The sequence below is a fragment of the Pseudarthrobacter defluvii genome, from assembly GCF_030323865.1.
Lineage (GTDB): Bacteria > Actinomycetota > Actinomycetes > Actinomycetales > Micrococcaceae > Arthrobacter > Arthrobacter sedimenti.
In genome coordinates this window covers 2,157,206-2,615,340 of sequence record NZ_CP066362.1, presented here as the reverse complement: position 1 = coordinate 2,615,340, position 458,135 = coordinate 2,157,206, and the positions used below count along the sequence as shown (strand labels likewise).

Below are 458,135 nucleotides of genomic sequence, written 5' to 3'. Positions count from 1 at the left end.
CCCGCTGCCCGGGATGCTGCAGCTGTCGAAGGGCTGGAAGGGGCCAAGTTTCCGTGGCAAAGCGGCAGTGACGGGACCGAGGAGACACCAAAATGGCTGTACAACGAAAGGTCCGGCAGGTGGGTGAGGGACCACTCGCATTTGCAGGTCCACTCGGGCCTCGCCGTCGCCTTCAACGCCTGGCAGTACTTCCAGACCACCGGGAACAAGATTTGGCTCCTCCAAAAGGGGGCTGAGCTGGTCATCGAGGTTGCCAGGTTCTTCCGCTCCCTGGCCTGGTACGACGAGCCGGGCGGCCGGTACCACCTGCGCGGTGTGGTGGGACCGGACGAATACCACACAGGCTATCCCGGCCGGGACAAACCAGGCCTGGACGATAACGCCTACACCAACGTCATGGCGGCGTGGGTCTGCTCCCAGGCGGCGGGGATCCTGTCCTTCCTCCATGGCAGCGAGCGTGCCGGGCTCATGGAACGCCTCGGCGTCACCGAGGAGGAGACAGCCGGGTGGGCGCACATGGGAACTGCGATGTACGTCCCCTTTCACAGTGACGGCGTCATCAGCCAGTTCGAGGGCTACGGGGAGTTGAAGGAGCTTGATTGGGAGCATTACCGGGACGAGTACGGTGACATTGAGCGGCTGGACCTGATCCTGGAAGCTGAAGACGACGCGACCAACTGCTACAAGCTGGCAAAACAGGCGGATGTCCTCATGCTGCCGTACCTGCTGGGCCACGAAGGACTGGTCACCATCCTCCAGCGGCTGCACTACGGATTCACGCAGGAACAACTCAACCGGACCATCGAGTATTACCTGGCCAGGACTGCCCACGGGTCCACACTGAGCAGGGTTGCGCACGCATCCGTCCTGGCAGGCCTGGACGCGGACAGGGCCTGGGACAGCTTCCGGGAAGCGCTCGACGCCGATCTGGACGACACCCAGCACGGCACCACGCGCGCGGGGATCCATTTGGGCGCGATGGGCGGCACGATCGACGTGGTGCAGCGCAGCTTCGCGGGCCTTCGGTTCAGCGGGGAGACGATCGTATTCGCTCCCAACCTGCCCACGGGTCTTCGCGCCGTGGCCTTCGAGGTCCTGTACAGGGGGCATCGGCTTCGGGTGCACCTCAAGGACGGCCGGATGAGCATCGCCTCCGCCCCCGGCGACGCCGGCCCCATCAAGGTGCATGTGTACGGCACCGATGTTGTCCTGACTCCCGGCCGGACCCGGCACTTTCCGATACCTGCCCGGGAACCCGGACTGGTGGCGTCGTGAAGCGGCTGGGGATCCTCACCAGTGGTGGTGACTGCCCGGGGGTCAACGCCGTCATCCGGGGAGCAGTACTGGGCGGGGACGTCGCCCACGGGTACGAATTCGTCGGATTCAGGGACGGGTGGCGGGGTGTCCTGGAACAGGACGCTATTCCCTTGCCCCGGACGGGCGTCCGTGGGATCTCACGCCTGGGCGGAACCATCCTGGGCACGTCCCGGACCAACCCGCTGGTGGGCAATGGAATCGAAGGGGTACGGGCCTGTTTTCGGCGAAACGGACTGGAGGGCCTGATTGCCATCGGGGGAGAGGGGACGCTGGCGGCTGCCCGGGAACTGTGCGCGCAAGGCATCAACGTGGTGGGGGTGCCCAAGACCATCGACAACGACCTTGGCGCCACGGACTACACCTTTGGCTTTGACACCGCAGTCCAGACTGCCACGGAAGCGATAGACCGCCTGCGGACCACGGGGGAATCCCATCACCGCTGCATGGTCGCGGAAGTGATGGGCCGCAACGCCGGGTGGATAGCGCTGCATTCCGGAATGGCCTCAGGCGCGCACGCCATCCTGATACCGGAGCATCCCGTATCCCTGGACCAGGTCTGCTCGTGGGTGCTGTCCGCCCGGGACCGGGGCAGGGCGCCCCTTGTGGTGGTGGCCGAAGCCTTCGCACCCGAGGGGCACGCGGCGCCTTACGCGCCCCGCGGCCTGGATACTTTTGGCAGGCCACGCCTGGGCGGCATTGGACTGCTGCTTGAAGGGGAACTGCAGATCAGGACCGGCATCGAAACCCGGGCCACCGTCCTGGGGCATATCCAGCGCGGCGGCGAACCCACGGCCTTCGACCGTGTCCTTGCCACCCGCCTGGGCCTGGCCGCCGTCGAATCCGCAGCAGCGGGCAGATGGGGAACCATGGTGTCGCTGCGTGGCACGGACATCGTGAACGTCGGGCTGGAGGAGGCGCTGGGGGAACTGAAAGTGGTGCCGGAGGCGCGCTATCAGGAAGCTGCCGTCCTGTTCGGCTGAATTGCCCCGGTCACGGGAAGCCCGCGTGTTCCCGGGCGGGCTTCCTGGGCTTCCTGGGTGCGGGGATTTCTGAATAAAGCGCTCTGCAAAAACTATGGCGCATCATGTTCCGGTCGGACCCGCAGGACCGCCGATCCGGTAACCCTGTCCGCCGCCAGGTCTTCCAGGGCTTTGTCCGCAGCGTCAAACGGGTAGACCGTGGTGGTGAGGGCCAGGGACAGCCGGGCTGCGAGGGTGAGGAACTCGTGCCCGTCCGCCCTGGTGTTGGCGGTCACGCTCCGCACTTGCCGTTCAAAAAAGAGTTCCCTGGCGTAACCCAGGGCCGGGATGTCGGTCAGGTGGATCCCGGCAATGGCCAGCGTCCCGCCACGGTCGAGGGCACGCAGTGCGACGGGAACCAGGTTGCCTGCCGGGGCAAAGAGGATAGCGGAATCGAGCGGTACTGGCGGTTCGGCGTACGCGTCGCCTGCATACTCCGCTCCCAACTCCAGTGCCAGTGACCTCGCGCTCGCAGAACGCGTCATCACGAACACGGAGGCGCCCTGTTTGAGCGCCAACTGGGCCGTGATGTGGGCTGAACTGCCAAATCCGTAGATGCCCAGGCGCCCGCCGACCGGCAGCGCGGCGCGTTTCAGGGCGCGGTACCCAATGATCCCGGAACACAGCAACGGTGCAGCCTGTTCGTCGGTGAACGGGGCGGGCACAGGGTAGGCGAAGTCCTCCGCCACCGTCAGGTGCTCCGCGTAGCCGCCATCCCGGTCCCAACCGGTAAAGACCGGTGACGAGCAAAGGTTCTCGTCACCTCGGCGGCAGTAGGGGCATTTGCCGCAGGTCCCGCCAAGCCAGGCCACCCCAACCCTGTCTCCTGGCCTGAAACGGGAGCAGTCCGCCCCCGTTTCAATGACGACGCCGACTGCTTCGTGGCCGGGCACCACGTGCGGATGCTGCGGTGCCAGGTCTCCTTCAGCGAGATGGAGGTCTGTGCGGCAGACACCGCAGACGGTAACCTCCACCAGGAGTTCGCGGGCGGCAGGACTGGGGGTGTCCCTGTGTCCCAGCACCAGGGGACGGGTGGATATGGGTCCGGGCTCGTTCACCCACCATGCGCGCACAGCGCCTCCCGCTCCGTTGGCCTGCCGGTGCCTCCGCCCCGCCGGCTCCTTATTCGAAGCCCGCCCGGGTTGCATCATCCAGCGGGGTCTGCCACAGCAGCGGCGCGCTTACCGTAAAGCGCCTCCCCGTGATGGACTCCGGCGTGATGCGGATGAAGTGCTCCTGCCCGACGCCCTGCCACGGAAACAAGGCACGGCGGATCTCATCCAGGTCAGGGCCCGTGGGCGTCGTCTCCTGTGCCTTGCCCTTGATGACGACGCTCCAGGCAAGACCGAATTGTGAGCTGACCGCGTCCGCTTCCAGTGCAACAACGGCATCCGACTGGATTGCCTGCTGCTTGGTGCCGCTGCCCGTGCGGAAAACCAGCGATTGGCCGTCCACCTTGTAGTTGACGGGAAAGACGTCGGGATGGCCATCGGCGATGACGGCCAGCCGTCCCACCCCGGTTTGGGAGAGGAGTGCCCAGCATTCCTCCGCGTCAAGGATTTCCGGCGCCGGTACGTTCGTGTTGTCAGTCATACGCCAAAGCGTAGGCAACCCTCCTGCCTCCGAAAAGGGCACAAAGGCCCGGCCTCAAGGGAAGGACCTAAGGCCCTTGGACGCCGGGAGGGCCGATGGGACGCTGGGGAGACACCCGGGAAGCTGATCTTCCCTGCGAAAGGTGGCCATGCTGACGCATCTGCAGCGGGTGGGCTGGTTACGCCCCTGTTTGGGGCAGTGCCGGACGGGGCGGCACTCCTGCAGGCACTTGGTCTCTCGGCGCTGTTCCTGGTGCTTGCGACTTTGCACCTTGCAAAACTCCGGACCGAATGGCCACCAGGGGAAGGCCTTCCCGTTCTCCAGCCCGCGGAAATGCAGCCAGCCCATCGCCAGACATCAACAGCCGGCCGGCGAACCCAGCGCCGGCCCTCACCTTAAGGAAACAGCCCATGAAAGCCCTCGTTTATGGCGGACCCGGCGAAAAGTCCTGGACCGACGTCCCCGACCCCCGGATCCAGCAACCCGGCGACGCAATCGTCCAAGTCGATACCACCACCATCTGCGGTACCGACCTGCACATCCTCAAAGGTGACGTGCCCGCCGTACAGCAGGGCCGGATCCTGGGCCACGAGGGAGTGGGCACGGTGGTGGAGACCGGCCCTTCCGTGACCGGCCTCAAGGTCAACGACCGCGTCATCATCTCCTGCATCAAATCCTGCGGGCACTGTGCCAACTGCAAGTCGGGCCTGTACTCACACTGCCTTGGAGCAGAAGGCCAGCAAGGCACTGGATGGATCTTCGGCCACCTGATCGACGGCACCCAGGCCGAATACGTTCGCGTGCCCTACGCTGACAACTCTCTGCACCTGTTGCCTGCGGGCGTGAGCGATGAACAGGCTGTCATGCTCTCGGACATCCTTCCCACCGGCTTCGAAATCGGGGTCCAGTACGGCAGGGTCAAGCCCGGCGACAGCGTCGCGGTGGTGGGTGCAGGGCCGGTGGGTCTGGCGGCAATCACCACGGCAGGGCTTTATGGCGCCGCCACTGTGGTGGCCATCGACCTGGACGCCAACCGCCTCCACAAGGCGAAGGAGTTCGGGGCCACGGATACGGTCCTCTCCGGCAGCGCTGACTGGAAGGAACAGGTCCTGGCTCTCACAGGCGGACACGGCGTCGACGTGGCCATCGAAGCGGTGGGCGTGCCGGCGACGTTCGCGATGTGCACCGACATTGTCCGGCCGGGCGGTTCGGTGGCCAACGTGGGAGTGCATGGAAAACCGGTGGAACTGCACCTCGAGGATCTTTGGATCCAGAACATCAACATCAGCATGGGACTGGTGAATACCAACACCACGCCCATGCTGCTCAAGCTGGTGTCACAGGGAAAAATCCGGGCGGAAAAGTTCGCCACACACCATTTTGGCTTCGACCAGTTCCTCGACGCCTACGACACCTTCTCCCGCGCCGCCGAGACCAAAGCGCTCAAGGTGGTCCTCCAGCCCTGAAGCGTCCAGCCCAAACGGCAGCGTTCAGTTCCAAAGCAGGCCGGGGACGACAGCCAATCCCTACAGCCAGTCGGCGGAAAAATCCACCGGCGGCCACCACCGCGTCCGTGACCTGACCGCGAACCTGCGCCCGCTGAGGTCCGTAGGCGTAAGGGCCACCAGGTGGTCCTTGATACCCGGCTGCCACGGTTCCCGGTCGGCGTCCGCGTCCGGCAGGGACATCCGGGTTTCATCGAAGGGTTCGGGCCTGCCCTTCGCCACCACGCTCCAGACCTCCGTGGCATACGGATTGAGCCCGTCCACCTCGAAGGCGGCAACTGCACCGCTGAGCAGGGCGCGAAGCTTTGTGCCCGGCGCGGTGCGGAACACCAGAATTTCCCCAGCTACGGAGAAATTCACGGGAAAGATCTCCGGAACGTCACCGTTGATGACCGCCAGCCTGCCGATGTAGGAGGACCGAAGATACTTCCAGCACTCATCGGCGGCCAGGATTTCCGTTTGAGACCCTGCAGGGGAATCAGTCATGGTCCGATCCTAGAGCCTGGACAGCAGCCGCGCACCGGAGGGGACCCGGCCCGGAGCCGAGCCGGGACGCTGGAAGAGGAAAGTGAGCCCGCACTTCCTGAGGAGGTATTCGGACCCTACGCAGGCTGCGATGACCGCACAGGTCAGCACAAGGGGGTACAGCAGGGCCATGGGCACCGAGTTCGAGATGGCCGGCGCAACCGGTGACAAGGGCCCATGGAAAGCCAGGACAAGGAAGTCCATGATCGGCGTGTGCAGGAGGTAAATGCCAAGGGTGCGGCGGCCGACCCAGGACCCCACCGCGGCAATGGGCCGGTACCTGGTGATGGCACTGATGAAGGCCACAAGTGCCGCGGCCGCCGCCAGTCCCTGCAGGATGTAGACGGCCTGGTCGATGCCGGGATGTATCTCCGGCAGCGCCATCAGGGCGACGAAGACTGGGGCGGCCACAGCGAAACAGAGCACCGTGCGGGCTTCGGCGATGTGCAGGAAGAGGTTCTTTCCGTACACTCCTGCCGCGAAGAAAACGGCCAACTCCGGCACCTTGCCCCACTGCCCCGCGGTGGTGTCCAGGAACAGGGCAGTGAGGATGCTCAGGACGGCAAGCGCGGCCAGCACCACCGACGGCGGAAGCTTCCTGCAGAAGGTCAGTAGTGGTACGTAGACGGCCAGGGCAAAAATAAACCACAGGGGAGTATCCGGGGCTATCAGCTGCAGGAAGAAGTCACCGACGGACACCACCCGCTGGGGCCGCGGGGAATCAGCCAGGACAATGCTGAGGAGCGCATAGACAAGCAGCCAGACGGCATACAGGTAGTAGTTGCTCAGGCTGGAGCTCCACGCCTTTCCGTTGCCGAACCCGTTGCGGACCTTGGAAGCGGCAAGGATTCCGGAAACCGCGAGAAGGAGCGGCATCCGCACAGATCCAAGTCCTGTTGCCACGGCGTCCCAGAACGTGAAGGCCACGCTGCTGTCGTGCTCAAACCTCAGGAAATGCCACAGCCCAACGTGGAACAGGACCACCGCTGCGACGCAAAGCCCGCGTGCCGCGTCGATCCACTCGATGCGCGCTTTTGCTTCCGGCTGAACTGGCGCTGAACCGTGACTTCCCCGTGACATTGCATCAAGCTAGCAGCGCCCGAATAGCGAATTCCTCGACTTGATGGAATTTTGAGGCTGGAAAACAACCCGCCCTCGACGTCCCGTTCACCCAAGGCGTAGCGAAGCCGGGACTGGACCCGTCCCGGCCGTCGTTGTTTTCATAAGGCCCCTGTAGGGCAAGCCACCGCCCCGGTTGATCGAAGCGGAACAGGGCAGAACGAAGGCAGGAGGTGCGCCATGGAACAGGCGCCGGAATCCCAACAACCGGAGGACGACGACGTCCTCGACGCCTACTCCCGGACTGTCATGCGGGTAGCGGCAGCGGTGACCCCGCATGTGGCGGCCATCGAGATGACTGCCCAGCGCCACAATGGCCGGGTCAGGGTGGGAGCGGGTTCGGCGGTGCTCTTCACGGAGGACGGCTACCTGCTCACGAATTCGCACGTCGTGGCCGGAACCAGGCAGGGCTATGCGGTCTTTGGCGACGGCAGCAGGATGGAACTCGAGCTGGTGGGTGCAGATCCACTGTCCGACCTCGCGGTGGTCCACGGTTCCCGGCCCAAGGTCCGGCCCGCCGAGTTCGGCGCGGCCGAGTCCCTGCGTGTGGGGCAGCTTGTGGTGGCGGTGGGGAACCCGCTGGGGCTGGCGGGTTCCGTGACTGCAGGGGTCGTCAGCGGCCTGGGCCGTGCCATCCCTGTCTGGTCAGGTGGTAACAGGCGTGTGATTGAAGATGTCATCCAGACGGACGCAGCCCTGAACCCTGGAAACTCCGGCGGTGCGCTGGCAGACACCCACGCCAGGATCGTGGGCATCAACACCGCGGTGGCGGGTGCCGGCCTGGGGCTGGCCATCCCGATCAACGCCACCACCCGCAGGATCATCTCCGCGCTGCTGGCGGACGGGCGGGTGCGCCGCGCCTACCTGGGCCTGGTCAGCACTCCGATGCAGCTCACCCCCAGTGCGGTGATCCGGACGGGGCTGCGCGAAGGCCTTCGCGTCGTAGAGGTGCTGCCCGGTTCACCCGCAGATGCGGCGGGCCTGTCCGCAGGGGACATCATCGTAACGGCCGGGGGCCGCCCCGTTAACAATGCCGAGAGCCTGCAGCGGCTCTTGTTTGCAGACGCCATCGGCCAGCCGCTCGACGTGGCAGTGCTGCGCGACGGCGCCGAACTGCACCTGACCCCTGTTCCGGAGGAAATGACAGCCAAAGGAACGGCATAGGGTTCGACGGCGGTCCGGCACCTTGCGCAGGCACCCCGGTGACCTATAGGCGAACCGGGGGCGCTTCCACGTCCGCGATGCCCACGAAACGCGTCCCCACGCCGTCGTACTCGCTGCGGACGCAGCCGGCGCGGACGGGCGGAATTTCCGACGGCGGGTGGTGTCCGCACACCACATACGTAAAGTCTGGCCACCACTTCTTGGGGCGCGCCGCTTCCTCATAGCCGCAGACGGCGCATTCCAGGTGCACCCAAACGGGCCGCTTTCCCGTCCGGTTGGCGCGCGACTGCACAAGCCAGGGCGGGGGATTGTCCAGAATGGCGCGGAGTTCGGCCTCCGTCATCCACTTGGGCAGGCCGTGGCGCTGTGCCATTTCAAGGGGAACATCAAGGGTTATTGCCGCGTCGCGTCTGCTGATCATCACCTCCAACCATACGGGAGGCGGCCAAATCGCCAGGCGGAGCCGGTGGCATCGCCGCGTTAGGGTCCGTCCAGGAGGCAGCCGGCGTGCGGAGTGTCGCTGGAGACCCACAGTGCCGAGGCGATTTCATCGGCAAGGTCGTAGTCCCGGGGTGCGTCGGAGCTGCCGATCCGCACCACCAGGGCGCCGCCGAACGGGCGCCGTCCCACCACTTCCACGTCAGCGTCGAGATCGATGTCCTGGGCGGCGAGGTACCGCAGCAGCTCGGGGTTGTCATCGCTGATCCGGGTGATCCGGCCACTGTGGCCTTCGTCCAGTTCGGCGAGCAGGTGGGCACGCGGCATCAGCACCTGGCCATCGGCAGTGGGGATGGGGTCGCCGTGCGGATCCCGCTTCGGGTCTCCGAGCTTGGCCGCGACGCGTTCAATGAAGGTGTCCGAGACCGCGTGCTCCAGCTGTTCGGCTTCATCGTGGACTTCGTCCCAGCTGTAGCCGAGGCGCTGGACAAGGTAGGTCTCGATCAGCCGGTGGCGGCGGACCATGGCCAGCGCCAGCCGCAAGCCGGACTCGGTGAGGGCGACGGCGCTGTATGGCTTGTGGTCCACCAAGCCCTGGTCCTTGAGCTTGCGGACCATCTCGGAAACCGAGGAATTGGCCACTCCCAGCCGCTGTGCCAGCTGCGAGGACGTGATGGGTTTGTCCTGCCATTCGGTGAACGAATAGATGACCTTGACGTAATCCTCGATCGAGGAGGAGGGCGCGCTGGTCTTCACAGGTCCAAGCCTACCGGTTGGGCAGCGGCGGCAGCGTGTGCTGCGCCGGTCATGCCTTGACGGCGCGCCAGGCCAATGTGAGGTAGGGGAGTTCGAGCTGCTGGTCAGGGGCGTACGCAAGATGCTCGTGCAGGTACCAGTCCAGGTTTCCCAGGACTTTCGCCCGCGTGGCCTCGCCGGCCCGGAGGTAGTAGCTGCGCGACTTGGTGAGCTCCATCAGGTCCGTGGTGGTCACCGTGTCCTGCCAGTGGCTGACGTGTCCTTCGACCCCGTGGAACTCAGGCCCCACCACGGGTTTGTGGCCTGGCCGGTACACGTCACCTGCGTGCATGATCCGGGAAAGGCGGTGTACCCAGGGCACGGAGGTGTCCAGCTGGTTCCAGACCAGGCCCAGGGTTCCATGCGGACGCAGTACCCGCGCGAGTTCGGTGCTTGCGGCCAGCGGGTCGCACCAGTGCCAGGCCTGGGCAACGGTGACGACGTCGAAGGCCGCGGCGGGAAGGCCGGTCGCCTCGGCGGTGCCCACCACAGCCCTGGCGGCCGGGCAGTGGGCCTTCAGTTGGGCAAGCATGTCCGCTGAGGGGTCGACGGCGGTGACGTCCAGTCCCAGGTCCAGCAGCAACGCGGTGAATTTCCCGGTACCCGCACCGACGTCCAGGGCGTCATGGGCATCGGTGGGCACCAGCCAGCGGACCGATTCTTCCGGGTATCCCGGGCGGATGCGATGGTAGTGCCTGCCGCCATCCTGGAAGCTCTGCCCGAGCTCCCGGCGCCGTCCGTGATCAAGCCTGGGGCCACCCCGAACCACGCGTGGCCTCCTTCTGTGTGTTGCCGGTGATTGCCCCTCGAATTTACCGCATGGGACCACCTCCAGCCGTCGGGGAAGCAGCCTTCTTCCCGCCAGGCTGCCTAGTCGTCGATGCAGGGCGCTGCGCCGGCCGTTCCCGGGGTGTTGGGTGCCCAGTGCGGGTAGGTGCGGGCGTCGTTGGCGGGCACCCACCGGCCTGCGTCCACTACGTAGTCCCAGCCCAAGCCCTTGCTGCGCAGCGCTCGGATGCCCGCGAGGAGGCGTTCGGCATCCTCCAGCCGTGAGCCGACGCCGAAGCTTGCCCTAAGCGAGCCTGACGGCAGGCCCAGGCGCTTCAGCAGGGGATGGGCGCAGAAGCGTCCATCGCGCAGCCCCACGCCGTGCTCGGCTGCGAGGTAGGCGGCCACCAGTCCTGCGTCATAGCCCTCCACGGAGAAGTTGACCACGCCGATGGTGTCCGTTTCCGGGTTGCTGTCCTTGAAGATCTGGTGGACGGTGACCCCGTCGATGTCCTGCAGGCCCTCCACCAGGAAGGAGCGGATGGCCGATTCGTGGGCGTGCCACCGGTCCTGGTCCAGCCCGGCGAGGACCTGCGTGGCTCGGGCCAGGGTTGCGGCTCCGAGGACGTTCGGTGAGCCCCCCTCATGGCGGGCCGGGCCACTGGCCCAGCTGACGCCGTCGAGCCTTGCTTCCTTCACCGCGCCGCCGCCGGCAAGGTGCGGGACGCCCGCGTCCAACCAGTCAGGGCGTCCCACCAGGACGCCGGCGCCGAACGGTGCGTACAGCTTGTGGCCGGAAAACGCGAGGTAGTCGATGCCGTCGGCGCTGATGTCCACCCGGCGGTGCGGTGCGAGTTGGGCAGCATCCACCACGATCCGTGCGCCGTGCTGGTGGGCCAGCGCGGCCAGGGCCCGGATGGGAAGGATCTCGCCGGTGACGTTTGAAGCGCCGGTGACTGCCAGCAGGCTGACCCCGCCCTGCTCCAGCTCCGCGCGGACGGCGTCAAGGGTGCCGGTGATCGTCTCTGCGGCGACGATGCTCCGGTGCGGTACGCCCTGCCAAGGCAGCAGGTTGGCATGGTGTTCGATGTCCAGGTAGAGCACATCGCCGTCGGGGCGGCCGTCGGTGAGGGGGAGGCAACCTGCCAGGAGGTTCAGCGAGTCTGTGGTGTTGCGGGTGAAGATGACCGAATCGTCCGGCCGGCCGCCCACGAAGTCCCGGACGATGCTGCGTGCATTTTCGTAGACCGAGGTGCTGATCTGGGAGGCGTAGCCTGCCCCGCGGTGGACGCTGGCGTAGTAGGGCAGGATCTCGTTGAGGTAGGCGGATACCACGGAGAGCGCCGGGGCCGATGCGCCACAGTCGAGGTTCGCGTACCGGACGTGCCCGCCGGTGATCAGCGGTGCCTGGATTTCCGCGCCGGTGACCGCCGCGAGGGGCCGGCCGGCAATGGCGTGGAGTTCAGCAGCAGCGGCGGCTTCGGTGATGGCGGGCTGGGGGGAGACGGTGGCAGTTGTCACAGAGACCTCACTTGACTACAGGACTCCGGCATAGTGGAATCCGCGCTTGCCGCATCCACTCCGGACCGGCCTGGTCGTCACCCGGGGCACCCCACCGCGAATGGAGGGTTGCCGGCCAGCAAACCGGGGTTTAGCGCTGGCACTCGTGACCTGGATAAAAGCGTAGGACATGCGGCGGCCCAGGCTGAACCCGCGGCAATTGTTAAGCCCTTTGTTACGCTCGTCCGAATAAACGACGGCGGACACCTCCTTTGGGAGGTGTCCGCCGTCGCTTTATTCGTTTTGCCGGGAGAACGTCAACCGTTACAGCAAATCATCCAGGTAAGGGTTCAGCCGGTGCAGGACCTCTGAGTGCAGGATGGAGTTGGTGGCCAGGGCGTTCCCGCCGAACGGTCCGTCCTCGCCTTCGAGGGAGGTAAAACGCCCCCCGGCCTCCACCACGATCGGCACCAGGGCGGCCATGTCATAGAGGTTCAGCTCCGGTTCGCAGGCGATGTCCACCGAGCCCTCGGCCACCATGCAGTACGACCAGAAGTCGCCGTAGGCCCGGGTCCGCCATACGTCCTCGGTGAGGCCCAGGAACTCATCAAGGTTCCCCCGTTCCTTCCAACCGGTGAGGCTGGAGTAGGAGAGGGAGGCATCGGCGAGGCTGGAGACGTTGGAGACGCGGAGCCGGGTGGCAGCCGCCAGGGACCTGCCCATGTACGCGCCCATGCCCTTTGCCGCCCACCAGCGCTTGCCCAGGGCCGGTGCGCTGACCACCCCCACCACGGGTTCGCCTTCATCCACCAGGGCGATCAGCGTGGCCCAGACCGGAACGCCGCGGACAAAGTTCTTGGTCCCGTCAATGGGGTCGATGATCCAGCGCCGCGAACCGTGGCCCGTGCTGCCGAACTCCTCGCCCAGGACCGCGTCACGTGGGCGGGAACGCGAGAGTTGCCCGCGGATGGCTTCCTCGGCGGCCTTGTCCGCATCGGTGACCGGCGTCAGGTCCGGCTTGGTCTCAACGTGGAGATCCAGGGCCTTGAAGCGGCTCATGGTCTGGTCATCCACGGAGTCGGCCAGGACATGTGCCAGGCGCAGGTCATCGTTGTAGCTCGAAGCGGGTTGGATCATGGTTCCAAACTACCGTCTGCCCGCGCTTCTTCCGGGGAGAACGCGTCAGTTGACGCTGCCAAGCTCCTTGGTTTCCTGTGCTTCCAGCCTTGGATCCGTGCCGAGCAGCCGCCGCAGCGACGCGAGCCGTGCGGGACCGGTGGGACCTGCGTGTCCGTCAGCCACCCAGTCGTCAAGGCCGCAGTCCACTGCGGTCGCCGTGTGCTTGCAGCCCCGTTCGCAGTTCTCGATGCCGGGGGAGAGGTCCGGGAAGGAGCGCAGGATCCGGTCAGGGTCCACGTGGGCCAGGCCGAAGGACCTGATACCCGGAGTATCAATGATCCAGCTGCCGGCCGGCGAGTCCGCCAGGCGCAGCGCCAGGGCCGACGACGATGTATGCCGGCCCCGGCCGGTCACCGCGTTGACTCCGCCGGTGGCCCGCTCGGCCCCGGTCAGCGCGTTCACCATGGTGGATTTGCCCACGCCTGAGTGTCCGAGCATGACCGTGACCTTGCCGTCCAGGTGCGCGCGGAGCCCGGCCACGGCGGCGCTGTCCAGCCGGGCCGAAAGGCCGTCGTCGGAGCGCGCGTCGATGCCCGAGGCCAGGGCGTCAGCAGTCCGGCTGATGATCACCGGGAAATCCAGGTGGGTGTAGTTGGACAACAGTTCCGCGGGGTCCTTGACGTCGGCCTTGGTGACCAGCAGGATCGGATCGATGCCGGCGTCGTATGCGGCCACCAGGGCACGGTCGATGAACCCGGTCCGCGGCTCGGGGTTGGCCGCCGCCACCACGATCACCAGCTGGTCGGCGTTGGCCACTACGGCACGTTCGATCGGGTCCGTGTCGTCGGCGCTGCGGCGCAGGAGCGTTTTGCGGTCCTGGATCTTCACCAGGCGGGCCAGCGTGTCCGGCGCGCCCGACACGTCCCCCACAAGCGAGACGAAGTCGCCGGCAACCACCGGCGAGCGGCGAAGTTCGCGGGCGCGTGCCGCGATGACCACGCGTTCGTTCTTCGAGTCCTCACCCACCACTGCCGTGTACCGGCCACGGTCCACCGTGATGATCCGTCCCGTCACGGCGTCGTCGTGGCTGGGCCGATCCTTGGTGCGGGGCCTGGAACCCTTCTTGTTCGGCCGGATGCGGACGTCGGATTCGTCCCAGGAGTCAGTGCGCCGCGCCACCGCTGGGCTCCTCCGGTCCGGATGCCGCAGCGGCGTCCTGGGCCAGCATGCCTGCCCACAGCTGGGGGAAATCGGGCATGGTCTTGGCGGTGGTGGCGATGTCCTCCACCTGCACGCCCTCCACTGCCAGGCCCAGGATAGCGCCGGCAGTGGCCATGCGGTGGTCGGCGTAACTGCGGACGACGCCGCCATGCAGCCGGGCGGGACGGATCACGAGGCCGTCGCTGGTTTCCTCTGCGTCTCCGCCGAGCCGGTTGATTTCCGCCACCAGGGCCGCGAGCCTGTCCGTCTCGTGTCCGCGCAGGTGTGCGATCCCCGTGAGCCGCGACGGGCCGGTGGCCAGCGCGCACAGGGCTGCCACAGTGGGGGCGAGTTCGCTGGTGTCGGCGAAGTTGCCGCCCTTGATCTCCTGGCCGCCGGTGACGGTCAGGACGCCGTCGGCCAGGGTGACCTGTGCGCCCATTTTCGCGAGGATGTCACGCCACAGGTCTCCCACCTGCTGGGTCTCCGCGGGCCAGTTGGGTATCCGCACCGTACCTTTCGAAGCCAGTGCGGCCGCCAGGAACGGCCCGGCGTTGGAAAGGTCCTGCTCGATCCGCTGGTCGAAGGCACGGATGGGCCCGGGCGCCACCACCCAATGATTGGGAACGGAGTTGTCCACGGTCACGCCCGCACCGCGCAGGACGGCCACGGTCATGTTGATGTGGTCCAGGCTGGGCACCGGTTTCCCCACGTGCTCCAGGTGCAGCCCCTCGTCGAACCTCGCCCCCACCAGGAGGAGGGCGGAAACGAACTGGGACGATGCGCTGGCGTCGATCACCAGATGGCCGCCCCGCACAGTGCCCTTGCCTTCCACCACGAACGGGAGCGACGACGGCGCGGAGCCATCTTCGGAGGCGACGGCCACACCCAGGGCCTTGAGGGCCTCGATGATGGTCCCCATGGGACGCTTCCGGGCGTGCGGGTCGCCGTCGAAGACGCTGGCTCCGTTGCGGAGCGCCGCCAGCGGCGGAACGAACCGCATGACCGTGCCCGCCAGCCCGCAGTCGATCCTGGTGACGGACGCCCCGGCGGCTGCCGGCAGCGGGAGCACCTCCAGGTCAGGGCCAAAGTCGCCGTCCCCGGGCACCTCGGTAATAGTGGCGCCCAGCTGCCGGAGCGCGTCGATCATCAGTGCGGAATCCCTGGAGTGCAGGGGCGCACGCAGCCGGGACGGCCCCTCCGCCAAGGCTGCCAGGACCAAGTACCTGTTGGTCAGGGACTTTGATCCGGGCACCGTAACGGTGGCATCGACGGGCCGGGACGCAAAGGGTGCGGCCCAGTGCTCAACAGGTGTTCCGGACCCGTCACTGGTGGCAGCTGTTGCGGTCATTCGTGCTTATGCTCCCGTGGCGTGTACTGCGCGGCGTACGGCTTTGTCCGCCTTGTCCAGCTTCTTGGTGGTGGTCCGCCGCGCGTCGGCGGCGAGGTGCGAGGCGTTCCTGCGGGCATCGGCGGCCAGGTGCTCGGCGCGCCACGCCAGGCCCGGCTTGCCTGCTGTGTCCACGGAAGCCAGCAGCGCCCCGCCGCTCAGCGAGAGGTTCTTAAGCAGCTGGTTCCGGCGGTTTTCGCGCCCTTCCTTGCTGCTGATGTCCGCACTGCGCCACTCAACAAAGGTGTTGAGGAGCGAGACCACGGTCAGAAGGCCGGCCGAGAGCCTGGAGAACTTGCCAAGGCCGAACAGCACGCCGGCCCCCACCTGGGTTCCGCCGATCACGCGCGCCAGTGTCTTCTCGCTCGCCTGGAAGGGGAGTGAGGCCGCCGCCTTGCGCAGGAGCGGCGAGAGCTGCTGGGCGGTGTCGTCGGAGTTCTTGAGCTTGTCCAGTCCGGCAAGAACGAAACTGGAGGCAAGCATGGGGCGGGCGAGCGTGCGGACAAAGGACATGAATTTCCTCCTGGATGGACGAGCCGCGGCAAGCGGCGGAGTCGGTCCTAGTCTTGCACTTTTGGGGAATATTTGCCTGCGGGGGGCGGTTATGGATGTCGGGTTCGTGACAGGGACCCAAGCGATCATTCACCCGATACAGAGCGGAGTTGGGCCTTGGGGAAGGTGTTGGACGGAACCAGACCGGCGGGGCCGGTGGCAGTCGATACGCTTGCCGCGGAGCCGCTGGAGTACGGCATGCCCGGGGCGGAAAGCCGGACAGTAGACTTGAAGGCAATGAGCACCTTGGATCCGGCCGTCGCGGCCATGTATGAGGCTACCCCCGCCGATGTGAACGGCAAGGCGGGAGCGGCGCCCCTGCCGTCCGGCCAGGCAGGTCCTGATTCCCGGGCCGCCGAAGCCAACCCAAATGACGGCACCGGCCTGGACGTCTCCACGGAGACCATGGAGCAGCGCCGCCTTCGCTTCGAGCGGGACGCCATGCAGTACGTGGACCAGTTGTACTCGGCCGCGATGCGCATGGCACGGAATCCGTCGGACGCGGAGGACCTGGTCCAGGAGGCCTACACCAAGGCGTTCTCGGCGTTCCACCAGTACAAGCCGGGAACCAACCTGAAGGCCTGGCTGTACCGGATCCTCACCAACACGTACATCAACCTGTACCGCAAACGGCAGCGCGAGCCGTTGCAGTCCAACTCGGACAGCATTGAGGACTGGCAGCTGGCACGGGCGGAGTCGCATACGTCGAGCGGACTGCGTTCCGCCGAGGCTGAGGCGTTGGACCACCTTCCGGATTCGGACGTGAAGCGGGCCCTGCAGGATATCCCTGAAGAGTTCCGCCTGGCGGTCTACTTCGCCGACGTGGAGGGCTTCGCCTACAAGGAAATTTCAGACATCATGAACACGCCTATCGGCACGGTGATGTCCCGGCTGCACCGCGGCCGGCGAATGTTGCGGGACATGCTCGCGGAATACGCCGCCGAGCGGGGATTCAAAACAGCCGCGGATGCGTCGGAAGCGGCAGGAAGCAAAGCACAGGAGAACAGGAAATGAGCGACTGCCAGGGATTGGGCGACTGCGACGACACCCGGATGCAACGCATCTACGAATACCTTGACGGGGCGTTGACCCGTGAGGACTTGACCGAGATCAAGAACCACCTGGATGAGTGCCCGGAGTGCACGCAGCAGTATGACCTCGAGTGCGTCATCCGCAACTTGGTCAAGCGTTCGTGCACGGAGTCCGCTCCGGACAACCTGAAGAACGCCATCCTGGACAGGATCCACACGATCCGCCCTGTGGAGGCGTAGGCATAAGCTGCCGGCGTGCGGATCAGGGCCGCAGACAGCAAAGGACCCCGTAAGCCGAGTGGCTTGCGGGGTCCTTCGCTTGAACCGTGGTTCCTGGCATGTGCCTAGGTGTTGGGGCGCTTCCCGTGGTTCGCGCCGCCACGCTTACGGTCACGACGCTTGCGTGCACGCTTGCTCATAGCTGGCCTCCTTACTGTTGGTACTCAAAAGAGCTGCCCTCCAGTCTCCCACATGATGTGGCGCCCCGCGAACCGGGAAACGGTGGATGACCTGCGGCAGTGCGTTCGGCCCCTGCCTCAGTGCCGCAGGGTGCTGCGGATGGCTGTCCGGGCGTCTTCCAGGACTGTACGGACAGTTTCCAGGGTCACCGGGCCTATCGGCTCGCGCAGGGCGTACCGGCGCAACTCTGCACGGAGGTCGTCACCGAACTGCTGCAGCATCAATTCCACGTCACGCCGTTGCATCGAGACTGCGATGCCGTTTTCTACCCCCGCCACGTCATCCCTGCGCCGGTCCAGCTCTGCGAGGCCCGCGGCGGTGATGCGGTAGTTGGTGCGCCGCCCGGCCGGCTCGGTGGACACCAAGCCGTCCTCCTCAAGCTTGCCCAGCCGTGGATAGATGGTTCCGGCGCTGGGCGCATAGGTTCCGCCGAACCGGTCCTTGAGCGCCTTGATGAGCTCGTAACCGTGTTTGGGTCCGCTTTCGAGCAGGGCCAGGAGGTAGAGGCGCAACGCTCCATGTGCGAAGACGGGCGGCATCAGCGTTCCCGTTCGCCGCCGCCAACCGGTGCCGGAGCGTGGAAGATGGAGGTCTTGCCGGACACGGAGTTGGTCCGCACCAGCATCAGTTGCCCATCCGGCCCGGCAATGGTCTCCACCTTGCCGTTGGCCAGGAGGCACTGCTGGCCGTCAAGAACCACCGCACCGCCGGCGGACTTGGCCACAATGTCCACACCTACGTCATGGGGCAGCCGGATGGTGAGGTCGCCCGAAACCGAGTTCGAGCCGAAGTCCCGGGTGAAGTCGAGCAGGTCGAAGCTGAGGTGGCCGCTGACCGTGTTGGTACGCACATTGGATAAGTGGCCAGACGCCGTAATCTCGCCGGAGACGCTCTTGGCGGTGAGTACGCCGCGGTGGTCCCGGACGGCCACGCTTCCGCTGACGGTGTTGACCTGCAGTTCGCCGGACGTGCCCTCTGCGGCGACCGTACCGGAGACGGTATTGAGGCGTACGTGGGCGGAGGTACCGGAAACCAGTCCATCACCGCTGACGGTTCCCGCTTCGACCTCGACGCTGCCGGGAATTGCGATGGTGATGACGGCTGAATTCCCGCTGTTGTGGTTGACCGTCTCCATCAGGTTCTTGAACCACCCCTGGGCGCCGTGCAGCTGGTGCCGCACCTCCAACCTGCCGCCACTGAGGGAGACGGACACGGGGTCGCCGTGGACCTCCGACACCTCCAACCGGACCTCGGGTTCGGTGTGCGCCACGACGTGGAAGCTGCCGCGGACCATCCCCAGCTTGAGGGACGCCACGTCCCCTACGACAATGGTCTGCGGGCTCTCAACAGTCCAGGTTTCCTCGGCCACGGTCCCCTCCAAAGGCGATATATCGCGCTGCCACTACAACCTATCGCCGCCCCTGGGCAGGGTCAAGATATATCTCGAAGCTACTGCGGCGCTTCCAGGCCCAGCCACTGGAACCAGCCGCGGTGCAGCACCAGCCAGGCCATGAGGCCGTAACCGGCCTGGCCCGGCGTACCACCGTTGGCCGCCAGGTCCTGGCGCCACTGTTCGTGGTTCAGGAGCGGTGAGAAGGTGTCGACGTAAAGGTGCTTGCGGCGGGTGGTGACATCAGCGAAGGCGGTATTCAACTCGTCAAGCCGCCGGTTCTGGGCCGGATCGAGCGTGGGGGGCGGTCCCACCACGAAAACCTCGATGCGGTTCTGGGAAGCCGAGTCCAGGATGTTGGCCAGGTTCAGCCTGCTCCGCGCGGTGGACAGGCCAAACTCGATGTCACGTCCTGACAGGCCGATCACCAGCCGGTTCTCCGCCTGGGCGCTGAAACGGCGGCCGGCTTCGTCCAGCCAGCGTGCCGCCAGCCCCTCGGTACCTTCCTGCGGGCAGGGGAGCGCGTAGCTTTCCAGCAGCATGCCGTCCTGGGGAGTGCGGGCCAGCACGCGGCCCAGCCAGCCAAGCGCCCGGGGATCACCCAGTCCGGCCAGCAATTCATCTCCTACAGCTGCGATCCGCAGCTTCCTGTCTTCCACGCGTTCCTCTTTACTTCGGTACGGGTCTACTTCGGACGGCCGCTGCCACCGCCGCCGCCGCGGCTGCGGTGGTTGAAGGCGGCGCTGTCAGTCCATTAAACAGAACTGCCCGGCCGGAGTCTGGTATTTCGACGTCCGGCCGGGCAGCCTTACTGCTACTTCCGCTCAAATGCCTGCTTCAGGAGGGCATCCTGTTCCGCGGCGTGGCGCTTCATGGAACCGGCAGCCGTGGAGGCGGATGCCGGCCGGGACACCAGCCGCACGCGGCGGTCAAGGATCTCCGGCAGGTGCAGGCCGACGAACGGCCACGGTCCCTGGTTTGCGGGCTCGTCCTGTGCCCACACCACTTCGGCGTTGGGGTACTTGGCGAGTTCCGCTGCGATCTCCTGGTGCGGCAGCGGGTACAGCTGCTCCACGCGGACGATGGCAGTGGTCTGGTCGCCGGTCTTCTGCCGGGTGGACAGGAGATCGTAGTACAGGCGGCCGGAGACCAGGAGCACGCGTTCGACGGCGGTGGCCGGCAGCTGCTCATGCTCGCCGATGACCGGGCGGAAGGTGCCGTTGGTGAAGTCTTCCACCGACGAGGCGGCGGCCTTCAGGCGAAGCAGCTGCTTGGGGGTGAAGATGATCAGCGGCTTGCGCGGGCGGCTGTACGCCTGGCGGCGCAGCAGGTGGAAGTGCGAGGCGGCGGTGGTGGGGTTCGCCACGATCATGTTGTCCTCCGCGCACAGCTGCAGGAAGCGCTCGATCCTTGCCGAGGAGTGGTCCGGGCCCTGGCCTTCGTAGCCGTGCGGGAGCATCAGGACCAGCGAGGAGCGCTGTCCCCACTTCTGCTCCGCCGAGGAGATGAACTCATCAATGATGGTCTGTGCACCGTTGACGAAGTCGCCGAACTGGGCCTCCCAGAGGACCAGGGCATCCGGGCGCTCCACGGAGTAGCCGTACTCGAAGCCCATGGCCGCGTATTCGGACAGCAGGGAGTCGTAGATCCACAGCTTGGCCTGGTCGTCGGAGAGGTTGCCCAGGGGCAGCCATTCCTTGCCGTTGGCGCGGTCGTGGAAGACGGCGTGGCGCTGGACGAACGTACCGCGGCGGGAGTCCTGGCCGGCCAGGCGTACGGGGACGCCTTCCATGATCAGGGAACCGAAGGCAGCGATCTCGCCGAAGCCCCAGTCGATGCCGCCCTGGCGGGACATCTGCTCGCGCTTTTCAAGCAGCTGCTTCAGCTTGGGGTGGACCGTGAAGCCGTCGGGGATCTCCACGTGTGCCTTGCCGATCCGGGCCAGCGTTTCGGCGCTGATGGCCGTGGAGGCCGGCGCGCTGACGTTGGAATCGGACTGCTGGGCCTTGGGCCGTTCGATGTCGGACACTGCGGCGGAATCCGCGGTCACGATCGGGATCGGAGAGGTCTGGGCGGCGTGGGTCTCGGCGAAGACCCGTTCCAGCCGTTCCTGGTAGTCGCGGAGCAGCTGCTCCGCTTCTTCCTCGGTGATGTCCCCGCGGCCGATGAGCGATTCGGTGTACAGCTTGCGGACGGAGCGCTTGGCTTCGATCAGGTTGTACATCAGCGGCTGGGTCATCGAGGGGTCGTCACCCTCGTTGTGGCCCCGGCGGCGGTAGCACACCATGTCGATGACAACGTCCTTGTGGAAGCGCTGCCGGAACTCGTAGGCCAGCTGGCCGATGCGGACAACGGCCTCAGGGTCGTCGCCGTTCACGTGGAAGACCGGCGCCTGGATCATCTTGGCGACGTCGGTGGAGTACGTGGACGAACGTGACGACGACGGGGCGGTGGTGAAGCCCACCTGGTTGTTGACCACGATGTGGATGGTGCCACCGGTGCGGTAGCCGCGGAGCTGGGACAGGTTGAGGGTCTCGGCCACAACTCCCTGTCCGGCGAAGGCTGCGTCACCGTGCACCATGATGGGCAGGACGGGGAACGATTCGCCCTGGTCCAGGCGGTCCTGCTTGGCCCGGACGATGCCCTCAAGGACGGAGTCCACGGCTTCCAGGTGCGACGGGTTGGCGGCGAGGTATACCTTGGTTTCCTTGCCGTTGTCCGAGGTGAACGTACCTTCGGTGCCCAGGTGGTACTTGACGTCGCCGGATCCCTGTACGGAGCGGGGATCCTGGGTACCCTCGAATTCGCGGAACACCTGTGCGTAGGTCTTGCCGGCGATGTTGGTCAGGACGTTGAGGCGGCCACGGTGGGCCATGCCGATGGCAACCTCGTCCAGGCCGTCGTCGGCGGCATCGGACATGATCGCGTCCAGCAGCGGGATCAGGGATTCGCCGCCCTCAAGGGAGAAGCGCTTCTGGCCCACGAACTTGGTCTGCAGGAAGGTCTCGAATGCCTCGGCAGCGTTGAGCTTGGAGACGATCCGCAGCTGCTCTTCCCGGCTGGGCTTGGAGTAGGGGTGTTCCAGCTGGTCCTGGAACCACTTGCGCTCGGCAGGTTCCTGGATGTGCATGTACTCGATGCCGGTGGTGCGGCAGTAGGCATCGCGCAGGACGCCGAGGATGTCGCGGAACTTGAGCATCGGCTTGCCGCCGAAGCCGCCGGTGGGCCATTCGCGGTCCAGGTCCCAAAGGGTCAGGCCGTACGTGAGGACGTCAAGGTCCGGGTGCTTGCGCTGCACGTATTCCAGCGGATCGGTGTCAGCCATGAGGTGCCCGCGCACGCGGAAGGAGTGGATCAGCTGCTGGATCCGGGCCACCTTGTTGATCTCGTCCGCGGGGTCGACTTGCAGGTCGGGGCTCCAGCGGACGGGCTCGTAGGGGATGCGCAGTGCTTCGAAGATCTCGTCGTAGAAGTTCTGTGCACCCAGCAGGAGCTGGTGGACCAGCTTCAGGAACTCGCCGCTGCCGGCGCCCTGGATGACGCGGTGGTCGTAGGTCGAGGTCAGGGTGAGGACCTTGCTGATGGCGTTCTGGGCGATGATTTTCTCGCTGGCGCCCTGGAACTCAGCGGGGTAGTCGAGGGCGCCGACGCCGATGATGGCAGCCTGGCCCTTGGAGAGGCGCGGTACCGAGTGCACGGTTCCGATGCCGCCGGGGTTGGTCAGGGACACGGTGGTGCCCTGGTGGTCCTCGGCGGTGAGCTTACCGTTGCGGGCCCGCTTGATGAGGTCCTCGTAGGTGTGCCAGAACTCGGCGAAGTTGAGGGTCTCGGCCTTCTTGATGTTCGGGACCATGAGCAGGCGGGTGCCGTCGGGCTTGGGCATGTCGATGGCGATGCCGAAGTTGACGTGTGCCGGCTGGACGGCGACGGGCTTGCCGTCCACCTCGTCGTAGTACACGTTCATCGACGGGAACTGGGAAAGCGCCCGGATCACGGCATAGCCGATGAGGTGGGTGAAGGACACCTTGCCGCCGCGGGCGCGGGCCAGGTTGGAGTTGATGACCACGCGGTTGTCGATGAGCAACTTGGCGGGGATGGCGCGCACGCTGGTGGCCGTGGGCACCTGGAGGCTGGTGACCATGTTGGTGGCGATGGCCTTGGCAGGGCCGCGGAGGACGGAGACGACGTCTTCCTCGGGTGCGGTGGGGGCCTTGACGTTCTTGGGCAGCTGGGCCGGGATGGGCTGCGAGCCGGTGCCGGCCTCAGTCTTCTTGCCGCCGTCGCGGGCCTCGGTTGCCGGGGCCTTCTTGACGGGCGCGGGGGCTGCTGCAGGGGCAGCGGCGGCCGGTGCCGCCGGGGGAGCGGCAGGGGCAGCTGCCGGCGACGGTGCCGGCGCGGCGGGAGCCGATTTTACGACGGGGAGTTCCCTGGTGGGAGGGTTGGCAGTGTGCGCGGAATTTCCGTTGGAAGAAGAACCGTTGCCCGAGTCGAAGGATTCAAACAGGGGCCACCACTTGGCGTCCACCGCGTTCTTGTCCTGTTGGTACTGCTCGTACAGTTCGTCAACGAGCCACTCGTTCCCGCCAAATTCCTCTGGTAGACGGTGGCTTGGCTGCTCTGGCACTTGAAATACGCCTCTTCCATGAGTTTGATTTCTCTTTGGCCCCCCGGTGCTTCAGCACTACGTTCGAACCAGTCTCTGTCCTCTGAACCCGGACCTTTGCAAGTCTAGTGAGCATTCCGTGTTAACTGCCAATAAGGGTGACCCAAATCATGACGTGGCGAACGGGGCCCGAAATATACCGGCTATTCCGTTTACGCCGGCAGGCCCCGGGCCATCACCGCGACGGTTGCCGGGGGCCGGAAACGGGCGGTCTTCCGCCCTTGTGCGGCCCCTCCGGCAAAGGCCGCTCCTGTAGACTGAAATTCTTATGGACAGTAAATCTAGGTGCCGGCCTGGGCGCTGTCAGCGGAGCATGAAGAGAAGCACCGCGCAGTCCGCCCACAGAGCCGGCAAACCCCGACAACGCGCCCATCACCAGCCAACGGCCCAGCTCGCCGCAACCCGCACGGACCAGGCATCGGTATCAGCCGACCATCCTCCGCCGGGACGAAACAGCTTCTCCAAACCCCCATTCAGCACGCATACTGCAACTTTCGCACCTCAGGCGGGATGCTGAATGGAGTGGCTTCTCCTCGCAGCAGGCTTGCTGCTGATCGCCGGCACCGGGTTCTTTGTTGCCGTCGAATTCTCCCTCATCGCGCTGGACCAGCCCACTGTCCAGCGCGCAATCGACGACGGCGACACAGGGGCAGTGCCCCTGCTCACCTGCCTTAAGTCCCTATCGACCCAGTTGTCCAGTTGCCAGCTCGGCATTACCTTGACCACGCTGCTCACCGGTTACGTCATGGAACCGTCCGTGGGCCGCCTCCTTGAGGCGCCGCTGGCCGCCGTCGGACTTCCCGCTGTGGCGGTGCAGTCCGTCTCGCTCATCCTGGCGATGGTCCTGGCGACGCTGCTGTCCATGCTCCTGGGTGAACTGGTGCCGAAAAACATGGCGATCGCGCTGGCCTTCCCCGTGGGCCGGGCCCTGGCGGGGCCGCAGCTGGTCTTCACCACGATCTTCAAGCCGGCCATCCTGGTCCTCAACGGTTTCTCCAACAGGATCCTTCACATCTTTGGGCTGGAAGCCAAAGAGGAAATTTCGGGCGCGCGGACACCCGCGGAGCTTGCCTCGCTGGTCCGCAGGTCAGCGGCGATGGGAACGCTCGACGCCGGGACGGCCAACTTCATTGCCCGCACGTTGAATTTCTCCTCACGGACAGCGGCGGACGTCATGACCCCGCGCATCCGGCTGGAGACGATCGACGCCGACCAACCGGTTTCCGACGTGGTGGACGCGGCACGCCGGACCGGGTACTCGCGGTTCCCCGTCATCGGTGACTCCGCCGACGACATCCGCGGCCTGGTGCACGTCAAGAAGGCGGTTGCCGTTCCATGGGAACGCCGCCAAAACCTCGAAGCCGGCGCCATCATGACCGAGGTGCTGCGCGTTCCGGAAACCATCCACCTGGATGCGCTGCTGGCCGAACTGCGGGAAGGAAACCTGCAGTTGGCTGTGGTGCTGGACGAGTATGGCGGAACCGCAGGCATCGCCACCCTGGAGGACCTGGTGGAGGAGATCGTGGGGGAAGTGGCGGACGAGCACGACAGGGTCCGCCCGGGACTCCTGCAAAGCGCCTCCGGCGACTGGTATTTTCCGGGGCTCCTCCGGCCCGACGAACTGTCCGAGCAGATCCCGGGCCTGAGCGTTCCGGACGAAGCGGCCTACGAAACCGTGGGCGGGTACGTGATGAGCAAGCTGGGCAGGATTGCCGTTGTCGGCGACACAGTAGACGTCAACGGCGGAACCCTCAGCGTCACCAGGATGGACGGCCGCAGGATCGACCGCATCTGCTTCCACCCAGTGGCGGAACCGGCTGCGCAGGATGCCAATGACAGGAGCAAGCCATGAGCGACTGGGCCGGAATACTCTGGCTGGGGTTCCTCCTGCTGGGCAACGCCTTTTTCGTGGCCGCTGAATTCGCCATCATGTCAGCGCGCCGCAGCCAGATCGAGCCTCTGGCTGACACCGGATCCAAACGCGCCCAGACCACCCTGCGCGCCATGGAAAACGTCTCCCTGATGCTGGCCTGCGCACAGCTGGGCATCACCGTCTGTTCACTGCTGATCCTGCTGGTGGCCGAGCCGGCGATCCACCACCTGCTGGCTGTCCCCATCGAGACCGTGGGCCTGCCGGCGGAAGTGGCCGACGTGGCGGCCTTCGCTGTGGCCCTTATGGTGGTGACGTTCCTGCACGTGACGTTCGGCGAGATGGTGCCCAAGAACATTTCGGTGTCCGTGGCCGACAAGGCGGCCCTGTTCCTGGCCCCGCCGCTGCTGTTCATCTCACGACTGGTCCACCCTGTGATTTCCGCCCTCAACTGGTCCGCCAACCACATTTTGAAGCTGATGCGGATCGAGCCCAAGGACGAGGTCACATCCTCCTTCACCCTGGAGGAGGTGCAGTCGATCGTGCAGGAGTCCACCCGTCACGGACTGGTGGACGACGACGCCGGGCTGATCACCGGTGCACTTGAGTTCTCGGAGCACACGGCGGAGGACATCATGGTGCCGCTCGAGAAGCTCGTCATGCTGGGGGCCTCTACCACTCCGGTGGAGTTTGAGAAGGCCGTCAGCAGAACCGGCTTCTCGCGGTTCCCCATGCTGGATGACGAAGATATGCTGTACGGCTACTTGCATGTCAAGGACGTGCTGTCCATTCCGGAGTCGGGCTACGAGCTGCCTATTGGCGAGAGCCGGATCCGGTCGCTGGCCAACCTTGCCCTGGGTGACGAGATCGAAAAGGCGATGTCCGTCATGCAGCGTACCGGATCCCACCTGGCGCGGGTGATCGGCCCTGACGGCAACACCAGGGGCGTCCTCTTTTTGGAGGACGTCATCGAACAGCTCGTCGGCGAAATCCGGGACGCAACCCAGGCCACCGGCATCCGCCGGTTGGGACAGCCGAACGGGGGCTGACGTCCCGTGGTGCCCCTCCGCTGTGGGGGGCACTTCGGGGCGGCCGGGTCCGGTTTCACAACCTAAATAGGAATCATTCGCATTTAGGTATAGGCTTGGCTGAGTCGCCTTCCCTTTCTGTGTGAACCGAGGTTTTTCGTGCGCCGTACAGCCACTGCCAGCTCCTTCCTTGCCGCCCTGACAGGCGTCGGGCTCCTGCTCAGTGCATGCAGCCCCCAGCCGTCGCAGGCTCCGGACGAGGCGCAGGGCATCAATGTGGTGGCCTCAACGAACGTATATGGCGACATTGCACGGACCATCGGCGGTGACAGGGTCAAGGTCACCTCGATCATCAACAGTGCCGGGCAGGATCCGCACTCCTACGAAGCGAACGCCCAGGACCGGCTGGCCGTGTCCAAGTCGAAGCTGGTCATCGAAAACGGGGGCGGCTACGACGACTTCATCCATACCCTTGTGGAGAGCAGCAGGATCGACAGTGCAAACGTGCTGACCGCCGTCGAAATTTCCGGCCTTGCCCACCCGGAGGACGCCACGGCCGGCGCGTCGGCAACACCCGCGGAGGAATCCGCCGGACACGATGCACACGATCACGGCGGCCTGAATGAGCATGTCTGGTACAGCCTGCCGGCAATGGAGCGCGTGGCCGACGCCATTGCGGGCAAGCTGGCGTCGCTGGATCCTGCCTCGGCCGCCTCCTTCACCGCCAACGCGGACTCCTTCAAGTCCTCCCTGTCACAGCTTCAGTCCAAGGTGGACGCCATGAAGGCGGCCACGCCGGGCAGCCGCGTTGCAGTCACGGAGCCTGTCCCCCTGTACCTGTTGGAGGAGGCGGGACTGGTGAACGCCACGCCTGAGCAATACACCGCTGCCATCGAAGAGGGCAGCGACGTTCCTCCCGCGGTGCTGAAGGCGGCCACGGACCTGGTTGGCTCCAAGTCCGTACGCCTCCTGGCCTACAACGCCCAAACGGAAGGCCCGCAGACGGAGGCACTGAAAAAGGCCGCCGAATCCGCTGGTGTTCCGGTGGTCGACTTCACCGAGACCCTGCCTGAAGGCAGGACCTACCTGCAGTGGATGACGGACAATGTGAACAACATCAGCAAGGTTTTGGAGACAAACTAGGTGAAATCCGTCGTAAGCCTCAAAGGGGCGGGCCTCGCATTCGGCCAGCGAACGCTTTGGGAGGACCTGGACCTGGACATCAGGCCCGGAGAGTTTTTCGCCGTGCTGGGTCCCAACGGCAGCGGCAAGACAAGTTTCCTCAAAGTCCTGCTGGGCCTGCAGAAGCTGCAGTCCGGACAGGCAAAGCTGGACGGCCACCCGGTTGAACGCGGCAGCAGCCTGATCGGCTACATTCCCCAGCAGAAGTCGTTCGCGCCGGATACCCCCATGCGCGCCCGCGACCTTGTGGCCCTCGGCGTGGACGGCCATAAGTTCGGGATCCGGCTGTCAGCCCGCAAAACCAACCGCAGGGTGGACGAGTTGCTGGAACTCGTGGGAGCCTCCGACTACGCCAAAGTCCCGGTGGGCCAGCTCTCCGGCGGAGAACAGCAGCGGCTCAGGGTGGCCCAGGCACTGGCAACGGATCCAAAGGTGCTGCTCTGCGACGAACCGTTGCTGTCCCTTGACCTCCACCACCAGCAGGCAGTCAGTGCCCTGATCCACCAACAAAGCCGGGAGCACGACAGTGCCGTTGTCTTCGTGACCCATGAAATCAATCCGATCATCGACTACGTGGACCGGGTGCTGTACCTGGCGGGGGGACGTTTCCGGGTGGGGGCGCCGGAAGAGGTCATGACCACGGAAGTACTTTCAGACCTATACGGCAGCCACGTGGAGGTGATCCATGCCAACGGCAGGATCGTCGTGGTCGGCCTGCCGGACGCCACCACCCACCACCACCACGAGGCAGACTCGCTGGCAGGGGAGGTGGCCTGATGGACGCCGACAGCATCTTGGGTGCCATCTTCAACTTCGACAACTATGGCGAACTGTTGGTCCTGGTCCAGAACTCCATCTGGGCAGGCGCCATCCTGGGCCTCCTCGGCGGCCTGGTGGGGACGTTCGTCATGAAGCGGGACCTTGCCTTCGCGGTCCACGGCATTTCCGAACTTTCCTTCGCAGGGGCCGCCTTTGCCCTGCTGGTCGGGGCGGACGTGGTGTTCGGCTCGCTCATTGGATCGGTGGCGGCTGCCCTGCTGCTGGGCCTGATGGGGGTCCGGGCCAGGGATAAGAACTCGATCATCGGGGTCATCATGCCGTTCGGCCTGGGACTTGGAATCCTCTTCCTATCCCTGTACCAGGGCCGTGCCGCAAACAAATTCGGCCTGCTGACCGGCCAGATCGTCTCCGTGGACACTGTCCAGCTGCAGGCGCTGGCGGGGACCGCCGTCGTGGTTGTGCTTGTGCTGGTGGCCGTATGGCGTCCGCTGAACTTCGCCAGCGTGGATCCCGAGCTCGCCGAGGCTAGGGGAGTCCCCGTCCGAACGCTGGGGATCGTGTTCATGATTGTGCTGGGCGTCAGTGTGGCCCTGTCCATCCAGGTTGTGGGGGCCCTGCTGGTGCTTGCCCTGCTGATTACGCCGGCAGCAGCAGCGCTGCGGGTAACGTCGTCACCGGTGCCGGTGGTCGTCCTGAGCGTGGTGTTCGCAGTGACGGCGACCGTGGGCGGCATCCTGCTGGCCCTGGGCGGACGCATCCCGATCAGCCCCTACGTCACCACGTTGTCGTTCCTGATTTATGTGGTGTGCCGCATCGTCGGCTCCGTACGCGACGCCCGGGGGATCAACGGCCGGGTCCTTACAGTTTCCCGGCAGCCCTAAGGGCGGTGCAGTCGGGACAGAGGCCGAAAATTTCCACGGTGTGGTCCACCTCGGTGAAACCGTGTTCAGCCGCCACGCGCACCGCCCACGTTTCCACGGCGGGTGCTTCCACCTCCACTGCCTTCCCGCAGTTCCTGCACAGCAGGTGATGGTGGTGGCCGGTCACGGCGCAGCGCCGGTACACCGCCTCGCCGTCGCCGTTGCGCAGCACGTCCACCAGGCCTTCGTCTGCCAGGGACTGCAGGATCCGGTAGGCAGTGGCGAGTGAAACGGAGACGCCCTGGTTCTGCAGGATCCGGTAAAGCTCCTGGGTGCTGACAAAGTCATCGAGGCTGTCCAGGGCTGCGCTGACGGCTTTCCGCTGTTTGGTAACGCGCTGTTCCTTGCCTCCTCCTGCCGGGGATGGGGCGGCGGAATCAGCCTTGACGCCGATCGGCATGGACGAACTCGCTTCCGTGGGGGGCAGACATCAAGATTACCAGTCGGCGTCTGGCAGCCGGATTTGCCGGCCGTATGCGTGGACACCATTCCGGAACGGACCCTAGGCTGGCGCTATGAAGCTGACCAAATACACCCATGCCTGTGTCCGGCTCGAGAAGGAAGGCGGCGTCCTGGTCCTTGATCCGGGCACCTTTTCCGAATCCGCCGAGGCACTGGCGGGGGCCCAGGCCGTCCTGGTGACCCACGAACACGCAGACCACCTTGACACCAAGGCGGTGGTGGAAGCGCTGGAAAAGGCCAAGGACCTGGCGCTGTATGCTCCCGAGGGCGTCGCCGGCCAGCTGCGCGGGGAAGCTCCGGACGCAGCGGACAGGATCCACACCGTGGAACCTGGATCGTCGTTCCAGGCTGCAGGCTTCGACATCCGCAGCTTCGGCGGCCAGCACGCCCTGATCCACCCCCAGATTCCCATGGTGGCCAACATCGGCTTCCTGGTGGACGGCAACGTGTACCACCCGGGGGACTCGTTCGTCATCCCCGACGGCCTCGAGGTCCAGACCCTCCTGGTCCCGCTGCACGCACCGTGGAGCAAGTCCGCGGAAGTGGTTGACTTCGTGATTGGAGTGCGCGCGCCGCGCGCCTTCCAGATCCACGACGGGCTGCTCAACGACAACGGTCTTGGCATCGTCGAAGGGCACGTCAAGCGGATCGGTGCCAAGTACGGCACGGAATACCGTCACCTGGCCCCGCGGGAGTCCGTGGAAGTCTAGGCCGGCGCCCCGGTCCATTCCCCGGTGTCCAGGAAGCGCGCGATTACCGCTTCGCAGGGCGCCGGATCCAACCCCTGGGAAGCCAGCCACTCCTGGTTCCAGTGCGTGCCCGCATACCGGTCGCCGCCGTCGCACATCAAGGAAACGACGCTGCCCCGGCGGCCTTCAGACAGGAGGCGCGCGACTGTTTCCCAGACGCCCCAAAGGTTGGTGCCCGTCGACGGGCCCGCATGCAGGCCCGCGTAGGAGTCCAGGTGCCGCATCGCGGCAACCGAAGCCGCGTCCGGTACCCGGACCATCCGGTCGATAACGGTGGGGATGAAGCTGGGCTCCATCCGGGCCCGGCCAATGCCTTCGATCCGCGAGGGCGGGCCGGTGGGCTGCCCGTCCGCCTCACCCAGCCAGCCGGGGTAGAACGCGGAGTTTTCGGGGTCCACCACCAGCAGCTTGGTTGGATGTGAGTGGTAGCGCAGGTACCGGCCGATGGTGGCGCTGGTTCCGCCCGTGCCCGCGCCCACCACCACCCACTCCGGCACGGGGTGCGGCTCCTGGCTGAGCTGGCCGAAGATCGATTCGGCAATGTTGTTGTTCCCGCGCCAGTCCGTGGCCCGCTCCGCGTAGGTGAACTGGTCCATGTAATGCCCGTTGCAGGTGGCGGCTACGTCTTCTGCCACGGCATACACGTCCGATGCGTTCTCCACCAGGAGGCAGGAGCCGCCGAACTGCTCAATCAGGGCGATTTTTTCCTGGCTGGTGGTGCGGGCCATGACGGCTATGAAGGGAAGTCCCAGGAGCTGGGCAAAATACGCTTCCGATACCGCCGTGCTGCCGCTGGAAGCCTCCACGATGGTGGTGTCCTGCCGGATCCAGCCATTGACCAGCCCGAACAGGAAGAGCGACCTTGCCAGCCGGTGCTTAAGGCTGCCGGAACGGTGCGTCGACTCGTCCTTGAGATACAGCTGGATGCCCCAGTGCTCCGGCAGCGGTACCGCATAGAGGTGGGTGTCCGCGGAGCGGTTGTTTTCCCCTTTGATGGTGCGGATGGCCTGGTCGGCCCAGTCCCTGTCTGTTCCGCCGCTGCCCTTGCCGGTGCTGCCCTCAATCGTCACCAATCCAGACTACCCGGGGCCTGGGAGCCGTCCGTCTAGAGTGGGACGCGTTGGCAGTACAAGGCGTAAGGAGTGCAATGAAGCCGTTGATCGACGTGGCGGAACTTGAGGACAGGCTTGCCGCCGGGCGGCGGACGGTGCTCCTGGACGTGCGCTGGGCGCTGGGCGATCCGCACGGGCACGAACACTATCTCGCGGAGCACCTGCCGGGCGCGGTCTTTGTAGACCTCGCCACCGAACTCTCCGATCCTGCAGTTCCGGACCGCGGGCGGCACCCGCTGCCATCTCCGGAGCGTTTCCAGGAGTCGGCACGGCGATGGGGAATCCGTAACGGCGACGTAGTGGTCGCCTACGATGACAGCGCCAACATGGCAGCGGCCAGGCTGTGGTGGATGCTTCGTGATGCCGGCCTCGCCGGGGTCTGCCTGCTCGACGGCGGCCTGGCCGCCTGGCGCGCGGCCGGGCTTCCGCTCGAATCCGGCCCCGTCGCGCCCGGCCCCGGCGACGTCGAGTTGGGCAGCGGACACATGCCCGTGGCCGACGCCGGTGCTGCCGCAGGCTGGGCGGACAGCGGACTTTTGCTCGACGCGAGGGCAGGGGAGAGGTACCGGGGCGAGGTTGAGCCCGTGGATCCCCGCGCCGGCCACATTCCCGGGGCGGTCAGTGCCCCCACGACGGACAACGTGGACGCCGATGGGCGGTTCCTGCCGGCAACGCAGTTGCGGCGGAGGTTTGAAGACCTGGGTGTCCGGGACGGAACGCCGGTGGCGGTCTACTGCGGATCCGGCGTTACGGCAGCCCATGAGGCTGCCGCATTGGAGCTTGCCGGGTTCCGGGCCGTGTTGTATCCAGGCTCTTTCTCGGAGTGGTCCAACCGCCCTGAACTGCCGGTGGCCGTCGGCCCGGAGCCCGGCGGTGGCGGGCTTGATGCCGGCGACGTTGGGGGCCCGGCTGGAAACTCCGCGGGAAGCGGGGGTAGCGTCGCACTATGACACCAGGACGCCCCGTACCACCGCCCCTTGCCACCCCTATTGTCCCGGCCCCTGAAATCGCCCCCACCCCTGAAGACGGGGCCGCAGCCGAAGCCGGTGTGCTCGCCGCGGCCTACGGTGCCGTGTCCGGAGGCAGCGGGCTGGTACCGCTGACGGTGGCCCGGCGCGCGCCCAAACCGGACGACGTCGAAATCGCCATCGAGTTTTGCGGTCTGTGCCACTCGGACGTGCACGCCACCCGTGGGGAGTGGGGCGGCCAGACCTACCCCCTGGTGCCAGGCCACGAAATTGTGGGAACGGTCAGGAGGATCGGGTCAGACGTCACCGACTTCGCCGTCGGTGACAGGGTGGGCGTCGGCTGCATGGTTGACTCCTGCCGCGAGTGTGACAGCTGCCTGGACGGCCTGGAGCAGTACTGCGAAAAGGGTATGACCGGCACTTACGGGGCAAAGGACCGCAGGAACGGCGGCGCCATCACCCAGGGCGGCTATTCCTCGTCGATCGTGGTGGATCGGCGCTATGTCCTCCACGTACCCGACTCACTGGACCCGGCCGCCGTCGCACCCCTGCTGTGTGACGGTGTCACCACGTTCTCGCCGCTGCGGCACTTCGAGGTCGAGGACGGGGACGTGGTGGGCGTCGTGGGCCTTGGGGGACTGGGGCACATGGCGGTCAAGCTGGCCAAGGCCATGGGCGCAAAGGTGGTGGTCTTCACCACCTCGGAGTCCAAGGTTGCTGCAGCGTTGGAGCTGGGGGCCGACGAAGTGGTCCTGTCGCGGGACGAGGCCGCCATGGCTGCCGCGGACCGCACCATCGACCTCATCATCGACACCGTTGCCGCCCCGCACGACCTGAACCCGTTCTTCCGTACGCTGCGCGTGGACGGCGCCTTGTTCCAGCTGGGCCTGCCGTCGGAAGCCATGCCGCCGGTCAACCCGGGCTCCCTGATCCGCCGCCGGATTGCCTACGCGGGATCACTGATCGGCGGCATCGCCGAAACCCAGGAGATGCTGGATTTCTGTGCGGAGCACGGCGTGGTGGCCGATATCGAGATGGTGTCCGCCGGCCAGCTGAATGATGCCTACGACCGGATGGTCGCTGGAGACGTAAAGTACCGGTTCGTGCTGGATACCAGCACGCTGCAGGCAGCCGCCGAGGAGGCAAACGCATGAGCACGCTGTTCACGAAGATCCTGAAGGGCGAGATTCCCGGCCGGTTCGTTTGGCGCGAGGACGATGTGTCGGCCTTCCTGACCACGGGCCCGCTCGCCGACGGCCATACACTGGTGGTTCCCACCGAGGAAGTGGACCGCTGGACGGACGCCCCGCCGGAGACCCTCGCCAAAGTCATGGAAGTGGCACGGCGTATCGGGGCCGTGCAAGTGGATATCTTCGGGGCCCGGCGTGCAGGCCTGATCGTGGCGGGCTACGAGATCAACCACCTGCACGTGCACGTTTGGCCATCGCGCAGCATGGCCGACTTCGACTTCGGATCCGCGGACCAGAACCCGGATCCTGAGGTCCTGGACGCCAACGCGGAGAAGCTGCGTGACGGGCTGCGCGCAGCCGGCTACGGGGAGTTCGTTCCGGCGTCCTGACCAGTTCCGTGCCCGCTGCTGCTGCGGCGGGCACGGGCGCCGCCGGCGCTTGGAGTCTTAGTGCATGCGCGGCGTCATGGCCACCATGCCCGCGTAAGTGAAGCCGCCGCCGAACCCGAACAACAGCGCGGGGACGTCTGCCGGGATCTTCCCCGCGTGCCACCACTTGCTCAAACCGAGGGGCACGCTGGCCGCGGAAGTGTTTCCCGACTCGGTGATGTCGGTGATGACGATCCGGTCGGTCAGGCCCAGGGCTTCCGCGAGCGGCTCGATGATGCGCAGGTTGGCCTGGTGGGCGGCGAGGACCTGGATGTCGTCCAGCCCCAGCCCGGCGCGGGCTACGATTTCACGGGCGCGCTCCGGCGCCTTGGTGAGGGCCCACCGCAGCACTTCACGGCCGTTTTGTGAAAAGCGGCCCGAGGGCGGGGAGATGGTGACAGCATCAGCCATGCCGCCCTCCGAACCCCAGACCACCGGGCCGATGCGGGGCGTTTCGGACGGGCGCACGACGGCGGCCCCGGCACCGTCTGCGGTGAGTACCGCCGTCGCGCGGTCCGTCCAGTCCGTGACTGCCGAAAGGGTCTCGGCGCCGACAACGATCGCGTGGGAGGCGCTTCCGCTGCGGATCGCCTGGTCGGCCACGCCGAGGGCATACTCGAAGCCTGAACACGCGGTGTTGACATCCATGATTGCCGGTCCCCGGCCATCCGCGCCCAGGCCGAGCGCCTGGGCCACGCGGCCGGCAGTGTTGGGGGTACGCTCGGCCGCCGTGGTGGTGGCCACCACCACGAGGTCGATGTCCGTGGCCGCAAGCGCCGAATCGGCCAAGGCCATCCGGGCGGCGGAGATGGCGAGGTCCACTACCGTTTCCTGCTCATCGACGATGTGCCTGGTGACGATGCCGGTGCGCTGGCGGATCCACTCGTCGCTCGTGTCCATCATGCCTTCGAGCTCATGGTTGTCCATGATGCGCGCCGGCTGGGCATGGCCGAGCCCGGCGATCTCTGTCCCTGCAGGTCCTTGGGCAAGCGTGAGCTTCATGTGTTCCTCTCGTAGGTGCCGCTGCTAGGCGGGTGCCAGGGCCTTGTTGAGTACGGTGCGGATACGTTTCTCGGAAACGGAATAGGCCGTGCCGAGTTCGACGGCAAACAGGCTCACCCGAAGTTCCTCGATCATCCAGCGCACCTGGGTTAACTCCCGTCCGGCACCCCGCCCCGGCAGCAACGCCGACACGGCGTCGTCGTAATCATCCTCAAGCCGCTGTACCACCGCCATGTTCAAGGCATCCCGCTGCACGTTTCCGGGGAGGCGCTCCAGCCGCTTCTCGATCGCGGCCAGGTAGCGCGGCAGCTGGCTCAACTGGGCGTAGCCCGTCCGTGCTACAAAGCCGGGATACACCAGCTGCTCCAGTTGGCTTTTGATGTCGTTCAGTGCGCTGATCAGGGCCAGGCTGGTGGTGCCCTTGAGTTGCTTCTCGATCCGCCGGGTACTGGACAGGATGCGCTCGACGACGGCAGTGACCGAAAAGACCGTGTCGATGAGCTCGGCGCGCACCACCTCATACAACGCATCGAACGCTTTGCGGTCCCAGGGAAGTTCCGCGGGCGTGAGCTTGTCGATGGCCGCCAGCGCGCAGTCTGCGATGAGGGCGGACACCGAACCATGCGGGTTCTGGCTGAAGGTGAGCTTCTCGGTGTTGCTCAGGTGCTCCAGGACGTACCGGTCAGGGGCCGGAACGCGCAGCGCCAGGAGCCGGATCACCCCGCCCCGCATCGCTTCGAGCTGTTCCTCGGCGGTTTGGAACACGCGCAGTGACACCGCGGTGCCCTGGTCCACCAGCGCCGGATAACCGGTGACAGTGTGGCCCTTGACCATGCTGCTCACCTGGCGCTCGATGGTGCCGACAACCCACTCCGTCAGACCATCCTGCTCCACGAATCCGGCCCCGGCAGCGGCTCCCGGCACCCCGGCGGGCTGCTGGCGTGCGGCCGGCCCGCCGTCGGACACCTTGCCGTTGCGCCGCTTGGACGTGCCGGCAGCTGCGGAGGCCGGGGTGGCGCCGAGCGATTCGGCGATGGCCCGGCGGGTGGCGGGGGCAAGCCGCTCCTGCAGTTCCGCAAGGTCCTTGCCTTCGCCCAGGACTTTGCCCTTGCTGTCCACCACTTTGAAACTCACCCGCAGGTGCGGGGGCACGGCGTCCCAGTTCCAGGAGCCGGGCGGGATGATGGCGCCGCGGATCCGCCGCAGCGCAAGTTCCAGCGACGGTTCCAGCTCGTCCCTGGCCGGATCAAAGTCTGATTCGAGGAGGGCCACCGCCTGCCGGGCGACATCGGGGGCGGGAACGAAGTTCTTCCGGACCTGTTTGGGCAGCGACTTGATCAGGGCGGTCACCAGCTCTACCCGCTGGCCCGGAATCAGCCACCGGAACGGCGCGTCGTCGAGTTGGTTCAGGAACAGCACCGGCACTTCGGCGGTGACACCGTCGGACGGGTCGGGGGCGGAGCCCGGCGCCACGGGATGGAATTCATACGTCAGCGGGAGCTCGAAACCCTTGTGCAGCCAGGTTTTCGGGTACGCGGACTCGTCCAGGTCGTCGGCGTCGTCGCTCAGGAGCAGCGATTTGTCGTAATCCAGGAGGTCCGGGTGCTCCCTGCGGGCATCCTTCCACCACTTGTCGAAGTGGCGCTCGGAGACCACATCGGGTCCGATCCTGGCGTCATAGAACTCGAACAGCGTCTCGTCATCCACCAGCAGGTCGCGGCGGCGCATGCGGGCCTCGAGTTCCTCCACCTCGTGCAGGAGGGCCCGGTTGCGGTGGAAGAACTTGTGGTGGGTGCGCCAGTCGCCTTCCACCAGGGCATGCCGGATGAACAGTTCCCTGGCCACCACCGGATCCACCCGGCCGTAATTGATGCGCCGCTGCGCGATGATCGGCACGCCGTAAAGGGTGACCTTTTCGTAGGCCATCACGGCGCCCTGTTTGGTGGACCAGTGCGGTTCGCTGTAGCTGCGCTTGACCAGGTCCGGAGCCACCTGTTCGGCCCACAGGGGATCGAACTTTGCGGCCACCCGGGCCCAGAGCCTGCTGGTTTCCACCAGCTCCGCGGCCATGACGAACGTGGGGGATTTCTTGAACAGCGAGGAACCCGGGAAGATGGCGAACCGGCTGCCCCGGGCGCCGGCGTATTCGCGCTTGCGTTCATCCAGGATGCCGATATGGCTCAGGAGCCCGGAGAGCAGGCTGATATGGATGCCGTCATGGTTGCCCACGGGATCGGCCAGCCTCTTGTTGTCCAGCGTGATGCCCAGCGGCCGGGCGAGCTGGCGCAGTTGGGTAAAGAGGTCCTGCCACTCCCGCACGCGCAGGTAGTTGATGAATTCGGCGCGGCACAACCTGCGGAAGGCTGACGACGACAGTTCCTGCTGCTTCTCCTGCAGGTAGTTCCAGAGGTTGAGGTAGCCGGTGAAGTCTGAATTCTCATCGCGGAAGCGGTTGTGCTTTTCCGCGGCCAGCTGTTGCTTGTCCGTGGGCCGTTCGCGCGGGTCCTGGATGGTGAGCGCGGCAGCCAGGACCATCACTTCCCGGACGCAGCCACGTTTCCCGGCTTCCACGATCATCCGGCCCAGGCGGGGATCCACGGGCAGCTGGGCGAGTTTCTGTCCGACGGCGGTGAGGCCCCCACCCTTTTGTCCGCCCCGGTCCTCGGCTGCTTCAGTCCTGCCGCCTTTGCCCTGCGGGCGTGGCGGAGCCAGGGCGCCCAGCTCGCGAAGGAGGGTGACGCCGTCGTTGATGGCGCGGGTTTCCGGCGGTTCGACGAAGGGGAATTCCTCGACGTCCTTGGGGCCTTTCGCCACGCCCATCGCCGTCATCTGGAGGATGACGGCGGCGAGGTTGGTGCGCAGGATTTCCGGATCCGTGAACCGGGGCCGGGACTCGAAGTCCTCCTCCGAATACAGCCGGATGGCGATGCCGTCGGACACGCGGCCGCAGCGGCCTGAGCGCTGGTTGGCCGATGCCTGGGAGACGCGTTCAATGGGCAGGCGCTGGACCTTGGTGCGGTGCGAATACCGCGAGATGCGCGCCGTACCGGTATCGACGACGTACTTGATGCCCGGCACAGTTAGGGAGGTTTCCGCCACGTTGGTGGCCAGCACGATCCTGCGCTTAGTACCGGGGTGGAACACCTTGTGCTGCTCCTGCAGGCTCAGCCGGGCGAACAAGGGGAGGATCTCGGTGTTGGCCAGCCGGCGGTTGGACTGGATGCGGGCCTGCAACGCTTCCGCGGCGTCGCGGATTTCGCGCTCGCCCGAGAAGAAAACCAGGATGTCCCCGGGCGCTTCGGTTGCCAGCTCGTCCACGGCGTCGCAAACGGCATCCAGGGGGTCGCGGGCCTCTTCGAGTTCATCGTCCGAGGCGTCCTCATCGTCCGCGGCCGGCTGCGTGAGGGGGCGGTAGCGGATTTCCACGGGGTAGGTCCGGCCGGAGACTTCGATGATGGGTGCCGGATTTGCGGAGGTGCCGAAGTGGTTGGCGAACCGTTCCGGATCGATGGTGGCCGAGGTGATGATGACTTTCAGGTCCGGCCGCTGCGGCAGGATCCGCTTGAGGTAGCCCAGGATGAAGTCGATGTTGAGGCTGCGTTCGTGCGCTTCGTCAATGATGATGGTGCTGTACTTGCGCAGCAGCCTGTCCCGCTGGATCTCGGCGAGCAGGATGCCGTCGGTCATCAGTTTGACCTTGGTCGCCTTGCTGACCTCGCCCGTGAACCGGACCTGGAAGCCGATCTCCTGGCCGATCTCGACGCCGAGCTCCTCCGCGATGCGCTCGGCCACCGTCCGGGCGGCCAGCCGCCGGGGCTGGGTGTGCCCGATAAGGCCCTTTTCGCCCAGGCCCAGTTCCAGGCACATCTTGGGGATCTGGGTGGTCTTTCCGGAGCCGGTCTCGCCGGCGATGATGGTCACCTGGTTGGCGGCGATGGCGGCCATCAGGTCCTCGCGGCGCTCGGAAACCGGCAGCTCGGCGGGATAGGAGATATGAAAAGTCATGGCTGCAGACAGTCTACTGCCGTCACCAAGGGGGCTTTATGCGGCGTCTGCCTGCAGCCCGCCCTTCAGCCTGGGCCGTCGGCCTCCGCATCGTCGTCCGGCCCGGGACGGAACGCACCGGCAGATTGTTCGGAGGCAGCCCGTGCGGTGTCCACCAGGACGCGCCACGGGCCCGTGAGGGCCTGTTCGGGGAGGGCAGCCCTCCGCTGCCCCGCCGTAATGGAGTAGATGAAGCGGTCCGGCTGCGGCGCCTCGAAGGCGGCGGCCGCTGCCCGCCGGGTGCTGGGAACAGCATCCCACGGGCAGGCCTCCAGAATGGGCTGCCATTGGCTCAGGTCGCTGTCTGTCCGGGCGTCAACCATCCACACCCTTGTCATCGCCGCGATCCCGCCGGTGCGCTCCACCTTGATCTTCATGGCCTGGCCCCTGGGCTTCCAATTGGCCCCGCGGCCATGGGCGGGCAGCAGGGCAGTGGTTAAACCTTGACCTTTACAGTTTCCCACGCGGCCCCTACGGCGTCATGCTCCGGCGAGTCGGCGCCGAAAAGATCGGCGGCGGCTCGCGCCGTGGCGCGTGCAAAGACCGTGAAGGTGGCTGCGGCCGGCAACGAGCCGTTGGTCAGGGTTTCGTACCAGATCCTGCCCGGCGCCTCCCAGGCGTAGCCGCCCAGGGCATCCGCCACGAGGTAAAAGGCACGGTTGGGGATGCCCGAGTTGATGTGGACACCGCCGTTGTCGGCGCTGGTCCGGACATAGGAGTCCATGGAATCGGGCTGCGGGTCCTTGCCCAGCACGTCGTCGTCGTAAGCAGTTCCGGGGGCCTTCATGGACCGCAAAGCGAGCCCCTGGACCTTGGGCGTGAACAGGCCTTCGCCGATCAGCCAGCTTGCCTCTGCAGCGGACTGGTTCTTCACAAATTGCTCCACGAGCGCGCCGAAGACGTCAGACATCGATTCGTTCAGGGCTCCGGCCTGGTTCCGGTAGGCAAGTCCGGCCGAGTACTGGGTTACCCCGTGTGCCAGTTCGTGTCCGATGACGCTGACCGACTTTGTGAAGCGCTGGAAGACGTCCCCGTCACCATCGCCGAACACCATTTGGCTGCCGTTCCAGAAAGCGTTGTCGTAAAGCTTGCCGAAGTGCACGGTTGCGTCCAGCTTCAGCCCGCGCCCGTCAACCGAATCCCGTCCGAAGGCGTCGGCGTAGAGGCGGTGGGTGTGCCCCAGCCCGTCGTAGGCTTCATCCGCGGCGGCATCGCCGGTGGCTTGCCCGCCTTCGTCGCGCACCAGCCTGCCCGGCAGCGCCTCCTCGCCGCCGGCATCGTAGATGGTGCGGTTGACGGGCCCCGGTTTTACCTGGCGCAGGCCCGGCGGGAGGACCGGCACGGCCTGTGCACGGGCGGCCTGGAACGACTGGACGTGGCCCAGGGCGTTCCTGGCGGCGCTTGCCGCCGATGAGAATCCGGGCGCATCCTGCTGCGCGAGCCGCCGCAGCAGGTAGGGCGGAACGATGGAACAGAACTGAACGTGCATGGCGTACTCCCTCAGCTAGGTGGTTTCAGCCTATGAGGGGCCACTGACAATCGTCGGGACCCCGCTTCGGGAATTGTGCACCCTCCCGGGTACTGATACCTGTCCTGGTGGGTACGGTAGGCGCATGGCTGAAACCGAAAAGCGAAAAAAATCCGGCTCAACGCTGCTGACGGTCATCGTCGCCTTTGCGGCGAACACGCTGGTGGCCGCGGCGAAGTCGGTGGCGGCTGTCCTCTCCGGTTCAGCCTCGATGGCCGCGGAGGCGGCACACTCCTGGGCAGACACCGGTAACCAGGTCTTCCTGTTCCTTGCTGAGCGCCGGTCTGCCCGCCCTCGGGACAAGAGCCATCCCATGGGTTACGGCCGGGAAGCCTATGTCTGGTCGATGTTTGCCGCTTTCGGTCTGTTCACCGCCGGCGCGGTGGTGTCGATTATGCACGGCGTCCAGCAGATTATTGAGCCGGAACCCGCATCGGACTTCGTGGTGGCCTACGTGGTCCTGGGCGTGGCCTTTGTCCTGGAAGGGATTTCATTCGCGCAGGCTTTCAGGCAGACCCGGAAAGCGGCGCATGAACTGGAACGGCACACCCTTGAACAGGTCCTCATCAGTTCTGATCCCACCCTGAGGGCAGTCTTCGCCGAGGACGCGGCGGCGTTGATCGGCCTCGTCGTGGCGTTCGTGGGCGTGTTCCTGCACCAGGTCACCGGGTCCCCGTTGCCGGATGCAATCGGTTCGATCGCCGTGGGCGTGCTGCTCGCCGTCGTCGCCGTCATCCTGATCGACCGCAACCGGCGCTTCCTGGTGGGGCAGGGCGTCACACCTGATATTGAGCGGTCCATGGCCCGCCGGGTACTGGAGCACCAGGACATCGCCCGGCTCACCTATCTTCATTTGGAATTCGTGGGCCCGCGCAAGCTGTACCTCGTCGCGGCCGTGGATCTCCAGGGGGACCATCCGGAGCACGAGGTCGCGGTGGTCCTGCGGCGGATCGAGCGTGAGCTGGAGGACCACGAAACGGTGGAGGAAGCCGTGCTCACCCTGGCCACGATGGACGAGGCAGCGCTGCGTTTCTGACAGCTGGTCCCGGACAACAAACGAAAACCCCGCCGCTTCAATGAAGCGGCGGGGTTCTTGGTGCCCTCGGTAGGATTCGAACCTACGGCCTTCTGCTCCGGAGGCAGACGCTCTATCCCCTGAGCTACGAGGGCAATCCGGATATCCTGCCGTTCCCGGCGGGACGTCCTAGAGCTTAGCAGGAAGGTGGCCCGCAAGGGAAAACCGCCACCGGAGCCGGCCCCGGAAGGGCGGGGAAGCAGCGTCAGTAGCCCGAAAAGGAGTCCGTCCGCACCCGGCGCGCCCCGGAACGCTTCGCTGCACGGCGGAGTGCCGCAACGCTTGCCGGAGAGCCGGAGACGTAAACGTCCCGCCGGGAGATGTCTGGAACGAGAGCTGCCAGGGCCGGTCCGTCCAGCCGGCCGTCCGGTCCGTCCAGCCGGCCGTCCGGTCCGTCCAGCCGGCCGTCCGCACCGAAGCTTCGGACGCCAGGGGGACGCCCGGCGGCAGAGGCCAAGCCCGACGGCGGCACGGACCCGTCTGCAAGCCGCACCAGCACCTGCACACCGGACCTCCGCAATTCCTCCGCGTAGGCCAACTCATCGGCGCTCCTGGCCAGGACCAGGAGAACCGCGTCCCGTTCCCGGAGGGCGCCCGAGGCCAGATACGAAACGAACGGTGTGATGCCGATTCCCGCCGCAATCAGAAGCACCGGCCGGCGCGGGTCTCGCGGCAGGACGAACTCCCCGCCCACGGCTGTGGCCGACAGCTCGTCACCCGGCCGCAGCGCCAGGAGGGCCGCCTTAGCGGCGGACAATGGACCATCCGTCCGCACGCCGAACTTCACCAGGCGCTCGCCGGGGCCGCCCGCAAGGCTGAACACCCGGCGTCGTCCTTTTCCGTCCGGCTTGGCCTGCGGAAGGTCCAGCTCCATGTACTGCCCGGGAAGGAAGCGCACCGGGCGGGCAGGTTCAAAGGAGAACTCGGTGGTGGCGGGCGTCAGCGGGCGGGCGCCGGCGAACCGGAGCTTCACGGCTCCGCGCTGGCCCGCCAGGAAGGCCAGCAGGTTGCCCGCCAGCAGCGCCGCCTCCGGTGAGTTGGCAAAGATTCCCAGGTTCCAGGGGACCGCAAAGAGCACGCCCACCACCGTTGCGAGGGCCAGTTGCTGCCAGCGCCGCGGCGGCAATGTCAGGGGCTCGGTGAGCATGAATCCCACAAAAAAGAGCACCGGCCGCTGGGCCAGGGCCTGCCAGATGCCGGCCGCGGCCGGCATTCCCGCCCGAACCAGTACCAGGGTAGTGATGGCCGTTGCCACCACGGTGAACACCGACGCCATCAGGGCCTTCCGCATCCGGTAGACCACCAGCAGCACGGCGGGGACCAGCAGCCACAGCATGGCCGGTGTCGCTGCCCACCATGTGGCGATGTTCAAACCGGTAAGCCCGGTAATAAAGGCGCCCGCCGCAGCCGGGTTGAAGATATGCCGTCCACGCCAAGCCAACGCGTACTTGGACGCGGACGCAAGGAGGCATGCCAGCGCCACCCCTGCCAGGTCCATGGGTTGCAGGGGCGGCCAGAAAAGGAAATAAAGCAGCAGCCCGGTGATGAGCGAGGACTCGGTGTGGGGCTTGACCCGGAAGAGCGCCGCAAGGGCACGGTTTGAGGCATAGGTCAGGGCCAGGCATAACGCCAGGTGCGCCAGCATTTCCGGGATGCCGAACGTCAGCCAGCCCAACACATTGAGCAGCAGGCTGTAAGCGGCAAGGGCCGCCAGGGCCAGCAGGACAAGCCGGTACATGGTGAACCTGCCAACGACGGTTTCCATGCGCCCCGCCAGCGGGCGGACCAGGCGGGTTCTTGGCGTCTCCACGGGGCTCATGTGAACAGCGTCCCTTCGAACTCGGCGGAATAGGCGGCGCTGCCATTCGAAAAGACGGTCAACCACGAGAAATCGAACGTTTCCTGAAGCGTGGCGCCGGGAACGAAGAAAAGCGCCGTGGCCAGCGCATCGGCCACCATGGCGGTGTCTGCCAGCGTCCAGGTGGCGACGGCGGTCCGCACCGGCTGCCCGGTGGTTCCGTCCAGCACATGGTGAAGTCCGTCGCCCCAGGCACGGCGGTTGGCAGCGGAGGCACACAGGGCCCGGCCGTCCAGGTGGATAATGCCGATTGCCTGCTCCGGGTTGTAGGGATGTTCAAGCGCCACGCTGACGGGTCCTGCCCCGCGGACCAGGAGGTCCCCGCTGGCATCGATGACGAATCCGCCCACGCCGGCGGCCTCCAGTTCCGCCGCGACCAGATCCACCAGCAGGCCCTTGCCGGCGGCGCCGATGTCCAGCACCACGGGGGCGCCGGCCGCCACTACTGTCCCGGACCAGGCAAGGGCCGACTCCCACTCCGGCGCCGGGAGCGGCGGCCCGGCCGGTTGGAGCGAATACGCTGCGTCGTAGCCCAGGCGCTCAAGGCTGCCGCCAATCAAGGGCGTCATGGCCCCGCCGGTGATCCGGTAGAGCAGCCGATACAGCTCGCCAAGCGGGGCGGCCTCGTCCGGAAATTCGTAGCGCCCCGGCTCCCTTGCAAGTTCTGCGACCAGCGAGTCGGAGCGGAAACGTGACCAGTCGCCGTCGAACTTCTCAACCCGGTCCAGCAGGTGCGTGCGCAGGGGCGCCGGCAACGGCAGGGGAGTGCTGACTGCCCAGTCAGTGCCGATCCCCTGGAATGAAAACTCCTCCCAGTCCGACACGGGCACCGCCTACCGTGCCTCGGACTTGATCTTCGCCACCGCCTGGTTGAAGCCACCGCTGGTCAGCGAGGAACCGGCAACCTTCGAAACGTTCAGTTCATCGATGTTCCTGCCCACCACCTGGGCTGCGATACCACCGGCAAACTGGCCCTGGAACTTGCGGGTGTTCGGATTGGACGGGTGTTGGGTGATCTGCACATCCGAAACCTTTCCCGCGGCAAGGGTCAGCTGGACACCCACGGTTTCGGTGCCGTTGGGCGAGACGTAGTTCCCGTCGGCGCTGTAGGTGCCGTCCTTGTAACCGGTGCCGCTGGCGGCCAGCGAGGAAGATCCCGCAGAGGGGGCCGGTGGGGCACCTGCGGTGCCGGGTGTGTTGTCGGCGGATGACGGTGCGCAGCCGGCCACGGTCCCCGCCAGCGACAGGCCGGCAATACCGGCAAAGAGACCGTTGCGGAAGGCATCCTTTGACAGGGAAAGGCTCTTAGGGCTGGAGGGTCTCATGAAGGCTCTCATTTCACTTTCGGGGCGGTACCGGATGAGGGATGCCGTGCGGCAGTGGCTACGGATTAGTCAACGCCGGATGCACGCGAATGGTTCACCGTATGGCGGGGCTCACTCCCTTCCGTGACGCCGGGCCGGGCCGCTGCCGCCAAATTCTTTGCTGTCACTGGCCCCCGGTACGCTAGAGGGGTGACTCCCGAAGAACTTTCCCTCGCCATATCCGCCTGCCTCAAGGACGCCGTCGCCGCCGGCGATATTGCCCTTGCTGTGTCAGCTATTCCGGCCGACGTGCGCGTGGAGCGACCCAAGAACCGGGAGCACGGGGACTGGGCCACCAACATTGCCCTGCAGCTCGCCAAGCAGGCAGGCACCAACCCGCGCGAGTTCGCCTCCATCCTCAGCAGCCGCCTCAAGGCCATCGACGGTGTTTCTGCCGTTGACATCGCCGGCCCGGGCTTCCTGAACATCACCGTGGACGCCGCAGCCGCCGGTGCCCTCGCCAAAGCCATTGTTGAGGCGGGCACGGATTACGGCACCAACACCGCGCTCGCCGGGCACACGGTCAACATGGAGTTCGTCTCCGCCAACCCCACCGGTCCGCTGCACATCGGGCACACCCGCTGGGCCGCACTGGGCGACTCGATTGCCCGCGTGCTGCGTGCTTCCGGCGCCGACGTCACGGCCGAGTACTACATCAACGACGCCGGCTCGCAGATGAACACCTTCGCCAACTCCGTGTACTCCCGGCTGCACGGCCTTCCCGTGCCCGACGGCGGCTACCCCGGGCAGTACATCGCCGACCTGGGGCATGAGGTACTTTCGGCGCATCCGGACATCCGGGAACTCACCGAGGTTGCCGCCCTGCCGGTGATCCGCGCCGCCGCCTACGAAGCCCAGATGAAGGACATCAAGGCCACCCTGGCAGACTTCGGCGTTGCGTTCGACGTCTTCTTTTCCGAGCAGGAGCTGCACGACGCCGGCGCCATCGAAAGTGCCGTGGCGCGCCTGCGAGAACAGGGCCACGTGTTCGACGACGGCGGGGCGGTCTGGCTGCGGACCACGGACTTTGGCGATGACAAGGACCGCGTGATGATCCGCGCCAACGGCGAGCCCACCTACTTCGCCGCCGACGCCGCCTACTACCTGTCCAAGAAGGACCGCGGGTTTACGGAAAAGATCTACCTCCTGGGTGCCGACCACCACGGCTACATCAACCGGCTGAAGGCCATCGCTGCCGCCGCCGGCGACGATCCCGAAGTCAACATCGAGGTGCTCATCGGCCAGCTGGTGTCCGTCAACGGCGCCAAGCTGTCCAAGCGGGCCGGCAACATCATCGAGCTCAAGGACCTGATCAACTGGCTTGGCAAGGACGCGGTGCGCTACTCGCTGGCCCGGTTCCCCGCTGATTCGCCGTTGACGCTCGATCCGGAACTGCTGAAAAAGCACAGCAACGAGAACCCGGTGTTCTACGTCCAGTACGCCCACGCCCGCTCGCGCGGCGCAGCCCGCAACGCCGTGGCTGCCGGCGTCGAACGGCAGGTGGACGGCCAGGACAGCTTCGACGCTGCACTCCTGGACCACGCAACCGAGAACGAACTGCTGTCCCACCTGGGCAGCTACCCGTCGATTGTGGCCAAGGCCGCGGAACTGCGCGAACCCCACCGGGTGGCACGGCACCTCGAGGCCATTGCCGGTGCATACCACCGCTGGTATGACGCGTGCCGGATCGCCCCCATGGGTGAAGAACCCGTCACCGACCTCAACCGCACCCGGCTGTGGCTCAACGACGCCACCAGCCAGGTACTGGCCAACGGCCTTGACTTGCTTGGCGTGTCCGCGCCGGAACGGATGTAAGCACCATGCCAGTATCCCCAAGCACTGCCGCCTCCCCGCTTGCCCCGGAATGGCTGCAGGTCCCGGCAGACCTGAATGAACTGCACCAGCCCATGTGGGCCGGCAGCGTGGCCCGCGATCACTCCGGTGCCCTGACCGTCGGCGGCATGGACGTGCAGGCACTCAAGGAGCAGTTCGGCACGCCCCTGTTCGTCATGGACGAGGCCGACTTCCGTTCCCGTGCCCGCGCCTTCAAGGACTCTTTCGACGCCGCCTTCGCCGATATCTGCGGCGGCGTGGACGTCTACTACGCCGGGAAATCCTTCCTGTGCACCGCAGTGGTGAAGTGGGTGGAAGAGGAAGGCCTGCGCCTGGACACCGCGTCCGGCGGCGAGCTGGCCGTGGCCGAACGCGCCGGCATTCCGGGGGAGCGGGTGGCCCTGCACGGCAACAACAAGTCCGACGCCGAACTGAACCGCGCGCTGGACATGAAGCTGGGCCGGATCGTGGTGGACAGCCTGGCTGAACTGGACCGCGTCGGCGCCCTGGCGCAGGCCCGCGGTGAGCAGGCGAAGGTCATGCTGCGGCTCACCCCCGGCGTCCACGCCCACACGCACGAATTCATCGCCACCGCCCACGAGGACCAGAAGTTCGGCCTCTCCATGGCCGCCGACACCACGGACGAAGCCGGTGTCTCCGCCGCCGAGGAAGCGGTGGCAGCGGCAGCGGCGCACCCCGGCATCGAGTTGCTGGGCCTGCACTGCCACATCGGCTCACAGATATTCGAGCCGGACGGCTTCGCCATGGCCGCCGAGAAGCTGCTGCGCTTCCTGGCCGCCATGCAGGAAAAGTACTCCATCACCATGCCGGAACTGGACCTCGGCGGCGGCTACGGCATCGCCTACACCCCGGTGGACACGCCCCGCCCCGCAGCCGAGATCGCCAACGCGATGGCCGCCGTCGTGCGTTCCACCTGCGCGGAGCTTGGCATCGACGCGCCGCGCATCTCCATAGAGCCCGGACGCGCCATCGTGGGCAGCACCACGTTCACGCTGTACGAAGTCGGCACGCTGAAGACCGTCCGCGTGGACGCTCCCGAGGCTTCCGGCGACGGTGACGCGGGCAACAACGTTACGTATCCCCGCCGCTATGTTTCGGTGGACGGCGGCATGAGCGACAACGCCCGTCCGGTGCTGTACGACGCGGATTATTCGGCTGTCCTGGCTTCCCGCGCGTCCGGCGCGGCCCCGCAGCTGTCCCGCGTGGTGGGCAAACATTGCGAGAGCGGCGACATAGTTGTTAGAGATGTATATCTGCCCGAGGACGTGGCAGCCGGTGATCTGCTTGCTGTCCCGGGAACCGGCGCCTACTGCTGGGCCCTTTCGAGCAACTACAACTATCTGGCCCGGCCGGGCGTTGTCGCGGTGCGCGACGGATCTGCCCGGCTGATTGTCCGCGGGGAAACCGAAGAAGATTTGCTGAGCCGCGACATGGGAGCCTGAATGACGGAAATGCGAACGCTGAAAGTAGCCCTGCTGGGCTGTGGCAACGTGGGGGCCCAGGTTGCGCGGATCCTGATTGAGGACGCCGATGCCCTTGCCGCCCGCACCGGGGCCCGGTTGCAGCTCAGCGGGATTGCCGTGCGCAACGTCAACGCCCCCCGCGACGTGGACCTGCCCCAGGAGCTCTTCACCACTGACGCCGACACCCTGGTCAAGGACGCAGACCTGGTCATCGAGCTGATGGGCGGCATCGAACCTGCCCGCACGCTGATCCTGTCCGCTCTGCGCAACGGCGCCTGCGTGGTCACCGGCAACAAGGCGCTCCTGGCCCAGGACGGCCCCACGCTCTACGAAGAGGCCGACAAAGCAGGCGTCCAGCTTTCCTACGAGGCCGCCGTCGCCGGAGCCATCCCCATCCTCCGGCCCATCCGCGACAGCCTCTCCGGCGACCGGATCACCCGGGTCCTGGGCATCGTCAACGGCACCACCAACTTCATCCTTGACCAGATGGACACCACCGGCGCGCAATTCGCCGACGCCCTCGCCGAAGCCCAGCGGCTTGGCTACGCGGAGGCTGACCCCACCGCCGACGTCGAAGGCCACGACGCCGCCGCGAAGGCCGCGATCCTCGCCTCGCTGTCCTTCCACACCCGCTTCTCCCTGGACGATGTCCACTGCGAAGGCATCACTTCCGTCAGCGCCTCCGACATTGCCGCGGCCAAGGACGCCGGCTTCGTCATCAAGCTGCTGGCCATCGCGGAAAAACTCGTTGATGCAGACGGCAAGGAAGGTGTGTCGGTCCGCGTGCACCCCACGCTCCTGCCGCGCGAACACCCGCTGGCCGCCGTCCGCGGTGCCTTCAACGCGGTATTCATCGAGGCCGAGAACGCCGGTGAGCTGATGTTCTACGGACAGGGTGCCGGCGGAACCCCCACCGCCTCCGCTGTCCTGGGCGACCTCGTGTCAGCAGCGCGGCGCCTGGTCCTGGGCGGTCCCGGACGCACCGAAACCACTACCGGACACGTCCCCGCACTGCCTATCGACGCTGCTACCACCAGTTACTACATCGGCCTGGACGTTGCCGACCAGCCCGGCGTGCTGGCTAAGATCGCCCAGCTCTTCGCAGAGCATGGCGTCTCCATTGAGATCATGCGGCAGACAATCCACCGCGACGCCGGCTCCAAGGTGGAGTCGGCCGAACTGCGGATCGTCACCCACCGTGCGTCAGAGGCTGCCCTTGCAGCCACCGTTGAGGCAGTGAAGGGCCTGGACGTCATCAATTCAGTTACATCCGTTTTGCGGGTAGAAGGAGTCTAAGTGGCTCACCAATGGCGCGGTGTCATCCGCGAATACGCTGACCGTCTGCCCGTGACGGAGTCCACCAGGGTCATCACCCTGGGCGAGGGCGGCACCCCCCTGGTGCACGCACAGAAGCTCTCCGAACTGACCGGTTCCGAGGTCTACCTCAAGGTGGAGGGCATGAACCCCACCGGCTCCTTCAAGGACCGCGGCATGACCATGGCCATGACTGCAGCCGTCGCTTCAGGAGCCAAGGCAGTGGTTTGCGCTTCCACCGGCAATACGTCCGCATCCGCCGCCGCCTACGCAACCGCTGCCGGCCTGAAGTGCGCCGTCCTGGTGCCGGAAGGCAAGATCTCCATGGGCAAGCTCAGCCAGGCGATTGCCCACGGCGCCACTCTTCTGCAGGTGGACGGCAACTTCGATAACTGCCTGGACATCGCCCGCAAGCTGGGGGAGTCCTACCCCGTTTTCCTGGTGAACTCCGTCAACCCTGCCCGCATCCAGGGCCAGAAGACCGGCGCCTTTGAAGTGGTGGACGCCCTGGGCGACGCACCCGACATCCACGTCCTGCCCGTCGGGAACGCCGGCAACATCACCGCGTACTGGAAGGGCTACAAGGAATACTCCGCGCCCTTCGAGTCAGATACCGCCGGCACCCTGCCCGCCGTGTCCACCAAGACCCCGGCCATGTGGGGTTTCCAGGCCGCCGGGGCTGCACCATTCGTTGCGGGCCACCCCATCACCGAACCGGATACCATCGCCACCGCTATCCGCATCGGAAACCCCGCCTCCTGGGACGGGGCCGTGGGCGCCCGTGACGAGTCCGGCGGGCTGATCGATGCCGTCACCGATGAAGAGATCCTGAACGCCCACCGCTGGCTGTCAGCCAAGGAAGGCGTCTTCGTGGAGCCCGGTTCCGCCGCCGGCGTGGCAGGCCTGCTCAAGAAGCATGCCGCCGGTGAAGTTCCAAGCGGAAAGAAGATCGTCATCACCGTTACCGGACACGGACTCAAGGACCCCCAGTGGGCCCTCCGTACCGAAGACGGCAGCGACGTCCAGCCGGTCAAGGTTCCGAACGACGTCGTCACCGTTGCTGCTGAGCTGGGACTGGAAGAAAAATAGCCTTGGACACCACCTCGCAGGCCGCCATCGGACTGCAACTGATTGAACCGGGCCAGCGCGTCACCGTCCGCGTTCCCGCTACCACGGCCAACCTTGGGCCCGGCTACGACAGCCTCGGGCTGGCACTTGCACTGCACGACACACTGACGGTGGAGAGCCTGGACACGGACGAACTCGTGTTCGAGCTCAGCGGCGAGGGTGCCGATACCCTGCCGCGGGACGCCAGTCACCTGGTAATACGCGCCATGGATGCCGCTTTCGAACGCCTGGGCTACCGCCACGGCGGACTGAAGGTGACCGCCCGGAACGTCAACCCGCACGGGCGTGGGCTGGGTTCCTCTGCTTCCGCCGTGGTGGCCGCAGTTTCGGCCGCCAACGCCATGGTGCCCGCCGAAAGCCAACGCGGAAAGGAGTGGATCCTCCAGCTCACCAGCGAACTCGAGGGCCACCCGGACAACGTGGCACCGGCGATTTTCGGCGGACTGGCGCTGTCATGGCAGGACAGTGAGCAGTACAGCAGCACCAGCGCCACCGTCGCCGGGTCCGTTATCCCCATCGTGGCGGTCCCGGATTTCGAACTCTCCACTGAAGCTGCCCGCGCCCTGCTGCCCGCATCGGTGGGACACCACGCCGCGGCGATGAATTCCGGCCGGGCAGCGCTGCTGATCCATGCGCTCACGCAAAAGCCTGAATTCCTGCTGCCGGGCACGGAAGACTACCTGCACCAGAGCTACCGTGCAGAAGCCATGCGGCCCAGCGCAGCCCTGATCGGCGCGTTGCGCCGGGCGGGCTACGCGGCGGTGGTTTCCGGGGCCGGGCCCACCGTCCTGGTCCTGGCCAACGGTGAGCTCCAGGCTGCTGATGCACTGGCCTTCATCCAGGCCTTTACGGCAGAGAACACGCCGGACATCGGCTGGCGCGTGCTGAAGCTCGCAGTGGACGTCGAAGGTGCTAAGGTGGACTTGCACCGGCGGTAATTCCGCCTATCTGATCTGCTCCTGCATTCAGTTGCTGTTTGATCTACCACTGTGAATGTATTCCGGTGCCGCCTGCTTGGTCTGTCGCAGGAATCTGCAGCATCCAACTGCCCCTGAACCGTCAGCCCGGCGTTGTGCCATGGGCGCAGCGCAAGGTGAATCAGTATCCGGCCCTGCTGGCCGAAATCCAACCGGCAAGGCCGAACAATCCCGGCTGCAGATCTGAACTGCAGCCCAGATCAAATCATCGCGTCCAGCTCCCAGTCTGGACGCCGTCGAGGGGGAAGGATCCTTCGTGACCGAAACCACTGAGCTGTCACCAGCTGTGGAACACACAACTTCTGCTGCCGAATCAACGGCCGCACCCGCCAAGAGCAGCGGCCTCGCCGGCCTGAAGCTCGCCCAGCTGCAGGCCCTTGCCAGCCAGCTCGGTATCTCCGGCGGTTCCCGCATGCGCAAGGGGGACCTGGTTTCGGCCATCTCCGCCCATCGCGCAGGGACCCTCACCGCCAAGGCCCCCGCAAAGTCAGCGGAAAAGGCTCCGGAAAGCACCGTGGCTCCGGCTGCAACCGCACCTGCTTCCGCTCCGGAGGCCCCTGCCGCAGAGGCTCCTGCAGCAGAAGGCACCCGTGCCCGTGGACGCGGCCGCAGCCGCCGCGCCGTCAGCGATGGGGTGGTTGCCCCCGCAGCCGAAGCTCCCGTCGTGGAGACCGCCGCACCCGCCCCCGCAACTGTCGAGGCGCCGTCGGCCGCTCCTGCGGAAGCACCCGAGGCAACGGAAGGTGCTGCCGAGCGCCGCCAGCCGCGCACCCGCAACCGCCGCCGCAGCGAAGCCGCTGCCGCCTCCGTCCAGGAAGCCCCGGTGGAAACCCCGGCAGAGCAGCCGGCCGCGGAACAGCGTTCCGGCGAGCAGCGCACCGAAGCCCCCGCAACTGAAGCGGGCGACGCCGGCCAGCGCACCGAACGCCGCGAAGGCGGTCGCACCCGCGGCCGCGACCGCGATTCCGACGGCGGCCGCGACAACCAAGGCAGCCGTGAGGCAGGCCAGCGCGAAGGCGGCCGTGACAACCGCGACAACGACGATTCAGACGGCGGAAGCCGCCGCAACCGCCGCAACCGCCGCGACCGGAACGACCGCTCCGGCGGCCAGGACCGGGACAACTCGCGCAACGACCGCTTCCGCGACCGCAACGACCGCCGCCGCGGCCGCAACCAGGGCCCTGACGTGGATGACGTCGAGGTCACCGAAGACGACGTCCTGCTGCCGGTTGCCGGCATCCTGGACGTCCTGGAGAACTACGCATTCATCCGCACCTCCGGCTACCTGCCCGGCCCCAACGACGTCTACGTCTCCCTGGCCCAGGTCAAGAAGTACAACCTGCGCAAGGGCGACGCCGTAGTCGGCGCCATCCGTGCACCCCGTGAAGGTGAGGACCGCAGCCAGCAGTCCAACCGCCAGAAGTTCAACGCCCTGGTCCGCGTCACCTCCGTCAACGGCAAGACGCCGGAAGAGCTGAAGGACCGCGTCGAGTTCGCCAAGCTCGTTCCGCTTTACCCGTCCGAGCGCCTGCGCCTGGAGACCGATCCCAAGAAGATCGGTCCCCGCGTCATCGACCTCGTGGCACCCATCGGCAAGGGCCAGCGTGGCCTGATCGTCTCCCCGCCCAAGGCCGGCAAGACGCTCATCCTGCAGTCCATTGCCAACGCAATCACCACCAACAACCCTGAGGTCCACCTCATGATGGTGCTGGTTGACGAACGCCCCGAAGAAGTCACGGACATGCAGCGCACCGTCAAGGGCGAGGTCATTGCCTCCACCTTCGACCGTCCCGCCGACGACCACACCACCGTGGCCGAACTTTCCATCGAACGCGCCAAGCGCCTCGTGGAAATGGGCATGGACGTGGTGGTCCTTCTCGACTCCATGACCCGCCTGGGCCGTGCCTACAACCTGGCAGCACCGGCGTCCGGCCGCATCCTGTCCGGCGGCGTCGACTCCGCAGCCCTCTACCCGCCCAAGCGCTTCTTCGGCGCCGCCCGCAACATCGAAAACGGCGGCTCGCTCACCATCCTGGCCACCGCCCTCGTTGAGACCGGTTCCAAGATGGACGAGGTCATCTTCGAAGAGTTCAAGGGCACCGGCAACATGGAGCTCCGCCTGTCCCGCCAGCTGGCCGACAAGCGCATCTTCCCCGCGGTGGACGTCAACGCCTCCGGCACCCGCCGCGAAGAGAACCTGCTCTCCCCCGAAGAAGTCAAGATCATGTGGAAGCTGCGCCGCGTCCTCTCCGGACTCGAAACCCAGCAGAGCCTTGAACTGCTCACCAACAAGATCCGGGAAACCCAGAGCAACGTCGAGTTCCTCATGCAGGTGCAGAAGACGACGCTTGGTGCGAAGTCGGATAACGACAAGTAGCTGAGTTACAGGGGCGGGGTGTCGGTGCCTTGCGTGGTTCGCCGCGCGGGTTTTCCGCCCCCGCCCCTTCGCGTGGCGGCTCAGTCCTGACGGACGTGAGCCGCCACGCTCCGGCAGGCCCGATGCCACTCCCGGGGCGGAAAACCCGCGCGGCTTGGTAGTCCCGCCACCGTCCCGCTTCGTGCCCTAGCCGTCGCGTTACTAGACTTGTACAAGTCGAAAGAGGTTTATAGATGTTTGAGTCCGTACAGGGCCTGCTTGATGAGCATGACTCCATCCAGGCGCAGCTCGGGGATCCTGCTGTTTATGCTGACCAGCGGCTTGCCCGGAAGCTCGGGCGGCGGTCGGCTCAGCTTAATGGCATTGTGGAGGCCTATCACAAGTGGGAGGGCCTTCGGGATGATCTTGCCGCTGCCAAGGAGATGGCTGCCGAGGATCCCGAGTTTGCTGCCGAGGTGCCCGAGCTGGAGGCCTCACTTGAGACGGCCGCGGCCAAGCTTCGCCGCCTGCTCATTCCCCGCGATCCTGACGATGCCCGCAATGTGATCCTTGAGGTCAAGGGCGGTGAAGGCGGCGACGAGGCCGCCCTGTTCGCCGGCGACCTGCTGCGCATGTACACCCGGTACGCGGAGTCCCGCGGCTGGAAGACTGAAATCATCTCCGCCACCGAATCGGACCTTGGCGGGTACAAGGACGTCCAGGTGGCGGTCAAGGGCAACTCCAACGACCCCGCCGAAGGTGTTTACGCCCGCCTCAAGTTCGAGGGCGGCGTGCACCGCGTCCAGCGCGTGCCCGTCACCGAATCCCAGGGCCGCATCCACACGTCCGCCGCTGGCGTACTTGTCCTGCCCGAAGTGGACGAGCCCGAAGAACTCGAGATCAACCAGAATGACCTCAAGATCGACGTGTACCGGTCCTCGGGTCCGGGCGGGCAGTCCGTGAACACCACTGACTCCGCCGTCCGCATCACGCACCTTCCCACCGGCATCGTGGTGGCCATGCAGAACGAGAAGTCGCAGCTGCAGAACCGCGAAGCCGGCATGCGCGTGCTGCGGGCACGCATCCTGGCGCACCAGCAGGAGCAGATCGACGCCGAAAACTCGGCCCAGCGCAAGTCGCAGATCCGCACCATGGACCGCTCGGAGCGCATCCGTACCTACAACTACCCCGAAAACCGGATCGCAGACCACCGCACCGGCTACAAGGCGTACAACCTGGACCAGGTCATGAACGGCGATCTGGAACCGGTCATCCAGTCCGCCATCGAGATGGACGAGCAGGCCCGCCTGGACGCCATCGGCGACTGACCGGAATCCATGCCCATGACCGAGCCCTCCTCCGCGGCGCCGTCCCGGACCCTGGCGGCAGCGGTCCGTGAGGCTGCGGCCCTCCTGGCGGAAGCCGGAGTGCCCAGTCCCCGGGCCGACGCCGAACTGCTGGCAGACCACCTGCTCAACATTGGGCTGGGGCCCCTTCGCTCGTTGATGCTGGGTGACACTCCCGTGCCGGAGGGTTATGCCGAACTCGTGGCCGAACGTGCCAGCCGCATCCCGCTGCAGCACATCACCGGGGTGGCGCATTTCCGCTACCTGGAGCTGGCCGTGGGACCTGGCGTGTTCATTCCTCGGCCGGAGACCGAAACAGTGGTGCAGCTGGCCATTGACCATGTCAAGGGAATGCCGCACCCACGGATCGTGGACCTGGGGACCGGATCCGGTGCCATCGCGGGCTCCATGGCCCATGAAGTACCCGGCGCAGAGGTCCACGCCGTCGAGTACAGCCCCTTCGCGCACGCCTGGGCGGCGAAGAACCTGGCGCCGCTGGGTGTCAACCTCATCCTGGGGGACCTGCGCGACGCTTTCGCGGAACTCAACGGAACTGTCGACGTCGTCATTTCCAACCCGCCGTACATCCCCGCCGAAGCCATCCCCAACGAACCCGAAGTAGCCCTGCACGATCCGCCCGAGGCCTTGTACGGCGGGGGAGCGGACGGCATGGAACTTCCGACGGCGGCCGCCGCCTCAGCTGCCCGGCTGCTGCGTCCCGGGGGCTACTTCGTCATGGAACACGCCGAAGTCCAGGCCGGCTGGACTGCCGCCATGCTTGGCAGGAGCGGGACCTGGACAGCCATCACCACGCACCTGGACCTGAACGGCAAGGAGCGCGCCACCAGTGCCGTGCTCGCAGACCAGTCCACACGGAATGAAAGAATGGGCCAGTGACCACAACTTATGACTGCACCATTGACGACGAGCGGGCCCGGGGCCTGGAACACGCGCAGCGTGCCATCAGCGAAAAGAAGTGCGTCGTGCTCCCCACGGACACGGTTTACGGCATCGGCGCGGACGCATTCTCGCCGCAGGCCGTCACCATGCTGCTGGTATCGAAGGGACGCAGCCGCACCATGCCGCCGCCCGTCCTGATCCCGCGCATCAACGCCCTGGACGGCCTGGCCACCGAGGTTTCGGCGGACGCCCGGAAGCTGGCCGAGGCCTTCTGGCCCGGCGGACTGACCCTCATCCTGCACGCGCAGCCATCGCTGGACTGGGACCTTGGCGAAACCAAGGGAACCGTGGCGCTGCGGATGCCCGCCGACGAAGTTGCCCTGGAACTGCTGACCCTGACCGGTCCGCTTGCGGTTTCCTCCGCCAACCGCACCGGCCAGGCTCCCGCCCAGACGGCCGCAGCAGCCCGTGAACAGCTTGCCGACTCGGTGGAGGTGTACCTGGAAGGCGGCGCACGCCCGCTGGAAGGTGAAGCCGGCGTGCCCTCAACCATCGTTGACGCCACCGGGCCCGTCCTCCGCGTGGTCCGCAACGGCGCCGTGAGCCTTGACCGGCTGCGCGAACACGTCCCGGGAATCCTGGGCCTCGGGGAAATCCCCATGGCTGAAGAGGAACCCGCAGCGGATCAGGCGGGCGCAGGGGAGACGGTGGACGACGCCGGTCACGCACCTGCCGCCTCCGGCTCCTCCGCTGTGCCGGCTGCCGACGCAGAGCCCACCACGCCGGCCGGGAACCAGCAGCCTTGATGGCGCTGGACCGCCAGCAGATCCCGGTCCTGGACGTCCACGCGACGCCCCTGCGCGTTTCCGAGCTGGTCGAGGAGCTCAACCGGTTCATCGAGGACGGCCGGACCCGGACCGTCCTGGGCCACAACCTGCACAGCGTCACGCTCACCCTGTCCGACGACGGCTTCCGTCGGCTGTATGAGGAAAGCGACGTGGTGCTCCTGGACGGCGCCCCGGTGCTGTGGCTCTGGGGGAGGACCGGCAACGCCGAGGGCCCGGTGATGGATTACCGGCTTGGTTCCACCGACTGGCTGCCCGCCCTTCACCAGGTGCGCGGCCTTGAACGTATCGCCGTAATCGGCGCCGGCACCGATGCTAATGCGGGTGCTGTCAGCAGGCTGAAGGACATCGTTCCGAACGCCCATGTTGCCGGCTTCCCGGGGGAGGGCTGGGATCCTGCCCTTGAGGACGCGGCGGTGGCGTGGCTGCACCGCGAACAGCCCCAGCTGGTCCTGCTCGGCCTCGGCATGCCGCTCCAGGAAGAGGTCCTGCAGCGGCGGCTGCGCGACATGCCGCCCTCCGTCTACTGTGCCGTGGGCGGCGCTATCGAACAGCTGGCGGGAGTCCAGAAACTGGCTCCGCGGTGGCTGGGCAGGATGGGGCTGGAGTGGGCCTGGCGCCTGCTCCTGCATCCCCGCCGTGTTGCCTACCGCGTGCTGGGGGAGCCCTGGGTCCTGCTGTGGCTCCTGGTTGCCCGGCGGATCAAAAACCGGGGCCCGGCCTAGAACTTCTGGTCCTCCAGCGGGGCAAAACCCTTGCCTCGGAGGCCGGTACTGAACGAACGCGCCCAACCCAAAAAGCCCCGCAGGTCGCGGCGCTGCAGGAAGTAGCCCAGGTAGCCGCCCACGTCAGCCACGAACGAGCGCACCCGGAAGTACCGACGGATCAAGTAGCCGCGGTTCCGGTAGTAGTAGAAGCGCTTGAAGGCGGAGTCGGGAACGATCACATGCCAGCGGGCGCCGTAGACGTGCTGGGTTTCCGAGAAGGCGTGGGGGTGCGTAATGGCGGTGGTTGTCACCGTGCCGAAACGGATCCCCGCCTTGCGGAGCCGAATGGTGAAATCCACCTCGTCGCCGCGGATGAACAGCCGCATATCCGGCAGTCCCACTTTGAAGAACACGTCCGAGCGGATCAGCGCGCCGTTGAAGAAGTGCCCGTCGTCCGGCAGGAAGCCGAGCTTTTCAACCTCTGCGCGGTCGTGCGTGACTTTGCCGTCAAGGCGGAAGAAAAAGGACAGCCGCTCGGGATGCCCGGGCGCTGTCACCAAGGGGACCACCGCTTCCAGGTCGCGGGCCTCAGCCTCACGAAGCAGCGTGGCGAGGCATTCCGGATCGGTGGGCTCGGCGTCGTCGTCCATCATCCAAACCCAGCGGGCACCGCTGGCGACCGCCTTGAGCGCTGCCAGCGCAAACCCCCCGGCGCCGCCCAGGTTGGCCTCCGAACGGACATAGTCAACGTTGGGGTGCGCCGCCGCAACCTCCGCAGCAGGGGTGGTGCCGCTGTCCACAAGGCAAATGGTGTCCACCTGCCGGCTCTGGGCGTTGATCGAATCCAGCAGGACGGACAGTTCCTTGGGCCGGTCAAACGTCACGGCGGCTACCGCAATGCGGGGGGTCATGGGGGTCCTTTCCGCATGGCCGCCAGGGAGTTCCCCACCTGTTGTGCGCCCGTGTGGCGCGGAGCCATGGTGCCGGTGGCACTAGTATCTTTGACTAGAGTCCACTGTAATACAGCCCTGTAAGGCGCTGCGCGTAAGTCTGGCGCACTGCCTGCTGCGCGCTCGGCGACGGAGAAGTTTCATTTATCGAAGAACAGATTCCCGGCCAGTGAGCCCTTCCACCATGGACCGGCTGCCGGCGCAGCTGAACGGCTTCGACACCAATAATCCCAAGACGGTGCCTGCCGCATGATCATGTACCTGCTTATGGGGCTGACGGCTGCCATCGTGTCCTACGCCGCCACATGGGGCGCCCGGGTGGTGGGCCACAGGCTTGAGCTGCACCTGCCAATCCGCAGCCGGGACATGCACTCCATCCCCGTCTCCAGGCTCGGCGGCGTCGCGATCTTCCTGGGCATCATGGTGGCGCTGGTCGTGGCCAGCCAGTCGTTCTTCGTCAAGGACATCTACCGGAACAATTTCTCCCCCTGGGGTGTCCTGGCCGGCGCGGCCGTGATCGTCCTGGTGGGCGTGGCGGACGACCTGCTGGACATCCGGTGGTGGGTCAAGCTGATCGGGCAAAGCGCAGCCGGTCTGACGGTGGCCCTCTGGGGTGTCCGGATGACCATCGTTCCGTGGGTTCCGGAGCCCATCTACCTGCAAAACGAAACGCTCCGCGTGGTGCTGACAGCGGGGCTGATCGTCACCACCATGAATGCCTTCAACTTCATCGACGGACTGGACGGCCTCGCCGCCGGGGTGGCTATTATCGGCGGCACGGCATTCTTCTTCACCGCCTACTGGGTGCACCGGAACGCGGTACTGCTGGACTACTCGGACCTGGCAACCCTCATCACGGCCGTACTGGTGGGCGGCTGCCTGGGGTTCCTGCCGCACAACTGGTTTCCGTCAAAGATCTTCATGGGCGATTCCGGCGCCATGCTGATCGGACTGCTCATGGCCTCGGCCGGTGTGGTGTCCACGGGGCAGATCTCCTCGGGCCTCTACGACCGCGCCAACGGCATCTCAACGGTGATCCCCATCCTGCTTCCGTTCGCCGTCTTGTTCCTTCCGCTGCTGGACCTGGGACTTGCCGTGGTGCGCAGGACGGCCCGTGGACGTTCCCCGTGGTCGGCGGACCGCGGCCACCTGCACCATAAGCTGCTGGACATCGGCTATTCGCACCGCACCGCCGTCATCCTGATGTACCTGTGGACGGCAGTGCTCTCGTTCGGCGGCCTGGCCTTCGCAATCTTCCCTTGGCAAATCGTGCTCGCGGTGGACATCTTTGCCACGCTCGTCATGGGACTGGTCACGGCGTGGCCCTACCTGTCGCGGGGAAATGCGGAAACGACGGCGTAACGCCGGTTCTGAATTATTTCTATCTCATGTAGAATTTAGGGGCAGCCCAAGCTGCCACTCCACCCCCTGCCTCCTGGCGATGTGCCATGTGGTGCCGACGATTGGGATCGAATGACCTCCAACGCCGAGTCCGGACCTGCATCCGGCAATGGTCCCGTTGGCGCCTCCGGTCCCACGCCCTCACTGTGGCTGAACCTGCTCAAGCGCAGTTCCATTGCCGCGTCGGTGGGGCTTGTGCTGTGTGCCATCCCGGCCGCACTCCTTAACGGGTTCGCCGGCGCCATATCGAGCGTCCTCGGTGGCCTGCTGGTGATGCTGTTCTTTGGTATCAGCCTGCTGGTGGGGCACTTCGTGGGACGCAGCAACCCGTCGGGGGCGATCGGTGTGTTCGTCGCCACCTACTTCATCAAGGTAGTGGGCTTTGCGGTGGTCCTGTTCGCCATTGGCGCTCCGGTATGGCTCCACGGCCGGTGGTTCATCATCGGCGCGGTGGTTGCCGTCGTCCTTTGGCAGGCTGCGGAGATCCATGGCTTCAGCCGGGCCCGCCTCCAGATCTACAACGATCCAGAAGACAGGGGAGCAGCCGATGCGTGACCCGAAGAAGTCCGCGGGCGGCGCTCACGGCAGACGGGGATCCAAAGGCTCCGCTCCCGCTGCTTCCGACCCTTCCAACGATGGCGGCTACAACGCTGGAATGGCTGTATTCAGCTACATCATTGGCGGAATCATCGTCTGGAGTTTGATAGGGTGGGGACTGGATTATCTGTGGGGAACGCGCTGGATTGTGCTCGCAGGCGCTCTGCTCGGAGCCGTCGGAGGTTTCTACCTTTCCCACATGCACGGCCTCACCAGTTCCCGCAAAAATGCTGATGAGCGCCATGCTCCCGGCGCACCGTCCCAGGACGGAGAAGATAATGCCAAATAATTTCACAGGGGGAACAGCAGGCTGTCAGGCTGCCGGACCCCGCCCAACGCCCAATGATGGACACTGCAGAGAGGAAACGCGTTGATCGCGCTTGCGCTCCCGGCCCAAGATTCAGGAGAGTTCACTCCTCCTGGTATTAACGAAATGCATTTGCCGGCAATCCTGCCGTGGGGTGCCGCAGAAGGATTCTCCAAGCAGATGCTGCTGGTCCTCCTCTCTGTCGTCTTTATCGCCGTCTTCTTCGTGCTGGCCGCACGCAAGCAGCAGCTGGTACCCGGCAAGCTCCAGTTCGCCGGCGAGGCCGCTTACGGCTTCGTCCGCAACGGCATTGCCAAGGACATCATCGGCGGCAGGGACTTCATCAAGTACGTCCCGCTGCTTTTCAGCCTGTTCTTCTTCATCCTTGTCAACAACATCTACGGCGCCATCCCGGTGTTCCAGCTCCCCACGTTCTCGCACGTGGGTGGAGCGTACGTGCTGGCCGGCCTGGTCTACATCACCTGGATCGCCATCGGCATCAAGAAGAACGGCCTGCGCTACTTCAAGCTGGCCACCGTCCCGTCGGGCGTTCCGTGGTACATCCTGCCGATCGTCATCCCCATTGAGATCATCTCCAACTTCGTGGTCCGGCCCGTCACGCACAGCCTCCGTCTGTTCGCCACGATGCTCGCAGGCCACCTGATCGTGATGATCGCCGGTTCCGGCATCGAGTACCTGATCATGCAGGAGAACGTCCTGCTGAAGGGCACCTCGGTCCTGGTCCTGGCCGGTGCCATCGCCATGTACATGCTCGAGGCCCTGATCATGGTCCTGCAGGCCTACGTCTTCACGCTGCTGACCGCGATCTACATCGAAGGCGCGCTGCACGCCGACAGCCACTAGGCACCCCGCCGGGGGAGCCATGCTCCGCCGGCACACCACAGTCTTCCCCTCGCGGGGATGAAGCAACCCAAACAACCTGCCGCACAAAGCGGCATCTTGAAAGGAAAAAAAATGGAAGGCTCCATCAACGGCTCCCTCAACCTCATCGGCTATGGCCTCTCGGCTATCGGCGGTGGTATCGGTGTGGGTCTCGTGTTCGCTGCCTACATCAACGGCGTTGCACGCCAGCCGGAAGCCCAGCGCGTCCTGCAGCCGATCGCATTCCTTGGCCTGGCGCTGACCGAAGCACTCGCCATCCTGGGCCTGGTCTTCGCTTTCGTTCTCAAGTAAACCTTCAGAACTTCAGCGAACATTCAGAACCGAGTAGATAAGGACGGGTGAAATATGCATCAGCTGATCATCTCAGCCGCCGCTGAAGGCGACGTCAACCCCCTTGTTCCCAATGCCTGGGAAATGCTGGTTGTCTTCGTGGGCTTTGCCATCCTCTTCTTCATCGTGGTCAAGTACGTTGTCCCGATGTTCGAGAAGACCTTCGCCGAGCGTGCCGAGGCCATTGAAGGCGGCATCGCCAAGGCTGAAAAGGCCCAGGCTGAGGCGTCTGCTGCACTCGAAGAGTACAAGCAGCAGCTGACCGACGCCCGCACCGAAGCCAACCGCATCCGTGAGGAAGCCCGCGCCGAAGGTGCCCAGATCCTCGCGGATCTCAAGGAGAAGGCGGCAGCAGAGTCTGCCCGCATCACCGCACAGGCCCACGCGCAGATCGAATCCGAACGCCAGGCGGCCGTTGTGTCCCTGCGCTCTGAGGTAGGCACCCTGGCCACCACCCTTGCCGGCCGCATCGTGGGCGAGTCCCTCGACGACGACGCACGGGCAGCACGGGTAGTGGACCGCTTCCTGGCAGATCTGGAGTCCCAGAACGCAGGTGCAGCTAAGTAATGGCAGGCGTATCGAGCGAATCGCTGGCAACAGCCCTGGCCGCGTTGGAAGCGAAGCTTCCTACGGCGTCGCTGCAGCTGGCAAAGGAACTCTTCGGAATTCTGGGAATGGTGGACAGCTCGGCTGGCTTGCGCCGTGCCCTGACTGACCCCTCCCGCAGCGGTGACGAAAAGTCGGCGCTGGTCAGGCAGCTGGTTGGCGGAAAAGTCTCCGCTGATGCTGCTGAGATCGCGGGCGGACTGGCCAGCTCACGCTGGGCATCGGCGCGTGACATCGGCGATGCACTCGAGACTCTTGCCGCAACGGTGGTCATTTCCGTTGCTGAAAACAAGTCGGCCGTTTCTGCCTCCGGAATCACTGGCCTGGAAGAACTGGAAAACGATCTGTTTTCCTTCAACCAGGCTGTTGCCTCCAGCCACGAGGTACAACGTGCTCTGTCCGAACCGCAGGCAAGCGCAGCAGCCAAGTCTGCCCTCGCCGAGAAGCTGGTGCCCGGCGTCAGTGAGGAAGCCAAAGTCCTCATCACGCAGGCAGTCAGCCAGCCCCGCGGGATCAAGCCCACCCGGCTTGTGGAACGGTTTGCCGAACTGGCGGCCAAGCGGCAGCAGCGCTGGATTGCAACGGTCAGTGTGACCCGTCCTTTGTCGCAGACGCAGCTGGCACGCCTCCAGGCAGGCCTGAACAATCTGTACGGGCGGGAACTGAAGGTCAACATCAACGTTGACCCGGCGCTCATTGGCGGCATCCGCGTCCAGGTAGGTGACGAGGTGCTCGACGCTTCGGTCCTCACCCGGCTGGGCGAACTGCAACGCCAGCTGGCCGGCTAGCCGGACAAGCACAACACAACTGATAGAAACCCCGGTCACCGTTTGCGGTGATCACAAACAGGAGAGCAGGGACTGCAGATGGCCGAATTGACCATCAACGCCGACGACGTCCGTAATGCGCTGAACGAGTTCGCGGCGTCCTACGAACCCGGGAACGCAGAGCGCGTAGAGGTCGGCCGCGTAACCACCGCTAGTGACGGCATCGCCCGTGTTGAGGGCCTTCCCTCGGTCATGGCGAACGAGCTGCTGCGCTTTGAGGACGGCACCCTGGGCCTGGCCCAGAACCTCGACGTCCGTGAAATCGGCGTCATCATCCTCGGCGACTTCACCGGCATCGAAGAAGGCCAGGAAGTCCACCGGACCGGGCAGGTTCTGTCCGTTCCCGTTGGCGATGCCTTCCTTGGCCGCGTTGTCGACCCGCTGGGCGTGCCCATCGACGACCTCGGCGAGATCAAGGCCGAGACCACCCGCGCACTGGAGCTTCAGGCCCCCGGCGTGACCCAGCGCAAGTCGGTCCACGAGCCGATGCAGACCGGCCTCAAGGCCATCGACGCGATGATCCCGATCGGCCGCGGCCAGCGCCAGCTGATCATTGGCGACCGCCAGACGGGCAAGTCCGCCATTGCGATCGACACCATCATCAACCAGAAGGCCAACTGGGCTTCGGGCGATGTCAACAAGCAGGTCCGCTGCATCTACGTTGCCATCGGCCAGAAGGCGTCCACGATTGCCGCCATCCGCCAGACCCTTGAGGACAACGGCGCGCTGGAGTACACCACCATCGTGGCTTCTCCCGCGTCCGACCCCGCAGGCTTCAAGTACCTGGCACCGTACGCCGGCTCGGCCATCGGTCAGCACTGGATGTACGGCGGCAAGCACGTCCTGATCGTGTTCGATGACCTGTCCAAGCAGGCCGAAGCCTACCGCGCCGTGTCGCTGCTCCTGCGCCGTCCGCCGGGACGCGAAGCCTACCCGGGCGACGTCTTCTACCTGCACTCCCGCCTGCTGGAGCGTTGTGCCAAGCTCTCCGACGAGCTCGGTGCCGGCTCCATGACGGGCCTGCCGCTGATCGAGACCAAGGCGAACGACGTGTCCGCCTACATCCCGACCAACGTCATCTCCATCACCGACGGCCAGATCTTCCTGCAGTCCGACCTCTTCAACGCCAACCAGCGTCCCGCTGTTGACGTGGGTGTGTCGGTTTCCCGCGTTGGCGGTGCCGCCCAGGTGAAGTCCATGAAGAAGGTCTCCGGCACCTTGAAGCTGGACCTTGCACAGTACCGCGACATGCAGGCGTTCGCGATGTTCGCGTCCGACCTGGATGCAGCGTCCCGCCAGCAGCTGACCCGTGGCGCCCGCCTGATGGAACTGCTCAAGCAGGGCCAGTACTCGCCGTTCCCGGTCGAGGACCAGGTCGTCTCCATCTGGGCCGGCACCAACGGCTACCTGGATGACGTTCCCGTCGAGGACATCAGCCGCTTCGAGGCCGAGTTCCTGGAGCACCTGCGCCACAAGTCCTCGATCCTGACCACGCTGGCCCAGACCAACGTGCTGGACGACGACACCGTTGCCGCTCTGAAGTCCTCGATCGTGGACTTCAAGAAGGGCTTCTTCGGCGAGGGTGACAACCACCTGGTAGGCGCCGGCCACGAGGAGCATGACGCTATCTCCGAGGGCGAAGTCGACCAGGAAAAGATCGTCAAGCAGAAGCGCTAATTCCGCACCGCCGGTGTGCCGGGCCCCAGGGTCCGGCACACCGGCTACGGAATGTTAGGAAAGGATAAGTATGGGAGCCCAGATCCGGGTCTACCGCCAGAAGATCAGCTCGACCACGTCGATGCGCAAGATCTTCAAGGCGATGGAACTGATCGCTACCTCGCGCATCGGGAAGGCCCGTGCGCGCGTAGCAGCTTCACTGCCTTACGCGAACGCGATCACGCGCGCCGTTTCTGCTGTCGCCAGCCAAAGCGAAATCGACCACCCGCTGACCACTGAGCCGGAGCAGATCCGCCGTGCCGCCGTCCTGGTAATCACCTCGGACCGTGGCTTGGCTGGTTCCTACTCTGCCGGTGTCCTCAAGCAGGCGGAAGGTCTCAACGAGCTGCTCCACGCCGAAGGCAAGGAAGTCAAGACCTACCTCGTGGGCCGCAAGGCCCAGGCCTACTTCGATTTCCGGAACCGCGAGTACGCGCGGGTCTGGACCGGAGGAACCGACGCCCCCGAGTTCAGCACCGCCCGTGAAATCGGCGAGGCACTGCTCCACGATTTCGCCACCGATTTCGCTGAGGGCGGCGTGGACGAGATCCACGTTGTGTACACGCGCTTCAAGTCGATGGTTACGCAGGAGCCCACGGTCATCCGCCTCCTGCCGCTGGAGGTAGTGGAAGAGCAAGCCGCCTCCGAATCGGAGCTGCTGCCGCTGTACGAGTTCGAGCCGGAAACCGAGCGGGTCCTTGACGCACTGCTGCCGCGCTACATCGAATCGCGACTGTTTGCCGCGATGCTGCAGGCCGCTGCATCGGAGCTGGCCGCCCGCCAGCGGGCGATGAAGTCGGCAGGCGACAACGCAACGGAACTGATCAAGAAGTACACGCGTCTGCGCAACACGGCCCGCCAGGCCGAAATCACGCAGGAACTCTCCGAGATTGTTGCCGGTGCCGACGCCCTTGCGTCGTAGCCTCCAACGCCCCGGTTTACGCGGAACCAGCACCACCACAGATAAACTTAACCCCACGCCATCTACTGAGTGAAGTGAGAGAGATGACTGCCACTGCTACCGAACGCGTAGCCGCAACGGCCGGTGCCACCGGCCGTATTGCGCGCGTAATCGGCCCGGTTGTCGACGTCGAATTCCCGGCTGACGCAATCCCGTCGATCTACAACGCCCTCACCACCGAGATTACTCTCAACGGTGAGACCAAGACCATCACGTTCGAGACCTCCCAGCACCTGGGTGACAACCTCGTCCGCGCCATCTCCCTGCAGGCAACCGACGGCCTTGTCCGCGGCACCTCCGTGGTGGACACCGGCGCCCCCATCTCCGTTCCCGTCGGCGACGGCGTCAAGGGCCACATCTTCAACGTGCTGGGCCAGCCCCTGGACGTTGCCGAGTCGGAGCTGGATGTCAGCGAACGCTGGCCCATCCACCGCAAGGCTCCCAGCTTCGCTTCGCTGGAAGGCTCCACCGAGATGCTGGAGACCGGCATCAAGGTCATCGACCTCCTCACCCCGTACATCAAGGGTGGAAAGATCGGCCTCTTCGGCGGCGCCGGCGTAGGCAAGACCGTTCTGATCCAGGAAATGATCACCCGTGTTGCCCGCAACTTCGGTGGTACTTCCGTGTTCGCCGGTGTTGGCGAGCGTACCCGCGAGGGCAACGACCTCTGGGTTGAGATGGAAGAGGCAGGCGTCCTCAAGGACACCGCCCTTGTCTTCGGCCAGATGGATGAGCCGCCGGGAACGCGCCTCCGCGTGGCCCTGTCCGCGCTGACCATGGCAGAGTACTTCCGCGATGTGCAGAACCAGGACGTGCTGCTCTTCATCGACAACATCTTCCGGTTCACCCAGGCAGGTTCCGAGGTTTCCACCCTCCTCGGCCGTATGCCTTCGGCCGTGGGCTACCAGCCCAACCTGGCGGACGAGATGGGCCTCCTGCAGGAGCGCATCACCTCCACCAAGGGCCACTCCATCACCTCGATGCAGGCCATCTACGTTCCCGCAGATGACTACACCGACCCCGCGCCGGCCACCACCTTCGCGCACCTGGATGCCACCACGGAACTTTCCCGTGAAATCGCCTCCCGTGGCCTGTACCCGGCCGTCGACCCGCTGACGTCCACCTCCCGCATCCTGGACCCCCAGTACATCGGCAAGGACCACTACAACACGGCCGTCCGTGTGAAGCAGATCCTGCAGAAGAACAAGGAACTCCAGGACATCATCGCCATCCTCGGTGTCGATGAACTCTCCGAAGAAGACAAGATCGTCGTGTCGCGTGCACGCCGCATCCAGCAGTTCCTCTCGCAGAACACCTACACCGCAAAGCAGTTCACCGGTGTTGAAGGCTCCACGGTTTCCATCAAGGACACCGTTGAAGGCTTCGCGGCGATCTGCGACGGCGAACTCGACCACATCGCGGAGCAGGCGTTCTTCAACGTCGGCGGCCTCGACGACGTCGAGCGCCAGTGGGCCAAGATCCAGGAACAGACCAAGTAATATGGCTGAGCTTGAGGTTGAGATTGTCGCAGCGGACCACTTTGTGTGGTCCGGAGCGGCCAAGATGGTCAAGGCCCGCACCAGCGATGGTGAAATCGGAATCCTGCCCGGCCACTCGCCCCTGCTGGCGATCCTGGCCGAGGGTGAACTGGCAATCCAGCCGGTTTCCGGGGACCGTATTGCGGTGGACGTCGACGGCGGGTTCTTCTCCGTCGACAACAACCGCGTGGTGATCGTTGCTGACAACGCCCAGTTGGGCGGCTCGGCTACCGCTGGGATCCGCTAGCACGACCTTGATGGACGCACCGGGTATTTCGTTCATCGCACTGGCAATCGCGTTCGGATTGCTGATTTTTGCACTGTGCCTTTCGGGGGTACGCCGCTTCAACTTGCGGCGTGCCCTCGGCACGGTGGACGCCTCCATTTGCGTAGCTGGAAACAGCTGGCAGATGGGGGTTTGTCGTTATCAGGACAATGACCTCGAGTGGTTCAGGCTCATCTCCTTGAGCGTCCGCCCCAAGTACACATTTAAACGCAGCTCACTGGAGCTGCTGGGCCGCCGGAAGCCTACCGAAGCGGAGGCGGTGAAGGTCCAGCCGGACGTGGTGATCGTCGAACTCCGCTACGAGGGGCAGGACCTGCACCTGGCCATGAAGTTCGACGCCTACACGGGACTGTCATCCTGGCTGGAAGCAGGTCCTGTCATTGGCGTGGGGACCTGGCGCTAGCCAACGTGGACTGGCTTTTAGACATCCGGCTCACCGACGGTCCACTCTACGGAACCGTGCTGGTATTGGGAATGGGCGGCGCCGCCTATCTCCTGGTGCCACCCTGGCGCGCCGCCATGGTTCCGGTCCATCGCGTCCGGGCTTGGGCTGTCCGCATCCTCATCGCCGCGGCAGCCGCCTTCGCCCTGGTTGGTACGGTGCACTGGGCGCTGATCAACATCTTCACCATCTTCCCCGAGGACCTGCCCGACCCCGTCCTGCTGTGGCTGGTTCCGGGTGTGGCGGCACTGCTCCTGTGCCTGCTCCGGCTGCCCCGGACGAGTTGGGGCGGCCGCGGGGGAGGGGTCCTCGCCGCGCTGCTGGTGGTGCTGCTGTCCGCGATCCAGATCAACGCCTACTTCGGCCTCAACAGGACCGTCAGTGACCTGCTGGGCACGGCACTGGCGCGTATTCCCGTGCTGGAGCAGGACCTCATGCGCCACCCCGGGGGGCCCGACGGCGTGCCGCTGCAGGGCTGGAAGCCGCAGGGGGAGCTGCCTGCCGGAGGCGAACTGCGCAAGTCCACGATTCCAGGAACGTTGTCCGGAATGAACACCCGCGACGCCTACATCTATCTTCCGCCGGCCTACTTTGCAGCCAACCGCCCCGCCCTGCCCGTGCTGGTCCTGGTGGCAGGGCAGCCCGGCGGTCCCGCCGACTGGCTCACCGGCGGCGCAATTCGCGGCCATATGGACTCCTTTGCCGCCGCCCATGGCGGGGTGTCACCGGTGGTGGTCATCCCGGATCCCAATGGCTCGCAGTCCGCCAACACCATGTGCATGGACAGCCGCATCGCCAAAGCGGACACGTACCTTTCACAGGACGTGCCACAGTGGATAGGTTCCACCCTGGCGGTGGACACCAACCACAGCCACTGGGCCATCGGCGGCTTCTCCTTCGGCGGCACCTGCGCGGTGCAAATGGGAACCAGGCATCCTGAGATCTACGCGGACGTGCTGGCCTTCTCCAGCGAAGCGGAGCCGGCAATTGCCAAGGAACGCCAGAAGACCATCGACGCAGCCTTCCCCGGAACCCCCGACGAATTCACCCGGCAGACTCCACTGGAGATTATGAAACACCAACGGTTCGAGTCCCACGGCATGTACCTCACCGCAGGCCAGAACGATCCGGAGTTCGTGGCCAACCTCCAGACGCTTGCCGCGGCAGCGCAGGGCGCCGGCTTCACAGTGCAGGCACACGTGGTGGAGCACACCGGCCACTCCTGGGACACTTCATCCAAGCGCTTTGCCGACGCCCTGCAGTTCCTTGGCAGCCAGTGGGGGATGCAGTGGTGACCACCAGGAACCCCAACCGCACGGCCGCCCTGATGTGGGCCGCCGTCGGACGCCCTGCGGTGCAGCAGACGCTGCGCACGCTGAAGTCCATGCCGTTCACGCTTGGGGTGGTTGTTGCCTTCCTCGCCACCGCCGCCCTGACCGGAAGCTTCCTGGACGGCCCGCCGGAGCAGCTCCTGGGGCTTGCCTCCGTCAGCGGCCCCGGCCTGCGCGGCGGGCAGTGGTGGTCGCTGTTCACCAGCCTCTTCTTCGCCACCAACCCGCTGGCTTACATCGCGGCGTCGCTGATGATGGTCCTGCTGCTGGGACTTGCCGAGCGCAAGCTGGGCTGGCGGGCCGCCGTCGGTCTGTTCTTCGGCGGCCAGTTCGCGGCCGTCACCGTGTTCCTCCTGGTGACCCAGCTGGCGGGATATGTGGGGGACGGCTGGCTGGACGCCATGGCCGATGACAACCTGATTGGCCCCTACGCCCCGGTGTTGACCGCCGGCCTGGCTGCCAGCGCCCGTATCACCCTGCTGTGGCAGCGCCGGCTCCGCACCGTGGTGCTGTCCATTTCGATCCTCCTGGTTCTTTACGTGGGACATGCCGAGACGGTGATCGGCCTTATCGGCGCGCTCCTTGGCCTCCTGGCCGGCTGGTGGATCCAGGGGGACCAGGGGCGCCTGCACCGCCACCGGTCCACGGGCCGTGAGACCAGGAACCTGTTGGCCCTCACCGTTGCGGTCTTTGCCGTGGGACCGATCCTGACCGGCATTACGCGGGCGCCCACGGGACCGTTGGCCCTGCTGCGCGACGTTGTGCTGAGTCCGATGCCCACCCTCAGCCAGCTGGTGTTCAACTGCGGCGCCACAGTTGACGCGTCCTGCCTGGAAACAGGGCGGGCGGGATTTGCCGGACCGTTCGGTTTGGCGCTGGCGGTGGTGCCGGTCATCCTGCTGCTGATCTGCGCGGACGGCATGCGCCGCGGCCGCCGGCTTGCCCTCAACATCGCCCTGGCCATCCAGTTGGCCGTTACGGCCCTGGCCGCCGTCTACCTTGCCCTGTTCGCCCTTGTCCCGTCCCGCCTGCAGGGCACGCATGCCACGCCGCTGTCCTCGGCCTTCGCGCACGTGCTTCCCCTGGTGGTTGTCCCGCTGCTGCTGGCGGTCGTCCTGTGGCTGAACCGGAGGCAGTTCCGCGTGCAGACCCGTCCCGGCGCCCGGCGCGTGCTCGGTGCCGTGGTCTGCGGAACCTGGCTTGCCCTGGCCGGCTCCTACACCGTGGCCTGGTTCTGGTCCGGGGGACTGGCCCGCGACGGAGGCTTGCTGGGGCTCTTCGCCGAGCTGGCCCGGCAGTACGTTCCGGTGCCCATTCCCCAGCATTTCCGGCGGGTCTTCCCCGAGCAGGACAGCGCAGAAGCCTTGTTGTTCGCCTACTCGGGTCCGGTGTTCTGGCTGGTAGCCCTGGTGGCCGTGTGGTGGGTTCTGGTGGGCCGGCACCACGGCCTCAACTTCGGGCGGCAGGACCGGGACCGCGCCCGGGACCTGCTCCACCAGGGCGGCGGCCCACTGTCATGGATGGCACTCTGGGAGCCCAACACCTACTGGTTCAGCCCCGACGGTGCAGGTGGAATGGCGTTCCAACAGCATGGGACCGTGGCGTTGACCCTGGGCGGTGCGATCGGCGACCGCGGGGCTGAGCAGAGAGTGACCGAGGGATTCCTGGACTACTGCCGCAGCCAGGCACTGGTGCCGGCGCTCTACTCCTGCGACGACACCATGTGGCCGGCGCTCCGGGAACGTGGTTTTTCCCGCGTGGCCGTTGCCCAGGAGACCCGGCTGGCGCTGGATGAGCTCGAGTTCAAGGGCAAAGAGTGGCAGAACGTCCGGACCGCCCTGAACCGCGCGGCGAAGCTGGGCGTCCACGCGGTCTGGGGCTCGTACCACTCGCTGCCGCCGGCGCTGCGGTCGCGGCTGAACGAAGTGTCCGAGGAGTGGGCGGCCACCAAATCGGTTCCGGAAATGGGCTTCACGCTTGGGGGAGTGGACGAGCTCGATGACGAGGAAGTCCTCTGCTGCCTGGCTGTGGACGGCAACGGCACGGTCCACGGCGTGACCAGTTGGCTGCCCGTGTACGACGGCGGGCGGCTGGTCAGCCGGACGCTGGACGTCATGCGCCGCGGCAGCGAGGGATTCCCGGGCGTGATGGAGTTCCTGATCGCCTCGGCTGTCCTCGAGCTACGGGACTCGGTGGACATGATCTCCTTGTCCGGCTCCCCGCTGGCCAGCCGCCCGGACATGCAGCCGGGGACGGGAGACGCCGTGGACGATACGGGGACGGCGGACGAAAGCACGGAAGCGGGCGCCACCGACGAGGGCGCGCAGAACCTCGTCAGGATCCTGGACCTGGTAGGCCACGCGCTTGAACCGGTCTATGGCTTCCGCTCCCTGGCGGCGTTCAAATCGAGATTCAAGCCGGAGTATCGGGCGCTCTACCTGTATTACCAGGACCCGCTGCACCTGCCCGCCATCGGCCGCGCGCTGACCCGGGCCTACCTCCCGGGCCTGTCCCTGGCACAGGGCGCCCGCCTGGTCCGCAAATTGGTCACCTGAGGCCGTCCAGCCGGCCTGCAAATGCCCGGCCTGCAAATGCCCGGCCGGAAAGTGCCCGGCAGTAATGTGGCATTTCCGCCGCGGTATTTCCGCAAATGCAAAATGGTCCCCGGCAGAATTGCCGGGGACCATTTGTCGCTGACAGCCGCGGAAAGCGGCCGGGCGGATTACTTAGACGACAGTTACGCCAGTGGCCTGGGGGCCCTTGGCGCCCTGGCCGATTTCGAACTGAACGCGCTGGTTCTCGTCGAGGGTCTTGAAGCCGCCGGTCTGGATTTCGGAGTAGTGAACGAAGACATCGCCATCGGAGTCATCCGGGGTGATGAAGCCGAAGCCCTTTTCAGCGTTGAACCACTTGACGGTTCCCTGTGCCATTTATTTCTCCTCATTATGGAACTTTTTAAGACCGGCACACCTCGTGCCGCCCTTGGTCACTCCGCGAGAAGAATCCTGGATTGCCTCGCCCGGAAAGGGGCCCGGCGCTGCAGGAGCTTCGCGCTCGCAACATGTCTTGCGAGCATGAAAAACACCTACACAAAGACTGAGATAAGAATTTCATGCCTGTTCCCGCAGGTCAACGGCCCGAACAGCAAAAAGGCGAAAATTTAGGTAAAAAACAGGTGACGAAGAGACCTGCTTCGGATGCTGCTATTTAGGTGCCTGAAGCAACAAAGGAAATGGCTAGAAGAGCCGCGATTCGCTGTCGTCAACTCCGCGCATCGCGTCGTAGTCAAGCGTTACGCAGTCGATCCCGCGGTCATTGGCCAGCACCTTTGCCTGCGGTTTGATCTGCTGGGCGGCAAAGATGCCGCGCACCGGTGCCAGCAGGGGGTCGCGGTTGAGCAGTTCCAGATACCTGGTGAGCTGCTCCACGCCGTCGATGTCCCCCCTGCGCTTGAGTTCAATGGCCACCGTGGCACCATCGGCGTCCCGGGCCAGGATGTCCACCGGGCCAATCGCGGTAAAGTACTCGCGCCTGATCAGGGAATAGCCCTGGCCCAGCGTTTCAATCTGCTCGGCCAGCAGCCGCTGCAGGTCCGCTTCGACGCCGTCCTTGATCAGCCCGGGGTCCACCCCGAGGTCGTGCGAGGACTCGCTGATCTTTTCGTGGATGTTGATGATGAGCCGGTCATCTGTCTTGGCCGACTGCACGGTCCACTGCTCCACCACCCCGAGCTCCAAGTCCACCTCGTCCGGGGATGATACCCGGAGCGAAGCCGGCGGGCTCATCCAGTTCAGCGGCTTGTAGGAACCGCCGTCCGAATGCACCAGCACGGAGCCGTCCGCCTTGACCAGCAGGAGCCGGGTGGCGAGGGGGAGATGGGCTTTGAGCCGGCCGACGTAATCAACGGAGCAATGGGCTATGACAAGACGCACGCCGTACAGACTATCGCGTGGGGTCCGGCAGGTGGTGCCCGACGGCGGGACGCAGCTTGCGGGAAGCGGTCCAGGATCAGTGGCGCGGCTGGGGCAGAATAGATACATGCCGCGCTCCAACCGTCCCCGCCGTCCCGCTTCCGGCCGGGGGCCCGTTTCCGGCAAGGGCGCAGGGCGGAAAAGCAACAGCGACGTCCCCGAACTGGACCTGGAACGTGCGCGGGCGGGAATAGCCCGCCGGGAAAGCGCCCCGGACGGTGAGTGGATGGTGCGCACCATGACCGCAAAGAACGCCGAGAAGACCTACATCTGCCCGGAGTGCTCCACAGCGGTGCTGCCCGGTGTCGCGCACCTCGTGGTCTGGAAGGACGACCACCTCTTTGGCGCCGCCGCAGGCCTGGCCGAACGCCGGCACTGGCACACCAACTGCTGGCTGACGAGAAGCTACCGCTACCGCTGACGTGGCCGGAACGTCGGATGCCCCCGCTGTCGCTAAGCTGGCAGGCATGACTTTTGATCCGGCGTCGTACCAGTTCACCCAGGCCCAGGGCCCCGTTCCCATCCGTGCCTCCACGGTCCTGCCTGCCCGGCGCGAGAACATCGAGCTGCAGACCGAGGACGGCCACACCCTGGTGGGGGAGCTGGCGCTGCCCGAATCGGGCCCGGTAAAAGCCACGCTGATCACGCTCCACCCGCTGCCGACGCACGGCGGCTTCATGGATTCCCATGTGTACCGCAAGGCCTCCTACCGGCTGCCGGCGCTGGCCGGCATCGCGGTGCTGCGCTTCAACACCCGCGGTACCGCTTCTCCCCGCGGCACCAGCAGCGGCGGCTTTGAGGAAGGGATCGGCGAACGCCATGACGTGGAGGCGGCGGTCCGTTTCGCCGTCGAACGCGGCCTGCCCAACCGCTGGCTGGTGGGATGGTCCTTCGGCACGGAACTGGCGCTGATGTACGGCGCCATTGAACCCGTGGCGGCCCAGATCGAGGGTGCGGTGCTGTTGTCGCCGCCGCTGCACCGCGCAACGGACAAGCACCTGCAGCTGTGGGCGGAATCGGGCAAGCCGCTCACTGTCCTGGTGCCGGAGCACGATGACTTCCTGCAGCCTGCGGAGGCCACTGCCCGCTTCAGCATGGTGCCGCAGGCCCGGGTGGTGGGCGTGGCCGGGGCCAAGCACCTGTGGGTGGGGGAGAAGTACGCTGCCCGGGTCCTGAACGACATCGTGGCCCAGGTCAGTCCCGGCCAGGCCGGAGCGGAGCTGCCGCAGGAATGGGACGGACCGACGGCGACTGCCGGGGCCTAGCCCGCACGCCCCGGGACAGCTCCACGGCCAGCGTCAGGGGACACCGCGTTTCAGTACTGGTTTTGCCGAACCCTTAGTGCTGGTCCTGCCGGACGATGTAGATTTCCCGGACCAGCAGCAGGACGGCGGCGGCGGTGGGGATGGCGATCAGGGCCCCGAGGACGCCTAGGAGGCTGCCGCCGGCGATCACCGAGATCACCGCCACCGCACCGGGCACGGCGACTGCCTTCTGCATGATGCGGGGTGAGATGAAGTACGCCTCGAACTGCAGGTAAGCGAAGTAGCAGATGGCGTAGATGGCTGCCACCTGCCAGCCCTCCGTGAGGGATACGAGGGTCACCACGATGCCTGCGATCATGCCGCCCACCAGCGGGATGAAGGCCAGCAGGACCACCACGAACGCCAGGAGCAGCGCGAAGGGGACGCCCACGATGGACATCACCACGAAGGCGAAGGTGGCGTTGAGCAGGGCCACGCAGGCCTGGCCGATCACGTAGTTGCCCACTGAACGGGTGATTTCCTCCGAGAGGGCAGCGACGCGCTTGCGGCGTGAGCGCGGCGCCAGGCGGTAGCCCCACTTCTTCATGGCCGGCAGCGCTGCCAGGAAGTACAGGCTCAGTACCAGGACGATGAGGGCGCCGAAGAGCCCGTTGGCCACGGTGGATCCGAAGCCCAGCACGCCGCCGAAAATGCCGCCCATCGCGGCGGGGTCGTTGACGAACTTGTTGACCTCCTCGGTAATGCGGTCCCGTACGCCGAACTGGTCATCGAGGCTGCGGAAGAAATCCGAATCCATGAAGTTGTGCATCCAGTCCGGTGCCTGCCGCACAATTTCCGAGACCTGTTCAACGATGGTGGGAATCAGGGTGGCGAAGAATCCGACGACGGCGCCCATCAGGACCGCCACCGAGACCAGGATCCCGGCGGGCCGGGGAATCTTACGGTTCTCCAGCCAGCCCACCACGGGCTCCAGGCCCAGGGCGATGAACAGCGCCGCCACGATCCACAGCAGCAGCTGGGTGGTGTGGGAGCCGATCCAGTAGACCAGCAGTGCCAGGCCCACGCCGACAGTCCCCATGAAGCCCATGTACAGCGGATGCTGCGGTGACATGCGTGGACCGGGGTGGCCGAACTGCGGCTCCTCGTCACCGCCGTGCTCCGCCTCCGGAACCTGCCCCGTGTATTCGGGGGGCATCTCGAACCGGAGCCTGGGCTGCGCCCCGGGCAGGGGCTGCCGAAGCCGGCGGACCACCTGGCCAAGGGCGGCCGCGGCAGTACCCCTGCGGCGGGCGGTTGCCGCCATGCCGAGGGGAGGCGCCGGAGCGGGGGCAGGGCCCTTGGGTTCCCCGGGATTTGCGGCTGCCGCCGAGGACGGGTCCGTCTTGTCAGTCACTGGTTCTAGGGGCCTGTTCCGTGCGTGGCTCCGCCTGCGCGGGCCGGTGTGATGATCATCGCAAACACTATCAGCAGGCTTGCCACCACCCGCCGAAGGCGCTGCGCGGGGACCTGCAGGGAAAGGCGTGGAAGATCCGGAAAGGGGCCCCTGGTAACAAAAAGGTTACTATTGAAGGCAAACCCCCGCTGATGATAGGTGTTTCCCTTGCGTTTAAAGACTGCAGCCGCACTTGTGCTGCTCGGCCTCCTGACACTTTTGGCCGGTATCGGCCAGAGAACCATCTGGGCTCCATCCGAGACGTTCACCGCCTCCGCGCCGGCCGATGCCGCCGCCGCACCGCTGACGGTCATTGACCAGAAGCTGCGCACCCTGCACGGCGGAACCGTCAAGATCAGCATTCAGGGTGACGGAAACTTCGTGCTGGCATCAGGCCGGCCCGACGACGTCAGCGCCTGGGTTGGGAAGACGGCCCACAACACCATCACCGGGGTTTCCGAGGACGAAAAGTCCCTCCAGGTTGACCACGCCGACGGCGAGGCTGCCGCCCCAAACCCGGCCGGCTCGGACCTGTGGGTGACCAACGAGAACGCCAGCGGTGAGCTTGAGTACACCTGGACCCCGCCGGCCGACGGCGAGTGGACCCTCCTGCTCGCCTCCGACGGCACCAAGCCGGCGCCTGCCTCCGTGTCCATGACGTTCCCGAATGACACCTCCACCCCCTGGGCTGTGCCGCTGATGGTCCTGGGCAGCCTGCTGATCGTGGCCGGAATCGTCCTGGCGCTGCTGGCAGCCCGCCGGAAGAACGGCGCAAGCGACGGTCACGGCAGCGATGATCACAACAGCGACGGCGGCAGCAGCAGCTACGCCCGCCGTGCCCGTGCACGCAATGCCAAGTCCGCCGATGCCGGCTCACAGAACGATGGCGCACTGAACCCGGGGACACCGAACGCCGGCAGCCAAAACCAGGCGCCGTCGTCGTCCTCTTCCTCCTCCAAGGCCACCATGGTGGCAGCCGCCGTTGCTGCCGCCGTGCTGGCAGGTTCCGCCACCGCCGCCCAGGCGGCCAGCCCCAGCCCGCAGCCTTCCGGCAGTGCCTCGTCGCCGGCGAAGGAATCAGCCGGTGTGCCGGTGCTGCTCGACGCCCAGTTCCGGCGGATCCTGGAGCAGGTCTCCAGCGCCACCGATGCCGGGGACGCAGCCAAGGACGCGGCGAAACTTGCCGGCCGGGTGGGCGGACCGGAACTGGAGATCCGCACGCAGAATTACAAGATCCGCTCCCAGGTCGGCTCGTACGAACCGCGGATGCCGGTGCGCTCCACCAAGCTGCTGACCTACGTGGTTACCAGCGACCGGGACTGGCCGCGTTCGGTGCTGGCCGTCACCCAGGGTGAAGGCAACGTGGTTCCGCAGATCCTGACGCTGGTCCAGCAGTCGCCGCGCGAGAACTACAAGCTGACGGAAACCACGCCCCTCCAGCCGGGCACCACGTTCCCCAACATCAACCGCGGCGGCACCGAGACCCTTGCCGCGTCGGACAAGTCCGGTCTGCTCTACAGCGGGGAGGAAGCGATGTCCGGACTTGCAGACCGCCTGACCTCGGCGGACTCGCCCTTCAAGGACAAGCTGGTCGAAGGCCAGTCCTCGCCGTACATCGCGGACACCCTGTCCTACCAGGCTGAGGTGGTGAAGTCCGGCGAAAACGGCAACTTCTCCTTCACGCACAAGGTGGCTCCGGACAGCACCGTGGTTTTCCGCACTGCTGACGGCGGCGCCCTGGTGCTGGGCCGGATCAACTTCGGCTTCGAGGGCACCCCGAAGGCAGCCGGCGACAAGCTGAGCATCGGTGACGACGCCGCAGCCCTGGCCGGCGGCAAGGAAACCACCACGGGGATGGTCCTAAGCTTCGCCGAATCCATGGCGGTCTACGTGCCCCCGGCAGGATCCACGGACCCCATGAAGCTCATTGCCGCCACCCGCGGCCTGGTCGGCGCCAGCTTCAAGTAGGGCCTGGCCGTATTACCACCGGCAGCGGCCGGAGTGGCTAGAGTGGGAAACATGAGTTCGCCAGCTTCCCGCCCAGTCCCTCCTGCCGCTGCCAACCTGCTTAACCTGCGCGGCGCCGTCGACCTTTCTTCGCTGAAGCGCCCCGCAGCTCCGTCCGGCCCGGCTCCTTCCGGGCCCGCGGCCGGGACTCCCCAGGGGGCGCAGCCTGGCGGCCCTGACGAAGGACCGGAACTCAAGGTCAACGTCACCGAAGCGAACTTCCAGCAGTTGGTTGAGCTGTCCGCGCAGGTGCCGGTGGTGTTTGCCCTGTGGGCCCCCTACTCGCCGGAGTCCAGCAGGATGCTTGACACCCTTGACCGCGTGGTGGCCTCCTACGGCGGCCGCCTGGTCCTTGGCGCGGCCGACATCGAAGCCTTCCCGCAGCTTGCCCAGGCCTTCCAGGTGCAGGCCGTTCCCACCGCCGTTGCCGTCCTCAAGGGACAGCCGGTGCCGCTCTTCCAGGGCGCGGCGGACGAGCAGCAGGTGCGGAGCCTCTTCGACGAACTCCTCAAGGTCGCCGCAGCAAACGGGGTCAACGGAAGCCTGGACGCCGGTGCGTCCGGCGCCCAGGAGCCTGCGCCGCTGCCACCGCTGCACCAGGCCGCGTTCGACGCCATCGAAGCCGGCGACTACGCAGCGGCCGCCGAAGCCTACCGCCAGGCCTTGAAGGAGATGCCGTCGGACCATGAAGCCAAGGCGGGGTTGGCGCAGGTGGAGCTGATGGACCGGCTGCAGTCGGTGTCCGCCCAGGACAGCGACGCGGTGCGCGCACTCGCCGCGAATGAGCCGGACAACCTGGACGCGCAGCTTGGCGTGGCCGACCTGGACGTGGCCGGCGGGCACGTGGAGGACGCCTTGAACCGCCTGGTGGCCTTCATTGGCAGGAACTTTGGTCCCGAACGCGAGGCCGCCCGCGTCCGGCTGCTGGAACTCTTCGACGTGGTGGGTGCCGGTGACGAGCGCGTGGCAAAGGCGCGCCAGGCGCTCGCACGGGTGCTGTTCTAATGCCGGCCCTGTTCCAGCCGCTGACCCTGCGCTCCATGGAGCTGCAGCACCGGGGCTGGGTGTCGCCCATGTGCCAGTACAGCTGCGATCCCGACGACGCCCCCGGCGTTCCACACGACTGGCACTTGGTGCACCTGGGCGGCTTTGCCGTGGGCGGCGCGGCAATGATCCTCACCGAAGCCGCGGCAGTGAACGCCGAGGGCCGGATCAGTCCCCGCGACGCCGGCCTCTACAACGACGAGCAGGCGGCGGCGTGGGAGCGGATCATTTCCTTCGTCCACCGGAACGGCGTGGCCGGCACCAAAATCGGCGTGCAACTGGCGCATGCCGGCCGGAAAGCCTCCACGTACTGGCCTTTTTCCGGCAAGCACGGCAGCGTTCCGGCGTCCGAGGGCGGCTGGGAGACTGTGGGCCCGTCCACCACGTCCTTTGAGGGCTACGCGGCGCCCGCGGCCATGACGGTGGAGCAGATCCGCGGCGTCATCGACGACTTTGCCGCCGCCGCTGTCCGTGCGGTGGATGCCGGTTTTGACACCATGGAGATCCACGGGGCGCACGGCTACCTCCTGCACCAGTTCCAGAGTCCGCTGATCAACCAGCGTGAGGACGAATGGGGCGGGGATGAGGCAGGACGGAACCGGCTGATGCTGGCCGTGGTTGATGCCGTCAGGGCAGTAATTCCGGATTCCATGCCGCTGCTGCTCCGGGTCTCGGCCACCGACTGGGCGCCGGGCGGCGTGGACCAGGCGGCGTCGGTCCGGCTGGCCCGGGAGGCAGCTGCCCACGGTGTGGATCTGGTGGATGTCTCCAGCGGGGGAGCTGTTGCCCACCAGCAGATCAAGCCGGGGCTCGGCTACCAAACCGGTTTCTCGGCCGCCATCCGTGAAGAGGCCGGCATCGCCACCGGCACGGTGGGCCTGGTGACCACGCCCGGCCAGGCGGAGCACGCCGTTGCCACCGGGCAGGCCGACGGCGTCTTCATCGCCCGGGCCGCGCTGCGCGATCCGCACTGGTGGCTCCGCGCCGCCTTCGAGCTGGGCCACGACCTACCGTGGCCGCCCCAGTACGAGCGGGCTGTCCCGCGGCGCACCTTCTAAGCCGTATCTGTTGACCCAGGGAGACCGGCATGGCGCGCAGCGGCGGGAATGATCAGCAAAACCCGGTTGAAGGGCAGCTGGAAGCGAAGATCCTGGAACTCCTGGCGGCAAGGGCGGCAACCTCCACCATCTGCCCATCCGATGCCGCCAGGGCCGTGGGCGGCGACGACTGGCGCCACCTCATGGAACCGGCGCGGGAGGCTGCCCGGCGCCTGGTTGACGAAGGCCAGGTGCACATCACCCAGGGCGGATCCGTCGTCGATCCCGCCACGGCAAAAGGCCCCATCCGGATCCGCAAGGCACGCTGAACCAGGAGTCAGTAGCCCGCATCGGCGCGGGATGAGAGCAACTGCACCCGGTCAGCCCAGCAGCTCGTCCACGTAGCACCAGCGCCAGTCTTCGCCCGGCTCTGCGCTGCGCATGACTGGGTGGCCCGTTTCCTTGAAGTGGCGGCTGGCGTGGCGGCCCGCGGAGGAGTCGCAGCAGCCAATGGTCCCGCAGGCCAGGCACATGCGCAGGTGCACCGGCGAGGTGCCCTCCCGTTCGCACCCTGCGCAGGCCGGGCTGTCGGGGACCGGCGCCGGCATGGCCGCCGTCAGGTGGTCGCACACGCCGCCCGGCTGGGACAACCCCTCGCCGCCGCCCCCCTCGGCGGCGGAATCGAGCTCATTGAGGGAGGCATCGAGCATGGACTCCTCCACATCCAGCCGTTCCAGGGCTTCGCTGAGCACTTCATGGGCAAAGTCCCCGCCCCGCCTGAGCTCCAGCACCTTTTCCCGCTCAGCCTCCAGCATGGCCATCCGCAGCTGGGCGTAGCGCTGGCTGGGGGTGGTGGCCTCGGCCGTCGGCCGGCCCAGGCGCTCCCAGGCTGCCAGCCCGCGTTCCTGCGTCCGGCGCCGGAGCATGTCCATGACCTCCGGCGGGTCGCTCTCGCGCCGCAGCTGTTCCAGCCGCTCCATTCCCGCCGCCGTGGCCAGCTGCATCAGCGAGGCCTGGTTCAGGGCATCCTCCCGCCGGTCCGGCCCCGGCATCCCCAGCGCCCGCACCAGGGCGGGCAGCGTGAATCCCTGCAGCACCAGCGTGCCACCCACCACCACCATGGCCGCCAGGACCAGCACGTTGCGGTGCTCCAAATCATCGGGGAGGGTCAGGACGGCGGCCAGGGTGACCACGCCGCGCATGCCGGCCCAGGACACGATGGCCGGGAACTGCCAGGGCGGTGCCGGGTCCGCCCGCTGCACGGAAGGGATCAGGCGGGGCAGGTAGGTGGCCGGGAAGACCCAGACGGGCCGCAGCACCAGCACCGTCAGCAGGATCACCGCGCAGCCAAGCCACACCCTGCCCGCGCCCAGTGAATCGTCCTGGACGCTTTCGATGATGGTCCGTACCTGCAGGCCGATGAGCAGGAACACGGCGTTCTCCAGCAGGAACTGGATGGTGTCCCAGTTGCTCCTGGCACTCTGCCGCGCGGCGCCGTTGGGCATGGACGGTGCCTTGGTTCCCATCACCAGGCCGGTGACGACGACGGCGAGCACACCGGACGCGTGGATGGCCTCGGCCGGGAGGTACGCAACGAAAGGGGCCATCAGCGACGTGGAGGTGTTGATGGCCACGTTGCTGATCCGTTTCCGGATTTCAGTCAGGATATACGCGACGGCGAGGCCCACCGCCAGGCCGCCGCCGGCGGCCACCACGAACCCGCCGGCGACGTCCAGCGCGGAGACCGAGCCCGCGATGGCCGCCACCGCAGCCCGCAGGCACACCAGCGCCGTGGCGTCGTTGACCAGCGATTCGCCTTCCAGGATGTTGACGATCCGGCGGGGCATTCCCACTTTCCGGGCAATGGCCGTGGCGGCCACCGCGTCTGGAGGCGCCACCACGGCGCCCAGGGCGAAGGCGGCCGCCAATGGGATCTCCGGAAACAGCCACCACACCACCATCCCCACGCCCAGGGTTCCGAAGATGACGTATCCCACGGACAGGAGTCCGATGGAACGCCGGTTGGTCTTGAAGTCGAACAGCGACGTGCGGAATGCCGCCGCATACAGCAATGGCGGGAGCAGGCCAACCAACACCAGCTCCGGGTTCAGCTCAACCGGCGGAATGAGCGGCAGGAACGATCCCGCCACCCCGGCCAGCACCAGCAGCAGGGGAACGGGGATATTCAGTTTGCGGCCCAGGGCGCTGCCGGCGCACACCACGGCAACGATCACCAGCAAACCCAACGCGATGTCCATTCCGTAAGTTTCGCACCCCCGCGGCGGTGGTCCGCCGACTAGGCTGGCCTCATGACTGCTCCGATCCCCGGCCAGGCGCCGAATCCCGGGCCAACGGTGGCCCTTTCCATCCGCGGGCTGGCCAAAAGGTTTGGCGGGAAAATCGCGGTGGACGGCATCAGCCTGGAAGTCCCGGCGGGCTCGTTTTTCGGCATCGTGGGACCCAACGGTGCAGGCAAGACCACCACGCTCTCCATGGCCACCGGCCTCCTGCGCCCCGATTTCGGCACCGCCGTGGTGCACGGTGTGGACGTCTGGCAGCACCCGCTGGAAGCCAAGCGGCTCATGGGCATCCTGCCCGACGGTGTCCGCTTGTTCGACCGGCTCAGCGGAGAGCAGCTGATCACGTATGCCGGGCTGCTGCGCGGCATGGACAAGGCGGTGGTGGCCGCCCGGGTGGGGGAGCTGCTGGCAGCCATGGACCTTACCCAGGATGCCGGCACGCTGGTGGTGGACTACTCCGCCGGCATGACCAAGAAGATCGCCCTGGCGTCCGCCCTGATCCACGCCCCGCGGCTCCTGGTACTGGATGAGCCCTTCGAAGCCGTCGATCCGGTGTCGGCAGCGAACATCCGTTCCATCCTGGACCGGTACGTCGCCTCCGGTGGAACCGTCATCGTCTCCAGCCACGTGATGGACCTGGTGCAGCGCATGTGCGACCACGTCGCCGTGGTGGCCGGGGGCCGGATCCTGGCAGCGGGAACCGTGGATGAAGTGCGTGCCGGCATGTCCCTCGAGGACCGGTTTGTGCAGCTTGTGGGCGGCCACAGCCACACGGAAGGGCTGGAATGGTTGCGCACCTTCTGAGGCTCAAGCTCACGCTGCTGCGCAACGGACTGCGCCGGAGCCCCTGGCAGCTGGTGGGCATGGCCATCGCGGGGCTCTACGCGCTGGGAGTCGTGGCAACACTGGTCATTGCGCTCGTGCTGCTCAGGGCGGCCGGACCCGTGACCGCCCATACGGCGGTGGTCCTGGGCGGTTCCGCCGCCGTGCTGGGCTGGGGAGTGGTTCCGGTGGTGGCCTCGGCCACGGACATGACCCTCGACCCGGCCCGCTTCACCACCTTCGCCATACCCATGAAGCAGATGCTCGCCGGCCTGGCGCTCGGCGGGTTGATCGGCATTCCGGGGCTGGCCACCATGCTCGTGGCCCTGTCCACGGTGGCCACCTGGTCCCGCGGGCTGCTGCCCGCGCTCGCAGCCCTGATCGGCGCATTCCTTGGCGTCGTGACCTGCGTGGTCCTCGCCAAGGTGGTCACCACAGCTACGGCAAGCCTTGCCGCTTCCCGGCGGTTCAAGGACATCAGTGCCATCGCGTTCATGGTGCCACTGGTCCTGCTGGGCCCGATCGTGGCAGGCGTTGGCCGGGGCATCTCCGCCTCCACCGGATTCCTGCCCGAGTTCGCGCGGACCCTGTCCTGGACACCGCTTGGCGCCCCTTGGGCCCTCGGCGGTGACATCGCGTCGGGGCGGCCTGCGGAGGCCGGAGTGAAGCTGCTGCTTTCGGTGGCTGTCCTGGGCGCCCTTGCCTGGTGCTGGAAGCTGCTGCTTGAGCGCGCGCTGGTCATGCCGCCCTACGCCGGCGCCGGGAAGCGCAGGCGCGGAAGGCTGGGGCTGTTCGGCGTGCTGCCTGCCACACCCGCCGGTGCCGTGATGGCAAGGTCGCTCACTTACTGGCTCCGGGACCCGCGCTACTCCGGCTCCCTGGTGGTAATCCCGCTGCTGCCAGTGGTGCTGGCGTTCCAAGGGACACAAACCGGAAGCTACGGCAGCCTGGCCTTCCTGGCCCCGCTGGCCGCCTTCATCCTGGCCTGGTCAATCTCCGCCGACGTCTCCTATGACAACACGGCGTTTGCGCTGCACCTCGCCACCGGCGTTCGCGGCGTGGCTGACAGGCTGGGCAGGGCATTGGCGTGCCTGACGTTCGCCCTGCCGGTGGTGCTGGTGTTCTCGGTGGGCTACGCGGCGTTCACCGGCAACTGGGTGTCGTTGCCCGGGCAGCTGGGGCTCAGCTTGGGAATTCTCTTCACCGGCCTGGGCCTGTCCTCGGTGGTGTCCGCCCGTTATACGGTCATTGTCCCGCTGCCCGGGGACAGCCCGTTCAAGAAGCCCCCCGGCAACGTTGGGCAGACCATGGCCGTGCAGTTCGTCGGAATGCTGGTCCTGTTCGTTTTGGTCCTGCCCGAGGCCGCGCTGCTGATAGCAAACGCAGTGACCGGGAACATCCTGTTCGGCTGGCTCACCCTGGCGGCGGGCATTGTCCTGGGCCTGATCCTCTTCCTGGCCGGTGTCCGGCTGGGCGGCAAGTGGCTCGACACGCGCGGACCCGAGCTTCTGGCACAGGTCACCGTCAACCGATGACAGCTCAAGGAAAGGAACTCCATGGAGATAGTGATCCTTGGCGGCAGCAGGCAGATCGGAAAGCTCGCTGCCGACGCTATTGAACAGCTGATCCGGCGCAAGCCCGACGCTGTCCTGGGCCTGGCCACGGGCTCCTCGCCGCTGCCCGTCTACGACGAGCTCGCCGCCCGGCATGAACAGGGCCTGGACTTCAGCAGGGCCTCCGCTTTTGCGCTGGACGAGTACGTGGGCCTGCCCGCCGGCCACCCCGAGTCCTACCGTGAGGTGGTCCGCCGGGAATTCACCAACCGGGTGAACATCAAGCCGGAGAACGTCCATGGCCCCGACGGAATGGCCGCTGACGTCCCCGCTGCCTGCGAAGGCTACGAACAAGCCATCACTGCCGCCGGCGGTGTGGACCTGCAGCTGCTGGGCGTGGGCACCGACGGGCACATCGGCTTCAACGAACCAGGCTCTTCCTTCGCCTCCCGAACGCGGATCAAAAGCCTGATCGAACAGACGCGCCGGGACAACGCCCGGTTCTTCGACAGCCTCGCGGAGGTTCCGCACCACGTCATCACCCAAGGCCTGGCCACCATCATGGCAGCACGCCACGTGGTCCTCGTGGCCACGGGCGCGCAGAAGGCCCAGGCCGTCCGCGATTTCGTGGAGGGTCCCGTGGCCGCCATCTGCCCCGCGTCCGTGCTGCAGTTCCATCCGCACGCCACTGTCCTGCTGGACGAGGCCGCTGCCTCGGCCCTGAAACTGGCGGATTTCTACCGCCATACCTACGAAAACAAGCCCGCCTGGCAGGGGCTGTAACAAGGCCTGCGGGTGCCTCGCCAGGGAGCAAAAAGTACGACGGCGGGCGGTGCCGGAGTCCGGCGTGGGCGTGCCGCCGTCGAACGCCCGGCCGGCGGAACGGCTAAGATGGATGGCATGACTAGCATGACGGACCCTCTCGAAAACGACCCCATGCGCGAGCTTTCCGGGGCTGGAACGTCCACGGCCACCATTGAGCGCGAGGAACTGCGCCAGGAAGTGGAACCGGGGGACCGGGAGCGCTTCGCGCACTATGTGCGGAAGGAAAAGATCATGGAGTCCGCCATGACCGGGGAGCCCGTCATTGCCCTGTGCGGCAAGGTTTGGACCCCGGGCCGGGATCCGAAGAAATTCCCCGTTTGCCCCGAGTGCAAGGAGGTCTATGATGGCCTCCGCCCGGGCAACGACGGCGGGAAGGGTCCGGGCGGCTCGGGCAATAACAAGTAGTGACGGAGACGCTCTTTGGCGGTCCCACCCTGCCTCCGGCCTACCCGGAACGTGCAGCCTGGGGAACCGCCCCAAAACTCCGTGCCTGGCAGCAGGAAGCCCTCGACCTCTACCTGAAGAACAGCCCCCGCGACTTCCTCGCAGTGGCAACCCCCGGTGCCGGTAAGACCACCTTTGCGCTCCGGATCGCCTCCACCCTGATCGATTCAGGTGCCGTGAACCGCGTGACCATCGTTGCGCCCACGGACCACCTGAAGCGCCAGTGGGCGGACGCGGCCGCGAAGGTGGGCATTGCCATCGACCCCAACTTCAAGAACTCCGACGGCCAGCACGGCCGTGGCTTCATCGGCGTTGCCGTCACGTATGCCCAGGTAGCCAGCAAGCCAATGCTGCACCGCGCCAAGACAGAGGCTGCCCGCACCCTGGTGATCCTGGACGAGATCCACCATGGCGGCGAAGCGCTCTCCTGGGGTGACGGGCTGCGCGAAGCGTTCGATCCCGCCGTGCGCCGGCTGTCCCTGACGGGTACCCCGTTCCGTTCGGACACCTCGCCCATCCCGTTCGTGGAGTACGCGGAGGACCGGGACGGCATCCGGCGCTCCAAGGCTGACTACACCTACGGCTACGGCAACGCGCTCCGGGACCACGTGGTGCGACCCGTGATGTTCATGGCCTACTCCGGCCAGATGCGCTGGCGTACCAGCGCCGGCGAGGAAATGGCTGCGTCGCTTGGCGAGGCTGCGGTGACGAAGGACATCACGTCTCACGCCTGGCGCACGGCGCTTAACCCGGCGGGGGAATGGATTCCTGCCGTCCTGGCCGGTGCCGACAGACGGCTCAGCGAAGTCCGCCGCACCGTGCCCGACGCCGGCGGCCTGGTCATTGCCACCGATCACGAGGACGCCCGCGCCTATGCCGGCCAGCTGAAGAGGATCACCGGCGAATCACCCACCGTCATCCTCTCTGACGACGCCAAGGCCTCCAGCAAGATTGAGGAATTTTCGGCCGGTGACAAGCGCTGGATGGTGGCCGTCCGCATGGTGTCCGAAGGCGTTGACGTGCCCCGGCTCTCCGTCGGCGTTTACGCCACCTCCACGTCAACCCCGTTGTTCTTCGCCCAGGCCGTGGGACGTTTCGTGCGTGCCCGCAAACGGGGCGAGACGGCGTCGGTCTTCCTGCCTTCCGTCCCGCAGTTGATGGCGCTGGCCAACTCCATGGAGATGGAGCGGGACCACGCGCTGGACCGGCCGGAGAAGGAGGACGGCGATGGCCTCTTTAACCCGGAAGACTCGCTGATGGAAGAGGCCAACCGGGAGGAGAAGGCCTCGGACAGCCTGACCAAGGGCAAGTTCGAGGCGCTGGACTCCCAGGCCTCCTTTGACCGGGTGCTGTTCGACGGCGGCGAGTTCGGCACCGGCGGCGAAGTGGGGTCCGACGACGAAATGGACTTCCTGGGCATCCCCGGGCTCCTGGATGCCGAGCAGGTGGGTATGCTCCTGCGCCAACGCCAGCACGAGCAGTTGAACCGGCGGAACCGTAAGGCTCCTGCCGCGTCCGCTGAAAGTGCCGCACCCGCCGTGCCGGACCACCGCATGCTGATGGACCTGCGCAACGAGCTGGCCAAGAACGTGGCGGCCTGGTCCGCGCGGACCGGCACGCCCCACGGTGTGGTCCACACCAAGCTGCGGACCGTCTGCGGCGGCCCGCCCGTGGCGCAGGCCAACGAGGAACAGCTGAAGTCCCGGCTGCGCAAGCTCCAGGACTGGTTCGTGGGCCGCAAGTAGCGGCTCAGGCGATGTCGGCCCCGCCGAGTTCCAGCTCGGCCACGGTGTCTTCCAGGTCCTCGGCGATCCCGGCGGTCAGCGACCTCACCACCGTGACGCCGTACCCTGCCTGGACGGCATCCAGTGCCGTGGCCTTCACGCAGTAGTCGGTGGCGATGCCCACCACCACCAGGTCCTCCACGTCGTGGCTCTGCAGCCAGTCGTCGAGGCCGATGGCGTCGTCGCCCGGCTCCAGTGACTCGGCGTCCATTTCACCGCCGCCGCCAGGCAGCGCCCCGGCCTGGCGTTCGCCCGTGGGGACGGCGTCCTCGGGAGCCAGCAGGCCCTCGAACCCGGAGTAGGCGGCAGCGAACTGTCCTTTCCGGAAGTACGCGTCCACATATTCGGTGTCCAGGTCCGGGTGGAGCTCCGCTCCGCGGGTGCCTGCCACGCAGTGCCGCGGCCAGCTGTCCTTGTAGTCCGGCGTATCCGAGAAGTGGCTGCCGGGATCAATGTGCCAGTCCTGGGTGGCGATGACATAGTCGAACTCGCGGTGATGGGCGTCCAGGTACTCGCTGATGGCTCCAGCCACCGCCGCCCCGCCCGGAACGGCAAGCGAGCCGCCCTCGCAGAAATCGTTCTGGACATCCACGATGATCAAAGCGCGGGCCATCAGTGCTCCTTAGTTGTCTTCGTAGAGAGTGGGAATTGCGGCCTCGCCGCGCTGCAAGCGGTTGACCACGGGCGGCAGTTCGGCCATGGAGTCCGCATGGCGCTGCCGCGCGCGGAGCACGCCCTCGTGCCCGGTCCAACCCGGAAGCAGTTCGCCGTTCTTCATGAACTGCTGCAGCAGCGGGCGGTCGTTGCCGTCGTCCTCAGGCCGGTGGCCCACGCCCACCACCTCGGCGGTGGCCCTGCCGCGTTCGTCCAGCTTCCGCAGCGCGTACTTGCGCCCGCCCACGCTGGCCTTGTTCTTGGCAGCCTTTGCCACGGATACGAAGTTGCCGTCATCGTCCGTGCGGCTGACCAGTTTGTAGACCATGCTGGCGGTGGGGGCGCCGGAACCGGTCACCAGCGAGGTGCCCACCCCATAGGAGTCCACAGGGGCTGACTGCAGGGCCGCGATGGCGTACTCGTCCAGGTCGGAGGTGACCACGATCTTGGTGTGCTCGTTGCCCAGGTCGTCCAGCAGCCGGCGCACCCACTGTGCCTGGGCCACCAGGTCGCCCGAGTCCAGCCGGACGGCGCCCAGCCGGGGCCCTGCCAGGTCAACGGCCGTGCGGACGGCCTTTTCGACGTCGTACGTGTCCACCAGGAGGGACGTGCCCTCGCCCAGCGAGGCAATCTGGGCCTCGAAGGCCTCCCGCTCCGTGTCGTGCAGGAGGGTGAAGGAGTGGGCGGCGGTGCCCACGGTCTTCACGCCGTAGCGGATGCCCGCCTCGAGGTTGGAGGTGCTGTCGAAGCCGGCGATGATGGCGGCCCGCGCCGAGGCTGTGGCGGCTTCCTCATGGGTGCGCCGTGAGCCCATTTCAATGCAGGGCCGGCCGCCCGCCGCGCTCACCATCCGCGAAGCGGCGGAGGCGATGGCGGTGTCGTGGTTGAGCACCGAGAGCAGGTAGGTCTCCAGCATGCAGGCCTCCGCGAACGACGCCTCCACGATCAGGATGGGGGAGTTGGGGAAGTACGCGTCGCCTTCGGCGTAGCCCCAAATGTCCCCGGAGAATTTGTAGCTGGCCAGGTATTCGAGCGTCTCGCGGTTGACCACGTGCGTGCGCTCCAGGAACTCCAGTTCGGCCTCGCCGAAGCGGAAGTTCGCAATGCCCTCCAGGAGCCGTCCGGTGCCGGCAACGATGCCGTAGCGCCGTCCGTCGGGCAGCCGCCGCGCGAACGCCTCGAAAACCGACCTGCGGTGCGCGGCCCCCGAATGGAGGGCTGCCTGCAGCATGGTCAGCTCGTAGTGGTCGGTGTAAAAGGACGTGCGGGGATGGTCCCAGCCGGCTGAGGTGCTCACGACAGTCACTCTAGTAGCCAGCCCCATAGAATGGACAGATGACCATAAGCGTTGCGCCCGGCCCTGATACACAGGAGGGCATCCGGACCGGCACAGCAGAGTCCACCGACTCCCTGACCGCGCCGGACATCCCCTGGAACCTGGTGATCTGGAACGATCCCGTCAATCTCATGAGCTACGTCAGTTACGTGTTCCAAAGCTACTTTGGCTACTCGGAGACCAAGGCGAACAAGCTGATGATGGAGGTCCACAAGAAGGGCCGGTCCATCGTCGCGTCGGGCAGCAAGGAACAGGTGGAGCGCCACGCCGTGGCCATGCACGGTTTTGGGCTCTGGGCCACGGTGGAGAAGGCCAGCGGCGGCCCCGGCGGCAATTCGGGCAAGTCCGGCGGTCCGGGCCAGGGTAAGGGGAAGCGTGGCTAAGGCATTCAAATACGGACTCAAAGGCATCACCGGCTTCCTGGAACCGGCCGAACGGGACCTGCTGCGCAGCCTGATTGACGATGTCATTTCCATGCTCCAGCCGGAGGACCGCGCCGGGCAGGACCCGCTTGCGGCGCTGATTGGACTCGACATGGACGTGGCCGAGCCAACGGACCGTGCCGTTAAGCGGCTGCTGCCCAACGTGGCCAAGGACGACGGCGGCGCGTCCCTTGAGTTCCGCCAGCTCACCGAGCGTTCACTGCGGGAAACAAAGATCGGCGCGCTGCGTGCGGCGGCGCTGGACCTGGACAAGGACGAGATCGTGCTGACGCCCGAGGGCGCAAAGCACTGGTCCATGGCGCTGAACGATGTGCGCCTTGTGCTGGCAGAGCGGCTGGACATCAGGGACGAAGCCGACGCCGAGCATGTCCACCGCATGCAGGACTGGTCCCAGGCCGAGGACGTGGAGAGCTACCTGGCGCTGGTGTACAACTTCACCACCTGGCTGCAGGAGTCCCTGGTCCAGGCCATGCTGCAGTCCATGGAATCCCGCCGGTGAGCCACGGCGGCCAGGGGGAGGCCGTCCGCTGTGATACAGCAGACACGAGTCGCCGGACACAAGATGATGACTGACGCTTCCGGGACCACCTATCCTCGAATAACCATGACAACAGCCTCGAGCGCGGAACCACCGGCGGAAACAGAGCCCGCGGCCGCCGCAAGCGACCTGCCGGACGCCGCCCCTGAAGCCCGGCCCATCGGCGTCTTCGACTCCGGCGTTGGCGGCCTCACCGTGGCCCGGTCCATCATCGACCAACTGCCCAACGAGTCCATCCTCTATGTGGGGGACACCGCGCACGGCCCCTACGGGCCGCTGCCCATCGCGGAGGTGCGGGCCAACGCCCTGGGCGTAATGGACGAACTGGTGGACTCCGGCGTCAAGCTGCTCACCATCGCCTGCAATTCGGCGTCGGCCGCTGTCCTGCGGGACGCCCGTGAGCGGTACACCGCCAAGTACGGCATCCCGGTCATCGAGGTCATCCAGCCCGCGGTGCGGCGCGCCGTTGCCGCCACCCGCAGTGGGAAGGTCGGCGTGATTGGGACCTCCGCAACCATTGGTTCGCGCGCCTATGACGACACCTTTGCCGCGGCACCGGACCTGGAGATCACCTCCGCGGCCTGTCCCGAGTTCGTCAGCTACGTGGAGGCCGGCATCACCACCGGTCCCGGCCTGCTGGCCGTCGCGGAGGAATACCTTGCCCCGCTCAAGGCAGCCGGCGTGGACACCGTGGTGCTGGGCTGCACCCACTACCCGCTGCTGACAGGCGTCATCTCCTACGTCATGGGCGCCGACGTCACGCTGGTGTCCAGCGCTGAAGAGACCGCCAAAGACGTCTACCGGGCCCTCGCCACCCACAATTTGCAGCGGATCTCCGAGGCCCCGCCCGAGCACCACTTCGTAGCCACCGGCGACGCCGGGCAGTTCGAGGCGCTCGCCCGGCGGTTCCTGGGCCCGGAAGTACTCTCGGTCCGGCACGTGGACCATGTGGCCGCCCAGTACCCCACAGGGAGCCTGGCGCGCATTACTCCTGAGATGATCGCCGCCGCGCAAAGCGCACGCAACCGCCCCAGGATCTCCAACTTCGTGGGCGGCGGGTTCGCCGGGGCGCGCCGCGGTGGGGGTTCCGCCCAGTGAAGCTGACCATCGTGGGGTGCACGGGCTCGTTCCCCGGGCCCGGCTCGCCGGCGTCGTGCTACCTCCTGACCGCCACTGACGGCGAGCGGACCTGGAAGGTGGTGATGGACCTCGGCAGCGGTGCCTTGGGGGCCATCCAGCGGTACACGGACCTGGAGGATATCGACGCGATCTTCCTCACCCACCTGCACCCGGACCACTGCATGGACCTGTGCGGCCTGCACGTGGCCATCCGCTGGAAGCCCGGAGGCTGGGGCCGCGGCCGGATTCCCGTGTGGGGCCCCGCCGCCACGGCGGACCGCATGGCCACCGCCTACGGGCTGGACCTGGACCCGGGCATGCATGAGGAGTTCGACTTCACCAACTGGGCCGAACGCAAGCCGGTGACTGTGGGCCCCTTCACCGTCACCCCGTTCACCGTGAACCATCCCATCGAGGAGGCCTACGCCCTCCGGGTGGAAGTGGTGGAACCGGGCAAGGACGGCGCCCCGGTATCCCGCGTCCTGACCTATTCCGGTGATACCGATTCCTGCGCCGGCCTCGAGGAAGCTGCCAAGGACGCGGACCTGTTCCTGTGCGAGGCAGCCTTCGAAGAAGGCCGGGATGACGGCATCAACGACGTCCACCTCACGGGCAAACGGGCCGGGGAAGCGGCAGCAGCTGCCGGTGCACGGCGGCTCCTGCTGACCCACATCCCGGTGTGGACCTCCCAGACCACCGTCATGGCCGAAGCCCGCCCGGTGTTCCCGGGCGACGTTGCCGTGGCGGTGGCAGGCGTGCACTACACCATCTAGCCGGCCTGCGTTGCTGTGCGGCGTTGTCCTTGCCGGCACCCACTGCACCGCCACCGGCCGCACCGGCACTCGATAAGCTAAAGCCATGACATCTGAAGCAACTGCAGTGCCCATTGTGCGCGCCGACGGCCGTGCCCCCGACCAGCTCCGGCCCATCAGCATCACCCGCGGATGGTCCAACCAGGCTGAAGGATCCGCACTGATCGAGTTCGGCAACACCAGGGTGCTGTGCACAGCCTCGCTGACGGCCGGCGTTCCGCGCTGGCTCAAAGGCGAGGGCCGCGGCTGGGTCACGGCGGAGTACGCCATGCTGCCCCGCGCCACCAACACCCGTTCGGACCGCGAGTCCGTCAAGGGCAAGATCGGCGGCCGCACCCACGAGATCTCGCGGCTGATCGGACGCTCGCTGCGCTCCATCATCGACACCAAGGCCCTGGGCGAGAACACCATCGTGCTGGACTGCGACGTCCTCCAGGCCGACGGCGGCACGCGCACCGCAGCCATTACCGGCGCGTATGTAGCCCTGGCCGATTCCATCCGGTTTGCCCGCGACAACAAGCTCATTGCCCGGAATGCCCAGCCGCTCATCGATACCATCGCGGCCGTGTCCGTGGGCATCATCGACGGCGTCCCCATGCTGGACCTGCCGTACGTGGAGGACGTCCGGGCCGAAACCGACATGAACGTGGTGGTCACGGGCTCGGGCAAGTTCGTTGAGGTGCAGGGAACCGCAGAGGGTGCCCCGTTCGACCGGGACGAGCTGAACCAGCTGCTGGACCTGGCGCTGCTGGGAACGGCCCAGCTGGCCGCCATCCAGCGCGAGACCCTGGCGGACACCCTGTGAGCGGCGCGGCGCCCCGGCTGGTGCTCGCCACGCACAACAAAGGCAAACTCCGGGAGCTCCGCGAACTGCTGCGCGGGCAGGTGCCCGGGCTCGACGTCGATACACAGGTGGTGGACGCCGCTGCGGCGGGTGCGCCGGACGTCGTCGAAACCGGCGTGACGTTCGCCGAGAACTCGCTGCTTAAGGCGCGGGCAGTGGCCGGTGCCACCGGCCTGGTGGCCATTGCCGACGACTCCGGGCTGGCCGTGGACGTCATGGGCGGTGCTCCGGGTATCTTCTCTGCCCGCTGGGCCGGACGGCACGGAGACGATGCCGCCAACCTGGAACTGCTGCTGAACCAGCTGTCCGATGTCCCGGACGAACACCGCGGGGCGGCGTTCGTGTGCGCTGCCGCCCTCGCCCTGCCGGCCGATGGCGACGGCCCGGGCAGGGAAGTGGTGGAGTACGGGCAGCTTGAGGGGATCCTCCTGCGCGAACCGCGGGGAGCCGGCGGATTCGGCTACGATCCGGTGCTGCAGCCGGCCGGGGAGGACCGCAGCTGCGCCGAGCTGTCCGCGGAGGAAAAGAACGCCATCAGCCACCGCGGCAAGGCGTTCCGGGCCCTGCTGCCGTCGATCGTGGCAGCCCTGGAAGCGGCGGGCTAGGAGAATAAAAAAGGTGCGCACCCGCATGGGGTGCGCACCTTTTTTGCTGCCACTGGAGGGTGGAGCGTTGCTACTCCGGCCGGCTGCCGTGGATGTTGCGGGGCGTCTTCTGGTCCTCTTCCGGTCCGTGCTCCTCAATGAACTCGTCCACGGCGTCGGTGCCATAGGCCTGTGCCTGGCGCTTGGCGGACAGGCCGCGCAGGACCTCGATGCCGATGGGAATCACCGAGACCAGCACGATGGCAATGAAGATGATGTCCAGGTTGTCGCGGACCCACGGCACCTTGTCGCCCAGCAGGTAGCCGAGCAGCGTGACACCGCCGCCCCAGAGCACGGCGCCGATGACGTTGTACAGGAAGAACTTCCGCCTGCTCATCTGTGCAACGCCGACAATGACGGGAACGAACGTGCGGATGATGGGCACGAAGCGGGCCAGGATCAGGGCCTTGCCGCCGTGCTTTTCAAAGAATGCGTGGGCGTTCTCCACATTCTCCCGCTTGAACAGCTTGGAGTTGGGCTTGTTGAAGATGGCGGGCCCCGCCTTGGACCCGATGAGGTAGCCGGTCTGGTTGCCGATGATCGCCGAGACCACGATCAGCAGGGCCAGGAGCCAGATGTTGAACTTGATGGTGTCCGTGGCCACCAGCAGGCCGGCGGTGAACAGCATGGAGTCGCCCGGCAGGAAGAATCCCACCAGCAGGCCTGTCTCGGCGAAGATGATTCCGCACACCAGCAGGACCACCCAGGGGGCGAGCGCCGGATCGGCCAGGAAGACCTGGGGGTTCAGCCAATCGGGCAGGAAGGAAGCCATTCTTGGCTGGACCGGTCCCGCGCCGGCCAGCATGGACACCGCGAGGTCATTCATCACAGGAAAGTTCACCCCTCAAGGGTACTTGACGGGCCTGTCCCTCCCCGGGTGGGACATCCGCGGCGGTAAGGTAGGGGCCGTGGGTTTGGACTTTACGGCGATCGACTTCGAAACGGCCAACGGCTTCCGCGGCTCCCCGTGCTCCGTGGGGCTGACGAAGGTCAGGGGCGGCAGGATCGTCGAAGAGGCCTCCTGGCTGATGCGTCCACCGTCCGGGTACGACCACTTCGACCACCACAATGTCAGGATCCACGGGATCACTCCAGCCGACGTTGCCGGCATGCCCCGCTTCGGTGAGCTGTTCCCTGAAATTGGTGCCTTCATCGGAGACGACGTACTGGCGGCCCATAACGCCGCGTTCGACCTGGGCGTGATCCGCTCGGCACTGGAAGTATCCGGCCTGCCCGGCCCCGCCTATGACTATGTCTGCACCGTCATGCTGTCCCGGCGCTGCTACTCACTGGTCTCCAACTCGCTCCCGTTTGCCGCCGAGGAAGCAGGCGTCCCGCTGGTGAACCATCACGACGCCACGGAGGATGCCCGTGCCTGCGCCGGCATCCTCATTGACATCGCCGCCCGCAACGGTGCCAACAGCATCGCCGAGCTCTATCTTTCGCTGGGCCTGGCCGTACCGCGCCAGCACGCCTTCGATCCCGCCAGGGGCGGGCTGTCCAAGCCCACCCTCGCGGCGGTCGCCGGCGCTTCGGGCAACGGCGCCGCGCTGGTCCGACGGTTCGAGTCCGGCTGGCCCGAGGAAGGGGCCAACCCCGAGCCCAATGCGGACGCCGAAGCCAGCCACCCGCTGTACGCCCAGACAGTTGTGTTCACCGGGCAACTTTCCATCGACCGCCCGGAGGCGAAGCTCCGCTCGGCCCGGTGCGGCGCCCGGACGGAAAGCCGGGTCACGGCCCGCACCACGGTCCTGGTGGTGGGGGACGGGTTTGTTGCCTCCGACCTGCGCTCGGGCAGGCTCACCGGAAAGGCGCGCCGCGTCCTGGAACTGCACGAGCGGGGACAGGCCATCGAGGTGCTGTCCGAGGGCGAGTTCCTGCAGATGGTGGGCGGGGACGTCCCCGGAAGTCCGCAGGCTGCGGGTGCGGATAGCTGGAACGGTGCACTGGCACCTGCGGTCAGCGCCTGAGCCCCATGCACTGACCGGTTCGCCCTGACCCGGCATGGGCCGGGGCGCCCACGGTAATCCGGCGCAACAAAGCTTGGCCGCCTGACGGCAGCCTCCTACTCTTGCGTCATGTCCTCCCTGTTCGCGTTTCCCAATCCCGTCAATGAGTACGCTGCCCGTGTCACCGCCGCGCTCGTGGTGCTGCTCGCCGTCGTCACCGCCGTGGCAGGTTCCGGGTGGGGGCTGCTGGCCATTGCCGTCGGGTTCTGGCTCCGGCTGCTTTTCGGCCCGCGGATTTCGCCCCTGGCGCTGCTCTCGGTGAAGGTCATCACTCCCCGGCTGGGAAAGGTGCGGCTTGTTTCCGGGCCGCCCAAGCGCTTTGCACAGGGGATCGGCGCAGCAGTGTCCACCGCAGCGCTGCTCCTGTTCGCTGCAGGCGCGGCACCGGCGGCCTGGACGCTCCTGGGCGTCCTGGTGGTCGCGGCGTCACTGGAGGCCTTCGCAGGATTCTGCCTGGGCTGCACCATCTTCGGGTTCCTGCAGCGCCGTGGACTGATCCCGGAGGACGTCTGCGAGGCCTGCAACAACATCAGCCTTCGCCGGTCGTAACCTTCACCAGCTGATCTGCCATGCCCCGGATGACCTCCGGAGCTTCGAGGACCTCAACCCATTCCGCGGGCAGGCAGTCCTCCCCGTACAGGGCGCCCAGGATGTTTCCCGCCAGCGAGCCTGGCGTATCGCTGCCGCCGCTGTGGTTCACGGCCACCGCCAAGGCGTCCCGGAAATGCTTGTCCGGCTGCGCGTCCGCAGCGCCGGCCGGAACCGTGGCAAGCACGGCGTAAAGCGCGACGGCGAGGGCCTCCTCCGCCAGCCATCCTTCGCCCAGTGCCTGCACCAGTTCCTCCGGGGCAACAGTCGGCGTCTCCGCGAGGCGGATGGCGGCCTGCAGCCGCTCCGGCAGTTCCGGCGCGGCCTCCGGAAGGGTGCCGGCGTGGGCAGCGACTGCGGCCGCAGCGTCCCGCAGCGCCTCCCCGGACACCAGCCGATGGATCAGAAGGCTGAAGATTCCGGCACTTTGGTGGGCCGCGGGATGCCCGTGCGTCAGGGCGGCGGCGTCGGCACTCAGCTTGTAGACGGCGTCGGGCGTGATATGTGGAATCAGCCCAAACGGGGCTGACCGCATCACCGTACCGGGGCCTTTTGCGCCGGGGTTGACGGGGCGGATACTGGTTCCCATTTCGCCGGTGGCCAGCCCGCTGATGCAGTCCTTGTCCGGGTGCCGCCGCTGCCGGAGCACCTCGTTGCCGTCGATCCAACGGGGCTGGGGTACCGGTGCGGACGGCCCGGCGTCCTCGCCCTGGGTGGCCAGCCAGCGCAGGTAGGCCAGCCAAAGGCAGGCGTTTACGTCCGCGCCCACTCCCGCGTTGGCCCATTCCAGTGCCTCCACCAGGCCGTCAACGGTATACAGGGTCAGTTGGGTGTCATCGGAAAAGTGGCGGGGGCCGGACAGGTCCCCAAGCCCGGTCAGGCCCTGGGCACCGAAGCGTTCCCGGATTTCGGCGATCGAATCAGACTCCACCGCGTAGCCCAGCGCATCTCCCAGCGCTCCGCCCAACAGGCAGCCGTGGATCCGGGACTTGAGGGTGGGCGCGGGAATGCCGGGGTCAGTGCTCATGCTGTCAATGTACCGTCCTCCGCACGGGCGCCGGTCAACCCCTGGCTCTGGCGCACCGTCAACAGCTGATGTCCAGCAAACGCACAGCCTTGGCTGGAATACTGCTCGGGTTGCCGTGGCCAGTCCGCCAGCAACCACCTGACTCCCACACGTAAGGTTTCCCCATGAGCACCCCCGTCCCAGCCCGCGACGCACTGCAGCCCGGCGGTACTGACACCGCCCCCGGCGGCCTGCTGCCCCGCCTGGTGGCCGAGGCCTTCGGCAGCCTCTTCCTGGCCGTGGCCGGGCTGGGTGTGCCCCTGTTCAGCATTCCGCAGTCCAGCCCTGTGCCCGCCGCGCTTGCTGCCGGGCTGGCCACCACCGCCGCGATGCTCGCCTTCGGACATGTCTCCGGCGGCCACTTCAACCCCGCCATCACCTTGGGACACCTTCTCGCCGGGCGGATCCGTGCCGGTGCTGCCGCAGCCTACGCCGCCGCGCAGGTGGTGGGCGCCCTGGTGGGTGCCCTCGCCCTGTTCGGCATCCTCCGGACCCTGCCCAGCATTCCGGACAGCCGCACGGCCTTCGACACCGTGGCAGCAGGTTTTGCTGACCACTCCATCATCCAGGCGCCCCTCGCCGCCGTCGTGCTCCTGGAACTGCTCGGCGCCGCGATCATCGTGGCAGTCTTCCTCGGCGCAGCCGGCCGCGGCGGCAACCGCACCGTGGCTGCCGTTGCCGTGGGACTGTCCTTCGCGGCCCTTCTCCAGGTGGGCCAGTCAGTGGGAAACCTGCCCTTCAACCCCGCCCGCGCCTTGGCCTCCGCCGTCTTCAGCTCCGGCTGGGCCTTGGGGCAGCTGTGGGTCTTCCTGGTGGCGCCGCTGGCAGGGGCCGCCATCGCCGGCCTGGCATTCCGCATCACCGCGGGCGCTGAGCCTGCTGCAGGCGCGGCGCCCGCAGCTTCCGAGGACGACGAGGCTGGTGGGAACCGGCGGGGCCCGGACGCCCCGGAGGCGGGCGACGGCGACGCCGACGGCCTTGATGCGGACGGTGCCGGCGCGGACAGCCTGGACGGGGCCAACCTGGGCAATGACGACGACGGCGCCGCGGCCCCCAGGGCCGGTGCCGGTACGCCAGCCACGGCTGGGCGGCGGGAGAAGTCCCGTGTCAGCGAGGCCCAGGAGTTCTTCGACGGCAAACGGTCCTGACACTCCACCGATACTCTGCACCGCGGCGTTTTTCTGAAGTGTCAGTGGCTGCCGATAGCTTAGGAATATGCGGTTACTTCACACCTCGGACTGGCATCTTGGCCGTTCGTTCCACGGCGTCGGCATGCTGGACGCCCAGCGCGCCTTTGTCGACCAGTTGGTGGCAGCGGTCCAGCGGGACGGCGTTGACGTCGTCCTGATTGCCGGGGACGTCTACGACCGCGCACTGCCGGGCGTGGACGTGGTCCACCTGCTTGACGACGCCCTGGTCCGGCTCACTGCCGCGGGGGCCAAAGTGGTCCTCACCAGCGGCAACCACGACTCCGCCATCCGGCTCGGCTTCGCCTCCCGGCTGCTGGAGCGCGGGGGAGTACACCTGCGCACCAGGGTGGAAGACCTGGCCCAGCCTCTCCTGCTTCCGATGGGAAGGGATGCGGCCGGTGGGGAAGCCGTGCTGGCGCTTTACGGCATCCCGTGGCTTGAGCCCCGGCTCGTCAGTGAGCAGCTCGGGGTGGCAACGGCGAGCCATTTCGAGGTCACCCGCGCAGCAACCGGCCTGATCCGGGAGGACATCGCACGCAGGTCGGAGTCCGCCACCGTCCATTCGGTGGTCCTGGCCCACACGTTCGCCAGCGGGGGCATCAGTTCGGACAGCGAGCGGGACCTCAGCATCGGTGGGGTCGGCGCGGTGCCGCTGGACCTGTTTGACGGCTTCACCTACACGGCGCTGGGCCACCTGCACGGCCGGCAGCAGCTCTCGGAAGGCGTCAGGTATTCAGGCTCGCCGCTGGCCTATTCCTTCTCGGAGTCAACGCACCAGAAAGGGGCCTGGCTCGTGGACATCGGTCCGGAGGGCCTCACCTCGGTGTCAGCGGTCCAATGGGAAGCCCCACGTGCCCTGGCCGTACTGCGGGGAGAGCTGGAGGACCTCCTGGCGGAACCCGCCCACACCTGGGCCGAAGCCGCCTATTGCCAAATCACCCTCACGGACGCCCAGCGTCCCGCCCGTGCCATGGAACGGCTCCGCACCCGGTTTCCGGACACCCTGGTCCTGGCATTCGATCCCCAGGGCGCGTCAGCCGCTGCGCAGGCGAGCTACAGCAGCAGGCTTGCCGGTGCACCGGACGACCTGGCTGTCTGCTGTGGCTTCCTGGAACACGTGAGGGGTCGGAGCGCGGACCAGGCGGAAAAGGCCGCGCTCGCCGCTGCGCTGGAAAACATCAGGCTGCTGGAGGCATCGCGGTGAGGATCCACCATTTGCGCATCTCGGGGTTCGGCCCTTTCGCAGGCACCGAGGACATCGACTTTGACCGGCTCAGCGCCCACGGTCTCTTCCTGCTGAACGGGCCCACAGGTGCGGGAAAGACCAGTGTGCTGGACGCCATCTGCTTTGCCCTCTACGGGTCTGTCCCGGGAGCCCGGCAGGACGGCAAGCGGCTGCGCAGCGATCACGCGGAGCCCGGGCAGGAACCTGCCGTCACCTGTGAGTTTTCCGCGCAGGGCCGCCGCTTCGAGGTGACACGCTCCCCGGCCTGGGAGAAGCCCAGTGCCAGGGGTAAGAACGGCTTCACAGTTCAACAGGCCAAAACACTGCTCCGGGAGCGGGTGGACGGGGCCTGGGTGGAAAAGTCGGCCCGCAATGATGAAGCCGGTGCCGAAATCATGGCGCTGCTGGGCATGGACCGCGAACAGTTCACCCGCGTGGTGATGCTGCCCCAGGGCGACTTCGCTGCCTTCCTCCGCTCCAAGGCTGCGGACCGCCTGGACCTGCTGCAGAAGCTTTTCGGCACCCAGCGGTTTGAGGCCCTGGAACAGGAACTGTCCCGGCAGTCCGCTGCAGCCCGGGAGGACGTGGCGGTCCTGTCCGGGCAACTCGGACTCCTGGCCTCGCGGGCCGAAACTGAAGCCGCTCCGCTGCAGCTCCCGGAGGAAGGCGCCCCGGCCGCCGACGACGTCCCCCGCCGCCTCGCATGGCTGCAGGATTCCGCCGCGCTGCGCCTCGCCGAACTCAGGGACCGCGCCGCTGCCGCCGGGGCCGCCAGCCAGGACCGCCGCAACGAGGCGGAACAGGAGGCCGCGCGGGATGGGAGGAACCGGAAACTCCAGGCCGCCATCGAGCGGCAGCAGGCCGTGGAAGAAGGGGCCCAACGGCTGGAGGAGCTTCTGTCCCGGCTCGGGCGCCACCGCCAGGCCGAAGTCCTCCAGGGACAGCTGCAAGCCGTGGACGCCGCATCGGCCAAGGTGCGCAGTGCCGCGGCCGCGGCCGAATCCGCCATGACGCTGCTCCGGCTGGCCGCCGGCGATGGCGGGGAACTGGCACAGCTCAGCCTGGAACCGGCGGCGGAAGCTGCCGATGCGGGATTGGAGTCCGTAACTTCCGCCGGAACCGCCGCAGCCGGTGAACATGGCGCTTCCGCCAAGGGCAGCGTGCCAGGGGCCGCGGAAGAACTGGGCCGGCTGCGGTCGCTGTTGGCGGTAGTCGAGGCACGGCTGCCGGACGAGGACAGGCTCCGGGACCTCCGAATGCGGCACGGGGTTCTGTCCGGGAAGCAGGAGGAACTCCAGCAGGACGTGGAGACGCTGGGCAACACCGTCTCGCAGCTGCTGGTGGAACGCGAACAGCTGGTGGACGGCATGGACCGGCTGGAAACCCGGTCCACCGACGCCGCGCTGCGCCGCAAGGAAGCTGCCGCCGCCGCGGAACTGCTGGATGTGGTCCGGCGCCACGGTTCCGCCGTCAAAGCCCTGGGCCTCGTCAAAGCCCGCCACTCAGACTCGCGGGAAAACCTGTTGGAGGCCAAGCGCCGCTGGCTGGACGTGCGGGAGGAACGCCTGGCCAATGCCGCATCCGAACTGGCCGCGAAGCTGGTTGACGGAGAACCCTGTGCCGTATGCGGCAGCGGGCACCATCCCAGTCCCGCAGATGCAGGCAGCGGAGGGCCGGGCCTGGCCCAGGAAGAGGAACAAGCCCACAGCATTTTCGAGGCCACAGAGGCAGCGCACGCCGCGGTTACGGCTGAACTTGCCAAGGCTGAGCAGGCGGTGGCTGTTCTCGCCGGACAAGGCGGGAACACCCCTGCGGCAGAAGCGCGCGCTGCAGCGGATGCTGCCCTCGCCGCCGCAAACGATGCCGAGCAGGCAATGGAGGAACTCCGGAGCAGGCGGCAGCGGCTCGAAGCGTTGGATGCTGGCCTCGGGCAGGCCCGGTCAGGCGTGGCAGAAGCGGAGGCGGACCGGTCCCGGGTTGCCGCTTCCCTTGCCGAGCTGGCTGAACAGGCTGGTTCCCTGGACAAAGGTTTGGCAGGCCTGCGCGGCGGCCACCGGAGCCTGGACCGCCGCCTGCGGGCACTTGAGGAAGCCGTGGCGGTCCTGGGTAAAGCGGTCGAAGCCCAGTCACGCGTGGATGCTGCATTGCTGCAGGCCGGCGAAGCGCAGGAACACCTTGAACGTGCCCTGCCGGAAGCTGGCTTCGCCACTGTCGCCGACGTCCGCGGCCAGCTCCTTGGAGCCTCTGAGGCCGCGGCCCTGGACGCCGCAATCCGTGCTGCCCAGGACGAGGCCGCCCGCGTGGCCGGATTGTTCGAGTCCGAGGACATCGTGCTGGCACTGGCTGAGGCCGCGGAGGGCTTCCAGGTGGACGAGGAACGGCTGACAGGACTGCGCGCCGGAGCGGCGGCTGCCCAGAACGAAGCCCGGGAGGCCGATTTGGCTGCTGGCCTGGCCGCCCGCTGCGTGGCCTCGCTGACGTCGATTGCTGCCGAATACGAGGCGCTGGCCTGCTCGTCACGGCAGCCTGCGGAGAAGGCACAAATGCTCACGGGATTGGCTGATGCCGCGTCCGGCCGGGGCGAGAACACCTACCGGATGAGCCTCAACAGCTACGTGCTGGCCGCCCGGCTGGAACAGGTGGCCCTCGCCGCGTCCGAACGGCTGGTGGCTATGAGCGATGGCCGTTACCTGCTCCAGCACACGGACGCCAAAGCCGCCCGGGGTGCGAAGTCAGGGCTGGGACTCGAAGTTGTGGACCAGTGGACCGGCTACCACCGGGACACGTCCACCCTGTCCGGCGGCGAATCCTTCATGGCGTCGCTCTCCCTGGCCCTGGGCCTGGCGGACGTTGTCCAGCAGGAGGCCGGAGGAGTCGAGATCGAGACCCTGTTCGTGGATGAGGGTTTTGGAAGCCTGGACGAACAGTCGCTGGAACAGGTGATGGATGCCCTTGAGGGGCTCCGCGACGGCGGCAGGGTAGTGGGGCTTGTCAGCCATGTGGCCGAGATGAAACAGCGGATCGGCACGCAGCTGCAGGTACACAAGAGCCGGAACGGTTCCACGCTGCGGATCTCCGAAAGCCTGGACGCGCTCGTCTGACCGCGGCCGATATACTGTTACGCGTTACCGGGTTGCGCGCATCGGGAGGAGGGACGATGCGCACTTACTGAGCGAGCCCGGAATTGACTCCACAAATTTCTCCTTCAAGCACCAGCGACACCCCCGCCCGCGTCTCCGCCTCGAACCCGGTGCCAGGGCCGGCCCCCGGACGCTTTTCGCGCCTCCCGCAGCTCGCAGGCCGGAGCTTCATCCCCCTGGGGCTATTCGCGAGACTTCCGCTGGCCATGCTGACCATGGGCACGCTTACCCTGGTCACTTCCGTCAGCGGGTCCTTTGCCGCCGGCGGAACAGCCGCCGGCGCGGTGGGCATCGGCTCGGCCCTTGGCGCCCCGCTGCTGGGATCCCTGGCGGACCGGAGCGGACAGCGGCCAATCCTGCTGCTCTCCGCCGTGCTCAATACCCTGGCCGTACTGGCCCTGGTGCTCACCGCCAACGCCACTGCTGCAGCCGGGGATTTCCCGCTTGCTGTCCTGGCGGTTGCCTTCGCAGCCGGCGCCACCAGCCCGCAGGTGGGACCCCTGGCGCGCGTACGGTGGATGTCCCTGACGGGCAACGCGGATGGTACGGCTCCGCCCTCCGATCCTGCCCGCGACCTGGATACGGCACTCTCCTACGAGAGCACCGCGGATGAGGTGACCTTCGTCCTGGGGCCGGCCCTGGTGGGAATCCTGGCCAGCCTTGTTGCACCGTGGCTGCCGCTGGCACTGGCCGCGGCCCTGACCATCACGCTGGTGCCCGGCTTCGCCGTCCATCCCACCCACCGGGCGGTTCCGGCCGCCCGTCGTTCCCCGGGCAGGAAGAGTCGCGGTGCGGGCGGCCCTGCAAAGCTGCCGTGGGTGGTGGCCCTGCCGGTCTTTGCCATGGTCTGCATGGGGACATTCTTCGGTTCCACCCAGGCCGCCCTGAGCGCATTCGCCGCCGGGCTCGCCGGCACCGAAATAGCGGGGCTGCTGTACGCCGTCATGGGCCTCAGCTCGGCTGCCGCGGCCCTCTCAGTTGCCTATTGGCCCCGCCGCGCGGGCCTGCCGCTGCGCTGGGTGTTGTGTGCTGTCCTGATGGCAGCACTGGCCGTCCTGCTGCTGGTGCCGTCGTCGCTGCCCACGATGGCGGCGGTCCTGCTGCTCCTCGGGCTGCCGGTGGGCCCGGTGATGGTCACCGTCTTCGCCGTGGGCGGGAGGGTGGCACCCGCCGGCAGGCTGGGCACGGTCATGACCGCGCTCGCCAGCGGGATTGTCGCCGGAACGGCCCTCGGGTCCTCTTTGGGGGGACAGCTGGCGCAGCTGTACGGGCCCGGCGCCGCGTTCCTTGTCCCGGTCGGTGCTGCGGTGACGCTTGCGCTGCTTGGCGCGGGAGCCGCCGTCGTGCTCCGCCGAAAGGACTGACAGGGCAGCCTGCACGGCGCACCCTGGACCGCCTGTCCGGCCGCTGTTTTGCCGTGGCGTGTACTGCTAGGCGAGCTGGCTCTCGATCCGTGCCGCGCTCTGGGCGATGGCGGCCCCCACGGCTTCCGGGTCTTGGGCGGAACGGATGTAGACGACCGCGAGGGCTGCCGGACGTCCGCCAGGCACCCGGACCGGGGCTGCCAGCGAGGAGACCCCGGCGATGACCTCGTCATGGCTGGCTGAGTAGCCCCTCCTCCGGGCTTCCAACGCCTCCGGCCGGTAGGGGATACCGGTGTCCAGCCGGTCCCACTCCGGTTCGGTGAGGGCCGACTGGATGGCAATACCCGGCGCCCCCGCATTGATGGGGTGGCGCGTGCCGGGACGCTGGGCCACGCTGGCTCCCGAATGCCTCGGTTCGACAGTAACGAGCGTGATGCAGTCGTGGTGGTCCCAGACCGCCACGAAAGCCGTCATGTCCAGCGAGTTTGCCAGCTGGGTGAGCTCCGGGAGGGCGGCGCTCTGAAGGTTGCGGGATACGCCGCGCGCCAGGACCGCCAGGCCAGGCCCGGGCTGGACCCGTCCGGCGTCGTCCCGCACCAGGAGGGAATGGTCTTCCAAGGTGCGCAGGATCCGGTACGCCACCGAACGGTGGACACCCATGGCCTCGGCCAGTTCGGCGATGGTCAGCGGGCCGGGTGCGGCCGCAAGGATCTCGAGCGCACGGATGCCGCGCGACAGGGTCTGGGAAGGCGAAGCCTGCGGCGCAGCTCCGGCTTGGGCTGCCGCTGCTGGAGGAGTCATGTTGTCCATCCTAGGTTGCAGGCCGCCCCATCCGTGACCCTTGTCTCGATTCCCGGGAGGCGGTATTGTCCTCAATACGAACTTGCAGTTCAAATATAGAACATGTCTTCCGCGGCTGCTTAGCCGCTAAAAATCCCCAAAGTCCGTGTTCCGCATCACGTTTTCGTAGTACCCTACTAACTAACTGACCGTTCTGTCGGTAATTCTGAAGGCGTCCGGGTGGCATTGCTGCCCAATAAACAATGGAGTTTCAATGACCACACCTTCCAAGGTGGACACCCTCGCTGGTCCCAGCAGTCGGCGCGAGGAGCGCAAGGTCCTCGCCGGCACCCTGGTCGGCACCACAATCGAGTGGTACGACTTCTTCATCTTTGCCCAGCTGACCGCAACGCTGCTGTCACCGCTGTTCCTCGCACCCTTGAACGAATCCAACCCCGGCCTGGCCCAGATTCTCTCCTTTGCCCTCATCGGCATCAGCTTCCTGTTCCGTCCGCTCGGCGCCGTCATCGCCGGTCACCTGGGCGACCGCCTGGGCCGGAAGGCCATGCTGGTCTTCACCCTGGTGATGATGGGCGCGGCCACCGCCCTGATCGGCATGCTGCCCACTTACGCGCAGATCGGCGCCTGGGCTCCCGTGCTGCTGATCCTGCTGCGGGTCATCCAGGGCTTCTCCGCCGGCGGCGAGTGGGGCGGTGCCGCCCTCATGGCCGTCGAGCACGCGCCGGTCAACCGCCGCGGACTCTTCGGCGCCTACCCGCAGATCGGCGTGCCCGTGGGCATGATCCTGGCCACCGGCCTGCTGTTCTTCCTCAACACCAGCATGTCCAAGGAAGACTTCGCTGCCTGGGGCTGGCGCGTGCCGTTCCTGCTCTCCATCGTCCTGATCGTGGTGGGCTACCTGATCCGCCGGGCCGTCGCCGAAAGCCCGGTCTTCCAGGAGATGGCAATGCGCAAGAAGGAGAGCAAGGCGCCCCTGGGCGAACTGATCCGGAACCACAAGCTGCCGGTGCTGTACTCCACCCTGATCTTCATCGGCAACAACGCAGCCGGTTATCTGCTGATTGCGTTCTTCATCTCCTACGCCACCAAGACGCTGAAGATGCCCACGCCGCAGATTCTCCTGGCCACCACTCTGGCCTCCTTCGGCTGGCTGATCTTCACCCTGGTGGGCGGCTGGCTCTCCGACCGCATTGGCCGCGTCAAGACGTTCCTGATCGGCTACGCCATCGTCTTCGCATGGATGATCCCCATGTTTGCCCTGATCGACACCAAGGACATCATGCTCTACGGCGTCGCCCTTTTCGTCCTGACCGTTGGCCTGGGCCTGTCCTACGGACCCATGTCCGCCATGTACGCCGAGATGTTCCCCGCAAACGTCCGCTACTCAGGCATCTCCATCGGGTACGCCTTCGGCGCCATCCTGGGCGGAGCCTTTGCAGCCACCATCGCGGAATCGCTGCTGCAGTCCACTAAGTGGACAGGCTCAATCGGCATCTACATCATGATCCTCTGCGTCATCTCCGCCGTCGGCGTGGTGCTGGCCAAAGAAACCAAGGGCCGTCCGCTGGGCGTCAGCAGCCACCACTAGTCCCCACCCTCCCCCTAACCTCGCTTCGCTTCGGCCAGGGAACCCGGACGGCGTGGGCCCAGCCACCGTCACCCTAGCCTTGCTTCGCTTCGGCCAGGGAACCCGGACGGCGTGGGCCCGCCCACCCGCCGCCAAGCGCGCAAACAGCAGGCCCGGACCGCTTGGTCCGGGCCTGCTGTTTGTCCAGGTGTTGCTACTGTGCCAGCAGCCTGACTGCGTCGTCGTCGCTCAGTTGCGGAAAGCGCCGGTAGTGGCTCCCCACGGCCCGGAACTTGCCGGGCAGGTGCAGGCAGACCACCGCGTCGCATACCCGCTCCAGTAACGCCTGGGCATCAACCGAACCCACGGGGGCGGCGGCAATCACCGCAGCAGCGCCACCTTCCCGCACGGCCTCGACGGCGGCGCGCATCGTGGCGCCGGTGGCCAGGCCGTCATCCACCAGGAGTACGGTCTTGTCCGCTACGTCCATACCGGCCCCCGGGTAAAGCCCCGCCCGGCGGAGCAGTTCGGCCCGTTCGCGGTCTTCCACGGCGTTCAGCGATTCCCGGGAAACCCCATGTTCCAGGACCCGCTCCAGCAGCGGTTTATTGATCAGCCGGACCGTGCGGCCCCGGGCCAGGGCCAGGGCGCCGTACGCGGTTTCCTCGTGCCCGGGGATCCCCAGCTTGCGCACCAGGACGGTGCCCAGGGGCAGGCCCAGCGCCGTTGCCGCAGCCGCCGCGACCGCGATGCCCCCGCGGGCCAGGCCCAGGACCACGGTGTCCGGGCGCTCCCGGAACTGGGCCAGGGCAGCGGCAAGGCGTTGTCCGCCCTCCGTGCGGTCCTCGAAACGCGTCCCCATGTTTCCTTCCCGGCGCTCTGTCGCTGACCGCCGCGGCCCGTCGTCAGCAAACGTTCAAGGGCTGCTGTCTGGTTTCCGGCGGCAGCAGACTGGTATCGCTCAGACGGCCAGGAACGAAATGGCGGCCTGCTTGAAGGCCCTGCTGGTGATGGCGTTGGTGTGGTTCCGGCCCGGAAGGATCACCTGTTCGGCCATGGACCCCGCGCTGCCGGCGAGTTCGGCAAGCTTGGGCAACGTCGCCGCCCGTTCGTCCTTGTCTCCAGCCACCAGCAGCATGGGAACGTGGGGGACCGCTTCGGCCGGGTCATAGGGCTCCGCCTTGATGGCCTCCACGAGCGACAGGAGCGCGAAGATGTTGTTGCTGGGCAGCAGCAGCGCCATCTTGAGCAGCTGGGCGGTGGACTCGTCCTTGATCGGCGTGCCGTCTGCCAGATAGTCCTGGGCGGCTACGAGGTCGAAGGCCGCCAGGGGGTCGGAGTCGTTGGGGCCGCCAAGCACCAGCCGGTGCACCAGCTCGGGCTGGGTTGCCGCAAACTCCCAGGCGAGCCGGGAGCCCAGGGAATAGCCCACCACGTCCAGCCCGCTGGAAGGATCGCCGTCCTGCAAGGGCCGGGCGCCGGCGTCGAACGCTGCCTGCAGCAGGTCCGCACGGATACGGCTGGGGGAGTAGGAGTCCATGTCCTCGGGCGCACCACTGCGGCCGTGACCGGGCAGGTCCACCGTGATCACCCGTCGGCCGGCGTCGAGCAGGGCCGAGACCCAGCCTGTGTCCTCCCAGTTGAGCTTGGATGAGGAGGAGAAGCCATGCAGCAGCAAGACGGGCCGAAGCCCTGCGTCGGCCGCGGGTTCGTGGACCGCCACATACATCTGCGGGTCGGTGCCCTCAACGGTGTGCGCCTGCTGCTGGCCGCTGTGCCTGCCGCTCATGGTGTCAGTTCCCCAATCAGGTACGGCGCCTGGGCGGGCCCGGCGCGTCGGTGCGACTTCCTTGGAAAGGTACGCACCACTCTACCTGTTGGTAGGCTGCCTCCCGCCGGTCAGCCGGGCGCCAACGGCGCACGCCAGTGCGATGCCGGCGATCAGGGCGAAAGTGCTGAAGAGCTGCACGCGGCTGGCGTCGGCGCTGAACCCGACGGCGAAGATGAGTCCCAGCAGCACCAGGCCCAGGATGGTCAGGCCGGGAAAGCCCTTCATCCGCAGGGGCAGCGGGGTGCCGTCGCGGTCTGCCCGCCGTCGGAGGATCAGCTGGGAGATCAGGGCGCTGCCCCAGACCACCAGGCACGTCGATCCCACTAGCTGGAACAGCGCAGGCAGGATACGGTCCGGGAACAGGAGTTCGAGGACAGTGGCCACGAAGCCGAAGGCCACGGACACGGCCACCGCGGGCAGCGGCACGCCTGCGCGGTTGAGGCGGGTCAGGACACGGGGCGCCTCGCCCCGCTGGGCCAGCGAGTAAACCATGCGGGAGGCGCCGTAAAGATTGGCATTGAGGGCGGAGAGAAGCGCGACGACGGCCACCAGGGTGATGGCGGTGGACGCACCAGGGATCCGGGCCGCGTCCAGGACGCCGGCAAAGGGGGAGGCAAGGCTCTTGGAGGTGGCGGGAAGGACGGCGGCGATGACGAAGACGGAGCCGATGTAGAACACGAGGATCCGCCACACCACCGTGCGGATGGCCTTGCCCACACTGCGCTCCGGGTCCTCGGTTTCGGCTGCCGCCACCGACACAATCTCCGTTCCGCCAAACGCGAAGATCACCACGAACAGGGCAGCAGCAACGCCGCCCAGACCCTGCGGCGCAAAGTTCCCGGTGAGATTCTGCGCGCCGGGAGACTCGACGCCGGGGAGCATGCCCAGGAGCAGCGCTGCACCAACTCCGAGGAATAGGACGATCACGGCTACTTTGAGGATGGCGAACCAGAACTCGAACTCGCCAAAGTTGCGGACCCCGGCCAGGTTGATGGCGGTGAAGACCACCATGAACAGCAGCGCCAGGGCCCAGACCGGGACTACTGGCCACACGGAGAACAGCAGCCCGGCCGCGCCCAGGGCCTCGGCCGCGATCACCACGACCAGCTGCAGCCACCACAGCCAGCCGATGGTGGCGCCTGCCGTGCGGCCCAGCGCGCGCTGCGCATACACGGAGAAGGCCCCGCTGTTCGGGTGTGCTGCCGCCATCTCACCAAGGGCCCACATGACCAGGATGATCAGCGTTCCGGCCACCAGGTAGGAGATGAGTACTGCCGGCCCTGCCGCCTGGACTCCGGCACCGGACCCCAGGAACAGCCCCGCTCCTATGGCGCTGCCCAGCCCCATCATGGTCAGCTGGCGGGGCTTCATGCTGTGGACGGCTGCGGCCTTTGGTGTGGTGGTTGATGGCGTATGGGCAGACTTCATCGTCATGGGCAGGTGCACCTTCTGGGGCTGGATGGGTCCGGGGTAAGAGGCCCGGGGGTCCTTTTGGGACCTATTGAATTTACCGCTTCCGGGCGGCTGCCCCGAAATGGGGGGCGAAACCGGTAACCGGGATTAGCAGCAGGAGTTCGATCGCCCGTAGCTGACGGAATGTCTCCAGTCCCGGCCGCGCCCGTAAATGCGTGGGCAGAAACATTTCCCTTTAGGGGATGCCCAGCCGTAGAATTAGTTTTGGTCAAGATGACTATAACTGATGGTCGACCGGTCCAATGCCGGCGGTCGAGGAAGATGGAAGGTGGTGGGACAGGTGTACTACAGCTCGGCTAATGTTTCCGAGCGGCAGGCCGCGCCGCCGTCGCTGGCCATCTCCACGGTGATCTTCGCCCTCCGGCCCAGCGCCACCTCCGGCCGTCCCACCCTGTGGCTTCCCCTGGTGCGCCGCATCCGGGAACCGTTCAAGGGGATGTGGGCCTTGCCGGGCGGCCCGCTGAGCCATGACGAATCGCTCCAGGACGCCGCCGCCAGGAACCTGCGGGAGACCACCGGCCTTGCCCCCAGCTACCTTGAGCAGCTGTACGCCTTCGGCGGACTCCACCGTTCACCCACCCAGCGTGTCGTCTCCATCGTCTACTGGGCCCTGGTCCAGCCTACGGAAGCAGCCCTCGCGGACGAGTCCGAAAACGTGAAGTGGTTCCGCGCGGACCGGCTGGGTGAGTTGGCGTTCGACCACAACGCCATCGTGGACTACGCGCTCTGGCGCCTGCGCAACAAGCTGGCCTACGGCTCGGTGGCGTACCACCTGCTGGGGGAGTACTTCACGCTGGCCCAGGTCCGCGAAGTCTATGAAGCAATCCTTGACCGCCAGTTGGATCCCGCAAATTTCCGGCGGCAACTCAAAGCCACCCCGGAAATCGAAGAAACCGGGGAATACCTCCAGGGCGGCAAGCACCGCCCGCCACGCCTCTACCGCTTTACCGGCCGGCCAGGCCTTGACCCAGATAACAGGAGCACACCATGAGCAGCGTCAACACGGCAATCCAGCTGATCACGCGCGAACAGGCCGAAAAGGGCGCAGCCGCTGAACGCAGCACCTGCAGCCCGGCGCTGGCCAAGGGCCCGTGGGACTACGACCTGGCCGAGGCGCTTACAGGGGTACCGGCCTACGGTCCCGGGGCATCCAGCGCCGATCCGGCCCCGGCCGGCACGCCGCGCCAGGGCCAGCTTCCCGAAGAATACAAGCTGGCCAGCGACGCCGAGCTCGGGGAGCGCATCAAAGCAGCCAAGGCCGCACTGGGGGACCGCGCGGTGATCCTGGGCCACTTCTACCAGCGCGATGAAGTCATCCAGTACGCGGACTTCGTGGGCGACTCCTTCCAGCTGGCCAACGCGGCACTCACCCGGCCGGATGCGGAGGCGATCATCTTCTGCGGCGTCCACTTCATGGCCGAGACCGCGGACATCCTCTCCACGCCGGAGCAGGCCGTCATCCTGCCCAACCTCGCCGCCGGCTGCTCCATGGCCGACATGGCGGACGCGGACTCGGTGGAGGAATGCTGGGAGCAGCTCGAGGACATCTTCGGAACCGAGCCCGACGCCGAGGGCCGGGTCCCGGTCCTCCCCGTCACCTACATGAACTCCTCCGCAGCCCTCAAGGCGTTCTGCGGCGAACACGGTGGCATCGTCTGCACTTCCTCCAACGCAAAGACGGTCCTGGAGTGGGCCTTCCGGCGCGCCCAGCGGGTGCTGTTCTTCCCGGACCAGCACCTGGGCCGCAACACCGCCAAGGCGCTGGGCGTGCCGCTGGAGCAGATGCCCATGTGGAACCCGCGCAAGGACCTGGGCGGCAACGACGAACAGGCACTGTTGGACTCCCGCGTGATCCTGTGGCACGGGTTCTGCTCCGTGCACAAGCGGTTCAGCGTGGCGCAAATCGAGAAGGCCCGGACTGAGTTCCCCGGCGTCCAGGTGATCGTGCACCCCGAGTGCCCCATGGAGGTGGTGGACGCCGCGGATTCCGCCGGTTCCACGGATTTCATCAAGAAGGCCATCGCCGCCGCCACCGAGCCCACCACGTTCGCCATCGGCACCGAGATCAACATGGTGAACCGGCTTGCGGCCGAGTACCCGCAGCACACCATCTTCTGCCTGGACCCGGTGATCTGCCCGTGCTCCACCATGTACCGCATCCACCCCGGCTACCTGGCCTGGGTACTGGAGGAACTGGTGGCCGGCCGTGTCGTCAACCGCATCACCGTTGACGACCACGTGCAGGCCAACGCCAGGATCGCGCTTGAGCGCATGCTCGCTGCGAGGCCCTGATGACGCGCCGTCTGGCCGTCGTCGGAAGCGGCATCGCAGGCCTCTACGCCGCACTACTTGCCGCCGATGCCGGCGCGGACGTGGTGCTGCTGACCAAAGGCGCGCTGGATCAGAGCAACACCTGGTACGCGCAGGGCGGCATCTCCGCCGTCCTCGACGAACCTGCCCCGGGGGATACCGTCGCCGCGCACATCGCGGACACCCTGCGCGCCGGGGCCGGGCACTGCAACGAGGCCGCGGTCCGGCTGATGTGCACTGAGGCGCGGCAGGACATCGCCGGCCTGCAGGGCTACGGGGTTGCCTTCGATGCCGGGCAGGCCAAGGCAGGCACGGATAGGGCAACGCACGACGACGGCCCGGCCCTTGGACTCGAAGCGGCCCACAGCGCCCCGCGCATTCTGCACGCAGGCGGCGACGCGACGGGTGCTCGCGTCGCCGGCGCGCTGATCCAGGCGGTGCTGTCCCGGCAGGACGAAGGAAAACTCGCCGTCCTCACGCATGCCCACGCCACTGCGCTCGTCACCCGCAACGGAAGGGTGGCAGGCGTGCAATACCAGCACACCGGCCGGAACCTCAGCCTGGACGCGGACGCCGTCCTGCTGGCCACGGGGGGAGCAGGCCAGCTGTTCGCCCAAACCACCAATCCCGCCGTTGCCACCGCCGACGGACTGGCGCTCGCCGTCCGCGCCGGAGCGGCAGTGGCAGACCTCGAGTTCTTCCAGTTCCACCCCACCTGCCTGGTCAGCTCTGCCACGGCACACCCGGCCCGGCTGGACGGGCCACTGCTGATCTCTGAGGCCGTCCGCGGCGAAGGGGCCATCCTGCTGGACTCCGGCGGACGCCGGTTCATGCAGGCCTACCACCCCGACGCCGAACTGGCACCCCGCGACGTCGTCTCCCGCAGCATCGCCCTCCACCTGGCCAAACTCGGCGACCCCACCGGCCACGTTTACCTCGACGCCCGCGTCATTGAACAGGCCAGGGGTGCAGGCTTCCTCCAACAACGGTTCCCCACCCTCACCCGCAAAACCCTCGACGCCGGCATCGACTGGACCCGCGAACTGGTCCCCGTCGCCCCCGCCGCCCACTACTGGATGGGCGGGGTACGCACCGACCTCTCCGCCCGCACCACCGTTCCCGGCCTCTACGCTGCCGGGGAAGTTGCGTGCACGGGCGTCCAAGGGGCAAACCGGCTGGCCAGCAACTCCCTCCTCGAGGGACTCGTCTTCGGCCGCCGTGCTGTTGAATCTTTCCTCTCGGGTGACCGGGGCTGGGACGCGTCCCGCGTCAGCGATGCTCCGCGTGCTGCCTCGGCCGCGGGCGGCCTCCGCTTGACGCACGCTTCCGCACCCCTGCCGCGGAACGCAAGTGCGCACGTCACCGTCCCTGCTGCTTTAGAAGGTGCGGTGGATCGGCCAGGTGCGCTCGCCGGGGGTTGGCCGTCCAACTTCGGCGGGAGTGAAGGGGCCGGGGAGCCCTTTTCCCGCGGGGCGCTCCGTTCTTTGATGACCTCGCATGCCGGGGTGCTGCGCTCCGGGGAATTGTTGGCTGAGGCCGGCCGGACGCTTGAGTCCTGGGCCGCCGTCGTCCTTCCTGACCTGGAATCCGCCGCTGACCCTGTTGCCTGCGAGGACCGCAACCTCTTACTGGCTGCCCAACTGCTGGTCGCTGCCGCCCTTGACCGCCGTGACTCCCTGGGGGCGCACTACCGCAGTGACGAACCCGTACACGCCGAACCCTCCCGTCCTTCCCGCCCGAAAGCGAGCCTGCTCCATGACTGAACCCGCCGTGATCGCCCTCGCTGCCGCCCCGCGCCCGGCGCTGGACCTCACCCTCCCGCCGGCCCCCGTTCGGGAGATCCTGGAACGGGCCTTCGACGAGGATGCTCCCGGTGGCGACATCACCTCGCAGCTGCTCATCCCGGCAGATGCCCGCGCCACCGCAGTCCTCAACGCCCGCGTGCCCGGCGTCCTTAGCGGCGCCACCGTGTTCCGGGACGCCATGCAACTGGTGGACCCCAACACCCAGGTGGAACTCCTGGTAGCGGACGGCAAAGCGTTCGACGCCGGCACGCACCTCGCGCGGGTCAGCGGCACCGCCCGCTCCGTGCTGATGGCAGAACGGGTGGCGCTGAACCTGGTCCAGCGGATGTCCGCCATCGCCACGAAAACGGCAGAGTACGTGGCCCTCGCCGAGGGAACCCGGGCCCGCATTACCGACACGCGCAAGACCACGCCCGGCCTGCGGATCCTGGAACGCTTCGCCGTAAGGTGCGGCGGCGGAGCGAACCACCGCTACAGCCTCTCCGACGCCGTCCTGGCCAAGGACAACCACCTCGCGGTGATGACCGGGGGAGACCCTGCAAAGCTCACGGAACTCCTGCTCGCTGCCAAGGCACAGCTGGGGCACACCACCCACTTCGAAGTGGAAGTGGACCGCATGGACCAGATCGAACCCGTGCTGGCCGCGGGAGTGGACACCATCATGCTGGACAACTTCACGGTGCCGGAGCTGAAGGACGGCGTGGCGCTCGTGGCCGGACGCGCCCGCGTGGAAGCCAGCGGCAACGTCAACCTGGGCACGGTTGGCGCCATTGCCGCCACGGGCGTGGATGTCATCTCCGTGGGTGCACTCACCCACACCGTGGCCGCCCTGGACCTGGGCCTCGACGTCGAACTGACCGCCCGGTGACGCTGCCGTGATCTTCCTCGACGCAGCCGCCACCACCCCCGTCCGCCGGGAAGTGCTGGACGCCATGTGGCCCCACCTCACCGGCGGGTTCGGCAACCCGTCCAGCCACCACACTCTCGGCGAGTCGGCCGCAGCGGCGCTCGCAGGAGCACGGTCGGCAGTCGCGGCGGTCCTTGGCTGCCGGCAGGGCGAAGTGGTGTTCACCTCCGGCGGCACCGAGGCGGACAACCTGGCCGTCAAGGGAATCGCACTGGCCCGGCAGGCCGCAAGCCCGCAGCTGGACCGGGTAGTGATCAGCGCCGTTGAACATCCTGCGGTGGAGGAGTCCGCCCGGTACCTGGAACGCTTCCACGGCTTTACCGTGGACGTGGTGCCGGTGGACGCCACCGGACGCGTCACGCCGGAGGCGCTGGCAGCCGTGCTGCATCCGGAAACGGCCCTGGTAAGCATCATGTACGCCAACAACGAGGTGGGAACCGTCCAGCCCATCCCCGCCCTGGCGGAGCTGGCCCACGCCCGCGGCGTTCCGTTCCATACGGACGCCGTCCAGGCCGCAGGCTGGCTGCCGCTGGACACCAGCTCCCTGGGCGTGGACGCCATGAGCATCTCCGGTCACAAGCTCGGTGCACCCAAAGGCTGCGGCGCGCTGTTCGTCCGGAGCCGCGTCCGGCTGGAACCGGTCATCCACGGTGGCGGGCAGGAACGGGGCCGCCGTTCCGGCACCGAAAACGTAGCCGGAGCGGTGGGACTGGCCACTGCCCTCACACTTGCCCAGGACCGCCAGCCAGAGCAGCAGGCACGGGTGGAAACACTGCGTGACCGGTTCATCGGCGCCGTCCTGGCGGGAGTGCCCCAGGCCATCCTTACCGGCCACCCCTCGGAACGACTCCCGTCGGTGGCCTCGTTCTGCTTCCCTGGAACCAGCGGCGAGTCCGTCCTCCTGGAACTGGAACGGCGCGGCGTAGTCTGCTCCAGCGGCTCGGCGTGCGCTGCCGGGTCTGATGCGCCGTCGCCCGTACTCACCGCCATGGGGATTTCCGCCGAGGTGGCCCAGACCGCTGTCCGGTTCAGTTTCGACGCTTCAGTGACACAGGAGGACCTGGCGGCTGCGGCGGCCGCTGTCCGGGCGGCGGTGGGCAGCGTCAAAAACCTGGGCGCGGGCCAGCGCCCCTGACTGTCCCGGTCCCCGAATCAGCGGTGCCGTGCCCGGCGGAAGATCCAGTGCCGCAGCATGCTGAACCGCACAGCGGTGGCGAGGAACCCGGACAGCGTGGTGGCAACGAGTTCGTCCCCTACCGTGGCGTGCGGATTGAACCAGTGCAGCACACCGAGGCTGCTGCCGGTAATCACCAGGGCCACGCCGATCACCACCAGGCCGTTGAGGTGGTCCCGCGTGCGGCGCTGTTGGCCGGCGATCTTGAAGGTCAGCCGCCGGTTCAGGGCCGTGTTCAGCAGGGACGTAAGGACCAGTGCCACCGCGTTGGCCAGCTGCGCGCCAAGCCAGGGCCGCAGCAGCGCATAGATTCCCAGGGACGCCGCCGTGCAGATGACGCCGACGCCGGAGAAGCGGATCAGCTGCCGGACGACGGGAAAGCGCAGGACCCCGGGGTAGTGCCTGGTGGCGGGAAGACGCCGGGTGGTGGTCTCCGGCCCTGCCGGTGCTGGCGTTCCCTCCATCACGCGGAGGCACCGGCAAAATTGTCAGTGCCGCGGGCAGGGACCAGCAAAGCTGCGCACCCGGAAGCCCTGTAAAGACCCGCCATAGGTCAGTACAGCTCGCCCACGGGGATGTCCACTGCCAGCCGGTTGGACGGCCCGGGCAGGGGGCAGGCCCACGCTTCGTTATAGGCGCAGGACGGGTTGTACGCAAAGTTGAAGTCCAGGACGAACGTGGCATCGGGGCCGCTGCCGTTGAGGCCATGGAAGGCACCCTTGATGGTGTCCAGCAGGTAGCGGCCCGCCCCGTAGCTTCCACCCGGCTGGCCGGCCGTGGCGTCCCGGAACGGGACGAAGATGCCCCCGCCGTAGCCATGGATCTTCCACACACCCAACTGGCCCATCTCCGGAAGATCAAAGGTGCCCAGCCGGACAAAGTGGACCACGCCGTCGGTCCCGGTATCGACACTCATTTCCCTGCCGGCACCCTCTTTGGTCAGCGGCACGTGGAAGCGGTAGATGGGATCGTAGTCGGCGGTCTTCAGGCCGGAGAAGTGCGCCTTGTCCGCTGCGGTGAGCGCGGACGCGGGGTGGGTGGCGAACATCAGGTCGCGCTGGTGGCGCCAGTAAGAGTGGGCCTCGGACGGGCTCTCTGCAGAGATCCGGCGGACGGCGTCGTACAGCGCAAAGGTCCGCAGCCGCCAGTCGGCGACGTCCACGGCGGACATGTTCAGGGCGGAGTTGTCCGCGGGATTCTCTTCGGCTGCGCCGGTCTGCTCTTCCGCCATAGCTTCCAGCCTAGTCCCAGCCCGGGGTGGTAAATGTCCGACGGCGGCACGGCGGGCACGTGCCCGGGTTGGGAGCTGGTCAGGCGGCTGGCGGAGGGGCGCGCCAATGATGTCGAAAACACCCCCGCGTGCGCGCAGGAGAGCGGACGGAGCGCCGCTAGGCTGGCTTCCATGACAGGCAAGGCAGCATCCACCGTCCTTTCCGGCGCGTCTCTTGTTGCCGCCGCAGTTTTCCTGGCGGCGTGCTCCGGAACACCGGCCGGAAGTCCTGGCTGGACAGCGCAGCCGGCACCCTCCGGAGCGGCTGCGAACGGGGTTGCAACGTCCGGCAGCCCAACGCAGGGAGCCACCCCGGGTGCAACCGGGAGCAGCGCTGCATCCACCTCCGCAACGCCGGCCGCACCGGAGGGCGCGGCCACCGCCGCTGCCTGGAAGACGTTCTCGGACTCCGCCAAGACAGTCAGCTTCGACCTGCCGGCGGACTGGATCGCCCAATCCGTGCCGCCGGAGGAAGGCGTCCTTCCCGGCGGACTGAAGGTCGACGTGAAGAAGCCAGACGGTACCTTCGTTGCCGCACTCAGGACGGGACTCCCGCCGTCGTCCGCTGACTGCCCGGACAGCGCAAAGCACCCGTACACCGTGATCAGCAGCGTACCGTTCGAGCTCGCCGCGCAGGGCGGGGAGGGAACCATCCCGCCGCGGATGGTCTACCGGGTGATCCAGGGCTACCGCTACTTCGGTTCCTACGGCATCACTAACCTGGTGGGTGGAGCGGACGGCAAGGCGTGCGAACTGCGGAACGTGGTTCGCGGCCCCGCCGGCAAGGGGGACTACTCCTTCGGCGACCTGGTGGCGCTCACAGCCTTCGCCCCGGACCAGAAAGTGGCTCCGGCGAAGGCCTTTGACACCCTGGGCCAGGCGGCGCAGTACGTCAACGAGAGCAGTGACTTCGCCAACGTGCAGCGGATGCTAATGTCGCTGAAGGTCAAAAACTAGTCCCGCTTCCCGCACTCACCCGGTGCCGGGGCACGCGACTTTCCGTCCGCCCCCAACACCCCCGGAGAGACATGGAACGCTCTGTTTCCGCACGCCTGGTTTTCAGGACCATCGCCAACACCAAGGTGGCCATGGCCATCGCCGTAGCGAGGAACAGCGGCTACTCGTCCTTCGAGGAAACCCTGTCCGTCACCGCAGGCGGAGCGGACGTTCCACTCACGGATGTGTCGGACCACCACGGCGGCCGGTTCCACTACATGGAGTTCTCCGAACCCACCGACGTCACGGTGGAATACTCAGCCACGGTGACCGGGCGGGGCGTGCCGGAAGAGGCCAGCCTGGCGGACCGGATCCGGTACGTGCGTCCAAGCCGCTACGCCGAATCGGACCGGCTGCTGCCCACGTCCTACGCCGAGTTCGAGGGGATCCAGGGTGCGGACCTGGTCCACGCTGTCCGTGACTGGGTCAACGGTGAACTGCGGTACATCAGCGGTTCTTCCCGCGGCACTGACGGTGCGGTGGAAACCCTGCTCAGCAGGCGCGGCGTCTGCCGGGACTTCGCACACCTGGCCATCGCGCTGCTCCGCTCCAAGGACATCCCCGCCCGCCTGGCCGCGGTTTACGCTCCAGGCCTGAACCCCATGGACTTCCACGCGGTGGCCGAAGCCTACGTGGAGGGCGCCTGGCACATTATCGACCCCACGGGGTTGGCCCCGCGGGAGTCGATGCTGCGCATTACCGCCGGCCGCGACTCATCGGACACGGCCTTCCTTTCCACGGTGGGCGGCAGCCTGGTGCTGAACCAGCTGAAAGTCACCGCGGTGGTCAACGGGGACCTGCCGGCCGAGGATCCTGCACGGCTGGTGCAGCTCGGCTAGCGCTTCCGCGGCAGCGGGCCCAGTGAACTCCGCAGCTTGTCCGTAAGCCGCATCAGTTCCTTCTGCTCGGCAGCCGTCAGTGCCGGCCCCACCAGCGCCGAGATGTCCCGCACGTGCTCGCGGCCGATCTCCTTCTGCAGCTCCCGCCCTTCGTCCGTCAGTTGCAGCAACACGCCACGGCCGTCCTCCGGCGCGGGCATCCGGGCCACCAGCCCCCGCTTTTCGAGCCGCTCCACCAGCCTGCTGAGGCTGGACTGGCTCAACAGGACGTTGTCGTTGAGCTCGTTGAGCCGCAGCCAGCCAGACGGGCAACGGGAGAGCGTGAAGAGCACGTCGTACTCATTGAGGGCCAGCTTCCGGAACGCCGGCCCGGACTGCAGCTTCCGCATCACGGCAACCTGCGCCCGGAACAGCGATTCCCACGTCTCCGCCGCCAGCCGCACCGGCGATTCCGATCCTCCCGCAGCCATTACGCCTCCGAGGTGGCTTCTGCGGCGTCCGGCGATGCCAGGAGGGCTGCCACGCGGCCGGCGTGGGTGGGCGGTTCCGGGACGTGCGCCGGCTTGAGGGCCGCGTATTCCTTCCGCAGCACGGGCAGGACTTCCTCGCCGAACAGGTCCAGCTGCTCCAGTACAGTCTTCAGCGGCAGGCCGGCGTGGTCGATCAGGAACAGCTGGCGCTGGTAGTCACCGAAGTATTCGCGGAAGGTCAGGGTCTTTTCGATGACCTCCTGCGGGCTTCCCACGGTCAGCGGGGTCTGCGAGGTGAAGTCCTCGAGGGACGGTCCGTGGCCGTAGACGGGGGCGTTGTCGAAGTACGGCCGGAATTCCTTCACGGCGTCCTGCGAGTTCTTCCGCATGAAGAACTGGCCGCCGAGGCCCACGATGGCCTGGTCCGCCTTGCCGTGGCCATAGTGCTCGTACCGCTCGCGGTAAAGGCCGATCAGCTGCTGGTAGTGCTCCTTGGGCCAGAAGATGTTGTTGGCGAAGAAGCCGTCACCAAAGTAGGCCGCCACCTCGGCAATCTGCGGGGTGCGGATGGAGCCGTGCCATACGAAAGGGGCTACGCCGTCCAGCGGCCGGGGTGTGGAGGTGAAGTTCTGCAGCGGGGTGCGGAACTTGCCGGACCAGTTCACGGTGTCCTCGTCCCAGAGCTTGCGCAGGAGGCTGTAGTTCTCGATGGCCAGTTCCACGCCGTCCTGGATGTTCTTGCCGAACCAGGGGTACACGGGGGCTGTGTTGCCGCGGCCAAGGACCAGGTCCACGCGCCCGTCCGCGAGGTGCTGGAGCATGGCGAAGTCCTCGGCGATCTTCACGGGGTCATTCGTGGTGATCAGGGTGGTGGCCGTGGAAAGGATGATCCGTTCGGTCTGCGCTGCGATGTAGGCCAGGGTGGTGGTGGGGGAGGAGGAGAAGAAGGGCCGGTTGTGGTGCTCGCCCAGGGCGTAGACATCCATGCCGATTTCCTCGACCTTTTTGGCGATGGCCACCGAGGCCTTGATGCGTTCGTGCTCGGTGGGGGTGCGGCCCGTGGTGGGGTCCGTGGTGATGTCGCTGACGCTGAAAACACCGATCTGCATGGCGTGCCTTTCCGTTCCTGGACTTGCTGGGCTTGGTTTCAGTCTAGACCAATATAGATGCATTTGCATCTATTGCCTTCTGTAACACTGGGCGGCGGTCATTATTCCCGGCCCAGGCCCGCCGCCGGACCACGCATTAACCGGCGATGCCCGCACCGCAGGGCGGTGCGGGCATCGTTTGGGGAGGGGGCCTATTCGGCGCCGGGTGCGGCCCGGCGGCCGCTGACCTTGGGGACCTGGCCGGTGGTCCAGTCCCTGAACTCGGCGTCGACGTCGGGACCCGGGCCTGTCTTCACGCTGGCTTCCGGGCGGGCCTGAAGGTCCCTCAGCAGAGCCTTCTTCTCCCGCCGCCCCTCCACCAGCCGGTACAGCACGGGCACCAGGATCAGGGTCAGGGCGGTGGAGGACACCAGGCCGCCGATCACCACCACGGCCAGCGGCTGCGAGATGAAGCCGCCGCCGCCGGTCAGGCCCAGCGCCATGGGGGTCAGGGCGAAGACCGTGGCCAGCGCCGTCATCAGGATGGGCCGCAGGCGCTGGCGTGCGCCGTTGGTGATGGCATCCGCCACGTTCATGCCGGGGCGCCCGTCGCGCGGCTGCCGGTACTGGTTGATCAGGTCGATCAGCACGATCGCGTTGGTGACCACGATGCCCACCAGCATCAGCATGCCGATGAGCGACGGCAGTCCCAGGGGCACTCCGGTGAGCAGCAGCAGGGCCACGGCACCGGTGGCCGCGAACGGAACCGAGACCAGCAGGATCAGCGGCTGGATGAGGGACTTGAAGGTGGCCACCATGATCACGTACACGATAGCGATGGCCGCCAGCAGGGCCAGGCCCAGCTGGCGGAAGGATTCGGCCTGCTGGGTGGTGGCGCCGCCGATGGTTGCGGTGACGCCCGGCGGCAGCTGGACATCGGCCAGGCGCTTTTGGACTTCGCTGTTCACCGCGCCCAGGTTGGAGCCCGACGGCGTGATGGACACCTTGGCGGTGCGCTCACCATTGCTGGCGGTGATGGAGACGGGCACGTCCACCTGCTCCACTGAGGCGATGCTTCCCAGCGTCACCGGCCGGCCACCGGCAGGCAGCGGGATGTTCCGGACGGCGTCGATGCTGGTGAACTTGGTGCCCTGGCCGATCCGGACGGGGAAGTCGTTGGTGTCGATCCGCACGGTGCCGGCGGGGATGGGACTGATGGTGGACGCCAGGACCCCGGCCACCTGTTCCTCGTTCAGTCCGGCGGCTGTGGCCTTGGCCCGGTCCACCTTGACCTGCACCACCGGGTTGCTGGCGGCCAGGTTGCTTTCCACTTCGCTGGTGCCGGGCACGCCGGTCATCGCGGAGACCATGGTGTCGCTGGCAGCTTTCAGATCGTCGCTGGTGGCCGCCTTCAGGGTGATGTCCACGGTGGAGGAGGTGCCGAAGCCGCCCTGCTGGGTGCCTACGGAAACCTTGCCGGCGTCGGGCACCTTGGCCAGCTCCGAGCGCACGGTGTCCTGGAGCCGTTCCTGATCGGCCTTTTCATCCGTGACCACGGTGAAGGTGGAGTTGGAGGATCCGGTGGAGGTGAGGGCGGCAAAGCCGGCCTGGGCGTTGCCCGAGGTGACCTGGACGTCCTTGATGCCGTCGATGCGGCGCAGTACCTCCTCGAGGCGGATGGCGGCAGCACTCGTGTCAGCGAGGCTGGTGCCGGCCGGCAGCACCTGGCGGACCGTCAGGCTGTTCTGCCCGGAATTGCCCAGCAGGTTCGTGGCCAGCAGCGGGGTCATGGCGCCGGTGGCACCGAGCACCAGGACAGCGGCCACCAGCGTGATGACCGGGTGCTTCTGGGTTGACCGAAGGATGGGGAGGTAGCCGCGCTGCAGGCGGCTGCGCTGCTCGGCGTCATGGGCCTTTGCCTTCGCCTCTTCGGCGATCCGCCGGGCATCCGCGGAACCTGCGGGGGCCCCGCCGGCCTTGGGGTTTTTGAGGAACCAGTAGGCGAGCACCGGAACGATGGTGAGGGAGACCAGCAACGAGGCCAGCAGGGCCATGGTGACCGTCAGGGCGAACGGCCTGAACAGCTCTCCGGCAAGCTCGCCGACGAAGGCGATGGGCAGGAACACCGCCACCGTGGTCAGGGTGGACGCCGTGATGGCACCTGCCACCTCCCGGATGGCGGTGAGGATCGCCGTCGACTTTTCCTCGCCGTAGCTCAGGTGCCGCTTGATGTTTTCGATGACCACGATCGAGTCGTCCACCACCCGGCCGATCGCGATGGTGAGCGCGCCCAGCGTCAGGATATTCAGGGAGTAGCCGGTGCCCGAGAGCCCGATGAAGGTGATCAGCAGGGACAACGGGATGGACACCGCCGTGACCAGCGTGGAACGGGCGGACATTAGGAACAGGAGGATGACGGCGACGGCGAACCCCAGTCCCAGCAGGCCTTCGGTGGTGAGGTCCTTGATGGACTTTTCGATGAAGGGTGCCTGGTCGAAGACGGGGGTGAACTTGGCGTTGGAGCCCAGTTCCGCTTCCAGTTCATTCAGGGAGTCCCGCACCGCGTGCGAAATTGCCACCGTGTCGCCCTCGGGCTTCTTGGTGACGGAGACGGCAAGGGTCTCTGCCCCGTTGGTGCGGGTGATGGAGGTACGTTCGTCGTCCTTGATCGATACGTCGGCCACCGAGCCGATGGTGGCGCCGTTTTTGGCGCCGGCCAACGGCAGCGCCTTGATGGCATCCAGGGAATCCACGGGGCTGCCGATCTGCAGCGAGAGGGTCTTGCCCTGGTCTTGAAGGGTGCCCGCAGGGACCAGCGCGCCGTTGTTGGACAGTGCGTCCCTGATGGCGGTGAGGCCCGTCCCTGCCGCCGCCATCGCGTCGGCCCGGGGGAGGATCTCGATGTGCTGGGAGGCGCCGCCGGTCACGTCGGCACTGCGGACGCCGTCGATCTTCTGCAGCCGGGGCACCGTGAGGCGCTGCAGGTCAGCGTTCAGGTCGCTGAGCGGCTTGTCTGAGGACACTGCCAGGAAGACGATGGGGAAGTCGCTGATGCTGCCGGCGATGGCCTGCGGCTGGACGTCGCTGGGCAGGGTCCGCTTGGCGTTGGAGATGGCCCGGTCGATCTGGTTCCGCGCCCGGTCCAGGTTCGATCCATAGGTGAACACCATGGTGATCTGGGAGACGCCGGTGCGCGACGTGGAGGAGGTGGATTCCAGCCCCTCCACCCCGTTTAGCGCCTTCTCGAGCGGACCGCTGACCTGCTTGTCCACCACTTCCGGTGATGCGCCCGGCATGGAGCTGAGCACTGTGATCTGCGGAAACTCAATGGAAGGGATGAGCTCCTGTTTCAGCGATGACATGGTGATCACGCCGAAGACCGAGGCGAAGACGGTGATCAGCGCGATCAGGGCCCGGTTCGCCAGGGAAAGGTGGGCCAGCCGGAACATGGGTGGTCTCCTGGGGGTCTAAGTGACTGGTACATGCCCTGGGGGTGCCAGCCGCTGGCCCCGGCAGGGTCAGTGGCTGGCGGAAACGCTCTCCAGCTGGAGGGACTTGGCCGTGGCCCGTTCCAGCTCCGCGGCGAGGTCCGGATTTTCATCCAGCTTCACCCCGTAGCCGGGCATCATGTCCTTGAGCTTGGACTGCCAGCCCTTGAAGTTCTTCGGGAACGTCTTCTGCAGCAGCTCAATCATGATGGGGACAGCGGTCGAGGCTCCGGGCGAAGCGCCCAGGAGCGCACCGATGGAGCCGTCGCGGCCGGCGATCACTTCGGTTCCGAACTGAAGGATGCCGCCCTTTTGCGGGTCTTTCTTGATGATCTGTACACGCTGGCCGGCGGTGATGAGTTCCCAGTCCCCGCCCTTTGCCTCCGGGTAGTACTCGCGCAGCGCCTCGACCTTCTGGCCGTGCTTCTTGACCACTTCCTTCACCAGGTAGGCGGTGAGGTCCATGTTGTCCTTGGCCACAGCGAGCATTGGGATGATGTTGCCCGGGCGGATGGACAGGGGCAGGTCCAGGTAGGAGCCGTTCTTCAGGAAGTTCGTGGAAAAGCCTGCGTACGGGCCGAACAGGAGGGAGCGCTTGCCATTGACGTAGCGGGTATCCAAGTGCGGGACGGACATGGGGGGAGCGCCCACAGAGGCCTGGCCGTACACCTTGGCGCTGTGCTGGGCGGCGATGGTCTCATCGGTGCAGCGGAAGAACTGGCCGGAGACGGGGAACCCGCCGTAGCCCTTGCTCTCCGGAATGCCGGACGCCTGGAGCAGGTGCAGGGCACCGCCGCCGGCGCCGACGAAAACGAACTTGGCGTGGATCTTGCCGTGTTCCCCGGACTTGGGGTACTTCAGCGTCAGGTCCCAGCCGCCGTCGGACGCCCGTGTGATGCCGGTGACGTCGTGTCCGTAGTTGATTTCGACGCCGTTGTTCCCCAGGTAGGTGGTCAGCTCACGGGTGAGCGCGCCGAAGTCCACGTCCGTGCCCTCGGCGGCCCGGGTGGCGGCAATGCGCTGCTTGGGGTCGCGGCCCTTGACGATCAGCGGCGCCCACTTGGCGATCTGCGCGTGGTCCTCGGAGAACTCCATGCTCCGGAACAGGGTGTGCGGCTTCAGTGCCTCGTAGCGGGTCTTCAGGAACCGGCTGTGGTCCTCGCCGATCACGAAGCTCATGTGCGGAACCGTGTTGATGAAGCCCTTGGGTGACCCGATCAGGTTGTTGTCCACCAGATGGGACCAGAACTGGCGGGACAGCTGGAACTGTTCGTTAATGAGCAGTGCCTTGGCGGGGTTGACCGAGCCGTCCTTGGCTGCGGGGGAGTAGTTGAGCTCGCAGAGGGCGGCGTGGCCCGTTCCTGCGTTGTTCCAGGGATCTGAGCTTTCGAGCCCCGGCTGGTCCAGCCGTTCGAACAGGGAGATGGTCCAGTCCGGCTCCAACTGCTTGAGGAATGCCCCCAGCGTGGCGCTCATGATGCCGCCGCCTATCAGGACAACGTCGGCGTGTGGGGTCTTGGAAATGAAGGTCACGATCAGTCTCCGATTGCAGCGGCTCTGGCTGTCACAGAATATCCCCGCGCGGGCCACATACTGAAATTGGCCCGGCCCGTCAAGACTTTAGCTGGACCTTCGTAAAAACTTCGTTTAAGACCGGGGATGCCGGGTAGCTCTGAACCCGGTCTGAGAGGGCAAGCGCGGAAATGGGGAAGGCGACGGGAACCGCCGGCACCGTCGCAGCTATCTGGGCGTTAATGGTGTGATAAAGGTCATCCCGCTCCTTGCCGTCGGGCAGTCCGCGGGCCCGGTTGATCTTCGAGAACACCTGCGGATCCTGGTACCCGAACTCGCCGTTTTTCTCCCCGAAGAGCGGCCCCACGAAGTTGTCCGCGTCCGAGTAGGAGCCGTTCCAGCCGAGGATGTGGAACGCGTGGTCGCCGGCGGACTGGACCTTCTGCAGGTACCCGTCGGACCAGTCCACCGGGACCGGCTTGATGTTGAAGCCGACGGCGGTGAGCTGGCGGCTGAGCTCGGCGTACACCTTCTCCGGCGTGGGCAGGTAGGGCCGGGTGACGTTCAGGGGGTAGTAGAACTTCAGTTCCTCGCCCGCGTAGCCACCCTCCTTCAGGTAGTCCTTGGCCTTCGTCGGGTCGTGTCCAAGCTCCGGTGCGTCGTTGTTGAAGCCGCTGATCTTGGGCGGCACAAACTGGGTTGCCTTGGCGGTGTTGTCGATGAAGAACTTCCGGATCAAAGTTTCCTTGTCGATGGCCAGCTCCACCGCCTGCCGGATCTTCAGGTTCTGCAGTACCGGGACGTCCTGGTTGATGCCCACGTACATCACCGAGAACGGATCGCGCTGGACAATCTGCTTGCCGCGTTTCACCAGTTGGTCGAAGTTGCCCACGGTCACGGCGTCGTAGCCGTCGATGGTGCCGTCCAGCAGTGCCTGGAGGCGGGTCTGCGGGTGGTTGTAGGCCAGGAAGTTGATGGTGGCGATCTGGCCCCGGTCTCCCCAGTAGTTCCGGTTGCTGGACAGGGTCACATTGTCAGTGCCCCAGGCGGCGAGGGTGAAAGGGCCCGTTCCCACCGGGTTTGTGGCGAACGCGGACATGGCCTGGCCGCCCCGGTTCTGGTCCAGGACGTCGGCTTTCCCGGACGCGAGGGCTGCCGGGGAGGCGATGGCAAAGGCGGGCAGGGTCAGCGCCTGGAGAAACGCGGTGAAGCGCTGGGTGAGGTCGATCTGCACTGTGTCGGGGGCCGGCGCCGTGCAGCTTTTGAAGATGGAGAGGCCGGGCTCGTCCGAGTATGCCTTGAACACGCCCTTGAAGGAGCTTCCCGGTGCCTGCTTCCGCAGTGCCACGGGGAAATTGAACCAGCGGTTGAAGTTGGCGCAGACGGCGTCGGCGTTGAAGGGGGTGCCGTCCTGGAAGGTAACTCCCGTGCGGAGCTTGAATGTGTAGGTGCGGCCGTCGTTGGACTCATTCCACTCGGTGGCCAGGAGCGGGGTGGGCTTGCCGGTGGTCTGGTCCACGCCCACCAGGCCTTCGAGGATCTGCCGGGTGATGCGCTGCGACTCCACGTCGTTGGACAGCGCCGGGTCCAGGCCCAGGGGCTGGGCGGCCGTACCGAAGTTGAAGGTGGCCGCAGGTTCCGCCGACGTGGTGCTGGGGGGTCCGGAGGTGGGGGAAGGGGACGGCATGCCTGTGCACGATGTCATGCCCAGCGCCATGAGGACGGCGCCGGCCTTGATGACCGTACGCCGCGAAGTACTGCTGGGCACTCGTTTATCACCTCTGGATGCTGCCGGTTCCGCCGCATGCGGGCCGGGATCCAGTCTAGGGGACAGGAACCGGAGCTGGTCCCGAAAGGCCATCCGGCGCGCCAAGGCCGGGTCCGCTGACGCCAGCGGACCCGGCCTTTTGTTGGGGGGCCTTACGGGAGGGCTTACTTGGGCATGAGGACCGAATCGATCAGATACACGGTTGCGTTCTTGGTCTTGACACCGCCGCAAACCACGTTGGCGTTGTCCACCTTGAGGTTGTCGCCGCTGCCTGTCACGGTCACGGAACCGCCCTGGACCGTGGCGTGGGTGCCGGCGATCTTGTCAGGGGTGATCTGGCCGGGGACTACGTGGTAGGTCAGGATCTTGCTCAGGAGGGCATCGTCCGTCTTCAGGGTCTCGATGGTGGCGGGGTCGATCTTCTTGAAGGCGTCGTCCACCGGGGCGAAGACGGTGAATTCGCCACCGTTGAGGGTGTCCACCAGATTCACCTTCGGGTTCAGCTTGCCGGAGACGGCTGCGGTAAGGGTGGTCAGGATGGGGTTGTTGGAAGCTGCCACGGCCACCGGGTCAAGGGCCATGCCCTCCACCGAGCCTGCGCCGGTGGGAACCTGCTTGGCGTAGGCGGCGCAGCCCGGCCCAACCAGGTTGGCTGCGGGGTCCATCATGCCGGCCGAGGAGCTGGCGGACGGGGACGCCATGGCGGAGCTTGACGGCGATGCCATGCTCGAGCTGGGGGAGGATGACATCGGCGCCGACGACGCTGAGGATCCTGAGGTGCTGCCCGAGCCGCCGCATGCGGTGAGGCTGAGCAGAGCGGCCGCTGCAACGCCTGCGACGGTGAAAGTGGTGCGCTTGAAGGTCTGCATTTCAGTTCTCCTTGGATCGTTTGCCTGCCGCCGTCGGACGTGTGCCGTCGCCGTGCGGTCTGCCTTGCGGTAAGCACCTGCCCTTGGCTGGTGTCTCAATGGCTATTCGGCCGGTGGGCAGCGGCGGATGGGTGGATCTTTGGAGTTTTTCGAATTGAAGCAGGAACAGGCACCGGGCCGGCGGCTGCTTAAAGCACGAATCCCCCGGCCGGAGCCGGGGGATTCGCCAGGTGCGCAAGGGGGGACTTGAACCCCCACGCCCGAAGGCACAGGAACCTAAATCCTGCGTGTCTGCCAATTTCACCACTCGCGCGCGTCACCCGGCGCGTTGAAAGTACGACGGCGGATGACAGGTTCCATTGTAGCGTCGCCCGGGCGGTGGGCCGGGCAGCCGCGGCCGGGTCAGGCGTCCAGGTTCAGGTCCCGCCTCAGCTTGGCAACGTGTCCCGTGGCACGCACGTTGTACTGGGCCAGTGCCACCTTGCCGTCCGGATCCACCACGATGGTGGACCGGATCAGGCCCTCGTAGGTTTTGCCGTAGTTCTTCTTCTCGCCCCAGGCGCCGTACGCCTCGGCCACCGCGTGGTCCGCGTCGGAGAGCAGCGGGAACGTCAGGGACTCTTTGTCAGCGAACTTGGCGAGTTTTTCGACGGGGTCCGGCGAGATGCCCAGGACATCGAAGCCGGCGGCCTGGAGGGAAGCCAGGCTGTCGCGGAAATCGCAGGCCTCCTTGGTGCAGCCGGGGGTGGAGGCGGCCGGGTAGAAGTAGACGATCGTGGAGCGCCCGGGCCGGGGAGCCAGGCTGACATCCTTGCCGGTTGAATCCTGCAGGGTGAAAGCGGGTGCATTGTCGCCGGTAACGAGTCTTTCAGCCATTGTTTTTCTCCTTGTTGCGGGCGGGACACAACAGCCTAATAAGCAGGTGGAGCGAGTGCTAATCGGCACTTGGTTATACTTGCTGCTATGCCTGATATGGATCACTGGCCCACAGGGCGCCTTCTGTCCACTGCTGCGCGCCTCGTTGAACACTCATGGAACGAAAAACTTGGCGCCATCGGACTCACCCACGCCGGTGTTATCGCCATCGAAGTCCTTGCCGCGCAAGGACCCATGACCCAGGCCCAACTCGCCCAGTACGTCCGCGTCCAGGCCCAGACAATGGGCAAGACGCTCAGCCGGCTTGAGTCCCACGGCCACATCGCCCGGGTCCGCAGCACCTCGGACCGCAGGAGCCATGTGGTGTCGCTGACTGAGCAGGGCAAGGAAGCCGTTGCCCAGGCCGTGGAGATGGAGCGTTCGGTGCTGGCATCCGCGTCGATCGACCCCGAACTGCTGCGCCAGGAACTCAAAGCCGTTGTGCGCGAGCTCGCCAGCCAGTTCGCCACCACACCCAGCAATGCCGGAGCCCTCATGGACAACGTGGCCAAGTAGCCGCGGGCACCGACACCCTAAGCGCGGACCTGGTCTCAAATGACCGGGCCGCGCTTTTTTGTGCCCGGCCGCCGCCCGCCGTCGTACTTCTCCGCCCCACTACCATCGATTGCTCCGTAACTGCCGTTTTGAGCGGCGAAAACGGCACTTACCCACCAATCGATGAGGGGGGACTGCGGTGGCGGCATCTGCTCCTGAGGCTTGCGGACTTGGTCTTGAATGGCCAAAGCCGCGCTTTCTTGTGCCCCGCTGCCGTCCGCCGTCGTACCCTTCCGCCCCCACCACCATCGATTGCTCCGTTAATGCCGTTTTGAGCCGTGAAAACGGCAGTTACTCAGCAATCGATGAAGGGGGACTGCGGCGGCGGCAGCAACTCCTGAAGCTTGCCCTCTGACCTGGTCTTGAATGGCCGGGGCCGCGCTTTTTTGTGCCCGGCTGCCATCCGCCGTCGTACCCTTCCGCCCTCACCACCATCGATTGCTCCGTTAATGCCGTTTTGAGCCGTGAAAACGACAGTTACTCAGCAATCGATGAAGAGAGTCATCCGAAAGCCGGGAGCCAAAATGGGGGGAGCAGTTGATGAAGCGGTGCAGCCCTGACCCTCCCCACCGTCGATTGCTCCGTAACTGTCGTTATGAGCGGTGAAAACGGCGATTACTCAGCAATCGATGAAGCGGTGCCACCCGAACGCCGGGGGCCGAGGGGGAGCAGTCGATGAAGGGGCGGGATAAACAAAACAGCCCCCGGCTCGTGTTTCCACAAACCGGAGGCTGTTTTCCCAGTGGTGCACCCCCCGGGACTTGAACCCGGAACCCATTGATTAAGAGTCAATTGCTCTGCCAATTGAGCTAGAGGTGCATCTTTTCGCTTCCATCCCCGGGCTTTTTCTTTCCCGTTGATCTCCGCAACGACATGAAACTCTACACGAACTTTTGGTGCAAGTGAAATCGGCGCCGCCAGCGGTGTCCGATTCACTGGGAAGGCCGCAAAACCAGCGCGAAATCAGGGTTTTCGCCGTTCGTCAGCAACCACAAGCCGCCTTCTGGAGTGCGAATCACGTCCCGTATCCTCCCATACTGTCCTGTGAAATAGGCCACAGGAACTCCGGCTTCCGTTCCGGACAGCGGTACCGCCCACAACCTCTCTCCGCGAAGTGCTCCCAGGTAGGCAACGCCATCCACGATTTCCAGCCCGCTGGGGGAAGACTCGCTGGTGGAGGGCCACACGACCTTCGCGTCCTCGAAGCCGGCGCGGTGCGGTGCCCCGGTCACTTCCGGCCAGCCGTAGTTGGCGCCCGGCAGGATCAGGTTCAGTTCGTCGTCCACATCGGGTCCGAACTCGGTGGCCCACAACCTGCCTGCGCTGTCCCAGGCCAGGCCCTGCACGTTGCGGTGGCCCAGGCTGTAGACGGCGTTGCCGAACGGATTGCCCGGTGCCGGACTGCCATCAGGCGTAAGCCGGAGGATTTTGCCACCCAGCGCGTTGCGGTCCTGGGGTTGGTCGCGGCGCTGGGCGTCGCCGGTGCCCACATACAAGAACCCGTCAGGACCGAAGCGGATCCTGCCGCCGTTGTGGGTGTTGGCTTTGGGTATTCCCGAAAACACCGGCTGGGGCGGGCTGAGCGTCAGGGCGCCGTCGGGAGCACTGTTCAGGGCAAGCCGGACAACCCGGTTGTCCTCCCGGCTTGTCAGGTATGCATACAGGTAGCGGTCCGAGTCAAAGTGCGGGGAGAGGGCCAGGCCCAGCAGGCCGCCCTCTCCGCCTGCTACCACGCCAGGGACCTTCCCGAGGGTAGTGGCCATCCCATCCCGCACTGCTTTCAGCAGTGCGGTGCCGCGCTCGGAGATGACGGCCGTTCCGTCCGGGAGGAAGACTGCAGCCCAGGGAGTGTCCAACTGAAACTCCAGGCGCTCCTGGACGGCGGGCGTAGGAACGGGAGCAGCAGATTGAGTGGGGACAGCGACGGCGCTTCCTGCCTGGGGGCCAGTACCGGCAGGGCTCGTGGCGGGTGCCGGCGCGGGCGGTCCTGTGCAGGCGGCGACAGCAAGGCATATGGCCAGGCAAGAAAGGCCCGCCGCAAAGCGACGGGCCTTCGTCCTGCTAGAGCCGCTTGCGCCGCGGAGCGCGGAAGCCCGCGGCCTCGGCGTGCGCAGCGGATTCAAACCACACTTCCGCCTTGGTCTGCTCATAGTCAGGGTGTCCTTCTTCGTAGTAGACCATCGCGGCCGCATCACCCTTGACCGTGTAGTCCTCGGGTCCGCTCCCGTCGGGGCCCGCAGCTGCGGAGCCGGCGCCGTAAGGCTCGTCGGCTGCGAGGTGTCCGGAGGGTTCAGTGGTGGCGGTGCCGTGCCCCGGGGCGCTGCTCGGGCCCTGGGGGAATTCCCCGCCCTGACCGGATGGCTGGTGATGGTCAGCCCCGTTCTCGACCAGCGCGGAGGACTGTGCCCGTTCCAGTGTTTCGGCGGCACCGGCGTCGCCCGGGGCAGTGCCGGCGGAGGCTGGCTGTGCAGCCCCTTCTGGTGCGCTTACTGAACCGGAAGTGTCTGCCCGGTGCTGGGGCGCCTGCCCGCCGGCCTGCTCGGCTGCCGGGGTGCCGGCGTCGTCCGCGCTTTCCACTGCGGCTGTTTCCGCGCCCGGAAGCGTCGGGGCGTGGGGCGCCGTGTATTCGTCATGGTGCACGGGGCGGGCAGTGGCGGGGGAGGGCTGGCCTGTGGGAGCCTCCGCCGCTGCACCTCGATGCGGGGCCGTCTCCGGGGAGGCGGTGCCGGCCGAAGCCGCCGGCGGCGTTGCTGTTCCGCTTGTAGTGGAGGAACCGGACCGGGATCCGGCCCCAGCTTCGGACCACTGGGTTTCCCACTCCGCCTGGTCGGCGGCCTCGTCCTGGCGCCGTCGTTCTTCCTGCTCCTGGCTGCTGTCGGAGGTGCCGTGCCCGCTGGTTTCCTGTCCGGGCATGCCCTCGCTGGCGTTGCCCTGGTCCCCGGTTCCGGTGGCACCTCCCGCTGCTTCGCGCGTGGAGGTGGCCGCGGAGTCCGCCGGTTCCTCGGCCGTGGAGGGCGCTGCCGGTTCAGCCGGCCGGCCGAATCCAGCTGCTGTGGGGATGCCGGTGGTTCCAGCGGCCTGGGCGGACGCTGCAGCGCTGCCGCCCTCGAGGGCCCCGTCGGTCCGGGTCCCGCCGGTCCCGGTGCCGGCTGACGGTCCGCCGGGCGGGTTGGCTGTTCTCTTGCGGTTCAGCAGCCACAGGATGATGGCGGCGATGATGACGACGAGGATGATCCAGAAAATAATGTCCATGGCAGGCCCTTCGGTCCAAGGTGGATGGGTGTCCTGCCCCGACGCTACGTCGGGTCACCACTGCTGTCCAGAGACGCCGCGCGCACGGAGGAAATGCCGCGCGGTTGCCCGCCGTCGGAGAGCTCTTGGGCGGACTGGCGCCCGGACTGTCTCGAAATATGAGATGCGCGTCCACCAATCGGGCAGTAATCTGCCGCATTTCCGCCTTTACCTCCGCCAACCGGTCGTTCTGGCGCTGTCCGAGCCCTAGACTTTCCGCTATGAGTGACAGCCGGATCGCAACCGATACCCAGCCTGACATCAAGCCCCGCAGCCGCGTCGTAACCGACGGAATCCATGCAGCCCCAGCGCGGGGCATGTTCCGGGCCGTCGGCATGGGTGATGACGACTTCGCCAAGCCCCAGGTTGGCGTGGCGAGCTCGTGGAATGAGATCACCCCCTGCAACCTCTCCCTCAACCGGCTTGCCCAGGGCGCCAAGGAGGGCGTGCACGCGGGCGGCGGCTTCCCGATGCAGTTCGGCACCATCTCCGTGTCCGACGGCATCTCGATGGGCCACGAAGGCATGCACTTCTCCCTGGTCTCCCGCGAAGTCATCGCCGACTCCGTGGAGACCGTGATGCAGGCCGAACGGATCGACGGTTCGGTCCTGCTGGCCGGCTGTGACAAGTCCCTGCCCGGCATGCTGATGGCGGCCGCCCGGCTGGACCTTGCCAGCGTCTTCCTCTACGCAGGGTCCATCATGCCCGGCTGGGTCAAACTTGAGGACGGCTCCGAAAAGGAAGTCACCCTCATCGACGCCTTCGAAGCCGTCGGCGCCTGCGCGGCCGGCAAGATGAGCATGGAAGACCTGACCCGCATCGAAAAGGCCATCTGCCCGGGCGAAGGCGCCTGCGGCGGCATGTACACGGCCAACACCATGGCCTGCATCGGCGAGGCCCTGGGCATGTCCCTCCCCGGCTCGGCCGCACCGCCCTCGGCAGACCGCCGTCGTGACGAATTCGCCCGCAAGTCCGGCGAAGCGGTGGTCAACCTGCTGCGCCTGGGCATTACCGCCCGCGACATCATGACCAGGAAGGCCTTCGAGAACGCCATCGCCGTCACCATGGCGTTCGGCGGCTCCACCAATGCCGTCCTGCACCTGCTGGCCATCGCCCGCGAAGCCGAAGTGGAACTGACCCTCGACGACTTCAACCGCATCGGCGACAAAATTCCGCACCTGGGCGACCTCAAGCCGTTCGGCCGCTACGTCATGACGGACGTCGACAGGATCGGCGGCGTGCCGGTGATCATGAAGGCACTGCTCGACGCCGGCCTGCTGCACGGCGACTGCCTCACCGTTACCGGCAAGACCGTCGCGGAAAACCTCGCCGCAATCAACCCGCCGGACGTTGACGGCAAGATCCTGCGCGCCCTGGACAACCCCATCCACAAGACGGGTGGCATCACCATCCTGCACGGCTCCATGGCTCCCGAAGGCGCCGTGGTCAAGAGCGCCGGGTTCGACGCCGACGTTTTTGAAGGGACCGCCCGCGTCTTCGAGCGCGAACAGGGCGCCCTGGACGCGCTCGACAACGGCCAGATCCACGCCGGTGACGTCGTGGTGATCCGCTATGAGGGCCCCAAGGGCGGCCCGGGGATGCGTGAAATGCTCGCGATCACCGGCGCCATCAAGGGCGCCGGCCTGGGCAAGGACGTCCTGCTCCTCACTGACGGGCGGTTCTCCGGGGGCACCACCGGCCTGTGCATCGGGCACGTTGCGCCGGAGGCGGTCGACGGCGGCCCCATCGCCTTCGTGAAGGACGGAGACAGGATCCGGGTGGACATCGCCGCACGCACCTTCGACCTGCTGGTGGACGACGCGGAACTCGAGGCCCGCAAGGTGGGCTGGGAGCCGCTGCCCGCCAGGTACACCAAAGGCGTCCTGGCGAAGTACGCCAAGCTGGTCCACAGCGCCAGTCAGGGCGCCTGGACCGGCTAGCAAGCCCTACGCTTAGTGGCTTGGCTTAATAAGGAAGCTCCGAGGGGACCCAAGCGTTCGGCGTCCGCGCCGTACGCTTGGGGAAGGAGCCTCCGCCTGCCGCCTGAGTTGGGCAGGCTCCGGGCGTGATCGAGCTGCGATAGGATCAAAGGGTGGACAACGGGGTCCACATGGTGAGATAGGGTTGTTGCTCGTTGACACCCATCTTGCCAAGAGGGAAAACTGAACGCATGACTCTCGTTACCGCCGGCACCGTCGTCGTCCTTACCAAGCGCGTGGCACATTAGCCCCTGGTAACGAACAGTCACGCGCAAACCCCTCACAAGCCGCCAGGCCGAGGGGTTTTTTTATTCTTACCGCTTTAACCAGTTCCAAAACCAGAGAAGATCCACAAGGAAGAGTCCGATGAGCAAAGGATCGCCCATCAGCCCCTCGCTGATGGCCACCAAGTCCGCTGGAGCCGCCAAGGCCCCGGAACGCGCCGACCGGACGGCTGACCATGCCGCCGTCGTCGCCGACCTTGCTGCCGTCTCTCCTGTCCTTGGGCCGAACAACGTCGTACCCCCGACGGTGATGACCGGCTCGCAAGCAATCGTCCGCTCGCTCGAAGAACTCGGCGTCGACGACATTTTCGGTTTGCCTGGTGGCGCGATCCTGCCCACCTACGACCCCTTGATGGCCTCCACCATGAACCACGTGCTGGTCCGTCACGAACAGGGAGCCGGCCACGCCGCGCAAGGCTACGCCATGGTCACCGGGCGGGTGGGCGTCTGCATCGCCACCTCCGGACCCGGGGCCACCAACCTCGTTACCGCCATCATGGATGCCCACATGGACTCCGTGCCCCTGGTGGCCATCACCGGCCAGGTATCCAGCGGCGTCATCGGCACCGACGCCTTCCAGGAAGCAGACATCGTGGGCATCACAATGCCCATCACCAAGCACTCGTTCCTGGTGACCGACCCCAACGACATCCCGCACGTGATGGCCGAGGCCTTCCACCTGGCCTCCACCGGCCGTCCCGGCCCCGTCCTGGTGGACGTCGCAAAGGACGCCCAGGTGGGCCAGATGACCTTCTCCTGGCCGCCGAAGATCGACCTTCCCGGCTACCGCCCGGTCACCCGCGGCCACAACAAGCAGGTGCGGGAGGCCGCGAAGCTCATCGCCGCTTCCACCAAGCCGGTCCTGTACGTGGGCGGCGGCGTGGTCAAGGCCCACGCCTCGGCCGAACTGTTCGCCCTCGCCGAAGCAACCGGGGCCCCCGTGGTGACCACCCTGATGGCCAAGGGCGCGTTCCCGGACTCGCACCCCCAGCACGTGGGCATGCCGGGCATGCACGGCAGCGTTTCGGCCGTCACTGCCCTGCAGCAGTCCGACTTGCTGATCACCCTCGGCGCCCGCTTTGACGACCGCGTCACCGGCGTGCTGAAGACCTTTGCGCCCAACGCCAAGGTCATCCACGCGGACATCGACCCCGCCGAGATTTCCAAGAACCGCACCGCGGACGTGCCTATCGTCGGGTCCGTCAAGGAGATCATCCCGGAGCTGACCGAGGCCGTCCGGAGCCAGTTTGAGGCTTCCGGCACCCCGGACCTCACCACCTGGTGGGCGTTCCTGAACAACCTCAAGGACACCTACCCGCTGGGCTGGACCGAACCGGACGACGGCCTCATCGCCCCGCAGAAGGTCATCAAGCGGATTGGCGAGCTGACCGGTCCCGAGGGCGTGTACGTGGCGGGCGTGGGCCAGCACCAGATGTGGGCTGCCCAGTTCATCAAGTACGAGCGCCCGCACGCTTGGCTCAACTCCGGGGGCGCCGGCACCATGGGCTACGCCGTCCCGGCGGCCATGGGCGCCAAGGTGGGCGAGCCGGACCGCGTGGTCTGGGCCATCGACGGCGACGGCTGCTTCCAGATGACCAACCAGGAACTGGCCACCTGCGCCATCAACAACATCCCCATCAAGGTTGCTGTCATCAACAACTCCTCGCTGGGCATGGTGCGGCAGTGGCAGACCCTCTTCTATGAGGGCCGCTACTCCAACACCGACCTCAACACCGGCCATGACACCGTCCGCATCCCGGACTTCGTCAAGCTGGGGGAGGCCTACGGCTGCGCGTCCTTCCGTGTTGAGCGCGAAGAGGACATTGATGCCACCATCCAGAAGGCCCTCGAGATCAATGACCGCCCCGTGGTTATCGACTTCGTGGTGAGCCCCAACTCCATGGTGTGGCCGATGGTGCCCGCCGGCGTGAGCAACGACCAGATCCAGGTTGCCCGCAACATGACCCCGGAATGGGAAGAGGAAGACTGAGCATGACCCGCCATACACTTTCCGTCCTGGTTGAGGACAAGCCCGGCGTCCTGACCCGCGTGGCCAGCCTCTTCGCCCGCCGCGCCTTCAACATCAACTCCCTGGCCGTTGGCCCCACCGAAGTGCCGGGTGTCTCCCGCATGACTGTGGTGGTCGACGCCGACGGCGACCTCATCGAGCAGGTCACCAAGCAGCTCAACAAGTTGGTCAACGTCATCAAGATCGTTGAGCTCACCCCCGAATCTTCCGTACAGCGCGACCACATCCTGGTCAAAGTACGTGCGGATGCCGCAACACGCCTGCAGGTAACCCAGGCCGCAGACCTGTTCCGCGCCTCAGTGGTTGACGTGTCCACCGACTCCGTCGTCATTGAGGCCACCGGCCACCCCGAAAAGCTCACAGCCCTGCTCTCGGTGCTGGAGCCCTTCGGCATCCGCGAAATTGTGCAGTCCGGCACCCTGGCCGTTGGACGGGGATCCCGCTCCATGAGTGACCGGGCGCTCCGCTCCGCCTAGGCGTCCAGCCCACGGCGGCACCCGCGCCCGTAACCGCAGCACCGCAAGACCACTATCTAGAAAACCACTCAAGAGGAGTTACGCAAGTGACTGAAATGTTCTACGACGACGACGCCGATCTCTCGATCATCCAGGGCCGGAAGGTTGCCATCGTTGGCTACGGTTCCCAGGGCCACGCCCACGCGCTGAACCTGCGCGATTCCGGCGTCGAGGTCGTCATCGCCCTGAAGGAAGGCTCCAAGTCCACCGCCAAGGCCGAGGACGCCGGCTTCCAGGTCAAGAACGTTGCGGACGCCGCCGAATGGGCCGATGTCATCATGATCCTGGCGCCGGACCAGCACCAGCGCGCCATCTACAACGACTCCATCAAGGACAAGCTGACCCCGGGCAAGGCCCTGGCCTTCGCCCACGGCTTCAACATCCGCTTCGGCTACATCCAGGCTCCGGAAGGCGTTGACGTCATCCTCGTGGCCCCGAAGGCTCCGGGCCACACCGTGCGCCGCGAATTCGAGGCCGGCCGCGGCATCCCGGACATCATCGCCGTCGAGCAGGACGCGTCCGGCAACGCCTGGGAGCTGGCCAAGTCCTACGCCAAGGCCATCGGCGGCACCCGCGCCGGCGTCATCAAGACCACCTTCACCGAAGAGACCGAAACCGACCTCTTCGGCGAGCAGGCTGTCCTCTGCGGCGGCGTGTCCCAGCTGGTCCAGTACGGCTTCGAAACCCTCACCGAGGCCGGCTACCAGCCGCAGATCGCCTACTTCGAGGTGCTGCACGAACTCAAGCTCATCGTCGACCTCATGTGGGAAGGCGGCATCGCCAAGCAGCGCTGGAGCGTCTCCGATACCGCTGAGTACGGCGACTACGTCTCCGGCCCGCGCGTCATCACCCCCGAGGTGAAGGAAAACATGAAGGCTGTCCTGGCCGACATCCAGTCCGGTGCCTTCGCCAAGCGCTTCATCGAGGACCAGGACAACGGCGCCGTGGAGTTCAAGGAACTGCGCGCCAAGGCAGAACAGCACCCCATCGAGGCTGTGGGCCGTGAACTGCGCTCCCTGTTCTCCTGGCAGCAGCAGGACGTCGACTACGTGGAAGGCTCCGCAGCCCGCTAAGGCTGCGACGCAACCACAGAGAACGCACCGGTGAGGCCGGGCTCACACTTAACAATGTGAGCCCGGCCTTTCCGTCGGCCTAGACTTGTTTCCATCCCCAGGACTGCAACGCAGAGGATCAGCCGTGTCAAAACCCGTAGTACTGCTCGCCGAAGAACTTTCCCCCGCCACCGTCGAGGCCCTCGGCCCGGACTTCGAAATCCGCCAGACCGACGGCGCCGACCGTTCCCAGCTGCTCTCGGCGATCAGTGACGTAGACGCCATCCTGGTCCGCTCCGCCACCCAGGTGGATGCCGAAGCCATCGCCGCGGCCAAGAACCTCAAGGTCATCGCCCGCGCCGGCGTAGGCCTGGACAACGTGGACATCAAGGCCGCCACCCAGGCCGGCGTGATGGTGGTCAACGCCCCCACGTCCAACATCGTGTCCGCTGCCGAGCTCACAGTGGGCCACATCCTCAGCCTGGCCCGCCACATCCCGCAGGCCAGCGCCGCCCTCAAGGACGGCGAATGGAAGCGCTCCAAGTACACGGGCATCGAACTGTTCGAGAAAAAGATCGGCATCATCGGCCTTGGCCGCATCGGCGCCCTGGTGGCAGCCCGGCTCAAGGGCTTCGACACCAAGATCCTGGCCTACGACCCCTACATCACCTCGGCCCGCGCCGCGCAGCTGGGCGTGCAGCTGGTCACCCTGGATGAGCTGCTGGCACAGTCCGACTTCATCACCATCCACATGCCCAAGACACCCGAGACGGTGGGCATGCTGGGCGCCGACGCCTTCAAGAAGATGAAGAAGACCGCTTACGTGGTGAACGTGGCGCGCGGCGGCCTGGTGGACGAGGAAGCACTCTTCACTGCCCTGCAGGACGGCGAGATCGCCGGCGCCGGCGTTGACGTCTTCGCCAAGGAGCCCAGCACCGACCTGCCGTTCTTCAAGCTCGACAACGTTGTGGTCACCCCGCACCTGGGCGCCTCCACGGATGAGGCCCAGGAAAAGGCCGGCGTCTCCGTTGCCAAGTCGGTCCGCCTGGCCCTCGCCGGCGAGCTGGTGCCGGATGCGGTCAACGTTGCCGGCGGCGTCATTGCCCCCGACGTCCGCCCGGGCATCCCGCTGATCGAGAAGCTGGGCCGCATCTTCACCGCACTGACCCACGCCTCCCTGACCCAGTTCGACGTCGAAGTGGCCGGCGAGATCTCCTCCCTCGACGTCAAGGTCCTGGAACTCGCGGCACTGAAGGGCATCTTCGCCGACGTCGTGACCGAGCAGGTGTCCTACGTCAACGCACCGGTCATCGCCGAGCAGCGCGGCATCAACGTCCGCCTGATCACCACCCCGGAGACCGAGTCCTACCGCAACGTCCTGACCCTGCGCGGCGCCCTCAGCGACGGCAGCCAGATCTCCGTGTCCGGCACCCTGACCGGACCCAAGCAGATCGAGAAGCTGGTGGGCATCAATGGCTTTGAGGTTGAGATCCCAATCAGCGAGCACCTCGTGGTGGTTGCCTACACCGACCGCCCCGGCGTCATCGGAACCATCGGCCACATCCTGGGCATGAACAACATCAACATCGCCGGCATGCAGGTGGCCCGCTCCAACGAGGGCGGCCAGGTCCTGGCGCTGCTGACCATCGACAGCTCCGTTCCCCAGCAGGTGCTGGATGCCATCAAGGCGGGCATCGGCGCCGAAATGGTCCGGGAAGTGGACCTGGAAGACTAGCGCGGCAGGACCAGCGCGACACACCGGCCGAAACGCCGTAAACCGCTCCTCCGCAAGGGCACGTCCAGGCGGAGCCACATATGATTGGCCGGTCTGCTTACAATGGCTAAGTCCTGATTCAGGACCGTAGCCGGCAGACCGGCCAATACCTTTTGCACATCCGTCCGTCATTGTCCACGTCTGCCCGGGCGGATGGACGTGTGCGCACGCAATCCAGGTTTCAGGGAGTTCCATGAACGCCGTCCAGAGGTTCATCAGAAGCAGGGTGCTGCTGTTGACCGCGGCCATCTTGATCGCAGCCATGTGCTTGTCGGTCCTCGTCCAAAGCCAGTCACAGGCTGCGCTCAACCGGACAGTCGATGAAAACTCAAGGGGGCTCTACGACATCCTGGTCCAGGCCAAGGCTCCCTCCGGGGCACTCCTGCAGCCGGAAATCGCCAATGGCGCCGGTGGCATCGGCTTCGACCAGCTGGACTCCATCAGGAAGCTGTCCGGCACCTCCGTGGCCGCCCCGATCAGCCTGGTTTCCCGCGTCACGCAGAACCTGGAAACGCCCCGCCTCGACGCCATGGACTACCTGGGCTACAACGCCGGCCTGGCCGGCACCGCCACCTCCGACCAGGCCGCCGGTGCCACCGCCCCGGACAAGTGGCCTGCAGCCGAATCCGTGCTGACCGACTCCGCCAAGAAGTACCGGCTCACGGCCAGCGCCGTCAGCTCCGACGGCAGCTCCGAGCAGACGCTGTTCAAGACCACCGCCGAAGGAACCCTTGGCAAGGCCAAGCTCGTGGAGGAGAAGGCGGCCGGCGGCAGCAGCATCCGAATTGCCGCGCCGGCAGGGGAGACCGGCATCAAGTTCCCTGCCCCGGCAGGCGGCTCCGAGCACAACCTCTTCAACCTTTCCGTGGCACTGCCGCTCGCCCCTGAGGTCACCGAGTCCGTGGTTGCCGTGGACCCCGCCGCCGAGCGTGCGCTGCTTGGCTCGGCCGGTGACTTCCTGGCTCCGCTGGAGAAGGCGCCGCCGGCCGACGCACGTGACGCCGGCGCTGTGGGCCGCTACCTGGAAGGCCTCTTCACCAGCGGCATCAGCATGGACCAGCTCAAGGAAGGCCCCGACTTCCTGGGCGTCAAGCTTAAGTACTGGGCACCCCTGATGACCCAGTACCAGCAGGCCAAGCGCACCGGCCAGCTGACCAGCGCCTCCCAGGCGGTTCCGCTGATCGTTCGTTCCGGCACGTCGCTGGACCTGAAGTACAACGTCAAGGTCGAGGAAATTGACGACGCCGGCAAGGTGGTCAAGGACGTCGGTACCGTTTCGAAGTCCCTGGGCAAGGATTACCTGCCTTTTGTCTCCAAGGACCCCTTCACGCTGTCGTGGCCGGGTTCGACCGACCACTCCTCCCTGCTGGGGGCCAACGGCAACTTCAACCCGGGCCTGTACACGCCGGCCAAGTGGAGCACCAACTTCGCCGGCGCACCCAAGTACACCGATGGCGGCACCGCCTCCAACGGCGCAGTGGACAAGACGGCCGTGCCGGGAGAATGGGTCACCGTCAACCGCCTGCCGGACAAGGCGTCCAACGGCGCGCCCGTTGACCAGACCCAGCGCGACCCGGTGGACGAGCGGTCCTACCGGGACAACCTGTCCACCGGCCAGCAGCAGGCTGCCCAGCCGCTGCCCATGGTCTACGGCACGTTCGACCCCGCTGCCGTGGAGGCAGCCTCGGGCGACGTCAACAAGCTTCCGCTGGGCGGGTACGACCCCACCCCGTTCACCCTGGTCAAGGATGCTGCCGGGAAGGACGTTCCCGAGGCACAGTTGAAGCCGTCGCTGAGTGCCACAGGACTCGCCAGCCAGTCCGCCGGTGCCATTACCGACTTCTACGGCCTCGCAGCGGCGCGTGGCTACAAGCAGAACGCGGCCGTCATCGACGCCGTACGCGTCCGCGCCAAGGCGCCGGGCAGCTGGAAGGACGCCCAGCCCGAGGTGGAGAAGCTCGCCGCCGAGATCCGGGACATGGGCCTGGACGCCACCGTGGTGGCCGGTTCGGCCCGCGAGGACACCAGCATCTTCGTCCCCGGCTACTCCAAGGACGGAGCCGGCAAGGAATCGGCCCTGGGCACGGTCCAGCAGTCCTGGGTCCGGCAGAACGCGGCCGATGCCGTCACCGGAGCATTGTCCGGAACCAACATCACCCTGCTCTTCCTGACGCTGTGCGGAGCAGCCCTGCTGACGGGCGCATCGACCGTCAGCTACATCCGGAAGCGCCGCAGCGAAGCGGGCACCTTGCGGGCCATGGGCTGGACCCAGCGGCGGATCCGCAGCTGGGTGCTTGAGGAATTCGGCGTGGGAGCCGTGCTGCTCGCCGCCGCCGGGATTGTGCTTAGCCTGCTGAGCTGGAGCCTTGCCACAGCGCTGGTGTGTGCCGCCGTCTTGGTCCTGTACTGCGGCGCGGCCCTCTTTGCCGCCCAGCAGCTGCGCCACCGCGACGTGATCGACCAGGAGCCGCAGCATGACGAACGGCTCATCCAGGTCGATTCCCCGCTGACCTTCGCCAACCGGCAGCTGAGCACCAACAAGTTCAACACGCTGTCCCTGGCTGTCGCGGTCGGCGTCTTCGGTGCCGCCGTGGGCGGGCTGATCTCGCTGCTGATCGACATCCCGCGGGCAGCCGGCGCCAGCGCCCTCAGCGGCCTGGCCGCAGCCAGCGTGACCCTGCCCAGCATCCTGCTGGCGGTCGCCGGGGTTGCCGTGGGCCTGGTGCTGACCCTGGTCACCGGCCGGTTCGAGCTCAACGCCAAGCGGCAGTACCTGGGCATCCTCCAGGCCATGGGCTGGAACCCGGACATGCTCCGCCAGGTCCGGTTGTTCGAAAACGCGCTGGTGGGAACCGTGGCCCTGCCGCTGGGCGTGCTGGGCGCCCTGGGCATCGGCCTGCTGCTGGCCCCCTATGCAGCCATCTGGGCTGCCGTGGCCGGGCTGGTGGCTGTAATTTGCTGGATACCGATTGCAACGAAAGTGGTCCAATGACAAACCCGACGAACGTCCAGCGCAGCCGCAGGAGCGGCTCCAATGAGGTCCCCCTGCAGACCCGGGCCAACACCATCGTCAAGTCGGCAGACCACGCCACCCCGCTGGAGATGCGCGACATCACCATCCGCTACGGCGGCGGCAAGGGCGGTGCCGAGGCTGTAAGCGTGGTGGAGGGCTTCGACCTGACCCTGCACTCGGGCGAGATGCACTGCGTCGCCGGCCGAAGCGGCTCCGGCAAGACCAGCATCCTGACCGTCGGCGCGGGACTTACCCTGCCGACGTCGGGCCGCGTCTTCTGGGAAGGCGATTCGCTCGAAAGCATGGGCGACGATGAAATCGCCGACCGCCGTCGTGCCCTCATTGGCTACGTGGACCAGGGCGGCGCCCTTATCGACGGCATGAGCGCCCTCGAGAACGTGCTCCTGCCCGCCGTCCCCGACGGCGAAGTGGACCAGCGCCGCGACATGGCCAAGGACCTGCTGGACCTGGTGGGCCTGGGACGACGCATGCGGCACCGTCCCGCCCAGCTGTCCGGCGGTGAACGGCAGCGCGTGGCCATCGCCCGTGCACTGATCCTGGGTACCAGGGTGCTGGTGGTGGACGAGCCCACCGCCTCGCTGGACCGGGCCTCAGCCAACCGCATCATCAGCATCCTGAAGGACACCACCTCCGACGGCATCGCCGTCTTGGTGGCCTCGCACGACCACGAACTGGTCCGGTTGAGCGATACCCTGACAGAACTGATCTAGCCCACTCCACTGCACCGGAGGTAACCGTCCAACCGTGACTGCTCCAGAGAAAACGCCGTTCTACATCACCACGGCCATCACCTACCCCAACGGCGTGCCGCACATTGGACACGCCTACGAGTACATTGCCACCGACGCCATGGCGCGCTTCAAGCGGCTGGACGGCTATGACGTGATGTTCCTGACCGGCACCGACGAGCACGGCATGAAGATTGCCCAGACGGCGGAGAAGGAAGGCATCACCCCCAAGGAGCTGGTGGACCGGAACGCGGAGATCTACCAGGCGGCGCACTCGGCCCTCGGCATCAGCTACGACCGGTTCATCCGCACCACCGACGCCGACCACTACGCGGCGTCACAGGCCATCTGGAAGAAGATGGAAGCCAACGGCGACATCTACCTCGACAAGTACGAGGGCTGGTATTCCGTCCGGGACGAAGCCTTCTACGCCGAGGATGAGACGGTGGTGAAGGACGACGGCGTGCGCTACTCGAAAGAGACGGACACCGAGGTGACGTGGACGGCGGAGGAGAGCTACTTCTTCCGGCTGTCCGCCTACCAGGACAAGCTGCTGGCCCTCTACGAGTCCCACCCGGAGTTCGGCGCCCCGCAGTACCGCTTCAACGAGGTCATCAGCTTCGTCAAGCGCGGCCTGGAGGACCTGTCCATCAGCCGCACCACCTTCGACTGGGGTGTTCCCGTACCCGGCAACGACAAGCACGTCATGTACGTGTGGGTGGATGCGCTGACCAACTACCTCACCGGCGTGGGCTACCCGGACGTGGACTCGGAGAAGTTCCGGAAGTTCTGGCCCGCCGACGTGCACATCATCGGCAAGGACATCTCCCGGTTCCACGCCATCTACTGGCCTGCCTTCCTGATGAGCGCCGGACTGGAGCTGCCCAAACGGGTCATGATCCACGGCTTCCTGCACAACAACGGCGTCAAGATGTCCAAATCCCTGGGCAACGTAGTGGCCCCGGCGGATTTCGTGGCCCGCTACGGCCTGGACCAGGTGCGGTTCTTCTTCCTGCGCGAGGTCCCGTTTGGGGCGGACGGCAGCTACAACCACGACGCCATTGTGGGCCGGATGAACTCCGACCTGGCCAACAACTTCGGCAACCTGGCCCAGCGGTCGCTGTCCATGGTGGCCAAGAACTGCGGCGCTGCCGTGCCCACGCCCGGTGCGTTCACTGCGGAGGACGACGCCATCCTGGCCCAGGCCAACGGTCTGCTGGACGCAGCCCGCGCCGCCTTCGACAAGCAGGAATTCAGCCGCGCCCTGGAGGCCATCTGGGGCGTACTGCACCACACCAACGCCTACTTCGCCGAGCAGGCGCCCTGGGTGCTGCGGAAGACCGACGTCGAACGCATGAACACGGTGCTGTATGTGACGCTGGAGGTGCTGCGGATCGTGGCCATCCTGGCCCAGCCGGTGATGCCGAACGCCACCGCCAAGCTCCTCGATGCGCTCGGCCAGCCGGAAGGCGATGCACGCCTCTTCACCGCGATTGCCACCCCCATTGTTCCGGGCACTGCACTGCCCGCTCCCACGCCTGTGTTCCCCAAATTCGAGGAACCCGCGGAGTAGCAAAACCCTGGGGCGATGCGCTCGTGTCCAAAGGTTGAGACAGCTTGACCACCATATGGATGTCTTGGCTACCCTGAAAACATGAGCGCATCCTCCATCGATCTTGCAGTAATTCCCGGCGACGGCATCGGCCCCGAGGTCATCGCCGAGGCCCTCAAAGTCCTGGAAAAGGCGGTGGCCGCGGAGGGTGTGGAGCTCAAGTCGACGCACTACGAACTGGGCGCCGGTCACTGGCTGGCCACGGGGGAAACCCTCCCGGACCACGTCCTGGAAGACCTGAAGAAGCGCGACGCCATCCTCTTCGGCGCCGTGGGCGCTGCCCCGGGCGACACCCGCATCCCATCCGGACTCATCGAGCGTGAACTGCTGCTCAAGCTCCGTTTCAGCCTGGACCACTACGTCAACCTGCGGCCCTCGAGGCTTTACGGCACCGTCGGCAGCCCGCTGGCCAACCCCGGCACAATCGACTTCATCGTGGTGCGCGAAGGAACCGAGGGCCCCTACGTCGGCAACGGCGGCAACCTCCGGGCCGGAACCCCGCACGAGGTCGCCACGGAGGTGTCCCTGAACACCGCCCACGGCGTGGAGCGGGTGGTCCGCGACGCGTTCCGCCGCGCCAGTGCAAGGGAGCGCAAGCACGTCACGCTGGTCCACAAGCACAATGTCCTGGTCTACGCCGGGCACCTGTGGAAGCGCACGGTCGAAGCCGTTGCGCAGGAATTCCCTGAGGTCACCCACGACTACCTGCACATTGATGCCGCCACCATCTTCATGGTCACGGACCCGTCCCGCTTCGACGTGATCGTCACCGATAACCTGTTTGGCGACATCATCACCGACCTTGCCGCGGCCGTCACCGGCGGGATCGGCCTGGCCGCCTCCGGCAACATCAACATGGACCGCACCGCACCGTCCATGTTCGAGCCGGTCCACGGTTCCGCGCCGGACATCGCCGGCCAGGGCAAGGCGGACCCCACCGCGGCCATCCTCTCCGCCGCGCTCCTGTTGGACCACCTGGGCTACCCCGGAGCCGCCCGGAAGATCGAAACCGCAGTGGTTGCCGACGTCGAAAAGCGCGACGGAACCGTGCGCAGCACCAGCGCAATCGGCGACGCCATCGCCGCCGGCCTGTAGCTGCAACTGCCCCGGCAGGTTGCCGCCGGCTTCGGGCGTAAGCTTGTCTCGAATCACCAAATGCCGCCTCGTTGTTCAGCGCTGAACCGCGGGCGGCCGATCGTGGAGGAACCATGACTCAGACCGCCCATGGCGTCGAATTCACCCGGCAGCCCTCGGAGAACCCGAAGTCCGCCGAAGAGCGTGCAGCCATCCTGGCGAACCCGGGATTTGGCAACTACTTCACCGACCACACCGCCATCGTCGACTACAGCGTGGACGCGGACGGCAACGGCGGCTGGCACGATGCCCGGATCGAACCCTACGGTCCGATCGTCCTGGACCCCTCCGCCGCCGTCTTCCACTACGGCCAGGAGATCTTCGAGGGACTCAAGGCCTACCGGCATGCCGATGGCTCCGTCTGGACCTTCCGTCCCGAGGCCAACGCGGCGCGCCTGAACAAGTCAGCCCGCCGGTTGGCCCTGCCCGAACTACCGGCCGAGTACTTCCTCAGCGCCATCCGCGAACTGGTGGCCGCCGACAAGGAATGGGTGCCCTCCGGCGACGGCGAAGCCCTGTACCTGCGGCCCTTCATGATCGCCACCGAGGCCTTCCTGGGTGTCCGGGCTGCCCGTGAGGTGTCCTTCCGGGTGATCGCCTCGCCCGCCGGCAACTACTTCGGTGGCGAGCTCAAGCCCGTCTCCATCTGGATCTCCCGCCAGTACGCCCGCGCCGGCCGCGGCGGCACCGGCGACGCAAAGTGCGGCGGCAACTACGCAGCTTCGCTGATCGCCCAGCAGGAAGCGGAAGCCAACGGCTGCAAGCAGGTGCTGTTCCTGGACCAGGCCAACGACAACGCGGTGGAAGAGCTCGGCGGCATGAACGTGTTCTTCGTCCTGAAGGACGGTTCGCTGGCAACGCCCGCGCTCACCGGCACCATCCTGGAAGGCGTCACCCGGATGTCCGTGATCCAGGTGGCCAAGGACATGGGGCGCGAGGTGGCCGAGCGCAAAATCACCGTGGACGAATGGCGCGACGGCGTGGCCTCCGGCGAGATCACCGAGGTGTTTGCCTGCGGCACCGCAGCGGTCATCACCCCCATCGGGGTCCTCAAGGACGCCACCGAGTTCATCGGCTCCGAGAACGCCAAGGCAGGCGAGGTGACCATGGCCATCCGCGAAAGGCTCCTGGGCATCCAGACCGGCGCGGAACCGGACACCCACGGCTGGCTCACCCGCCTGGCATAGTCAGGCGTCTTAAGTACGACGGCGCCTGCCGGATATAGGTCCGGCAGGCGCCGTTCTGCGTTTCCGCCGACGGCGGGTGGTCAGCGCCGCGCTGCCTTCCGGGCGGCGTTCTTCATGGCTTTGCGCGAGACCGGCTTGAGTGCCTTGCGGGCAGCTTCCTCCGTCAGGGCCCGGTTGCGGCGGGCATCGATCAGGTCGTTCCAGAGCGTGGTGGCAAAAACGCCGCCGTCCTGGGCGTAGACGTCGTACGGGTAACCGGCGTAGACGGAGGGCGTGGCGCCGGCATCGAACAGGTCTTTGTTGTTGGCCTTGGTCACGGCGTCGCCCACGGCCCAGGCCCTGGTCAGGTGGCGGGTGAGGTTTTCCTGTACGAACACGCTGGCGTCGCCGGACCGGGACGCCTGCTCCAGCAGGGCCTCCAGGTCTGCGGCCAGGATGGCCGCGCCGGCCTGGTCCGCAGGTGCGGAGGCCGCATCCAATTCCGCGGTGATCCCGGAAACAGCTTCCGTCCAGTCAGCCGTTTCGCGGAATTTCTTCCACGTGGGGAACCAGACGATGCTGCCGGTGGCGTGGTTGTGGATGTGCAGGAGGCCGGTGGCCTTCTCGGTTGCGGAATGGTCGTGGCCGTCCGTGTCCGCCTGGGCGAGAAGGTCTGCGAGTGTTGCTGTGCTCATGGGAGGTATCAGGCTTCCTGGTGGTGATCGTAGTGCTGTCACTGGGTGCCAACTCCGGGCTGCGGGCGTTCTATTCCGCCGCTGCGGTGAAGGGCACAGGCTGGGAGCCGCCGACCTAAATTGCAGGGGCCCTGCATGCAAGGATGGGGTCGTGACCTCTGATTCCGGCCCCACCCTGCAGCGCAGCTCCGGCCTCACCCAGTTCATCCTTGCCCCCAACCCCGGGCCCATGAGCCTGGACGGCACCAATTCCTACATCCTGCGCGCCCCCGGCCACCCGCGCACAGTGGTGGTGGACCCGGGGCCCCGGGACGAAACGCACCTGGCGGCACTCGCCGGTGCCGGCGCCGTCGAGCTCGTCCTGGTGACCCACCGGCACGCCGACCACACCGCGGGTGCTGCCCGCCTGCACCAGCTGACAGGGGCGCCGGTCCGCGCAGCGGACCCACTCCACTGCCATGGTGGGGGAGACCCGCTCCAGGACGGCGAGCTGATCAGGGCGGCGGGGCTGGAGATCGCTGTGCTTGCCACGCCTGGCCACACATCGGACTCCGTCTGCTTCCATCTGCCCGCAGACGGGGAGTCCGGTGCGGTGCTGACCGGTGATACCGTCCTTGGGCGGGGGACAACCGTCCTCGACTACCCGGACGGCACGCTGGGTGACTACCTCGCGTCCCTGGACCGGATGGCGGCGCTGGGCCCCGCAACCGTCCTGCCGGCGCACGGGCCGGTGCTGCCGTCCCTTGAAGGCATCGTCCGCAGCTACCGGAGCCACCGGGAGGAACGGCTGGCGCAGATCCGCGCGGCGCTGCACCGGCTGGGCCGGGACGCGTCCGTAGGGGAGGTGGCTGACGCCGTCTATGCCGACGTCGAGCCTTCCGTCCGGCGGGCCGCGGAACTGTCCGTGGCGGCGCAGCTTTCCTACCTGCGCGGCGGGAATGGCGGGCAGGACGACGGCGGCGGGACGGTAGGGTAGGAGCCATGCGTATTGCCAGGTTTGTAGTCGATTCCGATCCCCTGTACGGCGTCGTGGAAGGTGAACCCGGCAGTGAGGAAATCACTGTCATCCACGGCGACCCCTTCTTCAATGGCGTGGAGCGCACCTCCGTGCGCCACAAGCTGGAGGACGTCCGGCTGCTTGCACCCATCATTCCGCGCAGCAAGGTGATCGGCGTGGGCCGGAACTTCGTGGAGCACGCCAAGGAACTGGGCAACGAAGTGCCGGCACAGCCGCTGCTGTTCCTCAAGCCCAACACTGCCGTCGTGGGCCCGAATGATCCGGTGGTGCTGCCCGAGTTCTCCGAAGAGGTCTCGTTCGAAGCCGAACTCTGCGTGGTCATCGGCCGCATCTGCAAGGACGTGCCGGAAGAGCGCGTGGACGACGTCATCTTTGGCTACACCTGCGGCAACGACCTTACTGCCCGCGACGTCCAGAAGACCGACCTGCAGTGGACCCGTGCCAAGGGCTTTGACACCTCCGCGCCGCTGGGTCCCTGGATCGAGACCGACCTGGACACGGAGGACCTGCAGATCCAGGGCCGGCTCAACGGCGAGGTGCGCCAGGACGGCAGCACCAGCCAGATGATCCGCGGCGTGAGCGAACTCGTGTCGCTGGTGTCGCAGGCCTTCACCCTGCTGCCCGGCGATGTGATCATGACCGGGACACCCGCAGGCGTGGGCCTGGTCAAGGAAGGCGACCGCTTCGAGGTGGAAATCGAGGGCATCGGGCGGCTGTCCAACCCCATCGTCCGCCGGTAACGCTGTCCCGGGCACCGTCCTGCCGGGCGGGAGGCCGGGCCCGGCCAGGCGGGTAAAGTTGAAGCCACTATGAGTATCGCTTCTTCGTCACCTGCCGCCTCCATTCCGCCCGTCACTGCCGAAACGCCCGTCCGCGTCCGTTTCTGCCCCTCACCCACGGGTACCCCGCACGTCGGACTGATCCGCACGGCCCTGTTCAATTGGGCCTACGCGCGCCACACCAAGGGCACGCTGGTCTTCCGGATTGAGGACACGGACGCGGCACGGGACAGCGAGGAGAGCTACCACCAGCTGCTGGACGCGCTGAAGTGGCTGGGCATCGACTGGGACGAGGGCGTGGAAGTGGGCGGCCCGCACGAGCCCTACCGTCAGTCCCAGCGCGGCGACATCTACCAGGACGTCATCAAGCGGCTGCATGAGGGCGGATTCATCTACGAGTCCTTCTCCACCCCGGAGGAGATCGAGGCACGTCACCGTGCCGCGGGCCGGGACCCGAAGCTTGGCTACGACGGTTTTGACCGGCACCTGACGGAGGAGCAGCTTACCCAGTACCGGGCGGAGGGCCGGCAGGCTGTCCTCCGCCTGCGCATGCCGGACGAGGACATCACCTTCACCGACCTGGTGCGCGGCGAGATCACTTTCAAGGCCGGATCCGTGCCCGACTTCGCGGTGGTCCGGGCCAACGGCGCGCCGCTGTACACCCTGGTCAACCCGGTGGATGACGCCCTGATGGGCATCACCCACGTGCTGCGCGGCGAGGACCTGCTCAGCTCCACGCCCCGCCAGGTGGCCCTGTACCGGGCGCTGTACGCCATTGGCGTGGCCGAGTACATGCCGGAGTTCGGCCACCTGCCCTACGTCATGGGACAGGGCAACAAGAAACTCTCCAAGCGCGATCCAGAGTCCAGCCTCTTCCTGCACCGCGAGCGGGGCTTCATTCCCGAAGGGCTGCTGAACTACCTGTCGCTGCTGGGCTGGTCCCTCAGCGCGGACGAGGACATCTTCACCGTGGAGCAGCTCGTGCAGCACTTCGACATCCACGACGTCCTGGGCAACCCCGCACGCTTCGACCTCAAGAAGGCCGAGGCCATCAACGGCACCCATGTCCGGATGCTCGAGCCCAAGGTGTTCCGCGACCGCGTGGCGCACTACCTGCGCGAGGCGGGCCTGGTGGGGGAGATCCTCACCGACCGCGAGGAAGAGATCCTCACCGAGGCCGCACCGCTGGTCCAGGAGCGCATCACCCTGCTGGGTGAGGCGCCGGAGATGCTGGCGTTCCTGTTCAAGGCGGACGACGCCATCGATATTGCCGATGACGCCCGCAAGGGACTCCCGGCCAACCTTTCCGAGGTGCTGGACGCCGCCATTGCCGCATTGGAGTCGGTTGAGGACTGGACCGCGGAGGACATCCAGGCTGCCCTCAAGCAGGCCCTGGTGGAGGACATGGGGATCAAGCCGCGGCTTGCCTTCGGCCCCGTGCGGACGGCTGTTTCCGGCCGCCGCGTGTCGCCGCCGCTGTTCGAGTCCATGGTGATCCTGGGCAAGGAGTCCTCACTGCGCCGGCTCCGCGCCTTCCGCGGCTGATGGCCGCCCCCAGCCCGGCACGTGCCGCCGCCCTGAATACGCCGTTCGGGGTGGTCCGGGGCGTCCTGTTCGACATCGATGACACCCTGGTGGACCTTGAGTACTCCATGACCACCGCCCTGCGCGAGGTCAGCGAACACCTCCTGCCCGGCCTGGACCAGGCCGGGTGGGAACACTTTGGGCGCATCTTCACGCACGAAACCACGCACTATTACGACCGCTACCTTGCGGGGGAGCTGACGTTCAACGAACAGCGCCTGCTCCGGGGGCGGGCCGCCCTGGGGCACTTCGGTGTGGAACTTGCCGACGGCGAGGAATCACACCGGTGGCTGAGCGCCTATATGGAGAAGCAGCCCGCATACGTCAAACCATTTCCCGACGTGCTGCCCCTGCTGGACATTCTCGACGCCGCGGGCATTCCTTACGGTGCCGTGAGCAACAACGTCCACGACTACCAGCGGGCCAAGCTGGACGGTGCCGGACTGGAGCGGGTCACCCACCTGGTGGGCACCGACACCCTGGGCGTCGCCAAGCCGAATCCGGCAATGTACCTGGAAGGCGTCCGGCTGCTGGGCACTGCCCCCGGCGAGACGCTCTATGTGGGCGACAACCGGCTGCTTGATGCTGAGGGATCCACGGCTGCAGGTTTGGTAGGCGTGTGGCTCAACCGTTCGGGCGAGGTCGTGGAGGACTTCGACGGCGGCATGGTGGCTTCCCTGAATCAGCTGCTGCCATAGGACAGCTGCTGGCATAAACCCGGTCGGCCGCGGCCCTTCGCAAAGGACCGCGGCCATCAGGTCAACTGGTTTGGTGCCCGTCAGGCGGCTTTGAGGCCAACTGCCCGTCGGCGAAGGACCAGGTAGGCGGCGACGGCGGCAGCCACCAGCAGTGCCACGAGCAGCAGCGCGATTGCGGGGCTGTTGAGCCACGACGACGGCGAGACAGCCGCAACCTTCGTGTGCAGTTCCTCGGTTCCGGCAGCGATCCTTGAATTGCCGTCCGCCAGCTTGCCGGCACCCTCGGCCAGTTTGCCTGATCCGTCGTCCAGTTTGCCGTTGCCGTCTGCCAGCTGCCCCGTGCCGTCAGCGAGCTTAGCGGAACCGGACTGCAGCTGGCCTGTGCCCTGGCTTAGGGCTACCGTGCCGTCGGAGAGCGCCTGGGTTCCGGCCAGCAGGCCAGGGTTGGCCGGGTCGCCGTCGCCGTTAACTCCCGCGCTGAGTTTGGTGGTGCCATCTTGCAGGCTGTTCGCTGCGTAGATCAGGCCGGGGCTGTCCGGGTTGCCTGGGACACCGTCCATGCCCACGCGGATCTTTGTGGTGCCCTCCGCCAGCATGGTGGTGCCCAGCACCACGCCTGGATTCTGCGGGTCCGTCGCATTGAGCTTCTCCGCCAGGGTGGCGAAGCCTGCCTTCAACCGGCCTGCGCCGTCGTTCAACTGGCCGGCTCCCGTGTTCAACTTGTCCGTTCCGGCCTTGAGCTGCGCGGCGCCGTCGTTCAGCTTTGCTGCCCCCGCATCGAGCTGCCCTGCCCCTGCGTAGGCCCTCCGCCCGCCGTCGGCCAGCTTGGCAATCTGGTCCTTGATCACCGCAAGCGGCACCAGGCCCTGGGGGCCGTTCGCCGCCGCTTCAAGCTGGTCCAGCCCCTGGCTGAGCGCGGCCAGCCCGTCGCCCTTGGTGGGATCATTGCCCGCACCCGGGTAACCCTTCAGCTGCGCTGTTCCGCTCTTGAGCGCCCCAGTGCCGGCGCTCAGGCTGCCGGCCCCGGCATCCAGTTGTCCGGCTCCCGCTGCGAGCTGGTTGGTGCCGGCAGCCAACTGGCCAGCCCCGTCCGCAAGGTTGTTGGGGGCGTTTCCAGCAGGAGTGGGGGTCAGTGCCGCGGACAGGGCGACGGCGCCCGCCTGGAGCTTCTTGGCGCCGTCGTCCACCTGGTAGACGCCCGGAACAAGCTTGTTCAGGACATCATTCTGCAGCTTGGTGGTGCCTGCGTGCAGCTTGTCCACCCCCGGCGCGAGCTGGTCGCGGACTCCGGTATAGATCTTCCCGGCACCCGTCTGCAGTTCCGCCGCGCCCGCGTTCAATGCGGTGCTGCCGTCCTTTACTTTGACGGCGCCGTCCTTGACCTGCACCGCTCCCTGGTTGGCTGCCCCGGCGCCAGTGGCCAGCTGGCCCGAACCGTCTTTGAGCTGGGCAGCTCCTGCGGCGGCCTGCTCAGCTCCATCCATGAGCTGTGCGGCACCGTTGGAGATCTGGCCTGTGAGATAGGTGTAGAAGGCAAGAAAGAGAACCAACAAGAGGGACAGGACGATGATGGCGGTGGACTGGGAGCGGATTCGAGGTTTGGCTGCTGCGATGGTTGCTGTGCGGGTTGTCAACGCTGACACTTCCTAACTCTCCGCTGGACGGCGCTGCCCGGCGGTGTGAACCGTGGTTGGTAAGGCGTTCCCGTTTTCCTCATGGGTGCCCGGTGGGTAGGGCGGGGAGGTTGTTACCGATGGGTAACTTACTCGAGAGTAACCACAGGGCTGGAGGGACGGCAAGGGTTTTGATGGATTGCTTTGGCCGGGCCACCGGGGGGCGCGGATGCCGATTTGTGCCAGCCGTAAGTCTCGGGTAAAGTAATTTCTCGTGCTGAGGCGCACGGAGCAGGGAAAACGCCCTGAAATCCGGCCCGAAAGTACCATTGGGATATGGTGTAATTGGCAACACTACGGTTTCTGGTACCGTCATTCTAGGTTCGAGTCCTGGTATCCCAGCTCTGATTTGAACGCTGATTTCAGCGGCCAAACAGGAGGTTTCCACTCGGTTCGCCGATTTGAAACCAAAGCAAAGTGTGTGAAATACTCACTGAGCTTGAGCAGCGGAAACGCTGTTGAAAGTACCTGGCCCCATCGTATAGCGGCCTAGTACGCCGCCCTCTCACGGCGGTAACGCGGGTTCGAATCCCGCTGGGGTCACCATCGAAAATGGTCCCGGGCAACAGCCCGGGGCCATTTTTGTTTCCCCCCAGTGCCGGTCACTGGAATCCCCTGTAGATGGACAAGACCCCTCGTCCTTTAGTGGGGAGTTGTCCTTCAGGCGGGGAGTGCAAGACTGTGGGGGACGCGCCGGGGCGACTCCCGGCTGCTCCTCAACTGGCATGATGTTGCTGTGACCTCCCACAACGAGCACCACCGCCCCGCCCAGACGGCACCGCAGGCTGCGGCGGCGGTGACGCTGCTGGAGGAGGTCCGTGACGGCCTGGACGACGTCGCGCTGCCGCTGGCCCTGCCGCGTGCGGAGCAGGCGCGGAGGGAAACGTCTGCTGCAAGAGCGCAACTTGATGACTACGTCCTTCCCCGGTACCGCAGCCTGGACGCCCCGCTGCTCGCCGTCGTCGGCGGTTCCACCGGCGCCGGGAAATCCACGCTGGTGAACGGGCTCGTGGGGCACCCCGTGACCCGCGCAGGCGCCATCCGCCCCACCACCCGCCAGCCCATCCTGCTGCACAATCCCGCTGAGGCGGGCTGGTTTGAAGGCCAGCGCGTCCTGCCGGGACTGAGCCGGATCCGCGGAACCCTGGCGGCCAGCCCCGTACCCACGGTCCGGACCGGCGCGGCAAACACTGCCATCGACTCGCTGGTGCTGCTGGCCGATCCTGCCGTGCCTGCCGGCATCGCCCTCCTTGACGCCCCCGACGTCGACTCCATCTCCGACCAAAACCGCCTGCTGGCAGGGCAGCTCCTGGCCGCGGCGGACCTATGGGTATTTGTCACCACAGCCAACCGGTACGCGGACGCCGTGCCCTGGAAGCTGCTCCTGGACGCCGCTTCCAGGGACATCACCGTTGCGGTGGTGCTGGACCGTGTGCCGCAGGGCGCCGAGGCCGAGGTGAGCCAGGACCTCAGGGGACTTCTCGACCGTGAAGGACTCCCGGCAAGCCGCCTCTTCGTAATCCAGGAAACCGTCCTGGACCAAGGCGGCATGCTGCCTGCGGGAACCGTGGACGAGCTGCGCGGGTGGCTCTCGTCGCTGGCCGCCGACGCCGCTGGCAGGGCCGACGTCGCACGTCGGACCCTGAACGGCGCCGTCCGCGCACTGGCCCAGCGCATCACGGACATCGCGGACGCCGTCCGTGAACAGGAAAGGGCAGCTGTACGGCTCGAAGCGGATGCCGTGGCAGCCTACGGTGACGCGGCCACCCGGATCCTCGATGCCACCAGGGACGGCGCGCTGCTTCGCGGCGAGGTCCTGGCGCGCTGGCAGGACTTTGTGGGCACCGGCGAGTTCTTCCGGACGCTTGAGCAGAACGTGGGGCGGTTCAGGGACCGCCTGGGGGCTTTCTTCCGGGGTGAGCCGGCTCCGGCGGTCCGGGTTGAGGCGGCCATCGAGACCGGGCTGCAGGCAGTGATCGTTGATGAAGCAGCCAACGCTGCGGACGACACCGACCGGCGGTGGCGGTCGGATCCGGCCGGCCGCCAGTTGCTGGGCCTGGACGATTTGTCCGGTACCACGCCGGACTTCGCCGACCGGGCGGCGGCCGAAATCCGGGCCTGGCAGGAAGCATTGATGGAGCTGATCCGCACGGAAGGGCAGGGCAAGCGCACCCAGGCCCGCTGGTTGTCCTTTGGCATCAACGGGCTCGGTGCCTCGCTGATGATCGTGGTGTTCTCCATGACAGCCGGACTGACCGGTCTTGAGATCGGCGTCGCGGGCGGCACCGCCGTCGTGGGCCAGCGCCTGCTGGAGGCCGTTTTCGGCGAGGACGCGGTGCGCCGCATGGCGGACAAGGCCCGCGAGGACCTGGCGGCGCGCTGCCAACAACTGCTGGAGGATGAACAGCAGAAGTTCCTGCAGCGCCTGCCGGACGAAAATTCCGAGCTCGCGCAGCGGCTTGCTGCCCAGGCCGGGGAACTTGCACGGCTTGCGGAGAAGGCGTGAGCCGCCACAGCGGGGCGCGGGGGTCCACGCGGCTGGACGACCGGCTCCAGTCACTCCAGGACGCCCGCGAACTGGGGGAGGGGGTGGTTCCGGACGAGGCGCTGCAGGAAGCATTCGATGTCCTGGAGCGCGCCAGTTCCCGCCGCTCGTTGTCCGCCGACCACACCGTGGTGGGCTTTTTCGGCGCGACAGGCAGCGGTAAGTCCTCCCTGTTCAACGCTGTTAGCGGCGCGGAAGTCGCGACGGCGGCCGCCCGCCGTCCCACGACGTCGGAACCACTGGCAGGTGTCTGGGGGGCGACGGGGAGCGAGGCACTCCTTGACTGGCTGGAGGTGGGAAACCGGCACCAAGCGGCGGCGGTGGACGGCTTCGCCGATGAACAGACCGGGCTGATCCTGCTGGACCTGCCTGACTTTGACTCCACCCGGGCGGCCAACCGCGAGATCGTGCAGCGGATGGTGGGCATGGTGGACGTCCTGGTCTGGGTGCTCGACCCGCAAAAATATGCCGATGCCGCCCTCCACAACGGATTCCTGGCGCCCCTCGCAACCCACGGGGCCGTCACGCTCGTGGTCCTGAACCAGGTGGACCGACTGCCGGCGCATGATGTGCAGCCGGTGCTCGACTCGCTGCACGCGATCCTCGCAGGGGAAGGACTGGGACAGGTGCGGGTGCTTGCCTCGTCGGCCGTCACGGGAGCGGGCATCCCCGAAGTGCGCGCTGCCATCCGCAAGGCCGCCGTCCTACGCCAGGCCCAGTCCCGGCGGTTGGACGCCGATCTGACCAAAGCGGCGGAGGACCTGCGGCGTGCTTCCGGCGAAGGGGAGGCTGCGGGGGTGCGTGCCGCGGCAAAGACGAGGCTGGCTGAGGAACTGGCCCAGGCAGCGAACGTCCCTGCCGTGGTGCGGGCGGTAAGCCAGTCCTACCGTCTGGAGTCCGTGCGCAGGACGGGCTGGCCTGTAACCCGCTGGCTCTCCCGCTTCCGGCCGGACCCGCTGCGGCGGCTCAACCTGCGGAGGGACGCTCCTGCGGAGCTGAACAGGACATCGCTGCCGCCAGCCGGCGCCCCGGAACGGGCCAGGACGGATGCGGCGGTCAGGGAGTTTGCGGATTCGGCCAGTGCGGGAGCGCCGGGACCCTGGCGGGCGGCGATCCGGGCGACGGCAAGGGCCGGAAGGGACAGGCTTCCCGACGCGCTGGACCAGGCCATCGCCGGAACCGATCTCGGAGCCAACCGCAAAGCCTGGTGGTGGGGGCTCTTCAACATCCTGCAGTGGCTGGCGCTGCTGACGGTGCTGGGCGGCCTGGGTTGGCTGGGTGTCCTGGCCGGGCTGGCCTACCTGCAGTTGCCGGTGCCGGAAGTGCCCCGCGTAGAGGGATGGCCGGTGCCCACCCTGATGATCGCGTTCGGCTTGGTGTTGGGGATCTTCCTCGCCATCACCGGCCGCTTTATTGCGGCAGGCGCTGCACGGGCGCGTGCCGCAAGGGCCCGACGGCGGCTCAACAGTGCCGTTGCAGGTGCGGCTCAGGAGCTGGTGGTGGCCCCAGTGGAGGCGGAGATTGCCCGGCTGGCAGCCTTCAACAAGGCGCTGAAGAAGGCAGGGCCAGGCTAGGAGCCTTTTGCCTGCCCGGCGTCGAGGGCGGCCGCGGCATCACGGACCTTTATCAAGGTGCGCAGGTTCCGCGTGGTGGTGGCCGCCTTGAACTTCGCCTTGGAGCTGACCTTGCTGAAGGGGCTGTCAAGGGTTCCGCCCACCGGGGCGAGCCAGGCAAGGGCCTCCGGCCCCAGCCGCTGCTGGTTATGCTTCTCCAGCAACGACCCCGCTGCTTCCAGCTCATCCAGGCTAGGGATGTCCGACGAGATGGTGATGTACGTGTGCGTGGACTTGTCGTCTTCTGGATAGGGACAGGCATCCACCAGTTGGGCCACCCTGCCGGCATCCAGGACCACCACCCATGCGTCGTAGCCGAAGGTGGCACGGAGGCACTTTTCGCATTCCTGCTTGACGGCCGCCGCGTCCAGGTTGCTGGAGAGCACCACGTTTCCACTGGCCAGCAGGGTTTTTGCGTCCGGAAAACCGCAGTTCTTCAGGGCGTCCCGAAGGTCCGCCATCTTGATATTGATTCCGCCCACATTGATGCCGCGGAGGAACACTGCGTAGCTGTCCATGGCCACAGCCTAGCGGCGGGAACGGGCGGGGGAGTGGAAGGTGCTAGTCGTTGTTTTTCCGCAGCGCCTCGGTGAGGATCCGGCCGGCGTTGCACACCACTTCCGCGTGCAGCCGCCCCGGCTGGCGGGTCAGCCGCTCGATGGGGCCGGAAATCGAGACGGCGGCAATCACCCTTCCGGACGGACCGCGGACGGGGGCCGAGACGGAGGCGACCCCGGGCTCGCGTTCGCCAAGGCTTTGTCCCCAGCCCCGACGTCGTACGCCTGCCAGGACGGTGGGCGTGAAGCGCGCCGACTGCAGTCCCTCGAGGAGCCGGTCGTGGTCCTCCCAGGCGAGCAGGACCTGGGCGGCGGAGCCTGCTTTCATGGACAATTGGGTGCCGACGGGGATGGTGTCGCGAAGGCCGATGGGGCGTTCGGCGGAGGCGACGCACACGCGCCAGTCGCCCTGCCGCCGGAAGATCTGGGCGCTTTCACCCGTGGCATCGCGCAGCTGCATCAGCACGGGGCCCGCGGAGGCGATCAGGCGGTCCTCGCCGGCCGCCGAGGCGAGCTCGACAAGCCGGCTGCCAAGGACGAACCGGCCCTGGATGTCGCGGCTGACCAGCCGGTGGTGCACCAGCGCCAATGCGAGGCGGTGGACGGTGGGCCGGGCCAGTCCGGTGGCGGCCACCAGCTGCGCCAGCGTGGTGGGTCCTGCCTCGAGTGCGTCGAGCACCTGGGCCGCTTTATCAATGACACCGACTCCACTAGAATTGTCCATGTAATGATATTGCCGTCTCAATATCTGAGATGCAAATCTTTCGGCTGGCGCAGCGCGGAGCCGTCCTGATTCAGTTGGACTAATCAGCCAAACAGCAGTGAAGGGAGATGGCCATGGCAAAGACATTGGCCGAGAAAGTCTGGGACGCACACGTGGTGCGCAAAGGTGACGGCGAAGGTGCCAACGCCCAGCCCGACCTTCTGTTCATCGACCTCCACCTGGTCCATGAAGTCACGTCCCCGCAGGCGTTTGAAGGCCTGCGGCTGGCCGGCCGCAAACTGCGCCGCCCGGACCTGACCATCGCCACCGAGGACCACAACACCCCCACCCTGGACATCGACAAGCCGATTGCCGATCTCACCAGCCGCACGCAGATCGAGACCCTGCGCCACAACTGCGCGGAGTTCGGTGTCCGGCTGCACAGCCTGGGCGACGCCGAACAGGGCATCGTCCACGTGGTGGGCCCGCAGCTGGGCCTCACACAGCCGGGCATGACCGTCGTCTGCGGCGACTCCCACACCTCCACCCACGGCGCCTTCGGTGCCCTGGCCATGGGCATTGGCACCTCCGAGGTGGAGCATGTCATGGCCACCCAGACCCTGTCGCTGAAGCCGTTCAAGACCATGGCCATCAATGTTGAAGGGACGCTGCGTCCCGGTGTCACGGCCAAGGACATTATCCTGGCCGTCATTGCGAAGATCGGCACGGGCGGCGGGCAGGGCTACGTCCTGGAATACCGCGGCTCCGCCATCCGCGCCCTGTCCATGGAAGCGCGGATGACCATCTGCAACATGTCCATCGAGGCCGGCGCCCGGGCCGGCATGGTGGCCCCGGATGAAACCACGTATACCTACATGCTGGGCCGCCCGCACGCGCCGGAAGGCGCTGAGTGGGATGCCGCCGTCGAATACTGGAACACGTTGAAGACCGACGACGACGCCACCTTCGACGTCGAGGTGGACCTGGACGCCGACACGCTGGAGCCGTTCGTCACCTGGGGCACCAACCCCGGGCAGGGCGTCTCCCTGTCCCAGGCCGTACCAAACCCGGCAGATTTCGGTGATGAAAATGCCAAGGCGGCCGCCGAACGCGCCCTGCAGTACATGGGCCTGGAAGCCGGGACCCCCATGAAGGACATCCGCGTGGACACCGTCTTCCTGGGCTCCTGCACCAACTCGCGCATCGAGGACCTGCGCGCCGCGGCGGACATCATCCGCGGCCGCGAAAAGGACCCGAAGGTCCGGATGCTGGTGGTTCCGGGTTCGGCCCGTGTCCGGCTCGAAGCCGAGGCCGAGGGCCTGGACCGGGTGTTCAAGGACTTCGGCGCCGAATGGCGGTTTGCCGGCTGCTCCATGTGCCTGGGCATGAACCCGGACCAGCTGGAGCCGGGGGAGCGGTGCGCCTCCACGTCCAACCGCAACTTTGAAGGGCGCCAGGGCAAGGGCGGCCGCACGCACCTGGTCTCCCCGGTGGTGGCGGCGGCCACGGCGGTGCGCGGCACGCTCAGCTCGCCGTCGGACCTTGAACCGGCTCCCGAACCCGCCGCCATCCGCATCGACGCAGCCTAGGACAACACCATGGAAAAGTTCACCAAGCACACCGGCATCGGCGTCCCGCTGCGCCAGAGCAATGTTGACACCGACCAGATCATCCCGGCGGTGTACCTCAAACGCATCACCCGCACCGGCTTCGAAGACGCCCTGTTCTCCGCCTGGCGCAAGGACCCCTCCTTCATCCTGAACCAGGAGCCGTACAACGCCGGTTCAGTACTGGTGGCCGGCCCGGACTTCGGTACCGGTTCCTCCCGCGAGCACGCGGTGTGGGCGCTGAAGGACTACGGCTTCAAGGCTGTCCTGTCCTCCCGCTTCGCCGACATCTTCCGCGGCAACTCGGGCAAGGAGGGCCTGCTGGCCGCCCAGGTGGCCCAGGACGACATCGAGCTCATCTGGAAGGAGCTCGAGAACGCCCCGGGCACCCAGGTGACGGTGGACCTCGAGTCAAAGACCGTGGTGTGCGGCAACATCGTGGCACCCTTCGAGATTGACGACTACACCCGCTGGCGGCTCCTGGAAGGCCTGGACGACATTGGACTGACCCTCCAGCACGAGGCCGACATCACCGCGTACGAGGCGACCCGCCCGGCCTTCAAGCCCAAGACCCTGCCGGCAAAGCTTTCCTAGCCGCCTGGCAGCTGCGTGGCGGGATGCGTCCCGCCACGCCCCGCCGCCGGTGCCCCCTTATTTCGGTTCGGTAACGCGACCTCCTATGCTTGGTTGGAGCCTTTGCAAGGTATTTGGGGGCTAGTGATCGTGAGGAAACCGGTATATGAGTAGTGTTCTGACAATCCGCGGCGGTGTCCCGCTTACAGGCCGCGTCAGCGTCCGTGGGGCAAAGAATCTTGTCCCCAAGGCAATGGTGGCGGCGTTGCTGGGCAACGAACCCTCGGTTTTGCGGAACGTGCCGGAAATCAAGGACGTGGAGGTGGTCACCTCCCTGCTGCAGCTACACGGCGTGACCGTGGAGAAGGATCCGGTCAACGGAGATCTCACCCTCGACCCCAAGGCGGCCAAGACGGCGCCCAGCACGGCCATCGACGCGCACGCCGGAGACTCCCGAATTCCCATCCTGCTGTGCGGGCCGCTGATCCACGCCATCGGTGAGGCCTTCATCCCGGACCTGGGCGGCTGCAAGATCGGCGACCGCCCCATCGACTACCACTTGGACGTCCTGCGCCAGTTCGGCGCCGTGGTGGAGAAACGCCCCGGCGGCATCCACATCTCCGCGCCCAAGGGACTGCACGGGGCCAAGATCTCGCTGCCGTACCCGTCCGTGGGCGCAACCGAGCAGGTCCTGCTGAGCGCCACCCGCGCCGAGGGCATCACCGAACTTTCCGGCGCAGCCACCGAGCCGGAAATCGTTGACCTCATCGCGGTGCTGCAGAAGATGGGCGCCATCATCAGCGTCCAGACGGACCGCACCATCCGCATCGAGGGCGTCCGCGACCTGGGCGGCTACAACCACCGGGCGCTGTCGGACCGCAACGAGTCGGCATCCTGGGCTTCAGCTGCTCTCGTGACCCGCGGCGACATCTTCGTCGAGGGCGCGTCCCAGCGCGACATGATGACGTTCCTGAACACCTACCGCAAGGTGGGCGGCGGAATGGATATCGGCGAGGACGGCATCCGGTTCTACCACAAGGGCGGAAAGCTCAATCCGTTGGTGCTTGAAACGGACGTCCACCCAGGCTTCATGACCGACTGGCAGCAGCCGCTCGTCGTGGCGCTCACCCAGGCCGAGGGCGTCTCGATCGTTCACGAAACCGTGTACGAGAACCGCTTCGGCTTCACAGACGCCCTGATCCGCATGGGCGCCAGCATCCAGGTCCACCGCGAATGCCTGGGCAGCGTCCCGTGCCGGTTCGGACAGCGTAACTTCCTGCACTCAGCCGTCATTTCGGGCCCCACCCAGCTCAAGGGCACCGACATCGATGTTCCGGACCTACGCGGCGGCTTCAGCCACCTCATTGCCGCCCTGGCCGCCACGGGAACCTCCCGGGTCACCGGAATCGACATCATCAACCGCGGTTACGAGCGCTTCACCGAAAAGCTTGCCGGACTCGGTGCCGATTTCGACATCACCACCACGAAGTAGAGCGGACTGTGAAGGAATCTGCCAAGAGCAGGGCCACATTTGTGTTCATTGCCGGCATCGCCCGGCCGCTGCTGAACCTCATGATGTCCAAGACGTGGGAAGGCACCGAAAAACTTCCCGCCAGCGGCTTCATCGCCGCCCCCAACCACTGCACCGAGATCGACCCCCTGGTGGTGGGCCACATGCTCTACAACCAGAAGCGGGCGCCGCACTTCCTGGCCAAGGCCTCGCTGTTCAAAGTCCCCGGCCTGGGCCCGCTCCTGACGGCCACCAAGCAGGTGCCGGTGGAGCGTTCGACGGCGGGAGCGAACCGCTCGCTGCAGGTGGCGCAGGAGATCGTGGCTGAGGGCGGGGCCATCATCATCTACCCTGAGGGCACGCTGACGCGCGACCCGGACCTGTGGCCGATGAAGGGGCACACGGGCGCAGCCCGACTGGCCCTTGAAGGCGGAATTCCGGTAGTGCCCATCGCCCACTGGGGCGCGCATGAAGTCTTCCCCAGGTACGGCAAGACATTCCACCTGTTCCCGCGTAAGCGCTCCCGCGTGGTGGTGGGAGATCCGGTGGACCTCAGCGCTTTCAGCGGCCGTCCCCTGGACAAGGCAACGCTGACGGAAGCCACCGACGTGATCATGGACGCCATCACCACACTTCTGGCCGGCCTGCGCGGCGAGCAGCCGCCGGCCCAACGCTGGGACCCGGCCAAGCAGCAGCAATCCAAGCACGGACGGTTCGTCGAACGCGGACAGCAGCCCGGGACAGGAACGGACGCTCCGTGACCGCTGACGCAAAGCCGGGAGCAGCCCGCACCGTGGCTGTCCTCGGGGCAGGGTCCTGGGGGACCACGTTCGCTAAAATCCTCGCGGACGCAGCCATCGCCAGGGGCACGCCGCGTGCCATCAAGCTGTGGGGCAGGCGCGCCGAAGTGGTGGAGGAGATTAACACCAGCCACCGCAACAGCGACTACCTCAAGGACATCGTCCTGCCGGAGAGCATCACAGCGTCCACCGACATCCGCCAGGTGTTGGCCGGAGCCGAACTTGTGGTGGTTGCCGTTCCGGCCCAGTCCCTGCGCCCGCAACTGCGGGAGTGGAAGGACATGATCGCCCCCGGGGCCGTCGTAGTATCCCTCATGAAGGGCCTGGAGCTCGGAACCGATGCCCGGATGAGCGAGGTTATCAGCCAGGAACTGGGCCTCCCGCCGGAACGCATCGCCGTCGTTTCCGGGCCCAACCTCGCCATGGAGATTGCCCGCGAGGAGCCTACGGCGTCCGTCGTGGCCTGCACGGACTCCGCCACGGCAGGCTGGCTTGCCAGGACGTGCACCGCCCCCTACTTCCGGCCGTACACCACCACGGACGTCGTCGGCGTCGAAATCGGCGGCATCGTCAAGAACGTGATCGCGCTGGCCGTGGGAATCTGTGAGGGCAAGGAGATGGGGGACAACACCAAGGCCTCGGTGATCACCCGGGGGCTCGCGGAAACGTCACGCCTCGCGCTGGCGCTGGGCGGCGAGGCCAAGACCATGGCCGGGCTCGCCGGGCTGGGCGATCTCGTGGCGACCTGTTCGTCCGCGCTGTCCCGGAACCATACCGCCGGCAGGCTGCTGGGCCAGGGCCTGACGCTGGAGGAGGTGGGCCGCAAGATGACCCAGACCGCCGAAGGCATCAAGTCAGGCCAGGCCGTCCATGAACTCGCCGGCAAGCTCGGCGTCGAAATGCCCATTACTGCCGCCGTTGTGGCGGTGCTGGCAGGCAAGCTGTCCGTTGACCAACTGGGGCCGGTTCTGCTGTCCCGGGAATTGAAACCTGAAGGCGATTACTGACCATGTCCCAAGACACAAACACCCACGGGGAAACCGCCTCCAGCCGGAAACCGCGCGTTGCCGTGCTCTTCGGCGGACGATCCAGCGAGCATGCCGTAAGCTGCGTTACCGCCGCCGGTGTCCTGGGCGCGATCAACAAGGACAAGTACGACGTGATCCCCATCGGGATCGCCAAGACCGGCCAGTGGGTCCTTGCCCCGGCGGAAACGGCCCAGTGGTCCCTCGCGGCATCATCCCTCCCGGAGGTCGTGCCGTCGTCGGACACCGTCACCCTGGCCGAGATCGGCGGGGAACACCAGCTGATCGTGGCGTCGCCCAACCAGGTCCCGCAGGAACTGGGCGCCGTGGACGTGGTTTTCCCGCTGCTGCACGGCCCGTTCGGCGAGGACGGCACCATCCAGGGGCTCCTGGAGCTGTCAGATACCCGGTACGTTGGCGCGGGCGTCCTGGCCTCCGCCGTCGGCATGGACAAGCACTACATGAAGGTTGTTTTCGAAGCTGCCGGGCTCCGCGTGGGCCCCTACGTCGCAGTGACGGACAGGCAGTGGCGCCGGGATCCCGAATCCGTCCGCAAGCAGGTGGACCGGCTCGGGTTCCCCGTATTCGTCAAGCCGGCCCGTGCGGGCTCGTCCATGGGCATCTCGAAGGTGGACTCCCTCGAGGAACTGGATGCCGCCATCGAAGAAGCCCGCCGCCACGACCTCAAACTCGTGATCGAAGCCGGGATCGTGGGACGGGAGATCGAATGCGCGGTCCTGGAAGGCAGGGGCACCGACGCGCCGCGGACATCCATGCCGGGGGAAATCGAGGTGTCCGGCGGAACCCACGAGTTTTACGACTTCAATGCCAAGTACGTCGAGGATGATGCCGCGGCGCTGAGCTGCCCAGCGGACATCCCGGCAGAGGCTATCTCCCGGGTCCGCGAACTGGCGGCCACCGCGTTCGACGCCGTGGGAGCCGAGGGCCTGAGCCGCGTGGACTTCTTCTACACGCCCGACGGCGAGTTGATCATCAACGAGATCAACACGATGCCCGGCTTCACGCCCAAGAGCATGTACCCGCAGATGTGGGCAGCCTCCGGCTTGGAATACGCCGACCTGATCGATGAGCTTATCTACTTGGCGCTGAACCGCAAGACTGGCCTCCGCTAGGCCCCACCGGCACCCTAACCTCGCTTCGCTTCGGTCAGGGAACCCTGCCGGCGTGGGCCCACCCACCGGCACCCTAACCTCGCTTCGCTTCGGTCAGGGAACCCTGCCGGCGTGGGCCCACCCACCGGCGGGGGCTGGCTACTGGCTCTTCGGCAGGTTCTGCAGGTCCTCCTGGCCCACGCAGTTCCGGACGGACGGGACCTTCGCGGCTGCTGCTGCAAGGTCCGCCAGCACCGTTGCGGAGCTGATCTTGTCCGGGTCCATCAGGATTTCCGTGGCCGGTTCGCGGCCGTAGGTGGTCAGCGTCCACACCGGGTCGCCTTCCTTGATGACCCAGTCGACGCCGTTGACGGTGACGCACCGGTCGGTGGTGGGCCCTGGAACGTTGACGCCGCAGCGGAGGATGACCAGCGAGGGATCGCCCCACGCCGCGGTGGCCTGGCTGTTGGTCTTCCGCAGCTTTGAATCGCCAATGGAATCGGGCAGCGCCAGCATCATCGGCGCACATGCCGGGTTGGCGGCGTCCTTGGCGGCAGTGACGTCCACCGCGGGAGAGCAGGCTGTCAGGGAAAGAGCGGCGACCGCCCCCACCACCGCCATCCTGGCGGCGCGGGCGGACAGGGGCAGGTGGGGCTGGTGCATGCTTCCAGCCTATCGCCGCCGCCGTCCCCGCCAGGACACAATGTCAGTCCGGCGCGGTAGCGTAGGGGCGTGCCTGAAGACCTCCGTAGCCGCGTTGACCGCCAGCCCTCCGTCGCCGGCCTTTCCGAAGCCGACCTGCTGGCCCGGATCTTTCCGCGCCTTCAAATGGAGGCCGGACACACCGCCAGCACGCTGCTGGGCCCCGGGGATGACGCCGCCGTCGTCGCCGCCCCGGACGGGAAGACGGTTATCAGCATCGACACCCAGGTCCAAGACCAGGATTTCCGGCTCCTGTGGCCCAACGGCTACCGCACCACCGGGTTCGACGTCGGCTGGAAAGCTGCCGCGCAGAACCTCAGCGATATCAATGCCATGGGAGCCCAGGCCACGTCCATGGTGGTCAGCCTCACCCTTCCCGTTGACACGCCCGTGAGCTGGGTGGAGGACCTGGCAGACGGCCTCACAGCCGGCATCCGGGAGCTCGGGGCAGTCCGCTGTTCCGTGGCCGGCGGGGACCTGGGCCGTGGCCGGGAAATTTCGGTGACGGTGGCCGTGTTGGGAACGCTCGACGGCGGGCGGCCGGTCCTCCGCTCCGGCGCCCGCGCGGGGGACATCCTGGCGCTGGCCGGCACAGTGGGCCATGCAGCGGCCGGCCTCGCCCTGCTTGAAGCGGATGTCCCCGCGGACACCCTGGGTCCCGCCGAGCGTGTCTTCCTGGACCTGCAGTGCCGCCCGCGTCCGCCGCTGGGGGCGGGTCCGGCGGCCCGGGCCGCAGGGGCCACGGCAATGCTCGACATCTCGGACGGCCTCCTCCGGGACGGCAGGAGGCTGGCTGCCGCCAGCAATGTCGCCATCGCCCTCGACCCTGCCCGCCTGGCCGAACTCGCGGAGGTCCTGGCCCCTGCTGCCGTCCTTCTGGGTGTCGATCCTGCGCAGTGGGTGCTGGGCGGCGGTGAGGACCACGGGCTGCTGGCCACATTCCCTGACGATGTTCAGCTGCCACCCGGATTCACTGCGCTAGGCTCGATACATGCACTCGGTACCGACGATGGCCCGGGCGTCCTGACAGCGGGCCGGGCCGCGGACACCGGGGGATGGGATCACTTTGCACACTAAGGTTGCCGCCAACGCGCTGGCGATGAAGAGGTGGCTGGGCAAGGCTGAAACTGCCCTGGGCAACCACAGCGACCGCCTGAACGCCATTAACATCTTCCCGGTAGCCGACGGTGATACGGGTACCAACCTGTATCTCACCGTCCGCGCGGCGGCCCGTTCCCTGGTGCTTGGCGAAGACCAGCCCGCCCCGGTCGACGTCGGGGAAGTCCTGGCCACCGCCGGGCAGGCAGCCATGGAGGAGGCGCGCGGAAACTCCGGAACGCTTTTCTCGGTGTTCCTTTGCGCTGCGGCCGAGCCGTTGGCCGGACACACCCGGATGACGTCCACTCTCCTCGCGGCGGCCCTCAACCGTGCCCAGATCCGCGCATGGTCCGCCTTGAGCGACCCCGTTCCTGGAACCATGCTGTCCGTCATGGAAGCGGCGGCCCGCGCGGCAGCCGCCGTCGACGCGGGCCAGGACGGCGATGACAGCAACCATGCCTTGGGGCTCACCCTCGACGCCGCCGTGGAGGGAGCGCTGGCCGCGGTGGTCCACACCGAGGAGCAGCTCGATGCGCTGCAGACCGCCAGGGTGGTGGACGCCGGCGGCGTGGGCATGCTGCTGATCCTCGACTGCCTCCGTTCCGCCGTCATGGGCCAGGAGTTGCAGGACGAGCTCCTCGACGGGCTGCATGGGTACGACGTTTCAGATCCCCACATCCACGCGTCAATGCCGGACGACGACGGCGTGGAAGTCATGTGCACCATCACCCTCTCACCCCTGAACGCGGCCACTCTTCGGCAGCGGCTCGACGAGATCGGCGAGTCCGTGATCATGAGCCAGGTGGGCAGCGGCCCGGACCCGGACGGCAACTACCGGTGGCGGGTCCACGTGCACGTCCCGGACCCGGACCCCGCAGTGGCCATCATCAGGTCCCTCGGCGAGCCGTCCCAGATCAGCATCAGTGAACTGGCGCTTCCCCGGGACCCGGCCGTGGATGCGGTGAATACCGGCGGGCATGAACGCTGAGCTGGACCTGGCCCTTGAACGGCGGATTGGAAAAAGGTCCGCCGCGGTCATCGAGAAACACCTCGGCATCACCAGCGTTGAGGGGCTCCTGAACTACTACCCCCGCCGCTACATGAGCCGCGGCGAGCTGACTCCCATCGCGGAGCTTCCGCTCGACGAGGACGTGACGCTCATAGCCCGGGTCCTTTCCAGCAGCACCCGGCAGATGCAGGCACGCCGCGGGACCATCACCGACGTCATCGTGTCGGACGACGACGGGAAGCAGGGGCTGCGCCTGGTCGGCGGCCGGGATTACACCGGCAAAGTTCCGGGCACCCTGAAAATCAGCTTCTTCAACGGGTTCAAGGCGAAGAACGAGCTCCTGCAGGGACGCCGCGCCTTGTTCTCGGGCAGGGTGACCAGTTTCAAGGGGAAGCTGGGCCTTACCAACCCCGACTTCCAGCTCCTGGACGAAGATCCGTTCAGCGACGCCGGACAAGACCCGGAGAAACTTGCCGCCATGCCAATACCGGTCTATCCGGCCACTGCCAAGCTGCCCAGCTGGAAGATCCAGAAGGTGATCGCCACGCTGCTCGAAACCTCCGACCTTGGCTCGCTGCCCGATCCGGTCCCGCAGGAGGTCGCAGCGAGGGAAGGCTTCCTTCCCGTAGCGGACGCCTACCGGCTCATCCATGCGCCTGAAACAGCCGCCGACTGGAAACGCGCCAGGGACAGGCTCCGCTACCAGGAAGCCCTGGTGCTGCAGTCCGCGCTGGCCCGCCGCCGTGCCCAACTCGCCGCCGAGGAAGCCACCGCACGACGCCCTGTCAACGAAGGGATCCTGTCCGCGTTCGACCAAAACCTGCCGTTCACCCTCACAGCCGGCCAGGCCGCCGTCGGGAAGACCCTGGCAACGGAACTTGCGCAGGACGCGCCCATGAACCGCCTGCTGCAGGGCGAGGTAGGCTCCGGCAAGACTGTCGTGGCGCTGCGGGCCATGCTCCAGGTGGTGGACGCCGGGGGACAGGCCGCGCTGCTGGCCCCCACCGAAGTGCTGGCCGCCCAGCACTACGACTCCATCCGCCGCACCCTGGGGCCGCTGTCCAGCGATGGGCTCCTGGGCGGACTGGCCGGTGGCGGGTCTTCCGTCCAGGTCACGCTGCTGACCGGATCCATGCCCACTGCGGCCCGGAAACAGGCGTTGCTGGATGCGGCATCCGGCACGGCGGGGATCATCATCGGCACGCACGCCCTGCTCAGCGACAACGTATCCTTCTACGACCTCGGCCTGATCGTGGTGGACGAACAGCACCGCTTCGGCGTTGAACAGCGCGACGCCCTCCGGGCCAAGGCCCGGAAGCCGCCGCACCTGCTGGTCATGACCGCCACGCCCATTCCCCGGACCGTGGCCATGACCGTGTTTGGCGACCTGGAAACCTCCACCCTCGATGAACTGCCCAAGGGCAGGGCCCCGATCAGCACCCACCTCGTGGGCCTCGCGGAGAACCCGGCCTGGGCGGCACGGATCTGGGCCCGCGCCCGGGAGGAGATCGACGCCGGCCACCAGGTGTATGTCGTGTGTCCCAAGATTGGAACGGACGACGACGGCGACTTCAGTCCAGGGGAGGCCGCGCCGCCGCGCGTGGAGGCGGAGGAAGGCCGGGAGCTGGCGTCGGTCACCGGCGTCGTGGATTACCTGCTGGCCGAACCCTCGCTGGGAGGGGTTGCCCTGGCCCCGCTCCACGGACGCCAGGATCCGGAGCTGAAAACGGACACCATGGCCGGGTTCACTGCCAACCGCATCAAGCTGCTGGTCTCCACCACGGTGATCGAGGTGGGCGTGGACGTGCACAACGCCACCCTGATGGTCATCCTGGACGCCGACAGGTTCGGGATTTCACAGCTGCACCAGCTCCGAGGCCGGGTTGGCCGCGGCGGCCTGCCCGGTACCTGCCTGCTGGTCACTGCCCTGGAACCCGGCCACCCCAGCAGGCGGCGCCTGGAAGCCGTTGCCGCCACCACAGACGGCTTTGTCCTGTCACAGGAGGACCTCAAGCTCCGGCGTGAAGGCGACATCCTGGGTGCTTCCCAGTCCGGCGGACGGTCAACATTGAAGCTGCTGCGGGTCCTCGACCATGAAGACGTCATTGCCCGGGCCAGGGAAGACGCCCAGGCCATCGTCGGCCGCGATCCGCTGCTGTCCGGCCACCCCGAACTTGCCGATGCCATCGAAAAGTACCTCAACCCCGAGAAGGAGGCGTTCCTTGAACGCGGTTAGCAACCAAAGCCTGCAGGGCGCCGGCGGATCGTGGTGGGCGCGGTGACCCGGATCATCGCCGGTGCCGCAGGGGGCACTCCGCTGACAGCGGTCCCGGGATCCCTGACCAGGCCCACCACGGACCGGGTCAAGGAAGCGCTGTTTTCCCGCCTGGATGCCTTCGACGTGATCGCGGGAGCCCGCGTGCTGGACCTGTACGCCGGCTCCGGTGCCCTGGGCGTGGAAAGCGGCAGCAGGGGAGCGCGGACCGTGGAGCTGGTGGAATCCGATGCCAGGGCCAGCGCCGTGTGCCAGCGCAATGCGGACCTCATCAACGGTGTGCTGGGCCGCAAAGCGGTCACCGTGCACCGCACCAAAGCCGATCCTTTCCTGGACCGCGCCGCAGAAGACGCGGCGTGGGACCTGGTATTCCTTGATCCGCCGTACCCGCTGGAGGAGGCCGGGCTGTCCGCGGTGCTCGGGAAACTTGCCGCGCACCTGGCCCCAGGGGCCGTTGTGGTGGTGGAACGCTCCTCCCGTTCCCCCGAACCGGGGTGGCCGGAGAGCCTGACCAGGTTCGCCGAGAAGAAGTACGGGGAGACGCGGCTATGGTACGCGGAGCCGTTCGTGCCCGACGCCATCGCTTCGGACGACGTGCCTGACGGCGCAGGGGCTGAAGATGCCGTGCCGGGTGCGGAAGGGCCGGGTTCCCTGCGGGGCTAGCCGGAGAAGGGGTCCAGGTCTACTCCCGCCAGGACCCGCGCTGGGTGCGGACCCCGCGCGGTCAGTTCGGCTGTCCAGGCTTCCGGCCAGGGGCCCTGGGTCCCTGCCAGGATGATGTTGCCCGGGTACCGGCCCTCGAACATTCCCGCTTCCGCGAAGGCGCCAACATCGCCCATGGCTTCGCGCATCGCGGCCACCTGGCTCCTGACCAGTGTGAGGGCCGCTTCGTCGCCGACGTTGACGATCAGCAGTCCATCGGGGCGCAAGCGTTCCCGGGCTTCCCGGTAGAAGCCGCTCGTAGCGATGTGCGCCGGGGCTTCCGGACCGGAAAAGATATCCAGGATCAGGACGTCGAACGTGAGGTCCGGGGCAAGCGTGCCGAGTGCCTCGCGGGCGTCGCCGATGATCGTGGTGAGGTCCGTTCCCTCAGGTATGGGAAGGTGCCGGAGGACAAAGTCGAGCAGTTCGCGTTCCAGCTCCACCGCGTACTGGATGGAACCGGGACGGGTGGCCTGGATGTACCGTGCCAGGGTCAGTGCGCCTGCTCCGAGGTGCAGGGCCCTGATGGGTTCTCCGGGCGGTGCTGCGAGATCCACCAGATGCCCGATCCTGCGTAGGTACTCGTAAAAAATCTCCGAGGGGCGGTCCAGGTTCACATGGGACTGTTCGGCTCCGCCGATAGTGAGCACAAAACTGCCATCGGTGAATGCGTCAGGCTCGATTGTGGCATGCTGGCCTGTTGTCCGGAGGAACCGGCTGGCGGCCTTGCCGCTCCCGCCGGACATCAGAGCCTGCCGCGCAGTGTTGCCAGCCGCGCGGCAGCCTCCTCAAGGACTTCCGTCTTCTTGCAGAAGGCAAACCGGAGCAGGCTTCGCGTACGTTCGGCTCCCTCCGGATGGCAGAACACCGGAACGGGGATGGCGGCCACCCCCACCAGCGCAGGCAGCCGCCGGGCGAGGTCCAGCGCGTCGGTGATGCCCAGCGGTGCCGTGTCCACATTGACGAAGTAGGTTCCTTTTGGGGTGAAGACGTCAAAGCCCGCGGCCCGGAGTCCGGCGCTGAGGATGTCGCGCTTCTGTTCCAGCGCGGCTGCGATGCCGGTGTAGAAGTCGTCCGGCAGGGCCAGCCCTGTGGCGATCGCAGCCTGGAAGGGAGTTCCCGAACTGTAGGTGAGGAACTGCTTCACCGTGCGGACGGCCGCGACCAGGTCCTCGGGGCCGCTCAACCAGCCGATTTTCCAACCGGTCAGGGAGAAGGTCTTGCCGGCGGAGGAAATGGTGATGGTCCGGCCGGCGGCCCCCGGTAGTGTCGCCACCGGGGTATGGCGGACGCCGAACGTGAGGTGTTCGTACACCTCGTCGGTGATGATGATGCTGTCGTGCTTTTCCGCAAGGTCCACCACGCGCTGCAGGATCTCCGGAGGAAACATGGCGCCCGTGGGATTGTGCGGATTGTTCAGCAGGACCACCCGCGTCCGCTCGTTGAAGGCAGCCTCGAGTGCCGCGGGGTCGGGCAGGAAGTCCGGGGCGGCCAGGGGCACGGTGGTGTGTGTGGCGCCCGAGAGGCCGATGACGGCGCCGTAGGAGTCGTAGAACGGCTCGAAGGTCAGGACCTCGTCCCCTGGCCCGGCAAATGCCAGGAGGGAGGCGGCGATCCCTTCGGTGGCCCCGGTGGTGATGATGACTTCGGTTGCGGGGTCCGGTGCCAGCCCATAGAAGCGTTCCTGGTGCGCGGCTACCGCCTCCCGGAGTTGGGGCAGTCCCTTGCCGGGCGCGTACTGGTTGGCCCCTGCAGCGATGGCTGCGCGGGCGGCCTCCCTAATCTCCGCCGGCCCGTCCTCATCAGGGAAACCCTGTCCCAGGTTGATGGCGCCGGTCTGGACGGCCAGGGTGGTCATCTCCTCGAAGATGGTGACACCCAGGCCGCCGTCCGGAGCGAGGAGGTTGGCTCCGAGCGCGGTCCGCTGCCAGGGAGCAGGTGCCAGGGGGGTGGAAAGTTCCCGTGGTGGATGCATCCAGTCATGTTATCCCGGCCTTCCCATGGGGTAGGTTCGAACCATGAGACGCGCTGTGTGCCCCGGATCCTTCGACCCCATCCACAACGGCCATCTCGAAGTCATTGCACGGGCTGCCGGTCTTTTCGACGAGGTCATTGTGGCCATCTCCACCAACTACGCCAAGAAGTACATGTTCAGCCTCGAGGAACGGCTGGAGATGGCACGCGAAACCCTCGCATCGCTCAAGGGCATCGTGGTGGAACCGGTGGGTGAGGGCCTCCTGGCGGAATATTGCCGCCAACGGGGTGTGTCCGCCATCGTCAAGGGACTGAGGTCATCGTCGGACTTCGACTACGAGCTTCCGATGGCCACCATGAACCGCCAGCTAAGCGGCGTGGAGACTGTCTTCCTCCCGGCCGAGGCAAGCTACGTCCACTTGTCCTCCACCCTGATCAAAGAGGTGGCAAGCCTGGGCGGCAGCGTCTCGGACTACGTGCCCCGGTCCGTGCACCGCCGCATGGTTGCCGGCGAGCCTTCGCCTGATCAGCAGCCAAGGCGGTAGGCTGGATCGGTACTTCGGCGCTGCCTCCTGCCGGTTTGAGTCGCCATGGCTCTTCAGGCTAAGATGGTACGTCGGTCATATGTTCAACAGGAGTTCTCATTAACAGAGATGCTGGTTCGCCCCTGGCGTTCGACGTCAAGGACCTCGGGCGCAGCCCGGGAAGCATGCGGACGCTGAAGGAACATGTACCCGCACCGGGTGATCTTGGTGTGGCGCTCATTGGTGTTCAGGAAGGCTCGGATGTCGAGCTCGACCTGAGGCTTGAGGCCGTACACGAAGGAATTCTGGTATCAGGAACCGTTGTCGCCGAAGTAACCGGCGAGTGCGGCCGATGCCTGGATCCCCTTGCGTATGACCTTGAGGTCAATGTGCAAGAACTTTTCTTCTACGAGGGCACTGAGTTCTCGGACGGAGAAGAAGATGAAGAGCAACGTCGAGTCGAGCACGATGTAATCGATCTTGAACCGGTGTTGCGGGACGCGGTTGTCACCAACCTGCCGTTCCAGCCGGTGTGCCGGGAAGACTGCCAGGGCCTTTGCTCCGAATGCGGAGTTCGCCTGGAAGACGAGCCGGGGCACCACCACGAGGTCCTGGATCCTCGCTGGGCTGCCCTAGCTGATATGGCTAAGCCTGACCGGCAAAATTGATTTGTACGTGTTTGTCTAGAGAGAAATGAGTTAGCCGTGGCTGTTCCCAAGCGGAAAATGTCTCGCTCGAATACCCGCGCCCGCCGCTCGCAGTGGAAGGCGACCGCCCCCCACCTGGTGAAGACCGTTGAGAACGGCCAGGTCACCTACAGCCTGCCGCACCAGGCAAAGGTCGTTACCGACTCTGCTGGCACCGCGCTGTTCCTTGAGTACAAGGGCCGCAAGGTCGCTGACGTCTAATCGGCCCAACAGGCTGACTGATGTCTTCAACTGAAGAGCTTCTGAAGCGTCTCGGTGTCTCTATTGACGCCGGGACGCTTCGTCTTGCGCTCACCCACCGTTCGTACGCCTACGAGAACGGCGGCATCCCCACCAACGAGCGGCTCGAGTTCCTGGGCGACTCCATCCTGGGATTCTCCGTCACCGACGCCCTCTACCGGGACAACCCGGACCTGCCCGAAGGCGAACTCGCCAAGCGCCGGTCCGCCGTCGTCAGTACCCGGGCACTGGCCGGCATCGGCCGCAGCCTGGGCATTGGGGAATACATCTACCTTGGCCAGGGCGAGAAGCTCACCCATGGCAAGAACAAAGCCTCCATCCTGGCGGACACCATGGAAGCCCTGATCGGGGCCACCTATGTCTCCAACGACATCGAGACGGCGCGGCAACTGGTCATGCGGCTGATCGGTCCGCTGCTGAAGGATGCCGCCGTCCTGGGCGCCGGCACCGACTGGAAGACCAGCATCCAGGAACTCGCAGCCAGCCGGCAGTTGGGCAGCATCCACTACGCAGTGGAGGGGTCCGGCCCCGACCACGCCCGTACCTTCACCGCTGTCCTGAATATCGCCGGAACCGCCTACGGCAAGGGTTCCGGGCACTCCAAGAAGGAAGCGGAACAGGAAGCAGCGGCAGACGCGTGGCGGGTGCTTTCCGGCGCCGGGGCCCAAGAGGCGTCCAGTGCCGGCGCGAGCTCCGTGGCCGGCCAGTAGCGTCCATGCCCGAACTGCCCGAGGTGGAGGTTGTCCGCCGTGGCCTGGTGAACTGGGTCCGCGGCAGGACGATTCGTGCCGTCGAAGTCCTCGATCCGCGTTCCATCCGCCGCCATGCCCTTGGCGTTGAGGACTTCATCGGCAACCTCGAAGGTGCCACCGTGTCCGACGTCGTGCGCCGGGGAAAGTTCCTTTGGCTGCCCCTGGTGGACACCGCTGCTGCCGGATTGGAGAACCCGAAAACCGGTGGCCTGCCCGAAGTTGCCCTGATGGCGCACCTGGGCATGAGCGGGCAGCTGCTGATGCAGGACTCAGCCGTCCCGGATGAGAAGCACCTCAAAGTCCGGTTCCGGCTCAGCCCTCGGGACGGGATGCCGGAGCAACTGCGGTTCGTGGACCAGCGGATTTTCGGCGGCCTCTTCGTCACCACGCTCGTCCCCACGGACGACGGCGCTCCAGGCGGCCTGGCGGAATCGCCCCTTCCCCTGATTGCGGAGGAAGCAGCACACATCGCCCGGGACCCCCTGGATCCTGCCTTCTCCTTCGATCTCTTCTACCAGCGCCTCCGGAAGCGCAAAACGGGGCTGAAGCGGGCGCTGCTGGACCAGGGCCTGGTGTCCGGCATCGGCAACATCTATGCCGACGAAGCACTGTGGCGCGCCCGGCTGCATTTCGCCCGGGCCACCGACACGCTGCGCCGCAGTGAAGCCCAGCGAGTCCTCGACAGCGCCCGCGAGGTGATGCTTGATGCCCTGGCCGCAGGCGGGACCAGCTTCGATTCGCTGTACGTCAACGTCAACGGCGCATCAGGCTACTTTGACCGGTCCCTCAATGCCTACGGCCGGCAGGGGGAGCCGTGCAGGCGGTGCGCCGCAGCGGGTATCAATGCGACCATCCGCCGGGACCAGTTCATGAACCGTTCGTCCCATACCTGCCCCGTGTGCCAACCGCGGCCCCGCAACGGCCGCTGGTAGCGGCCCGTCCGCCTGGCAGCAGGCCCGCTCAACGGGAGCCGTAGTAGTCCGCCAGCCGCGCGAGGCCTTCGTCGATGGATACTGCGGGGGTCCAGGCCAGGAGCGCGTGGGTTTCCCGCTGGTCGAACCAGTGCGCCGTGGACAACTGCTCGGCGAGGAACCTGGTCATGGGCGGCTCGTCCTGCTTACCGAGCCGAAGCCACGCCCGCTCCACCACTGATCCTGCCAGCCGCGCCACAGGGCCCGGCACGGACCAAGCCGGCGCGGGCACGCCGCCGGCAGCACAGATGCCTGCAATGAGTTCGCCCACGGGCCGGGGCTCGGCGTTGGTGACCACCAACGCCCGGCCGTGGATGTGGCCCATGCGCTCGAGCCCGGCAACAATGGCGGCAGCAGCGTTGTCCACATACGTGGTGTCGATCAGTGCAGCGCCGGCATCCAGCAGCGGCAACCGCTTCCGCGCCGCCCGTGCCAGCACGCGTTCCACGAGTTGGGTGTCACCGGGCCCCCACACCACGTGCGGCCGCACCGCGGCGACACGGAAGTCCGGTCCGTCCGTGGCAAGGGCCAGCAGTTCCGCCTCCGCCTTGGTGCGTGAGTAGTCGCCGTGGGCATGCACCGGGTCAGCCTTTTCTGCGCCCAGCCCTGCAATGGCGGCGCCCGAGTTGGCCACCGACGGGGAGGACACGAAAACGAAGTCGCTGACGCCCGCTTCGCGTGCTGTCTGGAGCAGCCGCCGGGTTCCCTGGACGTTCACGTCGTCGAACTCCTGGGCACGGCCGGTAAAGGAAACCTTGGCGGCCAGGTGGATGACACCATCAACGCCCCGGACGGCGGCGGTGACCGCTGCATCATCGGTGAGGGAGCCACTGTGGTCCGTTGCGCCGTCGACCCCCGAGGAACGCCGCTGGAAGGTGGTGACCGCATGTCCCTTCCGTACTAGGAGGCCTGCCACCTCGCGGCCCAGCAGCCCGCTGGCACCGGTGACCAATACCTTCATGGCGTCCCCGGACGGCCGCCGGCCAGCACGGCCGACGCCCATCGGGACAGCCGCGTCCTGTCGATTTTTGCGTTGTGGCGGATGTCGGTGGGCTGCACGGGGACAACAAGGACGGCAGCGACAGACACGCCTGCGCTGCGGGCAGCCGCCCGTACCCTGCCCGCCAACTCCGCCCCGGCAAGACCGGCCTTGGGGGCTGGCGGAACGGTTTCGACGACGGCGGCGACGGCCTGCGTCCCTGCCGGTCCCACACCCACCACGGCTGCCATGCGGACCTCGTCCACGCCTTCGATGGCCTGTTCCGGGCCCACCGGGGTCACCACTCCGCCGGGTGCCGTGACCACGTGTGCCAGCCGGCCTTCCACCCACAGCCGTCCCTGGGCGTCGAAGTGGCCCACGTCCCCGGTGCGGTGCCATCCGGTGGGGCCGCTGCTCAGCTCCTGCGTCAGCCAGAGGCGGTCGTAGGCGTCTTTGACATGCGGCGCACTGACCATGATCTCTCCCGTGATGCCGGCGTCGGTGACCGGCACGGATCCGGCTGCCGTGCCGTCCGCCGCCAGGGGGATGACGGCTACGCGGGCGCCGTGGACGGGCCAGCCTACGCAGACGCCGTTGCCGGCGCCCGTCATCGTTCCGGCAGCGGCATCAGCGGCGGCGGCCTGGATTTGTTCGAGGCTGATGTCGGTGACGGGCAGCGCCTCGGTCATCCCGTACGGGGTGTGCAGGGAGGCGCGGGGCACCAGTTGCTGCACCTCCGCAAGGAGTGCTTCCGGAACGGGTGCGCCGGCGGAGAGGAGCAGGTCAATGCGTCCGAGGGCCGCGGTACCGTCCGGGGTGAGTCCGCCGCGGGTGGCAACGACATTTCGCAGCGCAGCGGGGGACGCGAAGACCACCGTGGCATCGATGGCCGCCGCGGCATCGGCCAGGGCGCGTGCAGTCAGGGTGCGGGGTGCCGTGACATCCATCGCCGGCGTCACCGAGACTGCCCCCAGTGCGGGACCCAGCAGGGCAAAGGGCGCGAAGCCGGCCACCAGGCGCTGCCCGGGACGGATCCCAAAGGTTTGTGCCACGGTGTCCCGCATGGCGGCAAGCTGCCGGTGGGTATAGAGCACGCCCTTGGCGGGGCCGGTGGAACCGGAGGTAAAGAGGACGGCGGCGGGGGAGTCGGGCCCCGGCAGGGACAATGCGGCCTTCCCCGCCGCTCCGGCCCGTGCTGAACCTGCCCTGGCAAGGGCGGCGAGGGAGGTTTCCACCCCGAGGAGCCGGCGGCGCCGCGGGGTGAGCTCGCGGACGCTGATGCGGCGGGCCGCCCATCCGAGGGCCCGGGCGGCGGCCAGGGCCTTGTCAATCCCGACCAGGACATCGGGGGTGGCGCCCTTGACTGCCCGGCTCAGGCCTTTGGTGCCCAGGCCCGCGTCGGCGACCACTACCACGGCCCCGAGCCGCAGGCAGGCGTACAGGGCCACGGTGAGATCCACCCCGGGCGGAACCATCAGGCTCACCCGGCTGCCGGGCCCAACACCCGCCGTCGCCAGGCCCGCGGCCAGGTGGTCAACATCCGCCGCCAGTTGCTTCCACGTCAGGAAGCGGGCCACGGTACCGTCCGTTGCCATTTCGACGACGGCCCTCCCGTCGCCCGTTGGTCCCGCCGCCAGTCCGGCAAGGGGCGCCCACAGGGGCTCAAAGCCGTCAGTGCCTTCCACTGCGGGGGAGTCGGCAGAACCGATCCCGCCGCCGGTGACGCGCCCCGCAAGCCAGTCGAAGACCGGCGCGGCAATGTCCCGGTCCTCGGCCACCAGGTGCCCGGCGCTCTCGTAGCGGTGCACGTCCGCATGCGGAAGCCGGCCGATGAGGTCCTTGAGGTAGCGGTCGGAGAAGATGGGGTCGCGCGGGCCCCACAGCATCAGGGCTGGAACATCCAGCCTGCGTACGCCTTCAGCCACCCCGGTGAGCGCTGCAAAGCTGGGATGGGATGCGTCAACGGGAATGTCCGCAACAAAGTTGCCTACTCCGGCACGCCGGGACGCTCCACGATAGGGGGCCATGTAAGCGTTCCGGATTTCCGCGGGCAGTGGCGGGTGTGCCAACGAATGCGTCACCCGCAGGAAGGCGTCAGAGGTGGTGGTTCCCCACTTGTGGACGGCAGGATGCAGGGCAAGCCGCAGGGCCGCCGGGATGGGGCTGCCTTCAGGCTGGTGCACGGCGGTGTTGGTCAGGACAACGCCGGCCAGCTGGTTTTCATGCGCCAGCGCCCAGCCCAGGCTGATGGCGCCGCCCCAGTCATGGCCCACCGAAACGACAGGCCCCTCCAGGCCCAGCACGTCCGTGAGGTCGCCCAGGTCGTTGATCCGATCGGCCAGCCGCCGGAACGTACCGGTCCGCTCCGAAAAGCCCATGTCCAGCTGGTCCACGGCCACCACACGCCACGGATGCGCGGAGTTGGAACCCGCGGCCAGCAGGCTCCGCCACAGGTAGGACCAGGTGGGGTTGCCGTGCACGCACAGCAGCGTCCCCAAAGGAGTCAATCCGTGGCGGGCCAGTTCCGCGCCGTTATCCAGCAGGTGCCAGCGGCGCACGGTGCCCGGCGCATCAGCGCCGGAGGTGGAGGGGACATCGAGTTCGCGTGACCATTCGGCGTTGACGCCGGGCCAGTCCGCCATCACCAAACGATTTCCAGCATCGCAGTGTTGAGTCCGGACCCAACGCCCATGCACAGGACCCGGTCACCGCTTGCCAGCGACTGCGACTCGGCTGCAAGCGTCATGGGGAGGGAGGCGGGACCCACATTGCCCCAGTGCGGGAACGTGATGGGCACCTTGTCGGCATCCAGGTCGATCGCCTCGATGATGGCCTGAGTGTAGGCATTGCTGACCTGGTGGGTGACGTAGCGGTCCATGGCCGCCCAGTCCCACTCCGGCTGGGCCTCATGCCAGGCGTCGACGACGAGCTGCAGGCCGCCGTCGAGCAGTCCCTTTGTGTCGGTGTGCATGCCGTCGATGCCGCCCACGCACAGCTCGTGGTGCTCGGTGCCGGCTCGCATTACGCCGCCCACCACGCGGTGGGCGCCCGGGTGCTCGTCCGCCGGTCCCAGGACGGCGGCGGCCGCTCCGGAGCCGAGCGTCAGCGTGGCGAACTCCCGGTTAAAGTCGGCACGGGTGGTTTCGGGCCGCTGGAGGCGCTCCAGGGTGGCCTCCTGGGTCAGCTGGGCGTCCTCGCCATTGACAATGACGGCGTACCTGATCTGGCCCGAGTCGATCATGTTGGCGGCCAGGGTCAGGGCGTTGACGAACCCCAGGCAGGCATTGGCAAGGTCAAAGTTCATGGCCGACGACGGCAGGCTGAGTCCGTGATGAATCTTCACCGCTACGGACGGTTCCAGGTTGCGCCTGGTCACCGAGGTGTTGATCAGCAGGCCGATCTCGGATGCTTCGATGCCTGCCTCGGCCAGGGCCTTGGCGCCGGCTTCCACCGCAGCGTCGTCGAACGACGTGCCGGCGGCCCACCAGCGGCGGTGCGTGATGCCTGCGACGCGTTCCAGCAGCCGCGGCGGGAACTTCAGCCGCTGCAGGGTTGACGCCAGGCGCCGGTCAAAGTCGGTGGAGCTCACAATCCTTGGAGCTTCGACGCTGCTGACCGAGAGCAGCGCGGTGTTGCTGTGGCGGAAGGTTGCATTACCTGCCAATTTCAAGCCCCTCTTCGTTTCCGTCCCGCATTCCTGCGGTGACTGTACCCACAAAAACGCAGGCTCAAGAGCTTAACTATGCCTTTGCCTGCCCCGATCATGCATATTCACCCGTGGCGCAGGCGTTGGCTTCCGGGCGCTGCTGCGGGGAAATGTCGGTCCTGCGCAGTAGATTGTAGTGAGCCGGTTCCCGCAATCATGCCCTACCCGCTCCAGGAGACCAGAAAAGCCTTGCACCTCAAAAGCCTCACCGTCCGGGGGTTCAAGTCCTTTGCGTCTGCCACCACCTTCGACTTCGAACCCGGCGTCACCGCCGTGGTGGGTCCCAACGGATCCGGGAAGTCCAACGTGGTGGACGCCCTGGCCTGGGTCATGGGCGAGCAAGGCGCCAAGACCCTCCGCGGCGGCAAGATGGAGGACGTCATTTTCGCCGGGACGTCCGGACGGCCGCCCCTGGGACGGGCCCACGTTTCGCTCACCATCGACAACACCGACGGCGCCCTGCCCATCGAATACAGCGAAGTCACCATTTCCCGGACGCTGTTCCGTACGGGCGGCTCGGAGTACGCCATCAACGGTGCCGGCTGCCGGCTGCTGGATATCCAGGAACTGCTTTCCGACTCAGGGCTGGGCCGGGAGATGCACGTCATCGTGGGGCAGGGCCAGCTGGACCGCGTGCTGCACGCCACCCCCGAGGACCGCCGCGGCTTCATTGAGGAGGCAGCGGGGATCCTCAAGCACCGCCGGCGCAAGGAACGAACGGTCCGGAAACTGGAAGCCATGCAGGCCAACCTCCAGCGCCTCACCGACCTCACCGGGGAAATCCGGCGCCAGCTCACGCCCTTGGGCAAGCAGGCGGAGGTGGCCCGCCGCGCCCAGCGCGTCCAGTTCGACGTCAGGGACGCCCGCGCCCGCCTGCTCGCCGACGACCTCGTCCAGCTGCAGCTGGCGCTGGAGCAGGACGTGGCGGACGAAGCCGCGCTCAAAGCCCGGCGGACCGCCGTCGAACAGGAACTCGAAGCGGGCCGCAGGCAGCAGGCAGCCATGGAGCAACTTGCGGCAGAGGCCACACCGCGCCTGAATGCCGCCCGTGACACCTGGTACCGGCTCTCCACGGCGCGGGAGCGGCTGAGGTCGCTCGGCTCGCTGGCCACTGAACGCAGCCGCCTGCTGGGTTCCGAAGACGCCGCCCCTTCCCCGGGCCGGGACCCCGAACAGCTCGAACGCCAGGCAGCCCGGGTGCGGCAGGAGCTCGCCGAGCTTGAACAGGACATCGAAACAAGGCGCAGTGCCCTGGCGACGGCCAGCGCTGCAAAGGCCGAGGCGGAGCAGGCGGCCCTGGCCGAGGACCAGCGGCTCACCGCCCAGCTCCGTGCTGCAGCCGACCGCCGGGAAGGACTGGCGCGGCTGGCCGGCCAGGTGGCGGCCGCCCGATCCCGGGTGGAGTCCGCGCAGGCGGAACTGGGACGGCTGCGCGAATCCCTTACCGCCGGAACGGAACGCCGCGCCCGTGCCCAGGCCGAGTTCACGGCACTGGAGAACCAGGTGGCGGGCGTGGAGGAGGGGGAAGAATCCCTTGACGCCGACTACGAGGCTGCAAGCGAAGCCTTGGACGCTGTCCTCCAGGAGATCACTGACCTCAAGGCCGCCGTCAACGAAGGGGTCCGCAAACGGGATGCCCTGGCCGCCCGGCTCGACGCCCTCAAGCTGGGCCTTGAGCGGAAGGACGGCGCCCGGCACGTGCTGGAGTCCCGCCTCCCGGGGGTGCAGGGAAGCGTTGCCGCCGCGATCACCGTGCAGGCCGGCTATGAAGCGGCCATTGCCGCCGCGCTCGGGCAGGCATCCGAGGCAGTGCTGGTCCAGGACAAGGACACGGCCGTTGAGGTGCTGCAGCGGCTCAAGGACGACGACGCCGGGCGGGCGTCGTTGCTCCTCGCCTCGGCTGCGGCGGGCCAGCCGGAGGACGGGCCGGACCAGCCGCTGCCTGACGGTGCGCAGTGGGCTGCCGGCCTCGTAAACGGGCCCGCGGAGCACGTCGCCTTGGTCCGGCACCTGCTGGCCCGAACCGCCGTCGTCCCCGGGATCGACGCCGCGGCCACGGTCGTGGACTCGGTGCCCGGACTCACGGTGGTCACCCCTGAGGGGGACGTCTTCACGGCATTAACGGCCACCGGTGGTTCGGCCAAGGCACCGTCATTGCTCGAGGTGCAGGCGGCAGTGGACGACGCCGGCCGCAGCCTTTCTGCGGTCACCGCGGACCTGGAGCGGAACAGGTTCGCCCTGGCCGGCGCCGAGGCACGGCGCGCTGGTGCCCAGGAGGAAGCGGACGCTGCCCTGGACAAGCTGCACGAATCCGACGCCCGCCTCGCCGCGGTCGCTGAGCGCCTGGGCCACCTGAACTCCGTCCTCCGCAGTGCCGTGGGGGAGAGCGAACGGATGGCCGCGTCCTTGGCGCGGGCGGAGGAGAACGTCGCTGCCGAGCAGGAAGCGCTCACGGCCGTCACCGCCCGCCTGGCGGCAGCCCAGGAAGCACCCGTTGAAGAGGAACCCTCAACGGAACAGCGCGATGCCCTGGCGCGTGCCGCATCCGCCGCCCGTGCGGCTGAAGTTGAGGCACGGCTGTCCCTGCGCAGTGCCGAGGAGCAGCTGGCGGCCACCCGCAACCGGGTTGCATCGCTGGAACGCGCCGCCGCCGCCGAGCGCCGTGCCCGGGAGGAAGCCGCGGAGCGCGCCCGGCGCCGCCGGATCCAGGCCAAACGGGCAGCCGCCGTTTCCGCGGGCGTGGAATTGGCACTCGGCTTCGTGGATGTCTCCGTGGACCTGGCCCGGCACGAACGGGACTTGGCCGAGGAGAACCGCGAGCTGCGTGACCGCGGACTGCGTGGCATCCGGGAAGCTAACGAGGCCCTGGCCCGGGAACTGGCCCAGCTCACCGACAATGTGCACCGTGATGAGCTGGCCCGGGCCCAGCAGCGGGCAAGGATCGAAGCGGTGGAAACCCGCTCCGTGGACGAGCTGGGCATCACCCCCGAGGCGCTGGTGGAGGAATTTGGCCCGCACGTCCCCGTTCCCGTTCCGGCGGAGGAATCAGGCGACAAATGGGCCGCCCTCCGCGCCCCCGTTGATGCGGGAGGGCAGGAGATCGTTGAAGGTAAGCCCTACGTCCGGCAGGAACAGGAGAAGCGGCTGCGGAAGGCAGAACGGGACCTGGCCAGCCTGGGCAAGGTCAACCCCCTGGCACTCGAGGAATTCGCGGCGCTGGAGGAGCGGCACCAGTTCCTCAGCTCCCAGCTCGAAGACCTGAAGGCCAGCCGCCGGGACCTGCTGGACATCATCAAGGAAGTGGACGACCGCGTCCAGCGCGTCTTCGCCGAAGCCTTTAAGGACACCCAGGCGCAATTCACCAGGGTGTTCGACCGCCTTTTTCCCGGCGGCGAAGGCCGGCTGGTCCTCACCGACCCCGCGGACATGCTGACCACCGGCATCGAAGTGGAGGCCCGTCCCGCGGGCAAGAAGATCAAGCGGCTGTCGCTGCTCTCCGGCGGCGAGCGGTCCCTGACCGCGGTGGCGCTGCTGGTGGCCATCTTCAAGGCCCGGCCCTCGCCGTTCTACGTTATGGACGAGGTGGAAGCGGCGCTGGATGACACCAACCTGGGCCGGCTGATCACCATCTTCGAAGAACTCCGGGAATCCAGTCAGCTCATCGTGATTACCCACCAGAAGCGCACCATGGAAGTGGCGGATGCGTTGTACGGCGTGACCATGAGGGGCGACGGCGTCTCCACCGTGATCAGCCAGCGCCTCGGCGCGGAGGTGTAGCAGCAGCGCGGGGAACGGTGCGAAGGGGCAGGTCAGGCGCCTGGCAGGCGCCGCAGTGGGGCATGCCGTTTATGAGAAGCTAGGGGAGTGAATGACATCCTTCCCATTGTCCTGTCCATTCTTGCTGCGCTGGTGGTCATCGGCGCTCTGATTCCGGTCCTGCTCAAGACGCGAAGGAACATCACCCGGTACCCCGGAACCCGCGACGCGAACGACCCCGAGATCCGCTCCGGCGGCAGCACGGCGGTGGCGGACCGTGACGGAACCATTGAACGCAAGGCCCCCGAGGGCGTCGACCTCGAGGGCCTGGACACCACAACGGTTCCGGACAATGCGGCCGGACTGGAAACCATTCCCGTCGAAACACCGCTCCCGGTCGCAGGGCGCCTCACGCGCCTGCGCGAACGGCTGGTCCGCTCCAACAACATCATGGGCAAGGGCCTGCTGGCGCTGCTGTCCAGCGACCGGATCGACGAGAGTGTCTGGGACGAGGTGGAGGAAACCCTCCTGCTGGCTGACCTGGGAACAGAACCCACCATGCAGCTCGTGGACGCCCTGCGGGAGCGGGTCAAGGTCCTGGGTACCCGTACCCCGGAACATGTCAAGACCATGCTGCGTGAAGAACTCATCAAGCTCGTCGATCCCACCATGGACCGCAGCCTCAACGTCCAGCGACATGCCGAGAAGCCCGCCGTAATGATGGTGGTGGGCGTGAACGGCGTAGGCAAGACCACCACCGTGGGCAAGCTGGCCCGCGTGCTGGTTGCCGAGGACAAGGACGTCCTGCTCGGCGCCGCGGACACGTTCCGCGCCGCCGCCGCCGAGCAACTGGCCACGTGGGGCCAGCGCGTGGGAGTCCCCACCGTCAAGTCTGACATCGACGGCGCCGACCCCGCCTCGGTTGCCTACGAGGCCGTGAAGGCAGGCATCGAGCAGGAAGTCGACGTTGTGATGATCGACACCGCCGGACGCCTGCAGAACAAGGTGGGCCTGATGGACGAACTGGGCAAGGTCAAGCGCGTGGTGGAGAAGCTGGCAGAAGTGGACGAGGTCCTGCTGGTCCTTGACGCCACCACCGGCCAGAACGGCCTGAACCAGGCCCGGGTTTTCTCCGAGGTGGTCAACATCACCGGCATCGTCCTGACCAAGCTGGACGGAACCGCCAAGGGCGGCATCGTCGTCGCCATCCAGAAGACACTTGGCGTGCCCGTCAAGCTCATCGGACTGGGCGAAGGCGCCGACGACCTGGCCCCGTTCGACACCGAAGGCTTCGTAGACGCCCTGCTGAACTAGCTAACTGCTGAACTGGCTAACCGCTGAGTTGGCCTGGTTCCCGGCCTGCACCGCAAACTACGACCCGGCCGTACGAAGCGTCTCCCGGGTCGGAAGCCAAGTGACGGCGGCCAGGAGCATGATGCCGCCGGTCACCCCGAAGGCCCAGCCGAAGCCCAACCGGTCCGCCAGCAAGCCTGCCACTACGGGCCCAACGATCGCGCCGACGTCGGACATCATCTGGTAGACGGCCAGCACCTTGCCGCCGGAACGGCCGTTGCCGATCACATCTGCCACTGCAGCCTGCTGGGCGGGGCCGAAGAGGCCGGAGCCGACGCCGGCGAGCGTCGACGCCGCAAGGAACCAGGGCAGGTCGGTGGTGATGCCGATCGCCGCGGTGGCCAGGGCCGCCACCAGCAGGCCCGCAATCATCATGGGCTTGCGTCCCACTGAGTCGGCCAGGCGGCCCGAGAACGTAAGCGCGGCGGCGTTGCCGGCAGCGAACACGGCCAGGGCCAGGCCGGCCGCCTGCGGGCCTGCCCCGAAGGCGGCCGCGGCGAACAGCGGCACCGTTGCCATCCGCACGCCAAAGGTGGCCCACCCGTTGGCGAAGCTGGAGGTGAGCGCCGAACGGTAGGTGCCCGTGCCAAGTGCTTCGCCAAAGCGCATGTCCGGGGCCCGCTTTTGGGCATCTCCGCTGTCCCTGCGCTGGTGGCTGAGTTGGGTCTGAACGACGAACGCGGCAACCAGCAGGGCCGCGGCGTAGGCGAGGAACGGCACCCGCAGGCCCAGGCCGGCCAGGAGCCCGCCCACGATCGGCCCGCACACATTCCCGATCAGGAATGCCGACGCGTAGGCTCCGGAAACCCTGCCCCTGCTTTGAGGCGGCGCCAGCCGGACCACCAGGGCCATGGACGCCACGGTGAACATCACCGAGCCTGCCCCGCCAAGGCCGCGGAACAGCAGCAGCTGCCAGTAGTCCTGGGCGAAGGCGCACGCGGCCGTGGACAGTGCCACGATCAACAGCCCCGCGACGTAGATAGGGCGTTCTCCCCGCTTGCCGATCAGGGCGCCGCCGGCAGGAGCAAAAGCCAGGCGCATGAACGCGAAGATCGCCACAATGACGGCAGCCTCGGTGTTGCCCACCCCGAAGGTTGTGGCGAACTGCGGCAATACGGGCGCAACAAGCCCGAATCCAAGCGCGATGAGGAAGGCCGCGGCCAGCATCACCTTGATGTCGCGGGGGAGCTTCTCCCGCTGCGGCCGCAGCCGTGCCAAGAACCTTGAAGTGGCGCCGCTGGCGCGGGGTGGTGCCGTCATGCTGGGGGAGTCCTTGCTGGAAGGGGAGCCGGGTGGCTGCGCGAATGCGGAAACATAACCGTAACAAGGCGGATATGCACCATTTACTTCCTAGAGATTGTTGTAACAGACCGGCAATCTAAATCCTCTGCGGGCGAAACACGCCACCCACAAACTCTTTACAGGACGCAAAAGGCGTTGGAAGGCGGAGTACTTCCGCAAGATTCGATGAGAGAGGACGTGCACCATGGAACTTACCGCAGGTCACGTTTGGGTCATGGTGGCGGCAGCCCTTGTGCTGTTCATGACACCCGGTCTGGCATTCTTCTACGGCGGCATGACCCGCGCCAAGGCAGCCCTGAACATGATGATGATGAGCTTCATCTCCATCGGCATGGTGGGCGTTGTCTGGGTTCTGTGGGGCGCCTCCATGAGCTCCGGGGAAGGGTTCATGGAGATCGTCGGCAACCCGTTCGCCACCTTCGGCCTCGAGGGAATCAACACCCCCGACGGCCTGATCAAGGTGGGCTACGCCGCCACGTTCGCCATCATCACGGTGGCGCTGATCAGCGGCGCCATTGCAGACCGTGCCAAGTTCGGCGCCTGGTCCGTGTTCGTCCCGGTGTGGGTCACCCTGGTGTACTGCCCGCTTGCCTACATGGTGTGGGGCGGCGGCCTCTTCGGCCCCGAAGGCGCCATCGGCAAGGCCCTCGGCCCCGCCATCGACTTCGCCGGCGGCACTGTGGTCCACATCAACGCAGGCGTGGCCGCGCTCATCCTGGTCTTGATCATCGGCAACCGCAAGGGCTTCGGCAAGGACCCGAACCACCGCCCGCACAACATCCCGTTCGTCATGCTCGGGGCGGCCATCCTCTGGTTCGGCTGGTTCGGCTTCAACGGCGGTGCAGCCACCACTGCCGAACAGGGCGGCCTGATCTGGGTCAACACCCTCGCAGCCCCGGCAGCTGCCATGCTCGGCTGGCTTGTCACCGAGCGGATTCGCGACGGTCACCCCACCTCGCTCGGCGCCGCGTCCGGTGTCGTTGCGGGCCTGGTTGCCATCACCCCCGCCTGCGCCAACGTCAGCCCCGTGGGTGCCCTGGGCCTCGGCGTGGTCGCCGGCGTGGCCTCCGCCCTGGCCGTTGGCCTGAAGTTCCGCTGGGGCTTCGATGACTCGCTGGACGTCGTCGGCGTGCACCTGGTCTCCGGCATCATCGGCACCGTGGCCCTGGGCTTCATCGCACTGCCCACCGACGGTGTTGGCGGCGGCCTTTTCTACGGCGGCGGACTCACCCAGCTCTGGGCGCAGCTCGCGGCAGCCGGCATCGCCATCGCCTACTCCGCGATCCTGACCACCATCATCGCCCTGGCCATCCACAAGACCATGGGCTTCCGCGTCTCGCAGGAACAGGAAACGGTGGGTGTGGACCTCAGCCTGCACGCCGAGACCGCCTACGAGTTCGGCCTCAGCGGCCACGGCGGAAGCTTCCAGCCGCTGCACGACCTGATCACCGGCAAGGGCGTATCCCCTGAAGCCGTGCAGGCATCGGAAGCGCAGAAGGCACAGTCAGCAACAGGCAAGGAAAGCGTGGGGGCATGAAACTGATCACTGCAATCGTCAGGCCGGAAAAGCTCGAAGCCATCAGGGAAGGGCTGGAAGCCTACGGCGTCCAGGGCCTCACCGTCAGCGCGGCCAGCGGCTACGGCCGGCAGCGCGGCTACACCGAGGTGTACCGCGGGGCGGAATACAACGTAGACCTCCTGCCCAAGATCCGGGTGGAAGTGCTGGCCACGGACGAACAGGCCGATGACATCCTGGACGTGATCATTGCCAGCTCCAACACCGGCAGGGCCGGGGACGGCAAGGTCTGGACCATGGACGTCCACGAGGCAGTGCGGGTCCGCACAGGGGAACGCGGGGTGGCCGCCATCTAGGGCGGACCACCACCGGCACTGGGGCGGCAACCGAAAACGAAAGCAGGACGGGCAGGAACCGGAAGGTCCCGCCCGTCCTGCTGACGTTTAAGGTGCCGCGCCCACGTTACGGTGGACGGCTCAGTCCTGATGCCGGTTGGTTGGCCATGATGCCGGGCCGGCCGAGCCGGCGTCGTACTCTTCCAGCGGGACCTCCCCGTGCGTCCATGCCAAGAGCACCGGTTCAACAATCCGCCAGCAATCCTCTGCAGTATCGCTCCGGACGGACAGCAGCGGGTCGCCGGACAGCACGCCTTCGAGCACCTCGCCGTAGGGCAGCAGGTCGGAGGCACTCAGTTCCGCTTCCAGGGTGACCCGGCCCAGGCTGAAGATGTTTCCGGGACCGTTGACGTCGACGTCGAACTCCAGCGTGTCCGGGCCAAAACCGATCCGCAGCTGGTTGGGGGAGTCCACCCCGGTGAAGCCCTGGGGGAGGTGGGGCACAGGAAGGAAGGTGACCACGGCCTCCCTGCGCTTGTCGCCCAGGGCCTTGCCCGAGCGCAGGATGAACGGAACGCCGCGCCAGCGCCAGTTGTCGATGCCCACCTGGATCTCGGCAAGTGTCTCCGTCTCCCGGCCGGCATCCACGCCTTCCTCCGCGGCGTAGTCGGGGACCTGCTTTCCCGCTACTGAACCAGCCGTGTAGCGGGCACGGCGGGAGTCAGTGACGGGGTCCTTGACGCTGCTGGCGCGAAGGACGGCGGAGACCGCGTCGCGGAGGTCGCGCTCGCCGATGGTGGCCGGGGGCTCGATGGCCATCACCGCCATGACCTGCAGGAGGTGGCTTTGGATCATGTCCCGCAGGGCGCCGGCGCCGTCGTAGTAGCGGGCACGCCCCTCCAGGGCCAGGTCCTCGTCGAAGAAGATCTCCACCTTTTCCACGTGCTGCCGGTTCCACACCGGCTCCAGGAAGTTGTTCGCGAACCGCAGGCCCAGGATGTTGAGGACCGTGGCCTTGCCCAGGAAGTGGTCCACCCGGTGGATGTGGTCCTCCGGGACAAGCCGCGCCAACGTCTGGTTGAGGGAGCGTGCGGACTCCTCGCTGGAGCCGAAAGGCTTCTCCATCACCAGCCGGGTACCGGCCGGAACCTCCCCGGGCTGAAGCGTTTCGCACGCCAGCTGGCTGATCCGGGGCGGAAGAGCGAAGTACACGGCCACCGGGCCTTCAAGGCCGCCAAGCAGTCCTGCCAGGGCGCCCTTGGCCGTGACATCCACCTGGTGGTACACCGTCTCCTTCTGCAGCAACTCCAGGGCTTCCTTGCCCGGCTCATCCGCTGCCCCGGCTGCCGCCGCGAACGATGACTGGACCCGCTCCCGCCACTGTTCGGGCGTCCATGGGTCTGAACCGGCCCCCACCAGGCTGAGGCCCGCGGCCCGGCCGGCCGCAACCAGCCGCGCCAGGCCCGGCAGGAGGAGGCGGCCGGTGAGGTCGCCCGAGGCGCCGAGGATGAGCAGGGTCTTGACAGTTGTTTGGCTCGTCATTTCGCCAGCATGCCACCTTAGGTGCCTGACTTGATACCCTAGATAGTCGAGTCCCGATCATCTCCTGAAAGAAGTTCACGGCGCGTGTTCAATTCACTCTCTGACCGGTTGACAGCAACCTTCAAGAATCTCCGCGGCAAGGGCCGCCTCACGGAGGCCGATGTTGATGCCACCGTCCGCGAGATCCGCCGTGCCCTCCTGGACGCGGACGTCGCCGTACCGGTGGTCCGTGAATTCACGGGACGGGTCCGCGAACGGGCCCTGGGTGCGGAGGTCTCTGCCGCGCTGAACCCCAGCCAGCAGATCGTCAAGATCGTCAACGAGGAACTCCAGGAGATCCTCGGCGGCGAGACCCGGCGCATCAGGCTGGCCAAGAACGGCCCCACCATCATCATGCTTGCCGGCCTTCAGGGTGCCGGCAAGACCACCCTCGCGGGCAAGCTGTCCAAGTGGCTGAAGGCCCAGGGCCACAGCCCCATGCTGGTGGCCTGCGACCTCCAGCGCCCCAACGCCGTTACCCAGCTCCAGGTGGTGGGCCAGCGCGCCAATGTCCCGGTGTTCGCACCGCACCCGGGCGCCACCTCCACGGAGCTGGACCAGCCTGCCGGTGACCCGGTCGCCGTGGCACGTGCCGGCGTCGAGGAAGCACGCCAGAAGCTGCACGATGTGGTGATCGTCGACACCGCAGGCCGCCTTGGCGTGGACGCCGGCATGATGGAGCAGGCCCGCCAGATCCGCCGCGCCATCGTGCCCAACGAAGTCCTGTTCGTGATCGACTCCATGATCGGCCAGGACGCCGTGAACACGGCCCTCGCCTTCGACGAAGGCGTGAACTTCACCGGCATTGTGTTGTCCAAGCTCGACGGCGATGCCCGCGGTGGTGCCGCGCTGTCAGTCGCGTCGGTCACCGGCAAGCCGGTCATGTTCGCCTCCACCGGCGAAGGCCTGGACGACTTCGAGCTCTTCCACCCGGACCGGATGGCCTCGCGCATCCTGGACATGGGCGACATCCTCACGCTCATCGAACAGGCTGAAAAGGCCTGGGACAAGGATGAAGCCGCCCGGATGGCGAAGAAGTTCGCCGACCAGGAAGACTTCACCCTTGAGGACTTCCTGGCCCAGATGCAGCAGATCCGCAACATGGGCTCCATGAAGAAGATGCTCATGATGATGCCGGGCGCGCAGAACATCCGGCAGCAGCTGGAGCAGTTCGACGAGCGGGAGATCGACCGTGTCGAGGCGATTGTCCGGTCCATGACCCCGCACGAGCGGCTTGCCCCGAAGATCATCAACGGCTCGCGCCGCGCCCGCATCGCCCGTGGTTCGGGCGTCCACGTGTCCGAGGTCAACGGCCTGCTGGAGCGCTTTGCACAGGCCCAGAAGATGATGAAGAAGATGGCCCAGGGCGGCATGCCGGGAATGCCCGGGATGCCCGGCATGCCAGGAGCCGGCGGCGGTGCGCGGAAGAACGCCAAGAATGCGCCCAAGAAGAAGGCAAAGTCCGGCAACCCGGCCAAGGCGGCGCAGGAGCGCAAGGAAGCCGAAGCCCGCCGCGCCAATGCTGCCAAGGCACTGCCCACCGGGGCCGCCTTCGGCCAGCAAAGTGGCGAGTTCGATCCCTCCCAGCTGAACCTCCCCAAGGGCTTCGACAAGTTCCTGGGAAAGTAGCAGTTTCACGCAATCAGGAAGCGCCAGGGGCCGTCTTGACCGTTCAAGGCGACACCTGGCGCTTCTTCGTTGGGATGTCGGCACCGTGGAATAGGGTTGGGACATGTTCAAGCAGAGGGTAGTGTTCGTGCACGGCGCCGGAGCCTTTGGCGCCGCTGCATGGCCCCGCCAGCACGGCATGGCATTGGCCTACGACGCCCTGTTCCTCCGCCGGCATGGCTATGACGCCGTCGCGGAGCCCTTGGAGTCCTCCTTTGCGGAAGATGCCGCCATCATCCTGCGGTCGCTGGCCGACGATGGGCGCGGCGCCGCCGGCGGTCACGTGGTGGCCCACTCCCAAGGGGCCATCGCCGCCATGATCGCCGCTGTCGAACGCCCGGACCTGGTCTTTTCCTTGACCCTGGTGGAACCGGCGTGCCTCTCGCTGACCGCGGAACTGCCGGCCACAGCCGCCCACATCAGCCTGATGCAGCCCCTCTTCGACGTGCGCCACCAGCTCAGCGACGAAGACTTCCAGCGCGAATTCGTGCGGCGGGTCTACGCCACGGACCTCCAGCAGCCCGCCACGACGGAGGAGAAGCGGTCTGCCCGCAGGCTCCGGCTTCAGGCACCGTCGTGGGAAGCACCGCTCCACATCGTTCCCGGCGTACCCACGCTGGTGTTGACCGGGGGATGGGAACCGCTGTACGAGGAAATCGCCGGCTACCTGCGTGAGACCGGTGCCCTGCACCACGTTGCCGCGGGAGGGCACCGGCCCCAGGACTCGCCGGACGGCGACCGGGCCATCCGGCAGTTCATCGCCGGGGTCAGCCGAAGCCAGCCGGCCCGGGCGTCCTAGCTTTCCGCGGGAACCCGAGGCTCCGGCAGGTACACCTTGCCGCCCGCAGCCAGGAACTCCTCGCTCTTCTCCCGCATCCCCGACGCCACACCGGCGAGCGCCGCCTGGGCCTCCGCTGAGCCGAATTCGTCCCGGATGTCCTGGCTGATCCGCATGGAACAGAACTTCGGCCCGCACATGGAACAGAAATGTGCCGTCTTGGCAGGCTCCGCCGGCAGGGTCTCGTCGTGGAAGGCCTCGGCAGTGACGGGATCCAGGGACAGCGCGAACTGGTCGCGCCAGCGGAACTCGAAGCGGGCCTTGGACAGTGCGTCGTCCCGTTCGTGCGCCCCCGGATGGCCCTTGGCGAGGTCTGCCGCGTGAGCGGCGATCTTGTAGGTGATCACGCCGGTCTTCACGTCGTCCTTGTTGGGCAGGCCCAGGTGTTCCTTCGGGGTGACGTAGCAGAGCATTGCGGTCCCGTACCGGGCAATCTCGGTGGCACCGATGGCGGAGGTGATGTGGTCATAGCCGGGGGCAACGTCGGTCACCAGCGGCCCCAGTGTGTAGAACGGAGCGCCCTTGCACAGCTCCTGCTGCCGCTCCACGTTCTCGCGGACCAGGTGGAAGGGAACGTGGCCAGGTCCTTCCACCATCACCTGCACGTCGTACTCCCACGCCCGCTGCGTCAGCTCGGCGAGCGTGTCCAGCTCCGCGAACTGGGCGGCGTCGTTGGCGTCAGCCGTCGAACCGGGGCGGAGGCCGTCGCCCAGCGAGAAGGCGACGTCGTATTTGGCGAAGATTTCGCATAGCTCGTCGAAGTGCGTGTACAGGAAGTTCTCCCGGTGGTGGGCCAGGCACCAGCCGGCCATGATGGAGCCGCCGCGCGAGACGATGCCCGTCACCCGGTTGGCTGTCAGGGGAACGTAGCGCAGCAGCACGCCGGCGTGGATGGTCATGTAGTCCACACCCTGTTCGCACTGTTCGATCACGGTGTCCCGGAAGATTTCCCACGTCAGGGCGTTGGCCTCGCCGTTGACCTTTTCCAGCGCCTGGTAGATGGGCACGGTGCCGATGGGGACAGGGGAGTTGCGGATGATCCATTCCCTCGTGGTGTGGATGTCATCGCCGGTGGACAGATCCATCACAGTGTCGGCGCCCCACTGCGTGGCCCACTGCAGCTTGTCCACCTCCTCAGCGATCGAGCTGGTGACTGCCGAGTTGCCGATGTTGGCGTTGATCTTCACCAGGAACGCCTTGCCGATGATCATCGGCTCGGACTCCGGGTGGTTGATGTTGCTGGGGATAATCGCGCGGCCCGCCGCGAGCTCACTCCGCACCAGTTCCACATCGCAGTTTTCGCGCAGCGCCACGAAGCGCATCTCCTGGGTGATGATTCCCTGCCGGGCGTAGTGCATCTGCGTCACGGTGTGGCCGTCGACGGCGCGGCGGGGCACCGGCTGCCCACCCTGCCACTCCGCGGAGGCGGCACCGCGGCGGACAGCCGAGCGGCCGTCGTCGAGCAGGTTGCGCTGCCTGCCGGTGTACGGCTCGGTGTCCGCGCGTGCCGCGATCCACTCGGAGCGGAAGGGCTGAAGGCCGCGGACGGGGTCGCTGCCCGGTCCCGCCGTCCGGTAGGTCCGGAACGGTTTGTTGGGCCGGCCGTTGGGGGACGGCTCAAGGGAAATCTCCGTGACCGGCACCCGGATTCCGGCGCCGGCATCTTCAATGAAGGCCAACGAATGCGACTTCAGGGATTGGGTCACCTGGAGGGCTGACTGACCGTCCGCCGCTGCTTCGGCCTGGATTTGGGCAGGGTTCAACTGGGTATTTTGCGTACTCAAGGGAATACTCACTTCCTTCGCCGGCATTACCCGGACAGGTTCAACGGTCGCAGGCCGCGTCAGCCCGATCTCAGCCCCTGCAGGGGCACCCGTGTGGTCAGGAACGAAGCTACCACAGGCCGCTGGAACTGCCTTGTCACATTCCCGGGTGTAGCCTGTCCGGGCAGCGAAAGGAAGTCCTTATGCCAGAAGTCATTGAATTCCGCGGTCCGGTCCTTACCGGACCGGACAGCGTCCGGAACGGGCTTTGGTCCGTGGACGGGAGCCTCACCTTCACCCGGCCTGAGACGGAGCCGGGCAGGGTCCTTCATGGCTGGGTACTGCCGGGGTTCGTTGACGCGCACTGCCACATCGGGCTGGGCCCGGCCGGCCCCGTTGACGCCGCCACTGCTGAGGAGCAGGCGCTGGCCGACCTCAACGCCGGAACCCTGCTGGTCCGCGACGCCGGCTCGCCGGCCGATACCCGCTGGATGCAGGGCGGCCGGGACTTCCCCATACTGATCCGTGCCGGGCGCCACGTGGCGCGGACGCGCCGCTATTTGCGCGGCTTCGCTGAGGAGGTGGAGCCGGAGGGCCTCGTGGAGGCCGTCCGCAAGCAGGCGCGCGACGGCGACGGCTGGGTCAAGCTCGTAGGAGACTGGATTGACCGAAGCGCCGGCGACCTGGCGCCTTCCTTTCCCGCCGCCGTCGTACGGGATGCCGTCCAGGCAGCGCATGACGAAGGTGCGCGCGTGACAGCGCACTGTTTCGCCGAGGACACACTGGACCAGATGCTGGACGCGGACATCGACTGCATCGAGCACGCCACCGGGCTCCTGCCGCGGCACCTGCCCCGGTTTGCCGAACAGGGCGTGCCGATCGTGCCCACGCTGGTCAACATCGCCACCTTCCCGGACATCGCCGCACAGGCGGATGCAAAGTTCCCCCGGTACGCCGCCCACATGCGTGCCCTGTGGGAACGCCGGCTGGAACGCGTGGCGGAAGCCTACGCAGCTGGCGTGCGCATCTTCGCCGGCACCGACGCCGGCAGCGTGATCCGGCACGGCAGGATCGCGGACGAGATCCTGGCCCTGCACAGCGCCGGCCTGCCAATGGCAGCAGCACTGGATGCAGGTTGCTGGGCAGCCCGCGCGTGGCTGGGGTCAGACGGCCTGGCCGAAGGGGCGCGGGCCGATGTCGTGGTGTGCCGGGAAGACCCGCGGGCCGTACCGGAAACTATCAAGGGCCTGGAACACGTGGTGCTGGGAGGCCGCGTCGTCCGCTGACCGGAAGGGCCCGGGAACTTGGAATAAATTGAAGCTTCAAGTAATTTTAATATGTGACAGGCCGCCAACGGGACGGCCTCCAACACAAGGAGCCTTCAATGACCTCAGCAGCCACCAGCCGGGATCTGCTTCCTGCCGACCTCGCCATGGGCACTGTGATGCTCAAGGTGGGCGACATGAAGCTCATGACCGACTACTACCAGCGCGCATTGGGACTCGAGGTGGTGGCCGAACAGGACGGCGGGCTCTACCTTGGCCGCCTCGGCACTCCCTTGGTCCACCTGGCGCCGGCGCCCGGGCTGCACCTTCCCGGCAGGGGAGAGGCGGGCCTGTTCCACACGGCGCTGCTGTTCGAGGACCAGGCTTCCCTGGCCGCCACCGTCGCCACGGCCGCCCAGTATGAGCCGCGGTCCTTCACCGGCAGCGCCGACCATCTGGTGAGCGAGGCCTTCTACTTCACCGATCCCGAGGGCAACGGCATCGAGCTGTACTGGGACCGCCCGCGCAGCAACTGGTCCTGGAACGGGACGGACGTGGTCATGGACAGCCTTGCCCTGCCGCCGCAGCGGTACCTGGAGCAGTACCTCACAGAGCAGTCTTTGGAAGGCCAACGGCAGACGTCCGCGGGCGTTGGGCACGTGCACCTGCAGGTGGGCGACGTCCAGACTGCCCGGGACTTCTACGTAGGCACCCTCGGCTTCGAAAAGACGGCGGGCTGGCACGGGCAGGCGTTGTTCGTATCCGCCGGCCGCTACCACCACCACATGGCAATGAACGTCTGGAACAGCCGCGGTGCCGGGCCCCGCAAGGACACGCTGGGGCTCGGGGAAGTGCTGATCGAGGTTCCGTCAGGTGATGACGTCGGGGCGCTGGCCGACCGGCTCAAGGTTTCCGGAGTGGCCTCGCACCACACCGGTGCCGAGCTCCGCTTCGAGGACCCGTGGCGCAACAGGATCCGGGTCGCCGTCCGCTGAGCGGCGGCCTTGGCGGCCGTTTGCGCACAAGGGCGGCAGAAAAGGGCTCCGGCGTGCACCGGCAGCCGGGCAACTACTAGGCTGAACCCGTACGGCCGGGCTGCACCAGCGCCCGGCGCGCTGTTCCGCCAACGGAAGAAGGGCAACCGCCATGGGCTTCACCGAGATCTTTGTCGCCACCCATGACGCCGCGCTGAAACGCGCCGGCATCCTCGATGAAGGAAGCGGCTCCGCAGCGGCCCCCGGCCCTGCCGGCCAGGCAGTGCGGATCCAGGGAATCAGCGACTTCGAGGTCGAGCAGCTGGGTGACCTGGCGGGCACGGCCGTCCACGCAGGCGGGGCCGACTACGAGCTGACCATGGTGGATGTCTCCAGCGATTCGCTCCTCGCCGTTCCGGCGGCCATGGTCCGCGCCCTTGCGGACCTGCTCACGTACGAAACCGAAGGCGAAGGCAACGTCCTCGACGACGTGGCCGAACAGTGGGCCGGCCAGGAGGACATGCCGTTCGACGCCGGCCAGGCCCGGACCTATGTGCAGCAACTGGCACAGCTTGCCGCCGGCATCGACGATTCGGAGCGGACAGGCCTGTACGTCTGGTCCGCCTGAGCTGCCAAGTCGAAATAACGCCGTTCATCTGGCACAATAAACAGGTACTCGATCTGCGTGGCCCCTCTCTCCGCGTCCGGATCCTGTCCTTCGAACCCGCAAGTACGGCCCGCCCCACGGGTGCAGAAAGCCGGGTTCACCCCTTTTTCTGAAACAGGAGTGACCACAAAAGTGGCCGTAAAGATTCGCCTTAAGCGCTTCGGCAAGATGCGCGCCCCGTACTACCGCATCGTCGTCGCGGACTCACGCACCAAGCGTGATGGCCGCGCCATCGAGGAGATCGGCAAGTACCACCCCACCGAAGAGCCCTCATACATCGAGGTCAACTCCGAGCGTGCCCAGTACTGGCTGTCCGTCGGCGCCCAGCCGTCCGAGCAGGTTGCCGCGATCCTGAAGATCACCGGTGACTGGCAGAAGTTCAAGGGCCTGCCGGGCCAGGAAGGCACCCTCAAGACCAAGGTCGAGAAGGAAGCCTTCGTTGCGCCGGAGAAGGGCTCGGTCATCATCCCGGAAGCCATCACCAAGAAGGCATCCAAGTCTGACGCTGCCGAGGCCCCGGCCGACGCCGAAGCTGAGACCACCGAGGCTGAGTAGATTGCTGGCAGAAGCGCTGGAGCACCTGGTCCGCGGAATCGTCGATTCCCCGGATGACGTCAAGGTCAGTTCCAAGAGCAACCGCCGCGGGGACACCCTCGAGGTGCGCGTTCACCAGGACGACCTTGGACGGGTGATCGGCCGCCAGGGCCGCACGGCCCGCGCATTGCGCACCGTGGTGGCAGCACTGGCCGGCGGCGAACCGGTCCGCGTCGACGTCGTCGACACCGACCGCCGCCGCTGAGCGCTCGGCAACATTCAGTTCTTGCTCCGGCCCCTCCACCATCAGGTGGAGGGGCCGGTTTGCTTTCAACAACACAGTTCTTTCAGCAGAAACACCACAACCCGGAACAGAGGAACAGATGCAGCTTCAGGTGGCGCGGATCGGCAAGCCGCACGGCATTCGCGGGGAAGTCACGGTCCAGGTGCTGACGGACGCCCCGGAGGACCGGTTTGTCCCCGGCACAACGTTCGTCGTTGAGCCTGCAGCGTCCGGTCCCCTCACCGTGAGCAGCGCACGCTGGAACAAGGACATCCTCCTGCTCGGCTTCGAGGAAGTGGCCGACCGCAACCGGGCAGAGACCCTCCGCGGCGCCAAGCTGTTCATCGAAACCGAGGAGCTTGACGAGGACGACGACGAGGGCTGGTACGAGCATGAACTCGTCGGCCTTGAGGCACGGGTCGGCTCACAGGTGGTGGGCAAGGTGACGGCGCTGAACACCATGCCCGTCCAGGACCTGCTCATGGTGACCACCCCCGGCGGTGAAGAAATCCTCATCCCGTTCGTGGAGCAAATCGTGCCCGAGGTCAACGTCGGGGAAGGCTACATCCTCCTCACCCCTCCGGACGGACTCTTTGAACTGAACTCCGACGAAGCCGCAGCCCCCGAAACGGAAGACAGGGTCTAGATGCGCATCGACGTCGTCAGCATTTTTCCTGAATACCTTGCCCCGCTGGAACTGTCGCTGATTGGCAAGGCCCGCCAGGATGGAATCCTGGACCTGCACGTCCACGACCTGCGCAGCTTCACCACCGACAAGCACCGTTCCGTGGACGACACGCCGTACGGCGGCGGTGCCGGAATGGTCATGAAGCCCGAACCCTGGGCGCAGGCCCTCACCGCCGTGGCGGAAGGGCGCCCGGACGCCCAGCGCAAGCCCGTGCTCATCGTTCCGTCCCCGGCCGGCGAACGGTTCACGCAGGCCCTCGCCTATGAGCTGGCGGAGGAGCAGCACCTGGCATTTGCCTGCGGGCGTTACGAAGGCATCGATGAACGCGTCATCGAATGGGCGCAGGAACACTTCACCGTCCGGCCCATCAGCCTGGGCGACTACGTGCTCAACGGCGGGGAAGTGGCCGTCCTTGCCATGGTGGAGGCCATCGGCCGCCTGCTTCCCGGCGTTGTCGGCAACCCCGAGTCCCTGGTGGAGGAATCCCACTCCGACGGGCTCCTGGAGTATCCGGTCTACACCAAGCCTTCCGTGTGGCGGGACCGCGAAGTGCCGCCGGTGCTCCTCAGCGGCAACCACGGCAGGATCGCCCAGTGGCGCCGCCACGAACAGTACCGCCGGACGGCGGACCGCCGCCCGGACCTCCTGCGGGAGTTCGACGCCGGCAGCCTCCCGCGTGCCGACCGCACCGAATTGCACAACCTGGGTTACGACGTCGTGGACGGCCGCCTGGTCCGCCGCCCGGAACCGGACGCCGTACAGCAGGACTAACTCCGGCGGAATTGGCGTAACCCTGCTGCTGTGGCAAAATTAACCCTTGTGTCTGCTGGGTCCGCACCTGCCACAGGGGGTAGCGCGGCCAACAGCCTGACAACCGGCCCCATCAACCCTTGAAGCGGCCGGACCACTTTACTTCGGCGGTGATGCCCGTCCCGCTTTTAAGCGGGCCGACTTGCCTGCCGTGACCCAAAGTGAATGACCTGTGGCGTTCACCAGGAGTGCAATCATGCATATTCTCGACTCCGTCGATGCAGCCTCGCTGCGCAACGATGTTCCCGAGTTCCGCGCGGGCGACACCCTCAAGGTGCACGTGAACATCATCGAAGGCAAGAACACGCGTGTCCAGGTTTTCCAGGGCTTCGTCCTGGGCCGCCAGGGCGATGGCGTGCGCGAGACCTTCACCGTCCGCAAGGTTTCCTTCGGTGTCGGCGTGGAGCGTACCTTCCCGGTGCACTCCCCGATCATCGAAAAGATCGAGGTTGTCACCAAGGGTGACGTCCGCCGCGCCAAGCTGTACTACATGCGTGCACTGCGCGGTAAGGCCGCCAAGATCAAGGAAAAGCGCGACTTCAGCTCCGCCAAGTAAGTCCTGCCCGGACTTATTGCCAGGCCGGAGCGCGGCCGTAGCCGGCAAGCGCCGGAGCAATGCACCAGCGCCAGGATACGGACCATGCACCAGACAAAACGCCAGCCCCGCAAAAAGGGCTGGCGTTTTGTCGTTGTGGCGGCGCTCCTCCTTGCCGTTGCCATCAGCGGGCTGGTCCGGTCACTGTGGCTGGACGTCTACTTCATCCCGTCGGAGTCCATGGAGCCGCTCCTGGAAGGCGGGGACCGCATCCTGGTATCGCGCACGGACTTCCAGGCCGAACCCATCCGGCGCGGGGACGTGGTGGTCTTTGACGGCAGGGGCAGCTTCGCTCCCCTGAACAGCGGCAAGGGCCCCCTGGTGGATGCCGCCGCCTCCGCCCTGCAATGGCTCGGCATCGCCGGCAGCGACACCACGTACGTTAAACGGGCCATCGGCGTTCCAGGCGATACCGTGGTCTGCTGCGACGCCGCCGGGAAGGTCAACGTCAACGGCGTGCCCCTTGACGAGCCCTACGTCTTCCCGGGGGATGTGCCCAGCACGCAAAAATTCAGCACCGTGGTTCCGGAAGGAAGGCTGTGGCTAATGGGGGACCACCGCTCCGTCTCCGCTGACTCCCGCAGCCTGCTCGGCGCCCCGGGCGGCGGGCTGGTGCCAATGGACCGGGTGATCGGCCGCCCGGTCCAGATCCTTTGGCCGCTTGATAGATTTGCTCCTGTAGCACGGCCGCCCGCAACGGGGCCAACAACACAGAACGGACGGTAAATGCCCGAGAACCACGCGCGGAAACCTGAACCGCGCCACGACGGCGCTTCAGAAACGCCGGCCGTCCAGGCCCCCTCCACGTCGGCTTCGGGGGAGGGCCCGGAGGAAACCGCACCGGTCCACCGGCGGAACCGCGCGGAGTCGAAGGCTGCCGGCAAGTCCACCGGCAACCCCTTCCTCGGGTGGCTGAAGGAAATCGCCACTGTGGTGGTCATCGCGGTGGTGTTGTCCTTCCTGATCAAGACCTTCCTCTTCCGGGCATTCTTCATCCCCTCCGAATCCATGGTGAACACCCTGGACGTGGATGACCGGATTTTCGTCAACCTGCTGGTCCCGGAACCGTTTGCCCTGAGCCGCGGGGACGTTGTGGTGTTCCGCGACACGAAGGGCTGGCTGCCCCCGGCCCCGCCCAAGGCACAGGGCCCGTTCACCTGGGTCCAGGACGGCCTGACGTTCGTTGGCCTCCTGCCGGACAACACCGACCAGCACCTGGTCAAGCGTGTCATCGGGCTGCCCGGCGACCACGTGGTCTGCTGTGACGCCGGCGGTAAACTGACCATTAACGGAACCTCCATCGACGAGACCTACATCAACCCCGCCGAAGTGCCCCAGGTCCGCAACTTTGACGTCACCGTCCCGGAAGGCAAGGTGTGGGTCATGGGTGACAACCGGAACCACTCCGCTGATTCACGCGCCCATATGGAAACCGACGGCGGCTTTATCGACCTCAAGGACCTGGAAGGCAAGGCTGCAGTGATCGCCTGGCCGCTGAACAGGATCAAAACCTTGGACAACTACCCGGACGTGTTCAAGAGCGTCCCGGCGGCACGCTGACCATGTCCCCGGCAATACAGGCTTCTTCGGCGCTGCCGGCCGCTCCGGCAGTACAGGCTGCTCCGGCGTCGAAGGCGCGCGCAGGCTCGAAGCCGGCGGCACGTGGCGGCAAGGCCCCCACCCTGCGGCATGAGCGGACCTTCAAGGCGCAGGGGGTGCGGTTCCTGGCCGGAGTGGATGAGGTGGGCCGCGGGGCCCTCGCCGGCCCTGTCAGTGTGGGAATCGCCGTCGTTGACCTGGAACGCCAGAAGCCTCTGGCAGGTGTCCGGGACAGCAAACTGCTCAGTCCGGCCGAGCGGGAACGGCTGGATCCCCTGGTGCGCCGGTGGAGCGTCGCCTCGGCGGTGGGGCATGCCAGCGCGAATGAGATCGATTCGCTGGGGATCATTGCCGCCCTGCGGCTGGCCGGAACCCGGGCGTGGGCAACCATTGTGGGTGCCGGAATCATCCCGGACGCGGTTTTGCTGGATGGAAGCCACAACTGGCTTTCCCCGGCGGAGCAGTTGTCCCTGTTCGACCAGCCCGTGCTGGAGGCGGGGTGCGAGGCCCCGGTCCACACCAAGGTCAAGGCGGACATGCAGTGCCTCAGCGTGGCCGCCGCCAGTGTCATCGCCAAGGTGGAGCGGGACCGGATGATGCGGGAACTGCACGTTGAGTATCCCGATTACGGCTGGGACATCAACAAGGGCTACGCCACCGCTGCCCATCGGAACGTGCTCCGCGCTGCCGGCCCCACCCCCTACCACCGCGTCAGCTGGCGGCTGCTCGGCGGGGAGTTGCAGGCTGCGGACGTCCCTGACGGGGAAGAGCCGTACGAAGACTGACTCCTGCGCCCGGCGCCAGGGGTGCCGGACATGGTGCAAGATGGAAGCATGAGTGCTGAAGATCTTGAGAACTATGAAACCGACATGGAGCTTCAGCTCTACCGTGAATACCGCGACGTCGTCGGCCTGTTCAGCTACGTTGTCGAGACCGAGCGCCGCTTCTACCTTGCCAACCACGTGGACCTCCAGGCCCGCAGCGCCGACGGCGAGGTCTACTTCGACCTAACCCTCCAGGATGCCTGGGTATGGGATGTCTACCGCTCGGCCCGGTTCGTCAAAAGCGTCAGGGTCCTGACCTTCAAGGACGTCAACGTCGAGGAACTGCCCCGCAATGAGGAGCTGGCCCTGCCCAAGGACGTGGACCTGGGCAACTAGGACCCAGCGGAGGCGGCACACTTCCCCTCCACACCAGGCCCTGTCCACATACGGCAAGGCCCTTCTGTCCTCCGTATACCTCCGCCGCCAGGCTGGTTGCGGAGGTAGACATGAAATCAAAAGACCTGTTGGGCAGGCGCGGCGAAGACCTCGCCGCCGGCTTCCTGGAAGCTTTGGGCATGCTCGTGGTTGAGCGTAACTGGCGGTGCGCCGAGGGTGAGATCGATATCGTTGCCCTTGACGGCGACGCCCTGGTCATCGCCGAGGTAAAGACCCGCCGCTCCCTGGACTACGGCCACCCCTTTGAGGCGGTGGGCCCGGAAAAGCTGGCACGGCTGCACCGCCTGGGCGGCGCGTGGTGCCGGGACCGGGAACTGCGGATGCCGCTGCGCCGGGTGGACGTTATCGCCGTAGTGGACGACGGCGGCGGCGAACCCGTGGTGGAGCACCTCAAGGGGGTGGGGTGATGGCGCTCGGCCGCACCTACTCCATCGCCCTGGTGGGACTGAATGGCTACATGGTCGAGGTCGAGGCGGACATCGGCCAGACCCTGCCGGCATTTGTCATCCTGGGCCTGCCGGATGCTTCGCTGAATGAGGCCAAGGAGCGTATCCGTTCAGCGGCAAAGAACTCCGGCATCCCGCTCAGCCGCAGGAAGATCACCGCCAACCTCATTCCGGCCTCGCTGCCCAAGCGTGGTTCCGGGTTCGACCTCGCCGTGACCATGGCCGTGCTTCGGGCGGCGAATGACATCAAGCCCACTGGACGCACTGTCTTTGTCGCCGAGCTTGGACTCGATGGAAGGCTGCGCCCCGTCCGGGGCATCCTGCCCGCAGTCATGGCGTCGGTCCGGGCCGGCTACCCGGAGATCGTGGTGGCACAAGCAAATTTTGCCGAGGCTTCCCTTGTCCCGGGCGCCAAGGTGCGCGGCTACCGCACACTTGCCCGGCTGGCCCTCGACTTTGGGGCTGATCCCCAGGAGCTTGCCCTGGATTTCGAACCGGACGACGCCGACGATGACGCGGACGGGGCTCCACAGCCTTGGCCGTGTCCGGACATGGCAGATGTCTCCGGCCAGGGCGATGCCCGCAGGGCATTGGAAGGCGCAGCCGCAGGGGCGCACCATCTGCTTCTCACTGGGCCGCCGGGCGCGGGCAAGACAATGCTGGCGGAGCGGCTGCCCGGACTGCTGCCGGACCTTGGCGACCATGAGTCCATGGAGGTCACGGCCATCCACTCGCTGTGCGGCCTGCCGGCCTCTTCGGTGCAGCTCCTGCGCCGGCCGCCCTTCGAGAACCCCCATCATTCAGCCACCGCTGCAGCCATCATCGGCGGCGGCTCGGGCCTGCCCCGGCCCGGCGCTGCTTCCAGGGCCCACCGCGGCGTGCTCTTCCTTGACGAGGCGCCTGAATACGAACGGCGCGTCCTGGATGCCCTGCGGCAGCCGCTGGAGAGCGGCGAGCTGGTGATCCACCGCTCTGCCGGGACGGCAGCCTATCCGGCACGGTTCCAGCTGGTGCTCGCCGCCAATCCCTGCCCCTGCGGCAAGGCATCGGGCAAGGGCCTGGACTGCACCTGTACGCCCATGATGCGCCGCCGGTACCTGGCCAGGATGTCCGGGCCACTGCTGGACCGGGTAGATATCCAGCTGCAGGTGGAGCGGGTGTCCCTGGCCGAGTTTGGACAGGCCGGCACGGAAGAGGACACCTCATCGATAGCACGACGGGTGCTGGACGCCCGGGCCAGGCAGGCCGAACGCCTGCACGGCTTCGGCCTCGAAACGAATTCGCAGGTGCCGGGGCGGGTCCTTCGCGGCGAACTGCGGCTTCCAGCAGGTGCCACCCGGATCCTGGACCAGTCCCTCGAGCGGGGAGTGCTGACCGCCCGGGGGTATGACAGGGTCCTCCGGCTTGCATGGACGCTGGCGGACCTGGGGCACCGGGACGCGCCGGACACAAACGACATCGGACAGGCGCTGGGCCTGCGGCAGGCTGCGGCGGTTGCGGCATGACAGGCGTGGCAGGACAGAACGGGCTGAAGGTGAAGGAACTGGGCGTGGAAGAGGGGCCGGGCTTGAAAAGGGAATCGGGTTTGGATGCGGAACGACTGGCCCGGGCTGCGCTTTCACGGCTGATGGAGCCCCAGGACACCGCCGGCCTGGCCCTCGTTCAGATTGCAGGGGCAACCGACGCCCTGCGCATCGCCACCGGCCAGGTAGCGGCAGGGCCGGACCTGGAGCGCGAGATCACCCTGCTGCTGGCAGACAGCGGCGCCGGTGAAAGCTGGGCGGGACTGGCCGCCGCGCTGAAGCGCTGGCAGCCGCGGCTTCCCGATCTTGCACCGGAACGTGACCTTGCCACCATGGCCCGCCTTGGTGGCCGCCTCATCATTCCGGGTGATGAGCTGTGGCCCGCCCAACTCGCGGACCTGGGAATCCAGGAGCCCATCTGTCTTTGGTGGCGGGGCGGGCAGCAGCCATTGCCGGCGGTGGACAGGTGCATCGCCCTGGTGGGATCCAGGGACAGCACCAGTTATGGAGCCGCCGTGACGGGGGACCTTGCGTACTCTCTGGCGCAGCGGGGCTTTACGGTGGTTTCGGGCGGGGCCTACGGGATTGATGCCCATGCGCACCGGGCAGCCCTTGCCGGCGGCTCGTCCGCTGTCCCCACCATGGCAGTCATGGCCGGGGGAGTGGACCGGTTCTATCCCTCAGGCAACGATGACCTGCTCCGCATCGTGGCCAACCAGGGCGCGGTGCTGGCTGAGGTGCCGCCGGGGTCGGCGCCCACCCGGTACCGGTTCCTGCAACGGAACCGCCTGATAGCTGCCCTCTCCGCGGTGACTGTGGTGGTGGAGGCACGCTGGCGCTCTGGGGCACTCAATACGGCCCACCACGCTGAGTCCCTGGGACGCGCCGTCGGCGCCGTCCCTGGATCGGTGCACAGCGCCAATTCCGCAGGCTGCCACCGGCTCCTTCGGGACGGGGGTGCCGTCTGTGTGACGGACGCGGCGGAGGTGGCCGAGCTGGCGTCACCCAGCGGAACGGCCCTGCCGGAACAGCGCACGGCGGAAGCAGCAGTACAGGACGGCCTGACCCTGGAGGACCTGATCCTGCTGGACGCGCTGCCGCTGCGTTCCACCACTTCCGTGGAAAAGCTCTCGGCCGTGGCCGGCCTCGGCCAGGACTCGGTGCGGGCAGGACTGGGCCGGCTGGGACTGCTGGGACTCGCGGTGTCCGAACGGGGCGGGTGGAAACGCGGCAAGGGATGACCGTGTCCCCCTGGGGCGGAGGCCAGGCAACTGGGAAAGTAGAGGAGTGGAGAATGACGAACTGCCGATGGAACTCGGCAAGGCCCTGGACGGCTTTGCCGGTTACTTGTCGGGAGAACGTGCGGTGTCGGCCCATACCCGCCGTGCCTACCTGGGCGATCTGCGCAGCCTCCTGTCCCACGCGGCATCGGAAGGCGTGGCAGCGCTGAAGGACCTTGAACTCGGAACGTTCCGCCGCTGGCTCGGCAGCCAAAGTTCATCGGGTGCCTCCCGGGCCACCCTCGCGCGCCGGTCTGCCACGGCCCGGACTTTCACGGCCTGGGCACTTCGTGAGGAACTTATCGACGTGGACCCTGCGCTGCGCTTGAAGGCGCCCAAACGCGAAGGGTCGTTGCCGGGTGTCCTGCAGGCCTCCCAGCTCACGCGCATCCTGGAGCGGCTCGAAGTCTCCGCCATGGAGGGCGAACCCATGGCTGTGCGGAACCGCGCCATGGTCGAACTCCTCTATGCCACAGGCATCCGTGTGGGCGAACTCGTGGGCCTTGACGTTGATGACCTGGACCCGGACCGCCGGGCGCTGAGGGTCATCGGCAAGGGCAACAAGGAACGTACCGTCCCGTTCGGAGTTCCCGCTGCCGTAGCCCTCGACGACTGGCTCCGGCGGGGGCGCACGGCTTTGGCCAAGGACACCAGCGGACCGGCGCTTTTTCTCGGGGCCCGAGGTGCGCGGGTCGACCAGCGCCAGGTCCGCACCCTGGTCAACAAGCTCTTTGAGGCGCTGGGAGATACCTCCGCGACAGGACCCCACGCCCTCCGGCACTCCGCCGCCACCCATCTGCTCGACGGCGGCGCGGACCTTCGCGCCGTCCAGGAGATCCTGGGCCACAGCAGCCTGGCCACCACCCAGATCTACACCCACGTCTCCGTGGACCGCCTGCGGAAGAGTTATCAGCAGGCCCATCCCAGGGCTTGACCACCGCACTAATCGCACTGGCGTAATTCCATGAGGTACGGCACAATAAGAGTCACGTCCGGCAACTTTCAAGTACCGCTTGAAGCCCTTAGGGTTTTGCGCGGCGCGGCAAGCCCGGACACAGCTTAATCTGATACATCTAAATACAGGGAACCACCGCCGCAGTGAAGGGCATGGCAGTTCCATCCGGGCAGAGGTCGTTGGGGAAGACGTACCTAGAGCTATGGAGGATGGAATGTCTGTTGCAATGACCCGCGGTGTGCTGTTTGTTCACTCGGCCCCTACGGCGCTGTGCCCACACGTTGAGTGGGCGGTCGGCGCTGTGGTGGACAAGCGGACGGACCTTGAGTGGACCGCTCAGCCTGCCGCGCCCGGAATGTTCCGGGCCGAGTTGTCCTGGACCGGCGCACCCGGCACGGGATCCAAATTGGCGTCCTGCCTCCGTGGCTGGGCGCATCTTCGGTTTGAGGTGACTGAGGAGCCGAGCCAGGGCGTGGACGGCGGCCGCTGGTCGCACACCCCCGAGCTGGGGATCTTCCATGCCGTCACTGATGTGCACGGCAACATCATGGTGTCGGAGGACCGCATCCGGTACGCCTATGAGTCCGGCGCCGGGGACCCCTCCGCCGTCTATCATGAGCTCTCCCTCGCCCTGGGCGAAGCCTGGGATGAGGAACTGGAGCCGTTCCGGCATGCTGCCGAGGGCGCTCCCGTCCGCTGGCTTCACCAGGTGGGCTGACCGCCGTCGTCCTTTTCCAGGGCGACCCCAGGGTGGCCAAAACTGCACCGACACTTCCATAGCACAAAGGAGGCCCCGCCAAGCCGGCGGGGCCTCCTTTCGTACCCGGGGACAGCTAGCCCACAGCGGCTACACGCTGCGGATAGCCACCACCGCGTTGTGGCCGCCGAAACCGAACGAGTTGCTCAATGCCACGATGCTGCCGGCGGGCAGGTCGCGGGCGGAGGTGACAACGTCGAGCGGGATTTCAGGGTCCTGGTTTTCGAGGTTGATGGTGACCGGCGCCTTGCGCTCGTGGACGGCCAGGACGGTAAGGACAGCCTCCACGGCACCGGAAGCGCCCAGGAGGTGGCCCATCTGCGACTTGGTGGCGGACACGGCCACGTTGTCCACGTGGGTGCCCAGGGCGGCACGCAGCGCAGTGTACTCGGGCTTGTCGCCAACAGGGGTTGAGGTGGCGTGCGCGTTCACGTGCACAACGTCTTCAGCGTGGATCCGGCCATCGAACATGGCAGCCTTCAAGGCGCGGGTTGCGCCGAGCCCTTCGGGGTCCGGTGCAGTGATGTGGTAGGCGTCCGCAGTGACCGACGTTCCGGCGAGCTCGGCGTAGATGCGGGCTCCGCGGGCAAGGGCGTGTTCCTCTGCTTCGAGGACCAGGGCTCCCGCGCCTTCACCCATGACAAAGCCGTCGCGGGCGGTGTCGTACGGACGGGAGGCCCGCTCGGGTTCATCATTCCGGCGGGACAGTGCCTGCATGGAGGCGAACGCTGCCAGCGGCATGGGGTGGATGGCAGCTTCCGCACCGCCGCACATCACCACGTCGGCCTTGCCGGACCGGATGAGCTCCAGGCCAAGGTGCATGGCCTCGGTGCCGGAAGCGCAGGCGGAGACAGGGGTGTGGGCGCCGGCCCGGGCACCAAGGTCAAGGCTGACTGCCGCGGCCACACCGTTGGGCATCAGCATGGGAACGGTCATGGGCAGGACGCGGCGCGGGCCCTTTTCCTTGAGGGTGTCCCAGGCGTCCAGCAGGGTCCAGACGCCGCCGATGCCGGTGGCGAAGGCCACGGCAAGCCGGTCCTGGTCGATTTCCGTGATGCCGGAATCAGCCCAGGCTTCACGGGCGGCGATGACGCCGAACTGGGTGGAAGGGTCCATGCGCTTGGCCTCAACACGGCTCAGCACGTCGAGTGCCGGCGTGCTGCACCGGGCGGCGAAGTGGACCGGAAGCTCGTACTTGGCTACCCAGTCGTCCTCCAGGGTGCGGGCACCGGAGACCCCTTTGAGGGCGTTGTTCCACATGGTGGGTACATCGCCGCCGATGGGCGTGGTGGCACCCAGACCGGTAATGACTACTTTGCGTGTCATGGGATCACTCTTTCGTCGGTGGGGAATCCGGCTGCGTCGGTCGCAGGGTCCCGCACATGTTGATGATCGGCCAGTCCCGGTCGGGGTACTGCGCCGGATAAATGCGGCGGGCTGCCGGCCCGGTCAATCCGGACCGGCAGCCCTGCCAAGCCGTAAGACGGCGAAAAGCCTGTGACTAGGCCTGTGCTCCGGCGATGAAGCTGACAGCGTCGCCGACAGTCTTGAGGTTCTTGACCTCTTCGTCCGGGATGCGGACGCCGAACTTTTCCTCGGCGTTGACCACGATGGTCATCATGGAGATGGAGTCGATGTCCAGGTCCTCGGTGAAGGACTTGTCCAGCTCGACGGCCTCCGGGGCCAGGCCGGTTTCCTCGTTGACGATTTCAGCCAGGCCGGCCAGGATCTCTTCGTTGCTAGCCATTGGTGGCTCCTTTTCTTGTATTGCCGGCAGGGGCTGCCGGAAACGGTCCAGGCCGCGGTTGCGGCCCTTGGGCGTATCTAGGGAAGGACAACTACCTGTGCGCCGAAGACCAGCCCGGCACCGAAACCGATCTGCAGGGCCAGCCCGCCGCTCAGTCCGGGGTTCTCCTGCAGGAGCCGGTGCGTTGCCAGCGGGATGGAGGCAGCGGAGGTGTTGCCGGCCTCGGCGATGTCCCGTGCCACTGTAACCGTCTCGGGCAGCTTCAGCTTCTTCACCATCTCGTCGATGATGCGCATGTTGGCCTGGTGGGGGATGAAGGCCACGAGGTCCTCGGCTTCGATGCCTGCGGCATCGAGTGCCTGCTGGGCCACCTTGGCCATTTCCCACACCGCCCAGCGGAAAACGGTCTGGCCGTCCTGCCGGAGGGTGGGGTACAGCTCCTGGGCTTCTTCCAGCAGTGCAAGGTCGCCCGTGGAGTCGGACTGGCGGGCGGCGAGCCCCAGGTCGCGGACATCCAGCAGGGAGCGGGTCATGCCAATGGCACTCCACTTGCTGCCGTCCGAACCCCACACCGACGGCGCGATGCCCGGGGTGTCGGAGGGGCCGACAACGACTGCGCCGGCACCGTCACCGAGAAGGAAGGAAATAGTGCGTTCACGGTTGTCGATGACGTCCGACAGCTTCTCCGCGCCGACCACCAGGACGTACTTAGCAGCGCCGGAGCGGACCAGGGCGTCGGCCTGGGCAATGCCGTAGCAGTAGCCGGCACACGCTGCGGAGATGTCAAAGGCGGGAGCCGGGGTGGCGCCGATCCGGTCGGCCAGGCTTGCCGCGGCCGACGGTGTGGCGTAGGGGTGGGTCACGGTGGAGACAATCACGGCACCGAGGTCCGAGCCGTCAATGCCGGCCTTCTCCATGGCTTCGCGGGCGGCGCCCTCAGCCATATCGATTACGCTGACATCCGCGGCAGCGCGGTGGCGGGTGATGATGCCCGTACGCTGGCGGATCCACTCATCCGAGGAATCGATCCATTGGCATACGTCCTCGTTGGTGACGATGACGTCCGGCCGGTAGGCCCCCAGGCCAACGATCCGGGTGTGCTCCTGGATGGGAGCCTGCTTCAGCGTGGGAACGCTCATGCGTTGCCCTCCAGTTCTGCGAAGAGTGCCAGCGCGGCGGAAAGGTCGTCGGGGGTCTTGACCGCAACGGTCTTGACGCCGGGCATCCCGCGCTTGGCGAGTCCGGCCAGCGTGCCTGCGGGAGCGAGCTCGATAAGCCCTGTGACGCCGCGCTTCACCATGGTTTCCATGCAGAGGTCCCAGCGCACCGGGCGGGACACCTGGGCGATCAGGCTTTCGACGGCGGCACCTCCGTCGGTGACTTCCCCGCCGTCGTAATTGGACAGCAGGGGCACCTTGGGCGCCACGGGGTTCAGCTTGGGCTCCAGGGCCTTCAGGGCGTCCACGGCAGGCGCCATGTGGCTGGTGTGGAAGGCGCCGGCGACTTTAAGGGAAATGACGCGCGCCTTGGCGGGCGGGTTGTCAGCCAGCGCCTTGAGCTGTTCAAACGTACCTGCGGCAACGGTCTGGCCGGCGCCGTTGACATTCGCCGGGGCAGCGCCGGAAGCCTCGATCGCGGCAAGCACCTCAGCAGGGTCGCCGCCGACGACGGCGCTCATGCCGGTGGGGGTGACGGCTGCCGCGGCAGCCATGCTGTTGGCGCGCTCCCGCACGAACGTCATCGCTTCCTGCTCCGTCAGCACGCCGGCGAGGGCGGCGGCGGTGATCTCACCCACGGAGTGGCCGGCGAGGATCACCGGGAGGGAACTGAGTTCAACATCGAAGAGCGAAGCAGCAGTAACCAGCCCCGCGGCAACGATCAGGGGCTGCGCCACGGCAGTGTCCTTGATGGTTTCCTCGTCGGAGGTGGTCCCATGGGCTATCAGGTCAATGCCTGCGATGTCACTCAGGGAGGCCAGCTGGCCTGCCACCGAGGGTAGTTCCAGCCAAGGGGCCAGAAAACCCGGGGTCTGCGAGCCCTGTCCAGGGCAGACTATTGCAAGCACGTAACCAGCTTTCCAAATTACTGTGTGATCCAGCGGTGTTTCTCCGCACCAAGCTCACGGGGTCAGGTTGTAGGAAGTCTACAATGCCTCAGGCCTGGTTCCGGGAAGCCTGCCGCTCCGTGGCGGCCTTGGGCGGGGCTGAAAGACGGCCCACCACCAGTGCCGCCTGCAGCACGAAGGCCTCACGCGGCAGCAGCGGGTCCCAGCCCGTGACGTCGCAGACCCGCTTCAGGCGGTACCGGACGGTGTTGGCGTGGACGAAGAGTTCACGCGCCGTGGCCTCCAGCGAGTGGCCCAGCTCCAGGTACGTTCCCAGCGTTTCCACCAGGCCGTTGGAAGCCGCCAGCAGCGGCCGGTAGATGTTCTTCACCAGGGAGCGGCGGGCAGCATCGTCTCCGGAAATAACCCGTTCCGGCAGCAGGTCATCGGCGGCCACCGGACGGGGCGCGGAGGGCCAGGCCCGGGCTGCGGTCAACCCGGCAAACGCTGATTGGGCAGAGCCGCTGGCCTCCAGGAGCGAGCTGGCCTCCGGGCCGTAGACCACGGGGCCGGGGGCGAACATGTCGCTGAGCTTCACGTAGGCGGTTTCGCGGTCCTGGACCCCGCCGAGGATGAGGATCAGCCGGTCGCCCTGGATTCCCACCAGCGCATCCTCGGCGTACCGTCCGGCCATTCGGCGCAGCTCGCTGACGTAACTGGCGCTGGGTTCGGACGGTGAATTGCCCACCATGACCGTGAACCGTTCCTGTGCCTTCCAGCCAAGCGCGGCAATGCGTGAGCGCAGGGCGTCGGTGTTTTCGCCGCGCAGGATCGCATCCACGATCAAAGCTTCCAGGCGCGTGTCCCAGGATCCGCGGGATTCGGCCGCCCTTGCGTATACATCCGCGGCGGCAAAGGCCACCTCCCGCGAGTAGCGCAGCACCGCCTCCCGAAGTGATGGCTGGTCTGCCTCCGGTGCGATGACCGGAACCTGGTCCTCCACCACCTCCACCACGATCCTGATCAGCTGCAGCGCCTTCTGGAGGCTGATGGAACGGGTCAGTTCAGTGGGAGCAGTCCCGAATACATCGGTGAGGATCCATGACGGCGAACTGGGCCGCTCATACCAGGTGACAAAGGCCGCGATTCCGTTCTGCGCCACCATGCCCAGCGCCGACCGCTCGTCAGCGCTGAGCCGGCTGTACCACGGCAGCGACTGCTCAAGCTTGCGCATGGTGGTGGTGGAGAGTTGTCCCACGTTGGCCCGGAGCTGCTTAAGGGTCTCGGACTTCTCCGGGGTGACCTTCGGCGCGGGCGGTTTCCGCTTCGAAGACGGGCTTGCTGGTGCTGGCATTCTTTGAGCATACGGCCACCGCCGCGCAAGCTCCATTTGTGCGAAGGCTACAATCCGCTTTGCGCTGGGTCACAGCGTTCCGGCTGGTTTTGAAACGAACGACGGCGGCCCTCACCTGGTGGGGTGAGGGCCGCCGTCGTTCGTTTCTGGTACCGCTGTCCAGCCGGAGGGCTAGGCTTCGCCTCCGGCGTTGCCGGTGGTGCCGGCGTTGACGTTGAGCAGCTTGTACTTCTCGATCGCCTTCACCGGTGCGTCGACATCCACCTCACCGCGGCGCGCCAGCATTTCAAGGGCACGGACCACCACGGAGTGGGTGTCGTTTTTGAAGTAGCGGCGGGCTGCTGCGCGGGTGTCGGAGAAGCCGAAGCCGTCGGCGCCGAGGGTGGCGTATTCGTTGGGGACGAATTGCCGGATCTGGTCCGGGACGGCCTTCATGTAGTCGGACACGGCGACGATGGGGCCGGTGGCTCCTTCGAGTTGCTGGGTGACGAAGGGGACGCGGGTGGGTTGGCCGGGGTTGAGGAAGGCTTCCTCTTCGGCGGCGAGGCCGTCGCGGCGCAGTTCGTTCCAGGAGGTCACGGACCAGACGTCGGCGGAGACGTTCCAGTCATCGGCCAGCACGCGCTGGGCTTCGAGGGCCCAGGGCACGGAGACGCCGGAGGCGAGGATCTGGGTGCGGGGACCGTCGATCTTTGCCGGAGCGAGCAGGTAGATGCCCTTGATGACGCCTTCGACGTCGAGGTTCTCGGGTTCTGCGGGCTGGATGATGGGTTCGTTGTACACGGTGAGGTAGTACATGACGTTCTTGTCCGTGGAGTTCTCCCCGTACATCCGTTCCAGGCCGGAGCGGACGATGTGTCCGATCTCGTAGCCATAGGCGGGGTCGTAGGTGAGGACGGCGGGGTTGGTGGAGGCCAGCAGGGGGGAGTGGCCGTCGGCGTGCTGGAGGCCTTCGCCGGTGAGGGTGGTCCGTCCTGCGGTGGCGCCGATGATGAAGCCGCGGGTCATTTGGTCCGCGGCGGCCCAGAAGGCGTCGCCGGTGCGCTGGAAGCCGAACATGGAGTAGAACACGTAGACCGGGACCAGGGGGATGCCGTGGGTGGCGTAGGAGGTTCCGGCGGCGGTGAACGCTGCCACGGCGCCGGCTTCGTTGATCCCGGGGTGGATCAGCTGGCCCGCGGGGGATTCCTTGTACGCCAGGACCAGGTCACGGTCCACCGACAAGTAGTTCTGGCCCTTGGGGTTGTAGATCTTCGCCGTGGGGAAGAACGCATCCATGCCGAAGGTGCGGGCTTCGTCGGGGATGATCGGGGCGATGTGCTTACCGAAGTTCTTGTCCCGCATCAGGTCCTTGAGGAGCCGGACGAACGCCATGGTGGTGGCGGCCATCTGCTTGCCGGAACCGCGCTTGGCAACCTCGTAGGACTTCGCCTCGGGCAGCACGATTTCGGCGTGGGTGTTGCGGCGCTCCGGGACTGATCCGCCCAGCGCGGCGCGGCGCTCCATCATGTACTTGATTTCCGGGGCGTCGTTACCGGGGTGGTAGTACGGCGGCCGGTATGAGTCCTTCTCCAGCTGCTCGTCGGTGACGGGGATCCGGAGGTGGTCGCGGAATTTCTTCAGGTCATCCAGAGTGAGTTTCTTCATCTGGTGGGTGGCGTTGCGGCCTTCGAAGTGGGGGCCGAGGCCGTAGCCCTTGACGGTGTGGGCGAGGATGACGGTGGGTTTGCCCTTGAATTCGGTGGCTGCTTTGTAGGCGGCGTAGACCTTGCGGTAGTCGTGGCCGCCGCGTTTGAGGTTCCAGATCTGGTCGTCGGTGAGGTCCGCGACGAGGTCCTTGGTCTGCGGGGTTTTGCCGAAGAAGTGTTCGCGGACGAACCCGCCGGATTCGGCCTTGTAGGTCTGGTAGTCCCCGTCGACGGTTTCGTTCATGATTTTCACCAGGGAACCGTCGGTGTCGCGGGTGAGCAGGTCATCCCATTCCCGGCCCCAGACGACCTTGATCACGTTCCAGCCCGCGCCGCGGAAGAACGCTTCGAGTTCCTGCATGATCTTGCCGTTGCCCCGCACCGGACCGTCCAGGCGCTGGAGGTTGCAGTTGATCACGAAGTTCAGGTTGTCCAGGTTCTCGTTCGCGGCGAGCTGGAGCAGGCCTCGGGATTCGGGTTCGTCCATTTCCCCGTCGCCCAGGAACGCCCAGACCTGCTGGTCGGAGGTGTCTTTCAGGCCCCGGTTGTGCAGGTAGCGGTTGTTCTGGGCCTGGTAGATCGCGTTCATCGGCCCGATGCCCATGGACACGGTGGGGAATTCCCAGAAGTGCGGCATCAGGCGCGGGTGCGGGTAGGAGGACAGGGCGTGGCCCTGGCGGGACTTTTCCTGCCGGAACCCGTCCAGGTCCTCCTCGGAGAGCCGGCCTTCCATGAACGCCCGGGCGTACATGCCGGGGGAGGCGTGGCCCTGGAAGAAGACCTGGTCCCCGCCGCCGGGGTGGTCCTTGCCGCGGAAGAAGTGGTTGAACCCGACCTCGTACAGGGTCGCGGCCCCGGCGTAGGTGGAGATGTGCCCGCCGACGCCGATATCGGGCCGCTGCGCCCGGTGCACCATGACCGCGGCGTTCCACCGCATGTACGCCCGGTAGCGGCGCTCGTACTCCTCGTTGCCCGGGAACTCGGCTTCCTGGTCCACCGGGATCGTGTTCACGTAATCGGTGGTGGTCACCATCGGCACACCCACGCTCTGCGCACCCGCGCGCTGCAGCAGGCTCCGCATGATGTATTGGGCACGCTCGGTGCCCTGTTCCCTGATCAACGCATCCAGGGACTCAACCCACTCGGCAGTCTCTTCCGGATCACGATCAGGCAGCTGGTTAGTCAACCCGCTGAGGATATGGGAGGTATCTTCTCCTGCAGCCACGTCCAACCTCTCTTTGCGCGCATGAATCGGCGCACTCAGGCCAGGCAGGGTGACTGCCCGGCGTATATACGCCGTGTGCGACGTATCGGTTACAACAGCCCGGTCATGTGTGCCGGGCAGCTTCCTAGCGCTCCTATGTCTGCACGGAGTCACACGGTTGTCGTCCCGCAGGCATAGTTGTCACCAGCCACTCTAGCCCTGACGGCAAGCCGATGCGTAGCTGCGGCCCGGGTGCTCCAGTTGTATTTCGTTCGTCATACTGTTTGTGTGGCGAAAAGCCCCTGCGACGGGGTTGTTGCCGCGGGATGTGACGCAAAATATGCGCAATCCCGGGGGCGGCAGCTTGAAGCACAGGCGCAAAGGGTGTTGGCTGGGAGTAATGGAAATCACTATGCACACCGCATATATGAGGTATTGGAGGAACACGTGAGCGAGGCCGACGCCGCCACTTCGGTAAATGTGGCGGAAAAATTGGGTTTCAAAAACGGGGATCTGATTCAGGAGTTCGGTTACGACGACGATGTCGATTTCGACTTGCGTGACGATATTGAGGACCTCACCGGCTCCGAGATGCTGGACGAGGACGACCATGAAGTGGCGGACGCCGTCATCCTCTGGTGGCGCGACGGCGACGGGGACCTGGTGGACAGCCTGGTGGATTCCCTCACCACCCTGAGCGAAAACGGCGTTGTCTGGGTCCTCACCCCCAAATCCGGCAGGGACGGCTACGTCTCGCCCGCAGACATCCAGGAAGCCGCACCAACCGCCGGCCTGCATGTCACCACCTCCGCCGGAGTTTCGAAGGACTGGAGCGCCACGCGCCTGGTCAGCAGGAAGAACAAGTGACGGCAGCGGTTGAGGCCGCTTCTGCAGCTGTCCCTGCGCTGGGAGCAACGGCGCCTGACTTCGAGCTCGCCAACCAGTATGGCGAGCCCGTGCGGTTGTCATCCTTCCGCGGGCAAAACGTGGCGCTCGTTTTCTATCCCTTTGCGTTCTCCGGCATCTGCACCGGAGAACTGTGTGAAATACGGGACAACCTGGGCATGTTCAAGGACTCGAACGCAGTGGTCCTGGCAGTGTCCGTTGACAGCAAGTTCAGTCTCCGGGCCTATGCTGCGCAAGAAGGCTACGAGTTCGACCTCCTCGCCGACTTTTGGCCGCATGGCGCGGTGGCCACGGACTACGGAGTGTTCGACGCCGGCAGCGGCATGGCCAAAAGGGCCACCTTCATCATCGATTCCGAAGGCAAAGTCCGCTACAGCGTGGTGAATCCGCGCGGCCAGGCGCGCGACTTCAACGAGTACCGCACCGCCTTGGCGGACTTGAAGCGGGCCTGACCCGCCATGCCTGGGCAGCGGCGGGGGACGGGTCTTACCGGCTTTGCCAGCATGCCGCCGGTGCCCCCTGGACCGCCATCCGGGGAGGAACTGGAGGTGTTTGTTCGGATCCGCGACCTGCTCGCCGGCGCCCCGTTCGCGCTGCTGACGGGTGCCGGGCTCAGTACCGACTCCGGCATCCCGGATTACCGTGGTCCGGACTCGCCGCCCCGGTCGCCCATGACCTACCAGGAATTCGTCCGCCACGCAGACAACCGGCGGCGTTACTGGGCCAGGAACCACATCGGATGGTCGCACATGCGGCACGCGGGCCCCAACCAGGGCCACTACTCCGCCGCCGAACTGGAACGGCGCGGCTACCTCACCGGCCTGATCACCCAGAATGTTGACCGGCTGCACCAGGACGCGGGCAGCTCCAACGTCGTCGATCTCCATGGCAGGTATGACCAGGTAATCTGCCTTGACTGCGGGCGTACCTACTCGCGGCGGCTCCTCGCTGGTGTTTTCGAGGAACTGAACCCTGATTTCCTGGAACGGGCTGCAGCCACCGGCCTGGTGGAAATGGCGCCGGACGCCGACGCCACCGTGGAAGACCAGGCCCTCATTGACAGCTTTGTGGTGGCAGTCTGCCCAGCCTGCGGCGGAACCCTGAAGCCCGACTTCGTCTACTTTGGGGAAAACGTCCCCAAGGACCGGGTTGAACGCTCTTACGCCATGGTGGATCAGGCGGCTGCCCTGTTGGTTGCCGGTTCTTCCCTAACGGTGATGAGCGGCCTGCGGTTCGTCAGGCATGCAGCCAAGGAGGACAAGCCCGTGGTCATCATCAACCGGGGTGCCACCCGGGGCGACGACAAGGCAACCATCAAGCTGGAGGCGGGGGTCAGCCAGGCGCTGCAATACCTTGCCGCTGAACTTCCCTCCCTTTAGGGAGCACTTCCGTCCCGATTCGCGTTTCGTGCCTCCAGTCCGGTAGAGTCTATGTTCGTTGGTTGCGGCGGAATGGCCGGAATCAATGCGTTTCGGGTCTTTAGCTCAGCTGGTAGAGCGCCACGTTTACACCGTGGATGTCATCGGTTCGATCCCGGTAGGACCCACCATTCAAACCCCGTTGTTCCGCCACCTGGCGGGGCAGCGGGGTTTTTTTCGTTCCGGTTCTCCTGCCGCGCGCCATTGTCTGACCCCTGCCATAGGTTGCAGCAATGGAACACGTCATAGTGCACACAGACAGCAACGGAATGCCGACGTCGGTGCTGAGCAGGGGCAGGGAATGGGCCGTGGGTGCCGAGCCGGTCAGATGGTTTGAGCGCATCAACTGGTGGGAAACCAGCCGCCGGATGCCAAAGGGCAGCGGCGGCGTGGACGTTGAGGTCCTGCAGCTGCAGGTCAGGCTGGGAAACAACAGCAGGTCAGCCCTGGCCACCATGTACCTGCAGCGCGACGGCATGGGAGGCGGGTGGCGGCTGAGGGAATCCGCAGCAGGAGCAGCCTGAGGGCGGGACTGCCATCCGGGTTGGCTGCGGGCATTGGAAAACCCTCCACCGCGACTATTGGGGGATGCCGCGGGGGAGGGCCTGTGATGAATATACCGTGAACTGCCGGAAACAAAAAGCCGCCGCGATTCATGACACCAGGCGGGGCCGTTTGGGGTTAGTGGTTGGGGCGGAGCATTGGCTGCGGCAGCCTGTGCCGCCTCATTGCCGGACGGGGATGAACACCCGTGGCTGCTGCGTCCAGGTATCGGCCATCTGGGACATTGTGCGCCGCATGATCCGGTCGGACGCTTCGCGGGCGGCTGCGGCATCGCCCCTGGCAATCGCCTCCGCCACGTCCTCATGCCACTGCAGCGCGGCCTGGTGTGGGTGGTCCGGCATCAGGCCATGGACAGTACGGCCCGTCAACGTTTCGGCAACCTGACCCATGAGGTTGGCGAACATCTCGTTGCCCGAACCCGACAGCAGCAGCGAGTGGAACCGGATATCCAGTTCCAGGAAGCGGGCAACCTCCCCATTGTTCCCGGCCTCCCGCATCTCGCGGGCAACATCCACGAGCTCCATCCGCAACGGCGCCGGGGCGTTCTGTGCTGCCAGTTCGGCAGCCGCCGGTTCCACCGCGGCCCGCAGTTCCGCAAGGGAGCGCAACTGCGCACCGCGGGCGTCGCTGGCCAGCCGCCACCGAATCACCTGCGGGTCGAAGGGATTCCAGCGGCTGGCCGGCAACACCCGAATGCCTACCCGCTTGGTGGTTTCCACCAGCCCCAGCGACTGCAGGACCCTGACGGCTTCCCGGATTACCGAGCGGGAAACCTTCAGTTCATCCTCGAGTTGCTCGGCGAGCATGACGTGGCCGGCAGGGAGGTCCCCCGAGATAATCCGGGTGCCAAGGTTTTCGATGGCACGGTGGTGGAGGCTGCTGGTCATGCTGCTAAGCCTAGTTGTTGCCGGCCTGCCGCCTGTCAGCCCCCTGAATCCGGCTGCGACACAATGGGTTCCATGACGCGGACGTTACTTTCGCGTCACCGCCAGAATATATATGCTTTATTCCGACCCCCTGATCTGCCCCGGTGACTTCCCGCCTGTGGAAGCCGGCAGCCGAGGCGAACAATGAATTGGAGTTATTGATGTCTGCACACATCGGTGTCACCGGCCTCGCCGTCATGGGCGCCAACCTGGCCCGTAACCTGGCCCGCAACGGGTTCACGGTTGCCCTGCACAACAGGTCGGTGGAGAAGACGGACGCGCTGCTGGAAAAGCACGGTTCGGAGGGTGACTTCATCCGGACCGAGACCCTGCAGGAACTGGTTGACTCCCTGGAGAAGCCCCGCCGCGTGCTCATCATGGTCAAGGCCGGCAAGCCCGTGGACTCCGTCATCGAGCAGCTGGAGCCGCTTCTGGAGCCGGGCGACATCATCATCGACGCCGGCAACTCCCACTACGAGGACACCCGCCGACGGGAAGCGGCGTTGGCCAAGAAGGACCTGCACTTCGTGGGCGTCGGCGTGTCCGGCGGCGAGGAGGGCGCACTGAACGGCCCGTCCATCATGCCCGGCGGCTCCAAGGAGTCCTACAAGGCCCTTGGCCCGCTGCTGGAAAAGATCTCCGCAAAGGTCGACGGCGAGCCCTGCTGCGCGTGGATCGGCACCGACGGTGCGGGGCACTTCGTCAAAATGGTCCACAACGGCATTGAGTACGCCGACATGCAGGTCATCGGCGAGGCCTTCGACCTGCTGCGTTCCGGTGCCGGCATCGAGCCAGCCGAGCAGGCAAAGATCTTCTCCGACTGGAACAAGGGCGAGCTGTCCTCCTTCCTGATCGAGATCTCCGCTGAGGTCCTGGGCCACGTGGACGCCAAGACCGGCAAGCCGTTCGTCGACGTCGTCGTTGATGCCGCCGGCCAGAAGGGCACCGGCCGCTGGACCGTTATCTCTGCACTGGAACTTGGCTCGCCGGTGTCCGGCATCGCCGAATCCGTATTCGCCCGCGCCCTCTCCTCCCAGGCCGCACAGCGCAAGCTGGGCCAGGAACTGCTGGCGGGCAACGAGGCCACCGTCGAGATCCCGGAGACGTTCGTCGAGGACGTCCGCCAGGCCCTCTACGCCTCCAAGCTGGTCTCCTACGCCCAGGGACTGGACATGCTGACCTCCGCCGCCAAGGAGTACGGCTGGGACCTGAAGCTGGACGAAATCGCGTCACTGTGGCGCGCAGGCTGCATAATCCGCGCCGAACTCCTCAAGGACATCACCAAGGCCTACGCCGCTGATGAGAAGCCTGCCAACCTGCTGTTCGCCCCGGCGTTCACCAAGGCCATTGCCGATGCACTGCCGGCCTGGCGCCGCGTCGTTGCCACGGCCGTCCAGCTCGGCATCCCGGTTCCGGTGTTCTCCTCTTCGCTCGCCTACTACGACGGCCTGCGCCGCAAGCGCGTAGCCGCCGCCCTCATCCAGGGCCAGCGTGACCTGTTCGGTGCCCACACCTACGGGCGAATCGACACCGAAGGCACCTTCCACACCCTGTGGGGCGAGGACAAGTCCGAGGTTGAAGCGGTGGACACGCACTAGTCTGCACCGTTTCCGGCCCGGCGGCCGGCGCTACCCGATACTCTGGGGGCGCCGGCCGCTGGTGTTTCCGGCCGGACTCCGCACTGCCTGTCCGTCCCGTAGCACCGACCCCGAGGAGTCCCGCCCATGAGCCAGCCCGTCGTCTTTGTCACCGGTGCGTCCACAGGAATCGGCTTTGAGGCCGCAAGGAGGCTCGCGGCCCACGGCTTTACGGTCTACGCCGGCGCCCGCCGGGTGGAGAAAATGGAGCCGCTCAGGGCTGACGGCGTCCGGATCCTGCCGCTGGATGTGACCGATGACGCCTCAATGGGTGCGGCGGTGGGGGAGATCCTTGCAGCCCACGGCAGGATCGACGTGTTGGTCAACAACGCCGGTTACGGGTCCTATGGCTCGCTGGAGGAAGTGGCGCTTGCCGAGGGCCGGCGGCAGTTCGAGGTCAACCTTTTCGGGCTGGCCCGGATGACGCAGCTCGTGCTGCCGGCCATGCGTGCCGCCGGCAGGGGCCGGATCATCAATATCTCTTCGATCGGCGGAAAGATGTACGAGCCGCTGGGCGCCTGGTACCACGCCACGAAGTTCGCTGTGGAGGGTCTCAGCGATTCGCTCCGGGTGGAGGTCAAGCCCCACGGCATCGACGTCTCCATCATCGAACCGGGCGGCACCCAGTCTGAATGGGGCGCCATCTCGGCCGAGGGCCTGTTGGCCAATTCGGGTTCGGGTCCATATGCGGCGCAGGCCAAGGTGGTGGCAGCCGCGCTGGCCTCCACTGACGGTTCGGCAATGTCCTCGCATCCAGAAGTCATTGCGGAGGCGATCGTCCACGCTGCCAGCTCGAAGCGGCCAAGGACCCGGTACCCGGTGGGCAGGGGCGCCCGGGCCATCCTGCTGCTGCGCCGGCTGCTGCCGGACCGTGCCTTCGATGTCGTTCTGTGGACTATCTACCGGCGTTTCCCCGGCTAGCGGACGAAGCCAGGGCCACGCCCGGACTGCGTCCGCTAGATCCGGTACTCGATGTCGTACTCGGCCGGGTCCACTGCGGGCTTGGTTTCCCGCTGCGCATCCCGGTGCCGCCACTTGGCGGGGACGCCGGTGACGATCGATTCCGGCGGCGCGTCCTTGACCACAACTGCGTTGGCGCCCACGGCACTGTCACGGCCGATGGTGATGGGCCCCAGGACCTTTGCTCCCGCACCGATGGTGACCCGGTCCCCGATCGTGGGGTGCCGCTTGATCCTGGCCAGGGAGCGCCCGCCGAGCGTAACTCCGTGGTAGATCATCACGTCCTCGCCGATCTCGGCGGTCTCGCCAATGACCACGCCCATGCCGTGGTCAATAAAGAACCGCCGGCCGATCGTGGCGCCGGGATGAATTTCGATTCCGGTCCAGGAGCGCCCCAGCTGGGACAGGAGCCGTGCCGGGAAACGCAGGGCCGGGTTCTGCCACATGCGGTGGGTCAGCCGGTGGATCCAGATGGCGTGCAGGCCGGAATAGGCGAAAAAGTTCTCAAAAGAACCTCGAGCCGCCGGGTCGTGGGACCGGGCGGCGTCGAGGTCTTCCTTCAGTCTTGCGAAAAAGCCCACAAAGTTCTTTCTACAGGAAACGGGCGGACAGCGGACTGATCAGCCGCGGATGTCGTCATAGAGCACGGTGGAGATGTAACGCTCACCGAAGTCGCACACGACCGCCACAATCAGCTTGCCGGCATTCTCCGGCCGCTTGGCCAGCTCCAGGGCCGCCCAGACGATGGCGCCCGAGGAGATACCTCCGAGGATGCCTTCCTTGACGCCCAGTTCGCGGGCCACGCGGACAGAATCCTCAAGGGTTGCGTCGATAACCTCGTCGTAGACGTTGGTGTCCAGCAGTTCCGGGATGAAGTTGGCGCCCAGGCCCTGGATCTTGTGCGGGCCGGGGGCGCCGCCGTTCAGGATGGGGGAGTCCTTGGGTTCCACGGCAACGATCTGCACGCCGGGCTTGCGCTCCTTCAGGACCTGTCCCACACCGGTGATGGTTCCGCCGGTGCCGATGCCGGCAACGAAAATGTCCACGGCGCCGTCGGTGTCGGCCCAGACTTCCTCGGCAGTGGTCTTGCGGTGGATTTCCGGGTTGGCTTCGTTGGCGAACTGCTGGGCCCAGATGGAGTTCTCGGTGTTGGCCACGATCTCCTGGGCCTTTTCGACGGCACCGCGCATGCCCTCGGAGCCCGGGGTGAGGACGATCTCGGCACCGAAGGCGCGCAGCATGACCCGGCGTTCGGTGGACATGGTCTCGGGCATGGTCAGGATGACCTTGTATCCGCGGGCTGCACCCACCATGGCAAGGGCGATGCCGGTGTTGCCCGACGTGCCTTCGACGATGGTGCCGCCGGGCTTCAGGGCGCCCGACTTTTCCGCGGCGTCGATGATGGCAACGCCGATACGGTCCTTGACGCTGTTGGCCGGGTTGTAGAACTCCAGCTTCACGGCAACGGTGGCATCCAGCCCCTCGCTGAGCCGGTTCAACCGAACCAGCGGGGTCCCGCCGACCAGTTGCGTCACATCGTCATAGATCCGTGCCATGTACATACGCCTATCTCTAAGGGGTGGATACTGAGGTCAGCCTAACGAGGCCTTGTGAAGGGTGGCTAAGCGTTAAGCCATGCAGAGTAATATTTCCGCGCCTTGGCCAGCTTAGGGTTGATGATCACCTGGCAGTACCCTTGCTCGGGGTGTTTGGCGTAGTAATTCTGGTGGAATTCCTCGGCCACATGGAAACGGGGCAGGCGGCTGACTTCGGTGACGATGGGATGCGGCCACAGCGCCTGGTTGCGTTCGATCGCTTCCTCGAACAGGATCTTCTCCTCATCGGTTTCGTAAAACATCGAGGAACGGTACTGGGTGCCCACGTCGTATCCCTGGCGGTTCAGCGTAGTGGGGTCGTGCAGGGCGAAGAACATGTCAAGGACAACCTCGGCCGGGATGACCTCCTCATCGAAGGTCACCGCCACAACCTCTGCGTGGCCCGTGGTTCCGCTGCAGACCGAATAGTAGTCAGGCTCGGGATCGTGGCCGCCGGTGTAGCCCGATACCACCGATTCCACACCCCTGGTCTTCTGGTAGACGGCGTCGAGGCACCAGAAGCAGCCTCCGCCAAGAACAAAAGTTTTCATGACCTCTTCAATGGTTGGCGGCGCCGGATCATTCCCCGGGCGTTCTGCGGCGCCTGCCGCAAACTGCGGCGGCAGGAAGCCGATGGGGTAAAACTAAGACTATGGAACCTGTGGACACCGACGTTACCGGCCAGGCAGATCACGACGGCGAAGCCTCGTCCGACACGCCGGCTCCGGCCGGTTCCGCCGACGCCCCCACCTTGGCTGAGCTGCTCCTGGCAGTGGAGGAGCTGTGGCCGGAATCGCTCGCTGAAGGCTGGGACGAGGTGGGGCTTGTGGCAGGACACCCGTCCTCGCCCGTGTCCAAGGTGATGTTCGCCGTGGATCCCACGCTCGAAGTCATCGAGGAAGCCGTTGACTGGGGAGCGGAACTGCTGATCACCCACCACCCGCTGCTGCTGAAGGGCGTCACATCCGTGGCTGCCACGTCGGCCAAGGGCCGGGCAGTCCACCGGCTCATCGAATCGGGGACGGCACTGCTGACGGTGCACACCAACGGGGACTCCGCCGTCGGAGGTGTGTCCGACGTCCTGGCCGATGCCCTGGGCCTCCAGGACGCCGTCCCGCTCACCGTCGCCGCAAATGGGTTGCCGGAAGAAGGCATCGGACGGGTGGGCGACCTGGCGGAGGCGATGAGCCTGGGCGACTTCGCGGCACGCGTTTACGGGATTCTTCCGTCCGTCGCCGGGGGAGTGCGAGTCTCCGGAGACAAGGACGGACTGGTGCGGCGCATCGCGGTGTGCGGCGGCGCCGGGGACTCGCTGTTCACGGAAGTTCGGGCCAGCAACGCCGACGTCTACGTGACCGCCGACCTTCGCCACCACCCGGCATCGGAGGCGCGCGAGGCTGCCCTGAACGGGCGGCCCTACCTGGTTGACGTTTCGCATTTCGCCAGCGAATGGCTCTGGCTGCCTGCCGCGGCAGCTGCCCTGGGCAACGTCCTGGCGGACCAGGGCCACGACGTGGAGATCCGTGTGAGCACCACCAACACCGACCCCTGGGACTTTATTCTGACCCCCGGCTGAACTCCCGGCCGGGCGAGGCGGGGGAGCAGGCCACGCGCTAGAGTCTAGGAAGCGCCGGTTCGGTGCCCGGCTGCGGCCGGAAGGGATCTAGCGGAGGTAACAGTGGCCAAGGCAGCACCGGCGGAACAGTTGAAGTTGCTCGAACTGCAAGGGCTCGACGCCCGGCTGAAGGGCCTCGCCAACCGCCGCCGCACGCTCGAGAACGATCCCCGCATCAAGGATCTCGAGGCCGCCCTCACCGTTGCCAACGGTGAATTGGGCGCAGCCAAGGTGGCCGTGCACGACGCCGAGGCAGAGCTGAAAAGGGCCGAGGCCGACGTCGAACAGGTTGCTTCGCGCATCCAACGCGACGAGGCGCGGCTCAACAGCGGCACAGGCCTGTCCAAGGACCTGGTGGCATTGCAAAAGGACATCGTGTCGCTGAACAAGCGGCGCTCGGACCTCGAAGACGCGGAGCTCGAAGTCATGGAGCGGCTCGAATCGCTGCGGGAGCGCCAGGCGGCCCAGCAGCAGATCGTCGATGACATCCAGGGATCCTTTGGCACCATCCGCGCCGAACTTGATGCAGCTCTCGCCGAGGTGGAAACCGAAGCCGCAGGGATCCGCTCCCAGCGCACCGATTTCGCCGCAGGTTTGGACGCAACCATGCTGGCCGTCTACGAAAAGACCTTGGCAAAACGCGGCGTGGGCGCGGCGAGGCTCTTCCATGGCACCTCGGAAGCCTCCGGCATGAAGCTCAGCCCCGGGGACCTCGCCGAGATCAAGGCTGCAGCTGCCGACGAGATCGTCTTTTGCCCGGACTCCGGCGCCATCCTGGTCCGCTCCGACGAGTGGTCCTGACCTGACCTCGGGACTGCCCGGCAGATCAGCCCGGCAGGATGATGTTCAGGGCATGCGGTTTGCGGGCGGTGCCCGGCACCAGTTCGGCGTTCCACTTTTCTCTGGCAGCCCTTAAGAGGTCCGACGGCGCGGCCGGGGCTTTTCCACGGCGCACCAGCAGGTGCCGCGCCAGTTCGCCGCGGGTGTGCTTGGCAAAGTGGCTCACCACTTTTCGCACACCGTCCGTCTCGGTGAAGACGTTCACGGAGACGGTATGTTCCGGCGGCGGAGCCCAGGCGGCGGCGTAGGTGCTTGAGCGGCAGTCAACCAGCAGGTGCCCCCGGACCGCCGCGCCCAGGGTATCGCCCAACTGCGCCTTCCAGAACGGAGCCAGCCGGCCGACGTCGGGCAAGGCCGTCCCCATGGACAAGCGGTAGGCGGGAACGCTGTCGCCAAAGCGCAGGGCTCCCCACAGCGCAGAGACCACCAAGACGGACTCATCGGCCTTGCGGCGCTGGGCCGGCGTCAAGGTCCGGTAGCCCAGGGCGTCGTACAGGACACCGGAATAGATGCTGTGTGCCGGCGCCGCCGGTTCGGCGTGCAGGCGCGTGTTGCGTTCGACGTCGTCACGCAATGATGCGCCCACCCCCAGCAAGGCGAGGGCATCCTGGTGCGCGCTGACCGTCCCCAATGCCTCAAGGACCTTGGCGCGGTACGGGTTGAGCTCCGGAAAGCCCAGGGCGGACCAGTCGACGGCGGAACCCCTTCGAGCGGGCGTCTTGCCTTCGGAGGGGGGAAGCAGAATCAGCACCGTCCGATCCTACCGGCGACGAAGGCGGCCGGCGGCGCCGGTAGACTGGATGCGGATGGGACAGCCAGACGGCCGCGCGCCACGCAAGTGGCTCGAGGAACGTCCGGGCTCCACAGGGCAGGGTGGTGGGTAACGCCCACTCGGGGTAACCCGCAGGCCAGTGCCACAGAGAACAGACCGCCTGCATTCCGGCTTTGGCCGGAAGGGCAGGTAAGGGTGAAACGGTGGTGTAAGAGACCACCAGCTTCCCGGGTGACCGGGAAGGCTAGGTAAACCCCACCCGGAGCAAGGCCAGACAGGACACGTTCGAGGGCTGCCCGCCCGAGTGTCCGGGTAGGCCGCTGGAGGGTGCCGGCAACGGTACTCGTAGATGGATGGCCGTCGCTCCCGTTTCCGGTAACGGAAGGGGAGAACAGAACCCGGCGTACCGGCTGTCCCATCCGCAAACCGCGTTTGACCACGGGCAACGCGTCGGGGATGCTGAACCGTGCCCGTAATTCCTGAACCCCGCCCCGCACTCGCCGCGGGCGTTCCCGGCGCCCGTTCCCAAGGCATTGCGCTCGCCGGTTTCCTGGGCCTCTCCGCCCTGGCCTGGGTCCTCGCCTCGGTGCCGATCATCCTCAACTCCAATGGCTGGTACGCAACGTCGCTGAAAGCGCCGTGGATGCCGCCGTCGTGGATGTTCCGGACCACCTGGATGGTGCTGTATGCCGGCGTGGCCGTAGCTGCCTGGCTGGTCTGGCGCAAGGGCGGACTCACCGGAGGCACCCTCGTTGGCTATGCAGCGCAGCTGCTGCTCAACACCATGTGGCCGGTGGCCTTCTTCGCGCTGTACCCAATGCTCGGAGCGGTGGCCCTGTGGTCTGCCTTTGCGGTCATCTGTGCCCTCACCGCAACCCTGGGGTTTCTCATCCTGAAGTTCGGACCGGTGGACGCAGCCGCCGGGTACCTGGTACTGCCGTACTTTTCCTGGCTGGTGTTTTCCGCCAGCCTGAACCTGTACTCGGCCATCCACAATTAAGCGCTGCCGGCCGGATAGCTGTGTGAGTGATTTCACGCAGTGCAAGCGTGTTCCCCGTAGCAGTCCAAATTAGAATTGATCCCGGACGCAGGAGTTCTACCGCCGAAAGTTGCGTTCGCAGCCGGCGGTTTTTCTTTGCACGCGATCCAGGTGCCTGGGGGAAATCCCTGCAGGTGCCGGTGCCCCTGGACATCATCAGGTGGCCTACATCCGTGTACGAGGACGTGCACGGCTGAACCGAGGAAGGTATTTCTGTGAGCCAGACGTCTGATTCTTGTCTTGATACGTGGATGGGCCGGGAGGCCCTTGCCGAGGCCATGATCCCGGTCATCGGCAGGCTGTACCGTGAAAACAACGTGGTGACCAGCATCCACGGCCGGAGCCTGATCAACAAGTCCACCATGAACATCCTCAAGGCACACCGCTTTGCGCGCCGGATGGCCAAGGACGAACTGCTCCTGGAGGAGACCGCACCGCTGTTGAACACCCTGGCCGGGCTCGAGCTGGGAGCGGCTGCGATCGACATCGCCCGGCTGAACCAGAAGTTCAAGGAAGAGGGCAACGGCGCCACCCTTGAAGAGTTCCTGCGGGCCGAACTGGCCGAGATCGTCGGCAAGCGGGGCGGCGACGACCGCACCAGCACCGACGTCGTGCTCTACGGCTTTGGCCGCATCGGACGGCTCCTGGCACGCCTCCTCATCGAAAAGGCCGGTGGCGGCCATGGCCTGCGCCTGCGCGCCATCGTGGTTCGCCGCGGTTCCGACAACGACCTCTCCAAGCGCGCCAGCCTGCTGCGCCGCGACTCCGTCCACGGCTCCTTCGAGGGCACCATCCGGATCGACGAGGAAGCCAACACCATCACGGCCAACGGCGTCCGGATCCAGGTCATCTACTCGAACGACCCCGCCACCATCGACTACACGGCCTACGGCATCAACAACGCCCTGGTGGTGGACAACACCGGCCGCTGGCGCGATGCCGAGGGGCTCGGCCAGCACCTGCAGAGCAAGGGCGTTGCCCGGGTCCTGCTGACCGCTCCCGGCAAGGGGGAACTGAAGAACATCGTCCACGGCATCAACCACCGGGACATCACCGATTCGGACAGGATCGTCTCCGCGGCGTCCTGCACCACCAACGCCATCACCCCGGTCCTGAAGGCCATCAACGACAAGTTCGGCGTGGTCCACGGCCACGTGGAGACCGTCCACTCCTTCACCAACGACCAGAACCTGATCGACAACTTCCACAAGGGCGACCGCCGCGGCCGTTCCGCAGCGCTGAACATGGTTATCACCGAAACCGGCGCCGCCAAGGCTGTGGCCAAGGCCCTGCCCGAGCTCCTGGGCAAGCTCACCGGAAGCTCCATCCGTGTCCCCACCCCGGACGTGTCACTGGCCATCCTGAACCTCACCCTCGAGAACGGCACCACCAAGGACGAGGTCAACAACTACCTGCGCGAGATGTCGCTGCACTCGGACCTGCGCAAGCAGATCGACTACATCGACTCGCCCGAGGTCGTCTCCACCGACTTCGTCGGTTCACGCCGCGCCGGCATCGTGGACGGCCTGGCCACCGTGTCCACGGACAAGAACCTGGTCCTCTACGTCTGGTACGACAACGAGTTCGGCTACAGCTGCCAGGTGGTCCGGGTCATGGAGGAGATGGCAGGCGTGAACCCGCCGTCGTTCCCCGCCAAGGAAAGCGCCGCCGCGCTGGCCGCGATCGCTGTCTAACGAGTCCGTCACGTCCTGCGAATTCCCGGCTGGTTCTCTGGAATCAGTCGGGAATCGGGACCACACTGGTGGCATGGACAACGAATCGACTCTTCAGCACGAAACCACCCTCGAACACGCCTTGGACGTAGCCAAGGCCAACCATAAGGAAGCCGTCCGGCTGCTGGAACGGGCCCGCGCCGGGCAGAAGACCGGCGATGTTTCCGACGAGCGGGTACGCCAGTTGGAGGGACTGCTGGCCATCGCCGAGGAGGACCTCCGGAGGGTGACCAGGGAGCAGTAGCCCGCCGGGGCCGCCGGCCGTGTGACCCATCACTCGTCCTCAACAGTGTGGATATCGCCGGCCGTAACTTGCCATTGTCCTAGGCTCTTGGGGTGCCTGACTTTTCCATCCCGGCGTCCACCCCATGACCGTCACCTGGTCCTCCTACCGGCGGGCACGCCGCCGTTCCCGGCAGGCCTGGGCGCTGCTTATCACGGTGGCTGCCGCCATTCTGGCGGCGCTTTTCTGGTTCTTCACCGCCGGCCAGTTCGCCGCGGCCGGTCCTGCGCAGCAGGGACCAACGGAGGCACCCGTCTTCGACGCCGCCTGGATGAAACCGGTGCAGGAGCCCAATCCCATCCCCGCCGGGACCGCTGTCTCGGCGCTGGAGGGCCTTGCCGTGAAGGGCCGGGCACCGAACACCGATTACAGCCGGGAGGCCTTCGGCCAGGCCTGGCTTGATGTTGACCGGAACGGCTGCGACACCCGCAACGACATCCTGCGCAGGGACCTCGCTGATGTGGTCTTCGCCGAAGGATCCAGGTGCAAAGTAACGGCCGGCCACTTTCGCGAACCCTACACCGGCCAGGACCTGGACTTCCGCCGCGGCTCCGACAGCAGCCGCGCGGTCCAGATCGACCATGTGGTTGCACTCGGCGATGCGTGGCAAAAGGGAGCCCAGGGGCTGGGACCGAAGGAGCGCCAAAGCCTGGCCAATGATCCCCTGAACCTCATCGCCGCCGACGGCGCTGCCAACCAGCAAAAAAGCGCGGGGGATGCTGCCACCTGGCTGCCGAAAAACACGGCCATCCGCTGCCATTATGTTGCGCGCCAAATTTCGGTGAAGGCTGCTTATGGGCTCTGGGTGACGGCGGCTGAAAAGGACGCCATGAAACGGGTCCTCGCCTCCTGCCCGCAGCAGCAGACCATCAGGGTCCAGCAGGCCGCCACTGCCCGCTGAGCAACGCCCTGTCCAAGGGGCATGGGCCTTTGCGTCTCAGTGGAAAGGGGTCCTTAGGCCTCAATGTCCGAACGGGTCGGGATCCACGCCAGGCATCCACGTCAGTCCGGGTACGCCCCACCCGTTCTTCTTGGCCTGCTTCATGGCCTTCCGGGAATAGCGGTCCATCAGGCGGTTGACGTACAGCTTGCCGTCCAGGTGGTCGTATTCGTGCTGGATGACCCTGGCGAACCAGCCCGTCGCCTCAAACTTCACCGGGTTCCCGTCCCCGTCAAAGCCTTCCACCCGTGCCCACTCCGCCCGTTTAAGCGGATACTGCTCGCCGGGGAAGGACAGGCAGCCCTCTTCCTCCTCGTCGGGGTCGGGAGCGGCACCGGAGACCTTGGACAGGGTCAGGACGGGATTGACGACGACGCCGGTTGGGGGAGCGCCGTCGTCGTTGGCGTACTTGTACACGAAGATCCGCTTGCCGACGCCGATCTGCGGGGCGGCAAGGCCCACGCCGTTGGCGGCATCGTTTGTTTCGAACATGTCGGCAATAAGGGTGCGCAGTTCGTCGTCGAAAACCTCCACCTCACTGGCGCGCCGGTGCAGGACAGGTTCGCCCCAGATAGTGATCGGCAGAACAGTCATATCAGTAGTCCTTCGGCTTCGCGGTGTCCCCGGCTGCAGTGCACGTGCCCGGTGGGGCACAACAAAGGAGGCCGCACCGGATATCCGGTGCGGCCTCCTTTGTCGACGGCTGCATGTGCCGCCCCGTGAGGGTGAGCGACGGGGGTTGAACCCGCGACCTCCTGGACCACAACCAGGCGCTCTGCCAACTGAGCTACGCCCACCATGTGCCTCAGGGGATGTCCGCCGTAGCGGCTCCCCGGAAACGCAACTCAAATAGCTTACCTGCTCGGAAGGGGTGCTTTGTCCACTTTCTGCGATTTGGGGCAAAATTCATCGAAACGTGGCGCAGATTACTCCGCGGGCTGCCCTGTCGCGTCTCCGTTGACGATCCCCTGGGCGATCCTCTGGGCCGTGGCGCTGTCCGGTCCGGGCGCGGGAACGAAGACCGCTTCGCGGTAGTACCGCAGCTCGTCGATGGAGTCCTTGATGTCTCCGAGCGCACGATGGCCACCCTTTTTTGCGGGCGACTGGAAGTAGGCCCTGGCGTACCAGCGGCGCGACAACTCCTTGATGGTGCTGACGTCGATTACGCGGTAGTGCAGGTGCTCCACCACGGCCGGCATGTCCCGTGACAGGAACACGCGGTCAGTTCCCACGGAGTTGCCGCCCAATGGTGCTTTCCGCGGATCCGGAACCCAGGCGGAGATGTACTCCATCACGGCGGCCTCCGCTTCTGCCATGGTCCTGCCGTGCCGGAGTTCCGCCAGCAGCCCGGACTTGGTGTGCATGTCCCGAACAAAATCGGACATTTGCGCCACCGCGGCATCGTCGGGTTTGATCACCACGTCCACGCCGTCACCCAGGATGTTCAATTCCGAATCGGTGACCAGGGCTGCCACCTCAATGAGGGCGTCATTCTTGATGTCCAGACCGGTCATTTCACAGTCGATCCAGACGATTCGTTCGTTAGATATAGGCACCGGACCAGCCTACCGTTACACTTCCGGACGCCCTGCCGATGCTAGGATTTCGGGTACGCGGCGGGTCGCCCTTCGGCCCTGCACCATGTCCCGGCCCGGCCCGCATGGCCTGCCGGGCGAACAGCGGAAACGCAAGAAGATTGGACGATCCTGAGATGACGGCGCCTGTGCCCATAACGGGGGAGATGGCGGCGGCCGGCATTGCCCGGGAGGGCAAAGCCGAGGTGGACAATCCGCGCTCACCCCTGCTTGCCGGTTTCGTGGGCTCCATGTTCATGCTGGCCGGATCCATAGGCGTCGGCTGGCTGGCCCCTGTCTCGGAACTCCGCCGCATGCCCCTCTTCATCTGGATGCGTACCGAAGCCCCGGGCGTGGCGCTGTCCATCATCCTGGTGGCCGTAGGCGGGATGCTCCTGGTGCGCGCGTGGCTGCGGCTCGGCCAGAAGGTCCGCGTGTGGGGCAACCAGGCGCGGAAGGCAACCCTGGCCGCTGTGGTGGCCTGGGGACTTCCGATGATGTTCAGCGTGCCGCTGTTCAGCCGCGACGTTTACGCCTATATCGGGCAGGGACGCCTCATGGTGGAGGGGTTCAACCCGTACGAAAACGGCATCTCCGCCTTGTCCAACTACTTCCAGCTCGGCGCAGACAAGATGTGGACTGAAGCGCCTGTTCCCTACGGCCAGCTGTTCCTGTGGATCGAGCAGTTCGTCGTCTGGGTCACCAATGTCCAGCCGGAGGCCTGCGTCATGCTTTTCCGGCTGGTGGCGCTGGCCGGCGTGGTGCTGTGTGTCATCTATGTCCCCCGGCTCGCCGAACTGCACGGCGTCAACCCGCATCGGGCCCTCTGGCTCACTGTGGCCAACCCGCTCTTCCTGACCAACTTCATCGCCAGCGTCCATAACGACTCCCTGATGATCGGGCTGGCACTGGCCGGGCTGTACTACTCAGCCACGCGGCGGCAGCTCCGCGGCATTCTGCTGGTGACCCTGTCCATTGCGGTGAAGCCCATCACCATTGTCTTCCTGCCGTTCATTGGACTGTTGTGGGCGGGCAAGAAGGCCGGGTGGCTGCGGAAGGTGGCTTTCTGGGCGTTGACGGCAGGACTCAGCCTGGGGCTCCTGACCGCGATGAGCATGGTGAACGGGTTCGGTTTCGGGTGGATCAACGGGCTGTCCGCCCCGGGCAGCATCTCCATCTGGTACGCCCCGGTGGGTTTGATCGGCCAAGTGGTGGGGTCGCTGGCGACTGCCTTGGGCTTTGACGGGTCGGTGCCTGCCGGATGGGTGTTCGACGCCGGGAAGCTGCTTGCCGTGGGCATCATCGCCTGGCAAATCTTCAAGGGGGACTACGACCGGCTGATGCGCCGCCTGACGCTTTCCCTGGCCGCAGTGGTCCTGCTGGCCCCCATCATCCAGTCCTGGTACGTCGTCTGGCTGATACCGCTCTTCGCCGTCACGGGCATCCGCAATGACTGGCAGGTCAAGGCACTGTACTTTGTGGTTTCGTTCTTCATGATCTACGCCATCTCGGACCAGCTGGACGTCTTCCCGTACCTCCAGACCCAGGACCTGGGCTTCGCGCTGGCCCTGGCCCGCATAGCAGCGGCGCTGACGGCCCTCCTGTTTGCCTTGTACCTGATCTTCTGGGATCCCGGCACCCGCCGGCTGTTCCGCAAGACGCACGAGCCCGTCGTCGAACGCCCGGTCATCTAGCAGCCTGCAGCTACTGCCGTGCGCCGGCCCTCAGCCGGCGCAGGGCTTCCTTCCGCGACAGCGGGCTCATCTCCGCGCTGTGCCGGGCGACAAATCCCTCCACCCACTCCGGCGCCGTCTTGGCGTACTCGCGCAGCGCCCAGCCGATCGCCTTCCTGATGAAGAACTCCCTGTCTGCGAGGTTCGGCTCAATGACAGCCGCGAGCAGCTCCGGATCGGTGGTCTTTTTGGCCCGCAGCTGCGAGGTGATGGCGGCCCTGCGGATCCATAAGTCCGGATCCCGGCACCATTGCCGGAGCACTTTGGACATCTCCCCGGGGTGCGCCGACAGCAGGCCGCAGATCCGGCCGGAGACACCGTCGGCGAAATCCCACCATCCGCCGGTCCGGATGATCTCCTCGTAGACCGGCAGCATGTCCAGGTCCCCAGCCAGTACCCGGTGTGCCGTCAGATCAATCGCGGCGTAGCGTTCCTCCCGGAAGGTGGAACTGCGCCACAGCTCCAGGACTGTGGCACGCAGCTGTCCGGCAGACGCCGGTGGAAACTCACGGGCAGCCCACCCGGCGATGTGCCGCACTTCCGGAACCAGCACACCCAGGGAGGGCAGCGAGGACTTCATATACGCCTGGGCGCCTGCGGCCCGTGCCGGGTCGGCGAGCTCCCGGAGTGCGCCACGGACGGCGGCAACAAGGTCCTAGTCAGCGGCCGTTTCCATGTGCGCCACTTTAGCCAGTATTGACGAGGTGCGTGAGGTACGCTGGTGAGCGCTAACACATTCTGAAGCAGAGGGAACCCATGCCCGGAACAGAAGTCCACCTGGCCCACGGAGCCTACTCCGCCGTCGTGACCGTCCGGGGGGGAGCGCTGCGCGAACTGCGCCATGGCGACAGGGACCTGGTGGTGGGCTTCGGCCCGGACGGCCCCGTTCCCGACTACCGGGGCGTCGTCTGTGCGCCCTGGCCCAACCGGCTGGCGGACGGCACCTACACCTACGCCGGAAGGTCCTTTGCTGCGGCCGTTAACGAACCGGAACGCGGCTGCGCCCTCCATGGCCTGGCGATCCACCGGGCGTGGGAGGTCAAGGAAACGGCCGAAGACCGGGCGGTCCTAAGCTGCCACATCCCGCCCGGCCCCGAATACCCGGGCGATCTCGACCTGACCGTTACGTATGCCCTTGCAGCCGACGGACTCCATGCAACGGTGCATGCGGTCAACACCGGTTCTGTCCCCGCTCCTTACGGGGTATGCCCGCACCCCTATCTCGTGGCCGGCGCCTCGCCGCTGGACGACTGGTCGCTGGAACTTCCTGCCCGCACCTACCTTGAGGTCACGCCCGACCGCCTGCTGCCCGTAGCCTTGCGGCAGGTTGACGGCGACGCCTTCGACTTCCGCTCGGTCCGGCGCTTGGGGCAGGTCAAGATCGACCATGCCTTCACAGACATTTCCCGGGACGGTTCCGGCCTGGCGCGGGTGCGGGTGCACGACCCGTCCGGCACGGGCGTGGAGCTGGAATGGGGGACGGAGTGGCCCTGGGTCCAGGTGCACACCGGTGACAAGCCCGTTGGCCCGGACCGGCTGGGGTTGGCCGTTGAACCCATGACCTGCCCGCCGGACGCCCTGAACTCGGGAACGGACCTGGTACACCTCCAGCCCGGCCAGTCCCATTCGGCGGCCTGGACCATCCGGGCCCTGGACTAGCGTTGGCTGGCCGCGGCAGCACCCGCGCGGGCGTCCGCCCAGCCGGAACGTTCCAGCCACGCGGCGCACAACGAAGTCCACTGGTCCGGCCCTGGCTCGCCCGGGGCAAGTCCCAGTCCATGCCGTCCCTGCGGGAAGACATGGAGTTCCGCTTGGACGCCGGCAGCGAATAAGGCCCTGGCGTAGTTCAGGCTGTTGCTCACCGGCACGGCTTCATCGTCGGCAGTATGCCAGAGGAACGCCGGGGGAGTCCCGGGAGTGACGTTCAGTTCCGCCGACAGCGCCGCCAGGAGGTCCGAGGGCGGTGCGTCGCCAAGGAGGTTCGCCACCGATCCCTGGTGCGGCTCGTGGGTCAGTGACGCCACGGGGTAGCACAGCACCGAAAGGTCCGGCACCGCGGCGGGAAGGTCAAGCTTCGGATTCCCCGTGGCCGCGGCCGTGCTCAGGGTGGCGGCCAGATGTCCTCCGGCTGAGAAGCCAAGGACGCCCACGCGGTCCGGGTCCACGGCGAGCCCATGCTGCCCGCTCCGGATGTGGAGCATGGCTTCCTTGGCGTCTTCCAGGGGAGCCGGATGCCGGTGCGGTGCCACGCGGTAGCGCAGTACGAAGGCATGGATGCCAAGGGAGGCGAGCCACTCCGCGACGGGTTCGGCCTCGTGGTCGGCTTGGCGGGCATAGCCTCCGCCGGGGAGGACCAGGATTGCCGGCCGGGGCCCAGCGGCTTCCGGATGTGCCGGAATGGCGGTCAGCCCGCGGGGCGCCGTCACGCTGCCACCTCCGTGCTGCGCCGCAGCGTGACCTCGCCGGTAACGTCACCGGGGTGGACGTGGTCCGTGTCCTCGCCGTTGGGCTGTGGACCAGTGGCCCGGGTGGCAAAGCGTCCAATGTCTTCCAGCGGCAGGCGGACGGTGGAAAGGGCCGGCCGGAAGTCGCGAAGGGTTTCGATGTCGTCGAAGCCGGCGATGGCGGCGTCCCGCGGGATGCGCAGGCCCTCCGCGCGGAGGGCAGCGGCCGCCCCGATGGCCATCACATCATTGACGGCGAAAATACAGAGCTTCCCGCCCGCCGTCGCGCTGGACTGGGCGGCCTTGATCCGTTCGGCCAGTTGAAGCCCGGCCTCATAGCCGCCGGACCGGTTGAATGCGGTCCTGATCACTTCCGCCTGCCCCCGCCCTGCGCGCTCCAGTCCTTCCTGGAAGCCGCGCACCCTGTCATCGGAGGTCAGGAGGCCTTCGGGTCCGGCGACAATGACGAAGCCGCCGTCCCAGCCTGCCGCAAGTTCGGTGGCGAGCTGCCCCGCGAGCTCCTGGTTGGGGACTCTGACTACGTGGTAACCCTCCTGGACGGTGGCACCCACCACGGGATGTCCCACTACGGCCACCTGGCCCCCGTTCCGGCAGTACCGGTCAAGCTCCGCCGCCAGTTCGGCGTTGCCGTCCTGGTCCTCGCTCCGGCAGGAGCGGGATCCGGCAATGACGATCGAGTCCGCACGGCGGGCGGCGAAGGCGGCCACCGCTTCCTTCTCCTCCGCCGGTCCGCCCCCGGTGGTGGCCAGCAGCACCATCTTGCGCTGTTCCCTCGCGGCTTCCTGGACTCCCCGTGCGATCGCGGCGAAGTAGGGGTCGGCGATGTCGTGGACGATCAACCCGATCAGGCCCGAGCTGGATTTTGCCAGCCCCTGGGCCTGCGCATTCGGAATGTAGCCCAGCGAGTCCGCCGCCTGCCGAACCCGCTCGGCGATGTCCTTGCCCGGCTTGCGGGCCGAGCCGTTCAGCACGCGTGAAGCCGTGGCGGGGGAGACGCCGGCAAGGCGTGCCACCTCGGTAAGGGTACTTGCAGCCACTGCATCTCCTGGTCGTCGGTCGGGGCTCAAAGGCTAAGCACATTATGGCAGTTCAAACTACTTCCGGAAAGCGCTTGCCAACGGGAAACGCGCCGTGCATCATTGAAGCAGCGGGAACGCGCTTTCCCACTTAGCTTCAGTACATTGCTCACTCACCGTGGAGGACACATGGGCTTCGAAACGAAAACGATCCGCATCGCCATGAACGGCATTACCGGCCGGATGGGTTATCGCCAGCACCTGCTGCGCTCCATCCTGCCCATCCGCGATGCCGGCGGCTTCACCCTGGAGGACGGTACGCGGGTCCAGGTGGAGCCGATCCTGGTGGGCCGCAACGAGGCCAAGATCCGGGAGCTGGCGGAAAAGCACAAGGTCTCTGAATGGACCACTGACCTGGACGCCGTGATCAACGACCCCACTGTCGACGTCGTTTTCGATGCCTCCATGACCAGCCTGCGCGCCGCCACCCTGAAGAAGGCAATGCTGGCGGGAAAGCACATCTTTACGGAGAAGCCCACGGCGGAAACGCTGGAAGAGGCCATCGAGCTGGCGCGGATCGGCAAGGAAGCCGGCGTCACCGCCGGCGTCGTCCATGACAAGCTCTACCTCCCCGGCCTGGTTAAGCTCCGCCGCCTCGTGGATGAGGGCTTCTTTGGCCGCATCCTCTCCATCCGTGGCGAATTTGGCTACTGGGTCTTCGAAGGCGACATCCAGGCGGCCCAGCGTCCGTCCTGGAACTACCGCAAGGAAGACGGTGGCGGAATGACCACGGACATGTTCTGCCACTGGAACTATGTCCTTGAGGGCATCATCGGCAAGGTCAAGAGCGTCAATGCCAAGACGGCTACCCACATCCCCGCCCGTTGGGACGAAGCGGGAAAGGAATACAAGGCCACCGCGGATGACGCTTCCTACGGCATATTCGAGCTCGAGACCCCGGGCGGGGACGAGGTCATCGGCCAGATCAACTCCTCCTGGGCAGTGCGCGTCTACCGCGACGAACTGGTGGAATTCCAGGTGGACGGTACTCTCGGCTCCGCAGTTGCCGGCCTTAACAAGTGCGTCGCCCAGCAGCGCGCGCACACCCCCAAGCCCGTTTGGAACCCCGACCTCCCCGTCACCGAGTCCTTCCGTGACCAGTGGCAGGAAGTTCCCGCCAACGCCGAGCTCGACAACGGCTTCAAACTGCAGTGGGAAGAGTTCCTGCGCGATGTGGTCGCCGGCCGCGAACACCGCTTCGGCCTGCTGTCCGCCGCCCGCGGTGTCCAGCTGGCCGAGCTTGGCCTGCGCTCCAGCGACGAACGCCGCACCATCGACATCCCGGAGATCAGCCTCTAATGACTTCACTCATCCTTCCGTCCGAAGATGGCGGCACCAGGGAGTACCGCCTGCAGGGCGGCACTGCCTGGGCCCGGCCCACTGCCCCCTTGACGGCGCGCCGTGCCTACGCCGCCGCCCACGTCATTCCCGAGGTCCTGGCCGACAACACCCCGGGCGCCCCCGCGCGCCTCGACTGGGACGCCACCATGGCCTACCGGCATGAGTTGTGGTCCTACGGCCTGGGCGTTGCCGATGCCATGGACACCGCCCAGCGCGGCATGGGCCTGGACTGGGCCGCCACGCAGCAGCTCATCAAGCGCACAGGGGTGGAGGCTGCCTCGGTGGTTTCGGCCAACAGCCCGGTCACCGCGGGCAAGTCCGTCCGGGACCTCGTATCCTGCGGCGCCGGCACCGACCAGTTGGACATCGACGCCCTGCCCACCGGTGAGGCCGGGATCAAGGCAGTCCTCGAGGCCTACCGCGAACAGATCGCCGTCATCGCCGAGGCCGGGCCCAAGGTCATCCTGATGGCGTCGCGTGCCCTGGCAAAGGTGGCCAGTGGTCCGGAGGATTACCTTCGCGTCTACTCCACACTGCTGCAGGAAGTGGACCAGCCGGTCATCCTGCACTGGCTGGGCACCATGTTCGACCCCGCCCTCGCCGGCTACTGGGGTTCCGGCGACGTCGCCACCGCCACCGAAACCTTCCTGGGCCTGATCCGGGACAACGCGGACAAGGTGGACGGCGTCAAGGTCTCGCTGCTCGACGCCAGCCACGAGGTGGCCCTGCGCGCTGCCCTGCCCGAGGGTGTCCGCCTCTACACCGGCGATGACTTCAACTACCCCGAGCTCATCGACGGCGACGGTACCCACCACTCCGACGCACTGCTTGGCATCTTCGCCGCCATCTACCCGGCCGCCTCGGTGGCCCTGCAGAACTACGAGGCCGGAAACGCCGCCAAGGCACGCGAAATCCTGGACTCCACCCGCGAACTGGGCAAGCACATCTTCAGCGCCCCCACGTTCTACTACAAGACCGGCATCGCCTTCATGTCCTGGCTCAACGGCAAGCAGCAGGGGTTCCAGATGGTGGGCGGACTGCACTCGGGCCGCTCGGTGTGCCACCTGTCCAGGACCTTTGAGCTGGCCGACAAGGCCGGCCTGCTGAGGGATCCGGCGCTCGCGGCTTTCCGGATGTCCGACTACCTGCGGATCAACGGGGTGGGAGTATGAGCGACTTCTCCCGCCTCTCCATCAACAGCGCCACCACCAAGAAGTGGACGCTCGCCCAGGTGGTCGAGGGCTGTGTCAACGCGGGGATTCCGGCAATCGGCCCCTGGCGGGACCGCGTCGAGGAAGCCGGGCTTGATAAGGCTGCACGCCTCATCAAGGACGCCGGCCTTCGGGTGTCTTCCCTTTGCCGTGGCGGATTCCTCACCGCCGCCGACGCCGAAGGGCAGGCCGCCGCGCTCGCAGACAACCGCGCGGCCATCCTCGAAGCCGTGGCCCTTGACACCAGGGAGCTGTTCCTGGTGGTGGGGGGACTGGCCCCGGGGGAGAAGGACATCGTGGCCGCCCGGCAGCGGGTGGCCGACCGGCTTGCTGACCTGGTGCCCTTCGCGCAGGAAAACGGCGTCCGCCTGGTGCTGGAACCACTGCATCCGATGTATGCTGCGGACCGCGCACTCATCTCCACCCTGGGGCAGGCCCTGGACCTCGCGGCGCCGTTCGATGCAGCGACGGTGGGGGTCGCCGTCGACACTTTCCATGTGTGGTGGGACCCCGAACTGAAGGCGCAGATTCAACGTGCCGGACGTGAGAACCGGATTGCCTCCTACCAGGTGTGCGACTTCAACATGCCCATCGCCGCCGATCCGCTGCTCTCGCGCGGGTACATGGGCGACGGCGTGGTGGACTTTGCCACCATCGGCACCTGGGTGCGCGAGGCCGGGTACACCGGTCACATTGAGGTGGAAATTTTCAACCAGGAGATCTGGGACACGGACGGCAATGCTGTCCTGGCCACGGTCAAGGAGCGGTACGCGGAGCTTGTCCTGCCGTATGCCTGACCTGGTGTAAGACCGCGGGCTCCTGCTACGTCACGGCAGGAGCCTGCGCCCCACATGAAAGGACCCGGACCAGCGGTGGTTGTCCCACCGCTGGTCCGGGTCCTCTTTTCTGTGCGCTTCCCGCTGCCAGCCCTGGCTAGCCCTGGGCGTACAACGAGGCGAACCTGCGGTACCTTGCCAGCACGCCGGCGTCGTCCGTTCCGTGTTGAAGGTCGACGGCGTCTGCCGCCCAATTGGGGAATTGTCCGGTGAGTGCCGCGGCGGCCTGGCGCGCGGCTCCGTCGGCGACATACTCACCCGGCTGGGGGACGGTGACGGCCGTTCCCAGCAGGCTGGCGGCGACTTCCTGCACAGCAACCGACTGGGCGCCCCCGCCGACCAGGAGGATCCGCTTTGGCTGCACGCCTTGCGCCTGCAGGGCCGCCAGGCCGTCGGCCAGGGAGCAGACCACGCCTTCGACGGCGGCGCGCGCCAGGTTGGCTGGGGTGTAGTTGGCCCGGGTGATGCCATGCAGTGAGCCGGTGGCATCCGGCAGGTTCGGCGTCCGCTCGCCGTCGAAGTAGGGAACCAGCGTGAGGCCACCCGCGCCCGGCCCGGCCGACAATGCCAGCTGGTTGAACTCCGCCAGGTCCACGCCGAGCAGGGCAGCGGTGGCATCGAAGATACGGGTGGCATTCAACGTGCATACCAGCGGCAGGTAGTGGCCGGCCGCATCCGCGAACCCTGCCACCAGCCCGGAAGGATCTGCCGCCGGGTTGTCAGACACTGCAAAGACGGTACCTGATGTGCCCAGCGACATCACCACGTCGCCCAGTGCGGCGCCTGCACCGAGGGCGGCGGCCGCGTTGTCGCCGGCGCCGGGAGCCAGGAGAGCGCCTGCCGGAGTCTTTCCTGCCGTTTCCAGCGGCCCGAGGACCCTGGGAAGGGCCGGCACATGGCCGAGCGATGCGGTCAGGACGTCCGGAAGGTACGTGCCTTCGGCGGTCGAATAATACCCGGTGCCTGAGGCGTCCGAGCGGTCTGTGGCCAGGGCGGCCAATCCCTCTGCTCCGCTGCCTGGCCCGAAGCCGCCGAGCCGCCAGGTCAGCCAGTCGTGCGGGAGGCAGACCGCGGCCACCTTCGCGGCGTTTTCCGGCTCGTTGGCTGCCAGCCAGCGCAGCTTGGTCACCGTCAGGGATGCGACCGGAACGGTGCCGGTGGCACTGGCCCAGTACTGCGCTCCGGCGGCGGGATCGCCGCCGCCGGCACTCTCGATGAGTTCAGCGGCTGCGCCTGCGCTCCGGGTGTCATTCCACAACAGCGCCGGACGGATCACCGCACCATCGCTGTCCAGGCAGACCATGCCGTGCTGCTGGCCGCCGACGGCGACGGCGCTGACATCATCGAGCCCGCCGGCGTCCGCCACGGCCTTTTGCAGGGCAGTCCACCAGTGGTCCGGGTGGACCTCGGTGCCCTCGGGGTGGGCGGCCCGGCCCTGGCGGACGAGCGCCCCGGTGTCCGCATCGCGGATGACTACTTTGCAGGACTGGGTGGAGCTGTCGACTCCGGCTACGAGCGGCATGGGTGTTCTTTTCTTGTGCAGGAATGTTTTTGTGCAGGAATGGAAACGCTGCGGGGCCTGGATTATCTCCAGGGCCCCGCAGCGGGTACTAAGTGGCTAGTGGGCGCCCAGCAGGTGCTCGATGGCCAGCTGGTTGAGCCGGACAAACGCGAAGGAGCGTTCGGCGGCCTTGTCGGCGTCGAAGTCCTCAAAGGCTGCGGCGTCTGCGAGCAGGTCCGCGGTGCTTTCACCGGCGGCGAGGGTGGACTCGCCGAGTTCAAAGACGCCTGAGGTCTTGAGGGCTTCCTGAACCCGCGGGTCTGCACGGAAGGCCAGGGCACGCTCCTTGAGCAGGAGGTACATGGCCATGTTGGCCTTGGCGGACTCCCACACTCCGTCGTAGCCGTCGGTGCGGGAGGGCTTGTAGTCGAAGTGGCGGGGGCCGTCGTACTTGGGGCCGCCGTTCGGGAAGCCGTTCTCCAGCAGGTCGACGGTGAAGAAGGCGCTGGTGAGGTCGCCGTGGCCGAAGACCAGGTCCTGGTCGTACTTGATGCCGCGCTGGCCGTTGAGGTCGATGTGGAAGAGCTTGCCGGCCCACAGCGCCTGGGCGATGCCGTGGGTGAAGTTCAGCCCTGCCATCTGCTCGTGGCCGGTTTCGGGGTTCAGGCCCACGATGTCGCCGTGTTCCAGCTGGGCGATGAAGGCCAGGCCGTGGCCCACGGTGGGCAGGAAGATGTCGCCGCGGGGTTCGTTCGGCTTGGGCTCCAGGGCGATGCGGAGGTTGTAGCCCTTCTCCTTGATGTAGCCGGCTGCGGTGTCCACGCCCTCCTTCATGCGGTCCAGCGCGGCGGCCAGGTCCTTGGACCCGTCGTATTCGCTGCCTTCGCGGCCGCCCCACATGACGAAAGTTTCGGCACCGAGTTCGGCGGCGAGGTCGATGTTGCGCAGGACCTTGGACAGGGCGAAGCGGCGGATCGAGCGGTCGTTGGAGGTGAAGCCGCCATCCTTGAAGACGGGGTGGCTGAACAGGTTGGTGGTGACCATCGGAACCTTCAGTCCGGTCTCGGCCAGGGCTGCACGGAAGTTCTTCAGAATCAGCTCCCGCTCCGAGGCGGAGGCGCCAAACGGAACCAGGTCATTGTCATGGAAGGTGATGCCATAGGCGCCCAGCTCGCTGAGCTTGTGCACTGCTTCAACCGGGTCAAGGGAGGCGCGGGTGGCGACGCCAAACGGGTCGGCTCCAGTCCAGCCGACCGTCCAAAGGCCAAAGGTGAACTTGTCGGCGGGGGTGGGGGAGAGGGTCATGATTGCGTCCTTGCGATCGGGCGCTTCGCGGGATTGCGAAGCATTAGTTCATTGCCTGAACTATATGAGCGGACGTAGGGTGGGGTCAATAGGTCCAGCTTGCGACAGCCGGAAAAATTATCGGAGCCATAAACCAAGGAGCTTTGTGATGGTGATGCCGGCGCCTGCAGTGGCGGGACCGGGAGGCGCAGCCCCCGGAAGCGTCGGGGATGTCCGGCGCAGCAACCTTGCCCTGGTCCTGGGCGCAATCGCGGAATTCCCGCGCGGCACCTTTCCCAGCCGCGCGCAGATAGCCGGCGCCACCGGGTTGACCAAAGCGTCGGTTTCCAGCCTGGTGCTGGACCTCCTGGACGCCGAAATCATTCGGGAAATAGGCCTGAACCCTCAGGGGCGCGGCCGGCCGGGTGTCGGACTGGAGCTTAACCCGGGGCGCGCCGTCATGGGGATGGAAATCAATGTGGATTACATCTCGGCGGCCGTGGTCGACCTGGCCGGGAATGTCCTGATCCGTGAGGTGAAGGAGCGCGACAACCGCAACAGCCCGGACGCCCCGGTGCTGGCGGCGCTGGCAGTCCTGGCCGCGCGGGTACGGAGCGCGGCGGGCGAGCGGGGGGTCGAGGTCCTCGGTGGAGGGCTGGCCGTTCCTGGACTCGTTGACCCTGCCGCGGCCCGGGTACTCACCGCCCCCAACCTTGGGTGGGTCGATGTGGACCTTGACCTTGGTGCGTTGCTGCCCGAAGCTCCCCTGGGTGTGGCGCTTTTCAACGAGGCCAACGCCGCAGCCCTGGCGGAACTGAGGTACCGGCCGGACGGTGCCTCCGACTTCCTGTTTGTCTCTGGCGAAGTGGGTGTCGGTGGCGGGATCGTCATCGGGTCCGAGCTGTTCACGGGCCCGGAAGGCCATGCCGGCGAAGTGGGACACATCGTGGTGGAGCCGGACGGCGGCCGCTGTTCCTGCGGCGGTACCGGTTGCCTTGAAACCGTCGCCGGCCAGGACGCCATTTTCGCCGCATCCGGCCTGGCTCCGGAGGCTGCATCACGGTCCGCCAGCATGTCCGCGCTGCTGGGGGCGCTGGAGGGTGGAGACCCCCAGGCGGTATCCGCCGTTGAACGGGCGGCCCGCTGCCTGGGCATCGCGCTCGCGTCAACGGCGCGGGTGGTCAATATCCACTCGGTGGTCCTCGGTGGGCACTTCGCGGTCCTCGAGCCCTGGCTGCGCGGCCCGTTGCTCGAAAGCGTGCAGAAATACGCCCCGGGCAAGTACGCGTCCGAACAGGTCACAGTCTCCGCGGTGGGCGAGTCGGGCGCGCTGCTGGGCGCAGCCGGCAGCGTCATCCGGTCGCTGGTGGAGGCGCCGCACCGGCTGCAGTAGCGCTAAAGGAAAAGCTGCGTTTTAAGCAGACTGGCCGTTGGTCATCCCGCAGTCATTTTTCGAGCGCCGGGCAGGGTATCTCGACGGAGCCGGTGAAGTAGTGCGGTGCAACAGCAGCGGTGAAAGCAGCCGCTTCGCCGGAGCTGCACTTTTCTGCTCCGGTGGCCACCTGTTCAGCCCAGGACGGTCCGGAGTCCCTGGTCGTGAAGGGAGGGAAGTACATGGACGTGAGGAGCAGGCCAAAACCCACCAGGATCCCTGGCTGTGTCCAGTGTGCCCACCTCACCAACGCAGACGAAAGCACCGGCACTAGGGCCAGGACAAACATGGTGGCTGCTACCGAATACCGGGTGAACGCGAACTGTTCAATCCAATCGGCGTCGGTAAACCGGGCGTAATCGAGGAACGGCGCCGGGTTCGCCGCGGCGCAGGCAATCCACACCAAAATGGACGCGGAGAGGAACATCATCGCCAGGCGGCGGTGCTGCCGCCGCCCGTATATGAAGACGGCCGCGGTGGCGACAGCAATGATCAGGAACGCCAAAATTACCGGTGCGGCGCCGAAATTGACGATCTGCTGGGTCAGTGCCCGTGCGTAACCATAGACCAGGGGCCCCGCGGTGTTTAGCGGCCACCCGTAGATCAGTGATGCTGGATCCAGTTGGTATTGCGTGTACGGAGCCCTCGGATAAGTCACCGTGGTGTACAACTGGGCGCACAATCCCAGTGCAAGTCCTGCTTTCGCAGGCCACAGGCTGCGGTTGCGCCAGCGGTAGAGGAACAACGGCGTGAAGAGGACCGATATGATCTCCGTCGATGCCGTGGCGAATGCTGCACCGAACAGCAGGAGCGCTTCAGCCCGCGTTCGTGCCGGTTTGATCAGGAGCCATGGGGCGAGCCAGAGCAAGTACCAGTGCAAATTCGCGAAGTTGCCAAGTGTTTCGATCGCTCCCACGTTGACGAATATGGGGATCGCTGCCCATGCTCCACGTATCCATACACTCGTCGTCAGGGAACTCGAGCAGTGGAAGGTCATCAGTGCTATGCAGGCGAGGGCTGCGCAGGCCAGGAAGTTCATGGCGTATGCGTAGTCGGGTACGGCGAATCCCCGGACCACGATTTCTGCCGCTATGCGGGGGATGAAGTGCAGATATCCCGCGTAGGGCTTGAATGGCGTCCAGCGATCGTCCGGGGCCATGGCATCGGACAGGAAGACGGCCCCGTCCTCTGCCCAGAGGACGCCCTGCGCGTGTGCCGGGAGCCTCCACCAGGACAGCAGGCTGACCAGTACCAGCGCGCCGAGATAGGACAGTGCTTTTGTCACCCGCGTTTTCAATGGACCTGCCCTCATCCCATTCCCCCATGGAATGCCGGACTTAATCTAATGGACGGGATCTAACGGCATCAAAACGGGGCCGGCGGGTGACGGACTTTTTCACAGGAAGAGCGGCAATTGGCTGCATCCGAAGGATACAAAGATGCGGTCCCGCCCAGCGCGTCGGCTGGCCGGGACCGCATCTTTCGGTGCCCCAGGAGGGAATCGAACCCCCGACCGGCGGATTAGAAGGCCGCTGCTCTATCCCCTGAGCTACTGAGGCATCGGCTTCCGGCCCAGGGGCCGGCGCCTCCAAAAGTTTACATTGCCCGGGGTGCCGGTGGCGGCATCCTGCCGCCACCCCTCCTCCACACACGATGTAACGGCGGTTGTTGTCCACATATGAAAATCCATGCCTGCTGTCCGCCGTTGTCCGGCGCGATGCTGGTCATGCCTGCTAAAGGCGCCACCATCCAGACAGGACGTAGACATGAGCGAAACGATCATCACCATCCGGGGCTTCGTGGCCACGGAGATAACGAGTTCCACCACGCCAGGGGGAGTGGCAACGGCCTCCTTCCGGCTCGGGTCCACCGCCCGCCGTTTTGACCGGGCATCCAGGACCTGGGGTGACGGACACACCAACTGGTACACGGTCCAGGGCTACCGCAACCTTGCTGGAACCCTGGGCTGCAGCATCAGGAAGGGACAGCCGGTCATCGTCGTGGGCAAGCTGAAGATCCACACCTGGGAAAAGGACGGCCGGGTGTACCACTCCACCATCATCGACGCGGAGGCCGTGGGGCACGATCTCACCTTTGGGTCGGCAAACTTCATTCGTACGGCGTCCAGGCCGGCACTCTCCCTGGTGGAGCAACCGTCAGTTCCCGATGACGCCGAAATGGACCAGGTTCCGGATGAACTGGAGGACCAGGAGGATGAACACGCCGAGGACCACGGCCAGCCCTCCGTCGTCATCGAGGACAGCGACGGTGCCCTCGCCTCGCTGGACCTGGAAACGGGGGAACTCGCCGAGGTCTAGGAAACGCGTATTACTTACCAGCGTCCCCGTTCAGTCCCGGGCGGATGGACGGCGGCACCCCCCCGGCCGCCCTCCATCCGCCCGTCAAATGCCTGATGGCCGTCCGCCTATTGCTGCCGACGGTTCCGGACGATGCTTCCCGCAGCCCCACACCGGGTACCGGTCTTGCACGCCGGTCGATGCCTGCGTCCATGGCAGAATGACACCATGCATCCCACCCCTTACCAGCGGCCCAACAAACGCGCCGGTGCAGCACTGGCGTGCGCCGCCCTGGCCTGTGTGCTGTCGGGGTGTGTTGCCGGCCCTTCGGCGAGCCAACCGGCATTCGGGGCCAGCGAGGGGCAGACGTCGCCGCAGGCCAAGGCAACCGACGGTGGACCGCAGGAGCCTGCCCAGGCAACTGGTTCGGCCGCGGGAAGCACTCGGCCCAGCGGAGAACCGCTGGCCGACACGTCCGGTGGGGCGCCAGCGGCTGCAGCGGCTACCGAGGCGGTGAAGCGCACTGTGACGGACACTCTTACCAAATTGGCAAGCGGAACCCCGAAACCGGCCACAGCCCAGGTCAGCGAAGCCCTGACGGGTGCAGGCATCGCACCGGGTGTTCTCCAGGTATCGCAAAGCCGGACGCCCACCGGACTGGAAGCGGATGCCATCGAAGCGGCCGTGCTGCAGGGGAGGGATTGTGTCATCGGGCAGGTGCGCGAAGGCGCTGTAACCGTCACGGTGCTTCCGGTGCTGGCCAGCGGTAAATGTTTCGTGGGCTCCTGATGGCGGTAGCCTGCCGGCTGCAAATGTGAGATCTGCCCGCCGACCCACTAGATTTGAGACCATGGCGGAATTTATCTACACAATGACCAAGGCCCGCAAGGCCGTTGGCGAAAAGCTCATCCTTGATGACGTAAGCATGTCCTTCTTCCCGGGCGCCAAGATTGGTGTTGTGGGCCCCAACGGTGCCGGTAAGTCCACCATCCTGAAGATCATGGCCGGGCTGGACACGCCCTCCAACGGTGAGGCCAGGCTCAGTCCCGGCTACAGCGTAGGCATCCTGCTCCAGGAACCACCCCTTAACGAGGAAAAGACCGTCCTGGGCAACGTCCAGGAAGGCGTGGGCGAGATCTACGGAAAGATCCAGCGCTTCAACGAGATCTCCGAGGAAATGGCCAGCCCCGACGCTGACTATGACACCCTCCTCGAAGAAATGGGCAAGCTGCAGGAAGCCATCGACGCCGCCGATGCGTGGGACCTCGACTCCCAGTTGGAACAGGCCATGGACGCGCTGCGCTGCCCGCCGGCCGATGCTGATGTCACCAACCTTTCCGGTGGTGAACGCCGCCGCGTGGCACTTTGCAAGCTGCTCCTGCAGAAGCCGGATTTGCTGCTCCTCGATGAGCCCACCAACCACCTGGATGCCGAAAGCGTCCTGTGGCTCGAACAGCACCTCTCCAGCTACCCCGGCGCCGTCCTTGCCGTGACCCACGACCGCTACTTCCTGGACCACGTGGCTGAATGGATCGCCGAAGTGGACCGCGGCCACCTGTACCCCTACGAGGGCAACTACTCCACGTACCTGGAGAAAAAACGCGCCCGCCTGGAAATCCAGGGCAAGAAGGACGCCAAGCAGGCCAAGCGCCTCGCCGAGGAACTCGAGTGGGTCCGCTCCAACGCCAAGGGACGCCAAACCAAGTCGAAGGCCCGTCTGGCCCGCTACGAGGAAATGGCCGCAGAGGCGGACCGTACCCGCAAGCTTGACTTCGAAGAGATCCAGATTCCGCCGGGACCCCGCCTGGGCGGCCTGGTCCTGGAGGCCAAGAACCTCCAGAAGGGCTTCGAGGACCGGGTCCTGATTGACGGGCTGTCCTTCACCCTGCCCCGCAACGGCATCGTGGGCGTCATCGGCCCCAACGGCGTGGGCAAGACCACCCTGTTCAAGACCATCGTCGGCCTGGAACCGCTCGACGGCGGCGACCTGAAGATTGGTGACTCGGTCAAGATCTCCTACGCGGACCAGAGCCGCGGCGGCATCGACCCCAACAAGACCCTGTGGGAGGTCGTGTCCGACGGGCTCGACTTCATTCAGGTGGGCAACGTCGAGATGCCGTCCCGCGCCTACGTGGCCGCGTTCGGCTTCAAGGGCCCGGACCAGCAGAAGAAGGCCGGCGTCCTCTCCGGCGGTGAGCGGAACCGCCTGAACCTCGCCCTTACCCTGAAACAGGGCGGCAACCTGCTGCTGCTTGACGAGCCCACCAACGACCTCGACGTCGAAACCCTGAGCAGCCTGGAAAACGCGCTGCTCGAGTTCCCCGGCTGCGCCGTGGTGGTCTCGCACGACCGCTGGTTCCTGGACCGGGTGGCCACCCACATCCTGGCCTACGAGGGCGACGACGAAAACCCCTCCAAGTGGTACTGGTTCGAGGGCAACTTCGAATCCTACGAGGAGAACAAGGTCCAGCGGTTGGGCCCCGACGCCGCCAAGCCGCACCGCGTCACCCACCGGCGCCTCACCCGCGACTGATCTGCGGGGTCCGGCAACGGATGACTAACGCATAAGAGTAAGGCCGGCACCCGATGTGAACTGTTCGAGATGAACAATTCACCGGGGTGCCGGCCTTACCCATTCCCGCGGCTAAGGTGCCGCCGCTGGAGCTGCCGACAGGGTTTACGCGTTTTCCGGGAGAGCAGGAATGCGGACCATGCCCTCCTGGGCCACTGAGGCGACATGGTGGCCCTCACGGTTGAAGATCTTGCCGGTGGCCAGTCCCCTGGCGCCATGAGCACTGGGGGACTCCTGGACGTAGAGAAGCCATTCATCAACGCGTGCCGGGCGGTGCCACCACATGGCGTGGTCCAGGCTGGCGACGTTCATGCCCGGGCTGGTCCAGTTCAGGCCGTGCCGTCGAAGGATGGACTCAAGGAGCGTGTAGTCGCTGGCGTAGGCCAGGGCCGCACGGTGCAGGTTCGAGTCGTCCGGCATCGGGCCGAAAGTCTTCATCCACACGGCGTTGCGGGCCTCGCGCGGTCCGGTTGCGGACACATACAGCGGCGGGTCGACGTGTCGGATGTCGAACGGGCGCTCGTACGCCCAGTGCCGGGCCACTGGGTGGTCGAACTTTCCCAGCAGGTCAGCGGTGCTGGGCAGTGATTCAGGGTCCGGGATTCCGGCCGGCATGGCAGAGGAGTGGTCAATGCCTTCATCTTCACCCTGGAAGGAGGCGATCATCGACAGGATGGGCACCCCGTCCTGGTAGGCGTGCACGCGCCGGGCGGAAAAGGACCGGCCGTCGCGCAGCCGCTGCACCCCGAAGGTGATGGCCTTGTTGGCGTCACCGGGCCGCAGGAAGTAGCCGTGCATGGAGTGGACGAACCGCTCCGGATCCACCGTCCTGGTGGCCGCGACCAGTGACTGCGCAAGCACCTGCCCGCCGAACACCCGGTGGTGGGGCTGCTGCTGGGAGGGGCCCAGGAAAATATCCTCATCCGTCCGTGCGCCCTCAAGCTCACCAAGGTCCAGCAGTTCGATCAGTGATGAGGTTGGGTCTCCGCTTGGCGGCGCCAGCAGTCCGGCTTCGGCTTCAGTCATGGGTCTGACTCTAGACGTCGCCGCGGGAACCACTCAACCGGACAGCCGGTAGTGTCTTAGGTGTGTCTGAACTTCTCACTTCGTCCTTCCGCTTCGCCGATCCCCGGGATCTGGCCGACCTCAAGACGTTCGCCACGCGGGCCAAGTCTATCGACGACAGCGGAGCTATGCGCCTGCAGGCCGCCGGCCTGGTCCTTGCCGCCTACGTTTGCGTCCTGCGGCCCAGGCTCCTGGGCGAATCGACGCCCACCATTCTGGGCCTGCGCACCATGGCCCTGGCGGAACCGTCCGGGACAGATGTCACCGTTGCCTTGTCATCCGTCCTGGACCGGCTCGCGCGGGTAGGGGAGCAGGTCGTCGAATTCCCGGTGCCGCCCACCACAGTCAGCGAGTCGTGGACGGGGGTGGGCGCGCCGCGGGGCGGATGGGAGCTGCTGGGGTCCGTCAGCGACGCCCGGCTTCGGGCTGCGGCGGAGGCGGGCATAGCCGAAGTGGCAGGCATTGTGCCGGACAAGCCGGGTGCCCTCATCGTCAATAACGCACGGGCTGCAGTCTGGGGACGCGAACTGGATGACGCCGGCCTGCCCGCCGGTGCAGCCTTCGCAGCCTTGGCGTTGGGGTTCCTGGGTGACGGGGACCAGAAGCTGTACCGGGCCGGCCGCTGGTTCCGGCTGACAGGGCCCCGCGGCCACGTCCTGGCCCGGACCGGCAGCGGCCTGCTTTAGGCCCCTGCGGCTGCGGCCGTATCTGCACTTGCGGTTATCAAGAGTTCAGGAGTCGGAAGGGCTATTCACCATGGACAGCGCGGCCCGCTCCATGTAGTCCCACAGGGTGCCCTCGTAAAGCGGCGGCAATTCCAGGGCATCCACGGCGGTGCGCATGTGGAACAGCCACCGGTCCTTTGCCTCGGGCGTGACCCTGAACGGCATATGCCGCATCCGCAGGCGCGGGTGGCCGCGTTCCTCGCCGTACGTGGTGGGGCCGCCCCAGTACTGCTCGAGGAACATTAGGAAACGGCGCTTTGCGGGGGCCAGGTCCTCTTCCGGATACATCGGCCGCAGCACCGGATCGGTGGCTACGCCGTCGTAAAAGACATCGATGAGCTTTACGAAGGTGTCGTGTCCACCCACTGCATCGTAGAAGCTGTCGGTGTAGTCCGGCTTGCTGAAGGGATCATTCTGCATCAACGGCGGCCGCTGGCCCTGGACGGGGCGGCGCGGCTCGATGGGAAGCGACATGCTAGTCCCCGGCTTTCTGGTCTGTCTTCTTGGTCTCAACGTGCGCCGAGCCCTGCTCGGTGGTCCCGTCGTCGGATTCGTGCAGCGGGACATAGCGCCCCTGCGACCGGTTGCCCACGCGCAGAATCTCGCCGTTGCGCAGGTACCAGATGGCGCCGTCGTCCGAGCGGACCCGGGTGATCCGCAGGCCCATGGACTCCACCACGCCCACCACCTCGCTGGTTTCGATGACGTCGCCGATTCCGTACTGGTCTTCAATGGTAATGAAAATCCCGGCCAGGAAGTCGCGGATCAGCTGCTGGGCGCCGAAGCCGATGGCCACACCCAGGATTCCCACGCTGGTCAGAAGCGGGGCGATATTGATGTCCAGGTTCTGCAGCACGTACATGCCGGTGATGATTACCACCAGCACGCCCACCACGCTGTTCAGGAGCGAGCCGATGGTCTCCGCGCGCTGGACCCGGCGTTCATGATCCAAGGCGCGGAAGGCCGGCGCCACCCATTTGAAGGTGGGCTTCTTGAAGAAATTGCTTCCCGCCGCGACGCGCTTGGTAATGCGCGAGATGATGAAGGTCGCCACCAGCCAGACGCCGACGCCAATGCCGAGGCTGATCACGATGCCCGGGACGCTCACACCGCTTGGCTGGCTGGTGGCAGGGGGCAAGAGGGAAAACATGCTGACCATGGGTGGAAATAGCTCCTTGGGATATTGCTCTGTTCTCTTTCAACCCTAGCGCCGTAGCGTGGAGCAATGCGCATCCTCATCCTCGGCGGAACCGCCTTCCTTTCCAAGGAGATTGCCAGTCAGGCGGTTGCCGCCGGCCATGACGTCACGTGCCTGGCGCGCGGAACAACGGCTGCGCCGCCGCCCGGCACAGAGTGGATCAGGGCGGACCGGTCAACAGGGCAGGCAGCATACCAGGAACTGGCCGGGGACTGGGATGCCGTGATCGAGGTCGCGCGGGACCCCAAACCGGCGCGGGAAGCCTTGGCGGCACTCACGGGCCGGGCTGGGCACTGGACCTTCGTGTCCAGCTGTTCGGCCTACGCCGACAACTCCGTGCCCGGCGCGGCGGAGAACGCACCGCTTCTGCCGGCGCTGCCCGCCGGGACGCTGTCCACGCCGGAGAATTACGGCGAGTCTAAAGTGGCCATCGAGGAAGCCACCCTGGAAGCCACACACGGGACGGCCCACCTCTGCCGGGCAGGCCTCATCAGCGGCCCCGGCGACCCCACCGACCGCTACGGCTACTGGCCCGCCCGCTTCGCCAGGAACTCCGGACCAGTGCTCGTCCCGGACATCGGCGGCGGCCCCACGCAGGTCATCGACGTGCGGGACCTGGCGGCCTGGATCCTGCGGGCTGCAGAAGAGGGGATCACCGGACCCCTGAACGCCATGGGGGACCATGTACCCTTTGCGGACATCGTGAGCGCCTGCCGGAAGGCTTCCGCCTCGCACGAAGCTGCCGTCACGGCTTCAGGGGACTGGCTGGTGGAGCAGGGCGTCAACTATTGGTCCGGGCCGGAGTCCCTTCCCCTCTGGCTGCCACCGCACCACGAGGGCTTCATGGCCCGCAGCAACCGGGCAGCCAAAGCCGCCGGCATGGTGCTGCGGCCGTGGCAGGAAACCATGGCGGACACCCTGGCTGACGAACGTGCCCGCGGGCTGGGCCGGCCCCGGAAGGCCGGCCTGCAGCCCGCTACTGAGGAACGCCTCCTACGGCTGCTCCACAATGAAAGCGGCGGTTAGCCCGCCACGGTCTCCGGCTGGTGTTCCACCGGAAAGTTCACGCTCCGCGCGATGAAGCAGACCTGGTTGGCCTCATGGTGCAGCGACGCGGCCAGTTCGGCCTGTGCGGCATCGGCCACCGTCACGTGCGGATGCAGGACAACCCGCTCGAACTGTCCGCTGCCGTCCCTGTTGAGCCGCATCAGCCCGGTTGCCTCGTCCCGGTAGTCAGTGACCACCACACCGTGCTTCACGGCCACATGCAGATAGGAGAGCATGTGGCACTGCGCCAGTGCGGCCAGGAGGAGCTGCTCCGGATTGTACCGTTCCCGGTCTCCATGGAACGTGGGATCGGCCGAGCCCTTCAGGGGCGGCAGGCCCGGAATGAGCACATCGTGGTCCCGCGAGTAGCTCCGGTAGGACGAGGTTCCGTCTCCCCGGTTGCCGGTCCACTGGACTGCCAGGGAGTAGTGGTGCTCGCCGAGGCTCACTGCGGGCTGCCGTCCGCCACCACGTCAGCTGCGCGTGCACGCAGGGCGCGGGCAACGCCGTCGCGGTTTTCCAGCATCATGCGGCGAAGTGCGGCACTTTCGGCCGGCAGCGACGCCAGGAAGCCGTCGGTCCGGTCGATGGTGGCCTGGGTGGTCAGCAGCGCCGGGTAGAGGCCGACGACGATTTGCTGGGCCAGTGCGTGGGTGCGGGTTGCCACGATGCCAGGCACAGCCGCAAAGTACTTTTCGGAGTACGGCTCCAGGAGGGAGCGGTCCAGCACCCGCATGAAGCCGGTCACCGCCGATCCCTGCAGCGCGTTGGACAGTTCGCCCTTGACCACAATGGACTCCCAGGCCGCGGCCTTCGCCTCCGGGGTGGGAATGGCGGCCTTGGCCAGCGCGGCAGCATTCTGTCCGCTGGAGGTGTTGTCCCGCTGCAGCTCCGAGTCGATGCCGTCCTGGCCCATCCGGCCGCCGGCCACCAGCGAGGCCACCAGTTCCCACCGGAGGTCCTGGTCCAGGCTCAGTCCCTCCAAAGCCACCGACCCGTCCAGCAGGCCGGCCACCCGGTCCAGCTGGGACCCGCTGCGAGCCAGGAGGGCAAAAGCCTTGATGAACTGCAGCTGTCCATCGGAGCCTGCCGGAACCTCCGCAGCCAGATCCCACAGCCGGTCCGCCGCCGCCGCCGTAGTGGCCTCGCGGTGTTCTTCGGCCACATAGAAATTCAGGGTGGTGGCCAGTTGGCGGAGCTGGACCAGGATCACGGACGAGTCGGTCTCCGCGGCCACGTTGGCCAGGATCAGCTCCACGTACTTCCGGGCCGGAGTCTCGCCGTCCCGGGCGGCGTCCCACGCCGAGTTCCATACCAAGGTCCGGGGCAGGCTTTCAGTGAAGTCCTTCAGGCGGGCGGTGGCGGTGGCCAGCGACTTGGGATCCAGCCGCACCTTGGCATAGGCGAGGTCGTCGTCGTTGATGAGGATCAGGTCCGGCTGGGCAAGGCCGGCCAGTGCCGGCACCTCAGTACGTTCGCCGTCGACATCCAGCTCCTCGCGGTGCACCCGCTCCAGCTTGCCTGCGCCGTTCAGGTTGTAGAACCCCACGGCCAGACGGTGGGGGCGGAGCGTGGGCCATTCGGGAACCGCCGTCTGCTGGATGGCGAAGGACCGCAGTGTCCCATCCGGGTCCACGTCCAGCTCGGGAGCGAGGGTATTGACGCCGGCGGTTTCCAGCCACTGCCGGCCCCAGTCATCCAGGTCGCGTCCGCTGGCCTTTTCCAGTTCAACCAGCAGGTCCCGGAGCTCGGTGTTGTGCCACGAGTGCTTCGCGAAGTACTCGCGCACACCTGCCATGAACTGTTCGGGCCCCACCCAGGCCACCAACTGCCGGAGCACCGAGGCACCCTTGGCGTAGGTGATGCCGTCGAAGTTGACCTCAACGTCCTGCAGGTCGTTGATTTCGGCGAAGATCGGGTGCGTGGTGGGGAGCTGGTCCTGCCGGTAGGCCCAGGACTTCTCCACGGACGCGAACGTGGTCCAGGCACTGGTGAAGGAGGTTGCCTCCACCGCCGCCAGGTGGGACATGTACTCGGCGAAGGATTCGTTCAGCCAGAGGTCATTCCACCAGCGCATGGTCACCAGGTCGCCGAACCACATGTGCGCCAGTTCGTGCAGGACGGTGATGGCGCGGCGCTCGATCTGGGCGCCGGTGACCTTGCTGCGGAAGACATAGCCTTCCAGGATGGTCACGGCACCGGCGTTCTCCATGGCGCCGGCATTGAACTCCGGAACGAACAGCTGGTCGTACTTTTCGAACGGGTACGGGCAGCCGAACTGCGCCTCGAAGAACCCGAATCCCTGGCGGGTGAGTTCGAAGATGTTGTCCGCGTCCAGGTACTGCGTCAGCGATTTCCGGGCAAAGACGCCGAGCGGGATGACGCGGCCGTCTGAGCTGGTGACCTCACTGCGGACGGACTGGTAGGGGCCGGCAATCAGGGCCGTGACGTAGGAGGACAGCCGGGGCGTCGGGGCGAAGGTCCACACCGATCTGGCCGAGCCGTCTTCTGCCGGGGCGGCTTCCTCCGGAGAAGGTGTGGGGGAGTTGGAGATGACGTCCCAGTGCGACGGTGCCGTGATGGTGAAGGCAAACGTTGCTTTCAGGTCCGGCTGCTCGAACACGGTGAACATCCGGCGGGAATCGGGAACCTCGAACTGCGTGTACAGGTAGACCTCGTTGTCCACCGGGTCCACGAACCGGTGCAGGCCTTCCCCGGTGTTCATGTAAGGCATGTCGGCCACAACGGTCAGCTCGTTGTGCTCCGCCAGGTCCGGCAGCTGGATCCGCACGCCGTCCGACACGGTGGCCGGGTCAAGGCTGCGGCCGTTCAGGGTCACGCCGTGCACCGTCCGGGTGACAGCGTCGATGAAACTGGACGATCCCGGTGCCGCCGTGAACTTCACGGTGGTGGTGCTGCCAAAGACCTCGCCGCCGCGGGTCAGGTCGAGGTTGACGTCGTAGGACTCGACGGTGATCAGTTCGGCGCGCTCACGGGCTTCGGTGCGCGTCAGGTTCATGCCTGGCAAAGGAGGTCCTCCAGAGGTGTTTCGGCTGCCGGCCGGTGGTCCCGGTTCCGGCACTGTGATGCATTCTTCCATCCCGGCAGTCCTTGGCAAGTTGCGCAGGTCACAGCGGTCTCCCTGCCGGGCCGGACGGTTGGCGGGGCTGCCGCAGGGGTAGCGTTAAATACATGGGAAAGCTGCTGGATTCGGTAGACACCAAGGCGATGCGTTTTGCTGTCGGGTTCCCCGTCGTGCTGGCCGCCGCCTTCGTCTACTGCGCGTTTCTGCTGCGTCCGGACCTTCCGGATCCACTCGCCATCCAGTGGACGGACGACGGCGGTGCAGCCTTCGCGCCATTTGGCGCCTATGTAGGGGTTGGTGCCGCGGGAATCGCCGTGGCAGGCTGGCTGGTCCTGCTGCAGGCGGTACCCCTCGGCCGGCCGGTCATGATGCGGCGCATCATGATGGGGGCGGGGCTGTTCCTCAGCCTGTTCATCACCTCGGCCCTTGCCGCAGGGCTGATCGGCCAAACCGGGCTGGCCGACGCCCGGCAGTCGCATGTGGACATGACAGTCCTCGCCCTCGGCAGCGGCGCGGCGGTGTCACTCGGAGTGGCCATGGGCATGGTGTACAAGGCTGACCGGCAATGGTCGCCGGATGACGACCGGGCCCTCCAGATTGCCATTGCCAGGGAGCAGGATCCGGACCTTGCCCGGGACAGCATCCGGCTCTGGGTGCATGCCAGGAGTTCAGTCTTCGTGATGATCGCTATCGCCACCCTGTTCCCGGCTGCGCTGATTGCGGTGGTGGTGCCGTGGCTGGGGATCCTCCTGGTTGTCCTGGCTGTCATCGGCGCTGCGTTCCTCTTTGCCCGCATCAGGGCGGACCGGCGAGGGCTGAAGGTCATGCTGGCCGGGGTGGTCCCGGTCATGGACGTGCCTGCCGGCGCCATTTCAGATGCCAGCGCCGCGGACGTCAAAGCGGCTGACTACGGCGGGTGGGGCTACCGGCACCACCGCGGAACCGCCGCCATGCTGGTGAGCAGCGGGCCCGCCGTCGTCGTCAGCAAGACTGACGGCCAGCGCGTCGCCGTCAGCGGCGGCAGCCAGGCTTCGGCCGCGCGGCTGGCCGAAGTCCTCACCCGGGTGGCCGCCAGGGCCCGGCGCGGCGGAGGCCCGCCACCTGCCGGCAGGCGGACGGAATCCTGAGTCGCGGCCCGTCCTAGTATCCTTATCGGTGTCGTTCCGGCCTCCACCGGCGGCCCGCCAGCCCCACGAAATGAACGGACTTAGCACGTGACCACTACCCCTGCCTTCCCGCGGGTCCACATCGCCACCGACCACGCAGGGATGGAGCTCAGCGCCCACCTCGTCTCCCACCTGACCGGGAAGGGATATGAGGTGGTGGACCACGGTCCCCAGGTTTACGACGCCCAGGACGACTACCCTTCCTTCTGCATCAACGCCGCCCTTGCCGTGGTGGCGGACCGGGAAGCCGGCATCCACGCCCTGGGCATCGTGCTGGGCGGCTCCGGCAACGGCGAGCAGATCGCCGCCAACAAGGTCAGGGGTATCCGCGCCGCCCTCGCTTGGAACCTCTCCACGGCCACGCTGGCCCGCGAGCACAATGACGCCAACGTGGTGGCCCTGGGCGGCCGCCAGCACACGGTGGAAGAAGCCACCGAACTGGTCGAGGCATTCCTGGCCGAACCGTTCAGCAACGATGAACGCCACATCCGCCGGATCGAAAAGATCGCCGTGTTCGAGGCAACCGGCGAGGTCATCGAGTAGTGCCTGAAGGCCATTCCGTCCGCAGGCTCGCCCGGCAGTTCGGCGACGTCTTCGCTGGCGAGGCGCTGGCCGTTTCCAGCCCGCAGGGCAGGTTCAGCGGGGGCGCGGCGCTGCTGGACGGCCGAACCATGGTCGCCGCCGAGGCGCACGGCAAGCACCTGTTCCTGCACTTCGACAACTCGCTGGTGCTGCATGTCCATCTGGGCCTGTACGGCGCCTGGAGCTTTGGCGGGGACAGCACGTTCAGCGGCGCCTCGAGCATCGGCGCCCCGAGGCGGGTAGGGGAGCAGGAGGCGTTCGCTGACGGGGACGACGACGGCGGCGCACCGTACGCCGGACCGCCGGCACCCGTCGGGGCCGTGCGCGTCAGGCTCGCCGGAAGCCACGGCTGGGCGGACCTTCGCGGTGCCACCACCTGCGAGACCATCACGGTGGCGGAAGCAGGCGCCGTGCTGGCGCGGCTGGGGCCGGATCCGCTGCGGAACCTGCGCGGTGACGCCGGCCGGTTCGCCGCCAACGTCCTTGCCCGCAAGACCCCGCTGGCGGCGCTGCTCATGGACCAGAAGGTGATTGCCGGCGTCGGGAACGTGTACCGCGCCGAGGTCCTCTTCCGCCGACGCCTTGATCCGTGGCTGCCCGGAAGCGCACTGGCGGACGGCGATGCCCGCAAGCTCTGGCGCGACATCGTCGCCGTCATGACCGACGGCGTGGCGGACGGGCGGATCATCACCACCCCGCCTAAATATTGGACGCTCGACGGCACCACGGCTGCGAAGGCCGCTGCGGCGGGCGTGCCCGTTCCGGCAAAGAGCGGCAGCTTCCCGCACCGTGACGACGTCCATTTCGTCTACAAGCGGCACGGACTGCCTTGCCGGGTGTGCCGCACCATCGTGCTCATGGCCGACCTTGCCGGCCGGAACCTCTACTGGTGCCCCTACTGCCAGCAGCCAACGGCGTAGGGGCACAAACACAAAAAGGCCCCTCGAAGGAGGGGCCTTTTGTTGTCCTGGAGGGGACGACGGGAATCGAACCCGCGTAATCAGTTTGGAAGACTGAGGCTTTACCATTAAGCTACGTCCCCGAAGGATGATCCGATTTTCAGCGGAATCTCCGGGCTGGCTGTTCAAGCCGGATACAACTAAACCTAATCCATGGCCTACGTGTCAAATGTGCAATCGCGACGCGTATCACCGTAGACTTGCCTGTGCACTTACGGGGTGTAGCTCAGCTTGGCTAGAGCGCCTGCTTTGGGAGCAGGAAGTCGCAGGTTCAAATCCTGTCACCCCGACTCTGCGGCCAGGACCAGTAGGCCTGGACACAATGCGTTGCAGAAACCCATCCCACAACCCAGGAGTACTTAGACCGTGAAGAGCGCTGTCGAGAACCTCACCCCCACGCGGGTCAAGCTCAATGTTGAGGTCCCCTTTGAGGAACTGAAGCCCAGCATCGACTCGGCCTACAAGACTGTTGCGTCGCAGATCCAGGTCCCCGGGTTCCGCAAGGGCAAGGTTCCCGCCAAGCTCATCGACCAGCGCGTCGGCCGTGGCTACGTCCTGGAGACTGCCATCAACGAGGGCCTCAACGGCTGGTATCAGGCTGCCGTGCAGGAGTCCGGCATCCGTCCCCTGAGCCGTCCCGAGGTGGAAATCACCGAGGTGCCCGATCCCTCTGCAACCGACGGCGGCCTGAAGTTCGCTGCCGAGGTGGACGTCCGCCCCGAGATCGAACTCCCGGACTACGCCGGCATCGAGGTCCAGGTTGCGGCTGCGGAATCCTCCGACGCCGACGTGGACAAGGCCCTGGACGAACTGCGCGGCCGCTTCGGCACCCTGAAGTCCGTTGACCGCCCCGCGGCCGACGGTGACTTCCTCACCATCGACATCACCGCCACCATCGACGGCGAAGAGGTTGACTCCGCTGCCGGCCTGTCCTACCAGGTTGGTGCCGGCACCATGCTCGAGGGCATGGACGAGGCCGTGACCGGCCTCAGCGCCGACGAGGACGCCATCTTCGACACCACCCTGGTGGGCGGCGACCACGCCGGCGAAGCCGCACAGGTCAAGGTTGTAGTTAAGGCCGTCAAGGAACGCGAACTGCCCGAGGCGAACGATGACTTCGCGCAGCTGGCCTCCGAGTTCGACACCCTCGCCGAACTCCGCGAAGACCTGGCCAAGCAGGCCGCCGAGTCCAAGATCGTGGAGCAGGGCGTTGAGGCCCGCGACAAGGTCCTGGACAAGCTGGTGGAACTCGTTGAGGTTCCGGTTCCGGACTCCGTCGTCGAAGAGCAGCTCGAAGCCCACTTCCAGGAGGGCAACGGCCACGGTGACGGCGAGCACGACACCGAGGAGCACCGCGAAGAGGTCCGCGCCAACACCGCCCGCGCCTTCCAGAACGAAATCATCCTCGACGCCATCGCCGAGAAGGAAGAAGTCAACGTCAGCCAGAACGAGCTGATCGACTACATTGTCACCACCGCCAGCCAGTACGGCATGGACCCCAACCAGTTCGCCCAGATCATCGACCAGAGCGGCCAGGTGCCCATGATGGTTTCCGAGGTCCGCCGTCGCAAGGCGCTGGCCGTCGTCCTGGGCCAGGCCGCGGTGACCGACACCGACGGCAACGCAGTGGACCTGAGCGACTTCGTCCGCCCCGGCGGCGAGGAAGCTCCCGCCGCCGATGCAGCGGACGCTGACGCCACCGACGCCGACGCCGCTGAGACCGAGGTTGTCGAAGCCGAGGACGCCACGGCAGAGGCCAAGGCCTAGTCCTTACCGAGCTACAGCACGGCCCCTGGATCACTCCGATCCGGGGGCCGTTCGCGTTGAAGCTGTAACAACCTGCCGCGGATTCGACGATCGTGCGCCGTCAGCGAACAGCCCTCGGTGCGCGAACAAAAGACCGGTGAAACCGGTTAGTGTCCAAGTAGTGATTTTCAGTGATGTCACCGTCACCAGTGAGAGGTAAGTAAACATGTCACAGCACTCAGAGGCCCCCCGGATGGCGACCGTCGATCCTGCAGCCCAGGACAACTACATTTACAACCGCCTTCTCAAGGAGCGGATCATCTGGCTGGGCTCGGAGGTGCGTGACGACAACGCCAACGCGATCTGCTCGCAGCTGCTCCTTCTCTCGGCCGAGAACCCGGAAAAGGACATCTACCTCTACATCAACTCGCCCGGCGGCTCCGTCACGGCAGGCATGGCCATCTATGACACCATGCAGTTCATCCCCAACGACGTCGTCACCGTCGCCACCGGCCTGGCCGCGTCCATGGGCCAGTTCCTGCTTTCCTCGGGCACCAAGGGCAAGCGCTACGCCACCCCCAACGCCCGCGTGCTGATGCACCAGCCGTCCGGCGGCATCGGCGGCACCGCGTCCGACATCAAGATCCAGGCCGAACTCATCCTGCACATGAAGAAGGTCATGGCGGAACTGACCGCTGAACAGACCGGCCAGACCGTGGAAACCATCCTCAAGGACAACGACCGCGACAAGTGGTTCACTGCCGCAGAGGCCCTCGAATATGGTTTCTTCGACAAGATCGCCGCGCACGCCGGCTCCGTGTCAGGCGGCGGTGGAACGTCCAACGGTTCCTCCGGCGAATCCGACTCCCAGAGCTAACCGGCATCCAGAACCCCTTCGATCAGGAGCAAACACAATGAACTACAACTTCGGGTGGTCAGCCGGCAATCTTCCGTCCAGCCGCTACGTACTGCCGCAGTTCGAGGAACGCACCCCTTACGGTTTCAAGCGCCAGGACCCGTACACCAAACTCTTCGAGGACCGCATCATCTTCCTCGGCGTGCAGGTGGACGACGCTTCCGCTGACGACATCATGGCGCAGCTGCTGGTCCTGGAGTCCACGGACCCGGACCGCGACATCACCATCTACATCAACTCGCCGGGTGGCTCGTTCACGGCCATGACGGCCATCTACGACACCATGCAGTACATCCGCCCCGAGATCCAGACCGTTTGCCTGGGCCAGGCTGCCAGTGCGGCTGCGGTCCTGTTGGCGGCCGGTACCCCCGGCAAGCGGCTTGCCCTGCCCAACGCCCGCGTCCTGATCCACCAGCCGGCACTGTCCGGCGGCCAGGGCGGCCAGGCCTCCGACCTGGAGATCCAGGCGGCAGAGGTCATGCGCATGCGCTCCTGGCTCGAGGACACCCTGGCGCAGCACTCCGGCCGCACGTCGGAGCAGGTCAACAACGACATCGAGCGCGACAAGATTCTCACCGCAGACGAGGCCCAGGCATACGGCCTCATCGACCAGGTGCTTGATTCACGCAAGATCAAACCCCAGGCGATCACGAGGTAGCAGTACGGAAAGCCGGTGCGGCCCAGTTCATTTGGCCGCACCGGCCTTTTCTTTCCACCCTTGGGGCCGAATGTGACCTAGAGTGGATGGTGTCACAATCCGGTCCGCGCTGGTCCGGAAGATTTCAGCAACGGTGCAGGGCTGCCTGGCAGCAGGATACTAAGGGGTTCACATATGGCTCGGATTGGCGAGAGCACGGATCTGCTGAAGTGCTCTTTCTGTGGAAAGAGCCAGAAGCAGGTGCGCAAGCTCATAGCCGGGCCCGGTGTTTACATCTGCGATGAATGCATCGAGTTGTGCAACGAAATCATCGAAGAGGAGTTGGCGGAGGTCGCCGATCTGGGCAGCTTCGAATTGCCCAAGCCGCGTGAAATCTTTGACTTTCTCCAGGAATACGTCATCGGCCAGGAGCCTGCCAAGCGGTCCCTCGCCGTCGCGGTCTACAACCACTACAAGCGAATCCAGGCAGGCCATGCGCCCAAGTCCGGGAGCCTGGGGGAGGGCGGGCACCACGACGACGTCGAAATCGCCAAGTCCAACATCCTCCTGATCGGCCCCACCGGCTGCGGTAAGACGTACCTCGCCCAAACCCTTGCCCGGCGCCTGAACGTTCCCTTCGCAGTGGCGGATGCCACTGCCCTCACCGAGGCCGGCTACGTGGGTGAGGATGTGGAGAACATCCTCCTCAAACTCATCCAGGCCGCGGACTACGACGTCAAGAAGGCCGAGCAGGGCATCATCTACATCGACGAGATTGACAAGATCTCGCGCAAGAGCGAGAACCCCTCCATCACCCGTGACGTCTCGGGTGAGGGTGTGCAGCAGGCGCTCCTGAAGATCCTGGAGGGCACAGTGGCTTCCGTGCCGCCGCAGGGCGGGCGTAAACACCCGCACCAGGAATTCATCCAGATCGACACCACCAACGTCCTGTTCATCGTTGCCGGCGCCTTTGCAGGCCTGGAGGAGATCATCGGGTCCCGGTCCGGCCGCAAGGGCATCGGTTTCGGTGCCCCGCTCAACGAGGCCAGCAAGAAGGTGGACTCCTACGGCGAGGTCATGCCGGAGGATCTGCTGAAATTCGGACTGATCCCCGAATTCATCGGCAGGCTCCCCGTGATCACCACGGTGTCCAACCTGGACCGGGACGCCCTGATCCAGATCCTTTCCACGCCCAAGAACGCCCTGGTGAAGCAGTACCAGAAGATGTTCCAGATCGACGGCGTGGAACTGGTCTTTGATGACACCGCCCTGGAAGCCATCGCGGACCAGGCCCTGGAGCGCGGCACCGGTGCCCGCGGCCTGCGCGCGATCCTCGAAGAGGTCCTGCTTCCCGTGATGTTCGATCTTCCCAGCCGCGAGGACGTTGCCAGCGTCGTGATCACCGAAGACGTGGTCCTGCGGGGAGCCGAACCCACCATGATTCCGCACGTGGCCAAGCGCCGTAAGTCTGCCTGACCGAGAGGACCTTCATGACTTCACCTGCCAAGAACAAAGCCGATTTCTGGTTCGACCCCCTGTGCCCGTTTGCCTGGGTGACCTCCCGCTGGATCGGCGAGGTGGAAAGCGTTCGCGACATCGAGACCGAGTGGCACGTGATGAGCCTTGCCGTCCTGAACGAGGGACGCGACCTGGATCCCGGCTACCGCGAATCCATGGACAACGCCTGGGGCATGGTTCGCGTGATCATCGCCGCCAGGGAAGAACACGGCCCACAGTTCATCAAACCGCTCTATGACGCCATGGGCACCCTGATCCACAACCAGGGTGAAAAGGACCGGTCGGCGGTCATCACCAAGGCCCTTGCCGACTGCGGCCTCCCCGCCGACCTGGCTGACGCTGCCAACTCTGACGCCTACGACCAGCAGCTCCGGGCCAGCCATGAGGAAGGCATTTCGCTCGTGGGCCAGGATGTCGGCACCCCTGTGGTGGCCTTCAACGGAACCGCCTTTTTTGGTCCTGTCCTCACCCGCATTCCGCGGGGCGAGGAAGCCGGGCGGATCTGGGACGCCACCACCACGATCGCCGCCTACCCGCACTTCTTCGAGCTGAAGCGCAGCCGCACCGAGAGCCCGGAATTCCACTGACATCCAAAACAGGCTGACCAGCCCCGGGCCGCAGAACCGGGACGCCAAGGGCCCCGGGAAAACTACCAAATTGTAGTTTTCCCGGGGCCCTTGCACGTGGACCGGGCCGGGAGAAAAATAGTGCTTACCACTTCGAAAGAAGGGGACGCAGGAGCCAAAGATTCAGTGATATGCAGTCGACGCAGCCATCGGCAAAGTCGCTGCAAGCTACCAGTGACGGGGTAGTAAGACCTGGAGATCAGCGGAACCTGCCAGACCATTAGAGCACGTCACCAGATGGCCGAAACAGTCGAAGCCCCACCAACGGCAAAACGCTGATGGGGCTTCCCCTGTGTCTGGAACCAGGTGCGTCCGGTATCAGGCCTTGGCGGGCTCGTCGCTCGGCGCCAGGGCAACGTCGGTCACGGCAAGGTCACCGTCGCCCACTGCAACAGTGATCTCCCGGGCGTTCGACGCCGCTTTCAAGTCAGCCAGCCCGGCCTGCAGCTGTGCCGCCAGCGCCCCAGGGGCGGTGATGGTGGCAGACAGCACTTCGGTGCGCTGCTTGACCTTGGCCTCGGACTTGGCTTTCCGGACACCGCTCAGGGCCACACCAACCGTTGCCAGCATGGTGGTGTCCCCGCCCGGGATCTCCAGCGCAGCCGGCCATTCGGCGCGGTGCACGGATCCGGTGCGCCACCAGCTCCACACTTCCTCCGTGGCGAACGGAAGGAACGGGGCGAAGAGCCGCAGCAGCGTATCCAGGGTGGTAGCCAGCGCAGCGAGAACCGACGCCTGTTCCTCCTCGCCGGCAGCTCCGTAGGCGCGGTCCTTGATCAGCTCCACGTAGTCGTCAGTGAACTGCCAGAAGAAGGACTCCGTGAGCTGCAGGGCGCGTGCGTAGTCGTAGTTGTCGAACGCCTTGGTGGACTGTGCCACGACGTCGGCCAGCTGGGCCAGCAGTGCCCGGTCCAAGGGATTGGTCAGGACGGAGAGGTCCCCGGCGAGCACGGAGTTCTCCGTGGCGCCGAGGTTCAGCACGAACTTGGAGGCGTTCAGCAGCTTGATGGCCAAGCGGCGGCCGATCTTCATCTGCGCGATCTCATAAGCGGTGTCTGCACCGAGCCGCGCCGAGGCAGCCCAGTAGCGGACAGCATCCGAGCCGTATTCGTTCAGGACATCGGTGGGTACCACCACGTTGCCCTTGGACTTGGACATCTTCTTGCGGTCCGGGTCCAGGATCCAGCCGGAAATGGCGGCGTGCTTCCAGGGGGCACAGTCCTGGAGCGCGTCGGCGCGGACCACGGAGGAGAACAGCCAGGTGCGGATGATGTCGTGGCCCTGCGGGCGAAGATCGAACGGGTAGACCTTGGCGAACAGGTCCTCATCCCGGCTCCAGCCGCCCACGATCTGCGGCGTCAGCGAGGACGTTGCCCACGTGTCCAGGACGTCGGCGTCGCCCGTGAAGCCGTTGGGCTGGTCGCGCTGTGCCTCGTCGAAGCCCGGGGCGGCGTCGGCCGCGGGGTCCACGGGCAGCAGCTCGTCCGAGGGCAGGATGGGGTTGTCGTAGTCCGGGTTGCCCTGTGCATCGAGCGGGTACCAGACGGGGATGGGCACGCCGAAGAACCGCTGGCGGGAAACCAGCCAGTCACCGTTCAAGCCGGCGATCCAGTTCTCGTAGCGGGAGCGCATGAAGGACGGGTGGAAGTCGATTTCCTTGCCTCGGCCGATGAGGCGTTCGCGGCGGTCCTCGTCGCGGCCGCCGTTGCGGATGTACCACTGGCGGGACGTAACCACTTCCAGGGGCTTGTCGCCCTTCTCGAAGAAGTTCACCGGGTGGGTGATCTTCTTCGGTTCGCCGTCCAGCAGGTCCGCTTCCTTGAGCAGTTCCACGACGGCCTCCTTCGCAGAGAAGGCAGTCTTGCCGGCGATGGCCGCGTACGCCTGCTTGCCGGCTTCGCTGGTGATCCACTCAGGGTTTTCGGCGATGATGCGGCCGTCACGGCCCATGATGGGGCGGGTGGGAAGCTGCAGTTCACGCCACCAGGTGACGTCGGTCAGGTCACCGAAGGTGCACACCATGGCGATGCCGGAACCCTTGTCCGCTTTGGCCAGCGGGTGGGCCTTGACCTCGAGCTCGACGTCGAAGAGCGGAGACTTCACCGTCTTGCCGAACAGCGGCTGGTACCGCTCGTCGTCGGGGTTTGCTACGAGGGCTGCGCAGGCAGCCAGCAGCTCCGGGCGGGTGGTTTCGATGAAGACCTTGTCGCCGTCTTCGGTGAAGAAGGGGTAGCGGTAGTAGGCGCCGGGGACTTCGCGGTCCTCCAGCTCAGCCTGCGCGACGGCCGTGCGGAAGGTGACATCCCACAGCGTCGGCGCTTCGGCCATGTAGGCGTCGCCAGCGGCCAGGTTGGCCAGGAAGGCGCGCTGGGACACTGCCCTGGAGGTGTCATCGATAGTGCGGTAGGTCAGGTCCCAGTCCACGGACAGGCCCAGGGTCTGGAACAGGTTTTCGAAGACTTTCTCGTCCTCCACAGCCAGTTCCTCGCACAGCTCGATGAAGTTCTGGCGTGACACAACATCGAAATCGCGCTGGTTCTTGGCGGGCTGTGCCGGGGGCCGGTAGTCGGCGTTGTAGGGGATGGCGGGATCGCAGCGGACGCCGTAGTAGTTCTGGACGCGGCGTTCGGTGGGCAGGCCGTTGTCGTCCCAGCCCATCGGGTAGAAGACGTTCTTTCCGGTCATGCGCATGTAGCGTGCCTGGACGTCCGTCTGGGTGAAGGAGAACATGTGCCCCACGTGCAGGGACCCCGACGCGGTGGGCGGGGGAGTGTCGATCGAGTAGACCTGCTCCCGGGTGGTGTCGGAGTTGAATTTGTAGGTTCCTTCGGACAGCCAGCGCTGGGTGAGCGCGGCTTCGAGGCCTTCGAGGGCCGGCTTGTCCGGAACGTTGATGGGGGCGGTGGTGGGCGTGTCTGTACCCTGCGTGTCTTCAGCCATTGGGTAATTCTTTCATGCCCGCTTGCATCCCACCCAACCCGTTGGACCCGCCGGCGCGCGGGCGCGGGTAGCATGCGCCCTATGGGCGATATTCAAGGCACCTTCAGAGTGAAGCGCATCTATGAGCCGCCGGCGGACGACGACGGCTCCCGGGTCCTGGTGGACCGGCTCTGGCCCCGGGGCATGCCCAAGGAGGGTGCCGCCGTCGACCTTTGGCTCAAGGACGTGGCGCCGTCTACGGAGCTGCGCAAGGAGTTCAACCACCGCCCCGAGCGGTTCGCCGAATTCACCGAACGCTACCGGCTGGAACTGGACTCCAATCCGGCGGTGGACACCCTGGTGGAACTGGCTGCCAGGCACTCCCGCGTCACCCTTCTCTACGCCGCCCGCAATACAGAGGCCAACAATGCGCGGGTCCTGCTTGATTACCTACTGGGACGTCCGGCCGGCTGATCCCGCTAGGGTGGTGCCATGACGAAGGACTTGCAGAAGAAGGCAGCACTGGTAACCGGCGCGAGCAGCGGAATCGGGGAGGCGGCAGTGCGTGCGCTGCGCGCCGACGGGTGGACGGTCTTCGCCGTGGCACGCCGCGCTGAACGCCTGGCGGCCCTGGAAAGCGAAACCGGCGCCATCGCGATTCCCGCAGACATTGCAGAGGACGACGACGTGTCCCGGCTCCTCGCCCAGGTCACCGAGGCAGGCGGCATCGACACGCTGATCAACATCGCCGGAGGCGCCCGCGGCGCCGATAAGGTGGGCGACGCCAGCACGGCCGACTGGGAGTGGATGTACCGCGTCAACGTCCTGGGCACCATGAAACTCACCCGGGCCTTCCTGCCAATGCTGAGGGCCACCGGCGAAGGAACGGTGCTGAACTTGACCTCCACCGCGGGCCTGGACGCTTACGAGGGCGGCGGCGGCTACAACGCCGCAAAGTTCGGCCAGCACGCCCTGACCAAAGCACTGCGCCTGGAGGAAGCCGAGCACAACCTCCGTGTCATCGAGGTAGCACCGGGCCTGGTGCAGACCGAGGAGTTCGCGCTGAACCGCCTGGGGGACCCGCAGGCCGCCGGCAAGGTGTACCAGGGCGTGGAGAAGCCGCTGACGGCGGAGGATGTGGCCGATGTGGTCCGCTACGCCGTCACCGTCCCGCACCACGTCAACCTGGACCAGATCGTCATCCGGCCGGTGGCGCAGGCCGCCAACTACAAACTCATCCGGAAGGGCTGAGCGGGCCAGGGCACCCTGGACCAGGAGGACCTGTCGCCGGAACGAACTAGGGAACCTGGATGTGCAGGGTTGCCACCACCGCCGCGTGGTCGGTGTCGGCAACCCGGTGGACGGAGTATCCCGAGCCCCTGATGTCGGGGCTGGTCACCAGGTGGTCGAGCGTAATTCCAGGCAGGCTGTAGCCGCGCATCGGCCAGGTGGGCACCAGCCTGCTTCCCAGCGAACCGGCAACGTCCACCAGACTCCGGCCGCCGCCCTGCCCGGCCAGCAGCGCCCGGAACTCCCGGTGGTCATAAGTGGCGTTGAAGTCCCCGGCCAGCAAAAGGGGCCCGGAGTCGTTGTCCGCCCTGCCCACGGTGGCCAGGTCGCTGCGCCACTGATGGAGGCCGTTGCCCACCGGGGCCAAGGTATGGACAGCCACCACCCGCAGGCTCCCGGCGCCCATGTCCAGGCGTGCCATCGACATGGTGAACTGGGTGCCAGGGAGCACACCGGCATCCTCGAGGTTGTGCGAGGCGTAGATCGCAGTGCCGCCGGCGCCATCCCTGGCATGGGCAACCCGATGTGGAAGCAGCCCGTCCAGCCCTTCCGCCGTGAGCCGTCGTGCCAGTTGTGGCGTGTACTCTTCGATGGCCAGCAGTTCCACGCGTTCTTCACGGACCAGGGCCACGATTCCGGCGGCGTCCGCGCCGCCCAACTCCGCGTTGATGCTCATGGCGACCAGGGACGCCCGGGCCCCGGCAGCCTCCGCAGCAGGTTCCCGGACGTCCAGTGGGAAAAGCCAGAACGCCTGGCAACCCAGCAAGGCCGCTGCCACCGCCTGCTGCCACCGCCTCCGTCCCAGGAAGGCAAGAAGCAGGGCTGCTGACGCCGGCACCGCGAACCAAGGCGTGAAGGCAACGAGCTGCACCGCCGGCAGGGGCCAATCGGCCGGGACGGCGCGAATGACCGACACCGCCGCCACCGGCAGGGCAACCGGAATGAACAGCCATCTGCAGGCCGTGGTTGCACGCCGCCGCCATGGGGGGTGGCCGGAAGCTGCCATGAGGCGAGTCTAGGCAATGCGAGGGCCCGCGTCAGCCCCGGGAGGGCACACTGGTCGTTTGGAGCGGCACTCATTCGGAAGGGCGGCATGGACCTGACCGGTGGGGCTCGTGCTGAATGGCACTGGAGCTGCCGCGATAGTAGACTCTGAAGTGGCTATGACCCGGCAATCACCGGTGAGCTTCCGGAAGAACCCGCGGCCGCGACCTCCAAGGCACGCCGCGTCAGTAGAACCGGACGGGTAAGCCCGTCACAGCAGTAATGAGAGGCCGGAGCAGCGGGTGTTCCCTAAGGGAACGCCCAGCGCCGGTAAGTGAGGTGGTACCGCGGTGGGCGTGACGTCTTAGGGACGGCACGGCGGCCGTCCTCGCATCCTGAACGGAACGTTCGGCTCCTGCCGGGGGTTCACCACGCTCAACCCAGGATGTCGAACATGACGTTTTACCCCAAAGCCTCAGCCTCCAGCACTTCCTCCAACGGCAGCGCCGGCGTTTCCGCCTCCGTGAAGTTCCCGGAGGTCGAAGAGCGCATCCTGAAGTACTGGGACCAGGACGGCACCTTCCAGGCCAGCGTCGACCAGCGCAGTGCCGATGTTCCCGGCGGTGAGCCGGGCAGCAACGAGTTTGTGTTCTACGACGGCCCGCCCTTCGCCAACGGCCTGCCGCACTATGGCCACCTCCTGACCGGGTACGCCAAGGACCTGGTGGGCCGCTACCAGACCCAGCGCGGCAAGCGCGTGGAACGCCGGTTCGGCTGGGACACCCACGGCCTGCCCGCCGAGCTTGAGGCGATGAAGCAGCTGGGGATGACGGACAAGACCCAGATCGAAGCCATGGGCATCGACAAGTTCAATGACGCCTGCCGCGCCTCGGTGATGAAGTATGCCGACGAATGGCGCAGCTACGTTACCCGCCAGGCCCGCTGGGTGGACTTCGACAACGACTACAAGACGCTCAACGTCGAGTACATGGAATCGGTCCTCTGGGCGTTCAAGCAGCTGCACGACAAGGGCCTGACATACAACGGCTACCGCGTCCTTCCGTACTGCTGGAAGGACGAAACCCCGCTGTCCAACCACGAGCTGCGCATGGACGACGACGTTTACAAGAACCGCCAGGACCAGACCGTCACCGTCACGTTCCCCATCCTTCCGGGGGAGACGGAGCTGTCCAGGGAGCTTGCCGGCGTGCAGGCCCTCGCCTGGACCACCACCCCCTGGACGCTGCCCACCAACGCCGCGCTCGCCGTCGGGCCTTCCATCACGTACGCCGTACTGCCAGCCGGACCCAACGGCATCAAGGCAGCCTCTGCCGACGCCCCTGTCACCGGAAGCTTCCTGCTCGCCGCCGACCTGCTGGGCAGCTACGCCAAGGACCTGGGCTACGACAGCTTCGAAGCTGCGGAAGCCGCCGTCGTGTCCACCCACACCGGCGCTGAACTGGAGGGCCTGGAGTACCAGCGGCTCTGGGATGACTTCGCCGACAACGAAAAGTACGGCATGGAAAATGCCTGGCGTTTCGTGGTGGCCGACTACGTCACCACCACCGACGGTACGGGCATCGTCCACCAGGCACCGGCCTACGGTGAAGACGACCAGAAGGTGTGCGAGGAGGCAGGCATCCCCGTTGTCCTGTCCGTGGACGAAGGCGCCAAGTTCCTGCCGTTGTTCAAGCACGGCGACCTGCACGACATCGTGGGCCTCCAGGTCTTCGAAGCCAACAAGCCCATCACCCAGGTGCTCCGCGCCCAGGGCCGGCTGGTCCGCCAGGCCAGCTACGAGCACAGCTACCCGCACTGCTGGCGTTGCCGGAACCCGCTGATCTACCGCGCGGTGTCCTCCTGGTACGTGGAGGTCACCAAGTTCAAGGACCGGATGTCGGAACTGAACCAGGAGATCAACTGGATCCCCGGCAACGTCAAGGACGGCCAGTTCGGCAAGTGGCTGGAGAACGCCCGCGACTGGTCCATCAGCCGCAACCGTTTCTGGGGCAGCCCCATCCCCGTATGGCAGTCAACGGACCCCGAGTACCCGCGCACCGACGTCTACGGCTCCCTGGCCGAGATCGAAGCGGACTTCGGCCGGCTCCCGCTGAACAAGGACGGCCAGGTGGACCTGCACCGGCCGTTCATCGATGAGCTCACCCGGCCCAACCCGGACGACCCCCGGACCCCCGAAGAGGGCCAGTCCGTGATGCGCCGCGTGGAGGACGTGCTGGATGTCTGGTTCGACTCCGGCTCCATGCCGTACGGCCAGGTGCACTACCCGTTCGAGAACGAAGCCTGGTTCAACACCCATAACCCCGCGGACTTCATTGTGGAGTACATCGGCCAGACCCGCGGCTGGTTCTACATGTTGCACATCCTGTCCACGGCGCTGTTCGACCGGCCCGCCTTCAGGAATGTCATCAGCCACGGCATCGTGTTGGGCTCCGACGGCCAGAAGATGTCCAAGAGCCTGCGCAACTACCCGGACGTGTCCGAGGTCCTGGACCGCGACGGCTCCGATGCCATGCGCTGGTTCCTGATGTCCAGCCCCATCCTCCGCGGCGGAAACCTGATCGTCACCGAACAGGGCATCCGCGACGGCGTCCGCCAGGTCATCCTGCCGCTGTGGAACGTCTACAGCTTCTTCACGCTCTATACCAACGCTGCGAATGGCGGCGCCGGCTATGACGCCGAACTGCGCTACGAGGGCTACCGGGACACCCTGGACCAGTACCTCCTGGCCAACACCGGCGACCTGGTCCGCACCATGACCGCGCAGTTGGACACCTACGACATCTCCGGTGCCTGCGACTCGCTGCGCAGCTACTCGGACATGCTCACCAACTGGTACGTCCGCCGCAGCCGGCAGCGGTTCTTCGACGAGGACCAGGATGCCTTCGATGCGCTGTTCACCGCGCTGGAGACCGTTACCCGCGCTGCAGCGTCCTTGCTGCCGCTGGTGTCGGAGGAGATCTGGCGCGGCCTGACCGGCGGCCGGTCTGTCCACCTTGCCGACTGGCCGGATGCGGACCTCTTCCCGGCGAACCCGTCCCTGGTGGAAGCCATGGACCGGGTGCAGCAGATCTGCTCCACCGGGTCTTCGCTCCGCAAGGCAGCCAACCTGCGCGTCCGACTTCCGCTGCAGGAACTCACCGTGGTGGCACCCGGCGCAGACACGCTGGAAGGCTTTGCCGCCGTCGTCGCCGATGAACTCAACCTGCGAATCGTCCGCTTGCTGGATGCCGCCACGGCTTCTCCCGAGGAGTTCGGCATCCAGCAGAAGCTGGTGGTGAACGCCCGGGCGGCCGGCCCGCGCCTGGGCAAGAACGTCCAGGTGGCCATCAAGGGATCCAAGTCCGGCGACTGGTCCGTGGACGACAGCGGTGTGGTCACCGCAGGCGGCCTGCAGCTGGAGCCCCAGGAGTACACGCTGGAGACGGTGGTGGCAGAGTCCGACGGCGGTTCGGCAGCTGTCGCGGTGCTGCCCGGCGGCGGGTTCGTGGTGCTGAACACGGAAGTCACCCCGGAACTGGAAGCCGAAGGCCTGGCACGCGACATGGTCCGCGCCATCCAGCAGGCCCGGAAGGACGCCGGCCTCAACGTCAGCGACCGGATCCGGACCACCGTCACTGCCGCGCAGAACGTGGTGGATGCGCTGCTGGCCAACGCCGAGCTGGTCAAGGGCGAGACGCTGACGGTCGACCTGGCCGCTGAACCGGCCGAGGTGTCCGAACCCGCCGTTGTGGTTGAAAAAGTGGAGGGCTAGGACATGACCGACGAATTTTCCGTGGAAAGTGTCTACGCCGAGCTGCTGGGCCGGGCGCCCGAGAACAAGATGGAGCCCCGGCTTGCGCCGCTGTACCGCGCCATGGACGTACTCGGGGAGCCGAACAAGGCGTATCCGATCATCCACGTGACCGGCACCAACGGCAAGACCTCCACGTCCCGGATGATCGAGTCCGTGCTCCGGGCGCAAGGCCTGAGCACGGGCCGCTACACCAGCCCGCACCTGTCCAAGGTCACCGAGCGGATCAGCATCGACGGCCACCCGGTATCAGACGAAACGTTCGTCCGGATTTGGGACGAGATCCGGCCCTACCTGCAGATCGTGGACTCCGAGCTCGAAGCCGAGGGCCAGCCCCGGCTGACCTACTTCGAGTGCCTCACCATCCTGGGCTTTGCCATCTTCGCCGACCAGCCCGTCAACGTTGCCATCATTGAAGTGGGCCTGGGCGGCATCACGGACGCCACCAACGTGGGCGACGGCCAGGTATCGGTGGTCACCCCGATCTCGCTGGACCATACGGACCTGCTGGGGGATACGACGGCCGACATCGCCTACGAAAAGGCCGGCATCATCAAGCCCGGCGGCTACCTGATCAGCGCGGCCCAGCCCTTGGACGCAGCGCAGGTGCTGCTGGAAAAGGCCAAGGAGGTGGGCGTACCGTTCCGCTTCGAGGGCGTGGAATTCGGCGTCGAGTCACGCACAGTGGCCGTGGGCGGGCAGATGGTCACCATCCAGGGCATCGCCGGCCGCTACCCGGACCTGCTGGTGCCGCTGCACGGCGCGCACCAGGCGCAGAACGCTGCGGTTGCAGTCGCGGCGCTGGAGGCGTTCTTCGGCGGCGAGAAGGAACTGCCCTTCGACGTCCTGCAGGAAGGCTTCGCCGCTGTAACGTCACCCGGACGGCTCGAGGTGGTGCGCACGGCGCCCACCATCATCGTCGACGCCGCCCACAACCCTGACGGCATCAAGGCCTCTGCTGCAGCGCTCCAGGAAGCATTCACCTTCACCCGGCTGGTGCCGGTGGTTGGCGTGCTCAAGGAAAAGGATGCCGAAGAGATCCTGCGGGAGCTCAAGGAGTCCCTGGGTGAGGTGGCGGAGGAATACTGCTTCACCCAGTCCAACTCGCCTCGTGCCGTCCCCGCCGCCGAACTGGCGGAGCTCGCGATCGACCTGGGCTTCGGCGAGGACAACGTGCACGTCGCCGAGAAGCTGGACGACGCACTGGAGTGGGCAGTGGAACGCGCCGAAGCCAACGAGGACCTCTCCGGCGGCGTGCTGGTCACCGGGTCCATCACGCTGGTGGCCGAAGCACGGATCCTGCTCGGAAAAACGGAGGCGTGACCATGGCCAGACTGACTAAAGCCCAGCGCGAATGGCGTCCGGGCATGCCGAAGAAGCGCCGCTCCACCAAGGTCATGTTTGCCTCCACGGTGTTGCTCCTGGAAGCCTTCGTCATGTTTTTCGCCACCCTGGTGGTGTTCGGACTGCGCCGGGGAGAGTTTCCACCGGCGTTGATCCTGGGGGTGGGCATTGCCCTCAGCGTGGTGATGGTCGCCGCCTGCGCAGTCCTGAACAAGCCCTGGGGCATCGGTTTGGGGTGGATCCTGCAGCTCGTCCTGGTCCTTACCGGCATTTTCGAGCCGGCCATGTTCCTGGTGGGCGCCCTTTTTGCGGTTGCCTGGTGGTACGGGATCCGCACCGGCATCCGGCTGGACCGCGAAGCCGCGCAGCGCGCACGCGAGCAGGCGGAGTGGGAAGCTGCCCACCCGGACCAGGCCTCCGGCCCGGCCCAACCGCAATCCCCTTAGGCCCGTCCTCGTAAGCCCGTCCCCGTAGACTTGTCCCGAAACCCCACCAACGCATTGGAGCAGTTGTGACTACAGAGCGCACCCTCGTCCTGATCAAGCCCGACGGCGTCGCCCGTAACCTGACCGGCGCCATCCTGGCCCGCATCGAAGCCAAGGGCTACAGCCTGGTTGAGCTGAAAAAGGTTGACGCCACCCGTGAACTCCTGGAGCAGCACTACGAGGAGCACGTGGGCAAGCCCTTCTACGAGCCGCTGGTGGAATTCATGCTCAGCGGACCCGTGGTGGCGGCCATCTTCGAAGGCCACCGCGTCATCGAAGGCTTCCGCTCGCTGGCCGGCACCACCGACCCCACGACGGCGGCACCGGGCACCATCCGCGGCGACTTCGGCCGGGACTGGGGCCTGAAGGTGCAGCAGAACCTGGTGCACGGCTCCGACTCCACCGATTCCGCCGAGCGGGAGATCAAGATCTGGTTCAACTAACCGGACACCCCGCGGACTCAGACACCGCGAACTGACAGATAAGGCCAATGTTCATCATGAACATTGGCCTTATCTGTCATCCGGCGGGGGAACGGAAGGGGTTTAGAAGCCCGAGGTCCCCACGAAGACCTGGATGAACGCGAAGAAGATGGTGGCGATCACGGCTACGTACAGCAGCGCGGTGATGATCCAGCCGGAATCACCCAGGACGCGGGCTGCGCCTGCAGGCATGGGGATGACGCCGGCGCTGATGTTCCTGATGGTGGTCCACACGAAGAGCGGGATCATGGCCGCCCAGACGATCATGCAGAAGGGGCACAGGATGTGGATTGAGTAAAGGGCCTGAGACCACAACCAGACAACGAACGCAAAACCAAGCGTGACGCCGGTCTGCAGCCCAATCCAGTACCAGCGGGCGAAGGTGGCTCCCGAAAGCAGGGCCATGCCCACGGTGGTGGTGATGGCGAAGGCCACGATGCCGATGAACATGTTGGGGAAGCCGAACACGGAACTCTGCCAGGTCTGCATCACCTGGCCGCACGAGATCCAGGGATTCACATCGCATACCGTGGTATGGCTGGGGTCCTTGAGCACTTCGAGCTTCTCCAAGACCAGGGTTCCGGACGCCAGCCAGCCCACGATGCCCGTGATGACCAGCAGCCAGCCGAAGGGCCGGTTCCGGGCCATCCGCGGAACGGGGGCAGCCGCAGTGGTGTGGGAATCGGCGGCGCGATGCTCTTCACGGGCGCTGACGGGGGAGATGCTGGGCATGGGTTTTGCGTCCTTTTCGTCCGGTGCTCCTCTGCCTGATTGTAACGCCGGCGGCTGAAGCCACTACACAGAAACCGGAACAGCAGCCCCGGCCTCCGCGGCGATCCAGTCCGGGTATGAGAGAATGAACGTGGCTGGAAGCCGATCCACATTCGGACTCCGGTCCGGTGGTTTGTTCCCAAGACCGCCAATGATGAGCAGGGCAGGCTTCGGATTCTTCCGGCACACCCGCAACTCCATTGGGCGGCACCTGGTTGTGGCACGCAGAACAACGGGTTTTCAGAGCATCCACCGGCTCCTACGGGCTGCCGCACCCCAACGACGGTGCGAACCTGGGAGTATCCACTTGACTTCTGTCAACGCCTGCGGGTTTTGACAATATGTGCCCCAATGGGTGCCGGATGTGGCGGTACGTCAGGGGCAGGAGTGTTGCCACATATGGACAATGATCAGGAACTGGCCGTTAACGAAGAAGCAGCGGCGGAGGCTGCTGCACCCAGGAGGGCTCCACGCGCCCGGCGCAAAGTTGCCCCCAAGGCTACGGATGAAGTGACGGAGGCCGTGGCCACGGCTCCGGATGCAGCGGTTGCCAGCCCAGCTGACACAACACCGGCTGACGACGCGGAACAGGCACCCAAGGCTCCGGCCCGCCGCACCCGTGCCCGGAAGAAAGTGGAGGCTGCGGAGCCGCTGCCCACCTTCGCGGAGGAAACCAGCCTCACGCACGCCGGTGCCGCCGTTGAAGATGCCGGCGTTGACACCTCCGCCGCGGCGCCGCCAGCTGCCGTTGCCGGCCCCGCTGCTGATGCTGCCGCCGCTGGCAACCCCGCCGTCGCAGCTGCTGCAGAACCCGCGGCCGACGTCGAAAGCAAGCCGGTCCGCCGCCGTCGGGTAGCCACCCGCAAGGTCGCTTCCCCCGCCAGCGCAGAGCCGGCACCCGCCGCCACTGATGCCGTGGTTGAGGGATCAGCAGCACCGGTTGCCGCCGCGCAGGAGCCGGTCCAGGAAGCCGCATCCGCACAGGAACCTGCCGTGGAGCAGGCAGAGCAGCCGGAGCAGGAGCCCGCCGCCGCGCAGGCCGGGGAAAAAGCCGAAGAACCGCAGCAGGCGGCCCCCGCTGCGGCAAAGACCGAAGAGCCTGCCGCCGCCAGCGCCTTCGCTTCCCTGTTCCTGGAACCCGCTTCCCCCACCTCGGTGCTCTTCCAGGCGCCGGACCTCAGCACCGTGGTCCGTCCCGCAGCCCCCGCTGCCGAGGAGCCTGGTGAGGAAGAAACCGAAGATACGGATGATTCCTCCAGCCGCCGCCGGCGCCGCAGCCGGGGCCGCAGGGGCCGCAGCCGGGTCGGGGACAGGGCTGAAGAGGACAACGAGGACGGCAGCGCTGAAGCCGACGCCGAGGACGAAGCCGACGAGGACACCGCAGGGACGGTGGAGGACGGCGTGACGTCCCGCCGTCGCCGTCGCCGCCGCCGCGGGGACCAGGACCTTGAGCTGACGGGCGGCGGGGACGATGATCCCCCCAACACGGTGACGCGCGTCCGTGCCCCGCGGACTGTGAGCGAGGCTCCGGCCAGCAACCGCGTCACCAGTGTCAAGGGTTCCACCCGCCTGGAAGCCAAGAAACAGCGCCGTCGCGAGTCCCGTGACACGGGCCGCCGCCGCACGGTCATCACCGAGGCTGAGTTCCTGGCGCGCCGCGAGTCGGTGGACCGGCAGATGATCGTGCGCCAGCGCGACGACAGGATCCAGATCGCCGTCCTCGAAGACGGCGTGCTGGCCGAGCACTTCGTGTCCAAGACGCAGCAGGATTCGCTGATCGGCAACGTGTACCTGGGCAAGGTCCAGAACGTGCTGCCGTCCATGGAAGCGGCGTTCGTTGACATTGGGCGCGGCCGCAACGCGGTCCTGTACGCCGGCGAGGTCAACTGGGAAGCCGTGAACCTCGAGGGCAAGCAGCGCCGCATCGAGAACGCGCTGAAGTCCGGCGATACCGTCCTGGTCCAGGTCACCAAGGACCCCGTGGGCCATAAGGGCGCCCGCCTCACCAGCCAGATCTCGCTGCCCGGACGCTACCTGGTGTACGTACCCGGCGGATCCATGACCGGCATCTCGCGCAAGCTGCCCGACGTCGAACGGAACCGCCTCAAGCGCATCCTCAAGGACCGCCTGCCCGAGCACGCCGGCGTCATTGTCCGCACGGCCGCCGAGGGCGCTTCCGAGGAAGAGCTCACGCACGATATCAACCGGCTGCGGGCCCAGTGGGAAGGCATTGAAAGCCAGTCTGCCTCCACCAAGATCCTGGCCCCCGAACTGCTCTACGGCGAGCCGGACCTGACCATCAAGGTGGTCCGCGACGTCTTCAACGAGGACTTCTCCAAGCTCATCGTCTCCGGCGAGGAAGCATGGGACACCATCGAGGCCTACGTGACCTACGTGGCCCCGGACCTGGTGGGCCGCCTCGAAAAGTGGACCAAGGACCAGGACATCTTCTCCGCCTGGCGCATCGATGAGCAGATCCACAAGGCCCTCGAACGGAAGGTCTTCCTGCCCTCCGGCGGCTCCCTGGTGATCGACCGCACCGAGGCCATGACAGTAGTGGACGTCAACACCGGCAAGTTCACCGGCAGCGGCGGCAACCTCGAGGAAACCGTCACCAAGAACAACCTTGAAGCTGCCGAGGAAGTGGTGCGCCAGCTGCGGCTGCGCGATATCGGCGGCATCATCGTGATCGACTTCATCGACATGGTGCTCGAATCCAACCGCGACCTGGTGCTGCGCCGCCTGGTGGAATGCCTGGGCCGCGACCGCACCAAGCACCAGGTTGCCGAAGTGACCTCCCTCGGCCTGGTCCAGATGACCCGCAAGCGCATGGGCACCGGGCTGCTGGAGGTCTTCGGCGAACAGTGCGAGGCCTGCGCCGGCCGCGGCGTGGTGACCCACGACGATCCCGTGGAGCACCGCCGCGCCAACGTCGTTGCCGCCGAGCACCACCACGTCCAGCGCAGCGACAACCGGCCCGAAGCCCGGCCGGAAGCCCACCGCACCGAAGCCCACCGCACCGAAGGCCAGCGGACTGACAACAACCAGCCCGGCGCACGTTCGGAACGCAAGCGGCGGCGCGGACGCGGCGGCCAGCAGCCCGAAGCCGCACCGGTGCCTGCCGTCCAGGTCCACACTGTCCACCCGGAGCCCACGGACGCTGAGCGGCACGCCAAGGCAGAAGCCACCCGGCTTGCCCTGGCAAACATCGCCGCTGCTGCCCACGCCGCGCACTTGCACGACGACGAAGTGGCCGCAACCCGCCAGGTGCCGGCAGCCCCGCCTGCGGCGGCCGCTCCGGCAGAGGAGAAGCACGACGCCGATGCCCCCACGCGTCCCGCAGCTGTCCTGACGTTCGGCGGCGAGGAAGTCCCGCTTCCGTTCGTGGAGCATGCGGAGGAGCAGCAGCCCAAGCCCGCCCTCACCCTGGACCGGCTCGCTGAAGCGTTCGCCCACCTCGGCCAGCCGGCGTCGTCCATGGAGGACGCTCCAGCTAAGGCTGCCGAGACGCCGCAGGCACCTGAACAGCCGGCAACGGAACAGCCCGCGCCGGAACGGCAAGCCGAAACCGGGGGAGCGGAAGCCCGCCCCGCAATGGATGCTCCCGTCGAAAAGGACTATTCGGACCACACGCTGGAACAGTCGCGTCAGCGGAGGCCGCGGCGCCACCGGGGTGCCAGCCGTGCCCAGGGTGCCGCCAACGAGACCGCTGTCCAGCACCACGAAAACGTCCAGGCGACTGCCGGAGGCCATTCGCACGCAGCCAAGGCCCCGGAAACGGATAAGGCACAGGCCACGGCGGAACCGGGCAAGGCGGCAGAGGAACCCATCATCCTCGGCGTCGGCGTCCCGGCCTCGGAGCTGTAGCAAAGAAACATTCAGGAGTCCCCGCTTTGTGGACAGTTCCCCCGTAAATTACAGGGGGAACTGTCCATAGGGCGGGGACTCCTGCGTGCGGCCACCCTCCCCGCGCCTGCAGTCACCTTTCCTGCGGTCAGGCCCCAGCGGTTAGGCTGGGAACCGACACGGGGTGCCGCGCAGAAGGCCGGCTGAGATCCAGACCCGTTGAACCTGTCCGGCTAGTACCGGCGAAGGGATGTCTCTTGTCTTCCACCCTTTCCATGCCCCTGCCAGTTGCCTCCGGTGCATTCGCCGCGTTACCTGCGGGCCGTGACGTTCCCCGCGTGCTCTCCATCGCGGGCTCGGACCCGTCGGGCGGAGCGGGTATCCAGGCAGACCTCAAAAGCATCGCCGCGCACGGCGGTTACGGCATGGCCGCCATCACCGCCCTCACGGCCCAAAACACTAGGGGCGTACAGGCCGTGCACGTGCCTCCGGCCGCCTTCCTGGCCCAGCAATTGGATGCCGTCAGTGACGACATCAGCATCGACGCCGTCAAGATAGGCATGCTGGGTGACGGGGAAGTGATCCGCACTGTGCGCGGGTGGCTCGAAAAGGTGCGTCCCGCCGTCGTGGTTCTTGATCCGGTGATGGTTGCCACCAGCGGTGACCGGCTGCTGCAGGAGTCGGCAGAAGCCGCACTGCGGGAACTGCTGCCCCTTGCCCACCTCATCACCCCAAACCTGCCCGAGCTTGCCATGCTGGTGGGCGCGGCCCCCGCCGGGAACTGGGACGAGGCACTGGCCCAGGGCCGGGGCCTGGCCGACGCTACCGGGGCAACCGTGCTGGTCAAGGGCGGACACCTGGCAGGTTCGGACTGCCCGGACGCGCTGGTCAACACCGCGGGCCTGCTGGGACAGGACGTAGTGGAAGTCCCGGGCAACCGGATCTCCACCCGCAACAGTCACGGCACAGGCTGCTCCCTTTCCTCTGCCATGGCAACGGTGCAGGCCCGCCTGGGCGACTGGGAAGCGTCACTGCGGACGGTTAAGCCCTGGCTGGCGGGTGCCCTCGAGAACTCGGGTCTGCTGGAGGTGGGCCAGGGGAATGGACCCGTGCACCACTTCCACCACCTGCGGCCGGCACTGCAGGAAGGCGGCTTCGCGGCCCGGCTGTGGGCGGAAGCCCAACAGGACCTCGACGATATCTATGCGCTGGACTTCATCCGCGGCCTGGCCACCGGAGACCTGGCCGAGAAGGACTTTGCCTACTACCTGGCCCAGGACGCCCTTTACCTCAACGGGTACTCCCGCGTGCTGGCCCGCACCAGCGCCCTGGCCCCCTCGGAGGCCGAACAGCTGTTCTGGGCAGGATCGGCCCAACATTGCCTCGAGGTGGAAACGGAACTCCACCGCTCCTGGCTCAGCACCCGGCCAGCCCAGGGCGGCCTCGGCCCCGTCACAAAGGCCTACGTCGACCACCTCACCGCAGCTTCGGCGTCGGGCTCGTATGCTGTCCTGGCTGCCGCCGTCCTGCCCTGCTTCTGGCTCTATGCCGAGGTAGGGGAGAAGCTGCACGCCCAGTTCGTTGCCTCCGGTGAGCCGGACGCGCATGCCTACGCTGCCTGGCTCCGCACCTATGCCGACGAGGCCTTCGCCGAAGCCACCCGCCGGGCTGTTGCCATCGTGGATGAGGCGGGGCGGAAGGCCTCCGACCATGAAAGGGCAGCGATGGTCACCGCGTTCAAGCAGTCCTGCCGACTGGAAGTGGAATTTTTCGACGCGCCGAGGCTGCATGCCTGACTGCTGAGGGCAGCAGCGCCGCTATGATTGATCCGCATGGTTGCGGTGCTGCCCACCGGGTTTGTGGTTACTACCACAGCCGGGCCGCCGGAACCAGCCTCATTTGCGGCCGTGGACGGATTTAGCGTATTCTGGATCTTCGGTGCTTACGCCAACACTTGGGTTATGACCCTGGAGCAATTCGCTGTGCATAACAAGCGGACTTCTCCACCGGGACGGCTCACGGATTTCCCCGGGAAATCCACGGCGTTGAGGCACAGCGGGAACCCAGCCAATTTCTGAGCCGGGTGCCGCACGCAAATTTTGTAATAAACGTCGAGAGAAGTGAGTTCCCAAGTGGTGTACGCGATTGTCCGCGCAGGCGGCCGCCAAGAGAAGGTTTCCGTTGGAGACTTCGTTACCCTGAACCGCGTCGCCGGTGGAGCCGGCAGCACCATCGAGCTGCCCGCACTGCTCCTGGTTGACGGTGACAAGGTCACCTCCGCCGCCGCTGACCTGGCCAAGGTAACTGTTACGGCTGAAATCCTCCAGGACCTGCGTGGTCCTAAGATTGTCATCCAGAAGTACAAGAACAAGACCGGCTACAAGAAGCGCCAGGGTCACCGCCAGGAACTGACCAAGGTCAAGATCACCGGCATCAAGTAACCACCGGTTACTGTTCAGGTTTTCCAACAGATTCCCCAGAATTTTAAAGGCAGGCATTTCAGATGGCACATAAAAAGGGCGCGAGCTCCACTCGCAACGGCCGCGATTCCAACGCTCAGTACCTCGGCGTCAAGCGCTTCGGCGGCCAGGTAGTTTCCGCAGGCGAGATCATCGTCCGCCAGCGTGGCACCCACTTCCACCCGGGCGCCGGCGTTGGCCGTGGCGGCGACGACACCCTGTTCGCACTGACCCCGGGCGCCGTTGAATTCGGCACCCGCCGCGGTCGTCGCGTGGTCAACATCGTTGCTGCTGCAGCTGCAGAGTAACAACCAGTTCTGAAGCGGTGGAGCGGGCCTGTGGGTCCGCTCCACTGTTCTTTTAACCGCATTACAATCGATGTGGCGTTCCGGACGCCAGGTAAACAGCATTTGAGGAGATCCACGTGGCCAGCTTTGTAGACCGGGTAGTCCTGCACGTATCCGGCGGATCGGGCGGCCACGGATGCGTCTCCGTCCACCGCGAGAAGTTCAAGCCGCTCGGCGGGCCCGACGGCGGCAATGGCGGCAACGGCGGTGACGTGATCCTTCGCGTCGATCACCAGACCACCACACTCCTCGACTACCACCACGCACCCCACCGGCACGCCAGCAACGGTGGCCCCGGCATGGGTGACTGGCGCGGCGGCAAGAACGGCGAGACCCTGGTGCTGCCCGTGCCGGACGGCACCGTGGTCAAGACCAAGGACGGCACCCTGCTCGCCGACCTCGTCGGTGAAGGCGCCGAATACGTGGCGGCCGCCGGAGGCCTGGGCGGGCTCGGCAACGCCGCCCTCTCATCCCAAAAGCGCCGCGCCCCTGGCTTCGCACTGCTGGGCCTCGAGGGCGACTCCCGCGACGTCGTGCTGGAACTGAAATCCATCGCGGATATCGCACTGGTGGGCTTCCCGTCCGCGGGCAAGTCCAGCCTCATCGCAGCGATGTCCGCCGCTCGCCCCAAGATTGCCGATTACCCGTTCACCACCCTGGTTCCCAACCTCGGCGTGGTGCAGGCCGGCGACGTCCGGTTCACCATCGCCGATGTTCCCGGCCTCATCGAAGGCGCCAGCGAGGGACGCGGCCTGGGCCACAACTTCCTGCGCCACGTTGAGCGCTGCGCTGCCCTGGTGCACGTGCTGGACTGCGGCACCCTGGAATCGGACCGGGACCCGCTCTCCGACCTCGCCATCATCGAGGGAGAGCTGGAGAAGTACGCCGTCGACATGAGCTATGCCGGCCAGGATGGCGAAGTCGTCCCCCTGAACCACCGTCCCCGCCTGGTTGCCCTGAACAAGGTGGACCTGCCGGACGGCAAGGACATGGCGGAGTTTGTGCGCCCGGAACTCGAATCGCGCGGTTACCGCGTCTTCGAAGTCTCCGCCACCAGCCACGAGGGACTGCGCCAGCTCGGGTTCGCCATGGCCGAGATTGTCCAGGCTGCGCGGGAGGCCGTAGCTGCCGCCCCGCCCAAGGTCCAGCCGACCGTGCTGCGCCCGCGCGCTGTCAATGAAGCAGGGTTCAAGATCCGCCGCGAAGAGAAGAACCTGGAGCCGCTGTTCCGCGTGCTGGGCGAAAAGCCTGAGCGCTGGGTCAAGCAGACCGACTTCACCAACGAGGAAGCCATCGGCTACCTCGCGGACCGCCTGGCGAAGCTCGGCGTGGAGACCGAGCTGTTCAAGCAGGGCGCCAAGCCGGGGGACACCGTGGTCATCGGCGGGGACGACGGCGTCGTCTTCGACTGGGAGCCCACCATGATGGCCGGGGCCGAACTCCTAGCCTCGCCGCGCGGCACCGATCCCCGGTTCGCCGATATCGGCGACCGCCCCACCCGCAGCCAGAAGCGCGAGGAGCAGCTGGAACGCCGGGAGGCCAAGGCTGCCGCCCGCGCCGAGCTTGAGGCGGAGCGTAAAGCCGGGATCTGGACCGAATCCGTCAGTGCCCGCCGCGCCGCCCAGCCCCTCAAGGAAAGCGGACTGGACGCCGACGATGACCTCTAGGAGCTTGACCGCGGAACCCGCCGGCCACGCCGCGGACCGTAGTGCGCTGGCAGGTGCCCGGCGCATCGTGGTCAAGGTGGGCTCATCCTCGCTGACCAGCATTAAGGGCGGCATCTCGGAAGAGTCGCTCACCGCCTTGGCCGACGCGCTGGCGGCCAAGCGCAACGCCGGAGCCGAGATCATCCTGGTGTCCTCCGGCGCCATCGCCGCCGGTCTGGCTCCGCTGGGACTGGCAAAACGGCCCCGCGACCTCGCCACCCAGCAGGCCGCAGCCAGCGTGGGCCAGGGACTGCTGATGGCCCGCTACACCCAGGCCTTCGGCGCCCACGGCGTCACTGTCAGCCAGGTCCTGCTCACCGCCGAGGACCTGATGCGCCGCAGCCAGCACACCAATGCCCTGCGCGCCATGGACCGGCTGCTGAACCTCGGGGTCGTCCCCGTGGTCAACGAAAACGACACCGTTGCCACCCACGAAATCCGCTTCGGCGACAACGACAGGCTTGCCGCCCTGGTGGCCCACCTGGTGCGCGCCGACGCACTCGTGCTGCTGTCCGACGTCGACTCCCTCTACGACGGTCCGCCCGCCCAGGGTGCCAAGCGCATCCCCCTGGTCACCGGCGCGCACGACCTTGAGGGCGTTTCCATCGGCAAGGCGGGCAAGGCCGGCGTGGGCACCGGCGGCATGATGACCAAGGTCGAAGCTGCCAGCATGGCCGCCGGCTCGGGCATCCACGCCCTGGTGACCTCCACACCCAACGCCGCCGCGGCCCTGAACGGCGAGGACGTGGGCACCTGGTTCTCAGTCAACGGCTCCCGCAAACCGGTCCGCCTCCTGTGGCTGGCCCACGTCGCCTCCGTGCAGGGCCGCCTGGTCCTGGACGACGGAGCCGTGCGCGCCGTGCTGCACCACCACACCTCCCTGCTGCCGGCGGGCATTTCCGCCATCCACGGAGACTTTGAGCCGGGCGACGCCGTGGAGCTGGCAGCTGCTGACGGCACCGTTGTTGCCCGTGGACTGGTCAACTACTCATCCCAGGAACTGCCCCACATGCTGGGACGCTCCACCAGGGAACTTGGCGAGGAACTGGGCAGCGGCTATGACCGCGAAGTTGTTCATGTTGATGACCTGGTGCTCTTGTGAGCTGCAGCCTCGCCTAAACTTGGAGCATGACTGAAGACCTGATCCATACTGCTGAAAATTCCGGAACCACTGCGGCGCAGGCGCAGCCGGGTCCGTCGGCAGGGCAGGCATCAGCCGTGGACGCTCTTTCCCCCGCGGAGGTGGAAGCGGCCGTCCACGCCATTGCCGACCGCTCCCGCCACGCAGCCCGCCGGATGTCCACCGCCAACCGCGCCTGGAAAGACCGCGGCCTCCGCGCCGTGGGAGCCGCGCTCCAGGAGAACGTCCAGGCCATCCTCGCCGCCAACGCCATGGATGTGCAGCGGGGCAAGGACAACGGCACCTCCGCGGCCCTCCTGGACCGGCTCACCCTCACCGAAGCCCGGGTTGCCGGCCTGGTGTCGGCCCTTGAGAATCTCGCCAACCTTCCGGACCCCGTAGGCAACGTGGTCCGCGGCCAGACCCTGCCCAACGGGCTGCGCCTCCGCCAGGTCAACGTGCCCATGGGCGTGGTGGCAGCCATATACGAGGCACGTCCCAACGTCACCGTGGACATCGCGGGGCTGGCCCTCAAAAGTGGCAACGCAGTCATCCTGCGCGGCGGCAGTGCAGCGGAAGCAACCAACCAGGTCCTGGTGCGTGTGCTGCGGGAAGCCCTCGAATCAGTCGGCCTGCCCGCCGATGCCGTGCAGACCGTGGACCAGTTCGGCCGCGCCGGTGCCAATGTCCTGATGAAGGCGCGCGGCCGGGTGGACGTGCTCATTCCCCGCGGCGGCAGGGACCTGATCCAGACCGTGGTTACCAATTCAGCCGTGCCCGTCATCGAGACAGGGGAGGGCAACGTCCACATCTTCATCGACGAGTCCGCCGACGAGAACATGGCCGTGGAGATCCTGCTCAACGCCAAGACCCAGCGGCCCAGCGTCTGCAACACCGTGGAGACGCTGCTGGTCCACTCCGGTTCAACGGTGCTGCCCGCCGTCGCCACCGCCCTCCGCAACGCCGGCGTCCGCCTCCACGTGGACCACCGCATCAAGGCGGCGCTGCCCGGCGTCGAGACCGAAGCAGCGACGGACGCGGACTGGGCCACCGAGTACATGGACCTGGACCTGGCAGTGGCCATGGTGGATACCCTGGATGAAGCCGTCCAGCACATCCGGACCTGGTCCACGGGACACACCGAGGCGATCCTCACCAACCACCTTGCTAACGCGGAACGATTCATTGCTGAGGTGGATTCGGCGGCGGTAATCGTCAACGCTTCCACCCGCTTTACCGACGGCGGGGAGCTGGGCCTTGGTGCCGAGGTGGGCATTTCCACCCAGAAGCTGCACGCGCGCGGTCCGATGGGGCTGACCGAGCTCACCACCACGAAGTGGATCGTCCAGGGCGAAGGCCAGGTCCGCGGGTAGCAACGCGGTAACATAGACCAGAACCCGTAAGGCGGCGGAGGGTTCCGCTGCCATTAAATCCTTGAACAAGGGGAGAAAATGCTGCTCCAGCAGATTGCCATGTCCGTCGCCGCCGCCGGTGAATCAGGCCATGAGGAGCCTGCGCCGCTGTGGGCTGAGCCATGGGTCTTCGGTGTATCCATGTTCGCCATCCTGGTGGTCCTGATGTTCATCGCCTGGTCCTACAACAACCTGGGCAACCGGCACGCTGCCACCGACGAGCACGCGGATCCGCACCGGCAGCACCCCAACAAGCACGATCGCGGGCAGGGTCACTAAGATTTCCCACAATCTGCACCGCAATGGTGCCCGGGGGAGGCTGCGGCTGGGCGTGATGGGCGGGACGTTCGATCCCATCCACCACGGCCACCTTGTGGCAGCCAGCGAGGTCGCGGCGGAATTCGACCTTGACGAGGTTGTTTTCGTCCCCACCGGGCAGCCATGGCAAAAGTCCCATAAACAGGTCAGCGAGCCCGAGCACCGCTACCTGATGACCGTCATCGCCACGGCCTCCAATCCGCGGTTCACCGTCAGCCGCGTCGATGTGGACCGTCCCGGGCCCACCTACACCATCGATACCCTGCGCGACCTGCGGGCACAACGCCCGGATGCAGATCTGTTCTTCATCACTGGGGCGGACGCCCTGGCGCAGATCCTGTCGTGGAAGGACATCGACGAACTCTGGTCCCTGGCGCACTTTGTCGGAGTCACGCGGCCCGGACACGTCCTGGATGGCATGGGCCGTGAAGACGTCAGCCTCCTGGAAGTTCCGGCGATGGCCATCTCGTCCACTGATTGCCGTGCCCGCGTGGCGGCGAACAATCCGGTCTGGTACCTGGTCCCGGACGGGGTGGTGCAGTACATCGCCAAGTACGGCCTGTATTCCGACGCGCCATCAAGCGCGGAGGAACAAACTTCCGAAGCACGCGAACCAGCCAGTACTGAATGAGTTCTCAATGAGTCAGGAACAGCCACCAATCCGCAGCCGCCGGGAACTCCGGAAGGCCAGGGAAGCCCAACAGGCCACCCCGCCTTCGACGGAGCAACGCCCGCCTGCCGCCGACCGGCCGGCTGACCGCGCACCTGCACCGGCAGCCCGTCCCCAAACGGCCCCGGAACAGACGTCCACCCAGCGTTCGTCCCAGATCCGGGCCCGGGACCGCGCCACGCTGCGCGCCATCAAGGAGCTTGAGGAAAAGGAAGGGCAGCTCTCCGCCGGGGGACCACCCACCCGGCGCCAGCTGCGTTTGCAGCAGCTCAAAGAGCAGGCACTGACGGCGGCCAACCCCGTTGTTCAGGCCGCTGCTCCAGCTTCCCCCGCACCGCCTTCCCCCGACCCCGGAAAGGGCAGCGGGCAGGGGGATAAGCCCGAGCGCCAGAAGCCGGACGGCCCCACCCAGGCTCCCGGAAGCGCCCCGGAAGGTATGACTGTCGAACAGGCGCTGCAAGCGCGGGAACTTATCGCCGCGCAGGCGCGAAACCAGATCGCCAAGATGGAGCACATTGCCTCCATGGATCCCGAAGCCGTGGATCCGGAGATCCTTGCGGAGCAGATTGCCCTCGCCGAACGTGCGGCCGTGCTGAACCGCCGCGCCATGGCCCGGCAAAAGCTTGCCGAGCAGGCCGGGACGCCTGCCGGCCAGGGCAGGACAGCCGCTCCCGCGGACAAGCCAGCCCCCTCCAACGCCGACAAACCCGCCCCCTCCAACGCCAACAAACCCGGCCCCTCCACTGCCAGTAAGGCCGGCCCCTCCACGGCGAACAACCTGGCTATGGTGACTCCGCTCGAGTTCGTCCAGGTACCCGGCGTCGACCGTCCGGTGATGAAGCCGCCGGCAACCTCCCATGTTCCGGTGACCACCAGGCCCGGTACGAAGGTTTCCCCGGGTACAAAGGTTCCGCGTGGCGGGAAGCGCAAGCCTGCCGCCCAGTCCAAGGTGCCTGCGGCTGACTCCGCCACCGGCCGTTCCCAAGTCATTGCCCGGGCGGAGGCTGCCGCGAAGGCAGCAGGCCGTCCCAAACCGGTGACGCGTCCGGCGGGCCAGCCGGAGAACCAGTCGGAGGACCTCTTCGAGGATCTTCCCCGCGTTCCTGCCAGCTCCGCTTACGGTCTCGATCCACTGGACGCCGCCACCGCCGGCTTGACCAGGGCGCGGCGGAACCGGATTCTCCAGTTCTGCATTCTCGCGTTCGGGATCCTGGCCCTCGTTGCCGGCATCATCCTGATCGTCAGCGGCATGTCCCGCTGACCTGCCGGCCGGCACCAACACTTAACACAATCAAGGAGTCCCGTGACTGCAACAGAATCATCCATCGCCATTGCCCGGACGGCCGCCAAGGCCGCCGCGGACAAGATCGCCCAGGACATCGTCGCCATGGATGTGAGCGAACGCCTGGCCCTGGCTGACGTTTTCCTCATCGCTTCGGCGCCCAGCGAACGCCAGGTCAATGCCATCGTGGACGGCATTGAGGAAGAACTGGCCAAGCAGGACCTGCGTCCCGTGCGCCGCGAGGGCCGTTCCGGCGGACGGTGGGTCTTGCTGGACTACGCCGACGTCGTCATCCACGTCCAGCACGAGGAGGATCGCGTGTTCTATGCCTTGGAGCGCCTGTGGAAGGACTGCCCAGTCGTGGACTTGCAGTTGGGTGATGACGCTTCAGCCAAAGCCGGCGCAGCAGCCGAGAGCGAGTAGGCCGGGCCGGCCGGCGAATATTCCCGATTTGGAATTTTCGGAATTGCTGTTCTAAGATATTTGAGTTGCTTCGGGGGAGACCCGGAAGAAAACTTCTTGGAGCGGCAACATTCCGGGGCTGTGGCGCAGCTGGTAGCGCACCTGCATGGCATGCAGGGGGTCAGGGGTTCGAGTCCCCTCAGCTCCACCGGCAAGTCCGCCGGAACCATCAGGTTCCGGCGGACTTTTTTGTTCCCACATCCCGGATGCTCCGGATTGCACCGGCGCCCGGACTTTTCACCCCCGCGTTTCCCGGTGATTTGTCCAGTGGCAGGTGCGTGGGGAAGGCCCGGTTTCAGGCTGTTGAGGGCCGATTGGCGTCCAGCGGAAAAGTGCATTACTCTGGTCAGGTTGCTCCGGGGAATTCGACCGGAAGGGACAAAAGTACGGGGCTGTGGCGCAGCTGGTAGCGCACCTGCATGGCATGCAGGGGGTCAGGGGTTCGAGTCCCCTCAGCTCCACCGATACATGGAAGAAAGGGAACCATCTCCTGGTGATGGTTCCCTTTCTTGTTGCCAGCGGCAACTGTTCGTGGACTGAAACTCTTCCGGCGCAGGTCAAAGCGCGGTACAACTGTGGTTGAGGGCACATCGTTCCGCCTCCGGACTGCTTTCCTCCAAAGCGGCGGCCGCGGGACGGGCTGACGAGGAGGTCACAGATGTCCCACGCAGATGGTTCCGGCTACAGCCCGAACGGTGAAACTGTTCCCGAAGGATCGCGCCTGACGCGCGACACTGCCATCCGCGGGCCGGCCAGGCCCGCCCCCTATATCGGCGCCGGCATACTGTTGGCCGCCGCCATCCTGTTCCCCCTGATGCCCCAGCTTTACGCCTTTGATGCGCCGCGGCTTGGCGGCATGCCGTTCTTCTACTGGTACCAGCTCCTGTGGGTGCCCATTTCGGCCATTCTTACCGGCAGCGCCTATTGGCTGGTGACCAGGGAGGACCGACGACGGCGGGCGGAGGCCCGTGCCGGCGGCGCACCCCAGGAAGGGGCAGCCGCTGCCGGGGCCGGCATGGAAGGGGAGCGGCCATGACCGGCCGGCAGGTCAACTGGACGGCGCTTGTTATCGTCGTGCTGCTCTTTGTCGTCGTCGCCGTAATGGGCTTCCTGGCCGCCAGGTGGCGCCGCAGCACGGAAGTGGAAGGATTGCACAGCCTGGATGAGTGGGGTCTGGGCGGCCGCGGATTCGGTACCTGGATCACCTGGTTCCTGTTGGGCGGGGACCTGTACACCGCGTACACGTTCGTGGCGGTGCCGGCGGCCATGTGGGCCACTGGCGCGGTGAGCGGCTTCTTCGCCGTCCCCTACACAATCGTTCTGTACCCCATCATCTTCATCATCATGAGCCGGCTGTGGTCGGTCTCCCACCGCCACGGCTACGTGACCTCCGCAGACTTTGTCGGCGGACGCTACGGCAGCCGCTGGCTCTCCCTTGCCGTCGCCATCACAGGCATTGTTGCCACCATGCCCTACATCGCCCTGCAACTGGTGGGCATCAAGGCCGTGCTCACGGTTCTTGGCCTGGGCAGCTCCGGCAACGTGCTCTTGACTGACCTGCCGCTGATCCTGGCCTTCGTGGTCCTTGCCGCCTACACCTACACGTCGGGCCTGCGCGCCCCGGCGATGATCGCCGTCGTCAAGGACCTGCTGATCTACCTTGCCGTGATCGTTGCCGTGATCTACCTGCCCATCAAGTTCGGCGGGTGGGACACGATCTTTGGCTCCGCCCAGTCGAAGCTGGGCACAGTGAACCAAGCCACGGGCAAGCCGGCCGGCGTCTTCATCCCGGGAGGGGCCAACTACTCCGCGTACTGGTCGCTGGCACTGGGCTCGGCCATGGCGCTGTTCATGTATCCGCATTCGGTGACCGCGGTACTCGCCTCGAAGGCCCGCAATACCATCCGGCGCAATGCGGCCATCCTGCCGCTGTACTCGCTGATGCTGGGGTTCCTTGCACTGCTGGGCTTCGTCGCCATCCAGGCTGGCACCAAGCCCATAGACTTGGACGGCTCCGTCAACCCGCAGCTGGTGGTTCCGCAATTGTTCCTTGACCACTTCCCGGCCTGGTTCGCCGGCATCGCGCTGGCCGCCATCGCCATCGGCGCCCTGGTGCCGGCAGCCATTATGTCCATCGCGGCCGCCAACATGTTCACGCGCAACATCTACCGGGACTTCATCCGGCCTGACGTTGATGCCAGGACTGAGGCGAAAGTGTCCAAGATCGTCTCGCTGGTGGTGAAGGTGGGCGCCCTGGTCTTCGTCATCGCCATGGACCAGTCCGCAGCCATCAACATGCAGCTGCTGGGCGGCATCTGGATCCTGCAGACCTTCCCGGCGGTGGTGGCAGGCCTCTACACCCGGTGGTTCGACCGCTGGGCGCTGCTGATCGGCTGGGCGGTTGGCATTATCTTCGGCACCGTGTCCGCCTACAACGTGGTCAATCCGGTCACCAAGGCACACTTCGGCGGCTCGGTGGCCCCCATCCCCGGGACTGACTTCAGCGTCTACATCGCGGTGTCAGCCTTCGCGCTGAACCTGGTGGTCGCCGTCGTCCTGACCGTGGTGCTGCGGGCACTGAAGGTCCGGACAGGCGAGGATCTCACCCGGCCCACCGACTACGCGGCGGACGAAACGGACCCGAAGGTGGTACAGATCGAGAAGACCCAGCATTTCACCCAGCCGGGCGGGCCTTCACCGGTCGCCTGACGGCGCAGGAGCCACGCCCGCCGGCAGCAGATGCCCTGCCGCAACAGCCGGGTGCAGCGCCCGGATAGACCGCCCTCCTGCCGGGTTACGTCCCGGCAGGAGGGCGCTTGCCTGGATGCGCTCCAACCGGACGCTCACCGGCCGTGACTGGAACGCTCGTGTCGCATGCCGGAGGGCGCCTTAGGTCACAGCCACGCGTTCCGCCGCAGCGGCGGTTCTTCCCCGCCCGGCCGCCGGACCAGGACCTGGTTGACCCCGGTCAGCCCGTTTTCGAACCCCAGTGCACTCGCAGCCATGTACAGCCGCCAGACACGCGCACGCCCTTCGCCGGCCAGTCGGACGGCCTCGTCCCAGTTGCGCTCCAGCCTGCTGACCCAGGCCCGGAGTGTCAGGGCATAGTGGCCCCTGAGGGCCTCCACGTCGAGGACTTCGAACCGGGCGGTTTCCAGGGCGGAGACCATTTCGCCGAGGCTGATCATTTCGCCGTCCGGGAAGACGTACCGGGGGATGAACGAGTCCGGATCCGGGCTGGTGGGCCCGGCGTTCCAGGAGATGGCGTGGTTCAGCAGCCGGCCGCCTGGGCGCAGCAGCGCGAAAAGCGCCGCGGCGTAGGCAGGGGTCTGGGCGCGTCCCACGTGCTCCGACATCCCGATCGAACTGATCGCGTCGAATGGCCCGTCCTGCACGTCCCGGTAATCCTGGACCCGGATGTCCACGCTGTCCGTAAGGCCTGCGTCTGCCGCGCGCTTGCGCGCCAGGACCGCCTGTTCCGCAGAGAGCGTCACGCCGACGACCGTGACGCCGTAACGGGCGGCAGCATGGAGGGCGAAGCTGCCCCACCCGCAGCCCACGTCGAGGACCCGCATCCCGGGTTGAAGGCCAAGCTTCCGGCACACCAGGTCCAGCTTGGCTTCCTGCGCGGCATCCAGGCCACCGTCCACGGCGCCGTCGATCCCGCCAGCGTCCTCGTTCGGGTCCGCGCCCCCTTTGTCCGCGGGCCGTGCGGCTGCATCGGGAGGCCACACGGCGCATGAATACACCATGGACGGACCCAGCACCAGGGCATAAAAGTCGTTCCCGACGTCGTAATGGTGTGAAATGGCGGCCGCATCACGCCCCTTGGAGTGCATCCTGCCTTTCCTGGCGACGCGTGCCTCCTCGGGCGGCGGGACCGGGTTGGGTCCCACAGCCCCAAGCCGGACGGCGGTGCGCAGGAGCAGCCAGAGTTCCCCCGCGGTCAGCGGGCGGAACGGACCGGGCTCGGCGAACTTGCCGGCAGAACTCAACGCCGTGAACGCGGCGAAGATATCGCCTGGCGCGTCAATGTCGCCGGCCACATACGCCCGGCTCAGCCCCAGTTGCCCGGGCGACCAGAGCATCCGCCGCAGGGCCTTCCGGGACCTGAACTCCAGGACCGGAGCACCCGCAGGACCCGCCTCCGAGCCGTCCCAAGCCCGCAGGCGCAGCGGTATCTGCCCGGTCCCCAGCACCGCCCCCAAGGCCTTTTCCAGCCGCGCGGCGTGCCCCTTGGTTCCGGTTCCGTTTGGTACTGCAGCTCCAGTGTCCATGCGCCCACCCTAAGGCCGCTCTGCCCTCCGCGACTATCATGGGGGAGTGATTCCTGACCCAACCGATGTGGTGGTCATCGGTGCGGGCCAAGCCGGCCTGTCGGCCGCCTACCACCTCCAGCGCCGGGGCCTGGACTATGCTGTGCTCGACGCCGAGGAAGGTCCGGGCGGTGCATGGCGGCACCGGTGGAAGAGCCTTCGCATGGCCACCGTCAACGGGATCAGCGACCTGCCCGGCATTCCCAAGCCGGAGGTGGACCCCGCCGAACCCAGCTCCGAATTCCTGACCCGCTACTTTGGCAACTATGAAGCGGAGCTGGGCCTCTCCGTCCGCCGGCCCGTCAAGGTGCGCGCTGTCAGGCGGGAAGACGACAACCCCGCCGGCCGGTTGCGAATCGAAACGTCCGACGGCGACTGGACCGCCAAGGCGCTCATCAACGCCACCGGCACGTGGACCCGCCCCTTCTGGCCCATTTATCCCGGCCAGAACTCGTTCCGCGGCCGGCAGCTGCACGTCGCCGACTATGTTTCAGCGGACGAATTCCGCGGCCAGCACGTCATCGTCGTAGGCGGAGGCATTTCCGCCGTCGGCCTGCTGGAGGAAATTTCCCGCATCACCACCACCAGCTGGTTCACCCGCCGCGAACCGGTGTGGCGGGACGCGCCGTTCGATGCGAAGGCGGGCCATGACGCCGTGGCCCTGGTGGAGGAACGGGTCCGCCGTGGGCTTCCGCCGCAGAGCGTGGTCTCCGTGACGGGACTGATCTGGACGCCTGCATTGCGCGCCGCCAAGGAACGCGGTGCACTCAACCGGCAGCCGATGTTCACATCCATCGAGCCCGACGGCGTCCGCCGGGCGGACGGGAGCCTCCTGAAAGCCGACGTCATCCTTTGGGCCACCGGCTTCAGGGCCGAACTGGAACATCTCGCGCCGCTTCACCTGCGCGGGCCCGGCGGCGGGATCGCCATGGACGGCACCCAGGTGGCAGCCGAGCCGCGCGTCCACCTGGTGGGTTACGGCCCGTCGTCGTCCACCATAGGTGCCAACCGGGCAGGCCGGGCAGCAGTGGCGGCGATCATAAGACTGCCTGGAATGGCGGCGGCGGCGGAACCGGTAACGTGGGGGTGATGCCCCGGGCGCCGGGGCCGGCAATCGCAACAGAAGGCGGCAGGACACCGGTGGCAGCAAACTCGCTGGAGGACATTTTCCACGTCCTGCGCCGGCGCCCCGACGTGGAGGCCCCTAATCTGCAGGCGTGGGATGCCACAGACCGGCTGCTGCTGGAGACGGCCGTGCAGCTCGGGCGGGCCTGCAGCGCCATCGCCGTCATCGGTGACCGCTACGGCGCCCTGACGCTCGGCGCTTCCGCGGTGCTTGCCCCCGCGTCGTTGCGCGTGCACCAGGACCTCATCACCGGGGAACGGGCCCTGCGGCTCAACGCGGCCGAACTGCCGGCCGAACTGCCGGCCGGCCTGCAGACCCGCCGCGAGGCTGCCGGTTCCGGGGACATCGCAACCGGGTTCGTCCAGCTGCCCCTTGGCCATGATCTGCTGGAGGGGGCAGGAACGGTCCTGCTGCAGCTCCCCAAGACGCTGGCCGAATTGGAGGAAATTGCCACCGCCATAGCGCGGTTCGCGGCGCCGGACGTCCGGTTGTTGGCAGGAGGCCGGGTGAAGCACATGTCACTGGGCATGAACGCAGTCCTTGAACGGTACTTCGTGTCCGTGCAGCCGCAGCTCGCACGGCAAAAGTCGCGGGTCCTTCTGTGTAGCGGCCCCAAGCCTGCCACTGCCGCCCCGCGCTTCCCGGTAGTGGAGCACGTTGCCGAGCTGGACCTGGACGTGGCTGCACATGGAGCTGTCTTCGCCGGCCCACGGCTGGACATCGGCACACGGTTCCTCCTGACGTTCCTGCCCGCCATGAAGCCGGCGCGGCACGCCGTCGACCTGGGCTGCGGCACCGGCATCCTCGCCGCGATGTACGCCCGGCAGTTCCCTGCCGCATCCGTAACGGCAACAGACCAGTCAGCAGCCGCCGTGCAGTCCGCGCTCGCCACCGCCCGGGCGAACGGACTGGCTGACCGGGTCAGCGTCCTGCAGGACGATGCGCTCAGCAGCTTTGCCGATGCGTCCGTGGACGCCGTGCTGCTGAACCCGCCCTTCCACGTCGGTGCCGGTGTCCATGCCGGAGCCGGCCTGAAGATGATCGAGGCCGCCGGCCGTGTCCTGGCTCCCGGCGGCGAACTGTGGACGGTCTTCAACCGGCACCTGGCCTACCAGCCGGCACTGGAACGCTGTGTAGGGCCCACCGTGGTGGAGGGCCGGAACGCCAAGTTCATCGTCACGCGCAGCACACGCCGCCTCCGCTGACCGGAGAAAGACATCCGCGCCGCGCCGCCGTCCGCACATGTGGGCGGGGGCGCGGCCTTAACGTACGATTCAAAGCATCACTATCACCGGTAGCCGAGGACGTTTAGGGGAAACAGTGTCTGAGATCCGCCAATCATCTCCGAGACGCGGAACCAACTTGCCAAGGATGGGTGACTTCAACCTCACCGTCATCCTCGACGCAATCCGCAGGACGTCCGGTGGCCTCAGCCGGGTCGAGCTGGCCCAGATCGTGGGCCTTTCCCCGCAGACCATCTCCAATATTTCCCGCCGCCTGCTGGACCAGAACCTGATCGTCGAGGCAGGCAAGGAGGGCAGCGGTCCGGGCAAGCCGCGGACCATCCTCCGCCTCAATCCCGGCGGCATGTACGCCCTGGGGGTCCACCTGGACCCCGCCGTCACCACGTTCGTGGTCCTGGACCTGGTGGGAGCCGTGGTGCGGCACTCCCGGATCAAGACGCCCGGCGGCAATGATCCGTCCGCCGTCATCGCCACCATTGCCGCGGAGATCGCCCAGCTTGTGGAGGATTCGGGCGTGGACCGCAGCCGTATCGCAGGACTGGGAGTGGCTGCACCCGGCCCCATCGACCTGGATAACGGCACCGTAGTGGACCCGCCGCTGCTGCCGGGCTGGGACAGGGTGGAACTGCGCGACGCGCTGGCCAGGGCCACCGGCTACTCGGTGCTCGTGGACAAGGACGTCACCAGCGCCGCCGTGGCCGAAACATGGGCAGGCGGCCCCAGCGGCGCCGGCAGCTTCATCTTCATGTACATGGGCACGGGTATCGGCTGCGGCATCGTGCTCAACGACGAAGTAGTCCGGGGCACCTCCGGCAACGCCGGAGAAATCGGCCACATCGTAGTGGACCCGGACGGGCCGCTCTGCGACTGCGGCCAGCGCGGCTGCGTCAAATCCTCCGCCATCCCGCAGGTCCTGGTGGCAGAGGCGGAAGCAGCCGGAATCCTGCAGGGCCCCGCGGCCGGGAGCGCCGCCGAAATCCAGCAAAGCTTCTCTGAACTTTGCGCACATGCGTACGCAGGAGATGAACGGGCCTCCGCCATCCTGGACAAGTCAGCCACCCTGGTTGCCAGAGCCGCTTCGGTGGTCACCAACACCCTTGACGTGGAACGCGTGGTCTTTGGCGGCCCGTTCTGGACCTGCCTGGCGCAGCGATACCTGGAACTGATCCCGCCGCTCCTGGATGCCAACAGCGATGTCCGTCTGATCCACCCCATCGAGGTAGTAGGCACAGGCGTGGGGGAGGACGTTGGGGCCATCGGGGCCGCCTCCCTGGTCCTGGAACATACCCTCGCGCCCCGTGCCCAGCGGCTCCTGCTGGAAAGCTGACCGGCATGTTTCGCCGGGCATCCAAGACAGCATCCCTGCTGGCCGCCGCGGTCCTGGTCCTCGCCGCCTGTACACCCGCAGATCCGGCCGGCGGCGATAAGACCATCAAGGTGGCCTACCAGAAGACGGACTCCTTCACCGCCCTGGACACCATGCTGCAGGAGGCGAAAAAGGAGTTTGAAGCCGCCAACCAGGGCGTCAGGGTTGAACTGCAGCCCATCCAGGCCAACGACGATGACTACGGCACCAAGCTGGCCCTGGCCCTGCGGGCTCCCTCGACTGCCCCTGACGTCTTCTACGAAGACACCTTCAAGGTCCGCTCCGACGTGGACGCCGGGTACCTTCTGAACCTGGACAGCCGCCTGGCAGGCTGGGGGGACTGGGCCACGTTCGACAACGCCGCGAAGGAAGCGGGCAAAGCGGACGACGGCGGCACGTACGCAGTGCCGTTGGGCACCGACACCCGGGCCATCTGGTACAACAAGAAGGTTTTTGAGGCAGCCGGCGTTGGACTGCCCTGGCAGCCGTCCAGCTGGCAGGACATCCTGGACACCGCCCGGAAGATCAAGGCCGCCAACCCGGATGTGATCCCCTTCAACATGTACGCCGGGAAGGGTACCGGTGAAGGAACCGTAATGCAGGGGTTCTACGAACTCCTGTACGGCACCGGATCAAGCCTCTACGACCAGGACGCCAAAAAATGGGTCGTCGGCTCGGCGGGCTTCAAGGACTCGCTCACCTTCCTCGGCACGCTCTATGGGGAGCATTTGGCCGTTCCCCCGGCCGAAGCGCTGGACCCGAACGTCTGGAAGAAGGTGTTCGGTGAATGGTTCCCCAAGGCAAAACTGGGGGCAACCGTGGAAGGCTCCTACGCGCCGTCGTTCTGGCAGGACGGCGGCAGCTACGCGTGGCCAGGTTACGCACAGGAGATGGGCGTCGCCGCTTTCCCCACCCAGAACGGAGCGGCACCCGGCAAGGTCAGCATGTCCGGCGGCTGGACACTGGCCGTCGGCGCCGAAACCAAGCAGCCGGACCTGGCCTTTAATTTCCTCACCACCGCCCTCAGCGCAAAGAATTCGCTGGCATTCACGGTGGCCAGTTCGCAGATCGCGGTCCGCACCGACGTAGCCGCCGATCCCGGCTACCAGTCCGCCAACCCGTTCGTGAAGGATGTCTCCAGCCTGGTGTCCGTCACCCGGTTCCGGCCTGCCACCTCCGACTACCCGCGGATTTCGGCTGCCGTCCAGGAAGCCACCGAGGCCGTCATCACCGGCAACCGGACCCCTGAGCAGGCGGCGGCCGACTATGACACGGCCGTGGCCGGCATTGTGGGTGGCGACAAAACCATCCGGAAGTAGCAATGGCCGCCAACCACCGCGGCCGGCAGGTGCTCCGCTTCCTGCCGGTGCTGCCCGCCGTCGTGCTGCTGGCTGTGTTCCTGGCCGGCCCCGTGCTGTGGGCTCTCCATGCCTCGCTCACCAACGCCGGACTCACCGGCCGGCACGCCAGGAACCCCGAGTGGGTGGGACTGGAGAACTACCAGCGGCTGCTGCAGGACCCTGCCTTCCCGCTCTCGGTGGTGCTGACCGTGCTGTTCGTGGCAGGTTCGGCCGTCGTAGGCCAGAACGTGCTGGGGTTGGCCCTGGCGGTCCTCATGCGGCGCGCACGCCCCGCGATTTCGGCAACCGTTGGCACCACCGTCGTGGCGGCCTGGGTCCTGCCGGAAATCGTGGCGGCCTTCGCGGCCTATGCCTTCTTCAGCCGGGACGGCACGTTCAACCAGTTGCTTGGCGCGTTTGGGCTAGCCGAAGCCGACTGGCTTTTCGCCGTCCCCATGGTGGCTGTGATCCTGGCGAACACCTGGCGCGGGACAGCCTTTTCGATGCTGGTGTACCGGGCCGCGCTGAACGGCGTCCCGGCCGAGCTGACCGAGGCTGCACAGATGGACGGTGCCGGTGGCTGGCAGCGGCTGGCATTCATTACCCTGCCGGTGATCCGGGGCAGCATCGCCACCAACCTGATGCTGGTCACGCTGCAGACGCTGGCGGTCTTCACCCTGATCTGGGTCATGACGGCCGGTGGTCCCGCCAACGGCAGCACCACCCTGCCTGTCCTTGCCTACCAGGAGGCCTTCAAGTTTGGCGACATCGGTTATGGCACGGCCGTCGCTGTGGTCCTCATCCTGATCGGCGCCGTGTTCGGGCTGGCCTACCTGCGCCTGCTCAGGGAGCAGAAACCGTGACAGACCGGCACGGACGTACCCGCAGTGCGTGGGCGGACGTGGTCCTGTTGCTGATCGGCGCCTGCTTCCTGCTCCCGCTGTTATGGCTGGTCCTCGGATCCCTGGATCCGGCCGCCGGACACTCCACCAAGGTTCCGCAGCAGCCCGGACTGGAAAACTTCGCCGCCGTCTTCACCCCGGAGCTGCTGTTCCGGCCACTGTGGAACAGTTTGCTGCTGTCGGCCGGAACCGGCCTCGTGACGCTCGTGGCAGCCGTGCTGGCCGCGTATCCGCTGTCCCGCTACCGGTCCCGGTTCAACACGCCGTTCATGTCCGGCATCCTGTTCGGCACCTGCCTTCCCGTCACGGCCATCATGGTGCCGGTCTACGGATTGTTCGTCCAGCTTCGGCTGCTGGACTCCATGCCGGCCACGGTGCTGTTCCTGGCCGCCACCAGCCTTCCCATGGCCATCTGGATGACCAGGAACTTCATGGACGCCGTGCCGGTGGCACTGGAGGAGGCGGCGTGGGTTGATGGCGCGTCGAGGCTGTCCGGGCTGCGGTCCATCGTGCTTCCGCTCATGGGACCGGGCCTGGGCGTGGTGTTCATCTTCGTCTTCATTCAGGCCTGGGGAAACTTCTTTGTCCCGTTCGTGCTCCTGCTGTCCGAGGCCAGCCAGCCCGCAGCAGTATCGATCTTCAGCTTCTTCGGCCAGCACGGCGCAGTGGCCTACGGCCAGCTGGCCGCATTCTCGATTCTCTATTCCGTTCCAGTCCTGGCCCTCTACGCGATCGTGGCACGCGGGTCCGGCAACGCACTGGCCCTTGCCGGAGCCGTCAGGGGCTAGTCTATGTCCTCGAGCACCACGCCGAAGGGCAGGGTATCGTCGAGGTGCGCCTGGTGCCCCGTGGGATTGTTCACCACCCGAACCCCGTGCAGCTTTTCCGCCGCGGACTGCATCAGGACCGGCCGGACCGTGTCCACGAAGTGCTGGCTCTTGTCGGCAAGGTATTCCTTGTAACTGGCTGGAAGCTCAATCATGGCAAAAGGATAGACCTGCAGACCCCATTAGGGGAGTGGTCCCCATTGCCGGACTTCGCGGCCCCGGCTTGGATAGGATGGCGGGCGGGACAAGGCCGGCCCGGCCCGTGCGCCCAACACCGTCATCAGGGGGAATCCAGTGCTTTCGACCAGCGTGCCCGAAAGAATCCAGCCCGCGGAGCTGGCCAGGGCGCAGCAGGTGGCGGCCAACATTTCCCGGAGTTTCGATGCAAAAGTTGTGGGACAGTCCCGGCTGCGGGAGTCGCTGCTGGTGGGACTGCTGACCGGCGGCCACATCCTCCTGGAAAGCGTCCCGGGACTGGCCAAGACCACGGCCGCACAAACCCTCGCCGAAGCCGTGAGTGCCGAATTCCGCAGGATCCAATGCACCCCTGACCTGCTGCCCAGCGACATCGTGGGGACCCAGATCTACGATGCCGCCAAGGGGGATTTCCGCACCCAACTCGGCCCGGTGCACGCCAATATCGTGCTGCTGGATGAGATCAACCGTTCCAGCGCCAAGACCCAGAGCGCCATGCTTGAGGCCATGCAGGAACGCCAGACGTCCATTGGCGGGCAGGACCACCCCCTGCCCTCGCCGTTCTTGGTCCTGGCAACCCAAAACCCCATCGAGCAGGAGGGAACCTACCAGCTGCCCGAGGCGCAGATGGACCGGTTCATGCTCAAGGACGTGCTGGACTATCCCACCCCCGCTGAAGAAGCGGAGATCATCCGCAGGATCGACGCCGGCGTCTACACCCGCGAACAAAAGCCCGCGGCCGCAGCCTCCCTGGATGCCATCACCGAAATCCAGGCACTGGTGGGGCGGGTCTACCTCGATCCGTCAATCCTCAACTACATCGTGGGCCTCGTATACGTGACGCGGAACGCCTCCCAGTACATCGATGCCCGCCTGGCCGGCTTCATCGAATTCGGCGCCAGCCCCCGGGCCAGCATCGCCTTCAGCCAGGCAGCGCGTGCGGTGGCATTGCTGCACGGCCGCGACCATGTGATCCCGGAGGACGTCAGGTCGCTGGCGCACCGGGTACTGAGGCACCGGTTGATCCTGAACTTCGACGCGGTGGCCGAGCAGGTCCCGGTCGAATCGGTGATTGACGCCGTCGTGGCCGCCGTCCAGACTCCCTGACCCCGGATGGCCAGCCTCCTCCAGCGGGTGAAGTCGAAGATGGCCATCTTCGCGCACCGCAAAGCGCGTGGAATGCTCGACGGCGAGTACGGTTCCGTGTTCAGGGGCCGCAGCCTGGACTTTGACGACCTGCGCGCCTACGTGCCGGGTGACGAAGTGCGCGACATCGACTGGAAGGCCACGGCCCGGCACGGTTCACCCTTGATCCGGCGCTACGTGGCCGTCCGCCGGCAGACCGTCCTCCTGGTCACCGACACTGGACGGAACATGGCGGCGGAGGCGCACTCCGGGGAAGTGAAAAAGGACATCGCCGTGCTCGCGCTGGGGGTTATGGGCTACCTGGCCCATCGGCACGGGGACGTGGTGGGCCTGGTGTGCGGGGACTCCACCGCAACCCTCTCCCTGCCGGCAAAGAGTGGCGAAGCCCACCTGGAACGGCTCCTCAGGCACGTGGATTCCCACACGCGCCTTGAAGGGCAACCCAGCAGAATTCAGGACCAGCTGGGCTACGTGGCACGCAACGTTAAGGGCCGCCACCTGCTCTTTGTCGTCGCGGACGAACTGGCGGCGGACTCTGCCACCGCCCAGCTCCTGCTCCGGCTCCGTGCCCAGCACGAAGTCCTGTGGCTGACAGTGCGGGACGCGGACCTCGCCCCATCCCCAAACGGCACGTATCCCAACGCCCCCGCGGCCTACAGCGTGGCCGATGAGTCCCTCCTGCCCTGGCCGCCCGGGGTGTCCGCCACCGTGGAGACGGCCTACACGAAAGCGACTACGGAGCGTGATACGGGCCGGAAGGCCATGCTGCGCGCGGCCGGGATCACCGAAGGGGACGTAGCGGGCAGTGGGGATGTCATCACCGGCCTGTTCGCGCTTCTGGAGAGGCACCGGCGTGCAGGCTGATCCCGGGTTCTTCGCGCCGCTGCAGTACAGTCCCGCTTGGGCGTGGTGCGGGGCAGCACTGCTGGCCCTGGTGGCAGGGTGGTACGTCTTCGTGCTGGCCACCACCCGTCCGGCCGGGCGCATGGAGCCGTCCGGCAGCGCCCAGGGACGGTCTGCGCTGACCGACCTGCCTGCGCTCAAGGCGGCATACCTGCAGCGCATCCACGATGTGGAGCAGGCCGCGGCGGCGGGCAGGGTGGACGCGCGGCCGGCCCACCAGGAGATCAGCCTCCTGCTGCGCGGGTTTGTCCGGGACGCCACGGGGGTGGATGCCACCAGGATGACGCACCAGGACCTCGCCCGGCACCCTCTTCCGGCCGCTGCCGACGCGGTCAAGGCCCTCTACCCGGCTGAATTCGGTCCCGGCCCGCTGCCTTCCGTGGCGGCGTCTGCGGCAAGTGCCTCGGCGGCGGTGCGCGCGTGGAGCTGATGTTCTGGTGGCTGCTGCCGGCCGCGGCTGCCGCGGCGGGTGTGGCGGTATGGGTTGCGCTGCGCCGTAACGGGGGGAGCAACGGGCGACGACGGCCCGTGGCCCACGCGGACAGGCTCACCGCGCTGCCGGAATACCAGGCAGCCCTCCGGCGGTACCGGCGGTGGCTGGTCCTGGCCGCGACAGCGCTGGTCCTGTTGTTGGTGTCCACAGCAGCAGCTGCGGCACGTCCCGTGGCGATGGATACCGTCAGGCCGGAGCAGCACAACCGCGATATCATGCTCTGCCTTGATGCCTCGGGCTCCATGAGCAGCGCCGACGCCGCAGTAGTGGACGTCTTCGCCAAACTGGCACGGGAGTTCGACGGCGAACGGATCGGCCTGACCATCTTCGACAGCAGCGCCATCCAGGTCTTTCCGTTGACGGACGACTACGCCTATGCGCAGGAACAACTCCAGGGTGCCAGGGACGCCTTTGACGGCAAACCCGGAAGCTCCGGATTCCTTGATGGCACGTGGAGCGGCCGGGGTTCGTCCCTGATCGGCGACGGCCTGGCGTCCTGCCTCAACAGTTTCCCGGGCGCCGGCAAGTCCCAGGAGACCACCGGCGGAGGCACCAACTCCCAGCGCTCGCGGTCGGTGGTGCTCGCGACAGACAACTTCCTGTCCGGCAAGCCCATCATGACGCTGGACCAGGCGGCCGGATTGGCCAGGGAGCGGTCCGTCCACGTCTATGCGCTGAACCCGGCGGACCTGGACTACGGCTCCGGTTCTGACCAGTCGGGCGCACAACTGCGTGTAGCCGCAGAGTCCACCGGCGGCGCCTACTTTGCCCTTGACAGCCCGGACGCCGTGGCCGGGATTGTCACAGGCATTGAGCAGACGGAGACAACGGCGGTCCAGGGGGCGCCCCGGGCTGTGTTCGCAGATGTACCTGGCCTGCCGCTAGCGGCTGCGCTGCTGTCTGCTCTTGCCCTTTGCGCCGTTCTTTGGCGGCTGCAGCGCGTCCGCCTCCGCAGCAGGACCTGGCTGCGGCGAGCAGCCATTGTCCTGCTGCTTCTTGCAGCGCTCCTGCGGCCGCACCTGCCGGGAGGCACCGTCCAAGCCGCCAGCGCCGACCTGAACGTGTTCTTCGTGGTGGACACCACCACCAGCATGGTGGCGGAGGACTACGGCAACGGTAGGCCGCGGCTGGAGGGCGTCCGGAAGGACATCATGGCCATCGCTGAACAGTTGCCCGGCGCCCGGTTCTCCGTCATCACGTTCGACACCACCGCGCACGTCCGCATGCCGCTGAGCACCGACACCCTTGCCCTGGAGACCATCACGGACGTCCTGGAACCGCAGGTGACCGCTTACGCCAAGGGCAGCAGCATTACCGCAGCCAAGCAGGTGCTGGCCGGGCGCCTGGCAGCGGCCAGGGACAGCCACCCGGGCAGGCCCCGTCTGGTGTACTACCTGGGCGACGGCGAGCAGACCAGCGGCAAGGAGCCGGAGCCCATCAAGGTCGACGGCGGATTGGTGGCCGGGGGAGCGGTGCTGGGTTACGGCACGTCCGGAGGCGGCCGGATGAAGGAGAACACAGGGGCGGACGACGGCGGGACCGCAGGAGGGACGGCCGGCACCCGGGGTGGCGGCTACGTCCAGGACAACCGGCCCGGCAGTACCGGCGACGCGCTGTCCATGATTGACGAGGGACGGCTGCAGGCCATCGCCGGGCAGCTTGGGGTGCCATACGTCCATCGCGTTGCAGGCGCTCCTGTCGCTGACATGATGCAGCAGGCGCACCCCGGAAGGGTGGAACGCCCAGACGATGATGGTTCGCTGGCGGCAGGGACGGAGCTCTACTGGATCCTCGCTGCCGGGGCCTTCCTGCTGGCACTGCCGGAAGCCGTGGCACTCGTGCGGCAGTTTCGCGGACTCCCGCCGGCAGGCCGGAAGGAGGAAAGGCCGTGACCGCACAGTCGACACCGCATTCCTGCAGGCGCCGCCTGCTGGTGTGGTCCGCGCTTCCGGTGCTGCTGGTGCTGTGCTTCGCCGCCAAGCTGCTCAGCCTGGGCATCCTGGCTGACCGCGCCGCCGCCGGTTTTTCCGCCGGGGACGCTGCCGCCGTTGATGCCGCCGCCAGGGGCCTTGGTTTCGCCAACGTCGTGGAGCCGCACAAGGCGCCGTTCGCGGCGGGTGACGCATCCGTGGCGGAGGAGGACTATGCGACTGCCCGGACACAGTTCGAACAAGCCCTAAGCATGGTTCCCGCCGGCTCGGGGGACAGGTGCATCATCCGGGTCAATCTTGTGCTGGCGATCGAACGCCTGGGTGACCAGCGGCAGCAGGCCGGGGACCCGGCGTCGGCCGTTCTGTTGTTCCAGGAAGCGCTGGCAACGGCCGGGCAGGCGCCGGAAGCATGCGGGGCCGGGAATCCCGACACCGGCGGCCGGTTCGCTGATGCCAAGGAGAGGCTGGAGAGCAAACTCGGTGCCGCCGGTCAGGCTGCGGCCGGGACGCCGGCACCCGGGGAGGACCCGCCGCCGAACACGTCTGCAGATCCCCGGCAGGGCCAGCTCGACCAGCTCCAGGACAGCGCACGGCAGGCGGAACGGGAGCGGAACAGCGGGCGCGAACGGGAAGAGTACCTGGATACCGGCGACGGGACAGCTGCGGAGCGCCCGTGGTGAAGGCCCATGCCGGCGAAGAAAATTCTGTTGCCTTGGAAAACGACCTGTAAAACAGTGTCTTAATTCGGCGCCGACTTGTCCCGCGCCCGTCACTGCCCATAGAGTCGAGGACAAGTTACCGCGGTAACGTGTCAGCGATCCTCCGTCTGGAGGGTGTGGGTGCCCCCATGTGGGCCTGACATTTGCTCACGGACTACTTCATGCAAGGCGTAACAGTCGCGGCTGCGTCGCTGGTGGAGTCCCTCCGTGTTCCCCAAACTCAACTCATTGCCGGTTCCCTGGCCGTTCTGTCGGAGGGAAGCAGGCAATGGCCCAAAGCCAAGGACGCAAATGTCACCACCAAGCCTGATTGACGCACACCCGAACCTCTCCGAAGCCGCTCCCGTGGCGCTTTCCTATGAGCTGTTCCCGCCCCGTTCGCCTGCAGCAGCGGAAACGCTCTGGACCACCATTCGCGAACTGGAAACCACTGAGCCGGACTATGTCTCCGTAACCTATGGCGCCAGCGGCTCCAACCGGGACACCGCCGTCGAACTCATCAACCGGCTCCTGCTGGAGACCACGCTGCGGCCGCTGGCCCACCTGACCTGCGTGGGCAACAGCCCGCAGGAACTCGCCACCATCGTGGGCGAACTGCTGGACACCGGCGTACGCGGCATCCTTGCCCTGCGCGGAGACCTTCCCAAGGAAGCCAGCGCGCCCGCTGCCGGATCCCTCCGGTACGCCCAGGACCTGATCGAACTCATCCGCCGCGTGGAGCAGCGCCGTTCGGCCCTGCTTTGTGCCGGCAAGATCGCAGTCGGGGTGGCAGCGTATCCCGCCCGGCACCCGGAATCGCCCACGGAGGAGCACGATGTGGAGGTGCTGCTGGCCAAGCAGCGTTCCGGTGCCGACTTCGCCATTACGCAGGTGTTTTTCGAAACCAGGCACTACGCTGACCTGCTCACCAGGGCGCGGCGCGCCGGCGTGACCATCCCCATCATCCCCGGAGTCATGCCGCTCACCAGCCTCCGCCGGCTCAACCGCCTGGGACAGCTCACCGGCGTGGAGCCCGCGCCGGAACTGATGGCCAAGCTGGCCGCCGCCGATTCCGACCTGGAGCGGCTCCATATCGGAGTCGATGCCACGGTGGACCTGGCCAACGCTGCCCTGGACGCCGGTGCCCCCGGCATCCACATTTACACCTTCAACGAGCACCAAAGCGCGCTGGAAGTGCTGGACAAGCTCGCCCTTCCGCGCCGCAGCCGTCCCGGCAGCCAGCACAGCCGGCGGGAATCAATCGCCCGCAGCCTCCTCGCCAGCTGACCAGCCTGGAGTCCTTCCAGGCTGCCGGCTGACCGGCCGCACCACTAAGCATCGCCATCACTACGCGCACCGTTCCGTGCTGCGTTCCTTCGCGCTGCGCTGATCCGCGCGCGCCCTTCCCACTTCCAGGAGTACCCATGACTGAACAGAACACCGCCCGCATCCCGTTCCCGTCCGCTTCGCTTCTCGGCTACCCCCGCATAGGCCGCCGGCGCGAACTCAAGAAGGCCGTGGAGGCCTACTGGGCCGGCAGGATCGACGCCGCCGCCCTGGACGCCGCCGCCAAGGTCATCCAGCTGGCCACCGCCCGCCGCCTTCAGGAACTCGGCCTCACCGAAGCCGCCGCCGTGCCGGGCACCTTCTCCTACTACGACCAGGTCCTCGACACCACCGCCCACCTGGGTGCCGTGCCTGCCCGCTTCGGCAAGTTGCTCAACGCCGATGGGCAGCTGGACATTGACGGTTACTTCACGCTGGCCCGCGGCAACAAGGAACAGCAGCCGCTGGAAATGACCAAGTGGTTCGACACCAACTACCACTACCTGGTCCCGGAGATCGGCCCCGAAACCGAGTTCACCCTGGCGTCCACCGCCAAGGTTGACGAGTTCGCCTTCGCACTGTCCAACGGGATCGAAACCCGCCCCTACATCGTCGGCCCGGTCACCTACCTGCTCCTTTCCAAGGCCTCCGACGACGCACCGGCCGGCTTCGCGCCGCTGTCCCGCCTCGAGGACATCCTGCCCGTCTACGTCCAGCTGCTGGAGAAGCTGGCCGCCGCCGGCGCAGGCTGGGTGCAGCTCGACGAACCCGCACTGGTGGTTGACCAGGACACGCCGGCTGCAGAGGTCGAAGCAGCCGTTGCACGGGCATATGAGGTTCTGACCGCTGCGGCCAACCGTCCGCAGCTCCTGGTTTCCACCCCGTACGGCTCGCTCGAAGGCCAGCTGGGCACCCTCGCCGCCACCGACATCGATGCCCTCCACATCGATGTCTTCAAGGGCACCCTTCCCTCCGCCGCCGCGCTGGCGGGCCTGGGCAACAAAACCCTGGTGGCCGGCGTCGTGGACGGCCACAACATCTGGCGCAACGACCTTGCCGCCTCCGCCGCCAGGCTCGACCAGCTGAAGGCCGCCGCCGGCAGGCTCGCCGTCTCCACCTCCACCTCCACCCAGCACGTCCCTTATGACGTTGCCGAGGAAACCCAGCTGTCAGAGCAGCTCCGCAGCTGGCTGGCCTTCTCGGACCAGAAGGCCGTGGAGGTCAAAACCCTGGCGTCATACCTCGCGGACCCCGCCTCGGCCAGGGCTGCCATTCAGGAAGCCACGGCCGTGATTGCTTCCCGCGCCGCGGCGGAAGGTGTCCGCCGCGCCGACGTCAGGGCCCGCACCGGAGCGCTTACCGCCGCAGACTTCACCCGCTCCGACTACACCGTGCGCGAGGCCGCCCAGGAAGAGGCACTGCACCTGCCGCCGCTGCCCACCACGACCATCGGCTCCTTCCCGCAGACCTCGGAGATCCGCTCCGCCCGCGCCCGCAACACCAAGGGCGAGTTGAGTGATGGGCATTACGAGCAGCTCATGAAGGATGAAATCAAGCGCGTGGTGGACCTGCAGGAAGAGCTGGGCTACGACGTCCTGGTGCACGGCGAACCCGAGCGCAACGACATGGTGCAGTACTTCGCCGAGAACCTCGAAGGCTTCGACGTCACCGTCCACGGCTGGGTCCAGTCCTACGGCTCCCGCTGCACCCGCCCGTCGATCCTGTGGGGTGACGTCACCCGCAGCGCCCCCATCACCGTCAAGTGGGCGGAGTACGCGCAGTCGCTGACCGGCAAGCCGATGAAGGGCATGCTCACCGGTCCGGTCACCATCCTGGCCTGGTCCTTTGTCCGCGACGACCAGCCGCTGGCTGAAACCGCCAACCAGGTTGGCCTGGCGCTGCGCGATGAGATCGCCGATCTCGAAGCGGCAGGCATCAAGATCATCCAGGTGGACGAGCCCGCCCTGCGCGAACTGCTCCCGCTGCGCAAGGCAGACCAGGCTGACTACCTTAAATGGTCGGTGGACTCCTTCCGTCTGGCCACGGCCGGCGCCGCCGACTCCACCCAGATCCACACCCACCTCTGCTACTCGGAGTTCGGCGTGATCATCGACGCGATCGACGGCCTGGACGCCGACGTTACCTCTATCGAAGCCGCCCGCTCCCGCATGGAGGTTGTCCACGACCTCGAATCCCACGGCTTCGGCCGCGGGGTTGGTCCGGGTGTCTATGACATCCACTCGCCCCGCATTCCCGGCGAGGCCGAGGTCACCGAGCTGCTGTCCACCGCCGTCAGGCACGTCCCGTCCCGCCAGCTCTGGGTCAACCCGGACTGCGGCCTGAAGACCCGCGGCTACGCCGAGACCGAGGAGTCGCTGCGGAACCTGGTCAAGGCCACCCAAACGGTCCGCACGGAACTGCTGCAAGCGGCGAAGTAGCGGATTGGGGTAAGCAGGCTCAAGGTCCGGCTCTCCAGCGCGCCGGACCTTGAGGAGCGGACGACGGCGGTTTGGTCACCTGAGGTGACCGGCCGCCGTCGTCTGCTTCATCCGCCAGGCGCTGACTGCCAGCCAAACGCTGGCCGCGACGATTGCCACGATGCCGACCAAGGTAGGCGCCGAGTTGGCGTCGGAAAACCCGGATTCTCCGATGATCCACCCCTGGGCCAGGTAAGCCAGTCCGGACAGCGCCATGAGTAGTCCGATGATCTGGGGGACACGATGTGTGGCAGCCACAGCAATCCCAAGGAGCCCCAGTGCAGCTCCGAGCAGGAAGCTTTGGTAGCTGCGCATGCCCCATTCCAGCCAGCGGATGCCCTCTGCCGTAGCGAACCGGGCTGCTTTTTCGGGCTCCGGGGCAGCGGCCCAGGCGTCCACCGCCTGCTTCAAAGCCACGCCGTCCACCGCCTGGAGTGCCGCATAAAGTGCCAGGCCGGCAGCGGCGGCAAGGGCACCAAACCGGGCAACCCAGGCCACAGCGTGCTGACTCGCCTCAAGGGCTGCCCACAGGGAGACAAGGGCTGCGCATACCAATGCCATCCCCACGAACTGACCGAGGTGTACGGCGGTCCAGATGCCGCTGTTGGCGTACGCAGTGAACGAGGCAACGTGATCGTTGGCGTCATGGGACCCCGCATGGAGCACACCGGCGATTATCGAGGCCAGCACGCCGGCCAGGAGCAACGAAGCAGCGAGCCGAAACGTGCCGGCCCTGGGTTCTTGCATAACTCCCATGGTGGAACCACCGGCGCGGCGGCGCCAGGGCCAAACGCCCCGTTCAGGACTCCCAGACTATCTCGTCGTCCACAACGCCGTCCTGGTCGGCGCACGCCACCAGGACCTCATCGGTGAAGTGCTGGCCCAAAGTGAAGTCCAGGACGAAATAGCGCTCGGGCTGGCCGGGGTAGATGGCCACGTGGCCCAGTTTCAGGGCCTTGAGGAAGACCTCGTTGGTGAGCTGGCTGCGGTCCTGGACACCGAACACCTTGTGCAGATGCTCGTCCTTGAGGGCGTTGCAGTGAAAGTGCAGGTACTCCTGGGGGCTGGTGCCCTCCTGCTCAAGCTCTTCCGCGATCATTGCGCGGACCTCGTCCACCAGTTCGGGGAGGAAGCGCAGCCGGTATTCGACTTTGCGAAGCGCGGCCTCGTCAAAGTGGTCGTGCGCCTTGATGTTCAGGTCGAGTTCCAGCGGGTGGCCCCGCAGCTCGTGCTGGGCCGCGAAGAGGTGATCCATGCCGTGGTTGAGCTCGATCTCCCCAAAGTGCTGGCTCGCTACCTTGTTCATAGTCTCAACATAGACCCGAAGCGCAGACCATTCCAGCGTTCGGCCCTAATTCACCGCGGTGCGCATCCCGGCAAGGGTTTCCGCCAGGAGGTCCACGAAAAGCTGCACCCGCGCGGTCTTCCGGTCGTTGATCAGCAGCGCAAATACGTTTCGTGCCAGCCGGATTTCGGGCACGTCCAGCACCACGACGCCTGCCGGTTTGTTCCGCAGCGCCAACTCCGGAACCAGGGCCGCGCCCAGTCCGGCGGCGGCCATTTCCAGGCTTGCGTGGAAGTCGTCGCTGTGTGCAACCACGCGGGGGTGCAGGTTGCAGCCGGCGAACAGCCGTTCGATCACCATGGCGTCGCTCGTGCCGGGGTGGTGCATGATCCATGGCATCTCTGAAAGGTGGTCCGCCGCCACCTTGGCATCGGCCCGGAAGCCCCAGCCCGCCGGCAGCACCACCCGGAAGTCGTCGTCGCCGATCCATTGCCGGTTGATGGTGTTGGGCCAGGCGAAGCCCGTCTGCCCCACCTGGAACACCACCGCCAGGTCCAGGTCCCCGCCGGTGCGCAGGCCCTGGATGGTCTGGCCAGGCTCCGCGACGGATACCCGCAGGTCAATGCCGAGTTTCTTCCAGGCCGGGTTCTTCAGGATCCGGGGCAGGACGTAGGTGGCCAGGCTGGGGAAGATCCCCAGCCGCAGCTCCTGGCTTTCGCTGTCCTGCGTCCTTGACGCGGCGGCCATGAGGGCCTCGATGTCGGTGAGCACCTTGGCGGCATGCCGGGTCATGACGACGGCGGCTTCCGTAGGGACCACGGCGCGCGCCGTCCGCTGGAAGAGCGTTACGCCGGTTTCGCGCTCCAGCGCGGACATCTGCTGCGAGACGGCCGATGCCGTGTAGCCGAGCGTCGCGGCTGCCGCGGCGAACGAGCCCAGCCGCGTGACCTCCAGGAGGGTCTTCAGGTGCACGGGATTTACCACCAGCCCACAGTACTGCACCCATCCGCCGCCGCTACTGCGCCGAATTGCCGTCTGTATACCCGGCCCAGCGACAAATGTTCAGCAGAGGAGCATAAGTTGTCACTCAACCCAGCAGGAAGTGCAGGCAGGCGGCGCATCGCCGTCATCGGCAGCGGCGTGGCAGGACTGACGGCCGCCTATGTGCTGAACAGGCAGGACGACGTCACCCTGTTCGAAGCAGACTCACGGCTGGGAGGCCACGCCCACACCCATGACATGCCGCAGCCGGACGGAGGCATCATCGGGGTGGACACAGGGTTCATCGTGCATAACGAGCGCACCTATCCCACCCTGCTGCGGCTGTTCGCCGAACTCGGCGTCGAAACCCAGGACTCGGAGATGAGCATGTCCATCCGCTGCGACGGCTGCGGACTGGAATACGCCGGTGCCCGGGATGGTGCCCGGGGGATCATCGCCAAGCCCTCCAGCCTGCTGCGTGGCCGTTACCTGCTGATGCTGCTGGAGGTCACACGCTTTTACCGGAAGGCGAGGGAACTGCTCAGGACCGCGCCGCCGTCGGCCGTCAGCGACGAAGTGGACATCCCGGAACTGACGCTCGGCGCCTTCCTGGAGCGGGAGAAGTTCAGCCCGTACTTCATTTCCCACTTCATGACCCCTGTGGTCAGCGCCGTCTGGTCCTGCGACCCCACCACCGCCCTCGCCTATCCCGCACGGTACCTGTTCACCTTCCTTGGCCATCACGGGATGCTGGGCATCAAGGGCTCGCCGCAGTGGCGCACGGTCACCGGCGGCTCGGCCCGGTATGTGGAAAAACTCGCCGCAACACTCAGCGACGTCCGGCTTCACACGCCCGTCAGGGCCATCCGGCGGCTGCCCGACGGGGTGGAGCTCGCAACCGACAGCGGGCTGGAAGACTTTGACGCCGTCGTGATCGCCACCCATCCTGCCCAGGCGCTCGGGTTCCTGGCCGATGCCACCCCGGAGGAGAAGGAAGCGCTGGGCGGGATGCCCTACTCGGTGAACCACACCGTGTTCCACCAGGACCCCGCCGTCCTGCCGGCGGCAGACAATGCCAAGGCGTCCTGGAACTACCGCCTTCCGGGTTGCGACGCCCGGCCGGACAAGGTCCTGGTGAGCTACGACCTGACCCGGCTGCAGCGGCTCACGCCCGCGGACGGCCGCCCCTACCTGGTAAGCCTGGGCGAATCGGAGCTGATCGCCGGCGACGCCGTGCTGGAGCGGATGGTGTACGAGCACCCGCAGTACACTCCCGAGTCGGTGAAGGCCCAGCAGGCCATCACCGCCCTGAGCAACAGCCGGATCGCGTACGCCGGGGCCTACCTTGGCTGGGGCTTCCACGAGGACGGCGCCCTCTCCGGCGTGCGCGCCGCAGAGAAGCTTGGCCGCACCTGGCCGGTGGCGCTCGCCGACCCGGGCGACCCGGCCGGTGAAGGGGAGCGGGAACTGGCCGCGGAACCTGCATGACCATGGACGCCTCGATCTACCGCACCTCCATTTCCCACGTGCGGCGCATTCCCCTGAAGAACGCGTTCACGTACCGGAGCTACAGCTGGTTCGTGGACGTGGACGCGATTCCGCGGCTGCCGTTCCTGCTCCGGCCACTGGCCGTGTTCCGCGCCGGGGACCACCTGGGGGATCCGGATGCCAGCATCCGGTCCAACGTGGAGCGGTACCTGCGGACCCAGGGCATGGAGGCCGACGGCGGCCCCATCCATATGCTGGCCAGCGCCCGGGTGTTTGGGTATGTCTTCAATCCGCTCAGCCTGTTCTGGTGCTACCGCTCCAACGGGGACCTGCAATGCGTGGTGGCGGAGGTCCACAACACCTACGGGGAACGGCACTGCTACCTGCTGCGCACCGACACCGCCGGGCGGGCATCCGTGCCGAAGGCGTTCTACGTTTCACCCTTCAACGACGTCGACGGGCAGTACCGGATGAAGCTACCGGCACCGGGGGACCGGCTGGCGGTGTCCATCATCCTGGAGCGGGAGGGGCAGCGGCCCTTCGTGGCCACCATGGACGGACGCCGCAGGCCCGCCACGGTCCGGAACATCCTGGCTGCCGCCCTGACGGTGCCTGCCGCGCCGCTGCTGGTATCCGCCCTGATCCGGATTCAGGGCATTAAACTCTGGGCAAGACGCCTGCCCGTCGTTGCCAGACCACATCACCCTTCACAGGAGGCAGTTCAATGACAATGACTGACGACAACGGCACTGCAGCCCGTACCGATGCGGCGCCCCCCGCACACCCCGCCGGGTACAGCCCCGCAGCCTGGGGCGCCAACGGGGTGCCGGCGTCGCCCGCCACCATCGATCCCGACCGCTGGCCCGGTGTTGCCGCACCGCCGTCGGGCCTCAAGGCCGACGTCGCCGGCAAAGCTGCCGGCCTGCTCTTCAAGGGAGCGGTGAAGCGGCTGCCGCTGCGGGTGGAATACCCGGACGGCACGGTGCTGGGAACGGGCGGACAGAACGCTCCTGTGATGACCATGGTGCGGCCCGAGGCCTTTGAGAACCGTATCGGCGACAACGGCCTGATCGGCCTGGGCGAATCCTTCATGGCCGGCGACTGGGAGGCCTCCGACCTGGCCGCGGTGCTGGAAGTCTTCGCTGCTTCCGTGGACACGCTGATCCCCATGCCGCTGCAGAAGCTGCGCTCGCTGTACCTGCCACGGACGCCCCGCGAGGAACGCAACGCCGAACAGAACACCCGCAGCAACATTTCGCGGCACTATGACCTGTCCAACGAGCTGTTCTCCAACTTCCTGGACACCACCATGAGCTACTCGTCGGCGCTGTTCCCGGAAAAGGCCGGGCCGTTGTCCTCGGTGGCATGGGATTTCCTGGCGGAGGCCCAGCAGGCCAAGATCGACCGGCTGCTGGACAAAGCCGGCGTGGGCCAGGGGACCCGGCTGCTGGAAATCGGCACCGGCTGGGGCGAGCTTGCCCTGCGCGCCGCTGCCCGCGGCGCCACCGTCTACAGCGTCACCCTCTCCAGCGAGCAGAAGGCGCTGGCCGAGTCACGAATCGCGGAGGCCGGGTTCGCGGACCGGGTGACCGTGGCCCTGCAGGACTACCGGGCGGTGGAAGGCGAGTACGACGCCGTGGTGTCCGTGGAAATGATTGAGGCCGTGGGTTATGAATACTGGCCCATCTACTTCCAGACGATCGACCGCGTTCTTGCCCCCGGCGGAAAGGTGGCCATCCAGGCCATCACCATGCCGCATGGGCGGATGCTGGCCACCCGCAACGCGTACACGTGGGTGCACAAGTACATCTTCCCCGGCGGTTTCCTGCCGTCCGTCCGGGCCATTGAGGGAGTGACCCAGCAGCACACCACCCTGCGCGTCAGAGAGCGCATGGGGATGGGCGACCACTACGCCGCCACCCTGCGGCTGTGGGAGGAGCGGTTCCTGTCGCAGTCCCGGAAAGTGGGGGAGTTGGGCTTCGATGCCGTCTTCCAGCGGATGTGGCTGTTCTACCTCTGCTACTCGCGCGCCGGTTTCCAGTCGGGGTACCTGGACGTGCAGCAGATTGTGCTGGACCGCCGGGAGGCGCAGCTCTAGGTTTGCGTGTTAAGGAAAGGGGAGGAGCAGGCATGAAACTCAAGACACTGGCATGGACGACGGCGGCAACGGCCGCCACCGCCGCGGCAGGCGGGGTGGCGACCGACCCCCAGAGCAGCTGGTACCTGAAGCTGCGCAAGCCGGACTGGCAGCCACCGGCAATTGCGTTTCCCGTGGTGTGGACTGCCTTGTACGCCGATTTGGCGGTGACGTCCGCTGTCGCGCTGGACCGGGCTGCTGAACTTGATGAGGCTGCCGACAGTCCCGGGCCTGTCCGCAGGGACCACCGCCGGGAGCTGCGCTCCTACCAGGGTGCACTGGCCGCCAACCTGGTGCTGAACGCGTCGTGGAGCTGGTTCTTCTGGCGCTCCCGGCGGCCCTGGCTGGGAGCTGCCGAAGCAGCCGTGCTGGCCGCCAGCAGCGCTGACCTGGTGCGGCGGACCTACCGGCTGAACCCGACGGCCGGGGTTTCGCTCGCTCCGTACGCGGCCTGGTGCGGGTTCGCCACCGTACTGTCCGCGGCAATCGCCAGGCTCAATCCCGGTATGAAGTAGGGAACGTTCTGCCTGTCAGCCGGTGCTGCGCCAAGGGTCCTTCATCACCATATGTAGTGATGAAGGACCCTTTTCCTTGCGCCCGAACGGCGGGCGACACGCCGGGGAATCACGACACGCGCACTGTGCATAAGTGGGCAAGTCCGTCCACAGGGTGTGGACCAACACCGCAAAAAACCCGGGATCCCGGGCATTTTTTCCGGTCTTGCCTGTGGATTAACGGTGCATTAAATGACATACTTGTAATACATCATCTTGGGGTTCCAAAGAGGCGTCTGCACTACATGTAGTATCTACATACAGCTGGACGGGGACACCGCACCAGCAAGAGTTCAACTTAGGGGACAGGGACAATGACCGTAACGGTTTACACGAAGCCTGCTTGTGTTCAGTGCAACGCCACTTACCGCGCGCTCGACAAAAAGGGCATCACCTACCAGAGCGTTGACATCTCCCAGGACGCCGAGGCACTCGAGCGCCTGAAGGCACTGGGCTACATGCAGGCTCCCGTTGTGGTCACCGACCAGGACCACTGGTCCGGCTTCCGCCCGGACAAGATTGAAGAACTGGCACTTTCTGCCGTTTCTTCCGTGGCCTAGGAGCTACAGCTTTTCCTGCCGGCAACCAACTACCAGCTGAGGTGACTCCCATGGCACCAACAGCACAGCGTGACCACACGGCTCAGCGTGTGGAGGTGTCCCCGCCGGCCACAAATCGGAACGATCCCAGGCAAGCTCTCACGGAGAGCCAGCTCATCTACTTTTCCTCCACATCCGAGAACACCAGCCGCTTCGTTGCGAAGCTTGGCCGAGAGGTGGCCCGGATCCCGCTTTATGCAAAGGACGCACCCCTCCTCGCCACCCGGCCGTTCGTGCTGGTGGTGCCCACCTATGGCGGCACCGGGGGAGAGGGGTCCGTTCCCAAGCAGGTCATCCGGTTCCTCAACAACCCGCAGAACAGGAAACTGCTCCGCGGCGTTATTGGCGCCGGCAACACAAACTTCGGGGACAACTACTGCATGGCAGCGGACATCATCGCCGCCAAGTGCCAGGTACCCCACCTCTATCGATTCGAACTTATGGGAACGCCGGAAGACGTCACCCGGGTCAACCAAGGATTGGACACGTTTTGGACACGACTGTCGCAGACACAGAAGTAACCAGGGCCCAGAAGCCTGAGATGCCGGCCGCCTACAAGGGGCTGGGCTATCACGAGCTGAACGCCATGCTGAACCTTTATGGTCCCAATGGCGAAATCCAGTTCGGCGCGGACCGCGAGGCTGCGCACCAGTACTTCCTGCAGCACGTTAACAACAACACGGTGTTCTTCCATGACCTGGAGGAGAAGCTCGACTACCTGGTGAAGAACCAGTACTACGAGCGCGAGACGCTGGACCAGTACACGATGAACTTCATCCGTGAGCTGTTCAACCGCGCCTACAAGAAGAAGTTCCGCTTCGAGACCTTCCTGGGCGCCTTCAAGTTCTACACCTCGTACACGCTGAAGACGTTCGACGGCAAGCGCTTCCTGGAGCGCTACGAAGACCGCGTGTGCATGGTTGCCCTGCACCTGGCCCGCGGCAACGAGCAGCTGGCCCTGCAGATGGTGGATGAGATCATCGACGGCCGCTTCCAGCCGGCCACCCCTACGTTCCTGAATGCGGGCAAGAAGCAGCGCGGCGAGCTGGTCTCGTGCTTCCTGCTCCGCATCGAAGACAACATGGAATCGATCGGCCGCTCCATCAACTCCGCGCTGCAGCTCTCCAAGCGCGGCGGCGGCGTGGCCTTCGCCCTGACCAACATCCGCGAAGTCGGCGCCCCGATCAAGCAGATCGAGAACCAGTCCTCCGGCGTCATCCCCGTGATGAAGCTCCTCGAAGACAGCTTCTCCTACGCCAACCAGCTTGGTGCCCGCCAGGGTGCCGGTGCCGTGTACCTGCACGCCCACCACCCTGACATCTACCGCTTCCTGGACACCAAGAGGGAGAACGCGGACGAGAAGATCCGCATCAAGACCCTCTCCCTGGGCGTCGTCATCCCGGACATCACGTTCGAGCTGGCCAAGAAGGATGAGGACATGTACCTGTTCTCGCCCTACGACGTGGAACGCGTCTACGGCATGCCCTTCTCCGACGTCTCGGTCACCGAGAAGTACTACGAGATGGTGGATGACTCGCGGATCAAGAAGACCAAGATCAAGGCCCGCGAGTTCTTCCAGACCCTCGCCGAGATCCAGTTCGAGTCCGGCTACCCGTACATCATGTTCGAGGACACCGTGAACCGGGCCAACCCGATCGACGGCAAGATCATCATGTCCAACCTGTGCTCGGAGATCCTCCAGGTTTCCCAGCCCACCACGTACAACGATGACCTCTCCTACGCCGACACCGGCAAGGACATCTCCTGCAACCTGGGTTCGCTGAACATCGCCAAGACCATGGACTCCCCGGACTTCGGCCTGACCATCGAGACGGCCATCCGGTCCCTCTCGGCAGTGTCGGACATGTCGAACATCACCTCGGTGCCGTCCATCGCCAAGGGCAACGACCAGAGCCACGCCATCGGCCTGGGCCAGATGAACCTGCACGGCTACCTGGCCCGCGAGCGGGTCCACTACGGCTCCGAAGAGGGCCTGGACTTCACCAACATCTACTTCTACACCGTGGTGTACCACGCCGTCCGGGCCTCCAACCTGCTGGCCATCGAAACCGGCCAGACGTTCGGCGGCTTCGAGAAGTCCAAGTACGCGTCGGGTGAATACTTCGACAAGTACACCGAGCAGGAATGGGTGCCGCAGACCGAGAAGGTCCGCGACCTCTTCAAGGACGTCCACATCCCCACCCAGGCTGACTGGCTGGCGCTGAAGGCCTCCGTCATGGAGCACGGCATCTACAACCAGAACCTGCAGGCTGTTCCGCCCACCGGCTCAATCTCCTACATCAACAACTCCACCTCCTCCATCCACCCGGTGGCGTCCAAGATCGAAATCCGCAAGGAAGGCAAGCTGGGGCGCGTGTACTACCCGGCGCCGTACCTGACCAACGACAACCTGGAGTACTACCAGGACGCGTACGAGATCGGCTACGAAAAGGTCATCGACACCTACGCTGCCGCCACCCAGCACGTTGACCAAGGCCTGTCGCTGACGCTGTTCTTCAAGGACACCGCCACCACCCGCGACATCAACAAGGCCCAGATCTACGCCTGGAAGAAGGGCATCAAGACGATCTACTACATCCGTCTCCGCCAGCTCGCGCTGGAAGGGACCGAGGTCGAGGGCTGCGTCAGCTGCATGCTCTAGTTGCACCGTCAACTAAAGGTGCCAGTACGACGGCGGGTGGCCGCCCGCCGTCGTACGCTTTAACTTAGTGAAACCCACCCAACGCTTAGGGGATGACATGACCGAGAAGGTCAAGCTGCTTAGCCACGTCGAGGCCATCAACTGGAACCGCATCCAGGACGATAAGGACGTCGACGTCTGGAACCGCCTGGTGAACAACTTCTGGCTGCCGGAGAAGGTGCCGCTGTCCAACGACGTCCAGTCGTGGAACACCCTGACCCCGGTCGAGCAGCAGCTCACCATGCGCGTGTTCACGGGGCTCACCCTGCTCGACACCATCCAGGGCACCGTGGGCGCCGTCTCGCTGATCCCGGATGCGCTGACCCCGCACGAAGAGGCCGTCTACACGAACATCGCGTTCATGGAGTCCGTGCACGCCAAGAGCTACTCTTCCATCTTCTCCACGCTGGCCTCCACCAAGGAGATCGACGAAGCGTTCCGCTGGTCCACCGAGAACGAGAACCTTCAGAAGAAGGCCCAGATCGTCATGGACTACTACCAGGGCGATGATCCCCTGAAGCGCAAGGTGGCCTCCACGCTGCTCGAGAGCTTCCTGTTCTACTCGGGCTTCTACCTGCCCATGTACTGGTCTTCCCGCGCCAAGTTGACGAACACGGCCGACCTGATCCGCTTGATCATCCGCGATGAGGCCGTGCACGGCTACTACATTGGCTACAAGTTCCAGCGCGCCCTGGAGACCGTGTCCGAGGAACGCCGCCAGGAAATCAAGGACTACACGTTCGAGCTGCTCTTCGAGCTGTACGAGAACGAGGTCCAGTACACCCACGACCTGTACGACGGCGTGGGCCTGGCCGAGGACGTCAAGAAGTTCCTGCACTACAACGCCAACAAGGCCCTGATGAACTTGGGCTACGAGGCGATGTTCCCGGCCTCCGTGACGGACGTGAACCCGGCCATCCTGTCGGCGCTGTCGCCGAACGCGGACGAGAACCACGACTTCTTCTCCGGGTCCGGCTCTTCGTACGTGATCGGCAAGGCCGTCAATACTGAGGATGAGGACTGGGACTTCTAGTCTTCTTCTTCACCGGTGCACCCCGAATGACCCCGCATGCTGAGGCCTGCGGGGTCGTTTGTTTAAGACCCGGGACTCCGTACCGCGCATTCGGGAGCGGAATTCTTCCTCGCCGGGCGTGGTTCCAGCAGTATGACCCTTTCCCTTCCCCGGATTTCCATTCTGGACCGCGCCAACGCTCGCGACGGGCTTCCTGCTGCCGACGCCCTCCACCGGGTGCTGGGACGGGCTCAGCGGGCGGAGGAATTGGGTTATCACCGTTTCTGGGTCGCAGAGCACCATGCGGTACCAGGCATCGCCGGTTCCGTTCCTGCCGTGCTGATGGCCGCCGTTGCTGCCCGGACGCACTCCATCCGGGTCGGTTCAGGAGGCATCATGCTTCCCAACCACCAGCCACTCGTGGTGGCCGAACAGGCGGCCACCCTGGAGGCCCTTCATCCCGGACGGATCGATTTGGGCGTCGGCCGGTCAGTGGGTTTCACGCCTGCAGTCCGGGATGCGCTGCACGCCGGGAAACAGGACGCGGAGCGGTTTGAAGACCTGCTGGCCGAACTGCTGGCCTACCTGTCCGGAACCGCGTCCATCACTGCCCGGCCGCGGAACGACTCGGCGACACCGGTATTCGTGCTGGCCACGGGATCGGGAATCGATATCGCAGCCCGTGCCGGCCTGGCAGTGGTGCTGGGCGGGCCAGCCGTGTTCCGGACAGATCAGAACGGCAGACTCCCCGCGCTGGAAAGGTATCGCTCACAGTTCCGTCCATCACGCTGGTTCCAACGGCCCTTCGTCATGGTTTCCGCCAATGTAGCAGTGGCCGCCACGAGCCAGGCAGCCAGGGAACTGCTTCTGCCCGAAGCCGTCGCGCTGGCCCGTTCCAGGACCACCGGCGAATTCGCTGCCTTGGCGCCTGTGGGCCCGGCCGAGTGGGCCGGCCTGACTGTACGGGAAAAGGAAGCGGTCGAAAGGAGCCTGGCCACCTCGATCTACGGCACGGCTTCCGAGGTGCGGACCCAGGTTCAACACCTGCTCGCTGCCTCCGGAGCTGACGAGTTGCTGATCACAGGCGGAGCCTTCGACGTAGCGGCACAAGGGGAATCGGACCGGATCCTGGCCGGGCTCTTTCCGCAGGACGAGCGTCACAGCATGGACGACCGCCTTGGATTTGTAGCACCTCGTTGACGCCCGCGCCACGTTGAGCGGAACCATCGCCGGGTGGTGGTGTCAGTCGCGCCCGGGTCAGCCGGAATTCCGGGAGGCCCGGGTTAAGGGCCGGCGGCGGTTTGGGGGGCTGCATCCGGTCTCGGGATGCTTCGGCCGCCGGCCCTTTCCCCATGTGTAGAACCTGCCCCCAGCGGGAGGATCCTGCCCCCAAAGATAGGACCCGTTCCTAAACGGCAGCCCACGATGGGTACAAGGTTTGCTCAAGAGTGGCCGCGTCATTACCGTTGGGTCCCAGGTTGCTGCCATTCCGATAGGATGCCAATTCCACCAACGATAGAAAGACCGCAGTGAAGCAGAGTATTTTCTCCCGCGTCGCCCAGCTCGCCAAGGCCAACCTGAACGCCCTCCTCGACTCCGCAGAAGACCCGCAGAAGATGCTGGACCAGATGGTCCGCGACTACTCGGAGAACATTCGCGAAGCCGAGGCTGCGGTCGCCCAGACGATCGGCAACCTCCGCATGGCCGAGGACGACTACAACAGGGCAATGGACGATGCAAACACCTGGGGCCGCAAGGCCATCGCCGCCTCCCGGAAGGCCGATGAGTTCCGCGCCGCGGGGAACAGCGTTGACGCGGACAAGTTCGACGCCCTCGCCAAGGTCGCCATCGGCCGGCAGATGACTGCCGAATCCACCGCCAAGGCCCAGGAGCCAAACCTGGCCGCGCAGAACCGGGTTGTTGACCAGCTGAAGAACGGTCTGGAAATGATGCGCGGAAAGCTCAGGGAGCTGACCGTGAAGCGCAACGAGCTGGTCAACCGCGCCCGCGTCGCAGCAACCCAGTCCCAGGTGAACGACGCCCTCAAAGCCTTGGACGGCGGGGACCCAACATCGGCGATCGGCCGTTACGAGGACAAGGTCCGCCGCCAGGAAGCCACCGCCCGCGGCCAGCAGGAACTCGCCGCCTCATCACTGGACGCCCAGTTCGCCTCCCTGGAAGACCTCGGCGAGCAGACCGAGGTAGAGGCACGGCTTGCGGCGCTGAAGTCCATGGACCGGAAGGCCATCGACTACTAGGACATCGTCCAGGGCCGCCGCAGATTCGGTCAGACCAGCCAGCGCCACCACCGCGGCTGCTCCGGTTCCGGCATCGGTTCCGGCTCCGGCTCCTCACCCAGGGCCAGTGCGGCCTTGACGATGTCGTCCTCGGTGAGCGTCATGACAGCCTCGCGATCGAGCGCGTCGAGACCTTGTTCCTCGTCGAGCGACAGCCGCAGCGCCTGGCGGTTGAGCGCCTGCTCGAACAGCGTGCGGGCGAAGCGTGCGTTGCCGGAGTCCTCGCCCGCGTGGAGCCCGGCGAGGATACGGCGCAGCATCTGGTCCCCACCGGGCTCCAGCCTGTACTCGTGCTGGGCCAGCATCTGGTGGAAAATCGTCTGGAGTGCGTCGACGGAGTAGTCGGGGAATGTAATTTCGCGGGCGAACCGGGAGCGCAGCCCGGGGTTCGAGAGCAGGAAGGACTCCATCAGCCGCGGGTACCCGGCCACGATCACCACCAGGCGGTGGCGGTGGTCCTCCATCCGCTTCAGCAGGACCTCGATCGCCTCGGGGCCGAAGTCCATCCGGCCGTCCTCGGGCGCCAGCGCGTAGGCCTCGTCGATAAACAGGACGCCGTCCAGCGCACGCCGGATCACCCGGTCCGTCTTGATGGCGGTCTGGCCGACGTACTGCCCCACCAGGCCGGAACGGTCGACCTCGACCAGGTGGCCTTTCTGCAGTAGACCGACCGCGCGGTACATCTCGGCCAGGAGCCGCGCCACAGTGGTCTTGCCCGTGCCCGGGTTCCCAAGGAACACCAGGTGCTGCGATGTGGCCACCTCTGGCAGCCCGTGTGCTTTACGGCGGGCCTGGACCTGGAGCAGTGCGACGAGGGCCCGTACCTGTTCCTTGACGGTCTCCAGCCCAACCAGTGCGTCGAGCTCCTCTTGCAGCTCGGACAGGGGCCGGGCCGGCCCGGGCCGTGGACCGATGAGATCGCCGACCAGGTCGTCGACGCGCTCTGAACCGGGCAGCTTGAGCTGATCGGCCAGGTGGCCGATGGTTTCGCGCAGCTCGTCGAGCGGTTTGCGGCTGGCAGCCATGCCTCCACTGTAGTACCCGTTTCCCCGCCATGAACGGTTCATCCCGGTCACAAAGGATGAGCCGTAGCGGAGGGCAGGGTCCGGGCCTAGGATGACGCCATGAGGAAGTGGGGCGAAATGCATCCCGCGCTCCGTGCAGTTTTGGTGGGCGTCGTTGCCTTCGCCGCCATCCTGGCGGCCGGTCTCATCCTCGGGGGCGATCCCGACGACGCGGTCGCCAATGCCGTCTTCTACGCTCTGCTGATCGGTGGCGGCGCGTTCTTCCTGACGAGGTTCCCGGCGGACACCGCCAACCTTGATGAGCCGGGCAGATTTGTCATCTTCCTGCGTTTCCCCGGTTCGTCACCGGGCTCGCTCAGCAGCACATGGCAGGCGGGCATCGCCAGCCCAGGCCCGGGAAGGATCGATTTCCAGCCGACCATCCATGACGAACTGATACCCATCGGCCGCAGCAAGGCCCTCACGGGAGTCAGGGCCACGGAGTCCCCACCACGGAAGGCCAACCGCCACGACGGCAAGCAGGAAGTGCCGTTGGACTTTCACGTCATCAGCCTGGACTCAGACCGTGGCGTCATTGAAATTGCAGCCACCCCTGCCACCCTCCAGAACCTTCAGCGCGTCGTATCGACAGCCTCATAGGGGAGCGCTGCGTTCAACGGCCTGCGCCGGCTGTTCGCGGCGCGCCCCATCAGTTGTCGGGAGGGGTGCAGATGTGGCCGTCGGCGTCCATGGGGTACCCGCAGAGCGGGCAGAGGGGACGCCCGGCGCCCACTACTTCGCGTGTGCGCTTGGTAAATGCCCGGGCGGTGCCCACCGGCATTTTCACCAACACCATTTCGGGTACCTCAGCGTCGTCCTGATCAAGGGATTCGTCTTCATCATCCGCATCGCTGATGGGGTAAGCCTCTATGACTACCTGCGCCGTGGTGGGGTCCCAACCCAGGCTCATGGCGCCGGTCCGGAATTGCTCTTCAACGGCCTCGAGCGGATCGTTATCGACCAACTCAATGGGAGTGCTGGTGGGAACGCTGAAGGGATTTCCCTCAAGGGCGTTGAGCTGATCGAGAACATCGTCAATCTTCTCCGCGAGCAGAGCTGCCTGCTGCTTCTCCATGGCGATCGTCACGATCTGCTTGCCTGTGCGGACTTGCAGGTAGAAGGTGCGCGCCCCCGGAACACCCACGGTGCCGATGACGACCCGGTCAGGCCAGGAAAACTCGTGAACAAGTGTAGGCATGTCAGTAGTCTAGGCGACCTGGGCTTCGCGCCCGCTGCCCTCCACAGCGCACGCCGCACATCTGTTCGGGTCCAAGGGAATAGTCCTGCTGGGTAGTGTGAACAGATGAACTTCTCTTTCGAACTCCCTGAAGGCGTTGTCCTCCGGCCCTTCCAAAAGCTGGACGCCAGGGCGTTGACAGAGGCGTTCCAGAAGAACCGCGCCCATCTTGCGCCGTGGGAACCAATTCGTCCCGACAAGTTCTACACGGTCAAAGGACAACAAGAGGTGATCACCAGGCAGCGACGGGAACTATCTGCAGGCACCGGCCTTCCAATGGTCTTGGTACGACAAGATGAGGCCGTCGGCCTGCTGACCCTGAGTTCGATCGTGCGCGGTGCCTTCCAAAACGCCCACCTGGGGTACTGGATGGACCAGGCTTTGCAGGGTTCCGGAATTATGACGGCGGCGGTAGCTGCCGCTGTCAACATCGCCAAACATGACCTCGCGCTGCACCGGCTTGAGGCCGCGACCCTGGTGCATAACACGGCCTCCCAGCGGGTGCTGGAGAAGAACGGATTCGAGTCGTACGGCATCGCGCGAGCCTATTTGCGGATAGCGGGGCTGTGGCAGGACCACCGAATGTTCCAGCGGATTCTCTAGGCGGTGTGGGGCAGAAGGAACGGCTCAGCCGGCGGCTCCGCGCGGGGTCGGAGCGGTTATGAAGCACGCAGATGGGCCAGCACCAGCCCGATGGGTACGCTGACGGCCACTACCACCACCAAGACCCGATAAACCCACAGCGCCCAGCCGGATTTTGTACCGGAGCGGCGAACAGTCTGAAACATCAACGCCAACGCCACAACCAGCAACACGCCGCCGCCATCGACCACCCAGGGGCTGGCAACCAATGTGCCGCCAATAACGAACTCGCTTGCAGCGTTCCAGGCAACCAGCTCCGCGACAACCTTCCAACCGATGAAGCGTCGTGGCGCCAAAAAGTGTTGGCTTATCCCCAAAGCCCCCTGCGCCACTCCTCCGACGAGAACGAGATAGGCCGCGGCCCACGATCCGTGCTCAAGCTGAAGCGGGCCAGTTACCGCGGCAACGAGACCGCCTGCCACAACGCACAGCAGCGCCACTGAACCGAAGGCCAGGGCCGGCTTGATATCGCCTGCCGGCAACGTACGTGACGAGTTGCTCATGCCGTCCAAACTACTGCACACCATGTCAGGGCAGGGGGCGGTTACTCTGCCAAGGAATACGAGGAACCCGAAGGCGTGCGCTGCAAAACGCCGAAGTCAACCATGTAGCGGCGCAGCAGCACCACGTCGTCGGTATAGCTGAGCAGCCGTTCGTTGACCTGTCTCTCTGTGAGCTTTTCGCCGGGTGCGATGGTCTCGGTGGCGATCCTCGCCAGCAGCGCCCGCCGCTCTGCCAGGTTCGCGGGATATGTCTCAATCCGTCCGAGCCGCATGAACCTGTCCAGCCCGGTCCGCGGCTGCCGGCGGGGCTGCTGGGCCAGCAGGTCACGGAATATCGCTTCCCCCGCCACCAGCCCGCCGGATGCTTGCCGCTGGACGAGCCCGGACTCCAACAGGCCAGCGATGGCTCGTTGGCGCCGCTGCTCCTTCACATCAGGCAGGACATCATTAGGGGCCGCTCCCAGCACTATCTGGGCGTAGGCGGTCCTGGCATCAGCGTTGCCCAGCATCGCCAGCACGCGACGCCAGTGGGGTCCGTTCATCTTCGATCCTCGGGCCACGCCAGTCTCCTCCTCTGCCGCCGAGCCACACCAGTACGTCGAGGTGTGCTGGGGATCGTAGCCAGCATGCCACGGTTCCCGGAAGCTGACGTGGTTAACCACGTGCTGATCCGGCACCTGGCACAAGCGTCCGGCCGCGCAACATGACCCGCGGGTGCTGCAACAAAAGTTCGACGCGCTCAGGCACCTTGTTGTCCAGGCACGACGGCGGCGCGCGGCCTGGGTGCTGGGCGTACCGGCGGTGGGCTTCCTGACGATGATGAACGGAGGCCACCTTGCCGCGGCTATCCTGCAGGGGCTCGCCGGGCGTTGACCGGGCCACAGGACATTCGGCACTGTTCCGGGGTCCGGCAGGTCCCCAAACTGAGGTGATGCGACTCCCGACGCGCCTGCTCCCCGTGCTGGGGATCGCGGCCGCGGTGGGAGCCTATATTCGCTGGTTCCGTCCCTGGCAGCTCACCTGGGGCGCCACGCCGGATGAGGTCGCCCGGGCAATGCCCGGCGACGAATATGAGCCCAATCCGGCCTTCAACGCTACGAGGGCCATCACCATCGGTGCAGCGCCCGAAAGGATATGGCCCTGGCTGGTCCAGGTGGGGCTTGGCCGCGGAGGGTGGTACAGCTACGACATCCTCGACAACCTTGGCCGGCCAAGTGCACGGCGGATCATCCCTGAGCTGCAGGACCTTGCCGTAGGCGACATCGTCCCCATGAGCCCAGATGGCAGACACGGCATACCGGTCCAGAGGATGGACCCGCCACTGTCCATGGTCTGGGGCGCGCCGGGGGTTACCAGCTGGACCTGGCAGCTTGAGCCCGTCAGCGACGGTTCAACCCGGGTTATCAGCCGTATCCGTGCCCGGTACCGCTGGTTCCCGCCCGGCATGGCCTTCTCGGCGCTCGTGGAATTCGGCGACATCTGGATGATGCGGAAGATGCTGCTCAACCTTCGCGAGCGCGCCGAAACGGTGCCGCTACAAGGCCAGGAACCCCTCGCTACGCCTCCTCCGCTTTCGCATAAAGCGCCAGGAGGTCACGGCTGAACTCATGCGGGGACGTTTCGCAGGGGCTGTGCCCACCCCTGTAGACCCCGATCCGCGCACGGATCGCCTGCGCAAACAGCCGGTGCAGCTGGAGCGGCCACAGGTCATGCTCGCCCACGGCCACGAACTTGGGAAGGTCTGCCTCAGCCAGTTCCTGCCGTAGATCCGGAACGTTTTGCATCAAGGTGTAGATATCGCGGATGGACGAGCGGCGGGTGAAACGGAACCGGTAATTGACGAACCGCTGCCTTCCCGGCGGTACGTGGGCCACCCTGCCGCTGCGGATTCCCCAAATCAGCAGCGCGGCACCGGCCCTGCCGTTGACCCACGTGCTGAACCGGCCGATGCGGCTCACGCCCCGGAAACTCGGGCCCGGTTCCGGCGGGCAGCCCAGGAAGGCGATGGACCGGAAGAGGTCCGGGCGCTCAACGTAGGCGAGCTGGGCGATGATGCCCGCGAAGGAATAGGCAACAACGTGCACGGGGGCGGCCGTGCCTTCCAGGACCGCCAGGAAGTCGTCCACGAACAACCGGTAGTCGTAATGCTTCCGGGGCGGCACCAGGTTCTCTGGCCCTGCCCCGGCTGACTGGTACTGGCCCGCCAGATCGTACGTCAGCGCGTAGTACCCGGCGCTGACAAGGTCCGGCATCATGAGCGAGAAATCCTCCTTCGAGCCGGTGGCGCCCGGCACCAGGACCACGCACGGATCCTCCGGATTGCCCAGCGCCATGGCCGCGAGCTTGCCGCTGGGGACGTCCAGCATGAACTGCACTGAGCCAGGCGGTGGCACGGACCAATCAACATCACCCAGTTCCGCATCCTGCAGGGCCGCCGCATCCACTCGGGCAGAGCCAAACTCCTCGGGATCAACTCCGTAGTCTCTTTGGCCCGGCTCCGGCATGGTCCCAAGATAGCCCAGCCGGACGCACCTAGTCAGCGGCAGCGGGAGGACCGGCCACGTTGCCCACAAACGCATGGAGCCGCCGGTACACCTCCTGGGATTCGGGATAGCGGTAATCCTGTTGCCAGGTATGTTCGGTGTTGGCACTGGCCCAGGGGTAGATGAGGGCATCCACGGGAACGCCATGGTCCTGCAGCCGCGCGATGAAATTGAGGTTGGAACGGTAGAAGAAGTCGCGCTCGGAGGTGGTGACGAAGACCGGGGGGTGGTTCCCGTCCAGCCACTCGATGGGGGACAGATAGCCTGCTGCAGATCGCAGCCGTGCTGAGGTCAGGGGTGCCGTGGCCGGCAGCAGCATGCGGACGAAGTTAAGGCTGAGGACAAAGCCGCTTTCAAAGAACACCGAAAAATCAACGGCGCTGCAGTGCTGAACAAGCCCTTTCACATGCCCCGCGGGAACAGCCGGCAGCAGCGAGTAGTGCGCTGCCAGCTCTGGGCGCAGGCTGATGGCGGTGAGCAGGGCCGAAATCTGCCCGCCCGCGGAGTCCCCGCCCAGGACCAGGCGCGCAGGGTCCCCGCCGTACTCCCCGATATTCGCGGCAACCCAGGCAAGGGCGGCGTTCGCGTCCTCGAGCACATGCCCCATATGGAACCGCGGCGCATGCCGGTAGTTGACGTTGACCACCACCATCCCGCCCAGGGCCTGGTTGGCGCAGTACTTGGTCAACGCCGACTTGTCACCGGATGTCCATCCTCCGCCGTGGAAATAGACGTAGACCGGCAGGCCCCCGCCGCCCACCACCACATCTTCACCCGACTGATGTGCCAGGGGTGTCAGCACATCGAGCCGGTGGGCGCGCAAGCCATCGCCGACGTAGTCGAGGTCGTGGACATATGCCACCTCGGTGATGGGATCCGTGTTGAACCGCACCCGCTCCCGCGAGCTGACCGAACGCATCAGCAGCCGCCACGTCCACACAGGTACGCGACGCAACGCAGTCCTGGCCCGGCGGGCCAACTGGAATGCGCCACCGGAATCGGCAGCCACCGTCATGCCTCCATTTTACGGGCTGGTGGCCCGGGCCTATCCCTGCCCGCCTTCCATGATCCGCCGCGCATCCTCCTGAGCCCTCAGGGCCAGGGCTGTTACCAGCTCACCCCTCATCACCTGCCTGGAGGCGGAGTTCATGTTCTGCAGTTCGGACACCGTGCGCGGCGGGTTCATGCTGTGGGCCACCGCATGGCAGTTGGGGCACAGCGGAATGAGGTCTGCTATGGGGTCGAGCTGATATCCGCTGTGCAGCATTTCCGGCGGCACCACATGGTGCACGGCCAGGGCCTCAGGTGCGCTGCCACCGTACGCGGACTCGAATGAGAACCCGCAGGCCGCGCACGATGTGCCGTGAAACGCCAGGCAGATCCGCCGAGCGTCAGGGTCCCGTTCGAACCGGCTTACCTGGACAGTGCTCACAGCGTCCGGCGGCAAGGTCCCGCCACCCACCTCGGCACGGCCCGCCGTCGTGGGCCCGCAAGCACGCCAAAGCCGGCGCAGGGCAGGCTCGTACGACGGCGGCAGGGCCACCAGGGAGGGCCCGCCCGCCTTGGCCCAGTGGTCCCGGGGGAGGGCCTCGGCAAGGATGCCGGGCCGTATCTGTTCGCCAAGTGGAAGCAGTGCGTCAACGGCGAGGGCGATGAACCATTCCCCAGCTCCGGCCAGTTGGTAGGGTTCCGACACCACCACCGCGTGACCGATCAAACCAGCGCCCGCTTCGTTGCTGCCGTGCAGCAGGAGCCAGGCTTCCGTGCCCGGGCTGAGGCCAGGGCTGGCGTCCGGGTGCTGCTCCAGGCACCACCGCTCCACCGCCCCGCCGGATTCCGCGACGTGCTCGACGACCGCACGGTAGTCCCAGCGCAGAAGCTTGTTTGTGTCGCACCCGAGAATTACCGCAGCCACTGCGCACCGAACCCCACCACGCGCCGTCGAACGTCAAACACCGGGGCGGGAATTAGATCGGTTCCTTGGCCAATGCCTTGGTCTTGGCGGGCGTTTCGCGGCCCAGGCGTTGATCGAGGGTGACGCGCAGCCGTGCCGCGGCAACCTGGACACGGTGCTCGGCGGCCGTACCGGTTTTCTTGGCCGGCTTGGCTGCGGTGTTCCGGGGAGTATGGACGAAACGATGTTCAGGCGATGTTGCGCTCACGGTCCAACCTCCTTGGTACTGTCGTCATCCGTCATTCCATTCTCGCCTAAGTTGCCGCCGTCGTCCACGAAGGCCAGCTCCTGCCCCGGCCCGGCGTCCACCTGGCCATCGTCCCCGTTCTCCTCGCCGTTCTCGTCCCCGGACACGCTCTTCCAGGCGATATCGAACAACTCGAGTTCCTCGGTGCGGGCCAACTCGCTCCTGGCCAGGACCTCCAGGGTTGCCAGCCCCAGCGCCTTGGTCCCTTCATCCGGGTCCAACGCCCGGTCCAAGGCCCACTGGGTGCGGCGCCACCACTCCGCCCGGCTGTCCGCCTCGGTCTTTTGCCGAAGGGCATCAGCATCGGCTTCGCGCTTTTGATCCAGCGCCGTCTTGTCGGCGGCAGTGCGCTGCTTCAGGGTGCGCCAGTTGATGTAGAAGGCCAGCAGGGCGGCGACGAGGACGGCCAGGGGGCCCAACCCCGCAAGGATGACCCACCAGTCCGCCGGTCCGGAATGGACCACGACGTCCAGCGGGCCGGGGGAGGGAACAGGGGTCACCGGACCAGCTTAGGCGCCAGGTTCCGCCGGCAGCGGGCCGACACTCCACCCGCATTCCTTCCCATCAGCCGATGGGCGGCTGCGTCAACTGCCCCGGCGGGAGATGAGGACCGGGCCGTGGGCGTGGTGCAGGACCGCGTGGGCGGTGGACCCCATGGTTTCCCTGAGGATGCCCTGGCCTTGGGAACCCACCACCACTATCCGGGCTTCTGCGGAAGCCTGGAGGATGGCATGCGGGACCGAGCCGTCCGTAAGAACCTTTCCGTCAACGGTGATACCGGGTGCCGCAGCACGTGCATGGGTCAACGCGGACGACAGGATTGTTTGGGCCCCAGCGTCGGAGTCCGGCGTATCCGGGCGCCACGGGCCCGGGGGCCGGTGGCGGACATGGACTACCGTGAGTGGCGCCTTCCAGGCCGTCGCCAGGGCGCAGGCATCCTCCAGTGCTGCGGGGGAACCAGAGGCGTCGACGGCGGCAATGACCGGCCCGTCCGGGTGGAGGTCCTGCCGGATCACAGCGACGGGGCAGGCAGCGGTAGCCGCCAGTTCCAAGCTCACGGACCCCACCAACAGGCCCAGGAAACCGCCCAGGCCGCGGCTGCCGACAACCAGCAGTCTTTCGCCCGTGGAAACCTGGGCCAGAAGCTGCGCAGGCAGTCCGTGGAGCAGAGTGCTCCTGACCTGAAGGCCCGGAACCTCTGCTGCCGCATGGGCCACGCCCTCTTCCAGGATGGCCTGGGCGGACTGCTCCAGGCCGCTGCCGGACACGCCCGGAACCGGGCCGAGGTGCCTGGTAAGCAGCGGCCACATCGAACAGTGCACAACGTTCAGCGGGCACTTCACCGCCCGTGCGTGCCTGGCTGCCCAACGGACGGCGGCCGCGGCCTCATCCGATCCGTCGTAGCCGGCCACGACGGCTTTTGGCTCCTGAGTCACCTGACTGCGCTCCTGCCCGGACCGGCCATCACCCGCGGGACCTTCGGCCCTTTGGCAGCCCTGCTCCTTGGTTTCATCCTGATTCTAAGTAATGGGGAGGGATATGGGCAGCGTGGTCAGCCGGATTGCCGCGACGGTACTTGCCGTGGCTGCCCTCCTCCTGGGGTTCCCGGCCCCGGGCACCGCAGTGGCACCCGTCGCTGTCGTTGTGGAGGACACCGCAGGGGTGCTTGACCAGAACACCCTGCTGCCCGCCGTCGAACGCATCCAGTTTTACGAGCCCACCCGGGTCGCCGTCTTCACTTACAACGGAAAGGCGGAGGACAACCTCAATGAAGAGGTCCTCAAGTTTGCCCGGTCCAAACATCCCGAGTGGATCAGCGCCGATGGCCAGAAATGGGCCGACGGGCTGTTCATTTTTGCGCTCGACCCTGTGGGCCGCCATGTGGGGACCTACATGGGTGAGGACCGGAAGGTTTCGCTGGAACAGCGCAGCGACATCCAAGACGCGTCAAAGGACCTGTTCCGCGACGCCCAGTGGACTGACGGCACGGTGGCCGGCATTCGCCGTGCCGCCGAACTCATCAACCAGCCGTGGTACCGGTCGGCCGCGTTCCTGATCACGGCGTGGGTCACCGGCGGCATTGCGGCACTGGGTGCTGCCGCATGGTTAATCGTCCGCGCCGTGACCAGGAGCGCCTGCCGGAAACAGCTCGAACGTGGGGACCGCAGTTACTCCAACGTCAGCATGGACCTGGACGTGACGGAATTGAATGCCGGAACCATCCCCGAATCGTCCCGCTATGGGAGCCAGGTCCTGGAGAAGCACCGCACCTTCCTGAGCCGCTATGCCGCCGTCACGGAGCTGTCCAACCAGGTGCATGCGTTGGGCAAGCGGGCTCTAAGCAGCCGGAAGAACCTTAAGCTGGCCCGCCAGTTCGCGGACAGCGCCGCCGAACTGGATGCACTGGACGACGTCATCGCGGACAGCAACGCCCTGCTGAACCGCGCCGACACTTGGCCCACCGCCTGGGATCGGCAGCTTGCTCCGTTCCGCAAGGACCTGGCCGGACTGGAGCAACTCCTGGCCAAGCGGCACGGGCAAGGAGACTCCGCCACGGCCACCGCACTGCGGTCTTTTCGGGACGAAAGCCTGCGGGAGATCGAACGGTGGACGGCGGAATTGGCGGATGGACGGATATCACCGGAGAAGGCCTTGGACCGGCTTTACCAGGCACGTACCCGGCTCTCGCAACTGCTGGAGAACCACTCGGAAACAGTTATCCAGGGCTTTGCGAAGAATGAGCGGGAGGCGCGGCTGATGCGCGACCAGATGGAGACAGCGCACGAGGGCCTGGACCACCGCCGGCAGCGGACCTACGAACCAAGCATCCTGGGGACGGTCTACCCGTCGTACCAGTTTTTCTCGGTTGCCACCTTCAACTCCGGATTCAACACCGGGGTCAGCAGCGTAAATTCGGCCAGGGACGGCGGCAGCACCACCGGTTACGGCAGCAGCGGCGGCAGCTTTTCCGGGTCCGGCAGTTCGTCCAGCTTCTAGTTTTCCCTGGGGTTTTGACGGCTTTCGCGGGGGCCTGGGCGGCGCGTGGCGTTTGGCGCCGCGTTGCCAGCAAGCACACAGGAGTGGGGCCCATCGTCCTCGATGGGCCCCACTGACCTCAGCGGCTGAGCGGCAGTCCGTTCGCTGCAGTACAAGCGCTTCAGCTCATGCTGCGCCCACGGTGCCGAGCCTGCGGGCGCTGCGGTGGACGGTGTAGCGGAGGTGCGGGGCCGCTGCAGTACAAGCGCTTCAGCTCATGCTGCGCCCACGGTGCCGAGCCTGCGGGCGCTGCGGCGGACGGTGTAGCGGAGGTGCGGGGCCGCTGCGAGCACAATGCCTGGCGGCGGGGGCGCAACATCCCGGATCAGCCCGGTCCCTGCGCATTCGCGTACCTCAGCTATTGCTGCAGCCGCCTCCTGTTTGTCGGTGAATTGTCCGGAAACCGCCAAAACGTGCCCATCGGGCATCACAAGCCGGAACCGGATCAGCGAGTCTTCATCAACGAACAGTTCGAACGTACCTGCCATATGCCTTGTTCTCTCCTCAGGGTCCTGCCTGCGTCGACGTTGACGCGGACGGCGGCCTGGCCCGACTTCGGGTCCAGCAACCCGGAACGCACAACCCAGCTACGGTGCATCTTCCGGCCTGAATCCAGCTTCTCAAAGGGCCCGGCCGGCCTTTTAGGGACCAAAGTCCCTGACTGGCGGCGCCGGGGATGCTAGCCGGGCAGGCCGGGACAGGCGGATCAATACGATTCCGGTGGCAATGAACCACAACCAGAGCAGGATGCCGTAGCCCCAGTAGAAGTCGGGGACCGTGTGGCGAAGGGCCTCGCTGAGGACTCCCAAGGCACCGGTTCCAATACCGAGCAACGCCAGGTACTGCGGGAAGGGCGCCGCTGCCGCGAGCATTGCCAGTCCCATAAGGAGAATTCCGAGGGCAGAGAGGACTCCGGCGATGGCTGGTGTGTTGTTTTCGGCGATGATGGCTTCAGCGGCGGTGGCGTAGGCGCTGCGTTCACCATCCGTCGCGGCGGCCATGTAGCGGTCGCTGAGATAGACGAGGTTGAGGGACCCCCGGCTGCTGACCGGGATGGCAAGCAGGAGCGCCCAGGGAAGGGCGGCGAAAATCAGTGCTATCAGGGGCAGGCTCTTCCGGAAGGGCATCAGGGCCACGAAGAGGGCCGTGAAAACAAGGACCGGGAGGATGTTTGGCAGGATCCACAGAACCTGCTCGGCCACGTAGTTCGTTTTGTTGGCAGCAATGAACTCGAGGGTGGCAGCTCCGCCGCGCACCGGCGGGGGTGCCAGGAAGTCCAGCACCAGGGCAGCTATCAGCAGGAGGACGAACAGGATCGATGACGCCCCCGCCGCGAGATAGAGGAGGCCCCAACCCGGCTGGGCCCCGGGTGCACCGTGCCTTTTCATGCTTGGAGGCTGCCATTTAATCAGCGGGCCGGACAGTGCCGTTGGGCCCGGCTGCCATGTCCCGCGGCTGTTGCCGCCGGTGACCAAGGTCCCTGTTCGGTTATGCCGGCCCTTGGCAAAATTCGGCATTGAATACTGATTGCGGTCGACGGGAGGAAGGCATGCCGACAGAGGACGCACACGCGGGCAACGGCGCGGAGGAGCGGTTGCGGATAGAGCTGGAGGACGCGGCCTCCGTAAAGTGGTGGGCGCGAATCCTCTACACCCTTGGCTCGGAGTATGGACGCACCCAGCTGCGGTTTGTTGGCAGGATGGAGGACGGCCGAAGGCTCTATATCAGCGACACATTTCCCGGGCCGCCCCTGAACGCCACCGCTCCCGCAGAAGCCTGGGCTCCTGGCTTGCAGGCCAGCCTCAGCCAGCTCCGCGAAGAGATAGCCCGCGACGGCTGGACGGAAACCAGCCACGGGTTGCAGCCGTGGGACCTGGCCTTCACCCGCCGCAGGGGCTTATGACCTGGACGGCCGGCTCCGCGTAGCTTTCCCGGCCCCGCGTTCCCAAGTTCCAGGCCCACCGCCTCAGGCGATCGGCCAAACGACCTTGGTCTGCCACGTTGCAGGATCAGGCTGCTGTTCGGGATCGGTCAGGTAGTACTCCCACATACTCTCTGAAGGGGTGGCGCCGTCGGCTTCCATCCGTTCCCTGATGGCGTCGTAGGTGGTTCCCAGCGTGTCGTAAGGGCCGGTATGCACCGCTTCAAAGGCATCCGTGTCAGGGAGCGAACCGCTGGCCACTTCGCCTGTCCCCCGGAAGTCGCCGGAGATAGGGAACCCGGCTTCAACGTCTACGGTTTCGCCCGGCATGCCGTGGTAGCGTGCGAACGGTGGGCCGGCGGGCCTGGCGCCCTGCATCTGGACCGCAGCCATGACAGCGCCGAAGGCACGGCCGAAGAAGCTGGTCAGCGCGTCCATCGGGACCCTTTCACGCACTACGGCGACGGGTTGTTCGGTGACATGGATTTTTTGGGGCTGCTGGCCATTCTCAGTCATGGCATCAGCCTTGCCGTCCCGGCACCAGCCTGACAGGGCCATAGGACTCTAACCGTCAGCCCGCGGCGCCGTACGCTTCCTGCATCCAGGTGCGGACCTCGGCATCAAGTTGAGTGCTGTCCGTGAGTTCCAGGTGGTGCATCCAGATTTTGGCCGAAGGATGCACGATCTGCTTGAATCGCCGCGAGCCCAGGTCCCGCGGCAGTGCCAAGGACAGGACAAGCGGAACAGAAGACTTCACATAAACCCCGGGCCGCCAGAGGTACGCGAACCCGCGGCGCCGGCGGAAGGAAATTTGGCTTTTGCCCACCCTGATCTCATGGGGTCCCAGGCCCGCCGCCATCCGTTCGGCCGTCTCGTAGATCCCGAGCGCGGTGGGTGCTCCGTCGAAAAACTGCTCCACTGACCGGGGCTGCATCGACGAGTCCCGCCCTAAGCCTTGCCTGCGTTGATCGTTATGGCTTCCATCCGCGTTCCAGTATGAGTCCGTGCCAAGTCTGCGGCTCAAGCATGACCGCGGCATCGGTGCCGTGGGCAGGGCCGAAGGTCACGGGCCGGGGTGCAGAAGACAGGCCGGGGCCAAATGCCCTAGCCCCCCTGACGGCGGCAGGGTAGGTTCAGTTCCATGTGCGATGACCTTCACCGCCTCCTGCCGAAGGGTCCTGGATGAGGAAGCAGGCCTCCCCGCCCACGGCCACCGGCGGAGGTCCCGGCAGCCTTGACGCTGGAGAACCCGCAGGCTCGCCGGTGGAAAAGGCCTCGGGCTTCCTGAGGCGGTATCCCGTCGTCGCACTGACCCTTTTGGTGCTCGTGGCCTCACTGGTGCTGGTTCAGTTCGGCCTGGAACTGCAGGTCCGCATCCTTGCGTCGGCCTACGCGGCCGTTATCGTGGTGGCCCGTGCAGCCGGCATGGTCCGGTCGCTGCGCGAGGGCCGCTGGGGGATCGACCTTTTGGCCCTGATGGCCATTGCCAGCACGGTGGCGGTGGGAGAGTATCTCGCGGCCCTGGTGGTGATCCTGATGCTCACTGGCGGGGAGGCGCTGGAGAATTTCGCCCAGGGTCGCGCGGCGCGGGAACTGCGGTCCCTGCTGGACAGGGCTCCCCGCTTCGCCCACCGCGAGGAATCCGGCGCGGTTCTGGTGGACACCCCAATCGGCGAGGTCGCGCCGGGGGACATACTGGTGGTCCGCCCGTCCGAACTGGTACCCGTTGACGGTGAACTCCTGTCCGATTCAGCCAGCCTGGATGAGTCGTCGCTGACGGGTGAAAGCTTGCCGGTGGAACGCACCCGTGGGCAACAGTTGCTCAGCGGCGCCGTCAACGGAGTGGCGGCCATCCGGATGCGGGCAGCGGCCACCGCGGCCGACTCGCAGTACAGCCGCATCATCGCCCTGGTGGAGGAGGCCTCCAACAGCCGCGCCCCGGTAGTCCGCATGGCCGACCGCTACGCGGTGCCCTTCACCCTCCTGGCCCTGGCCATGGCGGGAACGGCATGGCTCCTGTCCGGCGAGCCGTTGCGCTTTGCCCAGGTCCTGGTGGTGGCCACCCCCTGCCCGCTGCTGATCGCGGCGCCGGTGGCGTTCCTGGCCGGTACCAGCCAGGCCGCCCACAAGGGCATCATCATCAAGAACACCAGGACCCTTGAACAGCTGGCGAAGGCACAGTCGGCGGTCTTCGACAAAACCGGTACCCTCACGTCGGGGCGTCCCGTCCTCGATGAGGTCAGGATGGCACCTGGCCATGGGGAGACGCTGGGGAGCAGGAAGATCCTCCAGCTCGCCGCTTCCGCGGAGCAGTACTCCTCGCATGTGCTGGCAGCTTCAGTGATCGAAGCCGCCCAGGCAGCCGGGCTCACCCTCCTGCCAGTGCAGCAGGCGACGGAAAACGCCACCCAGGGTGTGGAGGCCGTTTGTGACGGCCAACAGGTGGTGGTGGGCAAAGCCGGCCTGGTCCGCAGCTCATCCAGCGGATTCCGGGAGGCTGCGGTCCACAGCGGCCAGCTTGCCGTTCACGTGGCGGTCAACGGCGGGTACGCCGGTGCGTTGATCATGAAGGATCCATTGCGGGGCAACGCCGTGGATACGCTCGAACGCCTGCGCGGCCTCGGCGTGCAAAACACCATGCTGCTGACCGGCGATGCCCACGCCACGGCCGCCCACATTGCCGAGGAAGCCGGGATAGGGCGGGTCCAGGCGGAGTGCCTTCCCGAGGACAAGGTCAACACTGTTGCCGCCCTGGCGGAACGGCCGGTCCTGATGGTGGGCGACGGCGTGAACGACGCTCCTGTCCTGGCCGCTGCGGACGTCGGCATCGCGATGGGGGCCAAGGGCGCCACGGCTGCGAGCGAATCGGCGGACGTGGTGATCATGCTCGATGACCTGTCCAAAGTGGCCCAGGCCGTCGCCATCGGAAAGCGCACAGTGGCTGTTGCCCTGGTGAGCATCTGGACGGGGATAGGGCTAAGCCTTGTCCTGATGGCCATCGCCATGACCGGGTACATTCCCGCCGTCGCCGGCGCGCTCCTTCAGGAACTGGTTGACCTGGCCACCATCCTGAACGGTCTCAGGGCGCTCCACGGTGCTGATAAGAAAGCCGGGGCCGGCCGGAAACCCGGTCCACGGAGGCTGCCGGCGGCATGACTTTCGGCCCTTCCCAACCCAAGCTGCAGCCGGGAACGTGGTGACCATGAATGCAGAAACAGGAGCCAAGCCGGTCATTGTGGGTGTGGACGGGTCCGAATACTCCTCCGCGGCCCTCCGCTACGCGGGCACACTGGCAGCCCGCCTTGGCGCCCGGCTCGAGGTCATCTCATGCATCGGGATGCCGGACTACCTGGTGATGTCGCGGCTTGAGGGGGCGGATCGGCAGTTCACCGCAAGGCTGGAGGATGCTGCTGGGCGCCTGGTGGAGGATGCCCTTGGCCGGGCGTTTTCCGGTGACCGGCCGGACAACATCGACGTGTCCATCAAGTTCGGATCACCGGCGAAGGTGCTGGTGGACGAGAGCCGGCGGGCACAGATGCTGGTGGTTGGACGGCACGGCGAAGGCGGCCTGCTCAAGTCGTCCATGGGTTCCGTCAGCAGGGCCTGCGCTGCCCACTCCAATTGTCCCGTGCTCCTGGTTGGGCAGGAGGCGGACGCTGTGTGAGGACCGCGGAGGGCCTCAGCTCTGAACAGGCCGCGCAGCTCCTGAAGCAGGCGGGCCCCAACCAGCTTCCCGCGGAGAAACCCGTTCCGCAGTGGCGGAAGCTTTGGGGCGAAATGACGCACTTCTTCGCCCTCATGCTGTGGTGCGCCGCAGGGCTGGCCTTCATCGCGGACATGCCGCAGCTCGCCGTGGCGATCATCGTCGTCGTCATTGTCAACGGGGTCTTCGCGCACATCCAGCAGGAACGCGCGCAGCACGCCGCCGCCAGGCTGCGTGGCCTGCTGCCCGCCGACGTGGTGGTCCGGCGGGACGGGAAGGTGCGCAAGGTCCACGCCAGTGAGCTGGTGGTCGGTGACGTGGTGCTGCTCGCTGCCGGCGACCGCGTCCCGGCGGACACGGTGCTGCTGTCAGCAGCGGCCTTCGCGGTGGATGAATCCATGCTGACCGGCGAAAGCGCCCCGGTGCCGAAAATCGCAGGTGACCCGGCCTGGGGCGGCACCTTCCTGGTCAACGGTTATGGCGAGGCCTCAGTGTCGGCAACAGGTACCGGAACCAAGCTCGCCGGGATCGCTGCCCTGACCAGTAGGGCGGTTCCACCCCCCACGCCGCTGTCACAGGAACTGCGCCGCATCGTCCGCGTCACCGCCGGTATGGCCCTGGGCATCGCGGCGGTCTTCTTCCTTGCATCGCTGCTGGTGGGCTTCCAATGGCGGGACTCGTTCCTGTTTTCCATCGGCGTTGCCGTAGCGCTGGTCCCGGAGGGCCTCCTCCCCACCGTCACGCTGTCGCTGGCCATGGGAGCACAGCGCATGGCAGGCCGCAGCGGGCTGGTCCGGAACCTCGAAGCAGTCGAAACCCTGGGCTCAACCACCTTCATCTGCACCGACAAAACCGGGACCCTGACGCAGAACCGGATGAACGCCGTCGAAGTCTTTACAGCGGCTGGTCCTGTCCAGGTGACGGGCCAGGGATATGCTCCCGACGGCGGTGTCCAGGGAAGCGGGGTGGAAGGGGCTGCCAAGGTGGCGCTGGCTGCGCGTACGGCTTCGCAGGGCCGAGCCGAGTTCCACGACGGACAGTGGCGGGCGCAGGGCGACCCCATGGAGGCGGCGATGGACGTCCTGGCCCGCAGGGTGACAGGCACTGAGGCCGGCGCTGCCCCCTGGCGCCGGTTGCCGTTCGATCCCGTGCGGCGCCGCGAATCGGCCCTCCTGGGGGCGGACCTGTTCTGCAAAGGCGCTCCCGAAACCGTGCTCCCGGTCTGCGAAGCCGTGCCCGGCCCGGTCAAGGAACAGGTGGAGGTGATGGCCGCACGCGGGCTGCGCGTCATCGCTGTTGCCCGGCGCCAGCTTGCAGGAGCACCGGAGGCCTGGCAGTCCACTCCAGCCTTGGAGCTTGAAACAGGCATGGAACTCCTGGGCCTGATCGGACTGCAGGACCCGCCCCGGCCGGATGTGGCCGACGTGATCCGCACGGCGCGGCAGGCGGGACTCAGGATCGCCATGATCACCGGCGACCACCCAGCTACGGCGGCGGCGATTGCCCGCCAGATCGGGCTGACCGGCAGCCCCGAACTGGTGCTGGAAGGCGCGGACCTGCCGGAGGACGACCAGATCCTGGGCGCACTTTTGGACCGCGACGGAGTGGTGGTCAGCAGGGTCTCGCCCGAGCAAAAGCTCCGCGTGGCCAAAGCGCTGCAGGCACGCGGCCATGTCGTGGCGATGACCGGCGACGGCGTCAACGACGGCCCGGCCCTCCGCGAAGCCGACATCGGTGTGGCCATGGGCCTCAGCGGAACAGACGTGGCGCGTGAAGCCGCGGATCTGGTTCTCCTTGACGACCATTTCGGCACCATCGTGGCCGCCATCGAACAGGGCAGGGCCACCTACGCCAACATCCACCGGTTCCTCACCTACCACCTCACCGACAACGTGGCGGAACTGACCCCCTTTGTCATCTGGGCACTGTCCGGCGGCCGGTTCCCGCTGGCCCTGGGGGTACTGCAAATCCTCGCCCTGGACATCGGCACCGATCTGCTGCCCGCCCTGGCCTTGGGTGCCGAGCCGCCCGGCAGGCGTATCCTGGCACGTCCACCCGAACGGCGGCACCTGATGGACCGGCAGTTAATCATCCGGGTCTTCTGCATCCTGGGCCCCGTCGAGGCCGCCATGGAAATGGCGGTGTTCTCCGCGGTCCTGGCCGGCGGTGGGTGGAGCCGGGGCCAAGTGCCGGAGGCAGGGCTCCTGATGGCTGCCTCCGGTGCCGCCTTTACCGCGGTCGTCCTGGGGCAGTTGGCAAACGCCTTCGCTTGCCGGAGCGCCACGGTGCCGCCCTGGAAGCTGGGCTGGGGGACCAACAGGCTCCTGGTCTGGGCCGTGCTGGCTGAGCTGGCCATCCTAGCCGTGTGCCTGTACATCCCCTACCTCGCAACACTGCTGGGCCAGGCACCGCCACCCCCGGCAGGCTTCCTGCTGGCGCTCCTGGCGGCCCCTGCGGTCCTGCTGGCGGACTGGATCCACAAATCCGCGCGCCGGCGGCTGCGGCGGAGCAGGACCTAAGACTCTGCAGGCCCCCGCCGGTCAAGTCCAGAATCAAGCCATGAGTGCCGCCGCAGACACGTCCCTGGCCAACGCCAACGTCAAGTGGATCGAGGACACCGGGATCGCGGACATCCCTTCCGTCGGAGGAAAGAACGCTTCGCTGGGCGAGCTGACCCGTGCGCTGCAGACCGAGGGGGTCCGGGTCCCCGAGGGGTTCGCCACCACCGCTGCCGCCTACCGGGCGTTCCTTGCTGCCAACGGCCTGGAGTCGCGGATCAGGAAGCACATGGAGGACCAACGTGCCGGAACATCCACGCTCCGCCAGGCCGGAGCGGCGATCCGTGAGCTGTTCCTGCAGGCCACCTTCCCGGAGGACATCGCCGCGGACATCCAGGAACACTACAGCGCCCTGTGCCGGCGGGCGGGGCAGGACCAGCTCGCCGTCGCTGTCCGCAGCAGCGCCACCGCGGAGGACCTGCCGGACGCCAGCTTCGCCGGCCAGCAGGAAACCTTCCTGAACGTGGCGGGCGCGCGGGCGGTCCTGGATGCCTGCCGGCGCTGCTACGCATCCCTGTTCACCGACCGCGCCATCAGCTACCGCGAAATGAAGGGATATGACCACCTGGACGTCGCCTTGTCCGTGGGGGTGCAGCGCATGGTCCGCTCCGACGTTGGCGCATCCGGGGTGATGTTCTCAATCGACACCGAGTCCGGGTTCCCCGGCGTGGTGGTGATCAGCGCAGCCTGGGGGCTGGGGGAGACGGTGGTCCAGGGGACCATCAACCCGGACAAGTACCAGGTGTTCAAGCCGCTCCTGGCAGAGGAGCGCTTCAGCCCCGTGATTGAGCGGGAGCTGGGCGCCAAGGAACGCAAAATGGTGTACAGCCAGGGCGGGGATGCGCGGACCAGGATGGTGGAGACCTCCGAACGGGAGCAGCGCACGCTGGTGCTGGATGACCGGGAGGTTGTCCTGCTGGCCCGCTGGGCCGCTGCCGTGGAGGAGCACTACGGGCGCCCGATGGACATGGAGTGGGCCAGGGACGGGGTCACCGGAGAGCTCTTCTTGGTGCAGGCAAGGCCGGAAACCGTCCAGGCCCGCAGGAGCACAACCACCTTCCGGACCTACCATCTTGCACAGCCCGGGAAGGTCCTGGTCTCCGGCGCCGCGATCGGCGACGCCATGGCCCGGGGCCAGGCGTGCGTGGTGCGGGATGCCAAGGACATCGAATCCTTCGTGGACGGCTCCGTGCTGGTCACCCGGATGACGGATCCGGACTGGGTACCCGTGATGAAGCGCGCGGCAGGCATCATCACGGACCACGGCGGCCCAACCAGCCACGCGGCCATCGTCAGCCGCGAACTGGGCGTGCCCGCCGTCGTGGGAACGCGCAACGCCACGGAAGCACTGTCCGACGGCGTCAAGGTCACCTTGTCCTGCGCGGAAGGCGAGGAAGGCCGCGTCTACGAGGGACTACTGGAGTTCTCAGTGGAAGACGTGGACATGCAGGCGCTTCCGGCCACCCGCACGGCCGTAATGATCAACATCGCAAGCCCTGCCGCGGCCTTCAAATGGTGGCGGCTGCCCGCCGCCGGCGTGGGCCTGGCCCGGATGGAGTTCATCATCAACAATTTGATCCGCATCCACCCCATGGCCCTGGTCCATCCGGAAAAGGTGGCGGACCCGGACGAGGCGGCGCTCATCCGGCAGCTGACCAGCGGCTACGAAGACCCCCAGGAGTACTTCATCGACGTGCTGGCCACCGGGATCGCGAAGATTGCCGCTCCGTTCCATCCCAAGCCCGTGATCGTCCGGTTGAGCGACTTCAAGACCAACGAATACGGCCACCTCATTGGCGGCAGCGCCTTTGAACGCCCGGAGGAAAACCCCATGCTCGGGTTCCGTGGCGCCTCCCGCTACTACAGCAGCCACTACCGCGAAGGCTTCGCCCTGGAATGCAAAGCCCTGAAACGCGTACGCGAGCAGGTGGGATTCGGCAACGTCATCGTCATGGTTCCCTTCTGCCGCACCGTCCGGGAAGCTGACCAGGTGATCCAGGCGATGGAGGAGCAGGGATTGGTCCGCGGCCGGGACGGCCTGCAGCTCTATATGATGTGCGAGATCCCCTCGAACGTGGTCCTGGCAGCGGAATTCGCCAAGCGCTTTGACGGTTTCTCCATCGGGTCCAACGACCTCACCCAGCTGGTGTTGGGGGTGGACCGCGACTCGGAGGAGCTCGCCGGGCTGTTCGACGAGCGGGATCCGGCAGTGATGGCCATGATCGCCGAAGCGATCAGCAAGGCCCACGCCGCCGGCATCAAGATCGGAATCTGCGGACAGGGGCCCAGCAACCATCCTGACCTCGCAGAGTTCCTGGTCAGCCAGGGCATCGATTCCGTGTCCCTGAATCCCGACACCTATGTGCGGACGCTCCCGGTCATTGCCGCTGCGGAGGCACGGATCGCGGACGGGCAGACTGCCAAGCTCGTGCTCTAGGCGCCAAAGTGCCTGGCTCCCCAGGGTTCATCCCCGGGAAGCCAGGCACCGGCGTCGTACTTAAACCGTCCTCAACCCCTGCTGATGGGGATCTTTGACGCACCGGCTTCCTGCTCCTGCTCCGGCATCGGAGCCCGGACTTCGAGGAGGCCGTCCTTGTACGAGGCAGTAATGTCGCCTTGCTGGACGCCGCTGGGGAGGGGAATGCGGCGCATAAAGGAGCCGTAGCGGAATTCGGACCGGTAGCTGTCCTTGCCCTTTTGCTCCTTCTTCTCCTGCCGCTCCGCCTTGATCGACAACACGCCATCGGCAACCGTGACGTCAACGTCCTTTTCCGGATCTATTCCGGGCAGTTCGGCCCGGACCACGAGCGTATTGCCGTCCATCATCTCCTCAACCCGAATGGCCGAAGAGCCCACATCGCCTTCGAACAGCCTCTCGATGACATCCATCGGAGAGCGCCGGGTATCAAACCATCTCATCAGGTCAGTCATTCTTGCCTCCTGCTCAAGTGGAAGCCGGACCATCGCTTCGCCCGGCAGTTCCACCTTCCCGTTCCCGTGCCGCCGCTTCCAGAGTCAAAGGTCCCAGCCCGCCCTGGTGGCCCGGAATGGATGGCCGCCGGGTGAACCGCCCCACCACCTCGATGGCCACGCAACCTGCGGCGGCAACCGAGGTGGAAAGGATCAGCAGGCCGGGGGGCGGCCAGTCCACCCGGAAGAAATCCTGTGCCACCGGGACGGTGAATAACAGGACCAGCCCTGAGTACATTCCGGCAAGGATCAGGACCTTGGTCGGGTGGAGGGGGCGCGATGCCACTACCAGGATCCACGCCGCCACCAGGCCAAGGGTCATGGTGGCCGCGGACTGCGCGGACTCTTCGCTGTATCCGCCCCACGTCTGGGCATAGCCGCTGACCGCAAGGACGCACAGGCCGGTGCAGATGCCGGCCGGCACAGCGAATGCGAGGGAACGCCGGAGGAACCCGGGAGCGTAGCGCTGCCCGCCGGGCTGCAGGGCCAGGAAGAACGCCGGCAGGCCGATGGTCAACCCATCCAGGGCCGACAGTTGCCGGGGCAGGAATGGAAAGGCCAGCAACAGGATGCCGGACACCACGGAAATGATGGTGGCGTAGACGGTTTTGCTCAGGAATACCAGGGATACACGCTCGATGTTGCTGATGGCCCGCCGTCCCTCGTCCACCACGGCCGGCAGCCGCTCGAAGCGCCCGTCCAGCAGGACCAGGCGGGCCACGGCCTTGGTTGCCGGGGAGGCCGAGTCCATGGCAATCCCCAGGTCGGCCTCCTTGAGCGCCAAAACATCATTCACCCCGTCCCCGGTCATTGCCACAGTGTGCCCCCGCCGTCTCAGGGCCTGGATCAGGTCCCGCTTCTGGGAGGGTGTCACGCTCCCGAAGAGGCTGTGGGCCTCCACCGTTTCCTCCAGTTCGACGGGATCTTGAGGAAGCCGGCGCGCGTCACAGGCGACGCCGGTCCCAAACCCCACCCCGCGGGCCAGCGCCCCCACCGTGCGCGGATCGTCTCCGGAGATGATCTTGACCGTTACCCCCTGCCGCCGAAAGTAGTCCAGCGTGGACGCTGCGTCCTGCCGGATGCTCTCTCGGAAAGCCAGCAGCAGGACCGGGACCAGGTCCGGCGGCAGTCCCGCGCCTGCGGCATCCGGGGGCAGCGGCGCCGGCAGGTACACCAGAGCCAGGGTCCGCAGGCCCGTTGCGGCCAGGGCTGCTGCCTTGCCGTGTGCCGTGGCGCAGCCGGGGGCGTGCAGCACCGCATCCGGTGCTCCCAGGATCCAGGTGCCGGCAGCTGCAGAGCCGGCTGCGAACGTCACCGAGCTCCACTTCCGGGCAGAGGAGAAGGGGACCAAGTCCTGCTCCTGCGCCGGAACCTGCACAGGGAAGGCTTTTCCGATGGCTGCCGCGGTGCTGCTGGCGTCCGCGTTGGAACCGAACCATTCCAGCGCCTGCCGCCACCCGGGAACAGGAACCGTCCCGGCGTCGTGGACGGCGTCAAACACGATGGAGCCGGAGGACAACGTGCCGGTCTTATCCAGGCAGAGGACATCCACCCGTGCCAGCACCTCCACGGCGGCAAGTTCCTGGATCAGTACTTTTTGGCGGGCAAGCCGGAGCCCGCCCACGGCGAATGCCACGCTGGTCATCAGGAGCAGGCCCAGCGGAATCATGGCCATGATGCCTGCAACGGAGCCCACGGCCGCCGGCACCCACCGCCCTGATGCCATGGCACCGGCCCACCCGCCCTGCTCCTGCATCTGCGCATTGGTAAGCAGCAGGGCGGTGGGAAGAAGCAGCCAGGTAATGACGGCAAAGACCTTCTCCAGGCCCCGCCGAATTTCGGATGTCACCAGGGAAAACCGGCGCGCCTCGGCGGCCAAACCGTAGGCAAATGTGTCAGGTCCCACCCGGAGCACGGTGGCCCGCCCACTCCCGGCAAGGATCAGGGAACCGGAGAGCAGTACGGCACCGCCCTGCTTGGGGACGGGCTCCGATTCGCCGGTCAGCAACGATTCGTCCACCTCAAGCGGGTTCCCGTCCAGCAGCACCAGGTCCGCCGTGACCTGGTCTCCGGCGTTAAGTACCACCAGCTCGTCCGGGACCAGCTCTTCCGAGGATATGGTTTCCCGGGCACCGTTCCTGACCACCGTGCTCCTGGCGGCATGCAAAATGGCAAGCTGGTCAAGCAAGCGCTTGGCCCGGTATTCCTGAATGATGCCGATCAGCGAATTGCTGATGGCGGACAACCCGAACAGCGCATCACGCCACTGGCCAAGGACCAACAGCAGGATGAAGCACCCTCCCACCACGCCGTTGAAAAGGGTGAAGACGTTGGCCTGGACAATCTCTCCGACCGTCCTGCTGGTAGCCGTGGGCACACTGTTGATGCGGCCGGCAGCAGTGCGTTCCCGAACTTCTGCGGTGGAGAGCCCCTCCCGGGCATGGCGCGCGTCCACGCCCGGGACCGGGGCCCCGTTGTCCCCAGCTACCGTCATGGCCTGGCCAGGCTGCTGACCGGTCAGTCCTGGTGCTGCTGCCTGTGCATGCGGGTGATGACCGTAGGGCAGGGCGGCTGGGTCAGCACCGCGTGTGCCGTGGACCCCAGAAGGAGCCTCTCAAAACCACCCTTGCCACGGCTGCCCAGGACCAGCAGACGGGCACCGGCAGCTGCACGGAGCAAGGCGTCCGCAGGTTCCAGGACGGTTTCCATCACGGTTTGCACCCTGAGATCCGGGTAGTCCTGCCGGAGGCCGGCCTCCGTTTCGGACAAGACGATCTGCTCCTCCTCCATCACGTGGGTGGCGAAACTGCTTTGCGGCAGTCCGGCGGAAATCCAGCGGTTGGGGCCGGTGAACGCGTAGAGGACCGTCAGTTCCTCTCCGAGGGAGTCAGCTTCTGCTGCTGCAAAGGCAACGGCCTGTGTTGATTCCTGCGATCCGTCCACGCCCACCACGATGCCGCGGCCGTGCTCCTGGGCATCACCGATGACAGCCACGGGGCACTCTGCCGCAGCCGCCGCCTGCAGGGCCCGGTCCGTTAACGCGCCGCGGTTGTGGCCGCTGGTGCCAAGGACCAGCATGCTGGCATTTTTGGAGTAGTCACCAAGGGCGGCCCCTACGCCGCCTTCCAGGAGCTGGAGGGTAACCTGCAGGCCCGGTTCGGCTGCGGTGGCCTTTTCGCCGGCTTCCTTCAGCAGGCCCAGGCCCGATTCCCGCAGGACTTCAAGGTAGGGCAGGACTTCGGCGGCCATCCACCGGTCGTCCACCACATTCACGACGGCGAGGGGAAGCTTGTGCCTGTTGGCCCGGGCTGCTGCCCACAACAGGGCGGCGTTGGACGCCGAGGAATCGGTGATGCCGACGGCGATTGGCTTGGCAAGTGCCATGGGGGACCATCCTTTGCGGGTTCTAATGGGGGAGTGTTCTGCTGGAGCAGGGAACCGTTCGCGTGCCGGCCTAATCCGCGGTCGGTTCCCGCGGCGGCCACCAGTGGGTCGGCGCGGCGATGACGAACCTGCGCCCACTGATCTCCTGCGGCGTGATCCGGATCAGGATGTTCTTTTGGCCGGGCTGCCAGGGTGAAAGCCCGGCATCCATGGCGTCCTGGGTTTCCTCGGCATCGGACACGATCAGCGCTTGCCCCTTGAGGATGACGCTCCAGGCAATGGTGCCGTACTGGTTCATCCCGTCGGCCTCGACGGCCACTGCTTTCCGTTCAGCGAGGGAGGCAAGCTTTGTTCCTTCGCCGGTGCGGATGAGCAGGGTGCCGTTGGTGGGGACGAAGTTCACGGGATAGTTCTCAATCGTGTCCCCGTCGGTGAAGGCAATCCTGCAAAGGGACGTCGAACGAAGGTATCGCCAGCAATCGTGGACGCCCAGTTCCTTGATTTCCGGTTCAGTCGCGGCAGTATTCATGGCCGTAGCCTAAAGCCGGGCGCCGCCCCCGGGCTAGGGAAGAAGGTCCCGCGCCCCCTAGCGCCCCCATTCCGGCACCTTGAGGGGTATTTTTCCCCGTGCCCTCCTAGAATTAGATGCGAAGAGCCTTCATGCTCAGGTGAAGGTGGAATTGGGGGCGGAGGCCGGCACTTCCGTTTCGAACACTTGGACCGCGCCAGGGACCTGCAGCGCCGCAGGTTCCTGCCGCAGGAGGTGGCACGTGAGTTCTGAGCAGCCTTGGCGCTCGCCGATGAGGGACAGAATGGAAGACCTGGTGCGGGACTTTACGGCCCGCGGGGATGAATTGCTGGACACGCAGGAACGGATCAACGGACTCTTGGCGGCGGTGGTGGCCCTCGCTGAGGACCTGAGCCTTGAAGCCGTCCTTGACCGACTTGTGCGGTCGGCCTGCGCCCTGGTGGGCGCGCGGTACGGCGCATTGGGAGTCATCGGAGAGGACCGAAGGCTGAGCCACTTCATCACGGTGGGAATCGACGAAGAAGGAATCCGATCCATCGGCGACCTTCCCACCGGCCACGGCGTGCTGGGCCTCTTGATCCGCGAGCCGAAACCCCTACGCCTCCATGACCTTGGCCAACACCCCATTACGTCCGGATTTCCCGCGAACCATCCGCCCATGAGGACCTTCCTGGGCGTGCCGGTCCGCGTCCGGGATGAAGTGTTCGGCAACCTCTACCTGACGGAAAAACAGGGCGGGGAGGACTTCACCGTGGAAGATGAAGACCTTGCGGTGGCCCTGGCTGCAGCGGCCGGAGTGGCGATCCAGAACGCCCGCCTGTTCGAAGACAGCAGCCGGCGGCAGAAATGGCTCGAGGCAGGGATGGAACTGAGCAGCAGGTTGATCATGACCTCTCACCCGGGGGATGGGGACAACCTGGATGTTGTTGCCGACACCGCCCTCAAGGTCTCGGACTCCGCGCTTGCAGTCGTGGCCGTTCCGGCCGGTGACGGCACGCTTCGCTGCCGTTCATGCCTCGGGGTGCAGGGTCTGCAGGCCGGCCAGGAACTCATGGTTTCACAAGCGGTATCGAGCGTCCTCGAGGGCGGCGGATCGTTGGTGGCGAAGGATCCGCGGCAGGTGTTCGAGGACGGGGTAGCGGAAAAGCTTGGCTCCGTACTCGTGTGCTCGCTTGGGCACAGCTCCAGCGACAATGGGGTCCTGCTGCTGGCGCGCGCACAGGGTACTGCTGTGTTCAGCCAGGCCGAGGCAGAGTCCAGCGCCATCTTCGGAAGCCGGATCGGACTAGCGCTGGACCTTGCCCGTGTGAACGCGTTGCGCGAACAGAACCTTCTGTTCACGGACCGGGAACGGATTGCCCGGGACCTGCACGATCTGGTCATCCAGCGCCTGTTTGCTGCCGGGCTGAGTATCCAGAGCCTGCGGCGCTACACCCTGGATCCGGTGGCGCATGAGCGCATCGCCGCCGTGACCACCGAACTCGATGAGACCATCCGCAAGCTGCGGGACACCATCTACTCCCTCCGCACAGCGGATGAGGAACGTGAACCGTTGACGGGCCGGATCTTGCGGGTGGTCCGGGAGAATTCCCGCAGCTACGCCCTGACCCCCAAGGTATCCCTGGACGGACCGGTGGACTCGATCCGCGAGGATGTGGCAGTGCATCTGTTGTCAGTGCTGTCGGAGGGGCTCAGCAATGCACTCCGGCATTCCGGCGCCGACGACATCCAGGTCACCGTTGCCGTGGGGCCTGGCGATGCTTCGGGTACGAACGGTGATGGCAGGAAAGCCCGTGCCGGGAATGCAGTCCAGCTCCTCATCCATGACAACGGCCGGGGGTTCGCCGAGCCCGGCCAGGTGAGCGGCCTGGCGAATATGCGCCACCGCGCTGAATTGCTGAAGGGCAGCTGCCTCATCGAGAGCGTTCCGGGGCAGGGCACGTCTGTGCGTTGGTCGGCACCACTCGGTTGACCTGTCCGGTCAGGCGGACTCCGGTGAGCTCCTGGTGACGTAAACGGCCGCCTGCGTCCTGCGCTCGAAGCCCAGTTTGGCCAGGATGGACGAAACGTAGTTCTTGACTGTCTTTTCCGCCAGGAACAGCTCGTCGCCGATCTGGCGGTTGGTCAGCCCCTGGCCGATCAGCGCCAGCACCTTCTTCTCCTGCGCGCTCAGGCCCTCCAACCGGGGATCTGTCGGTGCGGTGGAAAGCCCGGTGATGATCTGCTGCTCCATCCCCGGGTCAAACAGTGATTCGCCGGCAGCGGCCTTCCGGATCCCGGCCAGGAGATCGTCGCTCCTGATCTGTTTCAGGATGTATCCGGAGGCACCTGCCAGGACTGCCCCGCGCAGGGCCTGTTCGTCGTCGTAGCTGGTCAGGATCAGGCAGCGCAGGCGGGGATCGAGGGAACGAACGTCCCGGCAGACTTCGATGCCCGTACCGTCAGGAAGCCGCCCGTCGAGAATGGCAATGTCCGGGTGCAGGGCCGGGATGCGGCGGGTCGCTTCGGCCGCAGACCCGCTTTCGCCTACTACCAGGAACCCCTCGCCTTCCAGCAGGTCCTTCAGCCCCTGCCTGACAAGCTCATGGTCATCGAGGATGAACACGCGGACCGGCCCCAAGGATCCTGTTGGCTCATCAGTCCCTGCTTCATGCTTGTGCACCGAACGCTCCCAATGTCTTCAGGATCATGACCCCGCGGCATGCGGGGTAGCCCCGGGGAGGGCCTGGTCCCATTGTTACCCGGGGAGGCGGGTGCGGGAAGGGACCAAAGTCCACGTAACCGAATCCGGCCGCGCAATGGGCCGCGCAATGGCCCCTGCACGCGCGGACCTGATGACCTTCGGCCCTTCCCCGGGAAGTGTTTGTGGTCCATTCTGGGACGAGCCACAGGAGAGTATCCGGCCACAGGAAAGTACATGGCAAGTCAGCGATTGGAGCCGGCATGAGTGCCCTTGAACCGCACCCGAGGATCATCGTTGGGGTGGATGGATCCGAAGCCTCCGTCGCCGCGCTCCGGGTGGCCCGGGCCATGGCGGAACCCATGTCGGCGAAAGTCGAAGCGTGGGCGTGCTGGGACGTTCCGGCGGGCTACGGGGTGTACCTCGCCGTCGGGATCGAGGGGTTCAAGTATGCCGCGGAACAAGTACTCCACCAGGCCCTCGCAGAGGCTTTCGGGGAACTGCCTTCGTTCGTGCACCCCCGGCTGGTCCGGGGCAAGCCCGGCCCGGCGCTGATTGACGCCAGCCGCAATGCGTCCCTGGTGATCGTCGGCAGACGGGGACACGGGAGCTTCGTCCCGGGTTCGGTGAGTTCGGCGTGCGTGAGCCACGCGCACTGCCCGGTGCTGGTGGTCCACGGTCCGGAGGCAGAAGCTCCGGAGGCAGGGACCCGGGCAGAGGCGGCGGCTGAAGAAGTGGGCGGTGCCCATCCCCGTTCAGCCGTGGTGCCCTGACGGGCCTTCTCCCACCAGTTCGTGCAATCCCTCAACTGCATGGGCGAGTGACAGCCCGGAGGACTGGACGACGAAAGGCATCAGGAGGCGGTTCTCCTTGTCCAAATGCAGCGCGAAGATCCGCTGGATGGCGCCGGCCGCAACTGCCGCAGGGACCCCGTCGGCCGTCCTGAGTTCTTCGACCAGGCCGACGATGACGTGGTGCTCGGCCAGCATGCCGTCCACCAGCAGTTTGGCCTCAGGCATGCCGTGCGGCCCGCTGTAGAGCGGACCCTCCTCGGCCAGGGCATGGGGCACCAGTTCCTTGTCACACCAGTCGAGGAGGGTGGCCTGCGCAGCCTGCCCAGCGGCAGGGTCGCCCGCCTCCACGGCCTGGGTGAGCAGCCCTACCAGCCCGTTGAGGTGCCGCAGCATATCCGCATGGTGGGCCTCCACCGCCTGCAGCGCCTGCTGCTCGGACGAAAGGTCCTTGCCGTTCCCGTTCATTCGTTGTTGCCTTCCAGTTGCCCAACGTGCCGGTTCCTGCTGCGCAAGGACCACCGAAGGTCCTTGATGGCCCAGTAGGCGCCGCCGTTCATGACGGCAAACCCTGCGATGCCCACCGAAGGGACCCGGATCACCAGGCCAAGGAGGAGGACGCCGACGCCTGCCGCGAAGAGCAGTAATCCCCGGCTGATGCGGGTCCGGAGGGACAGCGCTGCGATATCCCGGCTGAGCAGGCCGGCGAGCCGGGGATCGTCTCCTTCCAGGCCATGACCGATCAGTTCGAGTTCGCGTTTCTCGAATTCAGAGAGTGGCACAGCTGCACCCCACTGTCCGTTGCCTGCGGGACCCACGAAATCACGTACCCGGCTGGCCACGCAGGACGGCCAGCCTGTTCTGGTATTCAACTGCGTCAATTTCCCCGCGGGCGAAGCGCTCGGCGAGCACGTCCTCCGCCATCCGCGGGGATTGCTGCATGGGGTGCGGGGAGGGTGCCCGCAGGGAACGGGCCAGCAGGACAATACCGGTGATGATCGCCCCCCAGACCACCACCATGCTGATGCTCATCAGGACATAGCCCCACAGGCCCATGCCGTCATTCCAGCCGTACACTTCCACTGCCTCCGGTTCCTGGAAGGCGGGCGCCAGCCGTCCGCTTTCCCTTTCAGTATCAGGCGCCGCCGGAGCGGGTGGGAGAGCCGTTGGTCCTGTTCCAGCACTGCTGGACCCGGTGGGAACCGCACCTGCTTATGCGGGCTGCTCAAGCCGCGGAACTAAAAGCCAGTGCGCCGGAAACGCTTGTCCACGGCGACCACGAGGGAGGCCAGCAGCGCCAGGCCAAAGATCCGCAACCAGGCGTCTGTGCCGATGGGGGCGGTGTGGAAGAGTTCGTTCATCAGCGGGGTATACGTGAGGGCCAGTTGGCCGGCTGCCTGGACCACGACGCCGAGGATGAGCCAGCGGTTGCCGAAGGGCCTTAGCCGCCAGGCGGGGCGGCTCAGGGACCGGCAGCTGAAGAGGTAGAACACTTCCACCGCCACGAAGAGGTTCACGGCAGAAGTGCGGGCCTGCGCCACGCCTGCGCCGGTGGCCACTTCGTGTTCAAAGAGCCACCAGGCCCCGGCGACCAGGAGAGCCGACACGAGCAGGATCCGAACGGTAAGCCCCAACGTCAGGAGGGGGCGGCCAGGTGCCCGCGGCGGGCGGGACATCAGGCCAGGTTCCTTCGGCTCAAAGGCGAGCATCAGTCCAAGGGCGACGGCGGTGGTCATGTTGATCCAAAGGATTTGGGTGGGCAGGATGGGCAGCGTAGCCCCCAGCAGGATGGCCACGAGGATCACCAGTCCCTCGGCCATGTTAGTGGGGAGGGTCCAGACCATGAACTTGGTCAGGTTGTCGAAAACATTCCTGCCCTCTTCGACCGCTGCCTCGATGGTGGCGAAGTCGTCATCTGTCAGGACGATGTCAGCGGCCTCCTTGGCCACCTCGGTTCCGGTGCGTCCCATCGCAATGCCCACGTTCGCCTGTCGAAGGGCCGGTGCATCGTTCACGCCGTCGCCGGTCATGGCCGCCACGTGCCCGCGGGACTGCAGGGCATCGATAAGGCGGAGCTTCTGCTCAGGGGAAACCCGGGCAAAAACCGTGGCCCGTTCCACGGCATTCGCGAATTCACCGGCCGGGATGGCGTCCAGCTGGGCGCCGGTCAGTGCGCTCCCGGACCCATGGTACGCGTCCAGCCCCACCGCCGCGGCCACGGTCACCGCGGTCCGCACGTGGTCCCCAGTGATCATCTTGACCCCCACACCGGCACGCAGGCAGGCCGCCACTGAGGCGGCAGCCGCCGAACGCGGCGGATCGTGCATCGCCTGGAGCCCGGTCAAGGTCATCCGGCCGTGCAACTCGATGTTGGAAAGGGTTCCGCCGTCCGCTGGAAGGCGCAGCATGGCGGTGGCCAGCACCCGCAGCCCGGTGTCGGCGAGCGCGTGTGCAGCAGTGAGCACGGCGTGCCTGCGGAGGGGCCTGTTGCCGCCGTCGCTGTCCATTTCGTGGCCGCATAGCTCCAGTACCCGTTCCACGGCGCCCTTGACGAACACGGTGACTTCGCCGCGGGTGGGCGTTGACGCGTGCAGTGTCGCCATGAACTGCCGCTCCGAGGTGAACGGCAGTTCGCCCTGCCTCGGATTGGCGGCCAGGAAATCCCGGACCCTGGCGCCGCCTTTCCCGGCCGCCACCAGCATCGCCGCCTCGGTAGGGTCACCCCGGGCCAGCCAGCCGGGCCCCTCGGGGCGGATGCTTGCGTCGTTGCAGGCTGCACCGCCCAGGAGGGACCAGTAGAGGGCCGCGTCCCGGTCCTTTGGCCGGATTGCCGCGCCAGGTTCCTGTCCGCCGGCGGTGCCGCCTGCGGTTGACGCGAGGATGTGCCCGTCCGGGCCGTAGCCGGACCCCGTGATGTCGTACCTGCCCGAGGGCGTCCAGAGTGCCCGGACTGTCATCTGGTTCTCCGTGAAGGTGCCCGTCTTGTCCGAGCAGATCACCGTGGTGCTGCCGAGCGTTTCGACGACTGGGAGCCGCCGGACCACCGCACGGCGCCGGGCCATGCGGCGGACACCGATGGCAAGCGTCACCGTTACGGCGGCGGGAAGGCCCTCCGGAATGGCGCCCACTGCCAGGGCGACGGCGGCCGTGAACATCTGTCCCGGCTGTTCCCCATGTGCCAGGCCGGCGAGGAAGGCCACGGCGGCGAGGGCAAGGATGGCTACGGTAAGCGTGGTGCTGAAGCGTGCCAGTTTCAGGGTCAGCGGCGTGGCCACGGGACGGACGGAGCCCATGAGGCGGTGGATTTCGCCGAGTTCGGTTTCGCCGCCAATGGCGACGACGATTCCTGCGCCGCTGCCGGCGGTCACCAGCGTGCCGCTGTACAGCATGTTCCTCCGGTCGGCCACGGGCGTGACCTGCGGGAGTACCACCTGGTCCTTGGACACAGGATCGGATTCTCCCGTGAGCGCGGATTCATCCACCCGGAGGGCGGACAGGCGTACCAGGCGCAGGTCGGCAGGTACCTTGTCTCCTGCCTGGAGCAGCACAAGGTCTCCGGGGACCAGGTCCTCGGAGGGGACCTGCTTCCGTTCGCCGTCGCGCATCACGGCGGCGTGTGTGCGGACCAGCGAATGGAGGGCATCCAGGGCTGCTTCTGCCCGGACTTCCTGGATGAATCCGATGACCGTGTTGACCAGGACTACCGCGAGGATGACCCCGGAATCCAGGAATTCACCAAGGAAAGCAGTTATCACGGCGGCGGCCAACAGGACGTAGACCAGCGGATTGTTGAATTGGCGTCCCAGCTTGCGGGCGATGCCCCCGGTGTGCCGCCGCGGAAGCTCGTTGGTCCCGAATTGCACCCTCCGGCGCTCCACCTCGTCGTGGCCCAGGCCTCTGGCTGCGTCCGTTTCGAGCAGGAGTACCACTTCGTGGACAGGCAGGCCGTGGTGGGCAGGATCGGACGAATCGTTCTGCCTCCGGCGGCCGGCAGGGGATGGCGGCAGCGGACTCCGCGGCCGTATTTCTCTGGCCGGCACTGTCCTCACCTGCCCCCGGGCCGCAATACCTTGCCTGCGGCTGTCCCGGTCAGCCCTTCCTGGAACCTTCGGAGTGCTCCTCGGGGGTGTGAACCACCAGGACGGGGCAGTGGGCGTGGGCCACGATGGCTGAGCTGACGGAGCCCAGGAGCAGGCCGCCGAAACCGCCGTGCCCCCGGCGCCCCACCACGATCATGTCGGCGTCGCGGCTGGCATCGATCAGCGCTTCACGGGGGTGGCTGCGGACCAGGGTCGAGGTGACGTTTGACGGCGTCCCGGCTCCGAACGCCTGCTCCACCGCATCGTCCAGGATCTTCCTGGCCCCCTCCTCGAAGCCTTCGATCCCCATCATCACGTAGCCGTCGTACATCTGCGGGTACTCCCAGCAGGCCACCGCCTGGACCTTGGCGCCCAGCGGAGTGGCCAGCCGTTGCGCCTGGCGCAGCGCCTCCACGGAGGCTTCCGAACCGTCAACCCCCACCACGATTCGGGCGATTGGTGCCCCGGCAATGCTCATGTTCGCTCCCTTGGTCGGACCCGCGCTGTCACGCCTATCATGCCCGCACGGGAGGTGCCGGGCTAGGGCCTAAGGTCATGGCGCGCCGGCGGGCGGAGCAGCGGCCGGCGGCATGGCCGCTCCGGGCCCCTCAGGTTCGGCGGCGCCCTGGTCCAGCCGGAACGGCGGGTATTCGTCCCGCATCAAAGCGGTGTAGGCAAGGACCCGGTAAATCCAGCGGTTGACGCCGAGGATGAAATCGAACAGCGGGCGCTGGTAGCGGCCGGTGAACAGCAGGATCACTGCCGCGATAAGGACCAGCACCCCAAGCAGGGACGGTCCCGTTTCCTGTACATAGGTTGTCCCGCCGAAGTTGTTGTCCGCCCGCCAGCGCCACGTGGTGTTGGTAAAGGCGGCGATGACCAGCAGGTGCGGGATCGAGAGCAGCCACCATTTCACCAGGACCAGGCCGCGGGACAGCCGCTCGGGGTAGTCCACGTCAAAGTCGGCGGGGTAATTGGTGCGCCTGAGGGTGAACGGCGGGTACAGGTCCGTGCCGACGGCGGCGTAGGCGTAGAACGCCACCCGCCAGTTCCACCGCATGACGCCGACATTGAAGTCGAACAGCGCCCGCGGGTAGCGGCCGGTAAACAGGATGCCGAACCCGGCCACGATGGTTGTGATGACGAAGGCGAACCAGAGGAAGAAAAGGAGGATGAAATGCGGGATGGCCAGGAACCACTTCACCAGCCACATCCACCGCGACAGGGCGGGATCCAGCTCACCGAAGAGCCTTGCAGGGTAGCCGGGACTGCCTGGTACCGGGGCGAACGGCCCGGAGGGCGGTGCGGCCCCGGGTACAGGCGGTGCTCCCGTCACCGGCACGGGATATCCGGGTGCGCCTGTTGCCGGGCCTCCGTACGGTGGCTCACCGTACGGAGGGCCACCGGAAGGGGGTCCTGCGGGGGCCGGCGCGGCGTGCCGTCCAAGGCCGGACGCCCCAAAGATGATGAGGGGTATGCCGATTACCAAGGCAACGATTCCGCCAACCAGCAGGCCCGTGGCTGCCGGCTGGAACAGGTCCGAGTGGAAGCCTGCCTGCAGCTGCACATCCACCCCTTGGGAGGCGTCGGCGTTCATCACCACGACTTCCCAGGTGCCGGGCGCGATGTTCCAGGTGAGCTCCTGTTGCCCGGAACCGGAAGCGGAGGCGGTCCAAAAGCGCTGGTCCGTCGGGGGCGCTGCCGGATTCCCGCCCGGCACGTCCCGGTAATCCGCACGGAAGGGCTGCTGCCGAATGTTCAGCAGCTCCGAGTGGTGCACGCCTGACAGGTACTGCTCCACGTCGGCCTGCGGACCGATGCCAATGAACACCGGCTTGTCCGGTGTCACTGATGCAGCCCGCAGCCTCAGCTTGCCGATGTCAAAGGGCAGCCTGCCGGGAACGTCCTCGCCGATGGCATCGGCCCGCGGCGAGGTGAGGGCAAAGGAATTGACGGAAAAGCGTGACATACCGGACGTCAGGTAGCCGTCGCCCTGGATGGTTCCCACCGCTGACGCTACTGCTCCGCCTGCCAGTGCAGCCAAACCGGGCAGGGTGATGAGGATCCCGAGGATCAGCATGATGATGGCAGCGGGCTTTTTCATGGCGTCAAACCTTCCGCCTACGGAATACGGAGTGCCGGCAGGAAGGCCAGCAGGCGGTGCACCTACACAGTGAGGGCAGCGTCGGTCCGGGTGATAATCACGGGGCACGGAAGGTGCTTCAGGACGCCATGCGCGGTGGAACCGAGCAGGAGGCGCTTAAAGGCCCCCTTGCCCCGGCTGCCCACCACCAGCAGCCTCGCCCCGGCGGCGGCCTCGACAAGGCCGGCAACCGCGCCCCGTTCGGTTTCGAGCCGCTGGTGCACCACCAGGTCCGGGTAGTCTTCCTTGAGCCCTGCCACCGCTTCGGAGAGCACCACGCGTTCCTCGTCGGCGATAAGTTCGGCCATGGCTGCGGGCGAGAGCCCGGCGTCGATGATGGGATCCGGCACATCAACGGCGTAGACGACGGTGAGTTCGTCGCCTTCGCGGTCTGCCTCGGCGGCCGCGAACGCAACCGCCTGGGTCGATTCAGGGGATCCGTCGACGCCGACCACCACTCCGGACCTGCCTTCGAGGTCCTGGGTTCCGACGACGGCGACAGGGACCTTGGCGGCCGTGGCCACCTGGAGTGCGCGGTCGGCAAGGGTGCCGCCGAAATGGCCGCTGCCGGAACCCATGACCATCATCGAGGTCCTCTTGGAGTACTTTGCAAGGGAACCGCCCACACTGCCGGTGAGCAACTCCGTGTCAGGGCTGACGGGAACCGTTCCTTCGAGGCGTCCGGCGGCTGTCTTCAGGAGTTCCTCCCCGGCCTGCTGAAGGGTTCCAAACCACGGATACGGTTCGGCAACCCACCGGTCATCCACCACGTGGAGGATTACCAGCGGCAGGTCCGCACGGTGGGCGCGGCGGGCGGCCCACAGGACGGCGGCCTGGCTTTGCGCTGAGTCGTTGGTGCCCACAGCGATGGGTTTCCGGGATGTCATGGCCGCACTTCCTGCCTGTCGTGAACTGGCTTCTGCCATTCAAGACTGGCCCGGGCGCCACCGGCGCTCTAGGGCCGAAAGTCACGGAAGCGCTGTTCAGGGCGCTTCACGCCCCTGGCGCTGCCGGAGCAATAGGCTCCGGGCCGGGGATGTCCCTTTCGGCCAGCGTCTTGTAGATGGTCCAGCCGACGGCGGTCAGCGGCACGGCGAGCAGCGCACCGATGACGCCGGCCAGCGTTGCCCCCGCGGCCAGTGCCAGGATGATCACCAGCCCGTGGATCCGCAGGACCCGGCCCATGAAGAGGGGCTGGAGGAGGTGGTGTTCCAGTTGGTTGGCGGCAACGAGGATCACCAGGACCACCAGCGCGGGAACCGGTCCGTTCTCCACCAGGGCCACCAGCACCGCCAGGCTGCCGGCGGCGGTTGCGCCGATAATCGGGATGAAGCCGCCCAGGAAGACCACCGCGGCAAGGGGGACTGCCAACGGAACCCGCAGGATCAGGAGCCCGGTAAGGACAATGACGGCGTCAATGGCTGCGATGATGAGTGTCCCCCGGACGTAGCCGCCCAGCACCACGATGCTGCGTTCGGCCGCCAAATGTGCCTTGCCCTGGCGGGTCCCGGGGAGGAATCCGATCAGGAAGCCCCGGATCTTCTCGCCGTCCTTCAGGAAAAAGAACAGGATCACGGCTGTCAGGACTGAACCTGCCACAATCTCCCCGGCCGTCCGCAGGCCCGTCAACGCGTCGGCCCCCAGGCTTCCTCCAGCGAGGAACTTCTGGAACTCGCCGCGGGCTGCGTCGATCTGGTCACTGGTCAGGGCCACGGGGCCGGTGGTGATGAACTGCTGCAGCTGGCCAATACCTGCTTCTGCCCGGGCGGCCAGGACGGAGGCCTGCTGCCGGACCAGGGTGATGATGCCACCCACCACTCCGGCCGCCACCGCCAGGATCACCAGGAACGAAGACAGTACGGCCAAGGCGCGGGGCCAGCCCCGTGCCGCAAGCCAGCGGACGGCAGGAGACATGGCCGACGCCAGGATCAACGCAACGAGCACCGGGATGGTAACCAGCGGGACACGGATGGCAGCCGCTACCGCCACCCAGGCAAGCGCCAGGACGGAAAGTGCCTGGATGGCCCGGATGCTGGCCCGGCCCAATCCGTCGGTCCACAGGACGGACATCCGGGTGGCGAAGGACTGGAGCCGGGGCGGCTGTGCCGCGGGCCCGTCGGGGGACATATTCGGTTGCATGCGGTTCTCCTTGCTGGCCATCACGTTTTCTGCCCCATTTGCCTGTCCCTTACCCATTACGGTTCACATCCATCCCGGTTCGTCAGTATGCTTACTATTGTCCGCTGAACGGCAACCGGAAAGGCACCATCATGACTGAGCAGAACGTCCCCGACGATGAGCTGGAAGTTGTGGAGGAGGACGACGTGCTTCTCGATGAAACTCCCGGCGCGGCGTCGTCCCTGGAACTGGACCCTGTGATGGGGGAACCCGACAATTACCCGGGTGCTGCGGAGAACAATCCGGAACGCTGGCAGGAGGACCCCCTGTTGCAGGACGAGGCCGTCTCCGGTGAAGAGGAGGACTTCCTCAGCGACCAGACGCTGCGGGACGAAAGCGCGCAAGCCCGCTACCGCTCCGGCGATGAGCAGGTGCCGCCGGACGCCCCCACGCTGGGGGAGGCGGCGGCCGACGTCGATTTCGGCGAAAACCCCACAGGCCCCGAAGCGGACGCCAGCGACGACGAGGAAAACTTCGGCGGCTCGCCTCTCAGCCAGTTCGAGCCGGACGACCTGGAACGCTAGCGGCCTAAGGCTGCGGGCCCAGCTGGGCCCGCAGCGGTGGGAAGGGGAAGAGATGCAATCCAAGGAACTGCTGCTGGAGGCCTTCGACCGGCTCCCCGCTCTCGTTCGCCAGGTGCTGGAAGGACTCGGCGAGGTGGACCTGCAGCGCCGTCCTGCCGGTAACGGCAATTCAATTGGCTGGCTGATCTGGCATACGGGCCGGGTGGAAGATGCGCAGGTAGCCTCCGCCTCGGGGCTGGAGCAGGTTTGGACGGCAGAAGGCTTTGTATCCCGTTTCGGTCTCCCTCTTGCGGAGCGGGACACCGGCTACGGCCACACCAGCGAACAGGTGGACGCCGTCATGGCGCCCCGCGAACTGCTGCAGGAATACTACGCGGCGGTCCACCGGCAGACCGTCCAGGTCCTGCAGGGTATTGATGATCCGGACCTGGACCGGGTGGTCGACAAACATTGGGATCCGCCCGTAACCCTCGGAGTGCGGCTGGTCAGCATCCTGGGGGATTGCCTCCAGCACCTCGGCCAGGCAGCATATGCCAAAGGGCTGCACGCGGAGCCGGCAGACGCCCCCGGTGCGTGAACTCGTGGTGCTGGGCACGGCCTCCCAGGTTCCCACGCGCACGCGGAACCACAACGGCTACTTCCTGCGCTGGGACGGCGAGGGACTTTTGTTCGACCCCGGTGAGGGCACCCAGCGCCAAATGATCCATGCCGGGGTGGCGGCAAGCCAGATCACCAGGATCTGCCTCACGCACGTACACGGAGACCACTGCTACGGCCTGCCGGGCGTCCTGTCCCGGATGGCACTGGACGGTGCTGCACACCCCGTCCACCTTCACTATCCGGCCTCCGGGGAGCAGATTGTCCAGGCCCTCGTGGCTGTAAGCTCGCCCGGCATCGACCTGCGGCTCCATCCGCACTCCGGTGCCGGCCCTGTGGCGGACGGCCTGGAGGTCCGGCCCCTTAGGCACCGCATCGAGACGTACGGATACCTGCTCACCGAGCCTGACGGCCGCACCTTCCTTCCGGAGCGGCTCCGGGCGGCAGGAATCGAAGGGCCCGACGTGGGCCGGCTGCAGCGCAAAGGCTCCCTCGGCGCCGTCGCGCTGGAGGACGTGAGCATTCCCAGGCCCGGCCAGCGCTTCGCGTTCATCATGGACACGGCACCGTGCAGCGGCGCGGAGGAACTGTCCGATGGCACCGACCTCCTGGTCACCGAGTCAACATTCAGCAACGACGACGGCGGGCTGGCGCAGCAGTATCTGCACCTGACCGCCGGGCAGGCAGGGGATCTGGCGGCGTCCGGAAAGTCCAGGACGCTGGTGCTTACCCATTTTTCCTCACGATACGGCGACGACATGTCCCTGCTTGCGGAGCAGGCGCAGGCACGTGCTGCAGGGACCGCGGTCATCGCAGCCCACGACCTGCAGCGCATAGCCGTTCCCCCGCGGCGGCACCTGGTGCGGGAAACAGCGGACCATTATGACGGCGATAGGGTTAAACCATGACGGCAGCAGCTGAATACACGGTGGCTTTTGACGGCCGCTTCGCGCGTGAATTGTCGGAACTCGCTGTTCCCTGGCAGGCCGAAGAAGCCCCCAGCCCCGGGCTCCTTGTCCTCAACGAGAAGCTTGCGCGTGAGCTGGGCCTTGACCCGGAGTACCTGCGCAGTCCCGAAGGCGTGCGGCTCCTGGTGGGGAATCACATTCCACCCGGCGCCACTCCGGTGGCGCAGGCCTACGCCGGCCACCAGTTCGGCGGATACTCACCCCTGCTCGGTGACGGACGGGCACTTCTGCTGGGCGAGGTCACGGACCGGAACGGACGCCTCCTTGACATCCACCTCAAAGGCTCGGGACGCACGCCTTTTGCCCGGGCCGGGGACGGGCGGGCCGTCGTCGGGCCCATGCTGCGTGAATACCTCGTCAGCGAGGCCATGTACGCCCTGCACATCCCCACCACCCGTTCGCTCGCCGTCGTGGGGACGGGCCGCCAGGTCCGGCGCGACGATATGCTGCCGGGCGCCGTCCTGGCCCGGGTGGCAAGCAGCCACCTGCGCGTGGGCAGCTTCCAGTACGCGCGTGCCACGGAAAACATGGAGCTCCTGAAGCGGCTGGCCGACCACGCCATCAGCAGGCACTACCCCCACGCCGCTGACGCCGACAACCCCTACCTGGAACTGTTCGCCTCTGTCGTCTCGGCCCAGGCGGAATTGGTGGCCCGTTGGATGCTGGTGGGATTTGTGCACGGGGTCATGAATACAGACAACATGACCATCTCAGGGGAAACCATCGATTACGGCCCGTGCGCGTTCGTGGACGCGTTCAATCCCGCCGCCGTCTACAGTTCAATCGACGTCAGCGGCCGCTACGCCTACGCCAACCAGCCGGTTTTGGCCGAATGGAACCTTGCCCGGCTCGCCGAGGCGATGCTGCCGCTCATCGACGAAGACCAGGAGAAGGCGGTTGGCCCGGCGGTGGAGGTGCTTGGCGGCTTCCGGGGGCAATACAGCAGGGCGTGGACCAGCGGGATGAATGCCAAGCTCGGCCTTGGCAGCGGCGGGGGCAGTGACGGGGAAACCACGTCCGCGCTGGTGGACGGCGCCATTGACATCCTGAAAGACGGCCCCGTGGACTACACCCTCTTCTTCCGTAACCTTGGCAAGGCGGCCCGGGGCGACCTTCGCCCGGTCCGCGGCATGGTTCTTGATCTGGCCGCGTTCGATTCCTGGGCGGAGCGGTGGCAGGCACTTGAACCGGACGCGGAGCTGATGGACAGCGTCAACCCGGCGTACATCCCCAGGAACCACCTTGTGGAGGAGGCGCTGGCCGCTGCCACGGGCGGAACCCTGGCACCCTTGCAGCAGCTGCTGGAGGCAGTCAGCGATCCCTTCACCGAGCGGTCCGGGCTGGAACGCTACGCGGAAGGCGCCCCTGAAGATTTCGGCAGCTACATGACCTTCTGCGGGACCTGACAGCTGCGGATGCGGAGGGCAGATGCGACAGGAGGGCGGCAGCCGGTGTACCGGCTGCCGCCCTCCTGTTTCAATGCCTGCGCGGATGCGCGCCTTCGGTTGCGCGAAGACTAGGCGACGCGGACTGCTGAGTAGCCGCCCAGCCAGCTGATGGAGTGCACCTGGGTGTCGTAGCCGTTCACGCCGCCGCTGACAACCTGGCCGTTACCGGCGTAAACGCCCACGTGGCCGGAGGTTATGATCAGGTCGCCGGGAGCAGGAGCGCTGACCACGGTGCCGTACTGGAAGAACTGGGTGGGGGCAAGATCGCCAACGGACTTGCCCACCGAGCGCAGCGCCTTCTCAACCATGGCAGTACAGTCCTGCTGCACGCCCAGCTGGCTGTAGGCGTTCGCCAGGATGGCAGCGCCGGTGCCCGTGCCGCTGGGGGCTGATACGGGGGTGGCCGAGGCGTAGGACATGTTCATGCCGGTGTTGGCCGGAGCGGCGGCTGCAGTCTGCACGGGCGCTGCTGCCGGAGCCGGAGCCGGTGCGGCGGTGTAACCGGCGCCGGGGATCTGGATCTGGTCGCCCGGGTAGATAACCGAGGACAGGCCCAGGCCGTTGGCGGCCAGGACATCGTTCAGGCTAACGCCGTAAGCAGATGCGATGGCACCGAGGGTATCGCCGGAAACTACGGTGTGGACGCTTCCTGCTGCCGCTGCCGCAACGGGGGCGGCAGGTGCGGAGTAGGCCTGCACGTTGGTCTTTTCAGTGGTGTCCGGGCCGGTGACACCGGCGTGGGCCGGGGCGCCGACGCCGAAGGCAATGCCGGACGCTGCAGCAACTGCCAGCGCGGGGCGGCCCAGCGAGCGGGCCTGGGACTTGGCTGTCACGGCGAGGCCCTCGAGAACAATCGAGCGGGCCGGAGTTGCGCGGTGACGGGCAGGGGTGGAATTTTTTGACACGGTTGATCGCCTCTCCCATGCCTGCGGGGTGAGCTGTCGGGTTCGGGCTGGAGATACCCGGCCGGAAGCATCCCCGTAACGGACGGAGGCGCTATCGACTTAACCCCAAGGCCACAAGTGGCCGCGGAAACTTGGTTCCCCCGTCCCTGCCAGCTGGAGCGGTTGTATCCCATGATCAGCGGCAGGGCTCGGCATACTGATGGGAATGTCCCGACTGAGAGGGACACCTGAAGACCATAACCCACATGCGGCGGCATTGTCACATTTGGATAACATACGAGGTCCCGCTCTCGAATTCCGCAAACGTTTGGATGTTACCTCCGTCCCGGGTTTAAGCTCGGCTAATAGCCATGGCGTGCAGCCCGGTAACGGTGCGGACACGGGCGCGAGGGGGATGCTGCTGGCCCCACGGCACGGGCCGTTTCCATGCCGACGGTTCCCGGTCGGACCGCTAGGCTGATTACATGCCAGATTTCGACCGGTTCCGCGTGCTGCTCGAAGAGGAGCGGGCGCGGCGGCTGGAGCTGCTGCCGGCGCTGCGGGCCGACATAGACGCGGCGAATTCGGCCCGGCAGGACTCCAACGTCGATGACGAGCACGATCCCGAAGGGGCCACGATCGCCTTCGAGCTCTCACAGGCTTCGGCGCTCCTGAAGCAGAGCTCGGCCGGCCTGGACCAGATTGACGCGGCGTTGGCCCGCCTGGCCGCGGGGACCTACGGCGCCTGCGCAGTATGCGGTGAACCCATTGCGGAAGGCAGGCTGGAAGCGCGGCCGTGGACGCCGTTTTGTCTCCGGCACGCCTCGTCCGGCCGGGGACGATGACCGGCCCTACGGAGGTGGTGTCCGCCGCGGTGGAGTTCGTTGACCGGACCCTCCAGAACGAAGGCGCCTGGTATCGGGCGGACGACGTCGGGAACCGGCTGGGCTGGGCGCTGGACTCTTATGGCTCTTCCATCGGAGCGGTGCGCGGCACGGTGCGCGACACGCTGCGTAAATTCAAGGACCTGGACCATGACGCCACGGTGATGCTTGCTTCCGCCCTGTGGGGACAGCCCAGGCCCGGCTCCCGCCCGGTGTTTGAGCGCCGGTTGGCGGCGGTGGTGCTGTTGCAGTCAAGGGTGCGGCTGCTTCGGCACTCGGACCTGACCCGGCTCGAAGGCTTCCTGCGTTCCGCCCAGGCCGCTGACCTGACCCAACCTCTCCTTGCCGACGTCCTGGTGCCGCTGCTGTCCGGCCTCGGGGAGCGCGAGCGCCACCGGGCCGGTGTGGTCCTGGCCCGGTGGCGGGACGACCCCGACCCGCAGCTTCAGGAGGCGGCAGCCGCCCTCGACAACGATTTGACCCTTTGACCTTAAACCGGGAGATCCACATGAACGAGCACTTTGACCTTGACCGTTTTGTTGCCGCGCAAGACAGCGGCGGTACCTATGACCAGGCGCTGGGGGAGCTGCAGGTCGGGAGGAAATCCGGGCACTGGATGTGGTTCGTCTTCCCGCAGATTTCCGGTTTGGGGCAGAGCGCAACGTCCCGCAAATACGCCATCTCCTCACTGGCTGAGGCCCGCGCCTACCTGGACCACGACGTGCTGGGCCCGCGGCTCCTGGAATGCGCCCTGGCCCTGGCCAACCACGCCGACCAGCCCGCCGAAGACATATTCGGCGGCATCGATGCCAGGAAGCTGCGATCGTCCATGACACTGTTTCTCCGGGCGGCACCCGGAGAAACAGTGTTCAAGACTGTCCTGGCCCAGTTCTTCGATGGCGAGCCGGACCCGGCCACCGACGAAATCCTGGCCGGCCAGGCCGCTGACTGACCTCAGGTTGACGGGTCAGCCGGGCCGGGGGTTCCTGCTAGGGCGTGGGGCTGCCGCCGTTGACGTTCAGCGTCTCGCCCACCACGTAGCTGGACTCGGGTGAGGCCAGGAAGACATAGGCGGGTGCCAGCTCCGCAGGCTGTCCTGCCCGGCCCAGGGGAGTGGACTGTCCGAATTCCGGCAGCTGCTCCTTGGGCTGGCCGCTGCTGACTTGCAGGGGGGTCCAGATGGGTCCCGGGGCCACGGCGTTCACCCTGATTCCCTTGGGGGCCAGCTGCTGCGCCAGCCCCTTGGTGAAGTTGTTGATGCTGGCCTTGGTGGTGGCGTAGTCCACCAGGGTGGGGGACGGGTTGTACGCCTGGATCGAGGTGGTGTTGATGATGGTCGAGCCGGCCGGCATGTGCGGGACGGCCGCCTTGGTCACCCAGAACATGGCGTACACATTGGTCTTTAGGGTGTGGTCGAACTGCTCGTCGGTGATGTCCTGCAGGTCCTCCTGGGCCACCTGCTTCCCGGCGTTGTTGACCAGGATGTCCACCCCGCCCAGCACGGCAACCGCGGTATCCACCAGTTCCCGGCACGTCGCCGAATCTTTGAGGTCGCCCGGCACCTTGACAGCCTTACGGCCTGCGGCCTCGATGATCCCGGCGATGCGGGAGGCGTCCTCCTCTTCCTGGGGCAGGTAGGAAAGGACGACGTCGGCGCCTTCCCTGGCAAAGGCAATGGCCGTTGCGGCGCCGATGCCTGAGTCCGCGCCGGTCACGATGGCGCGGCGGCCTTCCAGCCGTCCCGTTCCGCGGTACGTTTCTTCGCCCAGATCGGCCTTGGGCGCCAGTTCGGCATCAAGGCCCGGCTCGGGCTGGTGCTGCTTGGGCGGGGAAATCTTTTCGTAGGCAGTCACCGGATTACGGAAGGTGTACTGGTCAGTCATGGTGGTCCTCCTGTTCGTGCGGACTCGGGCTGGTTCGTCGCCCCGGAAACTGAAGCAGCCTGCGATCAAGGAATCGCAAAACCCAAAAAGCTAAGCATGCTTACGGTTCCCAGCCTAGGCAATGAAACCCCGCCCTGCCAAGCGGCCTTTCGGCCCGGCAACGTCAATCCCGCCGAACTTCCACCAGCCTCACCTCCGCCAACCGCCCGCCGTCGACCACGGCTTCCATGAACGTGCAGGAGGGCTGCCGGCGGCGGTCCGTGGGCGAGCCGGGATTCAGCAGCCGCAGCCCTTTGGGTGACACCGTGTCCCAGGGAATGTGGCTGTGCCCGAACACCAGGACATCGGCTTCCGGATACAGCGCTTCACACCGCTGTTCGCGGCCCTTTGCCTGCCCTGTCTCGTGCACCATGGCAAACCGGACACCGTCCAGCGTGGTGGTGGTTGTCGCGGGAAGCCGCCGGCGCAGGTCCGGGCCGTCGTTGTTGCCATAGACGCCCAGCAACCGCCGGCTTCGGCGCTCGAACTCGTCCAGCAGCGCCGCCTCCACCCAGTCACCCGCGTGGAACACAACGTCGGCACTTTCGACGGCCCGCCATACTGGCCCGGGAAGGTCTTTGGCGCGCTTCGGCACATGGGTGTCGGCGATGAGGACAAGGTTCAACGGCATATCCGCATCCTGCCATTCTGCCCTGTTCCCGCGCCCGCGGCAGTCGTAATCTGGGGGCTGGGAGGTGATTGCCATGGAGGCAGCCCAGGGCGACCGCATCGTCGTTCACGGTAGGACGGTGGGGTCCTCGGACCGGCACGGGGTGATTCTGGAAGTCCGCGGCGAGGGCGGAAGCCCGCCCTATGTCGTCCGCTTTGACGACGGGCACGAAACCGTCATGTATCCCGGCGGCGATTTCGCCGTCGACCGCGCACACAGCACCTGACGGGTGGGGCGGCGGCACTGCGGCCAGCCGCTCCACCTGTCAGACTGGGGGCATGGATCAGTTTCCGCACTCCAGCACGTCCTCCACCCCGCCGCCCCGCACCGGTCCGCGCGATCGGGGTGACGCCTGGGTGGAAGGGGACCGCGGCCGGTACTGGGGCAGGTTCGGCGCCGCCGGAGTCCTTGCCTACGACCCCGCCAAGGGCGTGCTCCTGCAGCACCGGGCCGTCTGGAGCCACAACGGGGGAACCTGGGGCCTGCCCGGCGGGGCGCTGCATGAGGGCGAAGAAGCGGTGGACGGTGCGCTCCGGGAGGCCTTCGAGGAGGCTGCCGTCCCGTCGGAGAGCGTGGAGGTGCTGTTCACCTCAGTGCTGGACCACGGCTACTGGTCCTACACCACCGTGGTGGTGCGGGTGCTGGAATCCTTTGAGCCCGTCATCAGCGATCCCGAAAGCATTGCGCTGCTATGGATCCCGGTAGCCGAGGTGGACGCCCTGGAACTGCATCCCGGCTTCGCGGACGCCTGGCCGGGCCTGCTGGCGCGGCTGGATTCCGGGGAGACCTGGTAAACGGGGGAGTCGTTTCCTGTTAATAGCCTTGGCCGTACTCGGCTGTCACCAAAATCGGCAGGTGGTCCGAGTTGCCCCGCGGCAGCGTTTCCACGCTGGCGATATCCAGGCCCAGTGACGTAGCAAAGTCGAAGTGGCCCTTGAACACCTTGTACCGCGTATAGGTCCGCCTGTTGCTGAGGGACAGGGCGTAGCCGGAGTTCTTCATGTGCATGTCAAGGTTCTTGGTGAAGAACGGGTAGTTGAAGTCGCCCACCATCAGGGTCATCAGGCCCCTGCCCATGCTCAGCAGTTCGGCGTGCGCTGCGTGGATCTGCTTGCGCCGCAACGAATTGGAGGCCGTGAGCGGGGCTGCGTGGAAGGAGCCGATCACCAGCTCATGCTGCGTTTCGTTGTCCATCACCCTGGTGCCGATCAGCCGCTCATGGGCCGGGGCCAGCACCCTGTCATGCATGGACTTCTTCAACGCGAAGGACTGGGTGTCCAGCGCGGTAAAACGGCTTGTGCGGTAATAAATGGCCAGCCCCAGCCGGTTGCCCTTGGTGGCATCGGCCAGATGGAGGGGGCCCAGGGTTTCCGGAAGGTCGCTGGCATCCACTTCCTGGAGGCACAGCGCATCGATGTCATGGTTCCGTGCCAGGGCGAGGAGTTCGCCGCTGGCAGCGTGCTTGCGGAGGTTGTAGCTGATGACGCGCATGAAACACCTCTTTTGAGGGTTGCTGACAGGACCAGTTCCTTACTCTAGTCGGATTGCCGCCGCCATCCTCCAACCTTTCGCCGGCCGTCCCGGCGCGCCGTTCACGCGAAGGATAGAGTTAGTGGCAATTCACTGAACGTTTCGTAAGGGGCCAGCCTTGACTGCAGACCTGCCCGAACTCGCCGAGGGCAACTTTTACTACCAGGACCTGGGAGAGGGCCGGTTCCGGTCCACCATCCACGCCCAGGGAGCCTGGAATGTCCACGAACAGCACATGGCACCGGCATCCGGCCTTCTGGCGGACCTCCTGGAACGGCACCAGCCCCGGGAAGACATGCGGATGGCGCGGATCAGCTACGAGATCCTTGGCCTGATCCCGGGTGGGGAGTTCAGGATCCACACCACCACGCTGCGGCCCGGCAGGACCATCGAGCTGGTGCAGGCCGAACTGGTGGCCGGCGGCCGCACAGCGATCCGCGCCACCGGGTGGCGGATGCTGACCAGCGACACCGGTGAGGTGGCCGCCGTCGAGGACGCCGCCATTCCGGGCCCTGACGAATGCAAGCCTTATGACGGCTCCGCCGTCTGGCCCGGTGGCTACATCCGGTCCCTCGAAATGCGGGTGGCCGAAGGGCACCGGCCAGGGGCGGGGAAAGTGTGGCTGCGCACCGAACATTCGCTCACCGACCGCGCAGACAGCGGGGATTTCGCGCGCCTCATGGGACTGGTTGACACCGCCAACGGCATCGCCGCCCGGGTACCGCCCGGCAAGGACAGCTACGCTTTCCCCAACCTGGACCTGCAGATCCACATGTACCGCAGGCCTGAGGGGGAGTGGCTGGGGCTGGACAATGCCGTGTCGTTCGGCCGTGACGGGATCGGCCTCACGTCCACCGTGCTGCACGACCGGCAGGGCCCGTTCGGCCGTGCCGAACAGATCCTGACGCTTCGGAGGACGTGACCGGCAGCTATGGTGCCCTCCTGTATCGCTGAGTATCGTTGTATATCGTTCGCGATTGACAAAGGAGTTCATCATGCGTGCGTCATACCCTGCAGGCGGATTCGGTCCCGGTAATTTCGACGGGATGTGGCAGGCCGTCGAAGAGCTGAGGTCCAGGTTCGAAAAGCGGGTTGGAACCCGTGCCGGGAAAGGCGAGGTGAGGGCAGCCGTCCTGGCCCTGCTCGCTGAGCGGCCCATGCACGGTTACCAGATCATCCGTGAGATCGAGGAGCGCAGCGGCGGCAGCTGGAAGCCCAGCGCTGGTTCTGTCTATCCCACCCTGCAGCTGCTGGCCGATGAGGGAACCATCAGCGCCGAGGAATCCAACGGCCGGAAGATCTACTCCCTCACCGAAGCAGGCCGCGAGGAGGTGGCGGCCCACCACGGTGCTGCGCCCTGGGATCCGGCGGGCACCCAGTCCGGAACCGGAGTTGCTTCCCTCCCCAAGGCCGGGATCGAGCTGGCCCAGGCGGCAGCCCAGGTGGCCCGGATCGGTTCGCCGGAACAGGTGCAGCAGGCGGTGGCGGCGCTGGACGAGGCCCGGCGCCGGCTTTACGCCATCCTCGCCCAGGACTGACCCGGGTGGCGTCGACTGTCCAGGACAAGGCCGCCGACCCGCTGCCCACGCGCGAGCACCGGGGGCGCTACCGGCGCATCCTGGGCTTCGCCGCCCGGAACCTCGCCGCCACGTGGTGGTTCGAACTGTTCCTGCCGCGGATAGGACTCGGCCGGATCTCCGCGCGCACCCGCTCCAGCCGGATGGGCCGCTTCGCGCAGCGGTTCCACGACCTGGCCGTGGAACTCGGCGGCCTCATGATCAAGGTGGGCCAGTTCCTGTCCTCCCGGCTCGACGTCCTTCCACCGGAGATCACCAAGGAGCTGGAGGGGCTGCAGGACGAAGTGCCGCCGGTCTCCTTCCCGGCCATTTCTGCCCTGGCGGCACAGGAACTGGGGACACCACTGGCAGGCGTCTTCGCCACCGTGGACCAAACGCCCATCGCCGCTGCATCCCTGGGGCAGGCCCACCGGGCCCGCCTTAATGCCGATGACGCCGGGGACACGGGGCTCGATGCCGTGGTCCTGAAAGTGCAGCGCCCGGGCATTGGAGCCATCGTCGACGTCGACCTCGCCGCGCTCCGCAAGGTGGCCGGCTGGCTCAGCCACATCCGGCTCGTGTCCCGCAGGGCCGACATGCCGGCCCTTGTGGAGGAATTTGCCCAGACCAGCCTCCTGGAAATCGACTACCTGCACGAGGCCGTCAACGCAGAGCGATTCGCCGCGGATTTCGCCGGCGATGACCGCGTGGAGGTTCCGGGCGTGGTGTGGGAGCGGACCACCCGCCGCGTGTTGACGCTCGAGGACGTCACGGCCATCAAGATCACAGACGTCCGCGCCCTTCGTGCCGCCGGCATCGATCCCGCCGAGGTAGCGCCGGTGTTCGCATCCATCATGTTCGACCAGCTCTTCACCAATGGCTTCTTCCACGCCGACCCCCACCCGGGAAACATCTTCGTGACGCCCGTCCCTCCAGGGGCAGGGGAACTTGCATGGAAACTGACGTTCATCGACTTCGGCATGATGGGCGAGGTAACAGCCTCCACGCGCAGCGGGCTGCGGAAGCTGCTGATCGCCGCCGCTGCCCGCGACGGCAAGGGGCTTGTGGCGGCCATCAACGACGTGGGCGTTTTGATGCCGTCAGCCGACAGCGCGGGACTGGAGCGCGCCATGACACAGCTTTTTGCCCGCTTCGGCGGCATGGGCTTTGCCGAGCTGCGCGAAGTGGACCCGCGGGAGTTCCGCGATTTTGCCGTGGAGTTCGGCGACGTGGTCCGCTCGCTGCCGTTCCAGCTGCCGGAAAACTTCCTGCTGATCATCCGGGCCATGTCCCTGACATCCGGGGTGTGCAGTGCCCTCGACGAGCGGTTCAACCTGTGGGATTCGGTGGAACCCTACGCAGCTCAGCTGCTGCGGGACGAGCGCGGCAATGTGGTGCAGGATGTGGCCCGGCAGGCCATCGACGCCGCCGCCGTGGCCTTCCGCCTGCCCCGCCGGCTGGACGCCCTGGCCACCCGGCTCGAGGAGGGATCACTGCAGGTAGCCGTTCCGCGGCTGGAGCGGCAGGGTGCCCGGCTGGAAAGGGCCGTGCGCCGCTCAGCCTCCGCCCTGGTCTTCGGCGCCCTGCTGCTCGCCGGCGCCATCGTCCGCGTCGACGACCTGGTGCTAAGCAATGTGCTGATGGCAGCATCGGCCTTGCCGCTTTTGCACGCACTGTGGGTGGGGCGCCGGGGGCGTTAAGGCGCGTGCCGCCGTCGGGCGTACCCTAGGTGTGGCCTGTCCGGCCGCTGCCATCGAACCTGTCGCCACCGAAACCGTCGACGCCAAAGCCCAGGGAGCTTCGCAATGCAAAACACCGCTACCGGACTCCGCCCGCTCACCGTGGTGCGTCAGGACGTATCCCTTGGTGCGGGCCGCGATCTCGAATTTGGCCTCGAGCTTTTGGCCAGGGCCAGGAATGGCGGGATAGGGCCCACCCTGCGGCTGTACCGGCCCGCTCCCACCGTGGCGTTCGGGCAGCGGGACACCCGGCTGCCCGGCTTCGACGCCGCCGCCCGGGCCTGCCGGGAGAACGGCTTCGAGCCACTGGTCCGCAGGGCGGGGGGACGCGCTGCCGCTTACCACCGGGGCACGTTGGTGGTGGACCATATCGAACCGGACGCGGATGCCGTGGCCGGGTCCAAGGCGCGGTTCGGCTACTTTGGCGAACTTTTTGCTGCGGCGCTGCGAAGCGTGGGGGTGCAGGCGGCGGTGGGCGAGATCCCGGGAGAGTACTGCCCCGGTGAGTTCAGTGTGCACGGCACCGACCCGCTGGACGGCTCACGGCGCGTGAAGCTGGTGGGAACTGCCCAGCGGGTGGTCTCCGGCGGATGGCTGTTCAGCTCCGTCATTGTGGTGGAGGATTCGGCCCCGATCCGCAAGGTCCTTACGGACAGCTACGCGGCACTGGGCCTGGACTGGGACCCTGCCACCGCCGGTGCGGCCAATGACCTGGTGCCCGGCCTGGATGTGGCAGCTGTTGAGCAGGCCCTGCTGGAAACATATGCGGGCCACGCCGCCCTGGAAACTGCCTCGTTCAGCAGCCTGGGGGCATGACCCGCAAACGATTGTGCGGCGAGCGCCGCACGCGGCTATCAGGCGGCCAGGCGGCTCTTGACCTCGGCGGCTGACGGGTTGGTGGCTGCGGTGCCGTCCGGGAAGAGGACGGTGGGAACGGTCCGGTTGCCGCCGTTCAGCTGCTCCACGAGCTCTGCGGTGCCCTCCACCTCTTCGATGTTGATTTCGTTGTAGCCGATGCCCTGCGCATCGAGCTGCTTCTTCAGCCGGTTGCAGTAGCCGCACCAGGTGGTGGAAAACATGGTGATGGTGCCGGATTCGGGAGTGAAGTCCACAGGGAGCTCCTATACGTCGCTTGGAAGGTTTCCTTACATTCAACCGTAGCGCGGCCGCCGGTATTCCCCGCTGCCGCAGTGCCTGGGCGGCGCCGCATGACACTTTATGGCGGCCGGTGGCAAGCTGGTGCCATGTGTGGACGCTACGTAATGGCCCGTGCCGTGGGGGACCTCCTGGCTGAGTTCGACGCCGAGCTGGAGGACGAGGTGAGCATTCCGCCGTCATGGAATGTGGCACCCACCGACGCCGTCCCCATAGTGCTGGAGCGCCTGAAGGAGGACAACGCCGGGCTCAGGCAGGTACGGCAACTGCACGTGGCACGCTGGGGCCTGGTCCCGTCCTGGGCGAAGGACCTGAAAATCGGGTCCAGCATGATTAACGCCCGCAGCGAATCGGTGCTGGAGAAACCGGCGTTCCGTAAAGCCGCGAAGTCACGTCGTTGTGCAGTTCCGGCCGATGGCTACTACGAATGGAAGCAGGGCCCCGGGAAGTCCAAGCAGCCGTATTACGTGCACCCTGGCCAGTACCACGGACTGGTTTTCGCCGGCCTCTATGAATGGTGGAAGGACCCGTCCCTGCCCGAGGCGGAGCCCGGGCGGTGGCTGCTGTCCACATCCATCCTCACCGCGGACACGCCTCCGCCGGGGACGGAGTCCACCATCTTTGGGAAGCTGACGGAACTGCACGACAGGGTGCCCCTGCCCATGGACAAGGCCACCATGGAAGCCTGGCTGGACCCCCACGCCGATGACGCAGCCGGCCTCGTGGACCTGGTGCGGTCAAGGGTCAAGGATGCCGCCGCCGACTGGCAGGTTGATTCCGTGGGAAAGGAAGTGGGCAATGTGCGCAACAACGGTCCCGAGCTGATCCGCCCGGTGGAGGCGCTGTTCTAGCAGCCCCGCTCAAGGCGCCCTGCCTTCACACGGTGACCGTACCGCCGTCGTCCACTGCCCAGGTGGGGTTGTAGGCCACCTCCCAGCGGAAGCCGTCGGGGTCGGCGAAGTACCCCGTGTAGCCGCCCCAGGGCTGGGTGACCGGTTCGGCGATGATGGCAGCGCCCGCAGCCGCTGCCTCCTCCATGATCCTGTCCACGTCCGCCGGACTTTCCACGTTATGGCTGAGGGTGATGCAGGGGACACCGGACGGCGGATTCGTGCCTGCTTCGGCCTGCATCTGGCGTGCGTCCCAGAGGGAGAGCACCAGGCCGTGGTTCACCTGGATGAACAGCACCTCCCCGGCCGCCTCCCGGTGGACCGGCCAGCCAAGGCCGTCAATGTAGAAGGCGCGCGAATCCGCAACGTTGCGGACACCGAGGGAGATAAAGTCGACTCTGGGCTCCATGCTTCGATACTGTCAGACGATGGCGACAATTCAAGGAAACGACAGGGATGCCCGGGCCGACAAGGAACAGCTCGCGGCCGTCCGGATTGCCGTTGACGAGGTGGATGAGCAGATTGTCACCCTCATTGCCCGCCGCGAACGGCTGATCAGGATTGCCGGAACCCTCAAGGGGGATGACGCCGAGGTGCGCGCCCCCGGACGGGTGGAGCGCATCATTGAGCATGTCCGTTCCGCTGCGGAGAAAAAGGACATCGACCCGGACATCGTGGAGTCAACGTACCGGGCCATGATCTCCGCGTTCATTGAACTTGAACTGCGGATCCACAAAGAAAACAGCTGAACTTTAAAGTGTTGGTGGAGGTGGCTACAGGGCCTCCTCCACCGGCACTCCGTGCTGGAACTCCCGTCCGTCCGCCTCGCTGAAGGCAGAGATGACGTGCCCCTTTCCCAGCCCATCCAGCGCTGAAAGGGGAAAGCTCCCGGTAATGCTGTTGTCCGAATGGGACACCCCGGACAGGTCGTAATCCTCCTCGACCCCCTGGTCCCGGTTGAACGAGTAGCAGGCGATTGCCTCCCCGTTCATGAATTCAATGCACAGCCGCCGCTGGAATGAATAGTCCGGCGAGGCTCCCATCAGCCCCACCACGTAGGCGCCGGATTCCGGAATGGCGCCGTCGATATCGAACGTGGCAAGGATGGTGGAGTCCTGGGCCTTGATGCTTGCCTGCTTTAGGAGTGCGTCATCGGTACTCATGCCAACATCCTGCTCCCTGCCGCACGCTCCGTCCACCCCCGCCTATGTTTTGCTGCAGACGCGGCGTAGACTGGCAGTATTCGAATACATGTTCGAATAACCATTCCAGGTTTACCGTCCGGGGAGGCGCCATGGGCATGTTCAGCGAGTCCGTTGACGTGGTGTGCTCCGCTGCGGGCCAGCCGGAATCCCTCACCTGGGCAGGCCGGTCCTACACGGTCTGCGCCGAACCTGTCCGGTGGTACGAACGCCGGCAATGGTGGGCGGAGGACGCCAGGGCTCCATTGGGAAGCGGGCAGGGCGTGGTGGACCACGAAATCTGGCGCATCCAGGTGATCCCAAGCCGGAATCCACCCCGCCCCGGGGGTCCCAATGATCCTGCCGGTGCAGAAACCCTCACCCTTGACCTGTCCCGCCACATCCCCAGCGGCCGATGGCGGCTGCTGCGGATCCATGACGCGCTACGCCCCAGAACTGCCTGAAACAGAACAGCATGAGCTTCACCCACCTACACGTTTCCACAGCATTCAGCGCCCACTACGGCGTCTCCTGGCCGGAGGAGCTGGCCATGGCAGCCGCCGCGGACGGGGCTACTGCCCTTGCCTGCACCGACAGGGATGGCCTGTATGGCACCATCAAGCACCTCAAGGCCTGCATGGCTGCCGGCATCGATCCCATTGTGGGGGTGGACCTGGCAGTCTTTGACGACGACGGCGATCACCGCACGCAGGTAGCCGGCCGGGTGGTGGTGCTGGCCAGGGGCAATAACAACGGTGCCGGTTACCGTGCGCTCTGCAGGCTGGTATCCGATGCCCACGCCAGGACATCGGGGAAGGCCGGGGGAGCGGTCCCCGCGGCAGTCACCCGCGCCGAACTTGCCTCCCGCACCCTGGACCCCCAAACCCTCAAGCCGGTGCTGACCGTCCTGCTCGGACCTGACTCAGACGTCGGAAGGGCCATGGGTGGGCGGCGGTACCTGCGCCCCCGAACCCTGTTCAAGCAATGGATCGACGCCATGCCCGCTGGAACAGTGGTGGCGGAAATCGTCTCCCAGCTCAGCGCACCGGGTACCTCGTTCAGCACGGCCCATGCCGTCCGCATGCTCAGGCTCGCCGAGGAGCACCATGTACCTGCCATCCTCACCAATGCCGTCCGCTACTGCGCTGCCGATGGAGCCCCAACTGCCGACGTCCTGGACTCTGCCAGGACCTTGAAGTCCCTACCGGAACTGGCAGGAGAGCCGCTGCTGCAGCCAACCGGACAGGGATGGCTTAAAACCGGGGAGCAGATGCTGGCCCTGGGGAAGGAGATCATTTCCGCTGCAGGTTATGGTGCCGCGGACCTCAAGCAGCTGATGGCCCAGACCGAGGCGCTCGCCGATCTTTGCCGGATCGACCCCACCACCGATATGGGCTGGAAACAGCCAGTTGTCCCTGAGGCGTCAGTCATTGGCATCAACCAGGATCCGCACGCCGAACTCATCCAGCGCTGCCATGCGGGAATCGGCAGGCGGTTCCCCGGTGTCAGCGGCAAGGCAGAGAAGGACATGCTGTTTCGGCTTGACCATGAACTGGGCATCATCAACAACCTCGGATTTTCCTCCTACTTCCTCACGGTGGCGGAGGTGTCCCGGATGATCCAGGACATGGGGGTCAGGGCGGCTGCCAGGGGATCGGGGGCCTCCAGCCTGGTCAACTACCTGATTGACGTCAGCCATGTGAACCCCCTCCAGCACGACCTCATTTTCGAACGGTTCCTTTCCAACGACCGCGCCACCCTTCCGGACATCGACATCGACGTCGAAAGCGCTGAACGCCACAACGTCTACCGGCGGATCTTCGAGCGGTTCGGGTCAGAGCGGGTCACCCTGATGAGCATGCAGAACGGATACCGGGCGCGGGGGGCAGTGCGCGACGCCGGGCTGGCGCTGGGTATGGACGACGGCGAGGTGGGGGAGATCGCCAAGCAGCTGTGGCGGTTTTCGGCCCGGAAGTTCCGGGAGGCGTTGCAGGAAAAGCCCGAGCTCCGGGAGTTTGCCGGCAGGGTTGAACAGCGCGATGCCGATGGCAACCAGCAGCTGGACCTGCTGGTGGATCTGACTGAACGCCTGGACCGGCTCCCCCGCCACATCTCCATGCACCCCTGCGGCGTGATCCTGGGTGATGCCACGCTCCTGGACCGCACCCCGGTCCAGCCAAGCGGGCTTGGCCTGCCCATGAGCCAGTTCGATAAACACGACATGGACCCCATGGGCATGCTCAAACTCGATGTCCTGGGTGTCCGCATGCAAAGCGCAATGGCTTTCGCCGTCCGGGAGATAATACGCATCCACCCCACCAAAAAGGACGTGGTGGCAGCGGGCAGGCACCCACTGGGACCCGATGGCACCGGCCCGGACTACATTGCCGGGGACGGCCGGATCGACCTCAACGCCGTCCCCCTTGACGATGAACCAACCTATGAACTGATCAGGAGCACGCACACCCTGGGTTGCTTTCAGATTGAATCCCCCGGGCAACGGGAACTGATCGGAAAGATGGCGCCCCGGGAATTCAACGACCTCATCATCGATATTTCCCTGTTCCGCCCCGGGCCGATGAAATCGGACATGGTGCGGCCCTTCCTGGAACACCGCCACGGATTTGCCCCTGAGGTTTATCCGCACCCGGACCTCAAACCCGTGCTGCAGGAAACCCATGGGGTCACGGTCTTCCACGAACAGATCCTGAAAACCCTCGACATCATGACCGGTTGCGGGCTGGCCAAGGCCGACGAGTTCCGCAGGGCGTTGAGCAACGAGGCGGGGGAAGCGCAGGTGGAGGAATACTTCCGGCGCCACGCGAAGGTGAGGGGGTACACCCCCGAGGTAGTGGACAAGGTATGGGGGACGTTGAAGTCCTTTGCCAGTTTCGGCTTCTGCAAGGCCCATGGCGCTGCCTTCGCGGTTCCCACCTACCAGTCCGCCTGGCTCAAAACACACCATCCCGAAGCTTTCCTGGCGGGCTTGTGGGAGCACGATCCGGGGATGTACCCCAAACGGCTTCTGGTGGCTGAAGCCCGGCGGCTGGGCATCCCCATCCTTCCCCTGGACATCAACAGGAGCAAAGCCGAGTACCGGGTGGAGCGGATCGAATCCGGCAAGGACACCGGCAAGCTGGGAATCCGGCTCAGCCTGAACGGGATCTACGGGCTGTCGGCCGCCGAATTGAAGCGGATCGTGGCGGGGCAGCCTTATGATTCGCTGGCCGACCTTCGGGCGCGCTCGCGGCTTAGCAAGCCAAACATCCGGCGCCTTGCCCAGTTAGGTGCCTTTGATTCCCTGCACCGGGAAGCAGGAGGTCCGGCCAACCGCGCGGACCTGGTGCAGCACCTGCAGCAGCTCCAAACCGCCAACGGAACCCGCAAGGGCGTGGAGGTGCTGGAGGGGCAGCTGGCCCTTCCCCTGGGCGACATCGAACTAAGGAACATCAAGCCCAGGCTTCCCGCCCCCACGCTGGTGGAAAACGTCAGGGCAGAACTTGACCTCATGGCCGTAGATGTCAGCACCCACCTGATGGAAAGCCACCGCCCCATGCTGGAAAGGCTCGGCGTCACCACAGCGGACAAGCTTCTTAGCATGCGCAACGGCACAGAAGTACTGGTGGCAGGAGTGCGCGTGGCAACCCAAACGCCTCCCATGCGCGGCGGCAGGAGGGTAGTTTTCATCAGCATCGACGACGGCACAGGCTGTGTTGATTCGGTCTTCTTCCATGAGGCCCAGGAAAGCGCCGGACCGCTCCTGTTCGGCACCCGCCTGCTGCTGATCCGCGGCACCACCCGAAGGACCGGTCCACGGGGCATCAGCCTGAGTGCAAGCATGGCATGGGACCTCAGCAGGACGGAGACACTGCCCTTCCCTGAGGCCGCGACGGCGGGCGGCGGGGACGTGGCCCATCCCCTGGATGGCATCAGCAGGACGCTGGCGATCACCGGTTTTAACGGGTGAGCCTGCAGTTTTTGCCGGGTGGGCATGCAGTGCGGCGCGTTGGTCGGCCCTCACAGGAACCGATAGCATTGACGGTGGCTGGCTGTGGTCCCCGTATGCCACAAGCTATGAAGCCTCAACTTTGAATAGGAGACACCCGTGTCAGATGCCCAGCAGATCACCCTTCTCGTCGATGGCGAAGAGACCAAGGTGACTACCGGGACAACCGGTGCGGAACTCTTCTTTGAGCGCCGCGACGTTGTCGTGGCCCGCGTTAACGGCGAGCTGAAGGACCTTGACCAGGAGCTTCCCGAAGGCGCCGAGGTGGAAGGCGTCACCATTGATTCGCCCGACGGCCTGAACGTCCTGCGCCACTCCACCGCCCACGTCATGGCCCAGGCAGTGCAGCAGCTGCGCCCCGACGCCAAGCTCGGCATTGGCCCCTACATCACCGACGGCTTCTACTTCGACTTCGACGTTGCCGAGCCGTTCACCCCCGAGGACCTCAAAACCCTCGAAAAGATGATGCAGAAGATCGTCAACCAGAACCAGAAGTTCGTCCGCCGCGTCGTCACCGAGGACCAGGCCCGCGAAGCGATGAAGAACGAGCCCTACAAGCTCGAGCTGCTGGGTAAGAAGAACGACGCCGCCGAGGCCGGGGAAGGCGTGAACGTTGAGGTGGGTGCCGGCGACATCACCATCTACGACAACGTGGAACGCAAGGAAGGCGCCACCGTCTGGTGCGACCTCTGCCGTGGCCCGCACCTGCCCAACACCAAACTCATCTCCAACGCCTTCGCCCTGACCCGTTCCTCGTCGGCCTACTGGCTGGGTAACCAGAAGAACCAGCAGCTGCAGCGCATCTACGGCACCGCCTGGCCCACCAAGGAAGCCCTGAAGGCCTACCAGGAGCGCATTGCCGAGGCCGAACGCCGCGACCACCGCAAGCTGGGCTCCGAACTGGACCTGTTCTCCTTCCCGGACGAGCTGGGTTCAGGACTGCCTGTCTTCCACCCCAAGGGCGGCATTATCCGCAAGGAGATGGAGGACTATTCCCGCCAGCGCCACGTCGAGGCCGGCTACGAGTTCGTCTACACCCCCCACATCACCAAGGGGCACCTGTACGAGGTCTCCGGCCACCTGGACTGGTACAAGGACGGTATGTTCCCGGCCATGCATGTGGATGCCGAACTCAATGAGGACGGCACCGTACGCAAGCCCGGCCAGGACTACTACCTGAAGCCGATGAACTGCCCCATGCACAACCTCATCTTCCGCTCCCGCGGCCGGTCCTACCGCGAGCTGCCCCTGCGGCTGTTCGAATTCGGTTCGGTGTACCGGTACGAGAAATCCGGTGTGGTGCACGGCCTCACCCGTGTGCGCGGCATGACACAGGACGACGCCCACATCTACTGCACCCGCGAGCAGATGAAGGATGAGCTCACCAAGACCCTCAACTTCGTCCTGGCCCTGCTCAAAGACTACGGGCTGAACGACTTCTACCTGGAACTGTCCACCAAGGACCCGGAAAAGTACGTCGGCGACGACGCCACCTGGGAGGAAGCCACCAGGACCCTTGCCGAGGTGGCCCAGGAGTCCGGACTGGAGCTCGTGCCGGATCCGGGTGGAGCAGCCTTCTACGGCCCGAAGATCTCGGTGCAGGCCAAGGATGCGCTGGGCCGTACCTGGCAGATGTCCACCATCCAGCTGGACTTCAACCTGCCCGAACGCTTCGAACTGGAGTTCCAGGCCGCCGATGGCAGCCGCCAGCGCCCCGTGATGATCCACCGCGCCCTGTTTGGCTCAGTGGAGCGGTTCATGGGCGTCCTCACCGAGCACTACGCCGGTGCGTTCCCCGCCTGGCTGGCTCCGGTCCAGGTGGTGGGCATCCCGGTTGCCGAAGCGTTCAACGAGTACATGTTCGACGTCGTCGATCAGCTTAAGGCCGCTGGTATCCGCGCCGAGGTGGACACCACCTCCGACCGGTTCCCCAAGAAGATCCGCACCGCCAGCAAGGACAAGATCCCGTTCGTGCTCATCGCAGGTGGCGACGATGCGGAAGCAGGAGCGGTGTCGTTCCGGTTCCGGGACGGAAGCCAGGACAACGGCGTGCCGGTGGAGGAAGCCGTCAAACGGATCACCGACGCCGTCCGCAACCGGACCAGCTAGCCGAACGGAAGCAGCACAGTGCAGGAGAACACAGGCGCAGGTTATCCAGGCGATGACGGCGTTACCGACGATTTTGCCCTCGCCGGTGTCCCGGACGCCTTCCAGCGCCTGTGGACTCCGCACCGCATGGCCTACATCAAGGGCGGGCAGCACCAGTTCAAGAACGAAAACGACTGCCCGTTCTGCGTGGGCCCCGCCCGCACGGACGAGGAAGCGCTCATTGTCTACCGCGGCCGGACCTGCTATGTGGTGCTGAACCTGTTCCCCTATAACCCGGGCCACCTGCTGGTCTGCCCGTACCGGCACATCCCGGACTACACGGACCTCACGGTTGAGGAAACAGCAGAGTTCGCCGAACTCACCCAGACGGCCATGCGGGTCCTCCGCAAAGTCTCCAATCCCGGCGGCTTCAACCTGGGCATGAACCAGGGTTTGGTGGGGGGTGCCGGAATCTCTGCGCACCTGCACCAGCACATCGTTCCGCGGTGGGGCGGGGACGGCAACTTCTTCCCCATCATCGCCCAGACCAAGGCCATCACCCAGACCCTTGATGAGGTCCGGCAGCAGGTTGCCGACGCCTGGCCCGGGGAGTCGGATGCTGAATAGGCATGCCCGCGGCTTCTTCACCGCGGTGTTTACCCCGCTGGCCCGCTGGCTCCTGAAGATCGGTGTTTCCCCGGACGCGGTGACCATTCTTGGCACTGCAGGGGTTGCGGCGGGAGCCCTCGTGTTCTACCCCCTGGGTCAGCTCTTCTGGGGCACCCTCTTCATCACGGCGTTCATTTTCTCCGACGTGCTGGACGGCATCATGGCCCGAATGCAGGACGCGAAGAGCCGCTGGGGAAACTTCCTTGACTCCACCCTGGACAGGATCGCCGATGGCGCCCTGTTCGCCGGCGTGTCCGTTTGGTTCTTCACCGGGGGCAACAACACCGCCATCGCCGTCTCCGCCCTGCTGTGCCTTGTCCTGGGCATGGTGGTTTCGTATGCCAGGGCCAAGGCCGAATCCCTGGGGTTCACAGCGAACGTGGGCATTGCAGAACGTGCTGAACGCCTGGTATCCGTGCTGGTGGTCACCGGCCTGACCGGCCTTGGACTCCCGCCGGTGGTCCTGCTGGTGACGCTGGTACTGCTTGCGGTGGCGAGCCTCGTGACGGTGGTGCAGCGCATCGTTTCCGTCCGCCGGCAGGCCTTGGCGGAACCCACGCCCGCTGATTAAGCATGATTAAGCCGGGCACGCGGCGGGGGACTAGTATATAAGTGCCCGGTCAAGGGACCCGGCAACCCGTGCGTGCACCCCCGGCAGCTGCCGCCGCATGCCCGGCGAAGATCATCTGTCTACCCATAGGGGTTTTTGTGTCTACACCTGATGTAAGCAACGAGGCCGGTTCGTCCGCGAACAGCGTCACGGGCAGCAGCCGCGTGAAGCGCGGCATGGCCGAGATGCTCAAGGGCGGCGTCATCATGGACGTCGTCAACGTCGAGCAGGCCCGCATCGCCGAAGACGCCGGTGCCGTGGCAGTCATGGCGCTGGAGCGTGTTCCGGCCGATATCCGCGCCCAGGGCGGCGTGTCCCGTATGTCCGATCCGGACATGATCGACCAGATCATCGATGCCGTGTCCATCCCGGTCATGGCCAAGGCCCGCATCGGCCACTTCGTCGAGGCCCAGGTCCTGCAGTCCCTCGGCGTTGACTACATCGACGAGTCCGAGGTCCTGACCCCGGCCGACTACATCAACCACATCGACAAGTGGAACTTCAAGGTTCCCTTCGTCTGCGGTGCCACCAACCTCGGTGAGGCCTTGCGCCGCATCAACGAAGGCGCGGCCATGATCCGCTCCAAGGGCGAGGCCGGTACCGGCGACGTCTCCAACGCCACCGGCCACATGCGCAAGATCCGCTCCGAGATTGCCCGGCTCTCCTCCCTGCCCGAGGACGAACTGTACGTCGCGGCCAAGGAACTGCAGGCCCCCTACGAACTGGTCAAGGAAGTCGCCGCAGCCGGCAAGCTTCCCGTGGTCCTGTTCACCGCAGGCGGCATCGCCACCCCCGCTGACGCTGCCATGATGATGCAGCTCGGCGCCGACGGCGTCTTCGTCGGTTCCGGCATCTTCAAGTCCGGCAACCCGGCCCAGCGCGCCGCCGCCGTCGTCAAGGCCACCACCTTCTTCGACGACCCGGACGTCATCGCTAAGGCCTCCCGCGGCCTGGGCGAAGCCATGGTGGGCATCAACGTCGACGAGATCCCCCAACCGCACCGTCTCGCTGAGCGCGGCTGGTAACTCTCTCCTCGCGTCCTCTTGGGGCGCCGGACGGCGCTGATCCTCTGCGTGCTATTCCCCGCGCCCCGTTGGCGGCTTTGTCGACGGTCCGGGCGCGGGGGCCCTTTTACGCACGCTGCCGGATCAGCCCCGCCTCTCGTTTGGCTAGTCGCCAACCGCGGTAACTTACGACGCCGGTTCCTCACCTTCTCTGGCGGGGGACCGGCGTCGTCCGTTTTTTAGGTCTCTTCTGGAACCGTCGATTGCTCCGTACTTGTCGTTTTCGGGGCTCAAAACGACAAGTGTTCAGCAATCGATGGGGTTACTCCAGGCCGCGGCGCTTTAGCAGGGGCTCGAGCCGTGCTTCGCGGCCTCTCAGGGTGCGGAAGGACTCCAGGGGGTCGCGGCTGTTGCCGCGGCTGAGGAGTTCCTGGCGGAAGCGTTCGCCGTTGCTCCTGGAGAGGCCGCCGTTCTCGGTGAACCAGTCCACCGTCTCTGCGTCCAGCACTTCACTCCAGATGTAGGAGTAGTAGCCAGCCGCGTAGCCTGCCCCGGCGAAGATGTGCTGGAAGTAGCCGGTCCGGTACCGCGGCGGGATCAGCGGGTGGGCGATACCTGCCGCAGCGAGGGCCTTCGCCTCAAACTCCACGGCATCGTCCGGCACCTCACCAGGTTCCAGCGTGTGCCAGGCGAGGTCGAGCAGGGCTGCGCCCAGGTATTCGGTGGTTGCAAAGCCTTCGCCCCACAGCCGGGATTCGTTGAGCCGGTCCACAATGTCCTGCGGAAGTGGGTCCCCGGTGACGTGGTGGCGGGCGTAGTTGGACAGTACCTGCGGCCACATGATCCACATCTCGTTGACCTGCGAGGGGTACTCCACAAAGTCCCGCGGCACGGAAGTGCCGGAGAAGCGGGGATAGGTGACGTTGGAGAACAGGCCGTGCAGGGCGTGGCCGAACTCGTGGAACAGGGTCCGCAGCTCGTCCAGGCTTAGAAGGGTAGGCTCGCCGGCCGGAGGCTTGGAAATATTGAGCGTGTTGATCACCACTGGCTGGGTGCCCAGCAGGGCGGACTGGTCCACCAGCGAGTTCATCCACGCGCCACCCCGCTTCGACTCACGCGCGTAGTAGTCGCCGAGGAACAGGCCCAGGCTGGCGCCGTCCTCATTCAGGACCTCCCAGATGCGCACGTCCGGATGGTACGCCTGGAGATCAGCCCTCTCCTGGAAGGTGATGCCGTACAGCGACGTTGCAGCAAAGAACACGCCGTCGGTAATGACCCGGTCGAGTTCGAAGTAGGGGCGGAGCGCCTGTTCGTCCACGTCGTACTTCTCCCGCCGCACCTTCGCGGAATAGTAGGCCCAGTCCCATGCTTCCAGCGGGTGGCCGGCAACCTCGGCCAATGCGGCCGCCTCGGCATCGGCGTTGCGGACAGCGGCCGGCGCCATCCGGTTGAGCATGGTCCGGACTGCCTCGAAGTCCGGGGCCGTCTGCCGGTCGGCCACAAGCTCGGCGTAGTTGGCGAAACCCAGCAGCTGTGCCTTTTCCGCCCGAAGGCCGGCCATCTCCCTGGCGAGGTCCAACACATCCAGGCTGCCGCCGTCACTGCCCCTGGCCACGGATGCTTCGAACAGACGACGGCGGACGTCCCGGTTTTCGAGCGAGGCCAGGGCAGGCTGATTGCCGGGTTGGATCAGGGTGAGCAGGTATTTTTCGTCGTGCCCGGCGGCGCGGGCAGCTTCGGCGGCGCTGGCGACGTCGTCGGCGGGCAGGCCCGCCAGGTCATTGACGTCCTCCAGCAGCAGGGCCCCGGATTTCATTCCCTCTTTGACCCGTTGGCCGAACTCGGTGCCCAGCCGGGCCAGCCCGGCGTTGATGGCCCGCAGCCGCTCCTGGCCCGGTCCGTCCAGCTGGATGCCTGACTGGCGGAACTCCCTGAGGTACTCGTCCACCAGCCGGATGGATTCGGGATCATGGCCGGCCGTATCAATAGCCGCAAAGCGCTCAAACAGCCTCCTGTTGAGGTACACCTCGTCCTGGTGCGAGGAGAACCGAGGCGACAGCACCGTTTCCAGTTCCCTGATCTGCTCAGACGCGTCCGCCGACACCAGGGTAAAGAATGCCGCCGCTGCCCTGTTCAGGAGCTGTCCGGAGCGTTCCATGGCGAGGGCCGTGTTCTCAAACGTGGCCGGTTCCGTGCTGTTGGCGATGGCCTGGATCTCGTCCAGGTGGGAAGCCAGACCCGCTTCGATGGCCTCGCCGTACTGCTCGGGCGTGAGCGCCGTGAAAGGTGGAAGGCCGTAGGGCAGGGGACTGGCGGTGAGGAGGGGGTTCGTCATGGGGTAAACCTTTCACAGCGGGGCACGCTTCTCAATCACCGCCAATGGCGGCGTCCTCCCAGCCGGCATCCCTACAATTGCCGCTAGGTAGTCCGGCCAGGACTGCAACCAGTGCGCCCAGCAGGGCAAACGCCCAGTTCGGGAAATGACGAAGGAGACCGGCGCCCATGACCAAAGGTGGCACAAGGCCCGGGACAACCTTCGTGGGCATACCGTTCCGGTGGCTGGGACCGGGCGTGGTCATGCTGCTCGTGGGGGCGTACGGCATCTTCTGGTACCTGGCGCGTCCCGAGAACGAGCCCCTCACGGGCTACATAGGGCAGCTTTTCGGCGGCGAGTCCGTGCTGCTGTATTCGATCGCACTGGTGCTGGTCAGTACCCTTCCCCTTGTCGAGCCTGTCTTCGGCGGCATTGACCACGCTGCCATCTGGCACCGCAGGGCGGCGATTACGGCAACGATTTTGCTGCTGCCGCACATCGAGCTCGCGGCCAACCCCGAGGCCACCAGCCTGGGAAAAACCCTGGCCGTGGTGGCCATCTGCGGCCTGGCGGCGCTGGTGGTGTGGGCAATCCTGCCGCGCTGGCGCACCATGCTTCCGGCACCCATCCGGCGGCTGGTGGTTGCCGTTCTCCAGTCCAAGCCGGTCCAGGTGGCGGGCCGGCTGGTGGGCGGCTACGAGCGGTGGCGGGGCTTCCACCGCCTGACCGGCTTGTTCCTGGCCGCTGGATTCCTGCACGGCCTGCTCGATGCCAGCGCATTCGACGCGGTGCCCGGACTGCGGTGGAGCTACGTGGCCATCGGCGGAACGGGCCTGGCTTTCTATGCCTACCGGGAACTGCTGGCGCGCCGCTTCCTGCCGCATCACGACTATCAGGTGGCAGGAGTCCGGCCGGTTGCTGCCGACCTGGTGGAAGTGGCACTGCGTCCCCTGGGCCGGCCGTTGACTTTCAAGCCCGGCCAATTCGCCATGGTCTACCTCGAAACGGCCGACGGCTGGCAGCGCCACCCGTTCTCCATCTCAGGGCCTGCCCCGGAGGGCGGAATCAGTATCACGGTGAAGGCACTTGGAGACCACACCACCAAGCTCCCCGACGTGGTCCAGCCAGGCATGCCGGCGGTTGTGGGTGGTCCCTACGGCCGGTTCGACCGGCACCGCGGCACTGCACACCAGGTCTGGATCGCGGGAGGGGTGGGAATCACACCGTTCCTCAGCTGGCTGCGCGCCTTGGACAGGGAGCCTGATGCGGAACTTCAGGAGGAGGTCCACTTCTTCGTCACTTCGGCCGGGCGTTCCCCGTTCGCCGATGAGATCCTTGCCGTGGCCCGCAACCATCCCAGGCTTACCGTGCACCTGGTGGACACGGCGGCGGACGGCCGGCTGACCCCGGAATCGGTCTTGGCGTCTGTGGACAGCGAACCAGCTCGGCTGTCGGTCTTCATGGGCGGACCGGATGCCATGCTGCGGCAGTTCCGGAAAGCCTTCCAGGCGGCAGGCGTCCGCCGGGCCAACATCCACCGCGAGTACTTCCAGTGGCGTTGAGGCGCCACTGAAGCCGCCCAGTTTCGCAAGCGATCCGGCAGGGGCCGTCGCAGCTCAGCGGGGGCGGCGGGCAGCGTGCTCCCGGGCCAGGACTGCGTAGGTGTCGTCGGGATTGCCGGGCGAGAAGCTGCCGAACTTGCGCTCCGCAGCCGTACGGATGAGGAAGTCCGCGATGGCCGGGTTCTTGGGCAGCAGCGAGCCATGCAGGTAGCTGGCAACGATGTTGCGGTAGCGGGCACCCTCATGGCCGTCGTTGCTGTTGTTTCCCGTGCCTTTGGCCACCGTACCGAGCGGCCGGACCCTGTCGCCCAGCGTCGTCTGTCCGCTGTGGTTTTCGTAGCCCAGGACTTCGCCGAACTCCGTGGTTGAGACCTTGACGTTGCCGATCAGGCGCTCATCGGTGCCGTGCGTTTCCACGTCGAGGACGCCGATACCGGGAATGACGGCGCCCGTGCGGGTCTTGAAGAACCGTCCGAAGAGCTGGTAGAGGCCGCAGATGACCAGCATGGGCGCGCCGTCCTCGGCCAATTCCTTGAGTTCGCCTGCCCGGGACTGCAGGTCGTCCTGGATCACCAGCTGCCCGCTGTCCTGCCCGCCGCCGCCCACAATGATGTCCACGCCGTCAGGGAAGGGATCGCCAACGTTGTACTCGAGCAGTTCCGGGGTGTAGCCGTGCCACTGGATGCGGCGCTGCAGCACCAGCGCGTTGCCCCAGTCGCCGTAAATGTTCATGTCGCGGGGATAGAGCTGGACCACGCGGAGGGTGCCCTTGGACCCGCCGTCCGCCGTCGCTGCTTGTGCCGGATTCACGAGACAACCTCCACGGTGGTGATTTTGGACAGCTCGCGGCGGATGGCAAGCATCGCCGTGTAGGTGCAGAAGATCCGCTTCGGCTTGCCCCGGCCTTCCCTGACGAAGGCGGCCAGGGCGGCGGGGATCTCCGTTTCCACGGCTCCGACGGGAACCTGGTCGTACTGCAGCCGGAGCGCCATGTCGTAGGCCCGCGACCCGGTGATCATGTCCACACCGCCCTCGCGGAGCGAGTCGAACTCGACGTCCCAGAGCCAGGACATGTCCCGGCCGTCCGCGTAGTTGTCGTTGATGGCGACCATGGTGGCGTAACCGGCGGCAGGGAAGGATTTCAGGCCCAGCCGGAAACCGCTGGGGTTCTTCACCAGCACCAGGTCCAGCGGCTGGCCGTCCACCGTAAGGCTTTCACCGCGGCCAAAGGCGGGGGCCACCTTGGACAATGCCTCGAGAAGGGTGGCGTGGTCGGCCGTGGCGGCGCCCGCGCCGCAGATGCTGCGGGCCAGGGTCAGGGCCGCAGCGGCATTGAAGATGTTGTACACGCCGCGCAGCTTCATCGCCGTGGTGACCGTATCGCCGTCGTACTCAAACTCGGCGTTGTCCGCGCCCACTTTCCGGAGCACGACGTCGGCCGCCGGCTTTTCCGGCAGGCCCGCCGGGGCGGGACTACCGGGAACGGCCCGCATGTCGTCGTCGTTGGGAAAGGTCCCCAGCAGGGAGTCGTCAAGGCCGAAGTACTTGACCTCCTGGCCCGTGAGGGTGTCCGCGATCCGGGCCACCCGGGGATCCTCTCGGTTGAGGACTACGGTTCCGGTGGTCTTGGCGGCGATGTGCTGCAGGAGCTGCGCGGTCTTGTCGATCTCGCCAAAACGGTCCAGTTGGTCGCGCAGCACGTTAAGGAGGAGGCAGTACCGGGGCGGGACACTGTTCACGAAGTGGACTGCGTGGGCTTCGTCGAGTTCCAGGACGGCAATGTCCGCGTCCAGCCTGCCGCGCCAGTCCACCTCACCCAGGAGGGCTGCCGCCACGCCCCGCGTGAAGTTGCTGCCGGTGCGGTTGGTGAAGACCTTCAGGCCCTGGCTTTCCAGCAGTTCCACCACCATTTTGGTGGTCGTGGTTTTGCCGTTAGTGCCGCTGACCACCGCCACACCGTGCGGCAGGGTGGTGAGCGTGCGCCGCATGAAGCCGGGGTCGATTTTCTCGACCACCAGGCCCGGCAGGGCGGACCCGCCGCCCCGCAGCCGGGACACCCTGCGGACCAGCTTGCCGAGCGGAACACTGTAGAAGACCATGTTTTGAATATATCCCAGCAGCGGCATGCAACCGCTGCCCGCAGGACGTGTGCGGCAGCGGCTGCACGGCCCGGGCCGTATGCTGGAAAGATGACAAACCCCCCATCTGCTGCCCAGGCGCGCGTGGGGTCAGGCCTGAAAATCGGTGTCCTGGCCCTCCAGGGCGACTTCCGTGAGCACCTGCGTGCCGCGGAAGCCACAGGCGCCCAAGCCGTGCCCGTGCGCCGTCCGGAGGAACTGGACGGTCTGGACGGCCTCATCATTCCCGGCGGCGAGTCCACCACTATCGATAAGCTGGCCCGGGCCTTTGACCTTGCCGACCCCCTCCGCAAGTACATCGGCGAGGGCCTGCCCGTGTACGGCTCCTGTGCAGGCATGATCCTGCTCGCGTCCGACATTGCAGATCCGGCGACCGATCTCTCCGGTGCGCCCCAGCAGACCTTCGGCGGCCTCGACATCACTGTCCGCCGCAACGCTTTTGGCCGCCAGCGCGAGTCCTTCGAAACCGACCTGGACTTCAAGGGCCTGGACTTCAGCGCCACGGAATCGGGCGTGGAACCGGTCCATGCAGTCTTCATCCGCGGCCCTTGGGTGGAGCGGGTGGGGGAGGACGTGGAGATCCTCGCGCAGGTGGAGCCGGCGGACCCCGGCCAGGCCTCCCACGCTGCCCAGCTGCCGGGGGCGGCTAGAATTGTGGCAGTGCGTTCCGGCCAGCTGCTGGCCACCTCCTTCCATCCGGAAGTGACCGGCGAAAAACGCGTACACGAACTGTTTATCCGAATGATCAGAGGAGAAGCGTAAAGCATGTCAGGCCACTCCAAATGGGCAACGACCAAGCACAAAAAGGCGATCATTGACAGCCGCCGCGCAAAGTCGTTCGCCAAGCTGATCAAGAACATCGAAGTTGCCGCCCGGATGGGCGGACCGGACCTCGCCGGCAACCCCGGCCTGGAACTTGCGGTGACCAAGGCGAAGAAGACCTCGGTTCCCAACGACAACATCGACCGCGCCATCAAGCGCGGCGCCGGCCTTACCGGTGAAGTGGTCGATTACACCGAGATCATGTATGAGGCCCGCGGCCCCCAGGGTTCCGCCCTGCTGATTGAGTGCCTTACCGACAACAAGAACCGGGCAGCCTCCGAGGTCCGCCTGGCCATCTCCCGTAACGGCGGCACCATCGCCGATCCCGGCTCCGTGAGCTACCTCTTCACCCGCAAGGGCGTGGTCAACCTGCCCAAGAACGGCCTGAGCGAGGACGATGTCCTGATGGCCGTCCTCGACGCCGGAGCCGAGGAGGTCAAGGACAACGGGGAGACGTTCGAAATCCACTCGGAACCGGGCGACCTGCAGGCTATCCGTGAAGCGCTGAAGGAAGCCGGCATTGAATACGACACGGACGAAGTGGAGTTCGTGCCCTCGATGCAGGTGGGGCTCGATGTTGACGGCGCCCGCAAGTTCCTGAAGCTGGCCGACGCCCTCGAGGACCTCGACGACGTCCAGAACGTGTACAGCAACGCCGACCTCAGCGACGAAGTCCAGGCTGCCCTGGAATCCGAGTGACGTCCCGCCTTGCCCGCTAGCCCGCAGCTGGAGTCGAGGCCGGATTCCGTGGCAGGGGCGGAGGACAGATGACGCTCCGCGTCCTGGGTGTTGACCCCGGCCTCACCCGCTGTGGCATCGGCGTGGTGGATGTGGAACGGAATCGGCGCGCCAGCATGGTGGCCGTCGGCGTCGTGGGCACGTCCCCGGACGAGACCCTCGACCGCCGCCTGCTGGTGATCGCGACGGCCATTGATGAGTGGCTGGACCGCTACGAGCCGGAGGTCCTCGCCGTCGAACGCGTTTTCTCGCAACTCAACGTGAGCACGGTAATGGGAGTGGCCCAGGCGTCCGGCGTTGTGATCGCGGCAGCAGCCCGGCGGGGCATCCCGGTGGCACTCCACACGCCGTCGGAGGTCAAAGCCGCAGTCACCGGGAGCGGGTCCTCCAACAAGGACGCCGTGACCAAGCTGGTGACCAAAATCCTACGGCTGGACGCACCACCACGCCCTGCCGACGCAGCTGATGCCCTGGCGCTTGCCATCACCCATGCCTGGCGCGCCGGGAGCGGCGCTGCCGTGGCCACCACCGGTCCCGGCAGTTCATCGCTGACCCCCGCCCAGCGGGCGTGGGCCGAAGCCGAGGCCAAGGCGCGCCGCGCACGCTGATTGTCCCTGCTGCTTGCTAGGGTATTCGTAGATATGTTCGGATAGCCGTGCCCCATCTGCGGGCCGGCAATACCACGGGAGCCCGGCCTTGATCAGTTTCCTCCGCGGAACCGTAGCGCACGTTGGCCTGTCAACGGCAGTGATTGACCTCAACGGGGCCGGGATGAGCGTCTACGCCACCCCACAGACCCTCAGCCGCCTCCGCGTCGGTGAAGAGGGAAAGGTGTTCACCTCCCTGATCGTGCGGGAGGACTCCCTGACGCTCTTCGGCTTCGCGGACGACGACGAGCGCGAGGTTTTCGAGATCCTGCTCAGTGTGAGCGGCGTCGGCCCCCGGCTTGCCCTTGCTGTCCTGGCCGTCCACGATCCCGAGGCCATCCGCGTGGCGGCCCATACGGGGGACAGCAAGACCTTCACCAAGGTCCCCGGAATCGGCCCCAAGGTCGCCGGCCGGATCGTCCTGGAGCTCGCAGGCAAGCTCGTCCCGCAGGGAACCGCCCCCACCGCCGGGGCCGGCACCCCCGCCGAGGCCGCCTGGAAGCCCCAGGTGGTGGCCGCCATGACCAGCCTTGGCTGGTCCGAAAAGGACGCGTCCGCCAGCATCGACAAAGCACTTGCCGACGAACCCGAAGTGTCCTTCCGCGGCAACGTTCCCGAGATCCTCCGCACCACGCTCCGGTGGCTGGGCCAGGACGGCGCACGCGCCGGCAACCGCGTAGGCACCCGTGGCTGAACCCTCACTGGTTGCCGCGGGGGAGGAGCCGGAGGAGCGCGCCATCGAGGCTGCGCTGCGACCCAAGAACCTGGACGACTTCGTTGGCCAGCACCGGGTGCGCAAGCAATTGTCGCTGGTGTTGCAGGCCTCCCGGATGCGCGGGCGCACCGCGGACCACGTGCTGTTCTCAGGGCCGCCCGGCCTGGGCAAGACCACCCTCGCCATGATCGTCGCGGCCGAGATGAATGCCCCGCTGCGCCTCAGCAGCGGACCCGCCATCCAGCACGCCGGCGACCTCGCGGCCATCCTGTCCTCGCTCTCCGAAGGCGAGGTCCTGTTCCTCGACGAAATCCACCGCATGTCGCGGCCGGCCGAGGAAATGCTCTACATGGCCATGGAGGACTTCCGCGTCGACATCGTCGTGGGCAAAGGGGCTGGGGCCACCGCAATTCCACTGGAACTGCCGCCGTTCACCCTGGTGGGCGCCACCACCCGTGCCGGTTTGCTGCCGGGGCCCCTGCGCGACCGTTTCGGCTTCACCGGGCACCTGGAGTTTTACTCGGTCGAGGAGCTGGAGCTGGTCCTGCGCCGTTCCGCAGGCCTGCTGGACCTGAAGGTCAATTCCGCCGGATTCGCTGAGATCGCCGGGCGCTCACGCGGCACGCCGCGTATCGCCAACCGACTGCTGCGCCGTGTCCGGGACTGGGCGCTGGTGCACGGCATCGAACAAATCGACGCCAGGGCCGCTTCCGCTGCCCTGGACATGTATGAAGTGGACAAGAAAGGACTGGACCGGTTGGACCGGGCCGTCCTGGAGGCCCTCATCACCAAATTCGGCGGCGGTCCCGTGGGCCTTTCCACCCTCGCCATTGCCGTGGGCGAGGAAACCGAAACGGTGGAAACCGTCGCCGAACCCTTCCTGGTCCGCGAAGGCCTGCTGGGCCGGACGCCCCGCGGCAGGATCGCGCTGGCGCCCGCATGGACGCACCTTGGCTATGCCATCCCGTCCAACGTGTTCGCGCAGGAGCAGTTGGACCTCTTCGAGCCCGGCGGGGACGCTTCCGCAGCGGGGGAATGGGCTCCGGAGGGCCAATAGCAGGCTCCCTTCAGCTTTTCCCTTTAGACTGGTATGACGCCCGGCACGTTCGGGTCTTTGTTTCGCGGGTGGCCCTGACGCCCCCGTCGCTTGGGGAAGGAAAAGTCAGGCCCTCTGCCTGCATCACCAGCCCGCCCCGGCCGAAGCGAAGCCGACGTCGCTGGAAAACCAGCTGTACCAGAAAAAGAACGGAATTCCCCTTGGATCCAATGTCAATTCTCCTGTTCGTCATGCTCGGCGTGTTCATCTTCATGATGTTCCGCCGCAACAAGAAGACGCAGCAGCAGCAGGCAGAGCTCCAGTCGAAGTTTGGCCCGGGCGTGGAGGTCATGACCAGTTTTGGCCTTTTCGGCCGGATCGTGGACATCGACGAGGCCGACAACAAGGTCACCCTTGAACTTTCCCCCGGCAACCTGGCCACGGTCCACCGCCAGGCCGTCACCAAGGTCATCGAGCCTGCGGCGGAAGCCACCAGCGAGTCCGCCGCCGCTTCCCCGGTAGTGCCGGACGACGCCTCCTCGCTGACCACCCCGGAGGCCGGGAGCACCGCCACCGGCGCGGAGACTCCGGAAGAAACCCTGAAGCGCCTTAACGACGAGGGCAAGAAGGACAGCTAGGCCCGCTGGCCCCTTTCCTCCCTCTACCGCTGCGGACCACCGCCGGCGCGGGCCAGAGCCTGCGCCGGCGGTTCCTCCGCGAATAAGAGAAAGATCGACAATGGCACGAACTGGCCGCAAGAAGCCGGGGCTCCGCGTCCTGGTCTGGCTTGGCGTACTCCTGGCGGCTCTGACCGCCGTCCTGGCCGGCGGCACCATCGCCGGACAGGCCAGCTGGGCGCCCAAACTTGCCCTTGACCTCGAGGGCGGCACCCAGATGATCCTCGCCCCCAAGGTGGAGGGCGGATCGGACATCAACGAGCAGCAGCTCAACCAGGCCGTGGCGATCATCCGCCAACGCGTTGACGGCTCTGGCGTCTCCGAAGCCGAAATCAGCACCCAGTCCGGGCGCAACGTGGTGGTCAGCCTTCCCGGCACGCCCTCCGCCGAAACAAGGAACCTGATCCAGGCCTCCGCGGACATGAACTTCCGCCCCGTCCTGCTGAACGGCGACGGCGCAGCAGTGCCCCCGGAGAAGCAGACTCCCGATGACCAACTGCCCAAGCCGACGGCCGCCCCGGCCAACAGCAGCGACACCAACTGGATCACGCCGGAGATCTACAAGCAGTTCGAGGCACTGGACTGCAACAGCGCCGCCGAGAAGTCGCAGCGGTCAGATCCCACCAAGCCGCTGGTTACCTGCGAACCTGCCACCGACAAGTCCCCGGCCATCAAGTACATCCTGGGTCCCGTGGAGGTTAAGGGCAGCAACATCGTCACGTCCAGCTTCCAGCTGCAGCAGGGCGCCCAGGGTGCGGTCACCAATGACTGGGCCGTCAACATCCAGTTCGACGCCGACGGTACCGCGAAGTTCAAAGAGGTCACCGAGCGCCTGAACCAGTTCTACACGGCCGCCGGCGGGCAGTCGGGCAGCGACCCCAAGGCGCAGTTCGCCATCGTCCTGGACGACCAGGTCATCTCCGCGCCGCGTGCGCTGGCCGTCATCACCGACGGACGTCCGCAGATCACCGGCGGCTTCACCGAGCAGACCGCCAAGGCGCTCTCCGATCAGCTGAAGTTCGGTGCCCTTCCCATCAGCTTCGACATCCAGAGCGAACAGCAGATTTCCGCAACGCTTGGCGGGGAGCAGCTGCGCATGGGCCTGCTGGCCGGCCTGATCGGGCTCCTGCTCGTGGTGGTCTACTCGCTGTTCCAGTACCGGGCCCTCGGCTTCGTCACCATTGCTTCCCTGGTGGTCGCCGGTGCCCTGACCTACCTCGCCATTGCCATCCTCGGCTGGACGGAAAACTACCGCCTGTCCCTGGCAGGCGTAGCGGGCATTATCGTGGCCATCGGCCAGACAGCCGACTCGTTCATCGTCTACTTCGAACGCATCCGCGATGAACTGCGTGAAGGGCGCGGCCTGGTGTCCGCCGTCGAGAACGGCTGGAAGCGGGCCAAGCGCACCGTCCTGGCCTCCAAGGCCGTCAACCTGCTGGCCGCGCTCGTCCTCTACTTCGTCGCCGTCGGCAACGTGCGTGGGTTCGCCTTCACCCTGGGCCTGACTGCCATCGCCGACCTCATTGTGGTGTTCATGTTCACCCACCCCACGCTGCAGCTTTTGGCCCGCACCCGCTTCTTCGGTGAAGGCCACAAGTTCTCCGGCCTGGATCCCGAACGTTTGGGCGCGGTGCCGTTGTACCGCGGTGCCGGGCGGATCCGGACCCCGGAGGACCGGCCAGTGGTGGTCCGCAGCAAGAACACCGGTGCGGCGGCCGAGGCCGAGCGCCGCATGACCATCGCCGAACGGCGCCTGGCAGAAAAGCAGGAACAGCTGGCTGGCTCGTCCAAGACCTCCGCGAAGGAGAACAAGTAATGTCAGGCTTCGCTACTTTCGGCAACGAGCTTTACTCGGGCAAGCGTTCCTACGACTTCGTCGGCGCCAAGAAGATCTGGTTCATCATCGCCGCGGTGGGCGTGGCGCTGTCCATCATCATTCCGGTGGCCAAGGGCGGCTTCAACCTCGGTATCGAATTCCGTGGCGGCTCTGAATTCACGGTCTCCAACGTCAAAACCACGGATGCCACCATCGGCGAGAAAGCCGTCACCGACGTTGTGTCCGGCAGTGTTCCGCGCGTGGCGAACGTGGCCGGCAACACCATGCGCATCCAGACGGACAAACTGACCGACGACGAGACCCTCAAGATCAAGCAGGGCCTCACCAGCGCCTACGGCGTTACAGACAATGAGGTGACCTCCACATTTGTCGGACCCACGTGGGGCGCTGACGTGACAAAGCAGGCGTTGATCGGCCTGGTGGTGTTCGTGCTGCTGGCGGCCCTCCTCATGGCCCTGTACTTCCGCACTTGGAAGATGTCGCTGTCGGCGCTTGCCGGCATGGCGGTGACGATGTTCATCACGGCCGGGGTTTATGCCCTGAGTGATTTCGAAGTGACCCCGTCGGCGATCATCGGATTCCTGACCGTCCTCAGCTACTCGCTGTACGACACGGTGGTGGTCTTCGACAAGATCCGCGAGAACACCTCCGGCATCGACGCGTCCACGCGCCGGACCTTCGCCGAGGAGGTCAATTTGGCCGTCAACCAGACGCTGGTGCGGTCCATCAACACCATGATGGTGGCTATCCTCCCCGTGGGAGCCATCCTGTTCATCGGTGCCGGACTCCTGGGCGCGGGAACCCTGCGCGACCTGTCCCTGGCACTGTTCGTCGGGATCCTGATCGGCACGGCGGCGACCATCTTCGTGGCCGCACCGATGTACGCCTGGCTCCGCCAGGGCGAACCGGACCTGGTCAAGCAGGCACGGCGCGTCGAGCAGCGCCGTGCCGGGGCAGCGGAGCGGTCAGCTCCGGCAGCACCGGCGAAAGCCTGACCGGCAACCGCGAAGCCTGACGGGCAACCGCGAGGCCTGACGGGCAACCGCAGGCAGTTGTAAAGCCATCAAGGGCCGGGTGACGCAGACCATGCGTCGCCCGGCCCTTGACTATTCTGTCCCGGTTATAAAAGTCGCCGCCCGGAGGAATAGACTGGGGTAATTAAAACGTGGTGAGGGGTGCTTCATTGGAAGAACGTTCGGCGTCGGCGCCAACGGCACAGGAAGAAAAGAATCCTGCCGGTGTACAAGCCGGTGCGGCAACGCCGGCGCGCCCTGGTTCCCTGGTTCCTGTTGACAACTCAGGATCCCGCGCCACGTTCCCCGGCCGCCGTGAGCGCACCCGCTCCCGCCTCGCCCGCCTGACCGGCCGCGGCACCGCCACTTACTCTCCCATCCTTGAGCCGCTGCTCCGTACAGTCCGGGCCAACAATCCCAAAGAGGACTTCGACCTTATCCAGCGCGCCTTTGACGTGGCCGAACGCAGCCACCGCGGGCAGAAGCGCAAGAGCGGGGATCCGTACATCACGCACCCGGTGGCCGTGGCCACCATCCTTGCTGAACTGGGCCTCAGCGGCACCACGCTGGCTGCGGCGCTGCTGCACGACACCGTGGAAGACACGCCGTACACACTTGCTGATCTGAAACGGGACTTCGGGCCCGAAGTGGCCATGCTGGTGGACGGCGTGACCAAGCTGGATAAGGTCAGCTTCGGCGAGGCTGCCCAGTCGGAGACCGTCCGCAAAATGGTCGTGGCCATGGCCAAGGACATCCGCGTCCTGATGATCAAACTGGCGGACCGGCTGCATAACGCCCGCACCTGGCGTTTCGTTTCGGCCGAGTCCTCGGCACGCAAGGCCCGGGAAACCCTGGAGATCTTCGCGCCCCTGGCCCACCGCCTGGGCATGAACACCATCAAGTGGGAACTCGAGGACCTGTCCTTCGCGGCCCTCTATCCCAAGGTGTATGAGGAGATCGTCCGGATGGTGGGGGACCGGACCCCGGAGCGGGAAAAGAGCCTGGGCGTCATCCGCGACCAGATCACAGAGGACCTGCGCGGCGCCAAGATCAAGGCCACCATTACTGGCCGGCCCAAGCACTACTACTCCATCTACCAAAAGATGATTGTCCGCGACAAGGACTTCGACGACATCAACGACCTCATGGGCGTCCGTGTCCTGGTGGACTCCGTCCGGGACTGCTACGCCGCCCTGGGCATCATGCACTCGCGCTGGAACCCGCTGCCCGGCAGGTTCAAGGACTACATCGCGATGCCGAAGTTCAACATGTACCAGTCCCTGCACACCACCGTCATCGGCCCGGGTGGAAAGCCGGTGGAAATCCAGATCCGCACGCACGAAATGCACCGCCGGGCCGAATACGGTGTGGCCGCGCACTGGAAGTACAAGGACCAGCCCAACCGCACCGCCGTCGGTCCGGGGAGCCCCCGCGATGGTGACATGGGGTGGCTACGGTCCCTGGTGGACTGGCAGCAGGAGACGTCGGATCCCGGGGAGTTCCTGGACTCGCTGCGGTTCGAAATCAACGCCCGCGAAGTTTTCGTCTTCACCCCCAAGGGCGAAGTCATGGCCCTTCCGGCGGGTTCGACGCCGGTGGACTTCGCCTACGCCGTGCACACGGAAGTAGGCCACCGCACCATCGGCGCCAGGGTCAACGGCAAGCTGGTCCCACTCAACAGCGAGTTGAACCATGGCGACTGGGTGGAGATCTTCACCTCCAAGGCGGAAGGCGCCGGGCCCAGCCAGGACTGGCAGCACTTCGTCAAGAGCGCCCGCGCCAGGAACAAGATCCGGCAGTGGTTCAGCAAGGAACGCCGCGAAGAGGCGATCGACCGCGGCAAGGAGCTGCTGACCCGCGCCATGCGGAAGCAGAACCTTCCGCTGCAGCGGCTGATGACGCACGAGGCCCTGGCTGCCGTGGCGGAGGAGTTCAAGTACGCCGACATCTCAGGTCTCTACGCCGGGGTGGGCGACGGCCACACATCCGCGCAGTCGGTCATGGAGAAGCTCATTGAAAGCCTCGGAGGCAATGAGAGTGCCGATGATGACGTCGAAGAGGTCAGCATCCCCACCCAGGTCACCAAGGCCCGCTTCTCCGACTCCGGCGTAGTGGTCCGTGGCGTAGGCGACGTTTGGGTCAAGCTGGCCCGCTGCTGCACACCCGTTCCGCCGGACCCGATCCTTGGCTTCGTGACCCGGGGCTCCGGTGTCTCCGTACACCGGACGGACTGCACGAACATTTCGGACCTGAAGGACCAGCCAGACCGGATCGTGGACGTGGACTGGGCGCCGACGCAGTCCAGCGTCTTCCTGGTCGAGATCCAGGTGGAGGCCCTGGACCGCAAATCCCTGCTCTCCGACGTGACCCGGGTTCTCTCGGACAACCACGTCAACATCCTTGCTGCCAGCGTCCATACCTCCACGGACCGGGTGGCGATCTCAAAGTTCGCTTTCGAGATGGGCGACCCGAAGTACCTCAGCCACGTGCTGAGCGCCGTCCGGCGGATCGACGGGGTCTTCGACGTCTACCGCACCACGGGGAACAAACGCCGGAGCTAGCAAAGCCAGCTTTTCCAGGGCAGCCCGCTTGTGTGGAACCCGGGGTGTTGCCTCGATGGCGCGGACCAGGAGTCGCAGTTTGACGTCCTGCTGAGGCCGTGCAAGCAGCCCGGCGAGGGCCGGCACGGCGCGCTCCGGCTCCACGTGGAGGGCGATATCAAGGGCGGTCCGCAAGGGGCTGGACACCATCAGCCCGCCCAGGCTGATCACATCGAACGGCCCCAGCTTCACTTCGTGCAACGTACACCCGCGTGTGCCCCGCAGGCTGGATACCCTCCTCTTGGCGTCCACCAGCAGGGCCAGGCGGTCAGGCTCCGCTGCGCAGCCGTAGATCCACGCGGCCGTCATCCGCCCGGCAACAACGCGCTGCCGGATTGCCGCCGGTACAGCGCCTGCCGCTGCCCGTGCGCGCAGCTGTGGGGACGCAGGAATGCCGGGGAGCGTGTAGCCGTGCTGATGGAAGCGGGCCAGCAGGCCGTCTGCTGCGAGGGACTGCAGTTCCGGACCGGCGAAGGGGCCTCCGGGAGCGTACAGTTCCGGAAAGCGCTGCGCTGCACCGGCTTCCGCCGCGTTTTCCTGGCATCCCGTACGGGAAGCATGGGTGCGGGCTTCCCTGCCCGTGCCGGCTGCGGATGGAGTTGGAGGAGAGGCCATAGCCCCATCCTGCCCGGACGCCCTTAGACGGCACAGGCCCCGCCCGGGTTATGTGGATAACCGGTACGGGGCCTGGGCCCGTCAGCTCAACGGGTTGTTCAGGAAAGCTCGCTGGCGGAACGCTGGATCTGGTCGAGCCAGGCCTGGCGGGCTTCGAGGGCTTCCTGGGCAGCCTTGATCTTGCGCTGGTCGCCGCTCTTCTCCGCCTGTGCGAGGTCTTCCTGGAGCCCGGCGATGGCGGACTCCAGCTGCGACAGTGCACTGTTGGTGCGGGCCTTGCGCTCCGGGTTGGACCGCTGCCACTGCTCTTCCTCGGCGTGGCGCACTGCGTCCTCCACCTTCCGCAGTCCGGCCTCAATCCGGCCCATGTCCGCCCGCGGCACCTTGCCGGCTTCTTCCCAGCGGTCACGGATGGACTGCAGGGCCTTCTTGGCTGCAGAGAGGTCCCTCACGGGGAGGATCGTGTTGGCTTCGGCCAACAGTGCTTCCTTCACGGTGAGGTTTGCCGCGTACTCCTGGTCGATCTCGTCGTTGGCAGCCTGGCGCGACGTGAAGAAGACGTCCTGCGCGGCGCGGAAGCGTGCCCACAGCGCGTCGTCGTCCTTGCGGCTGGCCCGGGGCGATGCCTTCCACTGGTCCATCAGCCGGCGGTATTCGCCGGCGGCGAAGCCCCAGTCCGTGGACGAGGACAGGGCTTCGGCTTCGGCGATCAGCTTTTCCTTGGCTGCCTTAGCTGCCGAGTTGTTGCTGTCCAACTGGGAGAAGTATGCCCTGCGGTGGCGGTCGAAAACCGTCCGGGCAGCACGGAAGCGCTTCCAAAGGGCGTCTTCGTTGCTGCGGCCTAGACGCACGCCGCTCTTCTGGGCTGCCTTCCAGTTCTCGAAAAGCTCGTTCATCCGGGCGCTGGAAGTCTTCCACTGGGTCTGAGCGGGATCCTGGCCGGAAATCTGCTCCGCCTCGGCAACAATGGCTTCACGCGCTGCCAGCTCGGAGGCCCGCACGGCGTCGTGCTCGGCCTTTTCTGCCTTTTCCAGCTCCGTGATCTGGCCGGACAGCTTATCCAGTCGCGCCTCGGCAGACCGGAGATCACCCACCATGTTCCGCTCGGCAAGCTGCTCACGCAGGTGCGTCACGGTCTTCTGCATGTCGGTGCTGGGGGCCTTGGAGCTGACCCGCTGTTCCAGCAGCACGATCTGGGCCACGACGTCGTCATACTTCCGCGCGAAGTAAAGCAGTGCTTCGTCGTCGCTGACGCCGGGGTACTGGCCCACCGGGTGCTCGCCGTCGTCAATCTTCAGGTAGACGTGGCCGTCTCCCTCCACCCGGCCCCATTTGGACGCCTCGGCGACGGAGGTGCTGGGGGCGGCGGGAGCCGGAGCGGCTGCGGGCGCGGCGGCTGCAGGCTTGGGCCTGGAGGCGAAAGCGGCTGGGGACGGGGCAGACGGCCGGGGGCCGGGAGCTGGCGCAGGTGCCGGGGGCGCTGCGGGAGCCTCGGGCGCGGCAGTTGACTGCTCGGCATTCGCATCAGGACCGGTACCCTCGCCGGTGGCGGGAGCCGCCGTTTCGGTCAGGTCTGTTGCTGTTTCGTCGGATTTCTGACTGTCTGTCACCGCTAAAAGTCTTTCGCTTGGAGGGAAATACTCACGTACTCACCGTGGCCAGTCCGGCCCGGCTTCCTACTTCAGAGAAAACGAGTCTATCGTGACTGGTTGTTTTGGTGCGCCGTCCGTGTCGCTGGCTCCTGGCGTGATTCCTGCGGCTGCAATGGCGGACACGACGTCGAGGCCGGAGGTCACCTTTCCTACGACGGTGTAGCCGCCGGCGGCGTCAGCGGGGATGACAGTGTCCTTGTAGACAATGAAGAACTGCGTCCCGTTGCCGTACGCGTTGTTGCCCGTACGGGCCACTGCGATGGTGCCGGCAGGGTAGGTGTTGTCCGCCGGGGTGTTCTCCAGCGGGCCCCACGTGTAGTTCGGGTCGCCCTGCCCGTCTCCCTTGGGGGAGCCGCACTGCAGGACGCCGAACTTATCTGCAGTGGTCAGCCGGTGGCACGTCTTGCCGTTGAAGTAGCCTTCGTCGCTGAGGGACTTGAAGACGGCGGCCGCCTGCGGGGCCTTGGTCCCGTCCACTTCCACGCCCAGCGGGCTGCCGTTCAGCAGCAGTTGGCCGGAAAACGTCTTGCCGGCCGCCGTGTCTGCAGCGGGGATGTTCGGCCCGTTGGTCGCCGGCGCGGACGGCGTGGGGGAGGAGCTCGCTGAAGCGGACGGTTCCGCCAGCCCCGCCTGCGCCGCAGCGTATTCGTCCTCCGTGGGGTTGCCGGCGAAAGCGGTCAGTTGAAGGACGACGGCGAGCACCACGGCGGCGGCTCCCGCACCGGCGGCGACGAGGTTGTCGCGCTTCCGCCGCTTTTCCTGGCCGCGCCGGAGCTCACGCTTGGCTTCCATCTGCTGGATGCGCCGTTTCGCTTCGCGGGCACTGCGTGAACTGGCCGCCAAGGGTCCTCCTCATCGTCGGGCTGCTGGTGCCCGGCGGTTGGCCGCAGGGCGCAGGTGTCAGGGGCCAGGCTTCGCGGGTCCGCTGCATTAGAGATGCACACGGATGACGCATAAACTGGCTGCCGCACATAGTTTATGCATGGCTGGCTGTGCTGCCGCCGCATGCCGCCTTTGAGGGGCGCGGGGCCGGCAGTTCCGGCGCACCTTCCATTCCTAAGGAGAACCTTCCCCATGGCACGCACCGCCTCCCTGTCCGGATTCCCCGAGTGGCTTCCCGAGGAGCGGCTGGTGGAGCTGCATGTGCTCGATACCCTGCGCAGGGTTTTTGAACTCCACGGCTTCGGCTCGATCGAAACCCGTGCCGTGGAAACGGTGGGCCAACTGCTCCGCAAGGGGGAGATCGACAAGGAAGTGTACGGCTTGAGCCGGCTGCAGGAGGATGAAAGCGAAAACCCCGTCAAAGGCGGAAAGGCCGACCCCAACGCCCTTGCCCTGCACTTTGACCTGACCGTTCCGTTCGCCCGGTACGTCGTGGAGAACGCGGGCTATTTGTCCTTCCCGTTCCGCCGCTACCAGATCCAGAAGGTGTGGCGCGGCGAGCGGCCCCAGGAAGGGCGGGCCCGCGAATTCACCCAGGCTGATATCGACGTGGTGGGCGACGGCGAGCTTCCCTTCCGCTACGACGTCGAGATCGCGCTGGTCATCGCCGAGGCACTCAGCGCCCTGCCCATCCCGGACTTCCGCCTCCGGATCAACAACCGCAAGCTGGCTGAGGGCTTCTACCGCGGCATCGGACTTGAGGACACCGCAGGCGTGCTGCGCAGCATCGACAAGCTGGAAAAGATCGGCCCCGACAAGGTCGCCGAGCTGCTGAAGACAGAGCTGGGCGCCACGGACGAGCAGGCCGCCAAGGCCCTCCAGCTGGCCGCCATCCGCACCGAGGACACCTCTTTTGTGGCCCAGGTCCGTGCCCTGGGCGTCAGCAACGAACTGCTGGATGAGGGCCTGGACGAACTGGAGCAGGTCATCGATGCGGCCGTCCAGCGGGCCCCGGGCAAGGTCCTGGCGGACCTGAGCATCGCCCGGGGCCTGGACTACTACACGGGCACCGTGGTGGAAACCGTCCTGGTGGGCCACGAACAGCTGGGTTCCATCTGCTCCGGCGGCCGCTACGACGCCCTGGCATCCAAGGGCAACCGCAAGTTTCCCGGCGTCGGCCTCTCCATCGGCGTCACCCGCCTGGTGTCGCGGATCCTGAGCCAGGACCTGGCCAAGGCTTCCCGTTCGGTTCCCACCACCGTCCTGGTGGCCCTGAACCATGACGACAGCTGGGGAGCGGCCCAGGACGTCGCCGCCCTGCTGCGGAGCCGGGGGATCCCCACCGAGGTTGCGGCCAAGGCCGACAAGTTCGGCAAGCAGATCAAGTTCGCGGACCGCCGGGGCATCCCCTTCGTGTGGTTCACGGAGGAAGACGGCACCCACCAGGTCAAGGACATCCGCACCGGAGAGCAAGTACTGGCAGCCCCCGAAACCTGGATGCCGCCGCTGGAGGACCTCACCGTCCAGGTGGAGACAACCGCGCCTGCACCGGCCTCGGTGTAGCCCGGGGGCTTACGGCCGGGGTTGGTATTTACGGCCGGGGCTGATGCTGCCGGAAGCGCAGCACCAGCCAGCGCCCGGCCACCCCCGCCGCGAGGACCGCCGCCATCGTCAGTAGGGCGGCGGCCGGCAGGGTGAAGGCAAGCACCACGCACCCCAGGAACCCAACAGCGTTGAGCCAGCGCGGAGCGTACCCTGGATGCGCCGCGAGCGTGAAGGCGGAGGCATTCGCAATCGCGTAGTACATCAGCACGCCGAAGCTTGAAAAGCCCACCACGGTCATCACGTCAGTGGTGAGCAGGAGCAGGATGACGACGCCGGCCACGGCCAGTTCCGCGACGAAGGGAACGGTGTGGGCGCCGCCCACCTTTGCCAGTGGTCCGGGAAGATCCCGTTCCCTCGCCATGGCCAACGTTGTCCTGCCCACCCCGGTGATAAGTGCGAGAAGGGCGCCCAGGCATGCGGCGGCCGCTCCGGCCTGCACCAGCGGCGCGCCCGCGGCCAGTCCGGAGTCCAGCACCGCGTCCAGCAGGGGCGTCCGGGTGGTGGCAAGCCGGTCCCCGAGGTGGGCGGGCAGGAGCAGGGCAAGCACCAGGTAGATGGTGAACGCTGCTGCCAGGGCTGCGATGATGGCCCGCGGGATAGCCCGGGCAGGGTTCCTGACTTCTTCGCCCAGCGTGGCGATCCGGGCGTAGCCGGCAAAGGCGAAGAACATCAGTCCGGCTGCGGGCAGGACGCCGCCGGCGCCTGCGGACGGAGCCCCCGCCGTTTCCGCCGCAGGGTGCGGACCCAGCACTGCTGCGACGGTAACGAAGGCCAGCGTTGCCAGGACCATGCACAGCAGGATCCGGGTCAGCAGGGCGGTCCTGGTGATGCCCAGCAGGTTGACGCCGGTCAGGACAACGATGGCGGCGATGGCCACGGGAACGGCGAAAGCCGGAGCCACGTAACTGCCGAAGGTCAGCGCCATGGCCGCGCAGGAGGCCGTCTTGCCCGTCACGAAACCCCAGCCGGCCAGGAAGCCCGGCCATTCGCCCAGTTGTTGGCGGCCATAAATATAGGTTCCGCCGCTGGTGGGGTATTTTGCGGCCAGGGCGGCGGAAGCCACGGCGTTGCAGTAGGCCACCCCGCCCGCAACCACCACGGCAAAGACCAGCAGGTTCCCGGCCAGGGCAGCGGCGGGGGCGAACACCACAAAGACGCCTGCGCCCAGCATTGAACCAAGCCCAATGGCGGTGGCATCAAAGGTTCCGAGCCGGCGTTGCAGCTGCTGCGGTTCGCCCATGCGGCGGCAGTCCCTTTCCAACGGGTAAACTCGGACGGGATCGTTCCCGCAACGATCATATTGAACTTCCCACTGTTTTCCCGCAGAAAGGCGTGCTGTGCTGCGCACACATGACCTCGGATCCCTTCGTTCCGAGCACATTGGACAAACCGTAACCCTGGCCGGCTGGGTGGGCCGCCGTCGTGATCACGGTGGTGTGGCATTCGTGGACCTGCGCGACGCTTCCGGCGTGGCCCAGGTGGTGGTCCGCGAGGAGGAAGTGTTCCACGGGCTGCGCAACGAGTACGTCCTGCAGGTCAAGGGCACCGTGTCCAAGCGCCCCGAGGGCAACGAGAACCCGGCGCTGGCCACCGGTGAAATCGAGGTCATCGCCGAGGACGTCACCATCCTCAACACGTCCGACCCCCTGCCGTTCCAGATCGACGAGCACGTGGAAGTCGGCGAGGAAGCCCGCCTCAAGCACCGCTACCTGGACCTGCGCCGCCCCGGCCCCAGCCGCAACCTGCGGCTCCGCTCCGAGGCCAACCGCGTGGCGCGCGACCTGCTCCACCAGGAAGGCTTCGTGGAGATCGAGACGCCCACGCTGACGCGTTCGACGCCGGAGGGCGCGCGTGACTTCCTGGTGCCGGCACGCCTGGCCCCGGGTTCCTGGTACGCCCTGCCGCAGTCCCCGCAGCTTTTCAAGCAGCTGCTGCAGGTGGGCGGATTCGAGAAGTACTACCAGATTGCCCGCTGCTACCGCGACGAAGACTTCCGCGCGGACCGGCAGCCGGAATTCACCCAGCTGGACATCGAGGCCAGCTTCGTGGACCAGGACGACATCATCCGGATCGGCGAAAACATCGTCAAGGCAGTGTGGCAGCTCATCGGGGTGGAGATTCCCACGCCGATCCAGCGCATCACCTACGCCGACGCCATGGCACGCTACGGCTCGGACAAGCCGGACCTCCGCTTCGGCCAGGAGCTGACCGAACTCACCGAATTCTTCAAGGACACCAACTTCGGTGTGTTCAAGGCACCCTACGTGGGCGCCGTCGTCATGCCCGGTGGCGCTTCGCAGGCACGCCGCGCCCTGGACGCGTGGCAGGAATGGGCCAAGCAGCGGGGCGCCAAAGGCCTCGCCTACGTGCTCTACAAGGAAGACGGCGAACTCGCCGGTCCTGTGGCCAAGAACCTCACCGACATCGAGCGCGCCGGTTTGGCTGACGCAGTTGGCGCCAAGCCCGGCGACTGCATCTTCTTCGCTGCAGGCGAGAAGACCCCGTCGCGTGCCCTTCTGGGTGCAGCCCGCGTGGAAATCGGCCACCGCACCGGCCTGATCGACCCCACCGACTGGGCGTTCTGCTGGGTGGTGGACGCCCCTATGTTCGAGCCGGCTGCCGCCGCGGTCGCTTCCGGTGATGTCGCTGTCGGTGGAGGGCAGTGGACCGCCGTCCACCACGCGTTCACTTCGCCCAAGCCCGAATTCCTGGACACTTTCGACAAGGACCCGGAGTCGGCACTTTCCTACGCCTACGACATCGTCTGCAACGGCAATGAAATTGGTGGCGGCTCCATCCGTATCCACCAGCGCGAAGTACAGGAGCGCGTCTTCGAACTGATGGGCCTGGACAAGGAGGACGCCCAGACCAAGTTCGGCTTCCTGCTCGAGGGCTTCAAGTACGGCGCGCCTCCGCACGGCGGCATCGCCTTCGGCTGGGACCGCGTTGTCTCGCTGCTGGCCGGCGTCGAGTCCATCCGCGACGTCATCGCCTTCCCGAAGTCCGGCGGCGGCCACGACCCCCTCACCGAGGCCCCGGCCCCCATCACGCCGCAGCAGCGAAAGGAAGCAGGCGTGGACTTCAAGCCCGAGGCCAAAAAGCCGGAAGTAAAGAAGCCCGAAGACAAGCAGTAGTACAGCGCCTGAGGCCGTGACACGGCGAGAGGTTCCCCGGTCCGCCGGGGAACCTCCTGCCGTTTAAGGAAGGAACTAACCCGGTGCCCGAACAGAGGCCTGCCCATCCCGGTTTCCTGGAGCTCGAGTGCGCCATGGACGCTGCCTGGCCCGCCTTGGAACGGCACCATGCCGGTGGCTGGATTTTTCGGGCGGCGGCAGGCGTAACGCAGCGGGCCAACTCGATCTGGCCACGGAACACCGCCCACACCATACGGGTGAAGACCTTCCCGCACTGCTCCGCCAGGCGCGGTCCTGGTACTGAAGCCGCCGGTTGCCGGTCATCTTCCAACTGTTCGAGGACGCGGAAGCTGCGCCACTGCATGGACTGCTCGACGCCGAGGGTTTCACCCGCCAGTCCGAGACCCTGGTCCTGACCCGCGGCGCCACCCAGGTTCCCGGTCCTGCAGCCACACGGGCCATTCCGGCTGTGGAACTTACCCCGGAGCCATCGGAGGATTGGCTCCGGGTCTGGTGGCAGGTGGACGGCCGCGGCGGCGACGAGGCAATGGCCATCGCCCGGGAGGTCCTCTTGGGCTGTCCCTCAGTGTACGCCCTGGTGAGGGACAACGACGGCCGGCCCGCCGCCGTCGGGCGCCTTGCGCTTCCCGCAGGCACCAACCTGGGCGGCCTGTACTGCATGGCCACGCTGCCGGAAACGCGCCGCCGAGGCTTCGCGTCAGCGATCCTCGGGTCGCTGCTGCAGGCCGGCAACCACCGGGGCGTGACGGGCTTCTGGCTGCTGGTGACCGCAGCGAACCACGGCGCGCAGGAGTTGTACGCCAAGGCCGGGTTCGAGGAAGCCGGCCGCTACCTCTACCGGCAGGAACGCCCCCGCCGGGCGCCCGCTGGCTGCTGAACCGTCAAAGCCCAGGCCCGCTACCCGGCCGGATCCATTACCGTGATCCGCACCGAGCAGGCGTCGGCTGCGGCCTTCTTCAACACGGCCGCCCGGGGTTCCTGCACGTCGAGGTATGCCAGGCGCGGGAGCCGGGCATAGTCCCGGAGGGCCGGTTCCCCGAGGACCAAATCAGCCAGCGTCCTGTCGCCGCCCGGGACCAGGTATTCGAAGGCCTGGCCGGCGAAGACCATCCCTGCCTGCTCCGCCACAGCAACCACCAGGGCGTCCGCCTGGTTGGAACGCCTGCGGGCAAAGCGCTGCTGGGACTGGCCGCCCGCAGCCGTGCGCGACTGGACATACCGGGTGCCCGCCTTCGACGCCAGCAACGTACCCTCGCTTGCCACCCCAATGCCGTAACCGCCCCGCCGCACCAGCAGCAGTCCCAGCCGCCGGGGCTGGGAAGCAAGGGCGGCCAGCCGCTCCAAGGGGCCGGCGCCGCGGCCCGGGCGCCCATCTGCCGGCCACGGCGCCTGCAGGAGGGCTTCGGCGCCATCGGCCGCCACAAGGCGGAGCCCGTCGTCGTCATCCTGCAGCCGGTACCCGCCGTGCGAGGCCCCGAACCGTTCAGTCCAGCCCGACAGCCGGGCGCCTGACACGAAGGCGGTCCGGACCGAGGGCGGTCCGCCGGCAGAAGCGGGGGCAGGCATGGGGAATCCTTGGGGCGGAAAAAGCAGCGGTTGACTCGAAGTAGCCTATCTATGTGGATGATCTTTTCGGCAACGGGCCGGATAATGACGACGACGACGGTCCCGTCGCCGGGGCAGGCACCGGTCCCCGGGGCAACAGCGCACGGGGCCAGGGTTCGCCCCGAAGCCCGCTTGCCGTGCGCATGCGGCCGCGCACCCTTGACGAGGTTGTAGGCCAGCAGCACCTGCTCGGCCAGGGTTCGCCGCTGCGCCAGCTGGCAGCAGGGGCAGGCGCTGACGCAGCGGGTCCGGCCGGCCCCAGCTCCCTGATTTTGTGGGGTCCGCCGGGTACCGGCAAGACCACGCTCGCCCACGTCATCGCCCGCGGTCCCGGCCGCAAGTTCGTGGAACTGTCCGCCATCACCGCGGGCGTCAAGGATGTCCGCCGGGTGATGGACGACGCCCTGACCGCCCGGGATCTGTACAAGACCACCACGGTGCTGTTCCTGGACGAGATCCACCGCTTCAACAAAGCCCAGCAGGACGCCCTCCTGCCCGGGGTTGAAAACCGCTGGGTGGTCCTGGTGGCCGCCACCACCGAAAACCCTTCCTTCTCCGTAGTCTCGCCGCTGCTGTCCCGCTCGCTGCTCCTCACGCTCAAACCCCTGACCGACGCGGACATCGGGGGCCTGCTGGTGCGGGCCGTGGAGGATCCGCGGGGGCTGGGCGGCAAGGTCCGGCTCAGCGACGAAGCGCTGGAGCACCTGGTCCGGCTTTCGGGCGGGGATGCCCGCAGGGCCCTTACGGCATTGGAAGCCGCGGCGGGCGTCGCTTTCGGTGACGCGGACGACGTCGAACGTTCCGTGGGGGAGGAAGGCGCACCCGGTGAGCCGGTCACCGAAGCGCCGGTCACCACGGAACCGGTCGTCGTGGAGTTGCGGCACACCGAACGCGCCCTGGACGCAGCTGCCGTCCGTTACGACCGCGCGGGCGACCAGCACTACGACGTGGCCAGCGCCTTCATCAAATCCATCAGGGGCTCGGACGTGGATGCTGCCCTGCATTACCTCGCCCGGATGCTCGAGGCGGGGGAGGACCCGCGGTTTGTTGCGCGCCGGATTGTCATCTCGGCGGCGGAGGACGTAGGCATGGCAGACCCCACGGCCCTGCAGACCGCCGTGGCCGCTGCGCAGGCGGTGCAGCTTATCGGCATGCCGGAGGGCCGGATCATCCTGGCCGAGGCCGTGGTCCACCTGGCCACCGCGCCAAAGTCGAACGCCGCCTACATGGGCATCAACAAAGCGATCGCGGACGTGCGGGCCGGCCTCGGCGTCGGCATTCCCGCGCACCTGCGCGACGCGCACTATCCGGGCTCCAAGCAACTTGGCCATGGCGTGGGCTACAAATACGCCCACGACGCCCCGCACGCCGTTGCGACCCAGCAGTACCCGCCGGACGACCTGGTGGGCCGCGACTACTACCAGCCGACGGGCAACGGTGCTGAACGGGACATCGCCCAACGGCTGGAGCGCCTGCGGAAGATTGTCCGGGGAAAGTAATGGCGTGGTAAGCTGAATCTTTGTCTGGCAAGGCGCGGACGCACAATCTCCCCAATTCACGTTGGACAGGTTATGCCCTGCGCCCAGTAGCAAAAGGCAGCGGTTGGCCGATGCTCTCCATCGTGGAGGCCAGTAACACTGACACACCGCAGATATTGGAAGGACACAAGTGGCTAACAACACTCGTGCTCGCCGTCAGGCCCGCCTCTCGCGGTCCCTCGGCATTGCTCTGACCCCCAAGGCCGCCAAGTACATGGAGCGCCGCCCGTACGGCCCCGGTGAGCATGGCCGTGCCCGCAAGAAGCAGGACTCCGACTACGCTGTACGTCTGCGCGAAAAGCAGCGCCTGCGCGCCCAGTACGGCATCCGCGAAGCACAGATGACCCGTGCCTTCGAAGAAGCCCGCCGCACCAAGGGCCTCACCGGTGAGAACCTCATCGAACTGCTCGAAATGCGTCTCGACGCCCTGGTCCTGCGTGCCGGCTTCGCCCGCACCATCGCCCAGGCCCGCCAGCTGGTTGTGCACCGCCACATCATGGTTGACGGCGTCCGCGTTGACCGTCCGTCGTTCCGCGTCGGCGAGGGCCAGCTGGTCCACGTCCACAGCCGCAGTGAAACCATGGTTCCGCTCCAGGTTGCCGCAGCCGGCGCCCACCGCGACGTCCTGCCTGCCGTTCCGGCCTACCTGGACGTCAAGCTGGAGGCCCTGCAGGCACGCCTGGTCCGCCGCCCCAAGCGCTCCGAGATTCCGGTGACCTGCGAAGAGCAGCTCGTCGTCGAATTCTACGCACGCTAAATCCCAGCAGCGTATCCAAAGAAGCCCGTGGCAAGCGCCGCGGGCTTCTTTGTATGTAAGGTACTTGGGGGACATCTGCGCAACGGGCCTTCCGTGCTTGCCGCGGATGGGGCCCCACCACGGAATTTCGAGGAGATGAACGTCTATGTCTGGTGGCGATATTGCCGGCCTGATCGCTGCCGGGGTGTTCGCGCTCCTGGTCCTGTTGCTTGCGGTCCCCATCCTTAAGCTGGGGAAGGTCTTTGACGAGATGCGGACCACCATCCGGTCCCTCAGCGACGGTGCCACGCCCCTGATGGATGAGGTCACCGCCACCGTGTCCACCACCAACCAGCAGCTGAAGAAGGTGGACGGCATCTCGTCCAACGTCTCGGACGCGTCCGCAAACATCTCCGCACTGTCCTCGCTGGTCGCCGCCACCGTGGGTTCCCCGCTGATCAAGGTTGCCGCGTTCAGCTACGGCGTGCGCAGTGCCTTCGCCAACCGTCGGAAGCCCGCTGCCGGCCGCCGCAGCCGCTAGATTCGAGAAGAAGACCATGAAAAGAATTGTGTGGATGGGAATCGGCGTGGCCATCGGCGTCATCGCGTTCCGAAAGGTCAGCCAGGCGCAGTCCAGCCTCGGACCGGAGGGCCTCAACCGTGCAGTGGGCCGGCTGGCCGACGGCGTTTACGACTTTGCAGACGCAGTGCGCGCAGGGATGCGTGAACGCGAAACCGACCTGAGGACGGCCCTGGGCATCGAGTCCGCCGAACTGGTTCGCCGCTAGCCCCGAAGGGCATTGCTCCGGCAGCCAGCCAACAACCGGCAGGGACCCGATCCGGGAACCGGCCACTTGAACGAAATATCCGAGCCGCCCGCCGGCGCGGACCAAGAAGGGTAAGAAAACAGCTCATGAAGTCGCAGGAGATCACAAAGCGCTGGGTGGACTTTTTTGTCAGCAAGGGCCACACCGCGGTTCCCTCCGCATCGCTGGTATCCAGCGACCCCTCGCTGCTGTTCACGGTGGCCGGAATGGTCCCGTTCATTCCCTACCTCACCGCCCGCGAAGAGCCGCCCTACTCCCGCGCCACCAGCGTGCAGAAGTGCATCCGCACCGGCGACATCGAGGAAGTGGGCAAGACCGCCCGCCACGGCACCTTCTTCCAGATGTGCGGCAACTTTTCCTTCGGCGACTACTTCAAGGAAGACGCCATCAAGTTCGCCTGGGAACTGCTCACCAAGAGCGTTGACGACGGAGGCTACGGCCTTGCGCCCGAGCGGCTCTGGGTCACCGTCTACGAAGAGGACGACGAAGCCGAAGAGCTGTGGCTGAAGAACACCGGTGTCCCCGCGGAACGCATCCAGCGGATGGGCAAGTCGGACAACTACTGGTCCACCGGCCAACCCGGGCCCGCCGGTCCCTGCTCCGAGATCTACTACGACCGCGGTCCCGCCTACGGCGTTGAGGGCGGTCCCATCGCGGATGAGACCCGCTACGTCGAAATCTGGAACCTGGTGTTCATGCAGTACCAGATCGAGAACGTCCGGTCGAAAGTCGACTTCGACATCGTGGGCGAGCTGCCCAAGAAGAACATCGACACCGGCCTGGGCATGGAACGCCTTGCCATGATCCTGCAGGGTGTCGAGAACATGTACGAGACCGACCAGGTCCGGCCGGTGATCGACAAGGCCGCGGAACTGTCCGGCAAGGAATACACCTCCGCCGAAACACCGGACGACCCCCACCACACCGACGACGTCCGCATGCGCGTAGTGGCCGACCACATCCGTTCGGCCCTGATGCTGATCTCGGACGGGGTCACCCCGTCCAACGAAGGCCGCGGCTACGTCCTGCGCCGCCTCATCCGCCGCGCCGTCCGTTCCATGCGCCTGCTCGGTGTCGAAGAGGCCTGCCTGCCCCAGCTGCTGCCGGCCTCCCGCGACGCGATGAAGGGCGTGTACCCCATCGTGGAGACCGACTTCGACCGGATCAGCCGCATCGCCTACGCCGAAGAGAAGGCGTTCCTGCGCACCATCGCCTCCGGCACGGCCCGGCTCGAGGACGCCGTCAAGGAGTCCAAGGCCGCCAACAAACCGCTGTCCGGTTCCGACGCCTTCACCCTGCACGACACCTACGGTTTCCCCATCGACCTCACCCTCGAAATGGCCGAAGAGGCAGGGCTCAAGGTGGACGAGGCCGCATTCCGCAGCCTGATGCAGGAACAGCGCCAACGCGCCCAGGCCGATGCCAAGGGCAAGAAGGGCGGCCACGCGGACGTCAGCGTCTTCCAGGAGCTCCTGGGCCAGGGCGAGACGGTCTTCACGGGCTACACGGAGCTGGAAGGCGAGTCGCGGGTCCGCGGCCTGCTCAGCGCCGGCCGCCAGGTGCAGCAGGCCCTCACCGGGGACGAGATCGAACTCGTGCTGGCTGAGACCCCGTTCTACGCCGAAGCCGGCGGCCAGGCGGCCGATACCGGCCTGATCACCGGCGACGGGTTCGTCGTCGAGGTCCTGGACGTCCAGCGCCCCGTGAAGGGCCTGAGTGTGCACAAGGCGATTGTCCGCGAAGGCGAAATCGGCGCCGACTCGCTGGTGCGCGCCGCCGTGGACCGCGAACGCCGCCACGCCGCAGAACAGGCGCACACAGGCACGCACATCGTGCATGCCGCCCTGCACCAGATCCTGGGCCCGGAAGCCACCCAGCGCGGTTCCTTCAACAAGGCCGGCTACCTGCGCTTCGACTTCGCCTGGGGCGAAGGGCTGAGCACGGCCACCCGCTCCGAAATCGAAGAGGTCTCCAACCTTGCCATCCGCAACAACTACGCGGTGGAAACCAAGATCATGGGACTGGCCGAAGCCAAGGCCATGGGCGCCATGGCACTCTTCGGTGAGAACTACGGCAGCGAAGTGCGCGTCGTGGAGATCGACGGCGCGTGGTCCCGCGAGCTGTGCGGCGGCACCCACGTTGCCAACACCTCGCTGATCGGCAGCCTGTCCCTCCTGGGCGAACAGTCCGTGGGTTCAGGCAACCGCCGCGTGGAAGCTTTTGTTGGCATGGAGGCGTTCCGCCACCTGGCCGCCGAACGCGCCCTGGTGACCGAACTGACCGACCTGCTGAAGGTTCCGTCCGGCCAGCTCGCCGACCGGATCTCCAGCACCCTGGCCAAGCTGAAGGCCACGGAGAAGGAGTTGGACCGCCTCCGCAAGGAACAGTTGGCAGCAGCCGCCGCAAACCTGGTCAACACCGCCCAGGATGCCGCCGGCGTCCGGGTGGTTGCCCACGATGCCGGCACCGTCAGCGGCGCGGATGACCTCCGCGGCCTGGCCCTGGACCTGCGCAACCGCCTCGGTTCCGAAGCTGCTGCTGTAGCCGCCGCCGGCGTTGCCAACGGCCGTCCACTGATCCTGGTGGCCACCAACGAGGCAGCCAGGGAAGCCGGCGTCAAGGCCGGCGCCCTGGTCCGGGTCGCTGCCGGTGTGCTGGGCGGCGGCGGTGGCGGCAAGGATGACGTTGCCCAGGGCGGCGGCACAGACGCCGGCAAGGTCGGCGCCGCCCTGGCCGCCGTCGTCGACGCCATCTCAAGGCGCTAACGCCACGATGACCAATCCTGTTGCTGCCGGCGGCTACCCCCAGGGCGTCAAACTGGGGGTGGACGTCGGCACCGTCCGGGTAGGGGTCGCCATCTGCGACCGTGATTCGATCCTAGCCACGCCCTACAAGACCCTCGACCGGAACGCGAAGAAGAACTCGGACGTCCGCGTCATCGCGAAACTGGCGGAGGAACTGGGGGCCGTGCAGGTTATCGTAGGCCTGCCCAGGACCATGAAGGGCGAGGAACACACCTCAGCCAGGATGGCCACAGACTATGCGTTGCTGCTGGCTGCCGAGTTTTCCAGCCGCGGCTTGGCGGTCCAGGTCAACCTGGTTGACGAGCGCCTCAGCAGTGTCACGGCCCACCGCAACCTGCATGAAGCTGGCATGAGCAGCAGGGACCACCGTAAAGTAGTTGATCAGGTCGCGGCGGCGGGTATCCTTCAGCACGCCATCGACATGCAGAAAGCCAGGGGAGCGGATGTCGGCTCACGCGTGACAGCGCCATCCCCGTCCGTGGACCTGGGGGCCGGTGGGGTGGACGAACCAGTCCGCGCCGCCCCCGCAGACACGGCCCGATTTTCAGATAATGGAAGGCAACAGTGAGCCCTGCCAACATTGATGACACCTCCGGTTCGCTGGGCACGGAGGCCCAGCGGCCGCTGACCCGCAAGGAACTGCGCGCCCGGGAGAAGACCCTCAATACCGGGGGCCAGGACGCCGTGCCCGAACAGGCCTACGAAACCGGTGACGTTCCGCCGCCACCCGCCGCACCACCGGCCGCAGCTTCTCCGGACGCCGAATCCACCTTTGCTCCGCTTCCGGGCGCCGGTGACGTTCCGGCGGCACCGCAAACACCCCCGTCCATCCAGGACGAACAAACGTTGCGCGCTTCCCATGGCGATGCCCACCTCGAACCGCCGGTGACGGCCCAGCAGCACGACGGCGGCGGGCACCACGACACCGTGGCTCACCCTCACACGGATGATTACCAGGACGCCCACCCCGAGGACGTCCCGCACCACTCGGACGACGTCCACTATGCGCACCAAGAGGCCCACATCCACGATGACACGGACGTCCACGACTACCAGGAGACCGTTCACGGCCACCCTGCGTATGAGGCCGGCGAATACGACCATGAGACCCATCCTGAACCAGGCCATCCTGACCCGGTCGCGGGGATCCTTCCCGCCGCGTCCACTGAGGTAGTGAAACGTCCCTCGAAGAAGGTCCGCCGCCGTCGCAGGCTGCTGGCCCTGCTCCTGACGCTTGTTGTCTTCGTGGCGGCGGTGGCCGTAGGCGCCCAGTTCCTCAAACCCCTCCTGGGCAGCGGCAAACCCTCGGACTTCCCCGGCCCCGGAACGGGTGAGGTCCGCGTAACGGTGGCCAGTGGCGAGGGCACCAGGTCCGTCGCATCGGAACTGGAGAACCAGCGCGTTGTGGCCAACGCTGATACGTTCATGCAGGCGTTCCATGCCTCGGGCGCAACCCTTTCCCCGGGGGACTACACCTTCAAGACCGAGATGAAGAACGCGGATGCTGTCAACGTCCTTGCCGGCAAAGACAAGTCCAAGGTTATTTACTTCGCCCTGAGCGCCGGCCTTCGCATCAATGAATCCCTCCAGGCGATCTCCGAGGGGTCCGGCGTCTCCATTCAGCAACTGCAGGCGCTCAGCAACCAGCCCGCCCAGTTCGGCCTGCCCGCCAACGCGAAGAACCTGGAAGGCTACCTGCAGCCGGGCGAGTACCGCTTCCCGCTGGGTACTCCGCCCAAGGACATCCTCCAGGCACTAGTGAAGGCCACCACGGACGAACTCGTCTCGCAGGGCATCACCGACCCCGCCAAGCAGTACCAGGCCGTCATCGTGGCGAGCATCGTCCAGGCCGAGGGTGGCCAGGCCGACTACGGCGACGTAGCCGGCGCCATCTACAACCGGCTGAAGCCGAACGACCAGACCGGCGGCTTCTTGCAGGTTGACTCCGCCGTCACGTACGGGCTGGGCACCCGGAGCTTCAACTTCACCGATGAACAGCGCAAGGACAAGTCCAACCCGTACAACACCTACGCGAACCCCGGCCTGCCCCCCGGCCCCATCGGCTCTCCCGGCAAGACCGCCATCGACGCCGCAGCCAAGCCCAAGACCAACGATTACCTGTACTGGGTGACCGTCAACTTGGACACCAAGGAAACCAAGTTCGCCAAGACCCTTGCTGAACACAACGCCTACGTGGAGCAGTACAACGCCTGGTGCCAGGCAAACGCGGGCCGCTGCACATGAGCCTGCGGGCTGCCGTCCTGGGCCACCCGATCAGCCACTCAAAATCCCCGGCACTGCACCTCGCGGCCTACGGACAGTTGGGTGCAGGCATCAGTTACACGGCAATCGACGTCACTGAGGAGCTGCTGCCGTCCTTCATGCGCCAGATCCGGCACCAGCCGGGCTGGTGCGGGCTGTCCGTGACCATGCCGCTGAAGACGGCGATGCTGGACGAGGTGGACGAGGTGCGGGGAGTCGCGCGGACGTTGGGCGTCGTGAATACCGTGACATTCGAGGACACCGCGAATGGCCTTCGGACAGTGGGTTCCAACACGGACGTGACCGGCATCGTCAACGCCCTCTGCCATGCCGGCTCTGCTGCTTCACCTTCAGCCGTCATCCTGGGCGGCGGCGGGACGGCGGCCTCGGCCGTCGCTGCACTCAAGGAACTGGGCACCGAAACGGTGCAGGTCTTTGTCCGTGATGCTTCGCGCACGGCAGATGTCCGCGCCGCTGCCGACCGCCTCGGGATGGCCCTGGAGCTCCGCCCCCTTGCCGGGGCCGCGCGCCCAACGGCGGAAGCCGACGTCGTAATCTCCACACTGCCCCCGCGCGCGGCAGACGGACTCGCCGCGGAAATCGCCGCGCTCAAGACCGCGACACCGGGTGTGCTGCTGGACGTGGCCTACGATCCCTGGCCCAGCCTCATTGCCTCGGTCTGGCAGGCCGGCGGCGGCCGTGTGGTGCCCGGCCTGGAGATGCTGCTGTACCAGGCCGTGGAGCAGGTGCGGCTCTTCACCCGCCGCGGTGAAGACGTTAACGCAGCTGTCATAGATGTGATGTGTGACGCAGTCGGCCTTGCCCGGCGGGCGTTGTGACCGCCCTACGTGGCAGGATGGAAATTATGCGTTGGTTGACTGCCGGTGAATCCCATGGCCCGGCTCTGATGGGAATTATTGAGGGCGTCCCCGCCGGTGTGGAAATCACCAGCGGCCACATCGCAGACTCTCTGGCCCGCCGCCGCCTCGGCTACGGACGTGGCGCGCGGATGAAGTTCGAGCAGGACGTCGTGACCATTCTTGGCGGCGTCCGGCACGGTCGTACCCAGGGAGGTCCGGTCGCCATCCAGGTGGGAAACACCGAATGGCCCAAATGGGAGCAGATCATGTCTGCCGATCCCGTGGACCCGGAACTTCTCGCCGACCAGGCCCGCAACGCGCCCCTGACGCGCCCGCGCCCGGGGCATGCAGACTTCACCGGCATGCAAAAATACGGCTTCGATGAGGCCCGCCCTGTGCTGGAACGTGCCAGCGCCCGCGAAACCGCCACGCGCGTGGCGCTGGGGACGGTGGCCGCGCAGTTCCTCAAGCACCTCGGCATCGAGCTGGTCAGCCACACGGTGTCCATCGCCAGCGTGACTGTGCCGGAAGGCCGTCCGCTGCCCGTCCCCAGCGACGTCATCGCGCTGGACACGGATCCGCTGCGCTGCTTCGACCGCGAAACCTCCGACGCCATGGTGGCCGAGGTGGACGCCGCGCACAAGGAAGGCGAAACCCTGGGCGGCGTGGTGGAGGTCCTGGCCTACGGCCTGCCGCCGGGACTGGGCAGCTACGTCCACTGGGACCGCCGCCTGGATGCCAGGCTGGCCGCTGCCCTCATGGGGATCCAGGCCATCAAGGGCGTGGAGGTTGGCGACGGTTTCCTGACGGCAGCACGCCGCGGCTCCGCCGCCCACGATGAAATCGTCCGCGACGGGGAGGGGCGGATTGTCCGCGCCAGCAACCGTGCTGGCGGCATCGAAGGCGGCATGAGCATCGGCGATGTCCTCCGGGTCCGGGCAGCCATGAAGCCAATTGCCACGGTGCCCCGCGCGCTGCGGACCATCGACGTCAGTACCGGCGAACCGGCCAAGGCGCACCACCAGCGCTCCGACGTGTGCGCAGTCCCGGCTGCCGGAGTGGTGGCCGAGGCCATGGTGGCCCTGGTCCTCGCAGAAGCGGTCATCGAGAAGTTCGGCGGTGACTCGGTGGCGGAGACCGCACGCAACATCAAGGGCTACCTGGACAGCATTCCGGCATCCCTGGACTCGATCGGCCAGTAGTGCTCCACCGCAGCAGTCCCGGAGCGGTTGGCAGCCGGCCGATCGTGCTCATCGGCCCCATGGCGGTGGGCAAATCAGCCATCGGCCAGCAGCTCGCCCAGCAGCTGGGTGTCCCTTTCATTGACACCGACGCCGTCATCGTTGCCGGCCACGGCTCGATCGCGGGGATCTTCGCCGGGCGGGGTGAGAATGCGTTCCGGGAAATTGAGGCCCGGACCGTCGCCGACGCCGTGGAGGAAGCCGAGGGAACCTCGACGGTGATCTCGCTCGGCGGGGGAGCGGTGCTTGACTCGGGCACGCAGCAGCTGATCAGCCGCTGCACCGTGGTGTACCTGGAGTGCGACGCCGACACCGTAGCAGACAGGATCGCCCGCAACTCCGGCCGCCCGCTCCTTGCCGGAGATGCGATGGGCCGCTGGACCGCCATGTTTGCCACCCGCAGGCCGGTCTACGAAAGGCTGGCCGACATCACCCTGGACGTCCGCCACGGCTCGATATCCGAGCTGGGCGGCCGGCTGGAAGCAGCACTGCGCAACCATGCAGCTGCCAAACAGGAAGTTGAAAAGTGAACACGCAATCAACAGTCATCAACGTCACCGGCGAAGGCGCCGGCAACAACTACGGCGTCGTGGTCGGCCGCGGCCTCCTTGGTGAACTTCCCGCCCTGCTCGGAGAACGCGTCCGCCGGGTCCTGGTAATCCACCCCCGCGCGCTGCGCCTCACGGGCGATACCGTCCGGGACGAACTCGCAGAAGCGGGTTTCACGTCCCTTACCGCGGAAATTCCGGATGCCGAGGAAGGCAAGCACATCCAGGTTGCCGCCTTCTGCTGGCAGGTCCTGGGCCAGAACGACTTCACCCGCTCCGACGCCATTGTCGCCGTGGGCGGGGGAGCGGTCACCGACCTCGCCGGCTTCGTTGCCGCCACCTGGCTGCGCGGGGTCAAGGTCATCCACATGCCCACCAGCCTGCTGGGCATGGTGGACGCCTCCGTGGGCGGTAAGACCGGCATCAACACCGCCGAAGGAAAGAACCTCGTGGGCTCCTTCCACCCGCCGGCAGCCGTCCTGGCCGACCTGGACACGCTGGACACGCTCCCGAAGAACGAGATCATTTCCGGCCTGGCCGAGGTCATCAAGTGCGGCTTCATCGCCGATCCCGCCATCCTGGACCTGGTGGAGAAGGATCCGGCCGCGGTGGTGGACCCCCGCTCCGACGCTCTCCGTGAGCTGATCGAGCGGGCCATCGCCGTCAAGGCGAAAGTGGTCTCCGAGGACCTTAAGGAGTCCGGGCTGCGGGAAATCCTGAACTACGGACACACCCTGGGCCACGCCATCGAACTCGTGGAGCGCTACTCCTGGCGGCACGGCGCCGCAGTATCCGTGGGCATGATGTTCGCAGCTGAACTCGCCCGCAGTGTGGGACGGCTCAGCGATGCCGACGCCGACCGGCACCGGAGCATCCTGGACGGCCTTGGGCTTCCGGTCACCTACCGGCGGGACCGGTGGCAGGGGCTGCTGGACGGCATGCGCCGCGACAAGAAATCCCGCGGCGACCTGCTGCGGTTCGTGGTGCTGGACGGCATCGCCAAACCCGGCATCCTGGACGTCCCGGACACCTCGCTGCTGTTTGCGGCCTACCAGGAGATTGCGTCCTGATGCAGGGCGACATGAGCGGCACCGCCGATTGGCCCGAAGCCGGCTTCCCGGGAATCCGCATCAACCCGGATACCCTGCAGCCGCAGATCGTCAACGAGGATGTGGTCCGGGAAACCCTCGCCGCCTCCACGGATCCGGCTGACCAGATCTTCGTGCTGCTGGTTGAGGGCCATGCGTCCGAGGCTGCCGAACTGCTGGCCGAAGCCCGGTTCAAAGACCCTGAATCCTTCCTTTTGCGCATCTTCGAAGCTGAAGTGCTGAGCGTCAGCCACCGGATGGACCGCGCTGTGGGCCTGTTCCGCCAACTCCTTGCCGAGGCGCACGGCACGCCGGGGGAGGCCCTGGCCCTCCAGTACCTGGGCAGGGCGCAGTACGCAGCCGGACAGACCTCCGCTGCGGTGGAATCCTTCTCCAAGGCACTGGACCTGCGGGTGGCGCAGTCGGCCGACGCCGCGCAGATCTATTCATCCACCGTGGCGCTCCAGCGGGCCCGGGACGTCCTGGACCTCGCCTGCTGAGGCCGCAGCCACGGGCTGCGGACAGGCTGCCCGGTATTTACCGGTAGAATGGTTGTGGAATTTTTGCATCCACGCGATTTTTGACAAACACGTGCAGGCGGGCCGTTGCGGCGTGCCCGCCCGGCATACAGCATCTGACCACGCGGCCAGACAAAGAAACCAGAGGAAACCAGTGGCAACCACTAACGACATTAAGAACGGAACGGTCCTGAAGCTTGAGGGCCAGCTCTGGAACGTCATCGAATTCCAGCACGTCAAGCCCGGCAAGGGCGGCGCCTTTGTGCGGACTAAGATGCGCAACGTGATGTCCGGCAAGGTTGTTGACAAGACGTTCAACGCCGGCCTCAAGATCGAGACCGCCACCGTTGACCGCCGCGACTACCAGTACCTGTACCAGGACGGCGCGGACTTCGTCTTCATGGACACCTCGGACTACGACCAGATCACCGTCTCCGGCGCCACGGTAGGCGATGCCACCAACTTCATGCTCGAGAACCAGATGGTCAACATCGCCATCCACGACGGCACCCCCCTCTACATCGAGCTGCCGCCGAGCGTTGTCCTCGAAATCACCTACACCGAGCCGGGCCTGCAGGGTGACCGTTCCTCGGCAGGCACCAAGCCCGCCACCCTGGAAACCGGCTACGAGATCCAGGTCCCGCTGTTCATCGAAAACAACACCCGGGTCAAGGTGGACACCCGCGACGGCAGCTACCTGGGCCGGGTCACCGACTAGTGAGCGCCCGCGGTAAAGCCCGCAGCAGGGCACTGGATGTTCTTTTCGAAGCGGAGCAGCGCTCTGTTTCGGCGTTCGACGTGCTCCGCGCACGCCGGGAAAAGACCGACCAGGTGGTCAACCCCTACACCCTGGAAATCGTCGAAGGAGTGCTGTCGCAGCAGGCAGCCATCGATGAGTTCCTGGAGACTTACTCGCAGGGCTGGAGCCTGGAGCGCATGCCGTCGGTGGACCGCATCATCCTGCGCATCGGCACCTGGGAACTCCTCTACAACGACGACGTCCCTGACGGCGTGGCGGTCAGCGAGGCAGTTGCGCTGGCCAAGACGTTGTCCACGGACGAGTCCCCGCAGTTCATCAACGGCCTCCTGGGCCGGCTGCAGCAGCTGAAGCCTTCTCTCCTGGCCTAGGCTGCTCCGCAGGACAAACAATCTGCAGGACCAGCAAGAGAACCCCGCCGTTGGCGGGGTTCTTTTGCGTTGGCCGTGGCAGACGCTCACGCGGCCACGGACTCCCGCAGGGCGAGGATCCGCTGGAGCTGCAGCCTTTCCTCGGCCTGGTTGAGGGGAACGTCGCGCCCGCTCAGGATCCGCTGGCGGGTGTTGGCCAGCTGGGTGGCCGCCTTCAGGAGCTGCTTCATCTGCTGCTTCCTGCCCGCACCGGCCGCCCACGCCAGGGCTGTCCGCCGGCCCCCGTGCGTGGCCAGCAGTTGCACCTCAGCCGGCGTGAACCAGCCCGCGGCGGAATACTCCAGCAGGCGCTGGCGGGTCAGGCGTTTCTCGGCCACCCGCAGGAAGATGATGCCGGCCACTGCCAGCACGAAGATCGGCACCTGGACCACGATGTAGTCCAGCAGGAATCCCTGTCCCATGCTGTTCCACCTGTTGTGCAGGAACATGGCCGGCAGCAGGCCAATGACAAATGCGCCGATCGACGCGCCGGTGTGCCAGCGCCTGGCGGCGAAGCCCATGATGAGGCCGGTGGTACCGGTAAAAATCGCATGGGCGAAGGGGGACATGACGCCGCGCAGGAAGAAGACCTGGGCCAAGCCGCTGGCCGGCGACGCCGACTCGGCGATGGCCCGGCCGAAATAGAGGATGTTCTCGGTGAACGCGAACCCGCCGGCGATGGTGAAGGCGAACACGACGCCGTCCACCGGCCCGTCGAACTGCCGCCGGGCCGCCAGCAGGAGGATGAGCAGGCCCAGCGACTTGGCGAACTCTTCAACAATGGGCGCCTGAACGGTGGCCATGTACGTCTGTAGGTCAGGCTGGTCCGTGAACTGGAAGGCGATCACGAAGAACGGCTGGATCAGCAGAGTCACGGCAACTGACACTGCGGCGCCCCACGTGAACGCGAAAAACAGGAGCCGTTTGGGTTCCGGCTCCCACCTGTCGATGATGTGCACGGCCGTCAGGACCACCGCCAGCGGGACCAGGGACGCCAGGAAACCAATCAGGAACCCCGCGGCCCCGGTGTTGGACAGAAGGAACGGCACCACCAGGAACAGGCTCAGGAAAGCCAGCACGCCGCCGGCAACGCTCAAACCCAGCAGCCCGCTGCGGGCGCGCGATGCCTGCAGCACTGTTCCCTGTGCGTGCGGCGGAACCATGCCCGCCAGCGGCTGGCCCTGGTGCCCCGGTGCCGCCCGGTAGTATTCCGGCTGCACCTGCCCCATCCAGCTTGGATTCGCTTCCTGCGGCAGGGGCGGCCCACCGGCACCGCGGTAGGGGTCGTCGGGAAGTCCGGATGAAGGGTGCTGCGAATACATCGGCATACCCGAAAGCCTAAGCGGGGGCTTCCGCGCCACAAAGGAAGTGGGCTTTGTTTCCGTCCGGCGGCCCGTGGATGTGACCAGCACCGCGTTGATCCCGGGCCGGCGCGGCTGGACCGTGTGGTAATTTTGAACAGCAATCATTCCTTTTTTAATTCCGTCCTGTGAGGCGGGGAAAGGGGAGACGAGCGTTGACATCTGTCACCAGCGCACCGGTTCCAGCCAGGGTTGTCCTCAACCAGGCGGACATTGACCGGGCCCTCACTCGTATCGCCCACGAGATCCTCGAAGCCAACAAGGGTTCCCGGGACCTGGTCCTGCTGGGCATTCCCCGCCGCGGTTACCCGCTGGCTGTCCGGCTTGCGGAAAAAATCGCCGCCGCGGACAACACCGTTGATGCCGCGGCCATCGTAGGGCAGCTTGACGTCACCATGTTCCGGGACGACCTTTCCCATCAGGGGACCCGCCCGCCGTACCCCACCAGGCTGCCGCGTACCGGCATCGACAACAAAGTGGTGGTGCTCATCGACGACGTCCTCTACTCCGGACGCACCATCCGCGCCGCCCTGGACGCACTCGTGGACCTCGGGCGGCCGCGCATCGTCCGGCTTGCCGTCCTGATTGACCGGGGCCACCGCGAACTTCCCATCCGCGCGGACCACGTGGGCAAGAACCTGCCCACGTCCTCCGCCGAAAAGGTCCGGGTCCGGCTGGAAGAAACGGACTCCTCCGCTGTCGGAAGCCCGGTCAACGAAGTCGTGATCGAGGGGGGCGCATGAAACACCTCCTGTCCACCGGGGACCTCAGCCTTTCGAACGCCATCCGCATCCTGGACACCGCCGAGGAGATGTCGGCCGTGGGGGAGCGGGAAGTCAAGAAGCTCCCCGCGCTGCGTGGCCGCACCGTGGTCAACCTCTTCTTCGAAGACTCCACCCGCACCCGGATCTCCTTCGAAGCCGCGGCCAAGCGGCTGTCGGCCGATGTCATCAACTTCGCCGCCAAGGGATCATCCGTCTCCAAGGGCGAATCCCTCAAGGACACCGCCCAGACGCTGTCCGCCATGGGTGCGGACGCCGTCGTCATCCGCCACTGGGCCTCGGGCGCGCCCCACCGCCTCGCCGCCACTGACTGGATCGACGCGGCGGTCATCAACGCCGGCGACGGCACCCACGAACACCCCACCCAGGCCTTGCTCGACGCCTTCACCATGCGCCGACACTGGGCCCGCCTCGGCGGCACCGGCTCGGAAGGAACGGACCTCAAGGGCATGCGGGTGGCCATCGCAGGCGACGTGCTGCACTCCCGTGTGGCACGCTCCAACGTCTGGCTGCTGCGCACGCTCGGCGCGGAAGTGACCTTGGTGGCCCCGCCCACGCTGCTGCCGGTCGGCGTCGACAAATGGCCCTGCAGCGTCAGCTATGACCTCGACCAGACGCTGGCCAACGGCGTCGATGCCGTGATGATGCTCCGGGTCCAGGGCGAACGCATGAACGCTTCCTTCTTCCCCAGCACCCGCGAATACTCCCGGCGCTGGGGCTTCGACGACAACCGGCTGCGGGCTTTGGACGACCTTGGCATGACGGACACCATCATCATGCACCCCGGACCCATGAACCGGGGCCTGGAGATCAGCGCCGCCGCCGCCGATTCGCCCCGTTCCACCGTCCTGGCGCAGGTCCGCAACGGCGTATCCGTGCGGATGGCCGCGCTGTACCTGCTGCTCTCCGGAGACACCCGGGAACCAGCCGCACACCGGGCACCGGCCTACGCCGCCGCAGCCCCTTCCACCAAGGAGAGCAACTGATGGCAGCCAACACCGGAACGTACCTGATCCAAGGCGCCGCCATCCTGGGCGGCGAGCCCGCGGACCTGCTGATCCGCGACGGCATCATCGCCGAGATCGGCCATGGCCTGTCCGCTGATGGCGCCACCGTCATCGACGCCGCCGGCCTGGTGGCGCTGCCCGGCATGGTGGACGTCCACACGCACCTGCGCGAACCGGGCCGCGAAGACGCCGAAACCGTCGAGACCGGCACCCGGGCCGCTGCGCTGGGCGGCTACACAGCCGTGCACGCCATGGCCAACAGCACCCCCGTGGCCGACACCGCCGGTGTGGTGGAACAGGTCTACACGCTGGGTCTTGCAGCCGGCTGGGTGGATGTCCGCCCGGTAGGTGCCGTCACCGTCGGCCTGGCAGGGGAGCAGCTGGCTGAACTCGGCGCCATGGCCGATTCCCGCGCCCGGGTCCGGATGTTCTCCGACGACGGCATTTGCGTCCACGACCCCGTGCTCATGCGCCGCGCCCTCGAGTACGTCAAGGCGTTCGACGGCGTGGTGGCCCAGCATGCGCAGGAACCCCGCCTCACCGCCGGGGCACAGATGAACGAGGGCGACGTCTCCGCCGTCCTGGGCCTGACCGGGTGGCCCGCGGTGGCGGAGGAAAGCATCATTGCCCGGGACGTCCTGCTGGCCCAGCACGTGGGCTCCCGCCTGCACGTATGCCACGTTTCCACGGCGGGCTCGGTGGAGATCATCCGCTGGGCCAAGGAGCGCGGCATCGACGTCACGGCGGAGGTCACCCCGCACCACCTGCTGCTGACCGACGACCTGGTGCGCAGCTACGATCCCGTGTTCAAGGTCAACCCGCCGCTGCGAACCGATGCCGACGTCCAGGCATTGCGTGCGGGGCTGGCAGACGGCACGATCGACGTTGTGGGTACCGACCACGCACCGCACCCGAGCGAGCACAAGGAATGCGAGTGGGCGCAGGCTGCCATGGGCATGACCGGGCTGGAGACCGCCCTGTCCGTGGTCCAGCACGCCATGATCGAAACCGGCCTGATGAGCTGGGCGGACTTTGCCAGGGTCACCTCCACCGCGGCCGCGAAGATTGGCCGGCTGGCTGACCAGGGCCGGCCCATCGAGGCCGGGGAACCCGCCAACCTCATCCTGCTTGATCCGGCGGCCCGCTGGACGGTGGACCCCTTCCAGATGGCCACCATGGGCCGCAACTCGCCGTTCAAGGGAAGGGAACTGCCGGGCAAGGTGGTGGCCACCTTCTTCAAGGGGCACCCCACTGTCCTGGACGGCACCCTCAACACCCCGCACCCGGACGCCGCCGCAACCCCGGCGGGCGCTGCCTGATGGAAAAGATCCTTCCCGGACTTGCCATGCTGGCGGTTATCGCCGTCGTCTTTGTCCTTCTCGGCGTGGGCTGGCGCAACCGCCTGAAGCGCCAGTCCGACGTCGAGCAGCTGCCCCAGGTGCCCGCCGCTCCCGGTGAGCCGACCGCCGCTGCCGACGGGCAGTACGTGGCCACCACTACGGCAGGTGATTGGCTTGACCGGATCGCGGTGCACGGGCTGGGCATCCGCACCAACTCCACCCTCGAGGTGTACCCGCACGGCGTCATCTACGGGCGGTCCGGCGCACCCGCGCTGTACATCCCCGCGGCCTCCCTGACTGAAGTCCGCCAGGACAGCGGCATGGCGGGGAAGTTCGTGGAGAAGGACGGCCTCCTGGTGCTCGGATGGACGCACGGCGCGCATGAACTGGATACCGGCTTCCGGACCCGCCGCGCCGCGGACAAGGACGTGCTGTACCAGGCCCTTCAGGATTTGATTTCGTCAGCCCCAGCGGCTGGTGCCACCAGTGGAAAGTAAGACAGTGAAAGCGAATACATTGACAGCAACCACCTCCGCTCCTGTATCGGCCCCAGCTGCGCTGGTTCTCGAAGACGGGCGTATTTTCCGCGGCACCAGCTACGGCGCCACGGGCACCGCCCTGGGCGAGGCCGTCTTCGCCACCGGCATGACCGGCTACCAGGAAACCATCACCGATCCGTCCTACGCCCGCCAGCTGGTGGTGCAGACGGCGCCGCACATCGGCAACACCGGCGTCAATGATGACGACGCCGAGTCCCGGCGCATCTGGGTGGCGGGCTATATCGTCCGCGACCCCGCACGCCGCCCCTCCAACTGGCGCTCGGAGCGCTCCCTGGACGAAGAGCTGGTGGCCCAGGGCATCGTCGGCATCCAGGGTGTGGACACCCGTGCCATCACCCGGCACCTGCGCGAGCACAAGACCATGCGCGCCGGCATCTTCTCCGGTGAGGCCGCCCAGGTCACGGACAAGGAATTGGTCGACGCCGTCCTGGCCAGCGCCCCCATGGAGGGTTCGCGCCTGGCCGAGGAGGTTAGCGTTGACGCAGCCTATGTGGTGGAACCGAAGGACCACGGCTGGGACGGCGATCCCCGCTTCACCATCGCGGCGATCGACCTCGGCATCAAGGCCATGACCCCCGTCCGGTTCGCCGAGCGCGGCGTCCGCGTCCACGTGCTGCCCGCCACCGACACGCTGGAAGACGTCAAGGCGGTCAACCCGGACGGCTTCTTCATGTCCAACGGCCCCGGCGACCCCGCCACGGCCGACGCGCAGGTCAAGCTGCTGCGCTCGGTCCTGGACGAAAAGTTGCCCTACTTCGGCATCTGCTTCGGCAACCAGATCCTGGGCCGGGCACTGGGCTTTGGCACCTACAAGCTCCGCTACGGCCACCGCGGCATCAACCAGCCGGTGATGGACCGCCGCACCGGCAAGGTGGAAATCACCTCCCAGAACCACGGTTTCGCTGTGGACGCCCCGCTGGACGGCGCAACCCAGGCACCCGAGGAGCGCTACGGCCGCGTGGAAGTAAGCCACGTCAGCCTGAACGACGACGTCGTGGAAGGCCTCGCCTGCCTCGACATCCCCGCGTTCTCCGTGCAGTACCACCCCGAAGCGGCAGCCGGACCCCACGACGCCGCCTACCTGTTCGACCGCTTCATCGAACTGATGGAGGGCACCCGGGACGGCCGGAGCGCAAACCTGTCAAAGGAACCGGTGGACTCAGCGCACTCCGCCGGGGCCGAACCGGCAACGCCGAAAAATTCCGACAACAAGACTGAGGACAAGAAGTAATGCCGAAACGTACAGATCTCAAGAGCGTCCTCGTCATTGGTTCCGGCCCGATCGTCATCGGCCAGGCCGCCGAGTTCGACTACTCCGGCACCCAGGCACTGCGGGTCCTCAAGGAGGAAGGCCTCCGCGTCATCCTCGTGAACTCGAACCCGGCCACCATCATGACCGACCCCGAGTTCGCCGACGCCACCTACGTCGAGCCCATCACCCCCGAGGTGGTGGAGAAGATCATCGCCAAGGAACGCCCGGACGCCGTGCTGCCCACCCTGGGTGGCCAGACCGCGCTGAACACCGCCATCGCACTGGACAAGAACGGTGTGCTGGAGAAGTACAACGTGGAGCTGATCGGCGCGAACATCGCCGCGATCGAGCTCGGCGAGGACCGCGAGAAGTTCAAGGGCGTCGTGGAGCGCTGCGGCGCCGAGTCCGCCCGCAGCCACATCATCCACACCATGGACGAGGCACTGACGGCCGCCGTCGACCTCGGCTACCCCATGGTGGTCCGTCCCTCCTTCACCATGGGCGGCCTGGGCTCCGGGCTGGCCTACAACGAAGAGGACCTGCGCCGCATCGTCGGCCAGGGCCTGCAGTACAGCCCCACCAGCGAGGTGCTGCTCGAAGAGAGCATCCTGGGCTGGAAGGAATACGAGCTCGAGATGATGCGGGACAAGAACGACAACGTGGTTGTCGTCTGTTCCATCGAGAACTTCGACCCCGTAGGCGTGCACACCGGTGACTCCATCACCGTTGCCCCGGCGCTGACCCTCACCGACCGCGAGTACCAGAAGCTGCGCGACGTGGCCATCGCCGTCATCCGCGAGGTGGGCGTGGACACCGGCGGCTGCAACATCCAGTTCGCCATCGACCCCAAGACCGGCCGTGTGGTGGTCATCGAGATGAACCCGCGCGTCTCCCGCTCCTCAGCGCTGGCGTCAAAGGCCACGGGTTTCGCCATCGCCAAGATCGCCACCAAGCTCTCCCTGGGCTACACCCTGGACGAGATCCCCAACGACATCACGCAGAAGACCCCCGCGTCCTTCGAGCCGACACTCGACTACGTGGTGGTCAAGGTCCCGCGGTTCGCCTTCGAGAAGTTCCCCGCGGCAGACAACACCCTCACCACCACCATGAAGTCCGTGGGCGAGGCCATGGCCATGGGCCGCAACTTCACCGAGGCCCTCCAGAAGGCCCTGCGCTCCCTGGAACAGAAGGGCTCGCAGCTGGACTTCAGCTCCGTCCCCGAATACGAAGTCGCAGAGCTGATCGAAAAGGCCAAGCGCCCCACCACCGAGCGGCTGCACCAGGTCCAGCGCGCCCTCCTGGGCGGTGCCACCGTGGAACAGCTTTTCGAGGCCACCAAGATCGATCCCTGGTTCCTGGACCAGCTCGAACTCCTCAACGAGGTCTCCCGCGAGATCCGCCAGGCCGGCGCCCTCACCAAGGAGATGCTGCAGCGCGCCAAGCGCCACGGCTTCTCCGACGAACAGATCGGCGCCCTGACGCACAACTCCGAGGCAGTGGTCCGCGGGGTGCGCCAGGCCCTGGGCATCCGCCCGGTCTACAAGACCGTGGACACCTGCGCCGCCGAGTTCGCCGCGTACACCCCGTACCACTACTCGGCCTACGACGAAGAGGACGAGGTTGCGCTGCACTCCAAGCCGTCCATCCTCATCCTCGGCTCCGGCCCCAACCGCATCGGCCAGGGCATCGAGTTCGACTACTCCTGCGTGCACGCGTCCATGGCGCTGCGCAAGGCCGGCTACGAGACCGTCATGGTCAACTGCAACCCGGAAACCGTCTCCACCGACTACGACGTCTCCACCCGCCTGTACTTCGAGCCGCTGACGCTCGAGGACGTCTTGGAAGTCATCGCAGCCGAGGAACGCACCGGCGGCGTCATGGGCGTCTTCGTCCAGCTCGGCGGCCAGACCCCGCTGAAGCTGGCCCAGCAGCTGGCCGACGCCGGCGTGCCCATCCTGGGCACTTCCCCGGAGGCCATCGACCTCGCCGAGCACCGCGGGGCGTTCTCCCGGGTCCTGGACAAGGCCGGGCTCGTCTCGCCCAAGAACGGCACGGCGGTTTCCTTCGAGGATGCCAAGACCATCGCCGACGAGATCGGCTACCCCGTTTTGGTCCGCCCCTCCTACGTGCTGGGCGGCCGCGGGATGGAGATCGTCTACGACGAGCCCAACCTTTCCCGCTACATCGCCAACGCCACCGAGATCACCCCGGACCACCCGGTCCTGATCGACCGGTTCCTGGAGGACGCCGTCGAAATCGACGTCGATGCCCTCTTCGACGGCACCGACATGTACCTGGGCGGCATCATGGAACACATCGAGGAAGCCGGTATCCACTCCGGCGACTCCGCCTGCGTCCTGCCGCCCATCACCCTGGGGAGCAACGTCGTCGAACGCGTCCGGACCGCAACCCGTGCCATCGCTGAAGGCGTGGGCGTGCGCGGCCTGATCAACATCCAGTTCGCCTTGGCGTCCGACGTCCTGTACGTCCTGGAAGCCAACCCCCGCGCGTCCCGGACCGTGCCGTTCGTGTCCAAGGCCACCGGCGTGCAGATGGCCAAGGCTGCTGCCCTCATCGGCGCCGGCGTGACCATCAACCAGCTGCGCGGCGCCTACAAGATCCTGCCGGAAGCCGGCGACGGCTCCACCCTGCCGCTGGACGCCCCCGTGGCCGTCAAGGAAGCAGTGCTGCCGTTCAGCCGGTTCCGCACCATCGAGGGCAAGGTGGTGGACTCGCTGCTCGGACCCGAGATGCGCTCCACCGGCGAAGTCATGGGCATTGACAAGCACTTTGACACCGCGTTCGCCAAGAGCCAGGCCGGCGCCAACAATGCCCTGCCCACCGAGGGCAAGGTGTTCGTCTCCGTGGCCAACCGGGACAAGCGCGCCGTCATCATGGCGGTCAAGCGGCTCTCGGACCTCGGCTTCGAGATCGTCTCCACCGGCGGCACCGCCGACGTCCTGCGCCGCAACGGCCTGCAGGCCACGCCGGTCCGCAAGGTGGCCGAGGGCAGCAGCGCGGAGGGCGAGGGCACCATCGCGGACCTGATCGTGGCCGGCGAGATCGACATGGTCTTCAACACGCCCTCGGGCGGGGAGGCCCGCAGCGACGGCTACGAAATCCGCGCTGCGGCCACGTCCATTGGCATTCCGTGCATCACCACGGTGGCCGAGTTCAACGCCGCCGTCCAGGCCATCGAAGCCATGCGCACCTACGAATGGTCCGTCACCAGCCTGCAGGAGCACGCGGCAGCGCTTGCGGAGTCGCAGAAAGCGGCCCTGCAGCATGCCTGAGCAGGTTCCCGGCACGCCTGCACCCAGCCCCGGCCGGGAGTCCTTTGGCTCCCGGCTCGGCGCGGCCATGGCCGCGCGCGGCCCGCTGTGCGTCGGCATCGACCCGCACCCGGCGTTGTTGAAGAGCTGGGGTCTGGACGACGACGCCGCCGGGCTGAGGCGCTTTTCCCTCACTGTCCTGGAGGCGGTGGCTCCGCTCGCTGCCGCGGTCAAGCCGCAGGTGGCGCTGTACGAGCGCCATGGATCCGCGGGCATCGCGGTGCTGGAGGAGGTCCTGGCTACCGCACGGGATGAATCGGTTCTGACGATTGCCGACGCCAAGCGCGGAGACATCGGGTCCACCATGGCTGCCTACGCCGACGCCTGGCTCCGTGACGGGTCTCCGCTGGCGGCCGATTCCGTCACGCTCAGCCCTTACCTCGGCTTTGAGTCCTTGCGCCCCGCGCTCGACCTGGCGGCAGGGACCGGCCGCGGTGTCTTTGTGCTGGCCCTGACCTCCAACCCGGAGGGCGCCTCCGTCCAGCACGTGGGCGGAAAGGACTCCGTGGCCCGCAGGATCACGGCCGCAGCGGCTGCCGAGAACTCGCGGTATGCAGAAAGCCTGGGATCCGTGGGCCTGGTGGTGGGTGCCACCGTCGGGAGCGCCTTGGCGGACCTGGACCTGGATCTCGCGGCCGTGCGCGGCCCCATCCTGGCACCCGGGCTCGGGGCGCAGGGGGCTACGCCGGCGGACCTTCGGGCCACCTTCGGTGCTGCCTACCCATTGGTCCTGGGAACGTCCAGCCGCGACATCCTGTCGGCGGGACCGCAGGTCCGTGGCTTGCGCAACGCTGCCCTGCGCACCCTGGAAGGGCTGCGGGGACAATAGCCTGCAATTGCCCCGATGCATTGATTCACGCTGCACCAGAGGGTAGTTTCAGGACAGGTCCAAGGGCGGCCGCCCTTGGATGAAATCCGCCGACTTCGGGGGTGTCCGTGATGGTCCTGCGACCCTTATCTGCGTCTGAACGGGCCGATGCCCTGGGCAAGGCGGCAGCAGCCAGGGCCACCCGGGCCGCCGCCAAGGAAAGCCTTCGGAACGGCGACAGGTCCGCGGCGGACATCATCAGTTCGGCCCTGGAGGACGACGCTTTGGCCCGGATGAAAGTCTCCGAGCTGCTTGAAGCCCTTCCCGGCATCGGGAAGGTACGGGCGGCGGCGATCATGCAGCAGCTGGGTATTGCAACGTCCCGCAGGGTCAGGGGCCTGGGCGTCCACCAGCGCCGGGCGCTGGTAGATTTTATAGACGAGCATTGAGGCAGGCAGCGCCTGTCTTTCCCCCAACTGCGGCAAAAGGAATACGTGAGCAAGAAACCTGGACTGACAGTCCTCGCAGGTCCGACGGCTGTTGGCAAAGGCACCGTGTCCACCTACATCCGTGACAACTACCCCGAGGTGTGGCTTTCCGTCTCAGCCACCACCCGCGCGCCCCGGCCCGGGGAGGTGGACGGCGTTCACTACTTCTTCAAGTCCAAGGAGGAGTTCGAGCAGCTCATTGCGGCTGGTGAGCTCCTGGAATGGGCGGTTGTCCACGGCCAGAACACCTACGGCACCCTGAAGAGCACCGTCAACCGGGCCATCGACGAAGGCCGGTCCGTGCTGCTGGAGATCGACCTGCAGGGCGCCCGCCAGGTCAAGGCAGCCGTCCCGGACGCCCAGTTCGTCTTCCTCGCACCGCCCACCTGGGACGAAATGGTCCGCCGGCTGGTGGGCCGGGGCACGGAAACACCGGAAGAACAGCAGCGGCGCCTGGAAACCGCTAAACTGGAACTTGCTGCTGAACCGGAGTTCGACCACACCGTCATCAACGACGACGTCCGCCGGGCAGCGGACGAGCTTGTTTCACTCATGGGGCTGACACCGCATCCACACCTGCCGGAACCGTCAGCCCGCTAGGAATTTGGAGAATTCGTGTCCACGAACCTTGAAGGCATCATCAACCCGCCGATCGACTCGCTGCTCGAAGCAGCCGACTCCAAGTACGGCCTGGTGATCTTCGGTGCCAAGCGCGCTCGTCAGATCAACGCCTACTACGCCCAGCTGCACGAGGGCCTGTTCGAATACGTCGGACCCCTGGTCGACACCAAGCTGAACGAAAAGTCGCTCTCGATCGCACTGCGCGAGATCAACGAAGGCAAGCTGGTCTCCACGCCGATCGAAGCCGCAGAGTAAACCTGCTGCTGAACTGACTTGCTGTTGACGGAGGTCACGTGCGCATAGTCCTCGGAGTCGGGGGAGGGATCGCCGCCTACAAGGTGGCATCGCTCCTCCGGCTTTTTACTGAAGCCGGCCATGACGTCACCGTGATCCCCACGGAGGCGTCCACCCGCTTCATCGGAACCGCCACCTGGGAGGCGCTGTCCGGCAACCCCGTGAGCAACAGCGTCTTCGACGACGTGCACCTGGTCAACCACGTCCGGCTTGGCCACGAGGCCGACCTCGTGGTGGTGGCACCCGCCACGGCAGACCTCCTGGCGAAAGCTGCCACGGGCCAGGCCGGGGACCTGCTCACCAACACGCTGCTGATGGCACACGGCCCCGTGCTGTTCGCCCCCGCCATGCACACGGAGATGTGGCAGCACGCCGCCACCCGCGCCAACGTCGAAACCCTGCGCTCCCGCGGCGCCGCCGTCCTGGAACCCGCCTCCGGCCGGTTGACCGGCGCAGACTCAGGACCGGGAAGGCTGCCCGAGCCCCAGCTGATCTTCGACGCAGCCATGGCACTGGTCCAGGGACAGTCCAACTACCAGCTCCCGCTTGCCGGCCGCACCGTGACCATCAGCGCCGGCGGCACCCGCGAACCGCTGGACCCTGTACGCTTCCTCGGCAACCGGTCGTCCGGCAAGCAGGGCGTGGCCCTGGCGGTCGCCGCCCGGAACGCAGGCGCCACCGTGCGGCTGCTTGCCGCCCACATGGACGTTCCACCGCCGGCAGGCGTGGAAGTCGTCCGCGTGGAAACTGCCCTGCAACTCCGCGAGGCCGCACTGGCTGCCGCTGCCGGGTCCGACGTCGTCATCATGTCCGCAGCCGTAGCCGACTTCCGCCCCGCCGAGGTCTCGGACACCAAGATCAAAAAGCGCGACGACACTGCTGATCCCGTCGTTACCCTGGTCCGCAACCCGGACATCCTGCAGGAACTCGTGGAGCAGCGGAATGCGGGCTATGCCCAATCCGGGCAGCTGATCGTAGGATTCGCAGCCGAGACCGGGGACAGCCAGGGGGACGTACTGGCCTATGCGGAGGCAAAACTGCAGCGGAAAGGCTGCGACCTGCTGGTGGTCAACCACGTGGGCACGGACAAAGTCTTCGGGCAGGACTCCAATTCGGTGGTCATCCTTTCGCGCTCAGGCTCCGAACCACAGGAGGCCTCGGGATCCAAAACCGAGGTTTCGGAAGCCATCATCAGCCGCATCAGTTTCGAACTGAACCACATTGCCTCAAACTGAACGTGTTTCGCCCTTGGCCCGAGTGTTCCTGGCCACGTTCGCTTAGCACAGGGACATCTATCGACTTCTCCCTGACGGGAGTACCAACACCAACCAGTAAGGTAGTTGAGTGACTTTACCGCTGCACCTTCCCCACACCCATGGGGCCACGCCCTCCGCGCTCCGGCTCTTCACGTCCGAGTCGGTCACTGAAGGCCATCCGGACAAGATCTGCGACCAGATCAGCGATGCCATCCTCGACGCGCTGCTGTCCGCCGACCCCGAGTCCCGCGTGGCCGTGGAGACCATGGCCACCACCGGCCTGGTGCATGTGGCCGGCGAAGTCACCACCGACGCCTACGTCGAAATCCCGCAGATTGTCCGCGAAACCATCCTGGGCATCGGGTACGACTCCTCGGCCAACGGGTTCGACGGCGCCCGCTGCGGCGTATCCGTTTCCATCGGCCAGCAGTCAAACGACATCGCCGGTGGCGTCTTCAACTCCCTCGAGGCCCGCGAGGGCCGCCAGGAGGACGACTACGACCTCCAGGGCGCCGGCGACCAGGGGCTGATGTTCGGTTACGCCAGCGACGAGACCCCGTCCTACATGCCCACCCCCATCTGGCTGGCCCACCGGCTTTCCGAACGCCTGACCGACGTCCGCAAGACCGGCCAACTGGCCTACCTCCGCCCGGACGGCAAGACCCAGGTCACCGTGGGCTATGACAAAGACGTTCCGGTATCCGTTGAGACCGTGGTGATTTCCAGCCAGCATGCCGAGGGTGCAAGCCTTGAGCAGCTGCGCGCCGACCTCGCCGCCGTCGTGATTGAACCGGTCCTCGCTGCCGCCAACCTGGATATTTCCCGCGCCGCCAACATCCTCAATCCCGCCGGTGAGTTCGTCATCGGCGGCCCCGTGGGCGACGCCGGCCTCACCGGCCGCAAGATCATCGTCGACACCTACGGCGGCATGGCACGCCACGGCGGCGGCGCCTTCTCCGGCAAGGATCCGTCCAAGGTGGACCGCTCCGCCGCGTATGCCATGCGCTGGGTCGCCAAGAACGTGGTGGCCGCAGGCCTGGCGAAGCGCGCCGAAATCCAGATCGCCTACGCCATCGGACAGGCGCGGCCGGTGGGAACCTACGTGGAGACTTTCGGCACCGAGACCGTGGATCCGGCCCGGATCAGCGAAGCCATTGCCGAGATCTTCGACCTCCGTCCCCGGGCCATCATCGACGCCCTGGACCTGAAGCGGCCCATCTATGCCAAGACAGCCGCCCACGGCCACTTCGGCCGGGATGAACCCGATTTCACCTGGGAGCGCCTGGACCGGGTTGACGATCTGAAGGCGTACTTCAACGCCTAATGTCAGTGCCCGGTGCTTTGCTGTCCGTGTCGAACCGGTAGCTGAACGGAGGTAACTGTCGTGGTTCCTGACAGCTCCGTCCAGCCCACCCTGCTGCAGGGTTTTCCCGCACGCAAAATGCCCGGCGGCGTTCCCCTCGCCCGGCGCCTGCCGGTGGCACGGGTCCTGGTTGAGTCCTCCCTGCCTCACCTGGACCGCCCATTCGACTATGCCGTCCCGGAGCCGCTGGACCAGGCTGCCCAGCCTGGAACCCGGGTGAAGGTCAAGTTCAATGGCCAGGACCTCAGCGGATTCCTCCTTGAGCGGGTTGAGGAGTCCGACGCCGGACACACCTTGGTTCCCTTGGCGAAGGTTGTGTCCCCGGTCCAGGTCCTCACGCCCGCCGTCAGGGACCTTGCCACCGCCGTTGCTGCCCGTTACGCCGGTACGGTCAGCGATGTCCTCCGCTTGGCGGTGCCCCCGCGGGTGGCCAAGCTGGAAAAGGACTACCCCGACTCGCTGGGTGCAAAGGAGGCGTTTCCTGCGCCCGAAGCTGCCGGAACCCCCGCCGTTTCCGCCTGGCGTGAGTACCGCACAGGTGCTGCGTTCCTGCGGCACCTGGCTGGCGGGGGATCGCCCCGCGCCGTCGTCAACCCCCTGCAGGGGTACGGTCCCGCGGGCTGGCCGGACCTGCTGGCCCAGGCCTCCGCTGCCGCCTACACCTCCGGTAGGGGCTCGGTGCTGGTGGTACCCGACTACCGGGACCTGGACCGGCTCGAGGAAGCGCTCAAAAGGCTGGTCCCGGCCGAGGCGGTGGCCCGGCTCACCGCCGACAACGGGCCCACCCCGCGGTACCGCAATTTCCTCCGACTCTTGGCCGGCACTGCGAAGATCGCCATCGGCACAAGGTCCGCCGCCTTCGCGCCTGTTCAGGACCTGGGGCTGGTGGCCTGCTGGGACGACGGCGACGATCTTCACATCGAGCAGCGCGCACCATACGCCCATGCCCGGGAGGTCCTGCTTCTGCGGGCCGAGCAGGAAGGCGCTGCCTGCCTGCTTGCAGGCCATGCCCGCAGCACCGAAGTGCAGCGGTTGGTGGAAGCCGGCTGGGCCGTCCCGGTCGAAACCGAGCGTGGAACCCTCCGCAGGACCGTTGCCCGCGTCGTCAGCACTGCCGACAGCTTCGAACAGGCGCGGGATCCACTGGCCACCCTCGCCCGCCTCCCGCACGCCGCGTGGCAGGCGGCCAAAGAAGGACTGGAGCGCGGCCCTGTGCTGGTGCAGGTGGCCAGGGCAGGCTATGCGCCCTCGCTGGTATGCGAAACGTGCCGTGCACCGGCTCGCTGCGCCCACTGCCAGGGACCCCTGGCGCTGGGTGGAACATCAGCGCTGCCGCAGTGCCGCTGGTGTTCCACCCCGGCACCGGACTGGAGGTGTTCCCACTGTGGGGGCAGGCGGCTGCGCAAGGGCGCCACCGGGGTTCTGCGCACTGCCGAGGAGCTTGGCCGAGCATTTCCCGGCACCACAGTCATCACGTCCTCCGGCGACCAGGTGAAGGCCAGGGTGGGGGCGGGCAAGGCGCTGGTGGTGGCCACCGTCGGCGCCGAACCTGTCGCAGAGGGCGGTTATGCTGCTGCCCTGCTCCTGGACGGCGATTCCCTGCTCCGCCGCGAAACCCTCCGTGCAGGAGAAGACACCGTGCGGCGCTGGTTCAATGCTGCAGCGCTGGTCCGTCCCGCCCCGGACAAGGGGCTGGTGGTGGTTACGGCCTCGGACGCGGCAGCAACCGGCGCCCTGCTGCGGTGGGACCCGGCAGGTTACGCCCAGCGCGAGCTGTCCCTCCGGATGGAGCTGCAACTGCCGCCGGCTGTGCGGATTGCTTCCGTGACGGGGCCGCGGGCTGCCGTGGAACACTACACCGGTGCCGTGGAAGCCGACCTCGCACGCGCCGGCATAACGCTGCGCACTGCGGGCCCGGCGCCGCTGCTGCTGACTGCACCGCCCTCCGGCAGGCGCTCAGCCGAAGACGTACGGACCCTGCTGTTCTTCCCTTACGGCCAGGCGGCCGCCGTCGTCCGCGTCCTCAGGGTCACCCGGGCAGCCGTAGCAGCCAAACGGACCACCGACCCGGTGCAGCTCCGCCTCGACGGTGTCGACGTGCTTTAGGTCCGGCGCCTTTTCGCCATGACTTCGTGGGCCGCGTCCACCAGCTGGCGTGCCGATTCGTCCCAGCTGAATTCGCTTGCCCGCGCAATGGATCGCCGGGACATGTCCTGCCAGTGCGCGTCATCCTGCAGGCGCGCCACCGCGTCGGCGAATTGCTTCGGGGACTCCGGGTCCACGTAGAGCGCTGCGTCCGCACCAACTTCCCGGAAAATCGGAATGTCGCTGGCGATCACCGGGGTGCCAAGCGCCATGGCCTCGACCAGGGGAAGCCCATACCCCTCGGCCCTGGAGAGGCTCACCAGTGCGGTGGCCCGCCGCAGCAGGGCGTCATACTCCGCATCCGTCACCCCGTTGTGGAACACCACCGAGGCGCCCGGCGGGATGATTTGTTCCAGCTCGGCGCGCCGCTGCGGCGTTATGCGGCTGAGCAGGTGCAGGGTGTAGCCGGGCAGGCCGGCCATGCCCGCCACCATGGTGTCCACGTTCTTGTACGGCATGAACGAGCCCATGTAGATGATCGTCTTGTCAGTACCATCGTCCGGGTTGCGGGGTTCCTGGGCCGGCTGCGGGGCGTTGGCGATGATGCGCACGGGCCGGCGCGTCAGCCGGTACTTGGCCATCAGCGCCTCGGTGGTGCGGCTGATGGTGGCCACGATATCGGCGCGGTTGAGGAGCAGGCGCTGCGGCCAGAACGCCTTGTGGTATAGCCGCCAGAGCAGGCGCACGGGTCCGGGCAGGAAGCCCGGGGGAGTGGGGTGCTCGTAGTAGATGAGGTCGTGCAGCGTAAGGATGAGGCCGTACTTGCGGCCCCACGTGCCCATGGTCTGCATGGGGCACACCACCACGTCCGCTCCGATGCCGTTGACCGTCCGGGCGACGAACAGCTCACGGGGGGAGAGCGGGCTGCTGATGAGCGTGTACGGAACGTCCGGAAGGAGGGCCAGTTGCCGGACATCGGAGACCAGCATGGACACGTCGGCGATCTTCGCCGTGGCAGCAATCAGGCTTGCTCCGTAGCGGCTGATGCCGTCGTGGTGGTCGGTGCGGGTGAAACGTGCATCGATGACAATCTTCACGCGGGGTGGTCCTTCAGGAAGCTGCGGATGTAGCGGGCGGCCGGTTCCGGCGTTTCGTAGTGGATCAGGTGTCCGACGCCGGGTATCACCTTCAGCTGCCCGTCCGGCAGCAGGGCCAGGAGGCGGTGCTGGTTGGGAAGGGTGGCAATTTCGTCTTTTTCGCCGGCGATCAGCAGCACGGGAAGTTCCAGGCGTTCGGCCACCTCTGCCACATGGTTGCTGACGGAGGCGGTGAAGGACTCCAGCAGGCTGTCCCGGTCGGCGAAGGAACTGAAATAGGCGTGGTGCTGGCCATGAATGAAGGCGCGCAGCTCCATGTCGCGCGTCTTGGCCATGGTTTCGCTCATCACCCGCACGATCAGCGGATTGCGCAAAAGCGCCAGGCCCGGCTTCCGGGGGAGGCGTGCCGCCAGCCGGTAGTAGAGCACGGCCAGCCGGGTCATCACGCCTTTGGGTCCTTCCAGCGCCGGGGCGGCGATGGGGTTGACCAGGATCAGGGGCTTTACGGCATCCGGGTTGTTGGCTGCGAAGTGTGACGCCACGATGGAGCCGAAGGAATGTCCCAGCAGCACGGTGTCCGGTCCCAGGCCCTGGGACGCCATGAAATCGGTGATGAACTGCCCGTAACGCTCCACTGAGTGCGCGTCCTGGACAAAGGCGTCTGAACTGCCAAAGCCGGGCAGGTCCGGCATGATGATGCGCATGTCCGGGAGCTGGTCCGCGACGCGCAGGAGCCCGTGGTGGTCGCCGCGGAATCCATGGACCACCAGGATGGTCCGGGTATCCGGCGTCTCTTCGAGGGGCTGGTAGGTCCAGAAGGCCACCGTTCCGCCGTCGAGGATCACCGTGGAGGCGGACGTGCGGGCGGCGAGGCCGGGACTCAGGTACTTGGGCGCAGGGGATGTTTCCGGGTTCACGGTATCCATGCCGGGCCTAGTTGACGTTGTCCGGATGGGAGCCGGTCCGCTGCCCGCGATCCAGCTCCTTGATGGCCACCAGATCGCGCTCTGAAAGCTCGAAATTGAAGACGTCGAGGTTCTCCCGGATCCGCGCTTCGGAGCTGGCCTTGGGAATGGCGATATTTCCCAGCTGCATGTGCCAGCGGAGGATCACCTGCGCGGGCGTTTTGCGGTGCTCGGCGGCGCAGGCCTGGATGACGGGGTCGGCAAGGACCTGGCCGCGGCCCAGCGGGCTCCATGCTTCCGTGCGGATTCCGAGTTCCGCGTGCTTGCTGCGCAGTTCTTCCTGCTGCAGCCAGGGGTGAAGCTCAATCTGGTTGACGGCGGGGACCACTTCAGCGCTTTGCAGCAGGCGGTCCAGGTGCGCCGGCTGGAAATTGCTGACGCCAATGGCGCGGACCCGGCCTTCGCGGTACAGGGTTTCCAAGGCGCGGTAGGTTTCGGGGAACAGGCCGCGGCGCGGACAGGGCCAGTGGATCAGGTACATGTCCACGTAGTCCAGGCCCAGGTTGACCATGGAGTCGTCGAAGGCCCGCAGGGTTGCATCGTAGCCGTGGTGGTCATTCCACACCTTCGTCGTGACGAACACGTCTTCCCGGCCAAGCGGCGGAAACAGTTCCCCGGAACCACCATTGCCTTCCCCGGCGCCCAGCTGGGAACTGATGCCCCTGGCCACCCCGGTTTCGTTGCCATACATGGCGGCCGTGTCGAAGTGCCGGTACCCGGCGGCGAGCGCGGTGGCTACCAGGCCTTCCGCGTCTTTTGCCGGCACCTTGTAGAGCCCGAAGCCGAGCTGGTCTATCAGCACGCCGTTGTTCAGGCTGAGTCGGGGTGAGGTTCTCATGGCATCGACTCTACCCACTTCAGCTGGTCAGTCCCTCGTAATCGACAAGGCGCCGGGCAGTGGCTTCATCAAGGATCAGGTCGGTCGCGAGCCGCGCCGCCAGGGCACCGCGGAGGCCATTGATCTTGGACACTCCCGATACCACGCAGATCCTGCGGCGGACTTGCCGCAGCTGGGCCAGTGCAGGGCCGGTGGACCTTTCGTTCAGGACGATCCCGTCAGAGGAACCGTCGCCCCGGAAGAAGACGGTGGCCACGTCGCCCACCACGTCGGAGTTGGCCAGCGCGTTCAGGTCGTCCTCGTCCAGGTACCCGCCGGCATAAACGTGACTGGGGTAGTCGGCGTGCACGGAACCGACACCGAAAATGGCGATGCTCATCTTGGCCTGCAGCTCCAGGACCCGCTGGACGCTGCGTTCATTCCACATTGCCGTCTTGGTGGCGGCGTGGTCGAAGAAGGCAGGGACAGGGAACTGTTCCACCCGGGCTCCGTAGGCGCTGCCGAACCTGCGCATGATGTCGCTTGCATAGGTAATGCCGGTGGTGTGCATGTTGCCGGCGCCGTTGAGCTGGACGATGACGCTGTCATGCGTGATCTTCCTGGTGAGGTGCCTGCTCACCGCACTGAGGGTTGATCCCCAGGCCACCCCGATGATGGCGTTGGAGTCCACCACCGGCCCGATGGTCCGCGCCGCCTGCATGGCAACCCGGTCCAAGGTCTCAGCCTCATTGAGCGTCCCGAGGATCGGGACCACATGGACGTCCAGGTTGTACCGGCGCCGGATCATCCCCTCCAGTTCGGGTCCGGTATCCAGGGGGTTGCGGATCTGGATCTGCACCAGGCCCGACTCCCTGGCGGAGGACAGGAGGCGGGAAACCGTGGACCGGGACGTCCGCAGTTCACGTGCTATCGCGTCCATCGTCAGGTCCTGCAGATAATACATTTGTGCAGCTCGGAGGGCGTCTTGGTCCCGGGAAAGTGCCATCTCAGTTCCGTTCTGCACGTTTGTGCATAGTCCTTGACTCCATTTTCCATTTCTCCAAACAATAGAGCAGAACGGCGGCGCCACCCAGCGGTGACCGCATCACACAAAGCCCCAAGGGAGTCGTTTTGGGACCCAAGGATTCATCTGTACAACCCTCTGTCAGCGCGCCCCTTTCAGCGGCCGAACGTTCGTCGGTCCACAGCCTGCGGCGCCGTCCACACGCAAAGGTGCTCGTGGTGGGAGGTGGCATCAACGGAGTCGGCACCTTCCGGGATCTGGCCCTGCAGGGCGTGGATGTAGCACTGGTGGAGCGCGGCGACTACTGCCAGGGTGCAAGCGGCGCATCCTCGCACATGATCCACGGCGGCATCCGGTATCTCGAGAACGGCGAGTTCCGCCTGGTCCGGGAATCCGTGGTGGAACGCAATCGCCTGCTGAAGATTGCCCCGCACTACGTCAAGCCCTTGCAGACAACAATCCCGATCTTCAGTACCTTCTCCGGGATCCTGTCCGCACCGCTGCGCTTCCTGACACACAAGCAGCAGGGCAAGCCCAAGGAGCGCGGCGCGTTCCTCATCAAGGCCGGCCTCAGCCTCTACGATTCGTTCTCCCGTGACGGCGGGACGGTGCCCCGGCACCAGTTCCGCACCCACAAGGCGGCCCTCCAGGAGCTACCTGCCCTCCGGCCCGACGTCAAGTACACGGCCACTTACTTCGATGCCTCCGTCCACAACCCCGAGCGGCTGACACTCGACGTCCTCCAGGACGGCGAAAAGGCCGGCCGGGCCGGCAACACCGAGGCCGCCGGAGCACAGGGAAACACCGCCCGCGCCAGCAACTACCTCTCGCTGCAGTCCATGTCGTCCGCACCCAACCCCGGGACCGGCCGGGGAAGCACCGTCCGGCTCCGCGACGAACTCACCGGTGAGGAATTCGACTTCACGGCGGACATCATCGTCAACACCACGGGGGCCTGGGTGGACAACACCAACGAGGCCATGGGCGCAGCTTCCTCCTTCATGGGCGGCACCAAGGGCTCCCACATCGTGCTTGACCACCCCGGCCTCCTCGCAGCCTGCCGCGGACGGGAAATCTTCTTCGAGCACACCGATGGCCGGATCGTCCTCATCTACCCCATGGGCGACCGCGTACTGGTGGGCACCACCGACGTCGATGCGGACATGTCGGAGGACGCGATCTGCACTGATGAGGAGATCCAGTACTTCTTCGACCTCATCGGCCACGTCTTCCCCTCGATCGACGTGACGCCCGACGACATCGTCTACACCTTCTCCGGGGTGCGCCCCCTGCCAAGCCACGACGCCACCCAGCCCGGCTTCGTCTCCCGCGACTACCGCATCGAACGGCGCGCCTCCGGCGCCAACGGAAGCGGCGCCGTCGTCCTGAGCCTGGTGGGCGGCAAGTGGACCACCTTCCGTGCCCTTGCTGAGCACCTGACCAACGAGGTCCTCGCCGAACTCGGCGTGCAGCGCAAGGTGTCGACGGCGCAGCTTTCCATCGGCGGCGGCGCCGGCTTCCCAGCCGATGACGCCGGCGTGCAGAAATGGATCAAGGCACACATGGACGCCGGCCGTGACGCCGACCGCACAGCCGGGCTGCTGACCCGCTACGGGACCCGCGCCGAAGCCGTGATCGCGTACCTCGATGCGGAACCCGACCAGCCACTGCGCTCCACCCGCGAACTGAGTGTCCGTGAACTCGGGTTCATGGCGGCAAACGAGCAGGTGGGGCACCTGGTGGATGTGTTTATCCGGCGGACCTCCCTGGCCTTCCGCGGGCTGGTTACCGGAGAACTTCTCAACGAAGTGGCGGAGGTGCTGTCCGTCCCGCTCAAGTGGGACGCTGCCACCCGCGCCGCTGAGATCAAGCACGCCCAGGACGTGCTGCAGCGTTTCCACCGCGTGGAAATGCACAGCCTGGTCTCCTAAGGCCGGGCAGCCGGCCGGGGCGCGCCAGCGTCCCGGCCCAACGGTCCTTCACCCGCGGAGGACCGACAACTAAACAAAGAAGGAGTCAAAGATGTCTCTAGGAATAGTCTTCCTCTCCGAAGTCTTTGGCACGGGCATGCTGACCCTGTTGGGTTGCGGCGTCGTTGCCAACGTGGCTTTGCGGGGGACAAAAGGCAACAACGGCGGTTTCCTCATGGTCACATGGGGGTGGGGAATCGCCGTCTTCTGTGGCGTCTTCGTCGCCGCCAAGTCGGGTGCGCACCTGAACCCTGCCGTTACGCTCGGCCTGCTGCTCAATGGCAAAGCCGAATACGCTCCTGGCGTCGCCGTGGATTTCGCCTCGACCCTGACCTACTTCGGCGGCGAAATGGTGGGTGCCTTCCTCGGTGCCGTCGTCTGCTGGCTGGCGTACAAGCAGCACTTTGATGACGAGCCCGAGCCCGCCGGCAAGCTCGGCGTCTTCTCCACCGGGCCCGCCATCCGCACCAGCAGCTGGAACCTGATTACCGAGATCATCGGCACCTTCGTGCTGGTGTTCGTGATCCTCACCCTCGGTGGCACCCCCTCCGGCCTTGGCCCGCTCGCCGTCGCCCTCCTGGTGGTCGGCATCGGTGTTTCCCTCGGCGGACCCACCGGCTACGCCATCAACCCCGCCCGTGACCTTGGCCCCCGCATCGCCCACGCAGTGCTTCCCATTCGCGGCAAGGGTTCCAGCGACTGGGCGTACTCCTGGATCCCCGTCGTCGGACCGCTGGTCGGCGGCGCGCTCGGCGGCCTGGTGGCCCGCATTGTTCCCATCATCATCACGGCTGCTGCCTGACCCGTACCGAATCCAACCAACAAAGACAAGGACGTCATCATGAACCAGTACGTAATCGCCATCGACCAGGGCACCACCAGCACGCGCGCCATCATCTTCGACCACAGCGGCGCCATTGTCTCCAGCGGACAGATGGAACACGAGCAGATCTTCCCGCAGGCCGGGTGGGTGGAACATGACGCTACTGAAATCTGGAACAACACCCGTGAGGTCATCGGCTCGGCCCTCTCCAAGGCGAACCTGACGCGGCACGATATCGCCGCCGTCGGCATCACCAACCAGCGTGAAACCGCTGTGGTGTGGGACAAGACCACGGGCAAGCCCGTGTACAACGCCATCGTCTGGCAGGACACCCGCACCCAGGACATCGTGGACCAGCTGGCGAAGGACGGCGGGGCAGACCGCTTCAAACAAAAAGTGGGACTGCCCCTGGCCACTTACTTCTCCGGCACCAAGATCAAATGGATCCTGGACAACGTTGACGGCGCCAGGGAAAAGGCCGAGGCCGGGGACCTGGTCTTCGGCAACACCGACGCGTGGGTCCTCTGGAACCTGACCGGCGGTGTTGACGGCGGCGTCCACGTCACTGACGTCACCAACGCTTCCCGCACCCTGTTCATGGACCTCGAAACCCTGCAGTGGGACGACGAGATCCTTGGCATCTTCGGCGTCCCGCGCAGCATGATGCCGGAAATCAAGTCCTCCTCGGAGGTTTACGGCACCGTCCACAGCTCACAGCTGCTCCGCGAGACGCCGGTGGCGGGCATCCTGGGCGACCAGCAGGCCGCGACGTTCGGCCAGGCCGCCTTCGATACCGGTGAAGCGAAGAACACCTACGGCACAGGCTGCTTCCTGATCTTCAACACGGGCGAGGAAATCGTCCACTCGAAGAACGGGCTGCTCACCACCGTGGGTTACAAGCTGGGCGACGCGAAACCGCATTATGCCCTCGAAGGGTCCATCGCGGTCACCGGCTCCCTGGTGCAGTGGCTTCGCGACAACCTGGGCATGATCAGCAGCGCCCCGGAAGTGGAAACGCTCGCTGCGTCGGTCAAGGACAACGGCGGCGTGTACATCGTCCCGGCGTTCTCCGGCCTGTTCGCCCCGTACTGGCGCTCCGACGCCCGCGGCGCGATTGTGGGCCTGACCCGGTTCGTCAACAAGAACCACATCGCACGGGCAGCGCTGGAGGCCACCGCGTTCCAGACCCGCGAGGTTCTGGATGCGGTCAACGCGGACTCCGGCGTGCCGCTGAGCGAGCTGAAGGTCGACGGCGGCATGGTTGCCAATGACGCCCTGATGCAGTTCCAGGCGGACATCCTTGGCGTCCCGGTGATCCGTCCCAAGGTCATTGAGACCACGGCGCTGGGGGCTGCGTACGCGGCAGGCCTGGCCGTCGGGTTCTGGAAGGACCTGGGCGAGTGCTCGGCCAACTGGTCCGAGGACAAGCGCTGGGAACCGCAGATGGACCAAGCCGAGCAGGAACGCCAGATGCGGCTCTGGAAGAAGGCGGTCACCAAATCCATGGACTGGGTCGACGAGGACGTTCGCTAGATCCAACTTAGGTTGAGGAAGGCGGCCCCTGCCCCGCCCGTCCCCTGCTGCTCCCTGACACTCGCAAGCTCGTGTCGGGGCCCTCGCAGCAGGGGGCCCATCGCGGTGCCCACCACACCCGGGCGAGGGGCCGCCTTCCTCATCCCTTCCGCGGCCTGTCCCACGTGGGTCGCTTGTTTCCATGTAGTGGTGGACACGCGGTAAGGTGAAGGTATGCGTGCGATCCTTCTGCTTACTTAGCCGCCGGCTCCGACTATCGGATAGCTGAGCGGCAGCCCCTCCCTTGGTGAGGGGCTTTTGTGTGTCCGGGGCTTTGCGCCGGGCCGGCAGCAGGGGGATCAGGCCGTTATGGCAGCACAGATGCCGTAACAGAACAGAAGAGGGCAGCAGTGGGCGTTCAGCCGGAGACAGAGACCGGAACAGCAACAACAGTGTCGGCGGAGCCTGAAGAGGGCACCTACAGTTTCACCGCCATGGAGGCCAAATGGCCGCAGGTGTGGGAAGACCTCAAGGTCTTCACCCCGGTGGACGACGGGTCCCGCGAGCGCCGCTACGTGCTGGACATGTTCCCGTACCCGTCGGGTGACCTGCACATGGGCCACGCCGAAGCGTTCGCCATGGGCGACGTGGTGGCCCGCTACCTGCGCCAGCAGGGCTTCGACGTGCTGCACCCCATCGGCTGGGACTCCTTCGGCCTGCCCGCGGAGAACGCCGCCATCAAGCGCAACGCCCACCCCAGCGAGTGGACCTACGCCAACATCGACACCCAGGCAGCGTCCTTCAAGCGGTATGCCATCTCCGCCGACTGGTCGCGCCGCCTCCACACCTCGGACCCCGAGTACTACCGCTGGACCCAGTGGCTGTTCAAGCGCTTCTATGAGCGCGGCCTGGCCTACCGGAAGAACTCACCGGTGAACTGGTGCCCCAAGGACCAGACCGTCCTGGCCAACGAGCAGGTTGTCAACGGCGCCTGTGAACGCTGCGGCACCACCGTTACCAAGAAGTCCCTGAACCAGTGGTACTTCAAGATCACCGATTACGCCGACCGCCTGCTGGACGACATGGAGGAGTTGCGCGGCCACTGGCCCGAGCGCGTCCTGGCCATGCAGAAGAACTGGATCGGCCGGTCCGAGGGTGCCCACGTCAACTTCGTGATCGAGGCCGACGGCGGCAAGCCCACCAAGGAGGTGACGGTCTTCACCACCCGCCCGGACACCTTGTACGGGGCAACGTTCTTCGTGGTGGCAGCCGACGCGCCGCTCGCCGTCGAACTCGTCACCGATGAGCACGCCGCCGCCCTGGACGAATACCGCGAGCGGGTCAAGGCACTCTCCGAGATCGAACGCCAGTCCACCGAGCGCGAAAAAACCGGCGTCTTCACCGGCCGCTACGCCATCAACCCCCTGAATGGCGAGAAGCTGCCCGTCTGGGCCGCCGACTACGTCCTCGCCGACTACGGCACGGGCGCCATCATGGCCGTCCCCGCCCACGACCAGCGCGACCTCGACTTCGCCCGCGCGTTCGACCTTCCCGTCCGCGCCGTCCTGGACACCGGCGAAGAGGATCCCGCTGTCTCCGGTACCGCCACGGCAGGGGAGGGCACCCTGGTCAACTCCGGCGAGCTCAACGGCCTGCGCAAGGCTGAGGCCATCCCGGCCGCCATCGCCATGCTGGAGCGGCAGGGCACGGGCGAGAAGTTCGTGAACTTCCGGCTCCGCGACTGGCTGCTGAGCCGCCAGCGCTTCTGGGGTACTCCCATCCCCATCATCCACTGCCCGTCCTGCGGCGAAGTTCCGGTGCCTGATGACCAGCTGCCGGTCACCCTGCCCTCGGACCTGCGCGGCGAGGACCTGGCGCCCAAGGGCACGTCGCCGCTGGCCGCCGCCGAGTCCTGGGTCAACGTTGAGTGCCCTACCTGCCACCGCCCCGCCAAGCGGGACACCGACACCATGGACACGTTCGTGGACTCTTCCTGGTACTTCCTGCGGTTCGTATCGCCGCACTACACAGAGGGACCCTTCGATCCGCAGAAGATCAACGACTGGATGCCGGTGGGCCAGTACGTGGGCGGCGTGGAGCACGCCATCCTCCACCTGCTGTACGCCCGGTTCTTCACCAAGGTCATCCACGACCTGGGCATGATCGACGCGGACGAACCCTTCAGTGCACTCCTCAACCAGGGCCAGGTGCTCAACGGTGGCAAAGCCATGAGCAAGTCGCTGGGCAACGGTGTTGACCTCGGCGAACAGCTGGACAAGTACGGTGTGGACGCTGTCCGCCTGACCATGGTGTTCGCTTCCCCGCCTGAAGATGACGTGGACTGGGCCGACGTTTCCCCGTCGGGGTCCGCCAAGTTCCTGGCCCGGGCGTGGCGCCTGGCCCAGGACGTCACCAGCGGGCCCGGTGTGGATTTCGCCGCGGGCGACCGCGCACTGCGCTCGGTCACGCACCGCACCATCGCCGAAGCCGCCGAACTCCTGGACGCCAACAAGTTCAACGTGGTGGTGGCCAAGCTGATGGAACTGGTCAATGCCACCCGCAAGGCCATTGATTCCGGCGCAGGCGCAGCTGACCCGGCAGTCCGGGAGGCCGCTGAGGCCGTCGCCGTGATCCTCAGCCTCTTCGCGCCGTACACGGCTGAGGATATGTGGAACCTGCTGGGCCACCCGGCTTCCGTTGCCAATGCCGGCTGGCCCGCGCACGACCCCGCGCTCCTGGTCCAGGAAACGGTCACCGCCGTTGTCCAGGTCCAGGGCAAGGTCCGCGACAGGCTTGAGGTTTCCCCCGGCGTTTCCGAGGACCAGCTGCGCGAGCTGGCCCTGGCGTCGGAGAACGTCCAGCGTGCCTTGGACGGCCGGGGCATCCGGACAGTGATCGTCCGTGCCCCTAAGCTGGTGAACATCGTCCCGGCCTAGCCGTATCCGCAGCATGGACCGGCCGTCGGGAGTTTTCCGGCGGCCGGTCCCGGCTGAGCCGGTCACCGTCTCCAGGAGGCCCTTTGCCTGACAGTAACGCCACGGCCTGGCCATGGGTGCG

At 66.4% G+C, this 458,135-nt stretch carries 419 protein-coding genes, 12 tRNA genes, 1 other RNA gene, 1 pseudogene and 4 riboswitches (2 of these 437 running past the window's edge); of the genes and pseudogenes, 285 read left to right on the top strand and 148 right to left on the bottom strand.

Annotated elements, in window-relative coordinates:
• Together JCQ34_RS12085 and JCQ34_RS12080 are read left to right on the top strand one after the other, a co-directional pair.
• A protein-coding gene (locus tag JCQ34_RS12085) for an HAD-IA family hydrolase (RefSeq protein WP_286397863.1) crosses the window boundary here: on the top strand, positions 1-1,275 show its final stretch. It extends 1,908 nt beyond the left edge of the window; only the last 1,275 of its 3,183 coding nucleotides appear in the window; its start codon lies off the left edge, out of view; its stop codon occupies positions 1,273-1,275.
• Positions 1,272-2,297 (top strand): ATP-dependent 6-phosphofructokinase, encoded by a 1,026-nt coding sequence (locus JCQ34_RS12080; RefSeq protein ID WP_286397861.1) that lies wholly within the window; start codon positions 1,272-1,274, stop codon positions 2,295-2,297. Before JCQ34_RS12085 ends, JCQ34_RS12080 begins: the two co-directional genes overlap by 4 nt.
• A 92-nt stretch (positions 2,298-2,389) precedes the next feature.
• On the opposite strand, the gene JCQ34_RS12075 is transcribed toward JCQ34_RS12080, so the two are convergent.
• Positions 2,390-3,409 (bottom strand): zinc-dependent alcohol dehydrogenase family protein, encoded by a 1,020-nt coding sequence (locus JCQ34_RS12075; RefSeq protein WP_286397859.1) that lies wholly within the window; start codon positions 3,407-3,409, stop codon positions 2,390-2,392.
• A gap of 49 nt (positions 3,410-3,458) precedes the next feature.
• A complete protein-coding gene (locus tag JCQ34_RS12070) occupies positions 3,459-3,929 on the bottom strand; it encodes a pyridoxamine 5'-phosphate oxidase family protein (protein WP_286397857.1) in 471 nt (156 codons plus the stop codon).
• A gap of 410 nt (positions 3,930-4,339) precedes the next feature.
• Between JCQ34_RS12070 and JCQ34_RS12065 the strand changes: the two genes are divergently transcribed.
• Positions 4,340-5,395, top strand: coding sequence for a zinc-dependent alcohol dehydrogenase family protein (locus JCQ34_RS12065; protein WP_286397855.1), 1,056 nt, complete (start codon positions 4,340-4,342; stop codon positions 5,393-5,395).
• A 60-nt stretch (positions 5,396-5,455) separates the two neighbouring features.
• Here the strand turns inward: JCQ34_RS12065 and JCQ34_RS12060 are convergent, their stop codons facing one another.
• Positions 5,456-5,920 (bottom strand): pyridoxamine 5'-phosphate oxidase family protein, encoded by a 465-nt coding sequence (locus tag JCQ34_RS12060; protein ID WP_286397854.1) that lies wholly within the window; start codon positions 5,918-5,920, stop codon positions 5,456-5,458.
• Positions 5,921-5,929: 9 nt separating this feature from the next.
• Entirely contained in the window at positions 5,930-7,039 is a 1,110-nt protein-coding gene (locus JCQ34_RS12055) for an acyltransferase family protein (RefSeq protein WP_286397852.1), read from the bottom strand.
• A gap of 219 nt (positions 7,040-7,258) precedes the next feature.
• Between JCQ34_RS12055 and JCQ34_RS12050 the strand changes: the two genes are divergently transcribed.
• Positions 7,259-8,242, top strand: coding sequence for a S1C family serine protease (locus JCQ34_RS12050; RefSeq protein ID WP_286397850.1), 984 nt, complete (start codon positions 7,259-7,261; stop codon positions 8,240-8,242).
• Between the two features lie 43 nt (positions 8,243-8,285).
• Here JCQ34_RS12050 and JCQ34_RS12045 read toward each other — a convergent pair whose 3' ends face one another.
• The 8 genes from JCQ34_RS12045 to JCQ34_RS12010 all read right to left on the bottom strand — a co-directional run bounded on the left by JCQ34_RS12045 (position 8,286) and on the right by JCQ34_RS12010 (position 15,965).
• Complete coding sequence (locus tag JCQ34_RS12045) at positions 8,286-8,663, bottom strand: hypothetical protein (protein ID WP_286397848.1); 378 nt, start codon at positions 8,661-8,663, stop codon at positions 8,286-8,288.
• Positions 8,664-8,722: 59 nt separating this feature from the next.
• Positions 8,723-9,436: a metal-dependent transcriptional regulator gene (locus JCQ34_RS12040; RefSeq protein WP_286397847.1), complete on the bottom strand. Its 714-nt coding sequence runs from the start codon at positions 9,434-9,436 to the stop codon at positions 8,723-8,725.
• 49 nt (positions 9,437-9,485) lie between these two features.
• On the bottom strand, positions 9,486-10,244 hold the full coding sequence (locus JCQ34_RS12035) for a class I SAM-dependent methyltransferase (protein ID WP_286397845.1): 759 nt from the start codon (positions 10,242-10,244) through the stop codon (positions 9,486-9,488).
• A gap of 101 nt (positions 10,245-10,345) precedes the next feature.
• Entirely contained in the window at positions 10,346-11,764 is a 1,419-nt protein-coding gene (locus JCQ34_RS12030; RefSeq protein ID WP_286397843.1) for an aminotransferase class V-fold PLP-dependent enzyme, read from the bottom strand.
• 37 nt (positions 11,765-11,801) lie between these two features.
• A riboswitch (SAM riboswitch) is annotated at positions 11,802-11,915 on the bottom strand.
• 152 nt (positions 11,916-12,067) lie between these two features.
• The gene (gene hisN / locus JCQ34_RS12025; protein ID WP_142133387.1) at positions 12,068-12,880 is read right to left on the bottom strand and encodes a histidinol-phosphatase; all 813 of its coding nucleotides are present in this window, start codon (positions 12,878-12,880) and stop codon (positions 12,068-12,070) included.
• A gap of 45 nt (positions 12,881-12,925) precedes the next feature.
• Positions 12,926-14,041: a ribosome small subunit-dependent GTPase A gene (gene rsgA, locus JCQ34_RS12020; protein ID WP_286397841.1), complete on the bottom strand. Its 1,116-nt coding sequence runs from the start codon at positions 14,039-14,041 to the stop codon at positions 12,926-12,928.
• Complete coding sequence (gene aroA / locus JCQ34_RS12015; RefSeq protein ID WP_286397839.1) at positions 14,025-15,413, bottom strand: 3-phosphoshikimate 1-carboxyvinyltransferase; 1,389 nt, start codon at positions 15,411-15,413, stop codon at positions 14,025-14,027. Before aroA ends, rsgA begins: the two co-directional genes overlap by 17 nt.
• Positions 15,414-15,419: 6 nt before the next feature.
• Positions 15,420-15,965, bottom strand: a complete 546-nt coding sequence (locus tag JCQ34_RS12010) for a DoxX family protein (RefSeq protein ID WP_286397838.1) — start codon at positions 15,963-15,965, stop codon at positions 15,420-15,422.
• Between the two features lie 276 nt (positions 15,966-16,241).
• Between JCQ34_RS12010 and JCQ34_RS12005 the strand changes: the two genes are divergently transcribed.
• Positions 16,242-17,018 (top strand): sigma-70 family RNA polymerase sigma factor, encoded by a 777-nt coding sequence (locus JCQ34_RS12005; RefSeq protein WP_286397836.1) that lies wholly within the window; start codon positions 16,242-16,244, stop codon positions 17,016-17,018.
• Positions 17,015-17,275, top strand: a complete 261-nt coding sequence (gene rsrA / locus JCQ34_RS12000) for a mycothiol system anti-sigma-R factor (protein WP_142133391.1) — start codon at positions 17,015-17,017, stop codon at positions 17,273-17,275. The genes JCQ34_RS12005 and rsrA overlap by 4 nt, the downstream gene beginning before the upstream one ends.
• A gap of 104 nt (positions 17,276-17,379) precedes the next feature.
• On the opposite strand, the gene JCQ34_RS21115 is transcribed toward rsrA, so the two are convergent.
• From JCQ34_RS21115 to JCQ34_RS11980, 5 genes are all read right to left on the bottom strand, one after another.
• Entirely contained in the window at positions 17,380-17,454 is a 75-nt protein-coding gene (locus tag JCQ34_RS21115; RefSeq protein ID WP_369299106.1) for a 50S ribosomal protein bL37, read from the bottom strand.
• A 117-nt stretch (positions 17,455-17,571) separates the two neighbouring features.
• Positions 17,572-18,033 (bottom strand): PadR family transcriptional regulator, encoded by a 462-nt coding sequence (locus tag JCQ34_RS11995; RefSeq protein WP_286397833.1) that lies wholly within the window; start codon positions 18,031-18,033, stop codon positions 17,572-17,574.
• On the bottom strand, positions 18,033-18,863 hold the full coding sequence (locus JCQ34_RS11990; protein ID WP_286397831.1) for a DUF4097 family beta strand repeat-containing protein: 831 nt from the start codon (positions 18,861-18,863) through the stop codon (positions 18,033-18,035). The genes JCQ34_RS11995 and JCQ34_RS11990 overlap by 1 nt, the downstream gene beginning before the upstream one ends.
• A gap of 80 nt (positions 18,864-18,943) precedes the next feature.
• The gene (locus JCQ34_RS11985) at positions 18,944-19,543 is read right to left on the bottom strand and encodes a GDSL-type esterase/lipase family protein (protein WP_236798827.1); all 600 of its coding nucleotides are present in this window, start codon (positions 19,541-19,543) and stop codon (positions 18,944-18,946) included.
• A gap of 155 nt (positions 19,544-19,698) precedes the next feature.
• Entirely contained in the window at positions 19,699-23,508 is a 3,810-nt protein-coding gene (locus tag JCQ34_RS11980; protein WP_286397829.1) for a multifunctional oxoglutarate decarboxylase/oxoglutarate dehydrogenase thiamine pyrophosphate-binding subunit/dihydrolipoyllysine-residue succinyltransferase subunit, read from the bottom strand.
• A gap of 556 nt (positions 23,509-24,064) precedes the next feature.
• Between JCQ34_RS11980 and JCQ34_RS11975 the strand changes: the two genes are divergently transcribed.
• The 5 genes from JCQ34_RS11975 to JCQ34_RS11955 all read left to right on the top strand — a co-directional run bounded on the left by JCQ34_RS11975 (position 24,065) and on the right by JCQ34_RS11955 (position 29,288).
• Entirely contained in the window at positions 24,065-25,399 is a 1,335-nt protein-coding gene (locus tag JCQ34_RS11975) for a hemolysin family protein (RefSeq protein ID WP_286397827.1), read from the top strand.
• Complete coding sequence (locus tag JCQ34_RS11970) at positions 25,396-26,466, top strand: hemolysin family protein (RefSeq protein WP_286397825.1); 1,071 nt, start codon at positions 25,396-25,398, stop codon at positions 26,464-26,466. The genes JCQ34_RS11975 and JCQ34_RS11970 overlap by 4 nt, the downstream gene beginning before the upstream one ends.
• Positions 26,467-26,604: 138 nt before the next feature.
• Positions 26,605-27,588, top strand: a complete 984-nt coding sequence (locus tag JCQ34_RS11965) for a metal ABC transporter solute-binding protein, Zn/Mn family (RefSeq protein WP_286397824.1) — start codon at positions 26,605-26,607, stop codon at positions 27,586-27,588.
• Complete coding sequence (locus tag JCQ34_RS11960; protein ID WP_286397822.1) at positions 27,589-28,404, top strand: metal ABC transporter ATP-binding protein; 816 nt, start codon at positions 27,589-27,591, stop codon at positions 28,402-28,404.
• On the top strand, positions 28,404-29,288 hold the full coding sequence (locus JCQ34_RS11955; protein ID WP_286397820.1) for a metal ABC transporter permease: 885 nt from the start codon (positions 28,404-28,406) through the stop codon (positions 29,286-29,288). The genes JCQ34_RS11960 and JCQ34_RS11955 overlap by 1 nt, the downstream gene beginning before the upstream one ends.
• On the opposite strand, the gene JCQ34_RS11950 is transcribed toward JCQ34_RS11955, so the two are convergent.
• Positions 29,266-29,727 (bottom strand): Fur family transcriptional regulator, encoded by a 462-nt coding sequence (locus JCQ34_RS11950; protein WP_286397818.1) that lies wholly within the window; start codon positions 29,725-29,727, stop codon positions 29,266-29,268. The genes JCQ34_RS11955 and JCQ34_RS11950 overlap by 23 nt on opposite strands.
• Before the next feature lie 115 nt (positions 29,728-29,842).
• Between JCQ34_RS11950 and JCQ34_RS11945 the strand changes: the two genes are divergently transcribed.
• Complete coding sequence (locus JCQ34_RS11945; RefSeq protein WP_286397817.1) at positions 29,843-30,499, top strand: MBL fold metallo-hydrolase; 657 nt, start codon at positions 29,843-29,845, stop codon at positions 30,497-30,499.
• On the opposite strand, the gene JCQ34_RS11940 is transcribed toward JCQ34_RS11945, so the two are convergent.
• Positions 30,496-31,608 carry a PLP-dependent cysteine synthase family protein gene (locus JCQ34_RS11940; protein ID WP_286397815.1) on the bottom strand — a complete coding sequence of 371 codons (1,113 nt, stop codon included), beginning with the start codon at positions 31,606-31,608 and terminating at the stop codon, positions 30,496-30,498. The two genes, JCQ34_RS11945 and JCQ34_RS11940, sit on opposite strands and share 4 nt — an antisense overlap.
• 77 nt (positions 31,609-31,685) lie before the next feature.
• Here JCQ34_RS11940 and JCQ34_RS11935 point away from each other — a divergent pair, with 77 nt between their 5' ends.
• The 3 genes from JCQ34_RS11935 to JCQ34_RS11925 are packed head-to-tail and all read left to right on the top strand — an operon-like array spanning position 31,686 to position 34,197.
• Positions 31,686-32,600: a sulfurtransferase gene (locus tag JCQ34_RS11935; RefSeq protein ID WP_286397813.1), complete on the top strand. Its 915-nt coding sequence runs from the start codon at positions 31,686-31,688 to the stop codon at positions 32,598-32,600.
• Entirely contained in the window at positions 32,597-33,772 is a 1,176-nt protein-coding gene (locus tag JCQ34_RS11930) for an NAD(P)-dependent alcohol dehydrogenase (RefSeq protein WP_286397811.1), read from the top strand. Before JCQ34_RS11935 ends, JCQ34_RS11930 begins: the two co-directional genes overlap by 4 nt.
• The gene (locus JCQ34_RS11925) at positions 33,769-34,197 is read left to right on the top strand and encodes an HIT family protein (RefSeq protein ID WP_286397809.1); all 429 of its coding nucleotides are present in this window, start codon (positions 33,769-33,771) and stop codon (positions 34,195-34,197) included. Before JCQ34_RS11930 ends, JCQ34_RS11925 begins: the two co-directional genes overlap by 4 nt.
• A gap of 57 nt (positions 34,198-34,254) precedes the next feature.
• Here JCQ34_RS11925 and JCQ34_RS11920 read toward each other — a convergent pair whose 3' ends face one another.
• The 4 genes from JCQ34_RS11920 to JCQ34_RS11905 all read right to left on the bottom strand — a co-directional run bounded on the left by JCQ34_RS11920 (position 34,255) and on the right by JCQ34_RS11905 (position 40,771).
• Complete coding sequence (locus JCQ34_RS11920; protein ID WP_286397807.1) at positions 34,255-35,238, bottom strand: beta-ketoacyl-ACP synthase III; 984 nt, start codon at positions 35,236-35,238, stop codon at positions 34,255-34,257.
• Between the two features lie 24 nt (positions 35,239-35,262).
• Positions 35,263-39,243 (bottom strand): ATP-dependent RNA helicase HrpA, encoded by a 3,981-nt coding sequence (hrpA, locus tag JCQ34_RS11915; RefSeq protein ID WP_286397805.1) that lies wholly within the window; start codon positions 39,241-39,243, stop codon positions 35,263-35,265.
• A gap of 65 nt (positions 39,244-39,308) precedes the next feature.
• Positions 39,309-39,659: a protealysin inhibitor emfourin gene (locus JCQ34_RS11910; RefSeq protein ID WP_286397803.1), complete on the bottom strand. Its 351-nt coding sequence runs from the start codon at positions 39,657-39,659 to the stop codon at positions 39,309-39,311.
• A gap of 59 nt (positions 39,660-39,718) precedes the next feature.
• Positions 39,719-40,771 carry a M4 family metallopeptidase gene (locus tag JCQ34_RS11905; protein ID WP_286397801.1) on the bottom strand — a complete coding sequence of 351 codons (1,053 nt, stop codon included), beginning with the start codon at positions 40,769-40,771 and terminating at the stop codon, positions 39,719-39,721.
• A gap of 124 nt (positions 40,772-40,895) precedes the next feature.
• Here JCQ34_RS11905 and JCQ34_RS11900 point away from each other — a divergent pair, with 124 nt between their 5' ends.
• Entirely contained in the window at positions 40,896-41,846 is a 951-nt protein-coding gene (locus tag JCQ34_RS11900; RefSeq protein WP_286397798.1) for a cation diffusion facilitator family transporter, read from the top strand.
• A 58-nt stretch (positions 41,847-41,904) separates the two neighbouring features.
• Here the strand turns inward: JCQ34_RS11900 and JCQ34_RS11895 are convergent.
• The 4 genes from JCQ34_RS11895 to JCQ34_RS11880 form a co-directional block, all read right to left on the bottom strand.
• Positions 41,905-41,980 (bottom strand) — tRNA-Arg (locus JCQ34_RS11895).
• A gap of 110 nt (positions 41,981-42,090) precedes the next feature.
• The gene (locus tag JCQ34_RS11890) at positions 42,091-43,704 is read right to left on the bottom strand and encodes a ferredoxin--NADP reductase (protein WP_286397796.1); all 1,614 of its coding nucleotides are present in this window, start codon (positions 43,702-43,704) and stop codon (positions 42,091-42,093) included.
• A complete protein-coding gene (locus tag JCQ34_RS11885; protein WP_286397794.1) occupies positions 43,701-44,573 on the bottom strand; it encodes an FAD:protein FMN transferase in 873 nt (290 codons plus the stop codon). Before JCQ34_RS11885 ends, JCQ34_RS11890 begins: the two co-directional genes overlap by 4 nt.
• 3 nt (positions 44,574-44,576) lie before the next feature.
• Positions 44,577-45,068, bottom strand: coding sequence for an FMN-binding protein (locus JCQ34_RS11880; protein ID WP_286397792.1), 492 nt, complete (start codon positions 45,066-45,068; stop codon positions 44,577-44,579).
• A 189-nt stretch (positions 45,069-45,257) separates the two neighbouring features.
• Between JCQ34_RS11880 and argS the strand changes: the two genes are divergently transcribed.
• The 10 genes from argS to JCQ34_RS11830 all read left to right on the top strand — a co-directional run bounded on the left by argS (position 45,258) and on the right by JCQ34_RS11830 (position 58,015).
• Positions 45,258-46,922, top strand: a complete 1,665-nt coding sequence (gene argS, locus JCQ34_RS11875) for an arginine--tRNA ligase (RefSeq protein WP_286397790.1) — start codon at positions 45,258-45,260, stop codon at positions 46,920-46,922.
• A 5-nt stretch (positions 46,923-46,927) separates the two neighbouring features.
• Positions 46,928-48,403 (top strand): diaminopimelate decarboxylase, encoded by a 1,476-nt coding sequence (gene lysA, locus JCQ34_RS11870; RefSeq protein WP_286397788.1) that lies wholly within the window; start codon positions 46,928-46,930, stop codon positions 48,401-48,403.
• Positions 48,404-49,720 (top strand): homoserine dehydrogenase, encoded by a 1,317-nt coding sequence (locus JCQ34_RS11865; RefSeq protein WP_142133417.1) that lies wholly within the window; start codon positions 48,404-48,406, stop codon positions 49,718-49,720. It begins immediately after the preceding gene.
• The gene (gene thrC / locus JCQ34_RS11860) at positions 49,721-50,827 is read left to right on the top strand and encodes a threonine synthase (RefSeq protein ID WP_286397785.1); all 1,107 of its coding nucleotides are present in this window, start codon (positions 49,721-49,723) and stop codon (positions 50,825-50,827) included.
• A 2-nt stretch (positions 50,828-50,829) separates the two neighbouring features.
• Positions 50,830-51,804, top strand: a complete 975-nt coding sequence (thrB, locus tag JCQ34_RS11855) for a homoserine kinase (protein WP_286397783.1) — start codon at positions 50,830-50,832, stop codon at positions 51,802-51,804.
• Positions 51,805-52,099: 295 nt separating this feature from the next.
• The gene (gene rho, locus JCQ34_RS11850; protein WP_286397781.1) at positions 52,100-54,220 is read left to right on the top strand and encodes a transcription termination factor Rho; all 2,121 of its coding nucleotides are present in this window, start codon (positions 52,100-52,102) and stop codon (positions 54,218-54,220) included.
• A 233-nt stretch (positions 54,221-54,453) separates the two neighbouring features.
• Positions 54,454-55,527 (top strand): peptide chain release factor 1, encoded by a 1,074-nt coding sequence (gene prfA, locus JCQ34_RS11845; protein ID WP_286397780.1) that lies wholly within the window; start codon positions 54,454-54,456, stop codon positions 55,525-55,527.
• Between the two features lie 15 nt (positions 55,528-55,542).
• Positions 55,543-56,442 (top strand): peptide chain release factor N(5)-glutamine methyltransferase, encoded by a 900-nt coding sequence (prmC, locus tag JCQ34_RS11840; RefSeq protein ID WP_286397778.1) that lies wholly within the window; start codon positions 55,543-55,545, stop codon positions 56,440-56,442.
• Positions 56,439-57,251 (top strand): L-threonylcarbamoyladenylate synthase, encoded by an 813-nt coding sequence (locus tag JCQ34_RS11835; protein WP_286397776.1) that lies wholly within the window; start codon positions 56,439-56,441, stop codon positions 57,249-57,251. Before prmC ends, JCQ34_RS11835 begins: the two co-directional genes overlap by 4 nt.
• Positions 57,251-58,015, top strand: a complete 765-nt coding sequence (locus JCQ34_RS11830; RefSeq protein WP_286397774.1) for a WecB/TagA/CpsF family glycosyltransferase — start codon at positions 57,251-57,253, stop codon at positions 58,013-58,015. Before JCQ34_RS11835 ends, JCQ34_RS11830 begins: the two co-directional genes overlap by 1 nt.
• On the opposite strand, the gene JCQ34_RS11825 is transcribed toward JCQ34_RS11830, so the two are convergent.
• Positions 58,012-58,908 (bottom strand): glycosyltransferase, encoded by an 897-nt coding sequence (locus tag JCQ34_RS11825; protein WP_286397773.1) that lies wholly within the window; start codon positions 58,906-58,908, stop codon positions 58,012-58,014. The two genes, JCQ34_RS11830 and JCQ34_RS11825, sit on opposite strands and share 4 nt — an antisense overlap.
• Before the next feature lie 288 nt (positions 58,909-59,196).
• Here JCQ34_RS11825 and JCQ34_RS11820 point away from each other — a divergent pair, with 288 nt between their 5' ends.
• From JCQ34_RS11820 to JCQ34_RS11755, 14 genes are all read left to right on the top strand, one after another.
• The gene (locus JCQ34_RS11820) at positions 59,197-60,309 is read left to right on the top strand and encodes an MraY family glycosyltransferase (protein WP_286397772.1); all 1,113 of its coding nucleotides are present in this window, start codon (positions 59,197-59,199) and stop codon (positions 60,307-60,309) included.
• A gap of 111 nt (positions 60,310-60,420) precedes the next feature.
• Positions 60,421-60,903 carry a hypothetical protein gene (locus JCQ34_RS11815; protein WP_286397771.1) on the top strand — a complete coding sequence of 161 codons (483 nt, stop codon included), beginning with the start codon at positions 60,421-60,423 and terminating at the stop codon, positions 60,901-60,903.
• On the top strand, positions 60,896-61,234 hold the full coding sequence (locus tag JCQ34_RS11810; protein WP_286397769.1) for an AtpZ/AtpI family protein: 339 nt from the start codon (positions 60,896-60,898) through the stop codon (positions 61,232-61,234). The genes JCQ34_RS11815 and JCQ34_RS11810 overlap by 8 nt, the downstream gene beginning before the upstream one ends.
• A gap of 81 nt (positions 61,235-61,315) precedes the next feature.
• Complete coding sequence (gene atpB, locus JCQ34_RS11805; protein WP_142133429.1) at positions 61,316-62,116, top strand: F0F1 ATP synthase subunit A; 801 nt, start codon at positions 61,316-61,318, stop codon at positions 62,114-62,116.
• Positions 62,117-62,227: 111 nt separating this feature from the next.
• Positions 62,228-62,446 (top strand): ATP synthase F0 subunit C, encoded by a 219-nt coding sequence (gene atpE / locus JCQ34_RS11800; protein ID WP_003804776.1) that lies wholly within the window; start codon positions 62,228-62,230, stop codon positions 62,444-62,446.
• Positions 62,447-62,500: 54 nt separating this feature from the next.
• On the top strand, positions 62,501-63,052 hold the full coding sequence (locus JCQ34_RS11795) for a F0F1 ATP synthase subunit B (protein WP_142133430.1): 552 nt from the start codon (positions 62,501-62,503) through the stop codon (positions 63,050-63,052).
• A complete protein-coding gene (locus tag JCQ34_RS11790; RefSeq protein WP_142133431.1) occupies positions 63,052-63,879 on the top strand; it encodes a F0F1 ATP synthase subunit delta in 828 nt (275 codons plus the stop codon). Before JCQ34_RS11795 ends, JCQ34_RS11790 begins: the two co-directional genes overlap by 1 nt.
• A gap of 78 nt (positions 63,880-63,957) precedes the next feature.
• Positions 63,958-65,595, top strand: coding sequence for a F0F1 ATP synthase subunit alpha (atpA, locus tag JCQ34_RS11785; protein WP_286397768.1), 1,638 nt, complete (start codon positions 63,958-63,960; stop codon positions 65,593-65,595).
• A gap of 70 nt (positions 65,596-65,665) precedes the next feature.
• A complete protein-coding gene (locus tag JCQ34_RS11780; protein WP_286397767.1) occupies positions 65,666-66,556 on the top strand; it encodes a F0F1 ATP synthase subunit gamma in 891 nt (296 codons plus the stop codon).
• An 83-nt stretch (positions 66,557-66,639) separates the two neighbouring features.
• Positions 66,640-68,094 carry a F0F1 ATP synthase subunit beta gene (atpD, locus tag JCQ34_RS11775; protein ID WP_286397765.1) on the top strand — a complete coding sequence of 485 codons (1,455 nt, stop codon included), beginning with the start codon at positions 66,640-66,642 and terminating at the stop codon, positions 68,092-68,094.
• Position 68,095: 1 nt separating this feature from the next.
• The gene (locus JCQ34_RS11770; RefSeq protein WP_018760117.1) at positions 68,096-68,380 is read left to right on the top strand and encodes a F0F1 ATP synthase subunit epsilon; all 285 of its coding nucleotides are present in this window, start codon (positions 68,096-68,098) and stop codon (positions 68,378-68,380) included.
• A 10-nt stretch (positions 68,381-68,390) separates the two neighbouring features.
• On the top strand, positions 68,391-68,822 hold the full coding sequence (locus JCQ34_RS11765) for a DUF2550 domain-containing protein (RefSeq protein ID WP_142133435.1): 432 nt from the start codon (positions 68,391-68,393) through the stop codon (positions 68,820-68,822).
• 5 nt (positions 68,823-68,827) lie between these two features.
• Complete coding sequence (locus JCQ34_RS11760) at positions 68,828-70,156, top strand: alpha/beta hydrolase (RefSeq protein ID WP_286397764.1); 1,329 nt, start codon at positions 68,828-68,830, stop codon at positions 70,154-70,156.
• Between the two features lie 32 nt (positions 70,157-70,188).
• Positions 70,189-72,747 (top strand): bifunctional lysylphosphatidylglycerol flippase/synthetase MprF, encoded by a 2,559-nt coding sequence (locus JCQ34_RS11755; protein ID WP_286404476.1) that lies wholly within the window; start codon positions 70,189-70,191, stop codon positions 72,745-72,747.
• Positions 72,748-72,918: 171 nt separating this feature from the next.
• On the opposite strand, the gene JCQ34_RS11750 is transcribed toward JCQ34_RS11755, so the two are convergent.
• Positions 72,919-73,122, bottom strand: a complete 204-nt coding sequence (locus tag JCQ34_RS11750; RefSeq protein WP_003804766.1) for a cold-shock protein — start codon at positions 73,120-73,122, stop codon at positions 72,919-72,921.
• Positions 73,123-73,428: 306 nt separating this feature from the next.
• Positions 73,429-74,124 (bottom strand): endonuclease NucS, encoded by a 696-nt coding sequence (nucS, locus tag JCQ34_RS11745; protein ID WP_286397763.1) that lies wholly within the window; start codon positions 74,122-74,124, stop codon positions 73,429-73,431.
• A 106-nt stretch (positions 74,125-74,230) separates the two neighbouring features.
• Here nucS and JCQ34_RS11740 point away from each other — a divergent pair, with 106 nt between their 5' ends.
• Positions 74,231-74,584 (top strand): ATP/GTP-binding protein, encoded by a 354-nt coding sequence (locus JCQ34_RS11740; protein WP_286397762.1) that lies wholly within the window; start codon positions 74,231-74,233, stop codon positions 74,582-74,584.
• A gap of 46 nt (positions 74,585-74,630) precedes the next feature.
• Positions 74,631-75,428 carry an alpha/beta hydrolase gene (locus JCQ34_RS11735; protein WP_286397760.1) on the top strand — a complete coding sequence of 266 codons (798 nt, stop codon included), beginning with the start codon at positions 74,631-74,633 and terminating at the stop codon, positions 75,426-75,428.
• Between the two features lie 73 nt (positions 75,429-75,501).
• Here JCQ34_RS11735 and JCQ34_RS11730 read toward each other — a convergent pair whose 3' ends face one another.
• Entirely contained in the window at positions 75,502-76,821 is a 1,320-nt protein-coding gene (locus JCQ34_RS11730) for an AI-2E family transporter (protein ID WP_376976064.1), read from the bottom strand.
• A 234-nt stretch (positions 76,822-77,055) separates the two neighbouring features.
• On the opposite strand from JCQ34_RS11730, the gene JCQ34_RS11725 reads away from it, so the two are divergent.
• From JCQ34_RS11725 to JCQ34_RS11710, 4 genes are read left to right on the top strand one after another with little or no spacing between them, the layout of a single operon-like run.
• Entirely contained in the window at positions 77,056-78,828 is a 1,773-nt protein-coding gene (locus JCQ34_RS11725; protein ID WP_286404470.1) for a hypothetical protein, read from the top strand.
• A gap of 51 nt (positions 78,829-78,879) precedes the next feature.
• Positions 78,880-79,872 carry a tetratricopeptide repeat protein gene (locus JCQ34_RS11720; RefSeq protein ID WP_286397758.1) on the top strand — a complete coding sequence of 331 codons (993 nt, stop codon included), beginning with the start codon at positions 78,880-78,882 and terminating at the stop codon, positions 79,870-79,872.
• A complete protein-coding gene (locus tag JCQ34_RS11715) occupies positions 79,872-80,969 on the top strand; it encodes an NADH:flavin oxidoreductase/NADH oxidase (RefSeq protein ID WP_286397756.1) in 1,098 nt (365 codons plus the stop codon). Before JCQ34_RS11720 ends, JCQ34_RS11715 begins: the two co-directional genes overlap by 1 nt.
• Before the next feature lie 29 nt (positions 80,970-80,998).
• The gene (locus tag JCQ34_RS11710; protein ID WP_286397754.1) at positions 80,999-81,277 is read left to right on the top strand and encodes a DUF3253 domain-containing protein; all 279 of its coding nucleotides are present in this window, start codon (positions 80,999-81,001) and stop codon (positions 81,275-81,277) included.
• A 51-nt stretch (positions 81,278-81,328) separates the two neighbouring features.
• Here JCQ34_RS11710 and JCQ34_RS11705 read toward each other — a convergent pair whose 3' ends face one another.
• On the bottom strand, positions 81,329-83,206 hold the full coding sequence (locus JCQ34_RS11705) for a Na+/H+ antiporter (RefSeq protein WP_286397753.1): 1,878 nt from the start codon (positions 83,204-83,206) through the stop codon (positions 81,329-81,331).
• Positions 83,207-83,257: 51 nt separating this feature from the next.
• Between JCQ34_RS11705 and JCQ34_RS11700 the strand changes: the two genes are divergently transcribed.
• From JCQ34_RS11700 to JCQ34_RS11680, 5 genes are all read left to right on the top strand, one after another.
• The gene (locus JCQ34_RS11700) at positions 83,258-84,052 is read left to right on the top strand and encodes an ABC transporter ATP-binding protein (RefSeq protein WP_286397752.1); all 795 of its coding nucleotides are present in this window, start codon (positions 83,258-83,260) and stop codon (positions 84,050-84,052) included.
• On the top strand, positions 84,034-85,605 hold the full coding sequence (locus JCQ34_RS11695) for a transporter (RefSeq protein ID WP_286397750.1): 1,572 nt from the start codon (positions 84,034-84,036) through the stop codon (positions 85,603-85,605). The genes JCQ34_RS11700 and JCQ34_RS11695 overlap by 19 nt, the downstream gene beginning before the upstream one ends.
• A 21-nt stretch (positions 85,606-85,626) precedes the next feature.
• On the top strand, positions 85,627-86,406 hold the full coding sequence (nagB, locus tag JCQ34_RS11690) for a glucosamine-6-phosphate deaminase (RefSeq protein ID WP_286397748.1): 780 nt from the start codon (positions 85,627-85,629) through the stop codon (positions 86,404-86,406).
• 108 nt (positions 86,407-86,514) lie between these two features.
• Entirely contained in the window at positions 86,515-86,853 is a 339-nt protein-coding gene (locus JCQ34_RS11685) for a DUF3039 domain-containing protein (RefSeq protein WP_142133448.1), read from the top strand.
• A complete protein-coding gene (locus tag JCQ34_RS11680) occupies positions 86,853-88,637 on the top strand; it encodes a DEAD/DEAH box helicase (protein ID WP_142133449.1) in 1,785 nt (594 codons plus the stop codon). The genes JCQ34_RS11685 and JCQ34_RS11680 overlap by 1 nt, the downstream gene beginning before the upstream one ends.
• 4 nt (positions 88,638-88,641) lie before the next feature.
• Here JCQ34_RS11680 and JCQ34_RS11675 read toward each other — a convergent pair whose 3' ends face one another.
• Both JCQ34_RS11675 and JCQ34_RS11670 read right to left on the bottom strand, forming a co-directional pair.
• Entirely contained in the window at positions 88,642-89,289 is a 648-nt protein-coding gene (locus JCQ34_RS11675) for an isochorismatase family protein (protein ID WP_286397745.1), read from the bottom strand.
• 9 nt (positions 89,290-89,298) lie between these two features.
• Complete coding sequence (locus JCQ34_RS11670) at positions 89,299-90,627, bottom strand: nicotinate phosphoribosyltransferase (protein WP_286397743.1); 1,329 nt, start codon at positions 90,625-90,627, stop codon at positions 89,299-89,301.
• A gap of 38 nt (positions 90,628-90,665) precedes the next feature.
• Between JCQ34_RS11670 and clpS the strand changes: the two genes are divergently transcribed.
• The 6 genes from clpS (at position 90,666) to rdgB (ending at position 95,027) form a co-directional block, all read left to right on the top strand.
• On the top strand, positions 90,666-91,049 hold the full coding sequence (gene clpS, locus JCQ34_RS11665) for an ATP-dependent Clp protease adapter ClpS (RefSeq protein WP_286397741.1): 384 nt from the start codon (positions 90,666-90,668) through the stop codon (positions 91,047-91,049).
• The gene (locus JCQ34_RS11660) at positions 91,042-91,608 is read left to right on the top strand and encodes a DUF2017 domain-containing protein (protein WP_286397739.1); all 567 of its coding nucleotides are present in this window, start codon (positions 91,042-91,044) and stop codon (positions 91,606-91,608) included. Before clpS ends, JCQ34_RS11660 begins: the two co-directional genes overlap by 8 nt.
• Positions 91,609-91,674: 66 nt before the next feature.
• Positions 91,675-92,745 carry a glutamate racemase gene (gene murI / locus JCQ34_RS11655; RefSeq protein WP_434738908.1) on the top strand — a complete coding sequence of 357 codons (1,071 nt, stop codon included), beginning with the start codon at positions 91,675-91,677 and terminating at the stop codon, positions 92,743-92,745.
• Positions 92,742-93,539 (top strand): MBL fold metallo-hydrolase, encoded by a 798-nt coding sequence (locus tag JCQ34_RS11650; protein WP_286397735.1) that lies wholly within the window; start codon positions 92,742-92,744, stop codon positions 93,537-93,539. The genes murI and JCQ34_RS11650 overlap by 4 nt, the downstream gene beginning before the upstream one ends.
• Positions 93,540-93,624: 85 nt before the next feature.
• Complete coding sequence (gene rph, locus JCQ34_RS11645) at positions 93,625-94,383, top strand: ribonuclease PH (RefSeq protein ID WP_142133456.1); 759 nt, start codon at positions 93,625-93,627, stop codon at positions 94,381-94,383.
• Positions 94,380-95,027, top strand: coding sequence for an RdgB/HAM1 family non-canonical purine NTP pyrophosphatase (gene rdgB, locus JCQ34_RS11640; protein WP_286397732.1), 648 nt, complete (start codon positions 94,380-94,382; stop codon positions 95,025-95,027). The genes rph and rdgB overlap by 4 nt, the downstream gene beginning before the upstream one ends.
• A gap of 70 nt (positions 95,028-95,097) precedes the next feature.
• Here rdgB and JCQ34_RS11635 read toward each other — a convergent pair whose 3' ends face one another.
• Positions 95,098-95,892: a VTT domain-containing protein gene (locus tag JCQ34_RS11635; protein ID WP_286404468.1), complete on the bottom strand. Its 795-nt coding sequence runs from the start codon at positions 95,890-95,892 to the stop codon at positions 95,098-95,100.
• Between the two features lie 82 nt (positions 95,893-95,974).
• Here JCQ34_RS11635 and JCQ34_RS11630 point away from each other — a divergent pair, with 82 nt between their 5' ends.
• Together JCQ34_RS11630 and JCQ34_RS11625 are read left to right on the top strand one after the other, a co-directional pair.
• A complete protein-coding gene (locus tag JCQ34_RS11630) occupies positions 95,975-97,036 on the top strand; it encodes an exonuclease domain-containing protein (protein WP_286397729.1) in 1,062 nt (353 codons plus the stop codon).
• Between the two features lie 108 nt (positions 97,037-97,144).
• Positions 97,145-97,624 (top strand): DUF4395 domain-containing protein, encoded by a 480-nt coding sequence (locus tag JCQ34_RS11625; protein ID WP_142133459.1) that lies wholly within the window; start codon positions 97,145-97,147, stop codon positions 97,622-97,624.
• Here JCQ34_RS11625 and JCQ34_RS11620 read toward each other — a convergent pair.
• Complete coding sequence (locus JCQ34_RS11620) at positions 97,605-98,690, bottom strand: ADP-ribosylglycohydrolase family protein (protein ID WP_286397726.1); 1,086 nt, start codon at positions 98,688-98,690, stop codon at positions 97,605-97,607. The two genes, JCQ34_RS11625 and JCQ34_RS11620, sit on opposite strands and share 20 nt — an antisense overlap.
• Before the next feature lie 164 nt (positions 98,691-98,854).
• Between JCQ34_RS11620 and JCQ34_RS11615 the strand changes: the two genes are divergently transcribed.
• The 4 genes from JCQ34_RS11615 to JCQ34_RS11600 all read left to right on the top strand — a co-directional run bounded on the left by JCQ34_RS11615 (position 98,855) and on the right by JCQ34_RS11600 (position 105,648).
• The gene (locus JCQ34_RS11615; RefSeq protein ID WP_286397724.1) at positions 98,855-99,877 is read left to right on the top strand and encodes an aquaporin; all 1,023 of its coding nucleotides are present in this window, start codon (positions 98,855-98,857) and stop codon (positions 99,875-99,877) included.
• 67 nt (positions 99,878-99,944) lie between these two features.
• Entirely contained in the window at positions 99,945-101,123 is a 1,179-nt protein-coding gene (locus tag JCQ34_RS11610; RefSeq protein WP_286397722.1) for an exonuclease SbcCD subunit D, read from the top strand.
• Complete coding sequence (locus tag JCQ34_RS11605) at positions 101,120-104,245, top strand: AAA family ATPase (RefSeq protein ID WP_286397720.1); 3,126 nt, start codon at positions 101,120-101,122, stop codon at positions 104,243-104,245. Before JCQ34_RS11610 ends, JCQ34_RS11605 begins: the two co-directional genes overlap by 4 nt.
• Positions 104,246-104,328: 83 nt before the next feature.
• On the top strand, positions 104,329-105,648 hold the full coding sequence (locus JCQ34_RS11600) for an MFS transporter (RefSeq protein ID WP_434738907.1): 1,320 nt from the start codon (positions 104,329-104,331) through the stop codon (positions 105,646-105,648).
• 66 nt (positions 105,649-105,714) lie between these two features.
• On the opposite strand, the gene JCQ34_RS11595 is transcribed toward JCQ34_RS11600, so the two are convergent.
• Complete coding sequence (locus JCQ34_RS11595) at positions 105,715-106,449, bottom strand: IclR family transcriptional regulator (RefSeq protein ID WP_286397719.1); 735 nt, start codon at positions 106,447-106,449, stop codon at positions 105,715-105,717.
• A 253-nt stretch (positions 106,450-106,702) separates the two neighbouring features.
• Here JCQ34_RS11595 and JCQ34_RS11590 point away from each other — a divergent pair, with 253 nt between their 5' ends.
• Entirely contained in the window at positions 106,703-108,037 is a 1,335-nt protein-coding gene (locus tag JCQ34_RS11590; protein WP_286397717.1) for an MFS transporter, read from the top strand.
• A 193-nt stretch (positions 108,038-108,230) separates the two neighbouring features.
• Here the strand turns inward: JCQ34_RS11590 and JCQ34_RS11585 are convergent, their stop codons facing one another.
• The 3 genes from JCQ34_RS11585 to JCQ34_RS11575 form a co-directional block, all read right to left on the bottom strand.
• Positions 108,231-108,878, bottom strand: coding sequence for a phosphoribosyltransferase (locus JCQ34_RS11585; RefSeq protein ID WP_286397716.1), 648 nt, complete (start codon positions 108,876-108,878; stop codon positions 108,231-108,233).
• Between the two features lie 99 nt (positions 108,879-108,977).
• Complete coding sequence (locus tag JCQ34_RS11580) at positions 108,978-109,805, bottom strand: alpha/beta fold hydrolase (protein ID WP_286397715.1); 828 nt, start codon at positions 109,803-109,805, stop codon at positions 108,978-108,980.
• An 81-nt stretch (positions 109,806-109,886) separates the two neighbouring features.
• A complete protein-coding gene (locus tag JCQ34_RS11575; RefSeq protein ID WP_286397713.1) occupies positions 109,887-111,281 on the bottom strand; it encodes an amino acid permease in 1,395 nt (464 codons plus the stop codon).
• 319 nt (positions 111,282-111,600) lie between these two features.
• On the opposite strand from JCQ34_RS11575, the gene JCQ34_RS11570 reads away from it, so the two are divergent.
• From JCQ34_RS11570 to JCQ34_RS11550, 5 genes are read left to right on the top strand one after another with little or no spacing between them, the layout of a single operon-like run.
• Positions 111,601-112,311, top strand: coding sequence for an NUDIX hydrolase (locus JCQ34_RS11570; RefSeq protein WP_286404463.1), 711 nt, complete (start codon positions 111,601-111,603; stop codon positions 112,309-112,311).
• Complete coding sequence (nadA, locus tag JCQ34_RS11565) at positions 112,308-113,612, top strand: quinolinate synthase NadA (protein WP_286397712.1); 1,305 nt, start codon at positions 112,308-112,310, stop codon at positions 113,610-113,612. The genes JCQ34_RS11570 and nadA overlap by 4 nt, the downstream gene beginning before the upstream one ends.
• Positions 113,612-115,393 carry an L-aspartate oxidase gene (locus JCQ34_RS11560; protein ID WP_286397710.1) on the top strand — a complete coding sequence of 594 codons (1,782 nt, stop codon included), beginning with the start codon at positions 113,612-113,614 and terminating at the stop codon, positions 115,391-115,393. Before nadA ends, JCQ34_RS11560 begins: the two co-directional genes overlap by 1 nt.
• Positions 115,386-116,303: a carboxylating nicotinate-nucleotide diphosphorylase gene (gene nadC / locus JCQ34_RS11555; protein ID WP_286397708.1), complete on the top strand. Its 918-nt coding sequence runs from the start codon at positions 115,386-115,388 to the stop codon at positions 116,301-116,303. The genes JCQ34_RS11560 and nadC overlap by 8 nt, the downstream gene beginning before the upstream one ends.
• 7 nt (positions 116,304-116,310) lie before the next feature.
• Positions 116,311-117,477, top strand: coding sequence for a cysteine desulfurase family protein (locus tag JCQ34_RS11550; protein ID WP_286397707.1), 1,167 nt, complete (start codon positions 116,311-116,313; stop codon positions 117,475-117,477).
• Between the two features lie 17 nt (positions 117,478-117,494).
• On the opposite strand, the gene JCQ34_RS11545 is transcribed toward JCQ34_RS11550, so the two are convergent.
• On the bottom strand, positions 117,495-117,980 hold the full coding sequence (locus JCQ34_RS11545) for a GtrA family protein (protein WP_286397705.1): 486 nt from the start codon (positions 117,978-117,980) through the stop codon (positions 117,495-117,497).
• Between the two features lie 89 nt (positions 117,981-118,069).
• Positions 118,070-118,747 (bottom strand): DUF1684 domain-containing protein, encoded by a 678-nt coding sequence (locus JCQ34_RS11540; protein WP_286397703.1) that lies wholly within the window; start codon positions 118,745-118,747, stop codon positions 118,070-118,072.
• Positions 118,748-118,918: 171 nt separating this feature from the next.
• On the opposite strand from JCQ34_RS11540, the gene JCQ34_RS11535 reads away from it, so the two are divergent.
• On the top strand, positions 118,919-119,743 hold the full coding sequence (locus tag JCQ34_RS11535) for a hypothetical protein (RefSeq protein ID WP_286397701.1): 825 nt from the start codon (positions 118,919-118,921) through the stop codon (positions 119,741-119,743).
• A gap of 71 nt (positions 119,744-119,814) precedes the next feature.
• Positions 119,815-120,621 carry a transglutaminase-like domain-containing protein gene (locus JCQ34_RS11530; RefSeq protein WP_286397699.1) on the top strand — a complete coding sequence of 269 codons (807 nt, stop codon included), beginning with the start codon at positions 119,815-119,817 and terminating at the stop codon, positions 120,619-120,621.
• Here JCQ34_RS11530 and JCQ34_RS11525 read toward each other — a convergent pair.
• The 8 genes from JCQ34_RS11525 to bcp all read right to left on the bottom strand — a co-directional run bounded on the left by JCQ34_RS11525 (position 120,618) and on the right by bcp (position 130,692).
• Positions 120,618-121,091 carry a MarR family winged helix-turn-helix transcriptional regulator gene (locus tag JCQ34_RS11525; RefSeq protein ID WP_286397697.1) on the bottom strand — a complete coding sequence of 158 codons (474 nt, stop codon included), beginning with the start codon at positions 121,089-121,091 and terminating at the stop codon, positions 120,618-120,620. The two genes, JCQ34_RS11530 and JCQ34_RS11525, sit on opposite strands and share 4 nt — an antisense overlap.
• Positions 121,091-122,200 carry an LLM class flavin-dependent oxidoreductase gene (locus JCQ34_RS11520; protein WP_286397695.1) on the bottom strand — a complete coding sequence of 370 codons (1,110 nt, stop codon included), beginning with the start codon at positions 122,198-122,200 and terminating at the stop codon, positions 121,091-121,093. The genes JCQ34_RS11525 and JCQ34_RS11520 overlap by 1 nt, the downstream gene beginning before the upstream one ends.
• A 191-nt stretch (positions 122,201-122,391) precedes the next feature.
• Entirely contained in the window at positions 122,392-125,628 is a 3,237-nt protein-coding gene (locus JCQ34_RS11515; RefSeq protein WP_286397693.1) for an efflux RND transporter permease subunit, read from the bottom strand.
• A 69-nt stretch (positions 125,629-125,697) separates the two neighbouring features.
• On the bottom strand, positions 125,698-127,200 hold the full coding sequence (locus tag JCQ34_RS11510; protein WP_286397691.1) for a malate:quinone oxidoreductase: 1,503 nt from the start codon (positions 127,198-127,200) through the stop codon (positions 125,698-125,700).
• Between the two features lie 79 nt (positions 127,201-127,279).
• Positions 127,280-128,947 carry an ABC transporter substrate-binding protein gene (locus tag JCQ34_RS11505; protein WP_286397689.1) on the bottom strand — a complete coding sequence of 556 codons (1,668 nt, stop codon included), beginning with the start codon at positions 128,945-128,947 and terminating at the stop codon, positions 127,280-127,282.
• Positions 128,948-129,111: 164 nt separating this feature from the next.
• Positions 129,112-129,816, bottom strand: a complete 705-nt coding sequence (locus JCQ34_RS11500; protein ID WP_286397687.1) for a fasciclin domain-containing protein — start codon at positions 129,814-129,816, stop codon at positions 129,112-129,114.
• Positions 129,817-130,047: 231 nt separating this feature from the next.
• Positions 130,048-130,129, bottom strand: a tRNA-Leu gene (locus JCQ34_RS11495).
• 89 nt (positions 130,130-130,218) lie between these two features.
• Positions 130,219-130,692, bottom strand: a complete 474-nt coding sequence (gene bcp / locus JCQ34_RS11490; protein ID WP_142133484.1) for a thioredoxin-dependent thiol peroxidase — start codon at positions 130,690-130,692, stop codon at positions 130,219-130,221.
• 96 nt (positions 130,693-130,788) lie between these two features.
• Here bcp and JCQ34_RS11485 point away from each other — a divergent pair, with 96 nt between their 5' ends.
• The gene (locus JCQ34_RS11485) at positions 130,789-131,247 is read left to right on the top strand and encodes a MarR family winged helix-turn-helix transcriptional regulator (protein ID WP_286404460.1); all 459 of its coding nucleotides are present in this window, start codon (positions 130,789-130,791) and stop codon (positions 131,245-131,247) included.
• Between the two features lie 782 nt (positions 131,248-132,029).
• Here the strand turns inward: JCQ34_RS11485 and JCQ34_RS11480 are convergent.
• From JCQ34_RS11480 to JCQ34_RS11470, 3 genes are all read right to left on the bottom strand, one after another.
• Positions 132,030-132,105 (bottom strand) — tRNA-Lys (locus JCQ34_RS11480).
• A gap of 113 nt (positions 132,106-132,218) precedes the next feature.
• Positions 132,219-133,307: a PQQ-dependent sugar dehydrogenase gene (locus JCQ34_RS11475; protein WP_286404457.1), complete on the bottom strand. Its 1,089-nt coding sequence runs from the start codon at positions 133,305-133,307 to the stop codon at positions 132,219-132,221.
• A gap of 40 nt (positions 133,308-133,347) precedes the next feature.
• On the bottom strand, positions 133,348-134,538 hold the full coding sequence (locus JCQ34_RS11470) for a sunset domain-containing protein (RefSeq protein ID WP_286397684.1): 1,191 nt from the start codon (positions 134,536-134,538) through the stop codon (positions 133,348-133,350).
• 260 nt (positions 134,539-134,798) lie between these two features.
• On the opposite strand from JCQ34_RS11470, the gene ilvD reads away from it, so the two are divergent.
• The 10 genes from ilvD to JCQ34_RS11420 all read left to right on the top strand — a co-directional run bounded on the left by ilvD (position 134,799) and on the right by JCQ34_RS11420 (position 149,905).
• A complete protein-coding gene (gene ilvD / locus JCQ34_RS11465) occupies positions 134,799-136,517 on the top strand; it encodes a dihydroxy-acid dehydratase (protein ID WP_286397682.1) in 1,719 nt (572 codons plus the stop codon).
• Between the two features lie 405 nt (positions 136,518-136,922).
• Positions 136,923-138,830 (top strand): acetolactate synthase large subunit, encoded by a 1,908-nt coding sequence (locus tag JCQ34_RS11460; RefSeq protein ID WP_142133488.1) that lies wholly within the window; start codon positions 136,923-136,925, stop codon positions 138,828-138,830.
• Positions 138,831-138,832: 2 nt separating this feature from the next.
• A complete protein-coding gene (ilvN, locus tag JCQ34_RS11455) occupies positions 138,833-139,345 on the top strand; it encodes an acetolactate synthase small subunit (RefSeq protein WP_141160110.1) in 513 nt (170 codons plus the stop codon).
• A gap of 86 nt (positions 139,346-139,431) precedes the next feature.
• Positions 139,432-140,457, top strand: a complete 1,026-nt coding sequence (gene ilvC / locus JCQ34_RS11450) for a ketol-acid reductoisomerase (protein WP_142133489.1) — start codon at positions 139,432-139,434, stop codon at positions 140,455-140,457.
• Positions 140,458-140,581: 124 nt separating this feature from the next.
• Entirely contained in the window at positions 140,582-142,171 is a 1,590-nt protein-coding gene (serA, locus tag JCQ34_RS11445) for a phosphoglycerate dehydrogenase (RefSeq protein ID WP_286397677.1), read from the top strand.
• A 232-nt stretch (positions 142,172-142,403) separates the two neighbouring features.
• A complete protein-coding gene (locus tag JCQ34_RS11440; RefSeq protein ID WP_286397675.1) occupies positions 142,404-145,202 on the top strand; it encodes an ABC transporter permease in 2,799 nt (932 codons plus the stop codon).
• Positions 145,199-145,954 carry an ABC transporter ATP-binding protein gene (locus JCQ34_RS11435; protein WP_286397674.1) on the top strand — a complete coding sequence of 252 codons (756 nt, stop codon included), beginning with the start codon at positions 145,199-145,201 and terminating at the stop codon, positions 145,952-145,954. Before JCQ34_RS11440 ends, JCQ34_RS11435 begins: the two co-directional genes overlap by 4 nt.
• A 34-nt stretch (positions 145,955-145,988) precedes the next feature.
• Positions 145,989-147,545 carry a methionine--tRNA ligase gene (gene metG, locus JCQ34_RS11430; RefSeq protein ID WP_286397672.1) on the top strand — a complete coding sequence of 519 codons (1,557 nt, stop codon included), beginning with the start codon at positions 145,989-145,991 and terminating at the stop codon, positions 147,543-147,545.
• 81 nt (positions 147,546-147,626) lie between these two features.
• On the top strand, positions 147,627-148,679 hold the full coding sequence (locus JCQ34_RS11425; protein ID WP_286397670.1) for a 3-isopropylmalate dehydrogenase: 1,053 nt from the start codon (positions 147,627-147,629) through the stop codon (positions 148,677-148,679).
• A gap of 113 nt (positions 148,680-148,792) precedes the next feature.
• On the top strand, positions 148,793-149,905 hold the full coding sequence (locus JCQ34_RS11420; RefSeq protein ID WP_286397669.1) for a branched-chain amino acid aminotransferase: 1,113 nt from the start codon (positions 148,793-148,795) through the stop codon (positions 149,903-149,905).
• Between the two features lie 80 nt (positions 149,906-149,985).
• Here JCQ34_RS11420 and JCQ34_RS11415 read toward each other — a convergent pair whose 3' ends face one another.
• Positions 149,986-150,579 carry a hypothetical protein gene (locus JCQ34_RS11415; protein WP_286397667.1) on the bottom strand — a complete coding sequence of 198 codons (594 nt, stop codon included), beginning with the start codon at positions 150,577-150,579 and terminating at the stop codon, positions 149,986-149,988.
• Between the two features lie 151 nt (positions 150,580-150,730).
• Between JCQ34_RS11415 and JCQ34_RS11410 the strand changes: the two genes are divergently transcribed.
• From JCQ34_RS11410 to JCQ34_RS11395, 4 genes are all read left to right on the top strand, one after another.
• Entirely contained in the window at positions 150,731-151,555 is an 825-nt protein-coding gene (locus tag JCQ34_RS11410) for an MBL fold metallo-hydrolase (protein WP_286397666.1), read from the top strand.
• Between the two features lie 5 nt (positions 151,556-151,560).
• The gene (locus tag JCQ34_RS11405; RefSeq protein WP_286397664.1) at positions 151,561-152,337 is read left to right on the top strand and encodes a fumarylacetoacetate hydrolase family protein; all 777 of its coding nucleotides are present in this window, start codon (positions 151,561-151,563) and stop codon (positions 152,335-152,337) included.
• Between the two features lie 69 nt (positions 152,338-152,406).
• Positions 152,407-153,921, top strand: a complete 1,515-nt coding sequence (gene gltX / locus JCQ34_RS11400; RefSeq protein ID WP_286397662.1) for a glutamate--tRNA ligase — start codon at positions 152,407-152,409, stop codon at positions 153,919-153,921.
• Positions 153,921-154,658, top strand: a complete 738-nt coding sequence (locus tag JCQ34_RS11395; RefSeq protein ID WP_286397660.1) for an HAD family hydrolase — start codon at positions 153,921-153,923, stop codon at positions 154,656-154,658. Before gltX ends, JCQ34_RS11395 begins: the two co-directional genes overlap by 1 nt.
• 80 nt (positions 154,659-154,738) lie before the next feature.
• On the opposite strand, the gene JCQ34_RS11390 is transcribed toward JCQ34_RS11395, so the two are convergent.
• Positions 154,739-156,301, bottom strand: a complete 1,563-nt coding sequence (locus tag JCQ34_RS11390; RefSeq protein ID WP_286397659.1) for a hypothetical protein — start codon at positions 156,299-156,301, stop codon at positions 154,739-154,741.
• A gap of 300 nt (positions 156,302-156,601) precedes the next feature.
• Between JCQ34_RS11390 and JCQ34_RS11385 the strand changes: the two genes are divergently transcribed.
• The 4 genes from JCQ34_RS11385 to JCQ34_RS11370 all read left to right on the top strand — a co-directional run bounded on the left by JCQ34_RS11385 (position 156,602) and on the right by JCQ34_RS11370 (position 160,450).
• Positions 156,602-156,673: transfer RNA gene (locus JCQ34_RS11385), tRNA-Gln, on the top strand.
• A 128-nt stretch (positions 156,674-156,801) separates the two neighbouring features.
• A tRNA-Glu gene (locus JCQ34_RS11380) sits at positions 156,802-156,877 on the top strand.
• A 190-nt stretch (positions 156,878-157,067) separates the two neighbouring features.
• A complete protein-coding gene (locus JCQ34_RS11375; protein ID WP_286397657.1) occupies positions 157,068-158,837 on the top strand; it encodes a dynamin family protein in 1,770 nt (589 codons plus the stop codon).
• A complete protein-coding gene (locus JCQ34_RS11370; RefSeq protein ID WP_286397654.1) occupies positions 158,834-160,450 on the top strand; it encodes a GTPase in 1,617 nt (538 codons plus the stop codon). Before JCQ34_RS11375 ends, JCQ34_RS11370 begins: the two co-directional genes overlap by 4 nt.
• On the opposite strand, the gene JCQ34_RS11365 is transcribed toward JCQ34_RS11370, so the two are convergent.
• Positions 160,447-161,007, bottom strand: a complete 561-nt coding sequence (locus JCQ34_RS11365; RefSeq protein ID WP_286397652.1) for a DUF1697 domain-containing protein — start codon at positions 161,005-161,007, stop codon at positions 160,447-160,449. The genes JCQ34_RS11370 and JCQ34_RS11365 overlap by 4 nt on opposite strands.
• A 43-nt stretch (positions 161,008-161,050) precedes the next feature.
• The gene (locus JCQ34_RS11360; RefSeq protein WP_009356552.1) at positions 161,051-161,770 is read right to left on the bottom strand and encodes an IclR family transcriptional regulator; all 720 of its coding nucleotides are present in this window, start codon (positions 161,768-161,770) and stop codon (positions 161,051-161,053) included.
• Positions 161,771-161,883: 113 nt separating this feature from the next.
• On the opposite strand from JCQ34_RS11360, the gene leuC reads away from it, so the two are divergent.
• The 6 genes from leuC to JCQ34_RS11330 all read left to right on the top strand — a co-directional run bounded on the left by leuC (position 161,884) and on the right by JCQ34_RS11330 (position 168,397).
• Positions 161,884-163,338, top strand: a complete 1,455-nt coding sequence (leuC, locus tag JCQ34_RS11355) for a 3-isopropylmalate dehydratase large subunit (protein ID WP_286397650.1) — start codon at positions 161,884-161,886, stop codon at positions 163,336-163,338.
• 9 nt (positions 163,339-163,347) lie between these two features.
• On the top strand, positions 163,348-163,950 hold the full coding sequence (gene leuD / locus JCQ34_RS11350) for a 3-isopropylmalate dehydratase small subunit (protein ID WP_286397648.1): 603 nt from the start codon (positions 163,348-163,350) through the stop codon (positions 163,948-163,950).
• A 145-nt stretch (positions 163,951-164,095) separates the two neighbouring features.
• Positions 164,096-165,421 (top strand): UDP-N-acetylglucosamine 1-carboxyvinyltransferase, encoded by a 1,326-nt coding sequence (gene murA / locus JCQ34_RS11345; RefSeq protein WP_056335305.1) that lies wholly within the window; start codon positions 164,096-164,098, stop codon positions 165,419-165,421.
• Positions 165,422-165,429: 8 nt separating this feature from the next.
• Positions 165,430-166,200 (top strand): lysophospholipid acyltransferase family protein, encoded by a 771-nt coding sequence (locus JCQ34_RS11340; RefSeq protein WP_286397646.1) that lies wholly within the window; start codon positions 165,430-165,432, stop codon positions 166,198-166,200.
• A complete protein-coding gene (locus tag JCQ34_RS11335) occupies positions 166,197-167,246 on the top strand; it encodes an NAD(P)H-dependent glycerol-3-phosphate dehydrogenase (protein ID WP_286397645.1) in 1,050 nt (349 codons plus the stop codon). The genes JCQ34_RS11340 and JCQ34_RS11335 overlap by 4 nt, the downstream gene beginning before the upstream one ends.
• 2 nt (positions 167,247-167,248) lie before the next feature.
• Positions 167,249-168,397 (top strand): D-alanine--D-alanine ligase family protein, encoded by a 1,149-nt coding sequence (locus tag JCQ34_RS11330; protein ID WP_286397643.1) that lies wholly within the window; start codon positions 167,249-167,251, stop codon positions 168,395-168,397.
• Positions 168,398-168,535: 138 nt separating this feature from the next.
• Here the strand turns inward: JCQ34_RS11330 and JCQ34_RS11325 are convergent, their stop codons facing one another.
• Positions 168,536-169,039: a DUF3515 domain-containing protein gene (locus JCQ34_RS11325; RefSeq protein ID WP_286397641.1), complete on the bottom strand. Its 504-nt coding sequence runs from the start codon at positions 169,037-169,039 to the stop codon at positions 168,536-168,538.
• Between the two features lie 69 nt (positions 169,040-169,108).
• On the opposite strand from JCQ34_RS11325, the gene thiL reads away from it, so the two are divergent.
• The 4 genes from thiL to rsmD are packed head-to-tail and all read left to right on the top strand — an operon-like array spanning position 169,109 to position 174,123.
• A complete protein-coding gene (gene thiL / locus JCQ34_RS11320; RefSeq protein WP_286397639.1) occupies positions 169,109-170,155 on the top strand; it encodes a thiamine-phosphate kinase in 1,047 nt (348 codons plus the stop codon).
• Between the two features lie 22 nt (positions 170,156-170,177).
• A complete protein-coding gene (locus JCQ34_RS11315; protein WP_286404454.1) occupies positions 170,178-171,164 on the top strand; it encodes a DAK2 domain-containing protein in 987 nt (328 codons plus the stop codon).
• Positions 171,154-173,421 (top strand): ATP-dependent DNA helicase RecG, encoded by a 2,268-nt coding sequence (locus JCQ34_RS11310; RefSeq protein ID WP_286397638.1) that lies wholly within the window; start codon positions 171,154-171,156, stop codon positions 173,419-173,421. Before JCQ34_RS11315 ends, JCQ34_RS11310 begins: the two co-directional genes overlap by 11 nt.
• Positions 173,422-173,463: 42 nt before the next feature.
• Positions 173,464-174,123 carry a 16S rRNA (guanine(966)-N(2))-methyltransferase RsmD gene (gene rsmD, locus JCQ34_RS11305; RefSeq protein WP_286397636.1) on the top strand — a complete coding sequence of 220 codons (660 nt, stop codon included), beginning with the start codon at positions 173,464-173,466 and terminating at the stop codon, positions 174,121-174,123.
• Here rsmD and JCQ34_RS11300 read toward each other — a convergent pair.
• Together JCQ34_RS11300 and JCQ34_RS11295 are read right to left on the bottom strand one after the other, a co-directional pair.
• Positions 174,120-174,908, bottom strand: a complete 789-nt coding sequence (locus tag JCQ34_RS11300) for a spermidine synthase (protein ID WP_286397634.1) — start codon at positions 174,906-174,908, stop codon at positions 174,120-174,122. The genes rsmD and JCQ34_RS11300 overlap by 4 nt on opposite strands.
• A complete protein-coding gene (locus tag JCQ34_RS11295; RefSeq protein ID WP_286397632.1) occupies positions 174,908-176,137 on the bottom strand; it encodes an aminotransferase class I/II-fold pyridoxal phosphate-dependent enzyme in 1,230 nt (409 codons plus the stop codon). The genes JCQ34_RS11300 and JCQ34_RS11295 overlap by 1 nt, the downstream gene beginning before the upstream one ends.
• Before the next feature lie 43 nt (positions 176,138-176,180).
• Between JCQ34_RS11295 and coaD the strand changes: the two genes are divergently transcribed.
• From coaD to mutM, 5 genes are all read left to right on the top strand, one after another.
• Positions 176,181-176,681 carry a pantetheine-phosphate adenylyltransferase gene (coaD, locus tag JCQ34_RS11290; RefSeq protein ID WP_286397630.1) on the top strand — a complete coding sequence of 167 codons (501 nt, stop codon included), beginning with the start codon at positions 176,181-176,183 and terminating at the stop codon, positions 176,679-176,681.
• A 122-nt stretch (positions 176,682-176,803) separates the two neighbouring features.
• The gene (locus tag JCQ34_RS11285; protein ID WP_286404452.1) at positions 176,804-177,328 is read left to right on the top strand and encodes a YceD family protein; all 525 of its coding nucleotides are present in this window, start codon (positions 176,804-176,806) and stop codon (positions 177,326-177,328) included.
• Between the two features lie 36 nt (positions 177,329-177,364).
• Complete coding sequence (rpmF, locus tag JCQ34_RS11280; RefSeq protein ID WP_009356569.1) at positions 177,365-177,568, top strand: 50S ribosomal protein L32; 204 nt, start codon at positions 177,365-177,367, stop codon at positions 177,566-177,568.
• A gap of 20 nt (positions 177,569-177,588) precedes the next feature.
• Positions 177,589-178,317 (top strand): ribonuclease III, encoded by a 729-nt coding sequence (gene rnc / locus JCQ34_RS11275; RefSeq protein WP_286397628.1) that lies wholly within the window; start codon positions 177,589-177,591, stop codon positions 178,315-178,317.
• Between the two features lie 5 nt (positions 178,318-178,322).
• Positions 178,323-179,291 carry a bifunctional DNA-formamidopyrimidine glycosylase/DNA-(apurinic or apyrimidinic site) lyase gene (gene mutM, locus JCQ34_RS11270; protein WP_286397626.1) on the top strand — a complete coding sequence of 323 codons (969 nt, stop codon included), beginning with the start codon at positions 178,323-178,325 and terminating at the stop codon, positions 179,289-179,291.
• Positions 179,292-179,319: 28 nt separating this feature from the next.
• Here the strand turns inward: mutM and JCQ34_RS11265 are convergent, their stop codons facing one another.
• The 3 genes from JCQ34_RS11265 to JCQ34_RS11255 are packed head-to-tail and all read right to left on the bottom strand — an operon-like array spanning position 179,320 to position 183,973.
• Positions 179,320-180,291 (bottom strand): NAD-dependent epimerase/dehydratase family protein, encoded by a 972-nt coding sequence (locus tag JCQ34_RS11265; RefSeq protein WP_286397625.1) that lies wholly within the window; start codon positions 180,289-180,291, stop codon positions 179,320-179,322.
• On the bottom strand, positions 180,288-182,957 hold the full coding sequence (locus JCQ34_RS11260) for an alpha/beta fold hydrolase (RefSeq protein ID WP_434738906.1): 2,670 nt from the start codon (positions 182,955-182,957) through the stop codon (positions 180,288-180,290). Before JCQ34_RS11260 ends, JCQ34_RS11265 begins: the two co-directional genes overlap by 4 nt.
• Positions 182,951-183,973 carry a 3-oxoacyl-ACP synthase III gene (locus JCQ34_RS11255; RefSeq protein ID WP_286397621.1) on the bottom strand — a complete coding sequence of 341 codons (1,023 nt, stop codon included), beginning with the start codon at positions 183,971-183,973 and terminating at the stop codon, positions 182,951-182,953. Before JCQ34_RS11255 ends, JCQ34_RS11260 begins: the two co-directional genes overlap by 7 nt.
• 231 nt (positions 183,974-184,204) lie before the next feature.
• Here JCQ34_RS11255 and smc point away from each other — a divergent pair, with 231 nt between their 5' ends.
• Positions 184,205-187,792, top strand: a complete 3,588-nt coding sequence (gene smc, locus JCQ34_RS11250) for a chromosome segregation protein SMC (protein ID WP_286397620.1) — start codon at positions 184,205-184,207, stop codon at positions 187,790-187,792.
• Positions 187,793-187,879: 87 nt separating this feature from the next.
• Positions 187,880-189,085 (top strand): signal recognition particle-docking protein FtsY, encoded by a 1,206-nt coding sequence (gene ftsY / locus JCQ34_RS11245; protein ID WP_286397618.1) that lies wholly within the window; start codon positions 187,880-187,882, stop codon positions 189,083-189,085.
• 57 nt (positions 189,086-189,142) lie between these two features.
• Here the strand turns inward: ftsY and JCQ34_RS11240 are convergent, their stop codons facing one another.
• Positions 189,143-190,384 (bottom strand): MFS transporter, encoded by a 1,242-nt coding sequence (locus JCQ34_RS11240; RefSeq protein WP_286397617.1) that lies wholly within the window; start codon positions 190,382-190,384, stop codon positions 189,143-189,145.
• A 226-nt stretch (positions 190,385-190,610) separates the two neighbouring features.
• Between JCQ34_RS11240 and JCQ34_RS11235 the strand changes: the two genes are divergently transcribed.
• Complete coding sequence (locus tag JCQ34_RS11235; protein ID WP_286397615.1) at positions 190,611-191,963, top strand: ammonium transporter; 1,353 nt, start codon at positions 190,611-190,613, stop codon at positions 191,961-191,963.
• Positions 191,960-192,298, top strand: coding sequence for a P-II family nitrogen regulator (locus JCQ34_RS11230; protein ID WP_159631736.1), 339 nt, complete (start codon positions 191,960-191,962; stop codon positions 192,296-192,298). The genes JCQ34_RS11235 and JCQ34_RS11230 overlap by 4 nt, the downstream gene beginning before the upstream one ends.
• A 120-nt stretch (positions 192,299-192,418) precedes the next feature.
• On the opposite strand, the gene JCQ34_RS11225 is transcribed toward JCQ34_RS11230, so the two are convergent.
• Positions 192,419-193,819, bottom strand: a complete 1,401-nt coding sequence (locus JCQ34_RS11225) for a glucose-6-phosphate dehydrogenase (protein WP_286397614.1) — start codon at positions 193,817-193,819, stop codon at positions 192,419-192,421.
• Between the two features lie 84 nt (positions 193,820-193,903).
• On the opposite strand from JCQ34_RS11225, the gene ffh reads away from it, so the two are divergent.
• Complete coding sequence (ffh, locus tag JCQ34_RS11220) at positions 193,904-195,487, top strand: signal recognition particle protein (protein WP_286397613.1); 1,584 nt, start codon at positions 193,904-193,906, stop codon at positions 195,485-195,487.
• A 103-nt stretch (positions 195,488-195,590) separates the two neighbouring features.
• Entirely contained in the window at positions 195,591-196,325 is a 735-nt protein-coding gene (locus tag JCQ34_RS11215; protein WP_286397612.1) for an alpha/beta hydrolase, read from the top strand.
• Here JCQ34_RS11215 and thiC read toward each other — a convergent pair.
• The gene (gene thiC / locus JCQ34_RS11210) at positions 196,322-198,148 is read right to left on the bottom strand and encodes a phosphomethylpyrimidine synthase ThiC (protein ID WP_286397610.1); all 1,827 of its coding nucleotides are present in this window, start codon (positions 198,146-198,148) and stop codon (positions 196,322-196,324) included. The genes JCQ34_RS11215 and thiC overlap by 4 nt on opposite strands.
• Positions 198,144-198,251, bottom strand: a riboswitch (TPP riboswitch). (Overlaps the previous gene by 5 nt.)
• A gap of 79 nt (positions 198,252-198,330) precedes the next feature.
• On the opposite strand from thiC, the gene JCQ34_RS11205 reads away from it, so the two are divergent.
• The 17 genes from JCQ34_RS11205 (at position 198,331) to JCQ34_RS11125 (ending at position 211,684) form a co-directional block, all read left to right on the top strand.
• The gene (locus JCQ34_RS11205) at positions 198,331-199,413 is read left to right on the top strand and encodes an amidohydrolase family protein (protein ID WP_286397608.1); all 1,083 of its coding nucleotides are present in this window, start codon (positions 198,331-198,333) and stop codon (positions 199,411-199,413) included.
• Between the two features lie 98 nt (positions 199,414-199,511).
• Entirely contained in the window at positions 199,512-200,387 is an 876-nt protein-coding gene (locus JCQ34_RS11200) for a VOC family protein (protein ID WP_286397606.1), read from the top strand.
• 151 nt (positions 200,388-200,538) lie between these two features.
• On the top strand, positions 200,539-200,994 hold the full coding sequence (locus JCQ34_RS11195) for a hypothetical protein (protein ID WP_286397605.1): 456 nt from the start codon (positions 200,539-200,541) through the stop codon (positions 200,992-200,994).
• Positions 200,995-201,165: 171 nt separating this feature from the next.
• Positions 201,166-201,588: a 30S ribosomal protein S16 gene (gene rpsP / locus JCQ34_RS11190; RefSeq protein ID WP_056335390.1), complete on the top strand. Its 423-nt coding sequence runs from the start codon at positions 201,166-201,168 to the stop codon at positions 201,586-201,588.
• A 1-nt stretch (position 201,589) separates the two neighbouring features.
• Complete coding sequence (locus tag JCQ34_RS11185; protein ID WP_013601399.1) at positions 201,590-201,832, top strand: RNA-binding protein; 243 nt, start codon at positions 201,590-201,592, stop codon at positions 201,830-201,832.
• Positions 201,833-201,950: 118 nt separating this feature from the next.
• A complete protein-coding gene (gene rimM / locus JCQ34_RS11180) occupies positions 201,951-202,496 on the top strand; it encodes a ribosome maturation factor RimM (RefSeq protein WP_286397602.1) in 546 nt (181 codons plus the stop codon).
• The gene (gene trmD / locus JCQ34_RS11175; RefSeq protein ID WP_286397600.1) at positions 202,497-203,309 is read left to right on the top strand and encodes a tRNA (guanosine(37)-N1)-methyltransferase TrmD; all 813 of its coding nucleotides are present in this window, start codon (positions 202,497-202,499) and stop codon (positions 203,307-203,309) included.
• 235 nt (positions 203,310-203,544) lie between these two features.
• On the top strand, positions 203,545-203,904 hold the full coding sequence (gene rplS / locus JCQ34_RS11170; protein WP_018768283.1) for a 50S ribosomal protein L19: 360 nt from the start codon (positions 203,545-203,547) through the stop codon (positions 203,902-203,904).
• 84 nt (positions 203,905-203,988) lie between these two features.
• Positions 203,989-204,669, top strand: a complete 681-nt coding sequence (lepB, locus tag JCQ34_RS11165; protein ID WP_286397597.1) for a signal peptidase I — start codon at positions 203,989-203,991, stop codon at positions 204,667-204,669.
• Positions 204,670-205,503 (top strand): signal peptidase I, encoded by an 834-nt coding sequence (gene lepB / locus JCQ34_RS11160; RefSeq protein WP_286397596.1) that lies wholly within the window; start codon positions 204,670-204,672, stop codon positions 205,501-205,503.
• A gap of 2 nt (positions 205,504-205,505) precedes the next feature.
• Positions 205,506-206,327: a ribonuclease HII gene (locus JCQ34_RS11155; RefSeq protein ID WP_286397595.1), complete on the top strand. Its 822-nt coding sequence runs from the start codon at positions 205,506-205,508 to the stop codon at positions 206,325-206,327.
• Between the two features lie 48 nt (positions 206,328-206,375).
• Positions 206,376-206,702 carry a DUF2469 domain-containing protein gene (locus JCQ34_RS11150; protein ID WP_056335405.1) on the top strand — a complete coding sequence of 109 codons (327 nt, stop codon included), beginning with the start codon at positions 206,376-206,378 and terminating at the stop codon, positions 206,700-206,702.
• A 110-nt stretch (positions 206,703-206,812) separates the two neighbouring features.
• Entirely contained in the window at positions 206,813-207,169 is a 357-nt protein-coding gene (locus JCQ34_RS11145) for a YraN family protein (protein ID WP_286397594.1), read from the top strand.
• Positions 207,169-208,713 carry a YifB family Mg chelatase-like AAA ATPase gene (locus JCQ34_RS11140; protein WP_286397592.1) on the top strand — a complete coding sequence of 515 codons (1,545 nt, stop codon included), beginning with the start codon at positions 207,169-207,171 and terminating at the stop codon, positions 208,711-208,713. The genes JCQ34_RS11145 and JCQ34_RS11140 overlap by 1 nt, the downstream gene beginning before the upstream one ends.
• 122 nt (positions 208,714-208,835) lie before the next feature.
• Positions 208,836-209,972: a DNA-processing protein DprA gene (dprA, locus tag JCQ34_RS11135; protein ID WP_286404449.1), complete on the top strand. Its 1,137-nt coding sequence runs from the start codon at positions 208,836-208,838 to the stop codon at positions 209,970-209,972.
• Positions 209,973-210,018: 46 nt separating this feature from the next.
• On the top strand, positions 210,019-210,945 hold the full coding sequence (locus JCQ34_RS11130) for a tyrosine recombinase XerC (protein WP_286397590.1): 927 nt from the start codon (positions 210,019-210,021) through the stop codon (positions 210,943-210,945).
• A 235-nt stretch (positions 210,946-211,180) separates the two neighbouring features.
• Complete coding sequence (locus JCQ34_RS11125; protein ID WP_286397588.1) at positions 211,181-211,684, top strand: DUF3145 domain-containing protein; 504 nt, start codon at positions 211,181-211,183, stop codon at positions 211,682-211,684.
• A 129-nt stretch (positions 211,685-211,813) separates the two neighbouring features.
• Here the strand turns inward: JCQ34_RS11125 and fabF are convergent, their stop codons facing one another.
• From fabF to aceE, 6 genes are all read right to left on the bottom strand, one after another.
• Positions 211,814-213,049: a beta-ketoacyl-ACP synthase II gene (gene fabF, locus JCQ34_RS11120; RefSeq protein WP_286397586.1), complete on the bottom strand. Its 1,236-nt coding sequence runs from the start codon at positions 213,047-213,049 to the stop codon at positions 211,814-211,816.
• A 175-nt stretch (positions 213,050-213,224) separates the two neighbouring features.
• A complete protein-coding gene (locus JCQ34_RS11115; protein WP_009359314.1) occupies positions 213,225-213,470 on the bottom strand; it encodes an acyl carrier protein in 246 nt (81 codons plus the stop codon).
• Positions 213,471-213,547: 77 nt separating this feature from the next.
• The gene (locus tag JCQ34_RS11110) at positions 213,548-214,609 is read right to left on the bottom strand and encodes a beta-ketoacyl-ACP synthase III (RefSeq protein WP_286397584.1); all 1,062 of its coding nucleotides are present in this window, start codon (positions 214,607-214,609) and stop codon (positions 213,548-213,550) included.
• Positions 214,606-215,535, bottom strand: coding sequence for an ACP S-malonyltransferase (locus JCQ34_RS11105; protein WP_286397582.1), 930 nt, complete (start codon positions 215,533-215,535; stop codon positions 214,606-214,608). The genes JCQ34_RS11110 and JCQ34_RS11105 overlap by 4 nt, the downstream gene beginning before the upstream one ends.
• 88 nt (positions 215,536-215,623) lie before the next feature.
• The gene (locus JCQ34_RS11100) at positions 215,624-216,868 is read right to left on the bottom strand and encodes a PucR family transcriptional regulator (protein ID WP_142133576.1); all 1,245 of its coding nucleotides are present in this window, start codon (positions 216,866-216,868) and stop codon (positions 215,624-215,626) included.
• Between the two features lie 171 nt (positions 216,869-217,039).
• Positions 217,040-219,781: a pyruvate dehydrogenase (acetyl-transferring), homodimeric type gene (aceE, locus tag JCQ34_RS11095; protein ID WP_286397581.1), complete on the bottom strand. Its 2,742-nt coding sequence runs from the start codon at positions 219,779-219,781 to the stop codon at positions 217,040-217,042.
• Positions 219,782-220,207: 426 nt separating this feature from the next.
• Between aceE and JCQ34_RS11090 the strand changes: the two genes are divergently transcribed.
• The 5 genes from JCQ34_RS11090 (at position 220,208) to JCQ34_RS11070 (ending at position 222,608) form a co-directional block, all read left to right on the top strand.
• The gene (locus JCQ34_RS11090) at positions 220,208-220,627 is read left to right on the top strand and encodes a DUF3052 domain-containing protein (RefSeq protein ID WP_142133578.1); all 420 of its coding nucleotides are present in this window, start codon (positions 220,208-220,210) and stop codon (positions 220,625-220,627) included.
• The gene (locus JCQ34_RS11085) at positions 220,624-221,118 is read left to right on the top strand and encodes a peroxiredoxin (protein WP_286397580.1); all 495 of its coding nucleotides are present in this window, start codon (positions 220,624-220,626) and stop codon (positions 221,116-221,118) included. Before JCQ34_RS11090 ends, JCQ34_RS11085 begins: the two co-directional genes overlap by 4 nt.
• A 6-nt stretch (positions 221,119-221,124) precedes the next feature.
• Entirely contained in the window at positions 221,125-222,045 is a 921-nt protein-coding gene (locus tag JCQ34_RS11080) for an NAD-dependent protein deacetylase (RefSeq protein WP_286397579.1), read from the top strand.
• 94 nt (positions 222,046-222,139) lie between these two features.
• Positions 222,140-222,215 (top strand) — tRNA-Val (locus tag JCQ34_RS11075).
• Positions 222,216-222,317: 102 nt separating this feature from the next.
• A complete protein-coding gene (locus JCQ34_RS11070) occupies positions 222,318-222,608 on the top strand; it encodes a hypothetical protein (protein ID WP_286397578.1) in 291 nt (96 codons plus the stop codon).
• 201 nt (positions 222,609-222,809) lie between these two features.
• Here JCQ34_RS11070 and JCQ34_RS11065 read toward each other — a convergent pair whose 3' ends face one another.
• A complete protein-coding gene (locus JCQ34_RS11065) occupies positions 222,810-223,535 on the bottom strand; it encodes a FadR/GntR family transcriptional regulator (protein ID WP_286397577.1) in 726 nt (241 codons plus the stop codon).
• Positions 223,536-223,735: 200 nt separating this feature from the next.
• Here JCQ34_RS11065 and gndA point away from each other — a divergent pair, with 200 nt between their 5' ends.
• Both gndA and JCQ34_RS11055 read left to right on the top strand, forming a co-directional pair.
• Positions 223,736-225,172: an NADP-dependent phosphogluconate dehydrogenase gene (gene gndA, locus JCQ34_RS11060; RefSeq protein ID WP_286397576.1), complete on the top strand. Its 1,437-nt coding sequence runs from the start codon at positions 223,736-223,738 to the stop codon at positions 225,170-225,172.
• Between the two features lie 126 nt (positions 225,173-225,298).
• Positions 225,299-226,132, top strand: a complete 834-nt coding sequence (locus JCQ34_RS11055) for an oxidoreductase (RefSeq protein WP_286397575.1) — start codon at positions 225,299-225,301, stop codon at positions 226,130-226,132.
• Positions 226,133-226,167: 35 nt separating this feature from the next.
• Here the strand turns inward: JCQ34_RS11055 and epsC are convergent, their stop codons facing one another.
• The 3 genes from epsC to msrA form a co-directional block, all read right to left on the bottom strand.
• Positions 226,168-226,752: a serine O-acetyltransferase EpsC gene (gene epsC / locus JCQ34_RS11050; protein WP_188572525.1), complete on the bottom strand. Its 585-nt coding sequence runs from the start codon at positions 226,750-226,752 to the stop codon at positions 226,168-226,170.
• A 39-nt stretch (positions 226,753-226,791) separates the two neighbouring features.
• Positions 226,792-227,727, bottom strand: a complete 936-nt coding sequence (cysK, locus tag JCQ34_RS11045) for a cysteine synthase A (protein ID WP_286397573.1) — start codon at positions 227,725-227,727, stop codon at positions 226,792-226,794.
• Between the two features lie 65 nt (positions 227,728-227,792).
• Positions 227,793-228,317 (bottom strand): peptide-methionine (S)-S-oxide reductase MsrA, encoded by a 525-nt coding sequence (gene msrA, locus JCQ34_RS11040; RefSeq protein WP_286397571.1) that lies wholly within the window; start codon positions 228,315-228,317, stop codon positions 227,793-227,795.
• Positions 228,318-228,418: 101 nt separating this feature from the next.
• Between msrA and JCQ34_RS11035 the strand changes: the two genes are divergently transcribed.
• Complete coding sequence (locus JCQ34_RS11035) at positions 228,419-229,342, top strand: Nif3-like dinuclear metal center hexameric protein (RefSeq protein ID WP_286397569.1); 924 nt, start codon at positions 228,419-228,421, stop codon at positions 229,340-229,342.
• Positions 229,343-229,444: 102 nt separating this feature from the next.
• Positions 229,445-230,182, top strand: a complete 738-nt coding sequence (locus JCQ34_RS11030; RefSeq protein ID WP_286397567.1) for a zinc ribbon domain-containing protein — start codon at positions 229,445-229,447, stop codon at positions 230,180-230,182.
• A 25-nt stretch (positions 230,183-230,207) separates the two neighbouring features.
• On the opposite strand, the gene JCQ34_RS11025 is transcribed toward JCQ34_RS11030, so the two are convergent.
• A complete protein-coding gene (locus JCQ34_RS11025; RefSeq protein ID WP_286397566.1) occupies positions 230,208-230,972 on the bottom strand; it encodes a YaaA family protein in 765 nt (254 codons plus the stop codon).
• 56 nt (positions 230,973-231,028) lie between these two features.
• Between JCQ34_RS11025 and rnpB the strand changes: the two genes are divergently transcribed.
• From rnpB to JCQ34_RS11000, 5 genes are all read left to right on the top strand, one after another.
• An RNA gene (gene rnpB, locus JCQ34_RS11020) (RNase P RNA component class A) lies at positions 231,029-231,415 on the top strand.
• Between the two features lie 44 nt (positions 231,416-231,459).
• The gene (locus JCQ34_RS11015) at positions 231,460-231,993 is read left to right on the top strand and encodes a TspO/MBR family protein (RefSeq protein ID WP_286397565.1); all 534 of its coding nucleotides are present in this window, start codon (positions 231,460-231,462) and stop codon (positions 231,991-231,993) included.
• Positions 231,994-232,247: 254 nt separating this feature from the next.
• Positions 232,248-233,726: a glyceraldehyde-3-phosphate dehydrogenase gene (locus JCQ34_RS11010; protein WP_286397563.1), complete on the top strand. Its 1,479-nt coding sequence runs from the start codon at positions 232,248-232,250 to the stop codon at positions 233,724-233,726.
• A gap of 73 nt (positions 233,727-233,799) precedes the next feature.
• A complete protein-coding gene (locus tag JCQ34_RS11005; protein WP_142133590.1) occupies positions 233,800-234,009 on the top strand; it encodes a hypothetical protein in 210 nt (69 codons plus the stop codon).
• A 124-nt stretch (positions 234,010-234,133) separates the two neighbouring features.
• Entirely contained in the window at positions 234,134-234,949 is an 816-nt protein-coding gene (locus JCQ34_RS11000; RefSeq protein ID WP_286397561.1) for a GmrSD restriction endonuclease domain-containing protein, read from the top strand.
• Between the two features lie 60 nt (positions 234,950-235,009).
• On the opposite strand, the gene def is transcribed toward JCQ34_RS11000, so the two are convergent.
• From def to orn, 3 genes are all read right to left on the bottom strand, one after another.
• Positions 235,010-235,582 carry a peptide deformylase gene (def, locus tag JCQ34_RS10995; RefSeq protein ID WP_142133592.1) on the bottom strand — a complete coding sequence of 191 codons (573 nt, stop codon included), beginning with the start codon at positions 235,580-235,582 and terminating at the stop codon, positions 235,010-235,012.
• A 130-nt stretch (positions 235,583-235,712) separates the two neighbouring features.
• A tRNA-His gene (locus JCQ34_RS10990) sits at positions 235,713-235,785 on the bottom strand.
• A gap of 129 nt (positions 235,786-235,914) precedes the next feature.
• Complete coding sequence (gene orn, locus JCQ34_RS10985) at positions 235,915-236,544, bottom strand: oligoribonuclease (protein ID WP_286397558.1); 630 nt, start codon at positions 236,542-236,544, stop codon at positions 235,915-235,917.
• A 155-nt stretch (positions 236,545-236,699) separates the two neighbouring features.
• Here orn and mptB point away from each other — a divergent pair, with 155 nt between their 5' ends.
• On the top strand, positions 236,700-238,256 hold the full coding sequence (gene mptB, locus JCQ34_RS10980; RefSeq protein WP_376976996.1) for a polyprenol phosphomannose-dependent alpha 1,6 mannosyltransferase MptB: 1,557 nt from the start codon (positions 236,700-236,702) through the stop codon (positions 238,254-238,256).
• A 10-nt stretch (positions 238,257-238,266) separates the two neighbouring features.
• On the opposite strand, the pseudogene JCQ34_RS10975 reads toward mptB, so the two are convergent.
• Positions 238,267-238,947: pseudogene (locus tag JCQ34_RS10975) on the bottom strand (DNA alkylation repair protein); the annotation flags it as partial.
• A gap of 104 nt (positions 238,948-239,051) precedes the next feature.
• Here JCQ34_RS10975 and JCQ34_RS10970 point away from each other — a divergent pair.
• Complete coding sequence (locus JCQ34_RS10970; protein WP_286397556.1) at positions 239,052-239,954, top strand: aldose 1-epimerase family protein; 903 nt, start codon at positions 239,052-239,054, stop codon at positions 239,952-239,954.
• Here the strand turns inward: JCQ34_RS10970 and JCQ34_RS10965 are convergent.
• Entirely contained in the window at positions 239,951-240,721 is a 771-nt protein-coding gene (locus JCQ34_RS10965; RefSeq protein WP_286397554.1) for an alpha/beta hydrolase, read from the bottom strand. The two genes, JCQ34_RS10970 and JCQ34_RS10965, sit on opposite strands and share 4 nt — an antisense overlap.
• Positions 240,718-241,797 (bottom strand): LacI family DNA-binding transcriptional regulator, encoded by a 1,080-nt coding sequence (locus JCQ34_RS10960; protein WP_286397552.1) that lies wholly within the window; start codon positions 241,795-241,797, stop codon positions 240,718-240,720. The genes JCQ34_RS10965 and JCQ34_RS10960 overlap by 4 nt, the downstream gene beginning before the upstream one ends.
• A gap of 168 nt (positions 241,798-241,965) precedes the next feature.
• On the opposite strand from JCQ34_RS10960, the gene JCQ34_RS10955 reads away from it, so the two are divergent.
• Genes JCQ34_RS10955 through JCQ34_RS10945 form a run of 3 tightly spaced genes read left to right on the top strand, consistent with a single transcriptional unit; the run spans position 241,966 to position 245,185 of the window.
• On the top strand, positions 241,966-243,135 hold the full coding sequence (locus JCQ34_RS10955; RefSeq protein ID WP_286397550.1) for a Gfo/Idh/MocA family protein: 1,170 nt from the start codon (positions 241,966-241,968) through the stop codon (positions 243,133-243,135).
• A complete protein-coding gene (locus tag JCQ34_RS10950; RefSeq protein WP_286397547.1) occupies positions 243,135-244,349 on the top strand; it encodes a dihydrodipicolinate synthase family protein in 1,215 nt (404 codons plus the stop codon). Before JCQ34_RS10955 ends, JCQ34_RS10950 begins: the two co-directional genes overlap by 1 nt.
• Positions 244,346-245,185 carry a sugar phosphate isomerase/epimerase family protein gene (locus tag JCQ34_RS10945; protein WP_286397545.1) on the top strand — a complete coding sequence of 280 codons (840 nt, stop codon included), beginning with the start codon at positions 244,346-244,348 and terminating at the stop codon, positions 245,183-245,185. Before JCQ34_RS10950 ends, JCQ34_RS10945 begins: the two co-directional genes overlap by 4 nt.
• Positions 245,186-245,321: 136 nt before the next feature.
• Here JCQ34_RS10945 and xylB read toward each other — a convergent pair whose 3' ends face one another.
• Together xylB and xylA are read right to left on the bottom strand one after the other, a co-directional pair.
• The gene (gene xylB / locus JCQ34_RS10940) at positions 245,322-246,746 is read right to left on the bottom strand and encodes a xylulokinase (protein ID WP_286397543.1); all 1,425 of its coding nucleotides are present in this window, start codon (positions 246,744-246,746) and stop codon (positions 245,322-245,324) included.
• Between the two features lie 96 nt (positions 246,747-246,842).
• Positions 246,843-248,030, bottom strand: a complete 1,188-nt coding sequence (gene xylA, locus JCQ34_RS10935) for a xylose isomerase (protein ID WP_286397541.1) — start codon at positions 248,028-248,030, stop codon at positions 246,843-246,845.
• Between the two features lie 148 nt (positions 248,031-248,178).
• Between xylA and JCQ34_RS10930 the strand changes: the two genes are divergently transcribed.
• Positions 248,179-249,402 carry an ROK family protein gene (locus JCQ34_RS10930; RefSeq protein WP_286397539.1) on the top strand — a complete coding sequence of 408 codons (1,224 nt, stop codon included), beginning with the start codon at positions 248,179-248,181 and terminating at the stop codon, positions 249,400-249,402.
• A 52-nt stretch (positions 249,403-249,454) separates the two neighbouring features.
• Here JCQ34_RS10930 and JCQ34_RS10925 read toward each other — a convergent pair whose 3' ends face one another.
• Positions 249,455-250,726, bottom strand: coding sequence for a hypothetical protein (locus JCQ34_RS10925; protein ID WP_286397537.1), 1,272 nt, complete (start codon positions 250,724-250,726; stop codon positions 249,455-249,457).
• A gap of 201 nt (positions 250,727-250,927) precedes the next feature.
• A tRNA-Arg gene (locus JCQ34_RS10920) sits at positions 250,928-251,000 on the bottom strand.
• A 207-nt stretch (positions 251,001-251,207) separates the two neighbouring features.
• Here JCQ34_RS10920 and JCQ34_RS10915 point away from each other — a divergent pair.
• The 3 genes from JCQ34_RS10915 to ettA all read left to right on the top strand — a co-directional run bounded on the left by JCQ34_RS10915 (position 251,208) and on the right by ettA (position 254,271).
• On the top strand, positions 251,208-251,759 hold the full coding sequence (locus JCQ34_RS10915) for a single-stranded DNA-binding protein (RefSeq protein ID WP_286397535.1): 552 nt from the start codon (positions 251,208-251,210) through the stop codon (positions 251,757-251,759).
• Positions 251,760-251,966: 207 nt separating this feature from the next.
• On the top strand, positions 251,967-252,527 hold the full coding sequence (locus JCQ34_RS10910; RefSeq protein WP_286397533.1) for a DUF6993 domain-containing protein: 561 nt from the start codon (positions 251,967-251,969) through the stop codon (positions 252,525-252,527).
• 61 nt (positions 252,528-252,588) lie between these two features.
• Positions 252,589-254,271 carry an energy-dependent translational throttle protein EttA gene (gene ettA / locus JCQ34_RS10905; protein ID WP_286397532.1) on the top strand — a complete coding sequence of 561 codons (1,683 nt, stop codon included), beginning with the start codon at positions 252,589-252,591 and terminating at the stop codon, positions 254,269-254,271.
• Between the two features lie 144 nt (positions 254,272-254,415).
• On the opposite strand, the gene JCQ34_RS10900 is transcribed toward ettA, so the two are convergent.
• Positions 254,416-255,336, bottom strand: a complete 921-nt coding sequence (locus JCQ34_RS10900; RefSeq protein ID WP_286397530.1) for an acyl-CoA thioesterase — start codon at positions 255,334-255,336, stop codon at positions 254,416-254,418.
• 62 nt (positions 255,337-255,398) lie between these two features.
• On the opposite strand from JCQ34_RS10900, the gene JCQ34_RS10895 reads away from it, so the two are divergent.
• Positions 255,399-256,061, top strand: coding sequence for a hypothetical protein (locus JCQ34_RS10895; protein WP_286397528.1), 663 nt, complete (start codon positions 255,399-255,401; stop codon positions 256,059-256,061).
• Positions 256,062-256,106: 45 nt separating this feature from the next.
• Here JCQ34_RS10895 and JCQ34_RS10890 read toward each other — a convergent pair whose 3' ends face one another.
• Positions 256,107-256,574: a globin gene (locus JCQ34_RS10890; protein WP_286397526.1), complete on the bottom strand. Its 468-nt coding sequence runs from the start codon at positions 256,572-256,574 to the stop codon at positions 256,107-256,109.
• A gap of 1 nt (position 256,575) precedes the next feature.
• On the bottom strand, positions 256,576-257,259 hold the full coding sequence (locus tag JCQ34_RS10885) for a mechanosensitive ion channel family protein (RefSeq protein ID WP_286397524.1): 684 nt from the start codon (positions 257,257-257,259) through the stop codon (positions 256,576-256,578).
• Between the two features lie 66 nt (positions 257,260-257,325).
• Here JCQ34_RS10885 and JCQ34_RS10880 point away from each other — a divergent pair, with 66 nt between their 5' ends.
• Positions 257,326-258,324, top strand: coding sequence for an NAD-dependent epimerase/dehydratase family protein (locus JCQ34_RS10880; protein WP_286397522.1), 999 nt, complete (start codon positions 257,326-257,328; stop codon positions 258,322-258,324).
• On the opposite strand, the gene JCQ34_RS10875 is transcribed toward JCQ34_RS10880, so the two are convergent.
• Positions 258,321-258,794 carry an OsmC family protein gene (locus tag JCQ34_RS10875; RefSeq protein WP_286397520.1) on the bottom strand — a complete coding sequence of 158 codons (474 nt, stop codon included), beginning with the start codon at positions 258,792-258,794 and terminating at the stop codon, positions 258,321-258,323. The two genes, JCQ34_RS10880 and JCQ34_RS10875, sit on opposite strands and share 4 nt — an antisense overlap.
• The gene (pepN, locus tag JCQ34_RS10870) at positions 258,791-261,364 is read right to left on the bottom strand and encodes an aminopeptidase N (protein ID WP_286404442.1); all 2,574 of its coding nucleotides are present in this window, start codon (positions 261,362-261,364) and stop codon (positions 258,791-258,793) included. Before pepN ends, JCQ34_RS10875 begins: the two co-directional genes overlap by 4 nt.
• A 173-nt stretch (positions 261,365-261,537) precedes the next feature.
• On the opposite strand from pepN, the gene JCQ34_RS10865 reads away from it, so the two are divergent.
• The 3 genes from JCQ34_RS10865 to JCQ34_RS10855 all read left to right on the top strand — a co-directional run bounded on the left by JCQ34_RS10865 (position 261,538) and on the right by JCQ34_RS10855 (position 264,098).
• The gene (locus tag JCQ34_RS10865) at positions 261,538-262,557 is read left to right on the top strand and encodes a hypothetical protein (protein WP_286397519.1); all 1,020 of its coding nucleotides are present in this window, start codon (positions 261,538-261,540) and stop codon (positions 262,555-262,557) included.
• 87 nt (positions 262,558-262,644) lie between these two features.
• Positions 262,645-263,139, top strand: a complete 495-nt coding sequence (locus JCQ34_RS10860) for a ribose-5-phosphate isomerase (protein WP_286397517.1) — start codon at positions 262,645-262,647, stop codon at positions 263,137-263,139.
• Positions 263,139-264,098, top strand: a complete 960-nt coding sequence (locus JCQ34_RS10855; protein WP_286397515.1) for an Fpg/Nei family DNA glycosylase — start codon at positions 263,139-263,141, stop codon at positions 264,096-264,098. The genes JCQ34_RS10860 and JCQ34_RS10855 overlap by 1 nt, the downstream gene beginning before the upstream one ends.
• Before the next feature lie 48 nt (positions 264,099-264,146).
• On the opposite strand, the gene JCQ34_RS10850 is transcribed toward JCQ34_RS10855, so the two are convergent.
• Positions 264,147-264,220 (bottom strand) — tRNA-Gly (locus tag JCQ34_RS10850).
• A 132-nt stretch (positions 264,221-264,352) separates the two neighbouring features.
• Here JCQ34_RS10850 and JCQ34_RS10845 point away from each other — a divergent pair.
• The 6 genes from JCQ34_RS10845 (at position 264,353) to JCQ34_RS10820 (ending at position 269,541) form a co-directional block, all read left to right on the top strand.
• Positions 264,353-264,427, top strand: a tRNA-Pro gene (locus JCQ34_RS10845).
• Between the two features lie 76 nt (positions 264,428-264,503).
• Positions 264,504-265,904: a trigger factor gene (gene tig, locus JCQ34_RS10840; protein WP_286397513.1), complete on the top strand. Its 1,401-nt coding sequence runs from the start codon at positions 264,504-264,506 to the stop codon at positions 265,902-265,904.
• Positions 265,905-266,136: 232 nt separating this feature from the next.
• A complete protein-coding gene (locus JCQ34_RS10835) occupies positions 266,137-266,760 on the top strand; it encodes an ATP-dependent Clp protease proteolytic subunit (RefSeq protein ID WP_286404440.1) in 624 nt (207 codons plus the stop codon).
• Between the two features lie 37 nt (positions 266,761-266,797).
• Entirely contained in the window at positions 266,798-267,457 is a 660-nt protein-coding gene (locus tag JCQ34_RS10830; RefSeq protein WP_142133618.1) for an ATP-dependent Clp protease proteolytic subunit, read from the top strand.
• Between the two features lie 174 nt (positions 267,458-267,631).
• Entirely contained in the window at positions 267,632-268,912 is a 1,281-nt protein-coding gene (clpX, locus tag JCQ34_RS10825; RefSeq protein WP_142133619.1) for an ATP-dependent Clp protease ATP-binding subunit ClpX, read from the top strand.
• A 14-nt stretch (positions 268,913-268,926) separates the two neighbouring features.
• Entirely contained in the window at positions 268,927-269,541 is a 615-nt protein-coding gene (locus JCQ34_RS10820; protein WP_286397511.1) for a mycothiol-dependent nitroreductase Rv2466c family protein, read from the top strand.
• Positions 269,542-269,898: 357 nt separating this feature from the next.
• Here JCQ34_RS10820 and valS read toward each other — a convergent pair whose 3' ends face one another.
• Complete coding sequence (valS, locus tag JCQ34_RS10815) at positions 269,899-272,520, bottom strand: valine--tRNA ligase (RefSeq protein WP_286397510.1); 2,622 nt, start codon at positions 272,518-272,520, stop codon at positions 269,899-269,901.
• An 81-nt stretch (positions 272,521-272,601) separates the two neighbouring features.
• Between valS and JCQ34_RS10810 the strand changes: the two genes are divergently transcribed.
• Together JCQ34_RS10810 and JCQ34_RS10805 are read left to right on the top strand one after the other, a co-directional pair.
• Positions 272,602-272,973 (top strand): DUF488 domain-containing protein, encoded by a 372-nt coding sequence (locus JCQ34_RS10810; protein WP_286397509.1) that lies wholly within the window; start codon positions 272,602-272,604, stop codon positions 272,971-272,973.
• Between the two features lie 18 nt (positions 272,974-272,991).
• Positions 272,992-273,750: an SDR family oxidoreductase gene (locus JCQ34_RS10805; RefSeq protein ID WP_286397508.1), complete on the top strand. Its 759-nt coding sequence runs from the start codon at positions 272,992-272,994 to the stop codon at positions 273,748-273,750.
• A 46-nt stretch (positions 273,751-273,796) separates the two neighbouring features.
• Here the strand turns inward: JCQ34_RS10805 and JCQ34_RS10800 are convergent, their stop codons facing one another.
• The gene (locus JCQ34_RS10800; RefSeq protein WP_286397507.1) at positions 273,797-274,795 is read right to left on the bottom strand and encodes an endonuclease/exonuclease/phosphatase family protein; all 999 of its coding nucleotides are present in this window, start codon (positions 274,793-274,795) and stop codon (positions 273,797-273,799) included.
• 432 nt (positions 274,796-275,227) lie between these two features.
• Here JCQ34_RS10800 and ileS point away from each other — a divergent pair, with 432 nt between their 5' ends.
• The 4 genes from ileS (at position 275,228) to ndk (ending at position 280,856) form a co-directional block, all read left to right on the top strand.
• On the top strand, positions 275,228-278,545 hold the full coding sequence (gene ileS / locus JCQ34_RS10795) for an isoleucine--tRNA ligase (RefSeq protein WP_286397505.1): 3,318 nt from the start codon (positions 275,228-275,230) through the stop codon (positions 278,543-278,545).
• Between the two features lie 3 nt (positions 278,546-278,548).
• A complete protein-coding gene (locus JCQ34_RS10790; protein ID WP_286397503.1) occupies positions 278,549-279,907 on the top strand; it encodes a bifunctional folylpolyglutamate synthase/dihydrofolate synthase in 1,359 nt (452 codons plus the stop codon).
• 2 nt (positions 279,908-279,909) lie between these two features.
• The gene (locus JCQ34_RS10785) at positions 279,910-280,374 is read left to right on the top strand and encodes a DUF4233 domain-containing protein (protein ID WP_286397501.1); all 465 of its coding nucleotides are present in this window, start codon (positions 279,910-279,912) and stop codon (positions 280,372-280,374) included.
• 65 nt (positions 280,375-280,439) lie between these two features.
• Complete coding sequence (gene ndk, locus JCQ34_RS10780; protein ID WP_142133628.1) at positions 280,440-280,856, top strand: nucleoside-diphosphate kinase; 417 nt, start codon at positions 280,440-280,442, stop codon at positions 280,854-280,856.
• Positions 280,857-280,958: 102 nt separating this feature from the next.
• Here the strand turns inward: ndk and JCQ34_RS10775 are convergent, their stop codons facing one another.
• Complete coding sequence (locus JCQ34_RS10775; protein WP_286397500.1) at positions 280,959-281,627, bottom strand: vitamin K epoxide reductase family protein; 669 nt, start codon at positions 281,625-281,627, stop codon at positions 280,959-280,961.
• A gap of 438 nt (positions 281,628-282,065) precedes the next feature.
• Between JCQ34_RS10775 and JCQ34_RS10770 the strand changes: the two genes are divergently transcribed.
• The 15 genes from JCQ34_RS10770 (at position 282,066) to mctP (ending at position 297,997) form a co-directional block, all read left to right on the top strand.
• Positions 282,066-285,533 carry an Rne/Rng family ribonuclease gene (locus JCQ34_RS10770; protein WP_286397498.1) on the top strand — a complete coding sequence of 1,156 codons (3,468 nt, stop codon included), beginning with the start codon at positions 282,066-282,068 and terminating at the stop codon, positions 285,531-285,533.
• Positions 285,534-285,682: 149 nt separating this feature from the next.
• Positions 285,683-285,780: riboswitch (TPP riboswitch) on the top strand.
• Positions 285,781-285,787: 7 nt separating this feature from the next.
• Positions 285,788-287,308, top strand: coding sequence for a bifunctional hydroxymethylpyrimidine kinase/phosphomethylpyrimidine kinase (thiD, locus tag JCQ34_RS10765; protein ID WP_286404437.1), 1,521 nt, complete (start codon positions 285,788-285,790; stop codon positions 287,306-287,308).
• Between the two features lie 336 nt (positions 287,309-287,644).
• Entirely contained in the window at positions 287,645-287,953 is a 309-nt protein-coding gene (gene rplU / locus JCQ34_RS10760; RefSeq protein WP_141946370.1) for a 50S ribosomal protein L21, read from the top strand.
• Between the two features lie 62 nt (positions 287,954-288,015).
• The gene (gene rpmA, locus JCQ34_RS10755; protein ID WP_009372867.1) at positions 288,016-288,279 is read left to right on the top strand and encodes a 50S ribosomal protein L27; all 264 of its coding nucleotides are present in this window, start codon (positions 288,016-288,018) and stop codon (positions 288,277-288,279) included.
• A gap of 116 nt (positions 288,280-288,395) precedes the next feature.
• Positions 288,396-289,985, top strand: coding sequence for a GTPase ObgE (gene obgE / locus JCQ34_RS10750; protein ID WP_286397497.1), 1,590 nt, complete (start codon positions 288,396-288,398; stop codon positions 289,983-289,985).
• Positions 289,975-291,126, top strand: coding sequence for a glutamate 5-kinase (gene proB / locus JCQ34_RS10745; protein ID WP_286397495.1), 1,152 nt, complete (start codon positions 289,975-289,977; stop codon positions 291,124-291,126). The genes obgE and proB overlap by 11 nt, the downstream gene beginning before the upstream one ends.
• A 26-nt stretch (positions 291,127-291,152) precedes the next feature.
• A complete protein-coding gene (locus JCQ34_RS10740) occupies positions 291,153-292,517 on the top strand; it encodes a glutamate-5-semialdehyde dehydrogenase (RefSeq protein WP_286397493.1) in 1,365 nt (454 codons plus the stop codon).
• 78 nt (positions 292,518-292,595) lie between these two features.
• Positions 292,596-292,835 carry a hypothetical protein gene (locus JCQ34_RS10735; RefSeq protein WP_286397491.1) on the top strand — a complete coding sequence of 80 codons (240 nt, stop codon included), beginning with the start codon at positions 292,596-292,598 and terminating at the stop codon, positions 292,833-292,835.
• Between the two features lie 55 nt (positions 292,836-292,890).
• A complete protein-coding gene (nadD, locus tag JCQ34_RS10730; protein WP_376977023.1) occupies positions 292,891-293,505 on the top strand; it encodes a nicotinate-nucleotide adenylyltransferase in 615 nt (204 codons plus the stop codon).
• Positions 293,506-293,512: 7 nt separating this feature from the next.
• On the top strand, positions 293,513-294,805 hold the full coding sequence (locus JCQ34_RS10725; protein WP_286397488.1) for a hypothetical protein: 1,293 nt from the start codon (positions 293,513-293,515) through the stop codon (positions 294,803-294,805).
• Between the two features lie 42 nt (positions 294,806-294,847).
• Entirely contained in the window at positions 294,848-295,249 is a 402-nt protein-coding gene (gene rsfS, locus JCQ34_RS10720; protein ID WP_286397486.1) for a ribosome silencing factor, read from the top strand.
• Between the two features lie 114 nt (positions 295,250-295,363).
• Positions 295,364-295,436, top strand: a tRNA-Ala gene (locus JCQ34_RS10715).
• 240 nt (positions 295,437-295,676) lie between these two features.
• Positions 295,677-295,749: transfer RNA gene (locus JCQ34_RS10710), tRNA-Ala, on the top strand.
• A gap of 197 nt (positions 295,750-295,946) precedes the next feature.
• On the top strand, positions 295,947-296,324 hold the full coding sequence (locus JCQ34_RS10705; protein ID WP_286397483.1) for a DUF3311 domain-containing protein: 378 nt from the start codon (positions 295,947-295,949) through the stop codon (positions 296,322-296,324).
• Positions 296,321-297,997: a monocarboxylate uptake permease MctP gene (gene mctP / locus JCQ34_RS10700; RefSeq protein WP_286397481.1), complete on the top strand. Its 1,677-nt coding sequence runs from the start codon at positions 296,321-296,323 to the stop codon at positions 297,995-297,997. Before JCQ34_RS10705 ends, mctP begins: the two co-directional genes overlap by 4 nt.
• Before the next feature lie 185 nt (positions 297,998-298,182).
• Here the strand turns inward: mctP and JCQ34_RS10695 are convergent, their stop codons facing one another.
• A complete protein-coding gene (locus JCQ34_RS10695; RefSeq protein ID WP_286397480.1) occupies positions 298,183-299,565 on the bottom strand; it encodes an SAM-dependent methyltransferase in 1,383 nt (460 codons plus the stop codon).
• 46 nt (positions 299,566-299,611) lie between these two features.
• Here JCQ34_RS10695 and JCQ34_RS10690 point away from each other — a divergent pair, with 46 nt between their 5' ends.
• From JCQ34_RS10690 to JCQ34_RS10665, 6 genes are all read left to right on the top strand, one after another.
• On the top strand, positions 299,612-300,694 hold the full coding sequence (locus tag JCQ34_RS10690) for an FAD-dependent oxidoreductase (RefSeq protein ID WP_286397478.1): 1,083 nt from the start codon (positions 299,612-299,614) through the stop codon (positions 300,692-300,694).
• Between the two features lie 50 nt (positions 300,695-300,744).
• On the top strand, positions 300,745-301,935 hold the full coding sequence (locus tag JCQ34_RS10685) for a class I SAM-dependent methyltransferase (protein ID WP_286397476.1): 1,191 nt from the start codon (positions 300,745-300,747) through the stop codon (positions 301,933-301,935).
• Positions 301,936-302,101: 166 nt separating this feature from the next.
• Positions 302,102-303,301, top strand: coding sequence for an ROK family transcriptional regulator (locus JCQ34_RS10680; protein WP_286397474.1), 1,200 nt, complete (start codon positions 302,102-302,104; stop codon positions 303,299-303,301).
• Positions 303,302-303,306: 5 nt separating this feature from the next.
• Complete coding sequence (locus tag JCQ34_RS10675; RefSeq protein WP_286397472.1) at positions 303,307-304,659, top strand: extracellular solute-binding protein; 1,353 nt, start codon at positions 303,307-303,309, stop codon at positions 304,657-304,659.
• 2 nt (positions 304,660-304,661) lie between these two features.
• The gene (locus JCQ34_RS10670; RefSeq protein WP_286397470.1) at positions 304,662-305,543 is read left to right on the top strand and encodes a carbohydrate ABC transporter permease; all 882 of its coding nucleotides are present in this window, start codon (positions 304,662-304,664) and stop codon (positions 305,541-305,543) included.
• Complete coding sequence (locus JCQ34_RS10665; protein ID WP_286397468.1) at positions 305,540-306,370, top strand: carbohydrate ABC transporter permease; 831 nt, start codon at positions 305,540-305,542, stop codon at positions 306,368-306,370. Before JCQ34_RS10670 ends, JCQ34_RS10665 begins: the two co-directional genes overlap by 4 nt.
• On the opposite strand, the gene JCQ34_RS10660 is transcribed toward JCQ34_RS10665, so the two are convergent.
• Complete coding sequence (locus JCQ34_RS10660; RefSeq protein WP_142133647.1) at positions 306,367-306,564, bottom strand: hypothetical protein; 198 nt, start codon at positions 306,562-306,564, stop codon at positions 306,367-306,369. The genes JCQ34_RS10665 and JCQ34_RS10660 overlap by 4 nt on opposite strands.
• 139 nt (positions 306,565-306,703) lie before the next feature.
• On the opposite strand from JCQ34_RS10660, the gene JCQ34_RS10655 reads away from it, so the two are divergent.
• From JCQ34_RS10655 to metE, 7 genes are all read left to right on the top strand, one after another.
• Complete coding sequence (locus JCQ34_RS10655) at positions 306,704-307,711, top strand: AAA family ATPase (RefSeq protein ID WP_286397466.1); 1,008 nt, start codon at positions 306,704-306,706, stop codon at positions 307,709-307,711.
• Positions 307,712-307,717: 6 nt separating this feature from the next.
• Positions 307,718-308,614, top strand: a complete 897-nt coding sequence (locus JCQ34_RS10650; protein ID WP_286397463.1) for a DUF58 domain-containing protein — start codon at positions 307,718-307,720, stop codon at positions 308,612-308,614.
• Complete coding sequence (locus tag JCQ34_RS10645; RefSeq protein ID WP_286397462.1) at positions 308,604-309,083, top strand: hypothetical protein; 480 nt, start codon at positions 308,604-308,606, stop codon at positions 309,081-309,083. The genes JCQ34_RS10650 and JCQ34_RS10645 overlap by 11 nt, the downstream gene beginning before the upstream one ends.
• Positions 309,083-311,038, top strand: a complete 1,956-nt coding sequence (locus tag JCQ34_RS10640) for a vWA domain-containing protein (RefSeq protein ID WP_286404426.1) — start codon at positions 309,083-309,085, stop codon at positions 311,036-311,038. The genes JCQ34_RS10645 and JCQ34_RS10640 overlap by 1 nt, the downstream gene beginning before the upstream one ends.
• Positions 311,035-311,757: a hypothetical protein gene (locus tag JCQ34_RS10635; protein WP_286397460.1), complete on the top strand. Its 723-nt coding sequence runs from the start codon at positions 311,035-311,037 to the stop codon at positions 311,755-311,757. The genes JCQ34_RS10640 and JCQ34_RS10635 overlap by 4 nt, the downstream gene beginning before the upstream one ends.
• A 330-nt stretch (positions 311,758-312,087) precedes the next feature.
• The gene (locus tag JCQ34_RS10630; protein WP_286397458.1) at positions 312,088-313,062 is read left to right on the top strand and encodes a methylenetetrahydrofolate reductase; all 975 of its coding nucleotides are present in this window, start codon (positions 312,088-312,090) and stop codon (positions 313,060-313,062) included.
• 137 nt (positions 313,063-313,199) lie between these two features.
• On the top strand, positions 313,200-315,539 hold the full coding sequence (gene metE, locus JCQ34_RS10625) for a 5-methyltetrahydropteroyltriglutamate--homocysteine S-methyltransferase (protein WP_286397456.1): 2,340 nt from the start codon (positions 313,200-313,202) through the stop codon (positions 315,537-315,539).
• A gap of 75 nt (positions 315,540-315,614) precedes the next feature.
• Here the strand turns inward: metE and JCQ34_RS10620 are convergent, their stop codons facing one another.
• Genes JCQ34_RS10620 through JCQ34_RS10610 form a run of 3 tightly spaced genes read right to left on the bottom strand, consistent with a single transcriptional unit; the run spans position 315,615 to position 317,847 of the window.
• Positions 315,615-316,325 (bottom strand): hypothetical protein, encoded by a 711-nt coding sequence (locus JCQ34_RS10620; RefSeq protein ID WP_286397454.1) that lies wholly within the window; start codon positions 316,323-316,325, stop codon positions 315,615-315,617.
• A 52-nt stretch (positions 316,326-316,377) separates the two neighbouring features.
• Positions 316,378-316,884: a DUF2004 domain-containing protein gene (locus tag JCQ34_RS10615; RefSeq protein ID WP_286397452.1), complete on the bottom strand. Its 507-nt coding sequence runs from the start codon at positions 316,882-316,884 to the stop codon at positions 316,378-316,380.
• A gap of 45 nt (positions 316,885-316,929) precedes the next feature.
• Positions 316,930-317,847: a LysR family transcriptional regulator gene (locus tag JCQ34_RS10610; protein WP_286397450.1), complete on the bottom strand. Its 918-nt coding sequence runs from the start codon at positions 317,845-317,847 to the stop codon at positions 316,930-316,932.
• 96 nt (positions 317,848-317,943) lie between these two features.
• Between JCQ34_RS10610 and JCQ34_RS10605 the strand changes: the two genes are divergently transcribed.
• The 10 genes from JCQ34_RS10605 (at position 317,944) to JCQ34_RS10560 (ending at position 328,593) form a co-directional block, all read left to right on the top strand.
• Positions 317,944-319,332 (top strand): NAD(P)/FAD-dependent oxidoreductase, encoded by a 1,389-nt coding sequence (locus tag JCQ34_RS10605; RefSeq protein WP_286397448.1) that lies wholly within the window; start codon positions 317,944-317,946, stop codon positions 319,330-319,332.
• Positions 319,329-320,060, top strand: coding sequence for a DUF1365 domain-containing protein (locus JCQ34_RS10600; RefSeq protein ID WP_286397447.1), 732 nt, complete (start codon positions 319,329-319,331; stop codon positions 320,058-320,060). The genes JCQ34_RS10605 and JCQ34_RS10600 overlap by 4 nt, the downstream gene beginning before the upstream one ends.
• Positions 320,057-321,430 (top strand): class I SAM-dependent methyltransferase, encoded by a 1,374-nt coding sequence (locus JCQ34_RS10595; protein WP_286397445.1) that lies wholly within the window; start codon positions 320,057-320,059, stop codon positions 321,428-321,430. The genes JCQ34_RS10600 and JCQ34_RS10595 overlap by 4 nt, the downstream gene beginning before the upstream one ends.
• Positions 321,431-321,462: 32 nt before the next feature.
• Complete coding sequence (locus JCQ34_RS10590; protein ID WP_286397443.1) at positions 321,463-321,984, top strand: TspO/MBR family protein; 522 nt, start codon at positions 321,463-321,465, stop codon at positions 321,982-321,984.
• Between the two features lie 353 nt (positions 321,985-322,337).
• On the top strand, positions 322,338-322,583 hold the full coding sequence (gene nrdH, locus JCQ34_RS10585) for a glutaredoxin-like protein NrdH (protein WP_013601222.1): 246 nt from the start codon (positions 322,338-322,340) through the stop codon (positions 322,581-322,583).
• Positions 322,584-322,672: 89 nt separating this feature from the next.
• Positions 322,673-323,143, top strand: a complete 471-nt coding sequence (gene nrdI / locus JCQ34_RS10580; protein ID WP_286404424.1) for a class Ib ribonucleoside-diphosphate reductase assembly flavoprotein NrdI — start codon at positions 322,673-322,675, stop codon at positions 323,141-323,143.
• Positions 323,144-323,163: 20 nt separating this feature from the next.
• Positions 323,164-325,284 (top strand): class 1b ribonucleoside-diphosphate reductase subunit alpha, encoded by a 2,121-nt coding sequence (nrdE, locus tag JCQ34_RS10575; protein WP_286397441.1) that lies wholly within the window; start codon positions 323,164-323,166, stop codon positions 325,282-325,284.
• Between the two features lie 97 nt (positions 325,285-325,381).
• A complete protein-coding gene (nrdF, locus tag JCQ34_RS10570) occupies positions 325,382-326,356 on the top strand; it encodes a class 1b ribonucleoside-diphosphate reductase subunit beta (RefSeq protein ID WP_015937302.1) in 975 nt (324 codons plus the stop codon).
• Between the two features lie 132 nt (positions 326,357-326,488).
• Positions 326,489-327,535: an MsnO8 family LLM class oxidoreductase gene (locus tag JCQ34_RS10565; RefSeq protein WP_286397437.1), complete on the top strand. Its 1,047-nt coding sequence runs from the start codon at positions 326,489-326,491 to the stop codon at positions 327,533-327,535.
• A gap of 329 nt (positions 327,536-327,864) precedes the next feature.
• A complete protein-coding gene (locus JCQ34_RS10560) occupies positions 327,865-328,593 on the top strand; it encodes a PspA/IM30 family protein (protein ID WP_286397435.1) in 729 nt (242 codons plus the stop codon).
• 29 nt (positions 328,594-328,622) lie between these two features.
• Here JCQ34_RS10560 and JCQ34_RS10555 read toward each other — a convergent pair whose 3' ends face one another.
• Complete coding sequence (locus JCQ34_RS10555) at positions 328,623-329,657, bottom strand: AAA family ATPase (protein ID WP_286404421.1); 1,035 nt, start codon at positions 329,655-329,657, stop codon at positions 328,623-328,625.
• Between the two features lie 99 nt (positions 329,658-329,756).
• Here JCQ34_RS10555 and JCQ34_RS10550 point away from each other — a divergent pair, with 99 nt between their 5' ends.
• Positions 329,757-330,296, top strand: a complete 540-nt coding sequence (locus tag JCQ34_RS10550; RefSeq protein WP_286397433.1) for a hypothetical protein — start codon at positions 329,757-329,759, stop codon at positions 330,294-330,296.
• A 49-nt stretch (positions 330,297-330,345) separates the two neighbouring features.
• On the opposite strand, the gene JCQ34_RS10545 is transcribed toward JCQ34_RS10550, so the two are convergent.
• Entirely contained in the window at positions 330,346-330,894 is a 549-nt protein-coding gene (locus JCQ34_RS10545; RefSeq protein WP_286397431.1) for a DUF3090 domain-containing protein, read from the bottom strand.
• A gap of 105 nt (positions 330,895-330,999) precedes the next feature.
• Here JCQ34_RS10545 and JCQ34_RS10540 point away from each other — a divergent pair, with 105 nt between their 5' ends.
• Complete coding sequence (locus JCQ34_RS10540) at positions 331,000-331,536, top strand: GNAT family N-acetyltransferase (RefSeq protein WP_286397429.1); 537 nt, start codon at positions 331,000-331,002, stop codon at positions 331,534-331,536.
• A gap of 56 nt (positions 331,537-331,592) precedes the next feature.
• On the opposite strand, the gene JCQ34_RS10535 is transcribed toward JCQ34_RS10540, so the two are convergent.
• Both JCQ34_RS10535 and JCQ34_RS10530 read right to left on the bottom strand, forming a co-directional pair.
• A complete protein-coding gene (locus tag JCQ34_RS10535; protein WP_286397428.1) occupies positions 331,593-332,078 on the bottom strand; it encodes a hypothetical protein in 486 nt (161 codons plus the stop codon).
• A 41-nt stretch (positions 332,079-332,119) separates the two neighbouring features.
• A complete protein-coding gene (locus JCQ34_RS10530) occupies positions 332,120-332,620 on the bottom strand; it encodes a DUF2087 domain-containing protein (protein WP_286397426.1) in 501 nt (166 codons plus the stop codon).
• A 172-nt stretch (positions 332,621-332,792) separates the two neighbouring features.
• Here JCQ34_RS10530 and JCQ34_RS10525 point away from each other — a divergent pair, with 172 nt between their 5' ends.
• Together JCQ34_RS10525 and JCQ34_RS10520 are read left to right on the top strand one after the other, a co-directional pair.
• The gene (locus JCQ34_RS10525) at positions 332,793-332,951 is read left to right on the top strand and encodes a hypothetical protein (protein ID WP_286397424.1); all 159 of its coding nucleotides are present in this window, start codon (positions 332,793-332,795) and stop codon (positions 332,949-332,951) included.
• A 58-nt stretch (positions 332,952-333,009) separates the two neighbouring features.
• Positions 333,010-333,681 (top strand): hypothetical protein, encoded by a 672-nt coding sequence (locus tag JCQ34_RS10520; protein ID WP_286397423.1) that lies wholly within the window; start codon positions 333,010-333,012, stop codon positions 333,679-333,681.
• Here JCQ34_RS10520 and JCQ34_RS10515 read toward each other — a convergent pair.
• The 6 genes from JCQ34_RS10515 to JCQ34_RS10490 form a co-directional block, all read right to left on the bottom strand.
• Complete coding sequence (locus JCQ34_RS10515; RefSeq protein WP_286397421.1) at positions 333,635-334,582, bottom strand: alpha/beta fold hydrolase; 948 nt, start codon at positions 334,580-334,582, stop codon at positions 333,635-333,637. The genes JCQ34_RS10520 and JCQ34_RS10515 overlap by 47 nt on opposite strands.
• Before the next feature lie 28 nt (positions 334,583-334,610).
• Positions 334,611-335,636 carry an alpha/beta hydrolase gene (locus JCQ34_RS10510; RefSeq protein ID WP_286397418.1) on the bottom strand — a complete coding sequence of 342 codons (1,026 nt, stop codon included), beginning with the start codon at positions 335,634-335,636 and terminating at the stop codon, positions 334,611-334,613.
• A 30-nt stretch (positions 335,637-335,666) separates the two neighbouring features.
• Entirely contained in the window at positions 335,667-336,536 is an 870-nt protein-coding gene (locus JCQ34_RS10505; RefSeq protein WP_286397416.1) for an HNH endonuclease, read from the bottom strand.
• A 52-nt stretch (positions 336,537-336,588) separates the two neighbouring features.
• Positions 336,589-336,783, bottom strand: coding sequence for a hypothetical protein (locus tag JCQ34_RS10500; RefSeq protein WP_286397414.1), 195 nt, complete (start codon positions 336,781-336,783; stop codon positions 336,589-336,591).
• The gene (locus tag JCQ34_RS10495; protein WP_286397412.1) at positions 336,780-337,322 is read right to left on the bottom strand and encodes a hypothetical protein; all 543 of its coding nucleotides are present in this window, start codon (positions 337,320-337,322) and stop codon (positions 336,780-336,782) included. Before JCQ34_RS10495 ends, JCQ34_RS10500 begins: the two co-directional genes overlap by 4 nt.
• 84 nt (positions 337,323-337,406) lie before the next feature.
• Positions 337,407-338,258, bottom strand: a complete 852-nt coding sequence (locus JCQ34_RS10490; RefSeq protein ID WP_286397410.1) for a universal stress protein — start codon at positions 338,256-338,258, stop codon at positions 337,407-337,409.
• 103 nt (positions 338,259-338,361) lie between these two features.
• Between JCQ34_RS10490 and JCQ34_RS10485 the strand changes: the two genes are divergently transcribed.
• A complete protein-coding gene (locus JCQ34_RS10485; RefSeq protein WP_286397408.1) occupies positions 338,362-339,819 on the top strand; it encodes a DUF5129 domain-containing protein in 1,458 nt (485 codons plus the stop codon).
• A gap of 254 nt (positions 339,820-340,073) precedes the next feature.
• On the opposite strand, the gene JCQ34_RS10480 is transcribed toward JCQ34_RS10485, so the two are convergent.
• Both JCQ34_RS10480 and JCQ34_RS10475 read right to left on the bottom strand, forming a co-directional pair.
• Positions 340,074-340,346 (bottom strand): YegP family protein, encoded by a 273-nt coding sequence (locus tag JCQ34_RS10480; protein WP_286397407.1) that lies wholly within the window; start codon positions 340,344-340,346, stop codon positions 340,074-340,076.
• A 153-nt stretch (positions 340,347-340,499) separates the two neighbouring features.
• Positions 340,500-341,246, bottom strand: coding sequence for a DUF4386 family protein (locus tag JCQ34_RS10475; protein ID WP_286397406.1), 747 nt, complete (start codon positions 341,244-341,246; stop codon positions 340,500-340,502).
• Between the two features lie 161 nt (positions 341,247-341,407).
• Here JCQ34_RS10475 and JCQ34_RS10470 point away from each other — a divergent pair, with 161 nt between their 5' ends.
• Positions 341,408-341,761, top strand: coding sequence for a hypothetical protein (locus JCQ34_RS10470; RefSeq protein WP_286397404.1), 354 nt, complete (start codon positions 341,408-341,410; stop codon positions 341,759-341,761).
• A gap of 63 nt (positions 341,762-341,824) precedes the next feature.
• On the opposite strand, the gene JCQ34_RS10465 is transcribed toward JCQ34_RS10470, so the two are convergent.
• Positions 341,825-342,295, bottom strand: a complete 471-nt coding sequence (locus JCQ34_RS10465; protein ID WP_286397403.1) for a GyrI-like domain-containing protein — start codon at positions 342,293-342,295, stop codon at positions 341,825-341,827.
• Between the two features lie 55 nt (positions 342,296-342,350).
• Positions 342,351-342,713 (bottom strand): DUF5655 domain-containing protein, encoded by a 363-nt coding sequence (locus JCQ34_RS10460; RefSeq protein WP_286397402.1) that lies wholly within the window; start codon positions 342,711-342,713, stop codon positions 342,351-342,353.
• 248 nt (positions 342,714-342,961) lie between these two features.
• On the opposite strand from JCQ34_RS10460, the gene JCQ34_RS10455 reads away from it, so the two are divergent.
• The 4 genes from JCQ34_RS10455 to ppsA are packed head-to-tail and all read left to right on the top strand — an operon-like array spanning position 342,962 to position 350,477.
• Positions 342,962-344,935 carry a heavy metal translocating P-type ATPase gene (locus JCQ34_RS10455; RefSeq protein WP_286397400.1) on the top strand — a complete coding sequence of 658 codons (1,974 nt, stop codon included), beginning with the start codon at positions 342,962-342,964 and terminating at the stop codon, positions 344,933-344,935.
• A gap of 46 nt (positions 344,936-344,981) precedes the next feature.
• Positions 344,982-345,443: a universal stress protein gene (locus JCQ34_RS10450; RefSeq protein ID WP_286397399.1), complete on the top strand. Its 462-nt coding sequence runs from the start codon at positions 344,982-344,984 to the stop codon at positions 345,441-345,443.
• Positions 345,440-348,001 (top strand): cation-translocating P-type ATPase, encoded by a 2,562-nt coding sequence (locus JCQ34_RS10445; protein WP_286397398.1) that lies wholly within the window; start codon positions 345,440-345,442, stop codon positions 347,999-348,001. Before JCQ34_RS10450 ends, JCQ34_RS10445 begins: the two co-directional genes overlap by 4 nt.
• Before the next feature lie 40 nt (positions 348,002-348,041).
• Positions 348,042-350,477: a phosphoenolpyruvate synthase gene (ppsA, locus tag JCQ34_RS10440; protein ID WP_286397396.1), complete on the top strand. Its 2,436-nt coding sequence runs from the start codon at positions 348,042-348,044 to the stop codon at positions 350,475-350,477.
• A gap of 71 nt (positions 350,478-350,548) precedes the next feature.
• On the opposite strand, the gene JCQ34_RS10435 is transcribed toward ppsA, so the two are convergent.
• The 4 genes from JCQ34_RS10435 to JCQ34_RS10420 form a co-directional block, all read right to left on the bottom strand.
• The gene (locus tag JCQ34_RS10435; protein ID WP_286397395.1) at positions 350,549-350,971 is read right to left on the bottom strand and encodes an Hsp20/alpha crystallin family protein; all 423 of its coding nucleotides are present in this window, start codon (positions 350,969-350,971) and stop codon (positions 350,549-350,551) included.
• A gap of 13 nt (positions 350,972-350,984) precedes the next feature.
• Positions 350,985-353,504 (bottom strand): HAD-IC family P-type ATPase, encoded by a 2,520-nt coding sequence (locus JCQ34_RS10430; protein WP_286397393.1) that lies wholly within the window; start codon positions 353,502-353,504, stop codon positions 350,985-350,987.
• A 23-nt stretch (positions 353,505-353,527) separates the two neighbouring features.
• A complete protein-coding gene (locus JCQ34_RS10425; RefSeq protein WP_286397392.1) occupies positions 353,528-354,394 on the bottom strand; it encodes a universal stress protein in 867 nt (288 codons plus the stop codon).
• A 70-nt stretch (positions 354,395-354,464) separates the two neighbouring features.
• Positions 354,465-354,923 (bottom strand): pyridoxamine 5'-phosphate oxidase family protein, encoded by a 459-nt coding sequence (locus JCQ34_RS10420; protein ID WP_286397390.1) that lies wholly within the window; start codon positions 354,921-354,923, stop codon positions 354,465-354,467.
• Positions 354,924-355,194: 271 nt separating this feature from the next.
• Here JCQ34_RS10420 and JCQ34_RS10415 point away from each other — a divergent pair, with 271 nt between their 5' ends.
• Complete coding sequence (locus JCQ34_RS10415) at positions 355,195-356,895, top strand: GAF domain-containing sensor histidine kinase (RefSeq protein ID WP_286404419.1); 1,701 nt, start codon at positions 355,195-355,197, stop codon at positions 356,893-356,895.
• Positions 356,896-356,904: 9 nt separating this feature from the next.
• Here JCQ34_RS10415 and JCQ34_RS10410 read toward each other — a convergent pair whose 3' ends face one another.
• Positions 356,905-357,528, bottom strand: coding sequence for a response regulator (locus JCQ34_RS10410; protein ID WP_286404417.1), 624 nt, complete (start codon positions 357,526-357,528; stop codon positions 356,905-356,907).
• 338 nt (positions 357,529-357,866) lie between these two features.
• On the opposite strand from JCQ34_RS10410, the gene JCQ34_RS10405 reads away from it, so the two are divergent.
• Positions 357,867-358,376, top strand: coding sequence for a universal stress protein (locus JCQ34_RS10405; RefSeq protein ID WP_286397388.1), 510 nt, complete (start codon positions 357,867-357,869; stop codon positions 358,374-358,376).
• On the opposite strand, the gene JCQ34_RS10400 is transcribed toward JCQ34_RS10405, so the two are convergent.
• The 8 genes from JCQ34_RS10400 to JCQ34_RS10365 form a co-directional block, all read right to left on the bottom strand.
• Positions 358,359-358,862 (bottom strand): hemerythrin domain-containing protein, encoded by a 504-nt coding sequence (locus JCQ34_RS10400; RefSeq protein ID WP_286397387.1) that lies wholly within the window; start codon positions 358,860-358,862, stop codon positions 358,359-358,361. The two genes, JCQ34_RS10405 and JCQ34_RS10400, sit on opposite strands and share 18 nt — an antisense overlap.
• Positions 358,859-359,176 (bottom strand): DUF3040 domain-containing protein, encoded by a 318-nt coding sequence (locus tag JCQ34_RS10395; protein ID WP_286397386.1) that lies wholly within the window; start codon positions 359,174-359,176, stop codon positions 358,859-358,861. Before JCQ34_RS10395 ends, JCQ34_RS10400 begins: the two co-directional genes overlap by 4 nt.
• Positions 359,177-359,216: 40 nt before the next feature.
• Positions 359,217-359,471, bottom strand: coding sequence for an SHOCT domain-containing protein (locus JCQ34_RS10390; RefSeq protein WP_286397384.1), 255 nt, complete (start codon positions 359,469-359,471; stop codon positions 359,217-359,219).
• Between the two features lie 161 nt (positions 359,472-359,632).
• On the bottom strand, positions 359,633-362,434 hold the full coding sequence (locus JCQ34_RS10385) for an HAD-IC family P-type ATPase (RefSeq protein WP_286397383.1): 2,802 nt from the start codon (positions 362,432-362,434) through the stop codon (positions 359,633-359,635).
• Between the two features lie 49 nt (positions 362,435-362,483).
• Positions 362,484-362,951, bottom strand: coding sequence for a universal stress protein (locus tag JCQ34_RS10380; protein WP_286397381.1), 468 nt, complete (start codon positions 362,949-362,951; stop codon positions 362,484-362,486).
• Positions 362,952-363,026: 75 nt separating this feature from the next.
• A complete protein-coding gene (locus JCQ34_RS10375; RefSeq protein WP_286397379.1) occupies positions 363,027-364,577 on the bottom strand; it encodes a DUF4389 domain-containing protein in 1,551 nt (516 codons plus the stop codon).
• Between the two features lie 62 nt (positions 364,578-364,639).
• Positions 364,640-365,503 carry a universal stress protein gene (locus JCQ34_RS10370; RefSeq protein ID WP_286397378.1) on the bottom strand — a complete coding sequence of 288 codons (864 nt, stop codon included), beginning with the start codon at positions 365,501-365,503 and terminating at the stop codon, positions 364,640-364,642.
• A gap of 106 nt (positions 365,504-365,609) precedes the next feature.
• Positions 365,610-366,755 (bottom strand): AI-2E family transporter, encoded by a 1,146-nt coding sequence (locus JCQ34_RS10365; protein ID WP_286397376.1) that lies wholly within the window; start codon positions 366,753-366,755, stop codon positions 365,610-365,612.
• A gap of 131 nt (positions 366,756-366,886) precedes the next feature.
• Between JCQ34_RS10365 and JCQ34_RS10360 the strand changes: the two genes are divergently transcribed.
• The 4 genes from JCQ34_RS10360 to JCQ34_RS10345 are packed head-to-tail and all read left to right on the top strand — an operon-like array spanning position 366,887 to position 370,289.
• Positions 366,887-367,318, top strand: coding sequence for a hypothetical protein (locus JCQ34_RS10360; RefSeq protein WP_286397374.1), 432 nt, complete (start codon positions 366,887-366,889; stop codon positions 367,316-367,318).
• Between the two features lie 52 nt (positions 367,319-367,370).
• Positions 367,371-367,895, top strand: coding sequence for a mycothiol transferase (locus JCQ34_RS10355; RefSeq protein WP_286397372.1), 525 nt, complete (start codon positions 367,371-367,373; stop codon positions 367,893-367,895).
• Complete coding sequence (locus tag JCQ34_RS10350) at positions 367,888-368,823, top strand: ribonuclease Z (protein WP_286397370.1); 936 nt, start codon at positions 367,888-367,890, stop codon at positions 368,821-368,823. Before JCQ34_RS10355 ends, JCQ34_RS10350 begins: the two co-directional genes overlap by 8 nt.
• Positions 368,820-370,289, top strand: coding sequence for a protein adenylyltransferase SelO (locus JCQ34_RS10345; protein WP_286397368.1), 1,470 nt, complete (start codon positions 368,820-368,822; stop codon positions 370,287-370,289). Before JCQ34_RS10350 ends, JCQ34_RS10345 begins: the two co-directional genes overlap by 4 nt.
• A 110-nt stretch (positions 370,290-370,399) precedes the next feature.
• Here JCQ34_RS10345 and JCQ34_RS10340 read toward each other — a convergent pair whose 3' ends face one another.
• Entirely contained in the window at positions 370,400-371,236 is an 837-nt protein-coding gene (locus JCQ34_RS10340) for a C40 family peptidase (RefSeq protein WP_286397366.1), read from the bottom strand.
• Between the two features lie 3 nt (positions 371,237-371,239).
• Positions 371,240-371,410: riboswitch (cyclic di-AMP (ydaO/yuaA leader) on the bottom strand.
• 290 nt (positions 371,411-371,700) lie between these two features.
• Between JCQ34_RS10340 and JCQ34_RS10335 the strand changes: the two genes are divergently transcribed.
• Genes JCQ34_RS10335 through JCQ34_RS10325 form a run of 3 tightly spaced genes read left to right on the top strand, consistent with a single transcriptional unit; the run spans position 371,701 to position 373,051 of the window.
• A complete protein-coding gene (locus tag JCQ34_RS10335; protein WP_286397363.1) occupies positions 371,701-372,060 on the top strand; it encodes a TraR/DksA family transcriptional regulator in 360 nt (119 codons plus the stop codon).
• Positions 372,057-372,587, top strand: coding sequence for a DNA alkylation repair protein (locus JCQ34_RS10330; protein WP_286397360.1), 531 nt, complete (start codon positions 372,057-372,059; stop codon positions 372,585-372,587). Before JCQ34_RS10335 ends, JCQ34_RS10330 begins: the two co-directional genes overlap by 4 nt.
• A 20-nt stretch (positions 372,588-372,607) precedes the next feature.
• Positions 372,608-373,051: a DUF1810 domain-containing protein gene (locus JCQ34_RS10325; RefSeq protein ID WP_286397357.1), complete on the top strand. Its 444-nt coding sequence runs from the start codon at positions 372,608-372,610 to the stop codon at positions 373,049-373,051.
• A 37-nt stretch (positions 373,052-373,088) separates the two neighbouring features.
• Here the strand turns inward: JCQ34_RS10325 and JCQ34_RS10320 are convergent, their stop codons facing one another.
• Together JCQ34_RS10320 and JCQ34_RS10315 are read right to left on the bottom strand one after the other, a co-directional pair.
• A complete protein-coding gene (locus JCQ34_RS10320; RefSeq protein WP_142133701.1) occupies positions 373,089-373,982 on the bottom strand; it encodes a glucose 1-dehydrogenase in 894 nt (297 codons plus the stop codon).
• Positions 373,983-374,145: 163 nt separating this feature from the next.
• Positions 374,146-374,652 carry a metallophosphoesterase family protein gene (locus JCQ34_RS10315; protein ID WP_286397355.1) on the bottom strand — a complete coding sequence of 169 codons (507 nt, stop codon included), beginning with the start codon at positions 374,650-374,652 and terminating at the stop codon, positions 374,146-374,148.
• A 73-nt stretch (positions 374,653-374,725) separates the two neighbouring features.
• Between JCQ34_RS10315 and JCQ34_RS10310 the strand changes: the two genes are divergently transcribed.
• Complete coding sequence (locus tag JCQ34_RS10310; RefSeq protein ID WP_286397352.1) at positions 374,726-374,917, top strand: DUF1918 domain-containing protein; 192 nt, start codon at positions 374,726-374,728, stop codon at positions 374,915-374,917.
• A gap of 52 nt (positions 374,918-374,969) precedes the next feature.
• Positions 374,970-375,485 (top strand): NUDIX domain-containing protein, encoded by a 516-nt coding sequence (locus tag JCQ34_RS10305; protein WP_286397350.1) that lies wholly within the window; start codon positions 374,970-374,972, stop codon positions 375,483-375,485.
• 19 nt (positions 375,486-375,504) lie between these two features.
• Here the strand turns inward: JCQ34_RS10305 and JCQ34_RS10300 are convergent, their stop codons facing one another.
• Positions 375,505-376,182, bottom strand: a complete 678-nt coding sequence (locus JCQ34_RS10300) for an endonuclease/exonuclease/phosphatase family protein (protein ID WP_286397347.1) — start codon at positions 376,180-376,182, stop codon at positions 375,505-375,507.
• A 157-nt stretch (positions 376,183-376,339) separates the two neighbouring features.
• Here JCQ34_RS10300 and JCQ34_RS10295 point away from each other — a divergent pair, with 157 nt between their 5' ends.
• The 4 genes from JCQ34_RS10295 (at position 376,340) to JCQ34_RS10280 (ending at position 380,332) form a co-directional block, all read left to right on the top strand.
• Positions 376,340-377,143 carry a thioesterase family protein gene (locus tag JCQ34_RS10295; protein ID WP_286397344.1) on the top strand — a complete coding sequence of 268 codons (804 nt, stop codon included), beginning with the start codon at positions 376,340-376,342 and terminating at the stop codon, positions 377,141-377,143.
• Between the two features lie 73 nt (positions 377,144-377,216).
• A complete protein-coding gene (locus JCQ34_RS10290; RefSeq protein ID WP_286397342.1) occupies positions 377,217-377,759 on the top strand; it encodes a PadR family transcriptional regulator in 543 nt (180 codons plus the stop codon).
• A 5-nt stretch (positions 377,760-377,764) separates the two neighbouring features.
• Positions 377,765-379,477 carry an ABC1 kinase family protein gene (locus tag JCQ34_RS10285; RefSeq protein ID WP_286397340.1) on the top strand — a complete coding sequence of 571 codons (1,713 nt, stop codon included), beginning with the start codon at positions 377,765-377,767 and terminating at the stop codon, positions 379,475-379,477.
• 105 nt (positions 379,478-379,582) lie between these two features.
• The gene (locus JCQ34_RS10280; RefSeq protein ID WP_286397338.1) at positions 379,583-380,332 is read left to right on the top strand and encodes a lipoate--protein ligase family protein; all 750 of its coding nucleotides are present in this window, start codon (positions 379,583-379,585) and stop codon (positions 380,330-380,332) included.
• Positions 380,333-380,370: 38 nt separating this feature from the next.
• Here the strand turns inward: JCQ34_RS10280 and JCQ34_RS10275 are convergent, their stop codons facing one another.
• Positions 380,371-380,628 carry a mycoredoxin gene (locus JCQ34_RS10275; protein ID WP_236798496.1) on the bottom strand — a complete coding sequence of 86 codons (258 nt, stop codon included), beginning with the start codon at positions 380,626-380,628 and terminating at the stop codon, positions 380,371-380,373.
• 132 nt (positions 380,629-380,760) lie between these two features.
• Here JCQ34_RS10275 and JCQ34_RS10270 point away from each other — a divergent pair, with 132 nt between their 5' ends.
• Positions 380,761-381,522 carry an SOS response-associated peptidase gene (locus tag JCQ34_RS10270; RefSeq protein ID WP_286397332.1) on the top strand — a complete coding sequence of 254 codons (762 nt, stop codon included), beginning with the start codon at positions 380,761-380,763 and terminating at the stop codon, positions 381,520-381,522.
• Between the two features lie 25 nt (positions 381,523-381,547).
• On the opposite strand, the gene JCQ34_RS10265 is transcribed toward JCQ34_RS10270, so the two are convergent.
• Positions 381,548-381,970, bottom strand: a complete 423-nt coding sequence (locus JCQ34_RS10265; protein ID WP_286397330.1) for a VOC family protein — start codon at positions 381,968-381,970, stop codon at positions 381,548-381,550.
• Between the two features lie 19 nt (positions 381,971-381,989).
• Between JCQ34_RS10265 and JCQ34_RS10260 the strand changes: the two genes are divergently transcribed.
• A complete protein-coding gene (locus tag JCQ34_RS10260; RefSeq protein ID WP_142133710.1) occupies positions 381,990-382,310 on the top strand; it encodes a chorismate mutase in 321 nt (106 codons plus the stop codon).
• A 24-nt stretch (positions 382,311-382,334) separates the two neighbouring features.
• Here the strand turns inward: JCQ34_RS10260 and JCQ34_RS10255 are convergent, their stop codons facing one another.
• Positions 382,335-382,724, bottom strand: a complete 390-nt coding sequence (locus tag JCQ34_RS10255) for a hypothetical protein (RefSeq protein ID WP_142133711.1) — start codon at positions 382,722-382,724, stop codon at positions 382,335-382,337.
• Positions 382,725-382,855: 131 nt separating this feature from the next.
• Between JCQ34_RS10255 and JCQ34_RS10250 the strand changes: the two genes are divergently transcribed.
• The 6 genes from JCQ34_RS10250 to pdxS all read left to right on the top strand — a co-directional run bounded on the left by JCQ34_RS10250 (position 382,856) and on the right by pdxS (position 391,140).
• Complete coding sequence (locus tag JCQ34_RS10250) at positions 382,856-383,206, top strand: DUF6504 family protein (RefSeq protein WP_286397319.1); 351 nt, start codon at positions 382,856-382,858, stop codon at positions 383,204-383,206.
• A gap of 11 nt (positions 383,207-383,217) precedes the next feature.
• Positions 383,218-386,709 (top strand): DNA polymerase III subunit alpha, encoded by a 3,492-nt coding sequence (locus tag JCQ34_RS10245; protein WP_286397317.1) that lies wholly within the window; start codon positions 383,218-383,220, stop codon positions 386,707-386,709.
• 138 nt (positions 386,710-386,847) lie between these two features.
• On the top strand, positions 386,848-388,857 hold the full coding sequence (thrS, locus tag JCQ34_RS10240) for a threonine--tRNA ligase (RefSeq protein WP_286397314.1): 2,010 nt from the start codon (positions 386,848-386,850) through the stop codon (positions 388,855-388,857).
• Positions 388,858-388,875: 18 nt separating this feature from the next.
• Complete coding sequence (locus JCQ34_RS10235; protein ID WP_286397312.1) at positions 388,876-389,463, top strand: HIT family protein; 588 nt, start codon at positions 388,876-388,878, stop codon at positions 389,461-389,463.
• Positions 389,453-390,076 carry a phosphatidylinositol phosphate synthase gene (gene pgsA, locus JCQ34_RS10230; protein WP_286397310.1) on the top strand — a complete coding sequence of 208 codons (624 nt, stop codon included), beginning with the start codon at positions 389,453-389,455 and terminating at the stop codon, positions 390,074-390,076. Before JCQ34_RS10235 ends, pgsA begins: the two co-directional genes overlap by 11 nt.
• Before the next feature lie 137 nt (positions 390,077-390,213).
• Positions 390,214-391,140, top strand: coding sequence for a pyridoxal 5'-phosphate synthase lyase subunit PdxS (pdxS, locus tag JCQ34_RS10225; protein ID WP_026265780.1), 927 nt, complete (start codon positions 390,214-390,216; stop codon positions 391,138-391,140).
• Positions 391,141-391,441: 301 nt separating this feature from the next.
• Here pdxS and JCQ34_RS10220 read toward each other — a convergent pair whose 3' ends face one another.
• Positions 391,442-393,454: a M3 family metallopeptidase gene (locus tag JCQ34_RS10220; protein ID WP_286397305.1), complete on the bottom strand. Its 2,013-nt coding sequence runs from the start codon at positions 393,452-393,454 to the stop codon at positions 391,442-391,444.
• A gap of 167 nt (positions 393,455-393,621) precedes the next feature.
• On the opposite strand from JCQ34_RS10220, the gene JCQ34_RS10215 reads away from it, so the two are divergent.
• Positions 393,622-394,995 carry a ferredoxin reductase family protein gene (locus JCQ34_RS10215; protein WP_286397303.1) on the top strand — a complete coding sequence of 458 codons (1,374 nt, stop codon included), beginning with the start codon at positions 393,622-393,624 and terminating at the stop codon, positions 394,993-394,995.
• 54 nt (positions 394,996-395,049) lie between these two features.
• Here the strand turns inward: JCQ34_RS10215 and JCQ34_RS10210 are convergent, their stop codons facing one another.
• A complete protein-coding gene (locus tag JCQ34_RS10210) occupies positions 395,050-395,805 on the bottom strand; it encodes a type 1 glutamine amidotransferase (RefSeq protein WP_286397301.1) in 756 nt (251 codons plus the stop codon).
• Complete coding sequence (locus JCQ34_RS10205) at positions 395,802-397,094, bottom strand: Mur ligase family protein (protein ID WP_286397298.1); 1,293 nt, start codon at positions 397,092-397,094, stop codon at positions 395,802-395,804. Before JCQ34_RS10205 ends, JCQ34_RS10210 begins: the two co-directional genes overlap by 4 nt.
• 90 nt (positions 397,095-397,184) lie before the next feature.
• On the opposite strand from JCQ34_RS10205, the gene pdxT reads away from it, so the two are divergent.
• The 9 genes from pdxT (at position 397,185) to JCQ34_RS10160 (ending at position 407,179) form a co-directional block, all read left to right on the top strand.
• A complete protein-coding gene (pdxT, locus tag JCQ34_RS10200) occupies positions 397,185-397,895 on the top strand; it encodes a pyridoxal 5'-phosphate synthase glutaminase subunit PdxT (RefSeq protein ID WP_286397295.1) in 711 nt (236 codons plus the stop codon).
• 3 nt (positions 397,896-397,898) lie between these two features.
• Complete coding sequence (locus JCQ34_RS10195) at positions 397,899-398,654, top strand: YebC/PmpR family DNA-binding transcriptional regulator (RefSeq protein WP_286397292.1); 756 nt, start codon at positions 397,899-397,901, stop codon at positions 398,652-398,654.
• A 68-nt stretch (positions 398,655-398,722) separates the two neighbouring features.
• Positions 398,723-399,301 carry a crossover junction endodeoxyribonuclease RuvC gene (gene ruvC, locus JCQ34_RS10190; protein WP_159631890.1) on the top strand — a complete coding sequence of 193 codons (579 nt, stop codon included), beginning with the start codon at positions 398,723-398,725 and terminating at the stop codon, positions 399,299-399,301.
• An 88-nt stretch (positions 399,302-399,389) separates the two neighbouring features.
• The gene (gene ruvA / locus JCQ34_RS10185) at positions 399,390-400,034 is read left to right on the top strand and encodes a Holliday junction branch migration protein RuvA (RefSeq protein WP_286397287.1); all 645 of its coding nucleotides are present in this window, start codon (positions 399,390-399,392) and stop codon (positions 400,032-400,034) included.
• Positions 400,027-401,112, top strand: a complete 1,086-nt coding sequence (ruvB, locus tag JCQ34_RS10180) for a Holliday junction branch migration DNA helicase RuvB (protein ID WP_286397284.1) — start codon at positions 400,027-400,029, stop codon at positions 401,110-401,112. The genes ruvA and ruvB overlap by 8 nt, the downstream gene beginning before the upstream one ends.
• 209 nt (positions 401,113-401,321) lie before the next feature.
• A complete protein-coding gene (gene yajC / locus JCQ34_RS10175; RefSeq protein WP_286397281.1) occupies positions 401,322-401,729 on the top strand; it encodes a preprotein translocase subunit YajC in 408 nt (135 codons plus the stop codon).
• Between the two features lie 100 nt (positions 401,730-401,829).
• Positions 401,830-403,584 (top strand): protein translocase subunit SecD, encoded by a 1,755-nt coding sequence (gene secD, locus JCQ34_RS10170; protein WP_286397279.1) that lies wholly within the window; start codon positions 401,830-401,832, stop codon positions 403,582-403,584.
• The gene (gene secF, locus JCQ34_RS10165; protein ID WP_286397276.1) at positions 403,584-404,600 is read left to right on the top strand and encodes a protein translocase subunit SecF; all 1,017 of its coding nucleotides are present in this window, start codon (positions 403,584-403,586) and stop codon (positions 404,598-404,600) included. Before secD ends, secF begins: the two co-directional genes overlap by 1 nt.
• Before the next feature lie 188 nt (positions 404,601-404,788).
• Positions 404,789-407,179, top strand: a complete 2,391-nt coding sequence (locus JCQ34_RS10160) for a RelA/SpoT family protein (protein WP_376977112.1) — start codon at positions 404,789-404,791, stop codon at positions 407,177-407,179.
• Here the strand turns inward: JCQ34_RS10160 and JCQ34_RS10155 are convergent.
• The 3 genes from JCQ34_RS10155 to JCQ34_RS10145 form a co-directional block, all read right to left on the bottom strand.
• Positions 407,060-407,833 (bottom strand): hypothetical protein, encoded by a 774-nt coding sequence (locus JCQ34_RS10155; RefSeq protein ID WP_286397273.1) that lies wholly within the window; start codon positions 407,831-407,833, stop codon positions 407,060-407,062. The genes JCQ34_RS10160 and JCQ34_RS10155 overlap by 120 nt on opposite strands.
• Positions 407,834-407,931: 98 nt before the next feature.
• Positions 407,932-409,443 (bottom strand): DUF349 domain-containing protein, encoded by a 1,512-nt coding sequence (locus JCQ34_RS10150; protein WP_286397271.1) that lies wholly within the window; start codon positions 409,441-409,443, stop codon positions 407,932-407,934.
• A gap of 66 nt (positions 409,444-409,509) precedes the next feature.
• Positions 409,510-410,328, bottom strand: coding sequence for a peptidylprolyl isomerase (locus tag JCQ34_RS10145; protein WP_286397269.1), 819 nt, complete (start codon positions 410,326-410,328; stop codon positions 409,510-409,512).
• A gap of 231 nt (positions 410,329-410,559) precedes the next feature.
• Here JCQ34_RS10145 and hisS point away from each other — a divergent pair, with 231 nt between their 5' ends.
• A complete protein-coding gene (gene hisS / locus JCQ34_RS10140; protein ID WP_286397267.1) occupies positions 410,560-411,930 on the top strand; it encodes a histidine--tRNA ligase in 1,371 nt (456 codons plus the stop codon).
• Between the two features lie 28 nt (positions 411,931-411,958).
• Here hisS and JCQ34_RS10135 read toward each other — a convergent pair whose 3' ends face one another.
• Positions 411,959-413,212, bottom strand: a complete 1,254-nt coding sequence (locus JCQ34_RS10135) for an APC family permease (RefSeq protein WP_286397266.1) — start codon at positions 413,210-413,212, stop codon at positions 411,959-411,961.
• A 97-nt stretch (positions 413,213-413,309) separates the two neighbouring features.
• Here JCQ34_RS10135 and aspS point away from each other — a divergent pair, with 97 nt between their 5' ends.
• From aspS to JCQ34_RS10125, 3 genes are all read left to right on the top strand, one after another.
• On the top strand, positions 413,310-415,106 hold the full coding sequence (gene aspS / locus JCQ34_RS10130; RefSeq protein WP_286397264.1) for an aspartate--tRNA ligase: 1,797 nt from the start codon (positions 413,310-413,312) through the stop codon (positions 415,104-415,106).
• Positions 415,107-415,240: 134 nt separating this feature from the next.
• Positions 415,241-415,522, top strand: coding sequence for a GNAT family N-acetyltransferase, cg3035/Rv0428c family (locus JCQ34_RS21110; RefSeq protein WP_434738949.1), 282 nt, complete (start codon positions 415,241-415,243; stop codon positions 415,520-415,522).
• A complete protein-coding gene (locus JCQ34_RS10125) occupies positions 415,420-416,004 on the top strand; it encodes a GNAT family N-acetyltransferase (RefSeq protein ID WP_350310790.1) in 585 nt (194 codons plus the stop codon). The genes JCQ34_RS21110 and JCQ34_RS10125 overlap by 103 nt, the downstream gene beginning before the upstream one ends.
• Before the next feature lie 20 nt (positions 416,005-416,024).
• On the opposite strand, the gene JCQ34_RS10120 is transcribed toward JCQ34_RS10125, so the two are convergent.
• Complete coding sequence (locus JCQ34_RS10120; protein WP_286397262.1) at positions 416,025-416,693, bottom strand: acVLRF1 family peptidyl-tRNA hydrolase; 669 nt, start codon at positions 416,691-416,693, stop codon at positions 416,025-416,027.
• A 53-nt stretch (positions 416,694-416,746) separates the two neighbouring features.
• Here JCQ34_RS10120 and JCQ34_RS10115 point away from each other — a divergent pair, with 53 nt between their 5' ends.
• From JCQ34_RS10115 to nusB, 14 genes are all read left to right on the top strand, one after another.
• Positions 416,747-418,231: a replication-associated recombination protein A gene (locus tag JCQ34_RS10115; RefSeq protein WP_286397260.1), complete on the top strand. Its 1,485-nt coding sequence runs from the start codon at positions 416,747-416,749 to the stop codon at positions 418,229-418,231.
• 169 nt (positions 418,232-418,400) lie between these two features.
• Positions 418,401-419,027 (top strand): 30S ribosomal protein S4, encoded by a 627-nt coding sequence (gene rpsD, locus JCQ34_RS10110; RefSeq protein WP_009357431.1) that lies wholly within the window; start codon positions 418,401-418,403, stop codon positions 419,025-419,027.
• A gap of 145 nt (positions 419,028-419,172) precedes the next feature.
• Positions 419,173-419,547, top strand: coding sequence for a DUF948 domain-containing protein (locus tag JCQ34_RS10105; protein WP_142133738.1), 375 nt, complete (start codon positions 419,173-419,175; stop codon positions 419,545-419,547).
• A gap of 16 nt (positions 419,548-419,563) precedes the next feature.
• Complete coding sequence (locus JCQ34_RS10100) at positions 419,564-419,794, top strand: DUF6167 family protein (protein ID WP_286397255.1); 231 nt, start codon at positions 419,564-419,566, stop codon at positions 419,792-419,794.
• 125 nt (positions 419,795-419,919) lie between these two features.
• Positions 419,920-422,598, top strand: a complete 2,679-nt coding sequence (alaS, locus tag JCQ34_RS10095; RefSeq protein ID WP_286397252.1) for an alanine--tRNA ligase — start codon at positions 419,920-419,922, stop codon at positions 422,596-422,598.
• A gap of 7 nt (positions 422,599-422,605) precedes the next feature.
• Complete coding sequence (gene ruvX / locus JCQ34_RS10090) at positions 422,606-423,205, top strand: Holliday junction resolvase RuvX (protein ID WP_286397250.1); 600 nt, start codon at positions 422,606-422,608, stop codon at positions 423,203-423,205.
• Positions 423,202-424,881, top strand: coding sequence for an endolytic transglycosylase MltG (gene mltG / locus JCQ34_RS10085; RefSeq protein WP_286397248.1), 1,680 nt, complete (start codon positions 423,202-423,204; stop codon positions 424,879-424,881). The genes ruvX and mltG overlap by 4 nt, the downstream gene beginning before the upstream one ends.
• Complete coding sequence (locus tag JCQ34_RS10080; RefSeq protein ID WP_286404413.1) at positions 424,878-425,738, top strand: shikimate dehydrogenase; 861 nt, start codon at positions 424,878-424,880, stop codon at positions 425,736-425,738. The genes mltG and JCQ34_RS10080 overlap by 4 nt, the downstream gene beginning before the upstream one ends.
• 23 nt (positions 425,739-425,761) lie before the next feature.
• Positions 425,762-426,961: a chorismate synthase gene (gene aroC, locus JCQ34_RS10075; RefSeq protein WP_286404410.1), complete on the top strand. Its 1,200-nt coding sequence runs from the start codon at positions 425,762-425,764 to the stop codon at positions 426,959-426,961.
• Positions 426,961-427,530: a shikimate kinase gene (locus tag JCQ34_RS10070; RefSeq protein ID WP_286397245.1), complete on the top strand. Its 570-nt coding sequence runs from the start codon at positions 426,961-426,963 to the stop codon at positions 427,528-427,530. Before aroC ends, JCQ34_RS10070 begins: the two co-directional genes overlap by 1 nt.
• Positions 427,527-428,618, top strand: a complete 1,092-nt coding sequence (aroB, locus tag JCQ34_RS10065) for a 3-dehydroquinate synthase (RefSeq protein WP_286397242.1) — start codon at positions 427,527-427,529, stop codon at positions 428,616-428,618. Before JCQ34_RS10070 ends, aroB begins: the two co-directional genes overlap by 4 nt.
• Positions 428,618-429,136, top strand: coding sequence for a tetratricopeptide repeat protein (locus JCQ34_RS10060; RefSeq protein WP_142133744.1), 519 nt, complete (start codon positions 428,618-428,620; stop codon positions 429,134-429,136). Before aroB ends, JCQ34_RS10060 begins: the two co-directional genes overlap by 1 nt.
• A gap of 172 nt (positions 429,137-429,308) precedes the next feature.
• Positions 429,309-429,872, top strand: coding sequence for an elongation factor P (gene efp, locus JCQ34_RS10055; RefSeq protein ID WP_142133745.1), 564 nt, complete (start codon positions 429,309-429,311; stop codon positions 429,870-429,872).
• Positions 429,872-430,282, top strand: a complete 411-nt coding sequence (gene nusB, locus JCQ34_RS10050; RefSeq protein ID WP_142133746.1) for a transcription antitermination factor NusB — start codon at positions 429,872-429,874, stop codon at positions 430,280-430,282. The genes efp and nusB overlap by 1 nt, the downstream gene beginning before the upstream one ends.
• Positions 430,283-430,368: 86 nt before the next feature.
• On the opposite strand, the gene JCQ34_RS10045 is transcribed toward nusB, so the two are convergent.
• Positions 430,369-431,643, bottom strand: a complete 1,275-nt coding sequence (locus tag JCQ34_RS10045) for a PrsW family intramembrane metalloprotease (RefSeq protein ID WP_286404409.1) — start codon at positions 431,641-431,643, stop codon at positions 430,369-430,371.
• A gap of 194 nt (positions 431,644-431,837) precedes the next feature.
• On the opposite strand from JCQ34_RS10045, the gene pyrR reads away from it, so the two are divergent.
• The 13 genes from pyrR (at position 431,838) to JCQ34_RS09980 (ending at position 446,891) form a co-directional block, all read left to right on the top strand.
• The gene (pyrR, locus tag JCQ34_RS10040; protein ID WP_286397236.1) at positions 431,838-432,425 is read left to right on the top strand and encodes a bifunctional pyr operon transcriptional regulator/uracil phosphoribosyltransferase PyrR; all 588 of its coding nucleotides are present in this window, start codon (positions 431,838-431,840) and stop codon (positions 432,423-432,425) included.
• On the top strand, positions 432,422-433,450 hold the full coding sequence (locus JCQ34_RS10035) for an aspartate carbamoyltransferase catalytic subunit (RefSeq protein ID WP_286397233.1): 1,029 nt from the start codon (positions 432,422-432,424) through the stop codon (positions 433,448-433,450). Before pyrR ends, JCQ34_RS10035 begins: the two co-directional genes overlap by 4 nt.
• Positions 433,450-434,790 (top strand): dihydroorotase, encoded by a 1,341-nt coding sequence (locus JCQ34_RS10030; RefSeq protein WP_286397230.1) that lies wholly within the window; start codon positions 433,450-433,452, stop codon positions 434,788-434,790. Before JCQ34_RS10035 ends, JCQ34_RS10030 begins: the two co-directional genes overlap by 1 nt.
• The gene (locus JCQ34_RS10025) at positions 434,790-435,308 is read left to right on the top strand and encodes a hypothetical protein (protein ID WP_286397228.1); all 519 of its coding nucleotides are present in this window, start codon (positions 434,790-434,792) and stop codon (positions 435,306-435,308) included. The genes JCQ34_RS10030 and JCQ34_RS10025 overlap by 1 nt, the downstream gene beginning before the upstream one ends.
• Complete coding sequence (gene carA, locus JCQ34_RS10020) at positions 435,289-436,602, top strand: glutamine-hydrolyzing carbamoyl-phosphate synthase small subunit (RefSeq protein ID WP_434738905.1); 1,314 nt, start codon at positions 435,289-435,291, stop codon at positions 436,600-436,602. The genes JCQ34_RS10025 and carA overlap by 20 nt, the downstream gene beginning before the upstream one ends.
• Entirely contained in the window at positions 436,602-439,916 is a 3,315-nt protein-coding gene (carB, locus tag JCQ34_RS10015) for a carbamoyl-phosphate synthase large subunit (RefSeq protein ID WP_286397222.1), read from the top strand. Before carA ends, carB begins: the two co-directional genes overlap by 1 nt.
• Complete coding sequence (gene pyrF / locus JCQ34_RS10010; protein WP_286397219.1) at positions 439,909-440,784, top strand: orotidine-5'-phosphate decarboxylase; 876 nt, start codon at positions 439,909-439,911, stop codon at positions 440,782-440,784. Before carB ends, pyrF begins: the two co-directional genes overlap by 8 nt.
• A gap of 110 nt (positions 440,785-440,894) precedes the next feature.
• Positions 440,895-441,212 carry an integration host factor, actinobacterial type gene (mihF, locus tag JCQ34_RS10005; protein ID WP_200830713.1) on the top strand — a complete coding sequence of 106 codons (318 nt, stop codon included), beginning with the start codon at positions 440,895-440,897 and terminating at the stop codon, positions 441,210-441,212.
• Between the two features lie 45 nt (positions 441,213-441,257).
• Positions 441,258-441,851 (top strand): guanylate kinase, encoded by a 594-nt coding sequence (gene gmk / locus JCQ34_RS10000; RefSeq protein ID WP_286397214.1) that lies wholly within the window; start codon positions 441,258-441,260, stop codon positions 441,849-441,851.
• 15 nt (positions 441,852-441,866) lie between these two features.
• Entirely contained in the window at positions 441,867-442,127 is a 261-nt protein-coding gene (rpoZ, locus tag JCQ34_RS09995) for a DNA-directed RNA polymerase subunit omega (protein ID WP_003800778.1), read from the top strand.
• Positions 442,128-442,165: 38 nt separating this feature from the next.
• Positions 442,166-443,401: a bifunctional phosphopantothenoylcysteine decarboxylase/phosphopantothenate--cysteine ligase CoaBC gene (gene coaBC, locus JCQ34_RS09990; protein ID WP_286397213.1), complete on the top strand. Its 1,236-nt coding sequence runs from the start codon at positions 442,166-442,168 to the stop codon at positions 443,399-443,401.
• A 109-nt stretch (positions 443,402-443,510) separates the two neighbouring features.
• Positions 443,511-444,746, top strand: coding sequence for a methionine adenosyltransferase (metK, locus tag JCQ34_RS09985; RefSeq protein ID WP_142133758.1), 1,236 nt, complete (start codon positions 443,511-443,513; stop codon positions 444,744-444,746).
• A gap of 117 nt (positions 444,747-444,863) precedes the next feature.
• Positions 444,864-446,891: a primosomal protein N' gene (locus JCQ34_RS09980; RefSeq protein WP_286404407.1), complete on the top strand. Its 2,028-nt coding sequence runs from the start codon at positions 444,864-444,866 to the stop codon at positions 446,889-446,891.
• On the opposite strand, the gene JCQ34_RS09975 is transcribed toward JCQ34_RS09980, so the two are convergent.
• The 4 genes from JCQ34_RS09975 to JCQ34_RS09960 are packed head-to-tail and all read right to left on the bottom strand — an operon-like array spanning position 446,888 to position 450,755.
• Positions 446,888-447,967, bottom strand: a complete 1,080-nt coding sequence (locus JCQ34_RS09975; protein WP_286397212.1) for a glycosyltransferase family 4 protein — start codon at positions 447,965-447,967, stop codon at positions 446,888-446,890. The genes JCQ34_RS09980 and JCQ34_RS09975 overlap by 4 nt on opposite strands.
• Positions 447,964-448,893, bottom strand: coding sequence for an alpha/beta fold hydrolase (locus JCQ34_RS09970; RefSeq protein WP_286397209.1), 930 nt, complete (start codon positions 448,891-448,893; stop codon positions 447,964-447,966). Before JCQ34_RS09970 ends, JCQ34_RS09975 begins: the two co-directional genes overlap by 4 nt.
• A 7-nt stretch (positions 448,894-448,900) precedes the next feature.
• On the bottom strand, positions 448,901-449,770 hold the full coding sequence (locus JCQ34_RS09965; RefSeq protein ID WP_286397206.1) for an aldo/keto reductase: 870 nt from the start codon (positions 449,768-449,770) through the stop codon (positions 448,901-448,903).
• 19 nt (positions 449,771-449,789) lie between these two features.
• Positions 449,790-450,755 carry a sugar-binding transcriptional regulator gene (locus JCQ34_RS09960; RefSeq protein ID WP_286404404.1) on the bottom strand — a complete coding sequence of 322 codons (966 nt, stop codon included), beginning with the start codon at positions 450,753-450,755 and terminating at the stop codon, positions 449,790-449,792.
• A gap of 125 nt (positions 450,756-450,880) precedes the next feature.
• Between JCQ34_RS09960 and JCQ34_RS09955 the strand changes: the two genes are divergently transcribed.
• The 5 genes from JCQ34_RS09955 to JCQ34_RS09935 form a co-directional block, all read left to right on the top strand.
• Positions 450,881-452,704, top strand: coding sequence for a glycerol-3-phosphate dehydrogenase/oxidase (locus JCQ34_RS09955; RefSeq protein ID WP_286397204.1), 1,824 nt, complete (start codon positions 450,881-450,883; stop codon positions 452,702-452,704).
• Positions 452,705-452,795: 91 nt separating this feature from the next.
• Positions 452,796-453,545, top strand: coding sequence for an MIP/aquaporin family protein (locus tag JCQ34_RS09950; protein WP_286397203.1), 750 nt, complete (start codon positions 452,796-452,798; stop codon positions 453,543-453,545).
• A 39-nt stretch (positions 453,546-453,584) separates the two neighbouring features.
• A complete protein-coding gene (gene glpK, locus JCQ34_RS09945; RefSeq protein WP_286397201.1) occupies positions 453,585-455,099 on the top strand; it encodes a glycerol kinase GlpK in 1,515 nt (504 codons plus the stop codon).
• Positions 455,100-455,488: 389 nt separating this feature from the next.
• On the top strand, positions 455,489-458,014 hold the full coding sequence (gene leuS, locus JCQ34_RS09940) for a leucine--tRNA ligase (protein ID WP_286397200.1): 2,526 nt from the start codon (positions 455,489-455,491) through the stop codon (positions 458,012-458,014).
• Positions 458,015-458,097: 83 nt separating this feature from the next.
• Positions 458,098-458,135: the beginning of a DegV family protein gene (locus JCQ34_RS09935; protein WP_286397197.1), read on the top strand. 970 nt of this gene lie beyond the right edge of the window; 38 of the gene's 1,008 nt are visible here — the first part of the coding sequence; it begins with the start codon at positions 458,098-458,100; its stop codon lies off the right edge, out of view.

What these genes read in the sequence shown, in the direction of transcription:
- JCQ34_RS12070 (WP_286397857.1), bottom strand. Translation starts at nt 3,929, where the DNA reads ATGACTGACAACACGAACGTACCGGCGCCGGAAATCCTTGACGCGGAG.
- JCQ34_RS12065 (WP_286397855.1), top strand. Translation starts at nt 4,340, where the DNA reads ATGAAAGCCCTCGTTTATGGCGGACCCGGCGAAAAGTCCTGGACCGAC.
- JCQ34_RS12060 (WP_286397854.1), bottom strand. Translation starts at nt 5,920, where the DNA reads ATGACTGATTCCCCTGCAGGGTCTCAAACGGAAATCCTGGCCGCCGAT.
- JCQ34_RS12055 (WP_286397852.1), bottom strand. Translation starts at nt 7,039, where the DNA reads ATGTCACGGGGAAGTCACGGTTCAGCGCCAGTTCAGCCGGAAGCAAAA.
- JCQ34_RS12050 (WP_286397850.1), top strand. Translation starts at nt 7,259, where the DNA reads ATGGAACAGGCGCCGGAATCCCAACAACCGGAGGACGACGACGTCCTC.
- JCQ34_RS12045 (WP_286397848.1), bottom strand. Translation starts at nt 8,663, where the DNA reads ATGATCAGCAGACGCGACGCGGCAATAACCCTTGATGTTCCCCTTGAA.
- hisN (WP_142133387.1), bottom strand. Translation starts at nt 12,880, where the DNA reads ATGATCCAACCCGCTTCGAGCTACAACGATGACCTGCGCCTGGCACAT.
- aroA (WP_286397839.1), bottom strand. Translation starts at nt 15,413, where the DNA reads ATGACCGCAACAGCTGCCACCAGTGACGGGTCCGGAACACCTGTTGAG.
- JCQ34_RS12010 (WP_286397838.1), bottom strand. Translation starts at nt 15,965, where the DNA reads ATGTCCTTTGTCCGCACGCTCGCCCGCCCCATGCTTGCCTCCAGTTTC.
- JCQ34_RS12005 (WP_286397836.1), top strand. Translation starts at nt 16,242, where the DNA reads ATGAGCACCTTGGATCCGGCCGTCGCGGCCATGTATGAGGCTACCCCC.
- rsrA (WP_142133391.1), top strand. Translation starts at nt 17,015, where the DNA reads ATGAGCGACTGCCAGGGATTGGGCGACTGCGACGACACCCGGATGCAA.
- JCQ34_RS11995 (WP_286397833.1), bottom strand. Translation starts at nt 18,033, where the DNA reads ATGCCGCCCGTCTTCGCACATGGAGCGTTGCGCCTCTACCTCCTGGCC.
- JCQ34_RS11975 (WP_286397827.1), top strand. Translation starts at nt 24,065, where the DNA reads ATGGAGTGGCTTCTCCTCGCAGCAGGCTTGCTGCTGATCGCCGGCACC.
- JCQ34_RS11970 (WP_286397825.1), top strand. Translation starts at nt 25,396, where the DNA reads ATGAGCGACTGGGCCGGAATACTCTGGCTGGGGTTCCTCCTGCTGGGC.
- JCQ34_RS11955 (WP_286397820.1), top strand. Translation starts at nt 28,404, where the DNA reads ATGGACGCCGACAGCATCTTGGGTGCCATCTTCAACTTCGACAACTAT.
- JCQ34_RS11950 (WP_286397818.1), bottom strand. Translation starts at nt 29,727, where the DNA reads ATGCCGATCGGCGTCAAGGCTGATTCCGCCGCCCCATCCCCGGCAGGA.
- JCQ34_RS11945 (WP_286397817.1), top strand. Translation starts at nt 29,843, where the DNA reads ATGAAGCTGACCAAATACACCCATGCCTGTGTCCGGCTCGAGAAGGAA.
- JCQ34_RS11935 (WP_286397813.1), top strand. Translation starts at nt 31,686, where the DNA reads ATGAAGCCGTTGATCGACGTGGCGGAACTTGAGGACAGGCTTGCCGCC.
- JCQ34_RS11930 (WP_286397811.1), top strand. Translation starts at nt 32,597, where the DNA reads ATGACACCAGGACGCCCCGTACCACCGCCCCTTGCCACCCCTATTGTC.
- JCQ34_RS11925 (WP_286397809.1), top strand. Translation starts at nt 33,769, where the DNA reads ATGAGCACGCTGTTCACGAAGATCCTGAAGGGCGAGATTCCCGGCCGG.
- JCQ34_RS11920 (WP_286397807.1), bottom strand. Translation starts at nt 35,238, where the DNA reads ATGAAGCTCACGCTTGCCCAAGGACCTGCAGGGACAGAGATCGCCGGG.
- hrpA (WP_286397805.1), bottom strand. Translation starts at nt 39,243, where the DNA reads ATGACTTTTCATATCTCCTATCCCGCCGAGCTGCCGGTTTCCGAGCGC.
- JCQ34_RS11910 (WP_286397803.1), bottom strand. Translation starts at nt 39,659, where the DNA reads ATGAAGATCAAGGTGGAGCGCACCGGCGGGATCGCGGCGATGACAAGG.
- JCQ34_RS11905 (WP_286397801.1), bottom strand. Translation starts at nt 40,771, where the DNA reads ATGCACGTTCAGTTCTGTTCCATCGTTCCGCCCTACCTGCTGCGGCGG.
- JCQ34_RS11900 (WP_286397798.1), top strand. Translation starts at nt 40,896, where the DNA reads ATGGCTGAAACCGAAAAGCGAAAAAAATCCGGCTCAACGCTGCTGACG.
- JCQ34_RS11890 (WP_286397796.1), bottom strand. Translation starts at nt 43,704, where the DNA reads ATGAGCCCCGTGGAGACGCCAAGAACCCGCCTGGTCCGCCCGCTGGCG.
- JCQ34_RS11880 (WP_286397792.1), bottom strand. Translation starts at nt 45,068, where the DNA reads ATGAGACCCTCCAGCCCTAAGAGCCTTTCCCTGTCAAAGGATGCCTTC.
- lysA (WP_286397788.1), top strand. Translation starts at nt 46,928, where the DNA reads ATGCCAGTATCCCCAAGCACTGCCGCCTCCCCGCTTGCCCCGGAATGG.
- JCQ34_RS11865 (WP_142133417.1), top strand. Translation starts at nt 48,404, where the DNA reads ATGACGGAAATGCGAACGCTGAAAGTAGCCCTGCTGGGCTGTGGCAAC.
- prfA (WP_286397780.1), top strand. Translation starts at nt 54,454, where the DNA reads ATGTTTGAGTCCGTACAGGGCCTGCTTGATGAGCATGACTCCATCCAG.
- prmC (WP_286397778.1), top strand. Translation starts at nt 55,543, where the DNA reads ATGACCGAGCCCTCCTCCGCGGCGCCGTCCCGGACCCTGGCGGCAGCG.
- JCQ34_RS11830 (WP_286397774.1), top strand. Translation starts at nt 57,251, where the DNA reads ATGGCGCTGGACCGCCAGCAGATCCCGGTCCTGGACGTCCACGCGACG.
- JCQ34_RS11825 (WP_286397773.1), bottom strand. Translation starts at nt 58,908, where the DNA reads ATGACCCCCCGCATTGCGGTAGCCGCCGTGACGTTTGACCGGCCCAAG.
- JCQ34_RS11820 (WP_286397772.1), top strand. Translation starts at nt 59,197, where the DNA reads ATGATCATGTACCTGCTTATGGGGCTGACGGCTGCCATCGTGTCCTAC.
- JCQ34_RS11815 (WP_286397771.1), top strand. Translation starts at nt 60,421, where the DNA reads ATGACCTCCAACGCCGAGTCCGGACCTGCATCCGGCAATGGTCCCGTT.
- JCQ34_RS11810 (WP_286397769.1), top strand. Translation starts at nt 60,896, where the DNA reads ATGCGTGACCCGAAGAAGTCCGCGGGCGGCGCTCACGGCAGACGGGGA.
- atpE (WP_003804776.1), top strand. Translation starts at nt 62,228, where the DNA reads ATGGAAGGCTCCATCAACGGCTCCCTCAACCTCATCGGCTATGGCCTC.
- JCQ34_RS11795 (WP_142133430.1), top strand. Translation starts at nt 62,501, where the DNA reads ATGCATCAGCTGATCATCTCAGCCGCCGCTGAAGGCGACGTCAACCCC.
- JCQ34_RS11790 (WP_142133431.1), top strand. Translation starts at nt 63,052, where the DNA reads ATGGCAGGCGTATCGAGCGAATCGCTGGCAACAGCCCTGGCCGCGTTG.
- atpA (WP_286397768.1), top strand. Translation starts at nt 63,958, where the DNA reads ATGGCCGAATTGACCATCAACGCCGACGACGTCCGTAATGCGCTGAAC.
- JCQ34_RS11780 (WP_286397767.1), top strand. Translation starts at nt 65,666, where the DNA reads ATGGGAGCCCAGATCCGGGTCTACCGCCAGAAGATCAGCTCGACCACG.
- atpD (WP_286397765.1), top strand. Translation starts at nt 66,640, where the DNA reads ATGACTGCCACTGCTACCGAACGCGTAGCCGCAACGGCCGGTGCCACC.
- JCQ34_RS11770 (WP_018760117.1), top strand. Translation starts at nt 68,096, where the DNA reads ATGGCTGAGCTTGAGGTTGAGATTGTCGCAGCGGACCACTTTGTGTGG.
- JCQ34_RS11765 (WP_142133435.1), top strand. Translation starts at nt 68,391, where the DNA reads ATGGACGCACCGGGTATTTCGTTCATCGCACTGGCAATCGCGTTCGGA.
- JCQ34_RS11755 (WP_286404476.1), top strand. Translation starts at nt 70,189, where the DNA reads ATGTGGGCCGCCGTCGGACGCCCTGCGGTGCAGCAGACGCTGCGCACG.
- JCQ34_RS11750 (WP_003804766.1), bottom strand. Translation starts at nt 73,122, where the DNA reads ATGGCACAGGGAACCGTCAAGTGGTTCAACGCTGAAAAGGGCTTCGGC.
- JCQ34_RS11740 (WP_286397762.1), top strand. Translation starts at nt 74,231, where the DNA reads ATGCCGCGCTCCAACCGTCCCCGCCGTCCCGCTTCCGGCCGGGGGCCC.
- JCQ34_RS11735 (WP_286397760.1), top strand. Translation starts at nt 74,631, where the DNA reads ATGACTTTTGATCCGGCGTCGTACCAGTTCACCCAGGCCCAGGGCCCC.
- JCQ34_RS11720 (WP_286397758.1), top strand. Translation starts at nt 78,880, where the DNA reads ATGAGTTCGCCAGCTTCCCGCCCAGTCCCTCCTGCCGCTGCCAACCTG.
- JCQ34_RS11715 (WP_286397756.1), top strand. Translation starts at nt 79,872, where the DNA reads ATGCCGGCCCTGTTCCAGCCGCTGACCCTGCGCTCCATGGAGCTGCAG.
- JCQ34_RS11710 (WP_286397754.1), top strand. Translation starts at nt 80,999, where the DNA reads ATGGCGCGCAGCGGCGGGAATGATCAGCAAAACCCGGTTGAAGGGCAG.
- JCQ34_RS11705 (WP_286397753.1), bottom strand. Translation starts at nt 83,206, where the DNA reads ATGGACATCGCGTTGGGTTTGCTGGTGATCGTTGCCGTGGTGTGCGCC.
- JCQ34_RS11700 (WP_286397752.1), top strand. Translation starts at nt 83,258, where the DNA reads ATGACTGCTCCGATCCCCGGCCAGGCGCCGAATCCCGGGCCAACGGTG.
- JCQ34_RS11695 (WP_286397750.1), top strand. Translation starts at nt 84,034, where the DNA reads ATGGTTGCGCACCTTCTGAGGCTCAAGCTCACGCTGCTGCGCAACGGA.
- nagB (WP_286397748.1), top strand. Translation starts at nt 85,627, where the DNA reads ATGGAGATAGTGATCCTTGGCGGCAGCAGGCAGATCGGAAAGCTCGCT.
- JCQ34_RS11685 (WP_142133448.1), top strand. Translation starts at nt 86,515, where the DNA reads ATGGATGGCATGACTAGCATGACGGACCCTCTCGAAAACGACCCCATG.
- JCQ34_RS11675 (WP_286397745.1), bottom strand. Translation starts at nt 89,289, where the DNA reads ATGGCCCGCGCTTTGATCATCGTGGATGTCCAGAACGATTTCTGCGAG.
- clpS (WP_286397741.1), top strand. Translation starts at nt 90,666, where the DNA reads ATGACCATAAGCGTTGCGCCCGGCCCTGATACACAGGAGGGCATCCGG.
- murI (WP_434738908.1), top strand. Translation starts at nt 91,675, where the DNA reads ATGACTGACGCTTCCGGGACCACCTATCCTCGAATAACCATGACAACA.
- rph (WP_142133456.1), top strand. Translation starts at nt 93,625, where the DNA reads ATGACATCTGAAGCAACTGCAGTGCCCATTGTGCGCGCCGACGGCCGT.
- JCQ34_RS11635 (WP_286404468.1), bottom strand. Translation starts at nt 95,892, where the DNA reads ATGAATGACCTCGCGGTGTCCATGCTGGCCGGCGCGGGACCGGTCCAG.
- JCQ34_RS11625 (WP_142133459.1), top strand. Translation starts at nt 97,145, where the DNA reads ATGTCCTCCCTGTTCGCGTTTCCCAATCCCGTCAATGAGTACGCTGCC.
- JCQ34_RS11620 (WP_286397726.1), bottom strand. Translation starts at nt 98,690, where the DNA reads ATGAGCACTGACCCCGGCATTCCCGCGCCCACCCTCAAGTCCCGGATC.
- JCQ34_RS11615 (WP_286397724.1), top strand. Translation starts at nt 98,855, where the DNA reads ATGAGCACCCCCGTCCCAGCCCGCGACGCACTGCAGCCCGGCGGTACT.
- JCQ34_RS11610 (WP_286397722.1), top strand. Translation starts at nt 99,945, where the DNA reads ATGCGGTTACTTCACACCTCGGACTGGCATCTTGGCCGTTCGTTCCAC.
- JCQ34_RS11595 (WP_286397719.1), bottom strand. Translation starts at nt 106,449, where the DNA reads ATGACTCCTCCAGCAGCGGCAGCCCAAGCCGGAGCTGCGCCGCAGGCT.
- JCQ34_RS11590 (WP_286397717.1), top strand. Translation starts at nt 106,703, where the DNA reads ATGACCACACCTTCCAAGGTGGACACCCTCGCTGGTCCCAGCAGTCGG.
- JCQ34_RS11585 (WP_286397716.1), bottom strand. Translation starts at nt 108,878, where the DNA reads ATGGGGACGCGTTTCGAGGACCGCACGGAGGGCGGACAACGCCTTGCC.
- JCQ34_RS11580 (WP_286397715.1), bottom strand. Translation starts at nt 109,805, where the DNA reads ATGAGCGGCAGGCACAGCGGCCAGCAGCAGGCGCACACCGTTGAGGGC.
- JCQ34_RS11575 (WP_286397713.1), bottom strand. Translation starts at nt 111,281, where the DNA reads ATGACGATGAAGTCTGCCCATACGCCATCAACCACCACACCAAAGGCC.
- nadA (WP_286397712.1), top strand. Translation starts at nt 112,308, where the DNA reads ATGAGCAGCGTCAACACGGCAATCCAGCTGATCACGCGCGAACAGGCC.
- JCQ34_RS11560 (WP_286397710.1), top strand. Translation starts at nt 113,612, where the DNA reads ATGACGCGCCGTCTGGCCGTCGTCGGAAGCGGCATCGCAGGCCTCTAC.
- nadC (WP_286397708.1), top strand. Translation starts at nt 115,386, where the DNA reads ATGACTGAACCCGCCGTGATCGCCCTCGCTGCCGCCCCGCGCCCGGCG.
- JCQ34_RS11545 (WP_286397705.1), bottom strand. Translation starts at nt 117,980, where the DNA reads ATGGAGGGAACGCCAGCACCGGCAGGGCCGGAGACCACCACCCGGCGT.
- JCQ34_RS11540 (WP_286397703.1), bottom strand. Translation starts at nt 118,747, where the DNA reads ATGGCGGAAGAGCAGACCGGCGCAGCCGAAGAGAATCCCGCGGACAAC.
- JCQ34_RS11535 (WP_286397701.1), top strand. Translation starts at nt 118,919, where the DNA reads ATGACAGGCAAGGCAGCATCCACCGTCCTTTCCGGCGCGTCTCTTGTT.
- JCQ34_RS11530 (WP_286397699.1), top strand. Translation starts at nt 119,815, where the DNA reads ATGGAACGCTCTGTTTCCGCACGCCTGGTTTTCAGGACCATCGCCAAC.
- JCQ34_RS11525 (WP_286397697.1), bottom strand. Translation starts at nt 121,091, where the DNA reads ATGGCTGCGGGAGGATCGGAATCGCCGGTGCGGCTGGCGGCGGAGACG.
- JCQ34_RS11520 (WP_286397695.1), bottom strand. Translation starts at nt 122,200, where the DNA reads ATGCAGATCGGTGTTTTCAGCGTCAGCGACATCACCACGGACCCCACC.
- JCQ34_RS11515 (WP_286397693.1), bottom strand. Translation starts at nt 125,628, where the DNA reads ATGTTCCGGCTGGCCCACCTTTCCCTGGCGAACCGGGCCCTGATCGCG.
- JCQ34_RS11500 (WP_286397687.1), bottom strand. Translation starts at nt 129,816, where the DNA reads ATGCAGACCTTCAAGCGCACCACTTTCACCGTCGCAGGCGTTGCAGCG.
- bcp (WP_142133484.1), bottom strand. Translation starts at nt 130,692, where the DNA reads ATGGCTGAAAGACTCGTTACCGGCGACAATGCACCCGCTTTCACCCTG.
- JCQ34_RS11485 (WP_286404460.1), top strand. Translation starts at nt 130,789, where the DNA reads ATGGATCACTGGCCCACAGGGCGCCTTCTGTCCACTGCTGCGCGCCTC.
- JCQ34_RS11470 (WP_286397684.1), bottom strand. Translation starts at nt 134,538, where the DNA reads ATGGACATTATTTTCTGGATCATCCTCGTCGTCATCATCGCCGCCATC.
- ilvD (WP_286397682.1), top strand. Translation starts at nt 134,799, where the DNA reads ATGAGTGACAGCCGGATCGCAACCGATACCCAGCCTGACATCAAGCCC.
- JCQ34_RS11460 (WP_142133488.1), top strand. Translation starts at nt 136,923, where the DNA reads ATGAGCAAAGGATCGCCCATCAGCCCCTCGCTGATGGCCACCAAGTCC.
- ilvN (WP_141160110.1), top strand. Translation starts at nt 138,833, where the DNA reads ATGACCCGCCATACACTTTCCGTCCTGGTTGAGGACAAGCCCGGCGTC.
- JCQ34_RS11440 (WP_286397675.1), top strand. Translation starts at nt 142,404, where the DNA reads ATGAACGCCGTCCAGAGGTTCATCAGAAGCAGGGTGCTGCTGTTGACC.
- JCQ34_RS11435 (WP_286397674.1), top strand. Translation starts at nt 145,199, where the DNA reads ATGACAAACCCGACGAACGTCCAGCGCAGCCGCAGGAGCGGCTCCAAT.
- JCQ34_RS11425 (WP_286397670.1), top strand. Translation starts at nt 147,627, where the DNA reads ATGAGCGCATCCTCCATCGATCTTGCAGTAATTCCCGGCGACGGCATC.
- JCQ34_RS11420 (WP_286397669.1), top strand. Translation starts at nt 148,793, where the DNA reads ATGACTCAGACCGCCCATGGCGTCGAATTCACCCGGCAGCCCTCGGAG.
- JCQ34_RS11415 (WP_286397667.1), bottom strand. Translation starts at nt 150,579, where the DNA reads ATGAGCACAGCAACACTCGCAGACCTTCTCGCCCAGGCGGACACGGAC.
- JCQ34_RS11405 (WP_286397664.1), top strand. Translation starts at nt 151,561, where the DNA reads ATGCGTATTGCCAGGTTTGTAGTCGATTCCGATCCCCTGTACGGCGTC.
- gltX (WP_286397662.1), top strand. Translation starts at nt 152,407, where the DNA reads ATGAGTATCGCTTCTTCGTCACCTGCCGCCTCCATTCCGCCCGTCACT.
- JCQ34_RS11395 (WP_286397660.1), top strand. Translation starts at nt 153,921, where the DNA reads ATGGCCGCCCCCAGCCCGGCACGTGCCGCCGCCCTGAATACGCCGTTC.
- JCQ34_RS11365 (WP_286397652.1), bottom strand. Translation starts at nt 161,007, where the DNA reads ATGGACAGCTACGCAGTGTTCCTCCGCGGCATCAATGTGGGCGGAATC.
- JCQ34_RS11360 (WP_009356552.1), bottom strand. Translation starts at nt 161,770, where the DNA reads ATGGACAATTCTAGTGGAGTCGGTGTCATTGATAAAGCGGCCCAGGTG.
- leuC (WP_286397650.1), top strand. Translation starts at nt 161,884, where the DNA reads ATGGCAAAGACATTGGCCGAGAAAGTCTGGGACGCACACGTGGTGCGC.
- leuD (WP_286397648.1), top strand. Translation starts at nt 163,348, where the DNA reads ATGGAAAAGTTCACCAAGCACACCGGCATCGGCGTCCCGCTGCGCCAG.
- murA (WP_056335305.1), top strand. Translation starts at nt 164,096, where the DNA reads ATGAGTAGTGTTCTGACAATCCGCGGCGGTGTCCCGCTTACAGGCCGC.
- JCQ34_RS11330 (WP_286397643.1), top strand. Translation starts at nt 167,249, where the DNA reads ATGTCCCAAGACACAAACACCCACGGGGAAACCGCCTCCAGCCGGAAA.
- JCQ34_RS11325 (WP_286397641.1), bottom strand. Translation starts at nt 169,039, where the DNA reads ATGCACCAGCCCCACCTGCCCCTGTCCGCCCGCGCCGCCAGGATGGCG.
- JCQ34_RS11315 (WP_286404454.1), top strand. Translation starts at nt 170,178, where the DNA reads ATGAAGAGGTGGCTGGGCAAGGCTGAAACTGCCCTGGGCAACCACAGC.
- JCQ34_RS11310 (WP_286397638.1), top strand. Translation starts at nt 171,154, where the DNA reads ATGAACGCTGAGCTGGACCTGGCCCTTGAACGGCGGATTGGAAAAAGG.
- JCQ34_RS11300 (WP_286397634.1), bottom strand. Translation starts at nt 174,908, where the DNA reads ATGTCCGGCGGGAGCGGCAAGGCCGCCAGCCGGTTCCTCCGGACAACA.
- JCQ34_RS11295 (WP_286397632.1), bottom strand. Translation starts at nt 176,137, where the DNA reads ATGCATCCACCACGGGAACTTTCCACCCCCCTGGCACCTGCTCCCTGG.
- coaD (WP_286397630.1), top strand. Translation starts at nt 176,181, where the DNA reads ATGAGACGCGCTGTGTGCCCCGGATCCTTCGACCCCATCCACAACGGC.
- rnc (WP_286397628.1), top strand. Translation starts at nt 177,589, where the DNA reads ATGTCTTCAACTGAAGAGCTTCTGAAGCGTCTCGGTGTCTCTATTGAC.
- mutM (WP_286397626.1), top strand. Translation starts at nt 178,323, where the DNA reads ATGCCCGAACTGCCCGAGGTGGAGGTTGTCCGCCGTGGCCTGGTGAAC.
- JCQ34_RS11265 (WP_286397625.1), bottom strand. Translation starts at nt 180,291, where the DNA reads ATGAAGGTATTGGTCACCGGTGCCAGCGGGCTGCTGGGCCGCGAGGTG.
- JCQ34_RS11240 (WP_286397617.1), bottom strand. Translation starts at nt 190,384, where the DNA reads ATGACGGCACCACCCCGCGCCAGCGGCGCCACTTCAAGGTTCTTGGCA.
- JCQ34_RS11235 (WP_286397615.1), top strand. Translation starts at nt 190,611, where the DNA reads ATGGAACTTACCGCAGGTCACGTTTGGGTCATGGTGGCGGCAGCCCTT.
- JCQ34_RS11230 (WP_159631736.1), top strand. Translation starts at nt 191,960, where the DNA reads ATGAAACTGATCACTGCAATCGTCAGGCCGGAAAAGCTCGAAGCCATC.
- JCQ34_RS11225 (WP_286397614.1), bottom strand. Translation starts at nt 193,819, where the DNA reads ATGACGAGCCAAACAACTGTCAAGACCCTGCTCATCCTCGGCGCCTCG.
- JCQ34_RS11215 (WP_286397612.1), top strand. Translation starts at nt 195,591, where the DNA reads ATGTTCAAGCAGAGGGTAGTGTTCGTGCACGGCGCCGGAGCCTTTGGC.
- JCQ34_RS11205 (WP_286397608.1), top strand. Translation starts at nt 198,331, where the DNA reads ATGCCAGAAGTCATTGAATTCCGCGGTCCGGTCCTTACCGGACCGGAC.
- JCQ34_RS11200 (WP_286397606.1), top strand. Translation starts at nt 199,512, where the DNA reads ATGACCTCAGCAGCCACCAGCCGGGATCTGCTTCCTGCCGACCTCGCC.
- JCQ34_RS11195 (WP_286397605.1), top strand. Translation starts at nt 200,539, where the DNA reads ATGGGCTTCACCGAGATCTTTGTCGCCACCCATGACGCCGCGCTGAAA.
- rimM (WP_286397602.1), top strand. Translation starts at nt 201,951, where the DNA reads ATGCAGCTTCAGGTGGCGCGGATCGGCAAGCCGCACGGCATTCGCGGG.
- trmD (WP_286397600.1), top strand. Translation starts at nt 202,497, where the DNA reads ATGCGCATCGACGTCGTCAGCATTTTTCCTGAATACCTTGCCCCGCTG.
- rplS (WP_018768283.1), top strand. Translation starts at nt 203,545, where the DNA reads ATGCATATTCTCGACTCCGTCGATGCAGCCTCGCTGCGCAACGATGTT.
- lepB (WP_286397597.1), top strand. Translation starts at nt 203,989, where the DNA reads ATGCACCAGACAAAACGCCAGCCCCGCAAAAAGGGCTGGCGTTTTGTC.
- lepB (WP_286397596.1), top strand. Translation starts at nt 204,670, where the DNA reads ATGCCCGAGAACCACGCGCGGAAACCTGAACCGCGCCACGACGGCGCT.
- JCQ34_RS11155 (WP_286397595.1), top strand. Translation starts at nt 205,506, where the DNA reads ATGTCCCCGGCAATACAGGCTTCTTCGGCGCTGCCGGCCGCTCCGGCA.
- JCQ34_RS11150 (WP_056335405.1), top strand. Translation starts at nt 206,376, where the DNA reads ATGAGTGCTGAAGATCTTGAGAACTATGAAACCGACATGGAGCTTCAG.
- JCQ34_RS11145 (WP_286397594.1), top strand. Translation starts at nt 206,813, where the DNA reads ATGAAATCAAAAGACCTGTTGGGCAGGCGCGGCGAAGACCTCGCCGCC.
- JCQ34_RS11140 (WP_286397592.1), top strand. Translation starts at nt 207,169, where the DNA reads ATGGCGCTCGGCCGCACCTACTCCATCGCCCTGGTGGGACTGAATGGC.
- dprA (WP_286404449.1), top strand. Translation starts at nt 208,836, where the DNA reads ATGGAGCCCCAGGACACCGCCGGCCTGGCCCTCGTTCAGATTGCAGGG.
- JCQ34_RS11125 (WP_286397588.1), top strand. Translation starts at nt 211,181, where the DNA reads ATGTCTGTTGCAATGACCCGCGGTGTGCTGTTTGTTCACTCGGCCCCT.
- fabF (WP_286397586.1), bottom strand. Translation starts at nt 213,049, where the DNA reads ATGACACGCAAAGTAGTCATTACCGGTCTGGGTGCCACCACGCCCATC.
- JCQ34_RS11115 (WP_009359314.1), bottom strand. Translation starts at nt 213,470, where the DNA reads ATGGCTAGCAACGAAGAGATCCTGGCCGGCCTGGCTGAAATCGTCAAC.
- JCQ34_RS11110 (WP_286397584.1), bottom strand. Translation starts at nt 214,609, where the DNA reads ATGAGCGTTCCCACGCTGAAGCAGGCTCCCATCCAGGAGCACACCCGG.
- JCQ34_RS11100 (WP_142133576.1), bottom strand. Translation starts at nt 216,868, where the DNA reads ATGCCAGCACCAGCAAGCCCGTCTTCGAAGCGGAAACCGCCCGCGCCG.
- JCQ34_RS11080 (WP_286397579.1), top strand. Translation starts at nt 221,125, where the DNA reads ATGCCTGGGCAGCGGCGGGGGACGGGTCTTACCGGCTTTGCCAGCATG.
- JCQ34_RS11070 (WP_286397578.1), top strand. Translation starts at nt 222,318, where the DNA reads ATGGAACACGTCATAGTGCACACAGACAGCAACGGAATGCCGACGTCG.
- JCQ34_RS11065 (WP_286397577.1), bottom strand. Translation starts at nt 223,535, where the DNA reads ATGACCAGCAGCCTCCACCACCGTGCCATCGAAAACCTTGGCACCCGG.
- gndA (WP_286397576.1), top strand. Translation starts at nt 223,736, where the DNA reads ATGTCTGCACACATCGGTGTCACCGGCCTCGCCGTCATGGGCGCCAAC.
- JCQ34_RS11055 (WP_286397575.1), top strand. Translation starts at nt 225,299, where the DNA reads ATGAGCCAGCCCGTCGTCTTTGTCACCGGTGCGTCCACAGGAATCGGC.
- cysK (WP_286397573.1), bottom strand. Translation starts at nt 227,727, where the DNA reads ATGGCACGGATCTATGACGATGTGACGCAACTGGTCGGCGGGACCCCG.
- msrA (WP_286397571.1), bottom strand. Translation starts at nt 228,317, where the DNA reads ATGAAAACTTTTGTTCTTGGCGGAGGCTGCTTCTGGTGCCTCGACGCC.
- JCQ34_RS11035 (WP_286397569.1), top strand. Translation starts at nt 228,419, where the DNA reads ATGGAACCTGTGGACACCGACGTTACCGGCCAGGCAGATCACGACGGC.
- JCQ34_RS11005 (WP_142133590.1), top strand. Translation starts at nt 233,800, where the DNA reads ATGGACAACGAATCGACTCTTCAGCACGAAACCACCCTCGAACACGCC.
- JCQ34_RS11000 (WP_286397561.1), top strand. Translation starts at nt 234,134, where the DNA reads ATGACCGTCACCTGGTCCTCCTACCGGCGGGCACGCCGCCGTTCCCGG.
- def (WP_142133592.1), bottom strand. Translation starts at nt 235,582, where the DNA reads ATGACTGTTCTGCCGATCACTATCTGGGGCGAACCTGTCCTGCACCGG.
- mptB (WP_376976996.1), top strand. Translation starts at nt 236,700, where the DNA reads ATGACGGCGCCTGTGCCCATAACGGGGGAGATGGCGGCGGCCGGCATT.
- JCQ34_RS10970 (WP_286397556.1), top strand. Translation starts at nt 239,052, where the DNA reads ATGCCCGGAACAGAAGTCCACCTGGCCCACGGAGCCTACTCCGCCGTC.
- JCQ34_RS10955 (WP_286397550.1), top strand. Translation starts at nt 241,966, where the DNA reads ATGGGCTTCGAAACGAAAACGATCCGCATCGCCATGAACGGCATTACC.
- JCQ34_RS10950 (WP_286397547.1), top strand. Translation starts at nt 243,135, where the DNA reads ATGACTTCACTCATCCTTCCGTCCGAAGATGGCGGCACCAGGGAGTAC.
- JCQ34_RS10945 (WP_286397545.1), top strand. Translation starts at nt 244,346, where the DNA reads ATGAGCGACTTCTCCCGCCTCTCCATCAACAGCGCCACCACCAAGAAG.
- xylB (WP_286397543.1), bottom strand. Translation starts at nt 246,746, where the DNA reads ATGCCGCTCGTAGCCGGAGTCGACAGCTCCACCCAGTCCTGCAAAGTA.
- xylA (WP_286397541.1), bottom strand. Translation starts at nt 248,030, where the DNA reads ATGACCCTCTCCCCCACCCCCGCCGACAAGTTCACCTTTGGCCTTTGG.
- JCQ34_RS10930 (WP_286397539.1), top strand. Translation starts at nt 248,179, where the DNA reads ATGGTGATGCCGGCGCCTGCAGTGGCGGGACCGGGAGGCGCAGCCCCC.
- JCQ34_RS10915 (WP_286397535.1), top strand. Translation starts at nt 251,208, where the DNA reads ATGAGCGAAACGATCATCACCATCCGGGGCTTCGTGGCCACGGAGATA.
- JCQ34_RS10910 (WP_286397533.1), top strand. Translation starts at nt 251,967, where the DNA reads ATGCATCCCACCCCTTACCAGCGGCCCAACAAACGCGCCGGTGCAGCA.
- ettA (WP_286397532.1), top strand. Translation starts at nt 252,589, where the DNA reads ATGGCGGAATTTATCTACACAATGACCAAGGCCCGCAAGGCCGTTGGC.
- JCQ34_RS10900 (WP_286397530.1), bottom strand. Translation starts at nt 255,336, where the DNA reads ATGACTGAAGCCGAAGCCGGACTGCTGGCGCCGCCAAGCGGAGACCCA.
- JCQ34_RS10890 (WP_286397526.1), bottom strand. Translation starts at nt 256,574, where the DNA reads ATGTCGCTTCCCATCGAGCCGCGCCGCCCCGTCCAGGGCCAGCGGCCG.
- JCQ34_RS10885 (WP_286397524.1), bottom strand. Translation starts at nt 257,259, where the DNA reads ATGGTCAGCATGTTTTCCCTCTTGCCCCCTGCCACCAGCCAGCCAAGC.
- JCQ34_RS10880 (WP_286397522.1), top strand. Translation starts at nt 257,326, where the DNA reads ATGCGCATCCTCATCCTCGGCGGAACCGCCTTCCTTTCCAAGGAGATT.
- pepN (WP_286404442.1), bottom strand. Translation starts at nt 261,364, where the DNA reads ATGAACCTGACGCGCACCGAAGCCCGTGAGCGCGCCGAACTGATCACC.
- JCQ34_RS10865 (WP_286397519.1), top strand. Translation starts at nt 261,538, where the DNA reads ATGGGAAAGCTGCTGGATTCGGTAGACACCAAGGCGATGCGTTTTGCT.
- JCQ34_RS10835 (WP_286404440.1), top strand. Translation starts at nt 266,137, where the DNA reads ATGGCGACCGTCGATCCTGCAGCCCAGGACAACTACATTTACAACCGC.
- JCQ34_RS10830 (WP_142133618.1), top strand. Translation starts at nt 266,798, where the DNA reads ATGAACTACAACTTCGGGTGGTCAGCCGGCAATCTTCCGTCCAGCCGC.
- clpX (WP_142133619.1), top strand. Translation starts at nt 267,632, where the DNA reads ATGGCTCGGATTGGCGAGAGCACGGATCTGCTGAAGTGCTCTTTCTGT.
- JCQ34_RS10820 (WP_286397511.1), top strand. Translation starts at nt 268,927, where the DNA reads ATGACTTCACCTGCCAAGAACAAAGCCGATTTCTGGTTCGACCCCCTG.
- valS (WP_286397510.1), bottom strand. Translation starts at nt 272,520, where the DNA reads ATGGCTGAAGACACGCAGGGTACAGACACGCCCACCACCGCCCCCATC.
- JCQ34_RS10810 (WP_286397509.1), top strand. Translation starts at nt 272,602, where the DNA reads ATGGGCGATATTCAAGGCACCTTCAGAGTGAAGCGCATCTATGAGCCG.
- JCQ34_RS10805 (WP_286397508.1), top strand. Translation starts at nt 272,992, where the DNA reads ATGACGAAGGACTTGCAGAAGAAGGCAGCACTGGTAACCGGCGCGAGC.
- JCQ34_RS10800 (WP_286397507.1), bottom strand. Translation starts at nt 274,795, where the DNA reads ATGGCAGCTTCCGGCCACCCCCCATGGCGGCGGCGTGCAACCACGGCC.
- ileS (WP_286397505.1), top strand. Translation starts at nt 275,228, where the DNA reads ATGACGTTTTACCCCAAAGCCTCAGCCTCCAGCACTTCCTCCAACGGC.
- JCQ34_RS10790 (WP_286397503.1), top strand. Translation starts at nt 278,549, where the DNA reads ATGACCGACGAATTTTCCGTGGAAAGTGTCTACGCCGAGCTGCTGGGC.
- JCQ34_RS10785 (WP_286397501.1), top strand. Translation starts at nt 279,910, where the DNA reads ATGGCCAGACTGACTAAAGCCCAGCGCGAATGGCGTCCGGGCATGCCG.
- JCQ34_RS10775 (WP_286397500.1), bottom strand. Translation starts at nt 281,627, where the DNA reads ATGCCCAGCATCTCCCCCGTCAGCGCCCGTGAAGAGCATCGCGCCGCC.
- JCQ34_RS10770 (WP_286397498.1), top strand. Translation starts at nt 282,066, where the DNA reads ATGGACAATGATCAGGAACTGGCCGTTAACGAAGAAGCAGCGGCGGAG.
- thiD (WP_286404437.1), top strand. Translation starts at nt 285,788, where the DNA reads ATGCCCCTGCCAGTTGCCTCCGGTGCATTCGCCGCGTTACCTGCGGGC.
- rpmA (WP_009372867.1), top strand. Translation starts at nt 288,016, where the DNA reads ATGGCACATAAAAAGGGCGCGAGCTCCACTCGCAACGGCCGCGATTCC.
- proB (WP_286397495.1), top strand. Translation starts at nt 289,975, where the DNA reads ATGACCTCTAGGAGCTTGACCGCGGAACCCGCCGGCCACGCCGCGGAC.
- JCQ34_RS10740 (WP_286397493.1), top strand. Translation starts at nt 291,153, where the DNA reads ATGACTGAAGACCTGATCCATACTGCTGAAAATTCCGGAACCACTGCG.
- JCQ34_RS10735 (WP_286397491.1), top strand. Translation starts at nt 292,596, where the DNA reads ATGCTGCTCCAGCAGATTGCCATGTCCGTCGCCGCCGCCGGTGAATCA.
- nadD (WP_376977023.1), top strand. Translation starts at nt 292,891, where the DNA reads ATGGGCGGGACGTTCGATCCCATCCACCACGGCCACCTTGTGGCAGCC.
- JCQ34_RS10725 (WP_286397488.1), top strand. Translation starts at nt 293,513, where the DNA reads ATGAGTCAGGAACAGCCACCAATCCGCAGCCGCCGGGAACTCCGGAAG.
- JCQ34_RS10705 (WP_286397483.1), top strand. Translation starts at nt 295,947, where the DNA reads ATGTCCCACGCAGATGGTTCCGGCTACAGCCCGAACGGTGAAACTGTT.
- mctP (WP_286397481.1), top strand. Translation starts at nt 296,321, where the DNA reads ATGACCGGCCGGCAGGTCAACTGGACGGCGCTTGTTATCGTCGTGCTG.
- JCQ34_RS10695 (WP_286397480.1), bottom strand. Translation starts at nt 299,565, where the DNA reads ATGGACACTGGAGCTGCAGTACCAAACGGAACCGGAACCAAGGGGCAC.
- JCQ34_RS10680 (WP_286397474.1), top strand. Translation starts at nt 302,102, where the DNA reads ATGGGTGACTTCAACCTCACCGTCATCCTCGACGCAATCCGCAGGACG.
- JCQ34_RS10675 (WP_286397472.1), top strand. Translation starts at nt 303,307, where the DNA reads ATGTTTCGCCGGGCATCCAAGACAGCATCCCTGCTGGCCGCCGCGGTC.
- JCQ34_RS10670 (WP_286397470.1), top strand. Translation starts at nt 304,662, where the DNA reads ATGGCCGCCAACCACCGCGGCCGGCAGGTGCTCCGCTTCCTGCCGGTG.
- JCQ34_RS10660 (WP_142133647.1), bottom strand. Translation starts at nt 306,564, where the DNA reads ATGATTGAGCTTCCAGCCAGTTACAAGGAATACCTTGCCGACAAGAGC.
- JCQ34_RS10650 (WP_286397463.1), top strand. Translation starts at nt 307,718, where the DNA reads ATGGCCAGCCTCCTCCAGCGGGTGAAGTCGAAGATGGCCATCTTCGCG.
- JCQ34_RS10640 (WP_286404426.1), top strand. Translation starts at nt 309,083, where the DNA reads ATGTTCTGGTGGCTGCTGCCGGCCGCGGCTGCCGCGGCGGGTGTGGCG.
- JCQ34_RS10630 (WP_286397458.1), top strand. Translation starts at nt 312,088, where the DNA reads ATGTCACCACCAAGCCTGATTGACGCACACCCGAACCTCTCCGAAGCC.
- metE (WP_286397456.1), top strand. Translation starts at nt 313,200, where the DNA reads ATGACTGAACAGAACACCGCCCGCATCCCGTTCCCGTCCGCTTCGCTT.
- JCQ34_RS10620 (WP_286397454.1), bottom strand. Translation starts at nt 316,325, where the DNA reads ATGCAAGAACCCAGGGCCGGCACGTTTCGGCTCGCTGCTTCGTTGCTC.
- JCQ34_RS10615 (WP_286397452.1), bottom strand. Translation starts at nt 316,884, where the DNA reads ATGAACAAGGTAGCGAGCCAGCACTTTGGGGAGATCGAGCTCAACCAC.
- JCQ34_RS10600 (WP_286397447.1), top strand. Translation starts at nt 319,329, where the DNA reads ATGACCATGGACGCCTCGATCTACCGCACCTCCATTTCCCACGTGCGG.
- JCQ34_RS10595 (WP_286397445.1), top strand. Translation starts at nt 320,057, where the DNA reads ATGACAATGACTGACGACAACGGCACTGCAGCCCGTACCGATGCGGCG.
- JCQ34_RS10590 (WP_286397443.1), top strand. Translation starts at nt 321,463, where the DNA reads ATGAAACTCAAGACACTGGCATGGACGACGGCGGCAACGGCCGCCACC.
- nrdH (WP_013601222.1), top strand. Translation starts at nt 322,338, where the DNA reads ATGACCGTAACGGTTTACACGAAGCCTGCTTGTGTTCAGTGCAACGCC.
- nrdE (WP_286397441.1), top strand. Translation starts at nt 323,164, where the DNA reads ATGCCGGCCGCCTACAAGGGGCTGGGCTATCACGAGCTGAACGCCATG.
- nrdF (WP_015937302.1), top strand. Translation starts at nt 325,382, where the DNA reads ATGACCGAGAAGGTCAAGCTGCTTAGCCACGTCGAGGCCATCAACTGG.
- JCQ34_RS10565 (WP_286397437.1), top strand. Translation starts at nt 326,489, where the DNA reads ATGACCCTTTCCCTTCCCCGGATTTCCATTCTGGACCGCGCCAACGCT.
- JCQ34_RS10555 (WP_286404421.1), bottom strand. Translation starts at nt 329,657, where the DNA reads ATGGCTGCCAGCCGCAAACCGCTCGACGAGCTGCGCGAAACCATCGGC.
- JCQ34_RS10550 (WP_286397433.1), top strand. Translation starts at nt 329,757, where the DNA reads ATGAGGAAGTGGGGCGAAATGCATCCCGCGCTCCGTGCAGTTTTGGTG.
- JCQ34_RS10545 (WP_286397431.1), bottom strand. Translation starts at nt 330,894, where the DNA reads ATGCCTACACTTGTTCACGAGTTTTCCTGGCCTGACCGGGTCGTCATC.
- JCQ34_RS10540 (WP_286397429.1), top strand. Translation starts at nt 331,000, where the DNA reads ATGAACTTCTCTTTCGAACTCCCTGAAGGCGTTGTCCTCCGGCCCTTC.
- JCQ34_RS10535 (WP_286397428.1), bottom strand. Translation starts at nt 332,078, where the DNA reads ATGAGCAACTCGTCACGTACGTTGCCGGCAGGCGATATCAAGCCGGCC.
- JCQ34_RS10530 (WP_286397426.1), bottom strand. Translation starts at nt 332,620, where the DNA reads ATGAACGGACCCCACTGGCGTCGCGTGCTGGCGATGCTGGGCAACGCT.
- JCQ34_RS10520 (WP_286397423.1), top strand. Translation starts at nt 333,010, where the DNA reads ATGCGACTCCCGACGCGCCTGCTCCCCGTGCTGGGGATCGCGGCCGCG.
- JCQ34_RS10515 (WP_286397421.1), bottom strand. Translation starts at nt 334,582, where the DNA reads ATGCCGGAGCCGGGCCAAAGAGACTACGGAGTTGATCCCGAGGAGTTT.
- JCQ34_RS10510 (WP_286397418.1), bottom strand. Translation starts at nt 335,636, where the DNA reads ATGACGGTGGCTGCCGATTCCGGTGGCGCATTCCAGTTGGCCCGCCGG.
- JCQ34_RS10485 (WP_286397408.1), top strand. Translation starts at nt 338,362, where the DNA reads ATGGGCAGCGTGGTCAGCCGGATTGCCGCGACGGTACTTGCCGTGGCT.
- JCQ34_RS10480 (WP_286397407.1), bottom strand. Translation starts at nt 340,346, where the DNA reads ATGGCAGGTACGTTCGAACTGTTCGTTGATGAAGACTCGCTGATCCGG.
- JCQ34_RS10475 (WP_286397406.1), bottom strand. Translation starts at nt 341,246, where the DNA reads ATGAAAAGGCACGGTGCACCCGGGGCCCAGCCGGGTTGGGGCCTCCTC.
- JCQ34_RS10470 (WP_286397404.1), top strand. Translation starts at nt 341,408, where the DNA reads ATGCCGACAGAGGACGCACACGCGGGCAACGGCGCGGAGGAGCGGTTG.
- JCQ34_RS10465 (WP_286397403.1), bottom strand. Translation starts at nt 342,295, where the DNA reads ATGACTGAGAATGGCCAGCAGCCCCAAAAAATCCATGTCACCGAACAA.
- JCQ34_RS10460 (WP_286397402.1), bottom strand. Translation starts at nt 342,713, where the DNA reads ATGCAGCCCCGGTCAGTGGAGCAGTTTTTCGACGGAGCACCCACCGCG.
- JCQ34_RS10455 (WP_286397400.1), top strand. Translation starts at nt 342,962, where the DNA reads ATGAGGAAGCAGGCCTCCCCGCCCACGGCCACCGGCGGAGGTCCCGGC.
- JCQ34_RS10450 (WP_286397399.1), top strand. Translation starts at nt 344,982, where the DNA reads ATGAATGCAGAAACAGGAGCCAAGCCGGTCATTGTGGGTGTGGACGGG.
- ppsA (WP_286397396.1), top strand. Translation starts at nt 348,042, where the DNA reads ATGAGTGCCGCCGCAGACACGTCCCTGGCCAACGCCAACGTCAAGTGG.
- JCQ34_RS10435 (WP_286397395.1), bottom strand. Translation starts at nt 350,971, where the DNA reads ATGACTGACCTGATGAGATGGTTTGATACCCGGCGCTCTCCGATGGAT.
- JCQ34_RS10430 (WP_286397393.1), bottom strand. Translation starts at nt 353,504, where the DNA reads ATGACGGTAGCTGGGGACAACGGGGCCCCGGTCCCGGGCGTGGACGCG.
- JCQ34_RS10425 (WP_286397392.1), bottom strand. Translation starts at nt 354,394, where the DNA reads ATGGCACTTGCCAAGCCAATCGCCGTCGGCATCACCGATTCCTCGGCG.
- JCQ34_RS10420 (WP_286397390.1), bottom strand. Translation starts at nt 354,923, where the DNA reads ATGAATACTGCCGCGACTGAACCGGAAATCAAGGAACTGGGCGTCCAC.
- JCQ34_RS10415 (WP_286404419.1), top strand. Translation starts at nt 355,195, where the DNA reads ATGAGGGACAGAATGGAAGACCTGGTGCGGGACTTTACGGCCCGCGGG.
- JCQ34_RS10405 (WP_286397388.1), top strand. Translation starts at nt 357,867, where the DNA reads ATGAGTGCCCTTGAACCGCACCCGAGGATCATCGTTGGGGTGGATGGA.
- JCQ34_RS10400 (WP_286397387.1), bottom strand. Translation starts at nt 358,862, where the DNA reads ATGAACGGGAACGGCAAGGACCTTTCGTCCGAGCAGCAGGCGCTGCAG.
- JCQ34_RS10380 (WP_286397381.1), bottom strand. Translation starts at nt 362,951, where the DNA reads ATGAGCATTGCCGGGGCACCAATCGCCCGAATCGTGGTGGGGGTTGAC.
- JCQ34_RS10375 (WP_286397379.1), bottom strand. Translation starts at nt 364,577, where the DNA reads ATGAAAAAGCCCGCTGCCATCATCATGCTGATCCTCGGGATCCTCATC.
- JCQ34_RS10370 (WP_286397378.1), bottom strand. Translation starts at nt 365,503, where the DNA reads ATGACATCCCGGAAACCCATCGCTGTGGGCACCAACGACTCAGCGCAA.
- JCQ34_RS10365 (WP_286397376.1), bottom strand. Translation starts at nt 366,755, where the DNA reads ATGCAACCGAATATGTCCCCCGACGGGCCCGCGGCACAGCCGCCCCGG.
- JCQ34_RS10360 (WP_286397374.1), top strand. Translation starts at nt 366,887, where the DNA reads ATGACTGAGCAGAACGTCCCCGACGATGAGCTGGAAGTTGTGGAGGAG.
- JCQ34_RS10355 (WP_286397372.1), top strand. Translation starts at nt 367,371, where the DNA reads ATGCAATCCAAGGAACTGCTGCTGGAGGCCTTCGACCGGCTCCCCGCT.
- JCQ34_RS10345 (WP_286397368.1), top strand. Translation starts at nt 368,820, where the DNA reads ATGACGGCAGCAGCTGAATACACGGTGGCTTTTGACGGCCGCTTCGCG.
- JCQ34_RS10335 (WP_286397363.1), top strand. Translation starts at nt 371,701, where the DNA reads ATGCCAGATTTCGACCGGTTCCGCGTGCTGCTCGAAGAGGAGCGGGCG.
- JCQ34_RS10330 (WP_286397360.1), top strand. Translation starts at nt 372,057, where the DNA reads ATGACCGGCCCTACGGAGGTGGTGTCCGCCGCGGTGGAGTTCGTTGAC.
- JCQ34_RS10325 (WP_286397357.1), top strand. Translation starts at nt 372,608, where the DNA reads ATGAACGAGCACTTTGACCTTGACCGTTTTGTTGCCGCGCAAGACAGC.
- JCQ34_RS10320 (WP_142133701.1), bottom strand. Translation starts at nt 373,982, where the DNA reads ATGACTGACCAGTACACCTTCCGTAATCCGGTGACTGCCTACGAAAAG.
- JCQ34_RS10315 (WP_286397355.1), bottom strand. Translation starts at nt 374,652, where the DNA reads ATGCCGTTGAACCTTGTCCTCATCGCCGACACCCATGTGCCGAAGCGC.
- JCQ34_RS10310 (WP_286397352.1), top strand. Translation starts at nt 374,726, where the DNA reads ATGGAGGCAGCCCAGGGCGACCGCATCGTCGTTCACGGTAGGACGGTG.
- JCQ34_RS10305 (WP_286397350.1), top strand. Translation starts at nt 374,970, where the DNA reads ATGGATCAGTTTCCGCACTCCAGCACGTCCTCCACCCCGCCGCCCCGC.
- JCQ34_RS10300 (WP_286397347.1), bottom strand. Translation starts at nt 376,182, where the DNA reads ATGCGCGTCATCAGCTACAACCTCCGCAAGCACGCTGCCAGCGGCGAA.
- JCQ34_RS10290 (WP_286397342.1), top strand. Translation starts at nt 377,217, where the DNA reads ATGCGTGCGTCATACCCTGCAGGCGGATTCGGTCCCGGTAATTTCGAC.
- JCQ34_RS10280 (WP_286397338.1), top strand. Translation starts at nt 379,583, where the DNA reads ATGCAAAACACCGCTACCGGACTCCGCCCGCTCACCGTGGTGCGTCAG.
- JCQ34_RS10270 (WP_286397332.1), top strand. Translation starts at nt 380,761, where the DNA reads ATGTGTGGACGCTACGTAATGGCCCGTGCCGTGGGGGACCTCCTGGCT.
- JCQ34_RS10265 (WP_286397330.1), bottom strand. Translation starts at nt 381,970, where the DNA reads ATGGAGCCCAGAGTCGACTTTATCTCCCTCGGTGTCCGCAACGTTGCG.
- JCQ34_RS10260 (WP_142133710.1), top strand. Translation starts at nt 381,990, where the DNA reads ATGGCGACAATTCAAGGAAACGACAGGGATGCCCGGGCCGACAAGGAA.
- JCQ34_RS10255 (WP_142133711.1), bottom strand. Translation starts at nt 382,724, where the DNA reads ATGAGTACCGATGACGCACTCCTAAAGCAGGCAAGCATCAAGGCCCAG.
- JCQ34_RS10250 (WP_286397319.1), top strand. Translation starts at nt 382,856, where the DNA reads ATGGGCATGTTCAGCGAGTCCGTTGACGTGGTGTGCTCCGCTGCGGGC.
- JCQ34_RS10245 (WP_286397317.1), top strand. Translation starts at nt 383,218, where the DNA reads ATGAGCTTCACCCACCTACACGTTTCCACAGCATTCAGCGCCCACTAC.
- pgsA (WP_286397310.1), top strand. Translation starts at nt 389,453, where the DNA reads ATGCTGAATAGGCATGCCCGCGGCTTCTTCACCGCGGTGTTTACCCCG.
- JCQ34_RS10220 (WP_286397305.1), bottom strand. Translation starts at nt 393,454, where the DNA reads ATGACGAACCCCCTCCTCACCGCCAGTCCCCTGCCCTACGGCCTTCCA.
- JCQ34_RS10215 (WP_286397303.1), top strand. Translation starts at nt 393,622, where the DNA reads ATGACCAAAGGTGGCACAAGGCCCGGGACAACCTTCGTGGGCATACCG.
- JCQ34_RS10205 (WP_286397298.1), bottom strand. Translation starts at nt 397,094, where the DNA reads ATGGTCTTCTACAGTGTTCCGCTCGGCAAGCTGGTCCGCAGGGTGTCC.
- pdxT (WP_286397295.1), top strand. Translation starts at nt 397,185, where the DNA reads ATGACAAACCCCCCATCTGCTGCCCAGGCGCGCGTGGGGTCAGGCCTG.
- JCQ34_RS10195 (WP_286397292.1), top strand. Translation starts at nt 397,899, where the DNA reads ATGTCAGGCCACTCCAAATGGGCAACGACCAAGCACAAAAAGGCGATC.
- ruvC (WP_159631890.1), top strand. Translation starts at nt 398,723, where the DNA reads ATGACGCTCCGCGTCCTGGGTGTTGACCCCGGCCTCACCCGCTGTGGC.
- yajC (WP_286397281.1), top strand. Translation starts at nt 401,322, where the DNA reads ATGTCAATTCTCCTGTTCGTCATGCTCGGCGTGTTCATCTTCATGATG.
- secD (WP_286397279.1), top strand. Translation starts at nt 401,830, where the DNA reads ATGGCACGAACTGGCCGCAAGAAGCCGGGGCTCCGCGTCCTGGTCTGG.
- secF (WP_286397276.1), top strand. Translation starts at nt 403,584, where the DNA reads ATGTCAGGCTTCGCTACTTTCGGCAACGAGCTTTACTCGGGCAAGCGT.
- JCQ34_RS10155 (WP_286397273.1), bottom strand. Translation starts at nt 407,833, where the DNA reads ATGGCCTCTCCTCCAACTCCATCCGCAGCCGGCACGGGCAGGGAAGCC.
- hisS (WP_286397267.1), top strand. Translation starts at nt 410,560, where the DNA reads ATGGCACGCACCGCCTCCCTGTCCGGATTCCCCGAGTGGCTTCCCGAG.
- JCQ34_RS10135 (WP_286397266.1), bottom strand. Translation starts at nt 413,212, where the DNA reads ATGGGCGAACCGCAGCAGCTGCAACGCCGGCTCGGAACCTTTGATGCC.
- JCQ34_RS21110 (WP_434738949.1), top strand. Translation starts at nt 415,241, where the DNA reads ATGGACGCTGCCTGGCCCGCCTTGGAACGGCACCATGCCGGTGGCTGG.
- JCQ34_RS10120 (WP_286397262.1), bottom strand. Translation starts at nt 416,693, where the DNA reads ATGCCTGCCCCCGCTTCTGCCGGCGGACCGCCCTCGGTCCGGACCGCC.
- JCQ34_RS10105 (WP_142133738.1), top strand. Translation starts at nt 419,173, where the DNA reads ATGTCTGGTGGCGATATTGCCGGCCTGATCGCTGCCGGGGTGTTCGCG.
- JCQ34_RS10100 (WP_286397255.1), top strand. Translation starts at nt 419,564, where the DNA reads ATGAAAAGAATTGTGTGGATGGGAATCGGCGTGGCCATCGGCGTCATC.
- alaS (WP_286397252.1), top strand. Translation starts at nt 419,920, where the DNA reads ATGAAGTCGCAGGAGATCACAAAGCGCTGGGTGGACTTTTTTGTCAGC.
- ruvX (WP_286397250.1), top strand. Translation starts at nt 422,606, where the DNA reads ATGACCAATCCTGTTGCTGCCGGCGGCTACCCCCAGGGCGTCAAACTG.
- JCQ34_RS10080 (WP_286404413.1), top strand. Translation starts at nt 424,878, where the DNA reads ATGAGCCTGCGGGCTGCCGTCCTGGGCCACCCGATCAGCCACTCAAAA.
- JCQ34_RS10060 (WP_142133744.1), top strand. Translation starts at nt 428,618, where the DNA reads ATGCAGGGCGACATGAGCGGCACCGCCGATTGGCCCGAAGCCGGCTTC.
- JCQ34_RS10045 (WP_286404409.1), bottom strand. Translation starts at nt 431,643, where the DNA reads ATGTATTCGCAGCACCCTTCATCCGGACTTCCCGACGACCCCTACCGC.
- JCQ34_RS10035 (WP_286397233.1), top strand. Translation starts at nt 432,422, where the DNA reads ATGAAACACCTCCTGTCCACCGGGGACCTCAGCCTTTCGAACGCCATC.
- JCQ34_RS10030 (WP_286397230.1), top strand. Translation starts at nt 433,450, where the DNA reads ATGGCAGCCAACACCGGAACGTACCTGATCCAAGGCGCCGCCATCCTG.
- JCQ34_RS10025 (WP_286397228.1), top strand. Translation starts at nt 434,790, where the DNA reads ATGGAAAAGATCCTTCCCGGACTTGCCATGCTGGCGGTTATCGCCGTC.
- carB (WP_286397222.1), top strand. Translation starts at nt 436,602, where the DNA reads ATGCCGAAACGTACAGATCTCAAGAGCGTCCTCGTCATTGGTTCCGGC.
- pyrF (WP_286397219.1), top strand. Translation starts at nt 439,909, where the DNA reads ATGCCTGAGCAGGTTCCCGGCACGCCTGCACCCAGCCCCGGCCGGGAG.
- mihF (WP_200830713.1), top strand. Translation starts at nt 440,895, where the DNA reads ATGGTCCTGCGACCCTTATCTGCGTCTGAACGGGCCGATGCCCTGGGC.
- JCQ34_RS09980 (WP_286404407.1), top strand. Translation starts at nt 444,864, where the DNA reads ATGCCCGGCGGCGTTCCCCTCGCCCGGCGCCTGCCGGTGGCACGGGTC.
- JCQ34_RS09970 (WP_286397209.1), bottom strand. Translation starts at nt 448,893, where the DNA reads ATGGATACCGTGAACCCGGAAACATCCCCTGCGCCCAAGTACCTGAGT.
- JCQ34_RS09965 (WP_286397206.1), bottom strand. Translation starts at nt 449,770, where the DNA reads ATGAGAACCTCACCCCGACTCAGCCTGAACAACGGCGTGCTGATAGAC.
- JCQ34_RS09960 (WP_286404404.1), bottom strand. Translation starts at nt 450,755, where the DNA reads ATGGCACTTTCCCGGGACCAAGACGCCCTCCGAGCTGCACAAATGTAT.
- JCQ34_RS09950 (WP_286397203.1), top strand. Translation starts at nt 452,796, where the DNA reads ATGTCTCTAGGAATAGTCTTCCTCTCCGAAGTCTTTGGCACGGGCATG.
- glpK (WP_286397201.1), top strand. Translation starts at nt 453,585, where the DNA reads ATGAACCAGTACGTAATCGCCATCGACCAGGGCACCACCAGCACGCGC.